417 protein-coding genes, 3 pseudogenes and 2 riboswitches (1 of these 422 running past the window's edge) are annotated in these 449,282 nt (G+C 67.6%); of the genes and pseudogenes, 207 read left to right on the top strand and 213 right to left on the bottom strand.

What is annotated here, in order from left to right:
- The 9 genes from ACFOPI_RS02100 to ACFOPI_RS02060 all read left to right on the top strand — a co-directional run.
- On the top strand, positions 1-362 hold the end of the coding sequence (locus tag ACFOPI_RS02100; protein ID WP_382170257.1) for a TetR family transcriptional regulator. It extends 388 nt beyond the left edge of the window; the window shows 362 of its 750 coding nt (coding positions 389-750); the start codon falls outside the window, past its left edge; it ends in the stop codon at positions 360-362.
- A complete protein-coding gene (locus tag ACFOPI_RS02095; RefSeq protein ID WP_382170255.1) occupies positions 359-1,432 on the top strand; it encodes a C4-dicarboxylate TRAP transporter substrate-binding protein in 1,074 nt (357 codons plus the stop codon). Before ACFOPI_RS02100 ends, ACFOPI_RS02095 begins: the two co-directional genes overlap by 4 nt.
- A 23-nt stretch (positions 1,433-1,455) precedes the next feature.
- Positions 1,456-2,016, top strand: a complete 561-nt coding sequence (locus ACFOPI_RS02090; protein ID WP_382170253.1) for a TRAP transporter small permease subunit — start codon at positions 1,456-1,458, stop codon at positions 2,014-2,016.
- Positions 2,013-3,329, top strand: coding sequence for a TRAP transporter large permease (locus ACFOPI_RS02085; RefSeq protein ID WP_382170252.1), 1,317 nt, complete (start codon positions 2,013-2,015; stop codon positions 3,327-3,329). The genes ACFOPI_RS02090 and ACFOPI_RS02085 overlap by 4 nt, the downstream gene beginning before the upstream one ends.
- A gap of 46 nt (positions 3,330-3,375) precedes the next feature.
- The gene (locus ACFOPI_RS02080) at positions 3,376-4,182 is read left to right on the top strand and encodes a cyclase family protein (RefSeq protein ID WP_382170250.1); all 807 of its coding nucleotides are present in this window, start codon (positions 3,376-3,378) and stop codon (positions 4,180-4,182) included.
- Positions 4,183-4,194: 12 nt separating this feature from the next.
- Complete coding sequence (gene fahA / locus ACFOPI_RS02075; protein ID WP_382170248.1) at positions 4,195-5,520, top strand: fumarylacetoacetase; 1,326 nt, start codon at positions 4,195-4,197, stop codon at positions 5,518-5,520.
- Positions 5,521-5,611: 91 nt separating this feature from the next.
- Positions 5,612-6,901 (top strand): solute carrier family 23 protein, encoded by a 1,290-nt coding sequence (locus ACFOPI_RS02070; protein WP_382170246.1) that lies wholly within the window; start codon positions 5,612-5,614, stop codon positions 6,899-6,901.
- A gap of 5 nt (positions 6,902-6,906) precedes the next feature.
- Positions 6,907-7,332 carry a hotdog fold thioesterase gene (locus ACFOPI_RS02065; protein WP_382170244.1) on the top strand — a complete coding sequence of 142 codons (426 nt, stop codon included), beginning with the start codon at positions 6,907-6,909 and terminating at the stop codon, positions 7,330-7,332.
- A 134-nt stretch (positions 7,333-7,466) separates the two neighbouring features.
- Positions 7,467-8,591 carry a PilT/PilU family type 4a pilus ATPase gene (locus ACFOPI_RS02060; protein ID WP_382170242.1) on the top strand — a complete coding sequence of 375 codons (1,125 nt, stop codon included), beginning with the start codon at positions 7,467-7,469 and terminating at the stop codon, positions 8,589-8,591.
- 18 nt (positions 8,592-8,609) lie between these two features.
- Here the strand turns inward: ACFOPI_RS02060 and ACFOPI_RS02055 are convergent, their stop codons facing one another.
- Positions 8,610-8,942 carry a hypothetical protein gene (locus ACFOPI_RS02055; RefSeq protein ID WP_382170240.1) on the bottom strand — a complete coding sequence of 111 codons (333 nt, stop codon included), beginning with the start codon at positions 8,940-8,942 and terminating at the stop codon, positions 8,610-8,612.
- A complete protein-coding gene (locus ACFOPI_RS02050; RefSeq protein WP_382170238.1) occupies positions 8,939-9,505 on the bottom strand; it encodes a cob(I)yrinic acid a,c-diamide adenosyltransferase in 567 nt (188 codons plus the stop codon). The genes ACFOPI_RS02055 and ACFOPI_RS02050 overlap by 4 nt, the downstream gene beginning before the upstream one ends.
- 215 nt (positions 9,506-9,720) lie before the next feature.
- Between ACFOPI_RS02050 and ACFOPI_RS02045 the strand changes: the two genes are divergently transcribed.
- Together ACFOPI_RS02045 and ACFOPI_RS02040 are read left to right on the top strand one after the other, a co-directional pair.
- Positions 9,721-10,023: an EF-hand domain-containing protein gene (locus tag ACFOPI_RS02045; protein WP_382170237.1), complete on the top strand. Its 303-nt coding sequence runs from the start codon at positions 9,721-9,723 to the stop codon at positions 10,021-10,023.
- Positions 10,024-10,130: 107 nt separating this feature from the next.
- Positions 10,131-11,555, top strand: a complete 1,425-nt coding sequence (locus ACFOPI_RS02040) for an FAD-binding oxidoreductase (protein WP_382170235.1) — start codon at positions 10,131-10,133, stop codon at positions 11,553-11,555.
- Here ACFOPI_RS02040 and ACFOPI_RS02035 read toward each other — a convergent pair.
- On the bottom strand, positions 11,547-15,020 hold the full coding sequence (locus ACFOPI_RS02035) for an AAA family ATPase (protein ID WP_382170233.1): 3,474 nt from the start codon (positions 15,018-15,020) through the stop codon (positions 11,547-11,549). The genes ACFOPI_RS02040 and ACFOPI_RS02035 overlap by 9 nt on opposite strands.
- A 179-nt stretch (positions 15,021-15,199) precedes the next feature.
- Here ACFOPI_RS02035 and ACFOPI_RS02030 point away from each other — a divergent pair, with 179 nt between their 5' ends.
- The 3 genes from ACFOPI_RS02030 to ACFOPI_RS02020 all read left to right on the top strand — a co-directional run bounded on the left by ACFOPI_RS02030 (position 15,200) and on the right by ACFOPI_RS02020 (position 19,261).
- On the top strand, positions 15,200-17,416 hold the full coding sequence (locus tag ACFOPI_RS02030; RefSeq protein WP_382170231.1) for a YadA family autotransporter adhesin: 2,217 nt from the start codon (positions 15,200-15,202) through the stop codon (positions 17,414-17,416).
- Between the two features lie 357 nt (positions 17,417-17,773).
- Positions 17,774-18,352 carry a tetratricopeptide repeat protein gene (locus ACFOPI_RS02025; RefSeq protein ID WP_382170229.1) on the top strand — a complete coding sequence of 193 codons (579 nt, stop codon included), beginning with the start codon at positions 17,774-17,776 and terminating at the stop codon, positions 18,350-18,352.
- A gap of 66 nt (positions 18,353-18,418) precedes the next feature.
- Positions 18,419-19,261 (top strand): hypothetical protein, encoded by an 843-nt coding sequence (locus tag ACFOPI_RS02020; protein ID WP_382170227.1) that lies wholly within the window; start codon positions 18,419-18,421, stop codon positions 19,259-19,261.
- Positions 19,262-19,413: 152 nt separating this feature from the next.
- Here the strand turns inward: ACFOPI_RS02020 and ACFOPI_RS02015 are convergent, their stop codons facing one another.
- From ACFOPI_RS02015 to mnmG, 8 genes are all read right to left on the bottom strand, one after another.
- Positions 19,414-20,337: a ParB/RepB/Spo0J family partition protein gene (locus tag ACFOPI_RS02015; RefSeq protein ID WP_382170225.1), complete on the bottom strand. Its 924-nt coding sequence runs from the start codon at positions 20,335-20,337 to the stop codon at positions 19,414-19,416.
- 47 nt (positions 20,338-20,384) lie between these two features.
- Positions 20,385-20,891 carry a hypothetical protein gene (locus tag ACFOPI_RS02010; RefSeq protein WP_382170223.1) on the bottom strand — a complete coding sequence of 169 codons (507 nt, stop codon included), beginning with the start codon at positions 20,889-20,891 and terminating at the stop codon, positions 20,385-20,387.
- A complete protein-coding gene (locus ACFOPI_RS02005) occupies positions 20,888-21,439 on the bottom strand; it encodes an RBBP9/YdeN family alpha/beta hydrolase (protein ID WP_382170221.1) in 552 nt (183 codons plus the stop codon). Before ACFOPI_RS02005 ends, ACFOPI_RS02010 begins: the two co-directional genes overlap by 4 nt.
- Before the next feature lie 29 nt (positions 21,440-21,468).
- Positions 21,469-22,239, bottom strand: coding sequence for a ParA family protein (locus tag ACFOPI_RS02000; RefSeq protein ID WP_382170219.1), 771 nt, complete (start codon positions 22,237-22,239; stop codon positions 21,469-21,471).
- Complete coding sequence (locus tag ACFOPI_RS01995; protein ID WP_382170217.1) at positions 22,239-22,853, bottom strand: NADPH-dependent FMN reductase; 615 nt, start codon at positions 22,851-22,853, stop codon at positions 22,239-22,241. Before ACFOPI_RS01995 ends, ACFOPI_RS02000 begins: the two co-directional genes overlap by 1 nt.
- Before the next feature lie 8 nt (positions 22,854-22,861).
- The gene (locus ACFOPI_RS01990) at positions 22,862-23,476 is read right to left on the bottom strand and encodes a LysE family transporter (protein WP_382170215.1); all 615 of its coding nucleotides are present in this window, start codon (positions 23,474-23,476) and stop codon (positions 22,862-22,864) included.
- Positions 23,477-23,777: 301 nt separating this feature from the next.
- Positions 23,778-24,458 carry a 16S rRNA (guanine(527)-N(7))-methyltransferase RsmG gene (gene rsmG / locus ACFOPI_RS01985; protein WP_382170213.1) on the bottom strand — a complete coding sequence of 227 codons (681 nt, stop codon included), beginning with the start codon at positions 24,456-24,458 and terminating at the stop codon, positions 23,778-23,780.
- On the bottom strand, positions 24,455-26,452 hold the full coding sequence (gene mnmG / locus ACFOPI_RS01980; RefSeq protein ID WP_382170212.1) for a tRNA uridine-5-carboxymethylaminomethyl(34) synthesis enzyme MnmG: 1,998 nt from the start codon (positions 26,450-26,452) through the stop codon (positions 24,455-24,457). The genes rsmG and mnmG overlap by 4 nt, the downstream gene beginning before the upstream one ends.
- Before the next feature lie 137 nt (positions 26,453-26,589).
- Here mnmG and ACFOPI_RS01975 point away from each other — a divergent pair, with 137 nt between their 5' ends.
- The 4 genes from ACFOPI_RS01975 to ACFOPI_RS01960 are packed head-to-tail and all read left to right on the top strand — an operon-like array spanning position 26,590 to position 28,668.
- Positions 26,590-26,859, top strand: a complete 270-nt coding sequence (locus ACFOPI_RS01975) for a TfoX/Sxy family protein (protein WP_382170210.1) — start codon at positions 26,590-26,592, stop codon at positions 26,857-26,859.
- The gene (locus ACFOPI_RS01970) at positions 26,856-27,434 is read left to right on the top strand and encodes a Crp/Fnr family transcriptional regulator (protein ID WP_382170208.1); all 579 of its coding nucleotides are present in this window, start codon (positions 26,856-26,858) and stop codon (positions 27,432-27,434) included. Before ACFOPI_RS01975 ends, ACFOPI_RS01970 begins: the two co-directional genes overlap by 4 nt.
- 55 nt (positions 27,435-27,489) lie before the next feature.
- Complete coding sequence (locus ACFOPI_RS01965) at positions 27,490-28,017, top strand: anthrone oxygenase family protein (RefSeq protein WP_382170206.1); 528 nt, start codon at positions 27,490-27,492, stop codon at positions 28,015-28,017.
- A gap of 60 nt (positions 28,018-28,077) precedes the next feature.
- Complete coding sequence (locus ACFOPI_RS01960) at positions 28,078-28,668, top strand: NADPH-dependent FMN reductase (protein WP_382170204.1); 591 nt, start codon at positions 28,078-28,080, stop codon at positions 28,666-28,668.
- Between the two features lie 22 nt (positions 28,669-28,690).
- Here ACFOPI_RS01960 and ACFOPI_RS01955 read toward each other — a convergent pair whose 3' ends face one another.
- Together ACFOPI_RS01955 and mprF are read right to left on the bottom strand one after the other, a co-directional pair.
- Positions 28,691-30,076 carry a virulence factor family protein gene (locus tag ACFOPI_RS01955; RefSeq protein WP_382170202.1) on the bottom strand — a complete coding sequence of 462 codons (1,386 nt, stop codon included), beginning with the start codon at positions 30,074-30,076 and terminating at the stop codon, positions 28,691-28,693.
- Positions 30,073-32,634 carry a bifunctional lysylphosphatidylglycerol flippase/synthetase MprF gene (gene mprF, locus ACFOPI_RS01950; protein WP_382170200.1) on the bottom strand — a complete coding sequence of 854 codons (2,562 nt, stop codon included), beginning with the start codon at positions 32,632-32,634 and terminating at the stop codon, positions 30,073-30,075. The genes ACFOPI_RS01955 and mprF overlap by 4 nt, the downstream gene beginning before the upstream one ends.
- An 81-nt stretch (positions 32,635-32,715) precedes the next feature.
- On the opposite strand from mprF, the gene ACFOPI_RS01945 reads away from it, so the two are divergent.
- Positions 32,716-33,000 (top strand): YkgJ family cysteine cluster protein, encoded by a 285-nt coding sequence (locus tag ACFOPI_RS01945; RefSeq protein ID WP_382170198.1) that lies wholly within the window; start codon positions 32,716-32,718, stop codon positions 32,998-33,000.
- Here ACFOPI_RS01945 and ACFOPI_RS01940 read toward each other — a convergent pair.
- The 4 genes from ACFOPI_RS01940 to ACFOPI_RS01925 form a co-directional block, all read right to left on the bottom strand.
- A complete protein-coding gene (locus ACFOPI_RS01940; RefSeq protein ID WP_382170196.1) occupies positions 32,975-33,892 on the bottom strand; it encodes an alpha/beta hydrolase in 918 nt (305 codons plus the stop codon). The two genes, ACFOPI_RS01945 and ACFOPI_RS01940, sit on opposite strands and share 26 nt — an antisense overlap.
- 76 nt (positions 33,893-33,968) lie before the next feature.
- Positions 33,969-34,541 carry a YceI family protein gene (locus tag ACFOPI_RS01935; RefSeq protein ID WP_066262742.1) on the bottom strand — a complete coding sequence of 191 codons (573 nt, stop codon included), beginning with the start codon at positions 34,539-34,541 and terminating at the stop codon, positions 33,969-33,971.
- 41 nt (positions 34,542-34,582) lie between these two features.
- Positions 34,583-35,146, bottom strand: a complete 564-nt coding sequence (locus tag ACFOPI_RS01930) for a YceI family protein (protein WP_382170194.1) — start codon at positions 35,144-35,146, stop codon at positions 34,583-34,585.
- A 19-nt stretch (positions 35,147-35,165) separates the two neighbouring features.
- Positions 35,166-35,720: a cytochrome b gene (locus ACFOPI_RS01925; RefSeq protein ID WP_382170192.1), complete on the bottom strand. Its 555-nt coding sequence runs from the start codon at positions 35,718-35,720 to the stop codon at positions 35,166-35,168.
- A gap of 136 nt (positions 35,721-35,856) precedes the next feature.
- Here ACFOPI_RS01925 and ACFOPI_RS01920 point away from each other — a divergent pair, with 136 nt between their 5' ends.
- Positions 35,857-36,510, top strand: coding sequence for a Crp/Fnr family transcriptional regulator (locus ACFOPI_RS01920; protein WP_382170190.1), 654 nt, complete (start codon positions 35,857-35,859; stop codon positions 36,508-36,510).
- A 40-nt stretch (positions 36,511-36,550) separates the two neighbouring features.
- Here ACFOPI_RS01920 and ACFOPI_RS01915 read toward each other — a convergent pair whose 3' ends face one another.
- Positions 36,551-38,089, bottom strand: a complete 1,539-nt coding sequence (locus ACFOPI_RS01915) for a hypothetical protein (RefSeq protein WP_382170188.1) — start codon at positions 38,087-38,089, stop codon at positions 36,551-36,553.
- A 41-nt stretch (positions 38,090-38,130) separates the two neighbouring features.
- A complete protein-coding gene (locus ACFOPI_RS01910) occupies positions 38,131-39,237 on the bottom strand; it encodes a hypothetical protein (RefSeq protein WP_382170186.1) in 1,107 nt (368 codons plus the stop codon).
- A 388-nt stretch (positions 39,238-39,625) separates the two neighbouring features.
- Here ACFOPI_RS01910 and ACFOPI_RS01905 point away from each other — a divergent pair, with 388 nt between their 5' ends.
- The 4 genes from ACFOPI_RS01905 to ACFOPI_RS01890 all read left to right on the top strand — a co-directional run bounded on the left by ACFOPI_RS01905 (position 39,626) and on the right by ACFOPI_RS01890 (position 43,501).
- Positions 39,626-39,817, top strand: coding sequence for a YgaP family membrane protein (locus ACFOPI_RS01905; protein ID WP_382170184.1), 192 nt, complete (start codon positions 39,626-39,628; stop codon positions 39,815-39,817).
- A 97-nt stretch (positions 39,818-39,914) separates the two neighbouring features.
- Positions 39,915-40,688, top strand: coding sequence for a class II aldolase/adducin family protein (locus ACFOPI_RS01900; protein WP_382170182.1), 774 nt, complete (start codon positions 39,915-39,917; stop codon positions 40,686-40,688).
- Between the two features lie 123 nt (positions 40,689-40,811).
- Positions 40,812-41,174, top strand: coding sequence for a hypothetical protein (locus tag ACFOPI_RS01895; RefSeq protein WP_382170180.1), 363 nt, complete (start codon positions 40,812-40,814; stop codon positions 41,172-41,174).
- A 17-nt stretch (positions 41,175-41,191) separates the two neighbouring features.
- On the top strand, positions 41,192-43,501 hold the full coding sequence (locus ACFOPI_RS01890; protein ID WP_382170178.1) for a zeta toxin family protein: 2,310 nt from the start codon (positions 41,192-41,194) through the stop codon (positions 43,499-43,501).
- A 42-nt stretch (positions 43,502-43,543) separates the two neighbouring features.
- Here the strand turns inward: ACFOPI_RS01890 and ACFOPI_RS01885 are convergent, their stop codons facing one another.
- The 6 genes from ACFOPI_RS01885 to ACFOPI_RS01860 all read right to left on the bottom strand — a co-directional run bounded on the left by ACFOPI_RS01885 (position 43,544) and on the right by ACFOPI_RS01860 (position 50,704).
- Positions 43,544-44,254: an ImmA/IrrE family metallo-endopeptidase gene (locus tag ACFOPI_RS01885; RefSeq protein WP_382170176.1), complete on the bottom strand. Its 711-nt coding sequence runs from the start codon at positions 44,252-44,254 to the stop codon at positions 43,544-43,546.
- A 71-nt stretch (positions 44,255-44,325) separates the two neighbouring features.
- Positions 44,326-45,036: a tetratricopeptide repeat protein gene (locus ACFOPI_RS01880; RefSeq protein ID WP_382170174.1), complete on the bottom strand. Its 711-nt coding sequence runs from the start codon at positions 45,034-45,036 to the stop codon at positions 44,326-44,328.
- Between the two features lie 72 nt (positions 45,037-45,108).
- On the bottom strand, positions 45,109-46,446 hold the full coding sequence (locus tag ACFOPI_RS01875) for a glutamine synthetase family protein (RefSeq protein ID WP_382170172.1): 1,338 nt from the start codon (positions 46,444-46,446) through the stop codon (positions 45,109-45,111).
- Positions 46,447-46,499: 53 nt separating this feature from the next.
- Positions 46,500-47,786, bottom strand: coding sequence for a 4-aminobutyrate--2-oxoglutarate transaminase (gene gabT, locus ACFOPI_RS01870; RefSeq protein ID WP_382170933.1), 1,287 nt, complete (start codon positions 47,784-47,786; stop codon positions 46,500-46,502).
- 20 nt (positions 47,787-47,806) lie between these two features.
- Positions 47,807-49,285 carry an aldehyde dehydrogenase gene (locus ACFOPI_RS01865; RefSeq protein ID WP_382170170.1) on the bottom strand — a complete coding sequence of 493 codons (1,479 nt, stop codon included), beginning with the start codon at positions 49,283-49,285 and terminating at the stop codon, positions 47,807-47,809.
- A gap of 120 nt (positions 49,286-49,405) precedes the next feature.
- Entirely contained in the window at positions 49,406-50,704 is a 1,299-nt protein-coding gene (locus ACFOPI_RS01860) for a hypothetical protein (protein ID WP_382170168.1), read from the bottom strand.
- Between the two features lie 307 nt (positions 50,705-51,011).
- Between ACFOPI_RS01860 and ACFOPI_RS01855 the strand changes: the two genes are divergently transcribed.
- Positions 51,012-52,424 carry a reverse transcriptase family protein gene (locus ACFOPI_RS01855; RefSeq protein WP_382170167.1) on the top strand — a complete coding sequence of 471 codons (1,413 nt, stop codon included), beginning with the start codon at positions 51,012-51,014 and terminating at the stop codon, positions 52,422-52,424.
- Here the strand turns inward: ACFOPI_RS01855 and ACFOPI_RS01850 are convergent.
- From ACFOPI_RS01850 to ACFOPI_RS01820, 7 genes are all read right to left on the bottom strand, one after another.
- Positions 52,417-53,271: an ABC transporter permease gene (locus ACFOPI_RS01850; protein ID WP_382170165.1), complete on the bottom strand. Its 855-nt coding sequence runs from the start codon at positions 53,269-53,271 to the stop codon at positions 52,417-52,419. The two genes, ACFOPI_RS01855 and ACFOPI_RS01850, sit on opposite strands and share 8 nt — an antisense overlap.
- Complete coding sequence (locus ACFOPI_RS01845) at positions 53,271-54,176, bottom strand: ABC transporter permease (protein WP_382170163.1); 906 nt, start codon at positions 54,174-54,176, stop codon at positions 53,271-53,273. Before ACFOPI_RS01845 ends, ACFOPI_RS01850 begins: the two co-directional genes overlap by 1 nt.
- A 22-nt stretch (positions 54,177-54,198) precedes the next feature.
- Positions 54,199-55,302 carry an ABC transporter ATP-binding protein gene (locus ACFOPI_RS01840; RefSeq protein WP_382170161.1) on the bottom strand — a complete coding sequence of 368 codons (1,104 nt, stop codon included), beginning with the start codon at positions 55,300-55,302 and terminating at the stop codon, positions 54,199-54,201.
- A 98-nt stretch (positions 55,303-55,400) separates the two neighbouring features.
- Positions 55,401-56,582: an extracellular solute-binding protein gene (locus ACFOPI_RS01835; protein ID WP_382170159.1), complete on the bottom strand. Its 1,182-nt coding sequence runs from the start codon at positions 56,580-56,582 to the stop codon at positions 55,401-55,403.
- Positions 56,583-56,735: 153 nt separating this feature from the next.
- On the bottom strand, positions 56,736-58,175 hold the full coding sequence (locus ACFOPI_RS01830; protein ID WP_382170158.1) for an aspartate aminotransferase family protein: 1,440 nt from the start codon (positions 58,173-58,175) through the stop codon (positions 56,736-56,738).
- A gap of 21 nt (positions 58,176-58,196) precedes the next feature.
- On the bottom strand, positions 58,197-59,570 hold the full coding sequence (locus ACFOPI_RS01825) for a glutamine synthetase family protein (protein WP_382170156.1): 1,374 nt from the start codon (positions 59,568-59,570) through the stop codon (positions 58,197-58,199).
- Between the two features lie 53 nt (positions 59,571-59,623).
- A complete protein-coding gene (locus tag ACFOPI_RS01820; RefSeq protein WP_382170154.1) occupies positions 59,624-60,424 on the bottom strand; it encodes a gamma-glutamyl-gamma-aminobutyrate hydrolase family protein in 801 nt (266 codons plus the stop codon).
- A 111-nt stretch (positions 60,425-60,535) separates the two neighbouring features.
- Here ACFOPI_RS01820 and pdxR point away from each other — a divergent pair, with 111 nt between their 5' ends.
- Positions 60,536-62,029: a MocR-like pyridoxine biosynthesis transcription factor PdxR gene (gene pdxR / locus ACFOPI_RS01815; RefSeq protein WP_382170153.1), complete on the top strand. Its 1,494-nt coding sequence runs from the start codon at positions 60,536-60,538 to the stop codon at positions 62,027-62,029.
- Between the two features lie 22 nt (positions 62,030-62,051).
- On the opposite strand, the gene ACFOPI_RS01810 is transcribed toward pdxR, so the two are convergent.
- The 3 genes from ACFOPI_RS01810 to ACFOPI_RS01800 all read right to left on the bottom strand — a co-directional run bounded on the left by ACFOPI_RS01810 (position 62,052) and on the right by ACFOPI_RS01800 (position 65,454).
- Positions 62,052-62,465: a hypothetical protein gene (locus ACFOPI_RS01810; RefSeq protein WP_382170151.1), complete on the bottom strand. Its 414-nt coding sequence runs from the start codon at positions 62,463-62,465 to the stop codon at positions 62,052-62,054.
- 207 nt (positions 62,466-62,672) lie between these two features.
- On the bottom strand, positions 62,673-64,073 hold the full coding sequence (locus ACFOPI_RS01805) for a sigma-54-dependent transcriptional regulator (RefSeq protein ID WP_382170149.1): 1,401 nt from the start codon (positions 64,071-64,073) through the stop codon (positions 62,673-62,675).
- A gap of 10 nt (positions 64,074-64,083) precedes the next feature.
- Positions 64,084-65,454, bottom strand: a complete 1,371-nt coding sequence (locus ACFOPI_RS01800) for a sensor histidine kinase (protein ID WP_382170147.1) — start codon at positions 65,452-65,454, stop codon at positions 64,084-64,086.
- Positions 65,455-65,762: 308 nt separating this feature from the next.
- Here ACFOPI_RS01800 and ACFOPI_RS01795 point away from each other — a divergent pair, with 308 nt between their 5' ends.
- Positions 65,763-65,993: a hypothetical protein gene (locus ACFOPI_RS01795; RefSeq protein WP_382170146.1), complete on the top strand. Its 231-nt coding sequence runs from the start codon at positions 65,763-65,765 to the stop codon at positions 65,991-65,993.
- A 429-nt stretch (positions 65,994-66,422) separates the two neighbouring features.
- The gene (locus tag ACFOPI_RS01790; protein WP_382170144.1) at positions 66,423-67,523 is read left to right on the top strand and encodes a beta/gamma crystallin-related protein; all 1,101 of its coding nucleotides are present in this window, start codon (positions 66,423-66,425) and stop codon (positions 67,521-67,523) included.
- A 7-nt stretch (positions 67,524-67,530) separates the two neighbouring features.
- Here the strand turns inward: ACFOPI_RS01790 and ACFOPI_RS01785 are convergent, their stop codons facing one another.
- Positions 67,531-68,841, bottom strand: a complete 1,311-nt coding sequence (locus ACFOPI_RS01785; protein WP_382170142.1) for an NAD(P)/FAD-dependent oxidoreductase — start codon at positions 68,839-68,841, stop codon at positions 67,531-67,533.
- A gap of 2 nt (positions 68,842-68,843) precedes the next feature.
- Complete coding sequence (gene speB / locus ACFOPI_RS01780; RefSeq protein ID WP_382170140.1) at positions 68,844-69,770, bottom strand: agmatinase; 927 nt, start codon at positions 69,768-69,770, stop codon at positions 68,844-68,846.
- 176 nt (positions 69,771-69,946) lie between these two features.
- Here speB and gstA point away from each other — a divergent pair, with 176 nt between their 5' ends.
- Positions 69,947-70,558, top strand: coding sequence for a glutathione transferase GstA (gstA, locus tag ACFOPI_RS01775; protein ID WP_382170139.1), 612 nt, complete (start codon positions 69,947-69,949; stop codon positions 70,556-70,558).
- 27 nt (positions 70,559-70,585) lie between these two features.
- Here gstA and ACFOPI_RS01770 read toward each other — a convergent pair whose 3' ends face one another.
- Both ACFOPI_RS01770 and ACFOPI_RS01765 read right to left on the bottom strand, forming a co-directional pair.
- Positions 70,586-71,806, bottom strand: coding sequence for a YbfB/YjiJ family MFS transporter (locus tag ACFOPI_RS01770; protein ID WP_382170137.1), 1,221 nt, complete (start codon positions 71,804-71,806; stop codon positions 70,586-70,588).
- Positions 71,807-71,949: 143 nt separating this feature from the next.
- Positions 71,950-72,543: a hemerythrin domain-containing protein gene (locus ACFOPI_RS01765; protein ID WP_382170135.1), complete on the bottom strand. Its 594-nt coding sequence runs from the start codon at positions 72,541-72,543 to the stop codon at positions 71,950-71,952.
- Positions 72,544-72,762: 219 nt separating this feature from the next.
- Here ACFOPI_RS01765 and ACFOPI_RS01760 point away from each other — a divergent pair, with 219 nt between their 5' ends.
- Together ACFOPI_RS01760 and ACFOPI_RS01755 are read left to right on the top strand one after the other, a co-directional pair.
- On the top strand, positions 72,763-73,191 hold the full coding sequence (locus ACFOPI_RS01760; protein ID WP_382170133.1) for a lysozyme inhibitor LprI family protein: 429 nt from the start codon (positions 72,763-72,765) through the stop codon (positions 73,189-73,191).
- 37 nt (positions 73,192-73,228) lie between these two features.
- The gene (locus tag ACFOPI_RS01755) at positions 73,229-74,653 is read left to right on the top strand and encodes a peptidoglycan-binding protein (RefSeq protein WP_382170131.1); all 1,425 of its coding nucleotides are present in this window, start codon (positions 73,229-73,231) and stop codon (positions 74,651-74,653) included.
- Between the two features lie 18 nt (positions 74,654-74,671).
- On the opposite strand, the gene ACFOPI_RS01750 is transcribed toward ACFOPI_RS01755, so the two are convergent.
- Positions 74,672-77,026: a heavy metal translocating P-type ATPase gene (locus ACFOPI_RS01750; RefSeq protein ID WP_382170129.1), complete on the bottom strand. Its 2,355-nt coding sequence runs from the start codon at positions 77,024-77,026 to the stop codon at positions 74,672-74,674.
- A gap of 124 nt (positions 77,027-77,150) precedes the next feature.
- Between ACFOPI_RS01750 and ACFOPI_RS01745 the strand changes: the two genes are divergently transcribed.
- The 3 genes from ACFOPI_RS01745 (at position 77,151) to ACFOPI_RS01735 (ending at position 78,615) form a co-directional block, all read left to right on the top strand.
- Positions 77,151-77,351, top strand: a complete 201-nt coding sequence (locus ACFOPI_RS01745; RefSeq protein ID WP_382170128.1) for a heavy-metal-associated domain-containing protein — start codon at positions 77,151-77,153, stop codon at positions 77,349-77,351.
- Complete coding sequence (gene cueR / locus ACFOPI_RS01740; RefSeq protein ID WP_382170126.1) at positions 77,348-77,809, top strand: Cu(I)-responsive transcriptional regulator; 462 nt, start codon at positions 77,348-77,350, stop codon at positions 77,807-77,809. The genes ACFOPI_RS01745 and cueR overlap by 4 nt, the downstream gene beginning before the upstream one ends.
- Positions 77,810-77,973: 164 nt before the next feature.
- Entirely contained in the window at positions 77,974-78,615 is a 642-nt protein-coding gene (locus ACFOPI_RS01735) for a Spy/CpxP family protein refolding chaperone (protein ID WP_382170124.1), read from the top strand.
- Between the two features lie 145 nt (positions 78,616-78,760).
- On the opposite strand, the gene ACFOPI_RS01730 is transcribed toward ACFOPI_RS01735, so the two are convergent.
- Positions 78,761-79,378 (bottom strand): DUF4148 domain-containing protein, encoded by a 618-nt coding sequence (locus ACFOPI_RS01730; RefSeq protein WP_382170122.1) that lies wholly within the window; start codon positions 79,376-79,378, stop codon positions 78,761-78,763.
- A 226-nt stretch (positions 79,379-79,604) separates the two neighbouring features.
- Between ACFOPI_RS01730 and ACFOPI_RS01725 the strand changes: the two genes are divergently transcribed.
- The 4 genes from ACFOPI_RS01725 (at position 79,605) to ACFOPI_RS01710 (ending at position 85,668) form a co-directional block, all read left to right on the top strand.
- Positions 79,605-80,537 (top strand): LysR family transcriptional regulator, encoded by a 933-nt coding sequence (locus ACFOPI_RS01725; protein WP_382170120.1) that lies wholly within the window; start codon positions 79,605-79,607, stop codon positions 80,535-80,537.
- Positions 80,538-80,624: 87 nt separating this feature from the next.
- Positions 80,625-81,833 (top strand): 5-demethoxyubiquinol-8 5-hydroxylase UbiM, encoded by a 1,209-nt coding sequence (ubiM, locus tag ACFOPI_RS01720; protein ID WP_382170118.1) that lies wholly within the window; start codon positions 80,625-80,627, stop codon positions 81,831-81,833.
- A gap of 132 nt (positions 81,834-81,965) precedes the next feature.
- On the top strand, positions 81,966-82,892 hold the full coding sequence (locus tag ACFOPI_RS01715) for a histone deacetylase family protein (RefSeq protein ID WP_382170117.1): 927 nt from the start codon (positions 81,966-81,968) through the stop codon (positions 82,890-82,892).
- Between the two features lie 97 nt (positions 82,893-82,989).
- On the top strand, positions 82,990-85,668 hold the full coding sequence (locus ACFOPI_RS01710) for a bifunctional acetate--CoA ligase family protein/GNAT family N-acetyltransferase (RefSeq protein WP_382170115.1): 2,679 nt from the start codon (positions 82,990-82,992) through the stop codon (positions 85,666-85,668).
- 389 nt (positions 85,669-86,057) lie between these two features.
- On the opposite strand, the gene ACFOPI_RS01705 is transcribed toward ACFOPI_RS01710, so the two are convergent.
- The gene (locus ACFOPI_RS01705) at positions 86,058-87,005 is read right to left on the bottom strand and encodes a prenyltransferase (RefSeq protein WP_382170113.1); all 948 of its coding nucleotides are present in this window, start codon (positions 87,003-87,005) and stop codon (positions 86,058-86,060) included.
- Between the two features lie 120 nt (positions 87,006-87,125).
- Here ACFOPI_RS01705 and minC point away from each other — a divergent pair, with 120 nt between their 5' ends.
- From minC to infA, 8 genes are all read left to right on the top strand, one after another.
- The gene (gene minC / locus ACFOPI_RS01700) at positions 87,126-87,914 is read left to right on the top strand and encodes a septum site-determining protein MinC (protein WP_382170111.1); all 789 of its coding nucleotides are present in this window, start codon (positions 87,126-87,128) and stop codon (positions 87,912-87,914) included.
- A gap of 19 nt (positions 87,915-87,933) precedes the next feature.
- Positions 87,934-88,749 (top strand): septum site-determining protein MinD, encoded by an 816-nt coding sequence (gene minD, locus ACFOPI_RS01695; RefSeq protein WP_382170109.1) that lies wholly within the window; start codon positions 87,934-87,936, stop codon positions 88,747-88,749.
- 2 nt (positions 88,750-88,751) lie between these two features.
- Positions 88,752-89,012, top strand: coding sequence for a cell division topological specificity factor MinE (gene minE / locus ACFOPI_RS01690; protein WP_066260762.1), 261 nt, complete (start codon positions 88,752-88,754; stop codon positions 89,010-89,012).
- Between the two features lie 18 nt (positions 89,013-89,030).
- Positions 89,031-89,471: an acyl-CoA thioesterase gene (locus tag ACFOPI_RS01685; RefSeq protein ID WP_382170107.1), complete on the top strand. Its 441-nt coding sequence runs from the start codon at positions 89,031-89,033 to the stop codon at positions 89,469-89,471.
- A 46-nt stretch (positions 89,472-89,517) separates the two neighbouring features.
- Complete coding sequence (locus tag ACFOPI_RS01680; RefSeq protein ID WP_382170105.1) at positions 89,518-91,008, top strand: M48 family metalloprotease; 1,491 nt, start codon at positions 89,518-89,520, stop codon at positions 91,006-91,008.
- A gap of 18 nt (positions 91,009-91,026) precedes the next feature.
- Positions 91,027-91,878, top strand: coding sequence for a hypothetical protein (locus tag ACFOPI_RS01675; RefSeq protein WP_382170103.1), 852 nt, complete (start codon positions 91,027-91,029; stop codon positions 91,876-91,878).
- A gap of 367 nt (positions 91,879-92,245) precedes the next feature.
- Positions 92,246-92,530, top strand: a complete 285-nt coding sequence (locus ACFOPI_RS01670; protein ID WP_382170101.1) for a hypothetical protein — start codon at positions 92,246-92,248, stop codon at positions 92,528-92,530.
- Positions 92,531-92,562: 32 nt separating this feature from the next.
- Entirely contained in the window at positions 92,563-92,820 is a 258-nt protein-coding gene (gene infA / locus ACFOPI_RS01665) for a translation initiation factor IF-1 (RefSeq protein WP_382170099.1), read from the top strand.
- Between the two features lie 25 nt (positions 92,821-92,845).
- Here infA and ACFOPI_RS01660 read toward each other — a convergent pair whose 3' ends face one another.
- The 6 genes from ACFOPI_RS01660 to ACFOPI_RS01635 all read right to left on the bottom strand — a co-directional run bounded on the left by ACFOPI_RS01660 (position 92,846) and on the right by ACFOPI_RS01635 (position 100,426).
- Complete coding sequence (locus ACFOPI_RS01660) at positions 92,846-93,646, bottom strand: SDR family NAD(P)-dependent oxidoreductase (protein ID WP_382170097.1); 801 nt, start codon at positions 93,644-93,646, stop codon at positions 92,846-92,848.
- A 73-nt stretch (positions 93,647-93,719) separates the two neighbouring features.
- On the bottom strand, positions 93,720-94,751 hold the full coding sequence (locus tag ACFOPI_RS01655; RefSeq protein WP_382170095.1) for a patatin-like phospholipase family protein: 1,032 nt from the start codon (positions 94,749-94,751) through the stop codon (positions 93,720-93,722).
- An 8-nt stretch (positions 94,752-94,759) separates the two neighbouring features.
- Complete coding sequence (locus ACFOPI_RS01650) at positions 94,760-95,854, bottom strand: 3-deoxy-7-phosphoheptulonate synthase (RefSeq protein WP_382170093.1); 1,095 nt, start codon at positions 95,852-95,854, stop codon at positions 94,760-94,762.
- A gap of 37 nt (positions 95,855-95,891) precedes the next feature.
- Positions 95,892-96,365 carry a C40 family peptidase gene (locus ACFOPI_RS01645; RefSeq protein WP_382170091.1) on the bottom strand — a complete coding sequence of 158 codons (474 nt, stop codon included), beginning with the start codon at positions 96,363-96,365 and terminating at the stop codon, positions 95,892-95,894.
- A 31-nt stretch (positions 96,366-96,396) separates the two neighbouring features.
- Positions 96,397-99,060, bottom strand: a complete 2,664-nt coding sequence (locus tag ACFOPI_RS01640; RefSeq protein ID WP_382170930.1) for an HAD-IC family P-type ATPase — start codon at positions 99,058-99,060, stop codon at positions 96,397-96,399.
- A 157-nt stretch (positions 99,061-99,217) separates the two neighbouring features.
- Entirely contained in the window at positions 99,218-100,426 is a 1,209-nt protein-coding gene (locus ACFOPI_RS01635; RefSeq protein ID WP_382170089.1) for a helix-turn-helix domain-containing protein, read from the bottom strand.
- Positions 100,427-100,599: 173 nt separating this feature from the next.
- Between ACFOPI_RS01635 and ACFOPI_RS01630 the strand changes: the two genes are divergently transcribed.
- From ACFOPI_RS01630 to ACFOPI_RS01620, 3 genes are read left to right on the top strand one after another with little or no spacing between them, the layout of a single operon-like run.
- Complete coding sequence (locus tag ACFOPI_RS01630; protein WP_382170087.1) at positions 100,600-102,267, top strand: PQQ-dependent dehydrogenase, methanol/ethanol family; 1,668 nt, start codon at positions 100,600-100,602, stop codon at positions 102,265-102,267.
- Positions 102,268-102,269: 2 nt separating this feature from the next.
- Positions 102,270-102,638: a c-type cytochrome gene (locus ACFOPI_RS01625; protein WP_066152028.1), complete on the top strand. Its 369-nt coding sequence runs from the start codon at positions 102,270-102,272 to the stop codon at positions 102,636-102,638.
- Positions 102,635-103,543 carry a substrate-binding periplasmic protein gene (locus tag ACFOPI_RS01620; RefSeq protein ID WP_382170085.1) on the top strand — a complete coding sequence of 303 codons (909 nt, stop codon included), beginning with the start codon at positions 102,635-102,637 and terminating at the stop codon, positions 103,541-103,543. Before ACFOPI_RS01625 ends, ACFOPI_RS01620 begins: the two co-directional genes overlap by 4 nt.
- 360 nt (positions 103,544-103,903) lie before the next feature.
- Here ACFOPI_RS01620 and ACFOPI_RS01615 read toward each other — a convergent pair whose 3' ends face one another.
- From ACFOPI_RS01615 to ACFOPI_RS01605, 3 genes are read right to left on the bottom strand one after another with little or no spacing between them, the layout of a single operon-like run.
- Positions 103,904-104,521 (bottom strand): 3'-5' exonuclease, encoded by a 618-nt coding sequence (locus ACFOPI_RS01615; protein WP_382170083.1) that lies wholly within the window; start codon positions 104,519-104,521, stop codon positions 103,904-103,906.
- A complete protein-coding gene (locus ACFOPI_RS01610) occupies positions 104,518-106,668 on the bottom strand; it encodes an ATP-binding protein (protein WP_382170081.1) in 2,151 nt (716 codons plus the stop codon). Before ACFOPI_RS01610 ends, ACFOPI_RS01615 begins: the two co-directional genes overlap by 4 nt.
- Positions 106,665-107,357, bottom strand: coding sequence for a response regulator transcription factor (locus ACFOPI_RS01605; protein ID WP_382170079.1), 693 nt, complete (start codon positions 107,355-107,357; stop codon positions 106,665-106,667). Before ACFOPI_RS01605 ends, ACFOPI_RS01610 begins: the two co-directional genes overlap by 4 nt.
- A 164-nt stretch (positions 107,358-107,521) precedes the next feature.
- Here ACFOPI_RS01605 and ACFOPI_RS01600 point away from each other — a divergent pair, with 164 nt between their 5' ends.
- Both ACFOPI_RS01600 and ACFOPI_RS01595 read left to right on the top strand, forming a co-directional pair.
- Complete coding sequence (locus ACFOPI_RS01600) at positions 107,522-108,820, top strand: SPFH domain-containing protein (protein ID WP_382170077.1); 1,299 nt, start codon at positions 107,522-107,524, stop codon at positions 108,818-108,820.
- 1 nt (position 108,821) lies between these two features.
- Positions 108,822-110,351 carry a hypothetical protein gene (locus ACFOPI_RS01595; protein WP_382170075.1) on the top strand — a complete coding sequence of 510 codons (1,530 nt, stop codon included), beginning with the start codon at positions 108,822-108,824 and terminating at the stop codon, positions 110,349-110,351.
- Between the two features lie 8 nt (positions 110,352-110,359).
- Here the strand turns inward: ACFOPI_RS01595 and ACFOPI_RS01590 are convergent, their stop codons facing one another.
- Positions 110,360-110,917: a peroxiredoxin family protein gene (locus ACFOPI_RS01590; RefSeq protein ID WP_382170073.1), complete on the bottom strand. Its 558-nt coding sequence runs from the start codon at positions 110,915-110,917 to the stop codon at positions 110,360-110,362.
- Positions 110,918-111,010: 93 nt separating this feature from the next.
- On the opposite strand from ACFOPI_RS01590, the gene ACFOPI_RS01585 reads away from it, so the two are divergent.
- The gene (locus tag ACFOPI_RS01585) at positions 111,011-111,592 is read left to right on the top strand and encodes a TetR/AcrR family transcriptional regulator (protein WP_382170071.1); all 582 of its coding nucleotides are present in this window, start codon (positions 111,011-111,013) and stop codon (positions 111,590-111,592) included.
- Positions 111,593-111,616: 24 nt separating this feature from the next.
- On the opposite strand, the gene rtcR is transcribed toward ACFOPI_RS01585, so the two are convergent.
- Positions 111,617-113,221, bottom strand: a complete 1,605-nt coding sequence (rtcR, locus tag ACFOPI_RS01580; RefSeq protein ID WP_382170069.1) for an RNA repair transcriptional activator RtcR — start codon at positions 113,219-113,221, stop codon at positions 111,617-111,619.
- Positions 113,222-113,421: 200 nt separating this feature from the next.
- Here rtcR and ACFOPI_RS01575 point away from each other — a divergent pair, with 200 nt between their 5' ends.
- The 15 genes from ACFOPI_RS01575 (at position 113,422) to ACFOPI_RS01505 (ending at position 129,302) form a co-directional block, all read left to right on the top strand.
- Positions 113,422-114,996 carry an RNA-binding protein gene (locus ACFOPI_RS01575; RefSeq protein ID WP_382170067.1) on the top strand — a complete coding sequence of 525 codons (1,575 nt, stop codon included), beginning with the start codon at positions 113,422-113,424 and terminating at the stop codon, positions 114,994-114,996.
- 391 nt (positions 114,997-115,387) lie between these two features.
- Entirely contained in the window at positions 115,388-116,614 is a 1,227-nt protein-coding gene (locus ACFOPI_RS01570; protein WP_382170065.1) for an RtcB family protein, read from the top strand.
- A 3-nt stretch (positions 116,615-116,617) separates the two neighbouring features.
- Positions 116,618-117,970, top strand: coding sequence for a hypothetical protein (locus tag ACFOPI_RS01565; protein ID WP_382170063.1), 1,353 nt, complete (start codon positions 116,618-116,620; stop codon positions 117,968-117,970).
- Positions 117,971-117,981: 11 nt separating this feature from the next.
- A complete protein-coding gene (gene rtcA / locus ACFOPI_RS01560; RefSeq protein ID WP_382170928.1) occupies positions 117,982-119,025 on the top strand; it encodes an RNA 3'-terminal phosphate cyclase in 1,044 nt (347 codons plus the stop codon).
- 7 nt (positions 119,026-119,032) lie between these two features.
- A complete protein-coding gene (locus tag ACFOPI_RS01555) occupies positions 119,033-120,733 on the top strand; it encodes an ABC1 kinase family protein (RefSeq protein ID WP_382170061.1) in 1,701 nt (566 codons plus the stop codon).
- A 171-nt stretch (positions 120,734-120,904) separates the two neighbouring features.
- A riboswitch (guanidine-I (ykkC/yxkD leader) is annotated at positions 120,905-121,005 on the top strand.
- A 51-nt stretch (positions 121,006-121,056) separates the two neighbouring features.
- Positions 121,057-122,097 carry an ABC transporter substrate-binding protein gene (locus ACFOPI_RS01550; RefSeq protein ID WP_382170059.1) on the top strand — a complete coding sequence of 347 codons (1,041 nt, stop codon included), beginning with the start codon at positions 121,057-121,059 and terminating at the stop codon, positions 122,095-122,097.
- Positions 122,098-122,112: 15 nt separating this feature from the next.
- Positions 122,113-123,123 (top strand): fatty acid desaturase family protein, encoded by a 1,011-nt coding sequence (locus tag ACFOPI_RS01545; RefSeq protein ID WP_382170057.1) that lies wholly within the window; start codon positions 122,113-122,115, stop codon positions 123,121-123,123.
- Positions 123,120-123,905: an SDR family NAD(P)-dependent oxidoreductase gene (locus tag ACFOPI_RS01540; protein WP_382170055.1), complete on the top strand. Its 786-nt coding sequence runs from the start codon at positions 123,120-123,122 to the stop codon at positions 123,903-123,905. Before ACFOPI_RS01545 ends, ACFOPI_RS01540 begins: the two co-directional genes overlap by 4 nt.
- Complete coding sequence (locus ACFOPI_RS01535; RefSeq protein ID WP_382170053.1) at positions 123,902-124,654, top strand: 3-oxoacyl-ACP reductase family protein; 753 nt, start codon at positions 123,902-123,904, stop codon at positions 124,652-124,654. The genes ACFOPI_RS01540 and ACFOPI_RS01535 overlap by 4 nt, the downstream gene beginning before the upstream one ends.
- Positions 124,651-125,601, top strand: a complete 951-nt coding sequence (locus ACFOPI_RS01530; RefSeq protein ID WP_382170051.1) for a DMT family transporter — start codon at positions 124,651-124,653, stop codon at positions 125,599-125,601. The genes ACFOPI_RS01535 and ACFOPI_RS01530 overlap by 4 nt, the downstream gene beginning before the upstream one ends.
- Positions 125,598-126,380, top strand: coding sequence for a creatininase (locus tag ACFOPI_RS01525; protein WP_382170049.1), 783 nt, complete (start codon positions 125,598-125,600; stop codon positions 126,378-126,380). Before ACFOPI_RS01530 ends, ACFOPI_RS01525 begins: the two co-directional genes overlap by 4 nt.
- Positions 126,377-127,054: a cysteine hydrolase family protein gene (locus ACFOPI_RS01520; RefSeq protein ID WP_382170047.1), complete on the top strand. Its 678-nt coding sequence runs from the start codon at positions 126,377-126,379 to the stop codon at positions 127,052-127,054. The genes ACFOPI_RS01525 and ACFOPI_RS01520 overlap by 4 nt, the downstream gene beginning before the upstream one ends.
- The gene (locus ACFOPI_RS01515) at positions 127,051-127,689 is read left to right on the top strand and encodes a hypothetical protein (protein ID WP_382170045.1); all 639 of its coding nucleotides are present in this window, start codon (positions 127,051-127,053) and stop codon (positions 127,687-127,689) included. Before ACFOPI_RS01520 ends, ACFOPI_RS01515 begins: the two co-directional genes overlap by 4 nt.
- A gap of 28 nt (positions 127,690-127,717) precedes the next feature.
- Entirely contained in the window at positions 127,718-128,485 is a 768-nt protein-coding gene (locus ACFOPI_RS01510) for an MBL fold metallo-hydrolase (RefSeq protein WP_382170043.1), read from the top strand.
- A gap of 46 nt (positions 128,486-128,531) precedes the next feature.
- Positions 128,532-129,302, top strand: a complete 771-nt coding sequence (locus tag ACFOPI_RS01505) for a trypsin-like peptidase domain-containing protein (RefSeq protein WP_382170041.1) — start codon at positions 128,532-128,534, stop codon at positions 129,300-129,302.
- 18 nt (positions 129,303-129,320) lie between these two features.
- Here ACFOPI_RS01505 and ACFOPI_RS01500 read toward each other — a convergent pair whose 3' ends face one another.
- Complete coding sequence (locus ACFOPI_RS01500; RefSeq protein ID WP_382170039.1) at positions 129,321-129,875, bottom strand: glycine zipper 2TM domain-containing protein; 555 nt, start codon at positions 129,873-129,875, stop codon at positions 129,321-129,323.
- A gap of 85 nt (positions 129,876-129,960) precedes the next feature.
- On the bottom strand, positions 129,961-132,237 hold the full coding sequence (gene tynA / locus ACFOPI_RS01495; RefSeq protein WP_382170037.1) for a primary-amine oxidase: 2,277 nt from the start codon (positions 132,235-132,237) through the stop codon (positions 129,961-129,963).
- Between the two features lie 132 nt (positions 132,238-132,369).
- Here tynA and ACFOPI_RS01490 point away from each other — a divergent pair, with 132 nt between their 5' ends.
- Both ACFOPI_RS01490 and ACFOPI_RS01485 read left to right on the top strand, forming a co-directional pair.
- Entirely contained in the window at positions 132,370-133,335 is a 966-nt protein-coding gene (locus ACFOPI_RS01490) for a helix-turn-helix domain-containing protein (RefSeq protein WP_382170035.1), read from the top strand.
- Between the two features lie 17 nt (positions 133,336-133,352).
- Entirely contained in the window at positions 133,353-133,976 is a 624-nt protein-coding gene (locus ACFOPI_RS01485) for a YitT family protein (protein WP_382170033.1), read from the top strand.
- A gap of 15 nt (positions 133,977-133,991) precedes the next feature.
- Here ACFOPI_RS01485 and ACFOPI_RS01480 read toward each other — a convergent pair whose 3' ends face one another.
- The gene (locus ACFOPI_RS01480; RefSeq protein ID WP_382170031.1) at positions 133,992-134,201 is read right to left on the bottom strand and encodes a hypothetical protein; all 210 of its coding nucleotides are present in this window, start codon (positions 134,199-134,201) and stop codon (positions 133,992-133,994) included.
- Positions 134,202-134,320: 119 nt separating this feature from the next.
- Between ACFOPI_RS01480 and ACFOPI_RS01475 the strand changes: the two genes are divergently transcribed.
- Complete coding sequence (locus tag ACFOPI_RS01475; protein ID WP_382170029.1) at positions 134,321-135,034, top strand: enoyl-CoA hydratase/isomerase family protein; 714 nt, start codon at positions 134,321-134,323, stop codon at positions 135,032-135,034.
- A gap of 1 nt (position 135,035) precedes the next feature.
- On the opposite strand, the gene ACFOPI_RS01470 is transcribed toward ACFOPI_RS01475, so the two are convergent.
- Positions 135,036-135,437, bottom strand: a complete 402-nt coding sequence (locus tag ACFOPI_RS01470) for an ankyrin repeat domain-containing protein (protein WP_382170027.1) — start codon at positions 135,435-135,437, stop codon at positions 135,036-135,038.
- Positions 135,438-136,089: 652 nt separating this feature from the next.
- Here ACFOPI_RS01470 and ACFOPI_RS01465 point away from each other — a divergent pair.
- From ACFOPI_RS01465 to ACFOPI_RS01400, 14 genes are all read left to right on the top strand, one after another.
- Complete coding sequence (locus ACFOPI_RS01465; protein ID WP_382170025.1) at positions 136,090-136,524, top strand: hypothetical protein; 435 nt, start codon at positions 136,090-136,092, stop codon at positions 136,522-136,524.
- A gap of 35 nt (positions 136,525-136,559) precedes the next feature.
- Positions 136,560-136,994, top strand: a complete 435-nt coding sequence (locus ACFOPI_RS01460) for a hypothetical protein (protein ID WP_382170023.1) — start codon at positions 136,560-136,562, stop codon at positions 136,992-136,994.
- Between the two features lie 68 nt (positions 136,995-137,062).
- Positions 137,063-137,344: a hypothetical protein gene (locus ACFOPI_RS01455; protein WP_382170022.1), complete on the top strand. Its 282-nt coding sequence runs from the start codon at positions 137,063-137,065 to the stop codon at positions 137,342-137,344.
- Between the two features lie 123 nt (positions 137,345-137,467).
- Positions 137,468-137,899, top strand: a complete 432-nt coding sequence (locus ACFOPI_RS01450; RefSeq protein WP_382170020.1) for a hypothetical protein — start codon at positions 137,468-137,470, stop codon at positions 137,897-137,899.
- A 76-nt stretch (positions 137,900-137,975) separates the two neighbouring features.
- A riboswitch (guanidine-I (ykkC/yxkD leader) is annotated at positions 137,976-138,096 on the top strand.
- A gap of 68 nt (positions 138,097-138,164) precedes the next feature.
- A complete protein-coding gene (locus ACFOPI_RS01445; RefSeq protein ID WP_382170018.1) occupies positions 138,165-139,058 on the top strand; it encodes an ABC transporter permease in 894 nt (297 codons plus the stop codon).
- A 5-nt stretch (positions 139,059-139,063) separates the two neighbouring features.
- Entirely contained in the window at positions 139,064-139,924 is an 861-nt protein-coding gene (locus ACFOPI_RS01440) for an ABC transporter ATP-binding protein (RefSeq protein ID WP_066151976.1), read from the top strand.
- A gap of 152 nt (positions 139,925-140,076) precedes the next feature.
- Positions 140,077-140,775: an urea amidolyase associated protein UAAP1 gene (locus ACFOPI_RS01435; protein WP_382170925.1), complete on the top strand. Its 699-nt coding sequence runs from the start codon at positions 140,077-140,079 to the stop codon at positions 140,773-140,775.
- Between the two features lie 16 nt (positions 140,776-140,791).
- The gene (locus ACFOPI_RS01430) at positions 140,792-141,472 is read left to right on the top strand and encodes an urea amidolyase associated protein UAAP2 (RefSeq protein ID WP_382170016.1); all 681 of its coding nucleotides are present in this window, start codon (positions 140,792-140,794) and stop codon (positions 141,470-141,472) included.
- A gap of 80 nt (positions 141,473-141,552) precedes the next feature.
- Positions 141,553-145,179 carry an urea carboxylase gene (uca, locus tag ACFOPI_RS01425; RefSeq protein ID WP_382170014.1) on the top strand — a complete coding sequence of 1,209 codons (3,627 nt, stop codon included), beginning with the start codon at positions 141,553-141,555 and terminating at the stop codon, positions 145,177-145,179.
- A gap of 16 nt (positions 145,180-145,195) precedes the next feature.
- On the top strand, positions 145,196-147,031 hold the full coding sequence (gene atzF / locus ACFOPI_RS01420) for an allophanate hydrolase (protein WP_382170012.1): 1,836 nt from the start codon (positions 145,196-145,198) through the stop codon (positions 147,029-147,031).
- Between the two features lie 94 nt (positions 147,032-147,125).
- The gene (locus ACFOPI_RS01415) at positions 147,126-147,890 is read left to right on the top strand and encodes a hypothetical protein (protein ID WP_382170010.1); all 765 of its coding nucleotides are present in this window, start codon (positions 147,126-147,128) and stop codon (positions 147,888-147,890) included.
- A gap of 64 nt (positions 147,891-147,954) precedes the next feature.
- Positions 147,955-148,521 carry a hypothetical protein gene (locus tag ACFOPI_RS01410; RefSeq protein ID WP_382170008.1) on the top strand — a complete coding sequence of 189 codons (567 nt, stop codon included), beginning with the start codon at positions 147,955-147,957 and terminating at the stop codon, positions 148,519-148,521.
- 33 nt (positions 148,522-148,554) lie between these two features.
- Complete coding sequence (locus ACFOPI_RS01405) at positions 148,555-149,067, top strand: hypothetical protein (RefSeq protein WP_382170006.1); 513 nt, start codon at positions 148,555-148,557, stop codon at positions 149,065-149,067.
- Between the two features lie 72 nt (positions 149,068-149,139).
- Positions 149,140-149,451, top strand: a complete 312-nt coding sequence (locus tag ACFOPI_RS01400) for a DUF3144 domain-containing protein (protein ID WP_382170004.1) — start codon at positions 149,140-149,142, stop codon at positions 149,449-149,451.
- Positions 149,452-149,548: 97 nt separating this feature from the next.
- On the opposite strand, the gene ACFOPI_RS01395 is transcribed toward ACFOPI_RS01400, so the two are convergent.
- Positions 149,549-149,701: a hypothetical protein gene (locus tag ACFOPI_RS01395; protein ID WP_382170002.1), complete on the bottom strand. Its 153-nt coding sequence runs from the start codon at positions 149,699-149,701 to the stop codon at positions 149,549-149,551.
- A 6-nt stretch (positions 149,702-149,707) separates the two neighbouring features.
- On the opposite strand from ACFOPI_RS01395, the gene ACFOPI_RS01390 reads away from it, so the two are divergent.
- The gene (locus ACFOPI_RS01390; RefSeq protein WP_382170000.1) at positions 149,708-150,280 is read left to right on the top strand and encodes a hypothetical protein; all 573 of its coding nucleotides are present in this window, start codon (positions 149,708-149,710) and stop codon (positions 150,278-150,280) included.
- A 51-nt stretch (positions 150,281-150,331) separates the two neighbouring features.
- Here ACFOPI_RS01390 and ACFOPI_RS01385 read toward each other — a convergent pair whose 3' ends face one another.
- The gene (locus ACFOPI_RS01385) at positions 150,332-151,327 is read right to left on the bottom strand and encodes a helix-turn-helix transcriptional regulator (protein WP_382169998.1); all 996 of its coding nucleotides are present in this window, start codon (positions 151,325-151,327) and stop codon (positions 150,332-150,334) included.
- A 113-nt stretch (positions 151,328-151,440) separates the two neighbouring features.
- Here ACFOPI_RS01385 and ACFOPI_RS01380 point away from each other — a divergent pair, with 113 nt between their 5' ends.
- Together ACFOPI_RS01380 and ACFOPI_RS01375 are read left to right on the top strand one after the other, a co-directional pair.
- Positions 151,441-152,046: a glutathione S-transferase family protein gene (locus ACFOPI_RS01380; RefSeq protein ID WP_382169996.1), complete on the top strand. Its 606-nt coding sequence runs from the start codon at positions 151,441-151,443 to the stop codon at positions 152,044-152,046.
- A 66-nt stretch (positions 152,047-152,112) separates the two neighbouring features.
- Positions 152,113-152,988: an alpha/beta fold hydrolase gene (locus tag ACFOPI_RS01375; RefSeq protein WP_382169995.1), complete on the top strand. Its 876-nt coding sequence runs from the start codon at positions 152,113-152,115 to the stop codon at positions 152,986-152,988.
- A 46-nt stretch (positions 152,989-153,034) separates the two neighbouring features.
- Here ACFOPI_RS01375 and ACFOPI_RS01370 read toward each other — a convergent pair whose 3' ends face one another.
- Both ACFOPI_RS01370 and ACFOPI_RS01365 read right to left on the bottom strand, forming a co-directional pair.
- Positions 153,035-153,691: an NAD(P)H-binding protein gene (locus ACFOPI_RS01370; RefSeq protein ID WP_382169993.1), complete on the bottom strand. Its 657-nt coding sequence runs from the start codon at positions 153,689-153,691 to the stop codon at positions 153,035-153,037.
- Positions 153,692-153,784: 93 nt separating this feature from the next.
- Entirely contained in the window at positions 153,785-154,570 is a 786-nt protein-coding gene (locus ACFOPI_RS01365; protein ID WP_382169991.1) for an SDR family oxidoreductase, read from the bottom strand.
- A 98-nt stretch (positions 154,571-154,668) separates the two neighbouring features.
- Between ACFOPI_RS01365 and ACFOPI_RS01360 the strand changes: the two genes are divergently transcribed.
- A complete protein-coding gene (locus ACFOPI_RS01360) occupies positions 154,669-155,589 on the top strand; it encodes a LysR family transcriptional regulator (protein WP_382169990.1) in 921 nt (306 codons plus the stop codon).
- On the opposite strand, the gene ACFOPI_RS01355 is transcribed toward ACFOPI_RS01360, so the two are convergent.
- The 3 genes from ACFOPI_RS01355 to ACFOPI_RS01345 are packed head-to-tail and all read right to left on the bottom strand — an operon-like array spanning position 155,580 to position 156,954.
- Positions 155,580-156,269, bottom strand: a complete 690-nt coding sequence (locus ACFOPI_RS01355) for an ArsR/SmtB family transcription factor (protein WP_382169988.1) — start codon at positions 156,267-156,269, stop codon at positions 155,580-155,582. The genes ACFOPI_RS01360 and ACFOPI_RS01355 overlap by 10 nt on opposite strands.
- Before the next feature lie 5 nt (positions 156,270-156,274).
- Positions 156,275-156,619, bottom strand: coding sequence for an antibiotic biosynthesis monooxygenase family protein (locus ACFOPI_RS01350; protein WP_382169986.1), 345 nt, complete (start codon positions 156,617-156,619; stop codon positions 156,275-156,277).
- Positions 156,616-156,954 (bottom strand): NIPSNAP family protein, encoded by a 339-nt coding sequence (locus ACFOPI_RS01345; protein ID WP_382169984.1) that lies wholly within the window; start codon positions 156,952-156,954, stop codon positions 156,616-156,618. Before ACFOPI_RS01345 ends, ACFOPI_RS01350 begins: the two co-directional genes overlap by 4 nt.
- A gap of 262 nt (positions 156,955-157,216) precedes the next feature.
- Here ACFOPI_RS01345 and ACFOPI_RS01340 point away from each other — a divergent pair, with 262 nt between their 5' ends.
- From ACFOPI_RS01340 to ACFOPI_RS01325, 4 genes are all read left to right on the top strand, one after another.
- Positions 157,217-157,825, top strand: a complete 609-nt coding sequence (locus tag ACFOPI_RS01340) for a DUF4844 domain-containing protein (RefSeq protein ID WP_382169983.1) — start codon at positions 157,217-157,219, stop codon at positions 157,823-157,825.
- 39 nt (positions 157,826-157,864) lie between these two features.
- Positions 157,865-158,368 carry a YegJ family protein gene (locus tag ACFOPI_RS01335; RefSeq protein WP_382169981.1) on the top strand — a complete coding sequence of 168 codons (504 nt, stop codon included), beginning with the start codon at positions 157,865-157,867 and terminating at the stop codon, positions 158,366-158,368.
- A 480-nt stretch (positions 158,369-158,848) separates the two neighbouring features.
- Positions 158,849-159,361: a DUF5063 domain-containing protein gene (locus ACFOPI_RS01330; protein ID WP_382169979.1), complete on the top strand. Its 513-nt coding sequence runs from the start codon at positions 158,849-158,851 to the stop codon at positions 159,359-159,361.
- Between the two features lie 36 nt (positions 159,362-159,397).
- Positions 159,398-160,117 carry a DUF4844 domain-containing protein gene (locus ACFOPI_RS01325; RefSeq protein ID WP_382169977.1) on the top strand — a complete coding sequence of 240 codons (720 nt, stop codon included), beginning with the start codon at positions 159,398-159,400 and terminating at the stop codon, positions 160,115-160,117.
- A 32-nt stretch (positions 160,118-160,149) separates the two neighbouring features.
- Here ACFOPI_RS01325 and ACFOPI_RS01320 read toward each other — a convergent pair whose 3' ends face one another.
- Positions 160,150-162,060: an FAD-dependent monooxygenase gene (locus ACFOPI_RS01320; protein WP_382169975.1), complete on the bottom strand. Its 1,911-nt coding sequence runs from the start codon at positions 162,058-162,060 to the stop codon at positions 160,150-160,152.
- A gap of 126 nt (positions 162,061-162,186) precedes the next feature.
- Here ACFOPI_RS01320 and ACFOPI_RS01315 point away from each other — a divergent pair, with 126 nt between their 5' ends.
- Positions 162,187-162,606, top strand: a complete 420-nt coding sequence (locus tag ACFOPI_RS01315; RefSeq protein WP_382169973.1) for a MarR family winged helix-turn-helix transcriptional regulator — start codon at positions 162,187-162,189, stop codon at positions 162,604-162,606.
- Here ACFOPI_RS01315 and ACFOPI_RS01310 read toward each other — a convergent pair.
- The 13 genes from ACFOPI_RS01310 to phnG form a co-directional block, all read right to left on the bottom strand.
- Positions 162,575-163,810, bottom strand: a complete 1,236-nt coding sequence (locus ACFOPI_RS01310; RefSeq protein ID WP_382169971.1) for an MFS transporter — start codon at positions 163,808-163,810, stop codon at positions 162,575-162,577. The two genes, ACFOPI_RS01315 and ACFOPI_RS01310, sit on opposite strands and share 32 nt — an antisense overlap.
- Position 163,811: 1 nt before the next feature.
- Positions 163,812-164,372 (bottom strand): phosphonate degradation HD-domain oxygenase, encoded by a 561-nt coding sequence (locus tag ACFOPI_RS01305; RefSeq protein WP_382169969.1) that lies wholly within the window; start codon positions 164,370-164,372, stop codon positions 163,812-163,814.
- Positions 164,373-164,383: 11 nt separating this feature from the next.
- Entirely contained in the window at positions 164,384-165,190 is an 807-nt protein-coding gene (gene phnE, locus ACFOPI_RS01300) for a phosphonate ABC transporter, permease protein PhnE (protein WP_382169967.1), read from the bottom strand.
- Positions 165,191-165,252: 62 nt separating this feature from the next.
- Positions 165,253-166,197 (bottom strand): phosphonate ABC transporter substrate-binding protein, encoded by a 945-nt coding sequence (gene phnD / locus ACFOPI_RS01295; RefSeq protein ID WP_382169965.1) that lies wholly within the window; start codon positions 166,195-166,197, stop codon positions 165,253-165,255.
- Positions 166,198-166,241: 44 nt separating this feature from the next.
- Positions 166,242-167,105: a phosphonate ABC transporter ATP-binding protein gene (gene phnC / locus ACFOPI_RS01290; RefSeq protein ID WP_382169963.1), complete on the bottom strand. Its 864-nt coding sequence runs from the start codon at positions 167,103-167,105 to the stop codon at positions 166,242-166,244.
- 109 nt (positions 167,106-167,214) lie between these two features.
- Positions 167,215-168,369 (bottom strand): alpha-D-ribose 1-methylphosphonate 5-triphosphate diphosphatase, encoded by a 1,155-nt coding sequence (locus ACFOPI_RS01285; RefSeq protein ID WP_382169961.1) that lies wholly within the window; start codon positions 168,367-168,369, stop codon positions 167,215-167,217.
- Complete coding sequence (phnL, locus tag ACFOPI_RS01280) at positions 168,366-169,082, bottom strand: phosphonate C-P lyase system protein PhnL (protein ID WP_382169959.1); 717 nt, start codon at positions 169,080-169,082, stop codon at positions 168,366-168,368. The genes ACFOPI_RS01285 and phnL overlap by 4 nt, the downstream gene beginning before the upstream one ends.
- On the bottom strand, positions 169,079-169,861 hold the full coding sequence (phnK, locus tag ACFOPI_RS01275) for a phosphonate C-P lyase system protein PhnK (RefSeq protein ID WP_382169957.1): 783 nt from the start codon (positions 169,859-169,861) through the stop codon (positions 169,079-169,081). Before phnK ends, phnL begins: the two co-directional genes overlap by 4 nt.
- Entirely contained in the window at positions 169,858-170,310 is a 453-nt protein-coding gene (locus ACFOPI_RS01270; RefSeq protein WP_382169955.1) for a GNAT family N-acetyltransferase, read from the bottom strand. The genes phnK and ACFOPI_RS01270 overlap by 4 nt, the downstream gene beginning before the upstream one ends.
- Positions 170,307-171,224, bottom strand: coding sequence for an alpha-D-ribose 1-methylphosphonate 5-phosphate C-P-lyase PhnJ (locus tag ACFOPI_RS01265; protein WP_382169953.1), 918 nt, complete (start codon positions 171,222-171,224; stop codon positions 170,307-170,309). Before ACFOPI_RS01265 ends, ACFOPI_RS01270 begins: the two co-directional genes overlap by 4 nt.
- Entirely contained in the window at positions 171,221-172,318 is a 1,098-nt protein-coding gene (locus ACFOPI_RS01260; protein WP_382169951.1) for a carbon-phosphorus lyase complex subunit PhnI, read from the bottom strand. Before ACFOPI_RS01260 ends, ACFOPI_RS01265 begins: the two co-directional genes overlap by 4 nt.
- A gap of 2 nt (positions 172,319-172,320) precedes the next feature.
- The gene (phnH, locus tag ACFOPI_RS01255) at positions 172,321-172,950 is read right to left on the bottom strand and encodes a phosphonate C-P lyase system protein PhnH (protein ID WP_382169949.1); all 630 of its coding nucleotides are present in this window, start codon (positions 172,948-172,950) and stop codon (positions 172,321-172,323) included.
- Positions 172,947-173,447 carry a phosphonate C-P lyase system protein PhnG gene (gene phnG / locus ACFOPI_RS01250; protein ID WP_382169947.1) on the bottom strand — a complete coding sequence of 167 codons (501 nt, stop codon included), beginning with the start codon at positions 173,445-173,447 and terminating at the stop codon, positions 172,947-172,949. Before phnG ends, phnH begins: the two co-directional genes overlap by 4 nt.
- 74 nt (positions 173,448-173,521) lie before the next feature.
- On the opposite strand from phnG, the gene phnF reads away from it, so the two are divergent.
- The 5 genes from phnF (at position 173,522) to ACFOPI_RS01225 (ending at position 177,970) form a co-directional block, all read left to right on the top strand.
- Positions 173,522-174,280: a phosphonate metabolism transcriptional regulator PhnF gene (gene phnF, locus ACFOPI_RS01245; protein WP_382169945.1), complete on the top strand. Its 759-nt coding sequence runs from the start codon at positions 173,522-173,524 to the stop codon at positions 174,278-174,280.
- Positions 174,270-174,983, top strand: a complete 714-nt coding sequence (locus ACFOPI_RS01240; protein WP_382169943.1) for a DUF1045 domain-containing protein — start codon at positions 174,270-174,272, stop codon at positions 174,981-174,983. The genes phnF and ACFOPI_RS01240 overlap by 11 nt, the downstream gene beginning before the upstream one ends.
- Positions 174,980-175,549 (top strand): phosphonate metabolism protein/1,5-bisphosphokinase (PRPP-forming) PhnN, encoded by a 570-nt coding sequence (gene phnN, locus ACFOPI_RS01235; RefSeq protein WP_382169941.1) that lies wholly within the window; start codon positions 174,980-174,982, stop codon positions 175,547-175,549. The genes ACFOPI_RS01240 and phnN overlap by 4 nt, the downstream gene beginning before the upstream one ends.
- Entirely contained in the window at positions 175,546-176,322 is a 777-nt protein-coding gene (locus ACFOPI_RS01230; protein ID WP_382169939.1) for an endonuclease/exonuclease/phosphatase family protein, read from the top strand. The genes phnN and ACFOPI_RS01230 overlap by 4 nt, the downstream gene beginning before the upstream one ends.
- 82 nt (positions 176,323-176,404) lie before the next feature.
- Entirely contained in the window at positions 176,405-177,970 is a 1,566-nt protein-coding gene (locus ACFOPI_RS01225; RefSeq protein ID WP_382169937.1) for a methyl-accepting chemotaxis protein, read from the top strand.
- Positions 177,971-177,988: 18 nt separating this feature from the next.
- On the opposite strand, the gene ACFOPI_RS01220 is transcribed toward ACFOPI_RS01225, so the two are convergent.
- A complete protein-coding gene (locus tag ACFOPI_RS01220) occupies positions 177,989-178,654 on the bottom strand; it encodes a nitroreductase family protein (RefSeq protein WP_382169935.1) in 666 nt (221 codons plus the stop codon).
- Between the two features lie 129 nt (positions 178,655-178,783).
- The gene (locus ACFOPI_RS01215; RefSeq protein WP_382169933.1) at positions 178,784-179,020 is read right to left on the bottom strand and encodes an ATP-binding protein; all 237 of its coding nucleotides are present in this window, start codon (positions 179,018-179,020) and stop codon (positions 178,784-178,786) included.
- 19 nt (positions 179,021-179,039) lie between these two features.
- Between ACFOPI_RS01215 and ACFOPI_RS01210 the strand changes: the two genes are divergently transcribed.
- Both ACFOPI_RS01210 and ACFOPI_RS01205 read left to right on the top strand, forming a co-directional pair.
- Positions 179,040-179,507 (top strand): CoA-binding protein, encoded by a 468-nt coding sequence (locus ACFOPI_RS01210; RefSeq protein WP_382169931.1) that lies wholly within the window; start codon positions 179,040-179,042, stop codon positions 179,505-179,507.
- A 4-nt stretch (positions 179,508-179,511) separates the two neighbouring features.
- Positions 179,512-180,795 (top strand): O-acetylhomoserine aminocarboxypropyltransferase/cysteine synthase family protein, encoded by a 1,284-nt coding sequence (locus ACFOPI_RS01205; RefSeq protein WP_382169929.1) that lies wholly within the window; start codon positions 179,512-179,514, stop codon positions 180,793-180,795.
- Between the two features lie 69 nt (positions 180,796-180,864).
- Here the strand turns inward: ACFOPI_RS01205 and ACFOPI_RS01200 are convergent, their stop codons facing one another.
- The gene (locus ACFOPI_RS01200) at positions 180,865-181,161 is read right to left on the bottom strand and encodes an RNA recognition motif domain-containing protein (protein WP_382169927.1); all 297 of its coding nucleotides are present in this window, start codon (positions 181,159-181,161) and stop codon (positions 180,865-180,867) included.
- Between the two features lie 258 nt (positions 181,162-181,419).
- Entirely contained in the window at positions 181,420-182,136 is a 717-nt protein-coding gene (locus tag ACFOPI_RS01195; RefSeq protein WP_382169925.1) for an NUDIX hydrolase, read from the bottom strand.
- A 113-nt stretch (positions 182,137-182,249) separates the two neighbouring features.
- Between ACFOPI_RS01195 and ACFOPI_RS01190 the strand changes: the two genes are divergently transcribed.
- The 7 genes from ACFOPI_RS01190 to ACFOPI_RS01160 all read left to right on the top strand — a co-directional run bounded on the left by ACFOPI_RS01190 (position 182,250) and on the right by ACFOPI_RS01160 (position 188,916).
- Entirely contained in the window at positions 182,250-183,113 is an 864-nt protein-coding gene (locus ACFOPI_RS01190; RefSeq protein WP_382169923.1) for a cysteine hydrolase, read from the top strand.
- Between the two features lie 13 nt (positions 183,114-183,126).
- A complete protein-coding gene (pncB, locus tag ACFOPI_RS01185; protein WP_382169921.1) occupies positions 183,127-184,323 on the top strand; it encodes a nicotinate phosphoribosyltransferase in 1,197 nt (398 codons plus the stop codon).
- Positions 184,320-186,020 carry an NAD+ synthase gene (locus ACFOPI_RS01180; protein WP_382169919.1) on the top strand — a complete coding sequence of 567 codons (1,701 nt, stop codon included), beginning with the start codon at positions 184,320-184,322 and terminating at the stop codon, positions 186,018-186,020. The genes pncB and ACFOPI_RS01180 overlap by 4 nt, the downstream gene beginning before the upstream one ends.
- 5 nt (positions 186,021-186,025) lie before the next feature.
- Entirely contained in the window at positions 186,026-187,090 is a 1,065-nt protein-coding gene (locus ACFOPI_RS01175) for a bifunctional nicotinamide-nucleotide adenylyltransferase/Nudix hydroxylase (protein WP_382169917.1), read from the top strand.
- Positions 187,091-187,203: 113 nt separating this feature from the next.
- Positions 187,204-187,404 carry a hypothetical protein gene (locus ACFOPI_RS01170; protein WP_066260632.1) on the top strand — a complete coding sequence of 67 codons (201 nt, stop codon included), beginning with the start codon at positions 187,204-187,206 and terminating at the stop codon, positions 187,402-187,404.
- Between the two features lie 13 nt (positions 187,405-187,417).
- Positions 187,418-188,341: a DUF692 domain-containing protein gene (locus ACFOPI_RS01165; protein WP_382169915.1), complete on the top strand. Its 924-nt coding sequence runs from the start codon at positions 187,418-187,420 to the stop codon at positions 188,339-188,341.
- Positions 188,338-188,916: a hypothetical protein gene (locus ACFOPI_RS01160; RefSeq protein ID WP_382169913.1), complete on the top strand. Its 579-nt coding sequence runs from the start codon at positions 188,338-188,340 to the stop codon at positions 188,914-188,916. The genes ACFOPI_RS01165 and ACFOPI_RS01160 overlap by 4 nt, the downstream gene beginning before the upstream one ends.
- 19 nt (positions 188,917-188,935) lie before the next feature.
- Here the strand turns inward: ACFOPI_RS01160 and ACFOPI_RS01155 are convergent, their stop codons facing one another.
- The 6 genes from ACFOPI_RS01155 to ACFOPI_RS01130 form a co-directional block, all read right to left on the bottom strand.
- On the bottom strand, positions 188,936-189,688 hold the full coding sequence (locus ACFOPI_RS01155) for an amino acid ABC transporter ATP-binding protein (RefSeq protein WP_382169911.1): 753 nt from the start codon (positions 189,686-189,688) through the stop codon (positions 188,936-188,938).
- The gene (locus ACFOPI_RS01150) at positions 189,675-190,325 is read right to left on the bottom strand and encodes an amino acid ABC transporter permease (RefSeq protein ID WP_382169909.1); all 651 of its coding nucleotides are present in this window, start codon (positions 190,323-190,325) and stop codon (positions 189,675-189,677) included. Before ACFOPI_RS01150 ends, ACFOPI_RS01155 begins: the two co-directional genes overlap by 14 nt.
- A complete protein-coding gene (locus ACFOPI_RS01145) occupies positions 190,318-190,995 on the bottom strand; it encodes an amino acid ABC transporter permease (RefSeq protein ID WP_382169908.1) in 678 nt (225 codons plus the stop codon). Before ACFOPI_RS01145 ends, ACFOPI_RS01150 begins: the two co-directional genes overlap by 8 nt.
- 31 nt (positions 190,996-191,026) lie before the next feature.
- Positions 191,027-191,821: a transporter substrate-binding domain-containing protein gene (locus ACFOPI_RS01140; protein WP_382169906.1), complete on the bottom strand. Its 795-nt coding sequence runs from the start codon at positions 191,819-191,821 to the stop codon at positions 191,027-191,029.
- Complete coding sequence (locus tag ACFOPI_RS01135; RefSeq protein ID WP_382169904.1) at positions 191,818-192,543, bottom strand: GntR family transcriptional regulator; 726 nt, start codon at positions 192,541-192,543, stop codon at positions 191,818-191,820. The genes ACFOPI_RS01140 and ACFOPI_RS01135 overlap by 4 nt, the downstream gene beginning before the upstream one ends.
- 176 nt (positions 192,544-192,719) lie before the next feature.
- Positions 192,720-193,085, bottom strand: coding sequence for a thioredoxin family protein (locus tag ACFOPI_RS01130; RefSeq protein ID WP_382169902.1), 366 nt, complete (start codon positions 193,083-193,085; stop codon positions 192,720-192,722).
- A 64-nt stretch (positions 193,086-193,149) separates the two neighbouring features.
- On the opposite strand from ACFOPI_RS01130, the gene ACFOPI_RS01125 reads away from it, so the two are divergent.
- Positions 193,150-193,605: a PACE efflux transporter gene (locus tag ACFOPI_RS01125; RefSeq protein WP_382169900.1), complete on the top strand. Its 456-nt coding sequence runs from the start codon at positions 193,150-193,152 to the stop codon at positions 193,603-193,605.
- Here the strand turns inward: ACFOPI_RS01125 and ACFOPI_RS01120 are convergent.
- Together ACFOPI_RS01120 and ACFOPI_RS01115 are read right to left on the bottom strand one after the other, a co-directional pair.
- Positions 193,572-194,288: a response regulator transcription factor gene (locus ACFOPI_RS01120; RefSeq protein ID WP_382169898.1), complete on the bottom strand. Its 717-nt coding sequence runs from the start codon at positions 194,286-194,288 to the stop codon at positions 193,572-193,574. The genes ACFOPI_RS01125 and ACFOPI_RS01120 overlap by 34 nt on opposite strands.
- Positions 194,285-195,937 carry a sensor histidine kinase gene (locus tag ACFOPI_RS01115; protein ID WP_382169896.1) on the bottom strand — a complete coding sequence of 551 codons (1,653 nt, stop codon included), beginning with the start codon at positions 195,935-195,937 and terminating at the stop codon, positions 194,285-194,287. The genes ACFOPI_RS01120 and ACFOPI_RS01115 overlap by 4 nt, the downstream gene beginning before the upstream one ends.
- Positions 195,938-196,109: 172 nt before the next feature.
- Here ACFOPI_RS01115 and ACFOPI_RS01110 point away from each other — a divergent pair, with 172 nt between their 5' ends.
- On the top strand, positions 196,110-196,658 hold the full coding sequence (locus tag ACFOPI_RS01110) for a hypothetical protein (protein WP_382169894.1): 549 nt from the start codon (positions 196,110-196,112) through the stop codon (positions 196,656-196,658).
- 1 nt (position 196,659) lies between these two features.
- Here ACFOPI_RS01110 and add read toward each other — a convergent pair whose 3' ends face one another.
- Complete coding sequence (gene add / locus ACFOPI_RS01105) at positions 196,660-197,709, bottom strand: adenosine deaminase (protein ID WP_382169892.1); 1,050 nt, start codon at positions 197,707-197,709, stop codon at positions 196,660-196,662.
- Positions 197,710-197,827: 118 nt separating this feature from the next.
- On the opposite strand from add, the gene ACFOPI_RS01100 reads away from it, so the two are divergent.
- Genes ACFOPI_RS01100 through ACFOPI_RS01050 form a run of 11 tightly spaced genes read left to right on the top strand, consistent with a single transcriptional unit; the run spans position 197,828 to position 208,859 of the window.
- Positions 197,828-198,823 carry a BMP family lipoprotein gene (locus tag ACFOPI_RS01100; protein ID WP_382169890.1) on the top strand — a complete coding sequence of 332 codons (996 nt, stop codon included), beginning with the start codon at positions 197,828-197,830 and terminating at the stop codon, positions 198,821-198,823.
- 32 nt (positions 198,824-198,855) lie between these two features.
- Positions 198,856-200,382 (top strand): ABC transporter ATP-binding protein, encoded by a 1,527-nt coding sequence (locus tag ACFOPI_RS01095; protein ID WP_382169888.1) that lies wholly within the window; start codon positions 198,856-198,858, stop codon positions 200,380-200,382.
- Positions 200,379-201,506 carry an ABC transporter permease gene (locus ACFOPI_RS01090; protein WP_382169886.1) on the top strand — a complete coding sequence of 376 codons (1,128 nt, stop codon included), beginning with the start codon at positions 200,379-200,381 and terminating at the stop codon, positions 201,504-201,506. Before ACFOPI_RS01095 ends, ACFOPI_RS01090 begins: the two co-directional genes overlap by 4 nt.
- Complete coding sequence (locus ACFOPI_RS01085) at positions 201,506-202,483, top strand: ABC transporter permease (RefSeq protein WP_382169884.1); 978 nt, start codon at positions 201,506-201,508, stop codon at positions 202,481-202,483. The genes ACFOPI_RS01090 and ACFOPI_RS01085 overlap by 1 nt, the downstream gene beginning before the upstream one ends.
- Positions 202,467-202,883, top strand: coding sequence for a cytidine deaminase (locus ACFOPI_RS01080; RefSeq protein ID WP_382169883.1), 417 nt, complete (start codon positions 202,467-202,469; stop codon positions 202,881-202,883). Before ACFOPI_RS01085 ends, ACFOPI_RS01080 begins: the two co-directional genes overlap by 17 nt.
- Complete coding sequence (locus ACFOPI_RS01075) at positions 202,880-203,710, top strand: purine-nucleoside phosphorylase (RefSeq protein WP_382169881.1); 831 nt, start codon at positions 202,880-202,882, stop codon at positions 203,708-203,710. The genes ACFOPI_RS01080 and ACFOPI_RS01075 overlap by 4 nt, the downstream gene beginning before the upstream one ends.
- Before the next feature lie 4 nt (positions 203,711-203,714).
- The gene (gene deoC / locus ACFOPI_RS01070) at positions 203,715-204,497 is read left to right on the top strand and encodes a deoxyribose-phosphate aldolase (protein WP_382169880.1); all 783 of its coding nucleotides are present in this window, start codon (positions 203,715-203,717) and stop codon (positions 204,495-204,497) included.
- A 45-nt stretch (positions 204,498-204,542) separates the two neighbouring features.
- Positions 204,543-206,369, top strand: a complete 1,827-nt coding sequence (locus tag ACFOPI_RS01065) for a bifunctional metallophosphatase/5'-nucleotidase (RefSeq protein ID WP_382169878.1) — start codon at positions 204,543-204,545, stop codon at positions 206,367-206,369.
- Positions 206,370-206,374: 5 nt separating this feature from the next.
- Positions 206,375-207,718 carry a thymidine phosphorylase gene (gene deoA, locus ACFOPI_RS01060; RefSeq protein WP_382169876.1) on the top strand — a complete coding sequence of 448 codons (1,344 nt, stop codon included), beginning with the start codon at positions 206,375-206,377 and terminating at the stop codon, positions 207,716-207,718.
- Between the two features lie 15 nt (positions 207,719-207,733).
- On the top strand, positions 207,734-208,030 hold the full coding sequence (locus tag ACFOPI_RS01055; RefSeq protein ID WP_382169874.1) for an acylphosphatase: 297 nt from the start codon (positions 207,734-207,736) through the stop codon (positions 208,028-208,030).
- 46 nt (positions 208,031-208,076) lie between these two features.
- On the top strand, positions 208,077-208,859 hold the full coding sequence (locus ACFOPI_RS01050; RefSeq protein ID WP_382169872.1) for an NYN domain-containing protein: 783 nt from the start codon (positions 208,077-208,079) through the stop codon (positions 208,857-208,859).
- Between the two features lie 164 nt (positions 208,860-209,023).
- Here ACFOPI_RS01050 and ACFOPI_RS01045 read toward each other — a convergent pair whose 3' ends face one another.
- The 26 genes and pseudogenes from ACFOPI_RS01045 to dnaA all read right to left on the bottom strand — a co-directional run bounded on the left by ACFOPI_RS01045 (position 209,024) and on the right by dnaA (position 243,019).
- Positions 209,024-209,434, bottom strand: coding sequence for a very short patch repair endonuclease (locus ACFOPI_RS01045; protein ID WP_382169870.1), 411 nt, complete (start codon positions 209,432-209,434; stop codon positions 209,024-209,026).
- Positions 209,435-209,461: 27 nt separating this feature from the next.
- A complete protein-coding gene (locus ACFOPI_RS01040; protein WP_382169868.1) occupies positions 209,462-210,445 on the bottom strand; it encodes a PD-(D/E)XK motif protein in 984 nt (327 codons plus the stop codon).
- The gene (locus ACFOPI_RS01035; protein ID WP_382169866.1) at positions 210,438-212,807 is read right to left on the bottom strand and encodes a Z1 domain-containing protein; all 2,370 of its coding nucleotides are present in this window, start codon (positions 212,805-212,807) and stop codon (positions 210,438-210,440) included. Before ACFOPI_RS01035 ends, ACFOPI_RS01040 begins: the two co-directional genes overlap by 8 nt.
- Positions 212,807-214,852, bottom strand: a complete 2,046-nt coding sequence (locus ACFOPI_RS01030; protein WP_382169864.1) for an ATP-binding protein — start codon at positions 214,850-214,852, stop codon at positions 212,807-212,809. The genes ACFOPI_RS01035 and ACFOPI_RS01030 overlap by 1 nt, the downstream gene beginning before the upstream one ends.
- Positions 214,853-214,877: 25 nt before the next feature.
- Complete coding sequence (locus ACFOPI_RS01025; protein ID WP_382169862.1) at positions 214,878-216,521, bottom strand: DNA cytosine methyltransferase; 1,644 nt, start codon at positions 216,519-216,521, stop codon at positions 214,878-214,880.
- A 244-nt stretch (positions 216,522-216,765) separates the two neighbouring features.
- Entirely contained in the window at positions 216,766-217,617 is an 852-nt protein-coding gene (locus tag ACFOPI_RS01020) for an isocitrate lyase/PEP mutase family protein (protein ID WP_382169860.1), read from the bottom strand.
- Positions 217,618-217,642: 25 nt separating this feature from the next.
- Positions 217,643-218,731 carry an HNH endonuclease gene (locus tag ACFOPI_RS01015; protein ID WP_382169859.1) on the bottom strand — a complete coding sequence of 363 codons (1,089 nt, stop codon included), beginning with the start codon at positions 218,729-218,731 and terminating at the stop codon, positions 217,643-217,645.
- Between the two features lie 73 nt (positions 218,732-218,804).
- Complete coding sequence (locus ACFOPI_RS01010; protein WP_382169857.1) at positions 218,805-220,133, bottom strand: RES family NAD+ phosphorylase; 1,329 nt, start codon at positions 220,131-220,133, stop codon at positions 218,805-218,807.
- Positions 220,134-220,311: 178 nt separating this feature from the next.
- The gene (locus tag ACFOPI_RS01005) at positions 220,312-220,512 is read right to left on the bottom strand and encodes a hypothetical protein (protein WP_382169856.1); all 201 of its coding nucleotides are present in this window, start codon (positions 220,510-220,512) and stop codon (positions 220,312-220,314) included.
- A gap of 398 nt (positions 220,513-220,910) precedes the next feature.
- Positions 220,911-221,309: a hypothetical protein gene (locus ACFOPI_RS01000; RefSeq protein WP_382169854.1), complete on the bottom strand. Its 399-nt coding sequence runs from the start codon at positions 221,307-221,309 to the stop codon at positions 220,911-220,913.
- A gap of 119 nt (positions 221,310-221,428) precedes the next feature.
- Positions 221,429-222,724, bottom strand: a complete 1,296-nt coding sequence (locus tag ACFOPI_RS00995) for a hypothetical protein (RefSeq protein WP_382170952.1) — start codon at positions 222,722-222,724, stop codon at positions 221,429-221,431.
- 147 nt (positions 222,725-222,871) lie between these two features.
- A pseudogene (locus tag ACFOPI_RS00990) lies at positions 222,872-223,207 on the bottom strand (TniQ family protein); the annotation flags it as partial.
- Between the two features lie 287 nt (positions 223,208-223,494).
- Positions 223,495-224,079, bottom strand: coding sequence for a hypothetical protein (locus ACFOPI_RS00985; RefSeq protein WP_382170950.1), 585 nt, complete (start codon positions 224,077-224,079; stop codon positions 223,495-223,497).
- A gap of 57 nt (positions 224,080-224,136) precedes the next feature.
- Positions 224,137-224,514, bottom strand: a pseudogene (locus ACFOPI_RS00980) (TniQ family protein); the annotation flags it as partial.
- A complete protein-coding gene (locus tag ACFOPI_RS00975) occupies positions 224,511-225,470 on the bottom strand; it encodes a TniB family NTP-binding protein (protein ID WP_382169852.1) in 960 nt (319 codons plus the stop codon). The pseudogene ACFOPI_RS00980 and the gene ACFOPI_RS00975, both read right to left, overlap by 4 nt.
- The gene (locus ACFOPI_RS00970; protein WP_382169850.1) at positions 225,457-227,466 is read right to left on the bottom strand and encodes a Mu transposase C-terminal domain-containing protein; all 2,010 of its coding nucleotides are present in this window, start codon (positions 227,464-227,466) and stop codon (positions 225,457-225,459) included. Before ACFOPI_RS00970 ends, ACFOPI_RS00975 begins: the two co-directional genes overlap by 14 nt.
- A complete protein-coding gene (locus ACFOPI_RS00965; RefSeq protein ID WP_382169849.1) occupies positions 227,429-228,151 on the bottom strand; it encodes a TnsA endonuclease N-terminal domain-containing protein in 723 nt (240 codons plus the stop codon). The genes ACFOPI_RS00970 and ACFOPI_RS00965 overlap by 38 nt, the downstream gene beginning before the upstream one ends.
- A 242-nt stretch (positions 228,152-228,393) precedes the next feature.
- Positions 228,394-228,813: a helix-turn-helix domain-containing protein gene (locus tag ACFOPI_RS00960; protein ID WP_382169847.1), complete on the bottom strand. Its 420-nt coding sequence runs from the start codon at positions 228,811-228,813 to the stop codon at positions 228,394-228,396.
- 680 nt (positions 228,814-229,493) lie between these two features.
- Entirely contained in the window at positions 229,494-232,046 is a 2,553-nt protein-coding gene (locus tag ACFOPI_RS00955; RefSeq protein WP_382169845.1) for a S8 family peptidase, read from the bottom strand.
- Entirely contained in the window at positions 232,012-233,241 is a 1,230-nt protein-coding gene (locus tag ACFOPI_RS00950; protein ID WP_382169843.1) for an AAA family ATPase, read from the bottom strand. Before ACFOPI_RS00950 ends, ACFOPI_RS00955 begins: the two co-directional genes overlap by 35 nt.
- A 151-nt stretch (positions 233,242-233,392) precedes the next feature.
- Positions 233,393-234,811 carry a hypothetical protein gene (locus ACFOPI_RS00945; RefSeq protein ID WP_382169841.1) on the bottom strand — a complete coding sequence of 473 codons (1,419 nt, stop codon included), beginning with the start codon at positions 234,809-234,811 and terminating at the stop codon, positions 233,393-233,395.
- Positions 234,808-235,977, bottom strand: coding sequence for a caspase family protein (locus ACFOPI_RS00940; RefSeq protein WP_382169839.1), 1,170 nt, complete (start codon positions 235,975-235,977; stop codon positions 234,808-234,810). Before ACFOPI_RS00940 ends, ACFOPI_RS00945 begins: the two co-directional genes overlap by 4 nt.
- 1 nt (position 235,978) lies before the next feature.
- Positions 235,979-237,067: a ComEC/Rec2 family competence protein gene (locus tag ACFOPI_RS00935; protein WP_382169838.1), complete on the bottom strand. Its 1,089-nt coding sequence runs from the start codon at positions 237,065-237,067 to the stop codon at positions 235,979-235,981.
- Positions 237,068-237,667: 600 nt separating this feature from the next.
- The gene (gyrB, locus tag ACFOPI_RS00930) at positions 237,668-240,292 is read right to left on the bottom strand and encodes a DNA topoisomerase (ATP-hydrolyzing) subunit B (protein ID WP_382169836.1); all 2,625 of its coding nucleotides are present in this window, start codon (positions 240,290-240,292) and stop codon (positions 237,668-237,670) included.
- An 81-nt stretch (positions 240,293-240,373) separates the two neighbouring features.
- Entirely contained in the window at positions 240,374-241,480 is a 1,107-nt protein-coding gene (gene dnaN, locus ACFOPI_RS00925) for a DNA polymerase III subunit beta (protein ID WP_382169834.1), read from the bottom strand.
- A gap of 132 nt (positions 241,481-241,612) precedes the next feature.
- The gene (gene dnaA, locus ACFOPI_RS00920; RefSeq protein WP_382169832.1) at positions 241,613-243,019 is read right to left on the bottom strand and encodes a chromosomal replication initiator protein DnaA; all 1,407 of its coding nucleotides are present in this window, start codon (positions 243,017-243,019) and stop codon (positions 241,613-241,615) included.
- Between the two features lie 249 nt (positions 243,020-243,268).
- Here dnaA and rpmH point away from each other — a divergent pair, with 249 nt between their 5' ends.
- The 8 genes from rpmH to ACFOPI_RS00880 all read left to right on the top strand — a co-directional run bounded on the left by rpmH (position 243,269) and on the right by ACFOPI_RS00880 (position 250,217).
- On the top strand, positions 243,269-243,403 hold the full coding sequence (gene rpmH, locus ACFOPI_RS00915; protein ID WP_066096666.1) for a 50S ribosomal protein L34: 135 nt from the start codon (positions 243,269-243,271) through the stop codon (positions 243,401-243,403).
- An 82-nt stretch (positions 243,404-243,485) separates the two neighbouring features.
- A complete protein-coding gene (locus ACFOPI_RS00910) occupies positions 243,486-243,881 on the top strand; it encodes a ribonuclease P protein component (RefSeq protein WP_382169830.1) in 396 nt (131 codons plus the stop codon).
- Positions 243,878-244,165 (top strand): membrane protein insertion efficiency factor YidD, encoded by a 288-nt coding sequence (gene yidD / locus ACFOPI_RS00905; RefSeq protein WP_066160741.1) that lies wholly within the window; start codon positions 243,878-243,880, stop codon positions 244,163-244,165. Before ACFOPI_RS00910 ends, yidD begins: the two co-directional genes overlap by 4 nt.
- Positions 244,162-245,859 carry a membrane protein insertase YidC gene (yidC, locus tag ACFOPI_RS00900; RefSeq protein WP_382169828.1) on the top strand — a complete coding sequence of 566 codons (1,698 nt, stop codon included), beginning with the start codon at positions 244,162-244,164 and terminating at the stop codon, positions 245,857-245,859. The genes yidD and yidC overlap by 4 nt, the downstream gene beginning before the upstream one ends.
- A 157-nt stretch (positions 245,860-246,016) precedes the next feature.
- Positions 246,017-247,438, top strand: a complete 1,422-nt coding sequence (mnmE, locus tag ACFOPI_RS00895; RefSeq protein ID WP_382169826.1) for a tRNA uridine-5-carboxymethylaminomethyl(34) synthesis GTPase MnmE — start codon at positions 246,017-246,019, stop codon at positions 247,436-247,438.
- A gap of 66 nt (positions 247,439-247,504) precedes the next feature.
- Positions 247,505-248,896, top strand: coding sequence for an LpqB family beta-propeller domain-containing protein (locus ACFOPI_RS00890; RefSeq protein WP_382169824.1), 1,392 nt, complete (start codon positions 247,505-247,507; stop codon positions 248,894-248,896).
- 114 nt (positions 248,897-249,010) lie between these two features.
- Positions 249,011-249,502 (top strand): Crp/Fnr family transcriptional regulator, encoded by a 492-nt coding sequence (locus tag ACFOPI_RS00885; protein ID WP_382169822.1) that lies wholly within the window; start codon positions 249,011-249,013, stop codon positions 249,500-249,502.
- An 88-nt stretch (positions 249,503-249,590) separates the two neighbouring features.
- The gene (locus ACFOPI_RS00880) at positions 249,591-250,217 is read left to right on the top strand and encodes a hypothetical protein (protein WP_382169820.1); all 627 of its coding nucleotides are present in this window, start codon (positions 249,591-249,593) and stop codon (positions 250,215-250,217) included.
- A gap of 20 nt (positions 250,218-250,237) precedes the next feature.
- On the opposite strand, the gene ACFOPI_RS00875 is transcribed toward ACFOPI_RS00880, so the two are convergent.
- From ACFOPI_RS00875 to ACFOPI_RS00865, 3 genes are all read right to left on the bottom strand, one after another.
- Positions 250,238-250,783, bottom strand: a complete 546-nt coding sequence (locus ACFOPI_RS00875; RefSeq protein ID WP_382169818.1) for an adenine phosphoribosyltransferase — start codon at positions 250,781-250,783, stop codon at positions 250,238-250,240.
- A gap of 31 nt (positions 250,784-250,814) precedes the next feature.
- The gene (locus tag ACFOPI_RS00870) at positions 250,815-251,780 is read right to left on the bottom strand and encodes an MBL fold metallo-hydrolase (RefSeq protein WP_382169816.1); all 966 of its coding nucleotides are present in this window, start codon (positions 251,778-251,780) and stop codon (positions 250,815-250,817) included.
- A 113-nt stretch (positions 251,781-251,893) separates the two neighbouring features.
- Entirely contained in the window at positions 251,894-253,885 is a 1,992-nt protein-coding gene (locus ACFOPI_RS00865) for a cation:proton antiporter domain-containing protein (RefSeq protein WP_382169814.1), read from the bottom strand.
- 41 nt (positions 253,886-253,926) lie between these two features.
- Between ACFOPI_RS00865 and ACFOPI_RS00860 the strand changes: the two genes are divergently transcribed.
- Genes ACFOPI_RS00860 through ACFOPI_RS00845 form a run of 4 tightly spaced genes read left to right on the top strand, consistent with a single transcriptional unit; the run spans position 253,927 to position 256,964 of the window.
- Entirely contained in the window at positions 253,927-254,925 is a 999-nt protein-coding gene (locus ACFOPI_RS00860; protein WP_382169812.1) for a KpsF/GutQ family sugar-phosphate isomerase, read from the top strand.
- Positions 254,926-254,950: 25 nt separating this feature from the next.
- On the top strand, positions 254,951-255,517 hold the full coding sequence (locus tag ACFOPI_RS00855) for a KdsC family phosphatase (RefSeq protein ID WP_382169811.1): 567 nt from the start codon (positions 254,951-254,953) through the stop codon (positions 255,515-255,517).
- The gene (gene lptC, locus ACFOPI_RS00850) at positions 255,514-256,158 is read left to right on the top strand and encodes an LPS export ABC transporter periplasmic protein LptC (protein ID WP_382169809.1); all 645 of its coding nucleotides are present in this window, start codon (positions 255,514-255,516) and stop codon (positions 256,156-256,158) included. The genes ACFOPI_RS00855 and lptC overlap by 4 nt, the downstream gene beginning before the upstream one ends.
- On the top strand, positions 256,155-256,964 hold the full coding sequence (locus tag ACFOPI_RS00845; RefSeq protein ID WP_382169807.1) for an SDR family oxidoreductase: 810 nt from the start codon (positions 256,155-256,157) through the stop codon (positions 256,962-256,964). The genes lptC and ACFOPI_RS00845 overlap by 4 nt, the downstream gene beginning before the upstream one ends.
- A 102-nt stretch (positions 256,965-257,066) precedes the next feature.
- Here ACFOPI_RS00845 and ACFOPI_RS00840 read toward each other — a convergent pair whose 3' ends face one another.
- Positions 257,067-257,462, bottom strand: coding sequence for an RNA recognition motif domain-containing protein (locus ACFOPI_RS00840; RefSeq protein WP_066160776.1), 396 nt, complete (start codon positions 257,460-257,462; stop codon positions 257,067-257,069).
- A 395-nt stretch (positions 257,463-257,857) separates the two neighbouring features.
- On the opposite strand from ACFOPI_RS00840, the gene metX reads away from it, so the two are divergent.
- Both metX and metW read left to right on the top strand, forming a co-directional pair.
- Positions 257,858-259,027, top strand: a complete 1,170-nt coding sequence (gene metX, locus ACFOPI_RS00835; RefSeq protein ID WP_382169805.1) for a homoserine O-succinyltransferase MetX — start codon at positions 257,858-257,860, stop codon at positions 259,025-259,027.
- Positions 259,024-259,605, top strand: coding sequence for a methionine biosynthesis protein MetW (gene metW, locus ACFOPI_RS00830; RefSeq protein ID WP_382169803.1), 582 nt, complete (start codon positions 259,024-259,026; stop codon positions 259,603-259,605). The genes metX and metW overlap by 4 nt, the downstream gene beginning before the upstream one ends.
- Before the next feature lie 9 nt (positions 259,606-259,614).
- Here metW and ACFOPI_RS00825 read toward each other — a convergent pair whose 3' ends face one another.
- Positions 259,615-260,283, bottom strand: coding sequence for a transglutaminase domain-containing protein (locus ACFOPI_RS00825; RefSeq protein ID WP_382169801.1), 669 nt, complete (start codon positions 260,281-260,283; stop codon positions 259,615-259,617).
- A gap of 236 nt (positions 260,284-260,519) precedes the next feature.
- Here ACFOPI_RS00825 and ACFOPI_RS00820 point away from each other — a divergent pair, with 236 nt between their 5' ends.
- The 13 genes from ACFOPI_RS00820 to ACFOPI_RS00760 all read left to right on the top strand — a co-directional run bounded on the left by ACFOPI_RS00820 (position 260,520) and on the right by ACFOPI_RS00760 (position 278,497).
- Positions 260,520-262,073, top strand: coding sequence for a methyl-accepting chemotaxis protein (locus tag ACFOPI_RS00820; protein WP_382169799.1), 1,554 nt, complete (start codon positions 260,520-260,522; stop codon positions 262,071-262,073).
- Between the two features lie 258 nt (positions 262,074-262,331).
- Entirely contained in the window at positions 262,332-264,110 is a 1,779-nt protein-coding gene (locus ACFOPI_RS00815; protein ID WP_382169797.1) for a methyl-accepting chemotaxis protein, read from the top strand.
- Positions 264,111-264,132: 22 nt separating this feature from the next.
- Complete coding sequence (locus tag ACFOPI_RS00810; RefSeq protein WP_382169795.1) at positions 264,133-264,654, top strand: chemotaxis protein CheW; 522 nt, start codon at positions 264,133-264,135, stop codon at positions 264,652-264,654.
- Between the two features lie 182 nt (positions 264,655-264,836).
- Positions 264,837-265,355 (top strand): chemotaxis protein CheW, encoded by a 519-nt coding sequence (locus tag ACFOPI_RS00805; RefSeq protein WP_382170922.1) that lies wholly within the window; start codon positions 264,837-264,839, stop codon positions 265,353-265,355.
- 3 nt (positions 265,356-265,358) lie between these two features.
- A complete protein-coding gene (locus ACFOPI_RS00800) occupies positions 265,359-267,290 on the top strand; it encodes a methyl-accepting chemotaxis protein (RefSeq protein WP_382169793.1) in 1,932 nt (643 codons plus the stop codon).
- A gap of 25 nt (positions 267,291-267,315) precedes the next feature.
- Positions 267,316-268,875: a methyl-accepting chemotaxis protein gene (locus tag ACFOPI_RS00795; RefSeq protein WP_382169791.1), complete on the top strand. Its 1,560-nt coding sequence runs from the start codon at positions 267,316-267,318 to the stop codon at positions 268,873-268,875.
- Positions 268,876-268,910: 35 nt separating this feature from the next.
- A complete protein-coding gene (locus ACFOPI_RS00790) occupies positions 268,911-270,449 on the top strand; it encodes a methyl-accepting chemotaxis protein (protein WP_382169789.1) in 1,539 nt (512 codons plus the stop codon).
- A gap of 51 nt (positions 270,450-270,500) precedes the next feature.
- Entirely contained in the window at positions 270,501-270,959 is a 459-nt protein-coding gene (locus ACFOPI_RS00785; protein ID WP_382169787.1) for a cache domain-containing protein, read from the top strand.
- A gap of 55 nt (positions 270,960-271,014) precedes the next feature.
- Positions 271,015-272,841: a methyl-accepting chemotaxis protein gene (locus ACFOPI_RS00780; protein WP_382169785.1), complete on the top strand. Its 1,827-nt coding sequence runs from the start codon at positions 271,015-271,017 to the stop codon at positions 272,839-272,841.
- Positions 272,842-272,891: 50 nt separating this feature from the next.
- A complete protein-coding gene (locus ACFOPI_RS00775) occupies positions 272,892-274,439 on the top strand; it encodes a methyl-accepting chemotaxis protein (RefSeq protein WP_382169783.1) in 1,548 nt (515 codons plus the stop codon).
- A gap of 48 nt (positions 274,440-274,487) precedes the next feature.
- The gene (locus tag ACFOPI_RS00770; protein ID WP_382169782.1) at positions 274,488-276,038 is read left to right on the top strand and encodes a methyl-accepting chemotaxis protein; all 1,551 of its coding nucleotides are present in this window, start codon (positions 274,488-274,490) and stop codon (positions 276,036-276,038) included.
- 91 nt (positions 276,039-276,129) lie between these two features.
- Positions 276,130-277,632, top strand: coding sequence for a M20 family metallopeptidase (locus tag ACFOPI_RS00765; protein WP_382169780.1), 1,503 nt, complete (start codon positions 276,130-276,132; stop codon positions 277,630-277,632).
- Between the two features lie 13 nt (positions 277,633-277,645).
- Positions 277,646-278,497, top strand: a complete 852-nt coding sequence (locus tag ACFOPI_RS00760) for an alpha/beta hydrolase (protein WP_382169778.1) — start codon at positions 277,646-277,648, stop codon at positions 278,495-278,497.
- Between the two features lie 3 nt (positions 278,498-278,500).
- Here the strand turns inward: ACFOPI_RS00760 and ACFOPI_RS00755 are convergent, their stop codons facing one another.
- Together ACFOPI_RS00755 and ACFOPI_RS00750 are read right to left on the bottom strand one after the other, a co-directional pair.
- The gene (locus tag ACFOPI_RS00755) at positions 278,501-279,007 is read right to left on the bottom strand and encodes a YidB family protein (protein ID WP_382169776.1); all 507 of its coding nucleotides are present in this window, start codon (positions 279,005-279,007) and stop codon (positions 278,501-278,503) included.
- 48 nt (positions 279,008-279,055) lie between these two features.
- The gene (locus ACFOPI_RS00750; protein WP_382169774.1) at positions 279,056-280,231 is read right to left on the bottom strand and encodes an MFS transporter; all 1,176 of its coding nucleotides are present in this window, start codon (positions 280,229-280,231) and stop codon (positions 279,056-279,058) included.
- A gap of 96 nt (positions 280,232-280,327) precedes the next feature.
- Between ACFOPI_RS00750 and ACFOPI_RS00745 the strand changes: the two genes are divergently transcribed.
- Together ACFOPI_RS00745 and ACFOPI_RS00740 are read left to right on the top strand one after the other, a co-directional pair.
- Entirely contained in the window at positions 280,328-280,894 is a 567-nt protein-coding gene (locus ACFOPI_RS00745; protein WP_382169772.1) for a DUF4410 domain-containing protein, read from the top strand.
- A gap of 31 nt (positions 280,895-280,925) precedes the next feature.
- A complete protein-coding gene (locus ACFOPI_RS00740; protein ID WP_382169770.1) occupies positions 280,926-281,813 on the top strand; it encodes an extracellular catalytic domain type 1 short-chain-length polyhydroxyalkanoate depolymerase in 888 nt (295 codons plus the stop codon).
- A gap of 5 nt (positions 281,814-281,818) precedes the next feature.
- On the opposite strand, the gene ACFOPI_RS00735 is transcribed toward ACFOPI_RS00740, so the two are convergent.
- Positions 281,819-282,541, bottom strand: coding sequence for a 16S rRNA (uracil(1498)-N(3))-methyltransferase (locus ACFOPI_RS00735; RefSeq protein ID WP_382169768.1), 723 nt, complete (start codon positions 282,539-282,541; stop codon positions 281,819-281,821).
- 11 nt (positions 282,542-282,552) lie between these two features.
- On the bottom strand, positions 282,553-283,644 hold the full coding sequence (locus ACFOPI_RS00730) for an aminoglycoside phosphotransferase family protein (RefSeq protein WP_382169766.1): 1,092 nt from the start codon (positions 283,642-283,644) through the stop codon (positions 282,553-282,555).
- A 188-nt stretch (positions 283,645-283,832) separates the two neighbouring features.
- On the opposite strand from ACFOPI_RS00730, the gene ACFOPI_RS00725 reads away from it, so the two are divergent.
- From ACFOPI_RS00725 to rsmA, 3 genes are read left to right on the top strand one after another with little or no spacing between them, the layout of a single operon-like run.
- Positions 283,833-286,283: an LPS-assembly protein LptD gene (locus ACFOPI_RS00725; RefSeq protein WP_382169764.1), complete on the top strand. Its 2,451-nt coding sequence runs from the start codon at positions 283,833-283,835 to the stop codon at positions 286,281-286,283.
- Entirely contained in the window at positions 286,276-287,646 is a 1,371-nt protein-coding gene (locus tag ACFOPI_RS00720; protein ID WP_382169762.1) for a peptidylprolyl isomerase, read from the top strand. The genes ACFOPI_RS00725 and ACFOPI_RS00720 overlap by 8 nt, the downstream gene beginning before the upstream one ends.
- 22 nt (positions 287,647-287,668) lie before the next feature.
- Positions 287,669-288,433, top strand: a complete 765-nt coding sequence (rsmA, locus tag ACFOPI_RS00715; protein WP_382169760.1) for a 16S rRNA (adenine(1518)-N(6)/adenine(1519)-N(6))-dimethyltransferase RsmA — start codon at positions 287,669-287,671, stop codon at positions 288,431-288,433.
- A gap of 193 nt (positions 288,434-288,626) precedes the next feature.
- On the opposite strand, the pseudogene ACFOPI_RS00710 reads toward rsmA, so the two are convergent.
- The 5 genes and pseudogenes from ACFOPI_RS00710 to bfr all read right to left on the bottom strand — a co-directional run.
- A pseudogene (locus ACFOPI_RS00710) lies at positions 288,627-289,022 on the bottom strand (barstar family protein); the annotation flags it as partial.
- A 58-nt stretch (positions 289,023-289,080) separates the two neighbouring features.
- Positions 289,081-289,512, bottom strand: coding sequence for a ribonuclease domain-containing protein (locus ACFOPI_RS00705; RefSeq protein ID WP_382169758.1), 432 nt, complete (start codon positions 289,510-289,512; stop codon positions 289,081-289,083).
- A gap of 203 nt (positions 289,513-289,715) precedes the next feature.
- Positions 289,716-292,022, bottom strand: a complete 2,307-nt coding sequence (locus ACFOPI_RS00700) for an NADP-dependent malic enzyme (protein ID WP_382169756.1) — start codon at positions 292,020-292,022, stop codon at positions 289,716-289,718.
- Between the two features lie 201 nt (positions 292,023-292,223).
- The gene (locus ACFOPI_RS00695) at positions 292,224-292,436 is read right to left on the bottom strand and encodes a (2Fe-2S)-binding protein (protein WP_066258802.1); all 213 of its coding nucleotides are present in this window, start codon (positions 292,434-292,436) and stop codon (positions 292,224-292,226) included.
- A 110-nt stretch (positions 292,437-292,546) separates the two neighbouring features.
- On the bottom strand, positions 292,547-293,023 hold the full coding sequence (gene bfr / locus ACFOPI_RS00690) for a bacterioferritin (RefSeq protein WP_382169754.1): 477 nt from the start codon (positions 293,021-293,023) through the stop codon (positions 292,547-292,549).
- 260 nt (positions 293,024-293,283) lie between these two features.
- Between bfr and ACFOPI_RS00685 the strand changes: the two genes are divergently transcribed.
- The 10 genes from ACFOPI_RS00685 to ACFOPI_RS00640 all read left to right on the top strand — a co-directional run bounded on the left by ACFOPI_RS00685 (position 293,284) and on the right by ACFOPI_RS00640 (position 302,730).
- A complete protein-coding gene (locus ACFOPI_RS00685; RefSeq protein WP_382169752.1) occupies positions 293,284-295,485 on the top strand; it encodes a TonB-dependent hemoglobin/transferrin/lactoferrin family receptor in 2,202 nt (733 codons plus the stop codon).
- Between the two features lie 20 nt (positions 295,486-295,505).
- Complete coding sequence (locus tag ACFOPI_RS00680; protein ID WP_382169750.1) at positions 295,506-295,844, top strand: hypothetical protein; 339 nt, start codon at positions 295,506-295,508, stop codon at positions 295,842-295,844.
- Between the two features lie 32 nt (positions 295,845-295,876).
- Positions 295,877-296,965: a hemin-degrading factor gene (locus ACFOPI_RS00675; RefSeq protein WP_382169748.1), complete on the top strand. Its 1,089-nt coding sequence runs from the start codon at positions 295,877-295,879 to the stop codon at positions 296,963-296,965.
- A complete protein-coding gene (locus tag ACFOPI_RS00670; protein ID WP_382169746.1) occupies positions 296,962-297,369 on the top strand; it encodes a VOC family protein in 408 nt (135 codons plus the stop codon). Before ACFOPI_RS00675 ends, ACFOPI_RS00670 begins: the two co-directional genes overlap by 4 nt.
- Positions 297,370-297,396: 27 nt before the next feature.
- The gene (locus ACFOPI_RS00665) at positions 297,397-298,368 is read left to right on the top strand and encodes a heme/hemin ABC transporter substrate-binding protein (RefSeq protein WP_382169745.1); all 972 of its coding nucleotides are present in this window, start codon (positions 297,397-297,399) and stop codon (positions 298,366-298,368) included.
- Positions 298,365-298,838: a hypothetical protein gene (locus ACFOPI_RS00660; RefSeq protein ID WP_382169743.1), complete on the top strand. Its 474-nt coding sequence runs from the start codon at positions 298,365-298,367 to the stop codon at positions 298,836-298,838. The genes ACFOPI_RS00665 and ACFOPI_RS00660 overlap by 4 nt, the downstream gene beginning before the upstream one ends.
- Before the next feature lie 41 nt (positions 298,839-298,879).
- Positions 298,880-299,926 carry a FecCD family ABC transporter permease gene (locus tag ACFOPI_RS00655; RefSeq protein WP_382170920.1) on the top strand — a complete coding sequence of 349 codons (1,047 nt, stop codon included), beginning with the start codon at positions 298,880-298,882 and terminating at the stop codon, positions 299,924-299,926.
- A gap of 2 nt (positions 299,927-299,928) precedes the next feature.
- Positions 299,929-300,768 carry a heme ABC transporter ATP-binding protein gene (locus tag ACFOPI_RS00650; protein WP_382170917.1) on the top strand — a complete coding sequence of 280 codons (840 nt, stop codon included), beginning with the start codon at positions 299,929-299,931 and terminating at the stop codon, positions 300,766-300,768.
- Positions 300,765-301,220, top strand: a complete 456-nt coding sequence (locus tag ACFOPI_RS00645; protein WP_382169741.1) for a hypothetical protein — start codon at positions 300,765-300,767, stop codon at positions 301,218-301,220. Before ACFOPI_RS00650 ends, ACFOPI_RS00645 begins: the two co-directional genes overlap by 4 nt.
- Before the next feature lie 97 nt (positions 301,221-301,317).
- Complete coding sequence (locus ACFOPI_RS00640; RefSeq protein WP_382169739.1) at positions 301,318-302,730, top strand: class II fumarate hydratase; 1,413 nt, start codon at positions 301,318-301,320, stop codon at positions 302,728-302,730.
- Positions 302,731-302,850: 120 nt separating this feature from the next.
- On the opposite strand, the gene ACFOPI_RS00635 is transcribed toward ACFOPI_RS00640, so the two are convergent.
- The 21 genes from ACFOPI_RS00635 to ACFOPI_RS00535 form a co-directional block, all read right to left on the bottom strand.
- Positions 302,851-304,878: a hypothetical protein gene (locus tag ACFOPI_RS00635; protein WP_382169737.1), complete on the bottom strand. Its 2,028-nt coding sequence runs from the start codon at positions 304,876-304,878 to the stop codon at positions 302,851-302,853.
- Positions 304,875-305,219, bottom strand: coding sequence for a hypothetical protein (locus tag ACFOPI_RS00630; RefSeq protein ID WP_382169736.1), 345 nt, complete (start codon positions 305,217-305,219; stop codon positions 304,875-304,877). The genes ACFOPI_RS00635 and ACFOPI_RS00630 overlap by 4 nt, the downstream gene beginning before the upstream one ends.
- A 127-nt stretch (positions 305,220-305,346) precedes the next feature.
- The gene (locus ACFOPI_RS00625) at positions 305,347-306,360 is read right to left on the bottom strand and encodes a DUF1513 domain-containing protein (protein WP_382169734.1); all 1,014 of its coding nucleotides are present in this window, start codon (positions 306,358-306,360) and stop codon (positions 305,347-305,349) included.
- A 154-nt stretch (positions 306,361-306,514) separates the two neighbouring features.
- The gene (locus tag ACFOPI_RS00620) at positions 306,515-307,558 is read right to left on the bottom strand and encodes an imelysin family protein (protein ID WP_382169732.1); all 1,044 of its coding nucleotides are present in this window, start codon (positions 307,556-307,558) and stop codon (positions 306,515-306,517) included.
- Positions 307,559-307,662: 104 nt separating this feature from the next.
- Positions 307,663-309,168 carry a di-heme oxidoreductase family protein gene (locus tag ACFOPI_RS00615; RefSeq protein WP_382169730.1) on the bottom strand — a complete coding sequence of 502 codons (1,506 nt, stop codon included), beginning with the start codon at positions 309,166-309,168 and terminating at the stop codon, positions 307,663-307,665.
- Between the two features lie 6 nt (positions 309,169-309,174).
- Entirely contained in the window at positions 309,175-310,362 is a 1,188-nt protein-coding gene (locus tag ACFOPI_RS00610; protein ID WP_382169728.1) for an imelysin family protein, read from the bottom strand.
- Positions 310,363-310,461: 99 nt separating this feature from the next.
- Positions 310,462-312,861 (bottom strand): TonB-dependent siderophore receptor, encoded by a 2,400-nt coding sequence (locus ACFOPI_RS00605; RefSeq protein WP_382169727.1) that lies wholly within the window; start codon positions 312,859-312,861, stop codon positions 310,462-310,464.
- A 109-nt stretch (positions 312,862-312,970) separates the two neighbouring features.
- Positions 312,971-314,221 carry a sigma-70 family RNA polymerase sigma factor gene (locus ACFOPI_RS00600; RefSeq protein WP_382169725.1) on the bottom strand — a complete coding sequence of 417 codons (1,251 nt, stop codon included), beginning with the start codon at positions 314,219-314,221 and terminating at the stop codon, positions 312,971-312,973.
- 55 nt (positions 314,222-314,276) lie between these two features.
- Entirely contained in the window at positions 314,277-314,450 is a 174-nt protein-coding gene (locus ACFOPI_RS00595; protein ID WP_382169723.1) for a hypothetical protein, read from the bottom strand.
- Positions 314,447-315,619 carry a PepSY-associated TM helix domain-containing protein gene (locus tag ACFOPI_RS00590; protein WP_382169721.1) on the bottom strand — a complete coding sequence of 391 codons (1,173 nt, stop codon included), beginning with the start codon at positions 315,617-315,619 and terminating at the stop codon, positions 314,447-314,449. The genes ACFOPI_RS00595 and ACFOPI_RS00590 overlap by 4 nt, the downstream gene beginning before the upstream one ends.
- Positions 315,620-315,660: 41 nt before the next feature.
- Complete coding sequence (locus ACFOPI_RS00585) at positions 315,661-317,763, bottom strand: TonB-dependent receptor (RefSeq protein ID WP_382169719.1); 2,103 nt, start codon at positions 317,761-317,763, stop codon at positions 315,661-315,663.
- 68 nt (positions 317,764-317,831) lie between these two features.
- A complete protein-coding gene (locus ACFOPI_RS00580; RefSeq protein ID WP_382169716.1) occupies positions 317,832-318,263 on the bottom strand; it encodes a hypothetical protein in 432 nt (143 codons plus the stop codon).
- The gene (locus tag ACFOPI_RS00575) at positions 318,260-318,589 is read right to left on the bottom strand and encodes a DUF3325 family protein (protein WP_382169714.1); all 330 of its coding nucleotides are present in this window, start codon (positions 318,587-318,589) and stop codon (positions 318,260-318,262) included. Before ACFOPI_RS00575 ends, ACFOPI_RS00580 begins: the two co-directional genes overlap by 4 nt.
- Positions 318,582-320,294 (bottom strand): PepSY-associated TM helix domain-containing protein, encoded by a 1,713-nt coding sequence (locus tag ACFOPI_RS00570; RefSeq protein ID WP_382169712.1) that lies wholly within the window; start codon positions 320,292-320,294, stop codon positions 318,582-318,584. The genes ACFOPI_RS00575 and ACFOPI_RS00570 overlap by 8 nt, the downstream gene beginning before the upstream one ends.
- An 11-nt stretch (positions 320,295-320,305) precedes the next feature.
- Entirely contained in the window at positions 320,306-320,611 is a 306-nt protein-coding gene (locus ACFOPI_RS00565; RefSeq protein WP_382169710.1) for an iron uptake protein, read from the bottom strand.
- The gene (locus ACFOPI_RS00560) at positions 320,608-322,743 is read right to left on the bottom strand and encodes a TonB-dependent siderophore receptor (protein WP_382169709.1); all 2,136 of its coding nucleotides are present in this window, start codon (positions 322,741-322,743) and stop codon (positions 320,608-320,610) included. The genes ACFOPI_RS00565 and ACFOPI_RS00560 overlap by 4 nt, the downstream gene beginning before the upstream one ends.
- A 42-nt stretch (positions 322,744-322,785) precedes the next feature.
- Entirely contained in the window at positions 322,786-324,942 is a 2,157-nt protein-coding gene (locus tag ACFOPI_RS00555) for a TonB-dependent siderophore receptor (protein ID WP_382169707.1), read from the bottom strand.
- A gap of 44 nt (positions 324,943-324,986) precedes the next feature.
- The gene (locus ACFOPI_RS00550; RefSeq protein WP_382169705.1) at positions 324,987-327,143 is read right to left on the bottom strand and encodes a TonB-dependent siderophore receptor; all 2,157 of its coding nucleotides are present in this window, start codon (positions 327,141-327,143) and stop codon (positions 324,987-324,989) included.
- A 164-nt stretch (positions 327,144-327,307) separates the two neighbouring features.
- Positions 327,308-328,258, bottom strand: coding sequence for a 1-phosphofructokinase family hexose kinase (locus tag ACFOPI_RS00545; RefSeq protein WP_382169703.1), 951 nt, complete (start codon positions 328,256-328,258; stop codon positions 327,308-327,310).
- Positions 328,259-328,302: 44 nt separating this feature from the next.
- Positions 328,303-329,700: an aminopeptidase P N-terminal domain-containing protein gene (locus tag ACFOPI_RS00540; protein ID WP_382169701.1), complete on the bottom strand. Its 1,398-nt coding sequence runs from the start codon at positions 329,698-329,700 to the stop codon at positions 328,303-328,305.
- 43 nt (positions 329,701-329,743) lie between these two features.
- Positions 329,744-330,445 carry a nucleotidyltransferase family protein gene (locus ACFOPI_RS00535; RefSeq protein WP_382170914.1) on the bottom strand — a complete coding sequence of 234 codons (702 nt, stop codon included), beginning with the start codon at positions 330,443-330,445 and terminating at the stop codon, positions 329,744-329,746.
- A 145-nt stretch (positions 330,446-330,590) separates the two neighbouring features.
- On the opposite strand from ACFOPI_RS00535, the gene tkt reads away from it, so the two are divergent.
- Positions 330,591-332,666 carry a transketolase gene (gene tkt, locus ACFOPI_RS00530; protein WP_382169699.1) on the top strand — a complete coding sequence of 692 codons (2,076 nt, stop codon included), beginning with the start codon at positions 330,591-330,593 and terminating at the stop codon, positions 332,664-332,666.
- Between the two features lie 42 nt (positions 332,667-332,708).
- On the top strand, positions 332,709-333,707 hold the full coding sequence (gap, locus tag ACFOPI_RS00525) for a type I glyceraldehyde-3-phosphate dehydrogenase (protein WP_382169698.1): 999 nt from the start codon (positions 332,709-332,711) through the stop codon (positions 333,705-333,707).
- Between the two features lie 127 nt (positions 333,708-333,834).
- On the opposite strand, the gene ACFOPI_RS00520 is transcribed toward gap, so the two are convergent.
- The 3 genes from ACFOPI_RS00520 to ACFOPI_RS00510 are packed head-to-tail and all read right to left on the bottom strand — an operon-like array spanning position 333,835 to position 335,797.
- Positions 333,835-334,524 carry an SPOR domain-containing protein gene (locus tag ACFOPI_RS00520; protein ID WP_382169696.1) on the bottom strand — a complete coding sequence of 230 codons (690 nt, stop codon included), beginning with the start codon at positions 334,522-334,524 and terminating at the stop codon, positions 333,835-333,837.
- The gene (locus ACFOPI_RS00515; protein WP_382169694.1) at positions 334,518-335,315 is read right to left on the bottom strand and encodes a biotin--[acetyl-CoA-carboxylase] ligase; all 798 of its coding nucleotides are present in this window, start codon (positions 335,313-335,315) and stop codon (positions 334,518-334,520) included. The genes ACFOPI_RS00520 and ACFOPI_RS00515 overlap by 7 nt, the downstream gene beginning before the upstream one ends.
- Positions 335,312-335,797: an SET domain-containing protein gene (locus tag ACFOPI_RS00510; protein WP_382169692.1), complete on the bottom strand. Its 486-nt coding sequence runs from the start codon at positions 335,795-335,797 to the stop codon at positions 335,312-335,314. The genes ACFOPI_RS00515 and ACFOPI_RS00510 overlap by 4 nt, the downstream gene beginning before the upstream one ends.
- Before the next feature lie 99 nt (positions 335,798-335,896).
- Between ACFOPI_RS00510 and ACFOPI_RS00505 the strand changes: the two genes are divergently transcribed.
- Both ACFOPI_RS00505 and ACFOPI_RS00500 read left to right on the top strand, forming a co-directional pair.
- On the top strand, positions 335,897-338,848 hold the full coding sequence (locus ACFOPI_RS00505) for a DNA topoisomerase III (RefSeq protein ID WP_382169690.1): 2,952 nt from the start codon (positions 335,897-335,899) through the stop codon (positions 338,846-338,848).
- 36 nt (positions 338,849-338,884) lie between these two features.
- The gene (locus ACFOPI_RS00500; RefSeq protein ID WP_382169688.1) at positions 338,885-339,538 is read left to right on the top strand and encodes a glutathione S-transferase family protein; all 654 of its coding nucleotides are present in this window, start codon (positions 338,885-338,887) and stop codon (positions 339,536-339,538) included.
- 2 nt (positions 339,539-339,540) lie between these two features.
- On the opposite strand, the gene ACFOPI_RS00495 is transcribed toward ACFOPI_RS00500, so the two are convergent.
- The 3 genes from ACFOPI_RS00495 to ACFOPI_RS00485 are packed head-to-tail and all read right to left on the bottom strand — an operon-like array spanning position 339,541 to position 342,171.
- Complete coding sequence (locus tag ACFOPI_RS00495) at positions 339,541-341,010, bottom strand: sensor histidine kinase (RefSeq protein WP_382169686.1); 1,470 nt, start codon at positions 341,008-341,010, stop codon at positions 339,541-339,543.
- A gap of 26 nt (positions 341,011-341,036) precedes the next feature.
- A complete protein-coding gene (locus ACFOPI_RS00490) occupies positions 341,037-341,705 on the bottom strand; it encodes a response regulator (RefSeq protein WP_066159418.1) in 669 nt (222 codons plus the stop codon).
- Positions 341,706-341,748: 43 nt separating this feature from the next.
- A complete protein-coding gene (locus ACFOPI_RS00485) occupies positions 341,749-342,171 on the bottom strand; it encodes a MarR family winged helix-turn-helix transcriptional regulator (protein ID WP_382170911.1) in 423 nt (140 codons plus the stop codon).
- A 203-nt stretch (positions 342,172-342,374) separates the two neighbouring features.
- Between ACFOPI_RS00485 and recA the strand changes: the two genes are divergently transcribed.
- Positions 342,375-343,469, top strand: coding sequence for a recombinase RecA (gene recA, locus ACFOPI_RS00480; protein ID WP_382169684.1), 1,095 nt, complete (start codon positions 342,375-342,377; stop codon positions 343,467-343,469).
- An 8-nt stretch (positions 343,470-343,477) separates the two neighbouring features.
- Positions 343,478-343,927, top strand: a complete 450-nt coding sequence (gene recX / locus ACFOPI_RS00475; RefSeq protein ID WP_382169682.1) for a recombination regulator RecX — start codon at positions 343,478-343,480, stop codon at positions 343,925-343,927.
- Between the two features lie 11 nt (positions 343,928-343,938).
- On the opposite strand, the gene argC is transcribed toward recX, so the two are convergent.
- Positions 343,939-344,862 carry an N-acetyl-gamma-glutamyl-phosphate reductase gene (gene argC / locus ACFOPI_RS00470; RefSeq protein WP_382169680.1) on the bottom strand — a complete coding sequence of 308 codons (924 nt, stop codon included), beginning with the start codon at positions 344,860-344,862 and terminating at the stop codon, positions 343,939-343,941.
- Positions 344,863-345,045: 183 nt separating this feature from the next.
- Here argC and sucC point away from each other — a divergent pair, with 183 nt between their 5' ends.
- The 11 genes from sucC to ACFOPI_RS00415 all read left to right on the top strand — a co-directional run bounded on the left by sucC (position 345,046) and on the right by ACFOPI_RS00415 (position 357,121).
- Positions 345,046-346,206, top strand: coding sequence for an ADP-forming succinate--CoA ligase subunit beta (sucC, locus tag ACFOPI_RS00465; protein ID WP_382169678.1), 1,161 nt, complete (start codon positions 345,046-345,048; stop codon positions 346,204-346,206).
- Positions 346,207-346,221: 15 nt separating this feature from the next.
- On the top strand, positions 346,222-347,115 hold the full coding sequence (gene sucD, locus ACFOPI_RS00460) for a succinate--CoA ligase subunit alpha (RefSeq protein ID WP_382169676.1): 894 nt from the start codon (positions 346,222-346,224) through the stop codon (positions 347,113-347,115).
- Between the two features lie 186 nt (positions 347,116-347,301).
- The gene (locus ACFOPI_RS00455; protein WP_382169675.1) at positions 347,302-348,090 is read left to right on the top strand and encodes a Stp1/IreP family PP2C-type Ser/Thr phosphatase; all 789 of its coding nucleotides are present in this window, start codon (positions 347,302-347,304) and stop codon (positions 348,088-348,090) included.
- Positions 348,091-348,129: 39 nt separating this feature from the next.
- Positions 348,130-348,750 carry an FHA domain-containing protein gene (locus ACFOPI_RS00450; protein ID WP_382169673.1) on the top strand — a complete coding sequence of 207 codons (621 nt, stop codon included), beginning with the start codon at positions 348,130-348,132 and terminating at the stop codon, positions 348,748-348,750.
- Between the two features lie 88 nt (positions 348,751-348,838).
- Positions 348,839-351,058 carry a CHASE2 domain-containing protein gene (locus tag ACFOPI_RS00445; protein WP_382169671.1) on the top strand — a complete coding sequence of 740 codons (2,220 nt, stop codon included), beginning with the start codon at positions 348,839-348,841 and terminating at the stop codon, positions 351,056-351,058.
- 35 nt (positions 351,059-351,093) lie between these two features.
- Entirely contained in the window at positions 351,094-351,897 is an 804-nt protein-coding gene (locus tag ACFOPI_RS00440; RefSeq protein WP_382169669.1) for a 3',5'-cyclic-nucleotide phosphodiesterase, read from the top strand.
- A 188-nt stretch (positions 351,898-352,085) separates the two neighbouring features.
- Positions 352,086-352,637, top strand: a complete 552-nt coding sequence (locus ACFOPI_RS00435; protein ID WP_382169667.1) for a pilin — start codon at positions 352,086-352,088, stop codon at positions 352,635-352,637.
- A 232-nt stretch (positions 352,638-352,869) separates the two neighbouring features.
- On the top strand, positions 352,870-353,418 hold the full coding sequence (locus ACFOPI_RS00430; protein WP_382169665.1) for a pilin: 549 nt from the start codon (positions 352,870-352,872) through the stop codon (positions 353,416-353,418).
- 87 nt (positions 353,419-353,505) lie between these two features.
- A complete protein-coding gene (tfpZ, locus tag ACFOPI_RS00425) occupies positions 353,506-354,291 on the top strand; it encodes a TfpX/TfpZ family type IV pilin accessory protein (RefSeq protein ID WP_382169663.1) in 786 nt (261 codons plus the stop codon).
- Positions 354,291-355,715, top strand: coding sequence for a sulfatase-like hydrolase/transferase (locus ACFOPI_RS00420; protein ID WP_382169661.1), 1,425 nt, complete (start codon positions 354,291-354,293; stop codon positions 355,713-355,715). The genes tfpZ and ACFOPI_RS00420 overlap by 1 nt, the downstream gene beginning before the upstream one ends.
- A complete protein-coding gene (locus tag ACFOPI_RS00415) occupies positions 355,715-357,121 on the top strand; it encodes a sulfatase-like hydrolase/transferase (protein WP_382169659.1) in 1,407 nt (468 codons plus the stop codon). The genes ACFOPI_RS00420 and ACFOPI_RS00415 overlap by 1 nt, the downstream gene beginning before the upstream one ends.
- Positions 357,122-357,250: 129 nt before the next feature.
- On the opposite strand, the gene ACFOPI_RS00410 is transcribed toward ACFOPI_RS00415, so the two are convergent.
- Genes ACFOPI_RS00410 through moaC form a run of 7 tightly spaced genes read right to left on the bottom strand, consistent with a single transcriptional unit; the run spans position 357,251 to position 363,861 of the window.
- Positions 357,251-357,919 (bottom strand): NTP transferase domain-containing protein, encoded by a 669-nt coding sequence (locus tag ACFOPI_RS00410; protein WP_382169657.1) that lies wholly within the window; start codon positions 357,917-357,919, stop codon positions 357,251-357,253.
- The gene (locus ACFOPI_RS00405; RefSeq protein WP_382169655.1) at positions 357,895-358,494 is read right to left on the bottom strand and encodes an HAD family hydrolase; all 600 of its coding nucleotides are present in this window, start codon (positions 358,492-358,494) and stop codon (positions 357,895-357,897) included. The genes ACFOPI_RS00410 and ACFOPI_RS00405 overlap by 25 nt, the downstream gene beginning before the upstream one ends.
- Positions 358,491-359,252 carry a class I SAM-dependent methyltransferase gene (locus ACFOPI_RS00400; RefSeq protein WP_382169653.1) on the bottom strand — a complete coding sequence of 254 codons (762 nt, stop codon included), beginning with the start codon at positions 359,250-359,252 and terminating at the stop codon, positions 358,491-358,493. Before ACFOPI_RS00400 ends, ACFOPI_RS00405 begins: the two co-directional genes overlap by 4 nt.
- Before the next feature lie 24 nt (positions 359,253-359,276).
- Positions 359,277-361,331 (bottom strand): hypothetical protein, encoded by a 2,055-nt coding sequence (locus ACFOPI_RS00395; RefSeq protein WP_382169651.1) that lies wholly within the window; start codon positions 361,329-361,331, stop codon positions 359,277-359,279.
- Positions 361,332-361,343: 12 nt separating this feature from the next.
- On the bottom strand, positions 361,344-361,988 hold the full coding sequence (locus ACFOPI_RS00390) for a YidC/Oxa1 family membrane protein insertase (RefSeq protein WP_382169649.1): 645 nt from the start codon (positions 361,986-361,988) through the stop codon (positions 361,344-361,346).
- Positions 361,988-363,295: a hypothetical protein gene (locus ACFOPI_RS00385; protein WP_382169647.1), complete on the bottom strand. Its 1,308-nt coding sequence runs from the start codon at positions 363,293-363,295 to the stop codon at positions 361,988-361,990. Before ACFOPI_RS00385 ends, ACFOPI_RS00390 begins: the two co-directional genes overlap by 1 nt.
- Positions 363,296-363,348: 53 nt before the next feature.
- Positions 363,349-363,861, bottom strand: a complete 513-nt coding sequence (moaC, locus tag ACFOPI_RS00380; RefSeq protein ID WP_382169645.1) for a cyclic pyranopterin monophosphate synthase MoaC — start codon at positions 363,859-363,861, stop codon at positions 363,349-363,351.
- A 61-nt stretch (positions 363,862-363,922) separates the two neighbouring features.
- On the opposite strand from moaC, the gene ACFOPI_RS00375 reads away from it, so the two are divergent.
- The gene (locus tag ACFOPI_RS00375; RefSeq protein ID WP_382169643.1) at positions 363,923-365,491 is read left to right on the top strand and encodes a M48 family metalloprotease; all 1,569 of its coding nucleotides are present in this window, start codon (positions 363,923-363,925) and stop codon (positions 365,489-365,491) included.
- Here the strand turns inward: ACFOPI_RS00375 and ACFOPI_RS00370 are convergent.
- Together ACFOPI_RS00370 and ACFOPI_RS00365 are read right to left on the bottom strand one after the other, a co-directional pair.
- Positions 365,474-365,824 carry a phage holin family protein gene (locus tag ACFOPI_RS00370; RefSeq protein WP_382169641.1) on the bottom strand — a complete coding sequence of 117 codons (351 nt, stop codon included), beginning with the start codon at positions 365,822-365,824 and terminating at the stop codon, positions 365,474-365,476. The two genes, ACFOPI_RS00375 and ACFOPI_RS00370, sit on opposite strands and share 18 nt — an antisense overlap.
- 79 nt (positions 365,825-365,903) lie before the next feature.
- Entirely contained in the window at positions 365,904-366,659 is a 756-nt protein-coding gene (locus tag ACFOPI_RS00365; protein WP_382169639.1) for a TerC family protein, read from the bottom strand.
- Between the two features lie 344 nt (positions 366,660-367,003).
- On the opposite strand from ACFOPI_RS00365, the gene ACFOPI_RS00360 reads away from it, so the two are divergent.
- Positions 367,004-367,423 (top strand): DUF3717 domain-containing protein, encoded by a 420-nt coding sequence (locus ACFOPI_RS00360; RefSeq protein WP_382169637.1) that lies wholly within the window; start codon positions 367,004-367,006, stop codon positions 367,421-367,423.
- On the opposite strand, the gene ACFOPI_RS00355 is transcribed toward ACFOPI_RS00360, so the two are convergent.
- Positions 367,420-368,187, bottom strand: coding sequence for an MBL fold metallo-hydrolase (locus ACFOPI_RS00355; RefSeq protein WP_382169635.1), 768 nt, complete (start codon positions 368,185-368,187; stop codon positions 367,420-367,422). The two genes, ACFOPI_RS00360 and ACFOPI_RS00355, sit on opposite strands and share 4 nt — an antisense overlap.
- Before the next feature lie 219 nt (positions 368,188-368,406).
- Positions 368,407-369,822 (bottom strand): adenylosuccinate lyase, encoded by a 1,416-nt coding sequence (gene purB, locus ACFOPI_RS00350; protein ID WP_382169633.1) that lies wholly within the window; start codon positions 369,820-369,822, stop codon positions 368,407-368,409.
- A gap of 112 nt (positions 369,823-369,934) precedes the next feature.
- Here purB and ACFOPI_RS00345 point away from each other — a divergent pair, with 112 nt between their 5' ends.
- Positions 369,935-370,549, top strand: a complete 615-nt coding sequence (locus ACFOPI_RS00345; RefSeq protein WP_382169631.1) for a glutathione S-transferase N-terminal domain-containing protein — start codon at positions 369,935-369,937, stop codon at positions 370,547-370,549.
- A 3-nt stretch (positions 370,550-370,552) separates the two neighbouring features.
- Here the strand turns inward: ACFOPI_RS00345 and ACFOPI_RS00340 are convergent, their stop codons facing one another.
- The 9 genes from ACFOPI_RS00340 to glnE form a co-directional block, all read right to left on the bottom strand.
- Complete coding sequence (locus tag ACFOPI_RS00340; protein WP_382169629.1) at positions 370,553-370,999, bottom strand: nuclear transport factor 2 family protein; 447 nt, start codon at positions 370,997-370,999, stop codon at positions 370,553-370,555.
- Positions 371,000-371,005: 6 nt separating this feature from the next.
- Positions 371,006-371,863 carry an SDR family NAD(P)-dependent oxidoreductase gene (locus ACFOPI_RS00335; RefSeq protein ID WP_382169627.1) on the bottom strand — a complete coding sequence of 286 codons (858 nt, stop codon included), beginning with the start codon at positions 371,861-371,863 and terminating at the stop codon, positions 371,006-371,008.
- Complete coding sequence (locus ACFOPI_RS00330; RefSeq protein WP_382169625.1) at positions 371,860-372,399, bottom strand: DUF3833 domain-containing protein; 540 nt, start codon at positions 372,397-372,399, stop codon at positions 371,860-371,862. Before ACFOPI_RS00330 ends, ACFOPI_RS00335 begins: the two co-directional genes overlap by 4 nt.
- On the bottom strand, positions 372,396-373,742 hold the full coding sequence (locus tag ACFOPI_RS00325; RefSeq protein WP_382169623.1) for an MFS transporter: 1,347 nt from the start codon (positions 373,740-373,742) through the stop codon (positions 372,396-372,398). The genes ACFOPI_RS00330 and ACFOPI_RS00325 overlap by 4 nt, the downstream gene beginning before the upstream one ends.
- Positions 373,743-373,749: 7 nt before the next feature.
- Positions 373,750-374,316 carry a chalcone isomerase family protein gene (locus tag ACFOPI_RS00320; protein WP_382169621.1) on the bottom strand — a complete coding sequence of 189 codons (567 nt, stop codon included), beginning with the start codon at positions 374,314-374,316 and terminating at the stop codon, positions 373,750-373,752.
- A 17-nt stretch (positions 374,317-374,333) separates the two neighbouring features.
- The gene (locus ACFOPI_RS00315; protein ID WP_382169619.1) at positions 374,334-375,542 is read right to left on the bottom strand and encodes a class I SAM-dependent methyltransferase; all 1,209 of its coding nucleotides are present in this window, start codon (positions 375,540-375,542) and stop codon (positions 374,334-374,336) included.
- A gap of 21 nt (positions 375,543-375,563) precedes the next feature.
- Positions 375,564-376,364: a DUF1365 domain-containing protein gene (locus tag ACFOPI_RS00310; protein WP_382169617.1), complete on the bottom strand. Its 801-nt coding sequence runs from the start codon at positions 376,362-376,364 to the stop codon at positions 375,564-375,566.
- Positions 376,361-377,779: an NAD(P)/FAD-dependent oxidoreductase gene (locus ACFOPI_RS00305; RefSeq protein ID WP_382169615.1), complete on the bottom strand. Its 1,419-nt coding sequence runs from the start codon at positions 377,777-377,779 to the stop codon at positions 376,361-376,363. Before ACFOPI_RS00305 ends, ACFOPI_RS00310 begins: the two co-directional genes overlap by 4 nt.
- Before the next feature lie 482 nt (positions 377,780-378,261).
- On the bottom strand, positions 378,262-381,051 hold the full coding sequence (gene glnE, locus ACFOPI_RS00300) for a bifunctional [glutamate--ammonia ligase]-adenylyl-L-tyrosine phosphorylase/[glutamate--ammonia-ligase] adenylyltransferase (RefSeq protein WP_382169613.1): 2,790 nt from the start codon (positions 381,049-381,051) through the stop codon (positions 378,262-378,264).
- 14 nt (positions 381,052-381,065) lie between these two features.
- On the opposite strand from glnE, the gene ACFOPI_RS00295 reads away from it, so the two are divergent.
- The 4 genes from ACFOPI_RS00295 (at position 381,066) to ACFOPI_RS00280 (ending at position 388,812) form a co-directional block, all read left to right on the top strand.
- Positions 381,066-385,238, top strand: coding sequence for a YhdP family protein (locus tag ACFOPI_RS00295; protein WP_382169611.1), 4,173 nt, complete (start codon positions 381,066-381,068; stop codon positions 385,236-385,238).
- A 28-nt stretch (positions 385,239-385,266) separates the two neighbouring features.
- On the top strand, positions 385,267-386,073 hold the full coding sequence (locus ACFOPI_RS00290) for a carbon-nitrogen hydrolase family protein (protein WP_382169609.1): 807 nt from the start codon (positions 385,267-385,269) through the stop codon (positions 386,071-386,073).
- Between the two features lie 4 nt (positions 386,074-386,077).
- Entirely contained in the window at positions 386,078-388,075 is a 1,998-nt protein-coding gene (locus ACFOPI_RS00285; protein WP_382169607.1) for a two-component system sensor histidine kinase NtrB, read from the top strand.
- A gap of 98 nt (positions 388,076-388,173) precedes the next feature.
- Complete coding sequence (locus ACFOPI_RS00280; protein WP_382169605.1) at positions 388,174-388,812, top strand: response regulator transcription factor; 639 nt, start codon at positions 388,174-388,176, stop codon at positions 388,810-388,812.
- Between the two features lie 3 nt (positions 388,813-388,815).
- Here ACFOPI_RS00280 and ACFOPI_RS00275 read toward each other — a convergent pair whose 3' ends face one another.
- Positions 388,816-388,956 carry a hypothetical protein gene (locus ACFOPI_RS00275; protein ID WP_382169603.1) on the bottom strand — a complete coding sequence of 47 codons (141 nt, stop codon included), beginning with the start codon at positions 388,954-388,956 and terminating at the stop codon, positions 388,816-388,818.
- Between ACFOPI_RS00275 and mltA the strand changes: the two genes are divergently transcribed.
- Positions 388,889-390,106 (top strand): murein transglycosylase A, encoded by a 1,218-nt coding sequence (mltA, locus tag ACFOPI_RS00270; RefSeq protein ID WP_382169602.1) that lies wholly within the window; start codon positions 388,889-388,891, stop codon positions 390,104-390,106. The two genes, ACFOPI_RS00275 and mltA, sit on opposite strands and share 68 nt — an antisense overlap.
- Before the next feature lie 30 nt (positions 390,107-390,136).
- Here the strand turns inward: mltA and ACFOPI_RS00265 are convergent, their stop codons facing one another.
- From ACFOPI_RS00265 to ACFOPI_RS00140, 26 genes are all read right to left on the bottom strand, one after another.
- Positions 390,137-391,228, bottom strand: coding sequence for a glycosyltransferase family 4 protein (locus ACFOPI_RS00265; RefSeq protein WP_382169600.1), 1,092 nt, complete (start codon positions 391,226-391,228; stop codon positions 390,137-390,139).
- Positions 391,225-392,100 carry a glycosyltransferase family 2 protein gene (locus ACFOPI_RS00260; RefSeq protein ID WP_382169598.1) on the bottom strand — a complete coding sequence of 292 codons (876 nt, stop codon included), beginning with the start codon at positions 392,098-392,100 and terminating at the stop codon, positions 391,225-391,227. The genes ACFOPI_RS00265 and ACFOPI_RS00260 overlap by 4 nt, the downstream gene beginning before the upstream one ends.
- Complete coding sequence (locus tag ACFOPI_RS00255; protein ID WP_382169596.1) at positions 392,097-393,842, bottom strand: FAD-dependent oxidoreductase; 1,746 nt, start codon at positions 393,840-393,842, stop codon at positions 392,097-392,099. Before ACFOPI_RS00255 ends, ACFOPI_RS00260 begins: the two co-directional genes overlap by 4 nt.
- On the bottom strand, positions 393,839-395,017 hold the full coding sequence (locus ACFOPI_RS00250; protein ID WP_382169594.1) for an aminotransferase class I/II-fold pyridoxal phosphate-dependent enzyme: 1,179 nt from the start codon (positions 395,015-395,017) through the stop codon (positions 393,839-393,841). Before ACFOPI_RS00250 ends, ACFOPI_RS00255 begins: the two co-directional genes overlap by 4 nt.
- A 4-nt stretch (positions 395,018-395,021) precedes the next feature.
- The gene (gene galE, locus ACFOPI_RS00245; protein WP_382169592.1) at positions 395,022-396,008 is read right to left on the bottom strand and encodes a UDP-glucose 4-epimerase GalE; all 987 of its coding nucleotides are present in this window, start codon (positions 396,006-396,008) and stop codon (positions 395,022-395,024) included.
- Positions 396,009-396,039: 31 nt separating this feature from the next.
- Positions 396,040-397,191: an acyltransferase family protein gene (locus ACFOPI_RS00240; protein WP_382169590.1), complete on the bottom strand. Its 1,152-nt coding sequence runs from the start codon at positions 397,189-397,191 to the stop codon at positions 396,040-396,042.
- On the bottom strand, positions 397,188-398,237 hold the full coding sequence (locus tag ACFOPI_RS00235; protein ID WP_382169588.1) for a J domain-containing protein: 1,050 nt from the start codon (positions 398,235-398,237) through the stop codon (positions 397,188-397,190). Before ACFOPI_RS00235 ends, ACFOPI_RS00240 begins: the two co-directional genes overlap by 4 nt.
- A gap of 24 nt (positions 398,238-398,261) precedes the next feature.
- Positions 398,262-400,592: a GumC family protein gene (locus ACFOPI_RS00230; RefSeq protein ID WP_382169586.1), complete on the bottom strand. Its 2,331-nt coding sequence runs from the start codon at positions 400,590-400,592 to the stop codon at positions 398,262-398,264.
- A gap of 5 nt (positions 400,593-400,597) precedes the next feature.
- Positions 400,598-402,190 (bottom strand): hypothetical protein, encoded by a 1,593-nt coding sequence (locus ACFOPI_RS00225; protein WP_382169585.1) that lies wholly within the window; start codon positions 402,188-402,190, stop codon positions 400,598-400,600.
- Positions 402,187-402,552: a hypothetical protein gene (locus ACFOPI_RS00220; RefSeq protein WP_382169583.1), complete on the bottom strand. Its 366-nt coding sequence runs from the start codon at positions 402,550-402,552 to the stop codon at positions 402,187-402,189. Before ACFOPI_RS00220 ends, ACFOPI_RS00225 begins: the two co-directional genes overlap by 4 nt.
- Complete coding sequence (locus tag ACFOPI_RS00215; RefSeq protein WP_382169581.1) at positions 402,527-403,771, bottom strand: polysaccharide pyruvyl transferase family protein; 1,245 nt, start codon at positions 403,769-403,771, stop codon at positions 402,527-402,529. The genes ACFOPI_RS00220 and ACFOPI_RS00215 overlap by 26 nt, the downstream gene beginning before the upstream one ends.
- A complete protein-coding gene (locus ACFOPI_RS00210; RefSeq protein WP_382169579.1) occupies positions 403,772-405,037 on the bottom strand; it encodes a glycosyltransferase family 4 protein in 1,266 nt (421 codons plus the stop codon).
- Positions 405,034-405,948: a glycosyltransferase family 2 protein gene (locus ACFOPI_RS00205; protein WP_382169577.1), complete on the bottom strand. Its 915-nt coding sequence runs from the start codon at positions 405,946-405,948 to the stop codon at positions 405,034-405,036. The genes ACFOPI_RS00210 and ACFOPI_RS00205 overlap by 4 nt, the downstream gene beginning before the upstream one ends.
- Before the next feature lie 51 nt (positions 405,949-405,999).
- Positions 406,000-407,265 carry an oligosaccharide flippase family protein gene (locus ACFOPI_RS00200; RefSeq protein ID WP_382169575.1) on the bottom strand — a complete coding sequence of 422 codons (1,266 nt, stop codon included), beginning with the start codon at positions 407,263-407,265 and terminating at the stop codon, positions 406,000-406,002.
- Positions 407,262-408,680: a hypothetical protein gene (locus ACFOPI_RS00195; protein WP_382169573.1), complete on the bottom strand. Its 1,419-nt coding sequence runs from the start codon at positions 408,678-408,680 to the stop codon at positions 407,262-407,264. The genes ACFOPI_RS00200 and ACFOPI_RS00195 overlap by 4 nt, the downstream gene beginning before the upstream one ends.
- Before the next feature lie 3 nt (positions 408,681-408,683).
- On the bottom strand, positions 408,684-409,820 hold the full coding sequence (locus ACFOPI_RS00190; protein WP_382169571.1) for a glycosyltransferase: 1,137 nt from the start codon (positions 409,818-409,820) through the stop codon (positions 408,684-408,686).
- Positions 409,817-411,301, bottom strand: coding sequence for a mannose-1-phosphate guanylyltransferase/mannose-6-phosphate isomerase (locus ACFOPI_RS00185; RefSeq protein ID WP_382169570.1), 1,485 nt, complete (start codon positions 411,299-411,301; stop codon positions 409,817-409,819). The genes ACFOPI_RS00190 and ACFOPI_RS00185 overlap by 4 nt, the downstream gene beginning before the upstream one ends.
- Positions 411,302-411,360: 59 nt before the next feature.
- Entirely contained in the window at positions 411,361-412,773 is a 1,413-nt protein-coding gene (gene wbaP, locus ACFOPI_RS00180; RefSeq protein WP_382170908.1) for an undecaprenyl-phosphate galactose phosphotransferase WbaP, read from the bottom strand.
- Between the two features lie 542 nt (positions 412,774-413,315).
- Positions 413,316-414,167, bottom strand: coding sequence for a polysaccharide biosynthesis/export family protein (locus tag ACFOPI_RS00175; RefSeq protein WP_382169568.1), 852 nt, complete (start codon positions 414,165-414,167; stop codon positions 413,316-413,318).
- A 261-nt stretch (positions 414,168-414,428) separates the two neighbouring features.
- Positions 414,429-414,908: a hypothetical protein gene (locus tag ACFOPI_RS00170; protein ID WP_382169566.1), complete on the bottom strand. Its 480-nt coding sequence runs from the start codon at positions 414,906-414,908 to the stop codon at positions 414,429-414,431.
- Between the two features lie 54 nt (positions 414,909-414,962).
- Entirely contained in the window at positions 414,963-416,912 is a 1,950-nt protein-coding gene (locus tag ACFOPI_RS00165) for an SdrD B-like domain-containing protein (RefSeq protein WP_382169564.1), read from the bottom strand.
- The gene (locus ACFOPI_RS00160; protein WP_382169562.1) at positions 416,909-417,694 is read right to left on the bottom strand and encodes a COG1470 family protein; all 786 of its coding nucleotides are present in this window, start codon (positions 417,692-417,694) and stop codon (positions 416,909-416,911) included. The genes ACFOPI_RS00165 and ACFOPI_RS00160 overlap by 4 nt, the downstream gene beginning before the upstream one ends.
- Positions 417,695-417,703: 9 nt before the next feature.
- Positions 417,704-418,156 carry a hypothetical protein gene (locus tag ACFOPI_RS00155; protein WP_382169560.1) on the bottom strand — a complete coding sequence of 151 codons (453 nt, stop codon included), beginning with the start codon at positions 418,154-418,156 and terminating at the stop codon, positions 417,704-417,706.
- The gene (locus tag ACFOPI_RS00150; RefSeq protein ID WP_382169558.1) at positions 418,153-418,785 is read right to left on the bottom strand and encodes a hypothetical protein; all 633 of its coding nucleotides are present in this window, start codon (positions 418,783-418,785) and stop codon (positions 418,153-418,155) included. The genes ACFOPI_RS00155 and ACFOPI_RS00150 overlap by 4 nt, the downstream gene beginning before the upstream one ends.
- 95 nt (positions 418,786-418,880) lie before the next feature.
- Positions 418,881-419,474 carry a hypothetical protein gene (locus ACFOPI_RS00145; protein ID WP_382169556.1) on the bottom strand — a complete coding sequence of 198 codons (594 nt, stop codon included), beginning with the start codon at positions 419,472-419,474 and terminating at the stop codon, positions 418,881-418,883.
- Positions 419,475-419,674: 200 nt separating this feature from the next.
- The gene (locus tag ACFOPI_RS00140; protein ID WP_382169554.1) at positions 419,675-420,184 is read right to left on the bottom strand and encodes an Lrp/AsnC family transcriptional regulator; all 510 of its coding nucleotides are present in this window, start codon (positions 420,182-420,184) and stop codon (positions 419,675-419,677) included.
- 180 nt (positions 420,185-420,364) lie between these two features.
- On the opposite strand from ACFOPI_RS00140, the gene ACFOPI_RS00135 reads away from it, so the two are divergent.
- The 5 genes from ACFOPI_RS00135 to ACFOPI_RS00115 all read left to right on the top strand — a co-directional run bounded on the left by ACFOPI_RS00135 (position 420,365) and on the right by ACFOPI_RS00115 (position 429,808).
- Positions 420,365-423,958 carry an indolepyruvate ferredoxin oxidoreductase family protein gene (locus ACFOPI_RS00135; RefSeq protein ID WP_382169553.1) on the top strand — a complete coding sequence of 1,198 codons (3,594 nt, stop codon included), beginning with the start codon at positions 420,365-420,367 and terminating at the stop codon, positions 423,956-423,958.
- A 146-nt stretch (positions 423,959-424,104) separates the two neighbouring features.
- The gene (gene yajC / locus ACFOPI_RS00130; protein ID WP_382169551.1) at positions 424,105-424,428 is read left to right on the top strand and encodes a preprotein translocase subunit YajC; all 324 of its coding nucleotides are present in this window, start codon (positions 424,105-424,107) and stop codon (positions 424,426-424,428) included.
- Between the two features lie 24 nt (positions 424,429-424,452).
- On the top strand, positions 424,453-426,333 hold the full coding sequence (gene secD / locus ACFOPI_RS00125; RefSeq protein ID WP_382169549.1) for a protein translocase subunit SecD: 1,881 nt from the start codon (positions 424,453-424,455) through the stop codon (positions 426,331-426,333).
- A gap of 14 nt (positions 426,334-426,347) precedes the next feature.
- Complete coding sequence (gene secF, locus ACFOPI_RS00120; protein ID WP_382169547.1) at positions 426,348-427,304, top strand: protein translocase subunit SecF; 957 nt, start codon at positions 426,348-426,350, stop codon at positions 427,302-427,304.
- A 92-nt stretch (positions 427,305-427,396) separates the two neighbouring features.
- A complete protein-coding gene (locus tag ACFOPI_RS00115) occupies positions 427,397-429,808 on the top strand; it encodes a DUF1631 family protein (RefSeq protein ID WP_382169545.1) in 2,412 nt (803 codons plus the stop codon).
- Between the two features lies 1 nt (position 429,809).
- On the opposite strand, the gene dprA is transcribed toward ACFOPI_RS00115, so the two are convergent.
- Complete coding sequence (gene dprA, locus ACFOPI_RS00110) at positions 429,810-430,904, bottom strand: DNA-processing protein DprA (protein WP_382169543.1); 1,095 nt, start codon at positions 430,902-430,904, stop codon at positions 429,810-429,812.
- A gap of 9 nt (positions 430,905-430,913) precedes the next feature.
- On the bottom strand, positions 430,914-432,251 hold the full coding sequence (locus ACFOPI_RS00105; RefSeq protein WP_382169541.1) for a LysM peptidoglycan-binding domain-containing protein: 1,338 nt from the start codon (positions 432,249-432,251) through the stop codon (positions 430,914-430,916).
- Between the two features lie 226 nt (positions 432,252-432,477).
- Here ACFOPI_RS00105 and def point away from each other — a divergent pair, with 226 nt between their 5' ends.
- The 8 genes from def (at position 432,478) to ACFOPI_RS00065 (ending at position 439,308) form a co-directional block, all read left to right on the top strand.
- Positions 432,478-432,999, top strand: a complete 522-nt coding sequence (gene def, locus ACFOPI_RS00100; protein WP_382169539.1) for a peptide deformylase — start codon at positions 432,478-432,480, stop codon at positions 432,997-432,999.
- A gap of 5 nt (positions 433,000-433,004) precedes the next feature.
- Positions 433,005-433,973, top strand: coding sequence for a methionyl-tRNA formyltransferase (gene fmt, locus ACFOPI_RS00095; RefSeq protein ID WP_382170905.1), 969 nt, complete (start codon positions 433,005-433,007; stop codon positions 433,971-433,973).
- A complete protein-coding gene (locus ACFOPI_RS00090; RefSeq protein WP_382169537.1) occupies positions 433,973-434,710 on the top strand; it encodes an AzlC family ABC transporter permease in 738 nt (245 codons plus the stop codon). Before fmt ends, ACFOPI_RS00090 begins: the two co-directional genes overlap by 1 nt.
- A complete protein-coding gene (locus ACFOPI_RS00085; protein ID WP_382169535.1) occupies positions 434,697-435,032 on the top strand; it encodes an AzlD domain-containing protein in 336 nt (111 codons plus the stop codon). The genes ACFOPI_RS00090 and ACFOPI_RS00085 overlap by 14 nt, the downstream gene beginning before the upstream one ends.
- A gap of 111 nt (positions 435,033-435,143) precedes the next feature.
- Positions 435,144-435,935, top strand: coding sequence for a glycosyltransferase family 2 protein (locus ACFOPI_RS00080; protein ID WP_382169533.1), 792 nt, complete (start codon positions 435,144-435,146; stop codon positions 435,933-435,935).
- On the top strand, positions 435,919-436,602 hold the full coding sequence (locus ACFOPI_RS00075) for a TVP38/TMEM64 family protein (protein WP_382169531.1): 684 nt from the start codon (positions 435,919-435,921) through the stop codon (positions 436,600-436,602). Before ACFOPI_RS00080 ends, ACFOPI_RS00075 begins: the two co-directional genes overlap by 17 nt.
- A complete protein-coding gene (locus ACFOPI_RS00070; RefSeq protein ID WP_382169529.1) occupies positions 436,586-438,307 on the top strand; it encodes an ArnT family glycosyltransferase in 1,722 nt (573 codons plus the stop codon). The genes ACFOPI_RS00075 and ACFOPI_RS00070 overlap by 17 nt, the downstream gene beginning before the upstream one ends.
- The gene (locus tag ACFOPI_RS00065) at positions 438,304-439,308 is read left to right on the top strand and encodes an NAD-dependent epimerase/dehydratase family protein (protein WP_382169527.1); all 1,005 of its coding nucleotides are present in this window, start codon (positions 438,304-438,306) and stop codon (positions 439,306-439,308) included. Before ACFOPI_RS00070 ends, ACFOPI_RS00065 begins: the two co-directional genes overlap by 4 nt.
- Here the strand turns inward: ACFOPI_RS00065 and ACFOPI_RS00060 are convergent.
- The gene (locus ACFOPI_RS00060; RefSeq protein WP_382169525.1) at positions 439,293-440,126 is read right to left on the bottom strand and encodes a phosphatase PAP2 family protein; all 834 of its coding nucleotides are present in this window, start codon (positions 440,124-440,126) and stop codon (positions 439,293-439,295) included. The two genes, ACFOPI_RS00065 and ACFOPI_RS00060, sit on opposite strands and share 16 nt — an antisense overlap.
- Positions 440,127-440,224: 98 nt before the next feature.
- Here ACFOPI_RS00060 and ACFOPI_RS00055 point away from each other — a divergent pair, with 98 nt between their 5' ends.
- From ACFOPI_RS00055 to ACFOPI_RS00045, 3 genes are all read left to right on the top strand, one after another.
- A complete protein-coding gene (locus ACFOPI_RS00055) occupies positions 440,225-440,956 on the top strand; it encodes a response regulator (RefSeq protein ID WP_382169523.1) in 732 nt (243 codons plus the stop codon).
- Positions 440,953-442,308 carry a sensor histidine kinase gene (locus tag ACFOPI_RS00050; RefSeq protein ID WP_382169521.1) on the top strand — a complete coding sequence of 452 codons (1,356 nt, stop codon included), beginning with the start codon at positions 440,953-440,955 and terminating at the stop codon, positions 442,306-442,308. Before ACFOPI_RS00055 ends, ACFOPI_RS00050 begins: the two co-directional genes overlap by 4 nt.
- A 96-nt stretch (positions 442,309-442,404) precedes the next feature.
- On the top strand, positions 442,405-444,150 hold the full coding sequence (locus ACFOPI_RS00045; RefSeq protein WP_382169519.1) for a phosphoethanolamine transferase: 1,746 nt from the start codon (positions 442,405-442,407) through the stop codon (positions 444,148-444,150).
- Here the strand turns inward: ACFOPI_RS00045 and ACFOPI_RS00040 are convergent.
- From ACFOPI_RS00040 to ACFOPI_RS00030, 3 genes are read right to left on the bottom strand one after another with little or no spacing between them, the layout of a single operon-like run.
- Positions 444,128-445,513: a sensor histidine kinase gene (locus ACFOPI_RS00040; RefSeq protein ID WP_382169517.1), complete on the bottom strand. Its 1,386-nt coding sequence runs from the start codon at positions 445,511-445,513 to the stop codon at positions 444,128-444,130. The genes ACFOPI_RS00045 and ACFOPI_RS00040 overlap by 23 nt on opposite strands.
- A 7-nt stretch (positions 445,514-445,520) precedes the next feature.
- Positions 445,521-446,183, bottom strand: coding sequence for a response regulator transcription factor (locus ACFOPI_RS00035; RefSeq protein WP_382169515.1), 663 nt, complete (start codon positions 446,181-446,183; stop codon positions 445,521-445,523).
- Positions 446,180-446,533: a PepSY domain-containing protein gene (locus ACFOPI_RS00030; RefSeq protein ID WP_382169513.1), complete on the bottom strand. Its 354-nt coding sequence runs from the start codon at positions 446,531-446,533 to the stop codon at positions 446,180-446,182. Before ACFOPI_RS00030 ends, ACFOPI_RS00035 begins: the two co-directional genes overlap by 4 nt.
- A gap of 112 nt (positions 446,534-446,645) precedes the next feature.
- On the opposite strand from ACFOPI_RS00030, the gene ACFOPI_RS00025 reads away from it, so the two are divergent.
- From ACFOPI_RS00025 to ACFOPI_RS00015, 3 genes are read left to right on the top strand one after another with little or no spacing between them, the layout of a single operon-like run.
- Positions 446,646-447,050 carry a DUF1924 domain-containing protein gene (locus ACFOPI_RS00025; protein WP_382169511.1) on the top strand — a complete coding sequence of 135 codons (405 nt, stop codon included), beginning with the start codon at positions 446,646-446,648 and terminating at the stop codon, positions 447,048-447,050.
- 23 nt (positions 447,051-447,073) lie between these two features.
- Positions 447,074-447,592 carry a diheme cytochrome c gene (locus ACFOPI_RS00020; RefSeq protein WP_382169509.1) on the top strand — a complete coding sequence of 173 codons (519 nt, stop codon included), beginning with the start codon at positions 447,074-447,076 and terminating at the stop codon, positions 447,590-447,592.
- A gap of 16 nt (positions 447,593-447,608) precedes the next feature.
- The gene (locus tag ACFOPI_RS00015; protein ID WP_382169507.1) at positions 447,609-448,364 is read left to right on the top strand and encodes a cytochrome b/b6 domain-containing protein; all 756 of its coding nucleotides are present in this window, start codon (positions 447,609-447,611) and stop codon (positions 448,362-448,364) included.
- A gap of 33 nt (positions 448,365-448,397) precedes the next feature.
- On the opposite strand, the gene ACFOPI_RS00010 is transcribed toward ACFOPI_RS00015, so the two are convergent.
- Positions 448,398-448,712, bottom strand: a complete 315-nt coding sequence (locus ACFOPI_RS00010; RefSeq protein ID WP_382169506.1) for a PepSY domain-containing protein — start codon at positions 448,710-448,712, stop codon at positions 448,398-448,400.
- A 158-nt stretch (positions 448,713-448,870) separates the two neighbouring features.
- Between ACFOPI_RS00010 and pgk the strand changes: the two genes are divergently transcribed.
- Positions 448,871-449,282, top strand: a 412-nt coding sequence (pgk, locus tag ACFOPI_RS00005) for a phosphoglycerate kinase (RefSeq protein WP_382169504.1), incomplete at its 3' end; no start/stop codon positions are given.

Raw genomic sequence — 449,282 nt, 5'->3', positions numbered from 1 at the left:
TGGTGGGCCGCGAGCTGGCCCGCCAGACGCCCGAGACGCACCGGGTGCTGACCGAGTTCTTCGACCCGCTGGCCCACAGCTTCATCGACGCCATCCACGCCGCCCGGCCGGGCCACGACCGCGCCCTGGCCGCCTGGGCCTACCAGTTCGCGCTGGGCGCGCTGCTGCACCACATCACCGACCACCGCGCACCGACGCTTTCGCGCGGACGCAACCAGGTCTGTGCGCCCGAGGCGGCGCCGCTGCTGATCGACTTCATCACCGCCGGCATCGCGGCCGTGATGCCCCTGTCCCCCCCGGTTTCCCCGTCCCCGCGCCGCAGAGCGCCATCGCCTTCCACCACCTCACGGAGACAAGCATGAAACGCCGCACCTTCCAGACCACCCTGCTCGCATCGGCTCTCGCCTTCGCGGGCCTGCACAGCGCCCACGCGCAGCAGACCATCAAGCTCACCGCCGCGGGCGGCCACCCGCCGGTGTTCCTGTGGGTCAAGCTGCTGGATGAGTTCTACATCCCCGAGGTGGACAAGCGCCTGGCCGCGGCCGGCGGCAAGCACAAAGTGGAATGGACCAAGGCCTGGGGCGGCACGCTGATCAAGATCGGCGCCGAGTCCAAGGGCATTTCCGATGGCATCGCCGATTTCGGCTTCGTCGGCACGCTGTTCGAGGCTGCCAAGTTCCCGATGCAGAACGTGAGCTACGTGGCGCCCTTCGGCACCGACAACCTGGGCGCGGTCGGCACCATCGTGGCCGACATGCAGAAGAAGATCCCGGCCATGGGCGACACCTGGACCAAGAACGGCCTGGTCTACCTGGGTGGCACGGCGCTGGACACCTACCACCTCTGGACCAACTTCCCGGTCAAGTCCATCGACGACCTCAAGGGCAAGAAGATCAGCGCGCCCGGCCCGTCGGCCAACTGGGTGAAGAACACCGGCGCGGTCGCGGTGGCCGGCTCGCTGCCGACCTACTACGAGGACATCAAGTCGGGTGTGTCCAACGGCGCCATCACCTTCAGCACCGGCGCCTGGGGCGCCAAGCTGCACGAGGTGGCACCCTATGTGACCAAGGTGAACTTCGGCTCGATGTTTGCAGGCGCCGTGGTGATGAACAAGCGCCGCTTTGACGCGCTGCCCCCCGAGGTGCAGCAGGTGTTCCGCGAAGTGGGTGTGGAGTACGACAAGCGCTTTGCCGAGGCACAGCGCTCCACCGCCGACGCGCTGTTGCAGAAGATGGCCGCCGCCGGCGCCACCGTCAGCGAGCTGCCAGCCGCCGAGCGCCAGCGCTGGGCCGACACCATTCCCAACGTGGCGCAGACCTGGGCCGCCGACCTGCAGGGCAAGGGCGCGCCGGGCACCGAGATCCTCAAGGCCTACATGGAAGGCCTGAAGAAGAGCGGCGCCCAGCTGCCGCGCGACTGGTCGGTCAAGTAAGCAAGTCCCAGCCCGGAGTCCCCATGAGCCACCCACCGCAGGATGCCTACAACCTGCCCCTGCCCTTCGGGCTGCACCGGATCACCCAGGCGCTCAACGCCCTGGGCACGCTGCTCATCATCGGTCTGATGCTGCTGATCAACACCGACATCGTCGGGCGCACCGGCTTCGACGCGCCGGTGCGCGGCGTGACCGAGCTGGTGTCGCTGTCCATCGTGGGCATCGTCTTCCTGCAGCTGGCCGACACGCTGCGCTGCGGCCGCTTCACGCGCGCCGACATGCTGCTGGACCGGCTCAAGCGCGAGCGGCCGGTGCTGGCCGCGCGGCTGCAGGCGCTGTATCACCTGCTCGGCGCGCTGCTGATGGCTGTGATCCTCTGGGCCGCCTGGCCCTCGCTGACCGAGTCCATTGCATCGCGCGAGTACGTGGGGGCGCTGGGTGACTTCACGGCGCCGGTCTGGCCGGTGCGGCTAATGATGCTGATCGGACTGGCCATGACGGCGCTGACCTTCGTGCTGCTGGCCGTGCTCGACCTGCAGCGCGGCCAGCGCGAGGTTGCAACGACAGCGGAGTCTGCCCCATGAGCGCCACCACCGTTGCCGTGCTCTCGCTGGTGCTGATGCTGCTGCTGATCTGGGGCGGCCTGCACGTGGCCGTGGTGCTGGGTCTGGTGTCGTTCGTGGGGGTCTGGATCATCCGCGACGACATCGGCGTGGCCGCCAACCTGCTGGCGCAGGCCTCGAGCGACGCCATCGCCAGCCACATCTTCGGCGTGGTGCCGCTGTTCGTGCTGACCGGTTTTCTGGTGGCGCGGGCCGACATCGGCAAGGATGCTTTCGAGGTTGCCAACCAGCTGTTCCGCCGCCTGCGCGGCGGCCTGGGCGTGGCCACCGTCGCCTCCAACGCCGTGTTCGCCGCCATCACCGGCATCTCGATCGCCTCGGCCGCGGTGTTCACCCGCGTGGCCGTGCCGCAGATGATGCGCTTCGGTTACCAGCCGAAGTTCGCGGTGGGCGTGGTGGCCGGCTCGTCGGTGCTGGGCATGCTGATCCCGCCCAGCCTGCTGATGATCCTCTACGGCTTCCTGGCCAACCAGTCGGTGGGCGACCTGTTCACCGCCGGCATCGTGCCGGGCCTGCTGCTGGCCTCGGCCTTCGCCATCGGCATCGTGCTGGCGGCCTACTTCAAACCGTCCATGGTCTACGCGGGCGGCGAGATGCCAGTACCCGACGGGGACGACATGAGCCCGCTGACCATGGTGCTCAAGCTGGTGCCCATCGTGCTGATGATCGGCGGCGTGCTGGGCGGCCTGTACGGCGGCCTGTTCACCGCCACCGAGGCCGGTGCGGTGGGCGCGTCGCTGGCGCTGCTGATCGCGGTGCTGCGCCGCAAGCTCACGGCCAAGGCCTTCTGGGAGGTGCTGACCGAGACCGGGCATGTGACCGTGGCGGTGAGCTTCCTGATCATCTGCGCCAGCATCTACACCCGCATGCTGGCCATGTCGGGCATGCCGCAGTTCCTGATGGAGCTGATCAGCCACGCCGGCTTCGGGCCCTTCGCCTTCCTGCTGGTCTACGTGGTCATCATCGTCCTGCTGGGCACGGTGATCGATTCGTCGTCCATCCTGCTGATCGTGCTGCCGCTGATGCTGCCGATCGCCGAGCAGTTCGGCATGAACCTGATCTGGTTCGGCGTGGTCACCGTGGTGGCGGTCGAGATCGGCCTGCTCACGCCACCGTTCGGGCTCTCGGCCTACGTGGTCAAGAGCTCGCTGAACGACCCGCGCATCACGCTGGGCGACATCTTCCGCGGCACCGGCCCGTTCACGCTGATCATGGTCGGCGTGCTACTGCTGCTGATGGCCTTCCCTTCGCTGAGTCTGGTGCTGCTCAAGTGAGCGCCTGAGCGCACCCCCCCACACACAGAAACCCAAGGAGAACCCCATGCCCCGCAAGTTCGTCGACCTCTCGATCTACCTGGAAAACGACGTCATCTCCGACCCACCGGCCTTCGCGCCCAAGATCCAGTACTTCGACCACAAGAACTCCTTCGAGCAGATGGCGCCGTTCTTCCCCGGCCTGAAGCAGGAGGACCTGCCCGATGGCGATGTCTGGGCGGTGGAGATGATCCAGCTCTCGACCCACAACGGCACCCACCTGGACGCGCCCTACCACTTCCACAGCACCATGGACAAGGCGCTGGGCGAACAGAAGCGGTCGTGGACCATCGACGAGGTGCCGCTGGAGTGGTGCTTCCAGCCCGGCGTGAAGCTGGACTTCCGCCACTTCGCCGATGGCTACGTGGTCACCGCCGCCGACGTCGAGGCCGAACTGGCGCGCATCGGCCACACACTGAGCCCGCTGGAGATCGTGGTGGTCAACACCCGCGCCGGCAGCCGCTACGGCCACAACGACTTCGTCAGCGCCGGCTGCGGCATGGGCTACGACGCCACCATGTACCTGCTGGAGCGCGGCGTGCGCCTCACGGGCACTGACGCCTGGAGCTGGGACGCGCCCTTCGTCTACACCGCACAGAAGTACGCCGAATCGAAGGACGCCAGCCTGATCTGGGAAGGCCACAAGGCCGGTCGCGACATCGGCTACTGCCACCTGGAGAAGCTGCACAACCTCGAAGCCCTGCCGGCAAGCGGCTTCTACATCTCCTGCTTTCCGCACAAGATCCGCGGCGCTTCCGCTGGCTGGACGCGCGCGGTCGCGATTTTTGATGACGCGCTGATGCCTTCGGCCTGAACGGAGTCCGCCATGGAACTCAACCACACCCACGACCCCGCCGCCCGCAGCTGGCTGGCCTCGGCCAACGAACAGGGCAACGACTTCCCGATCCAGAACCTGCCCTTCGGCGTGTTCCGCCGGCAGGGCACAACCGAGGCTTTCCGCGGCGGCGTGGCCATCGGCGACCAGGTGATCGACCTCGCGGCGGTGTCGGCGTCCGGCACTCTGAATGGCCTGGCCGCCGACGCGGCCCGGGCCGCGGCACAGCCCGCACTCAACGACCTGCTGGCCATGGGCCCGGCCGCCTGGCGCGCGCTGCGCCACGCGCTGTTCGCCGCCATGTGCCACGACGCCGATGCCACCGTGGTGAGCGCCCTGCACACCTGCCTGGTGCCGCAAAGCGCCGTGGAGCACAGCGTGCCCACGCGCATCGGCGACTACACCGACTTCTACACCTCCATCCACCACGCGCGCAACGTGGGCCGCGTGATCCGGCCCGACGACCCGCTCACGCCCAACTTCCAGTGGATTCCCATTGCCTACCACGGCCGCGCCTCCAGCGTGGTGATCAGCGGCACGCCCTTCCACCGCCCGCACGGCCAGGCCATGGCCCCGGGGGCGGCAGCGCCGGTGTACGGCCCCTGCCGCCGGCTCGACTACGAGCTGGAAATGGGCTTCTACGTCGGCCCCGGCAACGCGCTGGGCCAGCCCATTCCCATGGCCGAAGCCGAGCAGCACATCTTCGGCATGTGCCTGCTCAACGACTGGTCGGCGCGCGACCACCAGTTCTGGGAGATGGCGCCACTCGGCCCCTTCCTGGGCAAGAACTTCTGCACCACGGTCTCGCCGTGGATCGTGACCATGGAGGCGCTGGCGCCCTACCGCGTGCCCTTCGCGCACCCGGCCGACGAGCCACAGCCCCTGCCCTACCTGGACAGCCCGGCCAACAGCGCGCAAGGCGGCGTGGATGTGCAGCTGGAAGTGGTGCTGCAGAGCGCCCAGCACCGGGCCCAGGGCCATGGCGGCGACCGGCTCTCGGCCACCAGCTTCCGCCACCAGTACTGGACCATCGCGCAGATGCTGGCGCAGCACGCCAACAACGGCTGCAACCTGCAGCCCGGCGACCTGCTGGGCACCGGCACCATCTCCGGCCCGACCTACGAAGAGGCGGGCGCCATCGTGGAACTGTCCATGGGTGGCACCCGGCAGGTTCCCCTGCCCGCCACGGGCGAGACGCGCAGCTTCCTGGAAGACGGTGACCACGTGATCCTGCGCGGCTGGTGCGAGAAGCCGGGCGCGGCGCGCATCGGTTTCGGCCGCTGCGAGGGCACAGTGCTGCCAGCCGTGGGCGGCTGACCCCCCCGCCCCCTCTGTCCCGCACCGGATCGGTGCGGGCGCCGATTTGCGCGCAGAATCCCGGCCCATCACAACACGAGAAGGAGAAACCATGGGCCTGCTCAGCTGGACCGAAAAATCCCCCACCACCCTCGCCAACGGCGGCGTCATCGGCCCCGATGAGCGCCTGCCCTGGCCGCAGACCGGCGTGATGGGCGTGCAGCATCTGATCGCCATGTTCGGCGCCACGGTGCTCGCCCCCATCCTCATGGGCTTCGACCCCAACGTCGCCATCCTCATGAGCGGCATCGGCACGCTGATCTTCTTCCTCATCACCGGCGGCAAGGTGCCGAGCTACCTCGGCTCCAGCTTCGCCTTCATCGGCGTGGTGATCGCAGCCACCGGCTACGCGGGCTCCGGCCCCAACGCCAACATCGGCGTGGCGCTGGGCGGCATCATCGCCTGCGGCGCGCTTTACACCCTCATTGGCGTGGTGGTGCAGGCCATCGGCACCGGCTGGATCGAGCGCTTCATGCCACCGGTGGTCACCGGCGCGGTGGTGGCGGTGATCGGCCTGAACCTGGCCGGCATTCCGATCAAGAACATGGCGCCGACCGACTTCGACAAGTGGATGCAGGGCATCACCTTCGTCTGCGTCGCGCTGGTGGCCGTGTTCAGCAGCGGCATGGTGCAGCGACTGCTGATCCTGGTCGGCCTGATCGTGGCCAGCGTCGTCTACGCCGTGCTCACCAACGGCATGGGCCTGGGCAAGCCGCTGGACCTGTCGGGCATCGCCAGCGCCGCCTGGTTCGGCATGCCGAACTTCAGTTCGCCTGTGTTCAGCGCCAACGTCATGCTGCTGATCGCGCCGGTGGCCATCATCCTGGTGGCCGAGAACCTGGGCCACATCAAGGCCGTGACCGCCATGACCGGCAAGAACCTGGACCAGTACATGGGCCGCGCCTTCATCGGCGACGGCATCGCCACCATGGTCGCCGGCAGCGCCGGCGGCACCGGCGTGACCACCTATGCAGAGAACATCGGCGTCATGGCCGCGACCAAGATCTATTCCACCGCCGTGTTCCTGGTGGCCGGCTGCATGGCCATCCTGCTCGGCTTTTCGCCCAAGTTCGGCGCGCTGATCCAGGCCATTCCGCTGGCTGTGATGGGCGGCGTGTCCATCGTGGTGTTCGGCCTCATCGCCGTGGCCGGCGCCAAGATCTGGGTCGACAACAAGGTCGACTTCTCGGACAACAAGAACCTGCTGGTCGCCGCCATCACCCTGGTGCTGGGCACCGGCGACTACACGCTCAAGTTCGGCGACTTCGCGCTGGGCGGCATCGGGACCGCGACCTTCGGCGCGATCCTGCTGTGGGCGCTGATCGGCGGCAAGAAAGGTTGAACACCATGGCACGCGTCTGGACACAGGACATCTCGGTGCAGGTGCTGACGGACCTCCACGTCGGCACCGCCGTGCAGCACCTGGGCATGGAGTTCCTGGAAGTCGGTGACGACTTCATCACCGCACGCGTGCCGGTGGACAGCCGCACCAAGCAGCCCTACGGCCTGCTGCACGGCGGCGTGAGCGTGGTGCTGGCCGAGACACTGGGCAGCTGCGGCGCGGCCTTCAGCTGCCCGAGCGGCCACCGCGCCGTGGGGCTGGACATCAACGCCAACCACCTCAAGGGTGCCACCAGCGGCTGGGTGACGGGCACCACCCGCCCGGTGCACGTCGGCCGCAGCACCCAGGTCTGGCAGATCGACCTGAAGAACGACGCGGGCGAGCTGACCTGCGTCTCGCGCATCACGATGGCGATTCTTCAACCCCGCTGAGCGGGGTTCTGGCCTCGGCTTCGGTGGGCGCCTCCCAAGCCACCCGGCCTGCAAAGGACTGATACAGATCAGAAGTGGTCAAGACAGGCCGCTCGGCGTCGATAAGGAACACAATCCCTTTTTTGCGCCGGACCATGGACACCGCCCTTTCCTCGCCGGATGACGACCTCGGCCACTACCTGTCGGCCATGGTCGCGCACGGCGCCTCCGATCTGTTCCTCTCGGCCGGCACCCCGGCCGGCCTCAAGGTGCATGGCGTCATGCGGCGCCTGCAAGAAGAGCCCCTGAACCCGGAGCGCATCAAGCGGCTGGCGTACTCCGTGATGCGCGAGTCACAGATCCGCGAGTTCGAGGCCGCGCTGGAATGTGATCTGGCGATCGCCATCAACGGCCTGGGCCGCTTCCGGGTGAACGTGTTCCGCCAGCGGGGCGACGTGGCCGTGGTGGTGCGGCACGTCAATGCCCGCATTCCCTCGCTGGAGGAGCTCAAGCTGCCGGCGTCGATCAGCCGCCTGTCCATGCTCAAGCGCGGACTGGTGCTGATCGTCGGGGCTGCGGGCTCCGGCAAGTCGACCACGCTGGCGGCGCTGATCGACCACCGCAACCAGAATGCGGCCGGCCACATCCTGACGGTCGAGGACCCGATGGAGTTCGAGCACAGCCATGGCAAGTCCATCGTCGACCAGCGCGAGGTCGGGCTGGACACCAAGTCCTTCGACGAGGCCCTGCGCCACGCCATGCGCGAGGCGCCGGACGTGATCATGATCGGCGAGATCCGCGACCTCGACACCATGCAGCACGCGCTGGCCTATGCCGAGACCGGCCACCTGTGCCTGTCCACCCTGCACGCCAACAACGCCAACCAGGCGATCCAGCGCATCCTCAACTTCTTCCCCGAAGCGGCCCACCGGCAGGTGCTGATGGACCTGTCGCTCAACCTCAAGGGCGTGGTGGGCCAGCGCCTGATCCGCGGGGCGAAGGGCAAGCTGGTGCCCGCGGTGGAGGTGATGCTGCTGTCACCCTACGTCGCCGACCTGATCCAGAAGGGACAGATCGACGACATCAAGGACGCGATGGCCAAAAGCAACGAGCAGGGCATGTGCACCTTCGACCAGTCGCTCTACGACCTGTACACGCAGGGCGAGCTCACGGCCGAGCAGGCGGTGGAGCATGCCGACTCGCGCACCGACCTCTCACTGCGCATCCGGCTGAACAGCGGCCAGCGGCCCGACACGGCCGGCCTGCACATCGAGACCTGACCGCCAGCGGGCGGCGGTTCACACCGCCCGTTCGCAGCGGCCTTGCGACTGGGCCAGGCCGCGGAAGTCGCTCTGCCAGGACAGCCGCGCCACGTCGATCTGGATGCGCTCGTTGTCCAGCGCGGTGAGGATGACCGTGCCCTCGACCGCAAAGCTGTGCACCGGCACGCCGTCGATGCCGACCGCGCTCACACGCTGGTCGTCGTAGGTGATCTCGACCCGGCGCACCCAGATCTCCCGCGCCGGCGCATAGACCGCCTCGCAGACCAGGCCGACCCGGCTGGCGGCCGCCGCGACCACGCCGGGCACCGACAGCACCAGTGCCAGCGCCATGAGCAGCAGCGGTTTCACGCCTGGCCGCCCTGCTGCATGCGCTCGCTCTTCCAGTACACGTCGTCGCCGCCGTTCATGCGGTTGAGCACCCGCGCGAGCACGAACATCAGGTCGGAGAGGCGGTTGAGGTACTGGCGCGGCGCTTCCTTGATCGCCTCTTCGTTCCCCAGGGCCACCAGGTGGCGCTCGGCGCGGCGCGCCACGGTGCGACACACATGGGCCTGGCTGGCGGCGCGGTTGCCGGCCGGCAGGATGAACTCCTGCAGGCGCGGCAGCTGTTCGTTGTAGGTGGCCAGGGCCTCGTCCAGCGCCAGCACGGCCTCGGGCTTGAGCAACTCGTAGCCGGGAATCGACAGTTCGCCACCGAGGTTGAACAGCTGGTGCTGGATCTCGACCAGCAGCGTGCGCACATCGGCGGGCATGTCCTCGCACAGCAGCAGGCCGATGTGCGAGTTGAGTTCGTCCACGTCGCCCATGGCGTGCACGCGAAGGCTGTTCTTGGACACGCGGGCGTTGTCGCCCAGGCCGGTGGTGCCGGCGTCGCCGGTGCGGGTTGCAATTTGGGATAGGCGGTTGCCCATGGGGGGGTCTCCTGCTGCCGCGGCGCACCTGTCGCGCACCGCACCGGGCCATTGTCCGTGAAAGCCGGCGGCGGGGGCGCGGTGCTGTAAGCGAAGGCTCACAAATGTGTCTGAGGCAAGCAGAGCATGCGTGCGGAAACAGGCGGCAAAAACGCTGGCCCTGTGCGGCCATCGACGGTGCAATGGGCGTCCCTTCAACATTCAAGGAGCGACCCATGTCCCGACGATTTGTCCGTCTCACCTCGTTCGAAGCCCGCAGCCTGCTGCTGATCGCCAGCGTCACCCTGGGGGTGGCCGGCAGCGCCTACGCTCAGAGCACGGCCGCCCCGGCCAAGCCCGCGGCCACCGACACCGACATCACGGCCGCCTTCACCAGGGCCGACAAGAACGCCGATGGCAAGCTCAGCAAGGACGAAGCCACCACCCTGCCGGCACTGGCCGCCAAATTCGACAGCGCAGACACCGACAAGGACGGCACGATCAACCCCGCCGAATTCGGCAAGGCCATGAAGATGTGATGTCCCGCGTGGGGGCAGTCCCGCGCGCGCTGTTCGCCGCGGGGCGCCCGGTCTACACTGCCGGCTGACCTCGGGCGCGCCAGGCCCGCACCGACCAGGAGACTGCCATGAACGCCCCCACCACCCCTTCCCACCTCGCGCCCGAACTCTCGCTGCGCGAGGTGCCCCCCGCCCTCATCCAGGCGCTGCAGTCGCGCTTCGGCGCCCGCTGCTCCACCGCGCAGGCGGTGCGCGAGCAGCACGGTCGCGACGAATCGATTTTTGAAGTGCCGCCGCCCTCGGCCGTGGTGTTCGCCGAGTCGACGCAGGATGTGGCCGACGCGGTGAAGCTGGCCGCGCAATACAAGGTGCCGGTCATTCCCTTTGGCGTCGGTTCCTCGCTCGAAGGCCACCTGCTGGCCGTGCAGGGCGGCATCAGCATCGACGTCAGCCGCATGGACCAGGTGCTGTCCATCAACGCCGAAGACCTCACCGTCACCGTGCAACCGGGCATCACCCGCATGGGCGTGAACAACGCGGTCAAGAGCGAGGGCCTGTTCTTTCCCATCGACCCAGGCGCGGACGCGTCCATCGGCGGCATGACCGCCACCCGCGCCAGCGGCACCAACGCCGTGCGCTACGGCACCATGCGCGAAAACGTGCTGGCGCTGGAGGTGGTGACCGCGCAGGGCGAGGTGATCCGCACCGGCACGCGCGCCAAGAAGAGCAGCGCCGGCTACGACCTCACGCGCCTGATGGTCGGCAGCGAGGGCACGCTGGGCGTCATCACCGAAATCACGCTCAAGCTCTACCCGCTGCCCGAAGCGATCTCGGCCGCGACATGCTCCTTCCCGACCATCGAGGCGGCCGTGCGCACCGTGATCCAGGTGATCCAGCTGGGCGTGCCTATCGCGCGCTGCGAGCTGATCGACGCCAACACCGTGCGCATGGTCAACGCGCACAGCAAGCTGGGCCTGCGCGAGGAACATTTTCTTCTGATGGAGTTCCACGGCTCGCCCGCGAGCGTGAAGGAACAGGCCGAGACGGTGCAGGAGATCGCCGGCGAGTTCGGCGGCAACGCGTTCGAGTGGGCCACCACGCCCGAGGAGCGCACCCGCCTGTGGACCGCGCGGCACAACGCCTACTTCGCGGCCATCCAGAGCAAGCCGGGCTGCCGCGCCATCAGCACCGACACCTGCGTGCCCATCAGTCGCCTGGCCGACTGCCTGCTCGACTCCGTGGCCGAGGCCGACGCCAGCGGCATCCCCTACTTCCTGGTCGGCCACGTGGGCGACGGCAACTTCCACTTCGGCTACCTGATCGACCCGGCCAAGCCCGAAGAACACCACACCGCCGAGGCGCTGAACCAGAAGCTGGTGGCGCGCGCGCTCGAACTGGAGGGCACCTGCACCGGCGAACACGGCGTGGGCCTGCACAAGATGGACTTCCTGCGCCGCGAGGCCGGCGACGGTGCCATCACCATGATGCGCACCATCAAGCGCGCACTGGACCCGGACAACATCCTCAACCCTGGCAAGATCTTTTCAGTCTGAGATCGAGGTTGCCTGGTCCCACAGGCGCAGCAGCCCCTGGGCACCCATGTGACGGGCCGCCTCGCGGGCTTCCAACGCCATGGTCTGCGCGAGTGTGGGATCACCAGCGCGCTGGTGGCACCGGGCCAGCAGCATCTGCATCTGCGGAACGCAGTACTGGTCTTCATGGTGCATGGCCTCCCGGCAGGCCTGATCCAGCAAGGGCAGGGCCTGCTCGTGCAGTCCCTGTGCCATCAATGCGGACGCCACCATCCAGCGCGAGGTGGTGATGCCCGCCTGATAGGCGCCCCGCATCTGATGGGCAGCCGCGTGCAGCGCGGCGGTATCACCCATCTGCCCTTGCCTGGCCTGACAGCACAAGAGAAGAAGACTGCTGACCCCTGCCCACAATGGAAACCGGAACTGCCCCGACAGGTCGTGCACACGGCTGGCCCCCGCCTGCAGCAGTGCCCAGTCGCCCTGACACCAGTGCGCACAGCTCAACAGGGTGAGCGCAAAGCAGACCGTGTGGGGCCGTGCAGTCTCCGTCAACCGCTGCTGCAGTTCGGTGGCGCGGCGCGACAAGCCTTGGTCATCGCCTTCGAGCCAGCACAGCCACGCCAGAAACGCACTGCAGACCAGTGCCGGATCGTCTGAGCAGTACAGCAACCGGTGATGCGTTGACACCTGATCCGACAGCCTGACCGCTTCCTCCAGAGCCTGCCTGGCCTCTGCCAGGCGTCCCAGCCAGAACAGGGAGTTGCCCATGGCATACCGGGCCATGAGCGCCTGCTCGGGGGTCTCCGCCATGCCCAGGAGCTGGCGGGCCAGATCGAGGCCACCCACCTCGCCTTGCGAACTGCTCCCCATGTACCGACCGGCCAGTGCCGCAAAACGCAGGTCATGCCTCTGCGGATCGGCCTCTGGTGTCCTGGTGAGCGCCTCCATGACATGGCCGAAGCGCTGCCAGGCGGCCGCAGAGCCGAATCCCTCGGTCATGTGAAGACAGTGCCCCACCTGAATCTGCAGGGAAAGACGCTGTATCTCGCGGGCGTCGCCGTCCGCCAGATGCGACAAGGCCTCCAGGGCGCGTTCGTAGCAAACCAGGGCATCGGCCGCAAAGTCGCGCTCGATGGCGGCATCTCCGGCATGCCGCCACCATTGCGCGGCCTGGTCCCAGGACTGCGCAGCCTGCCAGTGACGCGCCACCTGCTCGGCGGCGACCTGTTCGGCGTGCTGCAGATGGCCTGCCGCCTGGGCGTGCCATGCCTGACGCTGCGGCAGCGCAATGCCGTCGTAAATCACCTCCTGCACCAAGGCGTGGCCAAAAGCACATTCGTCGGGACCCACCCGTTGGATCAGGTGCAAGTCGGCTGCTCGCGCGAGGACCGTTCGCACCGCGTGCATGGGCAACAGTGCCTGCAGCGTCGCCACATCAAAGCGTTCGCCCAGCACGGCGGCGGCACGGAGGACAAAGCGCCCGGGCCCCAGGGCATCGAGCTGCTCCTGCACCAGCGCCTGGATCCCGGCGTGTGCCGGCGCCACCGCCATCCGGCTTCGCGCCAGCCACTGGAGGATCAGCGGCACGCCACCGGCCAGTCTGACCAGCCGGGCACGCTCACCGACATCCAGGCGGGTGGCCTCGTTCATGTCGAGCACCAGGCGATGGGACGCATCCTCGGACAACGTCCCCAGTTCCAGCACCTGAACCGGCGCGGGCCAGGCCTGATCAGGGACCGGGCGGGAGGACATGACCAGCGTCACCGGACTTCCGCCCAACTGCTCCAACAGGACAGGAAGATGATCGAGCGTGGCCTTGTCGGCCCAATGGACGTCCTCCAGATTGATCAGCAGGGGACGCTCGGCGCACAGCTGCCTGATCTTGCGCAGAACCCTGGCACGCAGAACCTGACGGTCATCCGCGCCCTGCCGCGTGCTCTGCGGATCCGCATCCGCCAGCGCGATCCGCCAGGGCATCATCGGGTGCTCCTGGATGTGCTGGCCACAGGTCACGCGAAGCACGTGCCCCCCGTGCCCCATGACCTGCCGCGCCAGTTCACGCATCACCAGGGACTTGCCGTAACCGGCCGGGGCCCGGATCAGTACGGCAGAGGCGCCCGCCGTCAGCGCCTCCTTCCAGCGGCTCACAAGCCATTGCAATTCGTGCTCGCGGCCGATCAGGGGCAGATCGTCCGGGCGCTCTGCGGGCAGATCCTCCTTCAGGGTCGCGCACCAAAGACCCGCGTCCTGTTCGCCCTGGCATCCGGTGAACTCCGTCGCGCGGGCGGCCAGAACCACCTCCTGGGTGGCCAACCACTGGCTCCAGCCCGCCTGCCAGCAGGCGCGCATGGCGGCTTGCATCGCATCACCCACCATCAGGCCAGCGCCCAGCCCGGGACGCACCAGCACCCTTGCGTCCGCCAGCCCTGCCCGCACCTGATCGGTCAGGCCCAGCGACATCCACTGGCGGGCCAGTTCGCAGGCGCGCCGGGCGGGCTCACTTCGCGCCGGATCCAGCCCGAAGACAGCGGCCCAGGCCAGGCCAGGCACCTCGATCACCAGGCCGCCGGCGCGCAGGACCATGCCCTGCCAGATCCGTGTCCACGCCTGAACCGCCTGCTCGTCGGTGTGCAGGCCCTGGGGAACATCGCTGTAGACGCCGGTCACCCGACGCCATTCGGGGATGGGAGACCTGAACGACCACTGGCTGGCGGCGTCGGCAGGAGACATCAGTTCGTCCAGCACCAGGGACTTGAGGCCGAGTTGCTCCTCGAACGCGCCCATGCTCCGGTGGACCACCTGGCGCGCCTCATGCAGCTGCCCCTGTTGCTGAAGAAGGTTGGCCAGCAACACCGCATGGCTCTCTCTGGCCGGAGCCAACGCCAGCAGGCGGCGTGCCGTGGCAACCGCCTCGTGAAGCCGGCCCTGCGCCGCCGCCCGCCGGGCCTTGAACTCCAGGACCTGCAGCCAGGCATCCGCACAGATATCGCGCATGTACCGCAGCCAGTCCGTGCCATCGGGCATGGGCGGCAGGTCGAAACCCTGCAGAAAGCCCCCGTCCGACAACGCCTCCAGCGCGCGGTCATCGGGCAGCACATCCCAATCCTGGTCCTCGGCGCGGACACAGGCCATGGCCCAGCGCTGCAGCCGCTCGGCATCGACCGTGAGGCGATCGTCGCGCGACAGGCCCACCGCTTGTGCAGATGCCTGGAACGCGTGATCCAGCCCGGCCGCCTCCAGCAGCCCCCGAAGATCAGCGATCACCTGGCGCAGGTTGGCCCTCGCGGCCGACGGCGAGTGGTCAGGCCAGAGCCATTCGGCCAGCACGGCACGGTGATGTATCTGGCCCTGCGTGGTGCCCAGCAAAGCCCAAAGTGCCCAGGACTTGCGGTACTTGACCTGCCCGGACACGTTGACGCCATCCAGGACGAGTCTCGGAAGGCCTAGCAGGGACAGACCAAGCACGGGGGCGGGAATGTCGGGCACGTTGAAGACTCAATTTGTTGCAAAAGCACAACTTTGAGCGCATTTTCTCACGCTCTTCTGACGGCTCTCGGAACCAATACCGGCGCACTACAAGAGGAATCAACATGCTGCGCAGGTCAATACCTTTCAATTCATCTACGTCTCCCTTGGCATTCGTTGGCTTGCCAGCCAGACACGCCGTGGCCGCTGCCATCGTGGCTCTGTCCGCGCACCACAGCCTTACTTGGGCGGATTGCGGTGACACTGCGACCGAATCGGGTGTCGGCGCCCTGGCATGCGGCAGACAGGCCAACGCCAATGGGGTTCACAGCGTGGCGGTGGGCTTTGCCGCAGGGGTGGACTCCAGCGGAGAGGGCAACGTCGCTGTCGGCGGTCGCTCGGGACAGAACACCACCGGTACCGACAACACGGCTGTGGGACGGAACGCCGGGCTCACGGTCAACGGCAACAGGAACGCAGCCTTCGGACTGGACGCCGGGCAGCAGGTCACCGGCGACAGCAACTCGTCGATCGGCACCGGATCCGGCCGCGAAATCTCCGGCAGCCGCAACTCATCCCTGGGCACCACCTCCGGCTACCAGGTCACCGGCAACGCCAACTCCAGCGTCGGGACGAATGCAGGCTATGTCGTCAATGGCAGCTTCAACTCCGCCAGTGGCACCGAAGCCGGGTGGTATGTCACCGGCAACAGCAACAGCGCCTCGGGAACGGGTGCGGGCTCAGGCGTCAACGGCAATAGCAACACCGCCGCAGGCGCCAGCGCGGGCAACTCGGTCCGTGGCGACCGCAACGCGGCCACCGGCAGCGGGGCAGGCTCCCGGGTCACGGGCAGCGACAACACCGCCATGGGCACCAACGCCGGCAGTAGAGTGAGCGGCAGCGGCAACGTCGCCATCGGCCAGGGTTCGGGATCGGACATCACGGCCAACAACGCCATTAGTGTCGGCACCGGTGCCAGGGCAAGCACCGACAGTGCCATTGCCGTGGGTACGTCTGCCCAGGCCACCCATGCCAACTCGGTGGCCATCGGCGCGGGCTCTGTCACATCGGCCAGCAACACGGTCTCGGTCGGCAGCACTGGCAACGAACGCACGATCACCCACGTCGCCAACGGCGTGAACACCACCGATGCCGCCAACCTCGGTCAGGTGCAAAGCGCCCAGGCCGCCGCCAACACCTACACCAACAACGTCGCAGCCAGCACCCTCAGCGCTGCGCAGGCCCACGCCAACACCGCCGCAGCCAATGCCCAGGCCGCCGCCAACACCTACACCGACAACGTCGCAACCAGCACCCTCAGCGCTGCGCAGGCCCACGCCAACACCGCTGCCGCCAACGCCCAGGCCGCCGCCAACACCTACACCGACAACGCCGCAGCCAGCACCCTCAGCGCCGCGCAGGCCCACGCCAACACCGCTGCCACCAATGCCCAGGCCGCTGCCAACACCTACACCGACAACGCCGCCGCCAACGCCCAGGCCGCCGCCAATACCTACACCGACACCCGGATGAGCGCTGCGTTGGGAGGCGCATCGGTGGCCATCGGCGCGGGAGCGTCCGGATCACCATCCGGCGCGATTGCCATTGGCAGCGGATCGACGGTCCAGTCGTCCAATGGCATCGCCCTAGGCACCGACGCCCGAGCCATCCAGTCCAACTCCATCGCGATCGGCGCCGGTGCGGTGGCCCGCTCGTCGGTGGCGATCGGTGTCGGGGCTCAGGCTACCGGCACCAACACCACGGCGCTCGGTGACAACGCCAGCGCCACCGGTGACCTCAGCGTGGCCGTGGGCAACAACGCCCAGGCCAGCCACCGGAACGCGGTCGCGCTGGGCAACGGCTCGGTCACCAGCGCGGACAACACGGTATCGGTAGGCTCCGCCGGCAACGAGCGGCGCATCACCCATGTAGCCGATGGGGTTGCCGACAGTGATGCGGCCACCGTTCGCCAGGTGCGCAACATCAACGCCCAGAACCTGCAGGAAACCAGGGACTACGCCGACGCCGGGGACGCCCGCACCTTGCGCCAGGCCAAGAGCTATGCCGACCAGGGCGATGCGGCTACGCTGGAGCGGGCAACCGCCCACGCCGAAGCGTATGCCGACCGGGGCGATGCGCGCACCCTGGAATCCGCGATGCAGCACACCAGCCAGGAGGTCGGGGCGCTGCGCAAGGAGGCGTTTGCGGGCATCGCACAGGCTGCCGCACTGATACCGCTCGTACCCGGCGGCGACGGGGAAACCACCGTCAACGTGGGCGTCGCTTCCTATGGCGGACAGACGGCCGTGGGTATGGCATTCGCTCACCAGAAAGGGCGGGTCATGTTCAACGGCGGCGTGGGGCTGGGCTCAGGCAAGCGGCACCTGGTGCGCATGGGCGCGGGCTGGCGCTTCTGACCAAGCGCCTGACGGTTGGAACTAAAAAACGCAACACTTCCATCCAGTCAATCACATCAGGCAACCGAAGGTGCTGCTGGAATCGGCGCAGCACCGCACCCACGCTGGAAGGCCACCTGCTGGCCGCGCAGGGCGAGGTGATCCGCATCGGCACCCGCGCCAAGAAGTCGTCCGCCGGCTACGACCTCGCGCGCCTGATGGTGGACAGCGAAGGCACGCGGGGCATACCAAATCTGAGCCCGGCGCCTCCTCCACGCAGGGGAACCGGCGCTCCGCCGCCCGCGGGTCGGACCGCTGTGCAGCAAGAGAATCGCGCAGTACACTTTTTTCTTCTGTCACACCCCTGCAGGTGGCTCCATGAAACAACTCTGCCTTTCCCTGCTGCTGGTTTCTTCGGCGGCCTTCGCCCAGGACACCATCCGCATCTGCGACGCCAGCGGCTGCTCCGAACGGCCGCGCAACACCGCGACCTTCGAAGCCGAGATGGCCGCCCAACCCGACCCGGCCCAGGACCCGAGGCGCCTGGCGCTGGAGGCCATGGCCGAGAAAGACCCGCGTGCGGCCTACGACCTCGGCCTGCGCTTCTTCCGCGGTGACGGCGTGAAGAAGGACACCTACCTCGCCATCAAGTGGATGCGCGATGCCGGCGAGCGCGGCGACTTCAAGGCCGCCCAGGCCCTGGGCCGCTTCTACCTGTACGGCGTGGAAGAAATGGGCTCCGACCCGGGCGAGGCTGAGCGCTGGCTGATGATGGCCGCCGACAAGGGCGACAAGGAAGCCAAGAAGCTGCTCACCCAGGCGCGCAAGGCCCGGGAGCAGGCGCAGTCGGACTACCAGTGGCGCGAAATGGTTCGCAAGAACGGCTGGCTGGTCGGCTGGTACAGCGGGTACGCCTACCGCACCTACTGGCGCGACGGCCGCTGGTACTACTATTGACCCCCCTGCGAACCAAGGCGCAAGGCCTCGTTCGCTGATTTTTTGTTTGACACCAGGAAGGTATCCATGAAACTGAACACCACCCCCTCCCGCGTTGCGATCGCCCTGGCGCTGGGCCTGACGCTCACCGCCTGCGGCGGCGCGGGCGGCGGCCGCGTGACCACCGGCTCCAGCCCGACCGCCACCACCGGCGCTGCCGCCGGCGGCACCAGCGTCGGCGCCAACAGCTCCCTGGAGCGCTGCGCCTCCCCGCTGGGCACCCTGGCAGTGGACGATGGCCGTGGCAAGGAATGGTGGGGCAGCTTCGGCGCAGCCACCCAGGTCACCAGCATCGAGCCGCTGATCCGCCTGGCCGTGGCCCAGTCCAACTGCTTCGTGATCACCTCGATCGGCAACAACAAGACCGAGAGCAAGATCTCCGCCATCACCGACAAGCAGCGCAACTCCGGTGAGTTCCGCGCCGGCTCGCAGCAGCAGAAGGGCCAGCGCGTCGCGGCCGACTACTACCTGGAGCCCGCGATCATCATCGACAACGAGTCGACCGGTCAGGTGGTCGGCGCGCTGGGGGGCCTGCTGGGTGGCCGCAACCGCAACCTTGCCACCATCGCCGGTGGCCTGGAAAGCAAGGCCTCGGTCGTGACGCTGACCATGTTCGACATCCGCTCGGGTGTGCAGATCGCGATTTCCGAAGGCAACGCCACCGCCACCAACTACGGTGCCGCGCTGGGCGCCTTCGGTCCGAGCGCTGGTGGCACGCTGGGCGGCTTCTCGCGCTCGCCCGCCGGCAAGGCCACCGTGGCCGCGTTCACCGACTCCTACAACCAGATGGTCATCGCCCTGCGCAACTACAAGGCGCAGGAAGTCAAGGGCGGTCTGGGCAAGGGCGGCCAGCTGAAAGTCGGGAATTAAGCTCCCCCCTGCGCCGCTGCGCGGCTTCCCCCTGAGGGGGGACAACGCTGGCGGCCCGGCAGAGCCGGTTCCGCGGCGTTCTTGACGCTGGCGCCACGCCAGGGAAAAGGCCTCCACTTGGAGGCCTTTTTCTTTGGTGTTTTGCCTGCGGCTCAGCGCTCGTTGCGCAATTTATCAATGAGGCCGTTGAGCTCGTCGAGCGAGCCGAACTGAATCGCCAGTTCGCCCATCTCTTCGACGCGGCCGTGGCGCTTGACGCGCTTCTTGATGCGCACCTCAACCTCGGCGGTCAGCAGGTCGGACAGCTCTTCCTCGACGCGGCGGATGTCGCGCGATTTTTCCTTCTTGGGCTGCTGCGGAACCAGGTTGAACTCGGCGCCGATCTTCTTGACCAGGTTCTCGGCCTCGCGCACCGACAGCTTCTTCGCCGCGATCTGGTTGCCCGCCGTGATCTGCGCGGCCTTCTCCAGCGACAACAGCGCGCGCGCATGGCCCATGTCGATGTCCCCCGCCATCAGCATGGTCTGCACCGGCTCGGCCAGTTGCAGCAGACGCAGCAGGTTGGAGGCCGCCGAGCGCGAGCGGCCCACGGCCTGCGCCGCCTGCTCATGCGTCAGACCGAATTCCTTGACCAGGCGCTGCAGGCCCTGAGCCTCTTCCAGAGGGTTCAGGTCCTCGCGCTGGATGTTCTCGATCAGCGCCATCGCGGCCGCAGCCTCGTTGGGCACGTCGCGCACCAGCACCGGCACCTCGTTCAGGCCCGCCAGCTTGGAGGCCCGGAATCGCCGCTCGCCCGCGATGATTTCGTACTTACCGGCATTCGGCCCGTCGGCCAGCTGGCGCACCAGAATCGGCTGCATGACGCCCTGCGCCTTGATCGACTCGGCCAGCTCGTAGAGCGCTCCCTCGTCCATGCGCGTGCGCGGCTGGTAGACGCCGGCGACCATCTGGTCCAGCGGCAGGCTGCTGGGCGCGCCTTCGGCGGCGGGTGCGGCCGCAGCGGGCGTGTCGGCGACCTTCGGTCCGAGCAGGGCTTCGAGTCCACGGCCGAGGCCCTTGGGTTTTTTGGTGACCATGGTCTGGTTCCTTCTTTCTGTTTGTTCTTGAAATGACGTCCGACGGATCAGCGGCGCATGGTCGGTCTGCCGGTCAGGCGCTCGCCCAACCAGCCGCGCTGCAACCAGAACAGCACCACAAACCCCGCCAGGACCCACCACCAGTTGGCGGTGTCAAAGCCCGGTTGGTCCGCGCGCACCGGCAGCCGCGTGGCCTCCACCAGCACCGCGACCTCGACTGCAGACAACAGCCCCACCAACGGCGTCAGCCACACCGGCGCGGGCGGCGGGACCACAACCGCTTCCTGACGGGTCTGGCGCAGCCTCTGCCGCAAGCGCACAAACCGAAGACAACAACCCAACCCGAACAGGGCCACCAGCGCGGCAAGGTACAGCTTGCCGGTCAGGGCAGCGAGCGGCACACCCACCACCGACGCCAGGGCGCCCGCAGCCTCGACCATCAAGAGCACGCGCCCCTGGACGGCCATCTTCGTGCGCGCCAGCCACCCTTTGTCCCGCCCTGCTTCAGCCACCGGAGGCGCCGGACTGTTCTTCGGACTGCGCAGCAGCCTCATTGAGGTCCTTGCAACGGCGCGAGCTCGCGAAGCATGGCCACGCCCTCCGGCCAGTCGCCCAACCCGGATTCGGCGTTGATGTGGCCGCGCTCGCCGTAGTCAACAAAGCGCGAACCCCAGCTCGCGGCCAGAGACAGGGCCTTCTCGAAGCTGCAGTACGGGTCGTTGCGGCTGCCCACGAGAACGCTCGGAAACGGCAAGCGGCGGCGGACGATGGGCGCCCAGCTCGGCAGCAGGCCCTGCAGCTCCTCGCGTTCCGGGTCACCCGGTGCCACCAGCAGGGCGCCCTGCACGCGGTCGGTGCTGCGCGAAACTTCGGCCCAGGCAGCGGTCAGGATGCAACCCAGGCTGTGCGCTACCAGCAGCACCGGGCCGTCGCAGCCGAGGATCACGTCTTCCAGCCGGGCGATCCAGTCGCCGCGTCTGGGCGTCATCCAGTCGTGCTGGTCGACCCGGTGAAAACCGTGCAAGGCTTCCCATCGGCTCTGCCAGTGCTCGGGACCACTGTTCTGCCAGCCCGGCAGGATCAGGACATTTTCAGATTTCATGAAGTTTCTCAAGGAAGCCGGCGCTCACATCACATTTTTTGGATGCGGTCCACCATCTCTTGGGCAAAGGTGATGAAGGCCTGGCTGCCGCGGGCCGACGGGTCGAAAACCACACCGGGCAGGCCGTAACTGGGCGCCTCCGCCAGGCGCACGTTGCGCGGGATGACGGTGTCAAACACCTTGTCGCCGAAGTGGGCCTTGAGCTGGTCGCTGACCTGCTGCTGCAGCGTGATGCGCGGGTCGTACATGACGCGCAGCAGGCCGATGATCTGAAGGTCGGGGTTGAGGTTGGCGTGCACCTGCTTGATGGTGTTGACCAGGTCGGTCAGGCCCTCGAGCGCAAAGTACTCGCACTGCATGGGCACGATGACGCCGTGGGCCGAACACAGGCCGTTGAGCGTGAGCATGCTCAATGACGGCGGGCAATCGATCAGCACAAAGTCATAGTCGGCATCCACGGCGGCCAGGGCGGTTTTCAGGCGCTGGTCGCGCCGCTCCAGCTCGACCAGCTCGACCTCGGCGCCGGCCAGTTCGCGGTTGGCTCCGAGCACGTGGTAGCCGCACTTTTCGGAGTGGATGGCCGCCTCGGCCACCGAGGCCGACTCCAGCAGCACGTCGTAGACCGAGAGCTCCATGCTGCGCTTGTCCACGCCTGAGCCCATGGTGGCGTTGCCCTGCGGGTCGAGGTCGACCATCAGCACGCGCTGCCCGACCTTGGCCAGGCCGGCCGCGAGGTTGACGGTGGTGGTGGTCTTGCCGACACCGCCCTTCTGGTTGGCGACACAGAAAATTTTTGCCATCAGCAGTTCTCCGCCACGGCCTGTGGCTGCGGGTGGGGTTGGCCGGGCCATGCCGGCGCCAGTTCGTCGCGCGGGGGCGTGTCGGCCAGCGCCGTCCTCAACGCGCCCCAGACGTCATCGATCAGGGTGGAAAACGGGAGGGTGTGCGCCAGTGGTGCCGCACCGAGTTCCGATGCGGTCGCGGGGATGCGAAGACAGCCGCCGTCGACCAGCCGGGCCGCCATGGTGCGCAGGGTTTCCTTCAGGGCCAGATCGGCATGTTCGGCCCGGTGAGACGGGTTGAGCACGGCGACGGGTTTGCCCGCAAACGGGGGATGACCGACCAGCCAGTCCAGGGTGTTCTTGATGGTCCCGGTCACGCCGTGCGCGTATTCGGGGCTGGCTATGATCAGGGCATCGGCCTGATCGACAGCGGCCCACAGCCGCCGGACTTCCTCGGCCGGGGAGGCTTCGTCGTCGGGGTTGAACAGCGGCAAGTCGCCGAGTCCACGGTGGATCTGGAAAGTGGCCCATGCGGGCACCCGGTACCCGAACGCCTCCAGCAGAGTGAGGCTGCGGGACTGTTGACGTAGGCTGCCGCAGAGCGCCAGCAAACGCCGTGGCGGATCTGCCATCGTCGACATCACTTGGAGACTGCCAGCTTGACGCCAAAACCGATGAGGAAGACGCCGGCGAGTTTGTTGAGCGTCTGGGTGATGCGCGGGTTGGCGCGCATGCGCTCGGCCAGGAAGTGGGTCAGCAGCACGACCGTCAGGCCGTAGAGGAAGGTCAGGAAGGCGATGGTCGCGGCCATGGCGCCGAAGGTGATCAGCCCCTGGTGGCGCGTCGGGTCGACGAAGAGCGGGAAGAAGGCCATGTAGAAGACGATGGCCTTGGGATTGAGCAGGGTGATGGTGACGGCCTGCTGGAAGAACTGGCTGGGGCGAATGTTGAGGATGGGCGCATCACCCGGCTTGGCGGTGAGCATCTTGAAACCCAGCCAGGCGAGGTAAGCGGCGCCAGCCCATTGCACGAAGCTGAAGGCCGTCGGGTAGGCGGCGAGCAGCGCGGCCACGCCCGCAACCGCCATCCACATGAGCACCTGGTCGCCCGCGATGACGCCAAAGGTGGCCGCCATCCCGCCACGGATGCCGCCTTTGCCGGTGGAGGTGATGAGCGCGAGGTTGCCCGGGCCGGGGATGGCGAGGAACAGGACGATGGCGGCGACGAAGGCGCCGTAGTCAGCGATGCCGAACATGGGGGGCTTTCTCTGGGGGTGGAGCGGTCGAGTTTACGTGAGGGGGTTTTGCTTGCGGCTGGCTTTGTGATTTGAGTTCCGCTTGTTTCGCTCAACCGTTGTTCTGAGGGGGCTGCGTCGCGTGGCTGGGCTCTGGTCCAGCTCGCGGTCTGGTGGGTCCGAACGCTTGCGTTGCCTCGTCAACACCGTGCGGGTTCGCCTCCTCATTGGCAACCGCGAATCGTCCCGCCGCCCATCCACACGCCACAGCCCCCTCCAGCGAAACCAGTGCGAGCGACCGGTGGTGCGCCTCGGTTGCTTCTCACAGGCCGCTGGCGATGTGCGCGGGCGCAGGCCGAAGCCACACGATGCACCGCTCAGCCTCAAGCCCCGGCACCACCAGCTGTTCCACGTGAAACACCGACACCTCTGCCGGCAGCGCAGACAGTTCGTCCGCAGGGTGCTTGCCCTTCATCGCCATCCACACCGCCCCCGGCTTGAGCGCCGAACGCGACCAGGTCGTGAAGTCCACCAGCGAGGCAAAAGCACGCGAGCAGACCACGTCGTAGCCGCCTCCCTCCTCCGCCTTCAGCGACTCCACCCGCGCATGAATGCCGCGCAGGTTCGGAAGCTTGAGCGACGCCGCCACCTGCTGGATGAAGGTCGCCTTCTTGAGCACCGTGTCCACGCAATGCACGTCAATCTGCGGGCAGGTGATGGCAATCACCACGCCCGGCAGCCCGCCACCTGAGCCCACATCCAAAAGCTTGATGGGCTGCCCGCCTGTCTGCCGCAGCAGCGGCTGGATCGCCGCCAGACTGTCCAGCAGGTGGTGCGTCAGCATCTCCTGCGGGTCGCGCACAGCCGTCAGGTTGTAGACCTTGTTCCACTTGGCGATCAGGTCCTGGTAGGCCAGCAGCTGGTCCACCTGGACATCCGACAGGTTCAGGCCGAGTTCGCGCAACCCGGCTTCGAGCGCCGGCTTCAGGTTCACCGCGCTCATGCGCCCTGCTCTTCCGTGGTACGGGCAAAGCCCTTGAACCCGCCCTTCTTCAGGTGAATCATCAGCAGCGAGATGCTGGCCGGCGTGATGCCCGAGATGCGCGAGGCCTGGCCCAGGGTTTCCGGCCGGTGCTTGGCCAGCTTCTGCCGCGCCTCGAAGGACAGCGCTGTGACCTGCGTGTAGTCCAGATCGGCCGGCAGTTTCAGGTGTTCGTATTGAGCGGCTCGCTCCACCTCGTCCTTCTGCCGGTCGATGTAGCCCGAGTACTTGGCCGCAATCTCCACCTGCTCCACCACCGCATCATGCAGCTCGCCCAATGTTTCACGTGAAACCACGGGGCGGGCATCCTGATCGTCCGGCTTGGCCACCGGCGACCAACGCCCTTCGCCCATGCCCATCAGGACCGGATACGACACACCCGGCCGGCGCAACAGATCGAACAGGTTGTATTCGCGCTCGATGGCCTTGCCCAGCACCCGCTCGGACTCGGCGGCTTCGAGGATGCGCGGGTTCACCCAGGTGGATTTCAGGCGCTCGGTTTCACGTGAAACAGCATCGCGCTTGCGGCTGAAGGCGTCCCAGCGCGCATCGTCCACCAGCCCCATGGCCCGGCCCTGCTCAGTCAGGCGCATGTCGGCGTTGTCTTCGCGCAGCTGCAGGCGGAACTCGGCCCGGCTGGTGAACATGCGGTAGGGCTCGGTGACACCCTGGGTCACCAAATCGTCGACCAACACGCCGAGGTAGGCCTCGTCGCGGCGCGGCAACCAGGCGTCCTTGCCCTGGCACCGCAGCGCAGCGTTCAGCCCTGCGAACAGACCCTGGGCCGCCGCCTCCTCGTAGCCGGTGGTACCGTTGATCTGGCCGGCGAAGAACAGGCCCTGGATCTGCTTCGTCTCGAAACTGCTCTTGAGCGAGCGCGGATCGAAGTAGTCGTATTCGATGGCGTAGCCCGGCCGCAGGATGTGGGCGTTTTCCAGCCCGGCCATGCTGCGCACCAGGTCGTACTGGATGTCGAACGGCAGGCTGGTGCTGATGCCGTTGGGGTAGACCTCGTGGGTGGTCAGGCCCTCGGGCTCCAGGAAAATCTGGTGGCTGTCCTTGTCGGCGAAGCGGTTGATCTTGTCTTCCACACTCGGGCAGTAGCGCGGGCCCACCCCCTCGATCTTGCCGGTGAACATGGGGCTGCGGTCGAAGCCGCTGCGGATGATGTCGTGCGTGCGCTGGTTGGTGTGCGTGATCCAGCAGGGAATCTGCTTCGGATGCATCGCCGTGTTGCCCATGAAACTGAACACCGGCACCGGCAGGTCCGGGTTCATGCCACCGGGCACACCGTCGCCGGGCTGCTCGGTGCACTTCGACCAGTCGATGGTCCGGCCATCGATGCGCGGCGGCGTGCCGGTCTTCAGGCGACCCTGCGGCAGCTTCAGCTCCTTCAGGCGCGCCGACAGGCTGACGGCGGGCGGGTCACCCGCGCGGCCAGCCGCGTAGTTGTTCAGGCCGACGTGGATCTTGCCGTCCAGGAAGGTGCCCGCCGTCAGCACCACCGTGCGGCTGCGGAAGCGAATGCCGACCTGCGTGACGGCGCCCACCACCCGGTCGCCCTCGACCATCAGGTCGTCCACCGCCTGCTGGAACAGCCAGAGGTTGGGCTGGTTCTCCAGCGTGCGGCGGATCGCGGCCTTGTAGAGGATGCGGTCGGCCTGGGCGCGGGTGGCGCGCACGGCAGGCCCCTTGCTGCTGTTGAGGATGCGGAACTGGATGCCGCCCTCGTCCGTGGCCAGCGCCATCACCCCGCCCAGCGCGTCCACCTCTTTCACTAGGTGGCCCTTGCCGATGCCGCCGATGCTGGGGTTGCAGCTCATCTGGCCCAGCGTCTCGATGTTGTGGGTGAGCAGCAGCGTGGCGCAGCCCATGCGCGCCGCGGCCAGCGCGGCCTCGGTGCCGGCATGACCACCGCCGACGACGATGACGTCAAATTCCTGTGGGTACAACATATATATAGAGCGCCTGAGGGCCGTGACCATCCCGGCCGGCCGGTGACAACGCATGTTTCACGTGAAACAGTGGCGGCGAGCCTGCCCCGGCTCGCGAAAGTCCGCTATTGTCCCATCAAGCCCCTTCGGCCGCAGCCATGCCCCCATCCCACGACCTCCCCGGCCTCGGCCCCAAATCCCTCGCCATGCTGGCCGCCGCCGGCATCCACGGCCGCGCCGACCTGGAACGGATCGGCTCGGTGCAGGCCTACCTGCGGGTCAAAGCGGCCGGGCAGAACGCCAGCCTCAACTTGCTCTGGGCGCTGGAAGGTGCGCTGACCGGCGAGGACTGGCGGGTGGTGGCGCGCGAGGAGCGCACCCGCCTGCTGCTGGCACTGGACGCAGCCCAGGACGCCACACGCCGATGAACACCGCCTTGCTGAACCACCTGCACGCCGCACTCGGCCCCCTGCCCCCGGCGACAGACGACCTGTTCCGACAGGTGCGCCCGACCGACCTCTCCAGAGGCGAAGCCCTGCTGCGCGAGGGCGATCGCTGGCAGCACTTGTGGTGGCTGGAGCGCGGGGCGTTGCGCCTGTACTACCTCGACCGCGTCGGCCAGGCCGCCAACAAGAACTTCTATCTCGACGGCGCCATGGTCTGGCCGATCACGCCGATGCTGCGCGAGCAGCCGGTTCACTTCTGGGTCGAGGCGCTGGAACCCTGCCGCGTCTGGGCCCTGCCCTGGGACGGCTGGGCCACCGCCGTGTCCGGCTTCGCACCCTGGCAGGCGCTGGAACACCGCGTGCTCGCCGCCCTGCTGCAGGACAAGATGGCGCGCGAACACGCCTTCCTGCAGCTGACAGCCACCGAGCGTTACCTCGCCCTGCAGGCGCAGCGCCCCGACTGGCTGACTCGCATCCCGCTGCGACAGCTCGCGTCCTGGCTGGGCATCACCGATGTCGCCCTGTCGCGCATCCGCAGAAGACTGAACCCAGGTTAAGGCGCAGCCGACCACGCGCCGCCAAAGTGTGGGCATCTCGACACCGGAGCCCGCCATGCCTTCACACCTCACCGACCGTCTCTCGCTGGGTGCCCAGCTGCTGACCATACTGCTGCTGGGCCTGATGGCTGGCTTCTTCGCCACCTACAGCGCCAACGTCAACCTCGCCACGCTCGAACTTGATGGCCCGACCTACGCCCAGGTGCAGTCGGCCTTCAACCGCAACGTGCGGCACGCTGGCTTCTTCGTCTGCTTTTTCGGGCCTCTGCCGCTGGGCCTGATCGCGCTCGCCTCGGCCTGGACGGAGCGGCGTGCGGCCTGGTGGCGGCTGCTGGCGTTGACCGTGCTCGCCTACGCGCTGGGCATCGTGCTGTTCACGCGTGAGGTCAACCTGCCCCTGAATCGCCTCACCGAATCATGGACCCCGACCACCCTGCCGCCGGACTGGGCCGGTGTGCGGGAAGCCTGGAACCGGGCCAACCTCTGGCGCAGCGGCCTGAGCCTGACGCTGTTCGCCACCGGGCTGTTCGCCCTCGTGATACGCCTGCAGCGCCCAGCCACGCCCGAACGGTCGCCGCCCTGACCGGCGGGCCTGAAACCCCACGCAGGAATCCTGCGCCGGCCCGCTGACACAATCCCGCCCATGAGCACCCCTACCCCCCTCCTCGTCTTCGCGGGCAGCACGCGCGCCCAGTCCTTCAACCGCAAACTGGCCAAGGTTGCGGCCGACATCGGCCGGGAGGCCGGTGCCGCCGTGACCCACATCGAGCTGGCCGACTTCGATGTACCGCTGTACAACGCCGACCTCGAAGCCAAAGGCACGCCGCGCGACGTGGTGCGGCTGAAAGAGCTCTTCTTCTCCCACCCGGCCTGGGTCGTGGTTTCGCCCGAATACAACGGCAGCTACACCGGCCTGATGAAGAACACCATCGACTGGGTCTCCAGCCCCATCAAAGGCGACCCGAACTGGTCCAGCGGCACCAAGCCGTTCGCCGGCAAGGTGGTGGGCATGCTCTCGGCCTCGCCCGGCGCGCTCGGCGGCCTGCGCAGCCTCTCGCACCTGGCGCCGCTGCTGATGAACCTGCAGTGCTGGGTGTCGCCCAAGCAGTTCGCCCTGTCCAAGGCCGGCGAGGCCTTCACGCCCGAGGGCCAGCTGGTGGCCGAGGCCGCGCGCGAGAACGTGCGCGGCGTGGTGGAACAGGTGCTCTGGGCCGCGCGGCGCTTCGGCGTCTGATCGCGCCCCACCGCCGGTTCCTTCAGCGGCTGCGCTGCAGGATCTGCTCGGCGAGCCCGTCGTAGTTGCCGCCGAAGTGGTGGTCGCCCTTGAGCGGCACCATGGTCATCTGCTCGGGCGGCAGCTTCGGGCAGATGGTGTCGCGGTCGTCGGTGCCGTAGATGCAGGTGGCGCTGGCCGGTGTGAAGCCGGCCAGCTCGGGCACCACTGGCGTGCCCTTGGCGTCACGCGACACCCAGTTCGTGATCTTGAACTCGAAGGACGCGCGCTCGCCCGGCCCGAGCAGCACGGTCTGCACCACCATGGCCTTCACGGCCGCGGGCAGGCGGTTGACGGCAAAGGGCAGCACGTCGGCGCCCTGCGAGTAGCCGATCAGCACCACCCGCTGGCGCTTCCACTGCTGGGTGTAGGCGCGGATGGTGCGCGAGAGGTCGTCGGCAAAACCTTGCGGCGTGCGCGCCGTCCAGAAATAGCGCAGCGAGTCCCAGCCGACCACCGGCACACCCCTAGCGGCCATCACCGCGGCCACCCGCTTGTCCAGCCCGGCCCAGCCGCCATCGCCCGAGACGAGCACCGCCAGCGTGTCCGAGGCCACGCTGGACGGCACCTCCACCAGCGGCAGGTCGCCCACCTCGGCGCCGGCTTCGGCGCTGAGCCGGCTGGTCGACACCTCGGTCGCCATGCGCCGGTACGACACCTCGTAGGCCGACAGACCCGCCGCCGTGCCCAGCAGGTCGTCCCCCACGCCTGGCACGCTCACCCAGTGGCTGCTCGGCACCTTGGCCACGAAGGCCTGCGTCGCCGCCACCGGGCAGCTGCGGTCCTGCGCGCCCTGCAGCGCGAGCCAGGGGGTCCGCATGGCCGTGTCTGGCAGCAGAGTGAGGGCTAACTTTTCTTTGTTGATCCGGAACACCGAGCCCTCGCCCTTGCACAGCGGCTTGCTCAGCGGCAGGCTCGGGCAGAAGCCGATGGACACCGCACCAGAGAAGGTGCCCTCCGGCGCCTGCGCCGCCATGGCGTAGGCCAGCGCGCCGCCGGAGCCCACGCCCACGGCCAGCGGCGGGAAATAGGCCGGCAGCCGGGCATAGCCCTGCAGGAAGCGCGAGAGGTTTTCCACGTCGCCCTCGGGCACCACGCAGGTCCCGCCGTCCTGGTTGAAGTTGGCCAGCAGCGAGGGCGTGTCGATGGCCGCCACCACCGCCCCGGTGTCCAGCAACACCTGGGCCGCCGCCCCGGGGCCGCCCGCACCCCAGCCGTTGGCGCCCGAGAACAGCAGGGCCACGGTCTTGACCTCGCCCTTGGGGCGGTAGAGCCGCACGTCCTTGAAGCGGCCGTGCGAGACGGTTTCCTGGGCAGCTGCGGGCACGAGGGCCGCGCCGAGCATGAGCGAGAGAAGCAGGGTTTTCATTTGGTGATCACGCGCCGCCAGCCGCCCGCGATCAGCGCGGCGGTGTCCGACAGCACCAGCAAGGGAGACAGACCGCCCGGCGCCGCCAGGTAGCGGGGTTCCCAGACGGGGTCGAATTTTTCCTTGAACGAGCGCAGGCCCTGGAAGTTGTAGAAGTTCTCGCCGTGGTTGAACAGCAGCCGTCCCAGGCGCTGCCAGCGCGGCGCCAGCCGGTGGCTGGCCATGCCCGAGAGCGGCACCATGCCCAGGTTGAATCGCGCCACGCCCTGCTCGCGCAGGTGCAGGATGATCTGCGTGAACAGGAAGTCCATGGTGGTCTTGGGGGCGTCGCCGCGCTGGCGCATCAGGTCCACCGCGGCCTCGGCGGGCTGGTCGGTGACCAGCATGGTGGCGAAGGCGACGATGCGTCCTTCGTGCCGCACCAGCGCCACCGGCTGGCGCATCACGTACTCACGGCTGAAGGCGCCGAGCGAGAACGCCTTTTCCGCCGTGTCCTGGCGGCCCAGCCAGTCGTCCGACACCGCCTGCAGCGCCTCGAACACCGGCTCGGACGTGCCTGCGGGCAGCCACTCGAAGCTCAGCCCGTCGCGCTGGGCCCGCGCCACACCGTGGCGCAGGTTGGCTCGGCGCTTGCCTTCCAGGCTGAAGCCGGCCAGCTCCACCGCCGCGCACTCGCCCAGCTTGTAGACCCGCAGGCCGGCGTCAAGGTACACCGGCAAGGCCTGTGGCCGCACCTGGTAGAACGCCGCGCGCCCGCCGGACTCGCCCGCCAGCTCGACGAAGCGCCACACCAGCTCCGGCCACTCCTCGCGCGGCCCCACCGGGTCGTACAGCGCCACCCAGGAACGGCCCTTGCGCGCAAACATCAGGAACGCACGGCCAGACTCCGAGAACATCAGGCACTTGTCGCCCATCAGCGCCAGGCCCGCACCGGCACTCTCCTGCGCCATCACCACCGCCTGCGCCCGGGCCAGCTGCGCCGCGTCGGGCCGCGGCAGCGCCGGCGGCGCGCGGTGCAGCAGATGCGCCAGCGCCACGCACAGCGTCAGCAAGGCCACGGCCACCATGGCGCGCAGCGAGCGCGGCGCGTGGCCATCGAACTCGAAACGCCACCAGACCCGGTCCACATAGGCGGTGTCCTGGTAGACGAACACCAGCAGCGCCGCCACCGCCGCCACCACGGCCAGCACCGCCGCCAGCCAGCCGCGCGAGAAGGCCAGCGACAGCAGGGCCGCGCGCCGGTTGAAGTGCCGGTGCGACAAAGCCAGCGACAGCGCCAGCAGACCCAGCAGCACCGCCTCGGACACCGCGATGCCCTTGGGCAGGCACAGCACCAGGCTGGCCAGCGCCAGCACCAGCCCGGCCCACCAGGCCACGTCCAGCCGCAGCAGCATGCCGCGCGCCACGAACAACAGCGCCAGCCCGATCACGCTGGCAAGGAAGTGCGCCGCCTCCACCGCGGGCAGCGGCATGAACTGGCGCAGGTGCGCGGTGGCGTCTTCGGTCGCGGGCGTGGCGCCCGAGACCAGCAGCACCACCCCGCTGACAAAGGTGAAGGCCGAGAGCAGCAGGGGCGCGAGCGCCGACGCGGCCCGCACCAGCGGCGTCGACACCCTGCGCCGCCACGACGAGCCCACCAGCAGCAGCAGCGCCAGGGCCAGGGGCAACAGGTGGTAGATCACCCGGTACAGCACCAGCGCACCCACCAGCCGGTCCGCCGGCACCTGCTGGCCCAGCGCCAGCAGCAGCACCGCTTCGAACACCCCGAGGCCGCCGGGCACATGGCTGATCACGCCCACGGCGATGGCCAGCGAATAGAAACCCACGAAGGCCGGAAAACCAACCGCACCGGCCGGCAGCAGCACCCACAGCACCGCCGCAGCCGCCACCACGTCCAGCGCGGAAATCAGCAGTTGCTGGCCGGCCAGCGAGGCGCTGGGCAGGTAAAAGGTCCAGCCCGCCACCGACCATCGGCCGCCGCGACGGCAGGCGCCCAGCGCCGCCGCCGTCACCACCAGCGCCGCCACACCGGCGGCGCGCAGCAGCTCCGGCGGCGCGCGCAGCAGCGAGGCCACCGACTCGGCGCCCCAGACCAGCGCCGCCGCACCGACCACCGCGACGCCGACCGTGAAGCCCAGCGCGTTGAAGGCGATGGCACGCGAAATCTGCCCGGCCTCCAGCCCCGCCGCGCCGTACAGCCGCAGCCGCACCGCGCCCCCGGTGAACACGCCCAGCCCCACCGTGTTGGACAGCGCATAGGCGATGAACGAGGTCTGCGCCACCACGCGGTAGGGCAATCGCGCACCCGCGTACTGCAGGGCCGAGCGGTCGTAGAGGGTGAGCGCCAGGAAGCTCAGGGCCGTGGCCGCCACCGCGGCCACCAGGTCCCAGGCCGGGGTGTCCTTGGCGGCGGCCATCACCGCGCCGTAGCTGAAGCCGCTGAGCACCCGCAGCACCGCCTCGGCCACCAGCCCGAGCAGCAGCAAGCCCACGCCCAGACGAAGCCAGAAACGCCAGCGCGTCAGACGCGCGGTCAGCAGCTCAGGCGCTGACAGCAACCATTTCGAAAAGAACCGTTGGGACGACATGCAGACCTTGAAACCGGGGACCCCCGCCGCCCGAAAGGCGACAATGGTGCCATGGCTTTGAGCTCCCCGCCGCCCTGCCGCGCCGCTTGTGCGGCGTGTTGCATCGCCCCCTCGATCAGCAGCCCGATGCCGGGCCTGCCGGACGGCAAACCCGCGGGCGTGCCCTGCCCCCACCTCGACGAGGCCCTGCGCTGCCGCCTGTTCGGCCGGCCCGAGCGGCCGGCGGTCTGTGGCTCACTGCAGCCCGGCGCCGAGATGTGCGGCGACACCCGCGAACACGCGCTGCATTTTCTGCAGCGGCTGGAGCAGGCTACGCAGCCGCTTCCGCGCGGATGAAGTCGGCCACCTGGGCACCCGCCGGCGCCGCCAGCGCGTCGGGCAGCAGGTGCCCCATGTCCAGCACAGTCAGTCGGGCGCCGGGAATCAGCCGGGCCAGCGCCTGACCGTGCGCCAACGGCAGGCAGGGGTCCTGGGCGCCGTGCAGCACCAGGGTGGGCACCCGCAGCTGCGGCAGCCAGCCGGTGCGCGGCGCCGCGCGGTCCACCGCCAAGGCGTGCTGCATCGCCGCCAACGGCTGGTGCCCTGCCGCCATCGCGGCGCGCGCCTGCTCGCGCACGGTGGCGGCCGGAAACGGGTGCGAGCCGCCGTGAAACACCGACCAGCCCTGCACCGCCACCTCGTCCGCCGGCAGGCCACGGGCGCGCACCGAGGTGTCCAGCAAGGCCTGCAGGAATCCCGGCGCCGGCCCGGGCAGCCCGTCGGTAGGCACCAGCCGGCCCAGTGTGGCCGCCATGTAGGGCCGGTGGTCGGGCGAGCTGCCCAACAGCACCAGGCGGCTCACGCGCTGCGGGTGCTCGTGCGCCAGGTGCTGCGCGATGTAGCCGCCCATGGACCAGCCCACCACCGCCGCCCGCGCCAGACCCCAGGCATCAAGCACACGCAGCGCATCGGCCACCAGGGCGTCCAGCGCATACGGCGGCGCATGCAGGGGATGGACGAAGGACCGGCCGGTGTCGCGGTGGTCGTAGCGCAGCACCCGGCACCCGGCCTGCACCAGCGCGGCCACAAAGCCCGGCGCCCAGAAATGCGCCGGGTTCATCGCCCCCATCACCAGCAGCACCGGCGGCCCGTCGGCCGGCCCGCAGGCCTCGCTGAACAGATCGCCCAGCCCGGGCACCGGCACGCTGCGTGCGTCCCAGTGAATGGTGTTCGTGGTCCCGGTGTTCATCGCCCGTTTGTACCGCAGCCCGCAAAACAAAAGGCCCGCAGCAGCGGGCCTTTGTTCAGGAACGGTGGCGCAGGGATTACTGCTTCACGGCCTCGACCTGCAGCACCAGGCGCACGTTCTTCGGGAAGCCCCAGTCGATGCCGTAGTTCACGCCGAAGGCGGTGCGGTCGATGGTGGCTTCGAAGTCGCCGCCGCAGACTTCGCGCTTGAGCATGGGGCTGTCGTAGCAGTTGAACTGCGTGGCCTTGAGCGTGACGGGCTGGGTCTTGCCGGCGATGGTCAGGTTACCTTCCACGGCCGAGACCTTGTCGCCGCTGAAGACGAACTTGCTGGAGACGAACTGGGCCTTGGGAAACTTCTCGGCGTTCAGGATCTCGGCGCTGGCCAGGTGCTTGTCGAACATGGCGGTGCCGGAGTTCACCGAGGCGATGTCGATGCTGATGTCCACGCTGCCGGTCTTGGCGGCCTTGTCGAAGCTGACCTTGCCTTCCTTCTTGTCGAAGCGGGCGCGGTTGGTCGTGGTGCCGAAGTGGCCGATCTCGAAGGTGGCGAAGGTGTGGGTCGGGTCGATCGCGTAATCGGCGGCCTGGGCGATGCCGGCGGTCGAGAGCACGGCCGCGGCGGCCAGCAGGGAGAGGGACTTGCGCATGGTTGAACTCCTGGATTGAGGTTGGAAAGGGAAACGCGAAATCAGAGCTTGGGTACGCCGGTCAGGGCGATCTTGAACTTCACCTGCACCTCGTCGGCGACCATCGAGGTGTCGGCCCACTCCTTCTCGCCGATGCGGAAGGTCAGGCGCTTGATCGGGAAGGCGCCACTGGCCACGGTGGTGGCGCCGTTCTGCGCCAGCGTGACCGGCACGACCACGTCGCTGCTCACGCCCTTGATGCTCAGCTTGCCGGCGACCTCGTACTTCGTGGCGTCGATGCGCTTGATGGCGCTGGACTGGAAGGTGGCCTTGGGGAACTGGGCCACGTTGAACCAGGTGGCCTTGGGCAGTTCGGCGTTGGCCTCGCGGCTGATGTCGGCGCTGCCGGTATCCACAGTGAAGGCGATGCTGCTGGTGGCCAGCTTGGCCGGATCGAACGCCACCTGGGCGCTGAAGCTCTTGAACTTGCCGTCCACCGGCACGCCCATCTGGCGGCTGGTGAACGCCACCTCGCTCTGGGTGGGCACGATGGCCTGCTGCGCCTGGGCGGCCAGCGGCGAGAAGCTTGCGGCGACCAGCGCCAGGGAAAGAAGACGGGTGTTCATGAGAAGGTTCCTTGAAAGGTCAGCGGCCCAGGCCCATGCGCTGCATGAGGCCGTCGCGGTCGATGAAATGGTGTTTGAGCGCCCCGGCCACGTGCAGCAGCACCAGGCCCGCCATGGACAGAGCCGCAATCTCGTGGGCTTCCTTGAGCACGTCGGCCAGGCCCTCGCTCACCGGCACGAAGTCGGGCAGCGGCAGCACGCCGAATAGCACCACCGGGAAACCGGCGGCCGAACTGAAGGCCCAACCCGACAGCGGCACGGCGAAGAACAGCACATACAGAGCGATGTGGGTGGCGTGGTGAGCCAGCTTCTGCCAGCCGGGCATGGCCGCTTCGATGGCCGTGGGCAGCGGCGGCGGCGTTTTCAGGAGGCGAGTCAGCAGGCGGACCACCGAGAAGGCAAGCACCAGCACGCCCGCCCACTTGTGCCAGCTGTAGTACTGCAGGCGGGCGGGAGAGAACGGCAGATCGGCCATGTAAATGCCCAGCGCGAAGTTGCCCACGATGAGCAGGGCCAGCACCCAGTGCAGGGTCCGGGCGAGCGGGTGATAGGGGGTGACGGAGGTGGTAACCATGGCGGCAGTGTAGGGATGGGCCGCGCCGCTCAGGTCAAAAGCGCTTGAAGCCTGAATTCAAAAAAATTGAACGAACTTTGGCTGCGCGTTCGCATCTTCACCCCCTGGACAAGTCCCCGCCCCTACAATGCGCCGCATGTCTGAGACGACCCCGCCCGACCTGCTGACGCTGTACCCGGCGCTGGCGGGGCTGCCGGCGGTCGTGGCCAGACTCTCTCCGATGACCGTGCCCGCCGGCACCCGGCTGTTCCGCGAGAACGACCCCTGCCAAGGCTTTCCGCTGGTGCTGTCCGGCGAGGTGAAAGTCTCGCGCAGCGCGGCCAACGGGCGCGAGCTGGAGCTCTACCGCGTCGCGCCCGGCGAGATGTGCCTGGTGTCCTCGGCTGGCCTGTTCGCCCACCAGCCGCTGACCGCGCGCGGCGTCGCCACCAGCGAAACCACGCTGTGCCTGCTGCCGCCGCCGGACTTCCAGGCCGCGCTGGCCGACACCGGCTTCCGCGAATACGTGCTGGGCCTGTTCGCGGCGCGCATGGCCGACCTCACAGGCCTGATAGAGGCCATCGCCTTCCAGCGCCTGGACAGCCGCCTGGCCGCCGCCCTGCTTGGCCACGGCCAGACGCTCAAGACCACCCACCAGGCCCTGGCCGACGAGCTGGGCACGGTGCGCGAGATCGTCACGCGCCTGCTGCACCGCTTCGAGCGCGACGGCCTGGTCGAGCTCTCGCGCGAAAGCATCGCGATCAAGGACAGCGCCGGCCTGCGCGCGCTGGCCGCCGGCCAGGGCGGCTGAGCACCTGCTCCGCTCGTGCGCGGTGCAGCGCCGGATTCCTTCAAACGCGGGCAGGGCTTGATACCGCGGCGTTGGGCATGGCCACCTGCAACGCCGGCTGGGGTGCTTGCTCCGGCGACCTGGCCTCCACCTGGCTCGCCACTTCCAAGGCCTGCACGTCGGCCCAGTGCCCCTGTTCGCTCCGTCCCAACGCGGGCCCGACGGCGAACTCCCGCAGCGGCGGGTGGGCCTGACGCAAGGCAATCGTGCCGCCATCCTTGCTGAGGTAGTAGCCCTGGGCGTCGCCCTGCCCAGCAAACCGGGTTTGTTCCTTGACGGCAGCAGCGGCCAGGATGTTGATTTGCTGTTCGCTCATGCCCAGCTGGGCCAGCCTGGGGCCAAGCTGGTCTTTGAACTGCTGGGCCTGGGAAGCTTGCCGAGACGTGGGATGGGCGGCGCCGGCGGGGTGCTCATCGGATGCGGCTGCGCCGGGCTTGGGCGCCGCTGGCGACGTGCCGGCGCGTTCGCCACTGTGCCAGGCGCGGTCTTCTGCCGTCGGCTTCTGAGGGAACCTGGCGTTTTGGCCTTGTTCGACGTTCGGCTTGATGGCGCGGGTGTGCTCGCTTTCTTGCAGCGGCGGTGTCTCGGGCGCCCGGATGGAAGGCAGCTTGACGGGATCGCCATGGGGTTTGCCATTGACATGGTTCTGCCGTGACACTTCGTAGTCGGCATACCCATATCTTTTGCCTTGCTCATCCGTGACCGGGTGGCCTTGGTAAGTGGTTTCCGACTCAATCTGATCACCGCTATAAACGGTGCGAACCAGCTTGAGGCCTTCTTGGTCGTACCACACCCTCACGCGCTTTCCGTCAATGTGGCCCTCTGAAACAAACACATTGGGATTTTTGGTGTCGCGCGTCGGCACCAGAATCCGGCGCGAATCGTCCCGGGCGGTTTCGGGGTAGGCATGGTCTCTTGGGGCGGGCTTGAGGGGGTCGATGTGGCCCGGACGCAGGTGGGTGTTGAACAGCATCGCCACTTGGGCGTTGACCCCACTGGTCGACAGCGCCTCCATGCCTGTGCTGGTGTAGGTCGCCCCTGAATGCACCAGCCCGAACACCCGCCATTGGGCGCGTCCCGATTCGCTGGCCGACAGGCTGGGGAATCGGGGGTCGATGTCGGCCAGGTCGCGGTTCCAGTCGCGGACCACGTCCACGTGCGGGCGGTACGACGTGTCGGCTTTGGCCACGAAGGCCTTGATCGCCGCGTCGCGGTACTGGGCCTCCAGCCAGTTGGCGGGCTGATAGCGCAGCATGTTGCCCAGCATTTCCTTGTCGGCCTGCCACAGGGCCTGGTTCCGCGCGGCCCGGCTGGCCGCGTCGTCGCCGGTGTAGACCTTCTCGATGTAGGTGTAGTTGATGTCGTGGTTGCGGGTCACGTCGTCCAGGAAACCAATGGGGGGCACCTGCCAGTCCATTGCGCTGGGCGTCTCCCCCGGCCGCAATGCCCTGCCCCCGGCGTAGTTGGGGCCGGCGTACATGCCAAAACGGGGCACAAAACCGCCGGGGCCTGGGGCGGTGGGGCGAGTGGTCTCGCTCATGGTGTTTCCTCCTCCTGCTTGTTCTTCTCAGTGGCCCCGGTCTATGGCCTCAGGCTTTCCACGTTGGGCCACTGCACGGCCTGCACCTCACGGGTCTTGATGCGCACCAGCGAAAAAACCGGGGCGGTCCTTTCTCTTTTGTCTGCCCCTCGATGTTCATCAGCCCAAAGCCAGTGGTCTCGTTTCAGACCATTCACCGGTCCCCGAGGAAACGTGGCCTGCACCCCGGAGAGCGCCACGGCCCACAGGCCTGCGCGATCAATGTCGGCGTCAGACACCTGGGACGGTTTCGGCGAAAAGAACACCACGCGCGTGGGATGCGGTGGTTGCGGGTCCACCAGCCGCAGGTTGCCGGCGCCGGCCAAAATGCCCTGCGTCGGGTGCTCGGTGTACACCCGGCCAAGCCCTTCGGTCACGCCAAAAAACTCCCTATCTGCGGCGCGTCCCGTCTTCACGTCGTACTCCACGTCCACGACACCTGCGCTCACCGCCTGCAGGTCCTTGGCCCAAAAACCATCGTCCTGCGCCATGAACCGGATCACCCGCCCATCCAGCGAGTAGCGGGGCCCCGAAAGCGCGTTGATGAAATGCACCTTGGCCGTCTCGGTGTGCAGCCCTGGCACCAGGTGGCGCTCTTCATCGGTCGAAGGCCGGTAGCCAAACACCGAAATGCTGCCGATGCTGCGCCCGCTGGCCAGACGGGCCTGGTGGTGGCTGCGCCAGTAGAGGATTTCCTGGTTGTCCGGGCTGAAGTTGGGGCGGCTCACACCGTTGACGGGCAACAGCTTGACGGGGCCGTACGCGGTGTCAGCGCCCGCCGCCGCCTTTACCTCCATGGTCGCCAGCTGCCCGTAGCCGGTGTTTTCCCTGCAGTCCGGTTGCTCACAGGTGGCCACACCGAACACCAGCGTCTTGCCATCATGCGAATAGCTGGGGTACTGGTAGCTCTTGCCCTCTTCCTGCCCCGGCAACAGCCGCCAGCGCTGATCGGCCAGTCGGTATTCGACCAGCCGGCAGTAGTAGATGGCACCACGCCGGTTGCTGCACAGGTTGACCACCATCTGATCGCCGCTGGGGTGAAAGCGCGCTTGCACCGGGGTCCAGCAGATGCCTTGCGGCTGAGCGACGGCGCATTCGTCATCGCTCACCGGATTCGGTTGACTGACGGGGGCCATCGGCCCGCCGAAGTTGCCAAAACGCGGCACGGTGGGCGCGCAAGCGGACAGACCCAGGATGGCGAAGAGCAGTGAGGCGGGGAGCCGCCAGCGAACAGAAGACGAAGACAAGACAGTTTTGAACAAGGGTCACCTGGAAAAACACGGACGAATGCCCGGCATCATCTGGATATAGGAACAGCTGTCCATCCCCCATTCAAGGTAGGCCGGGTTCGGCATGGGCGCCCACCGACAGCGCGAACCCGCCATGTGACCACAGTCACAGACAGTTGGGGCTCCAACCGGTCCAATGCACCCGCATCCCCGCACGGTCGCTGGCCTGCGGTGAGCCCCCAACCCTTCCCTTCACTGGAGCACTCACATGACCAAGAACGTTGGCGGCGTTGACCGCACCCTCCGCATCGTCGTCGGCCTCGCCCTCATCGCAGCCGCTGCCACCGGCACCATCGGCGCCTGGGGCTACGTTGGCGTCGTGCCTCTGCTGACTGGCCTGATGGGCTGGTGCCCGCCCTACGCGCTGCTGGGCTTCAACACGTGTTCCATGAAAAAGTGAGCCCTGCGGCTGTCGGACCTGCGACAGCCCGCATGCCGTGTCCGCGCGACCATGTTGCGCACAGCCGCGCTCCCCGACGCGGCGCAGGAGACACGGCATGCTCAACATCACTTCGCTCAAGGACTCGGTCAGCGCCGAGGAATGGCAGCTGCGCTGCGACCTCGCCGCCTGCTACCGCCTGGTGGCCGCCTACGGCTGGTCCGACCTGGTGTTCACCCACATCAGCGCCAAGCTGCCCGACAGCATCACCGGCGGCGAACACCACTTCCTCATCAACCCCTACGGCCTGATGTTCGACGAGATCACGGCCTCCAGCCTGGTCAAGGTCGACATGCAGTGCAACAAGCTGCTGGACTCGCCCTTCCCGGTCAACCCGGCCGGCTTCGTCATCCACAGCGCGGTGCACGAGGCGCGGCCCGAGGTGCAGTGCGTGCTGCACACCCACACCCGCGCGGGCGTGGCAGTGAGTGCGCAGAAGGCGGGCATCCTGCCGATCAGCCAGCAAAGCACCTTCGTGCTGGCCTCGCTGGCGTACCACGACTACGAAGGCGTGGCCTTCCGCCCCGACGAGAAGCCGCGCCTGCAGGCCGACCTGGGCAAGGCCAACTTCCTGGTGCTGCGCAACCACGGCCTGCTGACCGTCGGCACCTCGATCCCCGACGCCTTCCTCTCGATGTACACCTTCGAGAACACCTGCCGCATCCAGATCGATGCCCAGGCTGGTGGCGGCGAACTCACCCAGGTGGACCCGCGCATCCTCGCCGGCATGGCCGAGGTGATGAAGATCGCGACCGCGGGCCAGGGCGCGATGCTCGCGTGGCCGGCGCTGCTGCGCAAACTGGACCGCAGCGTCCCGTCTTACAGGACCTGAGCCGGGCTGCGCTGCGCCAGGGCGGTGGCTATAGACAGACCGCAGGCGGTTGGTCCGGGCGGCGCCGGGGTGTGGGAACATCCCGACCTGTCGTTCACAACAACCGCTTTCAGGGAAGCCGCCATGACCACCAACACGTTCACCGAACACCCGCCTGTGCCCAAGGTGCTGCAGGAGGCGCTGAAGGACTATCCGGAGCTGATTGCCCACCTTCAGGATGCCATTTCAGACCTCGGGCTTCGTCCCGGCATGAGCAGGGAACAGCGGACCGATCAGTTCGAGATGGCGATTGGCACTCTCGAAGGTGGCCTGAGCCACTACCTGATCAAAGCCACCGCCGACCTCCAAGCGGCAGAAGCCACAGGCGATGCCGTTTTGATTGCCAAAGCGAGGGAGAAGGAGATGTTGTTGAGCGGCTGCCGTGGTCGCCGACTTCGTCAAGGCTTTGCTGAGCTGTCGGATTTCTTTCGAGTGGACCAAGACTGAGTCGAGGGATCACCACCATGGCACGTGAATATCCCAAGATCGACCCAGCGCTTCACCAAAAGATACTTGAAGACAGAATCCTACGCGACTCTGATCTTTTCCTCCACGCCACATCTGTCGATCGGCCCCGCGCCATCATCACGGCAGGACAACCGGGCGCAGGGAAAAGCAAAGTCGTTGGCCTTGTGGAAGCGGAGCTGAACGGCAACGTCGTGACCGTAGACCCCGACCAGTTGCGTGACAAGCATCCCCAAGCCGAACAGCTGCGCCGCCAACACCCCTACACCTGGTCTGGCCACACCCATGGCGACGCCAGCCAGTGGGCTAAAGAGCTGCGAGAAGCCGCTGTGGCCCAGCGCAAGAACATCATCCTGGACACGACCATGCCGAGCGCCGACCTGATCAAGGAACTGAAGGCGCAGGGCTACGACGTGGAGGTCCGTGCCATCGCCACGCACCGGCTGGAAAGCGAGCTGGGTGTGGACAACCGATTCAGTCGAGATCTCGACAAGTTTGGTCACGGTCGGCATGTTCCCGCGGAAGTGCGCTCGGCGGTCTACGACAAACTCCCCTCCACCCTCGACGACGTCGCCAAACAGACCGGCGTGCCGATCCAGATCTACGACCGCGAAGGCCGGCTGCATTTCGACTCGCGCACGGCGCCCCACGCCCCACCCGGCCAGGCGCTGGAAGCCGCCCGCGAAGCGCGCCTGACCCCTGAACGGTTGAGGTCCCTGAACACAGGCTACGACACGCAACAAGTGTGGCACCGCACCCTTCCGCAGCGGGTGCCCAACGACAAGGTGTCACCGCCCACGGCCGAACGCCTGCTCGACGAGCGCACCGCGCTGGGCGTGACTGACGACATCGAGCAAGGACGGCGAGACGTGCGCAGCTTGCGCGGCACCCACGCCGTCGTCCCCACCGTCAAGGCCGCCGGTGTTCTCGGCACCGCCTACGGGGCCTACGACGCCAAGAACCAGGTCGACGCGGCCATCGACACCGCGCGCTCCAACCGCGAGCAGTGGGTGCGCGGCGGCGAAGAGGCCGCCAACCAGACCGCCCGGACCGTCGTCACCGGTGGCGCCGCCACCGTGGGTGCCATCCCCGGCGCGGCCGCCGGCACGCTCACCAGCCCCGTCACCGGGCCGGTCGGACCGGTGGTCGGTGGTCTGGCCACCGGCGGCGCCGCGGCCTATGGCGCCGAGAAGCTCTACGAGGACTCGCGCCTGCAGCAGTGGAGCAGGACGCTGGGGCGCGAGGTGGGCCAGCTGGGCTATGACTACGTGTCCCGCGAAGGCCGTCTGCTGCGCCAAGTCAAGGGCCTGAGGGAAGATCTTTCTCACACCACCGCCCCGGCCGAGCGCGCGCGCCTGCAGAACCGGCTGGACGCGGCCAGCGCCGCCTTCGGCCAAGAGGCCGAGCGCAACGGCCGGTACTTCGAAGGCCGCGCCGGCATCGACAAGGCCTGGGAGCAGATGCACGCACGCTTTCCCAAGGTGGACAAGGACGATGTCAACGAGGCCCTGGCCCGCCACATCGACGCCGGCAAGAAGCCCGCCGATGCCGTGCGTGGGGCCTACAGCGACGCGGTGCACGAGAAGTACCCGCGCGCCCTGCCCCACGAGCCGCTGGAGAACTACCGCACGCTGAGCAACGCACAGATGGCCGAGAAGCACCGGCAGTACGTGGGCGAGGTGGCGCAGGGTCGCCGCACGCTGGAGGCGCTGCAATCGAACAAGGACTCGCACAACAACGTCGACCAGGGCTGGCCCAAGGCGCTGGCGCAGCAGCGCCAGGCCGGGCGCGTGCAGCAGGGGGCCAACGAGTTGTGGCGCGACATCGGCCACCTGGGCGCGATCCGCGAGGTCTACAAGGAGCGCGGCCTGCAGGCACCGGAGCTGCCGGCCGAGCTGAGGCCAAAGGACCCTCAGGCAGCGCCGACCCGCTCGGGCCAGACCTCGCTCACGCCCGAGCAGCAGCGCCACCACGCGCTTGCAGCAGAGCAGTTGGCGCCGGGCCTGCGCGCCCGAGGACTGGACGACGAGCGCATCGACCGCGTCAGCGCCGCCGCCGTGAGCCATGCGCAGGCGCACGCCCACCGGGGCGAGGTGCGCGCGTTTCACCTAAGCAAGGACGGCGAGCGGATCGCGATGGTGCAGGAAGGTGCGCCGCTCAGCGAGTTCAGCGTGCGCGAAGCGCAGGCCCAGCCCGCAGCGCAGCACCTGGCGCAGGCGCACCAGACGGCGCATGCGCAGCACACCTCGCGGACCACCGACGCGCCCGCGGCCCCCAGCCACGCCGCGCCGGAACGCGCGATGGCCTGAGGCGATGATCGCGTGACACGTGTCTGCCCACCTTGAGCCCGGTTACCGCACTGGAGGTTGCAGTACGAACCAAGCAGGATCCAGCCCCTCAACGCTCATGGCATCGAAGTCCAGCATCGGAGGGAACGGCGCCTTTGCTCCCGTGCGAAGAGCAACCATCGCCATTTCTGCAAAGCGATGGGCATAGTCTTCTTTGACCCGGCTGTTCTTGCCCCACCAAGTCGCCAGGTCGCTTCTGTCGAAATCCACGTGATGACCGATTTCGTGCAGCAAGGTGCGATACAGCACCGTGTTCCTCATGGTCTCCTCTGTAGGGTGAATGTCATAACCGCGCCGCGTCCGCTCAACGCGGTGCCCGTCCTCACGCAGGCGTTCGAGTTCAGCGCGTGACTCGACCCCGAGCGACAGAGGCCATCGAATGGGGGCCAAGCGTTGCGACTCGATGATCACCGCAACCCCATTTTGTTGCCTGAAGTCGTACCAGCTTACGAAGCGCCCCCACACCGGTTGCATCAAGCGCTGCTTCTGCGTGGGGTGACGAAAGACAACGAAGTCCAGAGAGCGCACAAACGTTGAGATAGCGCCGAGCACACGGCAAACGTCATCTACGGAACAAGGATAGAAGTAACCTGACGATGCAGGTTCCACAACGAACCGGATGTCCCGTTCACCGATGCGTCGGGTCAACGTCACCGGGTTGTCCAGTCGCTCGAAAAACCGCCGCTCGTCCCCGCCTTGCTCGGGAATCTTCATTCGGTTGTCTTGCCCATGGCCATGGGCTTTGGTACCCACGTGCCGGTTGCGACGCCCTGGATTCCACCCGCTCATGAGCGCACTTTCCGGTTTGACAGGTATCTCGTCTTGCCGATCAGGTTCAACAGTACGTTGGCCTGTTCGTGGTCTTCGTCGATGTTCGCTGCTTCCAATCGCTGCCTGATGCGCGCCAATGAACGCTTCGTGTGGCGCCCTCCCAGCAGGTCCATGATGGCCAACCAATACAGAGCATCCTCCCGGGAACGCGGAAAGGTGGTACTCGGATCGGCGTCCACCACGCGGGTGAACGCGGACCGGGCTTCACCCGCATCCCGCGAGACACCAAGTCCAAAAAGGAAACACAACCCCTGCTGCAACCAGGCGTCGCTGGCCCCCATCCTCGCGGCACGCTGATACCAAAGAAAAGCCCGTCCAAGGTTGCCCAGGTCCCGGTACATGGTTCCGAGGTTGAACGCCGCCGATGAATCACCCTGGGCTGTCGCCCGCTTTCCCCAGGCAAGCGCCTGATCAAACTTAGGCGCAATGCCGTCTGCTCCGCTCAGCAATCGGCTCGCTGCAGCCTGCGCGCTCGTGTGCCCCTGCTCCGCAGCTGCAAGGTGCCAATGAAGCGCCTTCTTGGCGTTGGCAGCAAGTAGCACCGAACCAGAGACATCGGCAACGCCAGCTTCGTACCAATAGCCCAGCATCCATTGCGCATCGGCTTTGCCACGGTAAGCGTTCCGTTTCACTAGCTCCACTTCCGAGCGAGTCAATGTGTCCATCGCCAGATGGTAGTTCCGAAGCTGGGTAGTGACACACCAACCCATGGCATTTGCACACCTTCGAAGCCTCGACTAAAACCCGTCCGCGTACCGCGCTAGCTCCCAGTCGCTGACCTGCTGCGCGTACGCGTCCCACTCAGCGCGCTTGAGCGCCAGAAACTGCTCGCAGAAAGCCTCGCCCAGGTCGTCGCGCAGGATAGCGTCGGCGCGCAGCGCGGCCAGGGCCTCGTGCAGGTCGCGCGGCAGGCGCGGCGGCAGTGTCTCGCCGGCCGCGTGGCGCTGGTACAGATCGGAGTCGATGGCCTCGGGTGCGGGCAGCTCGCGGTCGATGCCGTCCAGCCCCGCGGCCAGCGTGGCCGCCAGCGCGGCGTACACATTGCACGAGGGGTCGGGCAGGCGCCACTCGATGCGGCCGGCCACCGTGCGCACGAGGCAGGTGCGGTTGTTGTCGCCCGCGGCCTTCCACACCGGCGACCAGGTGGTACCGGACGCGCTCTCGCTCACCGCCAGCCGCTTGTAGCTGTTGACCGTGGGCGCGCACAGCGCCGCCAGCGCGTCGCCGTGTTCCAGCAGCCCGGCCGCGAACTGCAGGCCGGCGGCACTCAGGCCCATCGGCCCGTCGGCGTCGGCCATCACGGGCCGACCTGCCGCGTCGGTCAGGCTGAGGTGGAAATGCAGGCCACTGCCCGGCGCGCCGGCCAGCGGCTTGGGCATGCAAGAGAACACCTGTCCGTGCTGCTGCGCCACCGCGTGCGCGGTGAGCTTGAACAGCTGGTAGCGGTCGGCCGCGGCCAGCGCCTCGTCGAAACGGTAGTTGATCTCGTACTGGCCGGTCGCGTCCTCGTGGTCCATCTGTTGCAGCGCAAAGCCGAGGGCCGTGAGGTGGCGGCGCATGTCGTCCAGAAAGCCGTGGTTGCGCACGATGGCCTTGAGGTCGTAGGACGGTTTGCCCAGCCGGTCATCGCTATCGGCCACAACCCATCGGCCGCGCTCGTCGCGGCGCAGCAGGAAGAACTCGGGCTCGATGCCCACATGAAAGGTCCAGCCGCGTTCGGCCAGCCGCGCCAGCTGGCGCTTGAGCATCTGACGCGAGCAGGTGGCCAGCGGCTCGCCGCCCGCAAAACCGTCGCAGACCGCGTGCGCCACGCCGGGCAACCACGGCAGCGGCCGCAGGCTCTCGGGCACCACACGGCCGAAGTACTCGCTGCGCGCGCCCATGCGCGGCAGGCCCGTGCCCCAGATGCTTGGTCCCGCGAAGCCGGCGCCCACCGCCACCGCATCGGGCAGGCCCTCCAGCGGCACCAGCTTGCCCTTGGGCACGCCGTGCAGATCGGTGAAGGTGGCCATCACCGTGTGGATGCCCTGCTCGCGCAGGGTGGCGGTGCGTTGTTCGAGGCTGGGCTGGTCCATGCGGGTTCCAGGCAACAAAAAGCCGGGCAAGCCCGGCTGGAAGAAGGAAAGGCTCAGGCCAGGGCGTCGGCCAGTGCGGCGTCGAGCACGCCCAGCGCCTCGGCGAACACGCTGTCTTCAATCGTCAGCGGGAACAGGAAACGGATCACGTTGCCGTACACGCCGCAGGTCAGCAGCAGCAGGCCGCGCTTGAGGGCCGCGGCCTGGATGCGCTTGGTCAGGTCGGCGTCGGGCGCGCCGCCCGCATCGACAAACTCGGCCGCCACCATGGCGCCCAGGCCGCGCACGTCGGCGATGCGCGGCTGTTTCGCCTGGTGCGCCTTGAGGTGCGCGACCAGCCGGTCGCCCAGGACCTGCGCGCGCTCGGGCAGCTTTTCTTCCTGCATCACGTCCAGCACCGCGTGCGACGCCGCGATGGCCAGCGGGTTGCCCGCGTAGGTGCCGCCCAGACCGCCGGGGGCGGGTCCGTCCATGATCGCGGCCTTGCCACTCACAGCCGACAGCGTGGTGCCGCCGGCCATGCTCTTGGCCATGGTGATCAGGTCGGGTTTGGCACCGTAGTGCTCCATCGCGAACATCTTGCCGGTGCGCGCAAACCCGGTCTGCACCTCGTCGGCGATCAGCAGGATGCCGTGCTGGTCGCACAGCTGGCGCAGCCACAGCACGGCTTCTTGCTGGATCGGGTTGAAGCCGCCTTCGCCCTGCACCGGCTCGAACACGATCGCCGCCACGCGGCTGGGTTCGATGTCGCACTTGAACACGTGCTCCATCGCCTTCTTCGTGTCCTCCAGCGAACTGCAGTGGCAGGGGAACGGCACGTGGTAGATCTCGGGCGGGAACGGACCGAAGCCGGCCTTGTACGGTTGCACCTTGCCGGTCAGCGCCACCGCGAACAGGCTGCGGCCGTGGAAGGCGGCACCGAAGGCGATCACGCCGCTGCGGCCGGTGGACGAGCGCGCGATCTTGATCGCGTTCTCGATCGCCTCGGCACCGGTCGAGAAGAAGGCCGTCTTGGCCGGGCCTTCGATGGGCACGATCGCGTTGATGCGTTCGGCCAGCGCCACGTACTCGGTGTAGGGCACGACCTGGTAGCAGCTGTGGGTGAAGCGCTGCAGCTGCGCCGCGATCGCCGCCTGCACCTTGGGGTGCACATGGCCGGTGTTGAGCACCGCGATGCCGCCCGCGAAGTCGATGAAGCGCCGGCCCTCGATGTCCCAGAACTCGGCGTTCTTCGCACGGTCGATGAAGAAGTCGCCCATCACGCCCACGCCGCGCGGCGTGGCGGCCTGGCGCCGGGCATGCCAGGCGGCGTTCGTGTGGTCGGTCTTGATGTCGTTCATGGCGTTCATGGGGGTCTCCTTCAGATCGGGCTGTCGATGCGAATCCAGGTGGTTTTCGTCTCGGTGTACTTGTCGAAGGCGTGCAGCGACTTGTCGCGCCCCACCCCGCTCTGCTTGAAGCCACCGAAGGGCACGGTGATGTCGTCCTCGTCGTACTGGTTCACGTGCACCGTGCCGGCGCGCAGCGCGCGCGCCACGCCGTGCGCCTTGTTGATGTCGCGCGTCCACACCGCGGCCTGCAGGCCGTAGATGTTGGCGTTGGCCTGTTTCACCACGTCGGCCGCGTCGGTGAACGAGAGCACCGACAGCACCGGGCCGAAGATCTCCTCGCGTGCGATGGTCATGCTGTTGGTCACACCGTCGAAGATGGTGGGCTGCACGTAGCAGCCGCCGGCCACCGGGGCCACACGTTCGCCACCGGCCAGCAGCTTCGCGCCTTCGCTCTGACCCAGGCCGATGTAGCGCATCACGTTGTCCAGCTGCACCTGGTCGACGATGGCGCCCATCACGGTGTTCTGGTCCAGCGGGTTGGCCGGCTGGTACTGCGGCACCAGCTTCAGCGCCTTTTCAAGGAAGGCGTCCTTGATCGAGGCCTCGACAAACAGGCGCGAGGGCGCGTTGCAGCTCTCGCCCTGGTTGAAGAAGATGCTGCCCACCGACGCCTCCACGGCCTTGTCCAGGTCCGGACAGTCGGCGAACACGATGTTGGGCGACTTGCCGCCCAGCTCGGTCCAGGCGCGCTTGAGGTTGCTCTGCCCCGCCATCACATGGATCTGCTTGCCCACGCGCGTGCTGCCGGTGAAGGCGATGCAGTCCACGTCCATGTGCAGCGCCAGCGGCGAACCGGCCTCAGGGCCGTAGCCCGTCACCACGTTGAACACGCCCGCGGGGATGCCGGCTTCCAGCGCCAGCTCGGCCAGCTTGAGCGCGGTCAGCGGGCTCTTTTCCGAGGGCTTGAGCACCACCGAGTTGCCCGCGGCCAGGGCCGGCGCGATTTTCCAGGCGGCCATGATCATGGGGTAGTTCCAGGGCACGATCACGCCGACCACGCCCACCGGTTCGCGCGTGATCAGGGCCAGCGCGGTGTCGGGCGTGGGCGCGATCTCGTCGTAGACCTTGTCCACCGCCTCGCCGTACCAGCGCACACAGTTGGCCGCGCTGTTCACGTCCACGCCCTTGGCGTACTTGACGGGCTTGCCCATGTCCAGCGTTTCCGTGAGCGCCAGCAGGTCGCCGTTGGCCTGGATGAGCTCGGCGAACTTGATCATCACGCGCTTGCGCACGGCGGGCGCCTTGCCGGCCCAGCGGCGGTCTTCGAAGGCAGCACGGGCGGCCGCCACGGCGGCGTCAATGTCGCTCTGGCCGCAGCGGGCCACCTGGGTCAGCAGGCGGCCGTCGACCGGGGAAATGCAGTCGAAGGTCTGGCTGTCGCGGGCGGCGACGCGCTCACCGTTGATGACGGCGCGGCCGTCGAAGGAAGGGATGGTGGTGTCGGACATGGGCACAGGTCTCCACATTGAATTGGCACCATGCTAAGGCAACATCCGACGAAATGTTGCGTCCACTTTCGACACCCGGAAGGCCCGAGTGGACTCAGCGGCGGCGCCCGGGGCGCCTGTTCACCGCGCCGCGTCCCGCTCGAACCGCCGCCGCAGCCAGGTGCGCCGCTCGTAGTCGCTCTGCACCACCGGCACCCCGTACAGCGCGTGGCAGCCGTAGGCCAGCACGTCGTCGCGCCCGCGCAGCACCAGATACGGCTCGCCGCTGCGGCGCCAGTCCTGCGCCAGCCGCTTGCAGACGCGGCGCACCTTGTCACGGGTCACGGGTTCGAGCGTGGTCGCGGCCTCGATGAAGCGCTCCTGTCCCATGGCAAAGCGCCCCAGCTGCGCCCCGGCCAGCGCCACCACCAGCGCCAGGCCGCCCCACAGCGGCACCTGCCAGGCCTGCCCGGTCGGCGCCCAGCGCGCAAGAACCAGCAGCGCCAGCAAAGGCAGCGGCAGCATCATCCGGTAGAGCGAGAAGAAGGGTGAGCCGGCGTTGTATTCGGCGAACTTGTTGTTGCCCACCATCAGCGCGATCAGCAGCAGCAGGCCCGCGCCGCCCAGCGCCCAGCGCCAGGCGTCCGGCCCCGCCAGCGACGCCGGTTCGCGCCGCTCGGCCCGGAGCACCAGCGCCCAGGCGCTCAGCCCCAGCAGCAGCAGGCCACCCAGCGCCACCACGACGTCGGGGTTCTGCAGGTTGCCCAGCAGGTAGCCGGGCCGGAAGAACAGGTCGGGGAAACGGTGCACCACATGGTCCGGGTGCCACACGTAGAACAGGCCCAGCGCCTTGAACAGCGCATAGCCCAGCAGCAACCCGGCTCCGGCCAGCAGCCAGCGCCGCCGGTCGGGCAGGAACACCAGGGCCGGCAGCATCAACACATTGCTCATGTACGAGCCGGTGCAGAACCCCACCAGCGCCGCCCAGCCGATCTGCGCCCCCGCTGATGGCGCCGCCGGGCGCAGCAGCATGGCCAGGCCCAGCCAGGCCAGCGCGATGCCGGTGATGAAGCCGCGCGGCAGCGCCGCGGCCAGCGTGTACTCCAGCGGCAGCGCGAAGAACAGCGCCGCCACCACCAGCGCCGCCCAGGGCCGCTCGCGGCCCAGCCACCAGGCGGTCAGCACCCAGGGCAGGTAGAAGCTCAGCGCCGCCACCACCTTGACCGCCACCAGAGGGTCCAGGCCCAGCCAGACCGCGGGCACGGCCAGGTAGGCCTCGAAGGGCAGCAGGTAGGCCTGCCCGTAGAAGAAGGGCTCGTGGAACTCGCCGCGCGCCATCCAGGCGGCCTGGTCGGCCACCACCAGCTGGTCCGGGTCCAGCCAGACGGCATGGAAGCCGGCCTGGTGGATCACGGCGTGCACCAGGAACAGGGCCAGCAAACCGAACTGGACAGAGTGGGGATGTTTGTACGACACCGGGAACGAAGTCCGCGAACGCGCGGCAACGACAAAACTGCCAGCTTACCCGAGGTCCCTGACCCGACCCGTCTGCCACAATGCCCGCGGCCCTGGTGCGCCAAGCGCAATCGAAAACCGATGGTTTTCGGGCTGTGGGGCATCCCCATGGCGACATCTGATGGTTGGCACACACGGCGCGTGATCGCACCCTGCGCCGCTGGCGCAGGTCAGATCGCACCCGACCGGCTGGTTGACGCACCAGGTCCATCCCACCCACCGCACACCCCGCATGACCGCCCTGCACCACCGTCTGGGAATCTCCTTGGGATTGGCCCACGCGATGCTGGCCGACCATCGGCACCCGGGTGGGTCGGCCGCACCCGCCCTGCTGGCCCGGGCCTGTGTGTGCCTGGGGTGCAAAGACACGCCGCCGCCCTGGCTGGTGGCCCTGGCGGACGCAGTGGCGTTGCGGTGGCAGCGGCACGGCTTCATCGACACGCTGGACAGCCTGGCGCGGTTTCTTTCTGAGCGCCTTGATGGCGACGAGGCAGGGGCCGACGAAGACGACGATCTCGCGGAGCCGGCCATCAACGCTCTGTGGGACGACCGCCCGCCGTCGACTTGGCGCGTGCGGCACTGGCTGCTGCGCCCTGCACAGACCGCGCTGCCGGCCGCGGGCCTGCCCGCCACCGAACGCCCCGATCTGCCGACCGCAGACGCCTGGGCCGACTGGCTGGGCGTCGCGCCGCAGCGGCTGCGCTGGCTGACCCACCCGTCGGTGGACTGGCGCGAAGACCACGACCGGCCGCACCGCCGGATCGCGCCGCACTACCGCCACCTGCTGCTGCCCAAGCGCAGCGGTGGCCTGCGGCTGCTGGAGGTGCCCCGCCCCGATCTGCGCCAGGCGCAGCGCCGGCTGCTCGACGGCTGGCTGTCGCAGATCCCTGCCCACGAGGCCGCACACGGCTTCGTGCGCGGCCGCAACGTGCACAGCTTCGCGCAGCTGCACGCCGGCCAGGCCTGCGTGATTCGCTTCGACCTGCAGGACTTCTTTCCCAGCATTGGCGCCGCTCGCATCCGGGCCTTCTGGCGCGCCTGGGGCTACCCCGAGCCGGTGGCGCGCATGCTCACGCGCCTGTGCACGACCACCACCCCGGCCATGGTGCGGGAACGTCTGCAGGACGCCCCGTCCATGGATGCGATGTCGCTCAAGCGCTTGGCCCGCCAGCATCTGCCGCAGGGCGCACCGACCTCGCCGGCACTGGCCAACCTCTGCGCCTTCGGTCTGGACCTGCGGCTCGACGGCCTGGCCCGGCGCTTCGGGGCGGTCTACGCACGCTACGCCGACGACCTGGTGTTCTCCGGACCACAAGGTCTGTACCAGGAGGCGCGCGCGCTGCAGGCCTGGGTGCAGGCCATTGCCGAAGACGAAGGTTTTGCGCTGAATGCCGCCAAGCAGCGGCAGATGCGGGCCCACCAGCAGCAGCGCGTCACCGGCCTGGTCATCAATGAACGACCCAACCTGCCACGCGAGGACTACGACCGCCTGCGCGCCGCACTGCACCGCGCCGGCCTGTCGGGGCCGGTGGACCCGGCGACGCGGGCCCGTCTGCAGGGGCAGGTGACCTGGGCCTGCCAGAGCCTGGTCCCCACGCGGGTGGCCAAGCTCCAGGCCCTGCTGGCGCGGCTGGAACCTACTTGATCGCCGCCAGCTCGGCCCGCGTGGCGGCCTGGATCTCGCGTTCGCGCCTGCGGGTCTGGCGCGCCACCCAGACGCTGTAGCCGATGATCACGATGGTCACCGTGGTGATCAGCAGCGTGGCGGCCGCGTAGATGGTCGGGTTGATGCCTCGGCGGGCGTAGCCGAAGATCACCTGCGGCAGCGTGGAAACGCCGGGGCCGGAGAGGAATTCGGAGATCACCACGTCGTCGAACGAGAGCGTGAACGAGAGCAGGAAGGCCGCCAGGATGCCCTGGAAGATGTTGGGCAGCGTGATCAGGAAGAACACCTGGTGCGGGCGCGCACCCAGGTCCATCGCGGCTTCCTCGATGCGGCGGTCCATTTCCATCAGCCGGCTCTGGATCACCACCATGCCGTAGGCCATGCCCAGCAGGGTGTGGCCCAGGATGATGGTCAGCATGCCGCGTTCGGGCCAGCCGAACACGTTCTGCGCGCCCACCATCAGCAGCAGCAGCGACAGGCCGATCACCACCTCCGGCATCACCAGCGGCGCGTTGACCATGCCCGAGAAGACGGTGCGGCCAAGGAACTTGCGGTAGCGCACCAGCACGAAGGCGGCGAAGGTGCCGAGCACGGCCGAGAGCACGCCCGTGACCGCCGCCACCTTCACCGACAGCCAGAAGCCTTCCACGATCTTGGTGTCGCGCGTGAGCGCCTCGTACCAGCGCAGCGAGAAGCCGGTGAAGTTCGCGTCCTGCCGGGTGCTGTTGAAGCTGAACACGATCATGAAGAACAGCGGCAGGTACAGGAACAGGTAGACCAGCGCCATCCAGGCCTTGCCGAAGTGCTTTTCGAGAATCCGTTTCATCACTTCTTCTCCTCGGCCGTGTAGTGGTAGTAGATCGCCAGGGGCACGATGATCAGCGCAATCATCACCACCGCCAGCGCCGAGGCGCGCGGCCAGTTGTTGCTGGTGAACATCTCGTCCCAGACCACGCGGCCGATCATGATGTTCTCCGGTCCGCCCAGCAGCGAGGGGATCACGAACTCGCCCACCGCGGGAATGAACACCAGCATGAAGCCGGCGATGATGCCCGCCTTGGACAGCGGCACCGTCACCAGCCAGAACGCCTTGAACGGGGTGGTGCCCAGGTCGTAGGCCGCTTCGAGCAGGCGGAAGTCCATCTTCACCAGGTTGGCGTAGAGCGGCAGGATCATGAACGGCAGGTAGACGTAGGTCATGCCCACCAGCATCGACACATTGGTGTAGAGCATCTGGATCGGCTCGCTGGTGATGCCCAGGAACATCAGCAGCTTGTTGACCACGCCTTGGTCGGCCAGGATGCCCTTCCAGGCGTAGACGCGCAGCAGGAACGAGGTCCAGAACGGCAGCATCACCATCATCAGCAGCGCCGGCCGCACCGCCGGCGACGAGCGCGCGATGAAGTAGGCGAAGGGGTAGCCGATCAGCAGGCACAGCAGGGCCGTGAGCAGGGCGTACCAGATCGAGCGCAGGTAGGCCTCGATGTAGATGGTCTGGAACAGCGAGCCGCCTTCACCGTCGCGGAAGATGGTCCAGTAGTTCTCGTACTTCAGGCTCAGGATGCCCGTCACCGGGTCCCAGATCGGCTTGAACGGGTTGATGCTCTCGCCCTGGTCGACGAAGCTGATGTACAGCAGGATCAGGAAGGGCAGGAGGAAGAAAACGAACAGCCAGGCATAGGGCAGGCCGATGACGAAGCGCTTGCCTGGAACCGGAAGGGGTGACGCCATGGTGGTGCTCCTCGGTTCGGGTTCAGTCGCGCAAGACCACGGCGTCGAGGTCGTCCCACCAGAAGAACACGTCGTCCTCCCAGGTGATGTCCAGCAGTTCGTGGCGCGAGCCGTTGGGCTCAGTGATCTTCACCTTGGTGCCCTGCGGCGTGACCACGATGTAGGTGTTGTACGAACCGAAGTAGCCGATCTCCTTGACCCGCCCGGCGAACAGGTTGTGGCTGATGTGGGCCGGACGCTCCTTGGCGATCTCGATCTTCTCCGGCCGCACGGCCACCGCCACCGGCATGTCGATGGAGCCGCTGATGCCGTGGCCCACATGCACCTCGCCGATCGCCGTGCCCACCGCGCAACGGTCGGTCTCGTCCAGGGTCAGCTTGCCGTCGAACAGGTTGACGTTGCCGATGAAGTCGGCCACGAAGCGGTTGCCCGGGTACTCGTAGATCTGCTTGGGCGTGCCCACCTGCAGCACGCGGCCCTTGCTCATGATGGCGATGCGGCTGGCCATGGTCATGGCCTCTTCCTGGTCGTGCGTCACCATCACCACGGTCACACCCACCTTCTCGATGATGTTCACCAGTTCGAACTGGGTCTGCTCGCGCAGCTTCTTGTCCAGCGCGCCCAGCGGCTCATCGAGCAGCAACAGCTTGGGCTTCTTGGCCAGGCTGCGCGCCAGCGCCACGCGCTGCTGCTGGCCGCCCGAGAGCTGGTGCGGCTTGCGCTTGGCATACGGCGTGAGCTGCACCAGGCCCAGCATCTCGTCGGTGCGCTTGGCCACCTCGTCCTTCGGCAGGCCCTCGCGCTTCAGGCCGAAGGCCACGTTCTCCCAGATGTTCAGGTGCGGGAACAGCGCGTAGCTCTGGAACATCATGTTCACCGGCCGCTCGTAGGGCGGCATGTTGGCCACGTCCTGGCCACCGAGCAGGATGCGGCCCTTGGTCGGGGTCTCGAAGCCGGCGAGCATGCGCAGCAGCGTCGACTTGCCGCAGCCCGAACTGCCGAGCAGGGCAAAGATCTCGCCCTTGCCGATGGAGAGCGAAACCTCGTCGACGGCCACCGCCTCGTCGAAGCGCTTGACCAGTTTTTCCGTGACCAGATAGCCCTCTTGCGTGCCGGCTGCTGCCATGGTGACCCCTCGTTGTTGGTGATTCAGAAACAAAAAGGGCTGTTCATACGCTGGGTACGAACAGCCCGTGTCAGGCCATGCCTGGGTGCCGGTGGTGCTTACTTGCCCTTCTTGAAGCTGTTGTAAGCGTTGGACATCGCCTCACGCGCCTCGTTGGTGAAGCTGCTGGGCGGGATCATCTTGGCGAAGTAGTCGGACTCCACAAAGATGGTCTTGTTGCCGGCGATCTCGGGGTTGATCTTGTCCATGCCCGCCTTGTTGCCGGTGGGGTAGCCCATGTCGTTGGCCATGGCGGCGGCGTTTTCAGGACGCAGGTAGAAGTCGATGAACGCGGCGGCGTTGTTCGGGTGCTTGGCGTCCTTGGTCACGGCCATGGTGTCAAAGAAGATCAGCGCGCCGGTGCTGGGCAGCAGGGCTTCGATGACGTCCTTGGAGCCGTTCTCCTTGGCGCGGGCGGCGGCCTGGTTGATGTCGCCGGACCAGCCGATCGCCACGCAGGCCTTGCCGCCGGCAATGTCGTCGATCATGGTCGAGCTGAACAGGCGCACGTCCTTGCGGACCTTGGCCAGCATCTCGTTCGCCAGCTTGTAGTCGGCCGGATCGTTCGAGTAGGCGTCCTTGCCGATGTAGTGCAGCGCCACGGGCAGGATTTCGGTCGGCGAATCCAGGTAGGCGATGCCGCAGCTCTTGAGCTTGCTGGTGTACTCGGGCTTGAACACGAGGTCCCAGGCGTTCTCGGGCATGGCCATGCCGCCCAGGGCCTTCTCGGCTTTGGTCTTGTTGATGCCCACGGTGGTGAAGCCCCAGGCCCACGGCACCAGGTGCTTGTTGTCCGGGTCGGCCTTGGTCAGCACGGACATGATGGCCGGGTCCATGTTGGCCAGGTTGGGGATCTGTTCCTTCTTCAGGGGCTGCAGCAGACCGCCTTCGATCTGGCCCTTGGCGAACACAGTGCCGGGCACGACGATGTCGTAACCGGTGTTGCCGGCCACCAGCTTGGCGTGCAGGGCTTCGTTGGTCTCGAAGGTGTCGTAGTTGACCTTGATGCCGGTTTCCTTCTCGAAGGCGGCGATCATGCCCTCGGGGACGTAGTCGGGCCAGTTGTAGATGTTCAGCACCTTCTCGTCGTCGAACACCGGGCCGGCGGGCTTGGCGGGTTCAGCGGCGGGCGCCGGGGCGGCGGCGACCGGGGCGGCCGGCGCAGGCGCGGGCTCTTCCTTCTTGCCGCAGGCGGCCAGCAGGACGGCTGTGATGGCCAGGGCCAGGACTTGCTTCTTCATGGTGAGGAACGCTCCAGGTATGAGGGAAAGAATCCCAACGGTTGATGTACAGACACCCTGCTTCAACGCTTGCGTTGAACAAGCAAATAGCAGACCAACTTTATCCCCAATCTGGGGCGTCTTTTACTGTAACAAACAATCGCGTGCACACGGTCAGCCGAGCAGGCCTTGCGAGCGCAAATCGTCCAGCGTCGCGTCCAGACAGAGGCGGATCAGCCCCATCATCTCGTCGATCTGCGCGCGGGTCATGACCAGCGGCGGCGCGATGATCATGCGGTCGCCCACGGCGCGCATGATCAGGCCGTTCCTGAAACAGTGGCCGCGGCAGATCATGCCCACCGCCAGGTCGGGATCGAACATGGTGCGCTGGACCTTGTCCTTGACCAGCACCAAGCCGGCCACGAAGCCGCAGGTCTCGGCCTCGCCCACCAGCGGGTGGTCCTTGAGTTCGGCGAAGCGCTGGGCCAGGTAGGGGCCGGTGTCGTTCTTCACCCGGTCGACCAGGCCCTCGCGCTCCATCAGCTCCAGGTTGGCCAGCGCCACCGCGCAGGCCACCGGGTGGCCGCTGTAGGTGTAGCCGTGGTTGAACTCGCCGCCCTTGGCGATCAGCACGTCCGCCACGCGGTTGCCCACCATCACGCCGCCCAGCGGGATGTAGCCGCTGGTCACGCCCTTGGCGAAGGTCACCAGGTCGGGCTTCATGCCGAACTTCTCGTAGGCGAACCAGTGGCCCAGGCGGCCGAAGGCGCAGATCACCTCGTCGGCGATCAGCAGGATGCCGTACTTGTCGACGATGCGCTGGATCTCGGGCCAGTAGGTTTCGGGCGGGATGATCACGCCGCCCGCGCCCTGCACCGGCTCGCCGATGAAGGCCGCCACCTTGTCGGGGCCGATGGCCAGGATCTTCTCTTCCAGCCAGCGCGCGGCGCGCACGCCGAACTCGGCCGGGGTCTCGCCGCCGCGGGCGTTCTCCCAGTAGTGCGGCTGCTCGATGTGGGTGATGTTGGGGATCGGCAGGTCGCCCTGCGCGTGCATGCCGCTCATGCCGCCGAGCGAGGCGCCGGCCATGGTGCTGCCGTGGTAGGCGTTGTTCCGGCTGATGATGACCTTGCGCTGGGGTTGGCCCATGAGGTCCCAGTAGCGGCGCGCCATGCGCACGTTGGTGTCGTTGCTCTCGCTGCCGCTGCTGCTGAAGAACACGTGGTTGAACGAACGGTCGCCCACCTTGGGCGCCAACGCCGCCAGCTTGGTGGCCAGCTGCACCGCCGGCACGTTGGTGGTCTGAAAGAAGCTGTTGTAGAAGGGCAGCGTCATCATCTGCTGGTAGGCCGCGTCCGCCAGCTCCTTGCGGCCATAGCCAGCGTTGACGCACCACAGGCCGCTCATGCCGTCGAGCACCTTCTTGCCCTCGGAATCCCAGACGTAGATGTTGTCGGCGTGGGTCATCACGCGCGCACCGCGCGTGGCCAGATCCCCGTGGTCGGTGAAGGGGTGGATGTAGTGCGCGCTGTCCAGCGCCTGGATGGCCTTGGTGTCCTGCTGCTCGGCGCGGCGCACGAGCGCGGGGGGGGCGATGAGGGTGGAGGTGTTCATGGCGTGTCGCTTTCTTTCGGATCAGACGTGGAGCAGGAGGTGTTCGCGTTCCCAGGGTGAGATCACCTTCATGAACTCCTCGAACTCCAGCTCCTTGATTTCGGTGTAGATGGTCACGAACTCCTTGCCCAGCACCTCGTGCAGATCGGTCTCGCGGCGCAGCCAGTCCAGCGCCTCGCCCAGGCTGCGCGGCAGCGCGTAGGGCGAGAGGTAGGCGTCGCCCTTCATCTCGGCCTTGGGCTTGATCTGGTTCTTCATGCCGAGGTACCCGCAGGCCAGGGTCATCGCCATCGCCACATAGGGGTTGGCGTCGGCGCCGATCACGCGGTTCTCCACGCGGCGTGCGGCCGGGCTGGAAATGGGCGAACGGATGCCCACCGTGCGGTTGTCATAGCCCCATTCGATGTTGATCGGCGCCGCCGTGTGGCGCGAGAGGCGGCGGTAGCTGTTCACATAGGGCGCCACCAGCGCCATGGCGGCCGGGATGTAGCGCTGCAGGCCACCGATGTAGTGAAAGAACGCGTCGGACGCGCTGCCATCTTCCTTGCTGAAGATGTTCTTGCCGGTCTTCTTGTCCACCACGCTCTGGTGGATGTGCATGGCGCTGCCCGGCTCACCGGCGATCGGCTTGGCCATGAAGGTGGCGTACATGTCGTGGCGCAGCGCGGCCTCGCGCACCGTGCGCTTGAAGAAGAACACCTCGTCGGCCAGGCCCAGCGGGTGGGCGTGGAAGAAGTTGATCTCCATCTGGCCGGCGCCGATCTCGTGGATCAGCGTGTCCACGTTCAGCTGCATCTTGTCGCAGTAGTCGTAGATCTCCTCGAACAGCGGGTCGAACTCGTTCACCGCGTCGATCGAATACGCCTGGCGCGAGGTTTCGGCGCGGCCGCTGCGGCCCACCGGCGGGCGCAGCAGGGTGTTGGGGTCGGTGTTGCGCGCGGTCAGGTAGAACTCCAGCTCGGGCGCGATCACCGGGTCCCAGCCTTCGGCGGCGTAGAGGTCGCAGATGTGGCGCAGCACCGAGCGCGGCGCGAACGGCACCAGCTTGCCGGTGTGGTCGAAGCAGTCGTGGATCACCTGCGCGGTGGGGTCGGTGGCCCAGGGCACGATGCGCACCGTGGCCGGGTCGGGCCGCAACTGCATGTCGCGGTCGGTCGGCTCGATCACGTCGTAGTAGGGGCCGCTGGCCGGGAACTCGCCCGTCACGCCCATGGCCACGATGCCCTGCGGCAGGCGCATGCCGCGGTCTTCGGTGAACTTCTCGCGCGGCAGGATCTTGCCGCGGGCCACGCCGGTCAGGTCGGGCACGAGGCATTCGACCTCGGTCACGCGGTGCTGGTTGAGCCACTGCTCCAGGTCGTTGAAGGTCTGGGGGGTGGTGTTCGGCTGATTCATAAAGTGATCTGTCTCGTTGTGGTATTTCTGTCTGGGCGGGTCTGCGCGACGGCTCAGGCCGGTGTGTGTCGCGACAGGTCGGCGGCCTGCAGCCGCAGGCTGCGACGCTGCCGGCAGGCCTTGCCGAAGGCCTGGAAGATGGCGGTGTAGAAGGGGTTCTCCCAGCAGCGCCACTCGGGGTGGAACTGCACGGCGTAGGCAAAGGTGCGGGCGCCCTGCACCGCCACCGCCTCGACCTGACCGTCGGGCGCGTGGGCCAGCGCGTCCAGTCCGGGCGCGAGCTTGTTGATGCCCTGGCCGTGCAGCGAGTTGACCATCACCTCAGGGCCGCCGGCCCAGGTCTCGAACACGCTGCCCGGCGCCAGCCGGATCGGGTGGCTGGGCGCGTACTGCTCCTCGAACGGCGCGGTCTTGGACTCGCGGTGGTCCGCGCGGCCGGGCACCTCGTGCACCCGCTGGAACAGCGTGCCGCCCAGGGCCACGTTGATCTCCTGGAAGCCGCGGCAGATGCCCAGCAGCGGCACGCCCTCGTGCACGCAGGCCTTGATCAGGGCCAGCGTCAGCGAGTCGCGCACCGGGTCCAGCGGCAGGCTGGGGTCGGCCACGTCTTCGTCGAAATGCGAGGGGTGCACATTGGACGGCGAGCCGGTCAGCATCACGCCGTCGACCAGCGGCAGCAGCTCGGGAATCTGCCCGGCGTCGGCCAGCGGAAACATGACCGGCTGGCACTCGGCCCCCACCTTGACGGCCCGGGCGTACTTGTCGCCGAGCAGCAGGAAGGGCATCTGGTGGCCGTGGTCGCCCATGAGGCGGTGGTCGGCCGGCAGCCAGACCATGCAAGGTGATGAATTCATGGCTTTGAAGCTCCAGACTTGATTGTGGCGAGGCAATTGGATCACAATCAGGGCCATTTGTTAAAACAAGATGGTGCCATTTGACAGGTGTCATGGCCCGCCCACACCCGCATGCTGTCCGAATTCCTCCTCGCCGAAATGCACCGCCTGGGCGCCCAGGACGCGCTGCCGCTGCACCGCCAGCTCTACGAGGCGCTGCGGCGCGCCATGCTCGACGGCAAGCTCGGCCCGGGCGAACGCCTGCCCTCCAGCCGCGACCTGGCGCAGGACCTGGACCTTTCGCGCAACACCGTGGTGGCCGCCATCAACCAGCTTTCGGTCGAGGGTTACCTGGTCAGCCGGGTCGGCAGCGGCACCTATGTGAACGAGAGCGTGCCACGCGCCGCGTCCGGCCGCCACCCCGGCGCCACCGGGGTCCGCCCGCCGGCCGCCACGCCCCGCCTGTCGGCGCGCGGCGAGGCCCTGGCCACCCGCTTCTGCGCCACCGAACTGGAGGTCCAGCCCTTCACGCCCGGCATCCCCGACTTCAACGCCTTTCCGCTCACGCTCTGGCAGCGGCTGCAGAACAAACACTGGCGCATGACCTACCCGGACATGCTGGACTACAACAGCTCGGGCGGCTACGCGCCGCTGCGCCGCGCCATCGCCGACTACCTGCGCGTCTTCCGCAGCGTGCAGCTGGACGCCGACCAGGTCATCGTCACCACTGGCACCCAGCAGTCGCTCGAACTCTGCGCCCGCCTGCTGGCCGACCACGGCGACACGGTCTGGGTGGAAGACCCGGCCTACTGGGGCGCGGTCAAGGCCTTCATGGCCACCGGTCTGGACCTGCACCCGGTGCCGGTGGACGACGAGGGCATCCGTCCCAGCGCCGCCGACGACGCCAGGCCACCGCGCCTGATCTACCTCACGCCCTCGCACCAGTACCCCAGCGGCGCGGTGATGAGCCTGCCGCGGCGCCACCAGCTGCTGTCCACCGCGCGCACCCACAACGCCTGGGTGCTCGAAGACGACTACGACAGCGAGTACCGCTTCTCCGGCCCGCCGATCTCCAGCCTCGAAGGCCTGGACACCGACGGCCGCGTGCTCTACATGGGCACCTTCTCCAAGGTGCTCTACCCTGGCATCAAGCTGGGCTATCTGGTGGTGCCCAAGGCCCTGGTCGCCTCGTTCCGCCAGGCCCACTACGACCTCAACCGCCCCGGCCAGATGCCGCTGCAGGCGGCACTGGCCGAGTTCATGGAGATGGGCCACTTCAGCAGCGCCTTGCGCCGCGCGCGCCAGAGCTACGGCGAGCGCCGCCAGTGCCTGCTGGAAGCGCTCAAACCGGTACTCGCCCCCGCCGGCCAGGAAGGCCCGTTCATCAGCGGTGCCGAACAGGGCCTGCACCTGTGCCTGCGCCTGCCCGTGCAGACCGATGACCGCGCGCTGGCGCAGCGCATCGCGCAGCAGGGGCTGACCGTGCGCCCGCTGTCGGCCTACTGTCTGGCCCGGAAGGACCTGCAGGGCCTGGTGATCGGCTACGGCTACGCCCCGCTGGCCGGCATCGAACGCTGCGGCCCGATCCTGGCCTCCGCTGTGCGCAGCATGGCCAGCCAGGGCTGAACGGCCCCGGCCAGCCCGGACATCAGGCGTGGTTGGCGCCGTCGTCGGCACCACGGCCACGGCGCTGGTCGCCGGCAGCATCGTCCGCACCACGGCGAGCGTGGTTGGCACCATCATCGGCACCACGGCCGCGGCGCTGGTGGCCGGCGGCATCGTCCGCACCACGGCGGGCATGGTTGGCACCGTCATCGGCACCGCGACCGCGGCGCTGGTGGCCGGCGGCATCGTCCGCGCCACGGCGGGCGTGGTTGGCGCCATCATCGGCACCGCGGCCACGGCGCTGGTCGCGAGCGGCATCGTCCGCGCCACGCTTGGCCAGGTCGATGGAGAAGCCGGCCGGGCTGGACGACGGGGTTTGCACGGTGGAGGCGTGTGCGGCGAAGCCAGCGGTGGCGAACATGGCAGCCAGCAGGGTGGAAGTCAGACGTGCGTTCATGGTTTTCTCCTTGGGTGGGTGTGAAACATCTTGAAACGTGGGAAATTTTCCCACGCCCAACACTTAGCACTCACCGTGCCAACTTGACCGACAAGCTGACAACCAATTGATTTACAAAGACTTTTCCGGGACTCCCGGGCTCCCGGCCAGAGCCTCGGTGCCGGGGGAACTGGCCCGCACCGGGTCAGCTGCCCCACCCAACCCCCATCAGGGACGCAGTCCGAACTTGTCGATCCGGTAGCGCAGGGTGTCGCGCGAGATGCCCAGCGCCCGCGCGGCCTGGGTCACGTTCCAGCGGTTGCGCTCCAGCGCGCTCAGCAGCAGGCGCCGCTCGGCCTCGGGCAGGCTGGGCGGCTGTTCCTGCAGGGCCTCTGGCACCAGCGCCCCGAGGTCGGCCGCCGGCATCACCGGCAGCGGCAGGTCCTCAGCCTCGATCACCGCGTCGCTGGCCAGGATCACGCACTGCTCGACCAGGTTGCCCAGCTCGCGCACATTGCCCGGCCAGCGGTGGCGCGCCAGGCGCTCCAGCGCCTCGTCCGAGAAGCGCAGCGCGCCCTTTCCGTAGCGGCGCGCCGCGCGCTCCAGAAAACGCCCGGCCAGCAGCACCACGTCGCCCTCGCGCTCGCGCAGCGGCGGCAGTTCGATGCGCAGCATGCCCAGGCGGTAGAACAGGTCGCCGCGGAACTGCCCGGCCTGCACCATGGCCTCCAGCGGCCGGTTGGTCGCCGCCAGCACGCGCACGTCCACGTTCTGTTCGCGCACGCTGCCCAGCCGCCGCACCTGGTGGTCTTCCAGCAGCTTGAGCAGCTTGGCCTGGGTCGCCGGTTCCAGCTCGCCCACCTCGTCCAGGAACAGGGTGCCGCCATGCGCGGCCTCCACCAGGCCAATGCGGCGCTCGCGCGCGTCGGTGAAGGCGCCGCGCTCGTGGCCGAATAGCTCGCTCTCGACCAGCGGCGCCGGCAGGCTGGCGCAGTTGATCTCCACAAACGGTCCGCTGCGGCGCGGCCCCTCGAAATGCAGCGCGCGCGCCACCAGTTCCTTGCCGGTGCCGGTCTCGCCGCCGATCAGCACCGCCGGGGACCGCCCTTCGCTGAGCCGTTCTTCGGCCTGCACCAGCTGCTGCAGGCGCGCTCGCAGCTGGCGCATGGCCGGCGATTCGCCCAGCAGAGCCGACAGGCCCTGGGCCGCGGGCGCACCGGCGGCAACGCCACCCGCACGCAGGTGCTGCAGCTCCAGCGCCTGGCGCTGCTGCTGCACCGCGCGGTCCAGCACCTGCTTGAGCTGGTGCAGCGACACCGGCTTGATCAGGTAGTCAAAGGCGCCGGCCTTCATGGCCTCCACCGCCACCTGCTCGCTGCCATGGCCGGTGGCCATCACCACCGGCAGCTGCGGCTCGCGCTCGCGCATGCGGCGCAGCACGGTCAGCCCGTCCTGGCCCGGCAGGTTGTGGTCCAGCACCACCACGTCGGGCCGGGCCTCGTCCAGCAGCGCCAGCCCCTCTTCACCGCTCGCGGCGGTCTGGCAGGCGATGCCATGGCGCTCCAGGTACAGGAGCATGTTGCGGGCCAGCACCGGCTCGTCTTCGACGATCAATACGCTGTAGCTCATCGGAGGTGTCTCATGGGCGGTCAGAAGATGGTGTGGGGTTCAGCGGCAGGTCCAGCAGCGCCCGGGTGCCGGCACCGGGCGCACTCTCCAGCCGCAGGCTGCCGCCCAGACGCTCGATGCTGCGGCGCGCCAGCGGCAGGCCCACGCCAAGGCCGGTGCGCTTGGTGGTGTGGAACGGGGTGAACACCCGTTCCAGGTCTTCGGGGGAGATGCCCACGCCGGTGTCGGCCACGGTCACGCGCAGGCCCTGTCCGCGCGGCTCCACCGACAGCCGCAACTCGCCGCCCTGGGGCATGGCGTCCAGGGCGTTGGCGATCAGGTTGTCCAGCGCCTGCTCCAGCGCCGGCGCGTCGGCCTGCGCGGGGGGCAGCTGCGCCGGCCAGTCGCAATGCGCGGTCACGCCCTGGCGGTCCATGCGCGCCGCATGCTGACCGACCAGGTGGTTGAGCATCTCGTCCAGCCGCACCGGCCCCAGCGCCCGGCCGCCCTGCTGCGCATAGGCCAGCAGCTTGGCGATCCAGCCCTGCAGGCGGTCGACCTCGGACATGATGTCGCCCGCCATCTCGCGCTCGGGCCCCATGGCGATCAGCTCGGCGCTGGAGCGGATGGCGCCCAGCGGGTTGCGCAGGCCATGCGCCACCGCCGAAGCCATGTCGCCTACGGCCGCCAGCGACTCGTTGGCGACGATGGTGCGCTGCTGCCGCGCGATCTGGCGGTCGGCCTGCATCACCAGCCAGACCAGGGCGAGGTAGGTCACCAGCCCGCTGAGCACGCAGGCGATCCAGACGAAGCGCGTCATCTCGTGCACGTCGTTGAGCAGGCCCTCGGGCAGCATGTACAGCTCGATCACGCCCACCACGTTCGGGTCGCGGCCCTGCACCGGGATGTAGACCTCGATCGCATCGCGCGCGTCGTTGCGCAGGAAAGCGTGTTCGGGCTTGATGAAGGACGAGGTTTCCAGCAATTCGCTTTCGACCTCCAGCCGGCCGCGCAGGGCCGCGTCCAGTTCGTGGTTGGCGCCCGCGTCCTGGCCGATGGCGCTCGGATTGGTCGACCAGATCACGCGCCGCCCGGTGTCGAACACATTCGCATGGCCCAGACCCGGCATGCGCGAGAGCTCGACGAACAGCGACTCGATGCCGCGCGTGTCCTGCCGGTTGACGAAGAACTGATCGCCCTGGTGCATGCGCATCAGGCTGCCGACGAAGTCGCGCGCCAGCTCGGCGTTGTGGCGGATCATGCGTTCGGCCACGTACTTGGACAGCAGGGTCGCGCTGGCGAGCGCACTGGCCACCACGCACAGCAGGCTGATGGCGGCAAAGCGCCGGGTCCAGAACAGCGGAGGCCGGGCGAACAGCGAGCGGACGGAGAAATGCGGCACGGCGGTCACCCAGGGGCGGCGCCAACAGCGGCGCCCAGCCATTCTAGGCAGGCACCGGGCATCCGCCGGCCGCACGGGTCGGCGGGGCAAATCCCCCGGAACCCCCCAGAAAACGGGGCATTTGCCCCAGTCCCGCCATCCGGTCGGCCCGGGGGGAACAACCGCCTTGCAGGAGAAAACTCGTTCAGATTCATGGGTCTGGAGCGCTTCGGTCGTGGGGTGGTGGGTGGGCGCAGGGATGGCACAACGATTGCAAAACCCGTTCCGTCCGCCCACCCCACCACCAGCAGCCTCCCCGCACACCCACCATGGCACGGCCCCTGAACACGACCCGGCTCCAGGAAGGTGTGCCCGCGCGGGCACCGGCCTTCCGGCCGAGCGTGCCGGCCCGCAAGACGCCGGACGCCGCCACCCTCCGCCGCTACCCGGGCGCCCCCGGCGCGCGCAGCGGTGAAGGGCCGGTCGCGCCGGTGCTGGCGCCCTGCGTGCATGTGCGGGACGTGCCGCTGCGCTGGTACGGCATCGGCGGCACGGGCTGACGCCATCCATCCGGCGACCGGCTTCTTTCCAACACCACCTGCGTTCTTCGGGAGCTTTCATGCGCCTGCGCACCCCCTGCTTTCCATGCCTCTGCTGGCCGGCACCGACAAGCAGGGCCGCAAAGTCGATGTTTACGTCCACCCGATCACCGGCGCCATCGTCGAAGTAGACGTGCGCGTCTGGGACCGCTTCGTGCGGGTCTGCCACTGGTCGCAGGCGCTGTGTCTGGGGCTTCACCGCACCCAACCCGCACGCGCGCTTTGCCAGCTTCGTGACCACGGTCGACGTCACCGTGATCGCGGTGATCGTGCACGTCGGCGCCAACCTCTACGAGAGCCTGCGCCACCGGGTGACACGGCCTGTACGACAGCGCACAGAGTGCGTGGCCGTGTCGGCGCAGCATGGCAGTCCCCACAAGGAGACCTGCCATGCATACCCCTTCCAACCTCCTGCTGGCCCTGGCCTGCATCGCGTTCACCGCGCCCGCCGCCGCACAGGCCACCTTCTACGAGAACAGCGACTTCAGGGGCCGGTCCATGCAGGCCGACCACCAGGTCAACCGCTTCGAACGCTATGGTTTCAACGACCGCAGCTCTTCCGTGGTGGTCGCCGGCAACCGCTGGGAGGTCTGTGAGGACAGGAACTTCCGCGGAGACTGCGTGGTGCTGCGCCCGGGCCGCTACCCTTCGCTCGAAGCCATGGGCCTGAACGACCGCGTCTCGTCCGCGCGGGTCATCCCCCGCAACGCGAGGGTGGACGACGACCGCTACGCACCGCTGCCGCTGTCCGCGCAGGCCACGTTCTACGAACGCCGCGACTTCGAAGGCCGCTCCTTCACCACCACCGACCCGGTTGCCCGCTTCCAGCGCTACGGCTTCAACGATGTCGCCACCTCGGCGGTGGTGATCGGTGCGCGCTGGGAGGTCTGTGAGGACGCGCGCTACCGAGGCCGCTGTGTGGTGCTGCGCCCGGGGCGCTACCCCTCGCTGGCCGCCATGGGCCTGAACGATCGTGTCTCTTCGGCGCGCACGGTGTCACAGAACAACCGCGTCGACGACGACCGTTACGCGCCCGAGCCGGTGGCGGTGTACGACAGCCGGCGCCGCGACGGTGAGCGCCTGTACGAGGCCGAGGTGTCCTCGGTCCGCGCCGTGCTGGCCACCTCCGGCCAGCGCTGCTGGATCGAGCGCGAGCAGCTGGGGTCGATGCAGGACAACGCCAACGTGCCGGCCGCCCTCGCGGGCGCGCTGATCGGCGGCGTCCTCGGCCACCAGGTGGGTGGCGGCAGCGGCAAGGACATCGCCACCGTGGGCGGCGTCATCGCCGGCGCCGCACTCGGCGCGAACATCGGCCGCGACGGCCGGCCGGTCACGCAGGACGTGGAACGCTGCCGCGACGTGCCCGGCGGCGCACGGCCCGCGTTCTGGGACGTGTCCTACAGCTTCCGCGGACAGGAGCACCGGGTGCAGATGGCCCACCCTCCGGGCCCGCGCATCACTGTGAACGAACGGGGCGAACCGCGCGAATGAGCGCGGGCTAGAGCGCGTCCTTCATCCGGTGCCAGAGCATGCCCAGCGCCAGCGAGGGCGTGCGCAGCAACGGGCCGCCGGGGAAGCGGTGGTGTTTCAGGCGCGCGAACAGGTCGAAGCGCCCGGCCTGCCCCGCCACCGCCTCGGCCACCATCTGGCCCGCCAGACCGGTGAGGGCCACGCCGTGGCCGCTGAAGCCCTGCAGGTAGTAGAGGTTGTCGCCCAGCCGCCCGAAATCGGGCGCGCGGTTCATGCTGATGTCGACGAAGCCCCCCCAGACGTACTCGACCGGCACATCCTTCAGCTCGGGGAACACTGCGCCCATGCGCCGCGCCATCACGCCTTTCAGGTCCGGCGGCGTCATGGTGGTGTAGCTCACGCGGCCGCCGAACAGCATCCGGTGGTCGGCGCTGAAGCGGAAGTAGTCGAGCACGAAGTTGTTGTCGCAGACCGCCGCGCGGCCGGGGATCAGGCGCTCGCACAGCGCCGGGTCCAGCGGCGCGGTGCCGACGATGTAGGTGCCCACCGGCATGATGCGCGGCGCGATCTCGGGCGCCACTGCCGGCCCGAACTCCGGCAGCATGCAGTTGCCCGCCAGCACGCCGAACTTCGCTGTCACCTGGCCGCGGGCGGTGCGCGCCACCAGCGTGCGGCCACGTTCCAGCCCGGTCACCGGCGAGTGTTCGTGGATGCACACCCCCGCCGCCTGCGCGGCCTGCGCCAGGCCCAGCGCGTACTTCAGCGGATGCAGGTGGCCCGAGGTGTTCTCGCGAAACGCCGCCACGTAGCGCGGGCTGCGGATGAAGCGCGCCACATCGGCGCCCTCGGCCCAGTCGCAGACCACGCCGCGCCGGCTGTGGTCCTCGAATTCCTCACGCAGCGCGCGTGCCTTCTTCGCCGAGTCGGCCACGTAGGTGTAGCCGCGCCGCCAGTCGCAGGCGATGCCGTGCGCGGCGATGCGCTGCTCGATCAGGTCCACCGCTTCGACCGACAGGTCCCAGGCGCGCTGCGAATCCGCCTTGCCCAGCTGCTCCTCGAACGGGCCCTGGCCGCTGGCGTAGCCGACGATGGCCTGGCCCCCGTTGCGGCCACTGGCGCCCGAGCCGATGCGGTCCGCCTCCAGCAGCACCACACTCAGCCCCTTCAGCCGCAGTTCCAGCGCCGCCGACAGCCCGGCAAACCCGCCACCCACCACCACCACGTCGGCCTCGACCGCGCCTTCCAGCGGCGCGCACGCCGTCGGCCGGACCACGCTGGCCTCGTAGTAGCTCTTCTGGTTGAGCTGGGTGTCCGAACCGGTGAGCGAGCGGGCGAACATGCTCAGGTCCTCGTGCGCTTGGCGACCTGGCCGCAAAGGTAGGCCCAGACGAAGGTGGCGGCGGCGTTGGTGGTGAGCTCGGCGTGGTCGTAGGCCGGTGCCACCTCCACGCAGTCCATGCCCACCCAGTTCAGCCCGGCCAGTTCCTCGATGAACGTCAGCACCTGGGCGCTGGTCAGGCCACCCGGTTCGGGCGTGCCGGTGCCGGGCGCAAAGGCCGGGTCCAGCACGTCAATGTCCAGCGTCAGGTAACAGGGCCGGTGGCCGATGCGCTCGCGGATCGCCGCCAGCACGGGGCCCAGCGCCGCGCCGTCCAGGCCGCGCAACGCACGCGCGGTGAAGATCTGGCCGCCCTGGTCGGCCACGTACTCGCGCGCGGCGCGCACACCGGGGGAGCGGATGCCGATCTGCACCGTGTGTTCGGCGCTGATCAGGCCCTCCTGAATCGCCTCATACGTCCAGGTGCCGTGGCCCGAGGGCTCGCCAAAATGGTCGGTCCAGGTGTCGCAGTGGGCGTCGAAATGCACGCAGGCCAGGGCCTCGCCATGCTTCGCACGGGCCGCACGCAGCAGCGACAGCGTGACCGAGTGGTCACCGCCGAGGAAGACGCAATGGTGTTTCGCCATCAGCTCGGCCGCCTGCCGCTCGATGTGCGCGCGCACCTCGGGCAGCGGCGAGGCGTTGGGCAGGCGCATGTCCAGCGCATCGCCCAGCAGGTCCAGCGGCGAGACGTCGAAGACCGGGTGGATGCCGTCGCACAGCATCAGGCTGGCGGCGCGGATCGCCTGCGGCCCGAAGCGCGCGCCGGGGCGGTTGGTCACCACGCCGTCGTAGGGCACGCCCGAAATGGCAAAGGGCTGGTCGGCCAGCGGCGCGCAGGCGAGAAAACGGTTGGTGTTGAGGGCGAAAGCGAATTGACCGGTGGCCATGGCTCGAAGGAAGTGGCGGGCAGCAGGGGCCCAATTGGCCCGAAAGATACATCGAAGCAGGCAACTCGACGGAGCCACTTGAGCACCCACCCGCCGGGCCAGGCCCGCGTCCTGCAGAAAAACCGGCGGCCCGATAGGATCGACCGCTTTCACCGTTCACCCTCAAGGAGACCACCATGCTCAAGCTCTACTACTCCCCCGGCGCCTGCTCGCTCTCACCCCACATCGTGCTGCACGAGTCCGGCCTGCCCTTCGAGGCCATCCCGGCCCCGACCAAGACCCACCAGCTGCCCGACGGCACCGACTACTACACCATCAACCCGCTGGGCTATGTGCCGCTGCTGGTGATGGCCGACGGCGAGAAGCTGCGCGAAGGCCCGGCCATCGTCCAGTACATCGCCGACCAGGTGCCCGAGAAGCAGCTCGCCCCGGCCTATGGCACCCTGGGCCGCTACCGCCTGATGGAGTGGCTGACCTTCATCGGCACCGAACTGCACAAGGGCTTCTCGCCTCTGTTCAACCCCGCCATGCCGGCCGAGGCCAAGCAGCTCGCCAAGGACCGTCTTGTGCAGCGCCTGACCTGGGTCGACGGCGAACTGGCCGGCAAGCAGTACCTGCTGGGTGATGCGTTCAGCGTGGCCGACGCCTACCTGTTCACCGTCACCAACTGGGCGGCCTTCGTGGGTGTGGACATCAGCGGGCTGGCGAACCTGAACGCTTACCGCGCCCGCGTCGGCTCCCGTCCGGCAGTGCAGGCGGCGCTCAAGGCCGAAGGCCTCGGGAAATAAGGCCCCCACGCTCCGGCTGGGCGTGCTTCAGTTCAGAGCGCGTTGCCGCAAGGCCAGCAGCGCCCCCAGCCACAGCGCGCCGGCCGAGAACACCAGACCGCGCGCCAGACCGCCGGGGCCGTCGGCGATAAAACCAACGACCGTGGGGCCGACGATTTGCCCCGCCGCGAAGGTCACGGTGAAGGCGCTGATGCCGGCCGCCCACTGCGACGGCGGCAGGTTGTGCCGCACCAGCGCCGTGGTGCTGGCGACCACCGAGAGGAACACCGCGCCGAACAGCAGGCCCGAGGCCAGCAGCAGCGGCCAGGCGGTGGTCAGCGCCGGCAGGATGGCGGCCACGCCCAGCAGCGCGTTCAGCCGCGCCAGCGGCTGGCCGTCGCGGTGGCGGTCCAGCAGACCGGCCCAGATGCGCGAGGACGCGATCACCGCCAGGCCCAGCAGCGTGTAGAAGACCGTGACGGCCGTGGCACTGGCCCCCTGCTCGCGCAGCAGCGCGATCACGAAGGTCATGTAGCCGATGTAGCCCATGCCGAACCCCAGATAGCCCAGCAGGCCAAAAGCGAAGTCGCGCCAGCGGAAACGGCGCGGCACCACCATGGACCCGGCAGCGCCGGTGGCCGGCACCGGCGGCGTGGCTTCCAGCCGGTCCAGCACCCGGGCCGGCCAGATCATCAGCGCCGTGGCACCTGCGCACAGCAGCGCCATCGCCCACCAGCCCCAGGACCAGGCATGCGGCCGCCCCTCGGCCATGGTCAGCACCAGTGGCACCAGCAACGCCGACAGCGCAATGCCGATGCCCGTACCGCCGTAGTACAGCCCCAGCAGCAGGCCGCTGCGCTGCGGCTGGCGCGCCCCCAGCCGCGCCGCCAGCAAACCCCCGGTGCTGAACACCAGGCCACTGGCCACGCCCGCCAGCAGCCGCTGCAGCATCAGCGCCGCCGCGCTGGTGAAGAAGCCGCTGGCCGCCATGAACAGCGTGGCCAGCACAGCCCCCACCACAAACAGCCGGCTGGGCGACATGCGCTGCAGCAACCGGGCCATGGCCATCGCGCCCACCAGGTAGCCCACGGCGTTGGCGGTGTTCATCGACCCGGCCAGCGCATAACTCCAGCCCAGGTCCTCGCGCATCGGCGGCAGCAGCAGCCCGTAGGCAAAGCGGGTGATGCCCAGCGACACCGCGGCACCCAGCGAAAGGGCCAGGGCCAGGCGCCCGTAGGGAATGGGGTCGTGTGACGCGGGCCGGAACATGCACCCATTGTGGCGCGCCCAGAATCCGCGACCCGCGTCAGCGGTGGAGCGTGGGGGCCAACGATCCGCCGCTGGGCCGCCCCAAGGCGGATCAGCCCCCCTGGGGGGCAGCGACCCGCGCAGCGGCGGAGCGTGGGAGCCCGCTACCCGCCCAGACCCACCGGCGCCGGCGCCTTCATCACGATGTGCGTGAACAGGCGGTCGAACTGCGGATCGCGCGGGATGCGGCCGTTCAGCGGGTCCTGGTTGGTCGCGAAGGCGGCGTTGAGCGCGTGCCAGTCGGCCTCGGTGAGGTGGCGCTCGGCCTCCGGCAGGATCACGGTCTCTTCCAGCCGCATGTGCTCCAGATAGAAGTCCACGTAGCGCGTGACCTCCTCGACGAAGCACTGCCGACGCCCGTCGCCCAGCAGCTCCCAGGCCACCAGCATGTGCATGAGTTCGCGCACCCGGGGCTCTCCGCGCAGGTGGTCGCGCTCCAGCTGGTCGATGGTGGCCATGGTGTGCGGCGCGGCCTTGACCACGCGCGGGAACAGCAGGTCCGACTCCTTGGGGTGGTGGTGCCGCTCGGGAAACTCGTCGATGTAGAACAGCATCGCGCGCAGCACATCGAAAAAGCGGTTGGAGTCGTCCATCCCGTTGACCTCGGGCCCGCGCCGCACCAGCTGCGTCAGCGACTGCAGCATGGCCGCCAGGGTGGCGTGTTCTTCGCGAATGACGCGCAGGGCTTCATGGCTCATGGGTTTGTCTCCAGGCAAGGCAGAGCCGACCGTCCGGTCGGCGAATGTTTCCGCGACTATGGCGGAGCCCGGCGCCCGGGGGTTTGACCCACGTCAAGCCTTGCAAGCCAGCCCCTCCGATGGGGGTAGGTCTTACAAGTCGTTGCAAACCAAAGTGCTAGCATTTTTGGGGTTCCGGGCCCGCCCCGGCTCTTTCCACTGCTGTCACACACCCGCACCATGAAACACATCCGAATCGCCCTCCTCGCCCTGTCCCTGGGCGCCGCCAGCTGCGCCTCCGTCGCCACCGAAACACCGGAAACCCCGCCCGCGCTGGGGCAGCTGGAGAGCAAGGCGTACCTGGATTGCATGAAGAAAGCCAATGGGCGGGTGGAGCAGGCGCCGTGCATACAGAACGAAAAGGCATGGCAGCTCAAACAACTTGATCTGCTTTACAAGCAATTGGCGAGCAAGCTCAACGACGAGCAGCGCAAGTCTCTGGCGAAATCCCAGGCCGCATGGACCGCATTCCTGGACAACGAGAGAGGCTTCGCCACGTCGGTCTACTACCACCAGGGAGGCAGCTCGGATCTGTCCGTCTCGACGAACGAGATCCGGTGGATCGCGCAGCGGCGTCAGCAGTTGCAACTGCATCTGGACCTGAACTGACTCCAAACGTCAGACAGAGATCACAGGGAGGAACAACATGAAGAACATCGATATCAACGACCCGATCCAGCGCAGTGGCGCGGTCTATTTCGTCGTCGGTCGGGGCACAGAGGGCGGCAACAGCTCCTACAGGCTGAGCGTGGCTGGCGTCACCCCGAGCCAGTGGGGCGACATCACAAAGGTCGCCGACAACAGCGGCTACTCCATCGGCAGCATCCAGGTCGATCTCGGGCAGCGTGGTACCTGGCCACTGGGTTCGATAGAAAGCCGCCCGCTAAAGACTGGCGAAACCACGTACGTCGATGCGGTGATCGCAGAAGCGGCCGCTTACGCCAGAGCCCACAAGCACCCGTTTCCGGACAACGCGGCGAGGCTTTCCACGCTGCGCCAGGATCTGCTCAGCCATGGCAACGGCGAGGGAAAAAACCCGTCGATCCGTTTCATCTCCGCCGAACACCTGAACACCATCAACGCCTGGGCCAGCTCGCCGGAAGGCCAGCAGTGGATTCACAGGCACATCGACTTTCCACAGGTCCAGGCCATTGCCGACGACGCCAAGGACGCCCTGGATCGTTATGGTTCCCGCATTCCCGATGACCGCAAACTGGAAGTGATGTGTGTGCTCGCGAAGGCGGAGAACCAGCGCCCCAGAACCTACAACAAGCTCGTCGAGGTGCTGCGGGATGGCGCCGACTACGAGCGCTTCATGCAGGCGGTGGACCAGCAGAAAGCGGCCGTGAGCTACTTTGCAGGGCCCAAAGCCGGCAAACTCGCCCGCCAGTACCAGGAGAACTTCCAGAAGCCCGGCCACGCGCTCGCGATGGAAGCCGCGCACCGCCAGGTGGCCAGCGACAGCTACCGCCCTTCCGAAGAACGCCAGATCCCCGAGATCCAGACGGCCCTGGCTGCCTACCGGCGAGATGTCAACGACCCGTCGGTGCTCGATCGCGGAGACAAGGGTGCGGACGTGCGGCTGCTGCAGCAGGCCCTGCAGCGCCACGGCAAGGCGCTCAAGGACGACAGCGACTTCGGTCCGGGCACCGAGCGCCTGCTCACCGAGTTCCAGCGCGAGCACCGGCTCGCCCCCACCGGTTTCGGCGACCGCTCCACGCTCCAGGCGCTGGGCATTGCCCCGGCGCTGGACGCCACCAGCGCGGCTACCCTGCAGCGCATGGTCGACAGTCTGAGGGCCGGCGGCCGGTTCACCGACGCTCAGATCCACCGCATCGCTGAGTCGTCACAGAACTACCTGCTGGAGCACCGCGCCGCGCTGGGCGAGGTCACCCACATCCAGCTTCGCAACGACGGCCAGAAGATCCTGTTCCAGAACGACTTCAAGCAGATGCGCGAGCTGGACACGCAGCAGGCGCTCGACGGCTACCGGCCCTCGCAGCCCCTGGTGGAGGCACCAGCCCCACCTGCCCCGACGGCCGAACGCACAGCCGAAGCCATTCGCCAGTGACCGGCGTCCCGGGCGGTTTCAGCACCCGGGTTTCCAGCGCTTGAGCAGCAACGCGTTGCTCACCACGCTGACCGAGCTGAGCGCCATCGCCGCGCCGGCCAGCACCGGGCTCAGGTAGCCCAGCGCCGCCAGCGGGATGCCGGCAGCGTTGTAGGCGAAGGCCCAGAACAGGTTCTGCCGGATCTTGCTCACCGTGCGCCGCGAGATGTCCAGCGCCGCCGGCACCATCGCCGGGTCGCCGCGCATCAGGGTGATGCCGGCCGCGTGCATGGCCACGTCGGAGCCGCCTTCGCGGCTGCCCATGGCGATGCCCACATCGGCGGCGGCCAAGGCCGGGGCGTCGTTCACCCCATCACCGATCATCGCGACGGTGTGCTGGCCCCCACGCCCCACCGCTGCGCGGGTCGCTGCCCCCCGAGGGGGAGCGAATTCAGCTTGGGGCGGCCCGGCGCTGAACTCATGGCCACCACGGCGCAACTGTTGCACCACCGCCGCCTTGTCCCCCGGCAGCACCTCAGCGATCACCGCGCCGCCGTCCACATCCATGCCCAGCCGCCGCGCCATGGCCTCGGCCGCACCGCGGTTGTCACCCGAGACCATGTAGACCCGCAGACCCTGGGCCTTCAGCGCCGCCAGCGCCCCAGCCGCACCAGGCTTGGGCTCGTCGCCAAAGGCCAGCAGGGCCAGCGGCGACCACGGCTGGTCGTCGCCCGAGCGGCTGGCCAGCAGCGAGACCGTGGCCCCGTCGGCCTGGTGCTTGTGCACCGCCAGCGCCAGCGGCCCCAGCGGCACACCCAGCTCGTCCATCCAGCGCAGGCTGCCCAGCGCCAGCGTCACACCCTTGATCTGCCCCAGCGTGCCACGACCGGTCACCGCCTGCACCTCCCGGGCCGCGTCGGCGGCCACGGTCATGCCGCGCGCAGTGGCCGCTTCCAGCACCGCATGCGCCAGTGGGTGCGCGCTCTGCGCCTGCAGCGCCGCCGCCGCACCCAGCACCGCCTCCTCGTCGGCGCCCGGCACCGCCTCGATCAGCAGCAAGCGCGGCTTTCCGACGGTCAGCGTGCCGGTCTTGTCGAAGGCCACGGTGTCGACCTTGTGCGCGATCTCCAGCGCCTGCGCGTCCTTGATCAGGATGCCGTGGCGCGCCGCCACGCCGGTGCCTGCCATGATGGCGGCCGGCGTCGCCAGGCCGAGTGCGCAGGGGCAGGCGATCACCAGCACCGCCACCGCGTGCAGCAGTGCGTCTTCCACCGGTGCGCCGGCCCAGAGCCAGCCCGCCAGCGTGACCAGCGCGACCACCAGCACCACCGGCACGAACACCGCCGCCACCTGGTCCACCATGCGCTGCACCGGTGCCTTGCCGGCCTGCGCGTCCTGCACCAGGGCGATGATGTGGGCCAGCACGCTCTGCGCACCGACCGCCTTCACCCGCAGCTCGACCGAGCCCTCACCGTTGAGCGAGCCGCCGGTGATGCGGTCGCCCGGGCGCTTGGGCACCGGCATCGCTTCGCCGGTCAGCATCGATTCGTCGGCCTGGGTCTCACCCAGCAGCAGCTCGCCATCGGCCGGGAAGCGCTCGCCAGGCAGCACGCGCACGATGTCGCCCGCCAGCAGTTCGTCCACCGGCACATCGCTCATCTCGGTGCGCTTGATGCCGTCGGGCACCAGGTGGGCTGTCTCGGGCCGCAGCGCGTGCAGCGCGCGGATGGCGTCGGTGGTCTGCCGCTTGGCCCGGGCCTCCAGCCACTTGCCCAGCAGCACCAGGGTGATCACCACCGCACCGCCTTCGTAGTAAAGGTGCACCATTTCACCGGGCTCGGCCTTGAACCACAGCCAGGTGGACAGCGCCCAGGCCGCCGTGGTCCCGATGGCCACCAGCAGCTCCATGTTGCCGGTCATCGCCTTGAGCGCGTGCCAGCCGGCCTTGTAGAAGCGCGCGCCGAGCCAGAACTGCACCGGCGTCGCCAGCAGGAACTGGATCCACGCCGGCAACATCCAGTGTTTGCCAAACAGGTCGCCCACCATGGGCAGGGCCAGCGGCGCCGACAGCAGCGCGCCGATCACCACCGGCCAGAGGTCCGCCGGCAGGCCCCAGAACCGCTCCTGTTCCACCTCGGGTGCGTCCATGGCCCGTGGCTCGTAGCCTGCGTCCCGCACCGCCCGCCGCATCAGCGCCGCGGCGTGGGTGGCGTCGCTGCCGCGGTAGACGATGCGCGCCGACTCCGTCGCCAGGTTCACCGTCGCCGTCTCCACGCCCGGGTGCTTGCGCAGGGCCTTCTCCACGCGCGAGACGCAGGAAGCGCAGGTCATGCCACCGATGCCCAGGTCGATCTGGCAGGTGTCGTCGTTCAATTCCATCGTGGCGGTGTTCATGGGGTGAGCATAAGGTTTACCCCCATGGGAAGGTCAAGCCACAAGGTGTATCCACCCAGGCCGCTTGACCTTGACACCGTGTCAAGGTGCATCATTGCGCGGTTTCAATCCACCGGAGACGTCCATGAGCCAACAGACCTTCACCGTACAGGGCATGACCTGCGGCCACTGCGAACGCGCCGTACAGACGGCCATCATGACCCTGGACCCGCAAGCCGAGGTCAAGATCGACCGCGCGCAGAACCTCGTCGAGGTGAACACCGCCCAGCCGCGCGAGGCGGTGGCGGCCGCGATCCGCGAAGAAGGCTATTCCGTAGCGGCATGAAATCCGATCTGGCCGGCACTCCGGTTTCGGACAGCGACGTCGTTCAGGACGCGGCCACTCGCTGGCCGGTCAGCATCGGCACCGCTGCGCAGCTCTCGGGCATCTCGCCCAAGATGCTGCGCCACTATGAGTCGCTGGGCCTGCTGGGCGACGTCGCACGCACGGAAAGCAACTACCGCCAGTACAGCCTGGCCGACGTGCACACGCTGCGCTTCATCCGCCGCGCGCGCGACATGGGCTTTGGTCTCGACGCCATCACCGAGCTGGTGAGCCTGTGGCACCACCGACGCCGCAGCAGCGCCAGCGTCAAGCGCATCGCCCAGAAGCACCACGACGACCTGGCCCAGCGCATCGAGGCGCTGCAGGCCATGCAGCGCAGCCTGCACACGCTGCTGTGCCATTGCCCCGGCGACGAGCGGCCCGACTGTCCGATCCTGGACGACCTGGCCCATCCTTGACGCAGATCAAGCCCACCCACAGCGGCTCGCTGAAACCGGAACATATCTTTACCGGACAGCATCACAAAGGCCGACAGCGGTTCACACGGGGGTTCGACACTGAACCCATGGCACTTCGGGGTCCCGCCCCGGTGTCCACCCCCTCAACCTCAAGGAGCCTCAGCATGAAACCCTTTGTCAAACGCAGCCTCATCGTCGCCGCCATCCTCGCCGGCATCGCTGGTGTCTCGGCCACCGCCATCGCCCAGGGCATGGGCCAGCACCAGGGCATGGACCCGCAGATGCACGCCCAGCACATGGGTCAACGCGGCCAGGGCCCGCAAGCCGGCGCCGACAGCAGAAAGTGGGAAGAGCGCCGCGCCCAGCGCATGGAGCAGATGACCAAGCGCCACGCAGAACACCAGGCACAACTCAAGTCGGCCCTGAAGATCACCGCCTCGCAGGAAGCCGCCTGGAACGCCTACGTCGCCGGCACCGCGCCCACCCCCCCGGCCAACGAGCCGGGCATGGCCCGCGAAGACTGGAACCAGCTGACCACGCCGCAGCGCCTGGACAAGATGCAGGCCCTGCGCGCCGAGCGCGACGCCGCGATGGCCAAACGCATCGAGGCGGTCAAGACCTTCTACGCCGCGCTCACCCCCGAGCAGCAGAAGGTGTTCGACACCCAGGCCCACGGCGGTATGCACCGCGCCGGCATGAAGGGTGAACACCGCATGGGCGGCAAAGGTGGCCACGGCGGTCACCGTGGCATGGGCGGCATGGACGGCGGCATGGGCTGCGACGGCCCAGGCGCCAAGACCAGCTGATGCCCCCGGCATGCATCGGCATGCCTTGAACCTTTCTTCTCAACGCAAAAAAGCCCCGGTTCGCCGGGGCTTTTTTGTTCCTTGCAACCTTGTCCAGCCACCGCTGCGCACCGCCTTCAATGGCTGTCGCAGCGGGCCCAGCCCATCAGTTCGCCTTGGGGTAGCGGCTGGGGTAGAGCTCGTTGAGCTTCTTGCCACTTTCGCCGTCGGCAATGATGTCGCCGGTGCGCTGGGCTTCGGCCAGCTCGGCCTTGACCTGCTCACGCGTCTTGGCCTGGGCCACGGTGTCCTTGGGGTAGCGGTTCGGGTACACCTCCCGCAGCGTGCGGCCCGACTCGTTGTCGGCGATCACGTTGCCGCTTTCCTGGGCCGCGCGCAGCTCGGCACGCACTTCCTCACGGGTCAGGCCCTGGGTCTTGGGCGCGGCGGCGTAGGCCGTGGGGTTGATCTCGCGGGCGGTGCGGCCGGACTCGTTGTCGGCGATCACGTTGCCCTCGCGCTGGGCGGCGGCCAGCTCGGCCTTGACCTCGGCGCGGGTCTTGGCCTGGGCAGTGGCGGCGGCCGGGTAGCGGTTGGGATACATCTCGCGCAGGGTCAGACCGGATTCGTTGTCGCCGATCACGTCGCCGGCCTGCTGGGCCTGGATCAGTTCGGCGCGGACCTGCTCACGGGTCAGGGGCGCATCGGCGTCGGCGGCGAAAGCCTGACCGGCCGAGAGGGCGGCCACGGCGAGGGCGATGCTGGAGAGGTAAGAGGCTTTCATGGTGCTTCCTTTCAAGAAGGTGTGAAACGGTGAAGTGATGGTGCCGGCCCGGGGGTCGGGCGTCTTTTCGCGGCGGTTTCGCTTCTTTGCGTTGTGTTTCGGAAGGGATTCTTTCGCGATGGGTGAACTTTAAAATTTCATCCGAAGAAGAAAAATCACCGGATCATCTCCAGTCTGTTTCTAAATCAGCAACAATCACCCGGTTGAAACCCCCCACCATCGACCCATGGACCGACTGACCTCAATGCGTGTGTTTCTTCGCGTGGCGGACGAAGGCGGCTTTGCCGCCGCCGCCCGGGCGCTGGACATGTCGCCCGCCGTGGTGACGCGTCTGGTAGCCGACCTGGAAGAACACCTGGGCACCCGGCTGCTGCAGCGCACCACGCGCCGGCAGTCGCTCACCGACGCCGGCGAGGCCTACCTGGAACGCGTGCGCCACATCCTGCAGGACCTGGACGACGCCCATTCGCTGGTGAGTTCGCACACCCAGCAGCTCTCGGGCACGCTGCGGGTGCTGGCGCCGCCGGTGCTGGCCACGCACGTGCTGGCACCGATCGTCGCCAGTTTCCACCAGCGCTACCCGCAGATCCAGCTGGACATCGAGGTGGCCAGCCACCGCGAGCCCCCGATCGAGGACTTCGACATCACGCTGATGGGCACAGACGAGGGCTATGACGCCAACATCATTGCCCGCAAGGTGAACACGACCGAGGCCTTCCTGGTTGCGTCTCCGGCGTACCTCGCACGCCGGGGCACGCCCGCCACGCCGCAGGACCTGCTGCAGCACGACTGCCTGCGCATCAAGCCCGACATGGGCACCCGCAGCCGGCAGTTGCGCCTGTTCCGCAGCGACCGGGACGACGAGGTGCTGCTGGACGTGCCCCCGGTGCTCTGGGCCAACCACACCGACACGCTGATGCGGGCCGCTCTGGACGGCGCCGGCATCACCGGCACCACGGTCGAGCTGGCCGCGCCGCACCTGGCCAGCGGCGCACTGGTGCGCGTGCTCGCGCCCTGGATCACCGGCCGCTTCACGCTCTACGCGGCCCTGCCCAGCCGCAAGTTCCTGCCGCAGCGCACCCAGGTGTTTCTGGACCACCTGACCGAACGGACGCGCGAGCGCGTGACGCAGGCCCTGGTCGGCTGCGGCGCCTGCTGAGTCGGCGTTTCTCCTGCCCCAGGTCAAAGGCCGGCCGTTGACCTGAGTCAATCCCCTGGCGGTGGCGCGCACGTAAGCTGCCGCGCCATGGAACACGACCTCCTCATCGTGGGCGCCGGGCCGGCCGGCCTGAGCCTGGCCCGGGCGCTGCGCGGCAGCGGCCTGCGCACCACCCTGATCGAACAGAACCCCCTCGAATCGCTGCAGCACCCCGTCTTCGACGGGCGCGAGATCGCCCTGACCCAGCACAGCGCCGAGTTGCTGCGCCAGCTGGGTCTGTGGCCGCGGCTGGGTGAAGCGAACATCGCGCCGCTGAAAGACGCGCTGGTGCTCGACGGCGGTGTGGGCAGGGCGCAATCGCGCATGCGCATCGGCCACGACCTGAGCCCCAAGTCCGAGCTGGGTTTTCTGGTTGCCAACCACCACATCCGCCGCGCCGCCTTCGAGGCCGCGATGGGCGAGGGCGATGCGCCGCCACCCGGTCTGCGCTGCGGCCAGCAGGTCACCGGCATCCAGACCGACGCACAGGCGGCCCGCCTGACCCTGGCTGGTGGCGAGACCCTGTCGGCCCGCCTGGTCGTGGCCGCCGACAGCCGCCACTCGTCGACTCGCCGAGCCATGGGCATCGCCGCCGACATGCACGACTATGGCCGCACCATGCTGGTCTGCAACATGACCCATGAGCGACCGCACCACGAAACCGCCTGGGAGTGGTTCGACCATGGCCAGACCCTGGCCCTGTTGCCCATGAACCCCGACCCGGCCAGCGGCCTGCCGCGCTCGTCGGTGGTGCTGACCCTGCCGCACCAGGCCATCCAGCCCCTGCTGGAGATGGACGAGGGCAGCTTCAACCGCGAGATGACCCGGCGCTTCGGCGGCCAACTCGGCGACATGCGCCTGGTGAGCACGCGCCATGCCTACCCGCTGGTGGGGGTGTGGGCGCGGCGCTTCGTGGCGCAGCGCTTCGCTGTCGTGGGCGACGCCGCCGTCGGCATGCACCCGGTCACCGCGCACGGCTTCAACCTCGGCCTGCGCAGCATCGACACCCTGTCGAAGGCGCTGATCCAGGCCCACCGCAGTGGCCAGGACATCGCCTCGCCGCAACTGCTGGAGCGCTACCAGATGGTCCACCAGCGCGCCGCACGCGGCCTCTACATGGCCACGCACGCAGTGGCCACGCTCTACACCCGCGAACACGTGCCCGCACGCTGGCTGCGGCGCGGCATGGTCGAACTCGGGGAGCGCTTCACGCCATTCAAACGGGCGGTCGCGGCTTCTCTCACCGGGCTGGGCTGACCCCCGGCGAACCACAGAGCCTTGTTGCGTTGCGTCAAGGCAGCTGTCAGGCTCCAGGTCTAGATTGATGGAAATCAATCGGCACGGGCGCGCAGTCGCCCGGCCATGTACCGCCCCGAGGAGACCCGAACCATGCTGCCCGCCTTCATCAGCCACGCCGACTGCGCCCGCCACGACATGGGCACGCACCACCCCGAGTGCCCCGAGCGCCTGGGCGCCATCAACGACCACCTGCTGGTCAAGGGACTGCTGGACTACATGGTGCCCTACGACGCGCCGCTGGCCACCGAGGAGCAGCTGGGCCGCGCCCACGCCTCGCTCTACGTCAGGGAAATTTTCGAGGCCTCGCCCAGAGAGGGCCTGCGCGCGGTCGACCCGGACACCAACATGTGCCCGCACACGCTGCAGGCCGCGCTGCGCGCCGCGGGCGCTGCGGTGCAGGCGACCGACCTGGTGCTGGCTGGTGAAGCCCCCACCGCCTTTTGCAACATCCGCCCGCCCGGCCACCACGCCGAGCGCTCGGCCGCGATGGGCTTCTGCTTCTTCAACAACGTCGCTGTGGGCATCCGCCACGCGCTGGACGTACACGGCCTCGAACGCGTAGCGCTGATCGACTTCGACGTGCACCACGGCAACGGCAGCGAGGACATCTTCCGCGGCGACGAGCGCGTGCTGATGTGCTCGATCTTCGAAAAAGGCCTGTATCCCTTCAACGGCGAGCAGGCCGTGGGCCCAAACATGGTCAACGTCGGCCTGCCCAGCCGCTCGGGTAGCGACGCCTTCCGCGCCGCGGTGACCGAGCACTGGCTGCCCGCACTCGAGTCCTTCCAGCCGCAGCTGATCTACATCTCGGCCGGCTTCGACGCTCACCGCGAGGATGACATGGGCAACCTGGGCCTGGTCGAGTCGGACTACGCCTGGGTGACTCAGCAACTGATGAAAGTCGCCGAAAAGCACTGTCAAGGCCGCGTCATCTCCTGCCTCGAAGGTGGCTACGTGCTCAGCCCGCTGGCCCGCAGCGTCGCGGCACACGTGCGTGTGCTGATCGGCGCAGACTGAGATGAGGGCCCCCACGCTCCGCCGTTTCACGGGTCGCTGCCCCCCAAAGGGGGCGCGTTTTGCCTTGGGGCGGCCCGGCGGCAAAACCTGAACCTCTATGGACAAACACTACCTCACCCCCCTCTTCCAGCCCGACACCATTGCGGTCTTCGCCGGCAACCACGAGGACCCGGACAGCCAGATCGCCCACGCGCGCACGCTGTGCGCCGCGCTGACCGGCCAGCGCTTCTCGGGCACCCTCGTCTTCCTCGACATCCACACCAGCGGCACCCTGGCCGACCTGGCCCAGACGCGGGCCGACCTGGCCATCATCGCGCTGCCGCCGGCCGAGGCCCTGGCTGCGCTCGAAGTGGCCGGACGCATCAGGTGCAAGGCGGCACTGGTCGTGGGCAGCGGTGCCAACGCCGACATCGCCGCCGACTTGCACCAGGTCGCCCGGCGTCATGGCATGCACCTGCTAGGCCCCAACAGCCTGGGCTTCCAGCGCCCGCGCAGCGGCCTGAACGCCAGCGTCGCCGGCCCGCTGGCGGCCATCGGTCCGCTGGCCCTGGTGTCGCAGTCGGGCGCCCTGACCTCGTCCATCCTGGACTGGGCCGGCCAGAACAGGGTCGGCTTCTCGACCGTGGTGTCGCTGGGCCCCAAGACGGCGGTCGACATCGCCCAGGTGCTTGATTTCCTGGCATCCGACGCTCAAACGCACAGCATCGTCGTCTATCTGGAAGGCATCTCCAACGCCCGCCGCTTCATGAGTGCGCTGCGCGCCGCCGCCAATGCCAAGCCCGTGGTGGTGCTCAAGGCCGGCCGCAAGACCGCCGGCAACGAGGCCGCTCAGACCCACAGCGGGGCCATCGTCGGCAGCGACGACGTGTTCGACGCCGCACTGCGCCGCGCCGGGGCTGTGCGGGTGCGCTCTTTCGTCGAGCTGTTCTCTGCGGCCAAATGCCTGGCCTCACGCTACCGGCCGGTCGGCAAGCGCCTGGCGGTCGTCACCAACGGCGGCGGCCCGGGCGTGCTCGCCGCCGACTGGATCAGCGAGATCGCGCTGCAACTGGGCAAGCTGGCCCCGGAAACCATGGCCGCGCTCAAGCCCAAGCTGCCGCCGCTGGCTTCGCTCAACGACCTGATCGATGTCTCGGAAGAAGCGACCGCCGAGCATTACCGTGCCGCCATCGAGGCTGCCGGCCACGACCGCTCGGTCGACGGGGTGCTGGTGGTGCACTCGCCCAAGGCCGGCATCGACGCCGCCGCCATCGCCCAGGTGATGGCGGAAGCCAAGGTGCGCATGAACAAGCCGCTGCTGTGCTGCTGGATGGGCGACGCCTCGGTGACCGAGGCCCGCGAAGTGCTCGGCAAGGCCGCGATTCCGAGCTTCCGCACGCCGGAAGCCGCCGTCGGCGCGTTCGGCAACATCGCCAGCTTCTACCAGAACCAGCAGCTGCTGCAGCAGACACCACCGCCGCTGTCGACCCTGGCCCAGCCCGACATCGAAGGCGCTCGCCTGATCATCGAAAACGTGCTGACCGAGCGCCGCAAGGTGCTGACCGAGATGGAGTCCAAGGCCCTGCTGTCGGCCTTCCACATCCCGGTCACGCAGACCATACTGGCGCGTTCGGCCAACGAGGCCATGATGATCGCGACCCAGCTGGGCTACCCGGTGGCGCTCAAGATCGACTCGCCCGACATCAGCCACAAGAGCGACGTCAACGGCGTGGCGCTGAACGTGATGAACGCGACCGCGGTGCGCGATGTCTACAACACCATGATCCAGAGCGTGGCCAGGCTGCAGCCCGGCGCGAAGATCAACGGCGTGACGATCCAGAAGATGGCGCGCAGCAAGCGCGGGCGCGAGCTCTACATCGGCCTCAAGACCGACGACCCCTTCGGCCCGGTGATCGCTTTCGGCGCCGGCGGCACCATGATCGAACTGATTGGCGACCAGGCGATGGAGCTGCCGCCGCTCAACCAGTTCCTGGCGCGGCGCCTGATCGAGCGCTCACGCGTGGCCGACACCCTGGGCGAATGGCGCGGGGCGACGGCAATCGACATGGAAGAGCTTGAACACGTGCTGCTGCGCGTTTCCGAGATGGTCTGCGAGCTGCCCCAGCTGCGCGAGATGGACATCAACCCCATCATCGTGGACGAGGACGGCGCGGTGGCGGTGGACGCCCGCATCGTGATCGAGAGCGCGCCGGCCACGGCCCGCAACTACGCCCACCTGGCCATCCTGCCCTACCCGGCGCGCTACGAGCAGGTCTGGCCGCTGCGCGGCGGTGGCGAGTACACCATCCGCCCGATCCACCCGGACGACGCCCAGATGCTGCAGGACCTGGTGCAGAACCTATCGCCCGAGAGCCGTTACTACCGCTTCGTCTCCAGCATGACCGAGCTGCCGCCGTCCATGCTCTCGCGCCTGACCCTGATCGACTACGACCGCGAGATGGCCCTGGTGGCGATCCACCGCGAGCGCAAGGCCGGTGAGGACGGCGAGATCGTCGAGACCGAGCGTGTCGTGGGAGTGTCGCGCTACATCACCAACCCGGACAAATCCAGCTGCGAGTTCTCGCTGGTGGTGGCCGACGATTTCAACGGCAAGGGCCTGGGCTCGCGCCTGATGCTCAGCATCATGGAAGAGGCCCGGGACAAGGGGCTGGCCGAGATCGAGGGCCTGGTGCTGGCCAACAACCCCGGCATGCTCAAGCTGATGAAGGGGCTGGGCTTCCAGATCAAGCCGTTCGCGGAAGACCCGGACTTCAAGCTCGTCACCCATTCGCTGTAGGAAGCACCCCCTGCGCCGCTGAGCGGCTTCCCCCTCTCCTGCGGGAGGGGGACACGGCCTGTGGCCCGGCTGAGCCGGTTCCACGGCCGTTCTGGACAAGGTATCTGCACTTGAAGAAGCGCCCCGGAGCCCCCTCCGGCGGCGCTTTTTTTGTCCCTATCTTGTTTAACTATCTCAATATCTCTAAATCGTTGTAGTAGTAGAGGGCGGCCCCGGGTGTGGACAAGCCTGTTTTTTCCTTTGAAATCAAAAAGCTGGAAGCCTTCAAACACTGTTCGAAAAGTTCTGACGCTGTTCAGTCCGAAAAGGAACAACTTGGCGCAAAGGCCTTCTGTTGTGGATAACCATGGTGTTCTTAAAAAGTTATCAACAGAGTTGTTGAAAACTGTTCAGTGCTGCCCGCCCAGCCAGGCAAAACCGGCCGCCATGCCCAGACCGTGAAGCAGGGTGGCCGCCACCGTGGCGGCCAGGGCCGGGCGCAGATGAGCGGTCTGGTGCCGGTGGCGGAACAGCCAGCCCGAAGCGAACAGGGACAGCGGCAGCGAGACCAGGCCGCCCAGCGCGGGCACCGGCGGAATCAGCAGCCACACCGAGACCACCAGCCAGGCGTGGGCCCCCAGGGTGAGCGCGGTGTAGAGCGCCCAGGCACCAGTGGGCCCCAGCCGCACCGCCAGGGTGCGCTTGCCGACCCGGGCGTCGGCCGCGGCGTCCGGCACCCCATTGATCAGCAGCAAGGCCGCCACCATGGCCGCGAAGTTCAGGGCCACGCTGGCCGGGATCACGAAGAACTGGCGTCGCTGCACGTAGTCGGCACCCACCACGACCAGAAACCAGGCCAATGCCACGGTCAGCTCGCCCAGGCCGCGCGCCATCAGCTTCAGCGGCGGCGCCGAATAGGCCCAGACCAGCAACAGCCCGGCCAGCCCCAGCCCGATCACCCCGCCCCCGGCCTTCACCGCCAGCAGCAGGCCGCCGGGTACGAGCAGCAACAGCAGGGCGTTGGCCAGGTCGGCTGTCTCGCGCTCGCTGGTCTCGCCGTTCTGGATCAGGCGAGAGCCGCCGGTGAAGGGAAAAATGCCGCCGGTGTTGCCGGCGTCGGCGCCGCTGCGCGCGTCGTGCAGGTCGTTGAGCACATTGCCGGCGGCGTGCGCCATCACCGCCAGCACCGCGGTGCCGAAGGCCAGCGGCGGATCCAGCCCGCAGCCGCAGGCCGAGGCGGTGGCCGTGCCCAGCGCACAGGCCACGATGGTCAGCAGCAGGAAGGCCGGCCGGGTCATGCGCCACCAGAGCCCGGGGCGCCAGCCTGAGGAACCGTGGGGGGTATTCGGAGCGTCCATGGCGCGCAGTGTGCCCGACACATGTGGACACGGTGCGGATGCGGGCCGCCGGTGGTCGGCTGGTAAACTGCCCGCCGACCTGGCCGGACCCCTTCCGGCCCTCTGTTCCCTGCCGGATTCATGTCCACCGTCCTCAGCGCCAGCGCCCCGACCAGTTTCGAAATCAAGAGCGCCCAGCTGCCGCTGGTGGCCTTGCTGCTCAAGACCGCCGACCTCGGCCAGCTGGCCGAGGAAATGACCCAGCGCTACGGCGACATTCCCGACTTCTTCGACCACGATCCGCTGCTGGTCGACCTGTCGCCGCTGCAGACGGGCGAGCAGACCGACAGCCTGGTCGATTTCCCTGCGCTGGTCTCGCTGCTGCGCCGGTTCCGGCTGGAGCCGGTGGCGGTGCGCGGTGGCAACGATGCTCAGACCGCGGCCGCCGAACTGGCCGGCCTGATGCCGGCCCAGGACGCCACCGTGCAGCGCAGCGCTGCTGCGCGCACACCTGAGGTGCCCGTCCAGCAGGCGGCCCCTGCCGCACCGGCTCCGGCGATGGCCCCTGCTCCCACCGCGCCGCCCAGCGCCCTGGTCATCGACAAACCGCTGCGCTCGGGCCAACAGGTCTATGCGCGGGGCCGCGACCTGGTCGTGCTGGCCATGGTCAACCCCGGTGCCGAGGTCATCGCAGACGGCCACATCCACGTCTACGCGCCGCTGCGCGGCAAGGCCATCGCCGGTGCGCGCGGCAACGCCGAGGCCCGCATCTTCGCGATGTCCATGGACCCCGAGCTGATTTCCATCGCCGGCATCTACCGCACCAGCGACACCCCGCTGCCGGCAGACGTGCTGGGCAAACCCGGGCAGGTGCGCCTGATGTCCGGCCCCGAGGGCGACAAGCTCGTCATTGAATCCCTGAATCCCTGACCCTGAAGGAACCTGTCTCATGACCAAGATCGTTGTCGTCACTTCCGGCAAAGGCGGCGTGGGCAAAACCACGACCAGCGCCAGCTTCGCCTCGGGCCTCGCGCTGCGCGGCCACAAGACCGCTGTCATCGACTTCGACGTCGGCCTGCGCAACCTGGACCTGATCATGGGTTGCGAACGCCGCGTGGTCTACGACCTGATCAACGTCATCCATGGCGAGGCCAACCTCAACCAGGCACTGATCAAGGACAAGACCTGCGACAACCTGTTCGTGCTGGCCGCCAGCCAGACCCGCGACAAGGACGCACTGACGCAGGACGGCGTCGAAAAGGTGCTGAACGACCTAGCGGGCATGGGCTTCGACTACATCGTCTGCGATTCGCCCGCCGGCATCGAGACCGGAGCGCTGATGGCCATGCACTTCGCCGACGAGGCGCTGGTGGTGACCAACCCCGAAGTCTCCAGCGTGCGCGACTCCGACCGCATCCTGGGCATGCTGGGCAGCAAGACCAAACGCGCGATCGAAGGCAAGGAAGCCATCAAGGAACACCTGCTGATCACGCGTTACAACCCCAACCGCGTGGCCGACGGGCAGATGCTCTCGCTCGAAGACATCCAGGACATCCTGCGCATCAAGCTGATCGGCGTGATTCCCGAGAGCGAGAACGTGCTGACCGCGTCCAACCAGGGCACACCCGCGATCCACCTCAAGGGCACCGACGTGGCCGAGGCCTACAGCGACGTAATCGACCGCTTCCTGGGTGCGGACAAGCCACTGCGGTTTGTCGATGCCGAGAAGCCCGGCTTCTTCAAGCGCCTGTTCGGGAGCAAATGAGCATGTCGTTCCTGTCCTTCTTCCTGGGCGAGAAAAAGAAGACCGCCAGCGTCGCCAAGGAACGGTTGCAGATCATCCTGGCGCACGAACGCAGCGGCCGCAATGCCGCCGAGCCCGACTACCTGCCGGCCCTGCAGCGCGAGCTGGTGGCCGTGATCAGCAAGTACATCAAGATCAACCAGGAAGACATCAAGGTCCAGTTGGACCGCCAGGACAACCTGGATGTGCTGGAAGTCAAGATCGAGCTGCCGGACCGCAAGTGACCGCAGGCAGGTGACGCCTTGAGCCGCATCCAGGTCGACCTGCCCCGGCACTTCGTCTTCTCGACGCAGATCCAGATCTACATCAGCCACGTCAACCAGGGCGGGCACCTGGACAACGCCCAGCTGCTGACCCTGGTGTCCGAGGCACGGGTGCGCTTCTTCAAGTCTCTCGGCTACCGGGAGTCCGACGTGGCGGGCTGTCCCATCGTGGTGGGCGACCTGGTGGCGCAGTACAAGTCCGAGGGCTTCCACGGCGAGACCATGCGGGTGCGCATGCTGCCGCAGGACTTCAGCCGCTGCGGCTTCGACCTGGCCTACTGCATGGACTGCGTGGACACCGGCCGCGAGGTCGCGCGGGGCAAGATCGGCATCGTCTTCATCAACCCCGCCATGCGCAAGCCGGCCGACGTGCCAGCGGTTTTTCTGGCGCAGCTGCGCGCCCTTGCACCGCTGAGCTGACTATCATGGCTCCCATGGCGGTGAAGGCCGCTGACAGGAGCCCAGAATGCCGAGACTTCTCGCCAGCGCCCTGCTGCTGGCCGCGACCCTGCTGGCCGGTTGCGGCACCACCGTGGTCAACCCCGTCACCGGCCAGTCCGAGCGCACGGTCTTGGACGAGCGCACCGAGCTGGCCGAGGGCAAGAAGGCCCACGACGAGGTGCTCAAGGAATACGGCGTCTACAAGGACGAGCGCCTGCAGGCCTATGTGAACGAGGTCGGCCAGAAGCTGGCGAAGCAGTCGCACCGCGCCAACATCCCCTGGACCTTCACCGTGCTCGACAGCCCGGAGATCAACGCCTTTGCGCTGCCCGGCGGCTACGTCTACATCACGCGCGGCATCCTGGCCTACATGGAAAGCGAGGCCGACATGGCCGGTGTCATCGGCCACGAGATCGGCCACGTCACCGCCCGCCACGGCGCCCAGCGCGCGACGCGCCAGCAGACCGCGGGTCTGGGCGTGCTGGCCGCGACGGTGCTGGGTGCGGTGCTGGAGAGCAAGGTCGGTGTTTCGGGCGGCACCGAGATGTTCGGCCAGATGGCACAGGGCGTGGCCGCCGGGTACGTCGCGAAGTACAGCCGCGAGCAGGAGCTGCAGGCCGACAGCCTGGGCGCCGAGTACCTGGCGCGCAGCAACTACGACCCGCGCAACATGATCGACGTGATCCGGGTGCTCAAGCTGCAGGAAGCGTTTGCCATCGAAGAGGCTCGCGCCGAAGGCCGCCCCACGCCCGAGGGCGCCAACTGGCTGTCGTCCCACCCCAGCAACGACCAGCGCCTGCAGCAGATCAGCCAGAACGCTGCGAAGTACCAGGGCAGCTACGCCTCGGACGGCGCGCAGCGCTTTCTGCAGGTGGTCCGGGGCATGCGCTTCGGCGAGAGCCCCGAGCAGGGGCTGACGCGAGGCCAGAACTTCTACCATTCGGGGCTGGGCCTGGCGATGACCGCGCCGGCTGGCTGGCGCATCCAGAACGAGCCCGAGGCGCTGACCTTCGTCGCTCCGCAGGGCGACGCCGCGCTGCGCATGGTCGCCATGCCGCCGCGGGCCGGCAGCACGCACGACGAGATCATCCGCAACGCCTTGCAACCCAGCGAGGGCAAGGTGACGCGCGGCCAGATCAACGGTTTTGCCGCGACCCACTTCGTCGGTGCGCGCAAGGCACAGAACGGACAGGCCCAGGCCATCGAGGCCACCGTGGTCACCGGCCCGAAGAACAACAGCTACGTGATGCTCTACCTCGCGGCCGATGCCGCCGCGCGCAGCCGCGCCATGCCCGGCCTAACGGCGGCCGAAAAGTCGTTCCGCGCCATGACCGCGGCCGACCAGCAGGCCGCCCGCCCCTGGGTGGTGCAGACCGTGCCGCTGCCGCGCGGAGGCTTCGCCGAACTGGCCCGCCAGTCGCCCCTGACCGAAAAGCGCCTCCAGCTGCTTAACGGCACCTGGGGCCGCAGCGATCCGCCGGTGGGGCAGGTGGTCAAGACCGTGGCCGAACAGTGAGCCACCCTGGAGGCTGCGATGGCAACGCCCGACACGACCCCTGAACCCGACAACGGGCCGGACACCACGCCCGGCATCCCGCCTTCCCGGCCCGCGCCTTTGGCGCCGCCGACGCCGCACCGGGTGTCCGACACCGCGTTCCGGCCGCCCGAGCGAGACGGCATGAGCGGCCTGTCCATTGGGCTGCTGGCCGCGGTCGTGGTACTGGGGCTGTATGTGCTGGTGAACTGGCCCTGGTCGCGACCTCCGGTGGCCGCCGCGGAGCCTGCAGCGGCGCCTGCCCCCGCCGCTCCCTCAGTGGTCCCTGAATCCACGGTCACCGCTGCCGCTGGCCCGGCGCCCGCTGCCGAGCCACCGCCCACCGAGCCGTCATCGGCGGTGCACCGCTGCGAGAACGCCAGCGAGGTGACCTACACCGACGGCCCCTGCCCGGCCGGCATGCGCGGCAGCCTGGTCGACACCACGACCGCGCTGAGTGTCGAAGGCGCGGGTGGCGCCACACTGTTCCGCTGCCGCGGCGCGGGCCAGTTCTGGTCGGTGGTGCATTGCCAGCACCGCGGTGCCGAGATCGTCGCCATGCACACCGTGCCGGCGAACCTGTCGCTGGCTGAGCAAATCCTGTTCGCCCGCAACCGGGAAGCACTGGCAAGGCCCGCCAAGGTGGCTGCACCGCAAAGGGCGGGTGATGGTCCGGCCGCACCGCTGAACGCCGCTCAGCAGAAGGCCAACGAATGCCGGCGCCTGGACACTCTGGTGGCTGTGCTGGACGATTACGCGCGCCAGCCGCTGCCGCCGCGCGAACAGGACTCGGTGCGGCGCGACCGCAAGAAGGTGCGCGACGAACAGTTTCGTCTGCGCTGTGGCCGTTGAGTTGGCACCGCCTGGCATGTTTTTCCACATCGTGGTACATTAGCGGCTTCGCCTTGGGCGACAGACCCGGTTGCAGCGCCCCTGGCGCGGCCCACCACCCCGGCAGAGGGTCGGTCTGTCCAGCCCCTCCATCGCGAGCCAAGCCCTCACCGCACCCAACGCGGTCCCCCGGCGAGGCACTTTTTCCCCGCTGCCCTCCCCATGCCTCTGCCGAGGGCGGGTACCAGAGACCTCCAGCACCGCTGATGCGGTGCGGTGTTTCCGGTCGGAGCAGCAGGGCACCCCGGCACCCTGGGGCTGCCACCTTGTCAGTCGGGCCTTGTCGGGCCGGCGGCCCAGCCGCAGGTCCTGCCCATAGAAGTTCTTGATGATCCAGACGTTTCCCGCGTCCGCCCCTGTGGTGCGGACCCCTTGTTCCTCCGCCCCCCTGACCCTGGGGCGTTACCGCATCAGCGCCCGCCCGCGGGCCCTGGCGGACGGGCGCTTTGCCGCCTTCGTATCCATCGCCAGCGGCACCGGCAGCGCCAGCACCGACCGTGTGATGCGCTTCACCGAAGATTTCGCCACCCACGAAGCCGCGGCAAGATACGCCATGGCCCAGGGCATCGACTGGGTGCGCGACGCCGCGCGCCCCGCGATCCAACCCAACTGATCCGAATCCCACGACTCCAGGAGAACCACACCATGGCCAAGGAAGAACTGATCGACATGATGGGCATCGTCAACGAGGTGCTGCCCGACACCCGTTTTCGCGTCACGCTGGACAACGGTCACCAGCTGATCGCCTACTCCGCCGGCAAGATGAAGAAGAACCACATCCGCATCCTCGCGGGTGACCGGGTCTCGCTCGAACTCTCGCCCTACGACCTGACCAAGGGCCGCATCAACTTCCGCCACATCGAGGGCCGCGGCCCGATGGCGCCGCGCAAGCCGCAGCGCTGAGCGGTCCACCGCGGCGCGGCGGGGCTCACATGCCCATGCCACCATCCACCGGCAGGCCCGCGCCGGTGATGAAGCGCGCGGCGTCGGAACACAGAAACACCACCGCATCGGCCATGTCGGCCACCGTGCCCAGGCGCCCCAGCGGCGTCTGCGCGACGATGGCGCCGACCGCGGCCTCCGGTGTCTGGAACAGCCCGGCCGTCACCACGTCGGTCGCCAGCTTCATGCCCATGTCGGTCGGCACCAGGCCCGGGTAGATGCAATTCACCCGCACGCCATAGCCCAGCTGGCCCGCCTCCATGGCGGCCACGCGGGTGAGCCGGTCCACCGCCGACTTGGTGGCCGAGTAGCCGGCAATCGCCGGGAAGGCAATGGTGGCCGCCACCGAGGCCACATTCACCACCGCGCCGCCCTGGCCGGCCAGACCCCCCGGGCGCATCGTGCGAAACGCGTGCTTGAGACCGAGCGCGGTGCCTACGATGTTCACGTCCAGCATGCGCCGCAGCGCGTCGGCATCCAGCTCCGACACCAGCGCGGTCTCCTCGACCCCGGCGTTGTTGATCAGGATGTCGAAGCCGCCGAAGCGGGTGTGGGTTGCCGCGATGGCCGCCAGCCAGCAGGCCTCGTCGGTCACGTCCAGCTGCACGAAGGCGGCCTGGGCGCCGGTGGCGGCGATGGCGCTGGCCGTCTCGCGGCCCGAGTCTTCGAGAATGTCGCCGATCATCACGGCCGCGCCGGCCGCGGCGAGGGCCTGAGCCATGCCGGCGCCCAGACCGCGGGCGCCGCCGGTGACCAGGGCGGTGCGGCCCTGCAAGAGAGAGCTCATGGGTGTTTCTCCGGGTGGGGGACGGCCCGCCTGGGCGATCCGGCCCCCTATTCTGGGCAGGGCCGGCCTGCGGTCAACCAAACAACCCCGCAAGTTCGACAGTGCCGTGGCGGCCGACGGCCAGCCGGTGCGCCTCCAGCCACTGCCGGCCCTGCCCCCGGCCTGCCTCGAACAGCATCTCGAAGAACCGCTGTCCGGCGGCGGCCTTGGTGTCGGTGCCCAGTTCCCCGAGCACCGGGCCGGGCTCGATGGCGTGGAAGCGCGTCTCGGCCAGCCGCCGTTCCAGCGGGCCGCGGCGCCACCAGCCGATGTGGGCAATGCGCTCGCGCAGGTGCGCGAACATGCGCATCTCGCGCAGGAAGGTGGCGTTGAACGCCAGTTCCTGCATGCGGTGCTCGATATCCTGCGCCGACTGCGGTGTGGCGGCGTAGCGCAGCGGCGTGAGCATCACCAGCAGCGTATCGCGCGTGGGGGTTTCCAGCAGCAGCGGGTAGACGGCAGGGTTGGCCGCGTAGCCACCGTCCCAGTGCGGCTGGCCGTCGATCAGCACGCTGCGGTGCAGGCGCGGCAGGCAGGCCGAGGCCAGCACCGCGTCCAGCGACAGATCGGCGTTGCGGAACAGCCGCAGCCGGCCGGTGTTGGCCTCGGTCGTGGCGATGAACAGCCGCACCGGCGAGCGCTGACGCAGGGCCGCGATGTCCAGCTGCTGGCGCAGCACGTCGCGCAGCGGGTTGAGGTCGAAGGGGTTGAGCTGCTCGGGCGTGAAATGATGGGTCCACTGCAGCATCAGCCGCATGGCCGGTGCCAGCTGGTAACCCGAGCCGTCGGCCCGTGGCACGGCCACCTCGAACGGCAGGCTGGCGGCCACGGCGGTCCAGAAGCGACGCAGGGCGGCGCGTGCGCCCTCTCGGCCACCGTCCATCAGGCCCTGGGCCAGCACCACCGCGTTCATGGCGCCCGCGCTGGTGCCGCTGACGCCGTCGAAGGCGATCTGCCCGTCCTCCAGCAGCGCGTCGAGCACGCCCCAGGTGAAGGCGCCGTGGGCCCCGCCGCCCTGCAGCGCCAGGTTCAGCGCGGGCGTGGCGGCGTGCCAGGGCAGGCGCATGTCGCGCGTCAGCGGTTGCGGCGCTGGCGCACGGCCGCCGCCAGCCCCTGCAGCACCGGTACGGTCTGCTCGAAGCTGATGCAGGCGTCGGTCACGCTCACCCCGGGCTGCAGCGGCTGGCCGGGCACGATGTCCTGGCGGCCCTCGAACAGGTGGCTCTCGATCATGATGCCGGTGATGCGCTCGTCGCCCGCGGCGATCTGCCCGGCCACGTCGGCCGCCACGTCGATCTGCCGGCGGTGCTGCTTGCTGCTGTTGGCGTGCGAGACATCGATCATCACCTGCTCGCGCTGGCCGGCGGCCTTGAGCAGGGCGCAGGCGGTGTTCACGTCCTCGGCGCTGTAGTTGGGCGCCTTGCCGCCGCGCAGGATCACGTGGCAGTCGCGGTTGCCGCGGGTCTCGAAGATCGCCGACTGGCCCATCTTGGTCATGCCCATGAAGGCGTGTGCCGCTTGCGCGGCCTGGATCGCGTCGCTGGCGACCTTGACGCTGCCGTCGGTGCCGTTCTTGAAGCCCACCGGGCAGGACAGGCCCGAGGCCAGCTGGCGGTGGCTCTGGCTCTCGGTGGTGCGCGCGCCGATCGCACCCCAGCTCACCAGGTCGCTGATGAACTGCGGCGAGAGCAGGTCCAGGAACTCGGTGCCCACGGGCAGGCCCACTTCGAGCACGTCCAGCAGCAGCTGGCGCGCCAGCTCCAGGCCCTCGTTGATGGCGAAGCTGCCGTCCAGGTGCGGGTCGTTGATGTAGCCCTTCCAGCCCACCGTGGTGCGCGGCTTCTCGAAGTACACCCGCATCACGACCAGCAGGTCCTCGGCCAGCGCATCGGCCTGTTCCTTCAGACGCCGTGCGTAGTCCATGGCCTGGCCGTGGTCGTGGATCGAGCACGGTCCGACCACCACGATCAGCCGATCGTCCTGCCCGTGCAGCACGCGCGAGAGCGCCGCTCGGCTGCTTTCCACCAGGGCCTGCGCGGCCGGCGGCGTGGGCAGCCACTCTTGCAGCAGCGCGGGCGTGATCAGCGGCCGCACCGCGCCGATGCGCAGATCATCGATGCGGGTGGTGTCGTGGGTGGACAGCGGCGGGGTGGCGGGAACGTGGGTCATGGTTCCGATTGTCGCCGGCTTGTTCGCAAAAGCCGTGTCAGGGCCTGCGGTAACGCACCATCTGGCGCGCCCAGTAGCGGTTGTCCAGCCGGTCCAGCCGCACCGTGCCGCCTTTGGACGGGGCGTGCACGAAGCGGCCCTCGCCCACGTAGATGCCCGCGTGCCAGGCCGGGTCGCGGCCGAAGATCACCAGGTCGCCGGTGCGCAGCTCGTCGGCATCCACCGCCTGGCCGAAGCCCGACAGCTGCGCCACGGTGCGCGGTGGCGCCACGCCGGCGCGGTGCCGGTAGACGTAGCCGATCAGGCCGCTGCAGTCGAAGCCGCTCTCGGGCGTGTTGCCGCCCCAGCGGTAGGGCGTACCCACCAGGCCCATGGCGTGGATGGCAATGTCGCTGCTGTGCTCGGCCGACAGCGGGGGCAGGGATGCAGGTGCACGGGCCGGCGGCGCGCTGCCGCAGGCGGCCAGCAGCAGGACGGTGCACAGACTCAGGGTGTAGGGGACCAGGCGCATGGCAGCAAGCTTATCGAAGGACCAGGGCATTTCACAGACGCCGCACACCACCGCCGCGCAGCAGCGCTTTTTCCAGTTCCACCAGAGCAAAGGTGGCGGCCCCAACCGCCAGCACCATGCCCCAGGACGCGGCGTCCAGTGCCGTGGTCTGGAACATGGTCTGCAGGGCCGGCGCGTAGGTGAAGGCCAGCTGCAGCAGAACCAGCAGACCCGCCACCAGCGGCACCACCGGGTTGCCGGTCAGCGTCTCCAGGCGCCAGGCGTGGCGGGTGAAGTGGCGCACGTTGAACAGGTAGAAGAGCTCGCAGGTCACCAGCGCGTTCACGGCCGCCGTGCGCGCCGTCTCCAGCGCCGAGCCGCGCGAGAGCTCCCAGTGGAAGACCCAGAAGGTGGCGGCGATCATCAGCCCGATCACGAACAGGATGCGCCCGCCCAGGGTGCGGGTGATGACAGGCTCCTGGGGTGGCCGTGGCGGGTGCTGCATCACATGCGGCTCGGCCGGCTCGAAGGCGAGCGAGAGCGCCAGCGTCACCGCCGTCACGGTGTTGACCCACAGGATCTGTCCGGCCGTCACCGGCAGCGGCAGGCCCGCCAGGATGGCCAGCAGGATCACGCCGGCCTCACCGCCGTTGGTCGGCAGCATGAACATCAGCGATTTCTTGATGTTGTCGTACACCACGCGGCCCTCGCGCACGGCGCGCGCGATGGTGGCGAAGTTGTCATCGGTCAGCACGAGGTCGGAGGCCTCGCGCGCAGCGTCCGTGCCCTTGCCCCCCATGGCCACGCCGACGTCGGCGGCTTTCAGCGCTGGCGCGTCGTTCACGCCGTCACCGGTCATGGCCACTTGGTGGCCCTCGGCCTGCAGCGCAGCGATCAGGCGCAGCTTGTGCTCGGGACTGGCGCGCGCGAACACGTCGGTGTCCTGGGCGGCGCGGCGCAGCGCCGCGTCGTCGAGCGCGGCGATGGCGTCACCGGTCAGCGCCCGGTCCGCCTGCAGGCCCAGCTGGCGCCCGATCGCTGCGGCCGTCACCGCGTGGTCGCCGGTGATCATCTTCACCCGGATGCCGGCCTGCCGGCACTCCGCGACGGCGGCCACGGCCTCCTCGCGCGGCGGGTCGATGATGCCGACCAGACCCAGCAGCTCGAAGCGCGGCGTCAGGTCGGCCAGGTCCACCTCGGTGCGACCCGCGGGCCAGTCGCAGCGCGCCAGCGCCAGCACGCGTTCCCCCGCGCTGCCGGCGCGCTCCACCGCCGCCGTCCAGCGCGCGCGGTCCAGCGGACGGCCGCCGGCCTCGTTGGTGCACAGCGCCAGCACCCGTTCGGGCGCGCCTTTGAGAAGCAGCTCGTGGTGACCGGCGTGGTCGTGGTGCAGCGTGACCATGATCTGCCGCTCGGACTCGAAGGGGATCGCGTCCAGCCGGGGGAAGGCCTGGGCCTCGAATGTGGCGTCCAGATCGGCCTTGTGTGCCAGCGTCACCAGCGCACCTTCCGTAGGGTCACCCGTCAGCACCCAGCCCTTGTCTTCACCGCGGTGGATGCGCGCATCGTTGCACAGCAGTGCGCAGTGCAGCAGGGCCTGTAGCGCGGCATCGTCACCCGGGTGCAGCACCGCCCCATCCTCGCGGTGGAAGCCGCCCTCGGGCGCGTAGCCGGTGCCCGTGACGCTCAGCTCGCGCCCCGGCAGCACCACGCGCACGGCGGTCATCTCGTTGCGCGTGAGGGTGCCGGTCTTGTCGCTGCAGATGACGGTGACCGAGCCCAGCGACTCCACCGCCGGCAGCCGCCGCACGATGGCCTTCTTGCGTGCCATCACTCGGGTACCGATGGCCAGCACGATGGTCACCACCGCCGGCATGCCCTCGGGAATGGCGGCCACCGCCAACCCCACCACCGCGAGGAAGACGTCGAACAGCGGCATGTCGGCGACAAAGTACCCCCACGCCATGGTCAGTACCGACACCCCGAGGATGAACGCGGTGATCTGGCGCGCGAAGCGGTCGAGCCGGCGCGTCAGCGGGGTGGCCAGGGTCTGTACCTCGCTGACCAGCTGGCCGATGTGGCCGATCTCGGTGGCGCCGCCGGTGGCCACCACCACGCCGCAGCCGCTGCCGCTGGCCACCAGCGTGCCCGAGAAGGCCATGCCGTGGCGGTCGCCCAGCGGCGCGCCCTCGGCCACGGCGCCCGCGTCCTTGTTCACCGCGGCGGACTCGCCAGTCAGCGCCGCTTCCATCGTGCGCAGGTTGCGGCCCTGCAGCAGCCGCAGGTCGGCCGGCACGCGATCGCCCGGCTCGAGCCAGACGATGTCGCCCGGCACCAGCTCGCCGGCGTCGATCTGGTGGCGCTCGCCGCCACGCTGCACCGTGGCGCGCGCGGCCAGCATGCTGCGCACTGCCGCCAGCGCCTGTTCGGCCTTGCCTTCCTGGATGTGCCCGATGAGCGCGTTGATCAGCACCACGCCCAGGATCACGCCCGCGTCCACCAGGCTGCCCAGCAGCAGCGTGGCCAGACCGGCGGCCAGCAGCACATAGATCAGCGGGTTGTGGAACTGCAGCGCAAAGCGCTGCCAAGCCGGCCGGCGCGGCGGTTCTGGCAGGCGGTTGGGGCCGTGCTGCGCCAGCCGGCGCAGCACCTCGTTGGCGTCCAGCCCGTCGGCCAGGTTCGCGTCCAGGCGCTCCAGCACCTGGTGGCCCACCATAGCGTGCCAGGGTGGTGGTGGGGTCGTCGACGAGGTGAGGTGTTCGGTCACACGCGGGCGGTTCGTGCGGAGGGCTGCTTTGCTCTTTTGACCATAGCACGCACGGCGGTGGCCGCCCGGGAACCCGAGCGATGCACTGGGCGACCCGGGCCGGCGCCTATTTGCGCAGGTGCCGGTAGACCAGGCCGCGCGAGACGCCGAGCTGGCGCGCGGTGCGCGCGACGTTGCCGCCATTGGCCTGCAGCGCGTCCTCGATCAGGCGTTGCTGGGTCTGGGCCAGCGACGGTGCAGCGACCGGTGCCGGCGCGGGGGCCTCGGGCCCGGCAACCGGTGGCGGTTCGGGCGCGGGCGCAGGCGGCATGGCCGCCGACCAGGCGACCGCGTGCCGGAAGTCGACGCCATCGCGCAGGCCCAGCGTCGTGCGCACCCAGATGCCCAGCCCGCTGGGCAGCTGCAGGCGCTGCGCCTCGGGCGCATCGCACAGGGGCAGCAGCTGCGGGAGGCCGTGGCCGAAGAGTTCGTCCACGGTCGCGATGTCCTGCCGGGAGGGGCGACCCAGCAGGCTGTGCCCGGTGGCGTTGATCCAGACCACGCGGCCGCTGTGGTCCACGCCGGCCAGCCCTTCCATCGGCGTGCCCAGCAGCGCGGGCGCGGCCTGGAAGTGCAGCACCAGGTGCTCGTCCGACTGTGCCTGCAGCAGCCGGTTCTCGATCGAGGTCGCGTACACGCCGACCACCGCCGCCGCGTCAAAGCCAAAGGCGCGCGACTCGGTGGACACATCAAGCACCCCCACCAGCCGCCCGTGCACGTCGCGGATCGGCGCGGCCGCACAGCGCATCCTGCCGAACAGCTCGTAGAAGTGTTCGCAGCCTTGCACGGTGCAGGCCATGCCCGTCTGGATCACGATGCCCGGCGCATTGGTGCCCAGCACGTCCTCGGCCAGGTGCACGCCCACGCGCGTGGCCGCGTCCAGCACCTTCTGTTCCGGGTCCCCGCTGCCGCGCGAGGCGTGCACGATGACCCCGTTGGCGTCGGTCAGCATCAGGCGGCTGGCGGTGCCGGCGAGCGCGGCCTCGAGCTGCTGCAGGTCGCCGTGTGCGGCCTCCAGAAGGCGCCGGTTGCGCGCCAGCGCCGCGCTCAGCGCGCTGCGGTTGACCGGGTCCAGCGCGGGCATCTTGTGGCTGGTGTGGCCCAGGGTGCGGCTGCGCCCCCAGGAGCGGATCACCGCCTCGCTCACCAGGCCCGCCGGGTGCTGCTGCTCTTCGAAAAAGCGCTGGCGCGCCAGCGCCGCGCGCTGATCTGGCGTCTGGAAGAAGGGCTGCGGAGGCAGGTCCCGGGTGGACAGGGTCCGTTTCGTCGAGCGCATGGTGTTATTGGGGGCGAAGTCTCGCTTCCGTTGCAGCACAGTGGGTGAGTGTTCCACCGCAGAACACTTTTCCTACCGGGAAAACCCGGGCGTGATCGGCGGCGCCCAAATTCCCACAATGAAAGAGGACAGAAGACAACAACGAGGGACTCCCTCACCCACAGGAGACAAGCATGACCACAGCCACCCGATGGGCCGGCGCAGCCGCGCTCGCGCTGCTCGCCACCAGCCTGCCCGCCCAGACCCTGGACGACCTCAAGCGCGACAGCGCCACGCCCGGTGACGTGCTCACCTACGGCATGGGCTACAACAACCAGCGCTACAGCCCGCTCAAGCAGATCAACACGAAGAACGCGGCCAAGCTGCGCCCGGTCTGGGCCTACAGCCTGAACAACCCGCAGGGCCAGGAGTCGCAGCCCATCGTGCACAACGGCGTGATGTACGTGACCACGCACAACACCACGGTGGCCATCGACCCGGCCACCGGCAAGCAGATCTGGAAACAGGAGATCGAACTGCCGCAGGACGTGTTCAAGATGGCCTGCTGCGGCATTCTCAACCGCGGCGCCGCGATCTACGACGGCAAGCTGTTCCGCAGCACGCTGGACGCGCACGTGGTCGCGATGGACGCCAAGACCGGCAAGCAGCTGTGGAAGAGCAAGGCCGCCGACTACCAGAACGGCCAGGCCATGACCAGCGCGCCGCTGATCGCCAACGGCGTGGTGCTGACCGGCATCGCCGGCGGCGAATACGGCACACGCGGTTTCATCGACGGCTGGGACCCGGCCACCGGCAAGCAGCTCTGGCGCTTCTACACCACCGCCGCGCCTGACCAGAAGGGCGGCGACACCTGGCCCGGCGACACCCACCTGAAGGGTGGCGCACCCACCTGGCTGACCGGCGCCTATGACCCCGAGCTGGACCTGGTCTACTGGGGCACCGGCAACGGCGGCCCGTGGAACCCGAACGCGCGCCAGGGCGACAACCTCTACATCGCCTCGGTCGTGGCCATCCGGCCCAAAACCGGCGAGCTGGTGTGGCACTACCAGTTCAGCCCCAACGACCCCTACGACTACGACGCCACCGAGGTCGGCATGCTGGTCGACATGAAGATCGGCGGCAAGGACCGCAAGGTGCTGGCACAGGCCAACCGCAACGGCTTCTTCTACGTGCTCGACCGCGCCAACGGCGAGCTGCTGGCCGCCAACCCCTATGTGAAGGTCAACTGGGCCGATCGCATCGACCTCAAGACCGGCCGCCCGGTGCACAGCGAGATCGACAAGAAGGCGCGCGCGGGCGAGGACGTGGAGATCTTCCCCAGCGTGGTCGGCGGCAAGAACTGGACACCGATGTCCTGGAACCCGGCGACTGGCCTGGCCTACGCCAACACCCTCAACATGAGCTGGCCCTACCAGCTGGCCAAGCCCGAGTACAAGAAGGGCGAGTGGTACCTGGGCGTGAACTTCCGCGGCGTGAACATGCCCAAGAACGAGCCGCACGGGTATCTGAGCGCCATCGACCCGATGACCGGCAAGAGCAAGTGGCAGATGCCCTGGCCCGCCCAGCCGAGCATGGCGGGCACGCTGTCGACCGCGGGCGGCCTGGTGTTCACCGGCGCGGCCACGGGCGAGTTCATCGCTGTGGACGCGAACAACGGCAAGAAGCTCTACGAGTTCCAGACCAGCAGCGGCATCATCGGCCTGCCCGTGACCTTCGAGCACAAGGGCAAGCAGTACGTGAGCATCGTTTCTGGCGCCGGTGGCGTCTGGGCGCTGCTGGGCGACGAGCGCATGGCGAATGTGCCGGCGGGTGGTTCGGTCTGGACGTTTGCACTTGAATGACGATGCGCTGGCGTGAACCCATCCTGTGCGCGCTCGCCCTCACGGGCGCGGCGCTCGCGCAGTCCAATACGGTGCCGGCCCAGACGCTGCCGGTGGAGATCCCGCCCGCAGCGCCCTTCACCGCCGAAGCGGTGGAGAAAGGCCGCGAGCAGTTCCACCGCACCTGCGCCCAGTGCCACGGCCGCAACATGGTCAACGCCGGCACCACGGTCTATGACCTGCGCAAGTTCCCCACCGAGCAGCGCGAGCGCTTCTACAACTCCGTGACCAACGGCAAGGGCAACATGCCCTCGTTCAAGGGTGCGCTGGAGCCGGAGGCGATCGAGCTGCTGTGGAACTACGTGGCGACGCGTGGAGGGAAAGAGCTGTGAACACCCCCCGCGCGTTGATAACGTCGCTGCTGGTCGGACCGGTGCTGGCCTTCGCGCAGGCGGCGCCGCTGACCGTCTGCATGGCGGAGGACAACCCGCCGTTCTCAATGGCGCGCAAGGGCCAGGTCACCGGCTTCGATGTGAAGCTGGCCGAGGCGTTGGCGCGCGAACTGGGGCGCGAGCTGAAGCTGGTGCCGTTCGAGCCCGAGGTCGAGAAGGAGGCGATGCTGACCCACGAGGTCAATGCGATGCTCTCGGCCGGTCTGTGCGACCTGGCAAGCGGTTTTCCGCTGCTGGCCTCGGACCTTGGCCCGCCCACGCGCGAGCGCTTCAAGACGCCGGACCACCCGGGCGCGAAGCCGCCGCGCGATCGGCAGTGGATCACCTTGGGCACGCTGGTGCCGAGCCAGCCCTACCAGGGCACGGCGCTGGTGATCGTGCAGCGTGCGGGGTCACCGGTGGCGGCGTCGCTGGGGGATCTGAAGGGCCGCAAGGTGGCCGCGGTGGCGGGCACGCTCGAAGGCACGCTGGTGGCGATGTACGGCGGCGGTGCGCTGGCGAAAGACATGGTGTCGCTGGGGCAGCGCGAGGACATGTGGGCCGCGCTGGAGAGCGGGCGTGTGGACGCGCTGATGGTGCCGTCGGCGGCGTTCGATACCCACCGGGCGCGCAGGCCGGGCACGACGCTGCAGGCGGGGCCGGCGAGGCCGCTGGGGATCAACCTGGGCTGGGTGGCGCTGTCGTCGAAGGCGGAGCTGCTGGAGGCGGTGAACCGGGTGGTGGCGCGCGGTGCGTCGTCGGGTGATTTGCAGGTGTGGGCGCGGGAGGCGGGTCTGTCGTGGCAGGCGCCTTCTTTGCCTGCTGTCTCCGGGTCTTTGTCTTTGGCTGGCTTGCTTCGGGACTGAGCTGTTTTCGTTGCGCCTTTTGGGTGCAGACCTCGCGCCAGGGTGATGTCGCCGCCCGCTGGCTCCGGCCCACCTCGCAAGCGCGCTGGCCTGTTCGCCGCCGTTGCTTCGCGAACACAGGGTGGGTGCGCCCAACTCTGTGGCATGCGCGAATGGGGCCTGCGCCTTCGGACGGCGCCATCACCCTGTGAGCAGCGTGTGGGCAAGCCACAGAAGTCAGGCTCAGTCTTCTGTCTTCAGTTCTCTTCTTTTCGTTCACCGTGACGCCACTGGAGCCGGGTGTGCGTGTGGGCCGGAGAACGTCCATGCGCACACCCGGCTCTGAACCAACGCCGCGAAAGAAGCGGGACGAAAGAAGACTCAGGCCAGCGCAGCCACCTGACGAGCAAAAAACTTCGGCAGGGCCGCTTTGGAACAAGACTGCAAGGCACAGAGGAAAGCATGGTCGGGCCGCGCCACACCATGCCGAAGCATCAGATCGTGCCGGATGCGCCCCAGCAGCTCCGTCGCCATCTCCGCATCCGCCAGCGCCCGGTGCGCCTTCCCGGTGCGCGGCAGGCCGAACCAGTCCACCAGCTGCCCCAGCTTGTGGCTCGGTGCCTCCGGGTACAGCCGGCGCGACAGCAGCACCGTGCAGGCAAACGGCTGCAGCGCCGGCAGGCCGCAGTGCGCGAGTTCGGCCTGCCAGTAGCGCCGGTCGAAGCCCGCGTTGTGCGCCACCATCGGCGCGTCGCCCACAAAGCGCGCCGCCTCGCGCATCACCTGTGCGGCCGGCGGCGCCGCACGCACCATCGCGTTCGTGATGCCCGTGAGCTGCGTGATGAAGGCCGGAATGGTGACCCCCGCATTCATCAGGCTCTGGAACCGGTCCACCACCCGCCCGCCCTCGGTCATCACGATGGCGACCTCGGTCGCGCGGTCGCCCAGGTTCGGCGAGGTGCCGGTGGTTTCAAAGTCGATGACGGCGATGCGGTTCATGCGGAAGGGGAAGTTCGTGAAGCGGCGCGCGGCAGGCGCAGCGTGAAGGTGACGCCGTCGCCGGCGTTGGCGGCCGTGATGGTGCCACCCATCTTGGCCATGTAGGTGCGCGCGACGAACAGGCCCTGACCCCGGCCCTCGCCCTGCCCGCCGTTGGCCGCGCCGTCGCTCACGCCGTAATCGAACACCTTGTCCAGCAGCGCCTCGGGAATCGCCGGGCCGGTGTTGTGGATCGCCAGCGCCACCATCGCCTCGCCAATGCCCGACAGCGCCAGCGTGACCGGTGTGCCGGACGGTCGGAAGCGGTCGGCGTTGCGCAAAACGTGGGTCACCACGTCCTCCAGCGAGTGCTCGTCGGCCTGCACCCAGACCGGTGCGCCGGCCGGTGTGTAGGCCACATCGGCGATGCCCGCATACGGCGCGTTCTCGGCCACGTGGCGCAGGAAGGTGTCCAGGTCCAGCGCGTCCACCTCCACCGTGGCCGCCGTGATCGCCTCGCTGGGCGAGGCCGTGCCGTAGAGCACGCGCACCGCCTGCTGCATGCGCTGCACGTAGCGGTGGCTGGGGTCGGCGGCGTCGCCGTGCAACACCATCAGCGACTGCAGCGGCGACATGATCTCGTGGCCCACGGCCTGCCACATGTCGCGCTCCTGCTCGTTGCGCAGATGCTCGCGCCGCACCCCCTCCTTCACCCGCTGCAGCAGCGCCGCCAGCGAGCCGGCCAGGATGCCCATCTCGTCGCGTCCTCGGAACTCGCTCACGTCCAGATCGCCCAGCCGCCGCTCCACCTGCGGGTCCTGCATGTTGTAGTTCAGCGCCGCCGCCCGCTTCGTGAGCAGCGCCACCGGCCGGATCAGGCCCAGCTCGATCACCAGCCAGGCCAGGAAGATGGCCGCCAGCATCGCGCCGACAAAGCCGCTCATGCGCGTGGCGGTCGCGCTCAGGCTGCGGTCCACGCTCGCGAGCTCGCCGCTGAGGCTGAGCTGGTAGCGGCCGCTGGAGGTGCTGACGGTTTCGCTGGCCGACACCTGCGTGCGGGTGTCGCTGGAGGGCAGCTGCAGGATCAGGCGCGTGAGCCAGGGCGCGGCCACGCCCTCGCCCTGCGCCTGGCCGCGCAGCTGCGTCACCAGCTGCGGCGCGGCGCCACCCAGGCGCTCGATACGCAGCACCTCGCCCTCGGACAGCGTGCCCGCCAGCTGCTGCAGCGAAAACGGCTGCACCGCGCCCGGCCGCGCGCTGTCGAACAGCACCCGCCCGCCCGGCGCCACCCACTGCAGGTGCAGCCGCGTCTGCGCCAGATCGGCCGGCGGCCATGTGCGCGGGCCCTTGGCAAACAGCGCCTTGCGCCAGGCCTCCACCGGCACCCGCAGCGACAGCAGGCTGCGGCGCGCGCAGTCCGGCAGGGCCTGGCCCGGTAACGCACAGCCGGCCTCCTGCCAGAGCCAGCCGCGGAAATCGCGCACCGGCAGCGAACCCTTGACCAGCAGGGCGCCCTCGCCCGCAAAGCCAGTCACCCGGCCGCGCAGGCCACCGTCGCCCAGGTCGGCCGGCGCATCGCCCGGCGCCTCGAAGGGCGCGACCCAGCGCTCGATGCCGGCCGACGTCTCGGCGCGGATCACCGCGTGGCTCACCGGGTCGAGTTCCAGAGTGCCTTTCTCGCGCGCCACCGCGGGCGGCAGCACCAGGTCGGCCACCAGGTAGACCACGCCGCCCGCGTACGCGCTGTTGCCCACGCCCACGCACAGCTGCCCGCCGTCGTTCGGCCAGTGCACTGCGCAACCGCTCATCTCCACCGCCTGCCGCGCCTTGAACGGGTCGGAGTAGTCCAGCGCCGAGAACGGCAGCACCACGGGCGAGAGCCCGGCGTGCGAGGGTGCCACCGCGTCGGCGTTGATCAGCGCCAGCTGCCCGGTGGGGTGGCGCAGCTGTGCGGCCATGGTCGACAGCGTCTGACGAAAGCCCGCCTCGTAGCGGTCTCGCGCGCGCTGTTTTTCCTCGGCCAGCAGCGTCAGCGCCAGCCCCACCACCGCCAGCGCCAGCAGCAGGAACACCCCATGAAACACGATGCGCCGCCGGAACGCCGCCAGCGGCAGCCGCGGCAGCGTCAGCGCCGGCAGCGAGGGGAGATCAAGAGGACCGAACTTCATCGGCTCCAGCGGAAGCCGCGCATAGGGACGTTTTCTATGGCGTCGAAGCCCGGGTCTAGATCGCGGAACGCATCGCGGATTGCGCTCACGTGCTTGCGCACGTTGTCGCGGTTGCGTCCGCTCTTGACCACCTCGAACAGGTCCTCATAGCTCACCGTCTGGCCCTTGTGTTGCACCAGCACCGCCAGGATGCGCTGGGCGGTCAGCGGCAGGTTGATGCGTTGGCCGCGCCAGGTCGGGCTGCGCTGCCACAGCGGGTCCAGGCTCAGCTCCTCGTCGGCCGCCATCGCCGGCTCGGCGCCCTTCTGCGCCCGCGCGCTGCGCAGGATGTCCAGGAAGGTCTCGACGAATTCGGCCTCGTCGAAGGTGGTCTTCTGCAGGTAGTCCCAGGCGTCCAGCGCCTTCATGATGCTGCGGTAGATCGCGGCCGGCATGGCCGAGACCACCAGCACCGGCGTGCCCTGGTGCAGCTTGTTGATGGTGTTGATGACCGCCACGCCCGCGTGCCGCTCGCGGCCCAGCTCGATGTCCAGCACCACCAGCTCGTAGCGCTCGCGCGCCAGCGCGGCCTCGGCGCTGTCGCGGTCGAACCACTGGTGCACGGTGAGTTCGGGGCGTGCGGCTTTGATCCAGCCGGCCAGCTGGTCGCTGGTGGGGCGGTCGTCTTCGATCACGGCAACGGTGGGCATGGGCCGATTATCGAAGCGCCCGGATCGGTGCCCCTGTGAGTTTTTCTTCCGGGGCCGGCGGTACACCCACCCGGCGACCGCATTGAGACTTCCGCGTCACTCCGGAACGATGCAGGGCATGGAGCGGCCCACGGTGGGCGGCTCCGGATCACAGGAGAAATTCCATGCTGCTGCGTCTGAAGTCCCTCACCCGTTCCGTGCGGATGGCCCTGGCCGGCCTGATCCGTCGTGCCGCGCCGGCGGAGACGGCGGGCGACGACGCCTCCGCCGCCGCCCCGCGCCCGATGCGCCCCATGCCGAGGATCGCCGCGCGCCCCGTTCTGCTCACCCTGGGCACCGCCGCCGTCGCCGCAGGCGCCGCCTGGGTGCTCGTGCAGCGCCCGCCGGTGCAGCCGCTGGAGCCTGGCCACCTGGCGGTGCGCACCAACAACCTGACCGGAGAGACCAGCGTCTGGCGCGAAGGTCCGGTCTGGGTGCTGCCCGGCCTGCACCAGCTCGCCACCCTCTCGCTGCAGGACCGCAGCTGGACCGCGGCCGCCATGGCCACGGCCGACGGCGCCGCTCCGGCGCAGACGGTCGAGGGCCTGTCCATCGGCATGGACCTGCGGGTGCGCTACGCCATCGACCCCTCGCGCATCGGTGGCCCGCAGGCGCTGAGCTACCCGAAAGACATCGACGGCCAGATCATCGAACCCGCGGTGCAGGCCACGGTCTACAAGATCGTCGCGCGCCACACCGTGCGCGAGATCTTCTCCTCGCAGCGCGCCCAGATCGAGCAGGACATCGAAACCCAGATCCGCGAGCGCCTGAAGGCCGACGGCCTGCTGCTGCGTTCGGTGCACATCGGCCAGATCGACCTGCCCGAGGACTACCGCCGCGGCATGGAGGTGCTGCTGACCGAAGGCTTGTCGGCCGAGAAGATGCGCTACACGCTGGAACTGCGCGAGAAGCAGGTGAAGGAAAGCGAGCTGACCGCGGCCGCCGAGAAGGCGCGGCGCGAGGTCGCAGCCGAAGCCGCGGCGCGCGAGCAGGTGATCGCGGCCAAGGCGCAGGAAGAGGCGATGAAGCACGTGCTGCCGCTCAAACAGCGCCAGATCGAACAGCGCCAGCTCGAAGCCGAGGCCGCGCGCGTCTCGCGCGTCAAGCAGGCCGAGGGCGAGGCGCAGGCCAGGCGAATCGAAGCCACCGGAGAGGCCGAGGCGCGCCAGAAGCTGGCCTACGCAGAGGCTTACCGCCTCAAGAACATCGGCAAGGTCAACGCCGAGCAGATGGCGATGGAAGGCGCACTGATCACCAAGCACCCGCTGCTGATCCAGAAGACCATGGCCGACCGCCTGAGCGACAAGGTGCAGGTCATCATCGCGCCACCAAACACCAACGGCTTCATCGGCAACAACCTCCTGGGCAACTTGGCCGCCGCGCCGCACGACGCCGAGATGTCCGGCGACAACGGGGAGCAGTGAGATGAGCTTCAAACCCAAAACCCGCTGGGCGCGCTACCTCTGGGCCGGTACCCTGGCCATGGCGCTGGCCGCCACGCTCTACACCGCCACGGCGCGCGCCGCCGCCTCCGTACCCGCCACCGCCGTCGGCCTGGTAACGCGCGACAAGGTCGCCCTGCGCGCCGCCCCCCGCGATAGCGCCGCCAGCCAGACCCTGCTCTGGCGCGGCGAGGCGCTCGAGATCCGCGGCGTTAAAGGCGACTTCCTGCAGGTCTGGGACCACCACCGCGAGCGCGGCGGCTATGTGCGCGCCACGCAGCTGATGCGCGTGGCCGGTGACGCCGCCGAGGCGCCGCAGCTGCTCGCCCTGCTGGGCTTCGTGAGCGAACAGCCCGGCGCAGAGCCGCTGGGCCTGGCGCTGGCCGCAGCCGCCATACAGGCCCTGCCCGCGGCCGCGCTGCAGGGGCCGTCCGGTGCGGCGGTGATGGACGCCATCGGCCGCCAGGCCGAGCGCCAGGCCGAGCGCGCGACCGCTGGCGCTACGCGCACCAACGATGCGCTGCTCACTGCCCATCTCGATGTCGCGCGCCGCCACGGCGTGTTGCTGGTGACGCGAGAACTCGAAGGCCGAATGACCGTCTGCTACGAAGGCGATGCCTGGCGCCGCCTGCTGGTCCTGCCCGCCGCCAGCGCCGAACAGAAGGCCCGCGCCGCGCTGGCCCTGACCCGCGACGAATGCCTGGAGCAACCGGCCCGCATCGCCGACCGCGAAGCGCTGGACGAAGGCCTGGCCGACCTGCTGGCCCACGCCGACGCACCGGCGCTCGCGCCCCACTGGCGCGCGCGCATTGCCACGCGCCAGGCCGAGGTGTGGAGTCGTATTGCCTACGCCCGCGCCCAGCGCAGCAGTGCCGACACCGCGCGCCAGGCCGCACAACGCGCCATCGACGCCATCGGCCGCATCGAGAAGGCCGAGCTGGTCGACGACGACCTCGCGCGCTTCCACGCCGCCGCCGTGCGCGTGAACGCCGTGCGCTGGGCCGCCGCTCCCGCCGTCGCCCCCACCGGCCGCCTCGCCATCACCACCCGCCGCGCCGACGACGGCCAGACCTGCGTGATGCTGCGCGACCCGAAAGCCAAGGCCGACGCCCCCGCGCTGGCCGAGCGCTGCAGCTGGGGCCAGGTCTGGGCCGCCTCCGCCGCTCCCAACCGAGAAGGCACGGCGCTCGCGCTCGCGGTGCAGCCGGTAGACGGCTGGCGCGAGCTGTGGGTGTTCAAGAAGGACGCCAGCGGCTGGGGCGTGCAGGTGCTGCCGCCCGCCGCGCTGCAACCCGGCACCGGCTACGCCGAATTCGCCGGCTGGGAACCCGGCGGCCAGCGCCTGCTGGTGGCGCGCGAGGCCATGGCCGAGGGCAAGACCATTCGCCGCTTCGAAGTGGTGAAGCTGGCGACGCTCACGCCCGAACGCACCGCCTTCGACGCCGAAGCCCTGGGGCCGTTCAGCCGCTGGCCGGATGCAGCGTGGAAGCGGGAGTCGCTGGCGCTGCGGTGAACGCCCTCTCAGGCGATGGCCGGGATGGGTTGGACAGCGCCGTGCGCCCAGGCCATCAACTCATCCAGAGCAATGTGGTCGCCCAGGTCGCGACCGTAGTGCGCGCGCACCACAGCGCCTTGTTCATCGATCAGGAAGTCCGCGGGCGTTCTGTCGACAGGTCCTTCGACCACGCCCGGCCGGAACCCGCTTCGTACAGCCTGCCACGCGGTGGCCAGAGTGGCGGGGGTCACCAGTGCGGTCCACCGCCGTTCCACGCCGTAGCGCCGGTACAGCGCCAATCCGGGGTCCGGCAGGATGGGAAACGGCGTGTCGCCGCGACCCACGTACTTCGCGATCGAAGCAGCGGGTGACTGAAACACCGAAACGACGGAGAGTCCTGCGTCGTGCAGAGCCGGGTGGCTGCGGATGAGTTCGCGCATGTGGAGGTTGCAGATGGGGCAGGAGGCATAGCGATGAAAGCTGAGCAACACCTTGCTGCCACGCAGCTTGGCGAGGTGGACGGGAGTACCCAGAAAGTCGGTGGTCTGGACATCGGGTGCCATTTGCCCGGGAACGAGTCGCATGTTGAACTCCTGTGTGGGGTCGGATTTGGTCGGTCGTCCAAGTTTATCAGGGCGTTCGTCCAAATTGGTCGACCGTCCTGATAAACTCCCTCCATGAACACACAATCCAACCGGGAGCGGGTGATCGACGTGGCGATGCATCTGTTCCAGCAGCGGGGCTTTGGTCAGACTTCGCTGTCCGACGTCGCGCAGGATGCGGGCATGCTCAAGGGCAACCTGGCGTACTACTTCAAGACCAAGTCCGAACTCTTGCAGGCGGTGCTGCAGACCAGGCAGGCGGCGCTGATACAGGCGCTGTCCGGAAACGAATCCGATCTGGTCGAGCCGGAAGAAGCCCTGGGGCGCCTGCTGGCGTACGTTCGCAACCAGGCCAGCGACCTGGTGCAGTGGGGGTGTCCGGTGGGCAGTCTTGCCACCGAGCTGGGCAAGGGCGGCGCAGCGCCCGAAGCGGCGGCACTGCTGACGTCCATCGAGGCGTTTGCGGCCCACCACCTCGCCCGGCGCTTGCCCGAACACCAGGCCCGTCTCTGTGCAGAACATCTGTTGGCGGTGCTGCAAGGCGCGGCGGTGCTCGCACAGGCGCACAGGGATGCCGCGGTGGTCCATCGCCAGGTGGATGCGGCGGCCGACTGGCTGCAGGCGGTGCTGGGACGGCCGGTCCAGGTGCCCGGGTAGGACGCGTGCCGGGTGCGCGGCGACTCAGCCTGCGGCATCTTCCCAGCGCAGCCCGAACTTCTGCAGGTATTTGCGCAGCCGGTCGGCGTCGTTGATGACGGCGCGCTGGGTGCGGGAGCGGTCGAACAGGGTGCGGCCAGCGTCCGACAGGTTGCGTGAGGACCGGCAGACTGCGATCACGCTGCTCAGCTGCAGCCGGTCGAACAGGTCCATCGCGTCCAGCGTCTCGGCGGGCAGCAGGCCAGCGAGGTCGACGGCCTCGGCGGACTGGCTTTCAGGTGCGTCGTCCTGCCAGAGCCAGCGCAGCCGGTGCATCTCTGCCTCGACCTGAGGGGTGCCGATGCGCCCGCCCTCGGCCAGCGTGCACAGCCGGGTCACGCTGGCGGCGAGGTCGCGGAAGTTGCCGCGCCAGTGCGCTTCGTGCGACTGGGCGAAGCGCAGGTACAGCGCCTTGGCCTCGGCGTTGAAGCGTACCGAGCGGCCAAGCTCCGCCGCGCTGCGCACCAGCAGGTGGTCGATGTTGGGCTCGATGTCCTGCGGGCGCTGGGCCAGACCCGGCAGGTGGTAGGACCAGAGGTTGATGCGCGCGAACAGGTCTTCGCGAAAGCGGCCCCCCCGCACGTCCGCGCGCAGGTCGCGGTGGGTGCCGGCGATGAGCTGGAAGTCGCTCTGCACCTCGCGGTCGCTGCCCACGGGGTAGAAGCGCTTTTCCTCCACCGCCTTGAGCAGCATGGCCTGCTCGTCCAGCCCCAGTTCGCCGATCTCGTCGAGGAACAGCACGCCGCCGTGCGCCGTGCGCAGCAGGCCCGCTCGGTCGGTGACAGCGCCAGTGAACGCGCCCTTCTTGTGGCCGAAGAGCGTGGAGGCCGCCCCGTCGCCATGCAGCGTGGCGCAGTTGACTTCAACGAAGTCGCCCGCCACCTGGTGGCGCGACTTTTTGAGCTCGTACATGCGCCGCGCCAGGTGCGACTTGCCCGCGCCGGTCGGGCCGGTCAGCAGGATCGGCGCCTTCGAGCGCAGGGCCACGCGCTCGATCTCCTCAATCAGCGCGTTGAAGGCCGGGTTGCGCGTCGCGATACCGCTCTTGAGGAAGTCCAGCGCGTCGCGCTGCGCGGCCTCGAAGCGCTGGGCCAGGCCGTCGTAGCGCGAGAGGTCGAGATCGATCAGCGCATAGCTGCCGGGGTTGCCCGCGCGCTGCTTGCGCGGCGGCGAGGTCTGCAGCAACACGCCGGGAATGTGGCGCGCCTCGGTCAGCAGGAACATGCAGATCTGCGCCACGTGCGTGCCGGTGGTGATGTGGGTCCAGTAGCGCTCCTGCTCGGGCCGGAAGGGGTACTGCTTCACCCAGTCGTAGAGCACGCCGTAGACCTCGCCGAAATCCCAGGGGTCGGCCATCTCCAGCGCCACCAGCCGCACCTCGGTTTCTGGCGAGGCGGTCTCGATGTCCTGCCTGATCTGGTCGGCCAGGGCCTGGTGCTGGCGCGTGTAGAGCAGCTCCAGGCGGTGCACCTGCATGTCCTCGTGCTGCACCAGCGAGACCGTGGGCCGCCACTTTTCCCAACGCCCCGCGCCGCGCCCGCTGTCGAGCTGCGTGCCGAGGAATCCGATGACGACGGTCTTTAGTGACATGGCTGATTGGATAAATAACTAGCTCAAATTCTATCTTTCACGTTGCTTGTGAGAGTGCTCTGCCGAAGCTCATCCCCAGTTAATAGAGAAATTTCGCAATTAAATCAACGGCTTATCGTGAAGCTGACCGAAGAGCGCAACACCTGGCACACCCGTTGCAAAGGAAAGAGCACACAAGTTGAATGCACACGGAGAACCACATGGTCAACACCCAACTCTTCCAGACGCTCAAGGGCCAGCTGCTGCCCCAGGCAGCAGCCCGCAATCAGACCGGCGCACCCGCCTACACCCTGAGCCCTCGGCACCAGCTGGCGCAGATCGCCGCCACCGGTTGCCTGAGCCAGACCTTCTACGCCGACGCCCAGTCGCAACTGGACGCAGTGCAGGCGCTGGCCGCGCAAGTCGAGCCCGCTTTCGTCGCCAAGACCGCCGTGTACGCCCGCCAGACGGCCTTCATGAAGGACATGCCCGTGCTGCTGGCCTCGCTGCTGGCGGTGCGCGATGTGGCTCTGCTGTCGCAGGTGTTCGGTCGCGTGGTGGACAACGGCAAAACGCTGCGCGGTTTCGTGCAGATGCTGCGCAGCGGCGCCCTGGGTCGCAAGTCCCTGGGCACGCGGCCCAAGAAGCTGGTGCAGCAATGGCTGTTGAACGCCACCGAGAAGCAACTGCTGAACGCCGCCGTGGGCAACACGCCCTCGCTGGCCGACGTGGTGAAGATGGTGCACCCCAAGCCCGCCGAGACCTGGCGCGCCGCCTGGTTTGCCTGGCTGATCGGCAAGCCGTATGACGAAGCCGCGCTGCCGCCCGCCACGCAAGCCTTCGAGCGCTTCAAGCGCGCGCTGGCCCAGGGTGAAGTGACCGAGGTGCCGGACGTGCCGTTCCAGATGCTGACCGCGCTGGAGCTGCAACCCGCGCACTGGGCGCAGATCGCCCGCGCCGGTTCGTGGCAGATGGTGCGTCAGAACCTGAACACCTTTGCGCGGCACGGCGTGTTCGAGCAAGCCGGAATGACCGAGGTGATCGCAGCCAAGCTGCGCGATCCGGTGGCGGTGGCCAAGGCGCGGGTGTTCCCGTACCAGCTGATGGCGGCCTACAAGGCCTGTGGTGACAACGTGCCCGCAGCCGTGCGCGAGGCGCTGCAAGACGCGATGGAGGCCGCGCTCGTGAATGTGCCCGCGCTGGACGGCCAGGTCGTGGTGTGCCCCGACGTGTCGGGCTCGATGGGCTCGGCCGTGACCGGTCACCGCGCCGGTGCCACCTCGTCGGTGCGTTGCATCGATGTGGCGGCCCTGGTGGCGGCGGCGGTGTTGCGCAAGAACCCGAACGCCCGTGTGCTGCCGTTCGAACGCGATGTAGTGAAGCTGGCGCTGAACCCCCGCGACTCGGTGATGACCAACGCCCAGGCGCTGGCCGCCATCGGTGGTGGTGGCACCAACTGCAGCGCGCCGCTGGCTCTGTTGAACCAGCAGCGCGCGAAGGTGGATCTGGTGGTCCTCGTCTCGGACAACGAGTCGTGGGTCGATGCGCGGCGCGGTGGCGCGACGCAGACGCTGATCGAGTGGGAAAAGCTCAAACAGCGCTGCCCGCAGGCCAGGCTGGTGTGTATCGACATCCAGCCCTACGCCACCACGCAGGCCATGGAGCGCGCCGACATCCTGAATGTCGGTGGCTTCTCGGACGCGGTGTTCACGATGCTGGCACAGTTTGCTCGAGGAGCAGCCGGCGCAGACCACTGGGTGGGCGAGATTGAGAAGGTCTCGCTGGCCCAGCAGTAGAACGAAGAAAACGTCGTCGCGTGGCGAATGCAGGTGGGACTACATCCAAACTGTCTTGTCTCACCACTTGTTGGTCGCCACGCGGGGGCCGTTGAAAGGATGATTTTTTGCGCGAATGCGGACAGGACTACATCTGGATGCCGGGGTTCGAATCCCCAACCGGGCAACCGGTCATGGCTACGTCTTGTCGATCTGGTCGCGCTCTTTTGTTTTGGATGTCTCTCGGCGAATGCCGGTGGAACTACAGCCTATAACGCTCGTGGTCGCGGGTTCGAATCCCGTCGGCTCCATCACTGGGGGGCCGTAGCTCAGTCTGGTAGAGCACGAAAATCGTTTCACCATCCCTTGTCGCCCAGGGACATGCTGTTTTGATCAAGAAGTGAGGAACCACATGAACAACTACAACACCGAACAACCCGAAGGCGGCGTGCCCATCAAGATGTGGACCCAGGGCGTGCCCGTCGAGGACGACGCCAGGAAGCAGCTGGCCAACACCGCGCGCCTGCCCATCGTGTTCAAACACATCGCGGCCATGCCCGACGTGCACCTGGGGATCGGCGCGACCGTGGGCTCGGTGGTGCCGACCTTCAAGGCGATCATCCCGGCTGCGGTGGGGGTGGACATCGGCTGCGGAATGATGGCCTGCAAGACCACGCTGCGTGCGGAAGACCTGCCCGACAACCTGGGGCCGCTGCGTGCTGCGATCGAGAAGGCCGTGCCGCACGGCATGACGCCGATCCGACAGCGTGCGGGCCGCGACAAGGGCAGCTGGGAGAACCCGCCCTCGCTGGTGGACCAGGCCTGGGCCACCCTCAAGGACGAGTTCGACGCGATCTGCGAGCAGTACCCGCGCCTGAAGAACACCAACAACCACAAGCACCTGGGAACGCTGGGGACCGGCAACCACTTCATCGAGGTCTGCCTCGACGAAGCGGGCGCCGTGTGGTTCATGCTGCACTCGGGTTCTCGTGGGGTGGGGAATGCCATCGGCACCACCTTCATCGAACTCGCGAAGAAGGACGCCGAGCGCAACAACGTCCACCTGCCGGACAAGGACCTGGCGTACTTCGAGGAAGGCTCGCAGTACTTCGGCGACTACGTGCGTGGCGTGGGCTGGGCGCAGAAGTTCGCCCGTCTGAACCGCGAGGTGATGATGAAGAACCTGGTCGCCACCGTGCGCCAGGTGATCACCAAGCCCTTCGAGACGCACGTGGAAGCGGTGAACTGCCACCACAACTACGTGCAGAAGGAAACGCACTTCGGTGAAGAGGTGTTCGTGACGCGCAAGGGCGCGGTGAGCGCGAAGAAGGGCGAGCTGGGGATCATCCCGGGGAGCATGGGTGCGCGCAGCTACATCGTGCGCGGCCTCGGCAACCCCGAGAGCTTCGAGAGCTGCAGCCACGGCGCGGGCCGCGTGATGAGCCGCACCAAGGCCAAGAAGATGTTCACCGTCGAGGACCAGATCAAGGCGACCGAAGGCGTGGAATGCCGAAAGGACGAAGCCGTGATCGACGAGATCCCGATGGCCTACAAGGACATCGACGCGGTGATGGAGGCGCAGAAGGACCTGGTGGAGGTGGTGTACACGCTCAAGCAGGTGTTGTGTGTGAAGGGGTAGGACATGAAGGACGTTGCGAGTTTTCTGATGGGACTGCTGAAGGATGGATCGCAGCGCGTGGTCGCCGATTCGCGGGCCCACCTGACTTCTCCCGACGGGTTCGTGCGTGAGGCAGCCGTCCAAGCGCTGGCGAACCAGCCCCAGGCGGGCACCCTTCCGATGCTGCTGGAACGCCTGAACGATTGGGTTCCCCAGGTGCGTCGAGTGGCCCATGCTGCTGTTCGGGTGCAGATGCAGACGGCCTTTTTGCCGGACTGGATCGCCTCGCTGGAGGCGCTGGTGCGGTTGGACCAGGCGCGCCGAGTGGATCACACGCCCACGCTTCGCGAAGTGGCGCTGTTTCTGCAGCGCCCCGAGCACATGCCCGCGGTGGTGGCAGCAGCGAAGACTTCGAGTCTTCGTGTGCGCCGATACGTGTTCGACATGCAGTGGCTGACGGCTTCGGACGACGACGCGCGTTTCCAACTGCTGGAGCGCGCACTGTGTGGTGACGATGTGGTGGTGGCTTCAAGGGCGTTAGTGCACTTGGAGGCCTTGGCTTTGCCGGAGCAGCGCCGACGGCTGTACCAGACGGCCTGCAAGGCTCGGTTCGCCGTGGTTCGGTATGCAGGCGTTCGCTGGCTGGTAGACAACCCCGACGAAGCGACCGACAGCTTGGTGCGTGGACTTGGTCTCGACCCCAGTGCCAACGTGCGATGGTGGTGTCTGCGTTGGCTCCGCGCCCACGGAGGGGTGGCGCAACTGGTGCTCACCGCAGAGAACGTGGCCCATGACGAGCGCACATCGGCCGCTGCGCGCGTTGTAGCCTTGCACTGGTTGCGCGAGGTTGACCCTGAAAAAGCCATTCAAGTCAGTACCGACTGGCTGAACCACGAGCAGCCCGTACTTCGGCATGAGGCTTTGTCATTGCGTCTGGCGCGCAGCCCGGGCGACGCCAAAGCACAGTGGCTGGAGCGCGCGTTTGACGATCCGTCGTCGCGGGTGCGAAAGCTGCTGTTGCACAAGGCGCACCGGGGGTACTGGCTACCCAGCGTCGCCCAGCTCATGGCAGCGGTGTTGAACGACCCGACGCCCAACAGCATCCGTCGTGTCCTGGCCTTGCGCAGGTTGTATGCAGCATGGGACCGACTGGAGTGCTTGTTGGTGGCCTGGCCGCTGGGCAGGCAGCTGGGATGCGAGGCGGAACTGGCAGAAGCCGTGGACCGCTGGCGGTTTGAGAGCATCACTTACAGCCATGGCCCCGACGCCCGGCAGACGCAGAGGATCGCTGCGCTCTGGTCGGCTTCACGCCATCAGATGGCGCCACATTTGCAGCGGGAGATCGACTTTCATCTCAAGACTTTCGGAATTGCATGAATCTCCAAAGCATGATCAACATCGACGGCTCCACTGGCGAAGGCGGTGGCCAGATCCTGCGCACCAGCCTGTCGCTGTCGATGATCACGGGCCAGCCCGTGACCATCGAGCGCATCCGCGCCAAGCGGCCCAAGCCCGGCCTGATGCGCCAGCACCTGGCCTGCGTGCTGGCCGGGCAGGCGGTGTCGGGCGCGCAGGTCAGCGGGGCCGAGCTGGGTTCGCAGACGCTGGCGTTCGAGCCGGGTGCCCTGCGGCCCGGCGAGCACCGCTTTGCGGTCGGCTCGGCGGGCAGCTGCCTGCTGGTGCTGCAGACGGTGCTGCCCGCGCTGATGTTGGCCGACGCGCCTAGCCAGATCAGCCTGTCGGGCGGCACGCATAACCCGCTGGCGCCCAACTTCCATTTCATCGAGCGGGCGTTCCTGCCGTTGCTGGCGCGCATGGGCGCGACGGTTGGCCTCACCCTGCGCCGTCACGGCTTCTACCCGGCGGGTGGCGGCGAGATGCTGGCGGAGATCTCGCCCGCTGTCGCCGGCCTGCGCCCGTTTGATCTGCTGGAGCGTGGAGCGCCCGGTGAGTCGTTTGCCGAGTCGCTGGTGGCGGCGGTGCCGCGCCGCGTGGCCGAGCGTGAGCTGGCGGTGGTGGGTGATGCCATGGGCTGGTCTGGCGAACAACTGCGCGTGCCCAACGTGCGGCAGAACGAGGGTCCTGGCAACGCGCTGATGCTGACCCTGGCGCACGAACACGTGACCGAGGTGTTCACGTCGCTGGGCGAAAAGTCGCTCAGTTCGGAGCAGGTGGCCAAGCGGCTGCTTGCCGAGCTCCGGTCCTACCAGGCCAGCACGGCCGCAGTGGGGGAACACCTGGCCGACCAGCTGGCCCTGCCCGCAGCGCTGGCGGTGCACCGCAGCGGACGGCCCATGGCCTACAGCTGCAGCGAGGCCACGGAGCACCTGCGGACCAACCTGGCGGTGATCGAACGCTTCCTGCCGGTGCGCACGGCGTTGACGCAGGAGCAGGCTGGCCGCTGGACCGTGCGGCTGTCGCCCGGCCTATGATGTTTCCATGCTGATCGAAACCCTGGGTTCGGCCCGCGACATGGGCCGCCTCAACCAGATTCTGGGCGTGCTCATCCGCCATGGCTTTGGCGACAGCGTGCGCCGCCTGGGGCTGGCCGACCGTCTGGAGCGCGCCGGCCACGCGCTGCGCTGGGAGCACGCGGCCGACCTGGCGAAGCTGGAGCCGCCGGTGCAGCTGCGGCTGGTTCTCGAAGAGCTGGGGCCGACCTTCGTCAAGCTGGGCCAGATCCTGGCCGGCCGCGCCGACCTGTTCGGCCCCGAGTACATCGCCGAGTTCGAGAAGCTGCACAGCAACGTGCCCGGCCTGCCGCTGGACGCGCTGCGGCCGCAGCTGCGTGAGGACCTGGGCGGCGAGCCGGAGACCGTGTTTGCCCGCTTCGACACCGAGCCGCTGGCGGCGGCCTCGATCGCGCAGGTGCACCGCGCGCAGCTGCACGACGGCACCGAGGTGGTGGTCAAGATCCGCCGCCCGGGCATCGACCGCACCATCGAGGCCGACCTGCGGTTGATGGGCCGCCTGGCGGCGGTGGCCGAGGCCGAGCTGCCAGCCCTCAAGCCCTACCGCCCGCAGCAGCTGGTGCGCGAGCTGGCGCAGTCGCTGCGCCGCGAGCTCGACCTGGCCAGCGAATGCCGCAACGCCGAGCGCATTGCCACCAACATGGCCGGCCTGCCCTGGATCGTGGTGCCCAGGGTGCACTGGGCCCACACCAAGGCGCGCGTCAATGTGCAGGACTTCGTCCAGGGCATCGCAGGGCACGAGCTGGCCCAGCTCGACGAGGCCGGGCTGGACCGCGCGCTGCTGGCGCGCCGCGGCGCGCAGGCGGTGCTCAAGCAGATCGTGCAGGACGGCCTGTTCCACGCCGACCCGCACCCCGGCAACGTGTTCTACCTGCCGGACAACCGCATCGCCTTCATCGACTTCGGCATGGTCGGTCGCCTCTCTGCGCGCCGCCGCGAGGAGCTGCTGCAGCTGCTGATGGGCCTGGTCGAGCGCGACCCGCGCACCGTGGCCGACGTGCTGCTGGACTGGGCGGGCGACGCGCACACCGCCAACCTGTCCTCGCTGGAAACCGAGATCGAGACCTTCGTCGACCAGTACCACGGTTCGCCGCTGGCCGAGCTGAACCTGGGCCAGATGCTGGGCGACGTGACGGCCATCCTGCGCGGCCACCAGCTGGGCCTGCCGTCCGACCTGGCGCTGCTGATCAAGGCCTTCATCACGCTCGAGGGCATGGGCCGCGGGCTGGACCCGGCCTTCCACATGACCAGCGAGGCGCTGCCCCTACTCAAGCAGGTGGTGCGCGCGCGCTACCAGCCCAAGGCCATGGCCACTCGGGCCTGGAAGACGCTGCGCCGGGTGCTGTCGGTGGCCGAGCAGCTGCCCGACGACGTCACGCGGCTGCTGCGCAATGCGCGCCGCGGCAAGGTGCACGTGGGCATCGACATCGCCCACCTCAAGCGCGTGGGCGACCAGATCGACCGCGCCGCCAACCGGCTGGCGATGGCGCTGCTGATCGCGGCGCTGATCGTGGGCTCGTCCATCGTCATGACCGTGCAGGGCGGCCCCACCCTGTTCGGCCTGCCGGCCTTCGGCTTCCTGGGCTTTGCCAGCGCCTTTGCCGGCGCCATCTGGCTGCTGCGCGCGATCTGGCGCAGCAACCACGGCAAGGACCTGGGCGACGACTGAGCGCGGCAGTTCGACGCACCAAGTCTGTTCACCACCGGCCCGCAGCGCCGGTTTCTGACGCGCTTTGGTGCGCAGCGAGCGTTCAAACGCTCCGCCAACCCTGGCACGCTCCATGCATTGACCTCGCCAGCATGGATGAGCGGTCTGTGACCGGTGGTTGCAGCGGCTCGTGCGTAGGTCCACTAGGGTTCCGTCTGCGGCAGCGCAGGGTCTGGTCCGAGAGTGGGCCGGCCTCATCGCAGGCTCCACGGAGGGACAAAAGCCCGGGAGAACGACATCAGATCGTCTCTCCTGCGCCGTCCCACATCAACCGGAGCTTTCCCATGAAACTGGCTGGTCTCTTCTCCTCTCCCGCAGCGTCCTCCCCGTCTTCGTCCCTGCTCGGCCGGCTGTTCAAGCCCGCGCTGGGCGCCGCGCTCACGCTGGCCACGGCCGCCGCGATGGCCGCCCCCACCAACATGAAGATCGCCACCGTGGTGTGGATCGGCTACGGCCCGTTCTACGTGGCCGAGTCGCTGGACCTGTTCAAGAAGTACAACCTCAAGGTCTCGCTGCAGGTCTTCACCGACCCGGCGCTGATCCCGCCGGCCATCGCCTCGGGCGCGGTCGACGGCGGCATGCTGACCTACGACCAGGTGGTCGGCCAGGTCGCGGCCGGCAAGGCCATGAAGGTGGTGATGCCCATCGACTATTCCAACGGCGGCGATGCCATCGTGGCCGACGCGTCCATCAAGTCGGTCAAGGACTTCAAGGGCAAGAAGGTCGGCTACAACCCGCTCTCGCCGAGCGACTTCCTGCTGTCCTACGCGCTCAAGGTCAACGGCATGACCGAGAAGGACATCAGCCCCGTCAGCATGACACCCGAAGCCGTGCCCGCCGCGATGGCCTCGGGCCAGCTGCCGATTGGCGTGACCTACGAGCCCAGCCTGTCGCAGGTGCTCGGTCAGGGCGGCGGCAAGAAATTCAAGGTGGTGTTCTCGTCCAAGGACGCGCCCGGCCTGATCGCCGACGTGCTGGTCTTCGACGACAAGGTCATCAAGGCCAAGCCCACCGAGATCACGGGTCTCATCAAGGCGTATCTGGACGGCATGGCCTACATGAAGGCCAAGCCCGACGAGGCCGCCAAGATCATCGGCAAGTTCATGGGCGTCTCCGCCAAGGAAGCCAAGGAACAGATGAGCGGCGTCTACAACATCCCGCTGGCCGAGATGCCCAAGGCCTTCCTGCCGGCCAAGGAAACGACGTCCTACTACGCCAGCGGCGAAGTCATCGGCCAGCTGCTCAAGGCCAAGGGCCAGATCAGCGCCATCCCGGCCACCGAAGCCACCTTCGACGCTTCGCTGGTCAAGGCCCTGGCCAAGTAAGCCACGGTTCGTGCCATGCCCGCCCTGTTCCGGCACGCCGACGGCGCGCTGCCCAACACGCTCGCCCTCGCGGTGACCGTGCTGGGCTGGCCGGCCGGCATCTGGATGCTCGGCCAGAGCGCCTGGTGGCTGAATGCCGCCGGTGTGCTGCTGGTCGTGCTCACCGTCACCTGGTCGGCCTACTTCATTCACGAGTTCGCCCACCAGGCCATCTTCCGCACGCCGCAGGCCAACGAGCGCTGGGGCGTCCTCATGAGCTGGATCAACGGCAGCGCCTACGCCAGCTTCGACGACCTGCGCCGCAAGCACATGCGCCACCACGTCGAGCGCGCCGACGTCATCACCTTCGACCACCAGGCCTTTCTGCGCGCACGCCCGCTGGTGCGGCGCGTGGTGCTGGCGCTGGAGTGGCTGCACATCCCGGCGGTGGAGTTCCTGATGCGCGGCTTCGTGATCGCCCTGCCCTTCATGGACGAGCGCAAGAAAGCGGCGCGCGGCCGCGTCATCGGTGTCGCCGTCGTGCGGTTCTCGGCCTGGGCGCTGCTGGCCTGGTGGTCGCTCAAGGCGCTGGTGCTCTACGCGCTGGCCTACCTGCTCTTCGTGCACCTGCTGCGCTTTGCCGACTGCTTCCAGCACACCTACGACGCGTACCCCATCCTGGACGACAAGCCGATCCCGCAGGACAAGCTGCGCGACCGCGCCTACGAGCAGGCCAACACTTACAGCGACGTGGTCGGGCTGGATGCCAAGTGGCTCAACCTGGTCTGGCTGAACTTCGGCTTCCACAACGCGCACCACGAACGCCCCGTCGCGCCCTGGTACCAGCTGCCCGCGCTGCACCGTCAGCTGTACGCCGACAAGAGCCCTCAGGTCGTGACGGTGGGCGAGCTGCTGCGCGCCTACCACCGCCACCGCGTCACCCGCGTGCTGGCCAAGGACTACGGCCAGGTGCTGCCGCCCGGCACGCCACACCGGGCCGACGGGTTCATTGGCGCGGTCGGTGTCTCGTTCCTGACCGCGGTATGAGCATCCGTTACGGCCTGGAAGGCCGCACCGTGCTCATCACCGGCGCGGCCGGGGGTATCGGCCAGGCGCTGTCGCGCGCCTTTCTCGCCCAGGGCGCGCGGCTGATGCTGCTGGACCGCGAGGCTGCGCCGCTGGACGCGCTGGTCGAATCCCTGCACAGCCACCAGGTGCACAGCGCGGTGTGCGAGCTGGGCAGCGACGCCGCGGTGGCCGACGTCGCGGCACAGGTGGCCCACCGCTTCGGCCGGCTGGACGTGCTGGTCCACAACGCCGGCACCGAATACCCCACATCCATCGACGATTCATCGCCCGATGCCAACGCGCGCTGGGCTGCGCTGCTGGACAACAACGTCAGTGGCATGTGGCGGCTCACGCGCGCGCTGCTGCCGCTGTTGCCGCGCGGCGCCAGCGTCATTCACCAGTCCTCCATCTGGGGCCGCACCGGTGTGGCCGGCTTCTCGGCCTACAGCGCGAGCAAACACGCCATCGTCGGCCTCACGCGCTCGCTGGCGCTTGAACTTGGGCCGCGCGGCATCCGGGTCAACGCGGTATGCCCCGGCTGGGTGCGCACCGCCGCCGCGATGCGTTCGCTCGCCGCCATGGCGCAGGAGCAGGGCCGCAGCGAGGCAGAGGTCGAGCGCGAGATCCTTGCGCGCCAGGCCGTGCCGGTCATGCTCACGCCCGACGACCTGGCCGATACCTTCCTCTTCCTCGCCAGCGAAGGTTCGGCCGCGCTCACCGGCCAGTGCCTGTGCCCCAGCCACGGCGAGGTGATGCTGTGAGCGGCGTCACCGTGTCGCTCGCTGGCCAGGTGGCCCTCGTCACCGGTGCGGCCACCGGCATCGGTCGCGCCACCGCGTTGCGCCTGGCGCAGGCGGGCGCGGTGGTGTGGGTCAACCACCTGGGCCAGGCGGACGCGGCCGACACCGTGGTGCACGAGATCACCGCCGCCGGCGGCCGCGCGCAGGCGGTCGAGGCCGACGTGAGCGACGCCGCTGCGGTGCAGCGCGTGGCAGAAGCGGTGGGGCCGGTGAACGTGCTGGTCAACAACGCGGGCGTCATCCAGGAGAAGCCTTTTCTCGACACCACCGAGGCCGACTGGGACCGCATGCTGGCGGTGGACCTCAAGGCCGTGTTCCTGGTCTGCCGCGCGGTCATTCCCGGCATGCTTTCAAAGGGCCAGGGCGCCATCGTCAACATCGCGTCCGATCTGGGCATCCTCGGCCGCGAGCGCTACGCGTCCTATTGCGCGGCCAAGGCCGGTGTGATCGGCCTCACCAAATCGCTGGCGCGCGAATTCGCGTCGCAGCAGATCCGCGTCAACGCCGTCGCGCCCGGCCCGGTGGCCACCGCCATGGTCTCGCTCGAACACATGAGCGCCGAGTGGGTGGAGAAGGAACTGGCGATTCCGCAGCACCGCCTCGGTGCACCGGAAGAGATCGCCGACACCGTGCTGTTCCTCGCCAGCGATCTGTCGCGCTTCTACACCGGTCAAGTCCTTGGACCGAATGGTGGGTCTGTGATGCCATGACCCTGCTCCCCGCCCACCCCACCGACCGCGTCGCCACCGCCGTGCTGCTGTTCTCGGCCACGCTCTGGGGCCTGACCTGGATGCCGCTCAAGGGCTTCATCGCGCAGGGCCTGCCCGGCCCGCTGGTGTCGCTGCTCACCTACGGCTCGGTCGGTGTTCTGGCCGTGTGGCTGCTCTGGCGCGACCGCAACGCCTGGCGCGCGCAGTGGGGCCTGGTGCTCGCGCTCACGCTGGTCGGCGGCTGGGCCAACACCTCGTTCGTCAACGCGGTGATGCTGGGCGATGTGGCGCGGGTGATGTTCCTGTTCTACCTCTCGCCGGTGTGGTCGGTGCTCGGTGGCTGGCTGTTCCTCAAGGAGCGCATCCCGCCCGCGCGTTGGGCAGCGGTGGCGGGTGCCATCGTCGGTCTGTGGCTGGTGCTCGGCGGGCCGGGCCTGGGCGGCGCCGAGGTGCTGGCCTTCACCTGGGTCGATGCGCTCTCCCTCTCGGCCGGCTTCGCCTTCGCGGCCAACAACGTGATCGCGCGCGCCGCCCACCGCGTGCCGCTGCACACCAAGACCTTCGCGGTCTTCGTCGGCTGCGGCCTGCTGTCCGCCATCGCCACCGGCCTCACCGGGCGCGAGCTGCCCGCCATCGGTGCATGGCTGTGGCTGGCGCTGCTGGCCTACGGCTTCGGCTGGATGTTGCTGGCCACCGTGACCTGGCAGTACGGCGTGAGCCACCTGGAGAGCAGCCGCGCCGGCGTCATCCTTTTGGCGGAACTTCTGGTCTCGGTGGGCACGGCCATTGCATTCGGTGGGGAAAGCCTGAGCCCCATGGGCTGGGCTGGCGGCGCGCTGATCACTTGCGCGGCGCTGGCCGAGGCCCTGTTCCCACCCGCCGACCCGACCATGACCGAGACAACCACCGCTCACCCCATCGCCGCCAACGGCCCCCGCACGCCATGAACACCACCGTCTGGATGAACCAGCTCTCCTGGCTCGACTACCAGCAGCGCATCCAAGCCGACCACCCGCCCGTGCTGCTGCCGGTGGGCGCCCTCGAACAGCACGGCCCGCACCTGCCGCTGGGCACCGACGGCCTGCTGGCCAGCGCCGTCGCGGCCGACACCGCCGCGCGCGTGGGCGGCCTGGTCGCGCCCACGCTGAGCTATGGCTACAAGTCGCAGCCCAAGTGCGGCGGCGGCCAGCACTTCTGCGGCACCACCAGCGTCGACGCCGCGACCCTCATCGGCCAGGTGCGCGACGCGGTGCGCGAGTTCGCGCGCCACGGCGTGGACAAGCTGGTGGTGGTCAACGGTCACTACGAAAACCAGTGGTTCCTGATCGAGGGCATCGACCTCGGCTTGCGCGACGCCAAGGCCGCCGACCCGGCCTGCGCGCTGCAGGTGATGCGGCTCGAATACTGGGACTTCATGACGCCCGAGACCCTGGGCCACGTGTTCCCCGACGGCTTCCCCGGCTTCGCGCTGGAACACGCCGCCGTGCTGGAAACGTCCATGATGCTGCACCACCACCCCAGCCTGGTGCGCATGGACCTGTTGCCCGACGACGGCCCGGCCGACTTCCCGCCCTACGACATGTACCCGCCGCGCACCGACTGGGTGCCGCCCTCGGGCGTGTTGTCTTCCGCGAAGGGCTCCGACGCGATCAAGGGCCGGCTGCTGGCCGAAGAAGTGTCGTGCCGCATGGCGCACGCCATCACCACCGGATTCACCCGCCCATGACCTCCCTGCAAGACCTCGACCCCTCCACCACCGCGCTGATCGTCATCGACATGCAGCGCGACTTCTGCAGCCCCGGCGGCTACGCCCACCAGGCCGGGCTGGACATCGCGCGCATGCAGGCCGTGGTGGGCCAGGTGAAGGCGCTGCTGGTGGCCGCGCGCGCGGCCGGCCTGCATGTCTTCCACACGCGCGAAGGCCACCTGCCCGACCTGTCGGACTGCCCGCCCGCCAAGCTGGCGCGCAGCGTGGCCGCCGGTGCGCCCATCGGCAGCGCCGGCCCGCTGGGCCGCCTGCTGGTGCGCGGCGAACAGGGCCACGACTTCGTGCCCGAGCTGCGCCCGCTGTCCTGCGAACACGTGATCGACAAGCCTGGCTACGGCGCCTTCCACAAGACCACGCTGGGCGCGCTGCTCTCCGCCTTCGGCATCCGCCGCCTGCTGCTGTGCGGCGTCACCACCGAGGTCTGCGTGCACTCCACGCTGCGCGAGGCCATCGACCGCGGCTTCTTCTGCACCACCGTGGGCGACGCCACCGCCGCCAGCCAGGCCGAGCTGCAGGCGCCGGCGCTGGCCATGATCGGCGTTGAGGGCGGCATCTTCGGCGGCGTGTGCAGCACGGCCGAGGCCGTCCAGGCGCTCAACGCCCTGCCGCGCGCGAACCGGGAAGCCGCGTGAACACCATGCCCCGCTGGACCGATCTGCCCGCACCCGACGAGCCCGTGCCCGCGGCCTACCGCGGCGTCTGGCAACGCACCCTGCTCGAAACCCCTGAAGGCCGCGACACCACCACGCAGGTGCACTGGCTGCAGACCGAAGGCTGGCACGCCGACCTGCGCGTGCCCGCGGGCATCGACCCCGCGAACCCCGCCGGCCGCGCGCAGCTGCAGGGCTTCTGCGGCCTCACGCGCATCACACCCGGCGTGAATGGCCAGCCCGACCTCTGCACCTGGCACCGCCGCTGGGACGTGCAGCCACCGCGCAGCACACCCGACGCCGGCTACATGGTGTTCGAGACACCCGACTGCGTGATCGAGACCGGCGTGCACGGCCGCTACCTCGAAATCTGGGAGCGTCTGCCCGGCTCCACCGGTCCCTATGCCGCGCAGGCTGAGAGCGATGCGCAGGGCCGGCCCACCGGCGCGATGCGCTTCACGGCCGGTCGCTACACCCTCACCGTGCGCCCACGCGCCGCCGCCTGGCCGGTCGACCTGCGGCCCGACGAGACCCTGGCCGAACTGGTGCAGCGCCATCCGGACGCTGCGCCGGGTCTGCTCGATTTCGAGCTGGTGTTCAGTCAAGCGCCCGCCTAGACTGGCCGCCCCCACCCACAGCCCCGCCATGCTCCCGACCCTCGACGGCGACTGGTTTCAATTCCGCGCCCTTGGCGACGGCCTCACGCTGATCACCGAGCCGCACGTTGTTCCGCTGCTTCGCTGCAACATCTGGCACATCCGCGGCCGCGACATCGACCTCGTGGTCGACACCGGCCTGGGCGTGAGCAGCCTCTACCAGGCCTCGCGCCACCTGTTCGGCCAGCGCGTCGCCGCACTCGCGACCCACGTGCACCTGGACCACGTGGGCGGCCACCACGAGTTCTCCGAGTGCTGGTGCCACCGGCTCGAAGCGCCCGGCCTGCGCGGCGCCGACCCCGCTTTCACGCTGGGCGACATCGACCTGGAGCACCTGGACTTCGCCGCGCCCGGCTACGAAACCGGCGGCGCGGCGCTCACCGCGCTGCCGCGGCCGGACTACGAGCTCTCGGCCTGGGAAATCAAGCAGGCCACGGTCACGCGCGAGCTCGAAGACGGCGACATCATCGACCTGGGCAACCGCCACTTCGAGGTGCTGCACCTGCCCGGCCATTCGCCCGGCAGCATCGGCCTGTGGGAGGCCAATACCGGTACGCTGTTCTCCGGCGACGCGGTGTACGACGGCCCGCTGCTCGACGCCCTGCCGCACTCCGACCGCGCGGCCTACGCGCGCACCATGGAACGCCTGCTCGGCCTGCCGGTGAACGTGGTGCACGCCGGCCACGACCCGAGCTTCGGGCGCGCGCGGCTGCACGAGCTGGTGCACGCCTACCTGGATCGCCTTTCCGGGACATAGCGGCTCGAACATGGCACAGGCACCCGAATGCGCCGACACTGCGGGGATGAACGCACCTGCTGCCGACCCGTCGACCACGCCCATGCCCGCCGTGGACCCGCTGTTCCTGGCCACGCCGGGCATCACCACCTACGACGGTGAAATCGCCCTGACCAACGCCTCCGGCTTCTTCTTCCAGCGCGACGACCGCCTGTTCCTCGTGACCAGCCGCCATGTGCTGATCGACGAACCCAGCAACCACCATCCCAGCCGGCTGGCGATCACGCTGCACCTGGACGCACAGAACCTCTCGCGCTGCACCGAGTTTTCGATGCTGCTGTATGCGAACGGTACGGCCGTCTGGCGCCAGGGCAGCGACGGCGGTGGCGAGATTGACGTGGCCGTGCTGGAGATTGATCGCGGCGCCCTGCCCGAAAGGGCCATCGTCCGCGCCTTCACGCCGGAGCACCTGCCCGGCGACTTCGACAGCGTGCCCATCGATGCGGCCCTGTGCATCGCCGGCTTCCCGCTGGGCTTTCGCGACACCGTGTACCAGCTGCCGGTGCTGCGCCACGCCGCGATCGCTTCACCGTTCGGCGTGCGCTTCCAGGGCCGGGGTTTCTTTCTCACCGACGCGCGCACCCACCGCGGCACCAGCGGGGCGCCGGTGGTGACGCGTCACCACGGCATGACGCGCAACGGCGCACCGCTGCCCTGGCAGCTGCTGGGCGTGCATTCGGCGCGCATGGACATGGGCAACCGCGACCGCGTGCAGGACGAATCCCTGGGGCTGAACTGCGCCTGGTACGCCGACATCCTGCTCACGCTGACGGCGTGAGCGCAAGGGATCGACGCCCTACGACCGCGCCTCCGCCGGCGGCGGCGTGACCACCACCCGGCCATCTTTCACCGGCAGGGTGGGGCCCGGCTCGAACGATGTGCGCGTGCGGCCCTCCTGGCCATTGAGGCGGTAGGTCACGTCATACCCCACCAGCCGCTGCGACTTTTTCTGCACCGTCTTGCAGCGCTGCTCGGTCGTCGTGACCACGTCGTTTTCCTGCAGGTTCTTTTGCACTCGGTTACCGGCGTAGCCCCCGGCCACCGCGCCCGCCACCGTGGCCACCTTCTTGCCGTTGCCGCCGCCGATCTGGTTGCCCAGCAGGCCGCCCGCCACACCGCCGATCACGGTGCCCGCGATGCGGTGCTCGTCCCGCACCGGGGCCTGCCGGCGCACCTGCACGTTCTCGCAGCGCACCTGCGGTGTCGACACGGTCTGCAGCACCTCTTTCACGGCCACCACATCGGCCACCTTCGGCTGCGCCAGCTTCTGGTACCCGGTGACCGCACCGGCCCCGAGCACCACCATGGCGATGCCGCCCACCGCCATGCCCTTGATCATTGATTGGTCCATACAGGCACTCCTTCTTGTGTGGAGCGCAATGTAGGGCGGCAATGTCAACGCACGATGCGCAAAGGTGTCCAAATGCTGCGGCGGTTTACTTCGCGGCCTGGGCCGGCTGCACCAGCCCGAGCGTCGGGGTCTCGCTGAAGAAGTTCCAGGGCTTGAGCAGCACGTTGACCCATTCGGTCGGCATGATCGGCCACTCTTCGGCGCGCGCCACGTGGGTGGTGCCCGTGGTCAGCCAGACCACGTTGTCGGTGTTCACGATGGCCTGGTCGTCGGCGCTGAACTGGCCCAGCCCGGTGTCCTTGCTGGAGCGGTTGGGGAACTTGCCTTCGGGGAATTTTTCGTCCTCGTTGTAGCGCGTCACCCAGATCTGCTTGTCCATGAAGTTCAGGCGGTTGTAGATCCACTCGTCCTTGCCGAAGTTGGCGCCCTTGGCCACCGGGTGTGTGCCGCCCGCGTAGGGGATCAGCTGGTACGACACCGGGTTGCCCACCTTGTTGGTCTTGCTGCCGTTGCTCAGCAGCCGGATCGTGGACGGGTCGAACTTCTGCGCCGCCTGCTTCTCGGTCGCCACCGTGCGTTGCGTGGTCTGCATGGTGCTGGTGCGCGGTCCGCCCGCGGTGTTGGGTGCCACCACCGGGTCCACCTCGGTGAGCGAGTTCTGTTCGCCGTCCACGTCCAGGTCGAGGCGGAAGTTGTAGATGTGCTGGTGCGTGGTGCCCACGATGTTGTGGTCCAGCAGCGTGCCGTACTTCGTGTCTTCGGCGGCGGTGGGATCGGCCATGGTGCGGCTCTTCACGCCCTTCACCGCCTCGATGCCGGTGGCACCCGCGTTGATGCCGATGGTGCCGTTTTCCGCGAACACCCAGTCGAACATGTAGTCGTAGTTGCCCACCGTGCTGATCCAGCGCACCACCAGCTCGCGCCGCTCGGCGCTGATGTTGGGCTTGCCCATTTCCTGGTGCTTGTACTCGGGGCCGGCGTAGCGCTCGAACACGGCGATCGCGTTGGGGATCGTCATCGGCGCGCCGGTGAAGTCGGCAATGGTCGCGTCAAGATAGACCGCGTTCATCGGCGCGTCCTTGCCCGGTTCGATGGGCGAGGTGAGCGTGCCCATGCCGTACTCGCCCGAGTCCAGGTAGGCCTTGAAGTACCAGCCCACGTCGGGGTCGCCGTAGGGCACGATCATGCCGCCCAGCGTGCCCTCGTACAGCACCTTGCGCTTGGTGCCCTTGTCGTTGTAGGTCACGGTGGAGAGCGTGAGCCCGGTGCGCGAATTCAGGCCGATGTGGAAGTCCCAGTTGCGCCAGTTCAGCGTGTTGCCGGTGATGGTGTAGTTCTTGCCCTCGGGCTCGGTGATGTGCAGCGGCTTGTGCGGCGCGCTGGCCTTGCGGTCGCTGCCGTCGTAGGGCGTGGGTTTCAACGGCACCGGGATCACGCCCGCGTCCTCGATCTTGATCACCTTCTTCTGCTCCAGGTCCACCACCGCCACCAGGTTCTCGATCGGGTGCGCCCAGTAGTTGTTGTCGCCCACGTCAAGGTAGCTCACCACCTTGAGCAGGCGCGCCTGCTGCTGCAGCCCGTCCTTGCCGTCGAAGTAGCCCACGGTCAGTGGCGTGGCCACCACCTTCTTCACGTCGTTGATGCCCCGCTGTGCCAGCGCCTTGGCGTATTCCGGGCTGGCCTCGATGGCCGCCTGCACCGCACCGAAATCGTCGATCAGCACCATGCCGTGTGCGCCCTCCACCGGCTGCCACTGCAAGAGCTTCTTCGAGGCCAGGTCCACCGTGCCCTCGATCACCTTGCGGCCGTCGAGGATCACAAACGCCGCCTGGCGCGGCGCCTGCACCGGCTTGCCTTCCAGTGCGTGTGCCCACACCTGGTCTTTCGGTGGCGCCTTGAGCACGATCTCGGTGAAGCGGTGGCCGGGCTTGAACTGGCCCGAGGCCCTGAGCACCTCCAGCGTGGCCTGGATCTCTTGCGCCGTCAGCGGGTTCAGCGGGTTGGGCTTGCGCTCGACCACGAAGGTCTTGTCCAGGCCCGACTGGAACACCTGCTGGAAAAAGTCGGCCGCCACATACGGCGTGCCCTTGCGCAGCACCACCGGCACGCCCAGCCGCAGCGTGGCGCCATTCACCTGCGCCGTCTTCGCGCCCGGCTTCACGCGCACCAGCGTGCTGTTGCGCGAGAGCGTGAACACCTGGGCATAGCTGTCCCACTGCACCGTGGCGTTGAAGTCTTTGGCGGCCTTTTTCAGCGGCACCATCTTGGCGGCGGCGCCGTGGGCCAGTGCCAGGGGCGACCACAGCGCGGCGGTGGCCAGGGCGACGGCACTCAGTGCCAGGGGAAGGGGGCGGGTGGTCATGGAGGAGCTCCTCGGGATGCGGGTTGGGACAAGGCCCGCACCTTAGGGCGGCCCGGCAACCTGGGGTTATCCGCATTTGGCAAATCTGCGCCCGCTCCCAGCAATGGCGCACAACTTGCATGGCGGGCGGGCATGAACTTCGATCATTCCCACAAACGTGCACGCGATGCTGCGGAACAGGCCGCCAGCCTGCCCGACTGGGACCAGCGCTATGAACAGCTCTCGGCCGGGCGCTTCGAGGGCGAGGTGGACGAACTGCGCGTGGGCCCGGTGCAGGTGTTTGTCGAGCGGGCCAACCAGACCGTCATGCAGGCCGGCCGCGTCCGCGCGAATCGCATCTCCGTCGCCCTGGTGCGCACCGGGCGATCCCCCGGCTGGTTCGGTGGCCACCGCCTGCAAGGCGAACAGATCATCGGCGTATCGTCTCAAGGGGAGTTCGATCTCGTGGCCAGCGCCGACACGCAGATCCTCGCGCTCTCGGTCGACCAGGCGGCGCTGCGCGAGCTGGTGGCCCAGATGGACGGGCCTGAGGGTGAGCTGCCCCCGGTGCCTCTGCTGCTGAACGTCTCGCGCGCGGCCTGCGCCGAATACGGCCGGCTGCTCAACGCCGCACTGGGCCTCGCGCGCGGGCCGGCCGATATCTGCGCCCACCCGGCCTCGCGCCGCATGCTCGTGCTTTCGCTCTGCGAGGCCCTGCTCGGCGGCCTGCGCTCGGGCAAGCCCGTGGGCGCACTGCCCGCCTCGGCCGCCAGCCGGCGCCGCATCGTCGCTCGCGCGCGCCAGTACATGCAGGCCCACGCGCAGGAGGTGATCGCCGTGCCCGACCTCTGCCAGGCCATCGGCACCTCGCGGCGCGCGCTGCAATACGCGTTTGAGGAGGTCATGCAGATCAGCCCTGTCACCTACCTGCGCGCCATGCGGCTCAACCAGGTGCGCAGCGAACTGCGCCAGAACCGGGCGGCACCCGTGGGTGATGTGGCGGCGCGCTGGGGCTTCTGGCATCCCTCGCGCTTCGCGAGCGACTACAAAGCGCTGTTCGGTGAGCTTCCGTCGGCTACGCGCAGCGCGGCCGCGTCCAGGCAACCTCAGGCCGCCTGAGGCGCACGGCACGGCCCATGCTTGTCCTGGGTATGGACTCCACCGCACCCGCCGCCCATTCCTGGTTCGACGACATTCACGCGCTGATTGCAGGCTCGCTCTTCGTCGCGCTGGGCATGACCATGTTCGGCCACGCCGGCCTGCTCACCGGCGGCGTCGCGGGCGTGGCCTTCCTCGCCAGCTACGCCAGCGGCCTGCCCTTCGGCCTGTTCTTCTTCCTGCTGAGCCTGCCGTTCTTCGTACTCTCCTGGTACCGGCTCGGCCCGGCCTTCACCTTCAAAAGCTTCGGCGCCGTGGCCCTGGTGTCCGTCTGCACCACGCTGGCGCCCAAGGTGGTGCGCTTTGAACTGCTCAACCCCTGGGTTGCTTCGGTGCTGGGCGGCTTCCTCATCGGCTTCGGGCTGCTCGCCCTGCTGCGCCACCAGGCCAGCGTGGGCGGCGTCAACATCCTTGCGCAGTGGCTGCAGCAGGCCCGGGGCTACAGCGCCGGCAAGGTGCAGATGTCGGTCGACCTTGTCGTGGTGCTGGCGGCCCTGTGGGTGCTGCCGCCGCTGCAGGTGGCGCAATCGGTGGTGGGCGCCGTGGCCATCGGCGCCATCCTCGCGCTCAACCACAAGCCGGGGCGCTACCTCGGCGTGTAGACCCCCGGCGGCCGGCTACGGCAGCGCAATCACGCCCTTGGTCACGTAGCGTTTGAAGTCGGACAGGGGTATAGCCGCCGCGCCGTGCGTCTCGCCGTCCACCCAGCTCAGGGTGGCTTCGAGCCGGTTCGTCTCGATGTCCACCGGGCCCGGCGGTATGCGAATCATGGCGCCGTCGCCCGGGCGGAACTCCACCTTGCCAACGATCATTCCAGTCTGTGTCATGCGAGTCTCCTTGCTGTTGCAAGTTCATTCTGTTGGCCGCGCCGCCACCCCGGCATCGGTGGAGGCGCAGTCTGGCGGTAGGACGGGTCCTACACGCCGCAACCCTGCTAGTCTGTGCCATGCCCTCCACATCCACACTCATTCGCACATCCGAGGCCGGCGTCCTCACCCTGACGCTCAACCGCCCCGACAAGCTCAACGCCATTCACAACCCGCTGGCCGAGGCCCTGCTCGACGCGCTCAACACCGCCGCCACCGACCCCACGGTGCGCGCCATCCGCCTGCGAGGCAACGGCCGCGCCTTCTGCGCCGGCCGCGACGTCAGCGCCGCCCCCACCGACAAGGACCTGGAACTCGTGCAGGCCGTCTCCCGCGCCATCGTCGCGCACCGCTGCCCGGTCATCGCCGCCGTGCACGGCTGGACGGTCGGCGCGGGCTTCGAATGGACGATGAACGCCGACATCGTCTTCGCCGCTGATGACGCGCGCTTCAAGCTGCCCGAGGCCTCGCTCGGCGTCTTCGTCACCGGTGGCCTGGTGGCCACATTGCCCGCCGCCATCGGCCCCATGCGCGCCAAGGCGCTGACCCTGCTGGGCGAACCGTTCGACGCAGCGCAGGCGCTGGCCTGGGGCCTGGTCTACCGCTGCGTGCCGGCGGACGAACTCGATGCGGTGTCGCTGGCCGCGGCGCGGCGGATTGCGGACCTCAAACCCGAGGTGGCCCGCGAGTTCAAGCGCGTGCTCAACCAGATCGGGCTGGAGCGCTTCGAGCGTGCGGTGGAAGAGGAGTCGGCCGTGCAGCGGCGCTGGGGTGCGGGCGACGCCGGAGCCTGATTCAGCCCGCCGGCGGGCGCTGCTTCTTCGCGATGCGGTCCCAGTCGCGCAGCGTCTGCAGCAGCCGGTTCTTCGCGTCGGTGTGGCTCTGGCCGAAGGTCTCGGCCATCCGCCGGCGAAGTGCCTCGTCCGGCGGCGGCGCGCCCAGCGCCTTGAGCCGGTCGATCACCAGCATCAGCACCTGAAAGCTGCCCGAGCCCACCGCCATCGTCAGCGGCGTCTGCCCGTCCGCCGCCGCGTCCAGCACGTCGGCGCCGTGCTCGATCATGAACTTGACCACCCCCGCCTTGCCGCCCGCACAGGCCCAGTGCAGCGGCACCAGCCCGCCCTCCAGCCGCGCGTTGAAGTCGGCGCCGGGCGCGAGATGCTCCGCGGCCAGGGGCCAGCCGGAGGCTTTGATCATTTGTTGGAGTTGCCAGGGGGTCATGGGGGCGGGCGCAGTTGGGGGAAGGCAGCGAGGGTATGCGATGTGAGGGGAACTCGGCGGAGGGTGTGAAGGCCGGCAGTGTTGGCGCCTCAGACCCGTGACCCGTCGGTAGACTGCGGTTTTCCGGCTTAATCGAAGTTGGGTGCCGCAAGACAGACAGAAAGACCGATGACTCTCAGACCAAAGTACGTCGCCTCTCTCACGTTCCGTGGGTTCGACATGCAACCAATTCAGGTTGAAGCATTGGTTGGTATCCCCGCAAGCGAACTTGGAGTCCGAGGGCAGCCAAGAAGGCCAGGGTTACGACATCTTGTGAAGTCATTCGCTTCCTGGCATGTGGAGTTTCCCGACTCGACACAGCTGAACGAGATGATTCCTTCTCTCATCGAGCGGGCCGGTGGAGTTGATCGCCTTATCTCAGTGAGGAATGAGGTCAAACCGGAGTTTTTCGAGGTCGATCTTTCGCTCTGGATAAAGGACTCGCAGGAACAAGAAGGCGGATTTGTTGATTCAGAGACACTGAGTCTTCTTTCTCGACTCGGCGTTTGTCTTTCTCTTGGTTTCTATGAAAGAGGTGGCGCCCAATAGGTCGGTCGTCGCGTTCGTCACACCAGCTACTTGATATCCGATGAAAACCACTCGCCTCATTGCATCTTTGCTATTCGTTGTGCCATGGGCACTCGCCAGTGCTCAGGAAGTTGCGCGTACACCGCTTCCCGGCACCCATCCCCTAATTGGCGTCTGGCGCATCGATTTGCCGGACATGAAGTGCTTTGAGGAGTACGACGTTCGAGCTGACGGAACGAAACATTCACAGTCGGGCAAAGAACGAAACGAATCAGAGTTCACGATCTCCCTGGCGCCATCGCCCAAGGGGTTCTACAAGTGGGTTGACAAGATCACCAAGAACAATGGTCAGCCTGATTGCTCTGGACACAACACAAAGGTCGGCCATGTGGCGCTCACCTACATTCGCCTGCACCCCAATGGCCAGTGGCTCTTACTGTGCGAAGCGGAAGACATGAACTCCTGCTTTGCCGAGTTCTATCGCAAGCCGCAATGACGCCTGGCTCTTTGCCTAAGTTGCTGAGACGAACCATGAGCGAGTACGGGCCGCCAGAGCGCGTGTATGTTGAGAACGAGTGGTTCGACGGGCCACGCGCGGGCATAGCGGACGTTCAGGGAGCACCGCATCGGTTCAAGGCGCTCTATGACGACACAGAAAACCAATCCCTTGGGACTTTTTTCGTCTGGCCGGTAGATGAGATCACGGTCGAACTAGAGCAAGAGCAGTGGCGCATCTTTGCTGCCTGGAACGTGCTCTACGAGGCAGGGGAGGCCACTGCAGAATCCCACCCAGCGTACGGAGGCAAGAGTGCGCGATGGGATGAGATCGAAGGTCTTCTCAAGGCAAGCAGAGCCGTCGTCCCTCAGATAGCTCGACGCGCGTTGGCCAAGCTCTCGCATATCGATGCAGAAGTTCGATACCCTGCTTCCGGCCCTGCCTATACGCTGAGCTGGAGAGTCTTGTGAGGGGCGTTCACCGCGCGAAGCGGCCTCGCCTTTCCATCAACGTTCAAACCAAAAAGGTAGGTGCATCCATGTCTACCACCACAAAAGATCCCGTCAGGAGGCAGGTCGGAAGGGGCCTGTTGCACAGCCTGAGAAGCTGGTGCATTGCCTTGAGCATCGTCTTTCTCGCTCTGGCGGTCACGTCGCTAAGCAACACCGCCGCCAATCCGAAAACGTGGGCGTCTTCTTTCCACGCGCTCGCTGCCAGCGGAGCATTTGTTCAATATGGCGTTTGGCTTGCAGCTGTTGGAGGCCTTTTCCTGCTCATTGCACTGCTCGTCTCACTCTTGCTCCGAAGGATGGGACGCTGATCGCATACCGGGTGGGGGCCGCATCACCGATGCGATGCCCACACCCGATTGCCTTTGGATTGCTTTCTCACAAGTCAGGACAAGACGGTTGCTTGAACGTTCAACATCTACAGATGCAGTCCCATGGCGATCTATGTTGAAGACCTTGAATACGAGAGTGGTTCGTCGACCTGGGCCAAGGTGCGTCACGGTGGATTTCTTTTCAGGGCTTTGGTGAACGGAAAACAGTCCGAACTTCAGCGGCTTCTTGGTCGCGAATGTCTTGTCGAATTGGGGTTCGAGAAAGTCGCAAGTTGGCGGATCGTTGCGGGCTTCAAGAGTGAAGACTCCTGCATCAAGGCGAGCACAGAGGTGCCAGGCGGCATCTGTGTCATGGGCGAGGTGCACAGCGTCATGCCGATCAATTCCGGAGCGGCTCTGGTGGACATGTATCTGCAGACCGGGCCAGAGTTTCTGGCCATCGAGTCGACCGAGCTGGGCGGCACCGTGCCGTCGGTTGGCATGGGGTTGGAGGTCACCTTGCTGGGGCTTTGCTTCTACCCAACGAATTTTTAGCGACCCAGCCCTGGCACCAAACCTGCTAAGACCCAAGCACAGAGAGGCGAGTGCACCAAAACAGTGACTCGCAGCCTTGAATGACCGCTAGGGTTCCGGGCGCTGCGCATACATATATGTAGTCCGCAGCGCCGCCTGGTCCGAGAGCGGTCGGCCACGATCGTGTGGCTCCACGGAGGGACAAAAGCCCGGGAGAAGCTGGCATGCCGCTGATGCGGTTGCGCGAGCCTCTCTGGCCGTCGTCCCCCCGAACAGGAGCCCGCGCATGTCCACGTCGCCCCCTTTGTTTCCGCTGGTGGCCCCGGCGCCCGCCGCCGAGGCGGCTGCACTGCAGCCCGCGCCCTTGGCGCCGCCGGCGCGCCGCCCGCTGTCCTCGCTCTGGACGGTGCGCGCGCCCATCAACCGCCGCGCCTACTGGGTGCTCGCGCTCACCGGCCTCGTGCTGCCGCTGCTGGCCTGGGCCGCGCTGGCCGCCTGGGGCGGGCTGGACCCGACCTTCATGCCCTCGCCCTCGGCGGTGCTGGGCAAGGCCTGGACCTGGCTGACCGAGAACGACCTGCTCACCGACATGGCGATCAGCACCTACCGCGTGGTCGCCGGCTTCGTGCTCTCGGCCGTGTTCGCGCTGCCGCTGGGCCTGTTCATCGGCTCGTTCCGTTCGGTGCAGGCGCTGCTGGAGCCGCTGACCGATTTCATCCGCTACATGCCAGCGGTGGCCTTCATTCCGCTGGTGATGCTGTGGGTGGGCATCGACGAGGGTTCCAAGATCGCCATCATCTTCATCGGCACCTTCTTCCAGATGGTGCTGATGGTGGCCGAGGACGTGCGGCGCGTGCCGGCCGCGCAGGTGGAGGCGGCGCAGACCATGGGCGCGAACCGCAGCGAGCTGATCGAAAAAGTCATCCTGCCCAGCGCCAAGCCCGCGCTGCTGGACACGCTGCGCATCACCATGGGCTGGGCCTGGACCTACCTGGTGGTGGCCGAGCTGGTGGCCGCCAACTCGGGCCTCGGCTACGCCATCCTGCGCGCGCAGCGCTTCCTGCAGACCGACACCATCTTCGCGGGGATCATCGTCATCGGCCTCATCGGCCTGTTGACCGACCAGCTGTTCCGCCTGGCCCACCGCAAAGCCTTTCCCTGGCTTTACCTGAAAGGCTGACCGCCATGCGCTTTCCCGCCTTCAACCCCCTGGTCCCCAAGATCCAGATCCGCGACCTGCACAAGCGCTTCGACGGCGCGCCGCTGAACGCGCTGGAGCACATCAACCTCGACATCGCGCACAACGAGTTCGTCACCTTCGTCGGCGCGTCGGGCTGCGGCAAGAGCACGCTGCTGCGCACCATCGGCGGGCTGGAGACGCACACCAGCGGCGAGCTGCTGGTGGACGGCCGGCCCGTCACCGGCCCGGACATCGACCGCGCCATGGTGTTCCAGCACTACAGCCTCTACCCCTGGATGTCGGTGATGGAGAACATCAAGTTCTGTCGCCAGCTCGCAGCGCACCGCAAGGACCACACCTCGGCCCAGGTCGAGGCCGCCTCGGGCCGGGCCGACGCGCTGCTGCGCCTCATGGGCCTGCAGGCCTCGGCCAACGCCTGGCCCAACCAGCTCTCGGGCGGCATGCAGCAGCGCGTGGCCATTGCGCGTGCGCTGATGGGCCGGCCCGGCATCCTGCTGATGGACGAGCCCTTTGGCGCGCTGGACGCGCAGACGCGCGAGGTGATGCACGACCTGATCCGCCACGTGCACCGGCTGGAGCGCGCCACCATCGTCTTCGTCACCCACGACGTGGAAGAAGCGATCTACCTCGGCGGCCGCGTGGTGCTGATGGCGCCGCGCCCGGGCCGCATCGACACCGTCTACGACGTGCCCTTCGGCGACCAGCGCGACCAGGACCTCAAGCACGCGCCCGAGTTCCTGCGGCTCAAGCGCGAGATCCTCGAACGCATCCGGGAAACCTCGGGCATGAAGACCGACCTTGAACAACTGCAGCGCCTCAGTGGCCTGACCGCGGAGACCGTATGACACCCACCCCCACCTACCCCCTGCCCGGGACGCTCACCGACTCGCTGAGCGTGATCCCCTCCAACCCGCCGGCCGCCATGCCGGTGGACGCGCCCGCGCTGTGGCAGCGTTTTCCGCAGGCCGCGCTGGCGGGCGTGCACACCGGCCACGCCATGTGGAGCGAAGTCATGCCCGGCGGCAGCCACTGGAGCTGGCGCATGCCGCGTGGCAGCGCGATCCGTTTCGTGGCGCTGGAAGCCGGCGCCAACGTGAGTGTCGTCATGTACTCGGCGCTGGAAAAGCTGGAGCGCTACAACATGCCCGACAGCCTCAAGGCGCAGCACACGGCGCACTACGGCAAGGGCCATGTGCTGATGAGCGACATGGGCCGCAGCATGGCCAGCGTCACCGCCGACAGCCTGGGCTGGCACGACCCGCTGGGCGCGCTGCTGGACAACGAACTGATGACCGCGAAATACGGCGAGCGGCGCTACGAACAGGCGCGCAACGCCATGCACCGCTCGGGCAAGGACGGGCTGCTGATCGAGATCGGCAAGTACGGCCTGACCAAGCGCGACCTCGTGGCGCCGGTCAACCTGTTCAGCAAGGTCAGCGTGGACGAACAGGGGCGCTTCCACTTCGCGAAGGACCACAGCCGCGCAGGCGACTTCGTGGAACTGCGCTTCGACATGGACGTGATCGTCGCCGTCTCCAGCGCGCCGCACCCGCTGGACCCTGCCACCGAGTGGTCGCCGAAGAAGGTCGGCCTGCTGGCCTGGCGCTGCGGCCCCGCGCCGGCCAACGACGCCTGCCGCGCCTTCCGCCCGGAGAACGCGCGGGCCTTGCACAACTCGGATGTCCTGTACCTGTGATCGAGGAGACGACGACATGAACGCCACCACCTCCACCATCGGCGCCACCGACATCCGCATCCAGGAAAGCGCGCTCGACCCGGCAGCCGCCGTGATGAACCAGCGCCACCCCGCGGGCGAGCCCATTCTGTTCGCCGTCAACCAGGGCCAGACCCTGCGCATCGTCGACCTCGAAGGCAACCAGGCCGCCGACGTGATCTTCTACAACCGCGACGACCTGGCCGAGCACTACAGCGCCACCGACACCATGCTGCACCAGGGCGGCATCTACCTCACCACCGGCTCGGTGATCCGCAGCAACGAGGCGCGGCCCATGCTCACCATCGTGGCCGACACCTGCGGCCGGCACGACACGCTGGGGGGCGCCTGTGCGGCCGAGAGCAACACCGTGCGCTACGCGCTGCAGAAGAAGTTCATGCACAGCTGCCGCGACAACTACCTCATCGCCCTGCAGCGCGCCGACATCGGCCTGACCAAGCGCGACCTGGTGCCCAACATCAACTTCTTCATGAACGTGCCGGTGACCGGCGAGGGCGGGCTCAAGTTCGACGACGGCGTGTCCGGCCCCGGCAAGTACGTGGAGATGCGCGCCGAGATGGACCTCTGGGTGCTCATCAGCAACTGCCCGCAGCTCAACAACCCCTGCAACGCCTACAACCCGACGCCCATTCAATTGATCGTCTGGGACCCGGCCTGACCGAACCCTTGAGAAACCGGCCAGCAGGACGGCCTGCTGCGCGACACCCCTCGGCAGGACGGCCTGCCACCGGAGAGCCCATGTTCCGCAAGGTCCTGATCGCCAACCGCGGCGCCATCGCCTGCCGCATCATCCGCACGCTCAAAGCCCTGGGCGTGCAGAGCGTGGCCGTGTATTCCGAGGCCGACGCGCAGGCGCGTCATGTGCGCGAGGCCGACGAGGCGTATTTGCTCGGCCCCGCACCTGCGGCCGAAAGTTATCTGAAGGCCGAGCGCATCCTGCAGATCGCCAAAGACTGTGGCGCCGAGGCCATCCACCCCGGCTACGGCTTCCTGTCGGAGAACCCGGGCTTCGCCCAGGCCTGCGAAGACGCCGGCATTGCCTTCATCGGCCCCACGCCGGACCAGATGCGCGCCTTCGGCCTCAAGCACACGGCGCGGAACTTGGCCGAACAGCGCGGCGTGCCGCTGCTGCCCGGCACTGGTCTGCTGGCCGACGCAGCGCAGGCCCGCGCCGAGGCGCTGCGCATCGGCTACCCGGTCATGCTCAAGAGCACGGCCGGCGGCGGCGGCATCGGCATGCGCCTGGTGTGGAGCGAAGACGAACTGAGCGATGCGTTTGCCTCGGTGCAGCGCCTGGCCAGCGCCAACTTCAAGGACGCCGGCCTTTTCCTGGAAAAGTACGTCGAGCAGGCGCGCCACATCGAGGTGCAGGTCTTCGGCGACGGCGCGGGCACGGTGCTCGCGCTGGGCGAACGCGACTGTTCGGTGCAGCGGCGCAACCAGAAGGTGATCGAAGAGACGCCTGCGCCGGGGCTGAGCGACGCGCAGCGCAGCGAATTGCACGCCACCGCCGTGCGCCTGGCGCAGGCGGTGAACTACCGCTCGGCCGGTACGGTGGAATTCGTCTACGACGCCGCCACCGGCCAGTTCTACTTCCTCGAAGTCAACACCCGCCTGCAGGTGGAACACGGCGTCACCGAGCAGGTCACCGGGGTCGATCTGGTGGCGTGGATGGTGCGGCTCGCCGCCGGTGATCTGCCGCCGCTGGCCACGCTGGCGCCCACGCCACAAGGCGCGTCCATCCAGGTGCGGCTGTACGCCGAAGACCCGGCGAAGAACTTCCAGCCCAGCGCCGGTCTGCTGACCGAGGTGGTGTTCCCGAAAGATGCCCGCGTGGACGGCTGGGTCGAGCGCGGCACCGAGGTGCCCGCCTGGTACGACCCCATGCTGGCCAAGCTCATCGTCACCGCGCCCGACCGCGAACAGGCTTTGCAAAAGCTCGACGCTGCGCTGGCCGCCACGCGCCTGGCCGGCATCGAGACCAACCTGGGTTACCTGCGCCAGGTGGTGCGCGACCCGGTGTTCCGCGAAGGCCGGCAGGTGACTCGCTTCCTCAACAGCTTCCATTTCCGCCCCGCGACGGTGGAGGTGGTGGAGCCCGGCGTGCAGACCAGCGTGCAGGACTGGCCGGGCCGCCTCGGCCACTGGGACGTGGGCGTGCCGCCCAGCGGCCCCATGGACGCCTACGCGCACCGCATGGCCAACCGCCTGGTGGGCAACGCCGACGACGCGGCCGCGCTGGAGATCACGCTCTCGGGCCCCACGTTGCGCTTCAACGCCGACGCGGTGATCGCCGTGACCGGCGCACCGGTCAAGGTGGTGCTCGACGGCGCGCCGCTGCCGATGTGGCAGAGCCACCGCGTGGCCGCCGGCAGCGTGCTCACCATCGGCCGCGCCGAGGCCGGCGCGCGCCTGTGCCTCGCGGTCGGTGGCGGCTTCGACGTGCCGCTCTACCTGGGCAGCCGCAGCACCTTCACGCTCGGCCAGTTCGGCGGCCACGCCGGCCGCCACCTGCGCACCGGCGACGTGCTGCACCTGGCCGCGCCCGGCGCCGGCACCGCGGGCGTGAGCGCCGCGCCGGACACCGTGCCCACCTTCACCCACCACTGGGACGTGGGCGTGCTCTACGGCCCGCACGGCGCGCCGGACTTCTTCACGGAAGGCGACGTCGCCACCTTCTTCGCCACCGACTGGGAGGTGCACTACAACTCCAGCCGCACCGGCGTGCGCCTGATCGGCCCCAAGCCGCAGTGGGCGCGGGCTGACGGCGGCGAGGCGGGCCTCCACCCGTCCAACATCCACGACAACGCCTACGCCATCGGCGCCATCGACTTCACCGGCGACATGCCGGTCATCCTCGGCCCCGACGGCCCCAGCCTCGGCGGCTTCGTCTGCCCCGCCGTGGTGGTGGACGCCGAACTCTGGAAGCTCGGCCAGCTGCGCCCCGGCGACACGGTGCGCTTCCACCGCCTCTCGCTGGACCAGGCGCTGGACCGCAGCGCGATGGTCGAGGCCGCGTTGGCCACGCTGCGCCAGTCGCTGCCGCCGCAACCCGCCGACGACGCGTCAGCCCACCCCACGCCCATCGTGCTGGCCGACCCGGCGCGCGAAGACGAGGCCGTGCCCGCCATGGTGGTGCGCCAGGCCGGCGACCGTTACATGCTGGTCGAGTTCGGCCCGCTGGTGCTCGACATCGAGCTGCGCCTGCGTGTGCACGTGCTCATGCAGGCGCTGCAAGCGCGCATCACAGCAGGCACGCTGCCCGGCATCGTGGATATGACACCCGGCATCCGTTCGCTGCAGCTGCACTTCGATCCGTCCAAGGTCTCGCGCGCCGAGTTGCTCAAGGTGCTGGTGGAGGCCGAGGCCGCGCTGCCCGCGGTCGACGACATGGAAGTGCCCAGCCGCGTCGTGCACCTGCCGCTCAGCTGGGACGACCCGCAGACCCGACTCGCCATCGAGAAGTACATGCAGTCGGTGCGGCCCGACGCGCCCTGGTGCCCGAGCAACATCGAGTTCATCCGCCGCATCAACGGGCTGGACAGCATCGACGACGTGTTCAAGGTCGTGTTTGACGCCAGCTACCTGGTGCTGGGCCTGGGCGACGTCTACCTGGGCGCGCCGGTGGCCACGCCGGTGGACCCGCGCCACCGCCTGGTGACCACCAAGTACAACCCCGCGCGCACCTGGACGCCCGAGAACGCCGTCGGCATCGGCGGCGCCTACCTCTGCGTCTACGGCATGGAAGGCCCCGGCGGCTACCAGTTCGTCGGCCGCACGCTGCAGATGTGGAACCGCTGGCGCCACGGCGAGTCGGGCTCGGTGTTCGAGCAGCCCTGGCTGCTGCGCTTCTTCGACCAGATCCGCTTCGTACCGGTGGACCAGGACGAGTTGCTGCGCATCCGCGCCGCCTTCCCGCACGGCGGCTACGCGCTGCAGATCGAAGAGACCACGTTCAGCCTGCGCGACTACCGCCGCTTCCTGGCCGACAACGCATCGAGCATTGGCGCCTTCAAGGCGCAGCAGCAGGCGTCTTTTGACGCCGAGCGCGAGCGTTGGGCCGCCAGCGGCCAGCTCAGCTACGCGGGCGATGCCGACGTGGCCGCGGCCGACGCCAGCGTCGAGCTGGACCTGCCGCCCGGCGGCCGCCCGCTGGCCAGCAGCGTGCCCGGCAGCGTGTGGAAGGTGCTGGTCAGCGAAGGCCAGCGCGTGGCCGCGGGCGACGTGCTGCTCGTCGTCGAGTCCATGAAGATGGAATTCAGCGTGCTAGCCCCGCAGGACGCCACCGTGCACCGCCTCATGTGCCGCGAAGGCGCGCCCGTGGCCGCCGGCCAGGACGTGCTGGTGCTCGTATCCGAAGACTGAACTCACGGAGCCACCCATGACAACGAACCTGCAAGACCTGTCCTTCGACCTCGCCAGCCTGCGCGCCGCCTACGCCGCCGGCACCCCCGTGCGCGCCGTCATCGCCGAGGCCATGCGCCGCTGCGCGACCGACGCGCACCACGCCTTCATCCACCGCCTGACCGACGCCGAGATCGAGCCCTACGTGGCGCACCTCGACGGCGTGGACCCGGCCAGCCTGCCGCTCTACGGCGTGCCCTTCGCCATAAAGGACAACATCGACCTCGCGCACATCCCCACCACCGCGGGCTGCCCCGAATACGCGTACACGCCGGGCGAGAGCGCCTTCCTCGTGCAGCAGCTCATCGCGGCCGGCGCCGTGCCGCTGGGCAAGGCCAACCTCGACCAGTTCGCCACCGGCCTCAACGGCACCCGCTCGCCCTACGGCGCCTGCCGCAACGCCTTCAACCCGGACTTCGTTTCGGGCGGCTCCAGTGCCGGCTCGGCCGTGAGCGTGGCCAAGGGCTGGGTCAGCTTCTCGCTGGGCACCGACACCGCCGGCTCGGGCCGCGTGCCCGCCAGCTTCAACAACCTCGTCGGCCTCAAGCCCACCATCGGCCTGCTCTCGGCCACTGGCGTGGTGCCGGCCTGCCGGTCGGTGGACACCGTCTCCATCTTCGCGCTCACCGCGGCGGATGCGCAGGCCGTGCTGGCCGTGGCCGCAGTGCCCGACGAGGCCGACGCCTTCAGCCGCGCCGCCAAGCCCTTCGGCGTCGACTTCTCGGCCGGTCCGTTCCGCTTCGGCGTGCCGCGCCCGCAAGACCTCAACTTCTTCGGCAACGACGCGGCCGTCGAACTGTTCGCGCAAAGCATCGAGCGCCTGCACGCCCTCGGCGGCACCGCCGTCGAGATCGACCTCACGCCCTTCCTCGAAGCCGCGCGCCTGCTCTACGAAGGCCCCTGGGTGGCCGAGCGCTACGTCGCCATCAAAGACTTCATCGACGCGCAGCCCGAGGCCGTGTTCCCGCCCGTACGCACCATCATCGAAGGCGGCAAGACCAAGACCGCCGCCGATGCGTTCGCCGCCAGCTACAAGCTCAAGGCCCTCAAGCGCGTGTGCGACGCGGTGTGGAAAGACGTGGACTGCCTGCTCACGCCGACGGCGGGGACGATTTACCGCATCGCCGACATGCAGGCCGACCCGATCCGCCTGAACAGCAACCTGGGCTACTACACCAACTTCATGAACCTGCTGGACTACGCCGCCGTCGCGGTGCCCGCAGGCTTCCAGGCCGAAGGCGACGCACAAGGCCTGCCCTGGGGCGTGACCCTGGCCGCGCCCGCGTTCAAGGACGTGCCCCTGCTGCGCCTGGCCGATCGCTTCCACCGCGCGCAGGCTGCTCTGTCACTCGGCGCCACATCAGCGAAGCTGGCCGACACCCCCGCCATCGGCACCGATCTGCCCAAAGGCAGCCACACCGCCGGCACCGTCAAGGTCGCCGTCTGCGGCGCACACCTCAGCGGCCTGCCGCTCAACTGGCAACTCACCCAGCGCGGCGCGCGCCTGCTTGGCGCGGTGCAGTCCGCGCCCGAATACAAGTTCTACGCCCTCGCCGGCGGCCAGGTCCAGCGGCCGGGCATGGTGCGCGTCAACGAAGGCGGCGCCGCCATTCACATGGAAGTCTGGGAACTGCCCGCCGAACACTTCGGCAGCTTCGTCGACGGCATCCCCGCGCCACTGGGCATCGGCAAGGTGAAGCTGGCGGATGGGTCGTGGGTGAGCGGGTTTGTGTGCGAGGCGGTGGGGGTGGAGGGGGGGACCGAGATCACGGAGTTGGGGAGCTGGCGGGTGTGGTTGGCGCGTGCCAGATGACCGAACAGCCGCATTGATTGGGCATTGAACGTGGGCGTGTTGATATCCTGTTTGCTCAACGCCAAAGCGATTGGCTTCATGGGAGCAAGGATCAATGTCAATCCCCACACAGGTTCAAGAACTGATCGATGGAAGTGGCAACAACTTTCATGCCAAGGTTGCTCGTTGGTTCATGGCGGAAGGCTGGAGGGTCAGCGTCAGCCCTTACTACATGGACCAGACTCAGCAAAAGGCCAGAGAAATCGATCTTGTTGTCGAAAAGTCGGTTTCCATTGCGGCGGGTCTAGGCGACGTAGTAGTTCGACTTTTTGTCGAATGCAAATTCGTTCCCGGATATTCGGTCTTCTGGTTTACGAGCAAGAACAAGAAGGCCGTGGAGCAGGTTTTGTGCACCAGTGGTCCGTTCCGTCCGAACAACCAGTACACGAACGAGCACCACTATCTTGTCGGTGACCGGGTCGCTAAGCTATTTACGTCATCGAACAACCGCGGCCCAGACGCCGAGCCCTTCTACAAAGCCTTGAATCAAGCCTTGAACGGGCTGGTTTCCCTCCGTTTGCAATCCGCGAAGGGAAGTCGTCCTGCTGGATCGTCATATAGCGTGCTGGCGGTCCTGGACTTCCCACTCGTTGTTTGCAGCTCGTTTGCCAAAATGTTCTCTGCTGACTTCGATGGTCAACGCGAAACCGAAGAGATTCGAGAGAACTTCCAGCTTGAGGTCGAGTACGCATATGTCTCACCTGCTGGTCACGCTGCCGAGGACCTTTTTTTGCTGGACTTTGTGGAGTATGACCAACTGCCTGCCATTGCTGCTGCATTGGAGACGGATGCACGGGTTGCTGGTTTCCTTGCCACCTGAGGGGACCGCAGACACAAACCGCTTTCTGCAGGCGCTCTTTCAGCTCGTATCCCGTGGAAAAGCTATGAAGCCAGTCGTGGCCGTCCTTACTTTGATTCTGTTGGGCGCTTGTACAGAAGGCGTTGGTTACCACGTTGAATTGGAGGCTCCTCCCACCATAGCCGCTGAAGCGGAGTCGTCCGATGGGCAGAAGCTGGTGCTTCCGCTCGAAGTGGACCAGCAGGCCGCTGAAGCCTTTGTTCGACTCGGGTTCGGTCTGAACGAAGGGCAGCGTTTCCAATCCACAGCGTTTCTGACGCCGTTCCTGGGAACAACCCAAGCTGCGCCGCTGATCAGGTTGGTGAAGGAATACAACGAGTTCAACGGTGAGCGGGTCGCCGCAGCGGTCGAGAAGCTGCGAGGTCGGATATCGCGTTTGGAATTCGGCCGCGAAGGTTCGCCTGTCCTCTACATTGAGCTGCCCCATTGGACTCATCAGCGTGAAGAGGCTGAGACCAGTGTTCAAGGCACAAGGATCACCGACGCCGAGAACGACAGGCTCGTCGATGAACTGCGTCAGGTGTTTGTTGGTGATCTCAAGGCGGATGAGTTTGGTGTGGATGGACGCAGGGTTCGCGTGTGGTGGGACTGATGGTGACACCTTGGCCGTATGGAGCATGCCTTGATGCTGAGTCTTGAAAGTTCTCGTTGGTCCGCGCTTGAACATGCCTACGGCCAGGCTTCCGACATTCCACCGTTGCTGCGCCAACTCCAGGACCTGCCCGTGTCTGAAGGGCAGGCAGAGCCGTGGTTCACCCTTTGGAGTGCTCTGGCCCATCAGGGCAATGTCTACTCAGCTTCGTTCGCAGCGATCCCGCATGTCATTGCCGCTCTATCAACGTCGCCGATAAAGGCAGATGTTTCCTTTTTTCATTTCCCTGCATGGGTGGAAATCTGCCGAGCCAAGCAGGGGACGCCGATTCCGCCTGACTTGGCGGACGGCTACTTTGCGGCTCTTCAGCGCCTTCCTGCGCTGGTGGCAGAAGCCGCTTCCGGGCGCACTGATCCAGACTTTGCTGCATGCGCAACAGCTGCCATCGCAGCCACCTTGGGGCAGCACGCGATGGCCGAGGTCGTTCTTGAAATGTCGACTCCCGGACTCGCGCTTGAAGTCCTTGAATGGCTCGACGACCGTTGATTCCTAGGCCACCGTTTTCATCCATTTCAATAACCAGCTGGACCACCTTCAGCGCCATACGGGAGAACACTGATGGGTGTCGACCTCAACAAAGATCCCACCTTTCTTGATCGAGCGGATGCTCACATCCGACTTGCCAATGAACACTGCGCCGACACCGGGCGAGGCAAAGTCAGCGCATCGCTGATGTACGGGAGCGCGAGGTTTCAGGCATGGAATGCCGCGACCTGGGCCGAGGATGTCGAAGCCATGAAGGCCAGGCGCGATGAGACCGTCAAGTATTTTGTCGAGCAATACAAGGCCATGCTCGAGGAGAACCTTGATGACTACATCGGCAACTTCGAGCAGTACATGCGCCCGAACGGGTCTCCTGATGCTGCCTGATGCCGTTGGGGCGCTGTTGCCTACGCTTGTTGTTCTTGGCTGAATGCAGTGGGTGGTGCGAACTCCGAAGTTCGTGCATCGCCGGCAAATAGCTGCCTCAACCCCCACCCCGCGCCAAACTCCGCCCCACCCGCTCACTCGCCCGGCGCAGCCGCTCCTTCAGCACGGGTGGCTCCAGCACATCAAACTCCACGTCCAGCGCCATCAGCCAGTACACCAGCGAGTCCAGCTGGCCGGTGCCGCAGAGCATGAGGCAGTGCGTGTCGTCGATCGCTTCCAGCGTGGCGGCGGATGGGTCCGTTTACAGTTCGAGCCCCTTGCCGCCGCTATGCGGCTGCGCACTCTGAATTTCTATCTTTTGTTGGAACCCATGCAGATTCGTCTATCCCTCGCTGTCTTCTTGGCTGTTGCCGCTGCGGGCTGTGCAAATGAGAGTGGTGCGAGGCTCGGTCTCACATCCGCCAAGTCCCCTGTATTGGCCATCCTCGCTGACGACCTGTTTACTGGCGAAGCCGTGGGCTACATGGATCGAACCGGAACCATCGACATCGCATCGGTCGTGGACCCGAATCTGAAGTGCGTAGGGCAGTTTCGTTACACGGGATCGAAGACAGGCGTTGCCACTGTTCGCTGCAACGATGGAGGAGTCGCCGAACTGTCTTTCAATGGGCTCAGTTTGCTGAGCGGATATGGGTACGGAACGACTTCACGTGGCCCTGCGAGCTTCACCTTTGGGCTCACGCCCGAACAAGCATTGAAGTACTTGACGCTGCCGAAGGGAAAACAGCTAATCAAGCGCGAAAAGGGTCCCTCGCTAGAGAGTGTCTAAAGGTCTCTCGCAAGGGCCATTGGCGCGCCGCGGGTCGAAAGCGGCTTCGCGTTAGGGGTGGGGTTCAGGCAGCCGGCCATCCTCGCCCCCACGCGCCAAGCTCCGCCCCACCCGCTCACTCGCCCGGCGCAGCCGCTCCTTCAGCACGGGTGGCTCCAGCACATCAAACTCCACGTCCAGCGCCATCAGCCAGTACACCAGCGAGTCCAGCTGGCCGGTGCCGCAGAGCATGAGGCAGTGCGCGTCGTCGATGGCTTCCAGCGCGGCGGCGGATGGGGGGATGGTTTTCGCCATCACCTCGCGCGGCTGGTGCAGCAGCACGCGCGCCTGCTCGCCCTGCTGGTGCACGCCGGCCATGGCCCCGGTGACGTAGGCGCGCAGGTCGCCCGCGGGCGGCGGGCGTGGCGCGAAGTGCGCGCCGGTGCGGGGTGTGCCCTGCACGCGGTCGATGCGGAAGGTGCGCCAGTCGTCGCGCGCCGGGTCCCAGGCCACCAGGTACCAGTGGTGGCCGGTGTGCACCAGCCCGTGCGGCTGCACCTGGCGCACGCTGGCCTGGCCGCGCAGGTCGCGGTAGCTGAAGCCCACCTGCAGCTGGTCGCGGCAGGCGGTGGCCAGCGTGGCCAGCACGCTGGCGTCGATGGTGGGCCCCATGCGCTGCACCGGCACGATGGCCGAGCGCAGCGCGCCCGTGCGGCGGCGCAGGCGGGTGGGCATCACCTGTTCCAGTTTCACCAGCGCGCGCAGCGAGCTTTCTTCCACACCGCTCACGGTGCCGGCCGCGGCGATCTGCAGGGCAATGGCCACCGCCAGCGCCTCTTCGTCGTCCAGCAGCAGCGGCGGCAGCGATTGCCCCGCGCGAAACGCGTAGCCGCCCGCCACGCCGCTGCTGGCGTGGATGGGGTAGCCGAGCTGGCGCAGCCGGTCGATGTCGCGCCGCAGCGTGCGCGGGTGCACCGCCAGCCGCTCGGCCAGCTCGGGGCCGGCCCAGTGGCTGCGGGTCTGCAGCAGCGAGAGGACACGCAGCAGGCGCGAGGACGATGACAGCATGGTCGCACTCTAGCTTTTATTGAGGGCAGAAGCTGTCCGCAATGGGCGCGACATTGCGGCCACGGGTTCGGCGCGGTGCCGGGCCCGCTGTCCAAACCCTCAAGGAGCCCCTCATGTCCCAGATTGTTCTTTACTGGCACCCCATGTCCAGCGCCACCCCGGTCGCCTGCGCCCTCGCCGAACTCGGCGTGCCGCACGAGCGCGTCAAGGTCGACATCACCACCGGCGAGCAGCGCCGGCCCGACTACCTGGCCTTGAACCCCAACGGCAAGGTGCCCACGATGACGGTGGACGGCGCGCCGATGTTCGAGGCGCTGGCCATCGAGCTGTGGCTGGGTCACACGTATGGGGTGAAGAGCGGCCTGTGGCCGGCCGGCGGCACGCCCGAACACCTGCAGGCCATGTCATGGAGCACCTGGGCCTACGTGACCTACGGCGCGCAGCTGGTGCGGCTGCAGGCCGCGAAAGACATGGGCACGCCCGACGACGCGCACGGCACTGCGGCGCACAAGGCCCTGGACGAACTGCTCACCGTGCTCGACGGCCGCCTGAGCCAGCGGCCCTGGCTGCTGGGCGAGGCGTACACGCTGGCCGACCTGATCGTGGCCTCGGTGATCGGCTACAGCGTCTACCTCGGCGCCCCGGTGGCGGCGCACCCGACCACGAACGCCTGGCTGCAGAAGGTGCAGGCGCGCCCGGCGATGCAGATCGACGCTTGACCGCGCCCAAGCCCCCTGCCGTTTTCACTAGGTCTGGAAGAGGGGGTGCAGGGAGAGAATGGTCCGATGACCACCTCTTCCTCCTCCTTCATCTCCGACGCCGACCGCACCCAGGTTGTGACCTACACCTGGGCCGACGTGGACGGCCCCTCCACCGGCGTGGTGCAGATCGCCCACGGGCTGGCCGAGCACGGCGAGCGCTACGACCGTTTTGCCCGGGCGCTCAACGCGGCCGGCTTCGTGGTCCACGCGGTCGACCACCGCGGCCACGGGCGCACCGCCAACGGGCGGCTGGGCGACTTCGGCGCCGCGGGCTTCGGTGGCCTGATCGCCGACGTGGCCCAGTTCGGCGCCCTGCTCCGTGCCCAGCACGGCGGCCTGCCGGTGTTCCTGTTCGGGCATTCGATGGGGTCGTTCGCCGCGCAGGCGGCCATGCTCGACCACTCGTCTACCTGGTCGGGCGTGGTGCTGTCCGGCTCGACGGCGCTGGACGCGTTCGGCGCGGCCATGGCCAACGCGCCCGCGGACGCACCGGCCGGGCTCGAAGCCTTCAACGCCGGCTTTGAACACCGCACGGGCTACGAGTGGCTGTCGCGCGACCCGGCCGAGGTGGACGCCTACGTGGCCAACACCTGGTGCGGCTGGGACGTGCCGGCCGATGTGATCCCCGCCCTGTTCGAGCCCGCACCCCGCGTGGCGGACCCGGCGCGGCTGGCCGGCATCCGCCGCGACCTGCCGGTGCTGATCGCCTCCGGCGACGCCGACCCGCTGGCCGGCGGCGGCGCGCTGATCCAGCTGCTGGGCCAGCGCTACCGCGACGCGGGCCTGGCCGATGTGACGGTGAAGCTGTACCCCGGCGGCCGCCACGAGATCCTCAACGAAACCAACCGCGACGAGGTGACCGCCGACATCGTGGCCTGGCTGCGCGCCCACGCGGCGTAGCGGCGGAAGGCCGCGCACCGGAAGGCGCCGGTCTGGCGTGGGCGCCTCAGCGGCCGATGCGCGCCAGCTCGTCCGACGCCAGCACCACCACGCCCTGCGCGGTGGGCAGCGTGCGCACCAGGGCCAGCGCGACTGCGCGCGCGTGCACCGGTCGATACGCACCCGGCATCAGCGGCGCAAGCACGCGGGCGATGGGAATGGCGATGCGTTCGCCCAGGCGCGGGGGCTGCTGCAGCCCGTCGCGCAGGTCGAGCAGCAGTGAAGGCTGCGCCAGCACCAGGGCCTGCAGGTCCAGGGCCTTGAGCGCGTCTTCCAGCTCGCCCTTGACGCGGTTGTAGAACACCGACGACTGCGCGCTGGCACCGGCCGCGCTGACCAGGCCGATGCGGCGCACGCCCGCGGCCACGGCGGCGCGCGCCACCGCGAGGTTGGCGTCGAAGTCCACCGCGCGGAAGGCCGCCTGGCTGCCCGCCACCTTGATGGTGGTGCCCAGAGCGAGGTAGAGCTCGTCGGCAGGCGGCAGCGCCGGCAGATGGGTGAAGTCGACGCGCAGGGGCCGCAGCTTCGGGTGGCTGAGCGGCAGGTCGCGGCGGGTCAGCGCGTGCACCTGCGCCACCGTGGGGTCGGCCAGCAGGGCTTGCAGCATCTGTCCGCCCACCAGGCCGGTGGCGCCGGCGAGCAGCACGGTGCGGGTGGGGTTCATGGCGTGGTCTCCGGTGGGCACAGCACGCGCCGCATGTGCCGCGGGGCGAATCGGCCGATTGTCCCCCTCTCGGGCCAGCGCCACTGCCGGGCCCTAGACCGTCGGCACCGTGCCGCCGTCGATCAGGTGCTCCGAGCCCGAGATGGAGCCCGCGCGCGGCGACACCAGGAAGGTGATCAGATCCGCCACCTCTTCCGGCCGGGCCGGGCGTCCGAGCGGGATGCCCCCCAGCGACTGCATGATGATCCGCTGGCCACCCTCGTAGTCCGTCCCGGCCTGGCGGGCCAGCCGCTCGGCCAGCGCCACCGAGGCCTCCGTCTCGATCCAGCCGGGCGCGACGCTCAGCACGCGAACGCCCTGGGGCGTCACCTCTTTCGACAGCGCCTTGCTGTAGGTGGACAGGGCCGCCTTGGCTGCGGCGTAGGCGGTCGTCGATTCCGGCAGCGGCAGCAGGCGCTGGATCGAGCTGACGTGAACAACGACGCCGGAACCCTGGGCCAGCATGGCGGGCAACAGCGCGCGGTCGAGCCGCACGGCGGGCATCAGGTTCTGGTTCAGTTCGTTGAACCAGTGCGCATCGTCCAGGGCCGCGAAACCGCCGCCCGGCGCGCTGGAGCCACCCAATACGTTGACGAGGATGTCCACGCCGCCCCATTGGCTGAGCACCGACTGCGCCACGTCCGCCACGCCTTGCTCCGTGGTGAGATCGGCGGCGATGCAGGTCACGCCGTCGATGGCCGTTGCGGGCAGCGAACGCGCCGTCGTCATCACCTGCACGCCCGCCGCGTGCAGGCCGCGCACCACGGCGGCGCCCACGCCCTTGGTGCCGCCCGAGACCAGGGCGCGCTTACCCTGAAGTTGAAGATCGAAGCTCGTCATGTGAAGACTCCTGTTGGTTGGAGCCCTCAGGATGCAAGCGTCAGAGAAATTAGTGAATCACCTAGAATCTGAACGGGTTGTTTAGCAATTGATACACAATGCGCGGCTCCGACTTCGCCGAACTGAAAGCCTTTGCCGCCGTGGTCGAGCGCAGCAGCTTTGCGCGGGCCGCCGAGCACCTCGGTGTGTCGCCGTCCGCGCTGAGCCAGACCATCCGCCAGCTCGAAGCGCGGCTGGGCGCGCGGCTGCTGAACCGGACCACCCGCAGCGTGGCGCCGACGGCAGCGGGCGAACAGCTGCACGCCCGCATCGCGCCGCTGTTCCGGGCCATGGACGACGCCGTGGCCGAGGCCAGCGCGGCAGCGGGGCAGATGAGCGGAACGCTGCGCATCAACACCCTGGGCATGGCGGCGCGGCAGATCATCGCGCCGCGGCTGGGCCGGTTTCACCGTGCGCACCCGGACGTGACGCTGGACATCGTGGTCGACGACGGGCTGAGCGACATCGTCGCGGGCCGCTTCGATGCGGGCATCCGGGTGGGCGCGCGGCTGGAGAAAGACATGATCGCCGTGCGCCTGACGCCGGACGTGAAGATGGTCGCGGTGGCGTCGCCGGACTATCTGGCGCGGCGCGGTCTGCCCCAATCACCCGCCGACCTGCATCACCACGCCTGCATCAACTGGCGGCTGCAGACCGACGGCCGGGCCTACCAGTGGGAGTTCGAGAAAAGGGGCCGGCGGATCGAAGTGGCGGTGTCCGGGCCCCTGGTCACCAACCACTCGGATGTCGGCGTCGCCGCCGCATTGCAAGGCTTGGGCATCGCCTACGCCTTCGACCGCGAACGCGTCGACGAGCACCTCGCCCAGGGACAGCTCGTGCAGGTGCTGGCCGACTGGTCGATCACGCGCCCGGGCCTGTTCGTCTATTACTCGAACCGGCACCACCAACCCGCGGCGCTGCGCGCTTTCATCGATTGCCTGCTGGACCGCGACCTGGCCAAGCCGGCCCCTCAAGCTTGAGGGGCCAACAGGGGCAACAACGTCCTCTGCCCCACCGGCGTCACCGCCACATCCCGCCCCGTCCCCCGCCGCACCCAGCCTTGCGCCACCAGGTGCAGGTACAGCCGGTCGGCCAGCTCGCCCGCCAGGTGATCGCGCCGCTCGGACCAGTCCAGGCAGGGGTAGGCGTAGCGCCGCTTCTTGCCGGGCTCGGGCGCCTCGAACCCCAGCCGCAGCAGCCAGGCGCGGCCGCTGTTCGTGAGCGTGTAGCCGCTGCTCGCCGGCTGCAGTCCATCGGCCGCCATCAGGCCGTCGAACAGCCGGGTGCCCAGGCGCCCCGCCAGGTGCCCGTAGCAGCAGCGCGCCTCGCGCAGGCGTGCCCGTTCGGGCGAGGCCCACTGCTGTTCGTGGTCGCCGCGTTCGGCCACCACGGCCAGGGCCTCCAGCGCGTGGGCCACGTCGGCGTCGGCGAGTCGGTAGTAGCGGTGGCGGCCGCGCGGCTCGCAGACCACAAAGCGCGCTTCGAGCAACTGGGTCAGGTGGCCGCTGGCGGTGGCGGGCGTCACGGACGCGGCGCGGGCCAGCTCGCTGGCGCTGGCGCATTCGCCGCTGAGCAGGTAGGCCAGCATGCGCGATCGCGCCGGGTCGGCCACCATGGCGGCCACGCGGGCGAGGCGGGGTTCGTGCGGGGTGCGGGTCATGGCCCTCAGCGTAGCGCAGCCCGGGAGTCTTCGGGTGCCTGCGCGCGTTCGTGCAGGCCGTAGTCGCGCAGCACCGCGGCCACGCGCAGGCGGTAGTCGGCAAACACTGCCGAGCGCCCGGCCTGCTGCGCAGCGCGGTGGTGGTCCTGGCCGCGCCAGGCGCGCACGGCGGCTTCGTCGCGCCAGAAGCTGAGCGACAGGTAGCGCCCCGGCCGGGCCAGGCTCTTGAAGCGTTCGACCGAGATGAAGCCGTCCATGGCCTGCAGCTCGGGCAACAGGCTGGCCGCCGTGTCCAAGTAGCGCTGCGCCGCGCCCTCGTGCGGCTCGACCTCGAAGATGACCGCGATCACGGCGTCACCTGCCGCGGCTGGTGGACGGTGCCGGCCACGTCTTCGAGCCAGCTGCGCTCTTCGCGCAGGATGAAGCGCTGCGCCTGCGCCATCTCGAAGTTGGCGCGGCCTTCGGGGTCGGTGCGCAGCACGGCGCGGTAGCGCTCGTAGGCCGCGAGACTGTCAAAACCGATCAGGCCCCAGGCAATGTCATTGCTGCCTTCGTGCGGCAGGAAGTAGCCCAGCAGGTTGCCGCCGCAGCGGGGAATGATGCGACCCCAGGCCTCGGCGTAACGGCGGAAGGCCTCGCGCTGGAACGGGTCGATCTGGTATCGGATGAAGCAGGTGATGGGCATGGTGTGACGCGCAGAGTGGAGCAGGGTGTTCACTGTGACGCGGCCAGCCGGTGGGATGCTTTGGTGTGGGCCGAAGTGTGTATGGCTTCAATGCCGCCAGTGGGAAAGGGCCAGCCGATCCTGGCGGTGCCAGCGGATACGATGTTCTGGTTTTGAGGGAGGCCATCACACCATGTCAACCCGCGCACGTCGAGCGCTTCTTGTGTCCGCACTTTTTGGAGCGTTGTCCTCCTATTCATGGTCAAACCCCACGGAGACAGTGATGGGCTCTCCTGATCGCCGGCAATCGCTTGCCAGGTTCATTGCGAAGAAGAAGTTCGTAGAGGAGGCTGGCTATCCCGGCGCCACCAACGAACCAGACCGGCTCCGGTATGAGGCTGAGGTGAATGAACTCGCGCGCTCGTTGGGAGCACTTTCGCCGTCTGACCAGACGAAGGCAGTCGTGCTGGACAAGTTCAAGCCAACAATGGCCAAGTTTGAGTACGCCGACAGCGAGGAGCAAGATCGCTTCCTTCGGTACCTGGAAGAGCTTATGGACATCTTCGGTATCGAGAGCTCAGATGGACTGCTCAGTGAGTGGCGCTACGGATTTGACCCCCGGAAGAGCGCTGATGCGGTTAACGCGGAAGCATTGGCCGCCATGACGGTCGCCGAGCGCGAATTGCTGAAGCGTCTTGACGGCATGACCGCTGCGAACGCCGAGGGGTTGTTGCGTTCAGTTCTTGGTCAACCGGCCACCGACACCCCCGCGATCAAGATGTGGCTGCTCGTGCCCGATGCCAGCTCCGCAATAGGCCTGACGATGCACGGCGGTACCCTGGTGTTCGGCTGGACCGCGAAGAGTCGATTCATGTATGCGCGAAAGCTGTGACGACCGAGCTCTCAGTTTGTGCTCCAGATACCAACAACCATGAACTTCAAGCAACTTGCATTCATCGCCGTGGCGGTTTCGCTCGGCACCGCCAACGCACAAACGCTGGTGGATCGAGTGAAGCGCGACGAGATCGCGCACATGTCCAGCGAAGAGCCCGCCATGCGCAGCGCCTTCGAGAAGGCACGGGCCAGCCTGGACACGTTCCTGGCCCAGGCCAAGTCGCCCGCGCCTGGCACCGACCGCTACGCACTCAAGGTGGCGATTTCAGACGGACAAAACACCGAGTACTTCTGGGTGGTCGATTTTTCGGGCGACGGCAAGCAGTTCACCGGCGTCCTCAACAACGAGCCACGGCTGGTCATGAAGCACCGGTACGGCGAGAAGATCGCTTTTCGCAGGGACCAGATTGCAGACTGGACCTACATGGACGCACCTCAACGCCGCATGCACGGCAACTTCACCGCTTGTGCCTTGCTGACCAAGGAGCCGCCAGCCCAGGCGGCCGAGTTCAAGCGGCAATATGGTTTGCGGTGCGACTGAGAACGCTCGGAAGGCGCGTCGCGGGTTGCCCCCGACAGCGCGGCAACAATGTCTGCGGTTTCACCGGAGCTTTCATGAAACTTTGCTTCGCCCGCGTTTCACTGGTGATGGCGACAACACTCGCATTGCCTTTTCCTGTGTGGGCCTCAGAGTGCGCGGCTCCACCAGTGCTGAAGGCAGAGCATGCGGCTTGCGTAGGCCGCCAGTTCATGGAACGCGGTCCTCCACCGCCTTGGGAATTGAAGTACGAGGCGCGGGACGCAGGAGCAAGTTGGGTGGTGTACTACGCCGCAAGGCAGCGTGGCATGCGCGGGGGGGGCGGCGAATTGAGTGTCCACAAGAAGTCGGGCGCTGTGACCTTTGTCCGGGGGGTTCGGTAGTGCCCCGCGCAAAGCGACGTGGAGATTCCTCTGGACGTCGAAGGCTGGGTAACGAACTTGAGCCATTCGGTCATGACGACAGCCACCAGAACATAAATTGATGGATCAAGACGAAGAAATCCGCGCCTTTGCCAACTGCGCCAGCGCCTACCGCTCCTGGTGCGAGGGGCCACGGGCATCCGATCCGTTGCAACTGCTGCGGGAGGCGACATGGCATGTCGCTCGCCTGTCCGCGGCAGCGTTGGAACTGCCCGATGTGGAGTTTGCCGATCACCCGGATCCGCCGGACTTGCCCAAGACGGACTGGGACGCCATGTTCAAGAGCTTCCGTGCGTTGCCGTTCAACCATTACCGGGAGGTCTATGACCCGTCGATTGAAGACTTCGACGAGCCGGTGGTGGGCGATGTCGCGGACGACCTGACAGACATGTACTCGGATCTGATCAAGGGCCTGTGGTTTTTCGACCGTGGTCACAAGCGTGCGGCAGCCTGGAACTGGAAGTTCAGCTTCGACGCTCATTGGGGGCGCCATGCGGTCAGCGCGCTGCGGGCGTTGCACTGCCACGGCGAAAGCGGGCGTTACCCGGCCGCCAACAGATCGCCGGGTCACTGACCGTTCATCCACTCAGACATTCAGACACACAGAGACATGTTCATGCCGTCCCGCCGAACCCTTCTTCTGTCTGCACTGCTGTGTGCGGCGCCCGCCCACGTCTGGGCCAACCCTGCCGCCCATAGTTCGGCCGCAGACGAACGCCGGCAGGCTCTGGACCGTTTCATCGCGAAGAAGAAGTTCGTGAAGGAGCCGTTCTACCTCGTCGACCTGGACGAGGCCGACCGCCTCAAATACGAAGCCCGGGTGAATCAGCTGGCGCGCTCGCTGCGCAAGCTGCCGCCGTCCCGGCAGACGAAGCCGGTCGTGCTGGGGATGTTCAAGCCGGTGATGAAGAAGTTCGACACCGCCGAAGGCGAGGACCAGGACCGGTTTCTCGGGTACCTCGACGAACTGATGGAGATTTTCGGCGTCGAGAGCTCGGACGGCCTGCTGAGCACCTGGCGTTACGGCTATGACAGGACCGCGGAGATGAAAGCGCGCGAGGCCCAGTTGCAGGCGCTCAACGCCCAGGCGCTCGCGGCCATGACACCCGATGAACGCGCGTTGCTTGAGCGCCTACAGGGCATGACGAAGGCCAATGCCGAAGAGACCTTGCGGTCTCTTCTCGGTGCGCCCGTGTTCGAGAGCGATACCGGCCCGATGTGGTCACTGACCACGCCCGACCGCACATCCACCCTAGGGTTGGTGAAGCACTGGGGCTCGGTCTTCCTCAGCTGGAGGATTGGCGAGCTCACGTACTTCCGCCGGTTCTGAGATCTGTCCTGCGCGTGTTGAGCTGCCTCACCTCAGCGCAGCACCCCGGCAAAGTACGCCGACAGCGCCTCCCGCGCCTCCAGCGGTAGCACGTTCGCCACGTACTGGTCCGGCCGCACGACGATGAGGCAGCCCTTCTCGCGATCGATCCTGCGCATGTCGTAGATGTCGCCCATGCCTTTGTGGTCCACGCAGAAGATCTTCTCGTGGTCCTGCAGGCCGAGCTTGCCGGTCTTCGGTTTGAGCAGCGAGGGCATCTGCCCGTAGTCGAGCTGGTCGAAGGTGGGCTGGAAGATGGCGCGCACGTCGATGATGGCGTCGATGTCTTCGCCGGGGCGTGTGTGCTTCACGACAGGTGAGGTCGGGTCGTTCTCCAGCCAGTCGGCCAGCTGGGCCATCGGCGCGCCGGGCTGGCCCACGTCGCCCCGGCCGGCGAAGGCGTAGATCCGCCAGCGCGCGTCGGCTTCGGCCACGTGTCCCAGCTGCATCTGCTTGGCGTCCGACAGGCGCACCACGGGCGCGGAGTGGAATCGGCGGCCGATCTCCTCGCCCTCGGCCAGCGCCTGATGGATCCCGGGCGCAAATAGAGTCGATGTGTCGTACTTCACCGCGGTGCCGCCCGTGAATTCCAGGTTGGCCTTGAACTGGCGGATGATGCGCGGCTCTTCCTTGCCCTCGCGTTCGGCCTGTGTGGTGGGTGCCGACGCGATCCGGGCCCATTCGTGGTCGGTCTCCACCAGCCGCTTGGCTTCGGTCAGGCGTTCCTTCGAGTAGCTGCGCAGCAGGCTCGGATCGGCCCTGCCCTGCAGCACGTGCACCAGCTTCCAGCCGAGGTTGAAGGTGTCCTGCATCGACACGTTCATGCCCTGCCCGGCCTTGGGCGAGTGGGTGTGGCAGGCGTCGCCCGCGGTGAACACGCGCGGCGCGCGGTCGCTGCCTTCCGGCACGTCGTCGAACTTGTCGGTGATGCTGTGGCCGATGTCGTAGATCGACCACCAGACGATCTCCTTCACGTCCAGTGAATAGGGTTTGATGATGCGGTTGGCGGCCGCGATCATGTCGTCCTGCGTGAACTTCTTGCTGGCAGCCTTCTCGCCGTCCTTGAGCTTGTCGAGCTCCACGTACATGCGGAACACATAGCCGCCCTCGCGCGGCAGGATGAACACGTTGCCCTCGTTCGCCGAGGAGATCAGGCACTTCTGGCGCACATCGGGGAAGTCGGTGTTGGCCAGAATGTCCATCACGCCCCAGGCCTGGTTGGCCGCGTCGCCGTGCAGCACGCCGCCTATCGCCTTGCGCACGGCCGAGTGGGCGCCGTCGCAGCCCACCACGTAGTTCGCCCGCACGGTGCGCGTGGCGCCCCAGTGGATGCCGGTCGAGTCCTTGAGCGTCACCGTCACCGGGTGGTCGTCGGTGGTTTCGTCGATGCTCAGGCCCACGATCTCCCATCCGTAGTCGGGCGCCAGGCGCGAGGGCGAGTTGGCCATCACCTCCAGGAACAGCTCGTGCAGCCGCGCCTGGTTGATCAGGATGTGCGGCATCTCCGAGCTGTCGTCGGCCACGTCCTGCACACGGCCCACCCGTTTGATGTGCGCGGGGTTGGCCGGGTCGGGCATCCAGAACGCGGTCTGGTTCACCCAGTAGGTCTCGCGCTTGACCTTGTCGGCGAAACCGAAGGCCTGGAACATTTCCATGGTGCGCGTGTTGATGCCGTCGGCCTTGCCCTTGACGATGTTGCTGGCCATGCGCTCGACGATCATCGTCTCGATCTCGGGGAAGGCCGCCAGCTGCGCGGCCAGACACAGGCCGGCCGGGCCGGTGCCCGCGATCAGCACGTCCACCTTTTCCGGCAGGGGTTCGTTGACCCCCCGGTTGCGGCGGTTGGGCGCGGCCTGTTTGATGTCGGGGTTGCCGCCGCGAAAACCGTCTTTGTAGAACTGCATGGGGTGTCTCCTGAGGGTGGATGCTCGCCGGGGAAATCGGTGTGTGGGCAAATGATATCTATGCTTACTAATCCGTGTCAAGACGGTACGTATACTTATCAATAGACTTTGAAACGGAGCACAGGCATGGACTCACTCGACATGGCGGGGCACCTGATCCGCCGGCTGCATCAGCTGTCCACGCAGGTGTTCGTGCAGCGCACACAGGCAGCGGGCTTCGACCTGACGCCGGTGCAGTTCGCGGCGCTGGACGCCATCGGCCACCACCCTGGCACGGACCAGGCGACGGTGGCCGAACTGATCGCCTACGACCGGGCCACCATCGGCGGCGTGATCGAGCGGCTGGAGCAAAAGGGCTGGGTCGACCGCGTCGTCAGCGAACGCGACCGCCGGGCGCGCGAACTGTCGCTCACGCCCGAAGGCCAGCGCATCCTTCAGGCCCTGGTGCCCGTGGTGCGCGATCTGCAGGACGAGATCCTGCAGGCCCTGGGCGACGCCGACCGCGCGCGCTTCCTCAAGCTGGCGCGTCAGGCCGTGGGCTCGTAGCCGGCACCGCATCACGGCGCGCCATGTGCAGCGCCAGCCCCTGCAGCAGGGCCAGTGCCAGCAGGCCGAGACCGGCGGTGAGCCAGAGCGCGCGACCGCCCCAGTGCACCATGGCCAGGCCGAACAGCAGGGGCGCAAAGGCCTGCGACACGCGGGCCGGTGCCATCAGCCAGCCCTGGCGCTCGCCGTAACCCGTGGCGCCGAACACCACCAGGGGCAGCGTCCCCTTGGCGATGGTCAGGATGCCGTTGCCCATGCCGTGCATCACGGCGAACAGCCAGGCACCCCAGGGACCGCCGAGCGCCAGCAGCAGCACGCCCAGCGGGTGGCCTGCGGTGGCGAAGCGGCTGGAGAGCAAAGGGTGCGCGCGGCGCAGGAAGCCGAATTCCAGCAGCCGCCCCGCCACCTGCGCCGGCCCCACCAGCATGGCCACGCCCAGCGCGGTAGAGGTCGACAAGCCCTGGGCCTGCAGCAGCAGCGGCAGGTGGGCGGCCATGGCGGTGCTGGTGAACCAGGCGATGGCGAACACGGCGGCCAGCACGATCGCGACGCCATTGCCAGCGGGTGCCTGCGCCGGTGTGCCCGAGTCGGCGTGTGCGCCGGGCGCGGATTCAGCCCGCACCGGCGGCGCCTCTTCCACCCGCCCGCGCGGCAGCCCGCTGTGCAGCGGCAGCCCGATCACCAGGTGCAGCGCCGCCCAGCCCAGGCAGGTGCCACGCCAGCCCAGCGTGTCCAGGCCCCACTGCGTCAGCGGCCAGCCCACGGTGCTGGCAAAGCCGGCGATCAGCGTGATGCCGGTGATGGCGTTGCGTGCGCTCACCGGGTAGAGCCGCACCAGGGTGGCAAAGGCCGCGTCGTAGAGTCCGCTGCCCATGGCCACGCCGATCACGCACCACGCGGCCCAGACCTGCCACCCGGCCTGCGCCACGCCCAGCGCGGCCAGGCCGGTGGCGAACAGGAGATTGGTGACCAGCAGCACCGCGCGCCCGCCATGCCGGTCGATGGCACGGCCCGCGGCCGGCCCCACCAGGGCCGAGATCACCAGCGCCAGCGTGAAGGCGCCGAACACATGGGTGACCGCGATGCCCAGCTCCGCCGCCAGCGGCGCGGCCAACAGGGCGGGCAGGTAATAGGACGAGGCCCAGGCCAGGGTCTGCGTGCTGCCCAGCCGCAGCACCACGCCGGTCTGGCCTGTGCGACTCACCTCATGCGGTCTGGAGCATCAGCTGTTCCAGACGGGGCAGGTAGTGGTCCAGCGGCGGAACGGCGCGGTCCGGGTCCTTGGCCAGATCGTCGTAGCGGCGCAGGCGCACCGCGTCCTCGGCAAAGGGCTGCCGCAGGAAGGCGCGGGATTCGACGGCGGTGTAGGCACCGCCCTGCTGGGCCAGGCTGTGCACCGAAGCGGTCGACAGCGTGGCGTAGTAGCTGCCTTCGGCCTGACACAGGTAGCGCTTGGCGTCGACGTGCAGGCGGATCGGTTCCAGCACGGCGTCGGGCAGCACGCCGCGCAGAAAGGGCAGCAGGGTGTACTGGTGCAGATCGTCCTGGCGCATGTCGGTGTCCATGGTACCGGCCTTCTCGGCCGCGATCAGGTGGCCCAGGTCGTGCAGCAGGCAGGCGATGACCAGTTCGTCCGGCTCACCGGCGCTCTCGGCCAGGTGGGCACACTGCAGGGCATGCTCGCGCTGGCTCACCGCCTCCAGGCCGTACTGCTGCGCGCCACGCTGGTCGATCAGGCGCACGATGTCGTCGAGGTTCAGGGGCATGACGAAACTCCTCAGATCATGAGCTTGCGGATGCGGGCCGACACCAGGTCGATCAGGCTGACCGTGACGATGATGATGATCATCACGGCGGCGGTCTCGGCGTACTGGAAGCCGCGGATGATTTCCCACAGCACCACGCCGATGCCGCCTGCCCCCACCATGCCGACCACCGAGGCCGAACGCACATTGGCCTCGAAGCGGTAGAGCGTGTAGGAGATCCACAGCGGCATCACCTGCGGGATCACGCCGTAGACGATCTCATGCAGCGCCGAGGCGCCAGTGGAGCGGATGCCTTCGACCGGCTGCGGGTCGATGGCCTCCACCGCTTCCGAGAATAGCTTGGCCAGCGTGCCCGCGGTGTGGATCCACAGCGCCAGCACACCAGCGAACGGCCCCAGGCCCACGGCCACCACGAACAGCATGGCGAACACCATCTCGTTGATGGCGCGGAAGGCGTCGAGCACGCGGCGCACCGGCTGGTGAATCCACCAGGGCGTGATGTTTGCCAACGCCAGCAAGCCCAGCGGCACCGCCGAAACCACGGCCAGCGCCGTGCCCCAGACAGCGATCTGCAGCGTGACCACCATCTCCTGCACATACATCCGCCAGTCGGCGAAGTTGGGCGGGAAAAACTCGCCCGCGTACTGCGCCATGTTCCCCGAGTCGCGCAGCAGCTCCAGCGGGCGCATGTCGGCGCCGTTCCAGGAGCCAGCCAGCACCAGCAGCAGGGCACCCCAGCCGAGGTACCAGCCCAGGCCGTGTTTCTGGGTGGCGGCCGCCAGCGCGGCGGGGGCGGTGAGCGAAGACGTTGTGGTCATGAGGTTCTCCGGTCGAAAAAAAGCCCGCCGTCGGATCGGGCGGGCCCGCACTCAGCGGCGCGTCACTGCAGGGCGGCCAGCTGCTTGTCGATGTCGGCCAGCTTGGCGGCCTTGTCGGCCTCGGCCAGGGTGGCGTCGGCTTCGATCTTGTTGCGCTTGCTGAACAGGTCCAGTTCGCGGATCGGGATCAGTTGGGCGTTGGTCGAGGGCTTGAAGCCGGAGAGCTTGGAGATCTTCATCACGATCTCCTTCTCGCGCGTGTCGGTCTTGGCGTAGTTGTAGAAGAAGGTCTTGAGCTTCTCCTTGGTGGCGGCCGGCAGCTCCTTGTGCATCACCAGCGGGTCCAGCGGGATCAGCGGCGAGGTCCAGACCACGCGGATCTCCTTGAACTTCTCAGGCTGGCGTTCCTTGATCTTGTCGAGGTTCTCGCTGTTGTTGGTGGCCACGTCGACCTGCTTGTTGGCCACGGCCAGCGCGTTGGTCTCGTGGTTGGCGCTGCGCACGATCTTGAAGTGGGTCTTGGCGTCGATCTTGTTCTTGGCGAACACGTAGAAGCCGGGCACCAGGAAGCCCGAGGTGGAGTTTGGGTCGCCATTGCCGAAGGCCAGGCTCTTGCCGTTCTTGAGCACATCGTCCAGCGACTTGATCGGGCTGTCCTTGTGCACGATCAGGTGCGAGTAATAGCCCTGGCTGCCGTCGGCGTTGACCATCTGGGCGAACACCTCGCCGTTGGCGCGGTCCACCGCCTCCATGGCGGACTTGTTGCCCAGCCAGGCGACCTGCACCTTGTTGAAGCGCATGCCTTCGATGATGCCGGCATAGTCGGGCGCGAAGAACGCCGTGACCTTCAGGCCGGTCTGCTTGGCCATGTCGTCGATCAGCGGCTGCCAGTCGGCCTTGAGGTTCTGCGTGGCTTCAGTGGAGATGATGCCGAAGTTGATGTCCTGCGCCCAGGAGGCGCTCAGGGTCAGGCCGAGGGTGACGGCGGCGAGGGTCTGCTTGATCATGGGAGTGTCCTTGGGTGCAAGGTGGAGGGAAGAAAACCGGGCGCTCAGGCGGCCTGGGCCATCGGGGTCGGCCAGGCGACCACGCTGGGCGCCGGTGCGGGAGAGGGGACTTCGTGCAGCGACGAGCTGCCGTTGAGGATTTCGTCGGCCTGCATGCCGTAGAGGTTGCGCAGCAAGGCGGGTGTGAGTTCGCGCGAGGGACCATCGAACACCACACGGCCCTGGTGCAGCGCGACCACGCGCGGGCAGTAGCGCATGGCCATGTCGACCTGATGCAGCGACACCACCACGGTGCACCCGTCCTCGCGGTTGATGCGGGCCAGGATCTCCATCACCTTGCGCGAGGCCTCGGGGTCGAGCGAGGCGATGGGCTCGTCGGCCAGCACCACTTTGGCGCCCTGCACCAGGGTGCGTGCAATCGCCGCGCGCTGCTGCTGGCCGCCCGAGAGCGTGGAGGCGCGCTGTGCGTGGCACTCGGCGATGCCGACACGGCCCAGGGCCTCGATGGCGAGCGCGCGTTCCTGTGCGGTGAACCAGCGCGTCCAGGCGCGCCAGAACGGCATGCCGTGCAGACGGCCGACCAACACGTTGACCATCACCGGCAGACGGTCGACCAGGTTGAACTGCTGGAACACGAAGCCGATCTGCGACCGGATCTTGCGCACGTCGCGCTGGATGCGGCCTTCGCGCTGCACGCAACAACCTGCCACCTCGATCACGGAGCCGGGCGTGGCGTCGGCAGCCATCAGGCCGGCCACGTGGCGCAGCAGGGTCGACTTGCCCGAGCCGGAGGCACCGATCAGCGCCACCATCTCGCCAGGGCGGATGTCGAGGTTCACATTGTCCAGCGCCAGCTTGCCGCCGGCGAAACGCTTGCTGAGGTTCTGGATGCGCAGGGCTGAGGACATGGTGGGGCTCCGTGGTGCAAGTTATCTAGACAAGTTGCAGTGTCCGGGGCTTGTGTGACAGCTCTTTGAAGGCTGCGGGAAGCTTTGATGGCGCTCGTGGCCGTGCGGCTCAGAGCACGCGCTCGCCTTCGCGCCAGACGCCGCGAACGACCGCCTGGCGGCGGCCGTCGGGCAGGTCGACCAACTTCACACGCACCAGGTCGGCGCGCTGGCCAGTCGCGATCTCGCCGCGGTCGTGCAGACCACAGGCACGCGCCGGGTTGCGCGTGACCGTGGCCACCGCGCTGGGCATGTCCAGGATGCCGTCGTCCACCAGCCGCACCACGGCACTGAGCAGGCTGCCGGGCACGTAGTCGGACGAGAGGATGTCCAGCAGGCCCAGGCGCGCCAGATCGGCCGCTGCCACGTTGCCCGAATGCGAGCCCCCGCGCACCACGTTGGGCCCACCCATCACGGTCAGCAGGCCGCGTTCGTGCGCCGCGCGCGCCGCGACCACGGTGGTCGGGAACTCGGACACGCTGGCGCCCTCGGCGTGCGCCTGCTCCACATGGGCCAGGGTGGTGTCGTCGTGGCTGGCCATGGCGATACCGTGCTGGCGGCAGTAGTCCACGAAGTACTGGCGGTGCGGGTCGGCGTAGCGCGCCTGCAGCTCGGCCGCGTGCTCCACCTGGCGCAGGAACTTCTCCAGGCTCCAGCCCTTCTTGCCGGTGTAGTAGACCTTGGCGACGTCGATGTTCTCCCACTGGCGCTGGCCCGGTGTGTGGTCCATCAGCGAGATCAGCGACAGGCGCTCGTGGCCGTGGAAGGGTTCGAACAGGTCGATGGTGTTGGGCGCCGGCAGCTCGCAGCGCACGTGCAGATGATGGTCCGCGCGCAGCAGGCCTTCGCGGGCGCAGGTGTCGATGGTGTCGACCACGCCGTGCCAGGTGCTGCCGCGCAGGCTGTCGGGGTCGGCGTCGCCCACGCCGAGCGCGTCGAACACGGTGGTGATGCCGGCGGCGGCCACCTCGGCGTCGTGCGCCAGCAGGGCGGGCATCTCGGCCCATTGCACCGAAGGACGGGGCATCAGGTGGCGCTCGAAGTTGTCGGTGTGGATCTCGACCAGGCCGGGCAGCAGGTAGTCGCCCTCCAAGTCCAGGCCCACCGCGCCCTGGCGGTGGCCGGGGTCGATGGAGGCGATGCTGCCGCCGGCCGCCGCGAGGCTGCCTTCGACCACTTCGTCGCCCAGCACGAGGCGGGCGTTGCGGAATACGGTGGGGTTCATGGAGCACTCCGGAACTGCGCGATTTCGATGCGGCGGGTGGCCACGGCGGCTCCCACCTCGGGGTCGTGGAAGATGCCCATCAGCGCGGCGCCGCGGGCGACGGCCTCGTGGATGAGTTCGATCACGGTTCGGGTGTTGGCCTTGTCCAGCGAGGCCGTGGGTTCGTCCAGCAACAGCAGCGGGCGCGGCTGGATCAGGCTGCGCGCGATGTTGATGCGCTGCTGCTCGCCACCCGAAAAGGTGGCCGGCGGCAGCGACCACAGCCGCTCGGGTATGCGCAAGCGCGTGAGCCAGGCGCCGGCTTCCTGCCGCGCGGCCTCGACCCGCCCGGGCGACGGGGTGCCCTCGCCCAGCAGCGGCTCGGCCACCACGTCCAGCGCGCTCACGCGCGGGATCACGCGCAGGAACTGGCTCACATAGCCCACGCGGTCGCGGCGCATGGCCACCAGCTCGCGCGGCGTGGCCTGGGTGATGTCCAGCGTGCTGCCGTCGTCCTGGCGCAAGCCGATGGTGCCGCTGCTGGCGCGGTAGTTGGCGTAGACCAGCTTGAGCAGCGTGCTCTTGCCCATGCCCGAGGGGCCGTCGAGCACCAGGCATTCGCCCGGGTGCAGGTCCAGGTCCACCTGGTCGAGCACATGCAGCTGCGCGGCGTTCTGGTGGTGCAGGGTGAAGCGTTTGGAAACGCCTTGCAGGGTCAAAAGGGGTGTGGTCATGGCTGGAGCACCGAGGCGACGAGCAGCTGGGTGTAGGGGTGTTGCGGGTCGTCGAGCACCTGGTCGGTCAGGCCCGACTCGACGATGCGGCCGCGTTGCATGACGACCATGCGGTGCGCCAGCAGGCGCGCCACGGCGAGGTCGTGCGTGACGATGACGACGGCCAGCTGCATCTGCTGCGTGAGCTGGCGCAGCAGGTCCAGCAGGCGGGCCTGCACCGACACGTCCAGGCCCGAGGTGGGTTCGTCCATGAACACAAGGCGCGGCTGTGTGACCAGGTTGCGCGCGATCTGCAGGCGCTGGCGCATGCCGCCCGAGAAGGTGCGCGGCGCGTCGTCGATGCGGATCGGGTCGATCTCCACGCGCCGCAGCCACTCCTCGGCCTGGGTGCGCAGCTCGCCGTAGTGGCGCTGGCCCAGGCCCATCAGGCGCTCGCAGACGTTGGCACCGGCCGAGACATCCATGCGCAGGCCGTCGGCCGCATGCTGGTGCACGAAGCCCCAGTCGGTGCGCGCCAGCAGGCGCTGCTGCGCCTGGCTCATGGTGTGCACGTCCTGCAGCGCGCCGTCGCGGCCCTGGAACAGGATCTGGCCCTCGTCGGGACGCAGGCGCGCGGCCAGGGTGTTGAGCAGGGTGGTCTTGCCCGAGCCGGATTCGCCGACGATGGCCAGCACCTCGCCGGGCCAGAGTTCGAACGAGGCCTCTTGCAGGGCAGTCTGCGAGCCGTAGCGTTTGCCGACGCCGGCGGCGCGCAGCAGGGGTGTGTGTGACAGGGTCATGGGGTGATCACGAAGCTGATGCCGTGGCGCTGGAAGCCCAGCGATTCGTAGAAGGCGTGGGCACGCTCGCGCTTCTGGTTGGACGAGAGGGCGAGCTTGTAGGCGCCTGCCTCGCGGGCCAGCGTCCGGGCGTGTTCCATCATCCGGCGGCCGATGCCCTGGCTGCGGCAGGTCTGGTCCACCACCACGTCCTCGACGATGGCCGAGGGCGTGCCGCGGTGCGCCAGGTTGTGCATGACCAGCAAGGCGTAGCTGCCGAGCACGCGGTCGGCGGCGTCGCAGGCCACGAACAGGCGGTAGCTCGGGTAACGCGTGAACTGGGCGAAGACCTCGCGCGCCTGCTCGGGGCCGAGGACGTCGCCGTCGTCCAGGCCCGGCTGGGCGTAGAGCGCCAGCACGGCCGGCAGGTCGTCGGCCGTGGCTTCGCGCAGGCTCAGGGCGTCGCTCACGTGGCCGCCCTCGCACCGATGAGCGTCGCGTCGGCCTGTGCCGCCTGCCGTTCCTGGCAGTGGTCGGAGTCGGAGCAGACGTGCAGGCGCGTGCCCTGGTCGTCGGTGATGATTTCGTCGAGGAAGCTGTCGGTGGCGCCGCACAGTGCGCAGGGCACGTCCCACTTCTGAACCTCGAACGGGTGGTCCTCGAAGCCCAGGCTCTCCACCTTGGTGTAGGGCGGCACCGCATAGATGCGCTTCTCGCGCCCGGCGCCGAACAGCTGCAGGGCCGGGTTCATGTGCATCTTGGGGTTGTCGAACTTGGGGATCGGCGAGGGCGCCATGAGGTAGCGGTCGTTCACCATGACCGGGTAGTCGTAGGTGGTGGCGATGTGGCCGTGGCGCGCGATGTCCTCGTAGAGCTTCACGTGCATGAGCCCGTACTCGGCCAGCGCGTGCAGCGTGCGCGTCTCGGTCTCGCGCGGCTCCAGCCGCTGCATGGGTTCGGGCACCGGCACCTGGTAGACGATCACCTGCCCTTCGCGCAGCGGCGTCTCGGGAATGCGGTGGCGGGTCTGGATGATGTCGGCCTCGTTGGTGCGGGTGGTCACCTCGACACCGGTGGTGCGCTGGAAGAAGCGGCGGATGTTGACCGCGTTCACCGTGTCGTCCGAGCCCTGGTCGATCACCTTGAGCGTGTCGTCCGGGCCGATCACCGCGGCCGTGACCTGGATGCCGCCCGTGCCCCAGCCGTAGGGCAGCGGCATCTCGCGCGAGCCGAAGGGCACCTGGTAGCCGGGGATGGCGACCGCCTTGAGGATGGCGCGGCGGATCATGCGCTTGGTGCGCTCGTCGAGGTAGGCGAAGTTCACGCCCGGTTCGGTGGCCGGCGCGGCGGGGCTCAACAGTTCGGGGTGCAACGGGGCGTTCATGCGTTCTCCTCGTCGGGGTTGGCGCGGCGGGCGACTTCGGCGCGCATGCGGCGCACCAGTTCCAGCTCGGACTGGAAGTCCACGTAGTGCGGCAGCTTCAGGTGCTGCACAAAGCCCGAGGCTTCGAGGCTGTCGCTGTGAGAGAGCACGAACTCCTGCTGCTGCGCCGGCGCCTCGATGTCCTCGCCCAGTTCGGGGGCACGCAGCGCTCGGTCGACCAGGCTCATTGCCATCGCCTTGCGCTCGCTGTGGCCGAAGGCCAGGCCGTAGCCGCGCGTGAACTTCGGCGGCTCGGTCTTGCTGCCGGCGAACTGGTTGACCATCTCGCATTCGGTGATCTCGATCTCGCCGATGGACAGCGGGAAGTCCAGCTCTTCGGGTTCGAGCACCACCTCGACCTGTCCCAGGCGCACCTCGCCGACGAAGGGATGGGTGTGCGAATAGCCGCGCTGGGTCGAATAGGCCATCGCGAGCAGAAAGCCCTCGTCGCCGCGCGCCAGGTTCTGCAGCCGCGTGGCGCGCTCGGCCGGGAAGCGCAGCGGCTCGCGCGTCAGGTCCACCGGCTCGGGGTCGCCCTCGGGCACCGGGTGGGTCTCGATCAGGCCCTCCTGGTTCAGCAGGTCGACCACGCGCGGGGCCGGTGCCGGCACCGCGGCGGCCGGTGCCTCGCCACCAGGGGCAGCGGCGTTGGCCAGCAGCGTGAAGTCCAGCAAGCGCTGGGTGTAGTCGTAGGTCGGGCCGAGGATCTGCCCGCCAGGCAGGTCCTTGAAGGTGGCCGAGATGCGGCGGTCCGGCCGCATCTGCGCGGTGTCCAGCGCCCGCGTGGTGCCCAGGCGCGGCAGCGTGGCGCGGTAGGCGCGCAGCAGGAAGATGGCCTCGACCAGATCGCCCGCCGCCTGCTTGATGGCCAGCGCCGCGAGCTCGGGGTCGTAGACCGAGCCCTCGGTCATCACGCGGTCCACCGCCAGCTTCATCTGCTGGCGGATCTGGTCCACGCTCAGCTCGGGTTGCTGCGGGTCGCCGCGGCGCTGTTCGGCCAGCAGGCGGTAGCTGTTGAGGATGGCGGTTTCCCCGCCCTTGACGGCCACGTACATGGTCAGACCTCCACGGTGCTGGGGGCAGCGCATGCGCGCGTGCTGCGGGGCATGCCCGCGATGTGGGTGGGCGTGGCCAGGAAGACGTCCACGCCGCGCGGGAAGCGGCGGTGGTTGGCCTCCCATTGCGCGACGAAGTCCCCGGGCAGGCCGGTGGCGCACAGGGTCTGATCGGTCGCGATGCCGGGACCGGTGAGCACCACGCCGTCGGCGCCCGCAGCGCCCAGCGCCTGCAGCTCGATCACGCAGGTGGCCGACTGGTCGGGGTACGCGTCGGTGCCGGCGTCCAGCGCGGCCAGCGCCGGCAGTTCGTCGCCTTCGGCCACCCAGAGGAAGCGCGCGTCGGCGGGCGCGTCGGCCCAGCGGCAGCCGGTGTGGAAGCGCAGCCAGGCGGCGGCGTCGCTGGCGGCCAGCGCGGGCGAGAGCCACACCGCGCAGTCGTTGTCCACCAGCGCCTGCAGCAGCAGGGCCGCGGCACCGTGACCGTGGCGCGGCAACGCCGACACATCGGGCATCTCGATCACGCGGCCCGGGTGCGACAGCGCCGACAGGGCCGTGCGGAACACCGCCTGGCTGCCCAGCGCGGCGTCGTGGAAACCGGGGCGCACCTGTTGCAGGTCTTCGGCCTTCATGCCTCGTCTCCTTCGTCGGCTGCGCCGGACTCGCGGGCCACGGTGAAGAAGTTCACCTGGGTCGATTGCGCGCGCGCGGCGCGCTGCGCCTGCTGCCGCGCCAGGTGCTGGCGCACCGGTTGCAGCACCGTGTCGTCGATGCGTCCGTGCTGCGCCGGGTCCTGCAGCAGCGCGTCGGCCATGGCCGCAAGCTGGGCCTGCCGGTGGTTGCGGCCCATCACATAGGCCACGCCCACGGCACTGTCCTCGCCACCCACGCGCAGCGCGCAGCGGGTGACCGTCATCTCGCCCAGGTTGAAACGTTCGCCGGTGCCACCGGCGCGGCCCTGCACCATGTACAGGCCGGTCTCGGGTTTGCGCAGCCACTGCAGCGGTGTGTCCGCCCGATTCGCCAGCGCCTGCTCCAGCAGCGGCAGCGGCGCGCGGGACAGCAGGGCCATCCATTCGGGGCGCGGGGTGGGCCGGTTCGGCCCGGTGTTGTCAAACGCGTGAAACATCTGGGTGGTAGCCTGAAATCTGTGTAGACAACTTGTTGTCGACGCCCAGCTTAGGTTTGACCTGTGTCCCTTTCATGACAAGAACCATCGCCTCATCCGCCCTCCTTCTGCCCGAGCCCGACCACAGCTTCTGGGCCCGCATCGCCCACGAACTGGCGGACGCCATCGGCCGCGGAACCTACGCACCTGGCGAGCGTCTGCCCTCGGAGCACTTGCTGGCCGAGCAGTACGGCGTGAACCGCCACACCATCCGCCGCTCGCTGGCGAGCCTGGGCCAGATCGGCCTGGTGCGATCCACGCAAGGCAGCGGCACCTATGTCGAGGACTTTGCGGTCGACCTGGTGCTGGGACGCCGCACGCGCCACCGCCAGAGCCTGGCGCAGGCGGGGTTGCCCGGCGGCATGCGGGTGCTGGCCTCGCAGACCGTGCGCGCGAATGCGGACGTCGCGAAGGCGCTGGAGGTCCGCACCGGCAGCACGGTGCTGCACCTGCAGGTGATCGGTGACGGCGGCGGCCAGCCGCTGCACGTCAGCGACCGCTTCTTCCCCTGCCCGCGCTTCGCGGGTCTCGATGAACTGGTGCGGCAGAGCGGTTCCATCACCCAAGCCTTCGCTGCCTGCGGCGTAGCCGACTACACGCGGCGCCAGAGCCGCATCTCGGCGCGCCTGCCGGTTCCCGAGATCGCCGCCCACCTCAAGCAGCCCGCCGCCCACCCGGCGCTTTATGTCAGCAGCGTCAACGTCGACACCACAGGCGTCCCGATCGAATACGCCTGCACCTGGTTTGCGGGCGATCGCGTCACCCTCACCGTGGACCACGACCATGTCGCATGACGTTCTCGCACCGCACCGCGTCGCCATCTACGCCGCACCCGCACCGGACTCCGACTGGTGGGAGCGCGGCAGCGAGTGGTTGGGTCGTTGTGCGTCCCGCCGCTGCGCCCTGCCGATGCCGGAGATCGCCAGGGTCGACCCGGCGGTGCAGACCGCCGTGACCGCCGACCCGCGCCGCTACGGCTGGCACGCCACGCTCAAGGCGCCGTTCCGGCTGTCGCCGCAGTCCAACCTCTGGGCCCTGCGCGACGCGGTGGCCGCGATCTGCCGCGAGCACCGCGCGTTCGATCTGGGCGATCTGCAGGTGACGCAGCTGGGCTCGTTCCTCGCCCTGCAGCCCGAGCACGCCCCGGCGGCGCTGGGGGCGCTGGCCGACGACTGCGTGCGCCGCCTGCAGCCGCTGGCGGCCCCGCTGAACGAAGCCGAGCTGGCGCGCCGCCGCCGCGCGCCGCTCACCCCTGAAGAAGACGCGCTGATGCTGGCCTGGGGCTACCCGTGGGTGTTCGAGAAGTTCCGCTTCCACTTCTCGCTCACCGGCGCACTGGCCGGTGTGCCCGACGACGTGGTGGGCCGGCTGTGGGTGGCGGCCACGCGGCAGTTCGGCGCCCTGCCCCCGATGCGCCTGGACCGCCTCTCGATCTTCATCGAACCGTCCCCGGGCGCCGACTTCGTGCTGCTCGAACAGCTGGAGCTGGGCGCATGACGCACCGGCTGATCTATGTGGTCGGCCCCTCGGGCGCCGGCAAGGACAGCGTGCTGCATCGCCTGAGCGAGGCCTGGTCCGGCATGCCGCCCGCGCACTGGGCGCGCCGCACCATCACGCGCGCGGCGCAGGCCGGCGGCGAGGCCAACGAGTGTGTGGACCGGCCGCTGTTCGAGCGCCTGCTGCAGGCCGGGGCCTTTGCCATGCACTGGGCGGCCAACGGCCATGCCTACGGCATCCGCCGCCTGGAACTGGCCCCCCTGGCCAGCGGGCACTGCGTGTTTGTCAACGGCTCGCGTGCCCACCTGCCGCAACTTCTCGGGCAATGGCCCGAGGCCACGGTGGTGGAGATCTCCGCGCCGGCCGACGTGCTCCTGCAGCGCCTGCGGGCCCGCAACCGCGAGAGCGTGCAGGCGATCTCGGACCGGCTCGCGCGCAGTACCCAGTTCGAGTTGCCGGACGGGGCCATCCGCATCGTCAACGACGGCCCGCTCAACGAGGCCGTCGACATGCTGTTGGCGGCGCTGCAGTTGCGCCTGGGTGAGCACGCGGCGTGGGCGCGATGAGGCTGGTCTCGCTCAACACCTGGAAGGCCGAAGGCGACTATGTGCGGCGGATCGACGCCATGGCGGCGGGGTTGTCGGCGTTGTCGCCGGATGTGATCGCCCTGCAGGAAGACCTGCGCACCGCGGACGGGCTCACCCATACCGCCCTGGCGCTGGCGCGCGCGCTGGGCCTGCAGCTGTCCTGGGTGCCTGCGCGGTCCAAGCTGCGCAAAGTCGGTCTGCGCCGCACGCTCACCACGTCCGGCCTGGCCGTGCTCAGCCGCCAGCCGGTGCTGGAGCAGAGGCTGCTCGCACTGCCGGAAGATCCGCGGGACGGCGAGCGCGTGGCGCAATGCGTGCGGCTGCCGGGGCCGGCGGGCGACTGGTGGCTGGCCAACCTGCACCTGACACACCTGGGGGATCGCGCCGACCTGCGTCGGCAGCAGCTCGAAGCGGTGCTGCGAATGATGGGCGAGACCGCCCCCACTTGCTCGGTGGTTCTGTGCGGCGATCTCAATGCAAGCACCGAAGACGCTGAAATCGCAGGGTTCCTGCGCCAGGGCATGCTGCGCGATGCCTTTGCAGGGCGGCCCAAGGTGACCCATGTGGACGCGGCGGGCGCTGTCCGGAACCTGGACCACATCCTGTTCCGTCCAGGCGACGAGCAGACGGTGGCGGCGGGATTCGTGGGGGTGGTGCTCGACCGCCCGGAGGCGCACGGCGTCTGGCCCAGCGACCACCGGGGCGTGTGTGCCGAGCTGCTGTTCTCCGGCGCCAGAGCGCCGACGCCATAGTTCTTCAGAACTATTCAGCGCGCCCGCCCCGCGCCGAAGAACTCCGCACAAGGCGGCGGTGTGCGCGCGCCAGGAGTTCAGCATGTGGGGAGTGTCCAGGTTACGGATCGGGGCGCGGCTGGCGGCCGGTTTCGGTTTGATGTTGTTGCTCATCGTGGGGCTGGTGGCCTCGTCGCTGCAGTCGCTGCGGCTGATCGGGCAGGAAAACCGCCAGCTGATCGAACAGGAGCTGGTGAAGGTGGCCGCGGTGTCGGTGATCGACACGGCCACGCGGGCGAACGGCCTGAACACCGCCGAACTGCTGCTGGTGGAACCCTCTCAGCTGCCGGTGGTGCAGGCGCGCATCGACGCCAACCGCAAGGCCATCGACGAGGCCCTGCTGACGCTGGACCGGCTGGTGGTGCGGCCCGAAGGCAAGGCCGCGCTGGCCGAGCTGCGCACCTCCCGTGCGGCCTATGTGGCCTCCTTCGTCAAGGTCGGTCCGCTGGTGAAGAACGGCCGCATTGAGGAGGCGCAGCAGCTCCTGCGCAGGGAAACCCTGCCGGCGCTGGCACGCCTGCAGCAACCCATCGACACCCTGCGCGCGCTGCAGGACCGGTTGTCCCACGAGCGGGGCCAGGCCGTGGTCGACACGGTCGACGGGGCCCAGCTGCTGCAGATCGGCCTCGGGGCTGCGGCACTGGTGCTGGGCCTGCTGGCTTCGGTGGTGCTGGCACGCAGCATCGTGCGGCCCTTGCGCGAAGGCGTGGCGGTGGCCGGTCGCATTGCGTCCGGTGACCTCACCAAGGACGTGCCGGTGCAGGGTCGCGACGAGGTGGCCGAGCTGCTGCAGTCGCTGGGGATGATGCAGGACGGGTTGCGCCGCCTGGTGGGCCAGGTGCACCGCGGGGTGGACCATGTGGGTTCGGCCTCGGCGCAGATCGCGAGCGCCAACAAGGACCTGAGCGCCCGCACCGAGGCGCAGGCCAGCGCGCTGGAACAGTCGGCCGCGTCGATGGAGCAGCTCAGCAGCGCCATCGCCCTGAACGCCGACAGCGCGCAGGCAGCCCGCACGCTGTCCACCGACGCCTCTCAGGCGGCCGAAGCCGGCGGCGAGACCGTGGCCTCGGTGGTGCGCACCATGCGCAGCATCGAGGACGCCTCGCGGCGCATCGCCGAGATCATTGGTGTGATCGACAGCATCGCCTTCCAGACCAACATCCTCGCGCTCAACGCAGCGGTGGAGGCGGCGCGGGCCGGCGAACAGGGGCGTGGGTTTGCCGTGGTGGCGTCGGAGGTGCGGGCACTGGCCGGCCGCTCGGCCGACGCGGCGCGGCAGATCAAGCAGCTGATCGAGGCCAGTGTGGACCAGGTCGGCACGGGCGCCGCGCTGGCCGACCAGGCCGGCGCTGCGATGACCGGGGTGGTGGCGTCGATCCGCCGGGTGAACCAGCTGGTGGTGGACATCGCCGCCGCCATGCAGGAACAGAGCACCGGCGTGAGTCAGATGGGCGAAGCCATCACCCAGCTGGACCAGGCCACGCAGCAGAACGCGGCCCTGGTGGAAGAGACCGCCGCGGCCTCGCAGAGCCTGGACGACCAGGCGCGGGATCTGGTGGCCTCGGTGGCGATGTTCCAGATTCACCGCGGGACGCTGCAGGCCGCCTGAGGCCCGCAGCGCGGCGGATCACTTCACTTCGGTGACGAACTGCTCCAGCGGGCGGCGCACCTTCTTCAGGTTCACCAGCCAGTCGCCTTCTTCGGCGCGGTAGCCCAGCGGCACGATGGCCACGCTGCGCAGGCCACGCTCGCGCAGCTTCAGGATCTCGTCCAGCTTGGCGGGGTCGAAGCCTTCCATCGGCGTCGCGTCGACCTCTTCGAACGCGGCGGCGATCAGCGCGGCGCCCAGGCCGATGTAGGCCTGGCGGGCGGCGTGGTTGAAGTTCACCTCCGCGTCGCGCTGCGGGTAGCTGTTCAGCAGCATCTGGCGGTAGTTCTCCCAGCCCTCGTTGGTGAAGCCGCGCTCGGTGTTCACCAGGTCGAACATGTGGTTGATGCGCTCGGCGGTGTAGGTGTCCCAGGCGGCGAACACCAGCAGGTGCGAGCCGTCGGTGATCTGCGCCTGGTTCCAGGCGATGGGCTGGATCTGCTCGCGCACGGCCTTGCTGGTGACTACGAAGATCTCGAAGGGCTGCAGGCCGCTGGAGGTGGGCGCCAGGCGGGCGGCCTCGACGATGCGGTCCACCTTGTCCTGCGGCACGGCGCGGGACGGGTCCATCTTCTTGGTGGCGTAGCGCCACTGCAGTTTGTCCAGCAGGACGGGGGCGTGGGTGGGTTGCGACAGGTCGCTCATGGAACGGGTTCTCCGGGGAGGTGGGGCGCCCGCACCGTGCGGGCGCATGGTGCAAGTTTGCCGCGGTGCAGCAAAGCCCGCAGCGTGTCGCCGGGAGGACGTGCCGTGTAACGCCCATGTGCCGCGGCCTCAGCGCGGCGGCGGCAAATCGGCTATACGCTGCATCGTGATCGCATCGAACGGGCAGCGCACCGCGCACTTCGCGCAGCCGGTGCAGCCGGCCTCGTCGTGCAGCGTGCTTTTCTTCTGCCAGCCCGGCACCACCGCCAGCGACAGCACATGCGGCGGACACACCGCCACGCACCAGCCGCAGCCGGTACAGCGGGTCGTGTCGATGACAGGCAGTGCCTTGCGTTCGCTCGCCATGGCGGTATTGTGTCGGGCCATGCAAGACGACATCCCCACCCTGCGCCGCATCCTTGCGCGCGACCGCACCATTGCCGTGGTCGGCCTCTCGGCCGAATGGCACCGGCCCAGCTACTTCGCTGCCAAGTACATGCAGGAGCGCGGCTACCGCATCGTGCCGGTGAACCCGCGCTACCCCGAAATCCTGGACGAGAAGAGCTACGCGCGGCTGGAGGACATCCCGTTCCCGGTCGACATGGTCGACGTGTTCCGCAAGGTCGAGGAGATCCCGGCGATCGCGAAGAGCGCGGTCGCCATCGGCGCGAAGACGCTGTGGCAGCAGCTGGGCCTGATGAGCGAAGAGGCCGACCGCATCGCGACCGAGGGCGGGCTGGACTCGGTCTGGGACCGCTGCGTGAAGATCGAGCACGCGCGCCTGTTCGGCGGCCTCAACTGGGCCGGCGTGAACACCAAGGTGATTTCGTCGCACCGACCGAAGCAGGGCTGAGACCATGGCCGACCGCAACTTCCAGCCCGAGACGCTCGCCATCCACGCCGGCCAGATCCCCGACGCCGCCACCGGCGCGCGCGCCCTGCCCATCTACCAGACCACCAGCTTCGTGTTCGACAGCGCCGACCACGCGGCCAGCCTGTTCAACCTGCAGACCTTCGGCAACGTCTATTCGCGCCTGTCCAACCCCACGGTGGCGGCGCTGGAAGAGCGCGTGGCCGCGCTCGAAGGCGGCCGCGCCGCGGTGGCCACGGCCAGCGGCATGGCGGCCGAAGCGCTGGCACTGACCACGCTGCTGCAGGCCGGCGACCACGTGGTCGCGGCCGGCGCGCTCTATGGCGGCAGCGTGACCATGCTCGCGGTCAACCTGAAGAAGTTCGGCATTGAGACGACTTTCGTCGACGCCACCGACCCCGACGCCTTCGCTGCCGCGATCCGACCCAACACCCGCGCGTTGTTCGCCGAGACCCTGGGCAACCCCAGCATGGTGGTGCTCGACATCACCGCCATCGCTGACGTGGCGCACGCGCACGGCCTGCCGCTGGTGGTGGACAACACCGTGCCCAGTCCCTTTCTTTGCAACCCGATCCGTTTCGGTGCCGACATCGTGGTGCACAGCGCCACCAAGTACCTCGCCGGCCACGGCAGCACGCTCGGGGGCGTGGTGGTCGAGAGCGGCACCTTCCCCTGGGACAACGGCAAGTTCCCCGGCATGACCGAGCCCTCGCCCGGTTACCACGGCGTGAAGTTCTACGAGACCTTCGGCAACTTCGGTTTCACCATGCGCTGCCGCATGGAGGGCCTGCGCGTGTTCGGCGCGGCGCTCGCGCCCACCAGCGCCTGGCAGATCCTGCAGGGCGTCGAGACGCTGCCGCTGCGCATGGAGCGCCACTGTGCCAACGCACTGGCGGTGGCGCAGTATCTGAAGGACGACCCGCGCGTGGGCTGGGTCAACTACCCCGGCCTGCCCGACCACCCGCAGCACGACCTCATGAAAAAGCAGATGCGCGGCGCTTCGGGACTGCTCGCGTTTGGCGTCAAAGGCGGCATGCAGCAGGGCGTGAAGTTCATCGAGAGCGCCCAGTTCATGAGCCACCTGGTCAACATCGGCGACACGCGCACCCTCATCAGCCACCCCGCCAGCACCACGCACCGCCAGCTCGACGCTGCCCAGCAACTGGCGGCCGGCGTGCCGCCGGACATGGTGCGCATCTCGGTTGGCCTGGAGCACATCGACGACATCCTCTGGGACATCGACCAGGCGTTGGACCGGGCCACCGCCTGAAGCCGTCCTGCGCGGGGACGAAAAAAAACCGGCCCAGAGGGCCGGTTTCTTCGCGAGGAGCGGGAGGGCTCAGTAGCCGCCGCGTCCGCCACGGTCGCCATAGCCACCGCCGGTCGACTCTTTCGGGCGCGACACGTTGACGACGATGTTGCGGCCACCGACGGACAGGCCGTTCAGGCCCTTGATCGCGGCTTCGGCCTGTTCGGCCGAGCCCATTTCCACAAAGCCGAAGCCCTTGGAGCGGCCGCTGTCGCGGTCCATCATGATCTTGGCGGAAGCCACATCGCCGAACTCGGCGAAGTTGTTGCGCAACGAATGGTCGTCGGCGGAGTAGGGCAGGTTGCCCACATACAGTTTGGTGCTCATGGTGAGCCTTTCAGAGAGTGGCGCCGTGGTCGGGACTCAGCCCGGTGGCGCAGAGAGAAGCGGCTTCAAAGGATGCCGCGAGGACAGATGCCGCCAGAGCCGGAAGGCCGCAGGGCACGGAGACGGGCGGTGTGGCACAGGGGCCACCAGCCTTGGGGCTTCGGTTGGCGCATGCCAGCGAACCCCGCTCACCGGTGCATCATATGCCTTTTGCAAATATAAAGCCAGATTTTTATTTTCAATGGTTTTAACGTAGGCTCATTCCGCCGGCTTGAACGTGCGCGGAAACAGGGTGGCCTGTTCGCGATCCCGCAGCCGGTAGCCGACCGCCGGCCGTCCCTGCTCGCGGGCCAGCGTGCCGGCTTCGACCAGAAAGTCCGCATCGAGCATGCGCTTTCGGAAAGCGCTTTTGTCCAGGGGCCGGCCCAGCACCACTTCATAGATGCGCTGCAGCTGCGGCAGGGTGAAAGGCTCAGGCAGCAGGAAGGCCGGCAGCGAGGTGTATTCCACCTTGCCGCGCAGGCGGTCGATGGCCGCGCCCAGCAGGGTGTGGTGGTCGAAGGCCAGGCGCCGGCGCAGGGCCTGATCACAAGCCACCCACTCGGTGACGGTGCCGCTGTCTGCGGAAATCGCTGGCTGGGCGATCAGGGCAAAGTAGGCGTGCGTGGCCGACCAGCCGCGCGGGTCGCGTCTCGCATCGCCCCAGCTGCCCAGCTGCTCCAGATAGGGCGCCACCACACCGGTCTTTTCGCGCAGCTTGCGCTCGGCGCAGGCCAGCAGCGAGGCGTCGCGGTGCACGTCGACAAAGCCACCGGGCAGGGCCCAGCGGCCAGGGAATGGTTCGTGCTCGCCCTCGGGCCGGCGCACCAGCAGCACGCACAGCTGCTCGTCGACTAGGGAGAAGATCACCACGTCGACCGTGACCAGTGGGCGTTCGAAAGTCAGGGCGCTGGAAACGACGGGAGCAGGGGACATGGCTTGACACCTCCAGATTAAGTTGTACTATACAACTCACATAAGTTGTACAGTGCAACTTATTTGGATGATGAAGCATCCGCCTTCACCTACCATCGACCCAGGAGGACACCATGAGCAGCCGCACCACCCTGTTGATCATCGACCCGCAGAACGACTTCTGCGACCTGCCCGAGGGCTGGCGCGCCACCGACCCGCTGCGCAACGCTCCCGCAGCACCGGCGCTGCCGGTCAGCGGCGCCCACGCCGACATGCTGCGCCTGGCCGCGCTCATCGACGCGGGCGGCGATGGCATCGAGCGCATCGTCATTACGCTCGACTCCCACCAGCGCTACGACATTGCTCATCCCACCTTCTGGCAGACCGGCGAAGGCGAGGCCGTGAACCCGTTCACCGCCATCACTGCCGCCGAGGTGCGCGCCGGCCGCTACCGGCCGCGCGACGCCACTGCCCTGCCCCGCACCCTCGACTATCTGGACGCGCTGGAGCAGGCCGGCCGCTACACGCTGATGGTCTGGCCGGTGCACTGCGAGGTCGGCAGCTGGGGCCACAACGTGCACCCCGCGGTCAAGGCCGCTTACAACCGCTGGGAAGACCGGCGCCTGGGCGTGGTGCAGAAGGTCAGCAAGGGCAGCAACCCCTGGACCGAGCACTACAGCGCTTTGCAGGCCGAGGTGCCCGATGCGGTCGACGCCGACACGCAGCTCAACACCGCGCTGATCGCCAGCCTGGACGAGGCCGAGCGCATCGTGATCGCGGGCGAGGCCAGCAGCCACTGCGTCAAGGCCACCGTCGAACATCTGGCGCAGCACCTGCCCTCGCGTCGGCTGGACAAGCTGGTGCTGCTGACCGATGCGATGAGCCCGGTGACCGGTTTCGAAGCGCAAGCCCAGGCCTTCCTGGCCGACCTGCAGCGGCAGGGCGCGCGCCTGGCCACCTGCGCCGAGGTCCTTCCCCTTCTTCAGGCCGATGCCTGACCCTGGAGCCACCATGGAACCCGTCATCACCAGCCTGCTGGACACCGACCTCTACAAGTTCACGATGTGGCAGACCATGCTGCACCGCCACCCGCAGACGCAGGCGGAGTACCGCTTCGTCTGCCGCAACCAGCCGGCCTTCCCGCTGGCGCAGCTGCTGGACGAGGTCAACGCCGAACTGGACGCGCTGTGCGCCCTCTCGTTCACCGAGGACGAGCTGCGCTACCTCGGCGGTCTGCGCTACATCAAAAGCGACTTCGTCGACTTCCTGCGCATCTTCCGCTTCCAGCGCGCCTTCATCGAAGCCTTCGCCGAGGGCGATCAGCTGCGCATCGTGGCCAAGGGGCCGCAGGTGCACGTCATGGCCTTCGAGATCTTCGTGCTGGCCATCGTCAACGAGCTGTACTTCCGCCGCTTCGACCGCGCCGCGGCCGAGGCCGAAGGCCGCCGCAGGCTGGAAGCCAAGATCGCTGTCATCGGAGCCTTCGTGCAGCAGCCGGCCCTGCGCCACCCCTTCGAGCTGTTCGACTTCGGTGTGCGCCGCCGCTTCTCGCGGCCGTGGCAGCGCGAGGTGGTGCAGGCCTTCAGCACGTGCCTGCCCCAGGTGTTCAAGGGCACGTCCAACGTGCGGCTGGCGCGCGACCTCGGCCTGGTGCCCATCGGCACCATGGCGCACGAGTACCTGCAGACCTACCAGGCGCTGGGCGTGCGCCTGCGCGACTCGCAGAAGGCCGCGCTCGAAGACTGGGTGCAGGAGTACCGCGGCGACCTGGGCATCGCGCTGACCGACGTGGTCGGCATGGACGCCTTCCTCGCCGACTTCGACCTCTACTTCGCCAAGCTGTTCGACGGTCTGCGCCACGACTCGGGCGACCCGCTGGTCTGGGCCGAGAAGGCCCTGGCGCACTACGCCAGGCTGCGCATCGACCCGCACACCAAGCGCCTGGTGTTCTCCGACGGCCTGACGGTGGACAAAGCCATTGCGATCTACCGCGCGCTGGGCGACCGCACGCAGCTGGGCTTCGGCATCGGTACCCATTTGTCCAACGACGTCGGCCTGCAGACGCTGAACATCGTCATGAAGCTCACCAGCGCCAACGGCCAGCCGGTAGCCAAACTGTCCGACTCGCCAGGCAAGACCCTGTGCGACGACGCCACCTTCCTGGCCTATCTGCGCCAGGTGTTCAACGTGCCCGCGGAGGCCACATGATCAGCATCACCCTGGCCCAGCTCAACGTCACCATCGGCGACATGGACGGCAACGTGCGCAAGATGGTCGCGGCCGCGCAGCGGGCCCGCGACGACGGCGCCGATCTGGTCGTCTTCTCCGAACTCTCACTCACCGGCTACTACCCCGGCGACCTGCTGGACGAGCCGCACTTCATGGCCCGCGTGGACGCAGGCTTCGAGGCGCTGCTGCAGGCCTCGCGCCAGATGCCCGCGCTGCACTGGGTGGTCGGGATGCCGGCGGTGCACCCCGGTCCGGGCAAGCGGCTGCGCAACGTGCTGCGCGTCGTGCGCGCAGGCGAGCTGTTGCTCGAATACGCCAAGCAGCTGCTGCCGACCTACAACATCTTCAGCGAGCGCCGCCATTTCGAGCCCGGCCCCGACGTGGCCAAGGTGCTGCGCATCGGCACCGCACAGCTCGGGTTCCTGATCTGCGAGGACGGCTGGAACGACGACGGCAGCGGCTACGCGGTCAACCCGTTCGAGCGGCTGCGCGACGCCGCACCCGACTTGGTGGTGTCCATCAACGCCAGCCCGTCCCACATCGGCAAGCGCGAGCAGCGCCACCAGATCTTCGCCGCCGCCAGCCGCCGCCACGGCCTGCCCATCCTCTACGTCAACCAGGTCGGTGGCCACGACCAGCTGGTGTACGACGGGGCGTCCTTTGCGGTGGAACCGAAGGCTGGCGTGGTGTTCGAGGCGCAGCGCTTCGTGGAGGACGTGACCACGCTGCGCTTCGAAGCCAGCGGCTTTCGCGGTGCCCGGGGCGAAGCGCTGCCCCCCGTGTCGGCGCAGGGGCTGCCCACCATGGCCTTCTACCGCCAGCAGATCGTGCTCGGCCTGCGCGACTACGCGCGCCGCTGCGGCTTCACGCAGGCGGTGATCGGCTCGTCCGGCGGCATCGACTCGGCCATCACCATCGCGCTGGCCGCCGAGGCCTTTGGCCCCGACCGCGTGACCGCCATCACCATGCCCTCGGTGTTTTCGTCGGCGGGCTCGGTGGACGATTCGAAGACGCTCTGCGACAGCCTGGGCGTGCGCCTGTACTGCCACCCGATTGCCGACCTGGTGCGCGGCTACAGCGCCGGCTTCGAAGCGGCCTTCGGTGCGCCGCTGCAGGGCCTGGCGCTGGAGAACCTGCAGGCGCGCATCCGCGGCACCATCCTCATGGAGTACTCGAACACCTGGGGCCACCTGCTGCTGACCACCGGCAACAAGTCGGAGATGTCGGTGGGTTACTGCACGCTCTATGGCGACACCAACGGCGGTCTGGGTCTGATCGGTGATCTCTACAAGACCGAGGTGTTCGCGCTCGCGCGCCACCTCAACGACGCCGCCGGGCGCGAGATCATCCCGCAGGCCATCATCGAGAAGCCGCCCTCTGCCGAACTCGCGCCCGACCAGAAGGACACCGACAGCCTGCCGCCCTACGAGGTGCTGGACGAGGTGCTCAAGCACCTGATCGAAGGCCACGGCCTGGCGCGGGAGGAACGCATCGAGGTCGAGGCCTACGTGGCCCGCCTGGTGCAACAGCCCGAAGGTGCGGCGCTGGTGGACCGTGTGCGCCGCATGGTCGCGCGCAGCGAATACAAGCGTCGCCAGGCCCCGCCCATCATCCGCGTGCGCGCCCGCGCCTTTGGCTCCGGCCGCCAGATGCCGATTGCCGCCCAACACTTCTGAACACCATGAACCCTTCACCGCACTTCGCCGCCGCCGTCTGCATCGGCCGTTTCCAGGGCCTGCACCTGGGGCAGCTGGCCGTCATCCGCCGCGCCCTCGCGCTCGCCCCGCGCGTGGTGGTCGTGATCGGTTCGGCCTTCCAGGCGCGCAGCCCCAAGAACCCGTTCACCTGGGCGGAGCGGGTCGAAATGATCCGCCTGGCGCTGAGCGCCGAAGAGGCGGCGCGCGTGGGCTTCCTGCCGGTGCGCGACCACTACGACGGCCAGCGTTGGGTGGAAGCCGTGCGCGACGGCGTTCAGGCGCAGCTGGGCGCCCTGCCGCCGGGGCAGACCGTGCTGGTGGGCCACCACAAGGACGCCACCAGCACCTACCTCGACGACTTTCCCGGCTGGCTGCTCGACGACGTCGGGTCGCAGGGCGCGCTGCATTCGAGCGCCGTGCGCGATGCGCTCTTTGGCGCCGCAGGCCACCCGCTGGAGCCCGCGCTGGCGGCCCTGGTCAGCCAGGTGCCGCCCTCGACCATCCACTTCTTGCGCGCCTGGGCCCAGTTGCCCTGCTACCGCGAACTGGCGGACGAATGGGCCAGCCTGCGCGCGGAAAAGGCCCTGTGGGCCAGCGCGCCCTACCCGCCGGTGTTCGTCACCGTCGACGCGCTGATCCAGTGTGCCGACCGCGTGCTGCTGATCGTGCGCGACCGAGCGCCGGGCCAGGGCCTGTTCGCACTGCCGGGCGGCTTTCTGGAGCCGCGCGAAACGGTCTACCAGTCGGCCCTGCGCGAGCTGCACGAAGAGACGGGCCTGCACCTGCTGCAAGGCGATATCGCGCGCGCACTCAGGGGCGTGCGCGTGTTCGATCACCCCGACCGCAGCGCTCGTGGCCGCGTCATCACCCACGCCCACCATTTCGACCTGGGCCACCGACCGCTGCCCGAGGTGCAGGGCAGCGACGACGCACGCTCGGCGCAGTGGGTGCCCATCGCCGACCTGGCGGCGATGGAAGACCGCTTCCACGACGACCACTTCCACATCCTCGACAGCTTTCTCGGACTGACCGCGTCTCCATCCGTTTGATGAAACACCCGCGCCAGACTCATTCAGGCGAGGGATGACCCTGCCAGGGTCGGCTCCTAGCATGGCCCAGCCGTTCCATGTCGGGGCGGCACAACCCCAAGCAGGAGAGACACATGGCCACCATCAAGAAGACGCCGCAGGTGCGCGAAGTCCGGCTCGCGCTGTCCAACGACATGCCCTTCGACAAGATCGTCGACGTGCTCAAGCAGACCCTCACCATCCCGGAGTTGCCGGGCCTCAAGGGCTGCCGGCCCTGCCTCTCGGGGCTGGACCGCTTCGTGATCGAAGACATCGTCAACGGTCGCATCCGCTGAGCCGGAGGCCGCCATGCTGCCATTGCCCAAGCTCGGCGTGGGACTGGCCTTTCAGACCCCCCTGCGGGGTCTGATCGAACGGCCAGCCGGGGCCTTCGACATGGTCGAGGTCGTGCCCGACATCCTGTGGACCGACCTCGGCCTAGGCCACGAACCGCGCTACCTCGACGACACCGAGCACGTCGCCTGGCTCGATGGCATCGCGCGCGGCATGCCGGTCATCCCCCACGGCATCGGCCTGTCCATCGGCAGCGCCGCTCACTTCGACCCGCAGCACCTGCAGCAGCTGCGCCGCTGGCACCAGCGCCTGCGCTTTCCCTGGCACAGCGACCACCTGGCCTTTCACGTGGCCGATCACCGGGGCCAGGCGGTCAACGTCGGCATCACCCTGCCGCTGCCGCGCGATCTGGCCACCATCGACCTCATCCGCCCGCGCGTGCGGCAGGTGCAGGCGGCGGTGCCGGTGCCCTTCCTGCTGGAGAACAACGTCTGGTACTTCGACATTCCGGAAGCGGAGATGGACGAAGCGGACTTCCTCAACACCTTGTGCGAGCGCTGCGGCTGCGGCCTGCTGCTGGACCTGCACAACGTGCACACCAACGCGGTCAACCACGGCTTCGACGCGCGCGCCTTCGTCGACGCGCTGGACCTGAACAACGTGGGCGAGATCCACGTGGCCGGCGGCATGATGCTCGACGGCGTCTACCTCGACGCCCACAGCGACGCGGTGCCCGACGAGGTGTGGGCGCTGCTGGAATACACCCTGCCGCGCTGCCCCAACGTCGGCGCGGTGGTGTTCGAGCTGTTCGGCTCGTGGTTCGACGTGGTGGGCGAGGCCCGGGTGCGCGCCGACCTGCGCCGCATGAAGCGGCTCTGGCAGTCGTGCCAGCCGCAGCCTGCGATCACCTGCGAACTGGACTTCAAGGTGGCGGCATGAGCTTGGCAACATTCCAGTCGCTGATGGCCCGGCTGGTCATCGACCCGGCGTGGCGCGCGTCGGTTCTGGCGCAAGGATTTCCGGAGGACGCGGACCTGAGCGCGCTGGAGCGGCGCCGGCTCAACGCCATCGCCGCCAGCACCGGGCTGGACATCAACCAGACCCTGCACAAGGGGTTCCGGCTGGGCAAGATCAAGGCCCTGCTGCCGCTGACCACCACCCTGCTCAAGGGCGAGGCGCTGCAGGCCGCGCTGTCCGCCTTCTGGACGCAGCACCCACCCAGGACCTTCTACTTCCTGCCCGAGGCCATCGAGTTCTGCGATTTCCTGCTGGCCCGGCCGTCGCACGACCCCTACCTGCACGAGGTGGCGGCCTTCGAGCGCGCCCACCTGGAACTGCAGCGCGCGCGCACCGATGAGCCCGCTCCGCAGACCGTGCGATTCGTGCACCACCCCTCGCAGCTGCTGGGGCCGCTGGCCCAGGGCCGGCAGCCGGTATCAGTCGAGCGCCGCCCCTGCACCGCCGTGGGCGTGCGCGATGCGCAGGGCCAGGCGCAGTGGACCCTGCAGGAGTGAGCTTCCCGCGAAGCGGTCTTCAGTGAATCGACGCCAGGAACTGCTGCAGCTCCGGCGTCTTGGGCGCCGCGAACAGTTCGTCGGGCGGCCCCATCTCGTGCACGCGGCCCTGGTGCATGAAGATCACGCGGTCGCTGACCTTGCGCGCGAAGCCCATCTCGTGCGTGACCATCAGCAGCGTCATGCCCTCGTCGGCCAGCGACTCGACCACGCGCAGCACCTCGCCCACCAGTTCGGGGTCGAGTGCCGAGGTGATCTCGTCGCACAGCAGCACGCTGGGCTCCATCGCCAGCGCGCGCGCGATCGCCACGCGCTGCTGCTGGCCGCCCGAGAGCTGGTCGGGATAGGCGTCGAACTTCTCGCCCAGGCCCACGCGCTGCAGCAGCCGGCGCGCCTGCTGCTCGCCCGTGTCCTTGGCAGTCTTCTTCACCAGGCCGGGCGCGAGCATCACGTTCTTGCCCACGCTCAGGTGCGGGAACAGGTTGAACTGCTGGAAGATCATGCCCACGTGCTGGCGCAGCGCGCGCATGGCGGCGGCGTCCTCGTGCAGCAGCGGCTGGCCGTCCACCGTCAGTGCGCCGGACTGGAAGGTCTCCAGCCCGTTGATGCACCTCAGCAGCGTGCTCTTGCCCGAACCGCTCTTGCCGATGATGGCGATCACCTCGCCCTTCTTCACCTGCAGGTCGATGCCCTTGAGCACCTCATTGGTTCCGTAGGACTTGCGCAACTGCTGGATGTCCACGATGGGGGTGGCAGTGTCAGCGGACAGCATTCAATTTCCTTTCGAGGCGGCGCGCGGTCAGGCTCACGGGGAAGCAGAGCGCGAAATACATCAGGGCCACACAGCTGTAGACCAGGAAGGGCTGGAAGGTGGCGTTGGTGATCATGGTGCCGGCCTTGGTCAGTTCGACGAAGCCGATGACGGACGCCAGCGCCGTGCCCTTGATGACCTGCACCAGGAAGCCCACGGTGGGCGCGATGGCGATGCGCGTGGCCTGCGGCAGCACCACATAGCGCAGCTGTTCGGCAAAGCTCAGCGCCAGGCTTTGCGCGGCCTCCCACTGCCCCTTGGGCACCGAGGCCACGCAGCCGCGCCAGATCTCGCACAGGAAGGCGCTGGTGTAGAGCGTGAGCGCCAGCGCCGCCGACACCCAGGCCGAGGTGTCGACGCCGAACAGCGCCAGGCCGAAGTAGGCCAGGAACAGCTGCATCAGCAGCGGCGTGCCCTGGAAGAGTTGCACGTAGCCGGACACGAAGGTCTCCGCGCCCGGCCAGCGCGCGGTGCGCGCCACCAGCAGCGCCATGCCCACCAGCCCGCCGCCGATGAAGGCGACCAGCGAGAGCGCCACCGTCCAGCGCGCGGCCAGCAGCAGATTGCGCAGGATGTCCCAGAGAGAAAAATCAACCACGGGCACCTCCCCGGCCGAAGATAAAGCGCGGACCGGCCCAGTTCAGCAGGGCCCGCACACCGATCGCCAGCAGCAGGTAGATGCCGGTCGCGACGATGAAGGCTTCGAATGCGCGGAAGTTGCGGCTCTGGATCAGGTTGGCCGCGTAGCTCAACTCCTCGGTCGCGATCTGGCCGCACACCGCCGAGCCCAGCATGACGATGATGATCTGGCTGGTCAGCGCGGGCCACACCTTGCGCAGCGCGGGCGGCAGCACGACGTGGATGAAGGTCTGCGCCCGACTCAGTGCGAGACTCGCCGCCGCTTCGTACTGGCCCTTGGGGGTGGCCTCGATGCCGGCGCGCACGATCTCGGCCGCGTAGGCTCCGAGGTTGACCACCATCGCGATCACCGAAGCGATCTCGGGCGTGAGCTTCACCCCCGCCGCCGGCAGGCCGAAGAACACGAAGAACAGCTGCACGATGAAGGGCGTGTTGCGGATCAGCTCCACATAGGTGCCCACCACCCAGCGCAGCCACAGCGGACCGTGGCTGCGGGCCCAGGCGCAGGCCACGCCGACGGCCACGCCCAGCAGCGCCGAGATGGCCGTCAGCCCCAGCGTCCAGGCCACGCCAGTGGCCAGCAGCGGCCACTGCTCCAGCACGGCCAGGAAATCGAGTTCGATGCGCATGGCGCCCGTCCTTCGTGTGCGTCAGCGGTGCTTATTCAGGCAGCGTGCCGGCGGGACGGCCCAGCCACTTCTTGGCCATGGTGTCCAGATCGCCCGCCTTCTTCGCACCGAGGATGACCTCGTTGACCTTGGTGCGCAGCGCGTCCTCGCCCTTGGCCACGCCGATGAAGTTCGGGCTGTCCTTGAGCAGCAGCTTGTATTCGGTGTTCAGCTGCGGGTTGCGCGCCATCATGTTGCCGGCCACCGACGCGCCGGTCGCGATCACCTGCACCTGGCCCGAGACAAAGGCCGAGACGGTGGCGTTGTTGTCTTCGAAGCGCTTGATATCGGCGCCCGCCGGCGCGACTTTGCTCAGTTCCTGGTCTTCGATGGCGCCGCGCGTGACGCCCACCGACTTGCCCGCCAGGTCGGCGAACGAGGCCAGCGGCATGCTCTTGGGCGCGAACACCGCCTGGAAGAAGGGCGAGTAGGCGATGGTGAAGTCGATCACCTTCTCGCGCTCGGGGTTCTTGCCCAGGGTGGAGATGACGAGGTCGGCCTTCTTGGTCTGCAGGTAGGGGATGCGGTTGGCACTGGTCACCGGCACCAGCTCCACCTTCACGCCCAGCTTGGTGGCGATGTACTTGGCCATGTCCACGTCCAGGCCCTGCGGTTGCAGGTCGGTGCCTACGAAGCCGTAGGGCGGGAAGTCGGTCGGGATGGCGATCTTGATCGCCTTGGCCTTCATCACGTCGTCCAGCGCGGTCTGGGCGTGGGCGCCACCGGTGAGGGCGGCCAGGGCGAGGCTGGCCGAGAGGGCGAGCAGGTGGCGTTTGGTGGTCTTCATAGAACAGCTCCTAGGTAGGTGGGGGAGGAAGGGGAGTCGGGGTCGTTGCGCGGGCCCGAGACGGGCGCCAGCGCCGCGCGCAGGTTGGCCAGCGGGTCGGCCGCCGCGGTGTCCAGCCGCAGCGCCTGCTGCACGTGGCCGATGTGCTGGGCCATCAGCGCCTCGGCGCGCGCGGTGTCGCCGGCTTCGAGCGCCTTGACGATGTCCACGTGCTCCTGGCACGACTGCGCCGCGTCGTGCGTGCTCTGGTAGAGCATGGCAATGAGCGTGGTGCGCGCGGTGAAGTCGCGCAGCGTGTCGGCCAGCAGCTGGTTGCCCAGGCACTCGGCCAGACACACATGGAAGTCGCCCAGCAGGTAGCTGCGCCGGCCCACGTCGGCGCCCTTGAGTGCCTGCTTCTCTTCGCGGATATGGCGCTTGAGCTTGTCCAGCTTGGTCTTGTCCATGGGCGCGGCGCTGCGGATCAGCCCGGTCTCGATCACGCGCCGCGCCTCGAAGGCCTCGCGCGCCTCGGCCTCCGAGGGCTCCACCACGAACCAGCCGCGGCGCGAGCTGACGGTGACGATGCCGCGTGCGGCCAGCTGCATCATGGCCTCGCGCACCAGGGTGCGGCTGCAGTCGAACAGCATGGACAGCGCCTGCTCGCCCAGGCGCGCGCCCGGCGCCAGCTTCTGCGCCAGGATGGCTTCAACAATGCGGTCGGCGATGTCGCTGGAGGTCATGGTGGGCACCGGTGGTTGAAAACCATTGTTGCCAGAACCGTGCCAGCCTGTCTACAGGGCTTGTATGCAAGATTGGTGCATCAGCGTGGTGCAAAACGCGGGTTTCCGACAGCCGGACGCCCCGATTCGGCCCATGGCGCCGCCCGGTTCCGGTGCTTCGCTGAAAGAAGGGGTGCTCAGGCGCGGTGGCGCGCGAACAGGCGCTGTGCCAGCGCCACCGCCTCCGGCGCCACACCCTGCGGGGCGGCATCGGCGGCGCCCAGGCGGGCCAGCAGGTGGTCCAGAAATGCCGGCTGCGGCGGAATCGCACCGAGGAACAGGGCCTGGCCGCCGCGGGCGATCAGCACCGTGGGGAAGGTCTCGATGTCCAGCCCGACCTCGTCCATCAGTTCGGGCTCGTCCTCGATGTCCAGCCAGTGCCAGCGGTGCTGCGGGTGGCGCGCGGCGGATGCGTCCCAGTCGGGCCGCCAGGCCCGGCAGGCACTGCACCACTCGGCACACAGACAGACCACATCCAGCATCGCACGCTCCAGACCAGACATCACAATCGGGGGAGCATAGCCGCGCCCGAGCGGCTCCTGTGCCCCACACGAATCACCTGTTCCCATGCAAGGCCTGCGTCGCAAAGTCGTCTACGTCACCCTCTACGAACTGATCGCCATCGCCATCAGCAGCACCGGCCTGGCCGCCGGCTCCGGCGCCAGCCTGGAACGCGCCAGCGTGATCGCAGTGGTCACCTCGCTCATCGCCGTGGTGTGGAACCTGGTTTACAACACCCTGTTCGAGCGCTGGGAAGCGCGCCAGAGCGTGCGCGGCCGCGGCCTCGCGCGCCGCGTGGCGCACGCCGTCGGCTTCGAGCTGGGCTTCCTGGTGCTGCTGGTGCCGCTGTTCGCCTGGTGGTTCGGCATCAGCCTGCAGCACGCGCTGGTGCTGGAGGTCGGGCTGGCGCTGTTCTTCCTGCTCTACACCTTCGTCTTCAATTGGGCGTTCGACAAGGTGTTCGGCCTGCCGGCCTCGGCGCTGCCGCTTCAGGTCGCCGGGGGTGGGGCCTCCAGTCGGTAGCCCAACCCGCGCACGGTCTGGATCAGCGGGGTTTCGCGGCCCTCGTCGATCTTGCTGCGCAAGCGGCGGATATAGACATCCACCACGTTGGTCAGCGGATCCTCGCTGTGCCCCCACACGCTGGCCAGAATCCGCTCGCGGCTGAACAGCCGACCCGGCGAACTCATCAGCAGCTCCAGCAGGGCCAGCTCACGCGCCGTCAGTGTCAGCGCCTGCCCTGCGCGCGTGGCCTTCATGCTTTCGCGGTCCAGCACCAGGTCGCCCACCTGGAGGCGGGACAAGCGCCCCGGTTGCAGCGGGCGGGCGCGCCGAGCCAGGGCCTCCAGCCTCGCCAGCAGCTCCTCGAACTCGAAGGGTTTGCACAGGTAGTCGTCCGCGCCCATGCGCAGGCCGGCCACCCGGTCTTCCAGCGAACCCAGGGCTGTCAGCATCAGGATCGGCAGCGCCACCCCCGCCGCCCGCAGCGTCTGGCAGATCTCCATGCCGTTCATGCCTGGCAGCATCAGGTCCAGCACCAGCACGGTGGGCGGGTCGGCCGGCTGCGCGTGCCGCGCCGCATCCTGCGCCAGCGCCAGCCCGTCGTGGCCATTGGCGGCCCGCTGCACCTGGTGACCTTCGGCCCGCAGCCCGCGCAGCAGGAAGTCTGCGATGCGGGGATCGTCCTCCACCAGCAGGATGTTCACGGGCGCACCTCTTCGGCGAGGTCCTCTGGGCTGGCGCCCTCCAGGACCGGCGGGGGCACCTGCCACAGCGGCAGACGCAGCACCGCGCAGGTGCCCCGGCCGCCCGCCTCGCGGCAAGGGCTCACCAGCTCCAGCGAACCGCCGTGCGCCTGGGCGAGGGCGCGCGCGATCGGCAGGCCCAGCCCGCTGCCGCTGGCGCGGTGACGACGCGCCTGGTCACCCCTGAAGTGGCGTTCGAACACCTGCGGCAGTTCCTCGGGCGAGATGCCGATGCCCTCGTCCACCACGCGCACCTCCACCGCTCCGTCCTGCACCTCCATGCGCCAGCGCACCACTCCGCCAGGATGCGAATAGCGGATCGCGTTGTCCAGCAACAGCATCAGCAGCTGCGTCAGCCGCTGGGTGTCGCCGAACACCTGAACCGGCACCACCGGCTGCCCCTCGGGTTTGAGGCTTACTCCGTGCTCGGCAGCCAGCGCCGCCGCCTGGCTCAGCGCGTCCAGCAAAGGTGCCTGCAGCGCCACTGGATGGCGCGCCAGGCTGAAGGTCTCCATGTCGGTGCGGGCCATCGCCAGCAGGTCGTCGATCACGCTGCCCAGCTGCCGCGAAATCTCGACGATGCGCCCCAGCGCCTCGCGGTACTCGGCCACTGGCCGCTCGCGACCGCGCAGCGTCACCTCGGCCTCGCCTCGAATGGCTGTGGTGGGCGTGCGCAGCTCGTGGCTGATGTCGGCCAGCAGTTGGCGGCGGCGCACATCGGTGCGACGCAGCGACTCGTTGGCCTGGTGCAGATCGTCCGTGCGTTCGCGCACCGTGGCCTCCAGCACCTGGCGCTGCTGCGCCTCGCGCTGGCGGTGCTGCTCCAGCTCCTGGGCCATGGCGTTCATGCTGCCGGCCACCTCGGCGAACTCGTCGCCTCCAGTCAGATTGATGCGGTGCTGCAGCTGCCCCCGCTGCAGCGCCTGGGCGCCGGCCGACAAAGCGTTCAGCGGCCGGCGCAAAGCGCGACCGAAATAAACCGTGGCCGCCAGCGCGCCCAGCGCCAGCACCAGCGCCGTGCCCATCCACCAGGCGCGCATGCGCGCCAGTGATTGGTTGGCGGCGGCGCGCTCGCGCTCCATGGCCGCCTTCTCGCGTTCGATGCTGGCGGCCACGATCTGCCGCAGGTCGCGCCCATCGGACTGCTCAAACACATCCGACAGCGTTTCCCAGGCCTGGCGGGCGGGTACGTCGGGCGGCAACAGGGGCGTCTGCCGGATCGCTGCTGTCAGGGACGCCACGCTGCGCTCCAGCGCCTGCAGCGCTGCCTGGCGCGCTGCCTGCTCGTCCGTGGCCCCGTCCGTCATGCCGATGTCCGAGGCCTGCTGGGTCAGTGTGCTCAGCTCGCCCAGCGCGTTGCGCATGCGCTGCTCCAGCGCGTCGCGCTCGGCAGGATCGCCCGTGGTGCCGATCTGGTGCTGGGTCACCCAGGACCGCAGGCGCTGCTTGGTCGCCGACAGCTCCACGAAGCGTTGCAGGATGTCGCTGGCAATGCGGCCGCGCACCACTTGCCGCTCGGCCTCGCGCGCAGCGAACACGGCGGCCACCGCTTGCAGCACCACCGCAGCGGCCAGCACCACCAGCACCAGACTGAGTCGACGTCGGAACATGCCTCCATTGTCGGGGCGCCGCCGCGCGCGCCGCGTGGATTCATCTGGCGTTCATGTGGGCGTCAGGCGGCGCTCATGCGCGGTTCAACCGATGTTCAAACGCGCGCCGTCCAATGGCGCTGTGCAGCGCATCGCTGTGCGCCATCCACCCATTCATCAAGGAGTGAGCCTCATGAACGCACGTTTCCTCGTCCCCTTCGCCCTCGTCGCCGCCAGCGGCGCCGCTTCGGCCACCGTGGTCAACCAGGCCATCACCGAAGCCGAGGTGATCGCCGCGCAGAAGGCCTGGTGCCAGGCCCTGGTCGACATCAATGCCGCCTATGAGAAAGGCGGCCAGGCGGCCGCCAAGGCCCTGGCCGAAAAGGTCATCGACAGCGCCTACGGCTACCAGATGGGCGCTGTGCTGTTCAAGCCCACGCTGACCGTCGCACCCCAGACGTTCCGCACCACCCGCGACGGCGCGCTGGCCTACTTCGTCGGCGGCGACAGCAAGTACCCCAAGGACACCGGCTTCGCCCTCAAAGGCTGGAGGCAGTGTGAGGCCCAGAACGCCGCCGTCTTCATCACCGGCGACTCGGCCTCCAGCATGGGCAACGTGAAGATGACCGACAAGGCCGGCAAGGTCACCACCGTGGACAAGACCTGGAAGTACGTCAAGGACGACGCGGGCAAGCTGCGCATCGTGTTGCATCACTCCTCGTTGCCTTACAGCGGCACCTGATTCAGGACGTCCGGTCCAGCGCCGCGAGCGCCGCCTCGCGCTGCGGCACCGGCAGAAAGCTGTGCTGCGCCGCCTGCCGGGCCATGGCCCGCAGGTCGTCCGGCGTCAGCGGGGTGTGGCGCAGCAGCTCGGCGGCCTCCTGGCTGTGGCCGACCCGGCTCATCAGGCGGTTGTCGGTGTGGTAGCTCAGCGAAACCCCCGCGCGCCAGAGCTCGGTGATCGGGTGGGTGGCGATGCTGCGGGCCGCGCCGGTGTGCACGTTGCTGGTGGGGCACACCTCCAGGTGCAGTCCGCGTTCGATGGCTTCGTCCAGCAGGTGGTGACGGCCGGGGTCGCGCAGCGCGTCGACCAGGTGGATGCCGTGGCCGATGCGGGTGGCGCCCAGGCGCGCCGCCTCCAGCACCCGCTCCGCCCCGTCGGCCTCGCCCGCGTGCAGGGTGATGCCCAGGCCAGCCTCGCGCACCAGCGCGAGCGCCTGGGCGTGCTCGCCGGGCGGGTGCCCGCGCTCAGCGCCCGCGAGATCGAAGCCGACCACGCCCTGGCCCTGGTAGCGCAGGGCCAGCTGCGCGGCACGCAGGGTTTCGGACGGTGGCAGGTGGCGCATGGCGCAGACGATGAGGCCGGAGCGCTGGTTCAGTGGCAGGGCGGGGCTGTCGGCCAGTCCCTGCAGCAGCGCCTCGACGGCGGCGTCGCCAGAGAGGCCGTGCGCCTCGAACAGCAGCGGCGCGATGCGGAATTCGGCCAGCACGGCGCCATCGGCCGCCGCATCCTCGGCCGCTTCCAGGGCGACGCGGCGCAGCGCGGCGGGGCTGGCCATGGCGGCCACGGTCAACGCAAAGCCCTGCAGGTACTTTTCCAGGCTGCCGGCGTGGGCGTTGGCGTCGAACCATCGGGCCAGCTGGTCGACACTGGTGGCCGGGTGCGGCAGGCCGCGCGCGCGCATCAGCTCGAACAGGGTGGCCACGCGCAGGCCGCCGTCCAGGTGCTCGTGCAGCAGCACCTTGGGCAGGGCCTGGGCGGTGGCCCGCAGCGGGTCGGCGGACGCGTTCATCGGCGCATGGTAGGCGGTCGGCGCCTGTGTCGCTGGCCCAAAATTTGCTGGTCCTGTGGACCGGCCTCCGCTATTCTGCGGGGACCCCGTTGTGTCCAACCCAAGGAGAGGCTTGACCATGAACCTGCACCGTTTGCCGCTTTCCGTCCCGTCCTTCGCGTCGCTGGTGGCCATGGCCTCCCTGGCGGCCGCCGGAGCCGCGCACGCCGAACCCGCTGTGGTCTACGACATGGGCGGCAAGTTTGACAAGAGCTTCAACCAGGCCGGTTACGACGGCGCCGAACGCTGGAAGAAGGAAAGCGGCAAGGCCTACCTGGAGTTCGAGATCGCCAACCCGACGCAGCGCGAGCAGGCGATGCGCCGCATGGCCGAGCGCGGGGCCGACCCCATCGTGGGCATCGGCTTCAGCCAGGGCAGCACGGTCGAGAAAACCGCCAAGGCCTATCCCAAGCTGAAGTTCGCCATCATCGACAGCGTGGTGGATCTGCCCAATGTGCAGAGCATCGTGTTCAAGGAGCACGAGGGCAGTTTCCTGGTGGGCATGATGGCCGCCCTGGCCAGCAAGACCGGCAAGGTCGGTTTCGTCGGCGGCATGGACATCCCGCTGATCCGCCGCTTCCAGTGCGGCTATGAACAGGGTGCCAAGTACGTCAATCCCAAGATCGAGGTCACCGGCAACATGACCGGCACCACGCCCGCCGCCTGGGGCGACCCGGCGCGCGGCGCCGAGCTGGCCAAGGCCCAGTTCGCCAAGGGCGTGGACGTAGTGTTCGCCGCCGCCGGCGGCACGGGCAGCGGCGTCTACCAGGCCGCCAAGGACAGCGGCAAGCTCGCGATTGGCGTGGACAGCAACCAGAACCACCTGCACCCCGGCACCATGCTCACCAGCATGGTCAAGCGCGTCGACGTGGCGGTCTACAACGCCTTCAAGGGCATCACCCCGGGCATGACCTCGCTGGGCCTGAAGGAAGGCGGCGTCGATTACGCCATGGACGAACACAACGCCAAGCTGGTCAGCGCCGACATGAAGAAGAAGGTGGACGCAGCCAAGGCCGACATCATCAGCGGCAAGATCCAGGTGGTCGACTACATGACCGCCAACAAGTGCAACTGAGCCCCTGATCTCCGGGACACACTGAACGACGCATGCCTGCAGCGCCGGCGGTGGCCATGCGCCACATCGAGAAGCGCTTCGGCGCGGTGCACGCCAACCGCGACGTGACGCTGACCGTGGCACCGGGCACGGTGCACGGCATCGTGGGCGAAAACGGTGCCGGCAAGAGCACGCTGATGTCCATCCTGTACGGCTTTTACCAGGCCGACAGCGGGCAGATCGAGATCGAGGGCCGGCCCGCGCGCATCGAAGGCTCGGCGCAGGCCATCGCGCTGGGCATCGGCATGGTCCACCAGCACTTCATGCTGGTGGACACGCTCAGCGCGCTGGACAACGTGATGCTGGGCGCCGAGCCCGCCTGGCGCCTGACCCCGGCCCGTGCCACCGTGCGCCAGGGCCTGCAGGCGCTGATGGACAAGACAGGCCTGCAGGTGCGGCTGGACGCCCAGGTGCACGACCTGCCGGTGGGCGAGCGCCAGCGGCTGGAAATCCTCAAGGCGCTGTACCGCGGTGCGCGCATCCTGATCCTCGACGAACCCACCGCGGTGCTGACCCCGCAGGAGACCGAGCAGCTGTTCGGCACCCTGCGCGCGCTGCGCGACCAGGGCACCACCATCCTGCTCATCACGCACAAGCTCAAGGAGATCATGTCGCTGTGCGACAACGTCACGGTGATGCGCGCCGGGCAAGTGGTGCTGGACACGCCGATCGCGGGCACCAGCGTGAACGATCTGGCCCAGGCCATGGTGGGGCGCCTGGTGCACCTGGGGCGCGACGCCAGCGCCCGGGCCGTGGCGCCGGGGGCGGTGCTGCTGAGCGCGCGCGGCCTGTGTGCCACCGATGCGCTGGGCGTGCAGCGCCTGTGCGATGTGGGGCTGGACCTGCGCGCGGGCGAAATCGTCGGCATCGCCGGCGTGTCGGGCAATGGCCAGAGCGAGCTGCTGGACGTGCTCTCGGGCCTGCAGGTGCCCGTGCGCGGCGAGCTGGACGTGGGCGGGCGGCGGTTCACGCCCGCGCGCTGGATCGACCCGCACACCGCGCGTGCACTGCGTGTGGCCCATGTGCCCGAGGACCGGCACCGCCGCGGCCTGGTGCTGCCGTTTGTGGCCTGGGAATCGGCCGTGCTGGGTTACCAGGACCGGCCCCGCTACAGCGCCGCGGGCTGGATGCGCCAGGCCCACATGCGCCAGGACACCGCCGAGATGATGGCGCGCTACGACGTGCGGCCGCGCCAGCCGGCGCTGCGCAGCAGCAAGTTCAGCGGCGGCAACCAGCAGAAGCTGGTGCTCGCGCGCGAGGCTGCGACCGAGCCGCAGGTGCTGCTGGTGGGCCAGCCCACGCGCGGGGTGGACATCGGCGCCATCGAATTCATCTACGGTCGCCTGCGCGCCATGCGCGACGCCGGCGGCGCGGTGCTGCTGGTCTCTTCCGAGCTGGACGAGATCCTGGCGCTGGCCGACCGCGTGGTCGTGATGAACGCCGGGCGCGTGGCCGGTGAACTGCCGATCGACGACTGTTCCGAGCAGGCGCTGGGCCGCCTGATGGGAGGCGCGCAATGAGCCGGGCGGTCGAGCTGCCGCGCTGGATGGACGTGGCCCTGCTGCCCGTCGTCAACCTGGTCATCGCGCTGCTGGTGGCCGGCGTGGTCGTGTGGCTGGTGGGTTTCGAGCCGGGCCAGGTGCTGACCCTGCTGCTCAAGGGGGCCTTCGGTTCGCGCGCCGGCTTCAGCTACACGCTCTACTACGCCACCACCTTCGTCTTCACCGGGCTGGCGGTGGCGGTGGCCTTTCACGGCGGGCTGTTCAACATCGGCGGCGAGGGCCAGGCCATGATGGGCGGGCTCGGCGCCGGCCTGGTGGCGCTGGCCGCCGGGCCGCACCTGCCGGCCGCGCTGACGCTGCCGCTGGTGGTGCTGGGCGCGGCGCTGTCCGGCATGGTCTGGGGTGGCATCCCTGGCGCGCTGCAGGCCTGGCGCGGCAGCCACACGGTCATCACCACCATCATGTTCAACTTCATCGCCTCGGCGCTGCTGGGCTACCTGCTGGTCAACCCGCTGCGCGAGCCCGGCAACATGTCGCCCGAATCGCGGGCGTTCGCCGACAGCGCCCATGTGCCCGGTGTGCACGAGGCGCTGGCCTGGCTGGGCATCGACTGGCCCAGCACGCCGCTGAACCTGAGCGTGCTGCTGGCCGCAGCCGCCGTGCTCTGCACCTGGCTCGTGCTGTGGAAGTCGCGCGGCGGCTACGCGCTGCGGGCGGTGGGTTTCGCACCCGACGCGGCGCTCTACGCCGGCCTGCAGCCGCGCTGGACCACGCTGATGTCCATGGCGGCCTCGGGCGCGCTGGCCGGTCTGGTGGGCGTGAACGAGATCGCGGGGGTGCACGGGCGCCTGCTGTTCGACTTCGTGGCCGGCGCCGGCTTCGCGGGCATCGCGGTCTGCCTGATCGGGCGCAGCCACCCGCTGGGCATCGTGCTGGCGGCGCTGCTGTTCGGTGCGCTCTACCAGGGCGGGGCCGAAATCTCGTTCGAGGTCGACGGCTTCAGCCGCGACGTGGTGTTCATGCTGCAGGGTCTGATCGTGCTGTTCTCCGGCGCCATGGCGCAGGTGGCGGCGCCCTGGCTGCTGCGCCTGTGGCGCATGGCCGGCGGTGGCCGGTCCGCCGATACAAAGGCGGGGGCCTGATGGACGAGGTGCTGGTCGGGAGCCTGATTGCCAGCACGCTGCGCGTGAGCGTGCCGCTGATCCTGTGCGCGCTGGCCGGCGTGCTGTGCGAGCGTTCGGGCGTGATCGACCTCGGCCTCGAAGGCAAGATGCTCGCCACCGCGTTCGCCACCGCCGCGGTGGGCGTGAGCACCGGGTCGCTGCTGCTGGCGCTGCTGGCGGCGCTGGCGGTGGGGCTGGCGTTGTCGATGCTGCACGGCTACGCCTGCGTCAGCCAGCGCGGCGACCACGTGGTGCTGGGCATGGCCATCACCATGACGGCGGCGGGTCTGACGGTGGTGCTGGGCATCGCCTGGTTCGCGCTGGGTGGCCACACCCCGCCGGTGCCCGACAGCGTGCGCCTGGAACCCTGGTTCAGCGGCGCTGGCGCCTGGGTGGCGCAGCTGCCACTGGTGGGCACCGTGCTCTCGCTCGCGTTCTTCGGTCACAACGCCATGGTCTACCTCACGCTGGCGCTGGTGGCGGGCGTGTGGTGGTTGCTCTACCGCACCCGTTTCGGCCTGCGCCTGCGCGCCACCGGCGAGAACCCGGCCATGGTCGACGCGGCGGGTGTCTCGGTCACGGCCATGCGCTACCAGGCGCTGGCGCTCAATGGCGTGCTGGCGTCCATGGCCGGTGCCTACCTGGTGCTGGCGCAGAACCCCAACTTCATCCCGAACATGACGGCCGGGCGTGGCTACATGGCGCTGGCGGCGATGATCTTCGGCAAGTGGCACCCGGTGGGCGCCCTGTGGGCCTGCCTGCTGTTCGGTTTTCTGGATGCCGTCGGCATCCGGCTGCAGGGCGTGGCCCTGCCGGACCTGCTGGGCGGTGGCGCGGTGCCGGTGCAGGCCATCCAGGCCTTGCCTTATGTGATGACGGTGGTGCTGCTGGCGGGCTTCATCGGTACGTCGGTGGCGCCGCAGGCGCTGGGGAGGCCGTATGTCAAGGAACGTTGAAGAGCGGCGGGACGCGCTGGTGGCCGCGGCGCGCGCGGTGCGCGAGCGCGCCCACGCGCCCTACTCGCGCTTCGCCGTGGGCGCGGCGGTGCTCGACGAACAGGGCCGCATCCACGCCGGCTGCAACGTCGAGAACGCGGCCTACCCGCAGGGCTGGTGCGCCGAGGCCTCGGCGCTGGCCGTCATGGTCTCGTCCGGGGGCCGGCGCGTGCTCGCGGTGGCGGTGGTCGGTGTGGCCGACGACCCGGTCACGCCCTGCGGCGGCTGCCGGCAGAAGCTGCGCGAGTTCGCGGCCGGCGACTGCCCCGTCTGGGTGGCCGACCTGTCCACCCTGCGCGCCACCTTCACGCTGGACGAGCTGCTGCCGTGCAGCTTCGGCCCTGAGCACCTCAAGCCATGATCTCTGCGCCGAACGACCCCGTCGCTGCCAGCGCCGACGCATTGCGCCAGCGCCTGGGCACCCGCGCGCCGAAGATCGCGGTGCTGCTGGGTTCGGGCTGGGGGCCGTTCGCGCAGCAGCTGCGGGACGTGGTGGACGTGCCCTACGCCGACCTGCCGGCCTTCCCCGCGCTGGGCCAGGGCGTGAGCGGCCACGTCGGCCTGCTGCGGGCGGGCCGCCTGGGCGCGGTCGACGTGGTGGTGCTGGCCGGCCGCCAGCACGCCTACGAAACCGGCCAGCCCGACGGCATGAAAGGCGCCATCCGCACGCTGGCGGCCATCGGCGTGGAGGTGCTGGTGCAGACCAACGCCGCCGGCGGCATGGCGCCCGCGCTGCAGCCGGGCGAGCTCATGCTGATGAGTGACCACCTCAACGTCGTGCAGCGCTCGCCCCTGGTGGGCGAGGCTGGCGACGACCGCTTCGTGGACATGTCCAACGCCTACTGCCCGCGCCTGCGCGCGCAGGCACAGGCCGCGGCGCAGGCCGTCGGCACGCCGCTGCACGAGGGCGTGTACGCCTGGGTGCTGGGCCCGCAGTTCGAAACGCCTGCCGAGATCCGGATGCTGCGCACCCTGGGCGCGCAGGCCGTGGGCATGAGCACCGTGCCCGAAACCATCGTCGCGCGCCACGCGGGGCTGCGCGTGCTGGCGCTGAGCCTGATCACCAACATGGCCGCCGGCATGTCCACCGAAACCCTCAGCCACGCCCACACCCTGGCCACGGCGCATGCGGCCAGCGAACGCGCGGTGCGCATGCTGGTCGCGGTCGTGCAGGCCCTCGAGATCTGACCCCATGAACGACCAACCCCACCCTCCTGCCGACGCGCATGCCGCGCGCCAGGCACTGGCCTGCCTGGATCTCACCAGTCTGGTCGACGGCCACGACCGCAGCGGCGGTGAGGCCGACATCGAGCGGCTCTGCGCCCGGGCCGACGGTCGCTGCGGCCGCACCGCCGCGGTCTGCGTCTGGCCGCGTCTGGCGGGGCTGGCGCGCTCGCTGCTGCCGCCCGACATCCGCGTGGCCGCCGTGGCCAACTTTCCGGATGGCGGCAGCGACTCCGCGCGCGCCGTGCGCGACGCCGCCGCCATCGCCGACGCGGGCGCGCAGGAGGTGGACGTGGTCATGCCCTACCGCGACCTGGCCGCCGCTCCTGCGCTGCTGGCGGCGGTGCGGCGCGCCTGCGAGGGCCTCACGCTGAAGGTGATCCTGGAAACCGGTGAACTGGCCGACGCCTCGCTCATCACCCAGGCGGCACAGATCGCTCTGGACGCCGGCGCCGACTTCCTCAAGACCAGCACCGGCAAGCGCCCGGTGAGCGCCACGCCGGCCGCCGCGCGCCTGCTGCTGCAGGCCATCGCCGACCGCCCGGCGCACCGTGCGCGCGTGGGCTTCAAGCCCGCGGGTGGCATCCGCACCGTGGCCGACGCGGCGGTCTACATGGCGCTCACCGCCGATGTGCTGGGGCCCGAGGCCGTGACGCCCGCGCGTTTCCGGATCGGCGCCAGCGGCCTGCTCGACGACATCGAGGCCGTGCTCGCCGGCGCGCAGCGCCCCGCGGCCGGCAGCGCCTACTGACCTCCTCTCACCCACCCTGCTTATCCAACCGTTCGGGAGCCCACCATGCGCACACCGTCCCGCCTGCTGCTCCACAGTCTGTTGAAACCCGCGCTGGCGCTGTCCGCGGCCGTGGCGCTGCTGGCCGGCTGCGCCGGCCCGTCCAGCGGCCCCGGCGCGTCGGCCGAGCCGGTCCGGCTGCGGCTGATCGCCTTCAACGATCTGCACGGCAACCTTGAATCCACCGGCCTCACCCTGCCCTGGCCCGACCCGGCCCAGCCAGGCAAGGCCATTCGCCTCGCGGCCGGCGGTGCAGCGAGCCTCTCGGGCACCATTCAGGCGCTGCGCGCCGGTGCGCCCCACAGCCTGGTCATCAGCAGCGGCGACGCCATCGGTGCCACGCCGCTGATCTCTGCGCTGTTCCTGCACGAAAGCACGGTCGACGTGCTCAACCGCATCGGCGTCGACCTGGCCATCCCCGGCAACCACGAGTTCGACGCCGGCAAGGACGAGCTGCTGCGCGTCATGGGCGGTGGCTGCCGACCCAACACCGCCGAGGCGCTGGCCCAGTCCTGCCCGCTGGGCGAGACCGGCGCCAACCGCCACCCCGGCGCGCGCTTCCCGCATTTCGTGGCCAATGTGCGCACGGCCGACGGCAAGCCCCTGTTCCCGCCCTCGGTGGTCAAGACCGTGGCGGGCGTGCGCGTGGGCTTCATCGGCGCGGTCACGAAGATCACGCCGACCATCGTCGTGCCCTCGGGCGTGGCCGGCCTGCGTTTCACCGACGAGGCCGACGCCATCAACGCCGAGGCCGCGCGCCTGCAGGCGCAGGGCGTGCAAGCGCTGGTCGCCGTGATTCACGAAGGCGGCGACACCGGCACGCCCGGCCTGCCGCTGGAATGGAACGACGCCGCCTGCCCCAAGCCGCGCGGCGCCATCTTCGACATCGCCCAACGCCTCTCGCCCGACATCGACGTGATCTTCTCGGCCCACACCCACCAGGGCTACCGCTGCGTCGTGGACGGCCGTCCCATCATGCAGGCCACCGCGCTGGGCCGTGGCGTGAGCGTGGCCGACCTGGTGATCGACCCGCGCACCGGCGACGTCGACCGAGCCCGCACCACCCACCGCAACCTGCCGGTGTTCAACGAGCGCAGCGACGCGCCGCTGCGCGCGGCCATCGTCGCCGCCGAACCCGAGCCTTTTGCCAGCGCCCTGCGCGCGGCGAAGCCCGACGCCGCCGTGGCCGAGCGCGTGGCCACCTACGCGCGGGTTGCCGCGCCACGGGCGCAGCGCCCGGTGGGCCAGATAGGCGGCGTGTTCGAGCGCACCGCCAAGAGCGACGCCAGCGCCGGCCGCCTGGTGGCCGACGCGCAGTGGCGCGCCACCCGCGACCCCGCCCTGGGCGGCGCGCAGTTCGCGCTCATGAACCCCGGCGGCGTGCGCACCGACCTGCGCTGCGCCAACAACGCCGCGCCGCCCTGCGCCGTCACCTTCGGCGAGGTGTTCAGCATGCAGCCCTTCGGCAACAGCCTGGTGGTGATGACGCTCAGCGGCGCCCAGCTCAGGCAGATGCTGGAAGACCAGCAGCGCCCCGGCCGCCCGGCGCCGGTGCTGCTCATTCCCTCGTCGGCGCTGACCTACCGCTGGGTCGCCAAGGCCGAGCACGGCCAGCGCGTGCAGGACCTCAAGCTCGCAGGCGTGCCCATCGACCCGGCGGCGGATTACCGGTTCACCGTCAACAGCTTCCTCGCCGACGGCGGCGACGGCTTCGTCATGCTGCGCGAAGGCCGCAACCGCCTGGGCGGCGACATCGACCTCGACGCCCTGATCGCCCACCTCAAGAGCAACCCCAGCCCCGACCCGGTGCCGCGCATCACCTGGGTCGACTGAGCCCCATGAGCGCGGCGATCACCCCGGCCAGCGTCATTGCCGCCAAGCGCGACGGCGCGGCGCTGTCGGCGGCGCAGGTGCAGCACTTCGTGCAGGGGCTGGTGGACGGCGGTTGGGCCGACAGCCAGGTCGCCGCGCTGGCCATGGCCATCGTGCTGCGCGGTATGGACACCGCCGAGACCGTGGCGCTCACCGCGGCCATGACGCACTCGGGCGAGGTGCTGCGCTGGGACGACGCGGGGCTCGACGGCCCGGTGCTCGACAAACACTCCACCGGTGGCGTGGGCGACAAGGTCAGCCTCATGCTCGCGCCCATCGTCGCCGCCTGCGGCGGCGCTGTGCCCATGGTCAGCGGGCGCGGCCTGGGCCACACGGGAGGAACCCTCGACAAGCTCGAAGCCCTGCCCGGCTACCGCACCCAGGTCGACTACGCCACCCTGCGCACCGCGCTGCGCAGCGCCGGTTGCGCCATCGTCGGCGCCAGTGCGCAGGTGGCACCGGCCGACCGCCGCCTCTATGCCATCCGCGACGTCACCGCCACCGTCGAAAGCGTGCCCCTCATCACCGCCAGCATCCTCAGCAAGAAGCTCGCGGCCGGCCTGCAAGGCCTGGTGCTCGACGTGAAGGTCGGTAGCGGTGCCTTCATGGCCAGCCTGCCGCAGGCGCAGACCCTGGCGCGTTGCCTGGTGGACGTCGCCAACGGCGCCGGCCTGCCCACGCGCGCCCTCATCACCGACATGAACCAGGTGCTGGGCCGCACCGCCGGCAACGCGCTGGAGGTGCAGGAAGCGCTGGACTTCCTCGCCGGCCGGCAGCCCGAGCCGCGGCTGCTCGCGCTCACGCTCGACCTGGCTGCCGAGCTGCTGCACCTGGGCGAACTGGCGCCCACCCCCGAAGCAGCGCGCGCCGTGGCGCAGCGCGCGCTGGACAGCGGCGCCGCCGCCGACCGCTTCGCCCGCATGGTCGCCGCCCTCGGCGGCCCGAGCGACGTGCTGCGCGACGCGCAACTGCCCACCGCGCCGGTGCAGCGACCCGTGCCGGCGCCGCGCGATGCGGTGCTCAGCCGCATGGACGTGCGCGCGCTCGGCGAGTGTGTGGTGCAACTGGGTGGCGGCCGCCGCCGCCCCGGTGACGCGGTGGACCCGCGCGTGGGTCTGAGCCACGTGCTGCCGCTGCACACACCGGTGCAGACTGGTCAAACGGTGGCCATCGTTCACGCAGCCAGCGAAGCGGCCGCCGACCAGGCCTGCCGCGAGGTCCTGGCCGCCTGCGGCTGGGCGGAGGCTGCAAGCCACGACGCCGCAGCCGCCGCCGCAGCGAACCCGGTGCTGCAGCGGCTGGCTGGCTGACAGGACACCCGGCGCATGAACACCCCCGAAACCGTCACCCGCCACCTGTGCATCACCGGCCGCGTGCAAGGCGTGGGCTACCGCTGGAGCATGGCGCAGCAGGCCCAGGCGCTGGGTGTGAAAGGCTGGGTGCGCAACCGGCGCGACGGCAGCGTGGAGGCGCTGGCCTGTGGGCCGGCGGACGCGGTGCAGGCGCTCATCGACTGGGCGCAGCGGGGGCCTGAGCTGGCGCGGGTGGCGGGCGTGGAGGCGAAGGAAGCGCTGGGCGCAGCGGAAGAGCTGGACGGGTTCGAGCAGCGGGAGACGGTGTAGGGCGCTGTCCCCGCATAAGATGGTCTCCCACCCGAGGGAGCCCGTCATGATTGTTTTCCTGATCGATGCCGACAACCTGAGTTCACCCGCCTGGGTGAACGAAGCCATCGCCACCATCGAAGCCACCGAAGGCCCCATCGCCGTGCGGCGCGCCTACGGCAGCGCAGAAAACCTCAAGGGACTGGCCGACCCGCTGCGCGACTGGGCCATCCGCCCTTTCCTCAACGTCTACCTCACCAAGAACACCACCGACATGGCGCTCGCCGTGGACGCCATGGAGCTGGCCTGCCAGACGCCAGCCCCGAGGACCGTGGTCATCGGCTCCGGCGATGCCGACTTCGTGCCGCTGGTCGTGCGCTTGCGCGAGCGGGGTATCAAGGTGGTGTGTGCGTCCGAGTACCGCAAGATGGCCCCCGAAGCCGTCAAGTCCTACGACGGCGTGATCTACGTGGGCCGAAATGCGGGCAGCGAAAAGGCCGCCGCCAAAGCGCCGTCTGCTGCGAAGAAAGCCGCCGCTCCAGCACCGGCTGCAAAGATGGCACCAGCCAAGAAAGCGCCAGCAGCCAAGAAGGCAGCGGCAAAGCCAGCACCGTCAACCGCTGTAACGCCGGCCGACCATGTGACCAAGGACATGATCCTTGATGCTCTTCCCAAACTGCGCACCGGGGAATGGCTCCCCATCTCCGACGCCGCCAAGGCGTTGCACGACAAGAAGCTGCTGAGCAAGAGCGCCTCCAGCCCCAAGCTGTTCAAGCGCTTTCCGCAGAGTTTCGAACTGAAGCCGGAGCGGCAGCCGAATCAGGTGCGGTTGACCAGATCCGCAGACTGATTTGGGCCTTCGAGAACGAGCTTCTAGCGCTTCTAGGCGAAGCTCGCGCGGCAGGCCACACGGGTGAGGCCCCATTGAAAACCTAAGCCACCAGAAAGAGCGCATTTCCTGCGTCTCAGTGTCTGCATGAGAAAGCCAAAGTCAGTGAAGCTCAGTGTTGGCCACTATCCACAGACCACCTTCCAGAATAAGGCATCAAGTATTTCGAGATCTTGGACCTCGCACTCCCAGATGGTGAATGTCCTCCACCCAAGAGCCAGCAGAGACGCGTTCGCTCTTTCATCGCGTGCCAAGTTTGCTGCGAACTTGGCATTCCAGAACTCGACTCTGGTCGATGGCACCGCCGCCAACCTGCAGTCTCGGTGTCGATGCCAGAAGCATCCATGGACGAATACGGCGCACCGGTACTTCGGAAAGACGAGATCCGGACTGCCCGGCAAAGACCGATCATTCGCCTTGAACCGCAGACCGGCACGATGCAGGTAACTGCGGACCAGCATCTCGGCCTGCGTGTCCCGCCCACGAATCCGCCCCATCATCGAGGAGCGCTTCTCCGGGCTGACGATGTCGACCATGGAAACTCCGGCTTTCCGCCTGTGCCTTCAAATGAAGTCCGTGGTCTGGACCAGCTGGATGGCCTCCTCCATGCCGATGGCTGGCAAGTTGGCCAAGTCGATCGTGTATCGCAGCGACACCACGCCTGAAGGCGGACGGAACGACTCGGGAAGTCGAGGGAAGCTCTCGTCAACGGGATAGATGCCGTGGTCCCTGAGCTCGAATCGCATGAGCTCTCCGGACGCCCTCATCTCGTCACTCCACCCGACGTTCACCATCTTGGTCATGAAGTTGTCCAGCGCAAACGAATCACCGCGCAACAGGTCGATGACCGCATCAAGCTGCGTCGCGAGAGTCTCTCTCCCGGCCGAAGTTTCCTCAAGCTGGATCGAGACGAGAAGGAGGTCTTTGCCGGTGGGAACATGCAGTTGATCAAGCCGCGAGATCTCATGCTCGGGGTGGCTCTTCCTGGTCGTCTTGACCTCGATATGAAGGTGGTCGAGCACGAAGTCGTGGCGCTCGTACTCCGGGCCGCTCCAGCACCCCACAGCGCTTGGCCCCATTGCTGGGACGAGCAGATAGCGCAAGACGACCAGCTCGCCGAAAAGACCGACCTGCGTAGTCTTGTCCATCTCCGGTCGCACGGGCTTCCAGGCAGATTGCCAGGCGCGCACGGTTGCGGACAACGCCGGCCAAGCCTCTCGACCATCCTCGCAGACTGCGGAGATGATCTCTTTGCAGAACGGCGTGAAGACCCGTTCGTGAGATGGCGGAGCGGACAGTTCGATGAAGGAGCCCTCGTCAAGGGTGCGTTGACGAACCTTGAGGCAATTCAGGTCAGGCACTGTCTGACTGGGTGCCCCTGCGTCGCATGGCACCAGCAGATGCAGCCAACCACGGTTGTCCATGCCGATCGAAAGCGCCGTCGTTACTCCGTTGACTTCTACTGATACAACTGCCAGCGCGTCATCGGCCACTGGCCGCAACTGCCTCAGAGCGGACCAGTGCTGGTCGGTGGGAAATTCAACCATTTGCCACCATGCTGTTCACGATCCACTTGGTGGCCACATCCGAGGTCTGCGGCAGGCTCAGGGCGAGTGCGATCACGGGGGTTGCGCTGTTGAGCCCCATGTAGTCGGGATCCAGCGGATAGACGATCAGCAAGCCCTGTGTCGCAGGTCTGGCAGACCGCATCGCCTCCGCATCGTATTCACCAGACGGCCGCCGATAGCCGGATGCACCGCCCGGCAGGTCAACGCCTTCGTGGGCAGGATCCACAAGGATGCCGATGCTCTCCGACCCTACCCTTCGTCGCTTCACGAGGCCTACATCCCGTCCACCCATGGTCTGCGTCCGGCCCGCTGACGGCGATGCGACGAAGACTGACCAATCGGTCAGCTCGTCGGCCGCGCAACGCTCGGCGATCCAATCGGCAATCAGGTCTGCGCGAAACGCCACGGCGTCATCATGACCTTGGTAAGCGCGGAGGAAGTCAATGACGATTTCTGGCGTCACGTCACGCGCGAGCAGCCCACCGACAACCTCTCGGACCCCGCCAAGATCTCGTACAAGCTGCTCCGCTGCCTCGAAGTTCTGCTGCAGACGCGATGCATCGGAAAGCGGAAGGAGAACAGTCTGAGGATGCTCTCCGGACCAGGAATCCACGTTGGCAGCAGCAGTCGTCGCCTTGTTTCGTGCGGTGAGGAGAAGTTTGCTGTGCGCCCGGAGTCGGATGGCCATCTGATCTGGCCTGCGCCCTGCACGCGCGAGCGCGACGATTGAGTCGCGCAGGGACTGTTCGACCAATGCCAGTTCGGAAAACCAGCTGGCGATGCCATCGGTGGTCCAGATGCGGATCAGATCCTCATACCCGAGACGAAATCCATACCAGCGCGCCATCTGCAACAGCGTGTCGCACATGCTCGCTGTTCGAAGGAAGTAGGAGACAGTCAAGCCCTCCAGCGTCAGTCCTCGGGATAGACGATTGCCTCCGACTGCGACGATGTGTCGACCCGGCTTCGTGTCGTACTCCAGGTCTTCACCCGCAACACTGTTCAGCCGGACAACGACCAAGCCATGCAAGACTCGCGATGCCCCTCGCAGTACCGCAGCGTCGTCAGGCAAAGCGGTCATGCCGATCTTCATGTCGTTCCAGACCGGCGCGAAGAGCAAGGATTCGATGTCCTGTCCTTGCCGCGCGGCATCGCACCAGAGGGCGACCTGCTCTTCAATGGCACGCGCCACACGTTCCTGGTCAGTCGTCAGCTGACTTACATGCACGAGCATCGTGTTGGCTTGTCCCTCCATCCCGCGAGCTTTCCGGACCGCACCCGTCAGGCAGAACGTCAGGACAGCATCGGCAAGGGACTCCGGAAGTCCAGGCGCAGGATCCAGGCCGATGACTACCTCCTTACCCTGGCGCTTTCGCTTGGCCTTCAGCAGGGCCACATCGCCGGGGGGGACGATGTTCAGGACTCTGCGCCCTTGCGCAGACACACCAAACAGTTCCTCGGTGCCGGTATAGCCCTGGGGACGAGGCAACTGGACGACGAAGTCCTTCGGAAACAGATCCGCACCGACTCGCCTGTCGACAGCTTCCGGATTGATCAGCAGGTTGGCGAAGGGTGTCGCCGTATACGCCACATAACTCGCCTTCGGGGCGCGAGCAAGGATCGACCTGATGAGGTCGTTCGTCAGTGACGGCTTGGGACCTGACTCCTCGTCACCCTCATCGTCGTCCATGGCGGCGTCAACGGGTCTGTTGCCCTTGGTGTTGATCGAGGCTTGGTCAGCCTCGTCGTCGATGACGAGCAGCGGAATACCTTCCAGCCGGGGCCCTGCTTCAGCGAGCCACCAATCCAGCTTCTGCAGCACTGCGGTGTTCTTCTTGACGATCGCCAGGAAGGTCGCCTGCCGGTCGAGCAGTTCAAGTGCCGGCCACTTGAAATCCTCCGTCGAAGAGGTCAGGGGCAGCCACGGCTGCTCCAGCTCCGTCACATCAGAATGCACTGGGCAGTGAACAAGCTCGCGCTCCAGGCGACGCTGCGTCTGGTTTCGCAGAGAGTCATGGATACCGGACAGAACAATCACCATCCTGTACCCGGCGTCGGCCGCCCGAGCGGCTACGGCTGTGTAGTTGGCGGTCTTCCCGCTCTGCACGTAGCCAACGACCAGTCCTCTGCCCTGAAAAGCATCAGTTGAAGAGGGGTCAGGAAGTCGCGACAGGATTCGCAACGACTCGCTGGCAACAGATTCAACCTGCGCTCTCGGCCATTGCTGAACCTGAAGCAGGTAGGTGGCCAATGCAGCCCAGCGCCCCCACCCATCGCCAATCCTGTCGGTCCATCGAGGAATGGTTGAAGGACGCCCGACGATGCGAACGGCCGAAGACATCAGCGGACCTTCGTAGCTGGCGTTGCGCCCGAAGCGAGCAGCGCCCGCTGCACGTCAACGGTATCCAGGCGGCCGAGGAAACGCGCGAGGCTCGCCACTGCTTGGGGGTTGTCGCGGATCTCCTCCATCAGCTCTCCCAGGGTCGGATCGGACTCGCTGACCTGCACTTCAAGTCCGCCCGTGAGTCCGGTGGACACCTTCCAAAGGAACTTCTCCGTCTTGACTCTCTTGATGGCAATCTTGGGCATGGCCGCGCCACCGGTCTTGCCGGCTTTGCCGTCACCCGACACACCTGTGCCGGACCCGCCGCTGGACTTGGGAGCACCAGTACCAGTCGCGCCCTTTCCCTGACCAGGGTCGGGCTGAGGTTCCGGCTGTCGCGGACGGCGGTACTTCTTCTGGCTGTCCTTGCGGGCGACATCTGCCAGCTTCTTGATTTCCGCTTGCAGCTGCTGGGGAAGCTGGACCGTCTGCTTGCTGATGTTGATCTTGAAGATGTCGTCGAGACTCCTGTCGAAGTCGACGACCACCCGCGCGAGCTTCGTCTTCTCGTCGTTGGTTTCCCACATCTGCGCCCAGCCGCCCCACTTGATCAGGCGGCCGTGGCGATAGACGTAGAGACCTTGGGATTCGTTGCGCTTTCCGTACAGGCCGATTCGATCAAGCGCAAGCCGTGTGGCCTCAGGTCCCTCGGCATCATGGTGTGAAGCGAGCTCATCCTCGCTTGGGAGCAGAAACGCCTGGACCTGGACTCGACCCTCGCCTGAGTCGGTGGGGATCTTGACGGACTTGAGGTCGTAGGGAGTGACCAGCGGATGCCCAACCGGATTGTTGGCGGTGACAGGTACCTTGTTGATCGTGATCACGATCTTCTTGCGGCCGGACACCTTGCCCTCGATGAAACGATGGAACACCAACCCCAGGTGGCGCTCAAGGGCTGCGACCTCTGACGAGTACGGATCCAGCCCCTTCAAGGCGACGACGGACTGTGGCGGCTTCATGTCCTTCCACAGAACGACCGTCCCTCGACTCTTGAGCTTGGTGGCTTCTTGCTCCCACGATTCCAACGGCTCGCGCTTGACTTCCCAGTCACCCATGTCATGGGAATCCCAAGTCATGTGCAGCGCTGGTCTCCCCTCCTCCTTGGTCACGACGGTGAACATCTTGGTCTGTGACCACGACGCGCCCTTGAGGCCGAAGCCGTACTTGCCCAGGGAATCCTCGGCGTAGTCAGACTGCCCGCCGATCCTCATCGCTTCCGCGAGGCGCTCCTCGTCCATGCCTGAACCGTTGTCGGCGATCGCCATCCAGCGACCGTGCCCGCCGTCAGGTCGGCCAAAGGTGATGTCGATGCGCGTCGCATCGTGAGTGATCGAGTTGTCCACGAGATCCGCCACAGCGGCAGGCATCGTGTGCCCGACACTTCCCAGGATCTCGGCCAGCCGCGTCGGATCAGGCGGCAACTGCAGTCTGCCGGAGCTTTTTGCTGTTCTCTGCATGGAGGACTTCCTTTCCTTGTCGCTCTTGCCGGTGCGCCCCCCGATCTGGGGAAAGAGATCAGGACTTCCGGTGCTTAGCAACGACCTAATCTGTTCGCCCTCATCGCCATGGAGCGCGATCATCGACGCACCAGCCAGCCCGGCACTCTCCGCGTTGGCAAGAATCGCCTTTGTGGTGGGATCGCCAGCAGCGAACACGGCCCAGGATCCAGTCGCCGGATTCGTTCCTGAATCAACTTCCATTGCGAACAGGCAATCAGGGTCGACGAAAGAATAGATCTTGTCCTTGGGGCAGTTGCCTTCGAGGCGCCAGTTCTTGGCCTGCCGCTTCAGCCATTGACCCGCCACCGAGGTGCCGTTGTCCGTGGCGTAGCGCAACTCCAGACTGATCTCGTCCGAGTCTCTGGCTGCCGGGAAGACCCGGTCCACCACTTCAGCGTCGAAGTTGATAGCCCGCTGCTTGGACCCCTCCTTGCCGAGTCTGCGGAACTCATGAAACATCCCCAGCTCGCTTCGGGTCAACAGGCGCAGGATCAGGAATTTCATATCTTCTTCTCTCCCTCTGGTCCTTCTACTTTGGAGACCGGGCTTTCAGGCCCAGCAAATCCTCCCGCATGTCTGGCAGGACCTGGCAGCCGATCGACTTGCGAATCTCCCGGGCAATGGCGTAGGCCATCAACGGGGGAACGGCATTGCCCACCTGCTTGAATGCGGCGTTCATCGATCCGCGGAACACGAATCCATCTGGGAAGGACTGCAACCGTGCGGCCTCCCGGATCGAAATGGGTCTGGCCTGCTGGCTGTCGAAGTGGATATGGCTGTACGAGTCCTTGCCGAGATGGGCCATCAATGTTCGAACAGGCCTGTCATGCACCAGCTTCCACCACTTGTTCGGGAACTTCTTCGGGTCGTATGGGAGGGTCCACCCCTTGACGATTTCCTCCTCCCTCGAATTGCGCACCGCGCTTGGCCTCTGGCGCAGCAACCCCTCAAGCAAGCGCTGTCGCTTGTCCTCGACGAAGCTCCAGACTTCGGGGTACTGCCATCCCTCTTCCATCTCCCGGAAGATCTTGTAATCGCGGGGCAGATACCGGATCACATGACCACTGGTCTGATCGGTTGTGGCGAAGCCAGGCCATCCGCGCATCAGGCCCGACCATTTGGTCGATGGCTTTGAGCAGACGTAGCTCACTGGCTCCAGCGGACTCTTGGCACCCTTGCGGATCTTTCCTTCGGCCAACAAGTCCATGGCGTTGATGGCCGGCAGGTCGGCCAACGCATCAGCTGCCGTCGTAGCCCCCGGAAGACCAGCATCCGGCTTCGGATCGTCAACCCAGTGATGACCGTGCTCGTGGTCAAGTTCCAGTCCTCTTTGTGGAATGAACTTTCGAGCGGTCGCGCGCGTGCCCTCATAGCCGGTCGGCAAAATCGCGAAGTGGGTCGGCTCGGGAAACCGGATCTCCGCTTCAAGTTCGCGGTGAACTCCAATCAGGAACATCCGCTCACGTGTCTGCGGTACCCCGTACCACGCCGCGTTCAGCAGCGTGTACCGGACGACATACCCTTCACGGCGCAGCTCTTCAGCCACCATTTCGGCGACGTTCGTTCCACCGTGGTTCAGGATATCCGGTACGTTCTCCATGAGCAGTGCCAGCGGCTTTGTATCTCGCACGTAGGCGAGATAGTGCTGCCACAGGTTCACACGGCCATCCACCAGGAACGCCGAATCCGCGGTAACTTCCTCGCGACGTCGCGCTTCGTGCCGCAGCTTGGCCCGACCGACGCGCGTGAACGCCTGGCATGGAGGGCCGCCGACCAGTACGTCCACCTGCTCGTCGACTGCACCCGAGAGCCCGATGTCCTTGAAGATACCGGCAGGTCGCTCTTCGGTGACATTACGCGCCACGAAGTGGGCTTCTGAAATCTTGCCGTGACTGATGTGAGCGAAGTTCGCACCGTGTGACTCCGCGGCTCGCGGATCCAGCTCCACCGACGCGATGGGCTCAAATCCTGCCGTCGTGAAGCCGAGGGAGATCCCTCCGCAGCCCGAGAACAGATCAATGAATCGCGGTGGCTCCCCGGACCGAAGGCGGGCAATTTTTCGTTTGATTGCGGCTGGAGCGGCCATGGAAATATCGTCTTCAACGACCGGAATGGCTATATGAAGGCCTTCAACTTTTGAACCCAAGTAGGCAGCAGCGAGTTCGACGGCCAACTTGGAGTATCATGTCGGATGACAGAGAACGTGAAAAGTGACCCGTTGATCTTCAAGGGGGTTTTTCAGCAACCTTGTCAGCGACCAAGTCCCGTGTGACACAGATAGTGAAAAAAGCCGGAATCCTTGCCAGGAAAAGTGAAAAAAACGTGACGGCTCACTTTTCGACTCGTGACTGTCGATTTAGGCTACGAGCCGAGTCCCAGCCCACACCCCGTGTCCGGTCCACCTTTGAACTGTACGCCTACATGGCGAAGCCAGAGCCACGCTGATCTGCAAAGAACTGGGATAGCTCCGCGTCGGGGATTTGCTGGTCGGCGTATGAGAACGTTCCAGACGCGGCCATCTCTTGCGCCGCCCTTCGAATCAAGCCGAAAGTGGCACGTGCCAGGCTGCCGCCCACGGTGACCCGTCGAACGCCCAAAGATCCGAGTTGGAGCACGGTGAGAGGTGAACCTGTCAGGCCCATGACCACGGTGAGGGGGCCATTGATCTCCCGGACGAGCGCTTCGATGGTCTTGGGGTCGGATGCCCCCGGCACAAAGAGGCAATCCGCACCCGCCTCACGGTACGCATTGCATCGCTCGACGGCCTCTGCAAAAGCATTGCTCGCACCAGTCAGGTAGACATCGGATCGGGCCGTCAGAACAAAGGGAACTCCCGACGCGTCTGCGGCGCGTCTTGCTGCCCGAACGCGCGCGACAGCGTGCTCTCTGTCGAACAGGGCTTGCGCAGGATTGCCGCTGTAGTCCTCGATGTTCGCGCCCACCACGCCAGCGCGAATTGCGACTGTGATGGTTTCTCCAACCTCTTCTGGACTCGCACCGTAGCCCGACTGGAGATCGGCGGAGACAGGAAGTGGACTTGCCGCAGCGATGGACTCGACGCGATCCAGCATGGTTTCCCTGCTCACAGCAGCTTCTTGATCAGGGAAGCCCAGCGAGAAAGCCACGCCTGCACTCGTAGTGGCAATGGCAGGAAAGCCGCAGGAGGCGAGCATCAGCGCACTACCAACGTCCCAAGCGTTGGGCATCAGAAAGATGGCGTCGGTGGTGTGCAATTGCTGAAACCGCTGACCCCGTTGGATTTGGTTCATGACAGCAACAAAAAAGGCACCAAGACTACTTCTGGAAAAGGAATTCCCGGTGGTACTCGAGGTACTCCTCCAGTTGCTTGCTCGGTGGGTATCTGAGCGCGCGAGGTAAGCTGAAATCCTGGCGGACGTCACTGCCAAGCTTAGGCGAAAGCAGCATCTTGCCTGCCGAGTCAAACGACACCAGTCCCCTGTCGAAGAGGGCGTCCATGTGCGCGGCCAGCAACAAGCCGTTCTCTGGGTCGCGGCGCTGTCGTGAGTTGGAGTTCTTCCACGGCCTCACATGCGAAGCGCGAAGCAGCTCGGAACAGGTTAGGCCGGTGACTGCACAAGCCGACTCCCACCGCTGCTTCAAGGCCTCGCGGAAGGTGCCTTGACCTATGCGCTGCTGCGTGAGTGCAGCCCTGGTAGTCGCTGGGTCACTTTGCTCGCCCTGGAGAGGCATCGGACTATCGGGAGCGCTCAGTAACGCGTCCAACAAGCGAGCCCAGGTATCGGTGCGTTTTGGCGTTGGGACCTGATTGAGGATCAGCGCCGCCGTCTCGCGACTGATAGGCTGATACCCGGCAAACATCATCGGCAAAGCTTTCTTGTCTGTAAGCCGTTGTGAGTCTAGGGTGACTGGCTTTTCCAGCCAGAGGAAAAACTCTTCCGGGCAGATCCAATTCGGAATCCACGCAGCATCAGCGCTGAAGTGCTGCTGAAACGTGCCGGCGTTCTGAAAGCGGCGCTGGACAGCGGGCAGTCGCCAAGCGTCTGACCAGAATGAATCAATTTTTAGCAGCTTCGCCAATCGACGCCTTTCTGGGAGTTGATCTTCCGCAGAAAGACACATGGCGTTCCCAGCGACTCCTACCAGTTGCTGAACGCGATCGTGCGTTGCAGTCATGAAGACAAAGATCTGCCCTGCGTGCTCTTCAACCGGCGCCTTCTTTACTCCTTCCGTGTGGAAAGCGCACCACCGTTGCTTTGACTCAACAAATCGCAGCTTGGGCGAGTTGTTCCATTCTTCGTGACCGTAGCCATTCAGTCCCGGGAAGCTTTGTCCGGATGCGCGCACTCCGGATGGACGGACATAGTTCTCGGTGTTCCAAAGCACTGGTTTGAGCAGGTACAAGGCCACGGGAATCCTTCCCAGTATTCACGAACGATCACGACGCTGCCTTGCAGCGAAATAATGGGCTTTACGCCTATTCCCAGTCTCCATCATCGAAATTTTCCTCGTGTACGAATAGGTGGTTGTCGTCGATGGAGAAGTGAAGCTCCACGTGTGAGTACTCGATGGATCGGGTAGCGAAGAGCTTCGCACTGTCTGCGATGTACTCAACGGGAAAGCTAAAGTCATTTGTAGTCTCGCCTCCAGTTAGTGGCGGCGCGAACACTGGTCCGACGTTCGCGTTGTCTGCGTCTAGGCTGACTATTGGCGCAACGGCATCACGGCCAAAGAGGACTATGTTCGCGCCGCCTTGGCGCTGAACCGACTGAAAGATCACGCAGTCGAAAGCTGGCTGATGCACGTGCGCTAGGTACTCCGCCAGAGTCTGCGTGATGAGGTACTCATCTTCATGACCAGGCACGACTGGGCGGCTGATTAGTCCATGCAGGCGACGCAAGAATACGGCGCGCTCTCGCTGTTCGGAGTACTTTGAGTCGAAGTAGCTGAGTTTAGCGAGCACCCCGGCTTCGAGTCGGCGGAAATCAAGAACACGGAGGGTCTGCTTCGTCCTGAATTTGCCAACCAACACACGCCCCCCGATGGCAGGCCGCATCTCGGCAAGGCAGGTGTCCGCGTCCAGTGCTGCGTAGAAGACAGCGATTCCCGGCGCGTTCATGCGCCCGGCTACCGCCTTCTTTGGCGGAGGCGCTCCAAGTTCTCGAGAAGGGGCCTCTAAAAACGTTCGCAACTCTGTGTCGGCGCGTACCACCCGTGCGCGGAACACCTCTGTTTCGGCCGGCAGTTCACCCACCACCGGCAGCCAAGCAGCGGCGTCTTGGTCAAAGACTCTGGCATTGGCGACGTCTTCGAACAGCCGATTGAAGAGCTTCCGCGCCGTGTCGCTGAAGAACCTTCGCTTCTGCGCCAGTTCGCCCTGAAGGGCATGCCATTCGGCCATCCAGGCATGCGGCGTTGCCCTGCGCGCCACATAGAGTTGGGTGTCGTCGTAGAACGCGTCACCCCCGTCGCCCGGCCAAAAGTGTTCAGCAGCGATGAGAGCGTCGACAAGCGCATCCGGATCGTCGACATCTTGACCAAGAACCTCCTGGACAATGTAGGACAGTTGGTCACCTTCCTGCTCCCATCCCTCCTTGTCGTCATCGTAGAACCTGCGGACAGTTGGACCGACTTCGAAGTATTCGCGCAGAACCGGTTCCAGCTCCTCGCCTAGACGCTCATAGGTAAAGGCGTTGTTTTCGTTCTCACCGCAGCACTCGCAGAGCAGCGGTTCGCCCTGGCTTTCAACAATCGCACTGAGTACGTCGTCCTCAATGCATTGGAAGCAAATTGCGTGTTCGGTCATATGTGAGGCTCTATATGCTCAGCGCAGTATTCCGCCGCACGTCCATCCTTGCGCTTGTGATGGCAAATAGATCCGCTCGGTGGAAATCGCCCTTCCAGACTTCAGACAACTTTTGTCCGCCAAGTCGGCAGGAACCGGGTACGCCGTTGGCTGTATCTGCTCGCCGTAGTGAATGCTCCTACAGGCCTATGACCTCTGTCTCAAGCGCCTGGTCAGGGCGAGCAAACCCGAGTTTTAGGCCCTGCTGTTTTTTCTCAGTCGCGATGATGTAAAGCGTGAGGGCTTTGCGAACGACTTCAGACGCCGTGGTCCCCGTGTCAATGGCAATGGCGGTCAGGCGTTGATCGACCTCCGCCGGGATGATCAGCTGCTTGCGCACGTGTCTCGGTGTGGACATTGCTGGTTCCCTTCATTTCCTTGGGTTGTGTTGCGCTCGCGCCATGCAAGCGGACCGCATCCTCATTCTGCATGAGCGCGTGTTTCATGTGTGCCCATTCTTGGCGTGGATATGAGGCGCATGGTTCGTATGAAAAGCGGCCTGGGGAAATGGACCTCACGTGCCACGGCACGAAATGAGGGCTATCCCCTCTTCAGGTCCAAACAAGCGTCTGGGCGTGACCCACAGGGGGTCAAAACACGAAGCTTCGGTGGTCAGAACACGATGGTGAAGGGGTCAAAACACGATGATTCCGGGAGTTCGTATGCGTGCCGGCTGGCTCAGACGTGGGCATTCAAGGAGCGCGGTCCTCAGCCCGAAGGCACGGCATTTCGAGGCGACTAGCTCAAGTCCCAGGCATCGATGGTCAAGGTTGCATTGAGGGGGCAGTCTCGGATGTTGTCCAAACGGAGATTGGGTTTTCCCATCCAGCCTGGGGGCAAGGCGTATTCCTCGCCTTCGTCCACTCCGAACGTCCAAATGCCATCGTCGACAGGCTTCACTCCATCGCCTTGAATCAGCGGCAGAACGTCAGCCGCCAGAGCGGTGTACCGGTTCGGATACCCACCGCTTTTTAGCTGGGTGGCCTTGCCTGCTGTCCGCAGCGCCTCTACCCAGTCCAGACCGCCGATCCCTGCCTCCCATGAGGCCAAAACGAAGGGGGCGGTTGCCTCATGCCCGATAAGGCGGTCAACCCTTTCGGGTGGCAAATTAAAGACGCAAAACATCCAGCCCAGCATTTTTCTTTCCTCCACTTGCAGTCGGATTTTGCACGTGCCGCTCACCCCCGTTTCCCTTGATGTCTCCGGGTGATCCGCATGAGAGGCCCCGAGCACCGCTCGGCGCATCCCTCTCGAACTCACAGGGATTTGACTTCAGTCCGGCGATAGAAGTATTGGCGTGTGCCATCAATGGATGGCCCGCACACCGGTGAAGCGGAAAGCTCAGCCAACAGAGCTCGTGGCGAGCGGCGTGCCTGGCTGGCCAGACTTGCCAGAGAAACGTAGGTTGCCTGGAAGCGCTCAACATCATCGGGTGACACGCGATGGCCGAGCATGCCGACATTGGTTGAGTGCAGTATCCCCAAGCGCACCAGGTCGTAAGCCACTTGCTGTTTGATGCCCAGCTCCTTCGCAGCGGTGTCCACCGAGAAGTCCTTTCGTGCATGGGTTCGATGCCTGAGGAGCCACTCTTTGGCTCCGACTGCGCACAACAGCGCTTTGCCAACGGGCACTTTGCTCTGGCCATCGCCTTGCGCAGGCAAACGCCCATCCACAAGTGCTGCGATCAAGGCAACCGATTCATGCTTCTCAAGCCGCCAGTACTTCAAGATGTCGCGAGCGGGGATGCTGTCGCTGTCATCAGGCGACTGGATGGTTTGAACATGCAACCGGTTGATCTCCTTTTTAGGGATGAGCCACGCCGCTGCGTCCTTGTTGATTTGCCTGGACACCAGGGGGGTCAAGAGGCCACCCACGATGAGTTCCCTGACTCTGCGCCTGGGCAGCGAGAGCATCCGCGCCGTCTCTTCGAGTGACCTCGCACCGTCCGTGGCACTTTGGATGCCTTGCAGCTCAGAGAGGTGAATCGACCGCGCTCGACGACCTGACCTCAACTCCGCAGAGTTGCTGGGCACCAGTTCGGCTTGCACCATGTGGCGAACCACCGACGGCGGGACTCGTGCAGCCTTGGCCATCTGAGGCAGGCTCAGTCGTGGGTGGCCGTTGGCGGTCTCTGGCCGCAAGCGTCTGTTGCGCTTGCAAATCAGTCCCCACCAGTGGACGTGCAGGTAGTCTTCAAACGCATCGCGCAAGAACCGAAACTCGGCTTCCTGCAGGGCGTCGTACAGCACGCGGTACAGCGGATCAAACGTTCTGCGAACGCTTGGGCTCTCGGGTGCATCTGCTCTGAGCTCATCAATTCTCGTGTGAAGATTGGTGGGCCAATTTGCCAACAGACACGCAGCGCCAGTCACCAGGCCTATGGCCACGTCGAGTCGATGCACGTCCAAAGTCTGGCCAGGATGCAATGGCCTGGTGTTTGCCTGAAAAGGACCAAGGTACCGGACCAGCCGATGAATCGCAGGGGTGCTCAAGCCAGACAGGCATGCCAGCTTCGCAATTCTGGAGGCGTTGCCGCACAGCAAGAGCGTCAACGCCTGTATATCCGCGCCGGCGTCCTCGACATCGGCGTCCTTGAGGGGCGCCCCGCAGGGGCAACTCCCTTCAGATTGCACAATGTCACTCCAGCGGAGATGGGCACCGCACGTGGAGCAAGCTTCCTTCAACCAGGTGCCATGCTTTGGGCACGTGCAGACCAGCTTGAGAGTCCATTGCCCAGACAGTACCCCACCCTCCCGCAGGCACAGGGTGCACCAGCGCCCGTGCGTTGAATTGAAGTCGGAATGGGCCAGCCCAAACGGGATGTCCGTGTGGGCCCAATGAGCGGGAAGGGATCCGAACAGGAAACGCCGTTCTTCACTGCTCAGCCGCAGTCGGGTGCACAGTTCGTCGAAAGCGCCTTGTTGGCGAGCGTGCAGGGATGCAAAGAGTTGTCTTGTTGAACCGAGCCCGTTTGCGTTCGCCACTCTCTGCAAGTACCCAAGGGTGCTTTCGTCGGGCTGTGGTCGCGGTCGCATCGCCAAGGTGTGTGTTGGGTCAAGATGCATGGCCCCCACCTCCGACCGCTGATGGGGTCTTTTGAATGATGGGCAACACCAAGCTTCTTTGGTGTGCCGCGTCAAACAGGACGTTCAACAGGACGTTCAACAGGGCGATCGCCATCTCTGTTTGGTGGCCTGACAAAGCGCTCATCTGGCCACACACAATCTGATGCGGGTCCGGTCGTTGTTTCGAGCCATTGGAATCCTCATCCTCGAGGAGAAGACGCAGCCAGGCGGTCAGTTTCGCGAGGCGCGTGTTCGGATCAGTGCGACTCAAACGAGGGTTGAATAGCATCGACTCCTCCAGAGATCCCTGCATAGGGTTCGCGCCGCGCGCGTTCAATGGCATTGAGGATCGAACCGGCCATCGGATTGCGCTCAGCACTGAGCTCATGCATCAGCCGTTCCACGTCGCGCAAACGTTCGAGGCTGCGCAGATCAACCGGTGTGGTTTTGAACTCCTTGGAGAACCAACGAAGCGTTTGCCGAGCCTTGCGGTTGATGGTGTGTGGAGATCCCATCAACAAGGCTTTCTCCCATGACCCTGGCACCATGCGGGCACCACGTCTCTTCACCATGGGCCAGTATTTCGAGATGCCACCCTGGACTTTGTCGGTCAGTACCCTTCGCACCTTCAGCAGCCACCCGAGGGTTTCGTACACGTCTCGCGTCTTGTACGCAGCATCGATCGGCGAGGAACCGATGGCGGCACTCTTGACCGATGGAGAAACCAGCGCATCGGCAGCTGCACACAAGATCTTGCTGAAGCGGAGTTCGAGATCTGGCGCCTTCTGCTCAATACCTTCAGCAATCCTTGCGCCGCATACGCAGCGCCAGCCACGTTTCAAGGTTGGCCAACTCCAGTAGCGCCGGCACGAATGGCACCTGGTCGTCAGCAGGCAACCATGCACAGCACAGGCAGACACTAGAGGGAGGTCCCAGTACACAAGGTGGCACTCGCAGACGGCCGCGCACTGAACGCAAAATCGCGGTCGCTTGGACCACGCGTACCACCCCGGTGCTTGTTGCCCTGACCAAGGGTCGATGATGCTGTTCTCTCGTTCGTGGAGTGGCTTCAGGCGCTCGAACCCCATGAGCTGGCTCAGGGCGTTGTCAGCCTTCAGAATGCGAGCGGCTCGGATTAACAGCAAGGCAGATCGCGTGGCCGATGGAATCTGGTGCCCGTTGGCGGGATAGAGCTGCCAGCACCATCCGCCCAGGCTTTCGCCTTCACGCAGGACGGGACGGATGGGGAACGTCTCAGGGGCGACATGGTCGTTCATTTCGACCTGCGCTTTCCTGGGCTGCTCGCCACTTGGAACGGCTCACCACCGCGGTCCAAACGTCGGCATTCGAAGTCGGGATGGAACGGGTTGAGTTTTCCGACACCCTCCCACCAGATCTCGTTGGTGAACGACCTCTCCAGCATGGGGGCGTCGATGGCATCCAGATCCTGCTCCAGTGCTGAGCGCAGCGCAGCGAACAACAGCTTCTTGATGTAGGCCACCCGACCATCGCTGGCGTAGTACAGCCGTACACCCATTTCTTGAGCACCGTATGGATGTGGCAAGACGGGGATGTCGATCAGCGAGGTCAGCGAAAGGAACAGCTGCAGACACTCGGTCTCAATGCTGTCGGTATCGCTTTGACCGACCGCCAGCCGGCGCCGACAGGAGAAGCGCCTGCGCAATTGATCGTTGACCTGCAGGACGTTCTCCAGGCGAGGCAGACCCAACAAGACGGTGGGCACGGCCAGCTCGTCAATCAAGTGCTTGAGCCAGTCGCCCACCATGTAGTGGGTCTTGGTGTCACCGCGATCTTGAAGGTGCTGGGCTTCATCGAACAACAGCATCTCCACACCGCACCCTCGGCAAAGCGTGATCACCCGGTGGGTCTTCTGCGAAACCGTCCCCGTGCTTGCGTAAGGGTCTCCGAGGGCCTCCAGCATCGTGCTGGCGATGCTCGCAATGGAGGCAGCAGGTGGAATGGCCGTGACCAGGAGTTCGATCACGTCGCGTTCCGGCAGCACACGCAGTGGGTGTTGATGTGCCAACCATCGACACAGGCTGCTCTTTCCGGTGCCTGCCTCACCCGTGACCAGCATGTGTGTGGCCACCCCTGCCTCTCGATACATCTGCAGATTGGCTTCGATGGCGGTCATCGCTGCAACGAATGGTGGAAAGGGGATGTACTGCTCATCAAAGTGCTTCAGTCGTGAGTAGGTGTCAACTGTTGCCATCGCGACCTCGCTTGACTGGGCTCATTTGAAATGCCGGAAGAATCCGAGGCAGCTCAGGGGGCACCGAAGGCGTTTTGGCCGTTGGCTTGACGATCAGGACTGGATGACGCACTGGCACTTCTGCAACCTGATCCGCTTGTGTAGGAGTGCCGTTTGGCTTGCTGCTGCTCAAGCCGCGCAGATGGGCCGAGCGTTGCCGAGCTTTCTGTTTTCGACTGACCATCAGCTCTTCAACCGCCTTCGTCATGTCGTTTCGAGCGCGTTGCAGCGCCACCCGGTCTTCAACCTTGGCGCCCTCCTCGCGCAGTAGTTGGTGGATCAGGCTGTTTTGCTGCTTCGTCATTCCGCGCGCATAGCCCAGCTCAAGCGCCTGGACAGCTTTGGGCTCGGAATCCTCTGGACCCCACACATGGACGCTCCCCAGATCCTCCGGATCGAACACCACTCGGATTTCCACGCCCTCACCGAATCGCCGCAGGATTGGCGCGAGAACGTCACCGTTGTACCGAATGCCATTGAGTTCAAAGCCGTCCCTTCGGAGCTTTCTTGCTGCGCTTTGGCCGATCCGCTGCTGAAGAACCGAAAGGTCCGCCGGCAATTGCGGCTCATGCGCGGCCAAGCCCTCGTGCCACCGTTGCCAAGGCGTGGTGCCGATGCCTTTGTGGATGGTCTGCGCGTAGACATCGAGCACCCACTTTTCGAAGAGATGCTTGAACTCCGCGAGGGTCATCAACGCACATTTCTGCGGGTCGTAGTCGCCCCTTTGGTGAAAGCGCGCAAAGCTGGTGCCTGGCAGTTGGTGCGCGAAGTGGTAGTTGATGGTTTTGAGGTACCGCTCAATGGTTCCTTTGAAGCGCGGCTGGCGCTTCGGGCAAAACTCGATACGAAAACCAAGATCAACGGCGAGGCCTTCGAGGTCCACCCCGTGAAACTCCAAGCCGTTGTCAGTCACCACGGTCTCCGGAAGGCCATAGGTCGGCCAGCGGTGCTCCACTGCCAGGTCCTTGATGACGACTTCTGTTGGTGCTTTCGGCAAGATGCCGTGTCGCAGTGCCCCAACCACCGCTGCTGCAGAGGGACTCCCGAAGCTCAAGTAGTACCCCCATGGCATTCGACAGAAGGTTTCTATGGCCAATGTGAGGGTCGGTCGCCCCAAGGGTAGCCAGGTGCGTTCGTCCACGAGAAACAGGTCCATTGGCGTGTGATCGATCTCGATCCGCTCCAGGATGCGCGTGGTCTTGACGCCTGCCTTGCCGACCCGAAAGCGCCGATCCGCACTGGCCTTGCCCTCCTTGAGCACGGTCATCTCATAGAGGTCGGCTCTGGCCAACATCCGATACGCGGTTCGCTCGCTGGGTGGAACGCACGGTGTGGCTGACAGCGACTGCCGGTTCTCGATCTCGATCTTTGCCAGCAAGCGCGTATAGATGTTCTTTACCGTTGCCAAGGGCGAGGTGTTGTATGCCTCTGCTGTTGCCTCTGACAACAGCTCATGCACCCTTGTGCCTTGGCGTGGCCTCTTGCTGCCACGCAGATCGAACCTGGGAACGAGAGCTCGCGAATCTTTCGCCGCCATGAATCGCTTGTGCCAACGGTAGATCGTGATCACGCTGGGAGGCTTTGCGTCGCTGATCCTTTCCGCGACTTGCTCAATGATCGGTACCAGGTGGTCGGGCGTGAACACCGGCTTGCCCTCGGCGCAGATGGCCTCCAGGTAGCTGCGGCGGCGTTTGGCCTCCTTTTGCACCTCCGCAGGGAGTTGGTCCAGTGGTCTGGAGTAGGTCGGTATCGACTTGGGGGACCGTTCCTCGGTAGTCGAGGCAGAGATCAACCCTTGTGCAAAGTCATCCAGCAACTGCTGTCGCTGCACAAGGGATAGGGAGCCATCGGGGATGTTTTCCAGAAGTACTTCGCCGTTGGGCTGCAACCTGTCGATCCGAAAGGTCCCGCCTTGCCACTCAAAAACCATGTTCTTGCGCAAGCCAAAACCAGCCATCGTCTGCCTCCGTTGTGTGAGTCAATAGGGTCTCGGGCGAAAGGGGTGCATCAAGGCGGCAACGCAGCAGCCCGGCCATGAGCAAGCTGTAGGGATCAGCGCCGTGTGCTGCCAATACCTGGGTAGCCCGGGCCAGGCTCGCGGGAAGGTCCATCGCGCATCGGTGCAAGGCAGACTGTGCAAACGCGCTGGTCAGGCGAACGCGCATCGCCTGGTGGCAAATCGCTCGCACGTTGGTCTGTCTGGGTTCTTGCCGCAGCACTTCATCGGTCAGGACGACGAAGGCCTGGCCGCTGCGTTTGAGGTGCGCGGCCACGCATTGCAGCTTGTGCTGAATGTCTTCCCTCGCAAGAAAAACGGCAGGCTTCACTTCGACCCAGATGCTTGTGCCGCATTGCAGAGTCACTTCCAGATCGGGGGTGTATCTGCGCACACGACCCCCATCGGGGTAGGTGATGGTGGTCGGCTGCTCCCGATACCTGACCACTTGAGGTGAGGCTTCCAGAAGGTAGATGGCGTCAAGTTCGAGCAGACCCTCGTGGTGCACCAGGCGCCCGTTTTTTCTGCTGGGAAACTTGCCCCGCATGATCCCGCCGGAAGGGCTGATCACCTGCCGCGCACGACGGTGGTTGTCGCCCACGGGCGTTCGCCCGTTCCAATGACCGCTCCACAGGTTTGTGGCCATGGGTGCTCTCCTGGCCATGGAGTGGGCAGCACTGCGCCCTCCGCCATGGCAATGACAGTTGGATATGACTGTTTTTGGGCGTAGCTACGCCCGCATCGGGCTATCTCAGCCGATGAAAACAGGTGTCTGGGGAGGGGAGCGGTCTTGACGCTGGGAAATGCGTCCGCGATACTGAAGGTGCTATCTGAGGTATCGACAGATGCTTCATCCAACGGGGCAAGCCGCAAGGTTTGTCCCGTTTTCTACATGGGCGCCTCCATGCTGGTTCGGCGCTTCAGTCGGCGCGCTGGTTCGCGGGATTCGTGCATGGCGCCGCGAAATGCAAGCACCTCGCGGATCATCCGCACCTGCGCAGGCGTCAGGTGCTCGACCTCACCGCGCAAATCACGGAGGAGCCAGTAGATGTCGGCTGGGGCATCCGGCTCGATCACAAGCTTGCGGTGTGACGCCTGGGCTGCGGCGCGCAAGGCTTCTTGCTCTTCCTTGGTCAGTGGGACTGCCGCCGTCAGTCGCTCTACAAATTCTTCTGTGGGTGGCCCCTTCAGCCCAACTTCAAGTGCGGATATGTAACTTTGCTCGTAGCCGACGAGCTTGGCCAGTTCGACCTGGCGAAGGCCGTGCCTAACTCGGATGGAGTGCAAGAATTCAGAAAACGGGCTCATGTGACCCGAAATTCTGGACCTAACTCTTGGTCGTGTAAATATAAAAAAGTCGTTATAGATCAGTGAGATACGGGCGCAGGGCGCAAAAAGTTGAGCTTTTGTTCAATTGCTCACCTCAGCATTCCTGCATTTAATCATTAGTGCGTTTGATGCAATCTTGTGATTGCTGCGGCTGCGCTTTTCCTATTGCTATAGAAATGTGAACACAAGAACTGAGATTCGCACGAGGTTTCATAATGTAAAAGTCTCTGTTTTGCCGTAATTTCAGAAGAGCTGTCAATCCGGGGGGTGTTGGCGAATCGCCATGAGCAGAGCAGGTCAGTCCCTGCAGCGATGACCTGATGTGTCTCCGCACCAATTCGCAGCGCCACCCTTCGCCTTGACATTGGTCCTCGCTGGGCTGTACTTATGAGTCGCTTCCAGCGGCGGTTCAACAGGTTGAGGGGCGACTGTCAGCGTCGTGGGCTTCGCAGACATTGAGGGGGGTCTTCCTCAGTCGATCCGCTATCGACTCATCAAGGTGCTCTGCCAGCGAATGGCTGGTGGGCAGAGCGGCTGCTGCCCTTCGCAAGCCTGAAAGCGACTCCTGCAGCTGGTCGTCCAGCTGCAAGGGTCCTGCGCGGCAATTGAGGGCCCACCTACAGTCATCTATCATTTGCGGTGTATGCTGACCATTTGGATCAGCTCTGAATCCTGCCACGCAGCGCCGCCCGAATGTCGCGCAGCTCGATTCCCGTGCGTCCCAGCGCCAGCCGCATTTCGTCGGCGACGGGGGCGACACCTGTTGGGTCACTGATGGTCACGACAACCGCGACTGGCACGCCTTCAACGGGCATGTTGTCGAAGGTCTTGTCGCGTTCGAGGTACTCGACGCCGAAGCGCCAATTCCTCGAGACGCCCTCATCTTCAAGAACACCTTGGTACACCTTGATCGGGCTCCATTTCAGGGATTCGTTCATCAGGCTGGCTTCACGGGATTTCCCCTTCGGCGCGACCTGGGCATGGACAGGATCCACGCGTCCATCGAACGACATGTCCCCCTTCTTCGTCTTCTTGCCGTTGTGCTGCCGGACATACAGGTCGAGGTTCATCCGCGCGGCCTCGGCGCCGAAGCGATGCGAGGTGGGGGGTGACGAAACCATAGTGGCTCGCACGATCCCTGTGCACTCGCCGTTCGAGTTCGACAGGGACTGCGGCCATTCGAAATCGTGCTTGAACTCTTCGTTAACCTTCAGATGGTCAAAGAAGACGAACGTAAAGGAGCTACGCGAGTTGCTCAGGATCTCAATTGCAGTGCCGGGCAACCCGTACCCCACCAGCTGCTTGGCAGCTGACCTGAGATCCTTGTGATCGAGCGGGGCGTGCAGCTGGGCCGAGTGGTAGAGGAGCGCGAGCAGCACCTCGCGAGGCGCACGGCCGCCTGTTTCCAAGTCAAGCTTGGCCAGCGTCTTGGCAACCAGTGGCGCTGCATAGCTCGTGCCGCAGACATACCGGTACTCCTTGTTCGCGTCCGTGACCAGCAGGCCAGTCGGCTCGCCGTCACCGCGATGAGCACCGCCGAATTGGCACAGGTCCGGCTTGACCGTCCGTCTGGACGTGCCGCGCCGGCTGTACCTCGCGGGCGCCTTGTCCACGATCCTGGGCAGGCCAGGAGGATTGAGTGCTCCAACGGACACGTTGTTCATCGTGTCGGCTGGCTCGAACAGTTGGTCGCCGAACCCGATGAGTGTGTTCAGCGCGGCGGTGATCGAGGTAGGCCACTCTTGCCGCATATCCTCGTCCTCTGCATTCCCAGCAGAGATGACGAAGATCACATCGTGCTTTTGTGCGATCTCGTCGATCCGCTTGGCCGACTCGGAGATCTTGGCGTCCTGTACCGGCTTCTTGACGTTCAAGCTGAGGTTGATTATGCGAAAAGGCACCTCACTCTTGACGTCGCGGATCAAGCGGTCGAGCTGGTCCAGAAAGCCGGTGACGCCGGTCGAGAAGGTGGCTGCCGATATGCGGCGCGGCGCATTCATCGCGAAGTCGATCAGCTCGCAGCCATCGTCTTCGAGGTAGTTCGCGAGGGGTTCGTTGAGCGCCTTGCCCGCGACCAGAAGCGACGCGATGTTGGTGCCGTGATCCTCGTCTCGCACCGCGACGACGTTCTCCCTCCGGATGACCCAGTTGTTGAACTCGCTGTTGATCCCTCCGTCGACTAGGCAGATTCGAGGGTGGACCTGGTCTGGGTCCATGCCCGGCAGGCGTCGTCGAATCAGCGCCCTCACGGAGGCCTTGCTCACCGAGGCGGGTACCGAGTCGCTGCGCGAGGCGGTGAAGTCGTCTGGCGGCTCGACAGGGACTGGAAGACCGACGGACCTCACGAGTGGGTGACCGGTGAGGAAGCTCAGCAGCGCGTGGTGAGCGTCTGGTTTGAAGTTCGCTTGAGACACGAGCTGATTGTTCGTGCCCACGAAGTCCCGCTCCGGTCCAATCAACAACGTAGGTTCGCCGCGCAGCAGTGCGATGCCCATTGCGAGGCTGTCGCTGTCGACGTCATACGTGACCACGATGGCAAAGCGCTGTGCCAACCGCTTGAGCCTGCGCCAGAAATCTGAAACCAGGACATCGCTGCTGTCCTCGCCATCAACGACGCCATCACTCAGTCCGATGTCGGCGAACAGCTCGACACGGTAGTAGGCGGCAAGGTCTCGGCTCTTCAGGTGCGTGATGGCCTCGTCTACTGAGGGGGCGTTCCGCTGATCCGGACCCCACAGCACAACGGCTTCGATCGCGCCGGTCTCGGATTTGAGCTCGGGAACGATGATCCGAATCTTGCCGGTGTCGGGGTTCTTCTTTTCCTTCACATCCGGCTTGGCCGTCGCCATCGTGTCGGCGATCTTGCGAAGGTTTATGGAGCTGACCCGGAACACAAGATCGGCGATCTCGTTGCCACCCACCAGCGTGGCTAGCTCTGGCTTGAACAGCTTGTCGACTGGTCGGTGGCTCTTGGCCCACGCATCTTGTGTCAGGCGAACCTCGACAAAGCCCTCGCCCTTGAACGGAGCGTTCTCTTGGCGGAGCTGCTCGCTGATCTCCTTGAGCTCGGAGGACATCTGGTCGCGATGCTTGATGAAATCGGCATCGCGGCCCTTGAAGAAGTCCTTCTGGTTCCCGCCAGGATTAACGACGCGCGGTTGCTTTAGGCGTTGAGGGTTAGTGACGAGTTGAACTTCCCTTCGGGCGACCATCTATCTCCTCCTTGGACTGGTTTTCATCTTTTTTCCACCGGCTGATGGTGCTGCGATTGACTCCCAGCGCATCGGCAACGCGCGACTGAGATCTCCCGAACTCCTTCAGCAACAGATCGGCCAGCTCTTCCTTGTCGCTGGATAGCGCCGATCGAATGTCCGGATGTAGCCGGTCGCTGTGCGACGCAGCTATGCGCTGAAGGCGCTCCAGGAACGATGTGTTCGGTTCCAGGACCGAGCTCTTCTTCAACGCAAGCGCGATGTCTTCGATCTCCGAGCCTGAGCAGCCGACGAGCATCCATGTGAGCAGCTGCATTTGTCCCGCCGATACCTCTAGCGGTGGTAGGTAGCGTTCAAGGATCAGCCCGCGCTGAATGACGTCGGGAACAGGCAGCTCGAGCTGCAACTCGAATCGACGCCAGACGGCCGGGTCCAGCAGGCTGGCATGGTTAGTGATTGCGACGGTCAACCCTAGCTTCCTGCGGCGATCGAGCTCCTGAAGAAGCGTGTTCACGACCCGTTTGAGCTCCCCCATCTCGTTCGGATCGTCCCGCAGCTTCGCGATCGAATCGAACTCGTCGAGCAGGAGCAAGGCGCGATGGCGGTTGGCGAACGCGAACAGGTTGGCGATGTTCCGGGAGGTAGTTCCAAGGTAGGAGGACATCAAGCCGTCGAGTTTGGCAAGGATCACAGGGAGGCCAAGCTGCGAGGAGAGCCACAGGGCCAGTTGCGTCTTGCCTGTTCCCGGGGGGCCGAAGACCAGACAAGTCTTCGCCGGCGTGAGTCCCATCCGATCGAGCATTTCGGCATGTGTCCATTCGTTTAGGACAGACTGAACCGCGCCGAGCACGTGCAGAGGCAATGTCGGCGGCTGAACGGGAAGCCTGTCGATTCCAATGACCTCCGCTAGCGGTGCGCCTGAATCCTTGTCGACAGGGACATGCTTGTCGGAGACTAGGGGTTCGCCCGGAAATGCGATGTGGGCGGACGAGGCCCGACTGGGCTCAAAGCCACTACGCCCGCGGAGCCCCGGTGAGTCCAGCTCTTTCACCAACCGATCGAGCATGGCCGCGTCGTCTGTGGCGCCCTTGCGTTTGAGGGCAGCCTTCAGGCGATCTACTTGATGGCGCCCTTCAGCGCGATCTCCGGCGAGGGCTGCTCGGCAGACGGCGTATACGACCGAAAAGTTATCCATAGGAGCATTCGTTGCATTCTCTCCTTGCATTGTTGCACAAACATAAAAACACGTTGCGGAGAAATTATGAAATGCTGCAAAAAATTGTCGATCTGATGCGGATCTGAAAAATGCTGCTCCTTGGGGATCTCCAGCACCAGGTCTCGGCCTGTCACAGGTCTTTGAGGTATGTGAACCCTAGGGTGCGCGTACTCCGCCCCCTCTTGGCGACGACTGTATCGCTGGCTGATTCCGCTCTGCTTCTATGCATCGAACTGGCGCTGAAAATGTCGACGTCGTGACGCGAGTTCGCCAACTTCGAGTTGGCGCTCTTGGCCGGTGCTGCCGCAACAGAAGTCGACTTCTTCTGCTCGAGGCTGACTGGTGGGCCCTTGTGCCGCTGCGAGGAAGGTGTGCCCGGGTGAGTGCCTGTGAAGGCAAAGCTCGAGCCAATTCGCACGCGTGCAGACGCCAAATCCCAGCACAAATCGAGCACCATCTGATAGTACGGATTAGTCGAATCCGCAAATCGATCCGCAGAATTAAGCGCTCCTTGGAGGACGAACAGCATCTCCTTCAGGACACGGTGGCCTTCTTCGAACAGCGGATAGCCCCGCGCCAACGCGTCTTGAAGCTGGGTGAAAAATGCCTCAAACTGCTCAGGGCCGGAGATGCCACTGCGAGCTGTCACCGCACAGCGGATCAGAGCCGCGTCGCTGCTCCAAGGGAACCAGCTGTAGAGATTGTCGAACCACCGGTGGTCCGTCTGTTTCCAGCGACCCATGCGCAGCAAGAAATAGGCACCGATGACGGCGCTGATGGGGTCTTGGACCTTGCCATGCAAGAGCTCAGTCGCCACTTTATCGAACTTGCTGACCGAGTCTGCAGCCCGTAACGAATCCCGCGAGAGAAACTCCAGCAGTGTTTCTGCCTCCGGACGGAAGCTTGTAAGGATCACCTTGACCGGTAGGCTCGTGCTGTCCGGATCCGGGTTAGTCGTGAAGTACAGGCGGCAACGGGTCGGCGGCAAGGAGACGAAGGTCGCTGGCAGCTTGGCCCCTCCGAACTGCAGCAGTCGCGATTGCTTATTGGCAGCCGCGTCGAAGTCGACTTGCTTGGCGAAGTCGTTTGCGCGTGTGTTTGAACTGGGCAGGTCCGCAGCGGGCTGCCAGTCCTCCTCATCTGAATAGGCCCACAACCGCAACCACACATTGCCGAGCTCGGCGAGAGGTTGAGGGCTCGATTGGTTCAGCGCAGACCTTGTGACCGCCCATTTGGCCCAACTGTCGCCAGGCAGGCTGTCATCGCTGATGTCGACCTCCGCCTTGCCCGGTGCTTTCATATCTATCTGTTTGACGAAAGCGTTCCCACCTGGGAACACGACGCGAACAAAGACTTGTTGCAATTCAGGCGTACTCAGAATTCTCACGCTCGCAGCGTTGGCACTATCGGCAACCCCTTCGGCCAGGAGCTGTCCTTGGTTGTCCAGCACCTTGTACGGGAGTGGGATCGAGCGTTTCGACATAGGCTCGTCAGCACGGAATGCCTCGTCTATCGAGGCCATGCGGAGGTGAATTTTTAGCGTCTTCATGGACCAACCTCAAAGGTGAAGTCGTAGACGGGGGGCATGACGAATTGCTTCTCCATGACCTTGGGGGCGAACTGCCCCCCCTTGGCTTCAGCCCCAAGCTCATATAACCCAAGGCTAACGTCCGCGCTCAGCAACCCGGCACTGCACTGGTGCATGGTCTTAGGGTCGGGCGTGCCACTTGGCTTGTATGAAAGTTGACCATGGGGCCGCATGTTGTCCGGTTTCAGATCCAGCACCAGCCGAACCTTTGGTGGTGCGGTCAGCTCGATGATCGCCACGCCTTCCCCTGAACATTCGTGGCTGCAGTTTTGCCTATTCGACGCCGATTTGTTGTCGACTTTCAAAAAAGCCAATGTCGCTGTGTAGAGCTCTGTGGAGCTGGCTTCCCATGTGTTGCCAGGCATGCTCCTGGCGGCATAGCCTGAGAAGCTGTTGAGAATCGCCTGCGTGAAGCGGGCAGGGGCACCCTTCCTCGCGAACGCCAGTTTTCCCTCTTCAGTGGCTTGAAGGAAGGAAGTGGATCGCGCCACCGTTGGATCCGTAGCTGGGATGTCCAGCAAGGGCTGGGGGCGGCCTCTGCGGATCATCAGGTTCGCATCTGGTGCTCGGCAGGCGTCGAACCAGAAGTGGATATGCGAGTCCTTGGCGACCCTCATCAACGAGTACAAAGTGCTATCGACATCGAAGGCCATTTCGTACGCCGTGCCAGGATCGAAAAGGATGTCCTGGCAGAGCGCGTACTGAGCGCCGTCGCTGATGCCGTGGCCGCAGAAGTAGAAGATGCCCGTGCTGCCCGGTTCGTCTACGACTCGCGCTTTCCACGCATTGAAGGCGGCCTTTACCTCGGAGCGATTCGCACCATCAACCTTCTGGCCGCCCGCCGGCGTCTCAACCGACTCCTTCTTTTTTGCTCCGATCAGAACCTCGACGGAGGCCAGAGGCGATGTAGCGTTGTGAAAGCCGGGGCGCGCAGGATTCATCAACGGTCCCATGAACCACGAGACCATCGCTTTGGCCGAGATGGCGGGGGAAGTGAGCTGACCCATACCGAAGGTCTCGGCTCGGGCTTTGGTGCCGTCCGCCAGGTAGGGGTACGCCTCAATCCCGACGATGAGGACGTGTGTGCCTGGTTTGCCAAGTTTTTCGTTGATGTAGACGGTCGTCATCTCAGACTGGATCCTCTTTCAGAACGATGCTGTAGCCCGCTTCCTTGGCGCCATAGATGGCCGTGTACTTCCAATCTCTCTGCAAGCCTTTGTCCCGCCAGATTCTGTTGATGGTGGTGTCGTAGTTGAAGATCAACTCAGTGCCTTCGTTGTCTTTGTACCTGCGGATCACCCTGGCCACGGCCTCTCGATCCGGATGACCGAAGCGCTTTCCGTTGGTGGAGAAAACGATCTGCTTGGCATCCACCGCCTCCAGCAACCCGTTGGTAACGTTGGCCTTGCTGCCGTGGTGTGGCAGCTTGAAGACGTCCACCTTCAGACGCTCTTCACCGCAGTATTCGCGTATTCCCGCCAGCAGGTCGTCTGGGTGGGCATCGGCACCCAGCAGGATGCTCCAGTCCCCGTACTCGAACAGCAGGGCGATTGAGCTCCCATTGGCGGGAGCCTTGTCGTCCGTGCTCACGGAATCAGCTAGGCTCTTGATGTTGATTGGGCCGAGCGCTTCCTCACCATCCGCGATCTTCCCGGGTTCTGCAGGGGCGCTCGGATCCAGGCCAGCTTCTCTTATAGCCTTGTCCCAGGCGCCGAGCATCTCCGAAAGTTTGGTGCGTGACGGGGTCAGCAACGTCAAGGTTGCGCCGCCATGCAGCTTTACCTGCATCGCAGAACCATTGACAGCGCGAGCGACGGGGCCGTGATCGAAGTGCTCGTTCCAGGAGATGCCGCTCTTCTTAATAGCGGTCGTTAGCTTCTCGCCTTGAACGGGACCGAAATCCTCTTCTTCGGTGGCTTCCAGAAGATGCCTGCGCCCGTTGAACCAGACGTGTTCGAACTGCGCAGCTAACTTGGGGTCGCCGATCAGCTTGAGACTGCCTCCTATGTGGTCTTCATCGACGTGCGTGATGACCAGAAGCTCGTGGCTGGGGGTGTCTGACCGGACAGCTTCAAGCAGGGGTTTGAGCCGTTTGAGCGTTCCAGGCGTCCCGGCGTCCACCAGAATGCGGCTCGGCTTGGCCTGGTCGCCGTACTCGATCCACAGGCAATCACCGTAATCTGCGCCCAGCACGTGCAGCATCAACATCTTCGACATGTTCTTCCTCCCCACCCCTCTCCAACACGGTAAAGGGGAAAACAGCCGATACATCGCCGGCTATAACTTTGGTTTCGCCATGCGTCCTCTACACGGATTGCTCAGCCGCGCTGGGCACGTCAATCTAAACCGTGTCCTGATGCACGTGGATCACGCCTGCAACCCAAACCAGCCATTCCAACCGAGCGGCAACCAACTCGTAGTTCGCCCTCGCCAAATCGCAGACCAGCGCCAAATTTGGGAGCTCGCTTAGCCAAGCATTATGTATGGGCTCGGCATTCAGGGAGGCCAGAGAGCCGCGCGCTGAACAGCAGCAAAGCAGACGTTGGTGCGCTTCCGCTTTCAGCCGGCCACTGCCTTTAATTGGCGGGCAAGGGGCCCGTAGTAGCTTCTGAAAACGATAGATCTAGTAACAAAGAGGACCAAGAGGGGCGCTTGTGGATCTGCTGGTCCATCAAGGGCACCCCACCAAGATTTCCCGCAGCCCTGTCTGTACCGGTACTTGAGGAGCCTGCGGGGCCCAGCCGATTTTTTCAATAACTCTGTCAGTAGTTTTTCACTAACTTGGCAAAGTTTTCACTTTCTCTGTCATCCGACATATCAAACGTCGATATTCCCCGCCCGCAAGGCATTGGTTTCGATGAAATCCCGACGAGGTTCCACCTCGTCCCCCATCAGCATCGTGAACACGCGATCCGCTTCGATCGCGTCGTCGATCTGCACGCGCAGCAGGCGGCGGACCTGCGGATCCATGGTGGTTTCCCACAGTTGCTCGGGGTTCATTTCGCCCAGACCTTTGTAGCGCTGGCGGCTGGTGGTGCGTTCGGCTTCGCTGATCAGCCACTGCATGGCCTGGCGGAAGTCGCCCACCTTTTCCTCCTTCTGCTTGTCGCCTTCGCCGCGTTGCGCCTTGGCGCCTTCGCCGAGCAGGCCGCGGAAGGTGTCGGCCGCGGTGGCCAGGGCCGCGTAGTCGGCGCCGTGCACGAAGTCCTGCGTGAGGATGCTGCTCTTGACGTTGCCGTGGTGGCGGCGGCTGATGCGCAGGATGGGCTTGTCGCTGCGCGCGTCGAACTCGCCGGCCACTTCGGGCGGCACGCCGGTGGTGCTCAGCTCGGCCAGCTTGGCCTGCATCGCGACCGCGCTGGCCTCGGCCTCTTCCACCGTGTCGAGCTTGACGCTCACGCCGTCGGCGATGGCGCGCAGGGCCTCGGCGTCCATGAAGTTGGACAGGCGCTCAATCACGCGCTCGGCGGCCTGGTGCTTGCGCGCCAGTTCCGCCAGGGTGTCGCCTTCGAGCACGGTGTTGGCGGCGCCGCCGGTCTGCACCTTGGCGCCGTTCAGCGCGATGCGCAACAGGAACTGGTCCAGCGCGGGCGCGTCCTTGAGGTAGAGCTCTTCCTTGCCGTTCTTGACCTTGTACAGCGGCGGCTGGGCGATGTAGATGTGGCCGCGCTCGACCAGCTCGGGCATCTGGCGGTAGAAGAAGGTCAGCAGCAGGGTGCGGATGTGGGCGCCGTCGACGTCCGCGTCGGTCATGATGATGATGCGGTGGTAGCGCAGCTTGGCGACGTCGAAGTCGTCTTTGCCGTCACCGGCGGCGCCGCCACCGGCCTTGCCGATGCCGGTGCCCAGGGCCGTGATGAGCGTGAGGATCTCGTTGGAGGTCAGCAGCTTCTCGTAGCGCGCCTTCTCCACGTTCAGGATCTTGCCGCGCAGCGGCAGGATCGCCTGGAACTTGCGGTCGCGCCCCTGCTTGGCCGAGCCGCCGGCAGAGTCGCCCTCGACGATGTAGATCTCGCACAGGGCGGGGTCTTTCTCCTGGCAGTCGGCCAGCTTGCCGGGCAGGCCCATGCCGTCGAGCACGCCCTTGCGGCGCGTCATCTCGCGCGCCTTGCGGGCGGCTTCGCGGGCCTTGGCGGCCTCGACGATCTTGCCGCAGATGATCTTGGCGTCGTTGGGTTTTTCCTGCAGGTAGTCGGTCAGCAGGCGCGCCACCACGTCTTCAACCGGGCCGCGCACCTCGCTGGAGACCAGCTTGTCCTTGGTCTGGCTGGAGAACTTGGGCTCGGGCACCTTGACGGAGAGCACGCAGCACAGGCCCTCGCGCATGTCGTCGCCGGTCACTTCCACCTTGGCCTTCTTGGCCAGGTCGTTCTCTTCGATGTACTTGTTGATGACGCGGGTCATGGCCGCGCGCAGGCCGGTCAGGTGAGTGCCGCCGTCGCGCTGCGGGATGTTGTTGGTGAAGCAGAGCACCTGCTCGTTGTAGCCGCTGTTCCACTGCATCGCGACCTCGACACCGATGTTGGTGCCCTGGTCGCTCTGGCGGTCGCCGATGGCGTGGAAGCAGTTGGGGTGCAGCACCTGCTTGCCCTTGTTGATGAACTCCACGAAGCCCTTGACGCCGCCGGCGCCGGAAAAGTCGTCTTCCTTGCCGCTGCGCTCGTCCTTCAGGCGGATGCGCACGCCGTTGTTGAGGAACGAGAGTTCGCGCAGGCGCTTGGCCAGGATGTCGTAGTGGAAGTCGTTGTTCTCTTTGAAGATCTCGGTGTCGGGCAGGAAGTGCACCTCGGTGCCGCGCTTCTCGGTCGCGCCGATCACCTTCATCGGCGAGACTTCGACGCCGTCGCGTGCCTCGACGATGCGGTTCTGCACGAAGCCGCGCGCGAACTCGATCTGGTGCACCTGGCCCTCGCGGCGCACCGTCAGGCGCAGCCACACGGACAGCGCGTTCACGCAGGACACACCCACGCCGTGCAGGCCGCCCGAGACCTTGTACGAGTTCTGGTTGAACTTGCCACCGGCGTGCAGCTCGGTCAGCGCGATTTCGGCGGCCGAGCGCTTGGGCTCGTGCTTGTCGTCCATCTTCACGCCGGTCGGGATACCGCGACCGTTGTCGGTCACGCTGATCGAGTTGTCGGTGTGGATGGTGACGACGATGTCGTCGCAGTGGCCGGCCAGTGCCTCGTCGATGGAGTTGTCGACCACCTCGAACACCAGGTGGTGCAGGCCGGTGCCGTCCGACGTGTCGCCGATGTACATGCCCGGGCGCTTGCGCACGGCCTCCAGGCCTTCCAGGATCTGGATCGCGCCTTCGCCATACCCCTCGCTCGCGCCGGCCTGATTGGCGTCGATCTTGGGCTGGAAATTGGAGCTGTCGGCCCCGGCTTCACCGGTGTGGACGGCGTCTTTTCCGGAATCGGCGGGCTTGTTGGCTTCGGACATGGTGAATTTCTCTGACTTCTAGAAACGCCAAACCCGCTGATCAGCGGGTTGGCAAGCGAGGTGGCTGCGGGGTGTTGCGGATCAGATCCGCATCGGCATGACCACGTATTTGAACGCGTTGTCTTCGGGGTTGGTGATCAGCGCGGAGCTGTTGCCGTCCTGCAGTTCGATGCGAACCATTTCCTGGCCCATGTTCTGCAGCGCGTCGATCAGGTAGGTGACGTTGAAGCCAATCTCGATGGCGTCGCCGCCGTAGTCGATGTCGAGTTCGTCGACGGCTTCTTCCTGCTCGGCATTGCTGGAGGCCACGCGCAGCGTGCCCGGCTCGACGTTCAGGCGCACGCCCTTGAACTTCTCGCTGGTCATGATGGCGGTGCGCTGCAGGCTGGCCAGCAGCGGCTGGCGGCCCAGCGTGACGATGTTCTTGTGGTTCTTGGGAATGACGCGGTTGTAGTCGGGGAACTTGCCCTCGACCAGCTTCGTGACGAACTCCATGCCGTCGAAGCTGAACTTGGCCTGGTTGGCCGCGAACTGCATCTCGATCGCGCCTTCCTTGTCGGAGAGCAGGCGCTGCAGTTCCAGCACGGTCTTGCGCGGCAGGATCACTTCCTGCTTGGGCACTTCCACGTCCAGCTCGGCGCTGGCAAAGGCCAGGCGGTGGCCATCGGTGGCGACCAGGCTGAGCTTCTGGCCCTCGGCCACGAACAGGATGCCGTTGAGGTAGTAGCGGATGTCGTGCACCGCCATGGCGAACGAGACCTGGCCGAGCAGGCTCTTGAGCGTTTTCTGCGGCACGCTGAACACCGGGCCGAAACTGGCCGACTCCTGCACCAGCGGGAAGTCCTCGGGCGGCATGCTCTGCAGCGTGAAGCGGCTCTTGCCGCCCTTGAGAATGGTCTTGCCACCGGTGTGCTCCAGGCTCACGGCCTGGTCGGCCGGCATGGTGCGCAGGATGTCGATCAGCTTGCGTGCGCCGATCGTGGTGGCGAAGCTGCCGTCGTCGCCGCCCAGTTCGGCCGTGGTGCGGATCTGGATTTCCAGGTCGCTGGTGGTCAGCTGCACCTGGCCGCCGGTCTTGCGCAGCAGCACGTTGGCCAGGATGGGCAGCGTGTGGCGCCGCTCGACGATGCCGGCGACCGACTGCAGCGCGGCCAGCACCTGGGCCTGGGAAGACTTCAAAACGATCATGTCAGACTCTTTCGTCACTGGTTGACTGGCGCTCTGTCGCGGCGCTCTCCTCGGGCGTTCCTCGCCGCCCCCTCGAATCCCAAAACGTATCTATTTTCACCTGTTTTTACAGACCACCCCGGGCGCCCCCGGTCAGCCTTTCAGGGTCTGCTCCAGCACGTGCAGTTGCTGGTTCAGCTCGGTGTTGGTCTGGCGTTCGGCCGCGATCTTGCGCACCGCGTGCAACACCGTCGTGTGATCTCTGCCGCCGAACAGCTCACCGATCTCGGGCAGGCTCTTCTGGGTCAGCTCCTTGGCCAGGAACATCGCAATCTGGCGCGGCCGGGCGATGCTGGCCGGGCGCTTCTTGCTGTACATGTCCGCGACCTTGATCTTGTAGTAGTCGGCCACGGTCTTCTGGATGTTCTCGACGCTGATCTGCCGGTTCTGGATCGACAGCAGGTCCTTGAGCGCCTCGCGCGCCAGCTGGATCGAGATTTCCTTCTGGTTGAAGCGGCTGTAGGCCAGGATCTTGCGCAGCGCGCCCTCGAGCTCGCGCACGTTGGAGCGCACGTTCTTGGCGACGAAGAAGGCCACTTCCTCGGGCATGACAGCGTTCTCGGCCGCTGCCTTGTTGATCAGGATCGCCACCCGCATTTCCAGCTCAGGCGGCTCGATGGCCACCGTCAGCCCGGAATCAAAACGCGAGACCAGGCGCTCGTGGATGTCGGCCAGGCCCTTGGGGTAGGTGTCGCTGGTGAGGACGATGTGGCTCTTGCGGGCCAGCAGCGCCTCGAACGCGTTGAAGAACTCCTCCTGAGTGCGCTCCTTGTTGGCGAAGAACTGCACATCGTCGATCAGCAGCAGATCGAGCGAGTGGTAACGCTCCTTGAACTCGTCAAAGGTCTTGCGCTGGTAGGACTTGACCACATCCGAGACGAACTGCTCGGCGTGGATGTACAGAACTTTGGCGCCCGGTTTGTCGGCCAGCAGCTGGTTGCCGATCGCGTGCACCAGGTGGGTCTTGCCCAGTCCGACGCCGCCGTAGATGAAGAGGGGGTTGTAGAGCTGGCCGAGGCTGCCGGCCACGTGCATGGCGGCGGCACGTGCCATGCGGTTGGCCGAGCCTTCGACCAGCGTGGCGAAAGTCAGCGCCGGGTTCAGGCGACTGCGCGGTCCGGTGGCTGCGGTGGGTTCGGCGGGCGCGATGTCGGGCAGTTCGGCCAACACCTGTTCCTGCATGGTGCGAGTCGACGGCGTACTTCTGATGGTGGCTTCACGAGGAGCGAGCGCTAACTCCAGTGCCACAGGAGAACCCTGGATACCTTCCAGCAAGGCGGTGATGCGGGCCGCGTACTGCGCCCGGATCCAGTCCATCTTGAAGCGGTTGGCAACCGCCACGGTCACGCGCGACCCGTCAGGAGAGACCGTGGCCGTGAGCGGACGAATCCATGTGTTGAACTGCTGCTCGGGGATTTCCTGGGCGAGACGGTCGACGCAGGAGAGCCAGAGCGACGAGGCGTCACTGGCAGCAGAAAGTGGGGAATGGCCCTCGATCATGAAACGGGAAGGAAAGGTTGTTCTTGTGGACAAGCGGGTCGGGGCAGGACCGGCATTGTAGGCCCGTCGAAAAGTTATCCACACCCCGCCAGCGACTGTTACAAGTTCATGGGCGGTGCTGGCGGATCGACCGCGAATCCGCGGCGTGCGACGGTAGCGCTTGCCGCATTCGGTCTTTCTCGGCGATAATTGCGGGTTTCCCTCCAACTTGAATCGCCCTGGCCTTGCCTGGGCCGCACTGCCATGGCAATGAAACGCACCTACCAGCCTTCGAAGATCAAGCGCGCCCGTACCCACGGTTTCCTCGTGCGCATGAAGACCCGCGGTGGCCGCGCCGTCATCAACGCACGCCGCGCCAAGGGCCGCAAGCGTCTGGCCGTCTGAGTCTGATCCGCCCTGCCGAATCGATCAGTCCTTGGTCGGCCGGGCCCACGCTCTCCAGCGCGCCTGTGACACCGGTTGTCTGATGCAGCGCATCCGGACCCGGCCCCAGTTCCAGGCTGCTATGGCGGGTGCCATCGTGGCCAAAACCCCTCATTTCGCCCTGCACCGGTTGGCACTGCCAGGCCCGGAGCACGGGCGTTTGCTGTTTCCGGTGTCCGACACCTGGGTCGGTGTCGTGTTGCCCAAACGCTGGGCCAAGCGCGCCGTCACGCGCAACGCCATCCGGCGCCAGGTGTACGAAGCCACCCGCCTGGCCGCGGGCCAGTTGCCACAGGCAGCGCTGGTGGTGCGCCTGCGCAGCGGGTTCAGCCGCGAGCAGTTTGTGAGTGCCACGTCCGACGTGCTTAAGCGGGCGGTGCGCGCCGAACTGACCCAGTTGCTGGGGCGCATTGCCGCACGGCCGGAGCTTGCGGCATGATGCGCGACTGGCCGCGCCAGGCCCTCATCGGACTGGTCAAGGGCTACCGCCTATTGCTCAGTCCCTGGCTGGGCGGCAGTTGCCGTTTCGAGCCCACCTGCTCGGTCTACGCGCTGGGGGCTTTGCAGCGCCACGGTGCGCTGGCCGGCGGCTACCTGATGCTCAGGCGCATCGGCCGCTGTGGTCCCTGGTGCGAAGGCGGCTGCGACCCGGTGCCCGACGCGGCGCCCGCGCTGTTCTCTCACCTGATTCCTGTTTCCTCAGAAAAGAAGAACCCTTCATGAACGACATCCGCCGTTCCATCCTCTGGGTGGTCTTTGGTTTTTCGATGGTCCTGATCTGGGACAAGTGGCAGATCCACAACGGCAAGGCCCCGACGTTCTTCCCTTCGTCGGCCGCGACCGCGCCGGCTGAGCAGAAAGCGGCGCCTGCGGCCGATGCCAGTGTGCCGGCCGCCACCTCCGCCAGTGCCCCCTCCGTCCCCGGGGCGGCGGCCGCGCCAGATGCAGGTGCTCCCGCGCCAGCGGCCGTGCGCCACGAGGTGACCACCGATGTGTTCAAGCTGACCTTCAACAGCGAAGGCGGTTCGCTGATCGGCGCCACGCTGCTGCAGCACGCCAGCAAGCAGCTGGGCTCCGAGCCGTTCCAGCTGTTGGTCCAGAACGACCAGCACACCTACATCGCGCAGACCGGCCTGATCGGCGGCAGCTTTCCGACGCACAAGACATCGATGACGCTGCTGCCCGGGCCCGCTTCGCTGGCCGACGGCCAGGACTCGCTGGCGGTGAAGTTCGAATCGGCCGACGTCGGTGGCGTCAAGCTGGTCAAAACCTACACGCTCAAGCGCGGCAGCTACACCATCGACGTGGCGCACGAGGTGGTGAACACCGGAACGGCGCCTGTCACTCCCCAGCTGTACGTGCAGCTGGTGCGCGACGGCAACAAGACCGACAGCGAGACGCCGTTCTATTCGACCTTCACCGGCCCGGCGGTCTATACCTCGGCCCAGAAGTACCAGAAGATCGAATTCGGCCAGATCACCGACAACAAGGCCACCTTCGAGAAGAGCGCCACGGATGGTTACGTGGCCATGGTGCAGCATTACTTCACCTCGGCCTGGCTGCTGCCCGAGGGCACGGCGCGCGAGAACTTCGCCCGACGCATCGACAACAACCTGTTCTCCATCGGCGCCATCAGCACCCTGCCCGCCATCGCGCCGGGACAGAGCCAGAAGATCGATGCCCGCCTCTTCGTGGGCCCGCAGCTGGAGAAGGTGCTGGAAACCACGGCCCCGGGTCTGGAGCTGGTGAAAGACTATGGCTGGCTGACCATCATTGCCAAGCCGCTGTACTGGCTGCTGGAGAAGATTCACGGCTTTGTGGGCAACTGGGGCTGGGCGATCGTGCTGCTGGTGGTGCTGCTCAAGGCGGCCTTCTACTGGCTCAACGCCAGCGCCTACCGCTCGATGGCCAAGATGAAGGCCATCAACCCGCGCATCATGGAAATGCGTGAGCGCCTGAAGAACAACCCGCAGCTGATGCAGCAGGAAATGATGAAGATCTATCGGGAAGAGAAAGTCAACCCGCTGGGTGGCTGCTTCCCGATCCTGATCCAGATCCCCGTGTTCATCGCGCTCTACTGGGTGCTGCTGTCGTCGGTGGAAATGCGCAACGCGCCCTGGATGGGCTGGATCACAGACCTCTCGACCAAGGATCCGTTCTACGTGCTTCCGTTCGTGATGACGCTGACCACCATCGTGCAGACCGCGCTGAACCCGCTGCCGCCTGATCCGCTGCAGGCCAAGATGATGTGGCTGATGCCGCTGATGTTCTCGGTCATGTTCTTCTTCTTCCCGGCCGGCCTGGTGCTGTACTGGATCACGAACAACTTGCTGACCATTGCCCAGCAGGCGTACATCAACAGCAAGATGGGCGTGCCGCTGAAGATCACCAACCCGCTCACCCTGTTCAAGAGCTGAAAGGCCCCCCCTGCGCCGCTGCGCGGCTTCCCCCCTGAGGGGGGACGACACCTGAGGCCCGGCGAAGCCGGTTCCTCGGTGTCTCTGGAACAAGGCACTTCTGTCCACTGGGTCTGCGTTTGCGGACCCTTTCTTTTTTCCGCCTATCCTTTCGCCCATGCTTGCCGCGTCCCGTGACCCCATCGCCGCCATCGCCACCGCGCCCGGTCGCGGTGCGGTGGGCATCGTGCGGGTGTCGGGCCAGGGGCTGGCGGCGTTTGTGCAGGCGCTGCTCGGGCGCCCGCTGAAAGCCCGTGAGGCGACCTACCTGCCCTTTCCCGACGTGACCGGCCAGCCCATCGACCACGGGCTGGCGCTGTGGTTTCCAGGGCCGCACTCCTACACCGGTGAGGACGTGCTGGAACTGCAGGGCCATGGCGGACCGGTGGTGCTGCAGCTGCTGCTGGCGCGCTGTCTGCAGGTGGCGCAGGCTGCAGGAGAAGACGGCCAGCCGCTGCTGCGCGGCCTGCGTCCGGCGCGCGCCGGCGAGTTCACCGAACGTGCGTTTCTGAACGACAAGCTGGACCTGGCGCAGGCCGAGGCGGTGGCCGACCTGATCGATGCCAGCACCGAGGCCGCGGCGCGCAGCGCCAGCCGCTCGCTGGCGGGCGTGTTTTCCGAGCGCATCCACGCGCTGCGCGACGCGCTGGTGAACCTGCGCATGCTGGTCGAGGCGACGCTGGACTTCCCCGAGGAAGAAATCGACTTTCTGCAGAAGGCCGACGCCACTGGTCAGCTGGACCGGCTGCGCACCAGGCTGGACGCGGTGCTGGCCGAGGCGCGCCAGGGTGCGTTGCTGCGCGATGGCCTGAAGGTGGTGATCGCTGGTCAGCCCAACGCGGGCAAGAGCTCGCTGCTCAATGCGCTGGCGGGTGCCGAGCTGGCTATCGTGACCCCCATTGCCGGCACCACGCGCGACCTGGTGCAGCAGACCATCCAGATCGAAGGCGTGCCGCTGCACGTGATCGACACCGCCGGCCTGCGCCACGGCGCCGATGTGGACGAGGTGGAGCAGATCGGCATTCAGCGCGCCTGGGGTCAGATCGAACAGGCCGATGCGGTGCTCTTCCTGCACGATCTCAGCCGTGCCGACCAAGCCGCCTACCAGGCGGCTGACGCTGCGATTGCCGCCGAACTGCCCAAGGGCGTGGCGCTGCTGCCGGTGTGGAACAAGCTGGACCAGTGCAGCGCGGGTGCACTGCCGTTGATGGCTCGCGCCGAGGCGGCCGGCGAGCTGGTCATCTCGGCCAAGCAGGGCGAAGGCCTGGAGGCACTGCGCCAGCGCCTGCTCGACCTGGCCGGCTGGCAGCACGCGGGCGACGGCCTGTTCATGGCGCGCGAGCGGCACCTGCAGGCGCTGCGCCGCGTGGGCGAACACCTCGCGCTGGCACACGGGCACCTGGCCGCCCAGGCCGAATACCTGGACCTGCTGGCCGAAGAGCTGCGGCTGGCGCAGGGGGCGCTGGGCGAGATCACCGGCGAGTTCAGCGCCGACGACCTGCTCGGTGAGATCTTTTCCAGGTTCTGCATCGGGAAGTGAGCCGCGGCGGGCTGTTGGCTTGGGTACAGAATCTCACAGCTGTATCCACCGACCTGCAGGCCCCTGATGAGTGTTTCCGAGTTCAATGCCGGCGCGACGCCCGCGACCCCCACGCTGGAGGCCGTGCGCTTGCCCGTGATCTACGGATCCGGTGTGGTGTCCGCCCTGGCCGAACTGGGCCGCACCGAGGACGTGCACCTGTCGCCTGACAACCAGCGGCTGGCCGTCGCCGGTCACCTCAGCAACCGCGTGCTGGTCCTGAGCATCGACGTTGACTGGGGCGGGGAGGCTCCCCAGGTGCGCCTGCACAGTCCCCAGCCGTTCACGGCGCGCGAGTTTTCCTACCCCCATGGCCTGTTCTGGAGCAGCGACGACACGCTGCTGGTGGCCAATCGCCAGGGTGGTGTGCCGGTGTTCCGCATCCCACCGTCTGCGGTTGACGCGACGCCTTGCGAGCTGCAGCCGCTGCTGCGCCTTGAGGCGGCCCATCCGGGCCTGGTGGAGACGCCTGGGTCCGTCAGCGTCCTCCCCCTGTTGGGTGGCTGCCTGGATGTGCTGGTGTGCAACAACTACACGCACCAGGTGACGCAGCACCTGGTGGATCTGGGCGGTGCCCGGCCGTGCGCCGTCACGGGCTCATCCCTGCTGGCGCGAGGGCTGGAGATCCCTGACGGGGTGGCCCATAGCCCCGACGGGCGATGGATCGCCGTCAGCAACCACAACGAACATTGCGTGCGCCTGTACGACGCCAGCCGACCGCTTGGGCCCGACGCCGAACCGGTGGCCCGCCTGCTGGGCGTCGACTACCCCCATGGCCTGCGCTTTGCGGAGCACTCGCGGCGTGTCTTGGTGGCCGACGCTGGCGCACCGTTCGTGCACGTCTTCACCTGTCCCGACGGGGGATGGCAAGGCGAGCATTGGCACGACGGCCGATTGCAGGTGCTGGACGAGGACACTTTTCTGCAAGGGCGATCCAACCCGCAGGAAGGTGGCCCCAAGGGGCTGGACATCGACCTACAGGGGCGCCTGATGGTGATCACCAACGAGATGGTTCCGCTGGCCTTTTTTGACTTGGGTCCTCTGCTGGACCGCCTGCAAGACGGCGGGCGGGCAGACCAGGGCCAGGGCGCGGGCCGGTCGTTGCAGGACGCCCAGGTCTGGCGGCGCCAGGTGCAGGGGCTTGCGCGTGCCCAACAGTGCACGCAGGAGCAGCTGCAGGCGCAGACGACCCTGGCAGAAGCCAGGGCCCTGGAACTGACCCGCCGGGACGCACTGTTGGCCCAACAGCAAGGCCACCTCCAGCAGATCGAGAGGACGCTTGAACAGACGCAGGCCGCATTGGCCGACAGCCAGCGCGCGCAGGCCGAGCTCCGGGCCAGCCGGTCGTGGCGGCTGATGGCGCCGTACCGCCTGGCCGGCCGCGCGTTCCGGCGCTGGCTGGCGGGCGCCAAAGTGTGACGGGGCGTTACCAGACCCACCGCTGGCCTTCTTTGAGGAGCCATTGGGAACCAAAGCGTAAGCAACCGTAACCGTGGCTTGTGGTGCCATGGCACCCGACGTTATGGTGCAGGGATGAACGCCCGAGTTCCCACCGATCCGCGGTTCGACGTGCTGGCGCTGGCGCAAGCCATGCGTGCCAGCAGCGCGCTGGATGCGGTGCCGGTGAACCTTTCGGATGCGCAATGGCAGTTGCTGGGCGACTACCTGCAACCGGTGACCCTCAGCCAGGGGCAGGTGCTGATCGAGCAGGGCGTCAAAGACCGGACGGTCTACTTTGTCGAGAGCGGCAGCCTCACTGTGCACTACGAAGACGACAAGGACCGGGTGCGCATCGCCATGGTCGGCGCGGGTTCGGTGCTGGGCGAGGGCGCGTTCTTCAGCCACCTGCCCCGCAGCGCGACGGTCAATGCCGGTGGCCACAGCCGGTTGTGGTGCCTCACCCCGCTGCGGTTTCGCGAGCTGTCCACCCGTTTTCCCGTCATTGCGCTGGAACTGACCGTGGCCATGGCTGCGGTGTTGGCCCGGCGCATGTACAACAAGCCCAAGCGCGTGGCCGTCACCTGATGCGGATGCACGACATCCGGGTCCGGCGATGAGTGTCTGCCCCGCCGCTCCTGTCAAAAGTCAACGTTCCTGAAGGCATACTCCGCCCATGTCCCTCCTACGCTGGCTGCAAGCCAAAAAGTCCGATGCCGGAGCCACTGGCGGGCGCAAGCCCCGGCGCTCCTTTGGTCAGACCACGCTGCCCCTGATCTCCCCGCGGCGGGGGCGGCGCATCCTGCGCAGGGAACAGCTGTTTTCAGTCGTGCGCGAGTCCCTGATCCGCGCGGGCGTCCTGTCCACCAGCTACGAGTTCAAGGTGTTGGCGCTGGACTCGACGGGCGACGGCTTCCTGGTGCTGATCAACCTTACGCTGCCGGCCGACGTGATGCCCGACGAGTACCTCCTGGAGATCGAGCGCTGGATCCAGGGCAGCGCCCGCTCGCGCCATTCCATGCAGGTGCAGGCGGTGTACTGGCGCCGCCAGCCGGTGCACGATCTGCGGGGTGTCGCACTCAAGGCCTCGGTGGCGGCGCAGACCCGGCGCGAGAGCGCGGCGGCACCCGGTTCTGCGCGCCCGCTGGCCCCCGAACAGGTGGCGGCATTCCGCTCGGCCCTGGAGACCCCAGCGTTGCCTGCACACCGCATGGATGCTCCGGCCGTGGCCCAGATGGAGCAACCGCCGGAAGTCCACAGCGATTTCGCCGGACTGAGCGAAACCCAGTACGGCAGGCTCTGACCAGGCCCGCCGGGCCGCGCTCAATGTCCCTCGAAATGCACCAGCGTGAAGAGGGGCAGGCCGGCGTCGAGCAGTTTGCGTGAACCGCCGAGTTCCGGCAGGTCCACGATGGCCGCTCCTTCAATCACCTCGGCCCCCAGCTTCTCCAGCAGGCGGCGGCCGGCCATCATGGTGCCGCCGGTGGCGATGAGATCATCGATCAGCAGCACGCGGTCACCGGCCTTCACCGCATCGGTGTGCAGTTCCACCGTGGCGCTGCCGTACTCGAGTTCGTAGGTTTCCTCCACTGTGGTGAAGGGCAGCTTGCCCTTCTTGCGGATCGGCACGAAACCGACACCCAGCTCGTAGGCCAGAACCGAACCAATGATGAAACCGCGGGCATCGAGCCCCGCCACCACCGAAGGCCGGAGCGACGGGTCCATGTAGCGGTGCACGAAGGTGTCGATCAGCTCCCGGAAGACCCGGGGGTCCTGCAGCAACGGCGTGATGTCGCGGAACTGCACCCCTGGCGCGGGCCAGTCGGGCACGGTGCGGATGTGGCTCTTGAGGAAGGCGGTGGTGTCCATGGAAGCCATTATGAAGACACCACCGCAGCGTTCAGGCGACGGGTTTGAACTGGTAGCCGCTGCCCGCGGTCTCGATGGTGCCGAAGGCGGGGAACGGGAAGTGGTAGCCGCCGGCCATCGCCTTGTCCTTCACCAGCATGTCGAACACGCGGCGACGGGTCTGGCGGGCCATCTCGGCGTCCATGTCGAACTGCACCGCCCAGTCGGGGCTCCGGGCGAAAAGGGAGGGCACGTTGGTCAGGTCGGCCACGTACATGAATTTCTGCCCTTCGGACTGCACCGACACCATGCTCATGCCCGGCGTGTGCCCGAACGCCGCCTCGGCTTTGATGCCAGGCGCGAGTTCCTGGCCGGGCTCGTACTTCATCAGGATGTCGGCCGGCAGGCTGCCGATGACCTTGCGAGCATTCTCGAAAGCGCCTTTGGCTGCTGGGGGAGCTGCGTTCATCTTCGCGTCGTCGAACCAGAAGGCGTGTTCCGGTGCCGGCACGTGGACCTTGGCCTTGGGGAAGGCCAGTGAACCGTCCTTCTTGCGCAGGCCGTTGATGTGGTCGCCGTGGTAGTGGCTGATGACCACATGATCGATGTCTTCGGGCTTGAAGCCGGCGGCCGCCAGCTGGGCCGCGAGCTTGCCGGTGGTCGGCGGGCCGTTGTCGGCGAATCCGGTGTCGAGCAGGAAGCGGCCGGCCGGGCTGACGACGAGAAACGGTGTGAACGGGATGTCGACGTAGTCGGTGGGCAGGTTCTGCGACGCCAGCAGCGACTTGACCTGCTCCAGCGGCACGTTGCGCACGAACTCCTCGCCCAGCGGGCGGCGCAGCGCGCCGTCGTTGAGCGCGATCACTTCCATGGCGCCCAGCTTCATGCGCTTGACGCCGGTGGCCGGCAGCGTCGGCGGACCGAAGTTCGGGGTCGCCTGTTGCGACCACACGGACGAGAAGGTCAGGGCAGCGGTGCCGGCGATGCCGGCGCCCAGAAAGGCGCGTCGATCCAACATTTCGGTCTCCAGTGGGGTGGGGGCAAAGACCGCATTAAAGACCGACCGGTTGCAGGCGAAACCGTGTGGTCACAAAAACATTGCCGCAATCAGGCCTTTTGCGGTCGGCCGCCTCAGGTCTTGCCGGAGAGGAGCTTTTCCTCGGCCAGGGCGAGCGCGGGTGCCTTGCCGCTGAGCACCAGGGTGTCGCCCCCGTCGAGCTCGGTCTCGTCGTCGAACGGGGCGTTCTGGCCCCCCGCGCGCCGCAGGCTGGCGACGCGCACGCCCATCGCCTCCAGCGCGAGGCTGCCCAGCGTCCGGCCGACCTTGCGACCGCCGGGCGGGATGGTGACGGTGGCCAGCCGCTCGTGCTCGGCCTCCTCCACGCCGTCGTCATCGGCGCCGTGGAAATAACCCTTGAGCAGGTTGTAGCGCGCGTCGCGCTGGTCCTGCACCACGCGGATCACGCGCCGCATCGGCACGCCCACCAGCGCCAGCGCGTGGCTGGCCAGCATCAGGCTGGCTTCGATCGCTTCGGGCACCACCTCGGTCGCACCGGCGGCGCGCAGCTTGCCGTCGTCCACGTCGTCGATGGTGCGCACCACCACCGGCACCTGTGGGGCGTGCTCGTGTGCGTGGTGCAGCACCTTGAGCGCGCTGGCAGTCTCGATGTAGGTGATGACCACCGCGCTGGCGCGGTGCAGGCCGGCGGCCATGAGCGCCTGCAGCCGCGCGGCGTCGCCGAACACCACCGAATGACCGGCGGCGGCGGCCTGGCGCACCCGGTCGGGGTCCAGGTCCAGCGCCATGTAGGGAATGCCCTCGGCCTCCAGCAGCCGGGCCAGGTTCTGGCCGCAGCGGCCATAGCCGCAGATGATCACGTGCTTGTCCGCGTTGATCGAGCGGCGCGCGATGCTGGTCATCTGCACCGACTGCATCAGCCAGTCGCTGCCCACCACCCGGGTGACGATGTCGTTGGTGCGCAGGATGATGAAGGGCGTGGCCAGCATCGAAATCACCATGGAGGCCAGCACTGGGTTGAACAGCGCGGGCGGCACCAGCTGGTGCTGCCCGGCCAGCGACAGCAGCACCAGACCGAACTCGCCGGCCTGGCACAGGTAGAGGCCGGTGCGAAGGGCGGTGCCCATCGGCGCGCCGAACAGCCGCGTCAGGCTGGTGATCATTCCGATCTTGAACGCCAGCGAGAGCGACAGCAGCAGCAGCACGAGCGGCCAGCGCTCCAGCACCAGCCGCCAGTCCAGCAGCATGCCGATGGTGATGAAGAACAGGCCCAGCAGCACGTCGTGGAAGGGCCGGATGTCGGTCTCCACCTGGTGCTTGTATTCCGTCTCCGAGATCAGCATGCCGGCGACGAAGGCACCCAGCGCCAGCGACAGGCCGGCGTGTTCGGTCAGCCAGGCCAGGCCGAGCGTGATGAGCAGCAGGTTGAGCATGAACAGCTCGTCGCTCTTGCGGCGCGCCACCAGGGTCAGCCACCAGCGCATCAGCTTCTGTCCGCCGGTCAGCAGGAGGCCCAGCAGCACCGTGGCCTTGAGCAGGGCGATGCCGAGCGCCTTGAACAGCTCGTCGGGCGGCGAGCCCAGCGCCGGGATCAGCACCAGCAGTGGCACCACAGCCAGATCCTGGAACAGCAGGATGCCGACCACCCGTTTGCCGTGCTCAGACTCCAGCTCCAGCCGCTCGGCCACCATCTTGATCACGATGGCGGTGCTGCTCATGGCCATCACGCCGCCCAGTGCCAGCGCCATCTGCCATTCCATCTTCCACCAGGTCGGCAGGAACCAGCCCAGCGCCAGCGACGCCAGGGTGGTGAGCAGCACGGTCAGCACCACCTGGGACAAACCCAGCCCGAACACGTGGCGCTTCATGGCGCGCAGTTTGGGCAGGCTGAACTCCAGTCCGATCACGAACATCAGGAACACCACGCCGAATTCCGCCAGGTAACGCAGGCCCTGCGAGTTCTGGGCCAGCGCCAGCGCGTTCGGTCCGATCACCACGCCGACCACCAGGTAGCCCAGCATGGGCGGCAGCTTGAGCATGCGGCAGCCCACCACGCCCAGCACGGCGGCCAGCAGGTACAGCAGCGTGATGTCCAGTGAATTCATGCGCCCTGATGGTAATGGGTGCCCCACGCGATAATCCGCCCATGAGCACGGCCCTTCCCCTAGACGCCACGCGCCTGCTGGCGATGGCGCGCGAAACCCTTCAGATCGAGGCCGAGGCGGTGACGGCGCTGGCCGGCCGGCTCGACGAACGCTTTGCTGATGCGGTGCGTTGCCTGCTGGCCTGCACCGGCCGCGTGGTGGTCACCGGCATGGGCAAGAGCGGCCACATCGGCCGCAAGCTCGCAGCCACCCTGGCCTCGACCGGCACGCCCGCCATGTTTGTGCATCCCGCCGAAGCCAGCCATGGCGACCTGGGCATGATCACGCCGGCCGACGTGGTGCTGGGCATCAGCAACAGCGGCGAGAGTGACGAGCTGTCGGCCATCCTGCCCCTGATCAAGCGCATGGGTGTGCCCCTGGTCGCCTTCACCGGCCGGCCGGATTCGACCCTGGCGCGCCACGCCGATGTGGTGCTGGACACCGCCGTCGCCCGGGAGGCCTGTCCGCACAACCTCGCGCCCACGGCCAGCACCACCGCGCAGCTGGCGCTGGGCGATGCCCTGGCGGTGGCGCTGCTGAACGCCAGGGGCTTCAAGGCCGACGACTTCGCCCGTTCACACCCGGGCGGGTCGCTGGGCCGCAAGCTGCTGACCCATGTCAGCGACGTGATGCGCAGCGGCGACGACGTGCCGCGCGTGACCACCGACGCGCCGCTGATGGGTCTGATGCGCGAGATGAGTGCCAAGGGGCTGGGCATGAGCGCGGTGGTCGACGGAACCGGGCAGGTGCTGGGGATCTTCACCGATGGTGACCTGCGGCGCGTCATCGAGCGCTCCGGCAACAGCACCGACCTGAGGGCGCTGAGCGCCGGGGACGTGATGCATGCCAACCCGCGCACCGTGCGCGCCGACGCGCTGGCGGTCGAAGCCGCCGACCTGATGGAAGCCAGCCGCATCACCAGCGTGCTGGTGGTCGACGATACCGGTGCCCTGGTGGGCGCCCTCAACAGCAACGACCTGATGCGGGCGAAAGTCATCTGAGCCGGCCACCCGTTAGCATTGCCGGATGTCCGTGAACCTGCCGCCCTTGCGCCCCGTGCTGAACTTCGACCCCGAGCTGTTGCTGCGGGCGCAGCCGGTGCGCGTGGTGTTCTTCGATGTCGACGGGGTGCTCACCGACGGCGGCCTGTATTTCGGCGAGTCGGGCGAAGCGCTCAAGCGCTTCCATACGCTCGATGGCCACGGCATCAAGCTGCTGCAGCGCGCCGGCATCACGCCGGCCGTGGTCAGCGGTCGCGACTCCCTGGCGCTGCGGGCTCGCCTGTCCGCGCTGGGTGTGCGCCACACGCGCTTTGGCACCGAGGACAAGCGCCCCGCCGCCGAGGCCATCCTGGCTGAACTTGGTCTGGACTGGTCGGCCGCGGCCGCCATGGGGGACGACTGGCCGGATCTGCCCATGCTGCGCCGCGTGGCCTTCGGCTGCGCTCCGCCCACTGCTCATCCCGAGGTGCTGGCGCTGGCCCACCATGTGACGCAGCGCCTGCCCGGCGCCGGTGCCGTGCGCGAGCTGTGCGACCTGCTGCTGGTAGCGCGGGGCGCCTATGCGGCAGAGCTGGAGGCGGCGGCGCGATGAACACCGCAACCCTGCCGGGCCCTTCGCCGAGCCGCCGCAGCTTTTCACGCTGGTGGGACCAGATGTCCATCTACCTGCCCGTGCTGCTCATGATGCTGCTGGCGCTCGCCTCGTACTGGCTGTTGCGGGCGACGCCGATCCCCGAAGAGCCCGGGCCCAAGCCCGAGGTGACCCACGAGCCCGATTACTTCATGCAGCGCTTCTCGGTCAAGGTGTTCGAGCCCAACGGGGCCCTGAAGACCGAGCTGTATGGCACGGCGGCGCGGCACCACCCCGACGTTGGCACCCTGGTGGTGGATGCCGCCCGCGTGCGCTCCTTCGGGCAGCAGCGCCAGCTCTCCACCGCCACGGCCCGGCAGATCACCAGCAACGACGAGGGCACGGTGTTCGTTCTCGAGGGCAACGCCGCCGTGGTCCGTCAGGCCGGGCAAGGCGCCAACGGGGAGCCGCTGCCGCGGCTGGAGTTTCACGGCGAGTACCTGCGGGTGAGCACCGAGCCGGAGCACATCATGTCCGACAAGCCCGTGCTGCTGGTGCGCGATCAGGACCAGATCACGGCCGACAACCTCGACTATTCGGGCGATGCCCGTGTGGCGGTGCTCACCGGCCACGTGCGCGCCCTGTTCGCCCCCCGCCCATGATCGGCGCGCTAGCCACCAGCGCGCCGCTGGCCTTCATCACCGGCGCATCCAGCGGCATCGGTCAGGCACTGGCCTTGCGCTGTGCCCGCGCCGGCTACCGGCTGGCCCTGGTGGCACGCCGCAGCGAAGAGCTGCAGGCCTGGGTGGATGCGCAGGGCTGGGATGCCCAGCGCTGCCGCGTCTATCGTGCCGATGTGGCGGACATCGATGGCATCGTGCAGGCTGGCCTGAACTGTCTTGAGCAGCAGGGCGTGCCCGAGGTGGTCGTGGCCAACGCCGGCATCAGCATCGGCATGGACACAGCCGAACGCGACGACCTGGCGGTGATGGCGCGCACCTTCGCCACCAACAACACCGGGATGGCTGCCACCTTCCACCCCTTCGTGGCGGCCATGCGCGCGCGCGGCAGCGGGCGGTTGGTCGGCATCGCCAGCGTGGCGGCGATCCGGGGCCTGCCAGGGCATGGGGCCTACTGCGCCAGCAAGGCCGCCGTGGTGGCCTATTGCGAAAGCCTGCGCGGCGAGCTGCGGGGCAGTGGGGTGCGGGTGGTGACCTTGCTGCCGGGCTACGTGGACACGCCGCTGACCCGCGAGAACCGCTACGCGATGCCGTTTCTGCTCAGCCCCGAGGTGTTTGCCGACCGGGCCTTCGCCGCGATCGAGGCCGGCAGCAGCTACCGCGTCATTCCCTGGCAGATGGGGGTGGTGGCCAAGCTGTTGCGGTTGCTGCCCAACGCCTGGTTCGACCGGCTGCTGGCGGGGCGGGCACGCAAGCACCGCCAGGGGCAGGGCAAACCGGCGTCCTGATCTGTTGGCTCACGACGGCAACCCGAAATGAAAAAGCCCCTCGAAGAGGGGCTTTTTCTTGGGCTGCAGGCCCGATCGGTGCACCGGCCTGTTTGCGGGGAGTCAGTAACCGCCGCGACCGCCACCGCCTTCGCGACGGCCACCGTTGCCGTACGGGCTGCGGAAGCCGCCATCACCACCGCCACCGCCGTAGCCGCCTTCACGACGGCCACCGCCGAAACCACCGCCACCGGAGCGGGGGGGGCGCGGTTCCATGGGACGGGCTTCGTTGACCACCAGGCTGCGGCCGCCCAGCGACTGGCCGTTCATGCCCTGGATGGCGGCTTGAGCTTCGGCATCGCTGCCCATCTCGACAAAGCCGAAACCCTTGGAGCGACCCGTGTCGCGCTCCATCATGACCTTGGCGCTGTTGACAGAGCCGAAGGCGCTGAAGGACTGTTGCAGGTCTTCGTCGCGCACGCTGTAGGGCAGGTTGCCCACGTACAGTTTGTTGCCCATGGTTGGGACTCCTAGAAACACTGAAAAAGATAGCGATGGAGCCCCGGCAGCAAACAATTCTGTAGCACGCGAAACCAACCGATCACTTGTTTTGCGCGCGTTCTGGACGCTCGCCGGGCCATTATGCGCCGTTTGTCTGAAAGCGAGTTCTTTTTTTGGGGGGGCGTCAAGCCGCCTTCAGCGCTGGTGCGCATTTGCAACACCGGACCTCCGGCGGGGCCCCGTTGTGCGGCAGAACATGGCTGCAGCCTTCCCTCTATACTGTTTCCCAGCGCCGATTTGTCCGGATTGCGGGCGCTATACAAATACCGCTAAAGGGGGGACTCCCGGTCTCGCACCTTGCGGCACCGGGATTTCTGTTTTTGGGGCTTTGCCAGCCCCCGAGGTGAACCACCGTGATCGTCACACCACAAACCCAGCGCTTCGATGAGCCCCTGCCGCTCCGGAGTGGCGCGGTCCTGCCGGCCTATGAGCTGGTCTTTGAAACCTACGGCACACTCAACGCGGATCGATCCAACGCGGTGCTGATCTGCCACGCCCTGAACGCCAGCCACCACGTGGCCGGTCTGCACGCCGACGAGCGTGGCCAGCCGATCGCGCGCAGCGAAGGGTGGTGGCACAACATGATCGGCCCGGGCAAGTCGGTGGACACGAACCGTTGGTTCGTGATCGGCGTGAACAACATCGGCTCCTGCTTCGGCAGCACCGGCCCGACCCACACCAACCCGGCCACCGGCCAGCCCTGGGGCGCCGACTTTCCGGTGGTGACGGTCGAGGACTGGGTCGATGCCCAGGCACGGCTTCTCGACATCCTGGGCATCGAGGAGCTCGCCGCGGTCATGGGTGGCAGCCTCGGGGGCATGCAGACGCTGTCCTGGACGCTGCAGTACCCCGAGCGCGTGCGCCACGCTGTGGTGGTGGCCAGCGCGCCCAACCTCACGGCCGAAAACATCGCCTTCAACGAAGTGGCGCGCCGTGCCATCGTCACCGACCCGGACTTCCACGGCGGCCACTACCTGCGCGCCGGCACGCTGCCGCGCCGCGGCCTGCGCATCGCCCGCATGATCGGCCACATCACGTACCTGAGCGACGACGTGATGAACGAGAAGTTCGGTCGGACGCTGCGGGCCGCCGATGGCGAAGACCCGGCAGCTGCTGCCGAACTGGCCTATCGCTACTCGACGCAGGACGTGGAATTCCAGATCGAGAGCTATCTCAGGTACCAGGGCGACAAGTTCAGCGAGTACTTCGACGCCAACACCTACCTGCTCATCACACGCGCGCTGGACTACTTCGACCCGGCGCGAGAGTTCGACGGCAACCTCAGCGCCGCACTCGCCCGTGCGAAAGCCAAGTTCCTGCTGGTGAGTTTCACCACCGACTGGCGCTTCTCGCCCGCGCGCTCGCGCGAGATCGTCAAGGCCCTGCTGGAGAACCGGCGCGACGTGAGCTACGCCGAGATCGACGCACCGCACGGGCACGACGCCTTCCTGCTCGACGACCCGCGCTACCACGCGGCCGTGAAGAGCTACTTTGAACAGACCATCGCCGGAGGTGTGCAATGAGCGAACGCCACCTGCTCGAATCCATCGCCCGGCTGGTGCCGCAGGGCTCTCGCGTGCTCGACCTTGGTTGCGGCGACGGTGCCCTGCTGGCGCACCTGCAGGCCACGCGCCAGTGCAGCGGGTATGGCGTCGAGATCGACGACGCCAAGGTGCATGCCTGCATCCGCCGTGGCGTGAATGTGCTGCAGCTCAACCTGGAAGACGGCCTCTCCATGTTCGGCGACGACGCCTTCGACGTGGTGCTGCAGATCGACACCCTGCAGCACCTGCGCAACGCCGAGACCATGCTGCGCGAGACGGCGCGCGTCGGCCGCATCGGCATCGTGGCCTTTCCCAACTTCGCCCACTGGCCCAACCGGCTGGCGGTGTTGCAGGGCCGCATGCCCGTGACCCGGCGCCTGCCCTACCAGTGGTACGACACGCCCAACATCCGGGTCGGCACCTACGCCGATTTCGAGGTGCTGGCGCGCAGCTGCGGCCTGACCGTGGAGGACAGCTTCGGTCTGCAGGAGGACCGCGAGGTGCGCTTCGCGCCCAACCTGCTGGCCAGCACGGCGGTCTTCAAGTTCTCCAACTGAGTCGGCGGCTCAGGCCGCGCGTTCGCGCGCCGCATCCTGCGCAAAGTCGGCCGCACCCACGTCCGGCGCCTGCATCCAGAACGGGTAGATCTCGGCGAATGTGGCCCGGATGGCCTCCAGTGGCAGGTCGTCGAACTGCCCGCGCTCGTTCACATACTCCATGTGTCGCTGCCCGGCGCGGTCGTAGGGGTGGTAGAGCGAGTCGTGGATGCCGTCGAACTCCAGCGGCAGCAGGCCGAACTTCTCGCACAGCGACAGGTTGAAGGCCGGTGTGGCCTTGCGCCAGGCGCCGTCCAGCCAGAGCGCGGTATAGCCGTGCCAGGCGAAGACGTCGGTCTTCATGGTCTGGCGCAGCCGCTCGGTGGACATGTGGTTGCGCACGTCGGCAAACCCCAAACGGGCCGGAATGCCCGCTGCGCGCGCCACGGCCGCCAGCGCCACCGCCTTGGGCACACACCAGCCGAATCCTTGCGTCAGCGCCGTGCTCGCCCGCATGCCCGGCGCCGACAGGTCGATGCGGTAGGGGTCGTATCGCAGGCGGTCGCGCACCGCCAGGTACAGCGAGACCGCCCGCGCGCGCTCGGTCTGGCCGATGGCGTGTTCGAGGGCGAAGGCCACCACAGCGGGGTGGTCGCTGTCGATGGCGGCGGTGGGGGCGAGGGCGGCGGTGAGGTCCATGACCGCCTTGTACCAGAGCCTGTTGCGCCAAAGGGTAGCGCTTGTGACGGACCTGGTGACACATCGGATCACCGAAAAGCATTCATTTCATATGCGGTCGTAACCCCCTTCTTTTCTGCCCTATAGGCCTTGGGGTATTTGCCGATAGTGAACAGGACGCCGCGTGTTGTTCGTAGGGGAGGCGGTGCCGCATGCCGTTGGCGTAACAACGGTCCCCCACATCTCAAATAACCAACATGAACAAGAGCATTGGCTTCGGTATCGCCAAGCGGCTGTACCTTATCAGCGGGTTGATTACCGCCGCCTTGATCGCATTGGCGGTGTACGCACATTTCAGCCTCAACGACGCGGCCGCCCAGGCCGACCACACCAAGACCGACCGGGTGCCCCAGCTGCAGGCCATGTCTGAACTGGAACTCAATGTGACCCAGGTGTCGCTGCAAATCCGGCATTCCATCCTGGCGCGCAATCCCCAGGAACTGAACGACACACTGGGCTACATCAGCGACAAGCGCAAGCACATGGACGAGGTGCTGGCTGCTTTCGAAAAGCGCCTGTTTTCTCCAGCAGGCAAAGCCCATTTCACCAAGCTCCCGCCGGCCATGGCCGAGTTCTGGAAGGAGGGTGAAGCCAACATCGCCCTGATCAAGGACGGCAAGAAGGAAGAGGCTTTTGCCTATCTCGTGGACAAAACCATCCCGGCCCGCAACGCGCTGCTGAAGCTGCTTCACGAAGGGCTCGACATTCAGCAAGAGGGTCTGGAGGCCGAGATTGCCGACATTGAAAAGAGCACACAGACCACCGCCCTGGTGCTCACCGCGGTGGCGGGGGTCGTCGCCGTGGCCCTGATGGTCTTTTCCTGGTACGTGGCCCAGCTGCTGCGCCGCCGGGTGCAGGTGACCCAGGAGGTGGCGCAGCGGGTGCGTGACGGTGATCTCACGGTCGCGGTGGTCGACCATGCTCGCGACGAATTCACTCCGTTGCTGGCCGCCATGGGCGAGATGCAGGCTTCGCTCACCCGCGTGGTCAGCAATGTCCGGCAAAGTGCGGACAGCGTGGCCACGGCCAGCGTCCAGATTGCTCAAGGCAACAGTGACCTGTCTTCGCGCACCGAGCAGCAGGCCTCTGCGCTGGAGGAAACCTCTGCGTCCATGGAAGAAATGGGCTCGACCGCCCAGCAGAACGCCGACAACGCGCGCCAGGCCAGCCAACTGGCGTCCAGCGCCAGCGGCGTGGCCATCCAGGGTGGCGAGGTGGTCAACCAGGTGGTGCAGACCATGAAGGAAATCAACGAGAGCAGCCGAAAGATCAGCGACATCATCGGCGTGATCGACGGCATCGCCTTCCAGACCAACATCCTGGCGCTCAACGCGGCGGTGGAAGCGGCGCGCGCCGGCGAACAGGGCCGCGGCTTCGCGGTGGTGGCCGGCGAGGTGCGCAATCTCGCGCAGCGCAGCGCTGAGGCAGCCAAGGAAATCAAGGGTCTGATCAATGCCAGCGTGGAACGCGTCGAACAGGGCACGGCCCTGGTGGACCAGGCCGGCGCGACCATGCAGGAGGTGGTGCAGTCCATCCAGCGCGTGACCGACATCGTGGGCGAGATCAGCAGCGCCAGCCAGGAGCAGAACGCGGGCGTGAACCAGGTCAGCGAAGCGGTGAGCAACATGGACCAGACCACGCAGCAGAACGCGGCGCTGGTGGAAGAAAGTGCGGCGGCTGCGTCGAGCCTGCAGGTTCAGGCCCAGCAGCTGGTGCAGGCGGTGTCGGTGTTCAAGCTGTCACCCTCTTGATTCAAGGAGGTCGAGGCCGCGCCCCGATGTCTCGGGCATGACGCGGTGCACACCAGCGGCGTTTATATGAATTGCACCGCCATTCGGACTCAAGTTCCGAGATTGCGTGGCGAAAAAGCAATCAGCATGGCGTGGCGGCTTGAAGTTCCTGGGCAGAGCCTCTCTTGAGCGGAACAAGCAAACGGTGTGCAGACGCGGGCGCCAAGTTGGCATCGCGGACTGTTGTTGTCAGATCACTTATGTGAAGAAGGATCGATCATGTTTTCGAACTTGAAGGTGGGCATCAAGCTCGCACTGGGATTTGGTTTTGTGGGGCTGCTGATCGCACTGATCGCCGGCATTTCGTGGGTGAAGCTGGAGGGCGCGATTGCGCTGCAGAACAACGCGCTGGAGGACCGGTACCCGAAGACGGTGATGATCGGCGACCTGAAACAGGATGTCACGAAGCAAGGCGTGATCCTGCGCAATGCGCTGCTGGCCACCAACCGCGGGGACAACGCCGGAGTGAACGCCGCATTGGCGCAGCTGCAGGAGAGTTCCGCCGAAGTCGGCAAGGTGTACGACAAGCTGGAAGCCGTGATCAACAACCCCAAGGCCAAGGAGATGCTTGGTCGTATACAAGATCGCCGGGCCGCCTACATCAAGGAGCGCGATGTCATGCTGGCCATGATGCGCGAAGGCAAAAGCGCCGAGGCCGAGCAGCACCTCAACGGCGAGCTGCAGGCCCTGCGCAATGCTTACGACGCTTCGATGCAGGAGTTTTTGGACTTCCAGCGTGACCTGATGGACACCGCGGGCGATGCAGCGCGGGACAGCCTGGCGAGCACTTTGTGGGCCGTGGAGGGTCTGTCGTTGTCGGCGGTGGTGCTGGCGGTCCTGGCCGCCCTGCTGATCACCCGCGCCATCGTGCGCCCGCTCAACGAGGCGGTGGGCATTGCCGACCACATCGCCGCTGGTGACCTGACCCAGAAAATCGAAGTGCAAGGCCGTGATGAAACGGCCCAGCTGCTGACCGCCATGAGCAAGATGCAGCAGGCGCTGCGCGACCTCGTCACCGGCGTGCGCCAGAACGCCGAAGGCGTGGCCACGGCGAGCGCGCAGATCGCCCAGGGCAACCAGGACCTCTCCAGCCGCACCGAGCAGCAGGCCTCGGCGCTGGAAGAAACCAGCGCCTCGATGGAACAAATGGGCTCGACCGCACAGCAGAACGCCGACAACGCCCGCGCCGCCAGCCAGCTGGCCGCCAGCGCCAGCAACGTGGCGGTGCAGGGGGGCGAGGTGGTCAGCCAGGTGGTCTCGACCATGCGCGAGATCCAGCACAGCAGCCAGAAGATCAGCGACATCATCGGCGTGATCGACGGCATCGCCTTCCAGACCAACATCCTGGCACTCAACGCGGCCGTCGAGGCGGCGCGTGCGGGTGAGCAGGGCCGCGGCTTTGCGGTGGTGGCCGGCGAGGTGCGCACGCTGGCGCAGCGCAGCGCCGAAGCGGCCAAGGAAATCAAGCAGCTGATCAACGCCAGCGTCGAGCGCGTCGAGCAGGGCACGACCCTGGTCGACCGGGCCGGTTCCACCATGCAGGAGGTGGTGCAGTCCATCCAGCGCGTGACCGACATCGTGGGCGAGATCAGCAGCGCCAGCCAGGAGCAGAACGCGGGTGTGAACCAGGTCAGCGAAGCGGTGAGCAACATGGACCAGACCACGCAGCAGAACGCGGCGCTGGTGGAAGAAAGTGCCTCCGCCGCCGCCAGCCTGCGCCAGCAGGCCGACCAGCTGGTCAAGGCGGTCAGCGTGTTCCGTGTGCACGGTGGCGAGTCGTCTTCGGCGCCGGCTCCGGTGTCCAAGGCCACCCCGGTGGCGGTGCACAAGCCGGTCGCCGCGCCCAAGCCTGCCGCCACAGCCAAGGCACCGGCGCCCCGCCCCGCCCTGCAGACCCCTGCCAAGGCACAGCGCCCGGCCCCGGCCGCCGAGCCGACCCCTGCCCCCAAGACCGTGACCGCCAGCGCTGGCGCCAGCGACGACTGGGAAAGCTTCTGACCCCACCTTCGAGGACCCCACCATGGACATGCACAAAGACACCAGCCCCACCCAGGGCCGTTCGGTGGCCGGCCAGCCGGCCGTTACCAGCGAGTACCTGACCTTCCGCCTGGGCGCGGAGGAATACGGGATCGACATCCTGCGGGTGCAGGAGATCCGCTCCTACGAGGAGCCCACGCGGATCGCGAACGCGCCGCACTTCATCAAGGGCGTGGTGAACCTGCGCGGGGTGATCGTGCCGGTGGTGGACCTGCGCATCAAGCTGGGCTGCGAGAAGGTCGAATACAACGACTTCACGGTGGTGATCGTGCTTAACGTGCGCGGTCGCGTGGTGGGAGCGGTGGTGGATTCGGTCTCGGATGTGCTGGAGCTGGCCAGCGAGCTGATCAAGCCGGCGCCGGAGATGAACACCACGATGGACACGAGTTTCATCACGGGCATTGCCAGCGTGGGCGAGCGCATGCTGATCCTGATGGACATCGAGGCACTGATGAGCAGCCCCGACATGGGACTGATGGACAGCGGCTCGCAGAGCCTGCAGTAAGCCTGGACCTGCCAGGTTCCGTCCCAGGGCGCCCGTCGGGCGCCCTTTTCTTTGGACCCTTGGTGCATGGTCATACGGTCATTTGCGCGGATCCAGTGGCGCTTTTCCCGCCTTCAGTACCCGGTGGATCGGCCGATAGTTCATGAACCCCTATCTGTATTTCAAGGACGGCCTTCATGGACATGCATTCCCCCTCCACCGCCGCCGGCGATGCCCGACACGTCGCTGGCCAGCAAGGCGCCCACGCCGAGTACCTGACCTTCCGCCTGGGCGCGGAGGAGTACGGGATCGACATCCTGCGGGTGCAGGAGATCCGCTCCTACGAGGAGCCCACACGGATCGCGAACGCGCCGCACTTCATCAAGGGCGTGGTGAACCTGCGCGGGGTGATCGTGCCGGTGGTGGACCTGCGCATCAAGCTGGGCTGCGAGAAGGTCGAATACAACGACTTCACGGTGGTGATCGTGCTCAACGTGCGCGGTCGCGTGGTGGGAGCGGTGGTGGATTCGGTCTCGGACGTGATGGAACTGGCTGGCGAGCTGATCAAGCCGGCGCCGGAGATGAACACGACGATGGACACGAGTTTCATCACGGGCATTGCCAGCGTGGGCGAGCGCATGCTGATCCTGATGGACATCGAGGCACTGATGAGCAGTGCCGACATGGGGCTGATGGACAGCGTCTCGCAGAGCCTGCAGTAAGCCATGAAGACCCCGACCATCAACAACCGTTCGCTGGCACGGCGCGTCGCGCTGCTGGCGGTGGCCATGCTCTCCGGCGTGTTGGTGACGATCAGCGTCGTCATGAGCATGGTGGCCGAAGACCGCTCGCGCGAGCAGATCGTCCAGTGGGTGGGTGACAAGACCCAGTCGGTGGCCGATTCGGTGGACGCCTTCGACGCCACCGCACGCATGATGACCGACCGCGCCTACCGGCCGTTCCGGGCCAAGTTTTCCCAATTCTTCGAGCTGGACGAGGCCGCTGGCCTGATCAAGAGCTGGTCGTTCCGTCTCAACGGCGAAACGGGCGACGTGGACGACTTCAACAAGATGACCGGCGGTGTGGCCACCGTGTTCATGCGCAAGGGCGAGGACTTCGAGCGGGTGACCACCTCGCTCAAGAAGGAAAACGGTGAGCGCGCCGTCGGCACCCTGCTGGCGCGCGACCACCCGGCCTACCCGCTGATGCTCAAGGGTGAGAACTACACCGGTCGCGCGGTGCTGTTCGGCAAGCCTTACATGACGCACTACGAGGCACTGAAGGACCATACCGGCAAGGTGGTGGGCATCCTGTTCATCGGCTTCGATCTCTCGGACTTCCAGACCGCGCTGCAGAAGCTGGTGAGCGAAGCCCGCTTCTTCGAGAGCGGCTCCACCGTGATCATCGATCCGCGCAAGAGCGATGCGGACGCGGTGTTTGTCGTGCACCCCACGGCGGCGGGCAAGAAGGTGCTGGAGGTGTACCCCTCGGCCGGGCCGCTGCTGGCCAGCCTGCGGGCCACGCCCGATGCGTTCGTGGAGGACACCACGCCACTGGTCGCGAACGAGCTGTCCAGCCCCTGGGTGGTCAAGCGCTCCACCAAGGCCGGTGGCTGGTGGGTGGTGGCCGAGGTGTCGGACGACGAGGCCATGGCGGCGCACTGGTCCACCATGTACGCCTTCTGGGGCCTGCTGGCGGCGGCCACCGCCCTGCTGGGCCTGGGTCTGTACTGGCTGGTCCGGCGCAACGTCACCCGTCCGCTGGGCGATCTGACCGTCGCGGTCACGGCCGTCGCCCAGGGCGACCTGAGCCAGCGCTTCGCCACCGACCGCAGCGACGAAATCGGGCGCCTGGTGCTGGAGGTGGAAGACATGCGCCAGCGCTTTGTCGGCATGCTCGGCGCGCTGCGCACAGCCAGCGACAGCATCGGCACGGCCAGTGCGGAGATCGCCTCGGGCAACCAGGATCTCTCCAGCCGAACCGAGCAGGCGGCCAGCAACCTGCAGCAGACCGCGGCCTCCATGGAGCAGCTGACCAGCACCGTGCGCAACAGCGCCGACGCGGCACGCCAGGCCAACCAGCTGGCCGCCAGTGCGTCCGAGATCGCGGTGCGTGGTGGCCAGGTGGTGGACCAGGTGGTGCACACCATGCAGGAGATTCACCAGAGCAGCCAGAAGATCAACGACATCATCGGCGTGATCGACGGCATCGCCTTCCAGACCAACATCCTGGCGCTCAACGCCGCAGTGGAAGCGGCGCGCGCGGGTGAACAGGGCCGCGGCTTTGCGGTGGTGGCGGCCGAGGTGCGCAGCCTGGCGCAACGCAGCGCCGAGGCGGCCAAGGAAATCAAGGGCCTGATCAGCGCCAGCGTGGACAAGGTCGAGACCGGCAGCCGCCTGGTGGGCGATGCGGGTCAGACCATGGGCGAGGTGGTGGGTTCGATCCGCCGCGTGACCGACATCGTCGGCGAGATCAGCGCGGCCGCGGGCGAACAGAGCGATGGCATCGGCCAGGTGAACGTGGCGGTGACGCAGCTGGACCAGATGACGCAGCAGAACGCGGCGCTGGTGGAAGAGAGCGCGGCTGCCGCCGAGAGCCTGAAGGACCAGGCCGCCCGCCTGGCGCAGGTCGTGGCGACGTTCCGCACCGAATCCTGAACCTGCTTTCACTGGTTGAACCGACATGACACTCAACAACCTCAAGATCGGCCAGCGACTGGGCCTGGGCTTCAGCCTGCTGGTGGGCCTGCTGGTCGCGATCACGGTCACTGCCTTGTTGCGGCTCCAGGATTCGGCGGCGCAGACGCGCGCGATGATGGATGTGCCACTGACCAAGGAGCGCGCGGTCAGCGACTGGTACGCCAACGTCAACGCAGGCGTGCGCCGCACGGGGGCGATCGCGCGCAGCGCCGACCCCTCGCTGGTGGAGTTCTTTGCCGACGACGTGAAGGAGGCGAGCAAGATCTCCAGCACGCTGCAGAAGCAGATCGAAGGACTACTGTCCAACGACCGCGAGCGCGAGGTGTTTGCCAAGCTCGCGCAGTCCCGGGCCACTTTCATCCGCGTGCGCGACGAAATCACCGCGCTCAAGAAGGAGGGTCAGGCCGAACAGGCGCTGGCCAAGCTGAATGGCGAATTCCGTCCTGCCGCGGATGCGTATCTGGCGGGCATGCTGTCCCTTCAGGCGCTGCAGCGCGAAGAGATCGATCGCCTGTCGGCCGAGCTGCGTGAAAAGAACGACAGCAGCGCCTTCTGGCTCACTGTGCTGGGCGTGCTGGCCGGTCTGGTCGGTGCGGCGGCGGCGTGGGTGATCTCGCGCAGCATCACCACGCCCCTTGCCATGGCGGTGGCCGTGGCCCAGCGCATCGCCGGCAACGACCTCACTCAGCGCATCGAGACCCATCGCAAGGACGAGCTGGGTGACCTGCTCAATGCCCTGGGCACCATGACCCACTCGCTGGCCCGGACGGTGGGGCAGGTGCGCAGCGCGACCGATTCCATCAACACCGCATCCAGTGAAATCGCCGCCGGCAACCAGGACCTGAGCGCCCGCACCGAGCACGCGGCCAGCAACCTGCAGCAGACGGCCGCTTCCATGGAAGAGCTGACCAGCACGGTGCGCAACAGCGCCGACGCGGCGCGCCAGGCCAACCAGCTGGCCTCCAGCGCGTCCGAGGTGGCCGCACGCGGTGGCCAGGTGGTCTCGCAGGTGGTGTCCACCATGCAGGAGATCCACCACAGCAGCCAGAAGATCAACGACATCATCGGCGTGATCGACGGCATCGCCTTCCAGACCAACATCCTGGCGCTCAACGCGGCCGTCGAGGCGGCGCGTGCGGGTGAACAGGGCCGTGGCTTTGCGGTGGTGGCGGCCGAGGTGCGCAACCTGGCGCAGCGCAGCGCCGAGGCGGCCAAGGAAATCAAGGGCCTGATCAGCGCCAGCGTGGACCGCGTGGACGCGGGCAGCCGCCTGGTGGGCGAAGCTGGCCAGACCATGGACGAGGTGGTGGGCTCGATCCGCCGCGTGACCGACATCGTCGGCGAGATCAGCGCGGCCGCAGGCGAGCAGAGCGATGGCATTGGCCAGGTCAACACCGCGGTCAACCAGCTCGACCAGATGACACAACAGAACGCGGCGCTCGTGGAAGAGAGCGCAGCCGCCGCGCAAAGCCTCAGGGAGCAGGCCAATCGATTGGCTCAGGTGGTGGCGACGTTCCGCACCGAGGGTACGACCCACGCGTAACCGCGCCACCGACCACAACCCACGAAATAAAAGACATGAAATTCAACAACCTCAAGATTGGCCAGCGATTGGGCCTGGGCTTTGGCGCCGTTCTGTTGCTGCTGCTGCTGCTGACAACCGTGGCGTTCAACGCCGTGACCTCCGCGACCGCGGGACAGAAGCGCCTGCTCGAAATGAACCGTGTGGTGCAGCTCGCCGACGAGTGGGTGGCCAGCACGCAGCTGAACGTCAACCGCGTGATGGCGATGGCCAAGTCCGCCAACCACCCCGAGGTGGAGAGCTACTTCAAGCCGCTGATGGCCGAGACCACCGAGCGCATCAACACGCTGCAGAAAGATCTGGAGGTGGCGATCGAGTCCGAGCAGGGCAAGACCCTGCTGGCCGACATTGGCGCGCGGCGCAAGGAGTACATCGAGGTGCGCAAGACGTACTTCGATGCGCTCAAAGCCGCAGACCCGGCCGCCACGGCCATGCTGACCGAGAAGCTGCTGCCCGCGGCACAGCGCTACATCGGCACCATGCAGCAGCTGCAGAAGCACAAGCACGCGCTGGTGGCCCAGGAAGTGGAGCAGTCCAGCGCTGCGCTGTCCAGCCAGATGGGCTTCATCGTCGTCCTCTCCTGCGCTGCCCTGGCGGTGGGCGTGCTGGTGGCCTGGCGAGCGGCCCGCTCGGTGTCGGTGCCGGTGGCCGGCGCAGTGCGCGCCGCGCGGGCGGTGGCCGATGGCGACCTGACCCAGCCGCTGGTCGTGGACCGGGGCGACGAGCTCGGCCAGCTGCAACAGGCCCTGGCCGACATGAAGACCTCGCTGGTGTCCACCGTGTCGCAGGTGCGTGACGCCAGCGACAGCATCAACGTGGCCTCGCGCGAGATCGTCTCCGGCAACCACGACCTGAGCGCCCGCACCGAACAGGCGGCCAGCAACCTGCAGCAGACGGCCGCTTCCATGGAAGAGCTGACCAGCACGGTGCGCAACAGCGCCGACGCGGCGCGCCAGGCCAACCAGCTGGCCTCCAGCGCGTCCGAGGTGGCCGCACGCGGTGGCCAGGTGGTCTCGCAGGTGGTGTCCACCATGCAGGAGATCCACCACAGCAGCCAGAAGATCAACGACATCATCGGCGTGATCGACGGCATCGCCTTCCAGACCAACATCCTGGCGCTCAACGCGGCCGTCGAGGCGGCGCGTGCGGGTGAACAAGGCCGTGGCTTTGCGGTGGTGGCGGCCGAGGTGCGCAACCTGGCGCAGCGCAGCGCCGAGGCGGCCAAGGAAATCAAAGGCCTGATCAGCGCCAGTGTGGACCGCGTGGACGCGGGCAGCCGCCTGGTGGGCGAAGCTGGCCAGACCATGGACGAGGTGGTGGGCTCGATCCGCCGCGTGACCGACATCGTCGGTGAGATCAGCGCGGCCGCAGGCGAGCAGAGCGATGGCATTGGCCAGGTCAACACCGCGGTCAACCAGCTCGACCAGATGACACAACAGAACGCGGCGCTCGTGGAAGAGAGCGCAGCCGCCGCCGAGAGCCTGAAGGACCAGGCCGCCCGGCTGGCACAGGTCGTCCAGGTCTTCAAGGTCTGACGGTCTTCCAACCAACCCAGGTTTCCCCACCCACCCCACAGGAGATTCATCATGAGCTTTACCCGAACCCTTTTCGCCGTCGCAGCCACCGCCACCCTGGCTGCGGCCTCCCTGTCTGCCCACGCCGCGGCCACGCCCGACGACGCCACCGCCATGGTCAAGAAGGGCATCACCTTCATCAAGGCCAACGGCAAGGACAAGGGCTACGCAGAGATCAGCAGCAAAACCAGCCAGTTCAAGAAGGAAGACCTGTACCTCGTGGTCTACGGCCTGGACGGCACGGTGCACGCCCACGGCGCCAACGAAAAGATGATTGGCAAGAACCTGATCGACCTCAAAGACATCGACGGCAAGCCCTTCGTGAAGGAGCGCGTCGAACTGGCCAAGAGCAAAGGCACCTTCTGGCAGGACTACAAGTTCACCAACCCCGAGACCAAGAAGATTGAACCCAAGCAGATGTACTGCGAAAAACTGGACGAGACCGTGGTCTGCGGCGGGGTCTACAAGTAATTCCAACGGCCCGCACCAGGGCCTCGAACGTCGGTCTCTTCGGCAAGGACATCTCATGAAGCTCAGTCACAAACTCCTGCTGGCGCCCGTGGTCACTGCGGTTGTCGTATTGGCCACAGGTCAGATTGATTCGTGGCTGCTCGGCCGCTCCGGCGACGCGGCGGTCGCTTCCTTCGAGGAGCACATTGGCGAGGTCCGTTCGCTCGGTGGTCTGCAGTCCGATGTGAACCTGGCGCATGTCGAGGTCTACCGGATGATGACCATCATCGGGTCGTTGGACGAGGCCACGATCCAGGCCAAGCGCAAGGAGCTGGCGGGGCGCAGTTCGGGCGTGCTGACGCAGCTGGACCAGCAGATCGCCGCTGAGCCCGAGGGCAGCCTCCAACGCCAGGGCATGGTCGAGGCGCGCCGTCAGCTGGCCGAGTACTTCAAGAAGACCGATGCGGCGATCGATCTCGCGTCGGTCGACCCCAACACCGGTGTCGCGGCCATGCAAGGCGCCGACGAGGCCTACAGCGCTCTGACCAAGGCACTCACGTCCACCCAGGCCAGTCTGGTGGAGCACGCGACAGAAGACGCGCACGCCAAGGCCGACGAAGCCAACCGCATGCACTGGCTGCTGAGCCTGGTGTCTCTGTTGGCCGCTGCGGCCGTGGTGGCTTTGTTCTGGGGGGTGCTGCGAAAGGTGGCGCTGTCGCTGGAGCAGGCTTCGCGTGTCGCTCGCGCTGTGGCTGGAGGGGATCTGACCCAGACGGTGGACACCAGTCGCAAGGACGAGCTGGGCGACCTGCTCAAAGCCCTGGCGAGCATGAAGGATTCGTTGCTGAGCACCGTGGTGCAGGTGCGCACGGCCAGCAGCAGCATTGGCACGGCCAGCGCCGAGATCGCTTCGGGCAACCAGGACCTCTCCAGCCGAACCGAGCAGGCGGCCAGCAACCTGCAGCAGACCGCGGCCTCGATGGAGCAGCTGACAGGCACGGTCAAGAACAGCGCCGACGCGGCGCGCCAGGCCAACCAGCTGGCGGCCAACGCTTCTGAAATCGCGGTGCGCGGTGGTCAGGTGGTCAGCCAGGTGGTCTCGACCATGGACGAGATCAACCACTCATCCAAGAAGATCAGCGACATCATCGGCGTGATCGATGGCATCGCCTTCCAGACCAACATCCTGGCGCTCAACGCGGCCGTCGAAGCCGCGCGGGCCGGAGAGCAGGGCCGAGGCTTTGCGGTGGTGGCGGCCGAGGTGCGCAGCCTGGCGCAGCGCAGCGCGGAAGCGGCGCGCGAGATCAAGGGATTGATCGGCACCAGTGTGGACAAGGTCGAGACGGGTACGCGCCTGGTGGGCGATGCGGGCCAGACCATGGGCGAGATCGTGGCCAGCGTGCAGCGGGTGACCGACATCATCGGCGAGATCACGGCGGCTTCAGGCGAGCAGAGCGACGGCATCAGCCAGGTGAACGTGGCGGTGACGCAGCTGGACCAGATGACGCAGCAGAACGCGGCGCTGGTGGAAGAGAGCGCCGCCGCCGCTGAGAGCCTGAAGGACCAGGCCGCTCGCCTGGCCCAGGTCGTGGCGACCTTCAAGGTCGACGGCTCCTCCCACGCAGTTACACCCTTCTCACCCCTTGAGGCAGTTCCAGCGGCCCCTGTGGCCCAGGCCGCCGTTGCCCCTGTGCCGGTTCCCCGGACCACGGCGCCGGTTCCATCGCTGGACAAGGCGCCACCCAAGTTGGCAACCGCGAACCGTGTGGCGCGTGCGCAGCCACCCAAGTTCCCGGTCGCGACACCGCCGGCCACTGATGCCCGGGCGCCCGCGCCCGCCTCGGCACCCTCTGTCCGGGTGGTGGCCAGCGCCAGCACCGAGGGCGACTGGGAAAGTTTCTGAAACCATCTCCAACCATTGCGGCGAGTCTCATCATGTGGATCCGGTCTTTCATGCGTCACTTTTCCATCCGTTTCCGAATGATCGGCGCCATCGGTGTCGTGCTGGTCCTGCTGCTCACGGTAGGCAGCGCGGGCCTGTGGGGCATGCAGCGCCAGCAGGCACTGAGTCAGGAATTTGTCGATCACGCCTTTCATGAAACCGTCGAGCTGTCGAAGCTGCGACTGGCCATGGCGGACCTCAGCCGCCACGAGAAGGACATGGTGATTCACTACGAGTCGCCCGAGCAGCTGTCGCTGGCGAACATGAAGTGGGAGAAGACCCGCGACGAAATCGCCAAGCTGATGCAGGCTCTTCAGGAAGGCGAGGCCGACGAGGACAACGCGGTGTTGCAGCAGATGAGCGCCAAGCTCAAGGACTACTCGGCGGCGGTCGAACCCACGGTGACCAACATCAAGGCAGGGGGCTATGACAGCGCCACCGTGGCCAACCGCATGCTGGCGCGCGCCCACGACCGCTATGCCGACCTGCTGGTCGACATGAAGAAGATCGAAGCCATCATCGCCTCAGAAGCGGCGGCAGTGAAAGCCGAAGAGGTTGCCGCCTCGCAGCAGACGATGCTGCTGTTCGGCATCGCGGTGGCTGTGGCGGTGCTGGTGGTGGTGCCAACCACGCTGGCCAACATGCAGAGCATCTGTCGCCCGCTGGACCAGGCGCAGCAACTGGCCATGGCCATCACGCGCGGCGACCTGACCCAGCCGGTCAAGGTGGAGGGCAAGGACGAACTCACGCGGCTGATGTCGGCGCTGGGCGACATGCAGGCGTCGCTCGCACGCATCGTCAGCCAGGTGCGCCTGACCACCGACAGCATTGGCGTGGCCAGCGCAGAGATCGCCTCGGGCAACCAGGACCTGTCCAGCCGCACCGAGCAGGCCGCCTCCAGCCTGCAGCAGACCGCCAGCAGCATTGACCAGATCACCAGTACCGTGCAGCAGAGCGCCGAGTCGGCGCGCCAGGCCAGCGAGATGGCCCGGGCCAACGCGGCGGTGGCGGCGCGCGGCGGCGAGGTGGTGGGCGAGGTGGTGGCGACCATGCAGGAGATCAACCACCGCAGCCAGAAGATCGGCGACATCATCGGCGTGATCGATGGCATCGCCTTCCAGACCAACATCCTGGCGCTCAACGCAGCCGTCGAGGCGGCGCGCGCGGGCGAGCAGGGCCGCGGCTTTGCCGTGGTGGCTGGCGAGGTGCGCAGCCTGGCGCAGCGCAGCGCCGAGGCGGCCCGGGAGATCAAGGGCCTGATCGGCGCCAGCGTCGAGAAGGTCGAGGCCGGCACGCGCCAGGTCACCGAGGCCGGCGCCACCATCGGCGAGATCGTGGCGAACGCACAGAAGATTTCCGATTTGATCGGCCACATCACCACGGCGGCCAACGAGCAGAGCCAGGGCATCGGTCAGGTCAACGGCGCGGTGGGGCAGCTCGACCAGATGACGCAGCAGAACGCGGCGCTGGTGGAAGAGAGCGCCGCCGCGGCCCAGAGCCTGCAGGACCAGGCGCAGAAGCTGGCCGGCGTGGTGGCCACCTTCCGTCTGTCGGCCTGAGCGCGGTCAGAACAAAGCGTTTTCAGGGAGTGTGAAATGTTGAATCAGATGAGTCTTCGCGGCCGCATCGTGCTGCTGGTGGTGGTCGCGGTGCTGGGCATCGCGGTCATGGGGGTGCTGTCCGTGGCGCAGGCCAAGCGTCAGCTGACCGATGCCCGCCATGGGCAGCTCGTGACGGCGGTCGAATCGGCCCATTCGATCGTCGAGGGCTTCCATGCGCTGGAGAAATCCGGCAAGCTCGACACCGCGGCCGCGCAGGCAGCGGCCAAGGCCGCGGTCGCGCATGCGCGCTACGGCAAGGATGGCAAGGAGTACCTCTACATCTGGTCGCTCGACGGCGTTGGTGTGATGCACCCGATCAAGCCGGAGTGGCAGGGCCAGAACATGATCGGGAAGGTCAAGGACGGTGCGGGTGTGGACATCATCGCCGCCCTGGTCGACGGCATGCGCCAGAGCACCGACGGCCGGGCCTTTGTGCCCACCAACTTCCCGCGCCCGGGCGACACGAAGCCGGTGCCCAAGCTCCAGTACGTGATGAAGGTCGACGGCTGGAACTGGATGGTGGGCTCGGGTCTGTACACCGACGATCTGGACGCCATGGTGTGGCGCATCCTGGCGGAGGATGGTGTGCTGGTGGCGGCGGGGCTGCTGCTGATTGGCGGCATCGGTTGGCTGACGCTGCGCAGCGTGATGCGCCAGATCGGTGGCGAGCCGGCGCAGGCGGTGTCGGCGATGCGCTCGGTGGCCGGCGGTGATCTGACCGTGACACTGCCCGGTGTGCCCGCTGGCAGCCTGCTCGCGGCGCTGGCCGACATGATCGCCTCGCTGCGAGGCACCGTGGGCCAGGTGCGCACGGCGACCGACAGCATCAACACCGCCAGCACCGAGATCGCCTCCGGCAACCAGGACCTGTCCAGCCGCACCGAGCACACGGCCAGCAACCTGCAGGAAACCGCGGCCAGCATGGAAGAGCTGACCGGCACCGTGCGGCAGAGCGCCGAGTCGGCGCGCACGGCGACGCAACTGGCCGAGGCCGCTGCGGGCACCGCGCGCCGCGGCGGTACCGTGGTGGGCGAGGTGGTGCACACCATGCGCGAGATCAACGAGAGCAGCCGCAAGATCAACGACATCATCGGCGTGATCGACGGCATCGCCTTCCAGACCAACATCCTGGCGCTCAACGCAGCGGTGGAAGCCGCGCGTGCCGGCGAGCAAGGGCGTGGCTTTGCCGTGGTGGCTGGCGAGGTGCGCGGCCTGGCGCAGCGCAGCGCCGAGGCGGCCAAAGAGATCAAGGGCCTGATCGGCACCAGCGTGGACCGTGTGGAAGCGGGCACGCGCCTGGTCAGCGAGGCGGGCCAGACCATGGACGAGATCGTGGCCAGCGTGCAGCGTGTGACCGACGTCATCAGCGAGATCGGTGCCGCCACGGGCGAGCAGAGCCAGGGCATTGCCCAGGTTGGCTCGGCGGTGGCCCAGCTGGACCAGATGACGCAGCAAAACGCCGCGCTGGTGGAAGAGAGCGCCGCCGCGGCCCAGAGCCTGCGGGACCAGGCGCAGCGGCTGGCCGGCGTGGTCGCCACCTTCCGCCTGTCGGCCTGAGCGCGGTTTTCGGAAGCCCCGGCCGCCCTCCCAGGGCGGAGGTCTGCCTATACTGATCCTCTGTCGCACCGCCCGCGCCAAGAGGATCGCCATGAACGCCCGCCTGCCCGCTTCGGCCCTGCCGCTGGAGCCCCAAGCCCTTCAATCGCACGTCGACGCCGCCTGGCGGTCGTCCATCGTGCCCGAGCTGCAGCGCTACATCGCGGTGCCGGCCAAATCGCCGATGTTCGACCCCGACTGGGCCGCCCACGGCCTGCTGGAGCGGGTGCTTCAATCTGCCGCCGACTGGGTGCGTGCGCAGCAGGTGCCGGGCTTGCAGCTGGAGATCGTGCGCCTGAACGACGCCCAGGGTCGGCCGCGCACGCCGGTGCTGTTCTTTGAACTGCCGGCCAGCGAGGGCAAGGATGGCACGCCCGCTCCAGCCAGCGGCCAGACCGTGCTGATGTACGGCCACCTCGACAAGCAGCCAGAGTTCAACGGCTGGCGCAGCGATCTGGGGCCCTGGACGCCGGTGATCGATGACGGCAAGCTCTATGGCCGCGGCGGCGCTGACGATGGTTACGCCGTCTACGCCAGCATCACCGCCATCCAGGCCCTCAAAGCCCAGGGCGTGGCGCACCCGCGCATCGTGGGCCTGATCGAGACCTGCGAAGAAAGTGGCTCGGCCGACCTGCTGCCCTATGTGGACGCGCTGAAAGCCCGGCTGGGCGACGTGGGCCTGGTGATCTGCCTGGACAGCGGCGCCGGCAACTACGACCAGCTGTGGCTCACCACCAGCCTGCGCGGCATGGCCAGCGGCGTGCTCAAGGTCGAGATCCTCACCGAAGGCATCCACTCGGGCGACGCCTCGGGCCTGGTGCCGTCGAGCTTCCGCATCATGCGGCAGGTGCTGGACCGGCTGGAAGACAGCGGCACCGGCCGCCTGCTGCCCGCCAGCTTCCACTGCGAGGTGCCCGCCGAGCGGCTGGCGCAGGCGCAGGCCACGGCCGCCATCCTGGGCGACGAACTGTTCAAGCGCTTCCCCTGGGCGCATCACGACTGCGGCGGCGCCACCGTCTCGGCCCTGCCCACCACCACCGACCCGCTGGAGGCCCTGCTGGCGCGCACCTGGCGGCCTACGCTCTCCGTGACCGGCGCCGACGGCTTTCCCGACATTGCCAACGCCGGCAACGTGCTGCGGCCCTACACCGCGTTCAAGCTCAGCTTGCGCCTGCCGCCGCTGGTCGAGGCCGCGCCCGCCGTGCAGCAGCTCAAGGCCCTGCTCGAAGACAACGCGCCCTACCAGGCCAAGGTGACGTTCGAGGGCCTGAGCTCGGCCACCGGCTGGAACGCGCCGAGCACCACGCCCTGGTTCGAGCAGGCGCTGCAGGACGCCTCGCAGGCGCACTACGGCGCGGCCTGCGCCACCATTGGTCAGGGTGGCACCATCCCGCTGATGAACATGCTCAGCCAGGGCTTCCCCACCGCGCAGATGATGGTCTGCGGCGTGCTCGGACCGCGCAGCAACGCGCACGGCCCCAATGAGTTCCTGCACCTGGACTACGCACGCCGCCTGACGGCGTCGGTGGCGCAGGTCATCGCCCGCATGCCCTGACGCCGCGCCACCCATGTCCGACACCACCCAGGCGCCCTTCACCCTGCGCGACGGCCTGAACATCGCGCTCTACGACTGGCCCTTGCCGTCGCGGCAGCGGCCACGGGCCGTGGTGCTCATCGTGCACGGACTGGGCGAACACGCCTGGCGCTACGACGCGGTGGCACAGCGCCTGAACGAATGGGGCTTCAGCGTGCGCGCCTACGACCAGCGCGGCCACGGCGACTCGGGCGGTGACCGCGGGGTGCTGTCGGACGACGACGACCTGCTGGCCGACCTGCAGGAGCTGGTGGACGACACGCGCCGGCACATCGCCGAGCCCTGGGCCTGTCCCCTGGTGCTGCTGGGTCACAGCATGGGTGGTCTGGTGGCCTCTGCTTTCGTGCAGCGTGAGATCGCGCCGGTGGATGCTCTGGTGCTCTCGTCACCCGCGCTGGACACCGGCATGAGCGCGTTCCAGCGCCTGCTGACCCGGCTGCTCTACCGCTGGGCGCCCGACCTCACCCTGCCCAACGGGCTGGACCCGCGCGGCATCTCCCACGACCCGGCGCAGGTGGCGGCCTACCAGCGCGACCGGCTGGTGCACAACCGCATTTCGGCACGGCTGGCGCGCTTCATCGACAGCAACGGCCCGCGTGTGGTGGCGGCCGCGCCGACCTGGACCGTGCCCACGCTGCTGATGTACGCCGGTGCCGACCGGCTGGTGCGGCCCGAGGGCAGCCGCGCCTTTGCCGCGGTGGCGCCCAAGGGGCTGGTGCACAGCCGCCGGTTCGACGGGCTGTTCCACGAAATATTCAACGAGTCCGACCCGTCGGCGGTGTACGCCGAGCTGCGCGCCTGGCTCGACGCGCACATTTCGGCCTGAGTCTCAGCGCCGGCCCATCAGGCCGCCGAGCATGCCCATCAGGTCGCCCGCGTCCAGCCCGCCGTTGCCACCGCGCTGACCGCCGCCCAGCAGCGCCCCGAGCGCGTCCAGGCCGTTGTCCGGCGGCACCTGCCCCTGGGGGGTGAGCTGGTCGATCAGGCCGGGCAGCAGGTCGGCCATGGTGCCGGCGGCCTGCTGCTGGTTGCCCCCGAGCTGGCGGGCGATCATGTCCATCAGGTCCGGGCCCAGGGCGCTGCCCAGCGCGTCGGGCGAGACCGGCTGGTTGGCGCCCGTGCCCACCCAGGAGGCGGCGGCATCGCCCAGGCCGGCTTGCTGCAGTTTGCTCAGGATGCCCGAGAGCCCGCCCGCGTTGTTCATCAGCATGCCGATCAGACCGATCAGCAGTTGCGGGTCCAGACCACCGGGGCTGCCCTGCGCCGGCGGGTTGTTCTGCTGTCCCCCGAAGGCGGCGTTCGTGGCCGCGCCCACCAGTGAATCCAACAGTCCCATGTGAGCTCTCCTCTGAATGCGTGGCGTCCGGCGCCGACCGGGGCCGGTTCAGGCCGGATTGTGGGCTGCGCGCCGGAGCCAGGCAAGCCAGCCCAGCGCCACCCCGGTGAGGGCCACGGGCACCAGCGAACCCAGGTTCAGCAGGGCCCAGCCCTGGGTGGTGACGAGGGCGCCGGAGGCGAACGAGGTGACGGCCATGGTGGCGAAAACGAAGAAATTGATGGCGGCCTGCGCGCGGTCTTTTTCCTCAGGTCTGTAGGCTTGCAGCGACAGCGTGGTGCTGCCGGTGAACAGGAAATTCCAGCCCACGCCCAGCAGGAACAGCGCGATCAGGAACTGGTGCAGGTCCACACCGGTGAGCGCGATGGCGATGCAGGCCGCGTTCAGCAGTACGCCCACGCCCATGATGGTCAGCACCCCGAAGCGCTTGATCAGGTGGCCGGTGAAGAAACCCGGCGCGAACATGCCGATCACGTGCCACTCCAGCACCAGGGCCGCGTCGTCGAACTCGAAACCGCAGACCTGCATGGCCAGCGGCGTGGCGGCCATCAGCAGGTTCATCACGCCGTAGCCCAGCGCCGCCCCCGCAGCGGCCACGATGAAGACGGGCTGCCGCATGATCTCCGACAGCGGCCGCCCGGTGTCGGCGTTGGCCTTCTTGGGCGGCAGCGGCGGGAACTTCATGAAGGCCATCACCGCCATGGACAGCAGCGCCACCACGGCCAGCGCGAGGTAGGCGCCGGCGAACGGCACCTCCAGCAGGTTGCGCGTGCGGCTGGCGAGGTTGGGGCCAGCGACGGCGCCGATCAGGCCGCCGGCCAGCACCAGCGACACCGCCTTCTCGCGGTAGTCGGGCGCGGCCAGTTCGGCGGCGGCGAAGCGGTAGAGCTGGCCGTTGGCGCTGTAGTAGCCGGCCACCACGGTGGCGGCGACCAACAGCCAGAAGTTCTTGTCCATCGCCGCCCACCAGCACAACAGCGCCGAGCCCAGGGCGACCAGCAGACCGATCTGGAACGAGCCCTGGCGGCCGAAGGCGCTCTGCGTGCGGGCCACCAGCGGCGTGGACAGCGCGCCACCGACCACGTAGCCCATGACCGGGAGCGTGGCCATCCAGCCCAGCGGGGCCAGCGAGAGACCCACCAGCCCGTTGATGGCGATGAAGACCACGTTGTTGGTCAGGAACAGGCCTTGCGCGGCGGCCAGCAGCCAGAGGTTTTTGTTCATAAGTCGGTGTTTATACAGGGGCCTGTATTTGCCGCAGGGGCCTGTACGATGTGACCGCCCCGGACAGAGAAGGGGTTGCTACCACCAGGAGGACATGTGATTTCAGCGTGCACGCGCCGCACCGGCGCCCTGATTCTGTTGGCGTTCGCGACGGCTGGCCCGTCGTTTTCTGCGATGGCGGCCGGCGCCAAACCGGAAGAAGCGCCCCGCAAATACACCCAGGCCTACGTGACCGAGATCGCGGTCAAGCTGCTCGACAGCGAGCCCGACGAGAAGCGCATCGAAGACAAGAAGACCCTGGAGATGAAGCTGCCGCAGACCACCCGCAAGAAGCTGCAGGACGAGGGCCTGACCGTGGCCGACGCCGATCCCGGCGCGCTGGCTGGCGCAGTGCGACTGAAGATCGCCATGGACTACGACCCGGGCAACCGGGCCCTGCGCTGGGTGGGTGGCATGTTTGGCGCTGGAAAGGGCACGGTGTCTGTGAAGGTCGAGGCCATCGATGCAGTCACCGGGGCGTCGGTGGCGACCGAGGAGTACAGCGACTCCAAGGGCATGGGCGGTTTTGGCGGCGACTTCTACGGCTTTGCGACCGAGGCGGTCGATGAGGCGCTGGAGGAGCTGGCCGACAAGCTGGCGGCAATTCCCCGGCCGGTCCAGTGACGCGATGGGGGCATCGATGCTCAGGTGCTGGTTGACCGTCTTGTGCCTGGTGGGTCTGCTGCTGCCGGCGTCGGCGCAGACGCTCGCCCCCGGCAGCCGCGAGCTCTCCGTGGTGCACGCCGGGCAGGCGCGCGATTTCATCGTGCACGTGCCCAGGAGCTACCGGGCGGACCGCCCGGTGCCGCTGGTGCTGGCCCTGCATGGCGGGGGCGGCAGCATGGAGGTGATGGCCCGCGACCGGCTATATGGCCTGGTCGCGCAGTCCGAGGCCAGTGGCTGGATCGTCGTGTTTCCCAACGGCTTCAGCCGCCTGGGCGGCAAGCTGGCCACCTGGAACGCCGGCCTCTGCTGCGGGGCCGCGCGCGACCGGGGCAGCGACGACGTGGGGTTCCTGCGCGCGGTGGTGGCGGATGTGCAGCAACGCCTGAACATCGACCCGCAGCGTGTCTTCGCGACCGGCATGTCCAACGGCGGGATGATGAGCTACCGACTGGCCTGCGAAGCGTCCGACGTGTTCCGCGCCGTCGCTGCCGTGGCGGGTACCGATGGCACCACCGACTGTCGGCCAGGCCGGCCGGTGCCGGTGTTCCACATCCACGCCAGGGACGACGATCGCGTGCTGTTCAACGGCGGCTCGGGCAGCGACTCGAACACCCACGCCGACTTTGTCTCGGTGCCGGGCACGGTGGACAAGTGGGCCCGGCTGAACGCCTGCAAGGGCCCCGCCGAGACCGTGCTGAAGAGACCCGGGGTGGTGTGCGAGGTGCGCCGCGGCTGCCAGGACGGGGCCGAAGTCCGGCTCTGTGTCACCGAGACCGGCGGGCATTCCTGGCCGGGTGGGCGCAAGGCGCTGGGGGGCAAGGGCTCGTCGGCGCTGGACGCGACGACCGAGATCTGGGACTTCTTTGCGCGCCAGTGACGGGCTCAGGCCAGCGCCTGCACCAGCGCGGCCAGCGCGGCCGTCTCGGCGCGCAGCACCCGCGGGCCCAGGGTCACAGGCCGGAATCCGGCCTCGCGGGCCTGCGCGTCTTCCTGGGGGGACAAGCCACCTTCCGGACCGCTGAGAAACAGCACCGGCGTGCCGGCGGGGTGATCACCCAAGACCTCGGACAGCGGGCGTGAGCCCTCAGCCAGAGAGAGCACACAGCGCAGCGGGGTCAGGCCCTCGCTGCCGCGCAACCAGGCGCTCAGGTCGGCGACGGGCGCCACGGTCGGCACCCGGTTACCGCCGCATTGCTCGCAGGCCGCGACCGCGACCGACTGCCAGTGCCCCTGCTTCTTGGCTGCCCGGTCGCCGCTCAAGCGCAGCACGCTGTGCGCGGTGTGCAGCGGCTGCAGGCTGGCCACGCCCAGTTCGGCGGCCTTTTCCACCAGCCAGTCCATGCGCTCGTTGGCCGGCATGCCCATCGCCAAGTGCACGCGCCGCACCGGCTCGCGCTCCACGTCTTCAAACGCCTCGACCTTCACCGCCACGTCGCTGCGGCCCATGCGCAGGATGGTTGCCGACCACTGGCCGCCTTCTCCGTTGAACAGCGTGATCACATCGCCCGGCTGGTGGCGCAGCACCTGCACATGGCGCGCGGCAGCGGCCGGCAGGTCCAGCTCGGTACCGGCGCTCAGCGGGACGGGGCAGTGAAAGCGGGGCACGGTGGAGCGGCTCAGACGCGGCCGAAGGCGAAGCCGCTGGCGGCCTGCAGGCCTTCCACTTCGTCGATCAGTTTCAGCAGCGGGCCGAGTTCGCGGTAGCGGTGCGCGGTGGCCCGGATGTAGGCGATGAAGCGCGGCGCATCGGCCAGGTACTTGGGCTTGCCGTCGCGCAACGTGAGCCGCGCAAAGATACCGGCCACCTTGAGGTGGCGCTGCAGGCCCATCCATTCGACGGCGCGGTAGAACGCGCCGAAGTCGCTGTGCCAGTCCTCGAAGTCCATCAGACCGGCCTTGCGCGCCTTCTCCCAGTAGCGCACGGTGATGTCGATGACGAAATCCTCTTCCCAGCTCAGGAAGGCATCGCGCATCAGGCTGGCGATGTCATAGGTGATCGGACCGTGCACCGCATCCTGGAAGTCCAGCACGCCCAGCTGCTGCGCGGGTGTGCTGCCCGGCTGAGACGGAATCATGAGGTTGCGCGGCATGAAGTCGCGGTGCACATGCGCCGTGGGCGCGGCCAGGTTGCGCGCCACGATGGTGTCGAAGGTCTTTTGCAGCGTGGTGGCGATGGCGCCTTCTACCTTGATCTGCCGGTGCTGCACCAGGTACCAGTCGGGGAACAGCTGCAGCTCGCGGCGCAGCAGGGCCTCGTCGTAGGGCGGAAGCTCGCCTGGCTTGGAGGCGAGCTGCCAGGCCAGCAGCGTGTCCACCGCCTGCAGGTAGCGCGCGTGGTTGGCCTGCGGGTTGTTGGCGTCGATCTGCTCCATCATGGTCTGCGTGCCCAGGTCGGGCAGCAGCATGAAGCCCTGGGGCTCGTCCCAGGCCAGGATGTCGGGCACCAGCAGACCGGCGGTCTTCATCAGGCCCGCCACGTGCACGAAGGGCCGGCAGTTTTCCTTGTCGGGCGGCGCATCCATCACGATGCGGCTGCCGCCGTCCACGGTGTCCACGCGCAGGTAGCGGCGGAAACTGGCGTCGGCCGAGGCCGGGCGCAGCGTTTCGGGGCGCAGGCCCTGGACCGTGGCCAGGCCTTGAAGCCAGTGGTCGAAGGCGGCGTGGCGGGCCGGATCGGCCCAGGTGACTGCGGGGGTGTTCGGCGTCATGGAAGCGGGGGGAGACGGAGGCGCCGGCATGCTGGCGGGCCGGGCGGGAGGCATAGGATAATGGCCGGAGATTCTACAAATCCCCCTTGTCGTCGGTCACCTCCGCCGGCAGTCCGAGGCCCGGTCGACCGACAGCGACAGGGCATGTGTCACCGAAATCAGAGACGGCCGTTTCGCCACACACCGCCTTGAAACCTGATTCCTCCTCCCTGAACAGCCCCGCCCGTCTGCCGCGCATGGCGCGACTTCCGGAACCCACCACCCTGGCGCGCGCTGTGCAAGGGGCGTTGGCCGTGCTCGCACTGGGCGGCGCCTGCGTTCCGTCCTGGGCCCAGAACCAGAACACCGGTCCCGACGCGGCGGCCATCCGGCTCAAGCCCGGCGAGTCGCTGATCCAGCAAGTGCCCACGGAGGTTCGCAAGCAGCTGCCCGTCTTCATCTGGGGCGAGAGTCTGGAAGGCGAGATGGACGGCGTGACGGTCATGCAAGGCGGCGCCGAACTGCGCCGGCACGACACCGTGATCCGCGCCGACCGCATCGAGCACGACAAGCGCACCGGCGAGACCAAGGCCCAGGGCAACGTGCTGATCAACCGCAACGGCGACCGCTTCACCGGCCCCGACGCCGAGGTCAACGTCAACAGCCACTGGGGACACTTCAACCAGCCCGAATATTCGCTGTTGAAGAACGAAGGCAAGGGCGACGCACGCCGGGTCGACTTCATGGGCGACGACCGGACCATGGTGCACGATGGCCGCTACTCGACCTGCCCGCGGCCGCCCGGCTCGACCTGGATGCCCGACTGGATCGTGCGCGCCTCGTCCATCGAACTGGACCGGGTGGAGGACGTGGGTATTGCCAAGTCGGGCGTGATCGAGTTCAAGGGAGTGCCCATCCTGGCCGCACCCATCCTGAGCTTCCCTCTGTCGGACCAGCGCAAGACCGGTGCCTTGCCACCCAGCCTGAGCATCAGCACACAGAGCGGCGTGGAGCTGTCGACGCCCTATTACTTCAACATTGCCCCCAACTACGACGCCACGGTCACGCCCACGCTGATGACCAAGCGCGGCCTCGACCTGTCGGGCGAGTTCCGTTACCTGCAGCCCGGTTACACCGGCAACCTGCGCACGTCCTACATGCCCTCGGACAAGCTGCGCGACGACGACCGCTGGGCGGTGGCCTACCGCCACAACCACCAGTTGACCCGCCCGATCGGCGGTGGCAGCCCGATCGGGCTGCGCGTGAACCTCAACAAGGTCAGCGACGACAACTACTGGCGCGACTTCCCGCGCACCATCACCTCGCTGACCTCACGCCTGCTGTACAACGAAGTGGCGTTGGGCTGGGGCAAGGGTCCCTGGTCCGCCAGTGCTGGCATGTACCGGTACCAGACCCTGCAGGATGTGAATGCGCCGATCACGCCGCCGTTCGACCGGTTGCCGTCCATGGGCTTTTCCTACGAACAACCCAACCAGACCCTGTTTGGTGCACCTGGATGGGATTTGTCCTTCGCTACCAACGCGACACGCTTTCAGCGGGCTGTGTTGAGTGCGGGAGTCCCCACCGGGCGGGAGATCGGTGGTGACCGTTCGGTGGCGGTGGCCCAGATCGCCCGGCGCTGGCAGGCCCCCGGCTGGTACGTCACGCCCAAGGCGCGCGTGCACATGGCGCGCTACAGCAACGACAACACGACCGGGTCCAATGTGTCGGCCTCCCGCACCGTGCCAACGGTCAGCATCGACAGCGGCCTCGTGTTCGAGCGACCCACCGAGTTCCTCGGTACCAGCTACATCCAGACCCTGGAGCCGCGGGCCTTTGCGACCTGGACACCGTTCCGCGACCAGAGCGATCTGCCCAACTACGACTCGGCAGCGCGCAGTTTCAACTACTCCAGCATGTTTGCCGAACATGCTTTCAGCGGCAACGACCGCATCAGCGACACCCGGGCGGTGACGGTGGGTGTGAGCTCCCGTCTGCTGGATTCGGAGACCGGGGCCGAGGTGGTGCGCCTGGGCGTTGCCCAGAGGGCCCTGCTGGCCGACCAGAACGTGACGCTGCCAGGTGGCGCACCGGTCACGGAGCGCCTGAGCGATACCCTGCTGTCGACCCGTGTGCAGTGGGACCCGCTGTGGTCGCTCGATGCCAACGTGCAATACAACACCAAGACCAGCGAGTCCCGCCGTACCACCATCGGTGGTCGCTACACGCCGGGTCCCTACAAGGTGCTCAGCGCGGCTTACCGTATCCAGAAGGGTGTGAGCGAGCAGCTCGATCTGGGCTGGCAGTGGCCGCTGTCCGGCATCTGGGGCCGCACCCCCGAGCCGGTGCCGGGACGGGCCCTCGGGCCGGGGCAGTGGTACGGGGTCGGGCGCCTGAACTACAGCATGCCGGACCGCAAGCTCATTGATGTGATTGCCGGTTTCGAATACGACGCCGGATGTTGGCTGGGGCGTGTTGTCCTGGAGCGCCTGCAGACCAGCTCGACCACCTCGGACCGCCGCATCCTGTTCCAGCTGGAGTTCAACGGCTTCTCGAAAGTCGGCGGCAGCTCCTTGCAGAGCATCCAGGCCAATGTGCCCAAATACCAGTACCTGCGTGAAGAAGTCGTCCAGCCCAACCGTTTCCAGCAATATGACTGAACGTCCAGGTATTCGCCGCACAGGCTTGCAGATCCTGTTGGCCGGGGGGCTGTTGCTCGGTGCCTGGTCGGCGCAAGGCCAGGCCCTGCGCCCGGCGCCGGAGTTGCAGCGCCCCGCAAGCGCTCCCTCGACGCGCACCGTGGACTACATCGTCGCGCTGGTCAACTCCGAGCCCGTGACCAACTTCGATGTCCGGCAGCGCATGTTGCGCGTCGAACAGCAGTTCGCGGCCCAAGGCAGGGCCCTGCCGCCCCGCAGCGAACTGGTCCAGCAGGTGCTGGAGCAACTCATCGTCGAACGGGCGCTGCTGCAGCAGGCCACCGAACAGGGGGTTCGGGTGGACGAGGCCACGCTGGCGCAGGCCGAACAATCGCTGGCAGCGCAGAACCAGCTCAGCGTAGAGGCTTTCCGGCAGCGGCTGGCTGCCGAGGGCATGGACATCAACAAGCTGCGCAACGAACTGCGCAACCAGGTGTTGCTGCAGCGCCTGCGCGACCGTGAGGTGGAGGCGCGCGTGCGCGTCACCGAGGCCGACATCGACCGCTTCATTGCGGAGCGGCAGGCCGCCCGTCCCGAAGGGCTTGAACTCAACCTCGGACATGTGCTGGTACAGGTGCCCGAAGGGGCCAGTCCCGACAAGCTGCGCGAGCTGGAAGCCCGGGCCCAGGGTGTGGTCGACCGTCTGCGCAAGGGGGCCGATCTGGCGGTTCAGGCGCGTGAGTACTCAGAAGCGCCCGAGGCGTCCAGTGGCGGTCTCCTCGGGTTCAGGCCGCTGTCGCGCCTGCCCGAGCTGTTTGTGCAGGCCACACGCAACCTGCCGGTGGGTGGCGTTTCCGGGCCCTTGCGCAGTGCGGCCGGGCTGCACGTGCTCAAAGTGGTGGACAAGCGCCAGTCTCCGTTGCCCGAACTGAGTGTCGTGCAGAGCCGTGCGCGCCACATTCTGCTGCGCCCGGGCGCTCAACTGAGCCAGGACGAAGCCATTGCAAGGCTGAACAGCTATCGCCAGCAGATTGCTGCAGGACAGGCCAGCTTTGAGGATCTGGCCCGTCAGTACAGCCAGGATGGTTCTGCCCGCCAGGGCGGTGACCTGGGCTGGGTCTCACCAGGCCAGTTCGTGCCCGAGTTCGAGCAGGTGATGAATGCGCTGCGTCCCGGCGAGGTGTCGCAACCGGTGGTGTCCCGGTTTGGCGTGCACCTGATCCGTCTGGAGGAGCGCCGCCAGGCCGCGCTCAGCGAGCGCGAGCAGCGTGACATGGCGCGCGAACTGGTGCGAGAACAGAAGGCCGACGACGCGATCAACGCGTGGACCGAAGAGGTGCGCAGCCGCGCCTTTGTCGAGATGCGCGAAGCGCCGCAGCCTTGAGTCTTCATAGGCACGCCTGCGCATGAAGCATGTCGCGCGAAAGCGCTTCGGTCAGCATTTCCTGAGCGACACCGCCATCATCGATGCGATCGTCGCAGCGATCGCGCCGTCGCCATCGGACGCCATGGTGGAAATCGGTCCGGGTCTGGCGGCCTTGACCCAGCCGCTGGTCGAGCGCCTGGGTCGCCTGACGGTGATCGAGCTGGACCGGGACCTGGCGGCCCGCCTGCGGGAGCACAGCCTGCTGGACGTGGTCGAGTCCGACGTGCTCCGCGTGGACTTCACCGCGCTGTCGGCGCGCTGGCAGGGTCGCAAGATCCGCGTGGTGGGCAATCTGCCCTACAACATCTCCAGTCCTATCCTGTTTCACCTGCTCGATCATGTGGCGGTCGTTCAGGACCAGCACTTCATGCTGCAGAAAGAGGTCATTGACCGCATGGTGGCCGCACCGGCCACCGCCGACTACGGTCGTCTCTCGGTGATGCTCCAGTGGCGCTATGCCATGGAGAACGTGCTGTTCGTGCCGCCCGAGAGCTTCGACCCACCGCCCCGGGTCGACAGCGCGGTGGTGCGCATGGTGCCGTTGGCGCAACCGCCAGCGATGGATTTCAGGACCTATGGCGACCTGGTGCAGACGGCGTTCAGCCAACGCCGCAAGATCCTGCGCAACACCTTGGGCCGGTGGTTGGAGGAACGGGGCTACATGGGCGACTTCGACTTGCAGCGCCGGGCCGAAGAGGTGCCGGTGGCGGAGTACGTTGCGCTCGCGCAGGCCGTTCGGACATGAAAAAAGCCGCTGCATGAGCAGCGGCTTTTAGAGGTTCCGAGGTTGATCAGGCAGCGGTCAGCCAGTAACCCGCATTGAACGGGCTGCTCATACGCAGCGCCATCGGGCTCACGTCCAGGATCTTGTCCGTGGGCATGGGCTCTTCGTTCTCCACCTCGATCGGCTCTTCACCTTTTGGGGCGCGCGCGACCGAGAAAGAATAGAAGCAGCGGAACGGAATCTTGCGATCACTCCAGTAGTCGGCCGCGTCGCGGAAGATGTCCAGCAGTTGCTCGCGCGCTTCCTTGTCGAACTTGGCGTGCGCCGGGATGTGTTCGAGCACGACGATGAAACCGGTCTGCGGACCCGACTTGTGGACCAGATCGGTCATGCAGTCGTAGAGGGCGTCAAAGTTTTTGCCGAAATGCGGCGGCAAAGTGTACTGTGCTGCGATCAGTTCGAGCACGTCCTGCTTGCTCTGGGCCTTGGCCAGGTTGGCGTACAGGAAGTGGTGACCCAGCTGCTCGGCGGCAGCCTGCAGGTCTTTCACGCCGAAGGCGCGGATCGACTGAACGATGTTGGTACGAACGTTACGAAGTGGCGTGTCCATCTCCGCGTCTCTTTCTACAGTCAAAGTTGAAAACGAAATCCACTCACATCACCGCGGGTCACTGCACGATCAGCCGGAAACTGCTGTAGTGATCCTCGGTGTAATAACAAGCATCCGGCGAACGTGGCTGCTGGCCTCCGCACACGATCCGCCTGGCCCCGCGGTGCCTCAACCCCGGCGTGGGCACTGTGTATTCCCGGTAATAACCCCGCTTCTGGCTGGGCAGCAGGCGCTCGCGGTTGCCGAACACGGTGCCGTCCTTCTCATACCGGAACGGTCCCCCCTGGCGAATCTGCTCCATGACAGCCTGTCCCTGTGGCGGCAGGCCGGTATAGGCCACCGAAGCCACCGCTGAACCGGGAAGTACGGAAGAGGGGGTCCGGGCCTGCACCAGCATGGTGCTCAGCGACGTCGCCAGAACCGCGGAAAGGGCCAGCCCCACGACCAGCCCGACACGGCTCTTTGTTGCCCGGATCGGTTGCAGACCCATCAAAGTCCCTGTGTTCCTCAAGCCATCCACCTGTCCCGGGGCGTCTGCTCAGCGCAGATTCCTCCCCTTTTTGGGGTGGGTTAACCCTGAAATACAAGCGCGCAAGTGTGCCTGATGCGCTGCAAAAAAGCAAGTTGTTGCTGATTAATTGAGCAGGTTCAGCAGGGGCAATTGTGAAAATTAGTTAGTGCTTGCTATATGCATCAAGCTTGACGCTGCGCGTTGGCTTCGGCAACGGTGAGGGCGGTCATGTTGACAATGCGGCGCACGGTGGCGCTGGCGGTGAGGATGTGCACAGGTTTTCCCACACCCAGCAGCATCGGGCCGATGGCGATGTTGCCTCCGGCCGCAGTCTTGAGCAGGTTGTAGGCGATGTTGGCGGCGTCGATATTGGGGCAGACCAGCAGGTTGGCGTCGCCCTGCAGGGTCGAGCGCGGCATGATCGACACCCGTGCATCGGCATCCAGCGCCACGTCGCCGTGCATCTCGCCATCCACCTCCAGCCACGGTGCATTCGATTGCAGGATGGCCAGGGTCTCGCGCATCTTGACTGCGCTGGGTTGGTTGCTGGAGCCGAAGTTGCTGTGCGAGAGCAGAGCCGCCTTGGGCGTGATGCCAAAGCGCATCATCTTGCGGGCCGCCATCTGGGTGATCTCGGCCAGCTGTTCGGCCGTGGGGTCGTAGTTGATGTGCGTGTCCACCAGGAACACCTGGCGGCCGGGCAGCATCAGGGCATTCATGGCCGCGTAGCAGATGGCGCCTTCACGCTTGCCGATCACCTGGTCGATGTAGTCCAGGTGCAGCTGAGTGTTCCCCCAGGTGCCGCAGATCATGCCATCCACGTCGCCGCGGCGCAGCAGCATGGAGCTGATCAGCGTCAGGCGTCGGCGCATCTCGATCTTGGCCAGCTGCTCGGTCACACCCCGGCGCTCCATGAGTTGGTGGTAGGTGGTCCACAGCTCCCGGTAGCGCGCGTCCTGCTCGACGTTGACCACGTCGTAGTCCAGGCCTTCCTTCAGGCGCAGGCCGAATTTTTCGATGCGCTCGGCGATGATCGCCGGGCGTCCCAGCAGCGTCGGGCGGGCCAGGTTCTCGTCGACCACGATCTGGCAGGCGCGCAGCACCCGCTCCTCCTCACCCTCGGCGTAGGCCACGCGCTTCTTCAGCGCGGTCTTGGCGGCCGCATACAGCGGCTTCATGATGGTGCCGGAGGCGAACACGAAGCTCTGCAGGCGCTGCTTGTAGGCGTCCATGTCGGTGACCGGGCGCAGGGCCACGCCGCTGTCGGCTGCCGCCTGAGCCACGGCCGGCGCAATCTTCATCATCAGGCGCGGGTCGAAGGGCTTGGGGATCAGGTACTCGGGGCCGAAGGCCAGCTTCTCGCCGGCGTACGCCGCTGCCACCACTTCGCTCTGTTCGGCCTGGGCCAGCTCGGCAATCGCGTGCACCGCGGCGATCTCCATCTCGTCGGTGATGGTGGACGCGCCGGCGTCCAACGCGCCGCGGAAGATGTAGGGGAAGCACAGGACGTTGTTGACCTGGTTCGGGTAGTCGGTGCGGCCGGTGGCCATGATGGCGTCGTCGCGCACCGCCTTCACGTCTTCGGGCGCGATCTCGGGGTTCGGGTTGGCCAGCGCAAAAATCAGCGGCCTGGCGGCCATCTTGGCGACCATGTCCTTCTTGAGCACACCGCCGGCCGAGAGGCCGAGGAACACGTCGGCACCGGCGATCGCCTCGCTGAGCGTGCGCTGCGCGGTCTTCTGAGCGAACACCGCCTTGTCCGGGTCCATGAGTTCGGTGCGGCCTTCATAGACCAGGCCGGCCAGATCGGTCACCCAGATGTTCTCGCGCGGCAGCCCCAGCTTGACCAGCAGCTGGATGCAGGCCAGCGCCGCGGCGCCGGCGCCCGAGGTCACCAGCTTGACCTCCTTGATGTTCTTGCCCACGACCTTCAGGCCGTTGAGCAGGGCCGCGCCGACCACGATGGCCGTGCCGTGCTGGTCGTCGTGGAAGACCGGAATCTTCATGCGCTCGCGCAGCTTGCGTTCGACGTAGAAACAGTCGGGCGCCTTGATGTCTTCGAGGTTGATGCCGCCGAAGGTGGGTTCGAGCGACGCGATGATCTCGACCAGCTTGTCGGGGTCCTTCTCGTTGATCTCGATGTCGAAGACGTCGATGCCCGAGAACTTCTTGAACAGCACCCCTTTGCCTTCCATCACCGGCTTGGCCGCCAGCGGGCCGATGTCGCCCAGACCCAGCACGGCGGTGCCATTGGTGATGACCGCCACCAGATTGCCACGCGCGGTGTATTTGAAGGCGTTGACGGGGTCTGCCACGATCTCTTCGCAGGGCGCGGCCACGCCGGGCGAGTAGGCCAGCGCCAGGTCGCGCTGGTTGGTCAGCTGCTTGGTGGCGGCAATGGCCACTTTGCCGGGGACGGGTTTCTCGTGGTATTCGAGGGCGGCGCGGCGCAGCTCTGCGCGCTTGTTCTGGGCTTGTTCGGTGCTCATGGGCTGTCTCCGGCGTGTTGATTCTGCAATGCGAAACGCTGTTGCGCATTCTAAATCTTGGTGTTCGGCATGACCATCGTTTTTTGCGAACGGATGGTTCGGGCGCCTGTGACATTCTGGGCCGTAATCCGGCGCGCGCAAGCTCGGTTTTCCACAGCAAAAAGCCGCCCGAGGGCGGCTTTTACTGCAAGGGGTAATGAATCAGGCCGGGACCGGCGCCTCGGTCTGCAGTTGCAGATGAGCGGTGGGCTGGGAGGGGCGGCACTGCATCCACACCGCGCGGGCGCTCGACTCGCATTGCCCGCACTGGGTGGCCACACCCATGTCGATCTGGATGTCGTCGAAGCTGGCGCCACAGCGCGCAGCCTGGGCGATGGCTTTGTCGTTCACACGGCGGCAGACACAGACGATCATGATGGCAAGGGGATCGGAGGAAGAACAAGCAAATGATAATTGCTCGCATTCAAACCTCAAAGTCCCCTGTGCACCCAGGGGTTTGACCCCCGTGTCCGGGGGATCTCCGGTCAGCTCTCGTCGCCCATCTGGCTCTGCAGGTAGTTCTGGATGCCGACCTTGTCGATGAGTTCGAGTTGGGTTTCGAGGAAGTCGATGTGTTCCTCGGTGTCGTCTAGGATCTTCATCAGCAGGTCGCGCGAGACGAAGTCGCGCACCGACTCGCAATAGGCCACACCGTCCTTGATGGTGGCCTGCGCGCCGCGCTCCAGCGCCAGGTCGCTGCCCAGCATTTCGGGCACGTTTTCGCCGATGTTGAGCTTGCCCAGGTCCTGCAGGTTCGGCAGGCCGTCGAGCATGAAGATGCGGTCCATCAGCCAGTCGGCGTGCTTCATCTCGCCGATCGACTCCGAATATTCCTTCTTGGCCAGCTTGTCCAGGCCCCAGTGCTTGAGCATGCGGTAGTGCACGAAGTACTGGTTGATCGCGGTCAGCTCGTTCTTGAGCTGGGCCTGCAGATGGGCAATGGCTTGTGGGTCGCCTTTCATGGGTCCGTCCTTTCCTGTTTTGTGTGGGAACCGCCATTGTGGTCAGTCCGGACGCCCCTTGCGGACTCAAAATCACAAACACTATACTTAATGCGAATCATTCTCATATAATCAACACTCACCACCCCTGCCAGCCAAGCATGCGCCGCTTCTGTGGCCTGTGTGCAGCCAGCCCGGGAAGACGTTCTTCTTCTTCAGGCCTGTCCATGCACCCTTGTTCCGCGTTCCGTTCCGCCGCACTCCGGCCTCCTGTCGCCGCCATGGCCCCTGTGGCGCTGGCGGTGCTGGTGCTCTCTCAGTCTGTCGCCCTGGCCCAGCAGGCCCCGGCCGCCGAGCCCGAGGCTGCCAGCCTGCCCACCGTGGTGGTCACCGGATCGCGCAGCGAGCGCGACCCCGCCGAGGTGCCGGTGGTCATCGACGTGCTGGGTGCCCAGGCGCTGGACCCGGCGGGCGTGCAGGACATCCGGGACCTCGTGCAGACGCTGCCCAATGTGTCGGTGAAGCGCGCGCCCACCCGCTTTGGCGCGGCGGTCGGCTCCACCGGCCGTGACGGCAACGCCGGCTTCAACATCCGCGGGCTGGAAGGCAACCGGGTGCTGCTGACGGTCGATGGCGTGCGCATGCCGAGGGAGCTGACCAGCGGTGTGTTCGGCTCGGCCGCCTTCGGTCGCGACTACTTCGAGCTGGGCCACATCTCGCGCGTGGAGATCCAGCGCGGTGCGGGTTCGGCGCTGTACGGCTCGGACGGCCTGGCCGGTCACGTGGCCATGTTCACCGCCGAGCCGAGAGATCTGGTGAAGCCGGGGCAGACCACGCTCACGCGGTTGAGCCTGCAGGCCGACACCGAGGACGACGGGCGCCGTGCCGGCCTGATGGTCGCGGGGACACCCAACGAACGCCACCAGTACCTGGCGAGCCTGCACTACGGTGTGGCTGGCGCGCTGGACAACCAGGGCCGCAACACGTCGGCCAGTAGCGCCCGCACCGCCCCCAACCCGCAGGACGACCGCTCGCTGGGCGCGCTGCTCAAGTGGATCGCGACGCCGGGCGGCGGGCAGAAGCACAGCTTCACGGCCGAACACATCGACAAGCGCAGCGAGGTCGAGGTCTACAGCGGCCGGGGCGCGGCCAACGGCTTCTTGACCACCGACCTCGATGGCACCACCGACCTGCGCCGCAGCCGCCTGGGCTGGGATGGCCGCTTCCGCACGGACGCCCCCTGGGCCGACGAGCTGCGGGCCACCGTGGCGCTGCAGGACGCCGAATCGCGGGAGTTGGCCCTGGAGCAGCGCCGCAGCCTGGCCGGTGGCCCGGTGACCGGCCGCAGCCGCGACGTCACCTACGAAGAGCGCCTGCTGCAGACCACGCTGCAGGCAGAGAAGTCCCTGTCCTCGCCCGCAGGCGGCTGGGCGCAGCGCCTGGTCTATGGCGTGGACCTGGTGCGCAGCGAACTCGACAACCTGGTCACCGGCACCGTGCCGCCGGTCTACGAGCGCTACCCGCTCAAGCGCTTTCCCGAGACCACGGAGAACACCGTGGGCGCCTTCGTGCAGAACGAGTTCCAGACCGAGCGCTGGACCGTGGTGCCCGCGCTGCGCTACGACCATGTGCGCCTGGACGCCGAAGACGACGCCTTGTACCCCAAGCAGCCGGCCGACCTGAGCGCGTCAGCGCTCTCACCCAAGCTGGGCGCGATCTACCGCGCGAACGAACATTGGGCCCTGTTCGGCAACCTGGCCGCTGGCTTCCGCGCGCCCTCGGCGCTGCAGCTCAACAACTATTTCGACAACCCGCTGGGCTACTACCAGAGCATTCCCAACCCCGACCTCAAGCCGGAGAAGAGCAGGACCCTGGAACTGGGCGTGCGCGGTCAGGGCGATGGCGTCCAGTGGGAGGCCAGCGCCTTCACCGGCCGCTACAAGGACTTCATCGAAGAACTGGTGCGTGTGAACGGCACGGGCGTGCCCGGCGATCCGATCCAGTACCAGGCGGTCAACCGGGGGAAGGTCAGCCTCAGCGGTGTGGAGCTCAAGGGGCGCTGGCAGCTGGCGGCAGCGACCGCGCTGCGCCTGGCCCTGGGCCGCACCCAGGGCAAAGACACCAGCACCGGCCGGCCGCTGAACTCGGTCAACCCGGCCGAGCTGCACGCGGCGCTGGAGCAGAAACTCGGCGCCTGGACCGTCGGCCTGGGCCTGACGCACGTGGCCGCCAAGAAGGCCAAGGACGTGGACTTCAGCGCCACCCCGGCCCAGTTCGTGCCCAAGGCGTACACCACGCTGGACCTCAAGACGAGCTGGCAGCTGAGCCAGACCACCCGGCTCAGCGCCGCGGTGCGCAACCTGACCGACCGGACGTACTGGCAGTGGACCAACGTACGCGGCGTGGCCGCCACGTCCCCCGTGCTGGACGCCTACACCGCTCCCGGCCGCAGCGTCTCGGTGGCGCTGGTGACCGAGTTCTGACCCATCCCCAAGGAGGCCCCATGGACGCCCTGCACCCGCAACCCGCTCCCGACGATTCCACCGGTGACGAGGAGTACCTGCTGCCCTCCGTCGACGCGCTGATGGCCGGCACCTTCGCCCTGATGACGGGCTACGCCCAGGCCGGCGCCGAGTGCCCGAACCGGGGCCTGATTGTCAGGAAGCTGGTGTCCAACCTCTTCTTCCTGGCCAACCACCCGCAGGTGGCGCCGCCCATGCGCTGCATGCTGGGCAACCTGCGCACGCGCTGGCAGATCCTGCTGGAGGAGGCCGGCGCCCAAGGGCCGCGCGAGCCGGTGCCGACCGCTCTGTGGCACACCGCCCCCGGGGCGCTGCAATGAGTGCGGCGCCCACGACCATCGAGGAGCCCGCGATGAACATCCGCACGACGGCGGTCGAACTCCGCCAACGGTTCGCTGAAGCCCGCTCCCGCGGTCTGCGCGCCCGCGAGGCCGCCGAGGCCATCGGCCTGAGCGAGGGTGCCGCGGTCGCGGCGCACGTGGGCGGGCACGACCAGCCGCTGCGCGCCGTGCCCCTGCAGCCCCGCTGGCTGGAGATTCTCCAGTCTCTGGAAGCCTGCGGGCCGCTGATGGCGCTGACCCGCAACGACAGCACGGTGCACGAAAAGACCGGTGTCTACCAAAACCTCTCGGCTAGCGGCCCGGTGGGTCTGGCGGTGGGCGAGGACATCGACCTGCGGCTGTTCTTCCAGCACTGGCACGCCGGCTTTGTGGTCACCGAGCGGCAGGCGAACGGCAGCGAACAGGCCAGCCTGCAGTTCTTCGATGCGCATGGCACGGCTGTGCACAAGGTCTACCCCCGGGCGCAGACCGTGCAGAGTGTCTGGGAGCAGGTGCAGCAGCGATGGGCCGATCCGACGCGCGAGCTGGCCTTCCAGCCGGGGCGTGCGCCAGTGGCCCCGCCCGCTGCGGCCGATGTGGCGGCGCGCTGTGCCGACGACTTCACGCAGGCCTGGGCGGCGATGACCGACACGCACCAGTTCTTCGGCCTGCTGCGCCAGTTCGGGTTGGAGCGCCAGCAGGCCTTCGGTTTGGTGGAGGGGCGCTTCACGCAACGTGTGGACAGCGGGGCTGTGCGCCAGCTGCTGCTGGCCGCATCGCTCGATGGCACGCCCATCATGGTCTTCGTCGGCAGCCCGGGCTGCATCCAGATCCACACCGGTCCTGTGCAGCGGGTCGAGCCCATGGAAGTGCACGGCAAGACATGGCTCAACGTGCTCGACCCGGGCTTCAACCTGCACCTGCGCGAAGACCTGATCGCCAGTGCCTGGATCGTGGAAAAGCCGGGTGACTTTGGCACCGTGACCTCGCTGGAGGTGTTCGATGGCGACGGCGGGCTCATGGCCATGTTCTTCGGCGCGCGCAAACCCGGCCAGCCCGAACGGGCGGACTGGCGCGCCCTGCTTGCGCCGCTGCGCCACACCGGCGAGGTGGCCGCATGAACGGGCCGACCACACTCAAAGCCATCGAACTCAAGGCCTTCGTGCCCGCGAAGGACTTCGAGCTGTCCAAGCGCTTCTACGCCGACCTCGGTTTCGAGCAGCGTTCCGAAGGCGGCGGCGTCGCCTACTTCCACGTCGACGGTTGCCCCTTCCTGCTGCAGGACTTCTACGAACCCACGCTGGCGGACCACCTGGTGATGCACCTGCTGGTGCCGGACGTGCAGGCCTGGTTCGCGCACGTGCAGGCGCAGGATCTGGCCGCCCGCTACGGCGCGCGCGTCACGCCGCTGGTGGACCAGCCCTGGGGCATCACCGAATTTGTCGTCATCGACCCCGCCGGCGTCTGCTGGCACATCGGCCAGAACACCCCCGGCTTCGCACCCGTCGGCCGACTGGCCGACTGACCCCCATGCCACCCCGACACCACACCCATGGATTCACCGCTGTCACACCCCCGCCGTCCCGCGTCACCGCCCGCGACCGACTGGTCCGCCAACGTGCCCAGGCGGCGGGCGCTCGTGTGCCTGGCTGGCTCGGCGCTGCTCGCCGCTGGCAGGCCTTCGTGGAGCCAGACTGCCCCTGCTGCCGGCTCCCGGACGCCGGGCGCTGAGCGCCGGCCGCGCCTGGTCACGGTCGGCGGCGGCATCACCGAAGTGGTCTTCGCGCTGGGCGCGCAGGACCTGCTGGTGGGCACCGACACCACCAGCCTCTTTCCCGAAGCCGCGCAGAAGACGCCCAAGGTCGGCTACATGCGCCAGCTCTCCGCCGAGGGCCTGCTGGCCTTGCGGCCGGATGCGCTGGTCGCCGGCACCGACGCCGGCCCGCCGGTGGTGCTGGACCAGATCCGCAGCGCAGGTGTGAGGGTGGAGCTGATCGAGTCCGACCACCGCTGGGACGAGGTGCGGCGCAAGGTGGCGGCCGTGGGCCGTGCCACCGGGCGCGAGGCCGAGGCGCGGGCCCTGCAGGAGCGGCTGGACGCCCGCTGGGCCGCGGTGCAGGACCAGGTGCGACGGGGCAGCCAGGCGCGCCCGCCGCGCGTGCTGTTCGTGCTCTCGCACACCGGCAGCCCGCTGGTCTCGGGCGAGGCCACGGCGGCCGATGCGGTGATCCGGTTCATGGGGGCCACCAATGCGCTGGGCGGCTTCAAGGGCTACCGGCCGATGACGGCCGAGGCCATGGCCCTGGCGGCGCCCGACCTGATCCTCATGACCACCCAGGGGCTGGAGGCCGTGGGCGGGGCCGAGAAGTTCTGGCAGCGGCCCGAGCTTGCGCTCACGCCGGCCTACCGCCAGCGCGCGGGCGGGCGCTCGCTGCTGCACCTCGACGCCCTGGAACTGCTGGGCTTCGGCCCGCGGCTACCGGAGGTGATCCTGACGCTGCACGAACGGGTGGTGATGTCATGAGTGCCGTGCTGCGCACCCCCGATTTGCCGCGTTCGCTCGCCGACTACACCGGCCGCCTGGGCTTCGAGTGCCTGCAGCACGTGCCCGGCGCGCTCGCCCTGCTGCGCCACGGGCCGCTGCAGCTGCAGCTGTGGGCCTGTGCCGCGCCGCCGGGGCGCTTCGAGCGTCTGGGGCCGTCCGACCTGCCGGCGGCGCGCTTCGTGCCCGCACAGCAGAGCGTGGTGGTGCACCGCATCGAGACCCTGTACACCAGCCTGCGGGCGGCGCTGAAGGCCGCCGGCATGGACCCGCTGGCCCGGCTGTCGGTGGGCGGGCCGATGCTGCGGCCCTGGGGCGCGCGCGAGTTCGAGCTGCGCGACCTGCACGGCAACCGCATCCACTGCGTCGACTGGGGTGTCTGCGCCCACGATCCGGCGCTGCTGGCCCGCTTCGAGCTGCTGGACGGTGACTGGCCGGAGGACGCCGGGTGAGCGGCACCGCCGCCCTGCGGGGTCCGGTGCACGAAGGCGCCATGCCGCGCCGCCTCACCGGCCCGGCGCTGCTGGCCGCATTGGCGCTGCTGCTGCTGGCCACCCTGCTCTGGTCTGCCGGCCGTGGCGCCTACGGTCTGCCGTTGTCCGAGCTGCCGGGCGTGATTGCGCGTGCTCTCACCGGCACCGGCGACGCGGTGAGCGAAGGCGCCGACCTGGTCTTCTTCAACATCCGCCTGCCGCGCCTGCTGCTGGGCCTGTGCGCGGGGGCCGCGCTGGGCATGGCCGGGGCGTTGATGCAGGGCCTGTTCCGCAACCCGCTGGCCGACCCCGGTCTGATCGGCGTCAGCAGCGGCGCCGCGCTGGCCGCGGGCGTCACCATCGTGCTGGGTGCCGCCTGGTTCCCCGAGCTGCCGCGTGCCCTGGGCAGCTGGACCCTGGTGTTGATGGCCTTCGGTGGCGGGCTGGGCGTGACGGCGCTGGTCTGGCTGCTCTCGCGCGGCGAGGGCGGCACCCGCGTGGGGCTGATGCTGCTGGCCGGCATCGCGGTCAACGCGCTGGCCGGCGCCGGCCTGGGGCTGCTGAGCTTCCTGGCCAGCGACGAGCAGCTGCGCAGCCTGCAGTTCTGGCTGCTGGGCAGCCTGGGCGGCGCGCGCTGGAGTGCGGTGCAGCTGGTGGCCGCGCTGTCGCTGCTGGCGCTGGCCCTGGGCCTGCCGCTGGCGCGCACGCTCAACGCGCTGGCGCTCGGCGAGGCACAGGCCGTGCTGCTGGGCGTGCCGGTGGAGCGCGTGCAGCGCCGCGTGATCGTGGTCACCGCGCTGGCGGTGGGCGTGGTCACGGCCACCACCGGCATCATCGGATTCATCGGCCTGGTGGCGCCGCACATGGTGCGCCTGGCCGCCGGGCCGGACCACCGCTGGGTGCTGCCCGGCTCGGCCCTGCTGGGCGCCAGCCTGGTGCTGGCGGCCGACGCCGTGGCCCGCACTGTGGCCGCGCCGGCCGAACTGCCGCTGGGCGTGCTCACCGCGCTGGTGGGCGTGCCCTTCTTCCTGTTGCTGCTGCGCGGGGCGCACGGGAGGCGGCTGTGAACCTGCGCCTGCACGAGGCTGCGTCGCTGCACGCAGACCACATTGGCGTCCGGGTGGGGGGGTCCCAGCTGCTCGACGGTGTGTCGCTGCGGCTGTCCCCTGGCGAGGTGGGCGCGGTGCTCGGCCCCAATGGCGCCGGCAAGTCCACGCTGCTGTCGGCGCTGGCCGGGCTGCGTCTGCCCGACGCCGGACAGGTGGTGCTGGGCGGGCGGCCGCTGTCCTCGCTGGCCGCTGCGACGCTGGCGCTCGAACGCGCCGTGCTGCCGCAGGACACCGGCGTGGCCTTCGATTTCAGCGTGCGGGACGTGGTGGAGCTGGGCCGCTACCCGCATCGGATGGCCCCCGCGCGCAACGAGGCCGGCATCGTGCAGGCGGCCATGGCGCTGACCGGCGTGGACCACCTGGCCGGGCGCGCGCTCAACAGCCTCAGCGGCGGCGAGCGGGCGCGGGCGCAGCTGGCGCGCGTGCTGGCGCAGATATGGCACCCGCTGCCCGACGGCCGCCCGCGCTGGCTGCTGCTGGACGAGCCCACTGCCGCCCTGGACCTGCGCCACCAGCACGCCACCATGGCCACGGTGCGGCGCTGGGCGCGCGGGCAGGGCGTGGGCGTGCTCGCGGTGCTGCACGACCCCAACCTGGCCCTGCGCTACGCCGACCGGGTCTGGGTGCTGGACGGGGGGCGGCTGCAGGCCAGCGGTGCCCCGGCGCAGACCCTCACGCCCGCGCTGCTGCAGCGGGTCTGGGGCGTGCGGGCGCGGCCGGTGGTGGACGCCGACGGCTGCGTGCAGCTGCTGATGGCGCCGGGCGAGGATGCAATCAAACACAAGGAGGACGCAGCATGAACAACAGACTGGTGGTGGTGCGGGGGCGCGCGCTCTCGGCGGCGCAGGATCTGGCGCAGGAGCACGTGGCGCTGGTGGGGCGGCTGGGCCGGCTGCAGCAGCGCGTCACCGAACAGCTGAAGGCCGGCGCACGCCGGCAGGCGGCACTGGAGGCCGAGAACCTGCGCCTGCGCTGCGAGCTGGTGCGCATGCGCACGGCGGTGGCCTGGGACCTGCGGCCCGCAGCGCTGCAATCGCCCCCCAGGCCGGGCCCCCGGGCCGTCGCGCCGCGCCTGGACGCAGAGATGCGCGAGGCCCAGGCCGTGATCTGCCAGACCGGCTGTGCCGGCCACGCCCACCCCTGGCTGGAGCCCGACGGGCAATGCCGCCGCACCGGGCAGGCTTGCGACCGGCTGGAGGACGCGGTCGTGTCCACCGCCGCCCGCGGGGCCGGCCCGTCGGATCCCGCTTGACCCTGCCTGCAGTGGTCGCATCGGGTGGCGCCGGGGCGGGGCCCGGCTCACGGGCGCAGGATGGCATCCCGGCCCTGCGGCCATCTGAAAGCCACCCATGAACCCGCCCCACCCCGCGCCAGAAAGCGGCGCCTGGCGCACCGAACACGATTCCATGGGGCCGGTGCGCGTGCCGGCCCAGGCGCTCTACGGTGCACAGACCCAGCGCGCCGTGCTCAACTTTCCGCTCAGCGGCCGGCCTATGCCGGCGGTCTTCGTGCGCGCGCTGCTGCAGCTCAAGGCCGCCGCCGCACAGGCCAATGGCGAGCTGCAGGCCATTCCCGCCGCCGAGGCCAGTGCCATCGACCACGCCTGCGCCGCCTTGCTGGCGCTGGACGACGCGGCGCTGATGCTGCACTTTCCGGTCGACGTCTTCCAGACCGGCTCGGGTACCAGCAGCCACATGAACGCCAACGAGGTGATCGCCACGCTGGCCAGCCGCACGCTGGGCTCACCGGTGCATCCCAACGACCACGTCAACGCCAGCCAGAGCAGCAACGACATGGTGCCCAGCGCCATCCACGTGGCCGCCGCACTGGCCCTGCACCAGCGCCTGCTGCCGGCGCTTGAGCATCTGGTGGCCGTCACTCAGGCCAAGGCCGCGCAGACCCACGCCCACGTCAAGACCGGGCGCACCCACCTCATGGACGCGACGCCGGTGCGCATGGGCCAGGCGCTGGGGGGCTGGGCGGCGCAGCTGGAGGCGGCGGCCGAGCCTCTGCGCGCCGCGAACACCGCGCTGCAGCGGCTCGCGCTGGGTGGCACGGCGGTAGGCACCGGCGTCAACGCCGACCCACGCTTTGCACCGCTGTGCGGCGCCGCGCTGGCACGCGCCACTGGCCTGCCGTTCGCACCGGCCGCCAACCGCTTCGCGCTGATGGGCGCGCAGGACACGGCGGTGGCCACCTCGGGGGCGCTCAAGACACTGGCGGTGGCGCTGATGAAGATCGCCAACGACCTGCGCTGGATGAACTCCGGCCCGCTCGCGGGCCTGGGCGAGATCGAGCTGGAGAGCCTGCAGCCGGGCTCGTCCATCATGCCCGGCAAGGTCAACCCCGTGATCCCGGAGGCCACGGCCATGGTGGCGGCGCAGGTGATCGGCAACGACACCACGATCACCGTTGCCGGGCAGTCGGGCAACTTCGAGCTCAACGTGATGCTGCCGGTGATCGCGCGCAACCTGCTGGAGAGCATCGGCCTGCTGGCGAACGTGATGCCCCTGCTGGCCGACAAGGCGATCGCCGGTTTCAAGGTCAACGAATCGCGGCTGCAGCAGGCGCTGGCGCGCAACCCTATCCTCGTGACGGCGCTCAACCCGCTGATCGGCTACGCCAAGGCCGCCGAGATCGCCAAGCAGGCCTACCGCGAAGGGCGGCCCATCCTGGATGTGGCGGCCGAGCAGACCGACATCCCACGCGAGGAACTGGAACGGCTGCTCGACCCTGCGCGGCTGACCGGAGAGGACTTATAGCCCCCACGCTCCACCGCTGCTCGGGTCGCTGCCCCCCGAGGGGGTGCGAATTCAGCTTGGGGCGGCCCGGCGCTGAATTCCTTGGTCCCCACGCTCCACCGCTGTGTGCCGCGCGGTCTTTCAGGCCATCGCGCGCTCGGGCGCGGCGTGGGCCGTCGGTGCCGCGGCGGTCCGGGCGCTGTCTTGCGCCTGCGTCTGCGCATGGGCCGTCTGGTGCGCCTGCGCCAGGTGCTGCTCGGGGCTGCGCGCCTGCGCCTCGCGCACGCTGAACTCGCTCAGCGGCGCGCCCGCCTGCACCATCGCGATCCGCTCGCCGTCCTTGCTCAGATGAAAGGCGCGCACTTCGCCCCGGTGGGTGTGGGCCTGCGCGTGGCTGACGGCGGCGGCGCTCACGCGGTCGATGCGCTCGTCGTCCAGTCCTCGGGCGCGCAGGCCCGGCGCCAGCTGCTCTGCTGCCAGCGCGTGGTGGCGCTGCTGCTCGGGCGTGAGCGAGGTCTGGCCCGAGCGGGTCGGCGCTGCCTGAGGGTCCTTGGGCCTCAGCTCGGCCGGCAGCTCCGGTGCCTGCAGGCCGCGCTCCTTGTAGACCTCGCGGATCGCACCCAGGTGGCCGATGTCCCGCCACAGTTCGTTGGCCCCCTCCTGCACGCGCCCGGCCTGGCGCTGCTGCGCCAGCGCCTTGGGCCAGCCCTGGTCGACGTTGTTGTGCGAATCCCGGTTCGTATGCAGCGCCTCCAGCGTGCGGCGGCCCTGCGTCACCTCGCCCACGTACTGCCGGTGCTTCTCGGCCAGCTGTGCGTTGCTCAGCGTGCGGTAGTTCTCCAGCGGCTCGTGGGGCAGGGCTCGCGGGTACTTCTCGTGCACCGCGTCGCTGTAGGCGCCGCGCACCGCATCCAGGGGCTTCTTGCCGGCGTCGATGTGGCGGGCCAGGGCCTCGTTCACATCGTCCTTGTCCACCTTGGGAAAGCGCGCATGCATCTGCTCCCAGGCCTTGTCGATGCCGGCGCGGCCTTCGAAGTAGCGGCCGTTGCGCTCGGCTTCCTTGCCGAAGGCGGCGCTGGCCGCATCCAGCCGGGTCTGCAGGCGCGCGCGCTCGGCCGGGTCGGTGGCGTGCTGCAGATCGTGCTTGAGGCCATTGACCTGGCGCAGCAGGCGGCCCTCCTTGGAGATGTACTCGTAGCCGAGCGCACCCCCTTTGCCGCCGAGGTACTTGCTGAACTGCTGCACGCGCGAGTCCTCGTAGAGCTTCTCGGCGCCATAGGCGGCGGCGCCCCCGGTGGCCACACCACCGACCACCGGCCCGACCGGCCCGGTGACGGGGCTGGTGAGCGCGCCGGCGGCCGCGCCGGGAATGGCGCCCACCGTGGCCGCCCCACCGGTGACCACGGTCTTGACGGCCTGGTTGGCGGTCTCCTCGCCGCCGCGCACCCACTGCTCGCGGTTGGAGCGCGCGGTGTCGATGGCGGCGTCGACCTGGTGCTTGGCGTCGTAAGCGCCGTAGGCTGTGCCGAGCACGCCGGCGGTTTTGGCGGCGGGACGGATGCCGTGCTGGATGGCGGTGGAGAGGGGCAGCCGGTTGTCGATGGTTTTGACAAGTTCCGCGGGTTCGTAGAGCTTGCGGTTGGGCGTCAGAAACTGCCTTGCGCCGCCGGGTTTGTTGACCTGGCCGTCCAGCTCACTGGTGGGCGCCACCGTGTTGACGAAGACTTCTGTGGGCGCTTTGGGTGTGATCTTGTAGACGTCGTATTGAGGCGATTCGCTGGCGATGGGGAGGGCAAAGTGCCGCGAGAGGTTCTTGCGCTGTTGGATGGCTGCGTCGAGGTCGGCTTCCTTGGCCCAGAAAGGGGAGAAGGAGGAAGGCTGCTGGCCTTTGGGGACGATCTTGACCAATGGGCCGTCGAGCATCTCCATGCGGGGGAGTTCGCGGCCGGAGGTGATCTGTTCGATGGCGCGCTCGCGGAGCTTGTCTATGGAAGCGTCGGGTGCGGCCTCGTTGAGCCTGGTCAGATACTTGATTCCGTCAGGACTATTCAGGTACTTTTTGGCCTCCTCTTCGCTGACGCCCTGGGGCTTGAAGGTCAGCGCTTCCCTGATGGTCTTTTCGTTGTAGCGCCGCTTGAGTTCGTCAGGCGTCAGATCCGGTTCACTCATGACGGAGTGCCTTTCCTGATGTTCTCAATGATGGCGTTGATGTCCTGGTCATCTTGAGACAGCCCCCCTTGCATTTCTATCGCGAACGCCACATAGGCGCCCTCAACGTCTGGATCTTTGTAGTCTCGGTATAGGCCCTCGCCGGAGACAGCCCATCTGGCTGGGATGTCGTGCCGATCAGCGATGGGTGCGTGGACCCTGCCTGCCTTGGCGTCCTCTATCAACGGGCGCATGCTCTCCAGCAGGCCCTGCACCCGCTCCTCGTTCGGATACTGCTGGCACACCCATTCAAGGCGCTCGGCGGCGGCCTTGAGCTTGGCGGGGTCGATCTTCTGTGTCATGGTGGCTTCCCTGGAAACGGTTGTTGTGAACGACAGGTCGGGATGTTCCCACACCCCGGAGCCACCCGGTTCAACTGCTTGCGGTCTGCAGCAACCATCCTTGGACCGCTTGGTCCGGCTCAGCCGTTCAGGCCAGCGGCACCCAGTGGTTGTCGAGCTGCAGCGGCGCGGATGTGGCCCGGGCTTCGCCCTGGTCGCCGAGCACGCCGGTGGCGCCGCCCAGCCACCAGTGGCCTTGGCGGCTGGCCAGGGCGCAAGCCTCGCGGTGCGCCAGTGCGCTTTGCCAGACACCGCGAGCGTCGTACAGCGCAAGCTGGTTCACGCGCGGGCAGCTGACGGCGAAGCCGCCACCGGGCCAGGCGCAGATGTCGCCGCCGTAGCCGGCCACCGGCGGCTGGCCCTCGGCGGCGCGTAGCGCGCGGCCGTCCCATACCGCGAGCACCGGCGCGCCGGCCTTGTCGGTGGCCTGCGGGTGCTCGGCCTGCAGTGCGATGCCCAGCGTGCCCGAGACGGTGTCGAAGGCCAGGTGGCGCAGGCTCAGGAACGGGTCGGCCAGGCGCCACTGGCCCAGCAACTCCCCGGTGCCGGGGTGCAGCGCGACCAGGGACGAATCCATGCGCCCGAGTTCGCGCTTGCTGCGCCCGGTTTCGGGCAGCGTGGGAATGCCGCCATTGGCCACCATCAGCGTGCCGGCAGGCAGATCGCCCACCGCCTGCGGCAGCGCCAGCAACTGGTGCGGGTCCATGCCGTGCGTGGCCCACTCGCCGGTCTTCTCCAGCGAGCGCGCATCGCGCACGCCGATGCGGCCCATCGCGGTGTCGAGGTCGGTCTCGGTGGTCCAGAGCGTGGCGCTGTCGGCGCGCGCGATCACGTGGCCGTTGAAGCGCCGGTCTTCACCGATCCAGTGCCACTGTGTGCGACCTGTCGCCGGGTGCCAGCGCAACAGCCAGTCGCCCGGCCGCCGCGCGACCGCGAGCACCGATCCGCCCGCCTCGGCCCACAGCCCGTGCGCCCGCGTGGGCACCGCGAGCGACCGCTGCACCGACCACGGCGTGTCACCGACCGCCAGCAGCCCGATGCGCTGCTCATCCTGCTGCTGCCAGGCCGCGAGCAGGGTGGCGTCGGCACCTGCAGCATGCACAGATGGCACCAGCACAGCGCCCACGCCCAACAGACACAGCCGCCGGCGCGAGATGCCTGCTTCCAGCGGCCACCGCGGAACCGGCTTCGCCGGGCCGCCAGTGGCGTCCCCCCTCAGGGGGGAAGACGCCGAAGGCGGCGCAGGGGGGATCCTTTTAGTCTCCGTCCGCATCCGAGAACCCGAGCGGCACGTCCAGCGCAGCCGCCACCTCCGTCTGGAACAGCGTGGTCACGCCCTTGAGTGTTTTCGACAGCGCCATCAGCTCCTTCTCGCCCGCCTTCGCGGGCAGCGCAGCGATGGCGGCGTCGGCGCGGTCCAGCGCCTGGCCCCAGCGCTGCGCCAGCGCGATCTGGCCCTTGCCCATGAGCAGGGCCTCGATGGGCACCAGGCCCTGGCCCGGCTGCGGCGGCTGTGCGCGCTGCGCAGCGGTCAGGCGCGCCTGCGTGCGCAGCGCCTGCCACTGCGCGCGCCATTCAGCGGCGTTGTCGGCGGCAGCCAGACGCGCGAACTCGGGCGCATGGCCTTGGCCGGCCGTGCGGGCCTTCTGCAACGGCTGCTCGATGTGGGCCCAGCGCAGGCGCTCCAGGCCGCCCAGCCACTGGTTGATCCATTCGGCGAAGGCGCTGCGGGCGGCGTCCTCGTCGCTGGTCCAGTCGCGCGCGGCGAGCGCATCGAAGCCCGTGCGCAGCGCGACCGCCTCGACCTCGATGCCGTCGGCCAGCAGCACGAGATACGGGCAGTGGGCCGGCGAGGGTCGGGCGGCCAGCAACTGCTCCATCGCCGGAAAACCCTTGGCCGGCGTGCCGACGGATTCCATGTCGGCCAGCGTCTGCGGCGCGCGCTCCAGCGCCTTGGCCAGCAGCGCCGGCCGCGTGGGCCAGAAGTCGATCTGCCGCTGCGCGCGGCGCTCGATCACCGGGCCCAGCGCGGGGCTGGACAGGGTCTGCCACGACAGCAGGGCCCGGCGCCAGGCGTCCTTCAGCGCCGCGGTGGCGGCGGGCCCGGCGCAGTGCCGGCGCGCGGCGGTGCTCAGGGCTTTGGCCTGGGTCTCGAAATCGCGCGCCAGCGGAGGCAGGTGCTGTGCGTACAGGCCCTGCAGCGCGTCCTCGCCGCTGTAGTAGGGGAAGGCGAGCGCGCCACCGGTCTGCGCTTGCGCGCCTCCAACCAGCAAGCACATGCCAGCCAAGGTGGCACGCATCCAGCGCACACCGCGGAACCGGCTTGGCCGGGCCGCTGGTGTGGTCCTCCTCCCGCCGAAGGCGAGAGAGGGGGAAGCCGCGAAGCGACGCAGGGGGTGTGTGCTCATAGTGAGTTCACGAACGCGACCAGCGCGTCGCGGTCCTGCTTCGAAAACTTCAGCACCTGCTCTTTCGAGCGCTGCGCCTCGCCGCCATGCCAGAGCACGGCTTCGAGCACGCCGTTGGCGCGACCGTCGTGCAGCAGGCGCTGGTGGCCATTCACGTCCCGGAACAGACCCACGCCCCAGAGCGGCGGCGTTTTCCACTGCCGGCCGCTGGCCTGGAAGTCGGGCCGGCCGTCGGCCAGTCCCTCGCCCATGTCGTGCAGCAGCAGGTCGGTGTAGGGCCAGATGCGCTGGCCGGCCACCTTGGGGCTGGTCAGGCGCGGAAACAGCGGCTCGCCGGTCACATAGCTCGGGCGGTGGCAGGTGGCGCACTGGGCCTGGGCGAACAGCGCCTGGCCGCGCAGCACCTGCGGGTCGTCGGGCTTGCGGCGCGCCGCCGGGGCCAGGGTGGCGGCGTAGAACACCACGTCGCCCAGGGTCTGGTCGTCGATCTCGGGCACCTGCGCGCTGGCCTGCGACGAGGGCATCAGCCCGTCGTGGCCGGTGCGTTTGCCGCCGCCGTGCGGTGCGGCCAGACAATCCTTCTGCGCGGGCGTGCAGGCCTCGCGCCAGTTGACGCTGCTGGTGATGCCCATGTCGCCCAGGAAGGCCCCGGCGCTCTGGTGCGCCAGGCTGCCGGTGTTGGCCTTCCAGCCGAAGCGGCCGATCACCTCCTTCTGCGCGAAGGCGTCCCAGACGCGGTTGGGCTGGCCCTTGATGGGGCCGGGTGCGGCGGCCTGCTCGCGCGCATTGGCCAGGATCTCGCTCTCGGGAATCGCTTCCAGCAGGCCCAGGCCAGCCATGTGCGGCGCGATGCGCGGGCTGACCATCACGTCCTTGGCCATGGGGCCGTAGCCGAGGTCGGTGAAGCTGTAGACGGGTTGGTGCAGCGTGTAGCGCGTGCCGTCGGCGAAGCGGCCGTGCACCGGCGTGCTGCGGATGCGCACCGTGCCCTCGGCTTTCACGCCCTGGATCGCGGCGTTGTTGAACTGGTCACCGTAGGTCGGCTCGGGCACCACGCCGTCGTGCGGCGCGGGCGTGCCGGGCACCGAGAGGCGGAACAGCAGCGCGACCGTCGGGTCGGGCTCGGGGCCGAGCGTCTTCTTCCAGTCGGGCGGTGCGCCGCGGCCGTCCATCACGTGGCAGCCGGCGCAGGAGCGCGCGATGAAGTGCGGGCCCAGGCCGTCGCGCGCCGTGGTGGACGCGGGGGCCTCGACCCAGTTGCGCTTGAAGAAGGAGTTGCCGATGGCAAAGCGCGTGCGCTCGGCGTCGTCCAGGTTGGCCAGCGGGAAGGAAAACGAGTTCTTGCCCGTGGTGTGCACGGTGGTGGCACCGCCGGTGAATTCGCCCAGTGGGTCCGGGTCGGCATCGGCGGCGGCGGGCCCGATCAGGGCCCAGACCGCCGCGCCGATGGCGGCGGCCCCCATGGCTGGCGCGAAGCGCTTGGCTGTGGGAAGGAGGTTCATGAGGGATCAGGGCTCCACGAGGGTCAGCTTGGCGATGCCGACGGCCGAGGCGGATTCCACCAGCAGCTTGGACTGCGACACCAGGCTGGCGATGGTCTTCTCGATGGCGGGGCGGCCGGCCGAGCCTTTGACGATGGCGCGGTCGAACGGCGCCGGAATGGCTTCCGCACCCTTCACCGAGTCGGCGATCTGGGCCGTGGTCTTCTCGGCCAGGGCCGGGTTCTTCGCGGCCACCAGGTCGCGCACGCCCGGGCCCTTGAGCACGCTGCCGTCGCGGCGCGTGTACTCGCCGGTCCACACGTTCTGGATGCCCTTGGCGTTGGTCACCACGTCGCGGTGGGTGTTGTCGGAGAAGCAGGAATGTTCGTCTTCCTGGTCCTGCGAGTTCAGCGCCACTTCCATGCGCTCGCCCGAGAGTTCACCGCGCGAGAGCGAGCCCAGGCCGACGATGATCTTGCGCACCGACTCCTTGCCGCCCTTCTCGAACTTCGCGCGGTAGTTCTTGGCGTTCGGCTCCCAGGCCTTGGTCACGGCCGTCAGGTCGTCGATCAGCAGCTCGGTCGCCACGGTGAGGTACTGCGCGCGGCGCTCGGCGTTGGCGCCTTTGCCCACCACATAGTCTTCAAACGAGCGGTTGCCCGGGCCGGTCTCGCTCTGGTCCTGGCCCCAGAGCAGGAACTCGATGGCGTGCCATCCGGCGCTGATGTTCTCCTCGCCGCCGCGTTCGTTGGCCTTGGCCAGCGCGGCCTTGGTGATCTTGAACTTGGCGTTGTTGACCATGCCGGCGTTGGGCTTGCCGGTCACGTAGTCCACATAGGCCTCGTCCAGCGGCCAGGCATTGATCTGGCCCTCGGGGCCCTTGTCGTCGTCGATGGGGCCGCCGTAGAAGCGGAAGGCCTCGGTCTGGCCGTAGAACTCGCGCGCCTCCAGCCAGGCCTTGCGGGCCTTGGTCAGACCGTCGGCCGACGGCGCCTTGGTGAACTCGGCGATGGCGGCCTGCAGGTCCTTGGCGGCGGCCAGGGTGTCGGCGTAGTTGGCGTGCACCAGGGCGGCGTAGTGGGCGGCCACGGCCTTGTGGTCGACGGCTGCGGCCGCCGCGGCCGCGGGTGCGGCGGTCTGGGCGTGGGCCGGCAGCGAAGCGGCGGTCAGGGAAGCCAGGGCCAGCACGGCGGCGGCGACGGTGTGCAGTTTCATCGGTGGTTGCTCCAGTTGAAAGTAAATGAGAACGATTCTATTTTAGATGTGTTCGGTGGGGATGCTGACCACCGACCGGACTTGATGCAGATCAAGCTTTCAGAACCGGGCCTGCAGGCTCAGCGACACGTTGCGTGCCTCCCCCAGGTTGCCGGCCGACCAGCCGCCGCCCGCCCAGTACTTCTTGTTGAACAGGTTGTAGACGTTGCCCAGCAGCGTGAGCGCCTGGCCGCGGACCGAGAAGTCGTAGGCGAACCCGGCGTTGACCACCGTGCGGGCCGGGATCTGCAGGGTGTTGGCGTCGGTGGTGTAGGACGCCCCGGCGTAGCGGGCGGTGCCGTGCAGCTTCAGTCCCCGCACGGCCGGCACCAGGTACTGGACGTTGGCCGCCACCTGCCACCTGGGAGCAAACGACGGCGCATGGCCCTGGAGCGCGGCGTTGTCGATGGAGACCTTGTCGATGGTGGCGTCCAGATAGACCGCCGACAGGCCGACGCTCAGGGCCTTGCCCAGCGGGTAGGCGCCATCGAGTTCCAGGCCCTGGTAGACCAGCCGGCCGTCCTGTGTCAGGTGGCGTTCGCCGCCCCGCAGGGCGTCGATCTGGTTGGCGCGCTCGACGCGGAACAGCGCCGCGGCGTAGTCGACACCACCGTGCTCGTGTTTGGCGCCGATCTCGTACTGCTTGGACACCGTGGCCTTGAGCAGCTCGCCAGCGTTGGCGTAGGGCGGGCTGACGCGGGTGCCGGGCTCCAGCCCCTCCACATAGCTGCCATAGAGGCTGGTGTGGGCGTCGGGTTTGTGGATCAGGGCCAGGGTGGGGCTGGCGTTGCTGATCCGGTAGGCAGAGTCGATGGCCGGGTCACCGTCGAGGTCCTTGATGCGGTAGCGCGTGAACCGCAGCCCGGCGATGGCCTGCCAGCGCTCGTTGAAGTGCAGCGTGTCGCTGGCAAAGGCATAGGTCTGGCGCGTGTCGGAGCTCACCGGCAACAGCGCGAAGTCGGGCGTGCGGATGGAGCGGTAGGTCTGCTCGCGGTAGAGGTTGCCGTCGAAGTCGTTCGACCAGTAGAACTCGCTGGCCCAGCGGTCGCGGCTGGCCTGCACGCCAGCCCCGGCCACCAGCTCGTGCTTCATGCCCGCTGCCTGCACCGTGCCCTGCAGCACCGCCTGAGAAAACACGTTGTCCAGCTGGCCGGCGAAGTTGTACATCGCGCCGGTGTAGTCGCCCGCGCGGTTGAGCAGGTTGGCAAAGGCCTTGTTGGACCGGTGGTCCTTGCGCGAGAAGCCCAGCTGGGTCTTCAGCGTCCATTGGTCGTCGATCTTCCAGTCGATGCCGGTGGACGCCAGCAGGGTCTTGGTCTCGTAGTAGGCGTTGTCGACGTTGAGCTGGTCGTAGTCGTAGGTGACCGCGGGCAGCTGCCCGCCGCTGCCCACGTGGTCGTAGGCTTCGAGGTACAGCTGGATGGGCTCGGCCTGGTTGCGGCTGTCCTCGTAGGCCAGCGTGCTGCGCCACTGGACCGAGCTGCTCAGGGCCTGGTCGAGCGCGAGGGACGCGACCGTGCGGTCGATCTTCGCGGCGTTGTAGGCCGTGCCGTTCTCGGTGGCGACATTGGCCCGCAGGGCGGTGTCTTCCGAGAGCCGCCGGCTGGTGTCCAGGTGCACCGAGGCCAGGCCCGGGTTGCGGTAGCCCAGCTGCACCATGGTCTCGTTGTCGGCCTTGGGTCGCTTGAGCTGGTAGCTCAGCGCGCCGCCGGGTTCGCCGAAGCCGTACGTGAAGCCGGTCAGGCCCTTGAGGGCGGTGACGCTCTCGGTGATCTCGGTCGGGAAGTCGCCGCCCCAGTAGAGCAGCATCGGGATGTCGTCGATGTAGGTGTTGCGCACCGGCAGGCCGCGGATCTGCGTACCCCACCAGTCGGTCGCGAAGGAGTTGGTCGGGGTCGAGACGGCGGCGTCCTTCGCGAAGATCTGGCCGATCGACTTGGCGCCGCGTTCGGCGATGTCGTCGCTGTCCACCGTGGCCACCGAGAACGGTGTGTCCAGCAGCTTCTTGTCGCCCAGCGCGCCGGTGCTGCTGCGCTTCGACAGGTAGCCCAGCGGGGAGGCCGGGCCGATGGCCTTGGCGGTGACCCTCACCTCGGGCAAGGCCGCGTCGGAGCTCGGGGCCCTGGGCGCAGCAGGCTGGATGCTGACCGCCTTGCCGTCCACCGTGGCCGTCAGGCCGCTGCCGGCCAGCAGGCGGTCCAGCGCCTGGCGAGCGGTGAGAGGGCCGGCGACAGCGGGGGCGGTCTTGCCCGCCACCAGCGATTGCTGCACGACCAGTTGTGCGCCGGCCTGGCGCGCCCAGGCGTTGAGCGCCTCGCCCAGTGGCTGGGCGGGCAGGCTGATGGGGATGGGCGCGGCATCGGGCGCCAAGCTGGCGCCCTGCGCCCAGAGGGCGCCGGAGGCGAAGACCAGGGACAGGGCGAGGGCCAGCGGGGCGGGCCGGGGGGTGAAGCGGTGCATGGGAACTCCAACGACGGATTGAGAAAAGCGGTCGTTCCGGTAGACGCACCAGCCGCGGTGTTGCCGGAGTGGGCGTTCAACTTTTTTTTGCGTGGCCGGTGACCGCCGGTCAGTGCGCCGGCTTCAGGTGCACGCCGGTGGGCCCGGGAACCAGCCGCAGCGGCAGCGCCGCCGTCAGCAGACGGCGGGTGGTGGTGGCGTTGTGCGGGTCGAAGGTACCGCTCAGCCGCAGGCCGGCCACAGCGGGGTCGACCGACGCGATGCCCTGGGGTGCATAGCGCTCCAGCTCGGCCAGTGCTTGCCCCAGCGGCTGGTTGTCGAAGCTCAGCAGGCGTTCGCGCCAGGGTGCCGCGCCCCCGGGTGGCAAGCGCTCCACCGACCGCAGCCGGCCCGCGGTGTCAAAGACCGCCAGCTGATCGGCCTCCAGCAGCAGCGGCTGCCACGGTGCCGCCACACCATCGCCAGCGGCCACGCGCACGCGCCCGTGTTCGACCGCCACCTCCACCCCGTCGCGCCCGGGCACCTCCGGAGTGAGCCGCACCGAGAACCGCGTGCCCACCACGGTCACGTTCACCGTGTCGGCGCGCACGTTAAACGGCCGTGCGCTGTCGGGCGCCACGTCGAAGAAGGCTTGACCCTGCAGCAGCCGCACGTGGCGGTGGCCGCGGTGGAAGGCGACCTCGATCCGCGTGCCGGTGTCCAGCCGCAGCTGGCTGCCGTCCGGCAGGGTCAGCCGCTGCTGCTGGCCGCGCCGGGTGCTGAAAGCCTGCTGGTACAGGGGCAGCGCCCGCCAGTGCGCCCAGCCGACCCAGCCGCCCAGGCAGGCCAGACCGCCCACGCTCAGCATGGAGGTGATGGCGTGCCGGCGCGACGACGCGCGGCCCGGCAGGGCCTGCGCGCAGGCGCGCATGGCGACCTCCAGGTGCGATTCCACCGTCTTCACGCTCACCCCCATGGTCTGCGCCACCTCGGCGCGGCTCAGGCCATCGATCTTGGCCAGCACAAAGGCTTCGCGCGCCCGCGGCGGCAGGGCGGCCAGGGTCTGTTCGAGCCGCTGCAGGCGCTGGCGGCCGTCGAGGATGACCTCGGGCTGGTGGGTGTCGGGGCCCGCGTGCTCGTCGCGTTCGGGGTCCACCGGGTTGAACGCCACGGCTTCGCGGACGTTGCTTCGTCGGTGGTGGTCGGTCAGCAGGTTGCGCGCCGTGGTGTAGAGCAGCGCGCGCGGCTCCATCACCGGGCGGGCGCCGGCGACCGAATACACGCGCGCAAAACTCTCCTGCGTCAGGTCGGCCGCGAGGTCGCGGTTGCCCACCCGCCGGGTGAGGAAGTTCAGCAGTTCCGGGTAGTGCTGCTCAAACACGTGTGTGCGGAATGGAGCTGGCGTCCGTTCGGGGCTGCGGCTGCCACGCGGCGTGTCACGGCCGCGAACCCTTCGCCCAGAGTTGGCGCAGAGCAATCCACGCAGGCACTGCCAGACCCAGGGCGGCCAGCGCATCCCCCCAGTCGTCGGACGTCAGCCCGGCCAACAGGCCCACGATGGTCAACAGCCCGATGGCCAACGGCCAGAGAAACACCTTCCAAAGGCTCATGACGCTCTTCCTTCCCCCAGCGGTTGTCCTTGTGCCGGCTCCGGCAGATCAGGTGCCTCGGAGAGCCGCTGCCGCGATGACGTCCGGCGACGCTGCAGCCACAGGTAGAGCCCGCTGCCCAGCACGAAGATGGTGATGACATCCAGCACGGCCCACAGGATCTGCATCGGCCGCCCGCCGTAGTCGCCGAAGTGCAGCGGCTGCGAGACCAGAAGCCCGGTCACATACCACGGCAGGTCCAGTCGTGCGGTCACTTCAAGACTTTGCACATCCACCAGCACCGGCTTGAACAGTCGCGCAGTCAGGGGCTCGGTGCCGCGCATGAACACGGCAAAGTGGTGCGGGCTGGACAGTTGCGTGCCGGGGAAGGCGACGAACGCGAGCTTCATGTCGGGCTCAGCCGCCTGGGCCACCGCCGTGGCTGCCTGCAGCGAACCATGGCGTGTCGGCGGGGGCGCGCTCTTGTAGGGCGCGAGCACCGAGCCAAGCTGGTCGAATTGCCAGAGCTTGATCACCAGATCGGCCCAGGTGTTGATGACACCGGTGAAGCCCACCACCAGCGCCCAGCTGAGCGTGACCACGCCCAGCAGGTTGTGCAGGTCCAGCCATTTCAGGCGGGCGGAGCGGTCGCGCCGCACCGTGCCGAAGGGCAGTTTGCGCATGAACGGTGCATACAGAACCACTCCGGAGACGATGGCGATCACCATCAGCAGGCCCATGAGGCCCAGAAACAGCTTGCCCGGCAGGCCGGCGAACAGGTCCACGTGCAGCTTGAACATCACGTAGATGAAGCCCTCTTCGGCCGGCGGTTCGCCCAGCGCCTCGCCGGTGCGGGCGTCGACCACCACCATGCGTGTACCTTCCTGCGCCAGCGGCTCGGGAGCGAACCCGACGAGCCAGGTGTCGGGCTCGTCGGGTTCCTGGAACGCGAACGTGGGCACGAGATCGGGTGCGCGCGCCTGGGCACTGGCCAGCACCTTGTCCATCGACGCCATCGGGGTTCCGGGAGGCATCTCCGGCGCTTCCACCTCGGTACCCAGCAGGTGCCCGATTTCGTGGTGGAAGATCAGTGGCAGGCCGGTCAGGCACAACAGCAGCATGAACACGGTGCAGATCAGGCTGCTCCAGGTGTGCAGCCAGGTCCAGATGCGCAGGGTGCGGGGTGTCATGGCGGATCACTCGCTTGGGTTGTCGGTCGGCCGGTTAAGGCTCAGAAATCCAGTCTCAGCTTCACGCCCACAGTGCGTGGTGCGTTGACGTAGGCCTGGTTGAGTGCTGTGAACCGGCTGGTCTGCACCAGCTTGTCGAACAGGTTGTTGATGTAGCCGGTCAGGGTCGCGGACTTGCCAATGCGGTACTGGGCCTGCACATTGGTGAGCACGTAGCTGTCCAGACGGTCCTCCGGCAGGTTGTCGAAGTCGGTGAACCGTTTGCCCACGTAGGACACGTTGCCACCGAGGGTCAGGCCGGCGACCACTTCCACACTGGCGCCGAGGCTGGCACTCACCCTGGGGGACAGACCCAGTTCGTTGCCGTTGCGGTGGTTGTTCGCCGCCGATCCAAAGTCGACGATCTCGGTATCCAGCAGGCCCAGCGCCGCCGTGAGCCGGGTCTTGCGGTCGGGCTGGTAGGCGAGGTCGACCTCCAGCCCGCGGGTCCGGGCTTTGGCGATGTTGAGGTAGATGCCGTCGTTGGGACCCCCAGGACCGACGCCGCTGGCCTGTGCGTTCTTCAGATTGGTGAAGAAGAGATTGGCATTGGCGGTGAGCTTGCGGTCCAGCCACTGCGTTCGGGCCACCAGTTCGATGGTGTCCGAGGTTTCCTTGCGGTAGGTGTAGGGCGTGAAGCTCACGAAGCTCACACCACCGCCGCTGGCGTTGTAGCCCTGGTAGGCCAGCAGGCTGAGGGAGGCGTCCGGGCTCTGGTGGAAGGTGGCGCCGATCTTGGGCAGGAAGACCGTGTTCTTCTCGTTGAAGTCGTAGGTCAGCAATCCGTTGAACGCGGAGAAGTCGCGCTTCTGGCGATCGTTCTGGTAGCGCATCGCAGCGATCAGGTCCCATTGCTTGTCCAGCTCGATCGTGGCGTCGGTGTACAGCGAGCGGCTGCTGGCCTGGTCGTCGGCCGTCAGGGCGAAGACAGACCCCGGTTGTCCGATGTCTTCGCGGTCCCGGTCCTTGAAGAAGGCTCCGAAGACGGCACCGGTGCGGCTGCTGCCCGACTTGAAAACGAACTTGGGCTCGAACGCTGTTTCCGTGGACTTGAACTGGAAGTCCAGGAATGCGGAGGGATCGGGCTGGCCCACCACCGGTGGTCCGAAGTTGGTGTCGGCCTTCTGCTGCGAAAGCACCGCATCGAAGCTCCAGCCCTGGCCCAGCTCGTACACCGAGTTGAGTGCCACCACGTCGTTGACGGAATCGAAGTAGCCATAGCTGGTGCTCACAACCTCGCGGCGTGCCGAGTTGGACGCCAGGTCGCGGGTGTATGGGTTGCGCCGGTCCTCGCGTTCCATGGTCAGCTTGAGCAGCAGGTCGTCGGTGGGCACGAAAAGCGCCTTGAAGCGGTAGCGACCGTACTTGATGCGGCCCATCTCATCCCGGTCGGCGGCGGTCAGGCCCGTCCCCTGAAAGCCCGAGTAGTCGATGTAGTTTTTGCCATCGATGGTCTCGCCGGTGAAGCGCAGGGCGACTTTGTCGTTGATGACCTTGTTGACCATGAAGGCTGCTTCGTAGGTGGTCTGCTCGGAGTGCACGCCCGCTTGTATGGCGGCTTCGTCCTTGAAACGGGGGTCGTTGGTGGTCTGGACGATGGCACCGGCCATCGAGTTCTGGCCGAGCTGTGTGGACTGGGCACCCCGGTAGAACTCCAGCTGCGACATGTCCCAGAAGCTGCCCTGACCGTCCGGGGTGGCGCCATAGGTGCGTGCCACGCCGTCGATGTAGTTGGAGACGCGCGGACTGGCGCCAGTCACCGCGCCACCGCCACCGGTGGCCACGCCATTGCCGTCCAGGCCACGGACTGTGGGCAGGAAGCCTTCGGACTGCTGGGCCACGTTCGGGATCCGGCCCAGGTACTGAGGGACTCCCGAGAGGCCCAGGGTGTCCTGCTCGGACACCACTGTGATGCTTTGTGTGGTCTGTTGCTGCCGCTGCGACCGCTTGGTGCCGGTGACCACCACCTCGGGAAGCTGTGCCGGTGCCTCTGCAGCGGAAGGGGGATTGTCCGGCGTTCCAGACAGGGTCTGCGCCTGCGCGAGCGTGGCGGTCATCAGCAGCGCGACGGCGATGCTGATGGGGGTGAGGGTCCATCGTGTCATAGGGAACAACTCCGTGGTGTCGACTAAAAGAACAGGCCGCTGGGGCCGAGGGGCGAAGCCGGTGGTGCTCAAGAGGGGAGGCGCTCTACAGCAATCACGATGCGACTTTGTTCGTCGGTCGGAATCCCCAGCAGGGTGAGCCACTGCTGCAGCCACTGGGCTGCACGGGTGTCGCCGACCGGTTCGCAGCCACCGTCCCGAACCAGTTCCACGCGCGGGAGGTTGGCTTGAGTCGCCGACATGGGCGCGCGGTAGTACAGCCGCCTCTCGCCAGTTGTGGACACCCTGACCACCAGGCCAACCCGCTCCAGGTCCGACAGGGCGTGCGCGATGCTGCTGACGTTGAGCGAGCGCCGCGAAGCCATCGCGAGTCGGTACAGGTCTTCGCAGCACCGCGGCTGACCTTCGGCATTCAGCATCAGGCCCAGTACGGTCTGCCGGCCGATGGTGGGGCGCAGGCCCGCGTCCCGTAGGCGGGCGCCGATATCCGGCGGCCTCATTGGAGCGTGGAGTGCAGGTCGCCCGCCCACGGCGCCAGCCACCGGGGCCGGCGGCTGAGCACCATGGCCACGCCGACCGCGCTGCCGGCCAGCAGCATGGTCCACACCAGCACCGCCATCGACGGCCGGTCGGCCGACAGACAGGCCAGCAGCGAGAGCAGCAAGGCCGCGGCGCCCAGGGCCCGCAGCCGCCGGCGCGGGCCCTGCGCCTCGTCCGCGTGCCGGTGCATCACCTGGCCCCAGTGCACCTCCATCGCCAGCGCAAGCCAGGCCATGCCGCTGAAGCTCAGCGCCGCGGCCAGCAGCAGCCACAAGGCTTCAGACATGGGCCACCTCCGCCACCGCATCGCTGCCTGCCGGGGCGGCTGGCGCGCGAGGCGCCGCCTGCTCGCGCCGGGCCAGCTGGCGCGCGGCCCAGGTCGCCACCCACGCGCAGGCCAGCAGGCTCAGGTCCACGCCGGCCACGGCCCAGTAGGTCTCGGTGAACACGGTCTTGACCAGGTGGTCGCCGGTGGTGATCGCGTTGAGCACCACGGCCGCCACGGCCAGCACCGCGATGGCCCAGCACTGCTCGCGCCAGGCCGGGTTCATGCGCGCCCGAGCCACCGGGGCGCTGCGCACCAGCGCGTGCGCCAGCGCCAGGGCCCAGAGCCCGAAGAAGGCGGTCTTTTCCCAGTCGCCCTTGCCCGCCAGGTCGGGCGGCAGCAGGCGGTTGGCCACCAGCATGCCGATGGCGGCGATCACCATGCCGGTGACCGTGGTCACGGCCAGCGCGTCGACCACGCGGCTGCCCTGCCCGCCCGCTTTCGCGTGCTGCTGCTTGCGTTTCTCGACGAAGAAGACGAAGCCGGTGGCGATGCAGACGCAGCCCAGCAGGCCGCCCAACACATAGAGCCAGCGCAGGAACCAGTGTTCGAAGTGCTGCAGGTGCAGGCCGGTGAGGAACTCGTTGATTTCAGACACGGCGCTGCGGGGCGGGTCCTCGCGCAGCAGTTCACCGGTGCTGCCCTTGAAGTGGATGCCCTCGCCCACCAGCGCCACGCGGTCGCTGCCGGCGCGGTAGACGCTGACGTAGCTGTTGGCGTCGCCCACGTGGTGCACCATCAGGAAGCCCACCTCGCCCGCCATGTCGCGCGCGGCCCAGCGGCGTTTGGCCTCGGCCACCATCGCGTCCACCGAGGCCAGCGGCGCAGGCACACCGGCGGCCTGGTGTGGCAGGCCGGTTTCCTGGGCCTCCATCACCTCGTGGCGGTCGTGCAGGCCCTTGAGCTGGAACTGCGAGACCGGCAGGAAGTAGAAGGCCGCAAAGATCACCAGGCCGGTGAAGGCGAAGAAGAAGTGGAACGGCAGCGCGACCACGCCCGTCATGTTGTGCAGGTCCAGCGCGCTGCGCTGGGTGTGCTTCTTCGGCCGGAAGGTGAAGAACTCGCGGAAGATCTTGCGGTGGATCACCACGCCGCTGACCAGTGCGGCCAGCATCACCAGCGCGGCCAGACCGACGAGAAAGATGCCCAGGTTCTTCCACTGCCAGTTCAGGCTGTAGTGCATGGGGTAGAACCAGTCGCTGCCGATCTTGAGCTGGTCGGCGCGCACCACGGTGCCGCTGCGCGGGTCGATGGTGGTCTCGCCGTGGATGTGGTTGTGGCCGTCCGGGTCCTTGGCCAGCGGCACCTTGAAGCCGACGCCCATGCGCAGCACCGGGTCGCGGTGGGTGGTGTAGGCCCAGTACTCGTCGGCCGGCAGCTCCAGGCGCGGCGTCATCGGGCCTTTGGCCGGGTCGTGCAGCGTGGCCATGTTGGCCGCGTAGTCGGCGGCGTCGGGTTCGATCTTCCTGAACGCCGGCAGCAGCAGTTCGTCGAACGAGGGCATGGGCTGCGGGTCGAAGCGCGTCTGCGGAATCGCCCAGCGGTCGATCTCGCGGTCGAACACCGAGAGCGAGCCGAAGAAGAACACCACGACCAGCACAAAGCCGATCACCAGGCCGAACCAGGTGTGCAGCCAGGCCATGGACTGCCGGAAGTTCTGGAACATGGGGTTTCCTTTCAGGACAGGATGGCGCGCTGGAGGGCCCAGGCGGTGGCGAACAGCAGGGCCGCGCCCCCGGCCAGCACGGCCCAGACGCGGGCGATGCTGGCGGCGGCGAAGCTCCAGAGGAACAGGCCCAGGAACACCAGGAAGGCGAGCATGAGCACGCCCATCTCGGCGTCGTGGTACTCCACGCCCAGACCCACCAGCGCGGCCACGCCCGCCGCCGCGAAGCCCCATGTGAAGGCGTAGGCGCCGAAGACACCGGCGGTCACGCGGGCGGTGACCGCCGGCCAGCGAAGCGACTTGGCCCGGGCGGTCACAGCTTGTACTCCAGCGTCAGGGCCGCGCTGCGCGGTGCGCCGTAGATGGCGCCGTAGGTCACGGAGCGGATGTACTTCTTGTCCGCCAGGTTCCTGACGTTCAGGCGCAGCGTGGCCTTGTCGGTCAGCTCGTAGGCGGCGAAGGCATCCACCACCACGTAGGCGTCCTGGCGGGCGCCGGCCACCTTGGAGACGCCGGACTGCCAGCGCAGGCCGGAGCCCACGCGCAGCTTGGGCACGGCGGCCACGCGGGTGTCGGCCTGCAGCTTGAGGGTGCGGCGCGGAATCCACTCGTAGATGTCCTTTCCGTCCGGACCCTTCAGGCTCATCGATGTGAAGCCGGCGGACACTTTGGTGTCAGCACCGATGCGGCCGCTGGCCTCGATCTCGAAGCCCTGGGTCTTCACGTCCTTGGGTTCGTAGTAGTCCTGCTGGGTGTTGGTGTTGAAGCCGGCCACGGTGGCCAGTCCGCGTTGTTCGGCGCTGAACAGGGCGAAGGTGGTCAGCAGCTTGCGGTCCAGCCATTCGGCCTTGAGGCCGACCTCGGCGTTGACACCTTTCATGGGCTTGAGGGTGACGCCGTTGTTGTCCACCTGGTCCTGCGCCTGGAAGATGTCGGAGTACGAGGCGTAGGCCAGTGCGTCCGGCGTCAGGTCGTAGGTCAGGCCGACGTAGGGGCTGACTTTCCGGGTGGTCTCGTTGTTGAGCTGGACGCCGCTGCCGTAGATGGCGGTGCCGTCGCGCACCAGCCGGATCGCGTTGATGCCGGCGATGCCCTTGAGGGCATCGGTCAGCTGCAGGCGGCTGGCGGCGTACAGGCGGGTGAGGTTCTGGTCGCCGTCGTTGGAGACGGTCCTGGTGCCCCAGGCCGGCTCGGCGAACACGTCGCCCGCATAGGGGAACGCCGGCAGCACCGGGAAGGTGGCACCCGCGTAGGTCCAGGTCGTGGTCTTCTGCTTCGAATGGCTCAGGCCGAACAGCGCGTCGTGCTGGCGGCCGAAAGCGCCGAACTGACCCGAGAGGTTGACATCGACGATGTCGCTGCTGGAGCTGCTGTCGCTGCGGTAGGGCCAGCCGTAGAGGCCTGTGTTGTCGTCGTTGAGGTAGCCGGTGAAGGTGTAGGCGTAGAACAGTTTGGTGGCGTCTTTTCCCTCGGCGTGGTTGAGGGTGAGCTTGGCCTCCCAGTTGTTCGGCAGCGTGTGGGCGTATTCGGCGAACACGCTCTGCCGGCGGTTGTTCCAGAGGGTCCAGTCCTGCGAGGTGGAGGCCGACACGTCAAACTCTGCCAGCGAGCCGTCGGCGTACGGAAGGGTCAGCGAGCCCCACATCGGCGAGCGCTGCTTCGAGTCCTGGTAGCTCAGGCCCAGTGTCAGCACACCGTTGAGCCCGATCTGTCCCTCGACGATGGCCGAGAGGGCGGTGCGCTCGGTGCCCAGTGCACGCAGGTAGGAGTCCTTGTCGTCGTGTGCCACCACCAGCCGGCCGGCCCACAGGCCGTCCTTGGACAGCACCTTGTTGTAGTCCAGCGCCACGCGCTTCTGGCCGAAGGAACCCATGGTCAGCTGCGCCTCGCCACCGTCTTTGCTGGTGGGGCGCTTGCGCACGTAGTTGATGGTGCCCGAGGCCGTGCCCACACCCGTGAGCAGGCCGTTGGCGCCCCGGATCAGTTCGATCTTCTCGAACAGGTAGGTGTCCATCTGGCTCTCGGCGATGCCCCAGTCGTTGGTCATGCCCAGGCCGTCGATCTGCGTGAGCATGATGTCGAAGCCGCGCGTGCTGTAGGACGTGCGGTTGGTCTCCCACTCGTCCACCGTCAGGCCGGTGCCGAAGCGCAGCGCGTCGTTGGCGTCCGTGGCGCCGAAGTCGCGCAAGGTCTCCTTGTCGATGGTGCTGATCGATTGCGGCGTGTCCTTGACCTCCATGGGCAGGTTGGTCGCGCCCTTGGAGACGCGGTTCTCCCGCTTGGCCTTGATCACGACCGTGGACAGTTCGGGCTCCGGCGTGGTGGTGGTGCCATCGGTGCCGGTCCCAGCGGACTGGGCGCTGGCCGGGGCGCTGGCAAGGAAGCCGCTGGCGAGCAGGGCCGCGGCGATGGCCACGGAGCGGTGGGGTGGTTGTGTTGTTTGAGCCATGGTGTGTCGTTGGCGGGGATGAGAGAAGCGGGGAAGTCCGGCTCAGAAGCGGTGCTTGAGTGCCACGGTGAACTTGCGGGGCTCGCCGTAGGTGTAGCCACTCCAGGAGCTGTTGTAGTAAGCCTTGTCCAGCAGGTTGCTGATGTTCAGTTGCACGGTGGTGCGCGGGGTCAGGGCGTAGGCCGCCATGACATCCACGATGGCGTAGGCGGGCTGGCCCACCTGCTCGTCCAGGCCGGTGGCGGGGTTGGTGGCCGTGACCGGGGGTCTGCTTTCCCACACCAGGCCGCCGCCCAGGCTCAGGCCTTGCAGCGCGCCGTCGAGGGTGTGCCGGGTGAACAGCTTGAGTTGCTGGCGGGGGTGCTCGGTCACCACATGGGCGCCTTGTGCATCGCGGGCGCTGAACTGGGTCCAGCCCGCGCCCATTTGCCAGCCGGGGGCCACTTCACCCGACACCTCCAGTTCGACGCCCTGCGACTGGACCCCTCGCGCAGCGCGCGAGGCCACGGTCGCCGTGCCCGGTACGAAGTAGCCCGGATCGGGCGTGGCGAGCTTGTCCTGGTCGATGCGGAACACGGCGGCCGAGGCGTTGAGCCTGCCGTTGAAGTACTCGCCCTTGATCCCGACTTCCGAGCTGTCGCCTTCCAGCGGATCGAGGTACTGGCCGTTGCGGTCCTTTTCGGTCTGAGGCTTGAAGATGGTGGTGTGGCTGGCGTAGACCGACAGGTGGTCGTTCAGGTCGAACACCACGCCTGCGTACGGCGTGAGGACGCCGCTGTGCCGCAGGGTGTAGGCCACGGGGTTCCAGGCGCCGACCGCACCCTGTCGTTTCCAGTCGCTCACCCGTCCACCGACGATGAACTTGAGGGCGTCGGTGACCTGCAGGCGCGCCGCCGCATAGGCGCCGGTCTGGGTGGTCGTGTCCCGGCTGGCCAGGTAGAACGGCGACATGGCTGGTTCGGGGTAGCTGCCGTCCCATTCGTTGAAGTTGCCCACCTCGGGCGGGCCCGAGATGGCGTCGCGGTTGTCCCAGCCGTCCTTGAGCCGGCTGTGCATCACACCGACACTGAGCTCGTGTTCCCGCCCGCCCAGGCGGAAGGGGCCGGTGGCCGAGACGCTGGCGTGGTCCTGCGTGGGCTCGGCGTGGTAGTGGTAGGGATAGGCGGACAGGCCCAGGCCGGTGGACCGGTCGGGTGTGCCCATCACCCACAGCAATTTGGAGTCTTCCACCTGCTTGCGGTGCGCGAGGTCGGCGCGCACCAGCCACCGGTTGGCCAGCCGGTGTTCCAGGCTGGCGAAGGCCGTGGTCTCTTCGGTGTCCCACTGGTTCCAGCGCGTGGCGTTGGTTTTGGACCGGTCCCATTGGGAGCGCCCACCGTCGGCGTACCAGTAGGTCAGCCCTCCCCAGTAGACGCCGTTGCGCTTGCGGGTCTCGTGGCTGGCGCCCACGCTCAGGCGCGTGCCGGGGGCCAGGTCGGCGTCCACCACACCATAGAACAGGCTGCCCCGGGTGTTCTCCAGGTCGATGAAGGCGTCCTGGGCGTCGGCGCTCAGCACCAGACGCCCGCGGACCGAGGCGTCGCTGTTCAGGGGTGTGGTCATGTCCACGGTCCCGGCGCGGTGGTTCCAGCTGCCGAACTCGGTCTCCACCGTGGCCGTGAAGGTCTTGCTGTTGGCGTGCTTGCGCACCAGGTTGATGGCCGCGGACGGGTCGCCCGCGCCGTTCAGCAGACCGGTGGAGCCGCGCACCACTTCGATTCGGTCGAAGGGGGCTGTGCTGCTGGTTTCTGCGCCGATGTTGCCGGTGAACATGGGCACGCCGTCGAACTGGTAGTTGGTGATGAGGAAGCCGCGGGCCGAGAGGCCGTTGCGCCCGCGGTCCATGCTCTTGAGCGAGACACCGGGGGTGGCGCGCAGCGCATCCTCGACCGTGTCCATCGCCTGGTCCTGCATGCGCTCGTGGGTCACCACGCTCACCGACTGCGGTGTGTCGCGGATCGAGAGTGGCAGGCCGGTGGCGGTCGACGTGGCCTCCGTCGTGTAGGAACCCGAACCCTCCGAGGTGGCGTCGGGTGTTCGCTGGGCCTTGACGGTGACGGGCGCGAGCGTGGCCTCTTCGGTGGGCTGGGCGTAGGCCGGCAGGGTCAGCAGGCAGGCGGCGGACAGCGCCGCGCAGAGGGATGTGAGCGGGTGGTGCATGGCGGATCGGGACGGTGTGGGTGGGCGAGGCTGGGCGTGTGACTTCAGTACGCCCAGTTCAGCGTCACCGAGGCACTGCGTGGCTCGCCGTAGTAGTTCTGGTCCCACAGCAGGCTGTTGAGGTACTTCTCGTCGGTGGTGTTGCGCAGGTTGGCCGTCAGGCTCCAGTGCTTGCTCAAGCGGTAGCGCGCCATCAGGTCCAGCAGGGCGTAGGCGTCCTGCGCCGATGTGATGCCGCCGCCCTGGTCGCGCGAGATCGCGCTCTGCCACTTCAGGCTGGCCCCGAGTTCGAGGCCGGGCACGGCGTCGATGGCGACCGTGGTCGACAGGCGCAGGGTCTGGCGCGGCACGAAGGTGCGCACGTTCTGCCCGTCCTCGCCCTTGATGCGGTTCTGCGCGTAGCCCGCGCTCAGCTGCCAGCCCGGGGCCACGGTGCCGGCGATCTCGGCCTCGAAGCCGCGGGCGGTGGCATCGACCCCGCGGTAGTAGGAGATGCCGTTTGCAAAGCCGGCGTACTCGGCGGTGTTGTCCTGCTGTGTGCGGAAGACGGCGAGGCTGGCGTTCAGGCGCTTGTCGGTCGACTCGAACTTCAGGCCCAGTTCGCCGGTGCGGCCCTCCACCGGGTCGAGCACCGCTCCGCTGGCGTCCAGTTCGATCTGCGGGTTGAAGATGCTGGCGGCGCTGCCATAGACCGAAACGTTCGGATGGACGTCGTAGACCAGGCCGGCAAAGGGCAGCGTCTTGCTGGCGCGGTAGTTGTGGTCGACGCCGTACTGCACGCCCGCGCTGCTGGCGCGCGTGGCGTTCAGGCCGGCGATCAGCTTGAGGCTGTCGGTGAAGCTGAACTTGCCGGCGCTGTAGACCGTGCGGCGCTTGTCGATGCGGTGGCCGAAGGCGGAGACGCCCTGATCGAAGTCGGGCATCGCGAAGCTGCCGTCCAGCACCTGCTGCAGCGTCAGCGCCTGGCCCAGGTCGTCGTAGCTCGACGCCATGTCCACCTTGTTGCGGCCTGCCGAGGCGCCGAACACGGCCTCGTGCCGGCGGCCACCGAGCTCAAACGGACCCTTCACCTGCACGTCGGCGATGGTCTGGCGCTCCTGGTGGTCGTAGGTGGAGGGCCAGCTGAACAGGCCTGCGCCAGTGGCCCGGTCGGGCGTGCCGTAGATGTAGAGCATGGCCGTGTCCGAGCTGATGCGGCGCTGGTTGAGCGTGGCCTTGGCGCTCCAGCCGTTGCCCAGGTCGTGCAGCAACTCGGCGAAGCTGCGGCCGTCGTTGGTGTCCCAGCGCGCCCAGGCGGGCGCTGAACTGGCCGAGCGGTCGTAGTCGATGGCCGAACCGTCGCTGAAGTACAGCGGCAGCGCGCCCCACATCAGGCCCTGGGGCCGGTTGTTCTGCTGCGCGTGGCCCAGGGTCAGCACGGTGGCGTCGCCCAGGTCGGCCTCGACGATGCCCGAGGCCACCTGCTTGTGGGCGCGGTAGCGGTCGAGGTAGGAGTCCTTGTCCTCGTCGGCCACGATCAGGCGGCCGCGGATGCTGCCGCTGGCGTTCAGCGGGCCGGCCAGATCGGCGTCGACGCGCCGCAGGTTCCACGAGCCGAGGGTCAGGCCGGCGCTGGCCTGCAGCTGCGCCGTCGGGCGCTTGCGCACGAAGTTGACCGTGGCCGAGGGGTTGCCGGTGGACGAGAGCAGGCCGTTGGCGCCGCGCAGCACCTCGACGCGGTCGTAGATGGCGGTGTCCATGTCGCCGTTGAGCAGACCGGAGGCGAAGGGCAGGCCAATGCCGTCTTCCTGGAAGTTGGTGATGTCGAAGCCGCGGGCGGAAAAGTAGGTGCGGTCGGTCTCGACCTTCTCGACCTGCACGCCGGTGACGCCGGACAGCAGGGTGCGCACCTCGTTCAGGCCGAAAGCCTGCATCTGGGCCTGCGAGGTCACGCTGATGGACTGCGGCGTCTCGCGCAGGCGCAGGTCCAGGCCGGTGGCCGAGCTGGACACCGGCGCACCGAAGGCCGGTGACTGTTCGGTGGGGGCGGCGACCGCGCTCTCGCGCACGACCACCGTGCCCAGTGTGGGCTCGGGCGCAGCGGGTGCCGTCTGGGCCAGGGTGGACGGGGCCAGTCCGAACAGGACCGAACTGGCAATGGCGATGCGGGAGGCGAGGGCGAGCGGGCTGAGCGCTGCCGGGGCAGACAGGTGGGCGTTCATGGATCAAGAGACAGCGAATCCGTCGGGCGACGGGACATTGGCTGGCTCTTGAGGGCGTGCGCAGACGGACACGCCAGTGGCTGGCTGGTGTTAAATGATAACCATTATCAATACATGTTTCAAGATGCACGCCCTGCGATGGGTGTGCAGGGCGTCTCGCGGCCTCAGGTCACTGGGCGGACCCGGACCTGGGCGAACAGCCGCCGAACGTCTTCCGGTCGCGCCAGTCCGGTGCCGGCGGTCAGCAGCGCGGCCGAACCGGCGGCCACGCCCCAGGCGAAGGCCTGGTCCATCGGCATGCCGTGCTGCCAGGCCCAGACCAGGCCGGCCACGAAGCTGTCGCCCGCCCCGACCGCGCTGGCCACCGGCATGTCCAGCGGCGGCGCGAACCACATCGCGTCGCGCGTGACCAGCAGCGCGCCCAGGTGGCCCAGGGTCAGCGCGACGATCTCGGTCTTGCCGTCCTGCACCAGCTGGCGCGCCGCGGCTTGCCACTGCTCGGGGGTCTCCAGCATCTGGCCGCTGAGTTCGGCCAGCTCCTTGAGGTTGGGCTTGAACAGGAACACGCCCTCGGCCAGCGCCGCTGCCAGCGCGGGCCCCGAGGCGTCGAGCACCAGCTTGGCGCCGCGCTGGCGGCACAGCCGCGCGACGCGGGCGTAAAAATCGGGCGGCACGCCTGGCGGCAGGCTGCCGCTGGCCACCACCAAGTCGGGGAACTCGGTCAGGCCTTCGAGGTGCTGCAGGCAGGCCGTCCACTCGGCCTCGCTCAGGTGCGGGCCGGGCATGACGAAACGGAACTCGGCGCCCGTGCTGTGCTCGTGCACGGTGAAGCTCACGCGGGTTTCGTCGGCAATGGGCAGGAACACGCTGTCCAGCCCCTCGTCGCGCATGCGCTTTTCCAGCCAGTGGCCCGGGGAACCGCCGGTGGGGCACAGCGCCACGCAGCGCCCGCCCAGGCGCGTGAGCACACGCGCCACGTTGACGCCGCCACCGCCTGCGTCGTGCAGCGTGTCGCCGCAGCGCAGCTTGTGCGTGGGCACCACGGATTCGGTCTCGGTCGCGAGATCGACCGAGGGGTTCATGGTCAGGCAGAGGATGCGGGGCGGGGTGTTCATGGGGTGGTTGTACCGCATGGTCCGCCCGGCGACCCTGCGCCGGATCAAGCGCGCATCAGCGCTTCGATCTCGTCGGCCTTGACCGGCACATCGCGGGTGATGAGTTCGCAGCCGGTTTCGGTGACGATGGCGTCGTCCTCGATGCGGATGCCGATATTCCAGAACGCTTCGGGCACGCCTTCGCCGGGCCGCACATACAGGCCAGGCTCGATGGTCAGCGCCATGCCGGGGCGCAGGATGCGGCTGGGCCGGTCCTTGATGATTTCGCCCGACAGCGGGTCCTTGCGTTCGCTGACCTGGCCCACTTCGCTCGGCTCGACATAGCTGCCGCAGTCGTGCACGTCCATGCCCAGCCAGTGGCCGGTGCGGTGCATGTAGAACGGGAAGTAGGCGCGGTTGGCGATCACGTCCTGCGCACTGCCGACCTTGTTCTTGTCCAGCAGGCCGACGTCGAGCAGGCCCTGCGCCAGCACGGCCACCGTGGCTTCATGCGGGTCGGTGAAACGGTTGCCCGGTTTCGTCGCGGCCACTGCCGCGTCCTGCGAGGCCAGCACCAGGTCGTACAGCGTGCGCTGCGGGCCGGTGAAGACGCCGTTGGCCGGGAAGGTGCGGGTGATGTCGCTGGCGTAGCCGTCGAGCTCGCAGCCGGCGTCGATCAGCACCAGTTCGCCGCTGCGGATGGGCGCGGCGTCGGCGCGGTAGTGCAGCACGCAGGCGTTGGCGCCGGCGGCGACGATGCTGCCGTAGGCCGGGTACTGCGAGCCCTGCTGGCGGAACTCGTGCAGCAGTTCGGCGTCCAGGTGGTACTCGCGCACGTCCTGCCCGGCGCGCAGCATGGCGGCGCTGCGCTGCATGGCGCGGATGTGGGCGCGCGCGCTGATCTGCGCCGCGCGGCGCATCACGGCCTGTTCGTGTGCGTCTTTGAACAGGCGCATCTCGTCCAGTGGGCCACACAGGTCGCGCTGTTGCTCGGGGCAGAGCGCGCCGTAGCGCACGCGGGCGCGCACCGGTTCCAGCCAGCCGTTGATGCGGCCGTCCAGGCCCTTGTGGGTGGCAAACGGGTACCAGACCACGCTGCGATTCTCCAGCAACTTCGGCAGCCGCTGGTTCAGCTCGGTCACCGGGAAGGCGGCCTGCACGCCGAGGGCGTCGGGTGCGGCGGCCGGACCGAGGCGGATGCCGTCCCAGATCTCGCGTTCTTGGTCTTTGGGGTTGCAGAACAGCGTGGCCTCGCCTTCGGCGGTCAGCACCAGCCAGGCGTTGGGCTCATTAAAACCGGTCAGGTAGTAGAAGTAGCTGTCGTGCCGGAACAGGAAGTCGCTGTCGCGGTTGCGCTGCTGCTCGGGCGCGGTGGGCACGATGGCGATGCCGCCGGGGGTCAGCTGCGCGGCCAGGCGGGCGCGGCGCTGTGCGTAGAGGGTGAATGAGGTCTGGGCGTCCATCGCCGCATTGTGCGGCTTTTGATTGCGCGCGTGCGGCGCAGGGTCAGCGGTTCAGCTCGTCCAGTCGCTCGGGCGTGCCGACGTCGGTCCAGGGCCCGCGGTACAGCTCGGCGCTCACGCGGCCGGCGTCCATGGCCTTGCGCAGCAGCGGCGCCAGGGGCTCGGCGGTGCCTTGCGGGTTGCCCGGGATGGTGTCGCACCACGGGGCTTCGAACAGCGCGCGCCGGTACAGGCCGATGGTGCTGTAGGTGAAGCGCTCGCCGTCGGCGGTGTTCAGCGCACGGCCGTTGGCCGAGAGCCCGAAATCCCCGCGGGGGTTGTGGGGCGGGTTGGGCACCAGCCAGAGGTGCGCCAGGTCGTCGCAGGCGAGGAAACGGTCCACGCTGTCCTGGCTGAAAACGAAATCCGGCGCGTACACATCGCCTGCCAGCACCCAGAAGACCTCGCCCAGCAGCGGCAGCGCGCGCGAGATGCCGCCCGCCGTCTCCAGGGCGTAGCCGAAGTCCTGCCCTTCGTGCGAGAAACGCAGCTCGGCGCCCGGGTGCTGCTGCGGCCAGCCGGCATAGTGCTCGGCGATCTGTTCACCCAGCCATGCAGTGTTGATCACCAGCCGTTCAAAGCCGTCCCGCGACAGCGCCTCCATGGCCCACTGCATCAGCGGCTGGCCGCGCAGCGGCAGCAGGGGCTTGGGGGTCGTGTCGGTGAGCGGCCGCATGCGCATGCCCCGGCCGGCGGCCAGGATCATGGCGGGAATGGGCGTGTGGAGGGTGGAGTCCATGGTGGGTGCGCGTTCGGTGAACCGCCGCGCGCATTATGGTCCGCCGACCGGGGCCGATAAAATCCCTGGTTTCGGCACGCGCCGACCTCATCTCTCCTCCCTCCCCCGCACCATGTCCGACGCCACCCCCAGCACCGCCCCCGCCCCTGTTTCCACCGTGAGCGCCCAGACCCAGGCCAACGCCATCCGCGCGCTCGCCATGGACGCGGTGCAGGCCGCCAACTCCGGCCACCCCGGCGCCCCCATGGGCATGGCCGACATGGCCGTCGCGCTCTGGGGCCGCCACCTGCGCCACAACCCGACCAACCCCGCCTGGGCCAACCGCGACCGCTTCGTGCTGTCCAACGGCCACGGCTCCATGCTGATTTACGCGCTGCTGCACCTCACGGGCTACAAGCTGCCCATCGGCGAACTCAAGAACTTCCGCCAGCTGCACAGCAAGACCGCCGGCCACCCCGAAGTGGGCGTGACCCCGGGCGTGGAAACCACCACCGGCCCGTTGGGCCAGGGCATCACCAACGCGGTGGGCATGGCGCTGGCCGAGAAGCTGCTGGCCGCCGAGTTCAACCGCGAAGGCCACGCCATCGTCGACCACCACACCTACGTCTTCATGGGCGACGGCTGCCTGATGGAAGGCATCAGCCACGAGGCCGTGGCCCTGGCCGGTGCCTGGAAGCTCAACAAGCTGATCGCCCTGTACGACGACAACGGCATCTCCATCGACGGCCAGGTCGCGCCCTGGTTCATCGACGACACGCCCAAGCGTTTTGAAGCCTGCGGCTGGAACGTGATCCGCGCCGTCGACGGCCACGACGCCGACGCCGTGAGCGCCGCCATCGCCGCCGCCAAGAACAGCGCCGACAAGCCGACCCTGATCTGCTGCAAGACCAGCATCGGCAAGGGCAGCCCGAACCGCGCCAACACCGCCAAGGCCCACGGCGAGCCGCTGGGCGCCGAAGAAATCAAGCTCACCCGCGAAGCCCTGGGCTGGAGCCACGAGCCCTTCAAGATTCCCAAGGACGTGTACGCCGCCTGGGACGCCAAGGACGCTGGCAAGGCCGCCGAGGCCGCGTGGAACGCCCAGTTCGCCGCTTACAAGGCCGCTTTCCCCGAACTGGCCAAGGAATTCACCCGCCGCATGAAGGGCGAGCTGCCCAAGGCCTTCAACCAGGTGGCCGTCAACGCCGCCGTCGAAGCTCACACCAAGGCCGAGACCGTGGCCAGCCGCAAGGCCAGCCAGATCGCGCTGGAGCATTTCACCGCGGCCCTGCCCGAGCTGCTGGGCGGTTCGGCCGACCTGACCGGCTCCAACCTGACCAACACCAAGTCCACGCCCAACCTGCGCTTCGACCTGGCCGGCAATGTTGTGAAGAACGAGGCCGGCGTGGGCGGCCGCCACATCAACTACGGCGTGCGCGAATTCGGCATGGCCGCGATCATGAACGGCGTTGCCCTGCACGGTGGTTTCATCCCCTACGGCGGCACCTTCCTCACGTTCAGCGACTACAGTCGCAACGCCATCCGCATGGCCGCGCTGATGAAGCAGCGCGTGATCCACGTGTTCACGCACGACTCCATCGGCCTGGGCGAAGACGGCCCGACCCACCAGTCGATCGAACACGTCGCCAGCCTGCGCCTGATCCCGGGCCTGGACGTCTGGCGCCCGGCCGACACGGCCGAAACCGCCGTGGCCTGGGCCGTGGCCCTGCAGACCGCCAACCGCCCCAGCGCGCTGTGCCTGTCGCGCCAGAACCTGCCGTACGCACCCAAGACCGACCTGGCCGACATCAGCAAGGGCGGCTACGTGCTGTCCGAGCCTGCCGACGTCGGCCTGAAGAAGAAGGCCCAGGCGGTCATCATCGCCACCGGTTCCGAAGTGCAGCTGGCCCTCAAGGCCCAGGAAGCCCTGGCCAAGGAACACAAGATCGCAGTGCGCGTGGTCTCGCTGCCCAGCACCAGCGTGTTCGACCGCCAGAGCGCCGACTACAAGGCCGCCGTGCTGCCCAAGGGCCTGCCGCGCGTGGCAGTCGAGATGGGTTCGACCGACGGCTGGTGGAAGTACGGCGTGTCGGCCGTGGTCGGCATCGACACCTACGGCGAATCGGCACCGGCGCCGGTGCTGTTCAAGCACTTCGGTTTCACCCCCGAGAACGTGGCCGACACGGTGCGTGCCGTGCTGGCGAAGTAATCAGAGTTCGGTTTTTTTCATCCATCCACAGGAGCAGAAGACATGGCTATCAAAGTCGGTATCAATGGTTTTGGCCGCATCGGCCGCAACGTGCTGCGCAGCGCGATCCAGAACTTCCCGGACATCGAGATCGTGGCCATCAACGATCTGCTCGAGCCCGACTACCTGGCCTACATGCTCCAGTACGACAGCGTGCACGGCCGCTTCAAGGGCACCGTTTCGGTGGAAGGCAACACCCTGGTCGTCAACGGCAAGAAGATCCGCCTGACCGCCGAAAAGGACCCCGCCGCCCTGAAGTGGAACGAAGTCGGCGCCGACGTGGTGATCGAGTCCACCGGCATCTTCCTGGACAAGGCCGGTGGCGAGAAGCATCTGGCCGCAGGCGCCAAGAAGGTCATCTTCTCCGCCCCGTCCAAGGACGACACCCCGATGTTCGTCTTCGGCGTGAACGACAAGACCTACGCCGGTCAGGCCATCATCTCCAACGCTTCCTGCACCACCAACTGCCTGGCCCCCGTGGCCAAGGTGCTGCACGACAAGTGGGGCATCAAGCGCGGCCTGATGACCACCGTGCACGCCGCCACCGCCACGCAGAAGACCGTGGACGGCCCGTCCAACAAGGACTGGCGCGGTGGCCGTGGCATCCTGGAAAACATCATCCCGTCCTCCACCGGCGCTGCCAAGGCCGTGGGCGTGGTGATCCCCGAGCTGAACAAGAAGCTGACCGGCATGTCCTTCCGCGTGCCGACCTCCGACGTGTCGGTGGTCGACCTGACCGTCGAGCTGAACAGCGAAGCCACCTACGAAGAGATCAAGGCCGAGATGAAGGCGCAGAGCCAGGGCGCGCTCAAGGGCGTGCTGGGCTACACGGAAGACAAGGTGGTGGCCACCGACTTCCGCGGCGAGACCTGCACCTCGGTGTTCGACGCCGACGCCGGCATCGCGCTGGACAAGACCTTCGTGAAGGTCGTGAGCTGGTACGACAACGAGTGGGGCTACTCCAACAAGTGCCTCGAAATGGTCCGCGTCGTCGCGAAGTAAGGCCCACCCCCGCGCCGCGCCTGCGGCGCGTCACCCCCTCAAGGGGGCATCACGTGCGGCCCGGCGAAGCCGGGACCAAAGTGATTGCTGGACGAGAAAAAAGCCGCTGTTTTCACAGCGGCTTTTTTTATTCGCAGGCTTGGAGTTTTTTGCCGGCGAGGGGCTCGCCCAGGCTCTCGATGGCCGTGCGCTGCTCGTCGGTGATCGCGGGCAGGCGCAGGGCCCACGAGACGCTTTCAGGGCGTTCCAGGGCGGCGCGTGCGGTGCGCACGCCCTTCCTGGCAACGTCTTTGAGCGCCTGCTGCACCGACTCCTCGCTGGAGAAGGTGCCCAGGGCCAGGCCCGGCCCGGCCGTGGGCAGGTTGACTTCGCGGAACTCGATCTTGAGTTCGCGCAGCTCGCCCTTCTTCTTTTCCATCTGCTCGTCGTTGTAGCGCCCCATGTAGACGATCCAGCGTCCGGAGGACTTCGCCTCGCTGAACTGCCAGAGCGCTTCGTTCAGGCCGGTGCTGCCCAGCGCGGCGCGCAGCGCGTCGGCCTGTGGCGCCGTGAAGCCGCTGGCCTGCCAGCAGGACGTGGCGGGTGCGACCTCCGTTTGCGCGCCGGTGGCCGATGCGTCGGTGGCCTGCGCCAGGTCCTCGGCTTCTGCGCGGGGGCCGTTGAGCAGTCGCAGCGTGCCCGGTTCGATCTGTGCGTTCAAGCGTTCGGGTTCGCTCTGCTGTACGGGCGCCATGCCAAGGCCGGCCAGGAAGCCCTGGGTCCAGGCGAAATAGACGGCGTTGGCCAGCAGCAGGGAGATGGCCACCAGTCTCAGCATGGGCGCACGCTCACTTCTGCGCTGTGCACGGTGCGCAGCCCCTGTGCCGTCCGCACGCGCAGGGCTCCTTGTGCGTCGACACCTTCGGCGGAGCCTTCCGTGCCGTCGGTCAGGCGCACGGCGCGGCCGAACAGGGCGTCGCGCTGCGCGAAGCGGTTGGCAAAGGGGGCGAACCCGTCCGCCCCGAAGCGCAGCACGTCGCGCACCAGCGCAGGCGCGACCAAGGCCAGGGTTTCGCCGGCGGTCACGCCGATGCGCACCTCGGCCAGCCCCGCCGGCGGCATGGCCGCCACCGCGCCAGGCGTGGCGAGCGACTGCACGACCGCTGCCTCCGGGCGCGCGATGTTGATGCCGACCCCGATCACCACGGTGCGCGGTGCAGAGGCACCGTCACCGGTGCCTGCCGTCTCGACCAGGATGCCGCCCAGCTTGCGCTGCTGCAGCCAGAGGTCGTTGGGCCACTTCAGCCGCACATCGGGGTTCAGACTCTCGGCCAGACTCACCCCCACCGCCAGCGACAGGCCCGACCAGTCGGCAGGCGCCAGCGGCAGCGCCAGCGAGAAGGTCAGCGACTGGCCGGCCTTGCTGTGCCAGCCTTTGCCCATGCGCCCCCGACCTGCGGTCTGCTCTTCGGCGGTCAGCAGCACCGGCTCCAGCAACCCGTCCCGGGCGCGGCGCATCAGCTCGCTGCTGGTCGAGTCGATGCTGGGCAGCACCTCGACGGTGAAGGTCGGCAGGTCGGTGACGACCGACTGCCAGACCGATTCGGCGTGGGCGAGCAGGTCGGTCATCCCAGCTTGGTGGCTTTTCCGCCGCGTTTGGGGGCCAGCAGCGTGCCGCGGCAGCTTTTCGCACCGCACCAGCATGGGTACTGCTTCTTGAGGGCCGGCGTGTAGGGCTCGTCGATCACCAGGCCGTAGTCGTAGAACAGCTCTTCGCCGGCCTTGATGTTGCGCCGTGCGCGGATGAACACCCGGCCCTCGTCGGTCTCGGCCTCGCAGTTGGGGTCGCAGCTGTGGTTGATCCAGCGCGAGGAGTTGCCACCGTATTTGGCATCGATGACGTGGTCCTCGTCGATGTGGAAATAGAAGGTGTGGTTCGGGTCCTTCGGGTCGTGCGGGTGGCGGCGCAGCGCCTCGTCCCAGGTGATGACCTCGCCCACGTACTCGATCACGGTCTCGCCTTCGGCCAGATCGACCACGGCGTACACGCCCTTGCCATGGACGCCCGAGCGGCGGGTCTGGATGCGGCGTGCGGGGGCGGTTTTCTTCACGATCGGGAATTTTGGTAAGGTTGTTTCATGCAGGTGCGCGCGTGTGTGCGTGTGCGCCCCCGTGCGCGTGTACACGCGCGTGAAGCCCAAATTGTAGAGATGAACAAAACACTGGTCATTGCAGAGAAGCCGTCCGTGGCCCAGGACATCGTGCGCGCGCTCACCCCGGTGGCGGGTAAGTTCGACAAGCACGACGACCATTTCGAGAACGAGCAGTACGTCGTGACCTCCGCCGTCGGCCACCTGGTGGAGATCGCTGCGCCCGAGCAGTTCGACGTCAAGCGCGGCAAGTGGAGCTTTGCCCATCTGCCGGTGCTGCCGCCGTTCTTCGAGCTCAAACCCATCGACAAAACCAAGTCGCGCCTGTCGGCCGTGGTCAAACTGGCCAAGCGCAAGGACGTGGGCCGGCTGATCAACGCCTGCGACGCGGGCCGCGAGGGTGAGCTGATCTTCCGCCTGATCGAGCAGTACGCCGGCGGCCAGAAGAACGGCCAGTACCAGGGCCTGGGCAAGCCGGTCCAGCGCCTGTGGCTGCAGTCCATGACGCCGGCCGCCATCCGCGATGGCTTCGAGAAGCTGCGCAGCGACGAGCAGATGCGCGGCCTGGCCGACGCGGCCCGCAGCCGCTCCGAGGCCGACTGGCTGGTGGGCATCAACGGCACGCGTGCCATGACCGCCTTCAACTCGCGCGACGGGGGGTTCTTCCTGACCACCGTGGGTCGGGTGCAGACGCCCACGCTGTCCATCGTGGTCGAGCGCGAAGAACAGATCCGCGCGCACCGCAGCCGCGACTATTGGGAAATCCACGCGTCCTTCCTGGCCGAGGCGGGCGAGTACCCCGGCAAGTGGTTCGATCCGGCGTTCAAGAAGCCCACGGGCGACGATGCCGACGCCGACCTGCGCGCCGACCGCCTCTGGGACCACCGCGAGGCGCTGGCCATCGTCGAGGCGGTGCGCGGCAAGGCCGCCAGCGTCACCGAAGAGAGCAAGCCCACGACGCAGGCCAGCGGCCTGCTGTACGACCTGACCAGCCTGCAGCGCGAGGCCAACGGCCGCTTCGGCTTCTCGGCCAAGACGACGCTGCAGCTGGCGCAGAGCCTGTACGAACGCCACAAGGCCCTGACCTACCCCCGGACCGACTCGCGCCACCTGCCCGAGGACTACCTGGGCACGGTCAAGCAGACGTTTGAAATGCTGGCCGACAGCGGCATGAAGCACCTGGCGCCGCACGCGCTGACGGCACTCAACGGGAACTACATCAAGCCCAGCAAGCGCATCTTCGACAACAGCAAGGTCTCGGACCACTTTGCCATCATCCCGACGCTGCAGGCGCCCAGCGGCCTGAGCGAGGCCGAGCAGAAGCTCTACGACCTGGTGGTGCGCCGCTTCCTGGCGGTGTTCTTCCCCAGCGCCGAGTTCATGGTGACGACGCGCATTTCGAAGGTGCTCAATCACCACTTCAAGACCGAAGGCAAGGTGCTGGTCAAGCCGGGCTGGATGGCGGTCTACGGCAAGGAAGCCGCCGAAGACGTGGAAGGTGCGAAGGACGGCGACAAGGGCCAGAACCTGGTGCCGGTGCGCGAGGGCGAGACCGTGCGCACCGAGACCATCGAGGCCAAGGGCCTGAAGACCAAGCCGCCTGCGCGCTATTCGGAAGCGACGCTGCTGGGCGCGATGGAAGGCGCGGGCAAGTTCATCGAGGACGACGAGCTGCGCGAAGCCATGCAGGAAAAGGGCCTGGGCACCCCGGCCACGCGCGCGGCCATCATCGAAGGCCTGCTGAACGAAAAGTACATGCTGCGCGAAGGCCGGGAGATGATCCCGACCGCCAAGGCCTTCCAGCTCATGACCCTGTTGCGCGGCTTGGAGGTGGAAGAACTCTCCAGGCCCGAACTGACCGGCGAGTGGGAATACAAGCTGGCGCAGATGGAACACGGCAAGCTCTCGCGCGCCGCCTTCATGGCCGAGATCGCCGCCATGACCGAACGCCTGGTGAAGAAGGCCAAGGAATACGACCGCGACACCGTGCCCGGGAACTACGCCACGCTCGAAGCGCCCTGCCCCAACTGCGGCGGCGTGGTGAAGGAAAACTACCGGCGCTACGCCTGCACCGGCGCCGACGGCACCAGCGAAGGCTGCGGCTTCTCGTTCACCAAGTCGCCCGCGGGCCGCACTTTCGAGGTGGCCGAAGCCGAGGCCTTCGTGCGCGACAGGCACATCGGTCCGCTCGAAGGCTTCCGCTCCAAGGCGGGCTGGCCCTTCGTGGCCGAGATGACGCTCAAGTACAGCGAAGACGACAAGAACTGGAAGCTGGAGTTCGACTTCGGCGACGACAAGAACGCCGAAGAAACCGGTGAGCTGGTGGATTTCGCGGACCAGGAGGGACTGGGTGCCTGCCCGGTCTGCGGTTCGCCAGTGTTCGAGCATGGGGCCAACTATGTCTGCAGCAAGGCGGTGCCCACGGCCGCCCAGCCCACGCCCAGCTGCACGTTCAAGAGCGGCAAGATCATCCTGCAGCAGCCGGTGGCGCGCGAGCAGATGAGCAAGCTGCTGGAAACGGGCAAGACCGACCTGCTGGACAAGTTCGTCTCCATGCGCACGCGCCGCAGCTTCAAGGCCTTCCTGGCCTGGGACAAGGAGGCGGGCAAGGTGAACTTCGAGTTCGAGCCGCGCGAGAGCAAGTTCCCGCCGCGCAAGACCGCCGGTGGCGCTGCACGACCGGCGGCCAAGGCCGCGCCTGCGAAGAATGCCGCCGCAGCCAAAAAGGCGCCGGTCGCGAAAAAGACCGCAGCGCCCAAGGCCCCGCGCAAGACCACGGCCGCCACCGGCAAGCAGCCCAGCGCCGCGCTGGCTGCGGTGATCGGCAGCGAGCCGGTCTCGCGCCCCGAGGTGGTCAAGAAGCTGTGGGACTACATCAAGGCGAATGGCCTGCAGGACGCGGCTGACAAGCGCAAGGTCAACGCCGACGCCAAGCTGCGCCCGGTGTTCGGCAAGGACCAGGTCACGATGTTCGAGATCGCCGGCATCGTCGGCCAGCACTTGGCAGACTGAGCTTCCACTTCAACACAGCAACAGGAGACACACCGCATGAGCCTCCAACTCTTCTTTGCCCCCGGCGCCTGCTCGTTCGTGCCGCACGCCATGCTGGAGCTGGCCGGCGCACCGTTCGAGCCGGTCATGGTCAAGCTGCACAAGGGCGAACAGCGCAGTCCCGAGTACCTCGCGATGAACCCGCGCGGCCAGGTGCCGGTGCTGGTGGACGACGGCGAGGTGATCACGCAGATCGTGGCCATCCTGCTGCACCTGGACGCGAAATTCCCGCAGGCCGGCATCCTGCCCGCCTCGGGTCTGGCGCGCACGCGCGCCCTGTCCACGCTGGCCTGGATGAACAACACGGTGCACCCGACCTTCACCCACGTGTTCATGCCGCACAAGTTCACCGACGATGAGGGGGCGCAGAAGATCATCCGTGCCTTTGCGGCGAACAGCTACAAGGGCCTGCTCGGCGAGATCGAGGCCATGGCCGCCCAGGCCGCGCCCTGGCTGTGCGGCGAGGCGCCGTGTGCGCTGGACGCCTACGCGCTGACCTTGCTGCGCTGGGGCGGCTACGCCGGCATTGACCCGACCACGCTGCCCGCGACCTGGGACCTGGCCCAGCGGTTGGCGGCATTGCCGGCGGTGGCCCGCGTCATCGAGCGTGAGCGGCTGCAGTTGAACGTCTACCAGCCCGCCATCGCCTGAGGTCACTCATCGGCACGGCGGCGTGCCGCGAACCGGACCGACACGCGGAGCCCTCGCCGCGGAGCGTCCGGGTGGGTGTCTTCCATCATCACGGCGGCACCGTGCTGCTGGGCGATCTCGTGCACGATGGCCAGCCCCAGCCCTGAGCCATCGACGTTGGTTCCCAGCGCCCGGTAGAAGGGCTGCAGCACCAGCTCGCGCTCGTTCTCGGGGATGCCCGGCCCGTTGTCCTCCACCTGCAGGATCTGCACGCCGCTGAAGCGGTCGAACAGGACGCGCGCGGTCACCACGCCGCCGCGGCCGCTGTAGTTGATGGCGTTGTCGACCAGGTTGCGCGTCATTTCCTGAAGCAGCGTCGGGTTGCCGTCCATCAGGCAGATCTCGGGCATTTCGTCCGGGCCTTCGTAGCCCAGGTCGATGCCGTGTTCCAGCGCACGCGGCACCGAGTCGCGCACCACGCCGGTGACCAGCTGTGCCAGATCGATTTGCGCCGTGGGCAGGGTGCGGCCCGTTGTTTCCGCACGGGCCAAGGCCAGCAACTGGTTGACGGTGTGGGTGGCGCGCGTGCTGGAGTGCGCGATCTGTTGCAGCGAGCTGCGGATTTCCTGAGGGTTGGACTCGCGCTGCGCCAGCTCGGCCTGCATGCGCAGGCCGGCCAGCGGTGTCTTGAGCTGGTGCGCGGCGTCGGCCAGGAAGCGCTTCTGCGTGGTGAGCGAGGCGGTCAGCCGGGCCAGCAGGTCGTTGATGGACGACACCAGCGGGGCCACTTCCTGCGGGATGAAGGACTCTTCGATCGGGCTGAGGTCGTCGGGCTTGCGAGCCCGGATCTTCTGCTCCAGGTCGGACAGCGGCCGGATGCCGCGCACCAGCGCGAGCCAGACCAGCAGCACCGCCAGCGGCAGGATCACGAACTGCGGCACCATCACGCCCTTGATGATTTCCGTGGCCAGCGTCGAGCGCTTGCCCTTGGTCTCGGCCACCTGCATCAGCACCAGCTGGCTGGGATCGTGGTGCCGCTCCAGCCAGGTGTAGGCCACGCGGACCTCGTCGCCACGCACCTCGTCGTCGCGCAGCAGCACGCGTCCTGCGGCCGGCACGTCGGTGTCCGGTGGCGGCGGAAAATCAGCCTCGCCGCTGATCACGCCCTGCCGGGCATCCCGGAGCTGGTAATACACCAGGTCGCTGTCGTCGGCCTTGAGCAGGTCGCGCGCCTGCGGGGTCAGGTTGAAGCTGACCTTGTTGTCCTTGGTGACGACAAACTGGGTGAGCGCCTGCAGGTTGAACTCAAGCGCGCGGTCAAAGGGTTTGGACGCAATGCCCTGGGCCACGAACCAGGTGAGCGCCAGCGACAGCGGCCACAGCAGCAGCAGCGGCGTGAGCATCCAGTCCAGGATCTCCCCGAACAGGCTGCGCTGCTCGCGCTGGAACAGTCCGAAGGAGGTCCGGTGGCTGCCCTGCTTGTGATCGGTCATTTCGGGGCAGAAGGGCGCTCAGGCGCTCAGATCTTTTCGAGGCAGTAGCCCAGGCCCCGCACGGTGGCAATGCGGATCGGACCTTTCTCAATTTTCTTGCGCAGGCGGTGGATGTAGACCTCGATGGCGTTGTTGCTCACCTCTTCGCCCCATTCGCACAGCCGCTCGACCAGCTGGTCCTTGCTGACCAGGCGGCCGGCGCGCTGCAACAGCACCTCCAGCAGGCCGAGTTCGCGTGCCGAGAGTTCGACCATCTTGCCATCGATGGTGGCCACACGGCCGGCCTGGTCGTAGACCAGCGGGCCGTGCTTGATCGTGGAGCTGGCGCCGCCCATGCCACGGCGGGTGAGCGCGCGCACGCGGGCTTCGAGCTCCTGCAGCGAGAACGGCTTGGCCATGTAGTCGTCGGCGCCATAGTCAAGCCCCTTGACGCGCTCGTCCACGCTGTCGGCCGCGGTGAGGATGAGCACAGGCAGCGCGGAGCCTCGCGAACGCAGGCGCTTGAGCACTTCGAGTCCGTGCAGTTTGGGCAGGCCGAGGTCGAGGATCAGCAGGTCGAACTCGTTGTTCGTCATCAGGGCCGCGTCGGCCTCGCTGCCGTTGGCCACATGGTCGACCGCGGCACCCGCGGCCCGCAGACTGCGCAACAGACCATCGGCCAGGACCTGGTCGTCTTCTGCAATCAGGATGCGCATCGGTGTCTCCTTACGGGGTCTGGGGTCATTGTAGGTGGCGCGCCTAGCGCGAAGCATACGCCTCAAGCCCCAGCGCGACCACGGTCGCCACCTCGGTGCCGACCTGCGCCCGGAACTCGGTTTCAGCGCGCGCCACAGCCAGCCGGAAGGCTTCCAGCCACAGCAGGCCGGTTTCGGTGAAGACGATTCGCCGCGCGCGCGCGTCCAGCGGATCGGGTTCGCGCCGCACCAGTCCCCAGGCCTCGCACTGTGTCACCAGGTCGCCCATGGCCTGCTTGCTCATGCCAGCGGCGGCCGCCAGATCGGTCAGGCGCGAGCCCTTGAGGGCGAGGTGGCGCGTGATGTGGATGTGGGCAGCGCCGATCTGCTCGCGCGCCGCCAGGTTGGACAGGGCCAGGGGCACATTGGCGTCGTGCGCCATCAGGAACAGAACACGTTCGTCAAAGCGGCGCAGCGCATGACCCATGATGCGGCCCAGGTGGGTGGCCCGCCAGCGGTCGTCGGTGGTTGTGGAGGCGGTTGAGACAGACACGGCAAATAGTAAGGCAAACTGACCATTTATTGGCTTGCGAAGGATTTATGTGGCGATACACTCCTGTTCAGACATCCAGCCTGTACATAAATCCACAGACTGATGCAAGTACCCACTCACACACAGGAGCGCCGCACATGGACAACGCCACCAACACCGAAAAAGCCAAAGCCCTGCAGGCTGCGCTGGCCCAGATCGAAAAGCAGTTCGGCAAAGGCACCATCATGCGCCTGGGCGAAGGCGAGGCCATCGAGGACATCCAGGTGGTTTCCACAGGCTCGCTGGGCCTGGACATCGCCCTGGGCGTCGGTGGCCTGCCGCGTGGCCGTGTCATCGAAATCTACGGCCCGGAATCCTCGGGCAAGACCACGCTGACCTTGCAGGTCATTGCCGAAATGCAGAAGCTCGGCGGCACCTGTGCCTTCGTCGACGCCGAACACGCGCTGGACATCCAGTACGCACAGAAGCTGGGCGTGCACGTGCCCGACCTGCTGATCAGCCAGCCCGACACCGGCGAGCAGGCACTGGAAATCGTGGATTCGCTCGTGCGTTCTGGTGCGGTTGATCTGGTGATCATCGACTCGGTCGCCGCGCTCACGCCCAAGGCCGAAATCGAAGGTGAGATGGGCGACAGCCTGCCCGGCCTGCAGGCCCGTCTGATGAGCCAGGCGCTGCGCAAGCTCACCGCCACCATCAAGAAGACCAACTGCACCGTCATCTTCATCAACCAGATCCGCATGAAGATCGGTGTGATGTTCGGCAGTCCCGAAACCACAACCGGCGGCAACGCGCTCAAGTTCTACGCCTCTGTTCGCCTGGACATCCGCCGCACCGGTACCATCAAGAAGGGGGAGGAGGCGATCGGCAACGAGACCAAGGTCAAGGTGGTGAAGAACAAGGTCTCGCCCCCGTTCAAGACGGCCGAGTTCGACATCCTGTTCGGCGAAGGCATCAGCCGCGAGGGTGAGATCCTCGACCTCGGCGTGCTGCACCGCGTGGTCGAGAAGTCCGGCGCCTGGTACGCCTACAACGGCGAGAAGATCGGCCAGGGTCGTGACAACGCACGCGAATTCCTCAAGGAGAACCCCGAGCTGCGCGTGGAGATCGAGAACAAGGTGCGCACCGAGCTGGGTGTGCCGCTGCTGCCGGTCGATGCGGGCGCCGAAGAAGCGGCCCCGGCCGCTGCCAAGGGTAAAAAGGCCAAGGCCGCCGAAGCCGAGGCCACTGAATAAGTCTTGCGGTGGGGTTTGACAAGACTTCGCTCAAGGGCCGCGCGCTGCGGCTGCTGGCCGGCCGCGAACACTCGCGCGCCGAGTTGGAGAAGAAGTTGGCTTCTCACGAGCAGGAGCCCGGTGAACTGCAGCGCGCCCTGGACGAACTGCAGGCCAAGGGCTTCATCAGCGAGCAGCGGGTGGTCGAGTCGTTGATCCACCGGCGGTCCGCCCGGCTGGGTGCGGGCCGCGTGAAACAGGAGCTGCAGGCCAAGGGCATCAGCGCCGAGGCGGTTACCGAGGCGGTCGACCGGCTTCGACGCACCGAGACCGAGCGAGCCCGGGAGGTCTGGCGCAAGAAGTTCGGCGAGACCGCGGCGGATCCTGCCGGTCGAGCTAGGCAGATGCGGTTCCTCGCATCGCGCGGCTTTAGCGCCGAGGCGATTCGCCGTGTGGTCCGCGGTGCAGACGACGACTGAAACGGCTGGCGTTACAGCCCCAGCATGAGTTGCAGGTTCTGCACGGCCGCTCCACTGGCGCCTTTGCCCAGGTTGTCCAGGCGCGCGATCACGACGGCGTGGCGGTGTGTCTCATTGGCGAACACGCGCAATTCGAGTTTGTTGGTGTCGTTCAGGGCGGTGGCGTCCAGCTTGCCGTCGGTGGTGGCGGGCAATACGCTGACCCAGCCGCCTTGCGCCGCGCTGGCCGCGTAATGGGCCACCAGCGCGTCGTGCAGATCGCTGGCCTTGGGGCGGCTGGGCAGTTCGTCCAGGTGCAGTGGCAGCTGCACCAGCATGCCCTGGCGGAAGTTGCCGACGGCAGGAATGAAGATGGGGCGACGGCTCAGGCCGGTGTAGCGCTGTATTTCCGGAATGTGTTTGTGCGACAGGCCCAGCGCGTAGGCCTCATGCAGTGGTGCGGTGCCGGCTTCGTAGGCCTCGATCATCGAGCGGCCACCACCCGAGTAGCCGCTGACCGAGGGCAGCGACACCGGAAAGTCCTTGGGTAGAAGGCCCGCGTCGACAAGAGGGCGCAAGATTGCGATGGCGCCTGTGGCGTAGCAACCGGGGTTGGCCACACGGGCAGCCTTCTGCACGGCCTCGCGCTGGCCCGCACTCAGTTCGGGAAAGCCGTAGACCCAGCCGTCGTTGCAGCGGTGCGCGGTGGAGGCATCGATGATGCGGGGCTTGCGGCCCGGCAGGCTGTCGATCATCGCGACCGATTCGATGGCTGCGTCGTCGTGCAGACACAGGATCACCAGATCGGCTTCCGCCATGAGGGCCTTCTTGGCTTCGGGGTCCTTGCGCCGCTCGGGCGCAATGCTCAGCAACTCGATGGCGGGCATCCGTTGCAGGCGCTCGCGGATCTGCAGGCCCGTGGTCCCGGCTTCGCCGTCGATGAAGATTCTGGCCATGGCAGCTCCTGTGGGTGTCAGTCAGGGTTCAGCGACGGGCTTGATAATTATGCATTACGTAAGCCGTCACTTATGTATTGGTGCGTCGCAGCATGATACAGTCATCGGTTGCCGTGTCCACGAGTCCGCGCACCGGCTGTGCCCTTTGGCCGGATCGAACAACCCCAGTCCGAGAGAAACCTCATGAAGATTCACGAGTACCAAGGCAAGGAAATCTTGCGTCAGTTTGGTGTGCCGGTCCCCCGCGGCATTCCCGCGTTCACGGTGCAGGAAGCCGTTGAAGCCGCGCAGAAACTCGGCGGCCCGGTCTGGGTGGTCAAGGCCCAGATCCACGCCGGTGGCCGTGGCAAGGGCGGTGGTGTGAAGGTGGCCAAGTCGATCGACGACGTCAAGGCCCGCGCCACGGACATCCTGGGCATGCAACTGGTCACGCACCAGACCGGTCCCGAAGGCCAGAAGGTCCGCCGCCTGTACATCGAAGACGGCGCTGACATCAAGAACGAACTGTACGTGTCGCTGGTCACCGACCGCGCCACGCAGAAAGTGGCCTTGATCGCCTCCAGCGAAGGCGGCATGGACATTGAGGAAGTGGCCCATTCCACGCCCGAGAAGATCATCACCGAGATGATCGATCCGCTGACCGGCATCACCGAAGCGCAGTCGCGCAAGGTGGCCACAGCCATCGGCCTGACCGGTGGTTCGGTGGACCAGGCGGTCGACCTGTTCGCCAAGATTTACAAGTGCTACATGGACACCGACGCGTCCCTGGTGGAGATCAACCCGCTGAACTGCGACTCCAAGGGCAACCTGATGGCTCTGGACGCGAAGTTCAACTTCGACGCCAACGCCCTGTTCCGCCATCCAGAGATCGTGGCGTTCCGCGACTTGGACGAGGAAGACCCGGCTGAAATCGAGGCCTCCAAGTTCGACCTGGCCTACATCAGCCTGGACGGCAACATCGGCTGCCTGGTCAACGGTGCCGGTCTGGCCATGGCCACCATGGACACCATCAAGCTGTTCGGCGGCGAGCCGGCCAACTTCCTGGATGTGGGCGGCGGTGCCACCCCCGAGAAGGTCACCGAAGCCTTCAAGATCATGCTCAAGAACCCCAAGGTCGAAGGCATCCTGGTCAACATCTTCGGCGGCATCATGAAGTGCGACACCATCGCCACCGGTGTGATCACCGCTTGCAAGGCCGTGAACCTGAACGTGCCGCTGGTGGTGCGCATGAAGGGCACGAACGAAGAGCTGGGCAAGAAGATGCTGGCTGAGTCCGGCCTGCCCATCATCGCTGCAGACACCATGGCCGAAGCTGCGACCAAGATCGTTGCTGCCGTCAAGTAAGACCGGAGAACACACATGTCGATCTACATCAACAAAGAAACCAAGGTCATCACCCAGGGCATCACGGGCAAGACTGGCCAGTTCCACACCGAGAAGTGCCAGGAATACGCAAACGGCAAGAACTGCTTCGTGGCCGGCGTGAACCCCAAGAAGGCTGGTGAGTCGATCTTCAACATCCCGATCTACGCCTCCGTCAAGGAAGCCGCCCAGCAGACCGGCGCCACCGTGTCGGTGATCTACGTGCCGCCCGCAGGCGCTGCCGATGCCATCTGGGAGGCGGTTGAAGCCGACCTGGACCTGGCCATCTGCATCACCGAAGGCATTCCGGTCAAGGACATGCTGATGGTGCGCAACAAGATGAAAGCCAAGGAAGCCGCCGGCGGCAAGAAGACCCTGCTGCTGGGCCCCAACTGCCCCGGCCTGATCACGCCCGACGAGATCAAGATCGGCATCATGCCTGGTCACATCCACCGCAAGGGCCGTATTGGCGTGGTGTCCCGTTCGGGCACGCTGACATACGAAGCGGTGGCCATGCTGACCGAAGTGGGCCTGGGCCAGTCGAGCGCTGTCGGCATTGGTGGCGACCCTATCAACGGCCTTAAGCACATCGACGTGATGAAGGCTTTCAACGACGATCCAGACACCGACGCCGTGATCATGATCGGCGAAATCGGCGGTCCGGACGAAGCCGAAGCCGCCCAGTGGTGCAAGGCCAACATGAAGAAGCCCGTGGTCGGCTTCATCGCGGGTGTGACCGCCCCTCCCGGCAAGCGCATGGGCCACGCCGGCGCACTGATCTCCGGTGGTGCCGACACCGCCGATGCCAAGCTCGCGATCATGGAAGAGTGTGGTTTCGTGATCACGCGCAACCCGTCGGAACTGGGCAAGCTGCTCAAGGCGCAGCTGTAATCAGCTTCAACGAGGGGAGAAAAGGCCACGCATTCGTGGCCTTTTTTGTTCCGTTGGCGGCCGATGGTTCAAAGTCCCATGCTTGGTGTGAAGCTGTGAAAAGACGGGTGACTGTCTTCAAAGTGTGACAAATGTCTCAGGGGGCAACTGTCGCGGAATCTGTTTCAAGCTATAAAACCGATCTACATGATCTTCGAGTACTACAGCCAGACAGATCCCGGCCTGATTCGTGAAAACAACGAAGACTCGGTCGCGCTTGATCCCGCCAACCAGGTGGTCGTTCTGGCCGATGGCATGGGTGGCTATAACGCTGGCGAAGTGGCCAGTGCCATGGCCACCGGATTCATTCACAACGAACTGGGCCGCTGGATGACCGAGGGAGGTCATGAGGCGCATGCGCGCGAACTCAAGCGGGCCATGGAGATCTGTGTCGACAACGCCAACCGTTCGATCTTCAATGCGGCCAACTCCAATCCGCTGTACGCAGGGATGGGCACCACGCTGGTCATGGGGGTGTTTCAGGGCGCCCGCGCCATGATCGGGCACGTGGGCGATTCGCGCTGCTACCGCCTGCGCGGTGGGGTCCTGCAGCAGATCACCCGCGACCATTCGCTGCTTCAGGAGCAGATCGACGCCGGGCTGATTTCGGTGGAGCAGGCGCAATTTGCCACCCACAAGAATCTGGTGACCAGGGCATTGGGCGTTGAAGACACCGTGCTGCTGGAGGTCAACGAATTCCGGGTCGAGGATGGCGACGTCTACCTGTTCTGTTCCGACGGTCTGAGCGACATGGTGCCCGATGAACGCATCGCTGAGATCCTGCTGGAAGACGCAGGGTTAGAGGCCACAGGACGCAACCTTGTCGACTGTGCCAACGTCAACGGGGGCCGCGATAATATTTCGGTGATACTGGCCCAGGCCCGCGCCAAACCGGTCAAGAGGGGCCTGTTGTCGCGTATGCTGGGGCAGCCGTAAACAATTGGCATTAGTTATTAGGTTCCAGAGGAGTCGGCCATGCCGAAAATGATCGTTTCCATCGACGGCGTCGTCATCAAGGAAGTGCAGCTCACCAAGGATCGCACGACGCTGGGCCGTCGGCCGTACAACGACATCGTGATCGACAACCTGGCGGTCAGCGGCGAACACGCCGTCATGCAGATGTCGGGTGCGGATGTGTTTCTGGAAGACCTCAACAGCACCAACGGAACGTACGTCAACGGCAAGGCGATCAAGAAGCAGCAGCTGCAGAACGGCGATACCGTCGAGATCGGCAAGTACAAGATCAAGTTCTTCCACGACGGAGCCTCTGATCAGCAGGAAAAAACAACCGTGATCAATTCGGGTGCGGTGGTGGCATCCGAGTCTTCGACTGTGGGAGATGCCTCCATCCGGGTCATGTCCGGCGCGGCCGCTGGCCGCGAGGTGCCCCTGGTCAAGGTGGTGACGACGATCGGCAAGCCCGGTGTTGCTGTGGCGGCCATCACCCGTCGTCCGCACGGCTTCGTCGTGGCGCTGGTGGAGGGGGCAGTCAAGCCCACGGTGAATGGCAGGCCCCTGACCACGGAGGCTGTGAACCTCCAGAACGGTGACCTGATCGAGCTGGCCGGCACCCAGATGCAGTTCGTCCAGGCCTGACGGGCCTGTCTGCGGGCGTCGCCGGGTTCTTGGCGCCCCGTCTCCAATGCAACGCTCCATGCAGGCCTTGAGCAGACATGGCCGGCGCGTGGCCGTTTCCCTGTTGCCGCTGTTGCTGGGCGTGCTGCATGTCCTGGGGATCTTGCCCATGGACGGCCTGCTGCGGCTCGACGACCAGATCTACGACGCGCGCCTGCGCTGGACGATGCCGGCCACGCTGGACGAGCGGGTCGTCATCGTGGACATCGATGAACAGAGCCTGGCCGAAGTGGGGCAATGGCCATGGCCCAGGAACCGCGTGGCGGAGCTGGTGGACACGTTGTTTGATCGCCACCAGATCGCCTTGCTGGGCATGGACACGGTGTTTGCCGAGCCCGACGCAAGTACCGGTTTGCCGCAACTGGAGCGGCTGGCTCGCGAGGACTTGAAAGATCTTCCAGCGTATTCAGCGGCGCTCACACGACTGCGCCAGGGGCTGGACCACGACCGGCAGCTGGCCGATGCCCTGCGCGGGCGGCCGGTGGTGATGGGTTTCTATTTCAGCAACGAATCCGGCGGGCGGAGGTCCGGGGCCTTGCCCGAGCCTGTGCTCAGGCGCAGCGACCTGGGGGGGCGTACTCTTCGGGCCACACAGTGGACGGGCTACGGCGCCAATCTGCCTGGCCTGGCGGCTGCGGCGCCGCTGGCGGGGTTTTTCAATGCTGTACCCGGTGACGACGGAATGGTCCGCTCCCTTCCCCTGCTGGCCGAGCTCGACGGGGCTTACTACGAATCCTTGTCCCTCGCGATGTTCCGGACGATCACCGGCATGCCGACGGTGGAGCCGCGTTATCCGCCACAGCCGCCGGTGGGCGACCGCTATGACCTGGCCCACAGCATCGCATTGCGCAAGGAAGGCGGAACACTGGAGATCCCGGTGGATGACCGATTGGCGGTGCTAGTGCCTTTCCGCGGGCCTGGAGGTCCTCAGGGAGGGGCGTTCCGCTATGTTTCGGCGTCCGATGTGCTGGCCAACCGGGTCGCGCCCGAGGTCCTGCGGGATCGCATCGTGCTGCTCGGCACCACCGCACCCGGTTTGCTGGACCTGCGCGCCACACCCGTGGGCGAGGCCTATCCCGGTGTCGAAACCCACGCCAACGTACTGACGGCGCTGATGGATGGGCGCATGATCGCCCGGCCCGACTACGCCGCGGGGTATGAACTGGTCGTGCTGCTGGTGGCTGGTCTGGTGCTGGCGTTCGGACTGCCCCAATTGGGCGCAGCGGGTGCCGTAGGCTTGAGTCTGGCGGTATTCGCCGCCGTGGCGGGGCTCAACACCTGGCTGTACCTGGGCCACGGCCTGGCACTTCCCATGGCCGGAACCCTGGTGATGGCTGGGCTTACCTTCGTCATCAACATGAGCTACGGCTACCTGGTGGAAAGCCGGGCCAAGCGGGAGCTGGCGCAACTGTTCGGCACCTACGTCCCGCCGGAGCTGGTGGACGAGATGGTCAGGGACCCCGACAGCTACAGCATGGAAGCCAGCACCCGGGAGCTGACCGTGCTGTTCTGCGACATGCGCGGTTTCACGGCCATCGCCGAAACCATGCCGCCCACGGGGCTGCAAGCGCTGCTCAACACCGTGTTCAGCCGACTCACACGGGTGATTCGCCAGCACCGCGGCACCATCGACAAATACATGGGCGATTGCGTGATGGCCTTCTGGGGAGCCCCTGTCGAAACCCGGGGGCACGCCGCACTGGCCGTGCTGACTGCGCTGGACATGGCGGCCGAGATCGCGGCCATCAACCGCGAGCGCGCGGCGGTACATCTGCCCGACATCGGCGTGGGCATCGGCCTGAACACCGGTGACATGTGCGTGGGCGACATGGGCTCGGACGTGCGGCGCAGCTACACAGTGGTCGGCGACGCTGTGAACCTCGGAGCGCGGCTGGAGGGGTTGACCCGTGTGTACGGCGTCGATGTGGTGGCCAGCGAATCCACGCGCCGCCAGGCGCCCGACTTTGTCTGGCAGGAGCTCGACCGTGTGCGTGTCAAGGGCAAGGCACAGGCCGTGGCCATCCACACGCCGCTGTGCGCTGCTGATCAGCTGACGCCGGAACTTTCAGACGAGTTGAAAGAATGGGAGCAGGCCCTGAAGGCCTGGCGCCAACAGAACTGGGACCGCTGCCTTGCTCATTTGGAGAAGCTGCAGCGGAAGAATGCCAAAAAAGTCCTTTACCGGCTCTACGCCGAACGGGTAGTCTCCATGCGGGTCGAGCCTCCGCCCCCGGACTGGGACGGCTCCACCGCGTTCGACACCAAATAAACCGCCCGAACGGGCCACCAACTCCTGGAACATTGATGAGGGTACGCGTACTGGGCTGCTCAGGCGCCATTTCGCAAGGCTGCCGGACCACCTCCTTCCTGCTCGATGACGACGTGCTCGTCGACGCCGGCACCGGGGTGGGCGACCTCAGCCTCGACGAAATGGCGCGGGTCGACCATGTGCTGCTCACCCACTCCCACCTTGACCACGTGGCCAGCCTGCCCCTGATGCTCGATGCGGTGGCCGCGCGGCGGCTGGCGGCCGGCGCTGCGCCGCTGGTGGTGCACGCCCTTCCAGGCACGATCTCCGCGCTGAAGGTGCACATCTTCAACAACCTGATCTGGCCCGATTTTTCGACCATTCCCAGTGCCGAGACCCCGCTGATGCGCTTCGTGCCGATCACCGTGGGCGAGCTGCTGTGCGTGGGGGGCAAAGACATCGAAGTGCTGCCGGCGGTGCACACCGTGCCCGCGGTGGGTTACGCGGTGAACAGCCCCAGCGGCCACTGGGTGTTCAGCGGCGACACCGAGCGCAACCCGGCGTTCTGGCAGCGCGTCAACCGGATCGATGTGGCCATGCTGATCATCGAGACCGCCTTCAGCGACCGCGAGCGCGAACTGGCCCAGCGAAGCCTGCACCTGGCGCCCAGCTCGCTGGCCGACGAACTGGACCAGATCGACCGCAGCCGCCGCTTCCCGATCTACATCACGCACACCAAGCCGGCCGAGACCGGGCTGATCATGGAAGAGATTCGCCGCTTCGACGACGCGCCGAACCGGGCCGATGACGTGCGCCACGACATCCGCTGGCTCAGCGCTGGGCAGACCTTCGACCTCTGACAAATTTTGTCCCGCGAACGGCGGGTGACAAAAATTGTCAGTGACTGCCGGCGACAGAGGACACAAATCGTCACTGGTCGGGGGCGGTGCGTGAAAAAGCACGCAAAAAGCAGGGCAAATCGGGTTGGCACGCTCCATGCGATGACACACCCGTCCTCAACCCACAACCCCCTCCAAGGAGTTTTTCAATGAAGCGTTCCCTGCAAAAAGGTTTCACCCTGATCGAACTGATGATCGTGGTGGCCATCATCGGTATCCTGGCTGCGGTGGCGCTGCCGGCGTATCAGGACTACACGATCCGCGCCCGTATCACTGAAGGTCTGTCGGTTGCCGCCGATGCAAAAACTCAGATCGGCACCAGCGCGACCACCGCGACCGAGCTGACAGCACTGGCCACTTCGTGGAACGCGCAAGGCGGTAGCACGGGCGCGACCAGCAAGTATGTGTCCAGCGTGCGGATGGATGCCACCACGGGTGAGATCACGGTGACCTACAACCGGGAAAACGTGGGTGCCATTCCCGACGGCGCGACACTCAATCTGAAGCCCTTCATGTCCGTGGGCACCAGCAACTTCGTGGCGCTCGATACCGCATTGGGTGCCGGCTACTCCGGCGAGACCGGTGCCATCGATTGGGCCTGCGCATCGGTTGCCAATACCGTGGCAACGGCTCGTGGCATGGCCACCGGCCTCACGGCGGGTACTCTGCCTGCCAAGTTCGCGCCCAGCGAGTGCCGCTGATAGAAGCACATTGATCTCAGGTTGACTGATGTCAAGGGGGCACTGCGGTGCCCCTTTTTTTGTCAGTTTCTGATGAGTTAAGTCGATACTGAGCCTGTCGATTGTGTGAGAGCGTCAATGGGATTAATGAACTGCTTGCGGATGGAATGACGTATCTCTTTGGAGAAGTCTTAGCGCCTGGCATGCAACCTGCTTATTTTGGAATCACGAAAATACATTCTTTGAGGTGCAAATGAATTCCAACTACCATCGAGGATTCACGCTGATTGAATTGATGATCGTGGTTGCGATCATTGGCATCTTGGCGGCTGTTGCGCTACCTGCATACCAAGACTACACCATCCGTTCACGCATTGTCGAGGGGCTTTCACTGGCTTCCGATGCTAAGCAGGCGGTGGCCACTGCTGCATTGACACAGACTGAGTTGGCGGCTGTGGCTGGCTCCTACAATGAGGCCAATGGAAGCAATGGGCTTACGAGTAAGTACGTGAGTGGTGTTCAGATTGATGCGACAACCGGTGAAATATCGATTACCTTCAATCGTCAAAACGTCGGTGCAATTCCTGATGATTCGGTGATGATGCTCAAGCCTTTTGTATCTGTTGGCAGTGATTTTGTGGCGCTCGACACCGTGCTGTCTTCAACCTATTCCGGCGAGACCGGTTCCGTCGACTGGGCCTGCGCATCTTCTGCAAATACTGTAGCTACAGCCAGGGGAATGACCATCAGTATTCCCGCCAATGCGCTGCCCTCCCGGTTTGCGCCTACCGAATGTCGATGACGCCTGCATCGTCGTTGCACAATTTCAGGGAAGTGTGAGGTTCGCGTAGGATTGGGGGACTGGACTTGTTGTTGCTTGTGTGTGCGAATGACTGACTCGCGTTTTCTCAATACATTGGGCACCAGAGCCAAGGCAGCAGGAGTGCATCTGGTGCTGTCTGCATCCGTGGCTTCGGTGTTGGCTGTGCTCGTATTCGGCTTCTGGTACCCGGCTGATTACCGTATGTTGGCAGGGGGAACAGACCTCTTCCTGATTGTCATGATGGTGGATGTCGTGCTCGGGCCACTTCTGACATTTGTCGTTTTTGACCGCTCAAAAGGCTGGCGTCATCTCAAGCGGGATCTTGCGGTCATTGCGCTCCTTCAGGTACTGGCCTTGTCGTATGGGCTTCACGCGGTGTACCTGGGGCGGCCAGTCGCGCTTGCATTCGAATTTGATCGCTTTCGAGTGGTTTCTTTTGCAGAGGTGGTGGAAGACGAGCTGCCTCAGGCCCTGCCCATGTTTCAGCGTCTGCCCATGAATGGGCCCATGCTGCTTGCAGTGCGAAAATCGCGTACACCGGAAGAGCGCTCCGATGCATTGAATGCTGCGATTCTCCAGGGAATCGACAACAGTCAGCGCCCGAAGTTCTGGGTTCCGTACGATGAAGAGGCTCGAGCCGCAGCGGTGTCTGCCGGACGGACACTGGACGTTCTGGTGTCCAGATATCCAGCGGCTAAGGCCGCTGCTGAGCAGCTGTCTGCATTGACTGACACTCACGAAGAACAAAGCGGTTTGCGCTTTCTGCCCGTTCGTGCCAAACACGATGCGGTGGCCGTTTTGCGTCGAGATGGAGAAATTGTCGGTATCCTGCCATTTGATGGGTTTTTTTGATGAACCTGCAATCCCCGTTATTGAACCGTTCCGCTTGGTATAAGACAGGCTGGCTCAGGATCGTGCTGGCGGTCATTGCTCTCGTCTTTTTGAACGGCATTTTCCAGTATGTGGCACTCCGTTTCGGATACACGCGCTATTTTCTCGGCTTCGAGCTGCTGGCGGCCGTTGTCGTCTTTGCGCTTGGATACCGGTGGTCTGGTCTGCTTCTTTTTTTTGTCGGCTTGGTATTGGAAATAGTTCTTGGGCTGACCGGATTGTTTCATTTTATGAATATCCGGGAGGCGTTGGACATGGCAGAGTTTGCGCTTCTTGCGCGCCCTGAAGATATATTTGGGTTTGTCGTTTCGTTCGTTTTGGTTGTGGGGTGTTTTTGGGTGGCGGGTACGCTGCTTTCAGGTGTTCGCTCTAGTCGAATGGCGTTGATTGGTGGGGTGTTCGTTGTCGGATTGACCTACGGGCAGTGGTCGGTTTCCGAAGAGCGGGGTGATTTTTTCACGCCAGTTCTTGCCAGCCAGGACGCTCTGTTGTTTGGAAGCGCTTCCTTCCTGCTGAAGAATACGCTGGATCTGAACCGAGTCAAGCAGGCGGTCGATGGCAATCCTGACGTTGAATATCACAAGATTCAGCACCCTTCGGCGGCAGATGGAGTCATGTGGGGGGGGGCACCAGATTCCCGGAGAATTCTCTTTGTGATCAGCGAGGCATGGGGCTTGCCAAGGGACCCGAACATTCTGGAGAAGCAGATTCTCTCCCTGCGCAACAGTGTTCATGTGCAGGATCTGGAGCTGAAGAGCGTGTATGCAAGAGGAGCAACGGCTGCAGGCGAGTTGCGCGAGTTATGTGGCCTGATACCCAGTCGGATGAATTTTGGAAAAATGTCATCCGAATTGGTTGGGGAGTGCCTTCCCAAGAAATTGAAGGCTCTTGGGTATCGAACGGTCGCAGTCCATGGCGCTGACAGCGGCATGTACAGAAGAAGCCGATGGTACCCCGTGCTTGGGTTTGAAAAAATGTTTTTCAAGAACGACATGCCTGCGTCCGAGTCGAACTGTTATTCCTTTCCAGGATATTGCGATCGGAATATTTTTCCGGTGGTGCGGGATCAACTGAAAAATGAGCAAGTGTTTGTATATTGGTTGACCCTCAATACCCATGTTCCTTATGATCGGCGCGATATATCGCACTATCGTGATGATCTTTGCAGTGAATTTTCTAGAGAAAATACCAATGAGATGCTCTGCAACTATCAAAACCTACACGCCCAATTTTTTGACGGGCTGGCCCATCTCATCAAGGATGACGCGTTGCGAGGTGTGGAGGTTGTGGTGGTTGGGGATCACGCGCCAATATTTCTGGATGGCGAGACGCGTGAGCGCTTTGAACGTGAGCGGGTTCCCGTGCTGCATTTCACAGTGAAGTGATGGGGTCGCCCAGCGCGCGCGCCCAGTACGCCCAGGCCCCAAGTGTGAGGGGCCTGCTTGCATTGGCGGCTTATCTTCTTCTGGGCTTGCTCTTTCAGTGGATTTCACTGCATTTCGGCTTCAAGCGCTACCTGTTGAATGCTGAAATGTTGATCGCCATGCTCCTGTTTATGGCGGGATGGCAGGGATTGGGTGTTTTGGCTTTTCTCGTCGCGGTCTGCTTGGAATTGACCCTTGGCGCCACCTCTGTTTTTCGCTTGATCGACATCGCTCAAGTGGGAGACATGGCCGGGTACCTTCTGGAGGCAAAGGGGACCTACCTTGTGATGCTCGCTGCGCTGGCGGTGATCGCTGCGGCAGGCTTCTGGGCTGCGGCGGGAAGTTTGAAAGGCGTGCGTTGGCGATGGCTCTGGCTTTTTGCCTCAGGACTATTGCTGATTCAATGGCAGCTGTCGTTTGCTGGTGCCACTTTTTTTTCGCCGCCATTCGCTGAGCGAGACCGGCTGTTGTTTGGCAGTTCGGCTCATTTCGTCCACCAAGTGCTTGAGGAGAACCGCAGGCGGCATGTGCACATTGGCGCCGATGCCGAGGATGCTGAATACCTTCCGGTTGCTCATCCATCGGCAGCCAGTTTGATGTTGGGCGAGCAGTCCAGATCGCCGCGTATCCTGTTCATCATCGCCGAATCTTGGGGGAAACCTCATCAGCCAGTTGTGCTTGAGCAGCAGATTTCGGCATTGCGCAGCAGTGCGCACGTGCATGACCTGCAGGTGGGAAGTATCAATGCTGTCGGAACGACGGCGGCAGGGGAGTTGCGCGAGCTTTGTGGACGTATCCCGACGCGTCTGAATTTTCAGCGGATGACGCCAGAGGTTGTTGGCGAGTGCCTGCCAGCCAAGCTCGCCAAGCAGGGATACAGGACAGTGGCGCTGCATGCGGCCTTCGGCGCCATGTACCGCAGAGTGGACTGGTACCCGGTCATCGGCTTCGACGACCTCGTCTTCAGGGAGAACCTGCCATTTGAAGGAACACAGTGCTACTCGTTCCCAGGCTACTGCGACCGTCACCTTCTGGATGTGGTGCGCAAGAAGCTGGACCATGAGAAAGTTTTTCTCTACTGGTTGAGTTTGAACTCGCACATACCGTACGACCGACGCGACGTGGCGAACTACCGAGACGCGATGTGTCGCAGCGCGTTCGGCGACGCACACAGCGACCAGCTATGTCGATACCAGAACCTGCATGTGCAGTTCTTTGAGGGCTTGGCCAAACTGGCCGAAGCAGAATCTCTCAAGGGAGTGGAGGTGGTCGTTGTGGGGGACCATGCGCCCATCTTCAACGACTCAGCGTCTCGTGCCAGGTTCGAGCAGGAACAGGTGCCGATGCTTCATTTCACAGTGCAATGAGGGTTTCTGTCCTTCGGTCCGGTCCGGACACCGGAGCTACTCGCAAGCCGTACGTTCTTGTCGTGTATCAATGCAGAAGGGCTGTGACATGCAAGCGATATTGGGTCGTTCTGTGGGGCTGCCCTGGCGCTACTGCTTTCTTAAGTGAAGATCGAATCGCCTGGCCTCTGACAGATCGGCGACGGTGTCCACTTCCCGAAGGTTCAGCTCTGAGCAGGGGATTGGCAGTTGCTGCTCCAGTCGGTTGAAGACGTAGCGAACCTCTCCGTCAAGGGCGTCTGCCGGACCTGCAAACACATTGGCCCACTCCAGCGGCGTCGCCTGCGTGCGGGTGAAACCTGTCACCAGCGTTTCCCCACGAGCCTGGGTTCTTGTGGTTACGTAAACCGCGTTCTCGCTGCTCGAGGGAGTGACACCGATCAGCAGCGGATGGCACGCGGCTTCGGTGACAAAAGCCTGGAGCGATTCGGGTTCAATCAGCAGGTCTCCATCAAGGAACAGCACCTTCCCATGGCAACCACGCGCGCCCAGTGCCATGCTCTGCGCCGTGTTGGTGGTTCGGAACTGGGGGTTCCGGACCAGCACCACATCTCGGTGCCTCCTCGCAACGAGGTCCACGATCATCTCCTCGCGATAGCCGACCACCACATGGATTCGCCGCACCAAGGGGGTCAGCGTGTCGATGAGCTTGCTCAACAGCGTGCTTCCGCCAATCTCCAGCATGCACTTGGGGATGCCGTATCCCAGTCTGGAGCCAAGACCAGCGGCGGCGATCACAGCGAAGTCAACAGGCTGCATAAAGTCTTTCCATCATGAATCACGTAGTCGGCAGCACCGATGGCTGCCGCGGTCGGGCTGTGCGTTCCACCGTAGGCGATGGCCACGTCGGCTGCGCGCAGCATGGGGACATCGTTGGAGCCGTCACCCACGGCGATGATCCGGGAGTGGCCCAGCGCCCGGAGATGGTCGACGGCATCGCCCTTGTTGAGTATGTTGTCGAGGCGCACCTGACCATCCACCAGACTGGCCGAAGAGAAGTAGCCTGAGCAACCGAGCGACTCAACCACAGGGCGAGTCCAGAGATCCAGGTTGCCTGTCACGACAAAGCATGAGTCCGACCGCTCTCGAACGAATGCGAGAAGTGTCTCGTCCATGGGTATGTCGGCGATGATGGAGTGCACCCTGTTTGCAGGGACGCGGCCCAGGATCGCAACCCGCAGCGCCAGCGACTCCTCAAAAGTGATCAGGCCTTCCATCGTGATGCGTGTCAGCGTCGCGATTTCCTGAGAGATGCCCAGCTCGGAGGCAATGCAGGGGAGGATCTCCGTTCGGGTGAGCGTTCCGTCTAAGTCAAAGCAGAAGGCCGTACTCATGAGGCGCGCTCCACCACCAACCACCGCTGCCGGGTCTCTGCCCGGTTGTTCAGTGTCTGGTCACCGTAGACATCCCCGCTGTCCGTGAGTTGGCAACCCTGGACTCCCATCGCCTGGGCCATGAAGGTGCGCAGTTCGCTGTCTGTGCGGTAGATCGCGTGGTAGTCCTGCTCCAGTTCTTCGGAAAAATGGTCCTTGATGGTCAGTCGCTGTCCCTGGGCCACCGGCTCCCGAAAAACCGCTCTCCCGCCGGGTGCCAAAGCGTCGGCCACGCAGCTCAGGGCGCGCAAGAGTTCGTCGTCGTTCAGATAGATCAGTACCCCCGCACACAGCACGCGATCGAAGGGAAGACCCTCCCCGAGCGACGCCAGAGAAAAATCGTCCATTGATGCGACGGAAAACCTGCATGTGCTCTCCGCGCCGTATCGAGACCTGGCGTACGCCACCAGATCACTGCTGAAGTCCAGGCCGTGATAGGCACGGCACTGACCTAGCAGGCTGCCCACCCAGCGGCCAGTGCCACAACCGACATCCAGCACCCGCTGGGAACCGTCCAGCAGCAGTAGGGGTAGCAGACAGGCTTTCTCCGCCTCGTCGCGGCGTTCCGCAAGGTCGGCATGCTTGTCCTGATAGATGACAGCCCTTACTGGGCCTACGCGCTCGATACGGCGGGCCCTCTCAGCAAAGAAGTCACCTACTTTCGAGCGATCAATCCGGGGAGGATCGCTGCTCTGGTCGTCGGAAAAGATACGGCTCATGATTCGTAGTGAGTGTTGTGCGACTCAGGGAGCGGAGCTGCTCCATCCTTCGCGGTTGAAGGGGTCCTTGCCTGTGAGCATCAGCTGTTTCCTAACGACAAAGGCATCGGGTTTCTGAAGGCTGAACTGCCAGGGGACCAGCGACACGGGAAACGGGTCGTCGCGTCCATCGGTCGCAATCGGCTTGTTGTCCAAGTATGGGTTGATGCATCCACCGATGGACCTGCACAAGATGATTGGCACCTCAGCGTTGGGCATGAACGTTTCGGACACTTTCATTGCACCCTTGGCGCCCGCGTCCTTGACCATCACGAGGGGGCGTACGCTGACATAGGTGTTGTCGGTGGCTCCCCCCGCAACCGCTCGGCTGGAGCTGTCCTGCACCGATCCCACAATGCCGTGGTCTGACGCGATGACGATGGTTGTCTGATCGTAGACACCGGCCTCTTTCAGATGATCCAGGTATTGGGCCACCAGTCGCAGTGCGCACCGGGCGGTGTTGGCGTGCTGGAGAGAGAACAGGCTCTTGTGACCCAGCTTCTGGAGTTCTTCGGTGGACACATTCAGCTGGGTGGCCTTGGGAAGACAGTCGAGACCCATGTAGTAGGGCTCGTGGGGCAGGATGTTGGTGATCACGTTGAAGGCAGGTGCAGCGTCATCGACCACCGTCAGGTCCTTCAGAGAATCGAGCTCAGCCCACTCTCGGAACGTGGTACCCGCTGAATGGTCGAGAAAAGGTTGCCACGGGCCCTTGGCATAGATCGCCTCCTTCATGGCATACGGCGCGACGCGCATGGCACCCAGCAGCGATAACAGGTTGGCGTAGTTGGCCTCCGCGAGTGCGTGGACCGGAAAGCCCATCTGCTGGGCCTTCTGTCGCGATACACCTGCGGGGATGTGCGAACAGACCACACCGTCCCAGTTCAGAAAGCTGCAGTCCCCCATCATGGTGAAACCCAGTCCCCGGGGGTTGACCACGTTTGTGCGGTATCCCTTCTGAGCGAAGTTGCGAGGGAGGATGGAAAAGGCCTCAACCGACAAGTCCTTCAGCGGTCGGCCCCGGGCGTTCATTTCGACGGGAAGGTAGTCGTAGCCACCCATCAGGGGATGGACGCCTGCGATCGAGTTCTCACCGGCCGAGACGCTGCGTGGGTACCAGGTAAACCCGCTCAAGCGGTCTGCGAGCTGAGGTTCGTCTTTCAGGGCCGATTCCACATGAGAGCCCATGAAGCGGTCGAGAAAGATGAACAGCGTGTTCGGCTGTGTTCGAGAGAACACCATGGGCCTGGAGTGCGTTGGTGTTTCGTTGATGTCTCCGGCCAGACCCACCTGATCGCGGGACGCACTGAAGCCTACGGCCAGGGCAATTGAAACGTTGGCCATCATGACCGCGCCCAGAACCGATCGAGAGCCAAACCGCAGCCAGCAGTACCGCAGCGCAAACGCGACCGCGAGTACGACCACCAGATCCATGGCGCTTCTGAGCAAGATATCCTGCAGCGGGCGCGCAAGCTGCTCGAACGCAAGCCCGGTCAGCATGGGGTAACCGAACGGCAGCACAAAGGCGTACATCCAGCCAAGGAAGAACGCGCCGGTGGCCACCACCGCCATGGCGGCGCGCAATCCAGGGACAGCGGCCAACAGGTAAATGAATGCCGCGCTGTACACAATCACCATCACGTCCCGCACATTCACCTTGAGCAACCGATCCAGGTGGATGCCCAGCTCTCCCGGTGAAGTCAGAAAGGTGGTGATGGGAATGGCGACCAGAACCAGCAGCGCAATGCCAAACATGGACAACAGGAACAGCGCAAGCCTGTATCGGCCCACGAAAACCGCCAGCGCGCTGTGGGACGGTTTGTCCGCCACATACCAGCCCAGGACCGAGGCCAGCCCTGACGCGACAATCGTCCCGACGGAACACTCGTGCCAAAGGGACAGGTTTGCCACGAGAAACAGCAGGCTCACCTGAAGAGAGAACACGACGCCCGCGTGCTCGCCCGAACCCGTCCGTTTCAGCAGAGTCGTCGCTGTGGCGACGATGAAGAACCCGACAACAAAGACAACCAGAGCTTCCATCGGATGTACTGTTCAGCGTCGCCGAGCGACCATGTTGCGGACCAAGGACCAGAGGTTGTTGATGGTCCAGTACAGCACGAGGCCCGAGGGGCTCGCGTACAGCAAGACCAGAAAGACCAGCGCCAGTGCAATGCCCTGCCCGCGCTGCCCTTTGTCTTTCACGTAGTAGGTCACCGACAGCACATTGATGGCCGTCATCAGCAAGGGCAGGAGATGCAGGCCACCGAGAAGGCCGTCGGGCTTGCCCAGGTCGCTGATCTGTCCGAATGCGTGGCCGTTCAGCAAGTGGGAACCGGAGAGGAACTGGAACACGGTCGCAAACACCAGAATCTGCAGCAGCAGTTCGTTGGAGGAGAACAGGGCGTGAATGGGATGGTGCCCAAACTGCCGGTGGACGGCACGGATGTAGAAGTAGCGCTCGCGACCCTGAAAGTTGGCTTTCATGCGCGCAACCTCCTTGTTCATCGCGGCGAGTTTTTCCCGTCCAGCCTTTGCTCGGGCCTCCATCTGCCGGTAGGCCGGTGCCAGCAGCAGGTTCAGCAGAAGCGCAAAAACGATGATTCTCGGGCCTGAGTCGAGCCCGGGGACTGCGTCAAAAAGCCACCGGTAAATCACCATCAGTGGCTGCAGGAAAAGGATGTCGAGGATCTCGAACATCACGCACGAACCTCGCGTGTGCTGATCGATGCGCCAGTCTTTTCGACGGCGTAGAGTTCTGCCAGCTGGCGTGCTGCCACATTGCCCGCTTGCCCAAAGTTGTAGACCAGCTGGCTGCGCACTTTCTCCAGTGTTTCGACAGAGTGCGAGCGCAGCACCCTTTCCAGATGATCCGCGATGTGGTCGATCTCGGTGGGTTGCACCGGGACGATGAAATCGCGGCACTGTTGCTTGAGTTCGCTGTCGCCACCGAGCAGCTCGCCCTCCAGTCCTCCCGTCTTCATCTGACGATCAATGACCACCACTGGGCGCTCGTAAATGAACGCGAATTCGTGCGCGATGCCAGAGATGTCGCTCAGAAGAATGTGGGCACTCGACAGCGCCGACACGGGTGTTCTGTCCGTGCTGACCTCGACGCCGTCCAGTCCGAGAATCTCGCTGTAGAGCTCTGGTTGGGAGACTCTCATCTGGGGGTGGGGGCGAACGATCACACGGAAGCGCCTGGCAATGGTTTTCACAAAGCCGGTTCCAAACGCCTCGAACATGCTCAACGGTCCCCAGCTCGGGGCGATCAGCACGACGGGCTCCCCTTCGAGAGGAGGTGCTTGCCGTGCAGCCTTGGTCATTTCGTCGTAGTGCGGAATTCCGGTTTCCAGCAGGTTCTTCGGGCTTGCCTGTCGGATTGATTCGATGCGCCGGATATTGGCTTTCACAATGGGGCCGCAACACAGTACTGAGTCGAAGTGGTCGTAGGCGTATGGGCGCACGAAGCGGGACTCTCCCAGCGCGTGTTGCACCATGGCGTAGTGCCGGACACGCCGCGAGCGGCGGAAGGTCATCACATCCAGCTGCGGTGTTGTGGTCACCAGGAGCGTGGCCTCGATGTTGTTGAGGTAGGCGTAGCCCATCATTCCCTCAGGGATGGCGCGATGCACCGTTCGGTTGGGGAGGGCTTCGAAGGAGGTATCCCTGGGATACATCGTGAAGAAGGTTACCTCGATGCCTTGTGCATCCAGCGCACGGACGATCGGGAGGAATGTGATCTCATAGCGCGGGTCCTCGCAGTGAATCGCGATCTCGCACCGTTGATCCCGGCGCCGCACGCGAAAGAACCAGTCGATCGCCCGGTAGTAGATGCCACGCACTGCGAAGTAGACAGAAACCACCAGTCCCGTGACCACATAGAAGAGCGCACTGCCTGTGCCGGGGTCGATGTAGGCAGCAGCCGGAGACGAGTACAAGACCAGGGCCACCGCTGCCAACAGGACGTGCGAGCGGTGCTGTCGCCAAAGGGGGGGCTGGTGCATACAGTTCTATGGAAAGCGTGTTCAGGCGACCTGGGCCAGCGTGCGCCGCAGGTTCATTGGCTGTTGGTTTCCGCCACAAAACTCCCGCTCTTCCCCCCCCGCTTCTCCATCAGCCGCACCCCGCTGATGGTCATGCCGCGGTCCACAGCCTTGCACATGTCGTAGATCGTCAGCAGTGCCACGCTGGCGGCGGTCAGGGCTTCCATCTCCACGCCCGTCTGGCCGGTGCATTCGGCGGTGGCGCGGCACAGTACGCTGCTTGAAACCTCGTCCACCTCGAACTCCACCGCCACCCTGGTGAGCGCAATCGGATGGCACAGGGGTATCAGGTCGCTGGTCTTCTTCGCGCCCTGGATGCCCGCGATGCGGGCAATGCCCAGCACGTCGCCCTTTTTCGCTGTGCCGCTCTGGATCAGGGCCAGCGTGGCGGGAAGCATGGTGATACGGCCCTCCGCGATGGCCACCCGGTGGGTGCTGGCCTTGGCGGACACGTCGACCATGTGGGCCTGGCCCTGGGCGTCGAAGTGGGTGAGCGGACTGGCGGGTTGAGCGGGTGTGTCGGTCATGGCGGCGGTTCTTTGCGCGGTCTTTACAGAAACCTCTGGGGCTTGGCGGCATCATACGGGGATGGTTTTCCACGCCCGCACCCCGCTGTCGCCGTCTTCCCGCCGCTGGTCTGTCGCCGTGCTCGCCGCCGCGCTGCTGCTCCCGCCCTCTGCGGTCACGCAGGCGCAGTCCGGCGTCAACCTGCCGTCGCTGGGCGACGGCGCGGGCATGTCCATCGCAGCCGAGCGGCGGCTGGGTGACAGCATCGCGCGCGACCTCTACCGCGACCCGGACTATCTGGACGACCCGGTACTGGTCGACTACCTGCAGACGCTCTGGCAACCCTTGCTGGGCGCGGCGCGGGCCCGGGGCGATGTGCCGCCCGAGTTGTCGGAGCGCCTGGCTTGGCAACTGCTGATCTCGCGCGACAAGCGGGTCAATGCGTTTGCTCTGCCTGGCGGGTATCTCGGGGTGCATCTGGGGCTGGTGGCAGCGACCGAGTCGTCTGCGGAGCTGGCCAGCGTGCTCGCGCACGAGCTCAGCCACGTTTCGCAGCGCCACATCGCGCGCATGCTCACCAAACAGGACCAGGCCGCGCCCTGGCTGATGGGGGCTCTCATCCTCGGGGTGCTGGCGGCGCGGGCCAATGTGGATGTGGCCAACGCCGCCATCGCCGGCAGCCAGGCGGTGGCGATCCAGAATCAGCTCAACTTCTCGCGCGACATGGAACGCGAGGCCGACCGCGTCGGCTTCGGCGTGCTGACCGGCGCCGGGTTCGAGCCCCTGGGCTTTGTGACCATGTTCGAGAAGCTGCAGCAGGCGGCGCGGCTCAACGACGATGGCTCGTTCCCCTATCTGCGCAGCCACCCGCTGACCAGCGAGCGCATGGCCGACATGCGGGCCCGGGTGCCGCTGGCCGAGGCGCCACCGACCGGTCCGCGCGTCGGCGCTCCGGTCACCGGGCCGGCGGCATCGCCGCCCAAGGCCTTGCACGCGCTGATGGCAGCGCGGGCCCGGGTGCTTTCGGAGAACGGGCCCGACCGCCAGCGTGCCTGGCTGCAGGCCGGACAGGCGCCCAACGCAGCGCCCGCCGCCCAGTACGCGGCGGCCCTTTCGGCCCACCGGCTCGGGCAGTCGGCGCAGGCGCTGTCCATCGTGCGCCAGGCCCGTGCCGCCGCCGCGCCGGGTACCCAGGGGGCCTGGGACCTGCTTCAGCTGGAAATCCTGATCGGGCCGAACGCCCGTGCGCTCAACGACGCTTCGCTGGGCACACTGCGGGACCAGGCACTGGCCGGCAGCACGCGGGCCGATCTGCTGTTCGGGGCCCAGGCGGCGCTGACCAGCCAGGGCGCACTCGTCGGCGCCGCCGCCCGTCTGCAGGCCTGGGTGGTGGCACAGCCGAAAGACGCGCAAGCCTGGCAGACGCTCTCACGGGTGCAGGCCGCGCTGGGGCAGCGCCTGCGTTCGGTGCGGTCGGAGGCCGAGGCGCGGGCGGCACAGATGGACTACGGCGGGGCGCTCGACCGCCTGCGCGCCGCCCAGATGCTGCCGCCGGCAGAACGCAACGCCGACCCGATGGAGCTGGCCATCGTCGATGTGCGTCGGCGTGAAGTCGAGGAGCTGCTGCGCGACTCAGCGCGACAGGAGTGACTTCACCGCGGCGTCCACCACCAGCATGATTGCCGAGTAGATCAGCGAGCCGAGCAGCGCGGCGCCGAAACCGTTGACGTGGAAGCCGTCCAGCACGCTGGCCGCGGCCCAGAACAGCAGTGCGTTGATCACGAACAGAAAGAGGCCCAGCGTGATCAGCGTGACCGGCAGCGTCAGCACCACCAGGACCGGGCGCAGCACCATGTTGAACAGCCCGATCACGAAGGCGGCGATCAGGGCCGAGGTGAAACTCTGCACCTGCACACCGGGGTACAGATAGGCCACCAGAAGCAAGGCGCAGGCGGCAAGCAGCCAGGTCACGAGTGTTTTCATGCGGCCAGCATAGCACCGGCCATGAAAAAGGGCGGCCCCCTTTCGGTAGGCCGCCCCGGGGCGTTGAGAGCTCGGCCGATCAGGCGCCGGCTTCTTCCGCGGGCTTCTGGCGCGAGGCCACGAACTTGCCGATGGCCAGCACCAGCAGCGCACCAGCGACGTGGGCGGTCCAGTACAGCGTGTCGGAAATGACCGCCAGGCCCTGGCCGTCCACCGAACCCAGCTTGGGCATCCAGGTCCACTTGTCCGGGTTCACGAAGGCGGGGTCGGTCACCAGCATGCCGCCGGCGATCCAGCCCAGCAGCATGCCGCCGGCCACGATGATCACCGGGAAGCGGGCCATCAGCTTGATGACCAGGGTGCTGCCCCAGACGATGATCGGGATCGAGATCAGCAGGCCCAGCACCACCAGCAGCAGCGAGTGCTCACCCGCGTTCTGTGCGGCGCCGGCGATGGCGATCACGTTGTCCACGCTCATCACCAGGTCGGCCACGATGATGGTCTTGATGGCGGCGAACAGCTTGTCGCTGCCCTGGATGTCGCCGTGACCGTCTTCATCGGGTGCGATCAGCTTGATGCCGATCCAGACCAGCAGGATGGCGCCGACCAGCTTGAGGAAGGGCACGTTCAGCAGCGTCATGGCGAACGCGATCAGGACCACGCGCAGGATGATGGCGCCCGCCGTGCCCCAGATGATGCCTTTGGTGCGCTGCGCAGGCGGCAGCTTGCGGCAGGCCAGCGCGATCACGACCGCGTTGTCGCCCCCGAGCAGGATGTCGATGATGATGATCTGTCCCAGAGCGACCCAGAACTCGGGTGAAGTCAGGAAATCCATTGGATGCCTCGTTGTGTGGTGATGGGCCCCTGACAGTCCGGTTCCGGCGCAAACCAACCCTCGGCACCGGATGCTTTGCATCGGCGCGAAGGGGCAGTGAGGCCTAGATCGGTCCGCGGGGACAGTCCAAAGGTCTTGCTCAGGCCGGTGGCGGACACCGGGCTCGGATCGCCGGAAGCGTGTGCTTCGTCCTGACGACGACCCGAACGGGTTGAAACGGTGCGCCGAGCGCGGTTCCCTCCCGGAGAGCTACTCCCCTTCGAGTCCGGCGATTGTAGCGGTGCGTCCCTCCATTCGACCCTGGCGGCCGGTAAGCACTTTCCACACCGTATCATCGCCGTCCCATGGCCGGCATCCACATCACCGACATCGAGGCAGCGATCAACTACTGGCGTGAGCGCTCTCCCTCGCCTGACGCAGCCGCGCCTTTGACCTTGCCCCTGCGTGCTCTGGCCGAGGTCTACGCGCTGATGACCTACCACCGGCAGACCGAGACCGACGAGGCGACCTTGCCGCCTGCGGCCCGCCAGGCCTGGCTGTCCTGGTTCGACACCACGCCGGACACGCCCTGCATCGCCATCTGCTCGACCAGCCAGGGCGACGAGGTGTGCAAGGGTTGCGGCCGCAGTTTCGATGAAGTGCAGCACTGGACAGCCATGAGCCCGGCCGAAAAACGGGGGGTGTGGCGGCGCATCACCCTGCAGGGCGATGCCTGGCGCTTCAACCGCTACGCCGAGCGGGCGATCGAAGAGAAAGCGGGCTAGGCCGGGATCGTGTAGTTCGCCTGCGTCACGTTGTCGATGCCGCAGGTCAGGTCGCCGATCCAGCCGATGAACTCCTTCACCGCGTCGCCCGCCAGCGGCGCGCCGTGCTGCGGCACGATCATCTTGATCGGCAGGTCCCGGACCATATTCGCCCAGAGACGCAGGATCTTCTGCGACACCATGTAGCGGCGGTGGAAGGCTTCCATGCGGGCCAGGTGGGGCGCCAGGCTGGTGATGGGTTCGCCAGCTTCCTTGGAGGTGCCCAGCGACACGCCCAGGTCCCCGGAGAACAGGATCTTGCTGACCGGGTCCCAAAACTGGAAGTTGCCTTCGGCGTGCATGAAGTGCGCCGGCAGCGCGACGATCTCGCTGCGCCCGAGCTTGATGCGCATGCCGGGGTCGGGGATGCCGATGATGCGGCCCGCGGTCTTGCCCGGCTTGCAAAAGTGGGGGGCAAAGCGCTCCCAGAGCTTGGAGATATAGAGCGTGGCCTGGGTGCTGGTCATCCAGCGGTCCAGCGAGGCGATGATGTCCGGGTCGGCGTGCGAGGCCAGGATTTCGGTGAGCTTGTTCGGCGGAAAGTAGCGGCCGATGGTCAGCAGAAGCTCGTTGTAGGCCATGTTGCCGCCTGGGTCGATGATGGCGCCCTGGTCGCCATCGATGATCAGGAACTGGTTGGCCTGCACGGCTTCGCCGCCCTCGTCGCTGAGGTGGGCAAACATCAGGCAGACGTGCCCGTTCTGGTTGAACAGTTCAATGGCCATGGCCGGGGCTCCTGGGGCGCTTGCGCCCTGCGTCGGGCGGTGGCTGAGAGAGAAACAAGCGCCGGACTTTATGCAGGGGCATCCAAGTGCCGGTTGCGATATGTCAAACGCGTCACAGACTGTGCATGAAAAACCGCACAACTTCGGGGGGTTGTCCGCCCAAAATGCAAAAAGGCCGGACAACTGGTGCCCGGCCCCGGCCAGATTTATGCAAAAGAATTACGTGCGGCGCGCCAGTTCGGCGGCTTTCCCGACGTAGCTGGCCGGCGTCATGGCCAGCAGGCGATCTTTCTCGGCCTGAGGAATCTCCAGGCTGCGGATCAGCGCGTGCAGCGCCTCGGCGGTCACGGTCTTGCCGCGCGTGACTTCCTTGAGCTTCTCGTAGGCGCCTTGCACACCGAAACGGCGCATCACGGTCTGGATCGGCTCGGCCAGCACTTCCCAGGCGGCGTCCAGGTCGGCGGCCAGGGCCTCTTCATTGAGTTCCAGCTTGTTCAGGCCGGTCATCAGCGAGCTGTAGGCCAGCACGGCGTAGCCCAGGCCCACGCCCATGTTGCGCAGCACGGTGGAATCGGTCAGGTCGCGCTGCCAGCGGCTGATGGGCAGCTTCTCCGACAGGTGCTTGAGCACGGCATTGGCCAGGCCCAGGTTGCCTTCGGCGTTCTCGAAGTCGATCGGGTTGACTTTGTGCGGCATGGTCGACGAGCCGATCTCGCCGGCCTTCAGGCGTTGCTTGAAGTAGCCCAGGCTGACGTAACCCCAGATGTCGCGCGAGAGGTCGATCAGGATGGTGTTGGTGCGCGCGATCGCGTCGAACAGCTCGGCCATGTAGTCGTGCGGCTCGATCTGGATCGAATACGGCTGGAAGGTCAGGCCCAGGCCCAGCGGCTCGGGCGTCTCGATGACCTTCTTGCTGAAGGCTTCCCAGTCGAAGTCGGGCCAGGCGCTCAGGTGGGCGTTGTAGTTGCCTACGGCGCCGTTCATCTTGCCCATCAGCTTGACGGCTGCAATGCGCTCGCGTGCGCCGGCCAGGCGCACCACCACGTTGCCCAGTTCCTTGCCGACCGTGGTCGGACTGGCGGTCTGGCCATGGGTGCGGCTGAGCATCGGCACGTCGGCGAACTGGTGCGCCATTTCGCGCAGGCGGGCGATCACCTGGTCCAGCGCGGGCAGCAGCACGGCGTCGCGGCCGCCCTTGAGTTGCAGGGCGTGGCTGGTGTTGTTGATGTCCTCGCTGGTGCAGGCGAAATGCACGAACTCGGCGGCCTTCTCCAGTTCGGGGCGGGCGTCGAACTTGGACTTGATCCAGTACTCGACGGCCTTGACGTCGTGGTTGGTGGTCTTCTCGATCTCCTTGATGGCCACGGCATCGGCCTCGGAGAAGTTCTTTACCAGGCCCATCAGGTAGGTGCGGGCGCCGGGAGAGAGCGGCTGGAATTCGTCGAAGCCGGCGTCGGACAGGGCGATGAACCAGGCGATCTCGACCTGCACGCGGCGGTGCATGTAGCCCTGTTCGCTCATGAACGGGCGCAGCGGCGCCAGCTTGCCGGCGTAGCGGCCGTCCAGCGGCGAGAGGGCGGAGACGGGGGTGAGGCTGCCGGAGGCAGCGGCGGGTGGGGCAGAGGTCGGGCGCATCCATGGATTGTAGAAGGCGGGTCCGGCGCCCGGCCGATCCCCCAGGCCGCCACGGGCGGTGGAGGCGCTCGCTAAAATGGCCTGCCCAGGGACCCCCACAACTCCACTCCTCATGAAACTCATCGGCGCCGTCACCAGCCCGTACGTCCGCAAAGTGCGCGTCGTCATGGCCGAGAAAAAGCTCGACTACCAGTTCATCCAGGAAGACGTGTGGTCGGCCGACACCTCGATTGCCACCTCCAACCCGCTGGGCAAGGTGCCCTGCCTGATCATGGAAGGCGGCGAGGCGGTGTTCGATTCGCGCGTGATCGTCGAGTACCTGGACACGCTCTCGCCGGTGGGCAAGCTGATCCCGCCCTCGGGCCGCGAGCGCGCCGAGGTCAAGACCTGGGAGGCGCTGGCCGACGGGGTGATGGACGCCGCCATCCTGGCGCGGCTGGAGTCCACCTGGCCCGGCCGCAGCGAGGAGCAGCGCAGCCAGGCCTGGATCGACCGCCAGATGGCCAAGGTCGACGCCGCGCTGGTGGCGATGGCGCGCGGCCTGGGCGACAAGCCCTTCTGCTCGGGCATCCACCTCAGCCTCTCCGATCTGGCCGTGGGATGCGCGCTGGGTTACCTCAGCTTCCGCTTCCCGCAGCTGGAGTGGCGCACCACGCACCCCAACCTGGCGCGCCTGGCCGACAAGCTGGCGCTGCGTCAGAGCTTTGCCGACACGCGCCCCAGCTGACCGTCAACGGGTGGCCTGCCGCCTGAGCCAGCGCATCAGCGCACCCAGCACGGGCAGCTTTTCGTACAGTTCTTCGGCCGCGTCCCAGTAGTCGCGGTGGTCGAGCACACGGCCGTCCGGCGCCAGCCGCAGGTGCGAGCCGCCGCGCACCACCTGTTCGGTCGTGGTGTCGAAGCGGCGCATGCGGAAGCGGAACTCCCAGACCAGGAAGGCCTGCTCGCCATCGACCAGCTGGCCGGTGATCACGAAGTGCGGCTGGTGCAGCGACGCGAACATGTGCTCGAATATGCGGCGGATGGCGGGCAGCCCGCGCACCTCGTTGAACGGGTCCTTGAAGCGCGCGTCGGGCGTGTAGAAGCGGTCCAGCCGGTCCAGGTCCTGCGGCTGCAGCCGCGCGTAAAAGTCCGCCAGCCGCTGGACGGCTTCGCGCAGGTCGGTCGATGGGGTCATGCCGCTTTATAGACCGGTGGCGCGGTGCACCAGCGGGAAATAGGCGCGGTAGGGCAGCAGGCGCAGCAACTTCATCCAGACCGTGAAGCGGCGCGGGAAGTGGACCTCGAACCGGCCGGCCGCAATACCCTCGAGCATGGCGCGGGCTGCCTCGTCCGGCGAGATCAGGGCTGGCATCGAGAAGTCGTTCTGCGCCGTCAGTGGCGTCTTCACGAAGCCGGGGTGCACCACGCTCACACCGAGGCCGCGCGGCGCCAGGTCGAGGTGCAGTGTCTCGGCCAGGTGGGTCAGCGCGGCCTTGGTCGGGCCGTAGGCCAGGCCCTTGGGCAGCCCGCGGAACCCGGCCACGCTGCTGACCAGGCTGATGTGGCCCTGGCCCCGGCCGATCATGGCCGGCAGCAGGGCGTCCAGCAGGTTCAGCGCGCCGCCGTAGTTGATCGCCATGTGCCGCTGCATCTCGGCCAGGTCGAAGGCCTCGGCCCGCAGGGCGCGGTAGTGGCCGGCGCAGAACAGCAGCACGTCGATCGGCCCTTCGGCCAGCACGGCGCGGGCGGTCAGCGCCACGGCCTGCGCGTCGGTCACGTCCATGGGCCAGGCCTGCACCGGGGCGGGCTGGCCGGGCCGGGTGTGCCGGTCCACCAGCGCCTGCAGGCCGGCCTCGCTGCGCGCCGACGCGAGCACGGTAGCGCCCAGGCCGATCAGCCGCTCGGCGGCGGCCAGGCCGATGCCGCTGGAGGCGCCCACCACCCAGACCCGCAGGCCCTGCCAGGAGCCGATGCGCGGGTTGAATGAGCGCCACAGACCGGTACCCTGGCGCGGCGGGGCCGCACCGGTGGTGGCGGGGTCGACAAAGCTGTGGTTCATGAGGAGCGCCGCACGAAGCTGAGCGTGACCTCGCCCAGGCGGATGCCGAACTTGCTCATCACGGCCTTGTTGAGCATCACCCGGTCATCCAGCAGGTACATCCAGTCGTCGAACTGCACGTTCCACACCCGGCCGTCCACCGGCAGCGCCAGGGTGTAGCCCCAGCGGAAGGCGTTGCCCGCGGTCTGGCCTTCGGCCACACCGACCACATCGTCGGCGCGGCCGGTGTAGCGGCCGTTGCCCTCGTGTTTCAGACGCCAGATGCGCTTCTGCGTGGTGCCGTCCGAGTAGGTGAAGTCCTCGTCGAGCACACCTTCGTCGCCGTTCCAGGTGCAGCGCATGACCACTGTGAAGCGCCGCACCACCTGGCCGCTGCGGTCGGTGAACACGCCGTAGGCGTCCAGCGTGCCGTTGAAGTACTGGCGCAGGTCCAGCACGGGTTTTTCGGTGGCGTAGTCGCCAACCTGCGGGCCGGCGCAGCCGGTGATGGCCAGGGTGGCGGCGGCGCCGGCGGTGAGCAGCAGTCGTCGTTTCATGGGTGAACTTTCAGGGTGTCGGGCAGCGGCGCGCGGAGCGCGGCGGGGCGGATGACCAGCAACTGCAGCAGGGCCGCGGCCAGCAGCTTCAAACCGCAGGGCAGCAGGCAATAGGCCACGGTGAGGGTCCACAGGGCCTGCGGATCGCGTGCGCCGGGCTGGTAGCCGAAGGCGCCCAGCAGCGGAAGGGCCAGGCCGGCCGCCAGTGCCAGGTTGAGCTTGGCGGCGAAATTCCACCAGCCGAGGTAGGCGCCCTCGCGCTGGCCGCGTTCGCCCAGCTCGTCCATCAGGCCCGTCAGCAGCGCCGACGGCAGGGCCAGGTCGGTGCCCAGGGCGATGCCGGAGAGCGCGCAGACGATCAGGAAGGCGGTCACGTCGCCCGCGCCCAGCGTGGCGGCCCAGATGAAGACCAGCACCGACAGCGCCATGCCCGCCAGCCAGCTGCGCGCCAGGCCCAGGCGCGGCACCAGCCGCACCCACAGCGGCAACGAGAGCGCGGCGCAAAGGAAGTAGGTGGCCAGGAAGGCCGGCTCGACCGAGGCCGGGGCCTGCAGCCGGTCCTGCACGAAGAACAGCACGAGGGTGGCGGGCACCGCGCTGGCCGTGCCGTTGACCACGAACACCGCCAGCAGGCGCACGAAGCGGGGCTGGCGCAGCGGATGGGCCAGCGCGTTCTGGTGCGCCAGTGCGCCCAGCGTCAGTCCGCGCGCTGTGGGCACTACGGCGGCGCTCCAGGCCCACCAGCCCAGCGCCAGCAGCACCGCAAACGCGGCCACGGTGGTACCCAGCCCCAGCGTGCCTGGCAGCACGGCGGCGGTCAGCACACCCACCAGGGCCAGGCCTTCGCGCCAGGCGCTGATGCGGCTGCGCTGCGCCTCGTTGCCGCCCAGGCGCGTGCCCCAGGTCTGGTGCGCCACGCTGGCCACGCTGTAGGCGGTGTAGGTGACGGCCATCAGCACGCCGGCCCAGGCCAGCAGGGGCACCACGTCGCCCCGCAGGGCCGGCGGAGGGAACAGCAGGCCCCACAGACCCAGGGCGAGCACCAGCGCCGCCGCCGCGCCCGCGCTGAGCACGCGGCGGTGGCTGCGGGCGAAGAGCCGGTCAATCCAGCGGCCGATCCAGGGGTCCAGCACCGCATCGAACAGGCGCGCCGCCAGCAGCACCGCACCGAGTGCCGCCAGCGGCACTGCGAACGAGCGCGCGTAGTGGTTGGGCAGCACCACGTACAGCGGCAACGCCACGAAGGCCAGCGGCAGGCCCAGCAGCCCGTAGCGCAAGCCGGCGCGCCAAGCCCCGGGCGCGGTGAAGCGCTCAGCAGGGGCAATGGCCGTGGTGGTGTCCATGGGTGGCTCAGCGTGCGGCGCCAGCGATCAGGGCCTCGCGCAGCTTGGGCTGGGAGGTGCGCGGCGAGAGCCAGATGCCGAAGAAGCGCTCGGCGAACACCGGGTCGTCGACCACGCCGCGCAGGCGACCGTTGTAGTAGAAGTGCGCGCCCCGGCCGGGCAGGTGCACACCCATCAGCCGGTCGCCGGGCGCGACATCGGGAAACACGCGCTCCATGGCGGCCTTCCACTCGGTGGCCTGGGCGGGTGTCAGCGGGGCGATGTCCTGCATCTCGTCGATCGAGCGCTGGGCGATGTCGGCGCCCTTGAACGTGCGCCGGTACTGCAGCTCCAGCGCCAGGCGCTGCTGCTCGAAGCCCTCGGCGCGGAAGGCGGGCGGGGTGTAAAGCGTGGCGACGTAGACCTCGAAACCCCAGTAGCGGAACAGCGACTGCCCGCGCGGCGCCTTGCCCGCGAGCGCCGCCTCGGCGGCGTCGGCCGGCGTGTTGGCGTGCACAGTGGTGGGCAGGGGCAGCCACAGTGCCGCGGTGATGGCCACCACGGTGAAGGCGCGCTGGGGCAGGGTGTGTCGCATGGCGGTTCTCCGGGGAGTCAGTCCGGCTTGCGCAGGGTGAACTGCACCACGTCGGTGTTGCCTTCGTCGAAGGCCGCCTCGCAGTAGGCGAGGTAGAACTCCCAGGTGCGCAGGAAGCGCTGGTCGAAGCCCTGCTGCAGCACGCGCTCCTGGTTCAGCAGGAACTGCTGGCGCCAGACCCGCAGCGTCTGCGCGTAGTCGGGGCCGAAGTGGAACTGGTCGGCCACCTGCAGGCCAGCGCGTTCGGCCGCGGCGCGGAACTGCGAGGGGCTGGGCAGGCAGCCGCCCGGGAAGATGTACTGCTGGATGAAGTCGGTTCCGGCGACGTAGCGGTCGAACAGGTCGTCGCGGATGGTGATGCTCTGGATACAGGCGCGGCCGCCCGGCTTGAGCAGGCGCGAGACCGTGCCGAAGTAGGTGTCCCAGTACTCGCGCCCCACGGCCTCGACCATCTCGATCGAGCAGATGGCGTCGAAGGGCGCGTCCTGGATGTCGCGGTAGTCCTGCAGCCGCAGGTCGGCGCCCGGGTTGCGCTGCTGCGCGAAGGCCAGTTGCTCGGTCGAGAGGGTGACGCCGGTCACCTCCATACCGAACGAGGTGATCGCCTTTTCCGCCAGGGCGCCCCAGCCGCAGCCGATTTCCAGCAGGCGCTGGCCCGGGCGGGCGCCCACCATGCGCAGCGCGCGGCGCACCTTGGCGTGCTGGGCCAGCACGATGTCCTGGTCCGGCTTCTCGTACAGCGCCGACGAGTAGTTCCAGGTCTCGTCGAGCCAGAGTCCGTAGAAGGCGTTGCCCAGGTCGTAGTGGGCGTGGATGTTCTTGCGGCTGTTGGCCTTGCTGTTGCGGTTGAGCAGGTGGCGCAGGCGGTAGGCCAGGCGACCGATCCAGGAGCCGTAGACCACGTCTTCCAGTGCCTCGCGGTTGGCGATCAGCACGCGCAGCAGATCGGCCAGCTGCGGCGTGCTCCAGTGGCCGGCGATGTAGCTTTCGGCAAAGCCGATGTCGCCCGACTTCATGGCTGCACCGAACACGGACCAGTCGTGGATCCGCAGGGCGGCCAGCGGTCCCGCACCGCCACCGAAGCGCTGCACCGTGCCGTCGGGCAACTGCAGCGTGAGCGAGCCGTGGCGCAGGCGCTGCAGCAGCTGCAACGTGGTGCGGGCGGCGGCCGGGGCGTGGCGGGGCAGGGAGAGGCCGGCGCTCTGCGGGGCGGTGGTGCTGTTCATGTCGTGTCGAAAGGCAAGGGGTCAGCGGGAGGCCGGGTGGCCTTGGGTGACGAAGTCCGCCGGGGCGGCGGGCTGGCGGAAGAAGGGCGCCTGCTTGAGCCACAGGCGCAGGGCCTGCCAGTGGATGCGGGCGATCACGCCCAGCGTCATCAGCGGGTGGCCCCAGAGCGCGCGCCGCGCGCTCGCGGCATCCAGCGGCTGCAGCGTGCCGCTGACGCTGGTGCGGATCAGGGCTTCGGCGCCGGGCTCGTCGTGGAAGTCGATGCGCACCACGGTGCGGTCTTCGCCGCCGTGCTGCGTGCGCATGAAGACGAAGCGGTACTCGCCGCGCACCGGGGCGAAGGGCGAGACGTGGAACACCTTGTCGGCGGTGGCCGGCACGCCGAAGCGCGGCGCGTCCAGCAGGTAGCAGTGGCGCTCGCCGAAGGTGTTGTTGACCTCGGCGATCACGGCGCGCAGCGAGCCGTCGGCGCGGTGGCAGTACCAGAAGCTCACCGGCTTGAACACGTAGCCCAGCACGCGCGGGTAGGTGTGCAGCCAGACCTCGCCGTCCGCGTCGCCGATGCCGTGCTCGGCCAGCAGGCCGTCGAGCCAGGCCAGGCAGTCCTCGCGGCCGTCGCCGTGGTCGCGGTCGTGGAAGGCCAGCGCCGCCCGGCGGTTGCGAGCGAGCGCGCCATCGCCGTTCTTCCGAAGGCTGCGCAGCGGCAGCATCAGAAAGAAGGTCGGGTAGGCGAAGGCGTGGGCCTTGGGGCGCGAGCGCGCGTGGCGCACCTGACCGAAGCCGATCAAGGCCTTGGGGCGCTCGCTCGCGGCGTCGTTCATGCAAACACCCCGGGTAGGGAGGCGTCGCGCGCTTCGGTGGCGCTGCGCTGCGGCAGCAGGTCGTGGGCCATGATCAGCTCGCGCGCCGCACGCAGGCCGGCCTTGAGTCCGTCCTCGTGGAAACCGTAGCCCATCCAGGCGCCGGCGTAGAAGGTGTCGTGGCGGCCCTGCAGGTCGACCATGGCCTTCTGGGCGCGGATCGCGGCCAGGTCGAACACCGGGTGCGCGTACTCGTATTCGCCGATCACGGTGGCCGGGTCGATGGCGCGCTGCGGGTTGAGCGAGACGACCACCGGGGTCTTCAGCGGCAGCGGCTGCAGCCGGTTGATCAGGTAGTGCAGACAGACGCGCGGCTCAGCGCCGGCGCCGCCGGCCTCGTAGTTCCAGGCCGCCCAGGCCTTCTCGCGCTGCGGCAGCACCGAGGCGTCGGTGTGCAGCACCGCGCGGTTGGGCTGGTAGCGCACCGCGCCCAGGGCTGCGCGCTCTTCGGGCGTCGCGGCATCGCCCAGGATGGCCAGCGCCTGGTCGCTGTGGCAGGCCATGACGATGGCGTCGAAGCGCTCGACCCGGCCCTCGCTCACCAAGCGCACGCCCTGTTCGTCGCGCAGCACCTGCTGCACGGGGGTGTTCAGGCGCCGGTCGGGAATGCGGGCGACGATCTTCTCCACATACTGCCGCGCACCACCGGCCACCGTGTACCACTGGGGGCGGTTGGTCACCTGGATCAGGCCGTGGTTGTGGCAGAAGCGCACCATGGTCGCGACCGGGAAGCGCAGCATCTGGTCGGTCGGGCAGCTCCAGATGCAGCCCATCATGGGCAGGAAGTACCAGTCGCGGAAAGCGGCCGAGAAGCGGTGGCGCTCCAGGAAATCGCCCAGCGGTTCCAGCAGCGGGCTGTCGGCACCGAGGTCGTCGCCGCGCCTGGCCAGCTTCGTGGTCAGGCGGTTGAAACGGACGATGTCGGCCAGCATGCGCCAGAAGCGGGCGTTGCCCAGGTTCTCGCGCTGGGCGAATACGGTGGAGAGGTCGCTGCCGCTCCATTCCAGCGCCGTGCCGCGTGGCCCGGCGCCCGGCGCCTGAACGGAGAACGACATGTCGGACGGCGCGATCGGCACCTGCAGCTGCTCGAACAGCGCCAGCAGGTTGGGGTAGGTGCGCTCGTTCAGGACGAGAAAACCGGTGTCGACGCCGAAGGTGGTTGGACGGCCCAGGGGGTCGGGCAGGGTCACGTCCACCGTGTGCGTGTGGCCGCCGAAGTAGTCACCGGCCTCGAACAGGGTGAGCTCGGCCAGGCCGGTCAGGGTGTGGGCGGCGGCCAGGCCGGAGATGCCGGAGCCGACGATGGCCACGCGCGGACGCTGACCACGGCCCTCGGGCGCGCCGCCGATCGGAGTGGGGGTGGGGACCGAGTACATGGCTCAGCCCAGAGAAGCCACCGCCCCGGGGGGGCGGCGGAGGGGGGAAGAAGAAAAGCCTGCGAAGCGCCCCGACGCGAAGGAGGGAGGGAGGGAGGAGGAGGAGAAGCGCCTCGGGATTTCATCCGCCGCGATCGGCGGAAGGCTTCGCAGTGCAAAAACCTGAACATCCGACAACACCGATTTCGGCGCCATCGTGAATGCATTGAGCGGATTCGTGGCGGAAAAGTTCCGCGGTGTGATGACCATGTGCCCTCCGGTCGCGGGTGTGTTGTTGAACTGTCTGGTTTTATTGTGACTGATCAGTCACAAAACAGTCGAGACATTCTTTTCAACACCCATGACGGGCACAGGGTTATCGGTCTGAATGACCCACGCAGCGGTGGAGCGTGGGGGGCGACGGGTCAGTCGCCGGGCCGCCCCAAGGCTGGCCCAGCCCCCTCGGGGGGCAGCGACCCGCGCAGCGGCGGAGCGTGGGGGCTCTATTCCGTCTTGCCCAGCGCGTGGCGCCAGAGCGCCTGCACCGCGGTGGCCATGCCGGCGGCGGCGGCGGCGCCGATCTGCGTGGGCGCCTCGTCCAGCCGTGCGCGGTGCTGGATGGCGCGCAGTTCGCGGTAGGCATCGGCGGCTTCCTGGCCCACGCCTTTGGGCAGCAGGCCGACGGCCTCGGCGCGCTGCAGCAGGGCGATGTTGCCCAGGTTGCCGCGCAGCTCGGGGTGTTCGCCCGAATGCGCCAGCACCAGGTACTGCACCACGAACTCCACGTCGACCATGCCGCCCGGGCTGTGCTTGACGTCGAACTGCTCACCGCGCACCGGGTGGGCGCTGCGCACCTTCTCGCGCATGGCGATGATTTCCTGCGCCAGCGCCGCACGGTCGCGTTCGGCGGTGATGACCGCCTCGCGCACGTCGTCGAAGCGCTGCTGCAGACTGGCCATGCCCATCACGAAGCGGGCGCGCGTCATCGCCTGGTGTTCCCAGGTCCAGGCGGTGTTGCTGCCGCGGCCGCGCTGGTAGTTCTCATACGCGGTGAAGCTGGTCACCAGCAGGCCCGAGTTGCCGTTGGGTCGCAGCGCGGTGTCGATCTCGAACAGGTCGCCCTCGCCGGTCTTGACCTGCAGCCAGTTGATCAGCTTGCGCACGAAGGCGGCGTAGATCTCGCTGGCGTTCTCGTCCTCGTCCTCGTAGACGAACACGATGTCCAGGTCGCTGCCGTAGCCCAGTTCCTTGCCGCCGAGCTTGCCGTAGCCAATGATGGCGAAGGCCGGTTCGTCGCGGTGCCGGTTTTTCAGCCGCGCCCAGCACCAGCGCGCTGTCACGCGCAGCACCGTGTCGGCCAGCGCGGAGAGGTCGTCGGCCACCTGTTCCACCGTCAGCACGCCCTCGATGTCGCGCGCCAGGGTGCGGAACACCTCGGCGTGGTGGGCGCGGCGCAGCAGGTTCAGTAGTTCTTCCTCGTCGTCCTCGCCGGTGCGGCGCAGCGCGGTGCGCCGCTCTTCCAGGTCGGCTTCGAACTGGGCGGCGTCAAAACGCTCTTCCAGCAGCTGCCGGCTGGCCAGTTCGTCGATCACGCCCGGGTGCTTGAGCAGGTAACGCGCCGGCCATTTGGCCGCACCCAGGATGCGCAGCAGGCGCTCGTGCACCGACGGCCGCTCCTGCAGCAGGGCCAGGTAGCTTTCGCGGCGCAGCAGCGGCTCGATCCAGTCGGCCAGGCGCAGCGCCGCCTGTTCGTTGACCCGGCCTTCGTCGAGCCAGGCGCCGGTGCGCTGGACCAGGCGCACCAGGCGCAGGCGCGCGTCCTCGCGCAGCGCCAGCACCCGCGGGTGCCCGCACCACTGCGACACCTTGGCGGCAAAGGCCTCGGGCAGTCCGGTCATCACGCCCTGCAGGTCCTCCACCGAACCGCGCGAGCCATTCTTCTGGCAGCCCTTGCCGGTGCAGCCGCCGCCGGGCGCGCCGCCGAGCAGGATGTCGAACTCGTGGGCCACGGTCTCGCGGTGGGTGTCCAGCGCGCACAGGAAGGCGCACATGTCGGGGAAGCCCATCGTCGCGGCGATCCAGGCCAGGTCGTCGTCGCGGGTGGGGATCAGGTGGGTTTGCTGGTCGTCCAGGTACTGGATGCGGTGTTCGACCTTGCGCAGGAACTCGTAGGCAGCGGCCAGCGCGTCGGCGGTGGCGCGCGGCATGAGGTTGGCCTTGGCCACGCGCTGCAGCGCGTCCAGCGTCGGCCGGGTGCGCAGCTCGGGGAACTGACCGCCGCGCACCACCTGGAGCAGCTGCACGGTGAATTCGATTTCGCGGATGCCGCCGCGCGAGAGCTTGACGTCGTTGGCACGGCCCGGGTTGCCCGCGGCGCGCTTGGACGCATGGTCGCGGATCTGGCGGTGCAGGGTGCGCAGCGAATCGAAGACGTTGTAGTCCAGGTACTTGCGGAACACGAAGGGCAGCACAGCTCCGCGCAGCGCGCTGGCGCTCTTGTCGGCGATGCAGGCGGCGGGCGCGATGACGCGGCTCTTGAGCCAGGCAAAGCGCTCCCACTCGCGGCCCTGCACCAGGAAATACTCCTCCAGCGCGCCCAGCGAGACCGCGGCAGGGCCAGAATTGCCGTTGGGCCGCAGGGCCAGGTCGACACGGAACACGCAGCCGTGTTCGGTGGTGTCGCCGATCGTGTTGTAAATGTGCTTGACCGCCTTGCCGAAGTACTCGTGGTTGCTGATGTGGTGGCGGCCGGCTGCGTTGCCCGCGGTCTCGCCGTCGGCGTCGTACACGTAGATGAGGTCGATGTCGCTGGAGACGTTGAGCTCGCGCGCGCCGAGCTTGCCCATGCCGATGACCCAGAGCTGGGCGCGCTGGCCGTTCTCGTCCAGCGGCGCGCCGTGCAGCTCGTCCAGGTCGGCAAACGCCAGCCGGCAGGCCTGGTCCAGCGCCATTTCGGCCAGTTCGGTTACCGCGCGGGTGATGTCCTGCAGGGCCGCTCCTTCCTCGCAGTCCAGCACCACCAGCCGCTCCATCACCAGCTGGCGCAGCACGCGCAGGGCGGCGGGCATGGGCAGGCCTCGTTCGGTCAGCGTGGCCAGGCAGGTGTTCATGGCCGCCTTGACCGGTGGGCCAGGTGGCAGGCAGGCCAGCTCGTTCTCGTAGCGGCGGCGCACCCGCTGCACAAAGCGGGAGTGCTCGGCCAGCCGGCTTGGCAGCGGGGTGTCGGCGGGGTTCACATTTGGCGACAAAGGAGAAACCGACGCGGCGGAACCGTCGAGAGGGCTGACCGTCATAATTTGCGTTGGATATGAATCAAAGCCCGGCCCCAGCCGTCCCTGCCTCAAGAACCCAGAAGACCTGGTCGGCGATCACTCGGCTGTTGCTGTGGATGGTGCTGACGGTCTGGATCCTGTTCGCACTCACCTGGGGCACCTTGCATTTTTGGATTGTGCCGCGAATCGGCGAATGGCGTCCCGACCTGGAACGCTGGGCCAGTGCGGCTGTGGGGGTACCCGTCCAGGTGGGGGCGATCCGCGCCGAGTCGCAGGGCGATGCCAGCGCCCGCGCCGGCTTCCTGCTGCGCCTGGTGCCCACGCTCGAACTCAGCGACGTGCGCCTGCTCGACCCCCAGGGTCGCGAAGCCCTTCGGCTGCCCAAGGTGCGGGCGGCGGTGTCGGTCACCTCGCTCTGGCGCCTGGGTTTCGAGCAGTTGCTGATCGAGGCGCCGGTGCTCGACATCCGTCGTACGCCGCAGGGGCGCATCGAAATCGCCGGTCTGGACTTTTCCGGGCCGCAGTCCGGCGACCATCGCGCCGCCGACTGGTTCTTCTCGCAGTCCGAGTTCGTGATCCAGCGCGGCACCGTGCGCTGGACCGACGAGCTCAAGGGCCAGCCCACGCTGGCGCTGAGCGACCTGAGCTTCGTGGCCCGCAACCGCGTGCGCAGCCACCTGCTGCGGCTGGACGCCACACCGCCGCCCGAATGGGGCCAGACCTTCAGCCTGATGGCCCAGATGCGCGAACCCCTGCTGGATCTGGGGCCGCAGCCGCCCGGGCAAGCGCCCTGGCACAACTGGAGCGGCGAGGTCTACGGAGACTTCCCGGCGGTCGACGTCTCGCGCCTGAAGGCTTATGTCGACTTGTCCGAATGGGGCGTCGAGGTGCGCGCCGGCCAGGGTCGCCTGCGCGCCTGGGCCGATGTCGAGCGCGGCCAGGTGGCCGGCGCCACCGTCGACATGGGCCTGCGCGAGGTCGCCACGCGGCTGGGCGAACAGCTGCCGGAGCTGGCGCTGGAGCGGGTCGATGGCCGGGTGGTGGCCAGCTGGGGCGCCCAGGGCTTCCAGGTGGCCAGCGACGACCTGAGCTTCCGCACCCAGGACGGTCTGGACTGGCCCGCCAGCAAGCTGTGGCTGGCGCACGACAACGGCCTGTCCCGCGGCGCGAACGCCAGCGCAACGACCACGGTCGAGGCCGACCGGCTGGACCTGGCGGCGCTGGCGGCCCTGGCCACGCGCGTGCCGCTGCCCCAGGCCAGCCGCGACCTGCTCACCAGCCTGCGCCCGGCCGGTCAGGTGCAGGGTCTGTCGGCGCGATGGCAGCAGCCGGTGGCGCCCGCGGCGGTGGCGGGCCAGCCCGCGCCGCCGGCCCCGGCCGTCACCGCCTACCAGGCCAAGGGGCGGGTCAGCGGCCTGGCGCTGGCCGGCCAGCCCAGCGGCCGCATGTCGGCCTACGGGCCCTACCCCGAACTGGGCCGGCCCGGGGTGGTGGGCGCCAGCGCCGACTTCGACTTCAACCAGGGTGGTGGCACCGCGCGCGTCTCGATCACCGACGGCGCGCTGGAGCTGCCGGGCATGTTCGAACAGCCGCAGATTCCCATGACCAGCTTCCAGGCCGACGCGCGCTGGGACATTGAGGGCGAGCACATCGAGGTCTGGCTGGAGAACATGCGCCTGGCCAATGCCGACGCCGCCGGCACCGGGCGCCTGCACTGGACCACGGCCGACCCGGCGCGCAGCAGCGCCAAGTCCCGCTTCCCCGGCGTGCTCGACCTCAACACCACCCTCACCCGCGCCGACGCCGCCCAGGTGCACCGCTACATGCCGCTGTCGGTGGGCGCCGACGCGCGCCGCTACGTGCGCGAGGCGATCCGCGGGGGGGCGTCCGACCGGATTGAGTTCCGCGCGCGTGGCGACCTCTGGGATCTGCCCTTCCACCAAGCCGGCGCCGACGGCGAGTTCCGCATCACCGCGGCGCTCAAGGGCGTGGACTTCGCCTACCTGCCGCCCTACCTGCAGGACGAGGGCGCACCGGCCTGGCCGGCGCTCAAGGCGGTCAACGGCCAGCTGGTGCTCGAAAAGGCCTCGCTGAAACTCAGCGGGCTCAGCGCCGGGGTGGAGGGCCTGCCGCAGGTGCGGCTGGGCGAGGGTGAGGTGCTGATCCCCGACCTCATGGGCTCGCCCCGGGTCGAGGTGGGCGCGCGCACCCAGGGGCCGGCTGCCGAGGTGCTGCGCTTCGTGCAGACCTCGCCGCTCGACGGTCTGCTCTCCGGCGCCCTGACCAAGGCCACGGGCACCGGCAACGCCGGGGTGTCGTTCAAGCTGCAGCTGCCCCTTGAGAAACCCGAGGACTTCGCGCTGCAGGGCAGCGTGCAGCTGGGCGGCAACGACCTGCGCATCACGCCCGACGCCCCCATGCTGGAGCGCAGCAGCGGCAGCATCGCCTTCACCGAGCGCGGCTTCAAGCTGGCCGATGCCCGCGCCCGCCTGTACGGCGGCGAGGTGGCGCTCGAAGGCGGCTTGCAGCCCGACGCCCGGGGCGTGGCCAAGGTGGAATTCCGCGGCCAGGGCAACGCCTCCGCCGAAGGCCTGCGCGACGGCGGGCTGGGCTTTGTCTCGCGCCTGTTCGCCAGCGCCAGTGGCAGCGCGACCTACACCGCGCGTCTGGGCTTCCGGGGCGGCGCGCCGGAGATCAGCGTGACCAGTTCGCTGCAGGGCCTGGCGGTGGACCTGCCGGCGCCCCTGTCCAAAAAGGCCGACGACGTGCTGCCGCTGCGCTACGACAACGCTGTGGTGGGGGTGGCCACCGAAGGCGCCGACGAAGTGGCCCGCACCGACCGGCTGGCGGTCGAGATCGGTGCCGCGGCGCAGCTCCTGCTCTCGCTGCAGTACGAACGCGACATCACCGGCGCCGAGGCGCGGGTGCTGCGCGGCAGCCTGGGCGTGGGCCTGCAGGCGGGTGAGACCGCGCCCTTGCCGCCGCAGGGTGTGGCGGCCAACCTGCGCTTTGCCCGCATCGACGTGGACGCCTGGGAGCGCGTGTTCAGCGAGGCCAGCGGCGTCGACGTGCGCGGCACCAGCGCGGGCACGTCCGCGCCGCCGGCCCAGGCGGCCAGCCTGAACTACCTGCCCACCGTGCTGGCGGTGCGCGCCAGTCAGGTCAGCGTCGACGGCCGCAGCTTCAACAACGTGGTGCTGGGCGGCTCGCGCGAGGGCACGCAGTGGCGCGCCAACGTCGATGCGGACGAGCTCAACGGCTATGTGGAATACCGCCAGGCCGCGGGCGGCAGCGCCGGCAGCGTCTACGCGCGGCTGGCGCGTCTGGACCTGGCACCCAGCGCCGCGGCCGACGTCGAGCAGCTGCTGCAGCAGCCCAGCAGCGTGCCGGCGCTGGACATCACGGTGGAGAACCTGGTGCTCTCGGGCCGTCAGCTCGGGCTGGTGGACATCCAGGCCGTCAACCGCGGCGTGGGGCGCAACCGGGAATGGCGCCTGAACAGGCTCAATGTGCGCGTGCCCGAGGCGCGCCTGATCGCCAGCGGCAACTGGGCCGCCACCGGGGACGAGGGCGCCGCTCGCCGCACCCGGCTGGACTTCCGGCTGGACGTGGACGACGCGGGCCAGCTGCTGACGCGCTTCGGCCGCGCGGGGGTGGTGCGCGGTGGCAGCGGCCACATCGAGGGCGAGATCGGCTGGCTGGGCTCGCCCTTCACGCTGGACTACCCCAGCCTCTCGGGCGAGATGGCGGCCAACTTCGAGACCGGCCAGTTCCTCAAGGTCGAGCCGGGTGCGGCCAAGCTGCTGGGCGTACTGAGCCTGCAGGCCCTGCCGCGGCGGCTGACGCTGGATTTCCGCGACGTGTTCTCCGAGGGCTTCGCCTTCGACTTCGTGCGCGGCGACGCCAAGATCGCCCAGGGCGTGGCGACCACCAACAACCTGCAGATGAAGGGCGTGAATGCCGCCGTGCTGATGGAAGGCAGCGCCGACATCGTGCGCGAGCAGCAGGACCTCAAGGTGGTGGTGGTGCCCGAGATCAACGCCGGCACCGCCTCGCTGATCGCCACCGCCATCAACCCCGCCATCGGCCTGGGCACCTTCCTCGCCCAGTTCCTGCTGCGCGAACCGCTGCAGTCCGCCACCACCCAGCAGTTCCACATCAGCGGCGGCTGGGCCGACCCCAAGGTCGAGAAGATCGAAAAGAAGTAAAAACGCACACCGAAACCAAGGAGCACCCATGAAAGTCGCCGCCATCCAGATGGTCTCGGGCATCAGCCTGGACGCCAACCTCAGCGCCGCGCGCGCCCTGCTCGACCAGGCCGCCCGCGCCGGCGCCGAACTTGCGGTGCTGCCCGAGTACTTCTGCTTCATGGGCCAGCAGGACGCAGACAAGCTGCTGCTGGCCGAGCAGACCGGCCTGGGCACGGTGCAGGACTTCCTCTCGGACGCTGCGCGCGAACTCAAGCTGTGGATCGTCGGCGGCACCCTGCCCATGGCCACCGACGACCCGACCCACGCGGCCAACGCCTCGCTGGTCTACGACCACAAGGGCCACTGCGTCACCCGCTACGACAAGATCCACCTGTTCCGCTACGACAACGGGCGCGAGGCCTACGACGAGGCGGCCGTGCTGCGGGCCGGCGACACGCCGGTCTCGTTCGAGATGTCCACGCGCCATGGCGAACACTGGCGCATCGGCATGAGCGTCTGCTACGACCTGCGCTTCGGCGAGCTCTACCGCATGCTCGCCGCCGACCTGCTGCTGGTGCCCGCGGCCTTCACGCACACCACCGGTCAGGCGCACTGGGAGGTGCTGTTGCGAGCCCGCGCGATCGAGAACCAGGCCTATCTGATCGCCAGCGCCCAGGGCGGCGTGCACGAAAACGGCCGCCGCACCTGGGGCCACAGCATGGTGATCGACCCCTGGGGCCAGGTGATGGCGATGCAGGCCGAAGGCCCGGGCGTGGTGATGGCCGACATCGACCTTGAACGTCTGCGCAGCGTGCGCGAACAGCTGCCGTCCCTCCAGCACCGCAGGCTGTGAGCCTATGAAACGACCGCCGCGGCGCTGGCTGCTGTGGGGTGCGCTGCTGCTGCTGGTGGTGGTGCTGCTTGGCGTGCTGGTGTTCCTCGCCGCCGAGTACGAGGAGTCGCGCGACCAGGAGGCGCTGGAGCGCGATGCGTCCGCGCTGGCCGGCGACATCCGCAGTGGTCTGGTGCGCAACGTGCAGACTCTGCAGGCGCTGCACAGCGTGGCCCCCACGGCTGCCTCGTGGCAGGACCCGGCCGCCGAGGTGCTGGAGCAGCACCGCGAGCTGGTACGGCTGGAGTGGCGCGACGCTGGCCTGCGGCTCCTGGCCGAGCGCGATTCTTCCTACGTGTCCGGTCTGTACGGGCAGATGTCGCGCGCCCAGGCCCTGCCCGATGTGCGCCAGGCCTGCGAGAGCGCGCAGCGCGTGTCCGGGCCTTCGTTCTCGCCCAGCTATTTCTGGCCCATGAGCAGCGGCCTGGGCATGGAGCTGATGGAGATGTGCCTGCCGGTGGTGCGCACCGGCGCGGCCGAGGGTTATCTGGTGGCCACCTACGCCCTGCCCGGTCTGCTGTCGGAACTGACCAACAAGGCGCTGTTGCGCAACCGTGGCCTGGCTTTCACCGAGGTCGACGGCACCCGGCTGGCGCTCTACAGCGCCGTCTCGAGCAACCGCCGCCTGCAGGTGGCCAGCGCCCTGCTGGACCTGCCGGGCCACACGCTGGTGCTGCGGCTGGAGGGCCCGCGCCGCGTCGTCGGCCTGTTCCCCAACGTGCTGACTGCGGTGGTGGGCGCGCTCTCGCTGGCCCTGCTGGCGGTGCTGGTGCTGCTGGGGCGCGACATGCGGCGGCGCCAGCGCGCCGAGACCGAGGTGGCCGAGGCGCTGGCCTTCCGCAAGGCGATGGAGAACTCGCTGGTGACCGGGCTGCGCGCGCGCGACATGAACGGGCGCGTGACCTATGTGAATCCCGCGTTCTGCCAGATGGTGGGCTTCTCCGCCAGCGAGCTGATCGGCTCCGGCCTGCCCGCGCCCTGGTGGCCGCCCGAGCTGGTGGATGAGTACCAGCAGCGCCAGGCGGTGCGGCTGGCCGGTCAGGTGTTCCCGCGCGAAGGCTACGAGTCCGTGTTCCAGCGCAAGGACGGCACGCGCTTTCCGGTGCTGATCATCGAGGCGCCGCTGATCGACGCCCAGGGGGCGCAGACCGGCTTCATGAGCGCCATCCTCGACCTGAGCGAGCAGCGCCGGGTCGAGGAACTCAACCGCGCCTCGCAGGAGCGGCTGCAGGCCACTGCGCGCCTGGCCACCGTGGGCGAGATGGCCTCGCTGCTGAGCCACGAACTGAATCAGCCACTGGCCGCTATCGCCAGCTACGCCAGCGGTTCGCTCAACCTGCTGGACGACACCGACGCCCCGCCCGACCTGCTGCGCCAGGCCATGCAGCGTGTGAGCGAACAGGCCGAGCGCGCGGGGCGCGTCATCAAGAGCGTGGCCGACTTCGTGCGGCGGCGCGAGCAGGTGCGCGAGGCGGTGTCGCCGGCCGCCCTGCTCGACGCCATCACGCCGCTGCTGGGCCTGCAGGCCAAGAAGCTGGACATCCGGGTGGAGACCCGCATCGCGCCCGGCTGCCCGTCGGTGCTGTGCGACCGAACCATGGTCGAGCAGGTGCTGCTGAACCTGGCCCGCAACGGCATGCAGGCCATGCCCGAAGGCGACCCGCCACTGGCTTCGGGGCTGCGCAGCATCCAGATCCACATCGCGCCGCGCCGGACGCAGACCGCCGATGGCGAGCCTCAGCGCAAGACCTGGGTCGAGTTCGCGGTCACCGACCACGGCAAGGGCCTGAGCGACGAGGTGCGCGAGAAGCTGTTCACGCCCTTTTTCACCACCAAGGCCGAGGGCATGGGCCTGGGCCTGTCGCTGTGCCGCACCGTGATCGAGCAGCACGGCGGCGCCCTCACCTTCGAGCCGGCCCAGCCGCGCGGCACCGTGTTCCGCTTCACCCTCCCAGCGGCGTGACCAAGCCCCCACGCTCCGCCGCTGCGCGGGTCGCTGCCCGCCAGGGGGACTGATCCGATTTGGGGTGGTCCGGCGGCGGATTCACTATCATCCCGCCCATGATCCAGCATCCCGACGCCAAGGTGTTCATCGTCGACGACGATGCGGGCGTGCGCGATGCGCTGGCCTGGCTGCTGCGCACGCGGCGCCTGCTCAGCGAGCGCTACGACAGCGCCGATGCCTTTCTGGCCGAAATCGCCCGCTGGTCCTCCGAGCCCTCCGTGCCCTGCTGCCTGCTGCTGGACGTGCGCATGCCCGGCACCAGCGGCCTGGCGCTGTTCGAGCAGCTGCTGGCGCTGCCCTGGCAGGCGGCCATGCCGGTGATCTTCCTCTCCGGCCACGCCGACGTGCCGACCGCCGTCGACGCCGTCAAGCGCGGCGCCTTCGACTTCTGCGAGAAGCCGTTTTCCGACAACGCCCTGGTCGACCGTGTCGAGCAGGCGCTGGCGCAGTCGGCGCAGGTGCAGGAGGGGCTGCGCGCGCAGCGCAGCGTGCAGCAGCGGCTGGATGGCCTGACCGAGCGCGAGCGCGACGTGATGGACCTGGTGATCGCCGGCCTGCCCAACAAGCTGGTGGCCGACCGCCTCAACATCAGCGTGCGCACGGTGGAGGTCCACCGCGCGCGCGTGTTCGACAAGATGGGCGTGAAGTCGGCCGTCGAACTGGCCAACGCGCTGCGCCAGCTGGGGGCGCGCTGAGGCTCATTCGTCCCGCGGATCGGGCCGCTCGGCCTTGCGCTCCTCGGGCAGCTCCCCGTTTTTCCGACCCGAGAACATGGTCCACCACACGATGAAGATGAGCAGTACCAGCGCAGCGAGCGCTTCGAGCAGCAACAGGGTCATGGACAGGGGCCGGAGCGCACTGGTTCGGTGGACGACGGCGCTGATTGTAGGCAGCCTGGCCGCCTGCACCACCGTCGAGCTGCCGCCCTCGGGGCCGACGCCGGGCGCCCGGCCGGCCGACGGCAGCCTGCCGCCGGCCATCCAGCAGCCCGCCAGCCGCTGGGTGCCGGTGCGCTGGACCGACCTGCCCGGCTGGGGCCTGGACAGCCTGCACGAGGTCTGGACCGCCTGGGTGCGCGGCTGCGAGAAGCCGTCGCCGGTGCAGGCGCCGCTGTGCGCCGAGCTGCGGCCGCTGATCATGGCCGGCACCGCCGAGCAGCAGGCCTGGATCGAAAGCCGCTTCCAGCCCTACCGCGTGGTCGAGCCCGATGGCAGCACGCCGCAGGGCCTGCTCACCGGTTATTACGAACCGGTGCTGGAGGCCTCACGCACCACCACCTTCAGCCACCGCGTGCCGGTGTACGCGCCGCCGGTCGGCGTGCGGCTGGGCAGCACCGAGCCGCCCTGGTACACCCGGCAGGAGATCGACACCCTGCCCGCGGCGCAGGCCGCGCTCAGGGGGCGGGTCATCGCCTGGCTGTCCGATCCCATCGACGCCCTGGTGCTGCAGATCCAGGGCTCGGGCCGGCTGAACATCAAGGAGCCCGACGGCACCGTCAAGCAGGTCCGCGTGGCCTTTGCGGCGCACAACGGCCACCCCTACCAGAGCGTGGGCAAGTGGCTGCTGGACCGGCGCGAGATCCGCGAGGGCAACTGGGAGGGCATTCGCGCCTGGGCCGCGCAGAACCCCGGCCGGCTCAACGAGTTGCTCTGGAGCAACCCGCGCACGGTGTTCTTCCGCGAGGTGCCGCTGACCGATCTCAATGCGCGGTTCGGTCCCGCCGGTGCGCAGGGCGTGCCGCTGACGCCGGGCCGCTCGATCGCTGTCGATCCACAGAGCATTCCCTACGGCACGCCGGTCTGGCTGGCCTCCAAGGGCGTGATCTACAACCAGCAGCGCCTGGTGATGGCGCAGGACACGGGCGGCGCCATCACCGGCGCCGTGCGCGCCGACCTGTTCACCGGCTGGGGCGGCTGGGGCGATGCGCCCTACCAGCTCGCCTCGCGGCTCAAGCAGCCGCTGCAGATGTGGGTGCTCTGGCCGCGCTGAGCCGGCACCGGGCTGTCTGCGCCCGCCCGGTCACGGCCACTGCGCCGTCACCTGCGCGATCACCTCGACCAGTTTGCGCGCCGCCGCCTCCCAGGTGAAGCGGGCGGCATAGATCTGCCCGGCGTCCGCTAGCCCCTGCCACAACGCCGGGTCGTTCTGCAGGCGCAGCAGCGCGCCCTCCCAGGCCACCGGGTCGTGCGGATCGACCTGCAGCGCGCCCGGCCCGCAGACCTCGGGCAGCGCGCCGCAGGGAGCGATCAGGGCCGGTGTGCCCAGCATCAGGCCCTCGACCGGCGGCAGGCCGAAGCCTTCCGTCAGCGAGGGCGTGCAGACGGCCAGCGCGTGGGCCTGCAGGCTGGTCATTTCCCCCTCGCTCACGTAGCCGGCGAACACGGTGTTGGCGGGCAGGGACCAGCCCGCCGCGGCAAAGTCCGCGGCACGGGCGCGTCCGGTCAGCACCAGCGGCAGCCCCGCCAGACCCGGGCGGGCAAAGGCCCGCAGCAGCAGGCCGATGTTCTTGTGTGGCTGGACGTTGGCCAGCGCCAGCGCGTAGCGCCGCGGGCTCAGACCCAGGCGGCCCAGCACGGTGTCGTCCCGGGAAATGCGCCGCACATGGTCGACCCCGTTGTGCACGACGTGGATGCGCTCGGGCGGGGCGATGCCCAGCGACACGAGTTCGCGCTTGGCGAACTCGGACACCGTGAGCAGGCCCCGCTGCGCGGCGCCCGCCCGCCGGATGTGCAGCCGGGCCCAGGCGCTGCGCACCTGGCCGTACGACCGGGGGGTGGTGAACACCTGGGCGTCGTGCACCATGGTCAGGCCCGCGCGCACGCTGAACGGGGCCATGTTGCAGAAGCCCAGCAGCAGCTGCCCGCGTGCTGCCTGCGGAAGGAAGAGCTGTTCCCAGGCGATGCCGTGCAGCCGGCCGGTTTCCCGGACCGGCAGGTTCGGGGCCGGCCACGCCAGGCGCGCGCCGGGCGGCACGGCGATGGAGACCTGTGGGCGCTGCGGCAGCTCGCCCAGGGCCCGAGTCAGCTCGTAGGCCACGCGGTGCACCGCGGTCGGCGCGGCGGACAGGAAGCGGCCATTGATGAGCACCCCGGGCGGGGCCTGCGTGTTCACAGCTCCAGGATCCGGCGAGGGTCGGCGCGCCCCCGCAGGATGTCCAGAATGGCCAGCCAGTTGCCGGCGGCGCGCCCCCGGCGGTCGATCCAGGGCTCGGGGTGCAGCAGCCGGGCGTGGTTGGCCAGCAGGTTGCGCAGCACCATGCGCAGCGCGATGCGGCGTGGCAGCGTGGCCTTGCGCAGCAGGTACACCGGGTTGCTGACCTGGCTGTAGCCCAGCCGGCGTCCGCTCTTTTCGCGCCCGCGCTTCTCGCCGCAATGCACGCCCTGGAAGGCGTCCGTATGCACCAGCGGTCCCGGGACGCGGCCGCCGAAGTCCAGGTCTTCCAGCCAGGCGTAGAGCGGCAGGTGTTCGTCGAAGCGCACGCCTGCGATGGCCGAGGCCCGGTAGGCCATGTTGCAGCCGTAGAGCCCGTGGGTGTGCGCCAGGATGGTGTGCGTCTGCGGGTCGCCCGCGGCGTCGGCGGCGTCGACCATGCGCACCGCGTCGTCGGGCGCGATGCCGGGGCCCTGGATGCCGTCGGCCAGCACCAGACCGTGCGCACCGGCCACGCCCGGATGCCGCTCGAAGAACCGCGCGATGCCGGCGATGGCAAAGCGCGAGGGCACAAAGTCGTCGTCGTAGAAGACCACGGCCCCGGCGTCCGGGCTCAGCCGGTCCAGACCCCGGTTGCGCTGGGCGCAGGAGCCGCGCGGACCGAAGACCTGCTCGACCGGGAACGGGCAGTCCCGCGCGGGCGGCGCATCGGCCGGGCTTTCCATGGACAGGATGAGCTGCGAGGGCCGCTGCGTCTGCGCGGCCAGCCGGTCCAGCAGCACCGCGACGCTGTCCGGGCGCCCGAGGGAGGCCACGATCACCGCCACGTTCATGCTGGGCTCCGCCGCGCCAGGTGGTCGGCCAGCCGGTGGGCGAACGCCACGATCATGAGCGTGGGATTGGCGTGGCCGGAGGTCGGGAAGATGGAGGCGCCTGCGATGTAGAGACCGTCGACGCCATGCACCTTGCAGTCGGCGTCCACCACGCCGCGGCCGGGATCGGCCGCCATGCGCGTGGTGCCGGCCGTGTGGCCCATGTCGATGATGTCGGGGCTGTGCGCGTCGCGGTCGGCGATCCAGTCGGCGATCGCCGGCGGCGGCAGACCTGCCCGGGCGAACTCCTGCTGCACGAGGGCCGCCAGGCGGGTCAGGGTGTGCAGCTCCTGTTCGCCGATGCGCCAGCGCGCCACCGGCAGCGGCATGCCGAAGCGGTCGGTCTTGGGCGAGAGCTCGATGCGGTTGGCCCGGTCCGGCGCCTGTTCGCAGACGGCGTCGAGCGACAGTCCCACCAGCTTGTGCGGCACGCCGCGCGTGAGGTACTCCTCGACCGCCAGACCCGGCCGCCAGCGCAGCACCTGCTGGACCGCGAAGTGCGTCCAGGCCTTGGGGAAGCGCGGGCTCTGGAAGGCCAGGCGTGCCAGCCCCTTGGCCATGATGCCCGGGGACTTGAGGATGGCCTGGGTGTCGGACAGGACGTTCCGGCTCTGCCGTTTGGCGATGCGGCGCACCGCGCTCCAGGGGTCGTCCGGCGCGCGCTCCCCCATGGTGTAGGCGGCGCAGTTGAGCAGGCCCTCGGCGGCCTGGACGCGGGCCGTCGGGGCCAGGCCGTGCATGTACATGCTGACGCCCCGCGGGCCCCGCAGACCGTAAAAGCCGTAGAGCCGGGACATGGCAGGAATCGCCTGGGGGCTGAAGCGGGCGATCCGTGCGCAGGGATGGTCCATCAGGCAGCGCCCGACCATGTCGTGCTGGTTGCCCAGGCCGTGGTGGTGGTGTGAGCGCGAGTTCAGCAGCAGGCGCGCGTTCTCGATCGCGCTGGCCGCCAGCACGATGGTCCGGGCCTCGATGACCCGGCGCGCGCCGTCTGCGTCGGCGACCCGCACCGCGCAGGCGCGCGTGCCCGATGCATCGGTCAGCACCTCCAGCACGGTGGCGCCGGTGAGCACGCGGCAGCCTTCCGGTGCGGCGTGCAGGAATTCGGTGCCGGCGTGCAGCACATCGGTCGGGTCCAGCGTCGAGCGCGCGAACTGCCAGAAGAAGGAGTCCAGCACGGCGGGGTCCGGGCGCTGCGGCGGCGCGCGGCGCAGGTGCTCCCACAGGCGGCCGTCGTAGCAGTTGATGCCCAGATTGAGCGCGTCCGCCGCCCGGTCCAGGTGGGGGGCGAGGTCGGCCGCCTTCACCGGCCAGCCGCTGTCCGGCACCCAGGGGCGCACCGCGTAGTCCAGCTCGGTGAACGCGGCCGACTTGCCGGCCCAGGCCACCGTCGAGCCGCCCAGCGCCCGGCAGCGCACGCCGAAGCCTTGCCGGCCATGCGCCCACATGCGGGTCTGGGGCGCGTGGAAGCGCTGGCGCCGGTCGGCCTGGTGCGGCGTCCAGAGACCCGCTTCGCTCAGCGTTTCGTTGAGCGCCTCGGTGCTCTCCTGTTCCTGCAGCCCGCCGCTTTCCAGCACCAGGGTGCGGCGACCCGCCGCCGCCAGCCCGCGGGCGACGGTCAGGCCCGCCGGGCCGCCACCGACGATCAGCACGTCGCAGGGCCCGATGGGGGCATAACCCAGATCGGCGAGGTCCTGGATCACGCCATCGCCCCCACCCGCTGGGCGGCGCTGCGGGCGATGGCAGCGCGCAGCCGTTCCTTCTGCAGCCACATGACCGGCGCCGGGTAGCGCGCGCCCAGCGACACCCGGCAGGTCCGTGCGAGGATGTCCAGCGTGGCCTGGTGGTCCTCGGCCCGGTAGCGGATTTCGCGCGGGGCCCACTGGTGCGGGTTCATGCGTTCGTGGAACCAGCGCTTGTTCAGCACCGCCTCCCAATTGGTGAACACATGGCGGCCGGTGTCGATCAGACGGCCCGCGCCCTGCGTCTGCCCGAAGGCCTGCGCCTCCTGCGGGTCGTCGAAGATCACGCTCAGCGCCACCGCGTTCTCCGGGTCGTTGTGCGGCGAGGGACGGCAGTGGGGCTGACCGGCAAAGATCTGCGCGACACCGGGATAGCGCGCGCGCAGGGTGCCCAGCATCGGCTCCAGCCGGCCCAGCTGCGCGTGCAGCACCGCGCCGGTCAGCTCGGACACGCGGCAGTTCAGGGCCGAGAACAGGGGCTCGTCGGTCGGTGCATGGCCGCGGATGAAGGCTCCCGGGTCGTGGAACATCCGTGCGCGCTCGAACCAGCGGTCGTCGTTGGTCAGCACGGCGCCACCTTCTCCGGCGCTCATGTTCTTGTGCTGGTTGAAGCTGAACACGCCCAGGTCGCCGATGCCGCCAACCCGGCGGTCCTTGTAGCGCACGCCCACGGCCTGGCAGGCGTCTTCGATCACCAGCAGCCGGTGGCGGCGCGCGATCGCCATGATGGTGTCCATGTCGCACACCGCGTTCTGCATGTGCACCGGCACGATGGCCCGGGTGAAGGGCGTGATCTTGCGTTCGATGTCCTGCGGATCGATGGTCAGCGACTCGTCGATGTTGACCAGTACGGGCACGGCGCCGACGGCCAGCGGCGCCAGCGCGGTGGACACCCAGGTGTAGGCGGGCACCAGCACCTCGTCGCCGGGCCCGATGCCCGCGGCCGCCAGCGCGGCGATCAGTGCGTTGGAGCCGCTGTTGACCGTGAGCGCATGCCGCACGCCGACCAGTCGGGCCAGCCGCTGCTCGAAGCGCGCGGTGAAGCCGTCCTGGCCGCGCGCATAGCGCTGCAGATCGCCCCGGGCGATCACCACGCCCAGGTTCAGCAGCTCCCGCAGGCCCACGGCGCGCATCATGGTCTCAGGCCTCCACCGGTTGCAGGGCTCGGCACTCCCAGCGCCAGGCATGTTCCACCAGCGTGTCCAGCGCCGCGTACTGGGGCCGCCAGTCCAGGCGCCGCTGGGCCAGGGTCGAGTCGGCCACGAGGCGGGCGGGGTCGCCCGGGCGGCGCGGCGCGTACTGCACGGAGATGTCGCGCCCGGTCACCCGCCGCGCGGCCTCGATCACCTCGTTCACCGAGAAGCCGTGGCCGTTGCCCAGGTTGTAGGCCTGGCTGGGGTCGCCGGCCATCAGGCTCTGCAGGGCCAGGCCGTGCGCCTGGCACAGGTCGTGGATGTGCACGTAGTCGCGGATGCAGGTGCCGTCCGGCGTGTCGTAGTCCTGCCCGAACACCGAGATGTGGGGGCGCCGGCCCGAGGCTGCCTGCAGCACCAGCGGAATCAGGTGCGTCTCGGGCTCGTGGCGTTCGCCCAGCTGGCCATCGGGGTCGGCCCCCGCGGCATTGAAGTAGCGCAGGCACACCGAGCGCAGGCCGTAGGCGCGGTCGTAGTCGGCCAGCGCCTGCTCCACCATCAGCTTGCTGCGGCCGTAGGGGTTGATCGGCTGCTGGCGGTGGTCTTCGGCGATGCGTTCGGTCTGGGGCTCGCCGAAGATCGCCGCGGTCGATGAAAAGATGAAGCGCATCACGCCCGCGTGCCGCATCGCGTCCAGCAGGTTCAGCGTGTTCACCACGTTGTTGCGGTAGTACTTGCCCGGGTCCTGCACCGACTCGCCGACCTGGATGTGCGAGGCAAAGTGCATCACGGCGTCGAAGCGCTGCTCGCGCAGCAACCGGTCCAGCAGCGCGCGGTCGGCGATGTCGCCTTCGACGAAGCGGCCATGCAGCACCGCGTCGCGAAAACCGCCGACCAGGTTGTCGAGGGTGGTCACCTCGCAGCCCGCCAGGGCCAGGTGCTTGACCATGTGTGAGCCAATGTAGCCGGCACCGCCGACGACCAGGATGTTCATGTGTTCTCCCATGGGTTGGTTGCCAATTTGTTCAGTGGACGGAGCGCTTGAGTCCCGCCGGAGTGGTTGGGTGGGCCGGCGGGTGGCCGGATGCCAGGCGGTACAGCAGGCGCTTCAAGCGCTGCTGGCCCCAGGGCTCCGGGCCCAGGGCGATCCACAGGGCCAGGGTGTTGATGAGCAGCAGGCAGACCACCAGCAGCAGCCCCCGGTGTTCGATGACCGCCGCCAGTTGGGGCACCAGGTACATGCCCAGCACCAGGTGCCCCAGATAGAGCGGATACGACACCTTGCCCAGGGTGGTCAGCAGGCCACTGGCACGGGCCTGGTGCGAATGGGGCCGGCGCGTGGTGATGGACAGCAGCAGCGCGGCCAGCATGCCCAGCCACACGGCCGCCGCCACCACCCGTTCGCCGCGGGTGTCGGCCTTGAGGCCGATCTCCAGCAGGCACAGCAGGACCAGCAGCGCGCTGAACGCCAGCTTCCTGGCGGAGCGGCCGCTGCGGGTGATGGCGAAGAGCGTCATGCCCAGGGCGAAGTAGACGCCGTGGTGCAGCAGCAGGACCTTGAATCCGAACCAGTCCAGCGGCGGCGACAGTTGCAGGCCCAGGGCCACGGTCGCGCTGCGAAACAGCAGGAACAGCCCGCTCACGGTGCCGAGCAGCACGGCCAGGTGCTGCAGCCATAGGCTCTGCGGGCCGCCCAGGCGCTGCTGCAGCGCGAGCGCCGCACAGACCAGCGCGTAGAAGACCGCCTCGACCACCAGCGTCCAGACCACGCCGTCGATGTAGGGGCCTTTGGGAGACAGCACCACGGTGCGCAGCCAGTCCAGCAGCCGCTCCGGCAGGGGCTCCCCGGCGGCCACCCGCACCAGCAGCGACAGGGTCGCGCAGATCCAGAGCGCCGGCAGGATGCGGACCGCGCGCTTCATGGCGAAGCCCTGCCAGGACACGCCTGTGGCCGACTGGGCGATGACGAAGCCGGACAACACGAAAAAGAACTGCACGCCGATCCAGCCGGCGGACACCGCACCGGGCAGGAATGCGAACGCGGCGTCCGCCCCGCTGGCGCCATAGGTCGGCGCCGCCACACCAAACAGGCTGAAGTGGAACAGCACCACCGACAGGGCTGCGAGGAAGCGCAGCAGGTCGATGCCGTGCACATGGCCGGTGGCGGGCGTCTTCATGGCTGGGCCACCAGTCGGGTCAGCACGGGCGATCCCTGTTGCACCTGGAACACGCTCTGCAGGTTCAGACGCAGGGTTTCGTCCTGCTGCTGGGCGTTCTGCAGCCGGAAGTCGAGCGCGCTGTCCACCACGAAGCCGTCGGCCGCGCGGGACAGCTGGTTCTTCACCTCGTCCAGCCCCCGCACGGTGCGACCTGCCAGCCGCTGGTTGAAGTCGCCCACGAAGCGCGTGGTCTCCGGGTGGCTGCGCCATTCCTGGTGCAGCACCTGCAGCACCGTTTCGCCCCGGCCCGAGCGCAGGGCGCCCAGCACCTGGTCCAGCGTGGGGCGCACGTCCTCCAGCCGCAGCGCGGGCGGTGCCGTGACCGGTCCGGCCGGGGGCACGGTCTTGTCGGGCCGCGGTGCCTGGGCCATCAGCGACCCGCCCGAGCGCCGGGGGCCACCGACCCACCAGCCCAGGCCCGCCAGCAGCAGGATCGCGGCGACCACTCCTTGCGTGGTCCGCCGTGCCGGCAGGCGCTTCGGTGGCGCCCCGCGGCCGCGCGGGCGCGGCGGGACCACCGGCGCGGGCTGGGGCTGGGCGCGGGGCGGCGCCAGGGTGGCGTCGTAGCGCTGGCGCCGTTCGGGCGAGGACAGCACGTCGTGGGCGATGTTGATGCGGGCCGCCGCATCGGCCGGCCAGGCTTCTTCCGCGTGGACGAAGTCCGGGTGCACCAGCCGGATCATCATCCGGTAGTGCTCGCGCAACTGCTCGGGCGTGGCCGCCGGCGTCAGGCCCAGCAGGGTGTAGTGGTCGGCGCCGGACCGCAGCATCACGGTGCGCACGAAGAAGCGCGCCGCCTGGCGCGCGCGCGGCGCCGAGGCCGTGCCCCCGTCGACCGCGCGGTTCGAGGCCAGGCGCAGCACCGTGCCCAGCTGGTCGAACAGCAGGGCGGGCTCGCGCCGGGCCACCGGGTAGCGGCCTGGCGCCTGCTCGAAGTCCAGCAGGGCCCCCAGCACGCCGCCGGCGCGCGGGTGGGCGACAGGGGGGGGCGGGATGGGCTGCATGGCGGATGCTCAGCGCGCGGGGGCTCAGGACGCGGCGCGTGCCCCGCCTGTGGCGCCCAGCAGACCTGGCACGGTGTGGCCGGGCGGGTGGCCGTAGCCGTAGTACGCGTCGAAGGCGTCGTTGTTGGTGTGCTCGGTGCGGGCGTGGGTCAGCACCACCCCCATCGGCGCCAGCCCGGCGTTGCGCAGGCGGCGCAGCGCGTCCTTGATGCTCTTCTTGCGCGTGCTGTCGGCCCGCACCGCGAACACGATGTGCTGCACCTGGTTGCCCAGCACGATGGCGTCCGCGATGCCCAGCAGCGGCGGCCCGTCGATGATCACCTGCGTGAAGCCCAGCGCCAGGGCCTGGTCGAGCAGCTGGCGCAGCCCCGGGCCCATCAGCAGCTCCACCGGGTCGGGTGGCGTGGGGCCGGCCAGCAGCACACCCAGGTTGGGCACCATGGTCTTGAGGATCAGGTCCTTGGTGGGCGCCTCGCCCATCAGCAGCGTGGACAGGCCACGGTCGTTGGGCAGTCCCAGCGCCTTGTGGACCGAGGCCAGGCGCATGTCGGCGTCGATCAGCAGCACCTGCTGGCCCAGCTGCGCGAAGTTGATGGCCAGGGCCAGGGCCGAGGTGGTCTTGCCCTCGTTCTTGCCGCAGCTGGTGACCATGATGTGGCGCGGCGCGCCCTCGGTGGTGGAGAACTGCAGCGCGGTGCGCATGGAACGGTAGGCCTCCGAGAAGCTGCTGCGCGGCTCCGCGTGGGCGAGCAGGCCCAGCGCTTCGATGGACATGCCGCGCGGCTTGCGGGTCTCCGGTATCCAGCCCAGCAGGGGCAGCGCGAACACGCGTTCCACCTCGTCCTCGTGCTTGACGGAGTCGTCCATCTGCTCGCGCAGGATGGCCACCAGCACGCCGGCCAGCAGGCCCAGCATCAGTCCCACCGCCAGGTTGATCGCGGGGCGGGGCTGCACCGGGTTGAGCGCGGGCTCGGCCGGGTCCACCACCGAGATGTTGTTGGTGTTCAGGCCAGCCGTGACGCTGACCTCCTTGAGCCGCTGCAGCAGGCTGTCGTAGACCTGCCGGTTGGTGTCGAGCTCGCGCTTGAGCAGGTTCAGGTCCACGCTGCGGTCCTGCACCATCAGCACCTCGTCGCGCGAGGCGCCCACGCGGGCGCGCAGCAGCGACTCCTGTTTCTTGGCGGCCTCGTACTGGCCCTTGATCGAGGCCAGGATGGTGCCCACCTCGGCGTCGATGCGCCGCTGCAGCTCGTCGATCTGCGACTTGGCCTGCACCATGGCCGGGTAGTTCGGCTTGAACACCGCCAGGTTCTTGGCGTACTCGGCCTCCAGCCGGGCGCGCTGTTCCTTGTAGGTCTGGATCGCCAGGTTGTCCAGCACGCTGGGGGCGCTCTCGGGCCGCGCGCGCACCTCCTCGTACTGCGCCTCGGCCTTGATGCGGTCCTGCTCGGCCTTGGCCAGCGCGGCGGAGAAGTCGACGTAGGTCTGGGTGGTGGCGCTGGTCTTGTCGCCCAGGTTGAGGATCTCGTTGCGCTTGGCGTACTGGTTGATGACCCGCTCGCTCTGCTCCAGCTTGGCCTTGGTCACCTGGATCTGCTCTTCCAGGAACTGCCGGGCATAGACCGAGCTTTCCAGCTTGCGCTCCAGGTTCATCGCGATGAAGGTCTGTGCGATCTGGTTGGCGATGCGAGCCGCGAGCTCGCCGTCCTTGTTCACCACCTGCACCTCCACCAGGCGCGAGCTGCGCCGTGGCTCGATGCTGACCGACTCGTTGAAGGCGCGCACGGTCTCGTTGCGGCTGGGGCGTTCACCACCGTCCTCGGGTGGGGAGACCAGGCGGTTGAAGTGCTCGCGCAGCGTGGCGACGAAGCCGGCGTCGGCGTCGGGCGCCGCGGCGGGCGCCACCGGGGTCGGCGGCGCGCCGCCCTCGTCCGGCCGGTACAGGCCCATCTCGTCGATCACGCGCAGGGCCAGCGAGCGGCTCTTGAGCAGCTCGATCTGCGTGCGCAGCTGCAGCTGGTCGGACGCGGTGCCCTGGTCGAGCTCCACCTCGGTGTTGAACCCCACCACCTTCTGGGCGCTGCGGTCGATCTGGATCAGGGTGGTGGCCTGGTACAGCGGTGTGATGCGCAGGGTGTAGAAGGCCGCCGCCCCCACGCACAGCAGGGTGGTGCCCGCGATCATCCATTTGTGGCGGGCGATGGCGCGGAAGATCTCCTTGAGGTCGATGTCGTCGCGGGGCACCGCATCGGCCTCCTCGCGCGCCTGCTGGACGGTGTGCAGCATGCGCGCCTGCGGCAGGGTCAGCGCCGACGAGGGGAACGGACCACGGGGGGGGAAGGTGTTGGGCAACATGGGGATCACTCCTTGCTCACCGACACGCTGCGGATGCTGTAGCCGCTGTGCCGGGTGGAATCCGAATCAAAAGAAAAGTGGTAGCCGAACTTGCCCACGAACTGGGCGTCCGCGATGGACCAGCTCAGGGTGGTCCATTCGCCCTGGGCCGGTACGGTGTTCCAGCCCAGGCTGGAGGTGCCGCTGCGGCTTTCGTACTTCAGGTTGAACCCGGCCGCCTGCGCCGAATTGCGCCGCACCACGGCGGTGATGCGCAGCGGCTGCGGGCTGTAGGACAGGAAGTTGGGGTCCACCGTGAACGAGGTGGTGGCGCGCGGCGCCGCGTCCAGCACCGGCTCGGTGCCCAGCGCGCGCCACGTGGGCGCCTGCACCAGGTGCAGGCCCCGCGCGCCGGCCTCGCCGCCGGGGGCGGTGAATTCGATGCGGCGGGCGCCGCTGTGGTCGCCGTGCCAGGGGAAGGGCCGGGTCTGGTTGGTGCTGGCCTGCTGCACCCAGTCGTTCGCCTCCCGGGGCAGCAGGGCCAGGGTGGGCAGCGTGCTCAGCGGCAGCGAGGTGGCGGCCCGCGCTGCGCCCGACAGCGGGTCGACCACGCGGCTGCCGGCCGGCAGCGCCACCGTGGCGGTGCTGTCGGGCCGGCTCCAGGCCACCAGCACCAGGCCCTGCGGGCCATCGAACAGGAAGCCGTGGTGCTGCCCGGCCAGCAGCAGCCAGCCCAGCGGACGCGGCTGCGGGCCCAGGTGGGTGCTCAGCGTGCGCAGGGCGGTGTGGGCGGGACGCGGCTGGCCCTGGGGGCCGATCAGGCCGAAGGGGCCGGAGTCGCCGTCCAGCGGCTCGAACCAGTGGATGCGGGCGGCGCCCTGGGCCAGGCCCATGGTGTAGATCTTGATCAGCTGGCTGGCCTGCGCCGTCTCGTCGTTCCGGGCGTCGACCGGCTGCCCCACCTCGGTGAAGTACACCGGCACGTCGGCGCGCCCGGGGTTGCGCGCGCGCAGCATCTTGCGGATGGTCGGCACGATGGCCATGAACTGGGCCTCGAAACCGCGGGGGATCAGGCCAGCCGTTTCGTAGGGGTGCACGGTGACGAAGTCGAACTTGTCCCGGGCGCCGGACAGCAGGGCGCGGTCCAGGTAGTTGATGTTGACGCTCTGCGCCGCCAGGCCCACCTGCACCGTCGGGTCCACGGCCTTGGCCGCGTCGTGGGCCAGCGCCACCATCTGCCCATAGACCTCGGGGGGCGTGTTCGGGGTGAAGTTGGGCGGCTCGTTCCAGACCTCCCAGTGGCGGGTCAGGGGCCGGAAGGTCCGCACCCGGTCCCGCACGTACTGCTGCCAGCCCACCGGGTCGGCCGGGTCGCGGTATTCCAGGACGCCGCTGAAGCCCATGGACGGCGGCAGGCTGCGCGCCGTCTGCGTCGGGTCGAGCGTGGGGCTGAAGCCGCGCACCCAGCCCACACCGGCCTCGGCCATCGGCCCGACCCAGCGGGACAGGCTGCGGGAGGACGAGGCCGAGGGGGCAACGCCGAATGGGTTGTCGGCGGCCTGCGCCAGCAGCGAACACAGCGCCACGGCACCCGCCACCAGGGCTGGTAGCGACCTCATGGCGAGTCCTTCCGCGCGGGGAACGCCGCCGCCAGGGCCCAGGCCGCGGCGATGCCGGCCAGGTCGGCGGCAAAGTCGGACCACGACGCATTGAAGCCGGGCAGGCCGATCTGGTGCAGCTCGATGAACGCGCCCAGCGCGGCCGCCAGCACCAGCGCCGCCACCCGGCCCATGCCCAGCACGCGGTGGAACACCCACCAGGTGACCAGGAAGCACATGGCGTGGGCGCCCTTGTCCCATTGCGCGTAGAAGGGCCGCAGCAGGTCCACCTGCGCCACGGCGATCACGGCGGCCGAGACCCCGGTGGCCCACAGCGGTGTGGCCAGCCAGGCCTTCTCAAGTGGTGGCTTCTTGGGGCTCATGGGCTTCTCTGGCGGGGGCGACGGCGATCAGGTCGGCCAGCCGGTGCACCGAGCGCAGGGCGCGCTGGGCACACACCTGCGAAGGCAGGGGCTGCGGTGCCGAGGGCGGTGACAGCAGGCGGTCGACGATGGACGAGGGCGAGGTGCGGGACACGTCGGCCAGGGCGTGCGGGCGCTGCACCTCGTTCAGGAAGGCGCCGACCTTCTTGTCCCAGGCCAGCGCCACGAAGGGCTTGTCGTAGGCCAGCGCGGCGATGACGGCGTGCAGGCGGAAGGCCACGACGCCGGTGCAGCCGGCGATGACCCGGCACAGGTCGGCCGGCGTCTGGATGTGTTCGGTCGCGTCGATCAGGCGCGAGCACACCGGGCCGCCTTCGCTGAACCCGCGGGTCACCCGCTGCGCGAAGGCACGGTCTTCGGGGCTGCCGTTGGTGAAGACCCGGATCTGGGCGCCGCGCGCCGCCAGGTTGGCCAGCAGGGTCCGGTAGAAGCCCAGAAGCACCTGGTCGTCCATCGACGCGAGGCCGTGGTAACGCAGCTCGACCGGGCTCATCACGCCCACGCCGATGCGGGCCACGCCCTCGGGCGGCGGTGGCTCCAGCGGCACCGGCGGCACCGCGAGCGCTGCGAACACGCCGGGGTCGAGCACGGTGGCGATGTCCTGCTCGGCCACGCCCAGTGCGCGTGCCAGCAGCGTGGCCGAGCGCGCGTCGCGCACGGACAGCAGGCGCAGGTCGCAGGCGCCCAGCGCCTCCAGGAACAGGCGGCGGCCGGTGGGCGACCAGTCGTCGGACACCCCCACGCCGTACAGGTACACCGGCAGGCGCCGCCGGGCCGCCTCCATCAGGGCGCCGTGGACCTTCCTGGGGAAGTTCAGGTCCTGGTCGGCCAGCAGGTTGCCGCCGCCCAGCACGATGGCATCCAGCCCGGCCATCTTGCGGCGGTAGAACGGCCGCAGGCGAAAGCGCACCAGCAGCTCCAGGTAGACCCGGGCGGCGACGCCCCGGGCGAAGCCGGGCAGCAGGGCGCGCAGGAGGTTCAGGCGCTTCTTGGCCTGCAGGCCCTGCGAGAAGCTCTCGCGCCCCGCCAGATCGATGAAATGCGGTTCGAGCCGGGCCGGCGACGACGCCAGCCCGTGCCGCAGGCACTCCGCGATCAGGCCGTCGCCCAGGTTGGGGCTGTAGGCCACGTTCACGATGCCGACCTTGAGCGGGGCCATTCAGTGCACCCTTTCCGGCTGCCTGGCCCCGGCCGCCAGCGTGCCGTACATGGACCGCAGCGAATCGGCCCAGCTGTCGGTGGTGTTGGCCACCTGCCGCCAGTGGGTGTGGCCGTTGTCGCTCATGGTCCGCACCAGCTCGTCGGATCCGGCCAGACGGTTCATCACCGGCACGAGCGCGGCCACGTCGTCCGGCGCCACCGTCAGGCCGGCGTTCATGCGCACCAGGTCCGCCGCCACGGCCGAACTGGTGGAGACCACCACCGGGATGCCGCTGGCGATGGACTCGATGGCCACCAGCCCGAAGGTCTCGCGCAGCTTGGACGGCATGATGACCGCACGCGCGTTGCGCAGGTGCGTGCCGATGGTGTCGCGGTCCTGCCAGCCGGTGAACTCGGCTTCCGGGTACTGCGCTTTCAGCGGCCCCAGCAGCGGCCCCGCGCCGATCACCTTGGCCTTCACCCGGGCGTGCCGGGCGGCGGCCAGGAAGGTGTCGACGCCCTTCTCGGGCACCAGCCGGCCGATGAACAGGAACTCGTCGTTGGACTCGGCGCGAATCCGGGTGTCGGTGAACGGCACCACCGGGTTGGGCACGGTGAATACCGAACCGTCCCTGCAGCCGCTGCGGGTGAAGTAGGGGCGCATGGCCTCGTGCGGCAGCACGATGCGAAAGGCCGAGTCCTTCAGGTCGAACCAGCGGTTCTTGATCTCGTGCCGCGCCAGCCGCCACAGCTTCTGGGGGTAGCTGCGCTGGTCGCAGTTGGAGAACAGGCAGCCCATCTGGGTGGGCAGCAGGTCGCACTCTTTCATTTGCGGGTAGTTGATGAACGCGCCATTGGGGCAGGCGGGAAAGTAGTCGTGGGCATGCACCAGGGTGCGGCTGGCGACCTGCGCCAGCGCCTTGAACACCGAGGGCGAAAAAATCTTGCTCCAGCCATGCAGGTGGTAGACCGTGTGCGGCGTGTCGTGCGCGCCGATCCAGTCGGCCAGGAAGCGCTGGGTGGCCGGGTTGTAGAGGCCGTTGATGGCGTTGTTCAGCGGCCGGGCCGGGTCGATGGCCGCGCCATTGAGGCCCAGGCGCGAGACACGGGCGTTCAGGGTGCCGTCGGCGGGGCTGTGCTCCCCGCAGAGGTAGGTGACGTCGATGCCGGTGGACGCCATCAGGTTGGCGTTCGCGATGGCCAGCGACGAGGCGCCGCCGTTGGCCGAAGCGAAGTCGTTGAGCACGACGAGGCGGAAGGGGTGCTGCATGGTGTCGGCGCTCACTGGATGCCCGTGACCCGGGTCGGGTGGCAATGGCCGCGGAACAGGTCGCGGATGGCCATGAAGTTGCCCCGCAGCCGCCCGGTGTAGTCGCGCGACTGGTTGCGCAGCAGCGTGTTGGCGCTGTTGGAGAGCATGTTGCGCAGCAGGGTCCAGCCGCCTTTCTGGAGCGGCAGCGTCTTCTTGCGGATCAGGTACAGCGGGTTGGCGATCTGCGAGTAGCCGAAGCGCACGCCGCTGGTGCGGCCTGACGAGCTGCCCATGTGCACGCCGCGGCATTCGGGGATGTGCCGCAGCGCGCCCTGGCGGCTGGCCTTGACCGAGTAGTCGACGTCTTCCAGCCAGCCGTAGAAGGGCAGCGCCGGGTCGAAGCGCTCGTGGCCGGCCACGCTGCCCCGGTAGGCCATGTTGCAGCCGTAGAGGTCGGGCACGTCACGGCGCGGGCCGGACCAGGTGTGCTTCATCGGCGGGCTGCGGGATTCGATGAAGTCCTGCGCCTGCGACTCGGTGATCGGGGTGCCGGTGATGCCGTCCGCCAGCACCGTGCCGCCCACGCCGACCAGCTGCGGGTCGCCCAGGAAGGCCGCGCGGCAGTGGGCCAGCCAGTCGGGCGCGGGCCGGAAGTCGTCGTCGAAGAACACCACGAACCACTGGGCCGGGTCCTCGCCGCGGGTCAGGGTGGCCAGGCGCTCCAGCCCGGCGTTGCGCTGGCGGGTCAGGCCCGCGTCCGACAGCAGCACCGAGACCGTGCCGGCGGCGTACAGCGGGTGAGTGTCCAGCCCGGCCACGTCGGCGGGCTCGCTGCCCACGAAGACGATGTGCTGGGCGGGGCAGGTCTGCTGCTGCAGCGCGCGCAGGACGCCGCCCGCGACGGACGCTCTTCCTTTGGTGGCAACGACGACATAGGCCTTCATGCGGTTCCTGGAGGTCTGTGGTTCAAGTGAAAACGGGTCGGGCATCGGGGCTCAACGGCGCAGGGACAGCAGCCGCTGCAGGATGCCGTTCTTCCAGGCGAACAACAGCAGCAGCGCGAGGGTGATCGCGTCGCCGGTGATCCGGGCGTAGGCCGCGCCCATGGCCTGGTGGGTGGGGCCCATGAGCACCAGGGCGCCGATGCCCATGGCCGAGCCGGCGATGACCACGGCGGCCAGCGTGCGTTCCTGGTGCTGCGGGATGAACAGGTAAGCGCCCAGCACGATGATGGCGGCGTTGATGGGGAACACCACCGACAGCACCTGCAGCAGCGCGGCGGTCTGCTCGAAGCCGGGGCCGAAGATCAGCGAGACGATGGGCGGCGCGAACCAGTGGCTGACGGCGGCGCCCAGTGTGGCCACCAGCAGCAGCAGGGCGCCGACCCTGCGCGAGAGCCGGTAGGCGTCGTCGCGGTGGCTGGCGAACAAGGCGGTGATCTTCGGGATGAAGATGTGGCCCATGGGCGTCATGATGCTGATGCCCGCCGCCACCAGCCGGTCGGCGGCGCCGTAGGCGCCCACCATGTCCGCGCTGGCGAACAGACCCAGCAGGTAGGTCAGCGCCGCGCCGACGAAGATCGCGTTGCTGATGTAGAGGAACAGGTAGCCCGACGAGCGGATCAGCTGCAGCCCCGCGCGCCACTGGATGAGCCGGTCGAGGCGGAACTCGCCCCGGCACGACCAGTAGGCGATGACCGACACGATCAGCGCCGACAGCAGCATCAGGAAGACCGCCAGGTCGGCGTCCTCGGGCGCGCGCACCAGCGCCAGGATGAGCGACAGGTTGATCACGAAGCCGATCACTTCGAGCCGCACCGTGGTGCGCGGGCGGTGGGTGCCGGTGTAGTACCAGCCCAGGTTGAAGGCCGAGACCACGCCCAGGGCCATGGCCGCCCAGGCGGCCCAGCGGTTGGCCGCCAGCAGGGGCGAGAGCTGGATGGCGAGCAGAGCGCCCGGCACGACGATGAGCATCAGCAGCAGCCGGGCGCTGAACTGCGCGCCGAAGATGTCCGACTGCTGCCCGGGTGCCGACGCGGTGGCGATGGCGCGGGTGCCGGCCGGCGCCAGGCCCCAGTTGTTGAAGATCCAGACCAGGTTCATCAGCGACAGCGCCGACAGCACCACGGCGTAACCCTCCATGCCCAGGACCCGTCCGTAGAAGGGAATCAGCACCAGCAGGTAGACGTAGCGCAGGCAGTAGGCCGCGTAGACGAACGCGAAGTCCAGCGACGAGCGGGTGGCGGCGGGATTGGCGCTCATCGGGCCCCCTGCAGCAGCGGTGCCGGCACCGGCGCGCTGGCGCGCGCCGGGTGCCGGGCCATCAGGCCCAGCTTGATGCCCAGCAGGTAGGCCAGGGGCAGGCCGAAGTCGGTCGAGGTGCCCACCATCAGCAGGTTGGCAAAGGGCGGCAGGAAGGCGAAGAACAGCCCGCGCTGCACCGAGCGCAGCAGGGTCGAGCGGTCGTGGTGGCTGCGGCCCAGCAGGGCCTTGAGCAGGAAGGCCATGAACAGCAGCCCGCCCAGCACGCCGGTGTTGCTGAACAGGGCGGCCAGAAAGCTGGAGGTGCGCGTGCCCCCCACGCCAACGCCTAGGCCGTAGGTGTCCTGCAGCGCCTGCAGGCTGACGGTGGTCCACAGCGTGCGTTCCTCGTACGACTGCGACTCGGTCTTGTAGACCACCATGTGGTTGAAGATTTCCGTCAGCTCATCGAGCAGCCGGGGCTGGAACGACAGGTACAGCATCGCCAGCGAGAGCACGCAGCCCCACAGCAGCGCGGAACGGGTGAGCGGGGCCTTGCGCAGGTGCACATCGCTCCAGAGCCAGTCCACCACCACCAGCACCAGGAACACGCCCACACAGACGATGGCGGCCGACGAGGTGGACAGCAGCGCCATCAGCAGCAGGGCGAACACCAGCCCCATGTTCTTGGCATAGCCCAGCCGGTCCTGGTGCACGGTCAGGCGCAGGAAGTAGAGCAGCGACAGGAAGAAGACACACACCGAGCCGTAGGACGAGGCTTCGGGCATCAGGCCGACGGTGCGCTTGTTGCCGAACACCTCGTTGGTGGTGAGCAGGGCGTACGAGGCGGTGCGGAACGGGTCGAGGACCGAGGTGAGGTTGACGAAGTTGCTGGCGTAGTCGATGGCGCCGGTGGCGACCGTGACCAGGGCGCCGACCCGGATCGGCCCGAGGAGGTCGGCGGGCTGGTAGTGCTTGCAGGTCAGCCGGATGAAGCAGAACACCGCGAACACCGAGATCGAGAGGTAAGTCAGCTGGGAGAAGTTCTGGGTGGTCGGGTGCAGCAGCTCCTCGACGATCATCTCCGCCGAGCGCACCGGGAAGATGGTCACCTGGCCTTCGAAGATGCGCGGCATCAGCAGCGTGGCCGCGCAGGCGACCAGCCAGAACGCCGTGAGGTACACGGTGCCGTTCTTCGACAGGGCGATGCCTGCCAGCGCCTGGCGGTCCTGCGGGTTCAGCAGCAGCCGGGCGCCGATGAGCAGGGCGATGATCGGCGTCGGCGTCAGAGTGAGGCCGCCGGTCAGGTTGGTGGGAATGACCGCTAGCGCGCCGAACGGGATCGACGCGAAGAAGATGCTCAGCCCCGTGCGCGACTTGCCGATCAGCACCCGCAGCGCCAGCACCCAGAACAGCCCGATCACCACCATCTCCATGGCTCAGGCCCCTTCCTCGGAGAGCCGCAGGGGCGGTGTGTTCTGCGCGTCGAGCGCGCGCGCCACGGCCTGCAGAAAACGGTGCTGGAAGATGCGCTTGTCGAAGCCGCTGGCGTGCTTGCGCAGCGCCTCCACGTCGAAGCGGTGCTCGCCGGCCTCGCAGGCGCGGACGGCGCGCTCCAGGGCCTCGTTGCTCTGCTCGTCGAACAGCACGCCGGTCTGGCCGTGCACGATGGTGTCGAGCGCGCCGCCCTTGCCGTAGGCGATCACCGGGGCACCGCTGGCCATGGCCTCCACCGGCACGATGCCGAAGTCCTCCAGGCCCGGGAACACCAGCGCCTTGCAGGTTTCCAGCTTGTCCTTGACCACGCCGAAGGGCTGGCGCCCCATCAGCTGCACGTTGGGGCCGGCGATGGCCTTGAGGCGCTCGAACAGCTCCCCCTCGCCGATCACCACCAGGGGCAGGCCCAGGCGGTTGAACACCTCCACCACCATGTCGGCCCGCTTGTAGGGCACGAGCTGGCCCAGGCAGAGGTAGAAGTCGCCGCGCTCGCGGCGGTGGTCGAAGGCCGTCACGTTGACCGGCGGAAACACCACCTCGGCCTCGCGCCGGTAGAACTTGCGGATGCGCGAGGCCACGAAGCTGGAGTTGGCGACAAAGTGGTCCACGCGGTCGGCCGATGCCCGGTCCCACACGCGCAGCCAGTGCGCCACCCATGGGAACAGCGCCCGCACGACCCGGCCCGCACCGCTCAGATACGCGGGGTACATGTCCCACACGTAGCGCATGGGCGAGTGGCAGTAGCAGACGTGCAGCGCGTCCGGCCGCGTGACCACGCCCTTGGCCGGCCCGGATTCGCTGCTGATCACCAGGTCGTAGGCCGTCAGATCCAGCTGCTCCAGCGCCACCGGCATCAGGGGCAGGTACTTCTGGTAGTGCTTAGTCGCGCCCGGCAGGCGGGCGATGAAGGTGGTGATGACCTTGCCCTTGAAGCCCGCGCCCAGGGTCTGGCGCACCAGGGCCTCGTCGCAGACGTGCACGAACAGATCGGCTTCTGGGTAGAGCTCGGCGATGGCGGCCACCACGGCCTCGCCGCCGCGGTTGCTGAGCCACCAGTAGTGGACGATGGCGACCTTCATCGGCTGATGACGGCCCGCAGCGGCGTCTCGGGCGGTGCGGCCCGGGGCGCGGTGGCGCGCCCGTAGCTGTCCTCGAAACGCACGATGTCGTCTTCGCCCAGGTAACTGCCCGACTGCACCTCGATCATTTCCAGCTCCATCTTTCCAGGGTTGTGCAGGCGGTGCAGCTCGCCCACCGGGATGTAGGTGGACTGGTTCTCCGACAGCAGGAAGGTGTCCTGGCCGCGCGTGACTTCGGCCGTGCCCTTGACCACGATCCAGTGTTCGGCGCGGTGGTGGTGCATCTGCAGGCTCAGGCTGGCGCCGGGCTTGACGCCGATGCGCTTGACCTGGAAGCGCTCGCCCAGGTCGATGCTGTCGTACCAGCCCCAGGGGCGGGCCACCTTGCGGTGGGTCAGGGCCTCGGTGCGCTGCAGGTCCTGCAGCTTCGCGACGATGTCCTTGACCTGTTCGACGCAGTCCTTGTGGGCGACCAGCAGCGCGTCGGGCGTGTCGATGATCAGCAGGTCCCGGGTGCCCAGCGCGACCACCGGCCGGTGGGGTGCGTGGATATAGGTGTCGTGTGCCCCGTGGGTCAGGCCCTGGCCCTGCACGCGGTTGCCGTCGGCGTCGGCGGGGGTCAGGTCGGCCACGGCGTTCCAGCTGCCCACGTCGCTCCAGGCGCCCGGGTAGGGCACCACGGCCACATCGTCGTGGTGTTCCATGACCGCGTAGTCGATGCTCTGCGAGCGGCAGGCCGCGAACTCGGGCGCGCTGGGGGTGATCCACTGCGGCGCCGCACCCGGCGCCGGCGGCGTCATCGCGGCGGGCGGCGCGGGCAGGGCCTTGCGGCAGCTGGCCAGGATGTCGGGGGCGTGGCGCTCCAGCGCCCGCAGGAGCACGCTGGCGCGGCAGAGAAAGATGCCGGCGTTCCAGAGCACGCCACCGCCCAGCAGCAGCGCCTGCGCGGCCTCGGCCTGCGGTTTCTCGATGAAGCGCTGCACCTGCAGCGCGCCGTCCGGGCGCTGCAGGCCCTGGCGGATGTAGCCGTAGGCGGTGCTGGGAAAGCTGGGCACGATGCCGAAGGTGACGATGGCGCCACCCTCGGCCGCGGCCACGCCCTCGTTCACCGTGCGCGCGAAGGCCGCGCTGTCGGGGATGTGCTGGTCGGCCGGGCAGAACAGCAGCAGCGCCTCGGGCTGGCCGTTGTCGGTGGCCTGCAGCGCGGCCAGGGCCATGGCCGCCGCCGTGTTGCGACTGGAAGGTTCCAGGATGGCCTGGGTGCCCGCCGGCACACCGCGCAGCGCGTCGGCGACCATGAAGCGGTGGCCCTCGGACGCCACCACCATGAGCTGCGGCCCGAGGCCAGCCACCCGCTGCAGGGTGAGCTGCAGCAGGCTCTGGCCCTCGATCAGCGGCACGAACTGCTTGGGAAAGCTTTTGCGGCTCAGCGGCCACAGGCGGGTGCCGGAGCCGCCGCAGAGGATGACGGGAGTGATCATGGTGCGGTGCAGGTCAGGGTGGATGAAGGCGGTGTCGCGGGTCGGGCGTGAGGGCGGGTTCAGACGGCGCCCTCCTGCTTGAGCACCACCCGCACGGTGCGCAGCATGATCACGAGGTCGTACCAGAGCGACCAGTTGCGCACGTACCAGGCGTCGAAGCGGATGCGGGAGCCGTAGGTGGTGTCGCTGCGCCCGCTCACCTGCCAGAGCCCGGTCATGCCGGGGCGGGAGGTCAGGTAATAGACAACGTCCTTGCCGTAGCGCGCCAGCTCGTCGTGGATGAGGGGGCGCGGGCCCACCAGGCTCATTTCACCGACCAGCACGTTCCAGAGCTGGGGCAGTTCGTCCAGGCTGGTGCGGCGCAGGAAGGCGCCGATCTTGCTGATGCGCGGGTCGTTCCGGAGCTTGAAGTCCCGCTCCCACTCGGCGCGGGCGGCCGGGTCGCTGGCCAGCAGCTTCTTCAGCTCCTCCTGGGCGTTGACCACCATGGAGCGGAACTTGTAGCACTTGAACGGCTTGCCGTGCTGACCGACGCGCACATGGCCGAAGAAGGGGCTGCCGCCGTCGCGCGAGATCTTCCAGGCGAAGTAGGCGAACAGGGGCGAGAGCACAAGCAGCAGCGAGGCCGAACCGACGATGTCCATGGTCCGCTTGAGGAACTGCGGCCCCCGGCGGTGCAGGTTGTTGCGGGCTCGCAGGAACAGCACGTCGTGGCTGAAGAGGTGGGACACCTCCATGCCGTACATCGGCAGGTCGCCCAGGGCGGGCACCATCACGAGGTCGTCGCGGGTGTGCATGAGCTCCTGCGAGAGCTCGCGCAGCCAGTTGTTGTCGCGGATGCCGAGCACGCCGACCAGCTGGTAGTCACCGGGCCGGGCCAGGAACTCCCGGACGGCCGGCGTGAGCGCGGTGGGCGCCACCACATGGCCGTTCTTGAACGCCACCAGGCGCTCGCCCGGGTGGGGGCAGACCACCGCGACGGGGTGGTAGCCCAGCAGCGGCTCGCTGGCGAGGGCGGTGGCGGCCTTCTCGACGTCGTCGGGATGGCCGATCAGCACATAGGGCTGGGTCAGCAGGCCGGCGCGCAGCAGGCGCTGGCGGATGGCCAGGCGCGCCAGCGGCAGGCTCACCAGAATGAGCAGCCAGGTGGCGCCCGTCCAGAGGCGCGACAGCGGCCACTGGGCGGTGTAGATGATCATGGCGTCGATCAGCGCGGCGCAGATCACCACCTGGATGATCTGCCGCGCCTCGCCCCACCAGGGCTTGCGGCGGTGGGCGGTGTAGTGGCCCTGCACGGCGCCCATCCAGCCGATCATGGCCAGCGCGATGACCATGAACAGGGTGAGGCGCAGCTGGCCGTTGTCCGCCCACCAGACATTCAGCGCCTGCGGCAGGGTGGCCTCACCGCGCAGCCAGGCCGGCAGGCGGCCTGCGACAAAGCAGCACCACAGCACGCCGAGGTCGGTGAGCATCAGCCGGGCGCCGACCCAGCGCTGGCGCTGGCCGAGCTTGGCCCAGGGCGCCAGGCTGCGCGCCAGGTCGTGCTCGTTGTACATCGAGACAACGGTGTCGCCGGCGCCCTCGGTGGAGGGTGGGTGGGCTGGCGAAACTTGCGGCAAAGGCGATGGAAGGGCGTTCATGGCACCTCGTTGTCCAGCGGACCAGTGGGCGGGGGGAGGACCTCCGGGAAACAGCAAGCTTCAGGCCAGTTTGCTGCCGGAGTGATAGCAGTATTGGTGAATAAGGCTCAATTTGCTGCGATGCAGCATGCAACTTGAGTAACACATCGTTCTAACAGGGAAAACGATGGGGTTTGGCGCTGGAATGCTGGTCGGGCCTGATCTGCGAGCCGACAAACGGTCGGCAATGCGCCCGACCCGTCAGCGGGTGGCGGGTCTGTGTCACCCAAAAAACGTGCAAAAAAACACGTTTGGGCCCCTATTGCGGGCGCCGCTGCGTCAATTGGTGCGTCGGCGAGGGCGGGCAGCGGGCACGGCGTGGTGCCCGGGCCGCGTCACTTGAACGGGTTCAGGGTGTCGAGGATGTCGCGGAACAGCGAGTCGCGCAGCGCGGTGCGGCTGGCGTTGCGCTTGACCACGATCACGTCGTCGGACTGGATGGCGGGGTCGGGCACCTCGCCGGAGCGGATCTTCTCCAGGTCGAACACCGCCGGCTCCGACGGCTGGCCCCGGGTGTTGCGGAACAGCATGATCTCGTTGAGCTCGGCGTACTGCGCGCCGCCGCCGGCCAGCGCCAGGGCGCGCAGCAGCGTGAGCGGCCCCGTCACCGGGTAGATGCCTGGCTTGGCGACCGCCCCCTCGATGGTGATGCGCTGGGTGGTGAACTCCTTGATGAACAGCGAGACCTGCGGGTTCTGGAGGTAGTTCTCGCGGTACTTGCTGGCCAGCAGGGCCTCGGCCTGCTGGGCCGTCAGTCCGGCCAGCTGCACCGAGCCGATCAGCGGCAGCGAGACGGCGCCGGTGGCGTTCACCCGCACCGAGCGCTTCATGTCGGGCACGCCGAAGACGTCGAACTCCAGCAGGTCGTTGGCGCCGATGCGGTAGTCCGGGGTGACGCCGGCGAGCGAATTCAGCGGCGCCACCTCGCCCGGTACGGGGGTGGGCGTCGCGTCCGTCCTGGCGCCGATGGCCGGCGGGCTGTCGGTGGACACGGGGCGGGACGGCTGCCGGCTGCTGTCCACGGGGGTCTGCAGCGGTTCCTGCAGCGGCGGTTGCTGGGGCGTCTGGGCGAAGGCCGTGCCCACGACGACCGGGCCCAGCAGCGCCCACAGGCGGGGAGAAGCCCTGTGGTGCAGCGGGCGGGCCGGGGTTCCGATGGTGCAAGGAGGGATGTGGTTGATGTCCATGTGTTCCTGGTTTCCCTGAGCTCCTGTGCGCCAGCCGGTCGAGGACGTGCGGGCGCGTCCGTGTCGGGGCCCGTGCGCAGCGGGCACGGCAGGAGAAGCAAGACCAAGGCCAGGAAACGGCGCTGTGGTCTTTTGACTGCGCGCGATCATGGCACACCGGCTTTGCGTGCAGATGGCGCTGTTTCGATTGCAAACAGAAGTTGCGTGGAGTGGCCGGTGGTGTTGCACTCCGGCGTGCGGTTGCGGCGGGTGTGCGCCGCTTCAGAGGGTGGTGATGTCGGTCTGCACCGGCCAGGCCGGCGCAGCGCCGGCACCATGGGCCGACGGGCCGAACTCGTGTTGCAGCACCATGGTGTAGCGCCCGGGACGGTCGCTGCACAGGCGGTAGGCCTGTCCCGCCGCCTGCAGCGTGACGCCAGGCTCGGGTGCGGCGCGCACCTGCCACTGCTCGACGTCCGGTGAACGCAGCCGCAGGGTGACGCAGAAGCCCCGCTTCATGTTCGAGAGCACCACCAGGCGCTGCTGGCCGCCGAGCGAGCCGTCGGCGCCGCTGGTGAGCTGCGGCGGGTGGCTGTTTTCCAGCACGCGCATCACTGGGGGGATGACGATGCGGAAATCCAGTGCGCCGCTGGCGGTGGGCGCCGAGGACGCCCACTGCGCTTCCCCCTGGCTGGCCGCGGGGGCCAGCACCAGACCCAGGCTGACAGCCAGGGCGGAAAAGCGGCGGTATGCGGGCTTCATGCCCGCTGTATCGGCACCCCGGCCGCGGACTTGACCGCTTCCTGATGTGCGGCGTCAGCGGGGCCGCTGCACCGGCAGGCTCAGGCGGGTGGTCTCGCGCAGGCGCAGGTCGATCGTGACCTGTCCGTCGTCGACCACGCTCCAGGGCAGGGGCAGGGTGTCGTTGCGCACGCTCACCGTGCGCGGGCCGGCGGCCACGAAGGGGAAGCTGAAGCGGCCCTGCGCGTCGGTGCGCACCGCATACCGGTTGTCCAGCGCGACGGTGACGCCGGGCACCCCGGTTTCGCTGGCGTCCTGCGTGCCGCTGGCGTTGGCGTCGAAGTACACGATGCCTTCGATGCGGCCGCCCCCTTCCTGCGGCCGGCCGCCCAGCGGGACATCGCGGCTGCCGGCCTCGTCCTCGTACCGCAGCACCAGCAGGAAGCTGCGGTCGCTGTTGCCGGTGGTCGTCGTGGGCAGCGGCGCCAGCGGGTCCAGCGGCTGGCGCACTGGCGCCTGGCCGATCGCGCGGGTGTACTGGCCGCTGATGCTCCAGTGGCGGTTCAGGCGCCACTGGGCGCCCAGGTTCAGGTTGTGGCGCTGCTGGCCGTTGTCGCGCCGCTCGGTGCCGAGCTGGCCGCGCAGGTCGGCGCCGTTGCTCAGCGGGGCCTGCAGCGCAAGCGCGCCGGACCAGAAACCGTCGCTGTCCTGGGCGGCGGCGTAGCGGCCCACGCCCAGGGTGGACGAGAGGGTCCAGCCCAGCGGCACGGCCCATTCCTGGTCGTAACTCAGCACCCGTGCGGGGCCTTGCAGGTCGGCGCCACCGGCCAGTTCGAGCCGCCACCCGCTCTGGCCCCAGTCGTTGGCGCGGCGCCAGTCGGCGAAGCTGTTCCAAGCCTGGCCGTCGAAACGGCGCAGCGCGGCGCCGGCGCTGAACTGGTTGTCCCGGTCGATGCGCCAGCGCGCGCTGGCCGAGGCGTAGCTGCCGTTGCCCACCCGGCCGCTGACCGAGCGCAACCAGTCGTAGGAGGCGTCTGCCGACCACTGGCGGGTGCGCCACTGGCTGCGCAGGGTGGCGCCCTGCACGTCGGACGGCATGGCCTGCGCGGCCCAGCTCAGGCCGGGGTCGAGCCGGTACAGGCTCAGGCCGTGCTGGCGCGGGCCCTCGTCCCATTCGCTGTCGATCCAGGCGCCCTGGGCGCTCACGCCTCCCGCGCTGGTGCGGCTGCTCACCAGCTGGGCCTGGCTGCGGTGGCTGGCGCTGTCCCGCCGCAGGGCGAGGTGACTGGCGTCGGCGTCGGTGCGCCCCGAGGGGTTGTCCAGCGTGGCGCTGGTGAGCACATCGGTGGCGCGTTCGTGCTGCAGGGCGAACGTCCAGCCGTCGGGCTCGGTGCCGCGCGCGCCGGGGCTGCGCCACTGCGCGCCGGCCAGATGGCGCTGCCCGCCCAGGCCCTGGAACCCGGTCACCGGCTGGCTGGTGAGCTGGCCGGGTTCGCCGCCCGCAGCCAGCAACTGCAGCCCCTGTCCCGTGTGTGTCCACTGACCACTGATCCCGCGCAGCTGGGTGCTGGGCAGCAGCACGCGCGAGGGCAGGCGCGAGAGATCGGTGGCGGGGGCGGTGATCACGCCCAATTCGTGGTCGCCGGTCCAGCCGCCGGGCAGCGGCAGGATGCGCTGGCGCAGCGTCAGGGTGTATTCGCGCGGGCTGGGCGAGACGCTGCCGTCCATGGACAGCATGCCGTGGTTGGGGGTTTCGATCAGGCCCTCCAGGGCGTAGGCCAGGCGGGCGCGGCGCGAGGTGTCAAAGGCCTGGTTGCCGAGCCGGGTCTCCAGGCGCAGGTAGCGCGGCCAGCCGCCGCGGTCGTAGTCGTTCTGGCCGTCGTTCTCGTCGGCCAGCGGCGCCAGGCCTTCGATGACCCGGTCCTCGTACGGCGCAGGAGCGGGGGCGTTGGCGGCGGTCTGCGCCTGCGCCGGGGCAGCGCCCAGCGACAGGGCGCCCGCCAGCAGCCACCCGCCCCGGGTCATGGGGCGAAACTCGCGTCCAGCGGCAGCTTGTTCTTGCCGGATTCCAGCTGGCCCCGGACCTTGATCGGGAAGCGCAGCGTGGGCGCGCTCTTGCCGTCGACCGCCACCGGCGTGAGGGCGATGCGACGGGTCTCGCCGGGCAGGACGGGCAGGTCGGCGGGCGACATCTCGGCGCGCTGGCCCGTGGTGTCGGTGGCGTCCAGGAAGCCTTCCAGCCGGCCGGTGGCGCTGCCGGTGTTGCGCACCTGCACGATGGCGATGGGCAGGCCATTGGACTGGACGGTCTCGGTGCCGGCGATCGACAGGACCGGGGCCACGTCGCCGATGGCGGCGTAGACGATCACGCCGATGCGCCCGCCGACGGGGAAGCTGACCGCGCCCTCGACCTTGGCGGCTTCCAGGCCCTCGACCATGATGGCGAAGCGGCACTCGCGCGCGGGGGTGCCGGCCGGCGGCGCGATCTCGAAGCGGTAGCGGTAGCGGGCCCCGGGCTGCAGGGTCAGCTCGCGCCGCTCGATTGCCACCCAGGGGCGGCAGCTGTCTGGGGCCAGCTCGTTCGTGAACGCGACCTGGTGGTCGGCGTCGAGCGTCCAGTCGTTGGTGTAGATGCGGTAGTTGCCGGGGGTGCGGCCCACGTGCTGGATTTCCAGCACCTGGCGCAGCGGCTGGCCGGCCGCGGTCTTGACCTCGAAGCGCGGCGGCGAGATGAAGGCGGCAAAGCCCTGGGCCCAGGCCAGCGCGGGCAGCAGGGCGAGCACACAGAAAGAGGCAAGGCGGCGCATGTCGGCGGGTCAGTCGGTGTCGAACTCGAAGTGAAAGTTCAGGCGGCGGCTGGCGCTCAGCCAGTCGGGGCCGGAGCGCAGGCGCACCTGCATCTGGTCGCGCAGGCTGTCGGAGCCGATGGTGCCGGCCCATACCAGCGCGCGCTCGCCCGACACCAGGCGGCCCGAGCGCAGCGGGCCATTGGTGGTCCAGACGGCTTCGATGGATGCGGCCTGGTCGAGCGGCAGCACCATGTAGATGCGGCCGCTGCGGCCCACCCATTCGCGGGTGTCGATGTGCAGGTGCACGCGGACCCAGGTTTCCATGCCGCCGTCGCGGTCGCCCGGGGTCTGCGGCAGCCACTCCATCTGCGCGGTGGGCGGCGTGGTGTGGCTCAGCGAGTCGTCCAGGCGGTGGGTGCCTGCGCCTGCGGTGGTGCAGGCCAAGGCCACCAACGGCGCCAGCAGCTTGAACACGTTCATGGGCTGCTCAGGGTGTAGGTCACCCGGCCGTTGTAGGTGCCGGCGGCGCGGATGGCGCTGTTGGCGTAGCTGAACGTGTGGCAGTTCTCTATATAGGTATTGGCCGGGACCGTGGCCAGGGTCTGGGTGGCGCCGTTGAAGGTGCCGGCCGAAATCACGTTGGGGGCGCTGCTGCCCGCTGCCGAGACGGTCCAGCTGATCTGGCTGAACGGAATGGTGTCGCCGGCCGCGTTGGTCAGGCTGGCGGGCGAAGTCACCCGCAGCGTGGCGCTGGCGGGGCCGTTGCCGGGATTGCTGCGCCGGTAGGAGGCGCCGATGATCACCTGTGTGGACGGTGTCGGGCAGGTGCTGTACCCGTCCCCGTAGAGGCTGGTGGACTGCGTGCTGTTGCTGGTCATGGCCTGCGGTGTGCCCGACAGCAGCTGGGCGGCGGTGAGGTTGGCGCTGACCAGGTTGACCGTGCCGTTGTTGCCGTCGGCGGTGCCGTTGCCGACGTGCAGGAACACCCGGCGCGAGGCCGCGGCCACGGTGAGGGACCAGGCCTGTGCGGGCAGCGCATGCAGACCGGCGCTCACCACCAGACCAGCGCCGATCAGGCGCAGCAGGAAAGGTGGCGGGGCGGTGTTCATGGCGGTATTGTGTGCCGCCACCGGTGCCGTGGAAACCGGGGGGCGGTCGCCCACCGGCTCAGGTCGGCCGGCGGTCGGTCGGCGCGGGCGCCGGGTCAGGGCATGGCCGCGGTGTAGGTCACGCGGCCGTTGGTGGTGCCGTAGGTGCCCGGAGCGACCACGGCCGAGTTGGCGTAGCTGAAGGTCCAGTTGGCCGAGCGGTCGGTGATCTTGGTGCCCGACGACAGGGTGACGTTGCTGGCCACGCCGGCGCCGGTCAGGGGGATGGCCGGGCTGGGCAGGGCCGCCAGGCTGGAGGTGGCCGTGATCTGCGACCAGGGAATGGTGTCGGCTGTGCCGTTGGTCAGGGCGCCGGTGGTGTTGGCGGTCAGGGTGATCTGGCCGTTGTTGCCCACCACGCGCACCGGGACCACGTTGCCGGTGATGGCGCCCGCGGCGGCGCCCGTGCCGATGGCCGAGGGGTTGCTGCTGTAGTCGAAGGTCACCGTGTCGATGGTGGAGTTGGCGGTCAGGCCGGCGGCGCCGGTGCCCACACCCAGGAACAGCACGCGCGGGACCACGATGCGGAAATCCAGACGGGCGCTGGCATCACCGGTGCCGACGGTCAGCTGCGACTCGGCCGATGCGAGCAGGGGGGTGGCCAGGGCCAGGGCCAGGGCGGACTTGAGGATCAGGGAAGACTTGTTCACGACGTTTCCTTCTTCAGGGTTGCGCAGCGCCGATGAACACTTTCTGATGCCATCGTCCCGCTGCCGAGCAGGCCGCACTGTACGCAGCCGACTCCCTGGAGCCAAGAGACAAGGCGGGAAAAAATCACGCTTTTCAAAGACTTGGCGCTCATTGGCGACCCAACGGTCGAGCACCGGCGACCAGCGGTATCAAAAAGAGCTCAAGTTTTGGATCGGTTCGCCGAGCCGACACTTTGGTTAACAAGATGTCCCAGCGGCAGCGCGCTGCTGGCCTTGACCTCACCGAGCGAAAAGCTGGTGTGCAGGTCTTTCACGTTGGGCAGGTGGATCAGCACTTCGCGCGCGAAGCGGCTGAACTCGGCCAGGTCGGGGCACACCACCTGCAGCTCGAAGGTGCCCGAGCCGCTGATGTAGTGGCAGCTGACGATCTCCGGGATCTGCCGGATCGCCTTCTCCATCTGGCTCAGCGCGTCGCCGCTGTTGCGCTCGGCGTCCAGCCGCACGAAAGCCAGCACGCCCAGGCCGATCTTGTTGCGGTTGAGCTCGGCCCGGTAGCCGGTGATGAAGCCAGCGTCCTCCAGCGCCCGCACCCGCCGCCAGCAGGGCGCCGCCGACAGGCCGACCCGGTTGGCCAGTTCGGCGTTGGTCAGACGACCGTCTGCCTGCAGTTCGTTCAGGATGGCCAGGTCGAACTTGTCCAGTGTTTCCATGGGCTTGTATTTGAAGAAAGATTCTTTCTTGAATATCGCAAAACCGGGCACGAAAAGCAAACACCTGTCGGCGACCGGGGCATACACTGAGCGGCAAACTGGCACCAGCCTACCCGGCTGTCTGTTGGTCACCGATCCGCCCACAAGGCGGGCATTTCCACCGCCGCAGGAGACAACAAGATGAACGCCCCACTGCCCGAGCACATCCGCCGCGCGCTCGAAACCGTCACGCTCGACGACAAGTACGCCCTGGATCACGGGCCCGCCTTCATGAGCGGCGTCCAGGCCCTGGTGAAGCTGCCGATGCTGCAGCGCCAGCGCGATGCCATGGTCGGCAAGAACACCGCGGGGTTCATCAGCGGTTACCGGGGCTCGCCGCTGGGCGGCTACGACCAGGCGCTGCAGAAGGCCGCGCCTTACCTGAAGCAGCAGAACGTGGTGTTCCAGCCCGGGGTCAACGAGGAGCTTGCGGCCACGGCGGTCTGGGGCACGCAGCAGCTGGGTTTCGCGCCCCCTCGCTCCAACAAATTCGACGGTGTGTTCGGCATCTGGTACGGCAAGGGCCCGGGCGTGGACCGCTGCTCCGATGTGTTCAAGCACGCCAACATGGCCGGCACCACGCCCTGGGGCGGCGTGATCGCGGTGGCCGGCGACGACCACGTGGCCAAGAGTTCCACGGCGGCCCACCAGAGCGACCACATCTTCAAGGCCTGTGGCCTGCCGGTGTTCTTCCCGTCCACGGTGCAGGAGATTCTCGACCTGGGCCTGCACGCCTTCGCGATGAGCCGTTTCAGCGGCGTGTGGACCGGCATGAAGACGATCCAGGAGATCGTCGAGTCCAGCGCCACGGCCATGATCGACCCGGAGCGCGTGCAGATCGTGATTCCCGAATTCGACATGCCGCCGGGCGGCCTGCACATCCGCTGGCCCGATGCGGCGCTGGACCAGGAGGCGCGGCTGTTCGACTACAAGTGGTACGCGGCGCTGGCCTATGTGCGCGCCAACAGGCTCAACCACAACGTGATCGCCGGCCCGAACGACCGCTTCGGGCTGATCGCCAGCGGCAAGGCCTTCAACGACACGCGCCAGGCCCTGCTCGACCTGGGCCTGGACGACGCCACCTGCCGCCAGCTCGGCATCCGCCTGCACAAGGTGGCCGTGGTGTGGCCGCTGGAGGCGGGCATCACACGCGAGTTCGCGACCGGGCTGCGCGAGATCCTGGTGGTGGAAGAGAAGCGCCAGGTCATCGAATACCAGCTCAAGGAAGAGCTCTACAACTGGCGGCCGGACGTGCGTCCGAACGTGCTGGGCAAGTTCGACGAGGTCGAGGGCGACTACTCGGGCGGCGAGTGGAGCCGCCCCAACCCCAGTGGCAACCAGCTGCTGCGCGCGAACGCCGACCTGAACCCGGCCCTGATCGCGCGCGCCATCGCCCGGCGCCTGAAGAAGCTGGGCATTCCCTCGGACATCGAGGCCCGCATCGACGCACAGTTGGCCATCCTTGACGCGCAGGAGCGCTCCACCCAGACCCTGCTGGCCGGGGCCTCGGCCGACGCCAACCGCCAGCCCTGGTTCTGCTCCGGCTGCCCGCACAACACCTCGACCCGCGTGCCCGAGGGCTCGCGCGCCATGGCCGGCATCGGCTGCCATTTCATGACCATCTGGATGGACCGCGCCACCGTTGGCTTCACCCAGATGGGCGGCGAGGGCGTGCCCTGGGTGGGCCAGCAGCCGTTCAGCAGCGACCAGCACATGTTCGCCAACCTGGGCGACGGCACCTACTTCCACAGCGGCCTGCTGGCGGTGCGCCAGAGCATCGCCGCGGGCGTGAACATCACCTACAAGATCCTCTACAACGACGCGGTCGCCATGACCGGCGGCCAGCAGGTGGGCGAGCGGCCCGAGGGCCACAGCGTGGTGCAGATCGCGCAGAGCATGCGCGCCGAGGGCGCGGTCAAGATCACCATCGTCACCGACGAGCCAGAGAAGTACGCGGCGGTGCAGGGGCTGCCCAGCGGCATCGCCATCCAGCACCGCGACACGCTGGACGCCGTGCAGCGCGAGTTCCGCGAGATCAAGGGCACCACGGTCATCATCTACGACCAGACCTGCGCCACCGAAAAGCGCCGCCGCCGCAAGCGCGGCACCATGGCCGAGCCGGACAAGCGGGTGGTGATCAACGAACTGGTCTGCGAGGGTTGTGGCGATTGCGGCGAACAGAGCAACTGCCTCTCCGTGGAGCCGCTGGAGACCGAGTTCGGCCGCAAGCGGCGCATCAACCAGAGCAGCTGCAACAAGGACTTCTCCTGCGTCAAGGGCTTCTGCCCCAGCTTCGTGACCGTGCAGGGCGGCCAGCTGCGCAAGAAGGACAAGAAGGGCGCGGCCCTGGCCTGGTCCGGCGCCGAGCCGCCGCTGCCACGATTGCCCCAGCTGACCGACGAGGCCTGGGGCATCGTGGTGGCTGGCGTGGGCGGCACGGGCGTCATCACCATCGGCCAGCTGTTGGGCATGGCCGCGCACATCGAAGGCAAGGGCATCGTCACGCAGGACGCAGCGGGGCTGGCGCAGAAGGGCGGCGCGACCTGGAGCCATGTGCTCATCGGTGCCAGCCAGGACCACATCCGCACCACGCGCGTGGGCACGGCCTCGGCCGACCTGGTCATAGGCTGCGACCCCCTGGTGGCCGCCGGCAAGGAGACGCTGCAGCGTCTGCGCGCCGGCCGCAGCCACGTGGCCCTGAACACCAGCGCCACTCCCACGGCCGCGTTCGTGAAGAATCCGCAGTGGCAGAACCCGGCGCAGGCCTGCGTGGATTCGCTGGTCGCCGCGCTGGGCGATGCCGCGGTTGGCCGCTTCGACGCCGAAGCCGCTGCCACGCGCCTGATGGGCGACTCGATCTACACCAACCCGATGATGCTGGGCTACGCGTGGCAGAAGGGCTGGGTGCCGCTCGGGCTGGCGTCGCTGATGCGCGCCATCGAGCTCAATGCGGTGCAGGTGGAGAAGAACAAGCAGGCCTTCGAATGGGGTCGCCGCGCCGCCCACGACCCGCAGGTCATGGCCACTCTGCTGGCGCCGATCACCCCGGCGCAGGTGATCCAGTTCAAGAAGCGCGACAGCGTCGAGGAGCTGGTGGCCCGTCGCGTCGAGTTCCTCACCGGTTACCAGAACGCCGCCTACGCCCAGACCTACCAGGACTTCGTGGAGAAGGTGCGCCAGGCCGAAAGCCGCCTGGGCAAGACGGCGCTGACCGAGGCGGTGGCGCGCTACCTGTTCAAGCTGATGGCCTACAAGGACGAATACGAGGTGGCGCGCCTGCACACCGACCCGGCCTTCCAGGCACAAATCGCCGCGCAGTTCGAAGGCGACTACCGCCTGCAGCTGCACCTGGCGCCGCCGCTGTTCGCGAAGACGAACGACAGGGGCGAACTGATCAAGCAGACCTATGGTCCCTGGATGCTCAAGGCCATGGCGGTGCTGGCCCGCTTCAAGGGCCTGCGCGGCACCGCGCTGGACATCTTCGGCCGCACGGAGGAACGGCGCACCGAGCGCGAACTGATCGTGCAGTACCGCGCCGACGTCGAGGGCCTGCTGGCCAGCTTGACCGCCGATTCCCACGCCCTGGCCCTGGAGGTCGCGCGCCTGCCCGAGCAGATTCGCGGCTACGGCCACGTCAAGGCGCGGCACCTGGCGGCCGTGCTGACCCGGCGCGAGCAGCTGCTGACCCAGTGGCGCGACAGCGCCGCGGGTGTGCCACTCAGCCGGGCCGCCTGAGCCTGACTTCTCGTCCGGCCAATCGCCCCCGGTCGCCGGCCGGGGGAGGCCGCGACTTACAATGACCGGTTCCGCCGCAAGGCCCGGCTGGGTGCGCCCTCCGGGCCTTCGGTTTGTCCCCTGACCTTTTCGTTGGAGACCGTCCCGTGTTCATTTCCTCTGCTTATGCCCAGGCCGCCGCTGGCGCCGGTGACACCCAGAGCACCCTGATCAGCATGCTGCCCCTGGTGCTGATGTTCGTGGTGCTGTACTTCGTGATGATCCGGCCCCAGATGAAGCGCCAGAAGGAGCACAAGGCCATGATCGAAGCGCTGGCCAAGGGCGACGAGATCGTCACCGCCGGCGGCTTCCTGGGCAAGGTGTCCAAGATCGGCGAAACCTACATTGGCGTGGAACTCGCCAGCGGCATGGAGGTCCAGATGCAGCGCACCGCGGTGGTCCAGGTGCTGCCCAAGGGAACCATCAAGTAACCAGCCGGCGCCGAAGGCCCTGACATGAACCGTTATCCGCTCTGGAAGTACCTGATCATCGCGGTCACGCTGGTGATCGGGGTGCTGTATTCGCTGCCCAACCTGTTCGGCGAATCGCCGGCGGTGCAGGTCTCTGCCGCCCGCTCTTCCGTCAAGGTCGATGAGACCACGTTGACGCGTGTGGAGCAGGCCCTGGGGCGCGAGAACCTGGCGCCCACGCTGATCCAGCTGGAGGGTGGCTCGGTCAGGGCCCGTTTCGATTCCACCGACAACCAGCTCAAGGCCCGCGACGCCATTGAGCGAACGCTCAACCCCGATTCGGCCAACCCGGGTTTTGTGGTGGCACTGAACCTGGTGCCGCGCACGCCCGCCTGGCTGGCCAGCATCGGCGCTGCGCCGATGTACCTCGGTCTGGACCTGCGCGGTGGCGTGCACTTCATGCTGCAGGTCGACATGCCGGCGGCGCTGCAGCGCAAGGCCGATGTGCTGGCCTCAGACCTGCGCACCGCGCTGCGCGAGAAGAATGTGCGCCACGGTGGTATTCAGCGCAGTGCGACGACCATCGAATTGCGAGCCCGCGACGAGGCGACGGCCACGGCCATCGAAAACCTGATCGCCGACCAGTTCGCCGATCTGCAGGTGGTGCGCACACCGGACGGCGCCGAATTCCGCCTCGCCGCCACGCTCAAGCCTCAGGCTGCGCTCGCGGTGCAGTCCCAGGCGGTCAAGCAGAACATCACCACGCTGCACAACCGGATCAACGAGCTCGGCGTGGCCGAACCGGTGATTCAGCAGCAGGGCGCCGACCGCATCGTGGTGCAGCTGCCCGGCGTGCAGGATACTGCCAAGGCCAAGGACATCCTGGGCCGCACAGCGACCCTGGAGCTGCGCCTGGTGGACGAAAGCACGGAAGGCCTGGCGGCCGAGAGCGGCTCCGGCATGGTGCCCTTCGGCTCCGAGAAGTACCTCGAGCGCAACGGCCGCCCGGTGATCGTCAAGCGCGAGGTGTTGCTCACGGGCGAGAACCTCACCGACGCGCAGGCCGGCTTCGACGACCAGCAGCAGCCGGCGGTGCACCTGACGCTCGACGGCAAGGGCGCACGCATCTTCCGCGACGTGACGCGCGAGAACATCAACAAGCGCATGGCCATCATCCTGTTCGAGAAGGGCAAGGGTGAGGTGGTGACGGCTCCGGTGATCCGCTCCGAGATCGGCGGCGGTCGCGTGCAGATCTCCGGCAGCATGACGACGGTCGAAGCCAACGACACCGCGCTGCTGCTGCGCGCCGGTTCGCTGGCAGCGCCGATGGAAATCATCGAAGAGCGCACCATCGGCCCGAGCCTGGGCAAGGAAAACATCGAACGAGGCTTCAACAGCGTGATCTGGGGCTTCGTCGTGATCGTCGCCTTCATGTGCACCTACTACATGCTGTTCGGCGTGTTCTCCAGCCTGGCGCTGGGCTTCAACCTGGTGCTGCTGGTGGCGGTGCTGTCGATGCTGCAGGCCACGCTGACGCTGCCGGGCATTGCGGCCATGGCGCTGGCGCTGGGCATGGCCATCGACGCCAACGTGCTGATCAACGAGCGGGTGCGCGAAGAGCTGCGCAACGGCTCCTCGCCGCAGACGGCGATCAACATCGGCTATGACCACGCCTGGGGCACGATCCTGGACTCGAACGTCACCTCGTTGATCGCCGGTATCGCGCTGCTGATCTTCGGCTCCGGCCCGGTGCGCGGCTTTGCCGTGGTGCACTGCATCGGCATCCTGACCAGCATGTTCTCGGCCGTGGTGTTCTCGCGCGGCCTGGTCAATCTTTGGTACGGCCGGCAAAAGAAACTCAAGAGCGTGTCCATCGGCACGGTGTGGCGCCCCGAGGGCGGTGGTGCGGTGGCCAAGGCCGACTGACCGGAGAGACCAAGATGGAACTGTTTCGCATCCGCAAGGACATCCCGTTCATGCGCCACGCGCTGGTGCTCAACGCGATTTCGGCCATCACCTTTGTGCTGGCGGTGTTCTTTCTGGTCGCCCGTGGCCTGAACCTGTCGGTGGAGTTCACCGGCGGCACCGTGATGGAGGTGGCCTACCAGCAGCCGGCCGATCTGGAGTCCGTCCGTTCTGTGATCGAGGGGCTGGGCTACGCAGAGGTGCCGGTGCAGAACTTCGGCACCTCCCAGGACGTGCTGCTGCGCCTGCCCGCCCGGGAGGGGCTCAGTTCCGGCCAGCAGAGCGAGGCGGTCATGGCCGCGCTGAAGGCGCAGGACCCCGCAGTCCAGCTGCGCCGCACCGAGTTTGTCGGCCCGCAGGTCGGGCAGGAGCTGGTCGAGCATGGCCTGATGGCGCTGGGCCTGGTGATCGTGGGCATCATGATTTATCTGGCGGTGCGCTTCGAGTGGAAGTACGCGGTGTCGGCCATCATCGCCAACCTGCACGACGTGGTCATCATTCTGGGCTTCTTCGCCTTTTTTCAGTGGGAGTTCTCGCTCGCGGTGCTGGCGGCCGTACTGGCTGTTCTGGGCTACTCGGTCAACGAATCTGTTGTTATTTTTGATCGCATCCGTGAAACATTTCGCCGTCAGCGCAAGATGTCCACGGTCCAGATCATCGACCGCGCCATCACCTCGACCATCAGCCGGACCATCATCACCCACGGTTCGACCCAGATCATGGTGTTGTCCATGCTGCTGTTCGGTGGCCCGACGCTGCACTACTTCGCCATGGCGCTGACCATCGGTATCCTGTTCGGCATCTATTCTTCAGTGTTCGTGGCCGCGGCCATTGCCATGTGGCTGGGAATCAAGCGCGAAGACCTGATCAAGACGTCCAGCAAGCCGGCATCGGGCGATCCGGACGATCCGAACAGCGGAGCGGTGGTCTGAGCTTCCGAGGTCGGTCTGCGCTCTTGATCCGGGCGAAGAGCCTGGGTTGAAGAGAAATGTGAGTGTTGTCTTTCGTGTCATACTGACTTCCTGTGGCAACCCCCGATCAGCATGTTTCGTCTCTGGCCAAGCAGGCGCGTGAACTCTTCGTGGTTCATGTGGGACGGGCCCTGCCCGAACTCGTCAAGACCGCCGAAAACCGGTTGACGGCCATCCTGGATCAGGCCGGCCCGGTGCGTGAAATGCAGGAGCGCCGCGACGCGTGGTCCGCTTTCCAGAAGGCCCAGGGCGTGTGGCTCAACCAGAGTCGCAAGGCCTTGCAGCGAACCCTGCTGCCCCGCACCGCTTCCCCGCACTCCGGACAGGCGCCTCTGACCGGCCGTCTGGAGTTGTTGGCCGAGGGCGCAATCGACGATCAGATCCTGGCTTCTCGCCTGGCCATGCGTGTGCTGGAGCAGGTGTCCACCGAACTCAACGAGCTGCGGCTGCGCATTCAGCACCTGGAGAAGCGGCAAGAGCTGCCTAGAGGTGATGTGTTGCTGCCGGATGTGGTGTGTCGCATTCTGGTGGACCAGTGGCTGGATGTGCAGATGACCCGTGAGGCCTGGGCACTGGTGCAGGACGCCGTTTCGCCGATGTTGGCGAAGTCGATGCTGGAAGCCTACAAGGCCGCCAACGAGTTTCTCGTGTCCAGCGGCGTGATGAAGGAGATCGACTTGCAGGCGCTGGTCAAGCGTGCGCCCGGCAGTCGGTCACCAGTGCCTGCTTCTGGCCGTGACATGGCACCGGAAGCGCCTGCTGCCGGGACGAGCTGGGGGCGGTCGTCGGGGCACGCCTCGATGGGCGCTGGTGCGTTCTCCCACGGCGAGTCAGGCGGAGGTCTCGGCACTGGCGGTTCTGGAGGCAGCTCCTTCGCGGGCGCCCCTGCCACGGGTCGTGCGCCCACGGGCATGGGGGTTCATGACGAAACCCGCATGATGACCCATTCGTCGCCGCTGGCGAGAGCCAGGATGAGGGCGCAGGGTGTTGTGGGGCGCCTGCGGCGCCTGCTGGCTGACAAGATTGGCGGCGATTTCGAGGCCACGCAGCTGTTGCCTTCCTCTCCGCGGCTTCAGCAGGCCATGATGGACGTGGTCCCGATCCCGATACCGGATGTGGTCACCACCGGCTCCGGTGCTATTCGGTCGGTCGCACCCCCCATGGACCACTCGCATGTGGCGCAGGCAGCCACCGTCCTGCGCCAGCGCACGGCCGAGCTCAAGCAGGCAGCTTCGACGCCCTCCGAAAAAGCCACCATTGAGGTGGTGGCCCTGATGTTCCAGAGCATCCTGGCGGAGGAGCGGATTCCTCCCAGCGTGCGGGTCTGGTTCGCGCGCTTGCAGATTCCCGTGTTGCGTGTGGCCTTGGCCGAACCCGAGTTCTTCAGCGCACTGCAGCATCCGGCGCGCCGGCTCATCGATCGGATGGGATCCTGTGTGCTCGGTTTCGAGTCCAATGTCAGCTCCGTGGCGCTGGAGGCAGAGATCAAACGGGTGGTGCAGGTGATCGAGCAGTACCCCGAAACCGGTCGCCGGGTGTTCCAGCTGGTGCTGGACGAGTTCCAGAAATTCTTGTCCACCTATCTCAGCGAACAGGGCGGCGCCAGCCGCTTTGTCAGCGTTGCGCAGCAGGTGGAGCAGAAGGAAACGCTGTCGGTGCAGTACACCATCGAGCTGCGCAAGCTGCTGGACGACATCACCGTGCGGGAAGAGGTGCGCGAGTTTCTGTTCAAGGTCTGGGTCGAGGTGCTGGCCGTCGCCAGCGTCAAGTACGGCGTCAAGCACGAAGAAACCGCCTCACTCAAGCGGGTGGCCTCCGACCTGCTCTGGGCGGCCAGTGCCAAGCCCAACCGCAATGATCGGGCGCGCGTCATCCAGCAGCTGCCGGGTTTGCTGCAGCGGCTGCGCCAGGGCATGAGCCTGCTGGGATACTCGCCCAGCACGCAGGATGGATACATCAAATCCGTGAGCGACACGCTGGCCGATGCCTTCATGTCGCGCACCGAAGCCATCTCGCAGGAAAGCCTGGACAAGTTGTCTGAGCGCCTGACGAATCTGGAGGACTACCTGCCCGACAGCGGCGTCGGCGACCTCGACCTGGACAACGAGAGCATCGAGATGATCACAGGGGTCGATGCCGCCAATATCGAGGTGATTCGACAGGGTGGGAGTCAACCCACCGAAGCCATGGGGGCCTGGGCACAAGAGCTGCAGATCGGTTCCTGGTTTGGCCTCGATCACAACGGCAAGCTCAACAGCGTGCAGTTTGCCTGGCGAAGCGAACGGGGGCAGCTGTACCTGTTCGTGACGAGCGTGGGTCGGTGCTTCCTGATCCAGGCCACGCGCGTGGCCGCCTACCTCCAGGCTGGCCTGCTGGTGCCCAGCGAGGATGAGGCACTGACCGTGCGCGCGACCCGAGACGCGTTGGCCAAACTCGACGCCAACCCCGAGCGACTGCTCGGCTGAGTCACACCTGGCCAGTGCGCTGGAACAGGCCGCCCTGCAGGCGTCCGATCTGCCCGTCCAGTTCCAGTTCCAGCAGGCGGGCCTGCAGGGCCGCCGTGTCCAGCCCGGTTCGGGCCTGAAGGGCATCCAGTCCGATGGGGTCAAAGCCCATCGCGCGCAACAAGCCGTCTTCGTCCGTGGGCAATGCCGCCTCGTGGTTCTGCTGCGAGGGTTCTGACAAGTGCAGATCCTCGAGGATGTCCTGTGCCGACTCGACCAGTTTGGCGCCTTGACGGATCAGGGCATGGCAGCCACGCGACTGCGGGGCATGGATTGACCCAGGAATGGCGAACACATCCCGCCCCTGTTCCGCGGCCAACCTGGCGGTGATCAGGGAGCCGGATCGAACCGCGGCCTCGACCACCAGGGTGCCCTGGCTCAGGCCGGCGATGATCCGGTTGCGCTGCGGAAAATTCGCTGCCAACGGCGGCGTGCCGAGCAGGTATTCGCTGATGAGGGCGCCGGATGCCGCGATGCGACGGGCCAGCGCCGCGTGCCGCTGGGGGTAGACCGTGTCCAGTCCAGTGCCGACCACGGCGAGCGTCAGGCCGCCGCCTTCCAGTGCGCCGGTGTGGGCGGCCCCGTCGACGCCCAGCGCCAGACCCGACACGACACACAGCCCCGACTCTGCCAGGCTTCGTGCGAACTGGCGCGCGTTGGTTTCCCCCTGCGGGGTGGGATTGCGACTGCCCACGACCGCCAGCTTCTGGGGGTGGCTCAAGGCATCCTGGCGACCTTGCACGTGCAGCAACAGTGGGGGGTCGGCCGTTTGCAGCAGGCTGACGGGATAGCGCGGATCGGCCAATGTGATGACATGACGGTCGCTGTCCTCGTTCAGCCAGGCCCGTAATCGGTCAATGGCATCGGCGAGCGCCGGAGGCTCCGACTGCAGCGCGCGCGCAATGCGGGGGCTGGTGACCGTCTCCCAAGCGCTGGGGCTGTGCTTCCAGATGTCGGCTGGCAGGCCGAACGCCGCCAGCAGTCGTCGCGCCGTGTCGCGGCCCACGCCCGGGGTGAGCAGCAACCTGAGCCAGGCGGCCCATTCGTCCCGCTCCATGGGCAAGCGTCAGGGGTTGGCGAAGTGGTCGCCGACCTTGACCCCGTCGACAATGTCCAGAACCAGGGCGTAGGACACCTTGTCGAAGGTCTTGAAGACCAGCATGAGCCCATTGGGCTCGCCAGGCAGACGGATCTGGGGGCGGCTTTCGTCGGTCTTGTCGATGCGGGTGCTGGAGTCGCGGATCAGGGCCAGCACATGGCCTTCTTCGACGCCATGGGTGCGGCCGCGGTTGATGGAGACCACTTGGTTCTGGGCGGCGTAGCGCACCGCATTGCCGTACACCGACACGATTTGGCCCGATGTGGGCTTGCCCGGCGCGCGCGGCACGTAGTTGGGGAACTCGCGCGGCGGCTCCGGAAGCAGCCGGTCACCCACCCGGATTTCTTCTTTGGCCTTGACGATGTCGATGGTGGCCGGGACGATCTCTCCAGTGGCCACGGGCTTGAGCGGGGCCTTTTCTTCAACCGGAACACGGGCGAAGTTGTGCGTCGTGTTCTCGTATTGAGGTTTGAACGTGTCCTTGCCTTCCGGCTTCTTGGCCGACGCCGGCTCCTCGATCTCGCGGCGTGTTTCCGGACGCACGATTTCAGCCTTCCCGACGTACTGCGCCTCATAGGCCAGCACCTCGCCGGTGCCTGGGTCCTTCAGAGGCACGGCGTTGCGGAAGACCCGGTAGGTGATGGACTTGCCGGCCCCCAGGGTCAGGGCCTCTTCGGTGAGGTTGCCGACGTCGCCGTACTGCCCCCGGGCGTAGGCTCGGTCGCCCAGACTCAGCAGCACGCGGTTCTCGGGGGTGGCCACGATGCGCGCCGCGCGCGCGTAGGTGGCTTCATCAACGATCAGGGGCTCGGTCAGGAAGGCTTCGATGGCCTGCATGTTCACCGGCGGGATGGCCGATTCGGACAGGCTTTCGCTGCGCACGCGAGGTGACACGCGCACGGTAGGCATGTCGCCGTTGTCGCCGGGCTTGCGTGTGCTCAGCCGGGCGCGGCCGCCGCTCTTGTCCAGGTACAGGACCTGGCCGGGATAGATGCGGTGGGGATTCTTGATCTCCTCCATGTTCATGCCCCAGAGTTCCGGCCAGCGCCAGGGGCTCTTGAGGAAGATCTTGGAGATGGCCCAGAGGGTGTCGCCACGTTTGACTGTGTGGCTGTCTGGCGCATTGGGGGCCAGTTCCGACAGGGGCACGCCGGCTTGCGCCACCTGGTTGGCAGTGGCGCGCTGGCTGGCGGTGACCGGAAGATTTTGTGCCGAGGCGGCGCCGGCGAGGGTGGCCATGACCATCAGGCAGGCGGATGCGGGGCCTGTCAGGCGCAGGGCAGTCGGAAGGTATTTCAATCGCATGTGTGGGCCCCTGGGGCTGGCGAAAATTGGCTCGTCGGACTTGACAATTCGCATTTGATTTTGCGCCCAAGCCCTTGATTAGGCAATATTAATAGGTCCTGGCATCCACCCGGGAATGCAAAAGTGGCGAAAATAGCGACAAACCTCCCGACCCAGCGGCGGATTGGCGCAAATTGCCGTGCGGCTCTTTTTCCGGCGACATTGGCCGCCGGTCCATGACATTGAAATGAACGCTCCCGAACTGCTCCCCATCCTTCGGTACCCCGACCCGCGTCTGAACACCGTGGCCAAACCGGTGGGGGATGTGGACCACCGGGTGCGCGCACTCGCCGACCGCATGCTGGCCACCATGTACGACGCCCACGGCATCGGGCTGGCGGCGACACAGGTGGACGTGCACGAGCGGCTGATCGTGATCGATGTCAGCGAAACGCGCGACCAGTCGATGGTGCTGATCAATCCGGTGATCGAGTGGGCCAGTCCTGAAACCCGCAAGGGCGAGGAGGGCTGTCTTTCCGTGCCCGGCATCTACGACGGGGTCGAGCGTTCACTGGCCATCCGCGTCAGCGCGCTGGACGAACACGGCAAAAGCCGGACGATCGAAGCCGAGGGCATGCTGGCAGTCTGCATCCAGCACGAGATGGACCACCTCATGGGCAAGGTGTTCGTGGAATACCTCTCGCCGCTCAAGCGCAACCGGATCAAGAGCAAGCTGCTGAAATCCCAGCGCGAAGCGCAGCGAGCATGACGCACATGCGTGTGGTGTTTGCCGGCACGCCGGAATTTGCGCGCGTGGCGCTCGAGCGGCTGCATGCGGCTGGTTTCGCGGTGCCGCTGGTGCTGACGCAGCCCGACCGGCCCGCTGGCCGTGGCATGAAGCTGCAGGCCTCGCCGGTCAAGCAGTTTGCCCAGGCGCACGGCATCGCGGTGGCGCAGCCGCGCAGCCTGCGGCTGGACGGTAAGTTCCCGGACGATGCCGCTGCGGCGCACCAGGCCCTGCTGGCCGCGCAGGCCGATGTGATGGTGGTGGCCGCCTACGGCCTGATCCTTCCGCAATGGGTGCTGGACCTGCCGCGCCTGGGCTGCCTGAACATCCACGCTTCGCTGCTGCCTCGCTGGCGCGGCGCGGCGCCCATCCACCGGGCCATCGAGGCCGGCGATGCCGAGACCGGCGTGACCATCATGCAGATGGACGCAGGACTGGACACGGGAGACATGCTGCTGGCCGAGACCCTGTCCATCGCCGCCACCGACACCACCGGCGGTCTGCACGACCGTCTGGCCGACCTAGGGGGGCGGATGATCGTCGAGGCGCTGGAGCTGGCCGCCTGCGGTGGCCTGCGGCCGGTACCGCAACCTGCCGAGGGCGTGACCTACGCGGCCAAGATCGACAAGGCGGAGTCGGTGATCGACTGGCGCCGGTCGGCGGCCGAGATCGAGCGCCGGGCCCGGGCCTTCTCGCCCGCACCCGGGCTGGCCACCGAGCTGGCCGGCGAGGCGGTCAAGGTGTGGCGGGTGGCGGCCACCAGCGCCGCCAGCCACGACGTGATGCCCGGCCAGATCCTGTCCGCCGCAGCAGAGGGGATCCGCGTGGCGACGGGCGACGGTGTGCTCACCCTGCTGGAGCTGCAGCGCGCCGGTGGCAAGCGCCTGCCGGCCCGGGAGTTCCTGCAGGGCTTCGCGCTGACCCCGGGACAGGTCTTCGGCGCGCCGACGACCTGATGTTTTTCCTGGCCGAGCATCGCCGCCGACCGGAGTTCCGCGAAGGCATCACCGACCAGGGCTCTGTGGCCATGGGCATTGCGGCCTGGGGCTTGATGACCGGCGTGGCCATGGTGCAGTCGGGTATGTCGACGCTCGAAGCCCTGCTGATGACGCTGATCGTCTACGCCGGCAGTGCCCAGCTGGCCGCGGTGCCGATGATCGGTGCGGGCGCGCCGATGTGGGTGATTCTGGCGGCGGCGTTCTGCGTGAATCTGCGCTTCGTGGTGTTCTCCGCGCACCTACGGCCGTATCTGATGCACCTGCCAAGATGGCAGCGGCTGGTCAGCGGCTACGTGACCGGCGACCTGAGCTACGTGTTTTTCGCCAAACGTTACCCGCACCCCGGCCGCAATGCCGAGGAGCTGGCGCAGCAGCAGGCCTACCTGATGGGCAACTGCGCGGTGAACTATGTGGCCTGGATGGTGGCGAGCGTGGTCGGCGTGCTGCTGGCCAACATCGTGCCGTTGTCCTGGGGGCTGGGTTTTGCGGGCATCCTGGCCCTGCTGGGGGTGCTGTGTTCGCTGGCCACGTCGCGCTTGCGGGTGGTCTCGGCCGGCGTGGCGGCCACGGCGGCGGTGGTGGCCTGGGCGCTGCCGCTGCGGTTGAACATCCTGGTGGCGATCGCGAGTGCGGTGGCCATCTGTCTGGTGATCGAGCACATGAGGGGATCGGAGTCTGGACATGCCGGACATTGACCTGCACACCCTGCTGACCATCGTTGCGCTGGGCGTGGTCACGGTGATCACTCGCGGCTTCTTTCTGATCTCCGACCGGCCCTGGACCCTGCCCCACTGGGCCCAGCGCGGCCTGCAGTACGCGCCGATTGCAGCGCTGTCGGCCGTGGTGCTGCCCGAGATCGTCATGAGCCAGGGGCAGCTGGTGCAGACCTGGATGGACGCGCGGCTGTTCTCCGCGATGGCCGGCGCGGCCTACTTCTTCTGGCGCAAGGGGGTGCTGGGCACCATCGTCACCGGCATGGCGGTCTACCTGCCGCTGCACGTCGGTCTGGGCTGGTGAGGCCGTGAGTGGGACAATCAGCGTCGCCGGTTGAAACCAACCTTAAGGCGTGCTTAAGGCGCTTCCGCGACCATCTACCGTTTGGCCGCTGCGCTCCACGGATTTCCTGACATGACTGAACTTGCTGCGGCCGCTGCCGCTGGCGCCGAGCCGCTGGTGTCGGTGCTGATTCCTGCGAAAAACGAGACTGGCAACATCGGTTCGCTGGTGGCCGAGGTGGTGGCGGCGCTGCGGCCGGAATGCCCCTTCGAGATCGTGCTGGTTGACGACGGCAGCGACGACGGCACGGGCGACGAGTTCCTGCAGCGCTGCGCCGAACTGGGCTCGGCCGCCCGGCTGATCCGCCACGAAAAGAGCGTGGGCCAGAGCACGGCGCTGATGAGCGCGGCCCGCCAGGCACGGGGCCGCTACCTGGTCACCATCGACGGCGACGGCCAGAACGATCCGGCCGACATGCCGGCCCTGCTGCGCAGCGCGCGCGAGACCGAGGCGCAGGGCGAACATTTCTGCATCGCCGGCTACCGCAAGAACCGCCAGGACACCGAGTGGAAGAAGTTCCAGTCGCGCATCGCCAATGCGGTGCGGCAGAAGATCCTCAACGACCAAGTGCCCGACACCGGCTGTGGCCTCAAGCTGATCCCGCGCGCCACCTGGCTGCAGCTGCCCTATTTCGACCACATGCACCGCTACCTGCCCGCACTGGTGCTGCGCCTGGGTGGCGCGATCCGCGTGGTGCCGGTGAACCACCGCGCGCGCCAGGCCGGCGTCTCCAAGTACAACGCCTGGAACCGGTTGTGGGTCGGGCTGGTCGACATGGCCGGCGTGGTGTGGCTGACCCGGCGCGGCAAGCGCCCGGTGATCGCGCAGGTTCGCACGCTCGCTGCGCATGAAGAGTCTCACTAAGCCCCTGCTGCTGACCGCGGTCCTGACGCTGGCCTTCCTGTCCCTGCACCTGGGCTGGTGGGGGCCGGTGACTGAGGAGGTGCTGCTGCAGCAGCTGTTCCAGCAGCACTGGACTGTTGCCTGGCCGGTGTTCGTGCTGGGATCGGTGGTCTACACCGCGCTGGGCGGCCCGCGCCAGGTGCTGGCGTTTTCCTGCGGTTTCCTGTTCGGTGGCTGGCAGGGCGGGCTGATCGGCACCCTGCTCACGGGCTTTGGCGCCATGCTGACCATGCTGGCCGTTCACCAGCTGGGTTTCGACTGGGTGCGCCAGAAGCACGCGCAGAAGATCGAGCTGATCAAGGCTGTTCTGGCCGAGGACACCTGGATCTGGATCTGCGTGATCCGGCTGATCCCGGTGGGCAGCAACCTGGTGACCAACATCGCGGCGGCGCTGTCCGACCTGCGGCCGGTGGCCGTGTTCTTCGGCAGCCTGCTGGGCTACCTACCGCAGATGCTGCTGTTCGCCTACGCGGGTTCGGGCATCGCGCTGCACGACAGCTCGCAGCTGTGGATGAGCCTGGTGATGCTGGTGGTATCCACCGGTCTGGGCCTGTACCTCTACCACCACGGCTTCAAGCAGCGGCTCCAACGGTTCCGCAAAGAGCACGCCCATGCACCTGCCCACTGACGAAACGATCCGCCGCCAGACGCTGTTCTGGCTGCTGGCCACGGCCATCGTGCTGCTGCTGGGCATCGGCCTGCGCTACCCCTGGCCGGCCGACGAGCCGCGCTTCGCGCAGGTCGCGCGCGAGATGGTCGAGAGCGGCCAGTGGCTGTTCCCCACCCGCGGTGGCGAGCCCTATCCGGACAAGCCGCCGGTGTTCATGTGGCTCAGCGCCATCGCGTTCACGCTGGTCGGCAACCTCAAGCTCTCGTTTCTGCTGCCCAGCGCGCTGGCCTCGGTCGGCACGCTGCTGCTGGTGCACGACATCGGCCGCCGGCTGTGGGGCCGCGAGGGGGCGCTGGCGGCGGTTCTGGTGCTGGTGTTCACGCCGCAGTTCCTGCTGCAGGGCAAGGCAGCGCAGATCGATGCGGTGGTGACCTTCTGGATTACGTTGGGCTGCTACGGCCTGCTGCGGCATTTTTTCACTGGCCCGCACTGGGGCTGGTACTTCACCGCGTGGGCCGCGATGGCGCTGGGCATCATGACCAAGGGCGTGGGCTTTCTGCCCTTGCTCATGCTCATTCCACTGGCGTTCTGGACGCAGAACCCGGAGTCGGGTGAAGGAAAAGTCTGGCGCTGGAAGCTGGCCTCGGGCCTGGTGGTGATGCTCGCGGTGATCGCGCTGTGGCTGCTGCCCATGCTCTGGCAGGTGCACAGCATCGGCACCGACACCATGGTGGCCTACCGCAACGACCTGCTGTTCCGCCAGACCGGGGAGCGCTTCGTCAACGCCTGGCACCACGTCAAGCCCTGGCACTACTTCTTCACGCAGGCGATTCCCACGGTCTGGTTCCCGCTGCCGGTGCTGCTGCTGGTGTTCTTCAAGCCGCTGCTGGCGTTGCTGCGCGAGGACCGTCGCGCGCGCGTGCTGCTCGCCTGGGTGGGGCTGGTGCTGCTGTTCTTTTCGCTCAGCTCGGGCAAGCGCGAGGTGTACATGTTCCCGGCGCTGCCCATGCTCGCGCTGGTGGTGGGCGCGCTCTGGGTGCGGGTGAAGGAAGGTGTCGCGGCTGCGCGCACCAGCGTGTTCTTCCAGGGCCTGCTGCTGCTGATCGCCGCGGCGCTGGCTGGGCTGGGCGTGGCACTGAAGGTCTCGCCCGACAAGCTGCTGCGCAAGGTGCCCGACTACGCGGATGCGGTCACGACCCTGTCGCTGCCGCTGGTGGCCATGGGTGTCAGCTTGTTGGTGCTGCTGGTGCTGATCCGCCGCCGCGACCTGCTGCAGCGGCTGGCCGCGACCAGCCTGGTGATCTGGGTGTTCGTTTCGCTGCTGGTCTGGCCCAAGGTCGACCCGCACCGCACGCCGCAGGCCATGATGGAGCAGATCGAGCAGCGCCTGCCCCCGACGTCGGAACTGGGCCTGCTCTATTTCAAGGAACAGTTCCTGCTGTTCAGCCACCGGCCGCTGACCCATTTCAGCTACCTCGCGCCGCTGGAGGAACAGGAGCGCAACGCCTGGCTGTGGATGAAGGAACAGCCCGGTCGCCACCTGCTGGCACCGACCGATGCCGAGCTGAGCTGTTTCGACGTGGCCGAGACTGAGTCGCTGGGCGAGGCGCACCGCCGCGAGTGGGTGGTCTACGGCCCGGCCTCGATGCGTGCCACCTGCGAGCCGCCCCAGCGCCTGCGCCGCTTTGTCTACCGCCCCGTGACCGAGGGCGTGCTGCCATGAACCTGCTGGATTCTTCCCCCGCCCCGCGCGTGCTGGTCACCGGCGCCGCGGGCTTCATCGGTTACCACCTGAGCCAGCGCCTGCTGGACCGGGGGCTGCAGGTCGACGGGGTCGACAACATGAGCGCGTACTACGAGCCGGCGCTCAAGCAGGCGCGACTCGACCGCCTGCTGGCGCGGCCGGGCTTCACCTTCCACCGCCTGGACCTGGCCGACCGCGACGGCGTGGCGCGCCTGTTCACCGACGGCCGCTACGACCTGGTGCTGCACCTCGCCGCGCAGGCCGGCGTGCGCTATTCGGTCGAGCAGCCCATGGCCTACCTGGACAGCAACCTCGCGGGCATGCTCACCGTGCTCGAAGGCTGCCGCCGCAGCGGCGTGAAGCACCTGGTCTACGCCTCGTCCAGTTCCATCTACGGAGCCGCGCGCGAGATGCCCCTGCGCGAGGACATGGTGACCGATTCACCGATCTCGCTGTATGCCGCCAGCAAGAAGGCCAACGAGCTGATGGCGCACAGCTACAGCCACCTCTACCGCATCCCGGCCTCGGCGCTGCGCTTCTTCACGGTCTACGGCCCCTGGGGCCGGCCCGACATGGCGATCTTCAAGTTCGTGCGCGCGATCTTCGAGGGCCGGCCCATCGACGTCTACAACCACGGGAACCTTCGGCGCGACTTCACTTATGTCGACGATGTGGTGGACGCGGTGCTGGCGGTGGCTGACAGGCCGCCGCAGGCCGGCGATGGCTCGGTGCCGCACCGCGTGCTGAACGTGGGCCACAACGGCCCGGTGCCGCTGATGGAGTTCATCGCCTGCCTGGAGCGCGCCTGCGGCCGCGAGGCGGTCAAGAACTTCCTGCCCATGCAGGCCGGCGACGTGCCGGACACCTGGGCCGACACCTCGCGGCTGGAAAACGAATTCGACGTGCGCGCCGGCACCGACCTGCAGACCGGCGCTCAGCGCTTCGTCGACTGGTACCGCGAGCACTACGACGTGAACTGATGGCCCCCACGCTCCGCCGCTGACGCGGGTCGCTGCCCCCCGAGGGGGCTGGGCCAGGCTTGGGGCGGCCCGGCGCCTGGCCCGTCTTGCGATTCCGTTGCTTCAGCATTGGCGCGGGTCGCCGCGCCACGCAACCAGGGGCGAGCCAGCCGCCAACCTGCCAGCGCGACCGCGCTGCAGATGAGCAGGGTCCAGAGGGTGTGGCTGGGCGGGTGGGCGCCGCGCAGGGTCTGCGTCACCCCGGCCAGGCCACCGGCCAGCAGCACCGCGGTGAGCCAACGCCAGCCCGGCGCCCGGCGCCGCCCGGCCACGGGCGAACACAGCCAGGGCAGGCACAGCGCCAGAAACGACAGCGCGGACGACGCGTGCCCGCCCGGGAAACAGCCGCCGGTGCCGCCGTCGCCGGTCAGCAGGTTCCAGTGCGAGGTGTAGACCGCGGTGCCGCCGAAGGCGCTCCACTCCCAGGGGCAGCTGGCCCGGCTGGCCTGTTTGAGCAGGCCCACCGTCAGCATGGACAGGGTGACCAGCGCCAGCACGGTCCCGCGCTCGCGGCGCGAGGGGCCGTTGGTCGCGGGCCACAGCACCCAGCCCCACAGCAGCAGGTAGGCCAGTGTGGCGAGCTGGCGCCCGCCGTCGTGCAGCACGGTCTCCAGCAGCGGGTGGTGGCGCCACGGAAAGCCGGCGCTGGTCCCGATCTGGCTCATCACCGGCAGGTCCATGCCGCTGGCATCCCAGCCCAGCGTCAGCAGCAGCAACACCAGCCAGGCCCGGGCGATGGCGTTTGCGGTGGAAACAACAGGGGGGCGTAGATGGGACATGGCGCCGCATGCTCGGCGTCGGACTTTAAGAGGGCCTTAAGGGGTGCCGGGATAATTCGGTTTCTTTGACCGATGGGCCCTGCGCCGTCCTGAAGAACATGCGAGCACTCGTGGTGGAAGACGATCCCGGCATTGCCAGCGGCCTGAGCCTGTCGCTGCGGCAGGCCGGCTATGCGGTGGACGTGTGCGGCACGCTGGAGTCGGCGTGGACGGCCCTGTGCGTCGAACCCTTCGACGCGGTGCTGCTGGACCTGGGCCTGCCCGACGGCGACGGCCTGGACCTGCTGACTCGCCTGCGGCGCCAGAGCGAACGCCGGCCGGGCCAGTCCACCCTGCCGCAGCGCGACCTGCCGGTGCTGATCATGACCGCGCGCGACGGCGTGAGCGACCGCATCTTCGGTCTGGACGAAGGCGCCGACGACTACATCGTCAAGCCTTTCGACCCCAACGAGCTGCTGGCCCGGCTGCGCGCCATGCTGCGGCGTGCCAGCGGCCGCAGCAAGCCGGTGATCGAATACGGCGACATCGTGGTCGACCCGGCCACCCGCTCGGTCGAACGCGCCGGCCTGCCGGTGACGCTGGGGGGCAAGGAGTTCGCCCTGCTGCTGACCCTGCTGCAGGCCAAGCCGCAGGTGCTGTCCAAGGCGCGGCTGGAGTCGGCGATGTACGGTTTCGGCGAGGGGCTGGAGAGCAATGCCATCGAGGTTCACGTGCACCACCTGCGCCGCAAGCTGGGCGAATCGCTGATCAAGACCGTGCGCGGCGTGGGCTACTTCGTGCCCCAGGAGCCGCCGGCGGCGAAACCGGCCGACACCACCGGAGGCCTGTGAAACTGCCGCTGCCCGCCACGCGCCGCACGCTGTCGCGCCACCTGCTGATCTGGACCCTCGGGGCCCAGCTGGCGGTGTGGGCGGTGATGGTGGCGGTGGGCTGGAGCACCAGCCTGCGCGAGACGCGCAAGTTCACCGACGGCCACCTGGTCGCGGTGGCCCAGCTTTGGCTGGGAAACGCATCCTGGAACCAGGGGCCGATGTCGGGCCCCCTGCCCGTGCCCACCGAAGACGTGCACGAGTACGCGCAGGACGTGGCGGTCCTGGTCTGGGACAACGGCCGCCTGGTGACCGACAGCGACCAGCTCGCCGCCGGGCTGGACCTGTCGACGCTGCCCGAGAAGGGGCTGATGACGGTGGTGGTGCGCGACGCCCAGGGCGAGCCGCACGACTGGCGCGCCTATTTCGAGACCTACCGGGGCGAGGGCCACGAGCGCCGGGTGGCGGCCCTGCTGGACCTGAAGAAGCGCTACGTGCTGGCCAGCGACATCGCCGAGCACCTGGCCGAACCGTCCCTGGTGCTGCTGCCGTTGCTGGCGCTGGTGATGTGGTGGACCATCCGCCGCGGCCTGCGCCCGCTGGACCAACTGTCCGACGAGGTGGCCGCGCTCGACGGCTTTGCCGGGCAGCGGCTGGACACGCAGCACCGCTTCCACGAGTTCTCCAGCACGGTGACGGCGATCAACACCATGGTCGACGGCCTGCAGGCGCAGGCCCAGCGCGAGCGCCAGTTCGCCTCCGATGTGGCGCACGAGCTGCGCACGCCGCTGACGGCGATCACGCTGCAGGCCCGCGCCGCGCAGGCCGACCCGTCGCCGCAGCGGCTGGCGCGGCTGGAGCAGGAGGCCCTGCGCGCCGGGCGCATCCTGACCCAGCTGCTGGATCTGGCGCGGGCCCAGCGCGCCGGGCAGCAGGCGCAGGCGGGCGATGCGGTGCAGGACGCCGCACTGGGCGAGATGGCCGCCCGGCTGATCTCGGCCCACGCCCAGCTGGCTCACGAAAGCGACCACGAGATGTCGCTGGTGCAGGAACAGGGCGAGGTCAGTGTCCGGGTCCAGCCCATGCTGCTGGAGCTGGCGCTGCGCAACTTGATCGAGAACGCACTGCGCCACACGCCGCCGGGCACGCAGGTGGAGGTGTCGGTGTGGCGCGATGTCCGGGGCCAGGGCGTGTCGGTCAGCGACGACGGCCAGCGCGCCGGTGTGACCGCGCCTGCGGCGCAGGCCTCGTCCGGTCTGGGGCTGGGCCTGCGTCTCGTGGAGCGCATCGCCGAGGAACTCGGCGCGCAGCTGGAGCGCGACAACGGGGTGGCGCCGATGACCACGCGCTTCTCGCTGCGGTGGCCAGCCTGAGGGGACGGGGCGATGCCGCGCAATAAGGTTCGTTTAACGTCGTCGAAAGACACTGCCGGCAGTGCCACATTCGGGGCGATGGTCCCGCTGTTTCCCATGCAGTTGTCTTCTTCTGTTCCTGCCCGGGGCGTGCCCGGCCTGTCGCTGGTCCGCGGCGACGCCCGCGGGCCGATGGCCCTTCTGCTCGGCCTGGCGCTGTGGCTGGCCGTGCCCGGCAACCTGCCGCTGTGGCAGCGCGTGGCCGCCCTGACCCAAACCGCCGACCATCGCCTGGGGCTGATGCTCACCCTGGGGCTGGTGCTGGTCGCCGGCACCCTGGCCCTGCTGGCGCTCTTCCACTGGCCGCGCGTGTTCCGTCCGCTGGCCACGGTGCTGGTGCTGACCACCGCGTTCAACAGCCACTTCATGTGGCAGTACGGCGTGGTCATCGACAGCACCATGATGGCCAACGTGGCGCAGACCAATGCCAACGAGGTGCGGGACCTGTTGTCCTGGCCGCTGCTGATGGCCCTGCTGGCCATCGCCGGTCCGGCGCTGTGGTGGATCTGGCGCACACCGCACGCACCGCAGGCGACGCTGCTGCGCCTGCGGCACAACCTGGGCCTGCTGGCGGTGTCGCTGGCGGTGGCCGCCGTCGCCCTGTTGGCCGGCTACCAGGGCCTGGCCTCGCTCATGCGCGGCCACAAGGACCTGCGCTACATGATCAACCCGATGAACACTCTGGCGGCATCGGGCACGCTGCTGGCCGAGCGCGGCCAGCACGCAGCGCAGCCCCTGGAGCCGGTGGGCGAGGATGCGCGGCTGGGGGCGAGCTACGCCTCGCAGAGCCGGCCGCCGCTGCTGCTGCTGGTGGTGGGCGAAACCGCGCGGGCGCAGAACTGGAGCCTCAACGGCTACGGCCGCCCGACCACGCCTTCGCTGACCGGCTGGCGCGCGCGCGGCGGTCTGGTGAACTTCCCCCAGGCCAGTTCCTGCGGCACCAGCACCCAGGTCTCCGTGCCCTGCATGTTCTCGCCGCTGACCCGCAAGGAAGGCGGCGACGAGACGGCACGCAGCGAGAACCTGCTCGATGTGCTGCAGCGCGCCGGTCTGGCGGTGCTGTGGATTGACAACCAGGCCGGCTGCAAGGGCGTGTGCGACCGCGTGCCCACGGTGCGCATCGCGGACGCGCCGATCCCCGGCCTGTGTGCAGGCGGCGAGTGCCTGGACGAGGCCATGATGCACGGGCTGGACGCCCGCATCGCCGCGCTCGACCCGCAGCGCCGCGCGCGCGGTGTGGTGGTGGTCATGCACCAGATGGGCAGCCACGGACCGGCGTACCACAAGCGCTCGCCGGCCAACCGCAAGCCCTTCCAGCCCGAATGCCGCAGTGTCACGCTGGCCGACTGCTCGCAGGACGAACTGGTCAACGCCTACGACAACTCCATCGCCTACACCGACCGCTTCCTCAACCACGCGCTGTCCTGGCTGCGCGCCCAGTCGACCGCCGGCCGTTTCGACACCGGGTTGTACTACGTCTCGGACCATGGCGAATCGCTGGGCGAGAACGGCCTCTACCTGCACGGCGTGCCCTATGCGCTGGCGCCCGAGCAGCAGACCCATGTGCCCATGGTGGCCTGGCTGTCCGAGGGCCTGCAGCAGCGCAGCGGGGTGCGCACCGACTGCCTGCGCGACCGAGCCGAGCGGCCGGTCTCGCACGACCATCTGTTCCATTCGGTGCTGGGGCTGATGGACGTCTCGACCGCGGTGCGCAAGCCGGGCCTGGACCTGTTCGAGCCCTGTGCCCATCCGGCCGCTGCTGCGCCCGACAGCGTGACGGTCAGCGCGCCGCGGGCAGGCTGATCCGCGCCAGCAACCCGCCGGCGCTGCCGGCCTCCAGCGCCAGCGCGCCGCCGTAGAGCGCCACCAGGTCGGCCACGATGGCCAGGCCCAGTCCGCTGCCGGGCGTGGCCTCGTCCAGCCGCACACCGCGCGCCAGCACGGCCTGGCGCTGCTCCGGCGCGATGCCGGGGCCGTCGTCTTCCACCACCACCTGCAGCCGGTCGCCGTCCAGACAGGCCTCGACCCGCACCCGCGTGCGCGCCCACAGGCAGGCGTTGTCCAGCAGGTTGCCCAGCATCTCCTGCAGGTCCTGCTCTTCACCGGCAAAGGCCCAGTCGGCGGGAATGTCGGTGCTGTCCAGCCGCAGCGCCCGCTCGGCGTGCACCTTGGCCATCACACGCAGCAGACCGGCCAGCACCGGCGCCAGCGGCGTGCGCTGACCCGGCAGGCGCTGCGAGGCGGCCACGCGGGCGCGTGCCAGGTGCCAGTCGATGTGGCGCCGCGCCAGCCCCACCTGGTCGCGCACCAGGGCCGCCAGCGGCGCCTGGTCTAGGCCGTCGGTGCGGCTGGCGGCCTGGTCCAGGACGGCCAGCGGGGTCTTGAGCGCATGGGCCAGGTTGCCGGCCTGTGTGCGCGCGCGCTCGACCACCTCGGCGTTGCGGTCCAGCACGCGGTTGAAGTCGTCGATCAGCGGCTGCACCTCGGCCGGAAACTGGCCCTGCAGCCGCGCCGTGCGCCCCTCGCGCAGGGCGGTCAGCGCGCGCTGCAGCGCGCGCAGCGGTGCCAGGCCCACGGCCACCTGGGCCAGCGCCGCCAGCGCCAGCAGCAGGCCCAGGCCCAGAAGCGAGAGCGCCAGCACGCGCGCGAAGCGGTCCGAGGCGGCGGTGACCTCCTGCAGGTCGCCCGCCACCACCAGCCGCCAGCGCCGCTGTGGCGCATCGGCCGGGTACACCGTGCGCTCCACCAGCAGCAGCGGCGCATCGCGCGGACCGGTGCCGGTGTGCACGTGCAGCTGGCCGTCGGCCGGCACGTCGGGCTCGGGGCGCAGCCGGTCGTCCCAGAGCGAGCGCGAGCGCAGCGCGCCCTGCGCGTCGGCGGGCGCACCGACCTCGTCTAGCTGCCAGTACAGGCCCGAGTAGGGCCGGTGCCAGCGCGGGTCGGACAGCTGCGCCGGGTCGATGCTGGCCTGGCCGGCGGCGTCGAACTCCAGCCGCGCGGTGAGCTGGTCCAGCTGCTGCGTGAGCGTGGTCTGGAACTGGCGCAGCACATGGTCCTGGAACAGGCTGTGCAGGAACACGCCGGCCAGCACCAGCGCCACGGCCAGCGCGGCGAGCGTGGCGGCCAGCCAGCGCACCCGCAGCGAGAGGGCCCGGCGCCAGGGCATCAGCACCTCACCGGGGTGCCGCCATGCGATAGCCCAGGCCCCGCACGGTTTCGATCAGGTCGGGCGGCAGCTTCTTGCGCAGGCGGCCGACAAAAACCTCGATGGTGTTGGAGTCGCGGTCGAAGTCCTGCGCGTAGATGTGTTCGGTCAGCTCGCTGCGCGAGACCACCGCGCCCAGCCGGTGCATCAGGTAGTCCAGCACCTTGTACTCGTGGCTGGTGAGCGTGACCGGCTGGCCGTCGCAGGTGACGCGGCCGCTGCGCGTGTCCAGCGCCAGCGGGCCGCAGCGCAGCACCGGCGAGGCCTGGCCGCTGGCGCGGCGGATCAGGGCGCGCACCCGGGCCAGCAGCTCCTCCATGTGGAAGGGTTTGGTCAGGTAGTCGTCGGCGCCGGCGTCGATGCCGGCCACCTTTTCGTTCCACTGATCTCGCGCGGTCAGGATCAGCACCGGCATGGACCGGCCCGCGTCGCGCCAGCGCTTGAGCACGGTCAGCCCGTCGAGCACCGGCAGGCCGAGGTCGAGGACCACGGCGTCGAAGGTTTCGGTGTCGCCCAGGAAGTGCGCGTCGCGCCCGTTGTCGGCTTCGTCGACCACATAGCCCGCGGCCATCAGGCCCTCGCGCAACTGGGCGCGCAGCGTCGGCTCGTCTTCGACCAGCAGCAGTCTCACCGCGGCTCTCCGTGGGGTTTGCGGTCGGGCCGCACGCGGCGTCCGATCACCTCGCCCGTGCCGGCGTCGACCTCCAGCTTCAGCAACTGGCCGCCTGGTTGCAGCAGCTTGACCTCGTAGATCCAGCGGCGGTCCTCGGACTCCAGTTCGATCTCCAGCACCTGGCCGGCCTGTTCGCGCTCCAGGCGCTCCAGCACGTTGCGCAACGGCAGGATCTGGCCGGCGACCACGGCTTCGCGGGCGCGTTCGTGGTCGCCGCGGTCGCGCGCCAGGGCGCCCGTCGACAGCACGGCGGCCAGCACCAGCGCCGTGGCGCGGAGCGGGGAAAGGCGGTGGGTTGAAGAGGCCATGAGCCGATTGTGCGCGGCTCAACTGAACGCCCGATGAACGCCGGGTTCAGGGTGGGTTCAAGGCGTGGGTCGCAGCATCACCCCTACATCACAACCAACCCCTGAGGACCCCATGAACTTCCGCCTGCTGTCCATCCTCCCCGCCGCCCTGCTGTCGTTGCTGTGCGTCGGCACCGCCCTGGCCGCAGAGACCACGCCCGCTGCCCAGCTGCAGCACTGGAGCGCCCAGGCCGGTGCCCCGGGCAATCTGGCCAAGGGCCAGACCTTCTTCAACGCCAAACACGGCGGTGAATGGTCGTGCGCGTCCTGCCACGGCACGCCGCCCACCGCGCAGGGCAAACACGCCAACACCGGCAAGGTGATCGCGCCTCTGGCGCCGGCCTTCAACGCCAAGGCCTTCACCGACAGCGCCAAGGTGGACAAGTGGTTCAAGCGCAACTGCAACGACGTGCTGACCCGCGAATGCAGCGCCGCCGAGAAGGCCGATGTGCTGGCCTACCTCAACAGCCTGAAATGACACCCCATCGCCAAGGACATGCCATGAACACCTTTTCAGACCGCCTGATCCGTCCCGGTGTGGCCGCCCTGCTGGGCCTGGCCACCCTGGGCGCCGCCCACGCCGACAGCGGCCGCATGATGCCGCGCGACGTGCCCAAGGCCTACACCGCCGAGTGCGCCGCCTGCCACACCGCCTACGCCCCGGGCCTGCTGCCCGCACGCTCATGGCAGCGCATCATGAGCGGCCTCGACAAGCACTACGGCACCGACGCCTCGCTGGACGAGGCCACGGTCCGGAAGCTGTCGACCTGGCTGCAGGCCAACGCCGGCACCTACAAGCGGGTGAACGAAGAACCGCCGCAGGATCGGCTCACCCGATCGGCCTGGTTCGAGCGCAAACACGACGACATCCCTCCCTCGGTGTGGAAGCACGCGGCCATCAAGAGCCCCGCCAACTGCGGCGCCTGCCACACCGGCGCCGACCGCGGCGACTTCGACGACGACAACATCCGGCTGCCGGCCGGCGTGAGCCTCGGCCTGCGTCGTTTCTGGCACGACTGAACACAGGGAGCCCACCATGAACGTCTCCACCTCACTGAACCCCGGCGCCCGCGCGGCGCAGACCAATGCCGCGCCCGTGCGGCGCATCACCGATGCGCCCACGCGCATGTTTCACTGGCTGTTTGCGCTGAGCTTTCTCGGCGCCTACTTGACGGCCGATGGCGAACGCTGGCGCATGCTGCACGTCACCCTGGGCTACACCATGGCGGGCCTGTTGGCCTTCCGGGTGCTCTACGGTCTCTTCGGTCCGCGCCAGGCCGGCATGGGTCTGCTCTGGCGCAAGCTGACCGCGGCACCCGCATGGTTTCGGTCGCTGCGCGCTGTGGCGTCGCTGTCGGCCATCAACTGGCGCCAGGGCCAGAACCTGCTGATGGCACTGGCCGTGGTGGCGTTGATGGCGCTGGTGCTGCCGCTGACGCTGACCGGTTACGCCACCTTCAACGAATGGGGCGTGTTCCCCGGTGAAGACTGGCTGGGCGAGCTGCACGAGTTCTTCGGCGAAGCCATGCTGATGGTGGTGCTGGCGCACCTGGCGCTGATCGTGGTCTTGAGTCTGCTGCGGCGCAAGAACATGGCCTCACCCATGCTCACCGGCCGACTCGACGGCCCCGGGCCGAACCCGGTGCCGCACAACCGGGTCTGGCTGGCCGCGCTGCTGCTCGTGGCCGTGCTGGCCTACGGTGCCTGGGAGTGGCAGCAGTCGCCCAGAGGCCTGATCCCGTCGAGCGCCTGGGGACAGGTGTCGGCCGGGGAACACGGCGATGACGATTGATGCGCTCCCCACTGGCCGGGCTGTGAGTTCTCCTCAGGGTTTCACCGCGCCCGGCTGCAGTGGCACCCGGGTGATGCGCATGGTCTTGCCGGTCACCGGGTGCAGGTAGGCCTCCACCACGGTGCCGTCGTGTTCGACCGCATAGAACTCGTGGCAGCGACCCTTGGACACCTTGAACTTGACCAGCATGTAGCGGGACGCCTGGAACAGGATGCGGGCCTGCTGCTCGGACATCCACTGGGAACGCGGCTGGTCGGTGCAGACCACCTTTTCAGAAGGGGTGCTGGCCAGAGCCGACCCGGATGAGAGGGCCAGCAGCCAGCTGGCGGCGAGGGCAATGGGCTTCATGGGGTCTCCTGTGGATGCACCGGCATGATCTGGCCCGAAGCTTGTCCCCTGCTTAAAGGGCGGCAGCGCATTCCCTACAATTTGCCCCGGTCCTTTTCCCGCGGCCCCGCCGCGACTTCCCGCATCCGGCAGCACGGCTGTCCGACCGAGGCTTCATCATGCAATTCATCCGCTTTTCCGATCTCTGCGCCCAGGGCAAGGCCAAGGGCCAGCGCGTCTTCATCCGCGCCGACCTGAACGTGCCGCAGGACGACGCCGGCAACATCACCGAAGACACCCGAATCCGCGCCTCCATCCCCGCCATCCAGATGGCGCTGGACGCCGGCGCCGCCGTGATGGTCACGTCCCACCTGGGCCGTCCGACCGAAGGCGAGTTCAAGCCCGAAGACTCCCTGACCCCGGTGGCCGCGCGCATGGGCCAGCTGATGAACCGCAGCATCCGCGTGGTGGCCGACTGGGTCGACGGCGACTTCTCGGTCGCCCCCGGCGAGGTGGTGCTGCTGGAGAACTGCCGCCTGAACGTGGGCGAGAAGAAGAACAAGCCCGAGCTGGCCGCCAAGCTGGGCAAGC

Source organism: Hydrogenophaga luteola (assembly GCF_042648585.1).
GTDB lineage: Bacteria > Pseudomonadota > Gammaproteobacteria > Burkholderiales > Burkholderiaceae_C > Hydrogenophaga > Hydrogenophaga luteola.
This window is presented reverse-complemented; position numbering and strand designations above follow the sequence as displayed.

Bases quoted from the DNA above. Each gene is read 5' to 3' on its own strand.
- ACFOPI_RS02095 (WP_382170255.1), top strand. From the start codon at position 359: ATGAAACGCCGCACCTTCCAGACCACCCTGCTCGCATCGGCTCTCGCC.
- ACFOPI_RS02090 (WP_382170253.1), top strand. From the start codon at position 1,456: ATGAGCCACCCACCGCAGGATGCCTACAACCTGCCCCTGCCCTTCGGG.
- ACFOPI_RS02085 (WP_382170252.1), top strand. From the start codon at position 2,013: ATGAGCGCCACCACCGTTGCCGTGCTCTCGCTGGTGCTGATGCTGCTG.
- ACFOPI_RS02080 (WP_382170250.1), top strand. From the start codon at position 3,376: ATGCCCCGCAAGTTCGTCGACCTCTCGATCTACCTGGAAAACGACGTC.
- fahA (WP_382170248.1), top strand. From the start codon at position 4,195: ATGGAACTCAACCACACCCACGACCCCGCCGCCCGCAGCTGGCTGGCC.
- ACFOPI_RS02070 (WP_382170246.1), top strand. From the start codon at position 5,612: ATGGGCCTGCTCAGCTGGACCGAAAAATCCCCCACCACCCTCGCCAAC.
- ACFOPI_RS02065 (WP_382170244.1), top strand. From the start codon at position 6,907: ATGGCACGCGTCTGGACACAGGACATCTCGGTGCAGGTGCTGACGGAC.
- ACFOPI_RS02060 (WP_382170242.1), top strand. From the start codon at position 7,467: ATGGACACCGCCCTTTCCTCGCCGGATGACGACCTCGGCCACTACCTG.
- ACFOPI_RS02050 (WP_382170238.1), bottom strand. From the start codon at position 9,505: ATGGGCAACCGCCTATCCCAAATTGCAACCCGCACCGGCGACGCCGGC.
- ACFOPI_RS02045 (WP_382170237.1), top strand. From the start codon at position 9,721: ATGTCCCGACGATTTGTCCGTCTCACCTCGTTCGAAGCCCGCAGCCTG.
- ACFOPI_RS02040 (WP_382170235.1), top strand. From the start codon at position 10,131: ATGAACGCCCCCACCACCCCTTCCCACCTCGCGCCCGAACTCTCGCTG.
- ACFOPI_RS02025 (WP_382170229.1), top strand. From the start codon at position 17,774: ATGAAACAACTCTGCCTTTCCCTGCTGCTGGTTTCTTCGGCGGCCTTC.
- ACFOPI_RS02020 (WP_382170227.1), top strand. From the start codon at position 18,419: ATGAAACTGAACACCACCCCCTCCCGCGTTGCGATCGCCCTGGCGCTG.
- ACFOPI_RS02015 (WP_382170225.1), bottom strand. From the start codon at position 20,337: ATGGTCACCAAAAAACCCAAGGGCCTCGGCCGTGGACTCGAAGCCCTG.
- ACFOPI_RS02010 (WP_382170223.1), bottom strand. From the start codon at position 20,891: ATGAGGCTGCTGCGCAGTCCGAAGAACAGTCCGGCGCCTCCGGTGGCT.
- ACFOPI_RS02005 (WP_382170221.1), bottom strand. From the start codon at position 21,439: ATGAAATCTGAAAATGTCCTGATCCTGCCGGGCTGGCAGAACAGTGGT.
- ACFOPI_RS02000 (WP_382170219.1), bottom strand. From the start codon at position 22,239: ATGGCAAAAATTTTCTGTGTCGCCAACCAGAAGGGCGGTGTCGGCAAG.
- ACFOPI_RS01995 (WP_382170217.1), bottom strand. From the start codon at position 22,853: ATGGCAGATCCGCCACGGCGTTTGCTGGCGCTCTGCGGCAGCCTACGT.
- ACFOPI_RS01990 (WP_382170215.1), bottom strand. From the start codon at position 23,476: ATGTTCGGCATCGCTGACTACGGCGCCTTCGTCGCCGCCATCGTCCTG.
- rsmG (WP_382170213.1), bottom strand. From the start codon at position 24,458: ATGAGCGCGGTGAACCTGAAGCCGGCGCTCGAAGCCGGGTTGCGCGAA.
- mnmG (WP_382170212.1), bottom strand. From the start codon at position 26,452: ATGTTGTACCCACAGGAATTTGACGTCATCGTCGTCGGCGGTGGTCAT.
- ACFOPI_RS01975 (WP_382170210.1), top strand. From the start codon at position 26,590: ATGCCCCCATCCCACGACCTCCCCGGCCTCGGCCCCAAATCCCTCGCC.
- ACFOPI_RS01970 (WP_382170208.1), top strand. From the start codon at position 26,856: ATGAACACCGCCTTGCTGAACCACCTGCACGCCGCACTCGGCCCCCTG.
- ACFOPI_RS01965 (WP_382170206.1), top strand. From the start codon at position 27,490: ATGCCTTCACACCTCACCGACCGTCTCTCGCTGGGTGCCCAGCTGCTG.
- ACFOPI_RS01960 (WP_382170204.1), top strand. From the start codon at position 28,078: ATGAGCACCCCTACCCCCCTCCTCGTCTTCGCGGGCAGCACGCGCGCC.
- ACFOPI_RS01955 (WP_382170202.1), bottom strand. From the start codon at position 30,076: ATGAAAACCCTGCTTCTCTCGCTCATGCTCGGCGCGGCCCTCGTGCCC.
- ACFOPI_RS01945 (WP_382170198.1), top strand. From the start codon at position 32,716: ATGGCTTTGAGCTCCCCGCCGCCCTGCCGCGCCGCTTGTGCGGCGTGT.
- ACFOPI_RS01940 (WP_382170196.1), bottom strand. From the start codon at position 33,892: ATGAACACCGGGACCACGAACACCATTCACTGGGACGCACGCAGCGTG.
- ACFOPI_RS01935 (WP_066262742.1), bottom strand. From the start codon at position 34,541: ATGCGCAAGTCCCTCTCCCTGCTGGCCGCCGCGGCCGTGCTCTCGACC.
- ACFOPI_RS01930 (WP_382170194.1), bottom strand. From the start codon at position 35,146: ATGAACACCCGTCTTCTTTCCCTGGCGCTGGTCGCCGCAAGCTTCTCG.
- ACFOPI_RS01925 (WP_382170192.1), bottom strand. From the start codon at position 35,720: ATGGTTACCACCTCCGTCACCCCCTATCACCCGCTCGCCCGGACCCTG.
- ACFOPI_RS01920 (WP_382170190.1), top strand. From the start codon at position 35,857: ATGTCTGAGACGACCCCGCCCGACCTGCTGACGCTGTACCCGGCGCTG.
- ACFOPI_RS01915 (WP_382170188.1), bottom strand. From the start codon at position 38,089: ATGAGCGAGACCACTCGCCCCACCGCCCCAGGCCCCGGCGGTTTTGTG.
- ACFOPI_RS01905 (WP_382170184.1), top strand. From the start codon at position 39,626: ATGACCAAGAACGTTGGCGGCGTTGACCGCACCCTCCGCATCGTCGTC.
- ACFOPI_RS01900 (WP_382170182.1), top strand. From the start codon at position 39,915: ATGCTCAACATCACTTCGCTCAAGGACTCGGTCAGCGCCGAGGAATGG.
- ACFOPI_RS01895 (WP_382170180.1), top strand. From the start codon at position 40,812: ATGACCACCAACACGTTCACCGAACACCCGCCTGTGCCCAAGGTGCTG.
- ACFOPI_RS01890 (WP_382170178.1), top strand. From the start codon at position 41,192: ATGGCACGTGAATATCCCAAGATCGACCCAGCGCTTCACCAAAAGATA.
- ACFOPI_RS01885 (WP_382170176.1), bottom strand. From the start codon at position 44,254: ATGAAGATTCCCGAGCAAGGCGGGGACGAGCGGCGGTTTTTCGAGCGA.
- ACFOPI_RS01880 (WP_382170174.1), bottom strand. From the start codon at position 45,036: ATGGACACATTGACTCGCTCGGAAGTGGAGCTAGTGAAACGGAACGCT.
- ACFOPI_RS01875 (WP_382170172.1), bottom strand. From the start codon at position 46,446: ATGGACCAGCCCAGCCTCGAACAACGCACCGCCACCCTGCGCGAGCAG.
- gabT (WP_382170933.1), bottom strand. From the start codon at position 47,786: ATGAACGACATCAAGACCGACCACACGAACGCCGCCTGGCATGCCCGG.
- ACFOPI_RS01865 (WP_382170170.1), bottom strand. From the start codon at position 49,285: ATGTCCGACACCACCATCCCTTCCTTCGACGGCCGCGCCGTCATCAAC.
- ACFOPI_RS01855 (WP_382170167.1), top strand. From the start codon at position 51,012: ATGACCGCCCTGCACCACCGTCTGGGAATCTCCTTGGGATTGGCCCAC.
- ACFOPI_RS01850 (WP_382170165.1), bottom strand. From the start codon at position 53,271: ATGAAACGGATTCTCGAAAAGCACTTCGGCAAGGCCTGGATGGCGCTG.
- ACFOPI_RS01845 (WP_382170163.1), bottom strand. From the start codon at position 54,176: ATGGCGTCACCCCTTCCGGTTCCAGGCAAGCGCTTCGTCATCGGCCTG.
- ACFOPI_RS01840 (WP_382170161.1), bottom strand. From the start codon at position 55,302: ATGGCAGCAGCCGGCACGCAAGAGGGCTATCTGGTCACGGAAAAACTG.
- ACFOPI_RS01835 (WP_382170159.1), bottom strand. From the start codon at position 56,582: ATGAAGAAGCAAGTCCTGGCCCTGGCCATCACAGCCGTCCTGCTGGCC.
- ACFOPI_RS01830 (WP_382170158.1), bottom strand. From the start codon at position 58,175: ATGAACACCTCCACCCTCATCGCCCCCCCCGCGCTCGTGCGCCGCGCC.
- ACFOPI_RS01825 (WP_382170156.1), bottom strand. From the start codon at position 59,570: ATGAATCAGCCGAACACCACCCCCCAGACCTTCAACGACCTGGAGCAG.
- ACFOPI_RS01820 (WP_382170154.1), bottom strand. From the start codon at position 60,424: ATGAATTCATCACCTTGCATGGTCTGGCTGCCGGCCGACCACCGCCTC.
- pdxR (WP_382170153.1), top strand. From the start codon at position 60,536: ATGCTGTCCGAATTCCTCCTCGCCGAAATGCACCGCCTGGGCGCCCAG.
- ACFOPI_RS01810 (WP_382170151.1), bottom strand. From the start codon at position 62,465: ATGAACGCACGTCTGACTTCCACCCTGCTGGCTGCCATGTTCGCCACC.
- ACFOPI_RS01805 (WP_382170149.1), bottom strand. From the start codon at position 64,073: ATGAGCTACAGCGTATTGATCGTCGAAGACGAGCCGGTGCTGGCCCGC.
- ACFOPI_RS01795 (WP_382170146.1), top strand. From the start codon at position 65,763: ATGGCACGGCCCCTGAACACGACCCGGCTCCAGGAAGGTGTGCCCGCG.
- ACFOPI_RS01790 (WP_382170144.1), top strand. From the start codon at position 66,423: ATGCATACCCCTTCCAACCTCCTGCTGGCCCTGGCCTGCATCGCGTTC.
- ACFOPI_RS01785 (WP_382170142.1), bottom strand. From the start codon at position 68,841: ATGTTCGCCCGCTCGCTCACCGGTTCGGACACCCAGCTCAACCAGAAG.
- speB (WP_382170140.1), bottom strand. From the start codon at position 69,770: ATGGCCACCGGTCAATTCGCTTTCGCCCTCAACACCAACCGTTTTCTC.
- gstA (WP_382170139.1), top strand. From the start codon at position 69,947: ATGCTCAAGCTCTACTACTCCCCCGGCGCCTGCTCGCTCTCACCCCAC.
- ACFOPI_RS01770 (WP_382170137.1), bottom strand. From the start codon at position 71,806: ATGTTCCGGCCCGCGTCACACGACCCCATTCCCTACGGGCGCCTGGCC.
- ACFOPI_RS01765 (WP_382170135.1), bottom strand. From the start codon at position 72,543: ATGAGCCATGAAGCCCTGCGCGTCATTCGCGAAGAACACGCCACCCTG.
- ACFOPI_RS01760 (WP_382170133.1), top strand. From the start codon at position 72,763: ATGAAACACATCCGAATCGCCCTCCTCGCCCTGTCCCTGGGCGCCGCC.
- ACFOPI_RS01755 (WP_382170131.1), top strand. From the start codon at position 73,229: ATGAAGAACATCGATATCAACGACCCGATCCAGCGCAGTGGCGCGGTC.
- ACFOPI_RS01750 (WP_382170129.1), bottom strand. From the start codon at position 77,026: ATGAACACCGCCACGATGGAATTGAACGACGACACCTGCCAGATCGAC.
- ACFOPI_RS01745 (WP_382170128.1), top strand. From the start codon at position 77,151: ATGAGCCAACAGACCTTCACCGTACAGGGCATGACCTGCGGCCACTGC.
- cueR (WP_382170126.1), top strand. From the start codon at position 77,348: ATGAAATCCGATCTGGCCGGCACTCCGGTTTCGGACAGCGACGTCGTT.
- ACFOPI_RS01735 (WP_382170124.1), top strand. From the start codon at position 77,974: ATGAAACCCTTTGTCAAACGCAGCCTCATCGTCGCCGCCATCCTCGCC.
- ACFOPI_RS01730 (WP_382170122.1), bottom strand. From the start codon at position 79,378: ATGAAAGCCTCTTACCTCTCCAGCATCGCCCTCGCCGTGGCCGCCCTC.
- ACFOPI_RS01725 (WP_382170120.1), top strand. From the start codon at position 79,605: ATGGACCGACTGACCTCAATGCGTGTGTTTCTTCGCGTGGCGGACGAA.
- ubiM (WP_382170118.1), top strand. From the start codon at position 80,625: ATGGAACACGACCTCCTCATCGTGGGCGCCGGGCCGGCCGGCCTGAGC.
- ACFOPI_RS01715 (WP_382170117.1), top strand. From the start codon at position 81,966: ATGCTGCCCGCCTTCATCAGCCACGCCGACTGCGCCCGCCACGACATG.
- ACFOPI_RS01710 (WP_382170115.1), top strand. From the start codon at position 82,990: ATGGACAAACACTACCTCACCCCCCTCTTCCAGCCCGACACCATTGCG.
- ACFOPI_RS01705 (WP_382170113.1), bottom strand. From the start codon at position 87,005: ATGGACGCTCCGAATACCCCCCACGGTTCCTCAGGCTGGCGCCCCGGG.
- minC (WP_382170111.1), top strand. From the start codon at position 87,126: ATGTCCACCGTCCTCAGCGCCAGCGCCCCGACCAGTTTCGAAATCAAG.
- minD (WP_382170109.1), top strand. From the start codon at position 87,934: ATGACCAAGATCGTTGTCGTCACTTCCGGCAAAGGCGGCGTGGGCAAA.
- minE (WP_066260762.1), top strand. From the start codon at position 88,752: ATGTCGTTCCTGTCCTTCTTCCTGGGCGAGAAAAAGAAGACCGCCAGC.
- ACFOPI_RS01680 (WP_382170105.1), top strand. From the start codon at position 89,518: ATGCCGAGACTTCTCGCCAGCGCCCTGCTGCTGGCCGCGACCCTGCTG.
- ACFOPI_RS01675 (WP_382170103.1), top strand. From the start codon at position 91,027: ATGGCAACGCCCGACACGACCCCTGAACCCGACAACGGGCCGGACACC.
- ACFOPI_RS01670 (WP_382170101.1), top strand. From the start codon at position 92,246: ATGATCCAGACGTTTCCCGCGTCCGCCCCTGTGGTGCGGACCCCTTGT.
- infA (WP_382170099.1), top strand. From the start codon at position 92,563: ATGGCCAAGGAAGAACTGATCGACATGATGGGCATCGTCAACGAGGTG.
- ACFOPI_RS01660 (WP_382170097.1), bottom strand. From the start codon at position 93,646: ATGAGCTCTCTCTTGCAGGGCCGCACCGCCCTGGTCACCGGCGGCGCC.
- ACFOPI_RS01655 (WP_382170095.1), bottom strand. From the start codon at position 94,751: ATGCGCCTGCCCTGGCACGCCGCCACGCCCGCGCTGAACCTGGCGCTG.
- ACFOPI_RS01650 (WP_382170093.1), bottom strand. From the start codon at position 95,854: ATGACCCACGTTCCCGCCACCCCGCCGCTGTCCACCCACGACACCACC.
- ACFOPI_RS01645 (WP_382170091.1), bottom strand. From the start codon at position 96,365: ATGCGCCTGGTCCCCTACACCCTGAGTCTGTGCACCGTCCTGCTGCTG.
- ACFOPI_RS01640 (WP_382170930.1), bottom strand. From the start codon at position 99,060: ATGGTGGGCCACCAGGTGCTGGAGCGCCTGGACGCGAACCTGGCCGAC.
- ACFOPI_RS01635 (WP_382170089.1), bottom strand. From the start codon at position 100,426: ATGCGCTCGACGAAACGGACCCTGTCCACCCGGGACCTGCCTCCGCAG.
- ACFOPI_RS01630 (WP_382170087.1), top strand. From the start codon at position 100,600: ATGACCACAGCCACCCGATGGGCCGGCGCAGCCGCGCTCGCGCTGCTC.
- ACFOPI_RS01625 (WP_066152028.1), top strand. From the start codon at position 102,270: ATGCGCTGGCGTGAACCCATCCTGTGCGCGCTCGCCCTCACGGGCGCG.
- ACFOPI_RS01615 (WP_382170083.1), bottom strand. From the start codon at position 104,521: ATGAACCGCATCGCCGTCATCGACTTTGAAACCACCGGCACCTCGCCG.
- ACFOPI_RS01610 (WP_382170081.1), bottom strand. From the start codon at position 106,668: ATGAAGTTCGGTCCTCTTGATCTCCCCTCGCTGCCGGCGCTGACGCTG.
- ACFOPI_RS01605 (WP_382170079.1), bottom strand. From the start codon at position 107,357: ATGCCCACCGTTGCCGTGATCGAAGACGACCGCCCCACCAGCGACCAG.
- ACFOPI_RS01600 (WP_382170077.1), top strand. From the start codon at position 107,522: ATGCTGCTGCGTCTGAAGTCCCTCACCCGTTCCGTGCGGATGGCCCTG.
- ACFOPI_RS01595 (WP_382170075.1), top strand. From the start codon at position 108,822: ATGAGCTTCAAACCCAAAACCCGCTGGGCGCGCTACCTCTGGGCCGGT.
- ACFOPI_RS01590 (WP_382170073.1), bottom strand. From the start codon at position 110,917: ATGCGACTCGTTCCCGGGCAAATGGCACCCGATGTCCAGACCACCGAC.
- ACFOPI_RS01585 (WP_382170071.1), top strand. From the start codon at position 111,011: ATGAACACACAATCCAACCGGGAGCGGGTGATCGACGTGGCGATGCAT.
- rtcR (WP_382170069.1), bottom strand. From the start codon at position 113,221: ATGTCACTAAAGACCGTCGTCATCGGATTCCTCGGCACGCAGCTCGAC.
- ACFOPI_RS01575 (WP_382170067.1), top strand. From the start codon at position 113,422: ATGGTCAACACCCAACTCTTCCAGACGCTCAAGGGCCAGCTGCTGCCC.
- ACFOPI_RS01570 (WP_382170065.1), top strand. From the start codon at position 115,388: ATGAACAACTACAACACCGAACAACCCGAAGGCGGCGTGCCCATCAAG.
- ACFOPI_RS01565 (WP_382170063.1), top strand. From the start codon at position 116,618: ATGAAGGACGTTGCGAGTTTTCTGATGGGACTGCTGAAGGATGGATCG.
- rtcA (WP_382170928.1), top strand. From the start codon at position 117,982: ATGATCAACATCGACGGCTCCACTGGCGAAGGCGGTGGCCAGATCCTG.
- ACFOPI_RS01555 (WP_382170061.1), top strand. From the start codon at position 119,033: ATGCTGATCGAAACCCTGGGTTCGGCCCGCGACATGGGCCGCCTCAAC.
- ACFOPI_RS01550 (WP_382170059.1), top strand. From the start codon at position 121,057: ATGAAACTGGCTGGTCTCTTCTCCTCTCCCGCAGCGTCCTCCCCGTCT.
- ACFOPI_RS01545 (WP_382170057.1), top strand. From the start codon at position 122,113: ATGCCCGCCCTGTTCCGGCACGCCGACGGCGCGCTGCCCAACACGCTC.
- ACFOPI_RS01540 (WP_382170055.1), top strand. From the start codon at position 123,120: ATGAGCATCCGTTACGGCCTGGAAGGCCGCACCGTGCTCATCACCGGC.
- ACFOPI_RS01530 (WP_382170051.1), top strand. From the start codon at position 124,651: ATGACCCTGCTCCCCGCCCACCCCACCGACCGCGTCGCCACCGCCGTG.
- ACFOPI_RS01525 (WP_382170049.1), top strand. From the start codon at position 125,598: ATGAACACCACCGTCTGGATGAACCAGCTCTCCTGGCTCGACTACCAG.
- ACFOPI_RS01520 (WP_382170047.1), top strand. From the start codon at position 126,377: ATGACCTCCCTGCAAGACCTCGACCCCTCCACCACCGCGCTGATCGTC.
- ACFOPI_RS01510 (WP_382170043.1), top strand. From the start codon at position 127,718: ATGCTCCCGACCCTCGACGGCGACTGGTTTCAATTCCGCGCCCTTGGC.
- ACFOPI_RS01505 (WP_382170041.1), top strand. From the start codon at position 128,532: ATGAACGCACCTGCTGCCGACCCGTCGACCACGCCCATGCCCGCCGTG.
- ACFOPI_RS01500 (WP_382170039.1), bottom strand. From the start codon at position 129,875: ATGGACCAATCAATGATCAAGGGCATGGCGGTGGGCGGCATCGCCATG.
- tynA (WP_382170037.1), bottom strand. From the start codon at position 132,237: ATGACCACCCGCCCCCTTCCCCTGGCACTGAGTGCCGTCGCCCTGGCC.
- ACFOPI_RS01490 (WP_382170035.1), top strand. From the start codon at position 132,370: ATGAACTTCGATCATTCCCACAAACGTGCACGCGATGCTGCGGAACAG.
- ACFOPI_RS01485 (WP_382170033.1), top strand. From the start codon at position 133,353: ATGCTTGTCCTGGGTATGGACTCCACCGCACCCGCCGCCCATTCCTGG.
- ACFOPI_RS01480 (WP_382170031.1), bottom strand. From the start codon at position 134,201: ATGACACAGACTGGAATGATCGTTGGCAAGGTGGAGTTCCGCCCGGGC.
- ACFOPI_RS01475 (WP_382170029.1), top strand. From the start codon at position 134,321: ATGCCCTCCACATCCACACTCATTCGCACATCCGAGGCCGGCGTCCTC.
- ACFOPI_RS01470 (WP_382170027.1), bottom strand. From the start codon at position 135,437: ATGATCAAAGCCTCCGGCTGGCCCCTGGCCGCGGAGCATCTCGCGCCC.
- ACFOPI_RS01465 (WP_382170025.1), top strand. From the start codon at position 136,090: ATGAAAACCACTCGCCTCATTGCATCTTTGCTATTCGTTGTGCCATGG.
- ACFOPI_RS01460 (WP_382170023.1), top strand. From the start codon at position 136,560: ATGAGCGAGTACGGGCCGCCAGAGCGCGTGTATGTTGAGAACGAGTGG.
- ACFOPI_RS01455 (WP_382170022.1), top strand. From the start codon at position 137,063: ATGTCTACCACCACAAAAGATCCCGTCAGGAGGCAGGTCGGAAGGGGC.
- ACFOPI_RS01450 (WP_382170020.1), top strand. From the start codon at position 137,468: ATGGCGATCTATGTTGAAGACCTTGAATACGAGAGTGGTTCGTCGACC.
- ACFOPI_RS01445 (WP_382170018.1), top strand. From the start codon at position 138,165: ATGTCCACGTCGCCCCCTTTGTTTCCGCTGGTGGCCCCGGCGCCCGCC.
- ACFOPI_RS01440 (WP_066151976.1), top strand. From the start codon at position 139,064: ATGCGCTTTCCCGCCTTCAACCCCCTGGTCCCCAAGATCCAGATCCGC.
- ACFOPI_RS01435 (WP_382170925.1), top strand. From the start codon at position 140,077: ATGTGGAGCGAAGTCATGCCCGGCGGCAGCCACTGGAGCTGGCGCATG.
- ACFOPI_RS01430 (WP_382170016.1), top strand. From the start codon at position 140,792: ATGAACGCCACCACCTCCACCATCGGCGCCACCGACATCCGCATCCAG.
- uca (WP_382170014.1), top strand. From the start codon at position 141,553: ATGTTCCGCAAGGTCCTGATCGCCAACCGCGGCGCCATCGCCTGCCGC.
- atzF (WP_382170012.1), top strand. From the start codon at position 145,196: ATGACAACGAACCTGCAAGACCTGTCCTTCGACCTCGCCAGCCTGCGC.
- ACFOPI_RS01415 (WP_382170010.1), top strand. From the start codon at position 147,126: ATGTCAATCCCCACACAGGTTCAAGAACTGATCGATGGAAGTGGCAAC.
- ACFOPI_RS01410 (WP_382170008.1), top strand. From the start codon at position 147,955: ATGAAGCCAGTCGTGGCCGTCCTTACTTTGATTCTGTTGGGCGCTTGT.
- ACFOPI_RS01405 (WP_382170006.1), top strand. From the start codon at position 148,555: ATGCTGAGTCTTGAAAGTTCTCGTTGGTCCGCGCTTGAACATGCCTAC.
- ACFOPI_RS01400 (WP_382170004.1), top strand. From the start codon at position 149,140: ATGGGTGTCGACCTCAACAAAGATCCCACCTTTCTTGATCGAGCGGAT.
- ACFOPI_RS01395 (WP_382170002.1), bottom strand. From the start codon at position 149,701: ATGCTCTGCGGCACCGGCCAGCTGGACTCGCTGGTGTACTGGCTGATG.
- ACFOPI_RS01385 (WP_382169998.1), bottom strand. From the start codon at position 151,327: ATGCTGTCATCGTCCTCGCGCCTGCTGCGTGTCCTCTCGCTGCTGCAG.
- ACFOPI_RS01380 (WP_382169996.1), top strand. From the start codon at position 151,441: ATGTCCCAGATTGTTCTTTACTGGCACCCCATGTCCAGCGCCACCCCG.
- ACFOPI_RS01375 (WP_382169995.1), top strand. From the start codon at position 152,113: ATGACCACCTCTTCCTCCTCCTTCATCTCCGACGCCGACCGCACCCAG.
- ACFOPI_RS01370 (WP_382169993.1), bottom strand. From the start codon at position 153,691: ATGAACCCCACCCGCACCGTGCTGCTCGCCGGCGCCACCGGCCTGGTG.
- ACFOPI_RS01365 (WP_382169991.1), bottom strand. From the start codon at position 154,570: ATGACGAGCTTCGATCTTCAACTTCAGGGTAAGCGCGCCCTGGTCTCG.
- ACFOPI_RS01360 (WP_382169990.1), top strand. From the start codon at position 154,669: ATGCGCGGCTCCGACTTCGCCGAACTGAAAGCCTTTGCCGCCGTGGTC.
- ACFOPI_RS01355 (WP_382169988.1), bottom strand. From the start codon at position 156,269: ATGACCCGCACCCCGCACGAACCCCGCCTCGCCCGCGTGGCCGCCATG.
- ACFOPI_RS01345 (WP_382169984.1), bottom strand. From the start codon at position 156,954: ATGCCCATCACCTGCTTCATCCGATACCAGATCGACCCGTTCCAGCGC.
- ACFOPI_RS01340 (WP_382169983.1), top strand. From the start codon at position 157,217: ATGGGCTCTCCTGATCGCCGGCAATCGCTTGCCAGGTTCATTGCGAAG.
- ACFOPI_RS01335 (WP_382169981.1), top strand. From the start codon at position 157,865: ATGAACTTCAAGCAACTTGCATTCATCGCCGTGGCGGTTTCGCTCGGC.
- ACFOPI_RS01330 (WP_382169979.1), top strand. From the start codon at position 158,849: ATGGATCAAGACGAAGAAATCCGCGCCTTTGCCAACTGCGCCAGCGCC.
- ACFOPI_RS01325 (WP_382169977.1), top strand. From the start codon at position 159,398: ATGTTCATGCCGTCCCGCCGAACCCTTCTTCTGTCTGCACTGCTGTGT.
- ACFOPI_RS01320 (WP_382169975.1), bottom strand. From the start codon at position 162,060: ATGCAGTTCTACAAAGACGGTTTTCGCGGCGGCAACCCCGACATCAAA.
- ACFOPI_RS01315 (WP_382169973.1), top strand. From the start codon at position 162,187: ATGGACTCACTCGACATGGCGGGGCACCTGATCCGCCGGCTGCATCAG.
- ACFOPI_RS01305 (WP_382169969.1), bottom strand. From the start codon at position 164,372: ATGCCCCTGAACCTCGACGACATCGTGCGCCTGATCGACCAGCGTGGC.
- phnE (WP_382169967.1), bottom strand. From the start codon at position 165,190: ATGACCACAACGTCTTCGCTCACCGCCCCCGCCGCGCTGGCGGCCGCC.
- phnD (WP_382169965.1), bottom strand. From the start codon at position 166,197: ATGATCAAGCAGACCCTCGCCGCCGTCACCCTCGGCCTGACCCTGAGC.
- phnC (WP_382169963.1), bottom strand. From the start codon at position 167,105: ATGTCCTCAGCCCTGCGCATCCAGAACCTCAGCAAGCGTTTCGCCGGC.
- ACFOPI_RS01285 (WP_382169961.1), bottom strand. From the start codon at position 168,369: ATGAACCCCACCGTATTCCGCAACGCCCGCCTCGTGCTGGGCGACGAA.
- phnL (WP_382169959.1), bottom strand. From the start codon at position 169,082: ATGACCACACCCCTTTTGACCCTGCAAGGCGTTTCCAAACGCTTCACC.
- phnK (WP_382169957.1), bottom strand. From the start codon at position 169,861: ATGACCCTGTCACACACACCCCTGCTGCGCGCCGCCGGCGTCGGCAAA.
- ACFOPI_RS01265 (WP_382169953.1), bottom strand. From the start codon at position 171,224: ATGAACGCCCCGTTGCACCCCGAACTGTTGAGCCCCGCCGCGCCGGCC.
- ACFOPI_RS01260 (WP_382169951.1), bottom strand. From the start codon at position 172,318: ATGTACGTGGCCGTCAAGGGCGGGGAAACCGCCATCCTCAACAGCTAC.
- phnH (WP_382169949.1), bottom strand. From the start codon at position 172,950: ATGAAGGCCGAAGACCTGCAACAGGTGCGCCCCGGTTTCCACGACGCC.
- phnG (WP_382169947.1), bottom strand. From the start codon at position 173,447: ATGTTTCACGCGTTTGACAACACCGGGCCGAACCGGCCCACCCCGCGC.
- phnF (WP_382169945.1), top strand. From the start codon at position 173,522: ATGACAAGAACCATCGCCTCATCCGCCCTCCTTCTGCCCGAGCCCGAC.
- ACFOPI_RS01240 (WP_382169943.1), top strand. From the start codon at position 174,270: ATGTCGCATGACGTTCTCGCACCGCACCGCGTCGCCATCTACGCCGCA.
- phnN (WP_382169941.1), top strand. From the start codon at position 174,980: ATGACGCACCGGCTGATCTATGTGGTCGGCCCCTCGGGCGCCGGCAAG.
- ACFOPI_RS01230 (WP_382169939.1), top strand. From the start codon at position 175,546: ATGAGGCTGGTCTCGCTCAACACCTGGAAGGCCGAAGGCGACTATGTG.
- ACFOPI_RS01225 (WP_382169937.1), top strand. From the start codon at position 176,405: ATGTGGGGAGTGTCCAGGTTACGGATCGGGGCGCGGCTGGCGGCCGGT.
- ACFOPI_RS01220 (WP_382169935.1), bottom strand. From the start codon at position 178,654: ATGAGCGACCTGTCGCAACCCACCCACGCCCCCGTCCTGCTGGACAAA.
- ACFOPI_RS01215 (WP_382169933.1), bottom strand. From the start codon at position 179,020: ATGGCGAGCGAACGCAAGGCACTGCCTGTCATCGACACGACCCGCTGT.
- ACFOPI_RS01210 (WP_382169931.1), top strand. From the start codon at position 179,040: ATGCAAGACGACATCCCCACCCTGCGCCGCATCCTTGCGCGCGACCGC.
- ACFOPI_RS01205 (WP_382169929.1), top strand. From the start codon at position 179,512: ATGGCCGACCGCAACTTCCAGCCCGAGACGCTCGCCATCCACGCCGGC.
- ACFOPI_RS01200 (WP_382169927.1), bottom strand. From the start codon at position 181,161: ATGAGCACCAAACTGTATGTGGGCAACCTGCCCTACTCCGCCGACGAC.
- ACFOPI_RS01195 (WP_382169925.1), bottom strand. From the start codon at position 182,136: ATGTCCCCTGCTCCCGTCGTTTCCAGCGCCCTGACTTTCGAACGCCCA.
- ACFOPI_RS01190 (WP_382169923.1), top strand. From the start codon at position 182,250: ATGAGCAGCCGCACCACCCTGTTGATCATCGACCCGCAGAACGACTTC.
- pncB (WP_382169921.1), top strand. From the start codon at position 183,127: ATGGAACCCGTCATCACCAGCCTGCTGGACACCGACCTCTACAAGTTC.
- ACFOPI_RS01180 (WP_382169919.1), top strand. From the start codon at position 184,320: ATGATCAGCATCACCCTGGCCCAGCTCAACGTCACCATCGGCGACATG.
- ACFOPI_RS01175 (WP_382169917.1), top strand. From the start codon at position 186,026: ATGAACCCTTCACCGCACTTCGCCGCCGCCGTCTGCATCGGCCGTTTC.
- ACFOPI_RS01170 (WP_066260632.1), top strand. From the start codon at position 187,204: ATGGCCACCATCAAGAAGACGCCGCAGGTGCGCGAAGTCCGGCTCGCG.
- ACFOPI_RS01165 (WP_382169915.1), top strand. From the start codon at position 187,418: ATGCTGCCATTGCCCAAGCTCGGCGTGGGACTGGCCTTTCAGACCCCC.
- ACFOPI_RS01160 (WP_382169913.1), top strand. From the start codon at position 188,338: ATGAGCTTGGCAACATTCCAGTCGCTGATGGCCCGGCTGGTCATCGAC.
- ACFOPI_RS01155 (WP_382169911.1), bottom strand. From the start codon at position 189,688: ATGCTGTCCGCTGACACTGCCACCCCCATCGTGGACATCCAGCAGTTG.
- ACFOPI_RS01145 (WP_382169908.1), bottom strand. From the start codon at position 190,995: ATGCGCATCGAACTCGATTTCCTGGCCGTGCTGGAGCAGTGGCCGCTG.
- ACFOPI_RS01140 (WP_382169906.1), bottom strand. From the start codon at position 191,821: ATGAAGACCACCAAACGCCACCTGCTCGCCCTCTCGGCCAGCCTCGCC.
- ACFOPI_RS01135 (WP_382169904.1), bottom strand. From the start codon at position 192,543: ATGACCTCCAGCGACATCGCCGACCGCATTGTTGAAGCCATCCTGGCG.
- ACFOPI_RS01130 (WP_382169902.1), bottom strand. From the start codon at position 193,085: ATGTCTGGTCTGGAGCGTGCGATGCTGGATGTGGTCTGTCTGTGTGCC.
- ACFOPI_RS01125 (WP_382169900.1), top strand. From the start codon at position 193,150: ATGCAAGGCCTGCGTCGCAAAGTCGTCTACGTCACCCTCTACGAACTG.
- ACFOPI_RS01115 (WP_382169896.1), bottom strand. From the start codon at position 195,937: ATGTTCCGACGTCGACTCAGTCTGGTGCTGGTGGTGCTGGCCGCTGCG.
- ACFOPI_RS01110 (WP_382169894.1), top strand. From the start codon at position 196,110: ATGAACGCACGTTTCCTCGTCCCCTTCGCCCTCGTCGCCGCCAGCGGC.
- add (WP_382169892.1), bottom strand. From the start codon at position 197,709: ATGAACGCGTCCGCCGACCCGCTGCGGGCCACCGCCCAGGCCCTGCCC.
- ACFOPI_RS01100 (WP_382169890.1), top strand. From the start codon at position 197,828: ATGAACCTGCACCGTTTGCCGCTTTCCGTCCCGTCCTTCGCGTCGCTG.
- ACFOPI_RS01095 (WP_382169888.1), top strand. From the start codon at position 198,856: ATGCCTGCAGCGCCGGCGGTGGCCATGCGCCACATCGAGAAGCGCTTC.
- ACFOPI_RS01090 (WP_382169886.1), top strand. From the start codon at position 200,379: ATGAGCCGGGCGGTCGAGCTGCCGCGCTGGATGGACGTGGCCCTGCTG.
- ACFOPI_RS01085 (WP_382169884.1), top strand. From the start codon at position 201,506: ATGGACGAGGTGCTGGTCGGGAGCCTGATTGCCAGCACGCTGCGCGTG.
- ACFOPI_RS01080 (WP_382169883.1), top strand. From the start codon at position 202,467: ATGTCAAGGAACGTTGAAGAGCGGCGGGACGCGCTGGTGGCCGCGGCG.
- ACFOPI_RS01075 (WP_382169881.1), top strand. From the start codon at position 202,880: ATGATCTCTGCGCCGAACGACCCCGTCGCTGCCAGCGCCGACGCATTG.
- deoC (WP_382169880.1), top strand. From the start codon at position 203,715: ATGAACGACCAACCCCACCCTCCTGCCGACGCGCATGCCGCGCGCCAG.
- ACFOPI_RS01065 (WP_382169878.1), top strand. From the start codon at position 204,543: ATGCGCACACCGTCCCGCCTGCTGCTCCACAGTCTGTTGAAACCCGCG.
- deoA (WP_382169876.1), top strand. From the start codon at position 206,375: ATGAGCGCGGCGATCACCCCGGCCAGCGTCATTGCCGCCAAGCGCGAC.
- ACFOPI_RS01055 (WP_382169874.1), top strand. From the start codon at position 207,734: ATGAACACCCCCGAAACCGTCACCCGCCACCTGTGCATCACCGGCCGC.
- ACFOPI_RS01050 (WP_382169872.1), top strand. From the start codon at position 208,077: ATGATTGTTTTCCTGATCGATGCCGACAACCTGAGTTCACCCGCCTGG.
- ACFOPI_RS01045 (WP_382169870.1), bottom strand. From the start codon at position 209,434: ATGGTCGACATCGTCAGCCCGGAGAAGCGCTCCTCGATGATGGGGCGG.
- ACFOPI_RS01040 (WP_382169868.1), bottom strand. From the start codon at position 210,445: ATGGTTGAATTTCCCACCGACCAGCACTGGTCCGCTCTGAGGCAGTTG.
- ACFOPI_RS01035 (WP_382169866.1), bottom strand. From the start codon at position 212,807: ATGTCTTCGGCCGTTCGCATCGTCGGGCGTCCTTCAACCATTCCTCGA.
- ACFOPI_RS01030 (WP_382169864.1), bottom strand. From the start codon at position 214,852: ATGAAATTCCTGATCCTGCGCCTGTTGACCCGAAGCGAGCTGGGGATG.
- ACFOPI_RS01020 (WP_382169860.1), bottom strand. From the start codon at position 217,617: ATGAACCAAATCCAACGGGGTCAGCGGTTTCAGCAATTGCACACCACC.
- ACFOPI_RS01010 (WP_382169857.1), bottom strand. From the start codon at position 220,133: ATGACCGAACACGCAATTTGCTTCCAATGCATTGAGGACGACGTACTC.
- ACFOPI_RS01000 (WP_382169854.1), bottom strand. From the start codon at position 221,309: ATGCTGGGCTGGATGTTTTGCGTCTTTAATTTGCCACCCGAAAGGGTT.
- ACFOPI_RS00975 (WP_382169852.1), bottom strand. From the start codon at position 225,470: ATGGCAACAGTTGACACCTACTCACGACTGAAGCACTTTGATGAGCAG.
- ACFOPI_RS00970 (WP_382169850.1), bottom strand. From the start codon at position 227,466: ATGGCTGGTTTTGGCTTGCGCAAGAACATGGTTTTTGAGTGGCAAGGC.
- ACFOPI_RS00965 (WP_382169849.1), bottom strand. From the start codon at position 228,151: ATGGCCACAAACCTGTGGAGCGGTCATTGGAACGGGCGAACGCCCGTG.
- ACFOPI_RS00960 (WP_382169847.1), bottom strand. From the start codon at position 228,813: ATGAGCCCGTTTTCTGAATTCTTGCACTCCATCCGAGTTAGGCACGGC.
- ACFOPI_RS00955 (WP_382169845.1), bottom strand. From the start codon at position 232,046: ATGGTCGCCCGAAGGGAAGTTCAACTCGTCACTAACCCTCAACGCCTA.
- ACFOPI_RS00950 (WP_382169843.1), bottom strand. From the start codon at position 233,241: ATGGATAACTTTTCGGTCGTATACGCCGTCTGCCGAGCAGCCCTCGCC.
- ACFOPI_RS00945 (WP_382169841.1), bottom strand. From the start codon at position 234,811: ATGAAGACGCTAAAAATTCACCTCCGCATGGCCTCGATAGACGAGGCA.
- ACFOPI_RS00940 (WP_382169839.1), bottom strand. From the start codon at position 235,977: ATGACGACCGTCTACATCAACGAAAAACTTGGCAAACCAGGCACACAC.
- ACFOPI_RS00935 (WP_382169838.1), bottom strand. From the start codon at position 237,067: ATGTCGAAGATGTTGATGCTGCACGTGCTGGGCGCAGATTACGGTGAT.
- gyrB (WP_382169836.1), bottom strand. From the start codon at position 240,292: ATGTCCGAAGCCAACAAGCCCGCCGATTCCGGAAAAGACGCCGTCCAC.
- dnaN (WP_382169834.1), bottom strand. From the start codon at position 241,480: ATGATCGTTTTGAAGTCTTCCCAGGCCCAGGTGCTGGCCGCGCTGCAG.
- dnaA (WP_382169832.1), bottom strand. From the start codon at position 243,019: ATGATCGAGGGCCATTCCCCACTTTCTGCTGCCAGTGACGCCTCGTCG.
- rpmH (WP_066096666.1), top strand. From the start codon at position 243,269: ATGAAACGCACCTACCAGCCTTCGAAGATCAAGCGCGCCCGTACCCAC.
- ACFOPI_RS00910 (WP_382169830.1), top strand. From the start codon at position 243,486: ATGCAGCGCATCCGGACCCGGCCCCAGTTCCAGGCTGCTATGGCGGGT.
- yidD (WP_066160741.1), top strand. From the start codon at position 243,878: ATGATGCGCGACTGGCCGCGCCAGGCCCTCATCGGACTGGTCAAGGGC.
- yidC (WP_382169828.1), top strand. From the start codon at position 244,162: ATGAACGACATCCGCCGTTCCATCCTCTGGGTGGTCTTTGGTTTTTCG.
- mnmE (WP_382169826.1), top strand. From the start codon at position 246,017: ATGCTTGCCGCGTCCCGTGACCCCATCGCCGCCATCGCCACCGCGCCC.
- ACFOPI_RS00890 (WP_382169824.1), top strand. From the start codon at position 247,505: ATGAGTGTTTCCGAGTTCAATGCCGGCGCGACGCCCGCGACCCCCACG.
- ACFOPI_RS00885 (WP_382169822.1), top strand. From the start codon at position 249,011: ATGAACGCCCGAGTTCCCACCGATCCGCGGTTCGACGTGCTGGCGCTG.
- ACFOPI_RS00880 (WP_382169820.1), top strand. From the start codon at position 249,591: ATGTCCCTCCTACGCTGGCTGCAAGCCAAAAAGTCCGATGCCGGAGCC.
- ACFOPI_RS00875 (WP_382169818.1), bottom strand. From the start codon at position 250,783: ATGGACACCACCGCCTTCCTCAAGAGCCACATCCGCACCGTGCCCGAC.
- ACFOPI_RS00870 (WP_382169816.1), bottom strand. From the start codon at position 251,780: ATGTTGGATCGACGCGCCTTTCTGGGCGCCGGCATCGCCGGCACCGCT.
- ACFOPI_RS00865 (WP_382169814.1), bottom strand. From the start codon at position 253,885: ATGAATTCACTGGACATCACGCTGCTGTACCTGCTGGCCGCCGTGCTG.
- ACFOPI_RS00860 (WP_382169812.1), top strand. From the start codon at position 253,927: ATGAGCACGGCCCTTCCCCTAGACGCCACGCGCCTGCTGGCGATGGCG.
- ACFOPI_RS00855 (WP_382169811.1), top strand. From the start codon at position 254,951: ATGTCCGTGAACCTGCCGCCCTTGCGCCCCGTGCTGAACTTCGACCCC.
- lptC (WP_382169809.1), top strand. From the start codon at position 255,514: ATGAACACCGCAACCCTGCCGGGCCCTTCGCCGAGCCGCCGCAGCTTT.
- ACFOPI_RS00845 (WP_382169807.1), top strand. From the start codon at position 256,155: ATGATCGGCGCGCTAGCCACCAGCGCGCCGCTGGCCTTCATCACCGGC.
- ACFOPI_RS00840 (WP_066160776.1), bottom strand. From the start codon at position 257,462: ATGGGCAACAAACTGTACGTGGGCAACCTGCCCTACAGCGTGCGCGAC.
- metW (WP_382169803.1), top strand. From the start codon at position 259,024: ATGAGCGAACGCCACCTGCTCGAATCCATCGCCCGGCTGGTGCCGCAG.
- ACFOPI_RS00825 (WP_382169801.1), bottom strand. From the start codon at position 260,283: ATGGACCTCACCGCCGCCCTCGCCCCCACCGCCGCCATCGACAGCGAC.
- ACFOPI_RS00820 (WP_382169799.1), top strand. From the start codon at position 260,520: ATGAACAAGAGCATTGGCTTCGGTATCGCCAAGCGGCTGTACCTTATC.
- ACFOPI_RS00815 (WP_382169797.1), top strand. From the start codon at position 262,332: ATGTTTTCGAACTTGAAGGTGGGCATCAAGCTCGCACTGGGATTTGGT.
- ACFOPI_RS00810 (WP_382169795.1), top strand. From the start codon at position 264,133: ATGGACATGCACAAAGACACCAGCCCCACCCAGGGCCGTTCGGTGGCC.
- ACFOPI_RS00805 (WP_382170922.1), top strand. From the start codon at position 264,837: ATGCATTCCCCCTCCACCGCCGCCGGCGATGCCCGACACGTCGCTGGC.
- ACFOPI_RS00800 (WP_382169793.1), top strand. From the start codon at position 265,359: ATGAAGACCCCGACCATCAACAACCGTTCGCTGGCACGGCGCGTCGCG.
- ACFOPI_RS00795 (WP_382169791.1), top strand. From the start codon at position 267,316: ATGACACTCAACAACCTCAAGATCGGCCAGCGACTGGGCCTGGGCTTC.
- ACFOPI_RS00790 (WP_382169789.1), top strand. From the start codon at position 268,911: ATGAAATTCAACAACCTCAAGATTGGCCAGCGATTGGGCCTGGGCTTT.
- ACFOPI_RS00785 (WP_382169787.1), top strand. From the start codon at position 270,501: ATGAGCTTTACCCGAACCCTTTTCGCCGTCGCAGCCACCGCCACCCTG.
- ACFOPI_RS00780 (WP_382169785.1), top strand. From the start codon at position 271,015: ATGAAGCTCAGTCACAAACTCCTGCTGGCGCCCGTGGTCACTGCGGTT.
- ACFOPI_RS00775 (WP_382169783.1), top strand. From the start codon at position 272,892: ATGCGTCACTTTTCCATCCGTTTCCGAATGATCGGCGCCATCGGTGTC.
- ACFOPI_RS00770 (WP_382169782.1), top strand. From the start codon at position 274,488: ATGAGTCTTCGCGGCCGCATCGTGCTGCTGGTGGTGGTCGCGGTGCTG.
- ACFOPI_RS00765 (WP_382169780.1), top strand. From the start codon at position 276,130: ATGAACGCCCGCCTGCCCGCTTCGGCCCTGCCGCTGGAGCCCCAAGCC.
- ACFOPI_RS00760 (WP_382169778.1), top strand. From the start codon at position 277,646: ATGTCCGACACCACCCAGGCGCCCTTCACCCTGCGCGACGGCCTGAAC.
- ACFOPI_RS00755 (WP_382169776.1), bottom strand. From the start codon at position 279,007: ATGGGACTGTTGGATTCACTGGTGGGCGCGGCCACGAACGCCGCCTTC.
- ACFOPI_RS00750 (WP_382169774.1), bottom strand. From the start codon at position 280,231: ATGAACAAAAACCTCTGGCTGCTGGCCGCCGCGCAAGGCCTGTTCCTG.
- ACFOPI_RS00730 (WP_382169766.1), bottom strand. From the start codon at position 283,644: ATGACGCCGAACACCCCCGCAGTCACCTGGGCCGATCCGGCCCGCCAC.
- ACFOPI_RS00720 (WP_382169762.1), top strand. From the start codon at position 286,276: ATGACTGAACGTCCAGGTATTCGCCGCACAGGCTTGCAGATCCTGTTG.
- rsmA (WP_382169760.1), top strand. From the start codon at position 287,669: ATGAAGCATGTCGCGCGAAAGCGCTTCGGTCAGCATTTCCTGAGCGAC.
- ACFOPI_RS00705 (WP_382169758.1), bottom strand. From the start codon at position 289,512: ATGGGTCTGCAACCGATCCGGGCAACAAAGAGCCGTGTCGGGCTGGTC.
- ACFOPI_RS00700 (WP_382169756.1), bottom strand. From the start codon at position 292,022: ATGAGCACCGAACAAGCCCAGAACAAGCGCGCAGAGCTGCGCCGCGCC.
- ACFOPI_RS00695 (WP_066258802.1), bottom strand. From the start codon at position 292,436: ATGATCGTCTGTGTCTGCCGCCGTGTGAACGACAAAGCCATCGCCCAG.
- bfr (WP_382169754.1), bottom strand. From the start codon at position 293,023: ATGAAAGGCGACCCACAAGCCATTGCCCATCTGCAGGCCCAGCTCAAG.
- ACFOPI_RS00685 (WP_382169752.1), top strand. From the start codon at position 293,284: ATGGCCCCTGTGGCGCTGGCGGTGCTGGTGCTCTCTCAGTCTGTCGCC.
- ACFOPI_RS00680 (WP_382169750.1), top strand. From the start codon at position 295,506: ATGGACGCCCTGCACCCGCAACCCGCTCCCGACGATTCCACCGGTGAC.
- ACFOPI_RS00675 (WP_382169748.1), top strand. From the start codon at position 295,877: ATGAACATCCGCACGACGGCGGTCGAACTCCGCCAACGGTTCGCTGAA.
- ACFOPI_RS00670 (WP_382169746.1), top strand. From the start codon at position 296,962: ATGAACGGGCCGACCACACTCAAAGCCATCGAACTCAAGGCCTTCGTG.
- ACFOPI_RS00665 (WP_382169745.1), top strand. From the start codon at position 297,397: ATGGATTCACCGCTGTCACACCCCCGCCGTCCCGCGTCACCGCCCGCG.
- ACFOPI_RS00660 (WP_382169743.1), top strand. From the start codon at position 298,365: ATGAGTGCCGTGCTGCGCACCCCCGATTTGCCGCGTTCGCTCGCCGAC.
- ACFOPI_RS00655 (WP_382170920.1), top strand. From the start codon at position 298,880: ATGCCGCGCCGCCTCACCGGCCCGGCGCTGCTGGCCGCATTGGCGCTG.
- ACFOPI_RS00645 (WP_382169741.1), top strand. From the start codon at position 300,765: ATGAACAACAGACTGGTGGTGGTGCGGGGGCGCGCGCTCTCGGCGGCG.
- ACFOPI_RS00640 (WP_382169739.1), top strand. From the start codon at position 301,318: ATGAACCCGCCCCACCCCGCGCCAGAAAGCGGCGCCTGGCGCACCGAA.
- ACFOPI_RS00635 (WP_382169737.1), bottom strand. From the start codon at position 304,878: ATGAGTGAACCGGATCTGACGCCTGACGAACTCAAGCGGCGCTACAAC.
- ACFOPI_RS00630 (WP_382169736.1), bottom strand. From the start codon at position 305,219: ATGACACAGAAGATCGACCCCGCCAAGCTCAAGGCCGCCGCCGAGCGC.
- ACFOPI_RS00620 (WP_382169732.1), bottom strand. From the start codon at position 307,558: ATGCGTGCCACCTTGGCTGGCATGTGCTTGCTGGTTGGAGGCGCGCAA.
- ACFOPI_RS00615 (WP_382169730.1), bottom strand. From the start codon at position 309,168: ATGAACCTCCTTCCCACAGCCAAGCGCTTCGCGCCAGCCATGGGGGCC.
- ACFOPI_RS00610 (WP_382169728.1), bottom strand. From the start codon at position 310,362: ATGAAACTGCACACCGTCGCCGCCGCCGTGCTGGCCCTGGCTTCCCTG.
- ACFOPI_RS00605 (WP_382169727.1), bottom strand. From the start codon at position 312,861: ATGCACCGCTTCACCCCCCGGCCCGCCCCGCTGGCCCTCGCCCTGTCC.
- ACFOPI_RS00595 (WP_382169723.1), bottom strand. From the start codon at position 314,450: ATGAGCCTTTGGAAGGTGTTTCTCTGGCCGTTGGCCATCGGGCTGTTG.
- ACFOPI_RS00590 (WP_382169721.1), bottom strand. From the start codon at position 315,619: ATGACACCCCGCACCCTGCGCATCTGGACCTGGCTGCACACCTGGAGC.
- ACFOPI_RS00585 (WP_382169719.1), bottom strand. From the start codon at position 317,763: ATGACACGATGGACCCTCACCCCCATCAGCATCGCCGTCGCGCTGCTG.
- ACFOPI_RS00580 (WP_382169716.1), bottom strand. From the start codon at position 318,263: ATGAGGCCGCCGGATATCGGCGCCCGCCTACGGGACGCGGGCCTGCGC.
- ACFOPI_RS00575 (WP_382169714.1), bottom strand. From the start codon at position 318,589: ATGTCTGAAGCCTTGTGGCTGCTGCTGGCCGCGGCGCTGAGCTTCAGC.
- ACFOPI_RS00570 (WP_382169712.1), bottom strand. From the start codon at position 320,294: ATGTTCCAGAACTTCCGGCAGTCCATGGCCTGGCTGCACACCTGGTTC.
- ACFOPI_RS00560 (WP_382169709.1), bottom strand. From the start codon at position 322,743: ATGGCTCAAACAACACAACCACCCCACCGCTCCGTGGCCATCGCCGCG.
- ACFOPI_RS00555 (WP_382169707.1), bottom strand. From the start codon at position 324,942: ATGCACCACCCGCTCACATCCCTCTGCGCGGCGCTGTCCGCCGCCTGC.
- ACFOPI_RS00550 (WP_382169705.1), bottom strand. From the start codon at position 327,143: ATGAACGCCCACCTGTCTGCCCCGGCAGCGCTCAGCCCGCTCGCCCTC.
- ACFOPI_RS00545 (WP_382169703.1), bottom strand. From the start codon at position 328,258: ATGAACACCCCGCCCCGCATCCTCTGCCTGACCATGAACCCCTCGGTC.
- ACFOPI_RS00540 (WP_382169701.1), bottom strand. From the start codon at position 329,700: ATGGACGCCCAGACCTCATTCACCCTCTACGCACAGCGCCGCGCCCGC.
- ACFOPI_RS00535 (WP_382170914.1), bottom strand. From the start codon at position 330,445: ATGATCCTGGCCGCCGGCCGGGGCATGCGCATGCGGCCGCTCACCGAC.
- tkt (WP_382169699.1), top strand. From the start codon at position 330,591: ATGTCCGACGCCACCCCCAGCACCGCCCCCGCCCCTGTTTCCACCGTG.
- gap (WP_382169698.1), top strand. From the start codon at position 332,709: ATGGCTATCAAAGTCGGTATCAATGGTTTTGGCCGCATCGGCCGCAAC.
- ACFOPI_RS00520 (WP_382169696.1), bottom strand. From the start codon at position 334,524: ATGCTGAGACTGGTGGCCATCTCCCTGCTGCTGGCCAACGCCGTCTAT.
- ACFOPI_RS00515 (WP_382169694.1), bottom strand. From the start codon at position 335,315: ATGACCGACCTGCTCGCCCACGCCGAATCGGTCTGGCAGTCGGTCGTC.
- ACFOPI_RS00505 (WP_382169690.1), top strand. From the start codon at position 335,897: ATGAACAAAACACTGGTCATTGCAGAGAAGCCGTCCGTGGCCCAGGAC.
- ACFOPI_RS00500 (WP_382169688.1), top strand. From the start codon at position 338,885: ATGAGCCTCCAACTCTTCTTTGCCCCCGGCGCCTGCTCGTTCGTGCCG.
- ACFOPI_RS00495 (WP_382169686.1), bottom strand. From the start codon at position 341,010: ATGACCGATCACAAGCAGGGCAGCCACCGGACCTCCTTCGGACTGTTC.
- ACFOPI_RS00490 (WP_066159418.1), bottom strand. From the start codon at position 341,705: ATGCGCATCCTGATTGCAGAAGACGACCAGGTCCTGGCCGATGGTCTG.
- ACFOPI_RS00485 (WP_382170911.1), bottom strand. From the start codon at position 342,171: ATGGGTCATGCGCTGCGCCGCTTTGACGAACGTGTTCTGTTCCTGATG.
- recA (WP_382169684.1), top strand. From the start codon at position 342,375: ATGGACAACGCCACCAACACCGAAAAAGCCAAAGCCCTGCAGGCTGCG.
- argC (WP_382169680.1), bottom strand. From the start codon at position 344,862: ATGGCCAGAATCTTCATCGACGGCGAAGCCGGGACCACGGGCCTGCAG.
- sucC (WP_382169678.1), top strand. From the start codon at position 345,046: ATGAAGATTCACGAGTACCAAGGCAAGGAAATCTTGCGTCAGTTTGGT.
- sucD (WP_382169676.1), top strand. From the start codon at position 346,222: ATGTCGATCTACATCAACAAAGAAACCAAGGTCATCACCCAGGGCATC.
- ACFOPI_RS00455 (WP_382169675.1), top strand. From the start codon at position 347,302: ATGATCTTCGAGTACTACAGCCAGACAGATCCCGGCCTGATTCGTGAA.
- ACFOPI_RS00450 (WP_382169673.1), top strand. From the start codon at position 348,130: ATGCCGAAAATGATCGTTTCCATCGACGGCGTCGTCATCAAGGAAGTG.
- ACFOPI_RS00440 (WP_382169669.1), top strand. From the start codon at position 351,094: ATGAGGGTACGCGTACTGGGCTGCTCAGGCGCCATTTCGCAAGGCTGC.
- ACFOPI_RS00435 (WP_382169667.1), top strand. From the start codon at position 352,086: ATGAAGCGTTCCCTGCAAAAAGGTTTCACCCTGATCGAACTGATGATC.
- ACFOPI_RS00430 (WP_382169665.1), top strand. From the start codon at position 352,870: ATGAATTCCAACTACCATCGAGGATTCACGCTGATTGAATTGATGATC.
- tfpZ (WP_382169663.1), top strand. From the start codon at position 353,506: ATGACTGACTCGCGTTTTCTCAATACATTGGGCACCAGAGCCAAGGCA.
- ACFOPI_RS00420 (WP_382169661.1), top strand. From the start codon at position 354,291: ATGAACCTGCAATCCCCGTTATTGAACCGTTCCGCTTGGTATAAGACA.
- ACFOPI_RS00415 (WP_382169659.1), top strand. From the start codon at position 355,715: ATGGGGTCGCCCAGCGCGCGCGCCCAGTACGCCCAGGCCCCAAGTGTG.
- ACFOPI_RS00410 (WP_382169657.1), bottom strand. From the start codon at position 357,919: ATGCAGCCTGTTGACTTCGCTGTGATCGCCGCCGCTGGTCTTGGCTCC.
- ACFOPI_RS00405 (WP_382169655.1), bottom strand. From the start codon at position 358,494: ATGAGTACGGCCTTCTGCTTTGACTTAGACGGAACGCTCACCCGAACG.
- ACFOPI_RS00400 (WP_382169653.1), bottom strand. From the start codon at position 359,252: ATGAGCCGTATCTTTTCCGACGACCAGAGCAGCGATCCTCCCCGGATT.
- ACFOPI_RS00395 (WP_382169651.1), bottom strand. From the start codon at position 361,331: ATGGAAGCTCTGGTTGTCTTTGTTGTCGGGTTCTTCATCGTCGCCACA.
- ACFOPI_RS00390 (WP_382169649.1), bottom strand. From the start codon at position 361,988: ATGTTCGAGATCCTCGACATCCTTTTCCTGCAGCCACTGATGGTGATT.
- ACFOPI_RS00385 (WP_382169647.1), bottom strand. From the start codon at position 363,295: ATGCACCAGCCCCCCCTTTGGCGACAGCACCGCTCGCACGTCCTGTTG.
- moaC (WP_382169645.1), bottom strand. From the start codon at position 363,861: ATGACCGACACACCCGCTCAACCCGCCAGTCCGCTCACCCACTTCGAC.
- ACFOPI_RS00375 (WP_382169643.1), top strand. From the start codon at position 363,923: ATGGTTTTCCACGCCCGCACCCCGCTGTCGCCGTCTTCCCGCCGCTGG.
- ACFOPI_RS00370 (WP_382169641.1), bottom strand. From the start codon at position 365,824: ATGAAAACACTCGTGACCTGGCTGCTTGCCGCCTGCGCCTTGCTTCTG.
- ACFOPI_RS00365 (WP_382169639.1), bottom strand. From the start codon at position 366,659: ATGGATTTCCTGACTTCACCCGAGTTCTGGGTCGCTCTGGGACAGATC.
- ACFOPI_RS00360 (WP_382169637.1), top strand. From the start codon at position 367,004: ATGGCCGGCATCCACATCACCGACATCGAGGCAGCGATCAACTACTGG.
- ACFOPI_RS00355 (WP_382169635.1), bottom strand. From the start codon at position 368,187: ATGGCCATTGAACTGTTCAACCAGAACGGGCACGTCTGCCTGATGTTT.
- purB (WP_382169633.1), bottom strand. From the start codon at position 369,822: ATGCGCCCGACCTCTGCCCCACCCGCCGCTGCCTCCGGCAGCCTCACC.
- ACFOPI_RS00345 (WP_382169631.1), top strand. From the start codon at position 369,935: ATGAAACTCATCGGCGCCGTCACCAGCCCGTACGTCCGCAAAGTGCGC.
- ACFOPI_RS00340 (WP_382169629.1), bottom strand. From the start codon at position 370,999: ATGACCCCATCGACCGACCTGCGCGAAGCCGTCCAGCGGCTGGCGGAC.
- ACFOPI_RS00335 (WP_382169627.1), bottom strand. From the start codon at position 371,863: ATGAACCACAGCTTTGTCGACCCCGCCACCACCGGTGCGGCCCCGCCG.
- ACFOPI_RS00330 (WP_382169625.1), bottom strand. From the start codon at position 372,399: ATGAAACGACGACTGCTGCTCACCGCCGGCGCCGCCGCCACCCTGGCC.
- ACFOPI_RS00325 (WP_382169623.1), bottom strand. From the start codon at position 373,742: ATGGACACCACCACGGCCATTGCCCCTGCTGAGCGCTTCACCGCGCCC.
- ACFOPI_RS00320 (WP_382169621.1), bottom strand. From the start codon at position 374,316: ATGCGACACACCCTGCCCCAGCGCGCCTTCACCGTGGTGGCCATCACC.
- ACFOPI_RS00315 (WP_382169619.1), bottom strand. From the start codon at position 375,542: ATGAACAGCACCACCGCCCCGCAGAGCGCCGGCCTCTCCCTGCCCCGC.
- ACFOPI_RS00310 (WP_382169617.1), bottom strand. From the start codon at position 376,364: ATGAACGACGCCGCGAGCGAGCGCCCCAAGGCCTTGATCGGCTTCGGT.
- ACFOPI_RS00305 (WP_382169615.1), bottom strand. From the start codon at position 377,779: ATGTACTCGGTCCCCACCCCCACTCCGATCGGCGGCGCGCCCGAGGGC.
- glnE (WP_382169613.1), bottom strand. From the start codon at position 381,051: ATGACGGTCAGCCCTCTCGACGGTTCCGCCGCGTCGGTTTCTCCTTTG.
- ACFOPI_RS00295 (WP_382169611.1), top strand. From the start codon at position 381,066: ATGAATCAAAGCCCGGCCCCAGCCGTCCCTGCCTCAAGAACCCAGAAG.
- ACFOPI_RS00290 (WP_382169609.1), top strand. From the start codon at position 385,267: ATGAAAGTCGCCGCCATCCAGATGGTCTCGGGCATCAGCCTGGACGCC.
- ACFOPI_RS00285 (WP_382169607.1), top strand. From the start codon at position 386,078: ATGAAACGACCGCCGCGGCGCTGGCTGCTGTGGGGTGCGCTGCTGCTG.
- ACFOPI_RS00280 (WP_382169605.1), top strand. From the start codon at position 388,174: ATGATCCAGCATCCCGACGCCAAGGTGTTCATCGTCGACGACGATGCG.
- mltA (WP_382169602.1), top strand. From the start codon at position 388,889: ATGGTCCACCACACGATGAAGATGAGCAGTACCAGCGCAGCGAGCGCT.
- ACFOPI_RS00275 (WP_382169603.1), bottom strand. From the start codon at position 388,956: ATGACCCTGTTGCTGCTCGAAGCGCTCGCTGCGCTGGTACTGCTCATC.
- ACFOPI_RS00260 (WP_382169598.1), bottom strand. From the start codon at position 392,100: ATGAACGTGGCGGTGATCGTGGCCTCCCTCGGGCGCCCGGACAGCGTC.
- ACFOPI_RS00250 (WP_382169594.1), bottom strand. From the start codon at position 395,017: ATGATGCGCGCCGTGGGCCTGCGGGAGCTGCTGAACCTGGGCGTGGTG.
- galE (WP_382169592.1), bottom strand. From the start codon at position 396,008: ATGAACATCCTGGTCGTCGGCGGTGCCGGCTACATTGGCTCACACATG.
- ACFOPI_RS00240 (WP_382169590.1), bottom strand. From the start codon at position 397,191: ATGAAGACGCCCGCCACCGGCCATGTGCACGGCATCGACCTGCTGCGC.
- ACFOPI_RS00235 (WP_382169588.1), bottom strand. From the start codon at position 398,237: ATGCAGCCCATCCCGCCCCCCCCTGTCGCCCACCCGCGCGCCGGCGGC.
- ACFOPI_RS00230 (WP_382169586.1), bottom strand. From the start codon at position 400,592: ATGTTGCCCAACACCTTCCCCCCCCGTGGTCCGTTCCCCTCGTCGGCG.
- ACFOPI_RS00225 (WP_382169585.1), bottom strand. From the start codon at position 402,190: ATGAGGTCGCTACCAGCCCTGGTGGCGGGTGCCGTGGCGCTGTGTTCG.
- ACFOPI_RS00220 (WP_382169583.1), bottom strand. From the start codon at position 402,552: ATGAGCCCCAAGAAGCCACCACTTGAGAAGGCCTGGCTGGCCACACCG.
- ACFOPI_RS00215 (WP_382169581.1), bottom strand. From the start codon at position 403,771: ATGGCCCCGCTCAAGGTCGGCATCGTGAACGTGGCCTACAGCCCCAAC.
- ACFOPI_RS00205 (WP_382169577.1), bottom strand. From the start codon at position 405,948: ATGAAGGCCTATGTCGTCGTTGCCACCAAAGGAAGAGCGTCCGTCGCG.
- ACFOPI_RS00200 (WP_382169575.1), bottom strand. From the start codon at position 407,265: ATGAGCGCCAATCCCGCCGCCACCCGCTCGTCGCTGGACTTCGCGTTC.
- ACFOPI_RS00195 (WP_382169573.1), bottom strand. From the start codon at position 408,680: ATGGAGATGGTGGTGATCGGGCTGTTCTGGGTGCTGGCGCTGCGGGTG.
- ACFOPI_RS00190 (WP_382169571.1), bottom strand. From the start codon at position 409,820: ATGAAGGTCGCCATCGTCCACTACTGGTGGCTCAGCAACCGCGGCGGC.
- ACFOPI_RS00185 (WP_382169570.1), bottom strand. From the start codon at position 411,301: ATGATCACTCCCGTCATCCTCTGCGGCGGCTCCGGCACCCGCCTGTGG.
- wbaP (WP_382170908.1), bottom strand. From the start codon at position 412,773: ATGCTCACCGACCTCGGCGTGCTGTGGTGCTGCTTTGTCGCAGGCCGC.
- ACFOPI_RS00175 (WP_382169568.1), bottom strand. From the start codon at position 414,167: ATGGACATCAACCACATCCCTCCTTGCACCATCGGAACCCCGGCCCGC.
- ACFOPI_RS00170 (WP_382169566.1), bottom strand. From the start codon at position 414,908: ATGAAGCCCGCATACCGCCGCTTTTCCGCCCTGGCTGTCAGCCTGGGT.
- ACFOPI_RS00165 (WP_382169564.1), bottom strand. From the start codon at position 416,912: ATGACCCGGGGCGGGTGGCTGCTGGCGGGCGCCCTGTCGCTGGGCGCT.
- ACFOPI_RS00160 (WP_382169562.1), bottom strand. From the start codon at position 417,694: ATGCGCCGCCTTGCCTCTTTCTGTGTGCTCGCCCTGCTGCCCGCGCTG.
- ACFOPI_RS00155 (WP_382169560.1), bottom strand. From the start codon at position 418,156: ATGAACGTGTTCAAGCTGCTGGCGCCGTTGGTGGCCTTGGCCTGCACC.
- ACFOPI_RS00150 (WP_382169558.1), bottom strand. From the start codon at position 418,785: ATGAACACCGCCCCGCCACCTTTCCTGCTGCGCCTGATCGGCGCTGGT.
- ACFOPI_RS00140 (WP_382169554.1), bottom strand. From the start codon at position 420,184: ATGGAAACACTGGACAAGTTCGACCTGGCCATCCTGAACGAACTGCAG.
- ACFOPI_RS00135 (WP_382169553.1), top strand. From the start codon at position 420,365: ATGAACGCCCCACTGCCCGAGCACATCCGCCGCGCGCTCGAAACCGTC.
- secD (WP_382169549.1), top strand. From the start codon at position 424,453: ATGAACCGTTATCCGCTCTGGAAGTACCTGATCATCGCGGTCACGCTG.
- secF (WP_382169547.1), top strand. From the start codon at position 426,348: ATGGAACTGTTTCGCATCCGCAAGGACATCCCGTTCATGCGCCACGCG.
- dprA (WP_382169543.1), bottom strand. From the start codon at position 430,904: ATGGAGCGGGACGAATGGGCCGCCTGGCTCAGGTTGCTGCTCACCCCG.
- ACFOPI_RS00105 (WP_382169541.1), bottom strand. From the start codon at position 432,251: ATGCGATTGAAATACCTTCCGACTGCCCTGCGCCTGACAGGCCCCGCA.
- def (WP_382169539.1), top strand. From the start codon at position 432,478: ATGAACGCTCCCGAACTGCTCCCCATCCTTCGGTACCCCGACCCGCGT.
- fmt (WP_382170905.1), top strand. From the start codon at position 433,005: ATGCGTGTGGTGTTTGCCGGCACGCCGGAATTTGCGCGCGTGGCGCTC.
- ACFOPI_RS00090 (WP_382169537.1), top strand. From the start codon at position 433,973: ATGTTTTTCCTGGCCGAGCATCGCCGCCGACCGGAGTTCCGCGAAGGC.
- ACFOPI_RS00085 (WP_382169535.1), top strand. From the start codon at position 434,697: ATGCCGGACATTGACCTGCACACCCTGCTGACCATCGTTGCGCTGGGC.
- ACFOPI_RS00080 (WP_382169533.1), top strand. From the start codon at position 435,144: ATGACTGAACTTGCTGCGGCCGCTGCCGCTGGCGCCGAGCCGCTGGTG.
- ACFOPI_RS00075 (WP_382169531.1), top strand. From the start codon at position 435,919: ATGAAGAGTCTCACTAAGCCCCTGCTGCTGACCGCGGTCCTGACGCTG.
- ACFOPI_RS00070 (WP_382169529.1), top strand. From the start codon at position 436,586: ATGCACCTGCCCACTGACGAAACGATCCGCCGCCAGACGCTGTTCTGG.
- ACFOPI_RS00065 (WP_382169527.1), top strand. From the start codon at position 438,304: ATGAACCTGCTGGATTCTTCCCCCGCCCCGCGCGTGCTGGTCACCGGC.
- ACFOPI_RS00060 (WP_382169525.1), bottom strand. From the start codon at position 440,126: ATGTCCCATCTACGCCCCCCTGTTGTTTCCACCGCAAACGCCATCGCC.
- ACFOPI_RS00055 (WP_382169523.1), top strand. From the start codon at position 440,225: ATGCGAGCACTCGTGGTGGAAGACGATCCCGGCATTGCCAGCGGCCTG.
- ACFOPI_RS00045 (WP_382169519.1), top strand. From the start codon at position 442,405: ATGCAGTTGTCTTCTTCTGTTCCTGCCCGGGGCGTGCCCGGCCTGTCG.
- ACFOPI_RS00040 (WP_382169517.1), bottom strand. From the start codon at position 445,513: ATGCCCTGGCGCCGGGCCCTCTCGCTGCGGGTGCGCTGGCTGGCCGCC.
- ACFOPI_RS00030 (WP_382169513.1), bottom strand. From the start codon at position 446,533: ATGGCCTCTTCAACCCACCGCCTTTCCCCGCTCCGCGCCACGGCGCTG.
- ACFOPI_RS00025 (WP_382169511.1), top strand. From the start codon at position 446,646: ATGAACTTCCGCCTGCTGTCCATCCTCCCCGCCGCCCTGCTGTCGTTG.
- ACFOPI_RS00020 (WP_382169509.1), top strand. From the start codon at position 447,074: ATGAACACCTTTTCAGACCGCCTGATCCGTCCCGGTGTGGCCGCCCTG.
- ACFOPI_RS00015 (WP_382169507.1), top strand. From the start codon at position 447,609: ATGAACGTCTCCACCTCACTGAACCCCGGCGCCCGCGCGGCGCAGACC.
- ACFOPI_RS00010 (WP_382169506.1), bottom strand. From the start codon at position 448,712: ATGAAGCCCATTGCCCTCGCCGCCAGCTGGCTGCTGGCCCTCTCATCC.